Genomic DNA, 461,373 nt, shown 5'->3' on the forward strand with positions numbered 1-461,373 from the left:
GAATCGCGTACTGACCACTCAGATGTTGATTAAGGGGCATCCACAAAATGCGAGTGACGGCGTGTTGCGCGCAATCAAAGATCCCAAAGCGCTGGAGACCGTGATGGCTTCGTTCCAACCTATGGAAGAATCTAAGATTGGCGAGCTGGCTGCGAATTTCAATCTAGTGCTTGGCCGCACCGCATTTGAAGACGAGGCCGGTAAACTGCGCTCGCAAGGCTCATAATCCAATGCGGTTTGTTAGCCAACGCTGGTTATTAGCCAACGTCGCCAAACTCAATCATGCCGCCGTGTTTGGCGTGCACCTGCTGTTTGAGCCTAGCGAAATCTGGATTGTCTAGTTCCGGGTCGACTTCAATGATTTGTTGCGCGACCTGACGGGCTTGGACCAGAATCTGGGCATCTCGTACCAAGTCCGCAATTCGAAAAGGCGGCAGGCCTGTTTGTTGGGTGCCTAGAAGATTTCCTGGGCCACGCATTCTCAAGTCCATTTCAGCAAGTTCGAAACCATCGGAAGTGGCCGCAAACGCTTTGAGCTTTTCATGGTTTTCGACTTCCGTGTTCGCTTTAGCAAACACGCTCACATAGCCTTGATGGCTGCTGCGGCCAACTCGACCTCGCAATTGATGGAGTTGAGCAAGCCCCAACCGGTCGGCGTCTAAAATTGCCATGACGGTGGCGTTCGGCACGTCGATTCCCACCTCTACTACCGTGGTTGCAACCAACACGTCAATCTCGCCGCGATCAAACTTGCTCAACGTATCGTACTTGGTTTGAGGGTCGATTCGCCCGTGCAGCAACCCGACCCGCAAGCCCTTGAGTTCATTTTGCGATAGCTGACGGTAAACGCCTTCCGCACCGAGCACTTCGCCATTTTCATCGCCGTCGACGCGAGGTGTGATCACGTAAGCCTGACGCCCCTCGGCCACCTTGTTGCGAACAAAGTTCCACCAACTGGTCATTTCATCGCTGCGAGCCAAATAGGTGTGGACGACAGCGCGGCCTTGCGGCTTTTGTCGAATCGTCGAGACGTCCAAGTCTCCAAAGGCGGTCATCGCTAGCGTACGCGGAATCGGGGTCGCAGATAATACCAAATAATGCGGTTGCACTTGATTGCCGCGCAAACTAGCTCGCTGTGCGACTCCAAATTTATGCTGTTCGTCGATGACAGCCAGGCCCAGCTTGTGGAACGTGACATTTTCGCTAAGCAATGCTTGAGTTCCAATGACGATGTCGACGGTGCCAATTGCGATTTGAGTTTGCAAGTCATTTTTCTCGCTGGCGGTCATACTGCCAACCAACAATGCGATATCGCAGTTGGCTCCATGAAGCGATTGTGATAAACGTTCGTAGTGTTGGCGGGCAAGTATTTCTGTCGGTGCCATAAACGTTGCTTGATAACCATTGGCGATCGCAAGCAGCATCGCGTAAACAGCAACTGCGGTTTTTCCGCTACCGACGTCACCTTGCAAGAGGCGATTCATCGGAGCGGTCAATTGCATGTCGTGGCAGACTTCATCAATCGCCAGTTGTTGGTCGGCGGTAAGTGTTACCGCCAATCGATTTAGAATGCGGTGGTGGATAGCGGCCGAATTCTTGATCGATGGTGCCGCGTGCATGGTGGATAGCTTCTTTCGCCGGAGCGAGAGAGCAAGTTGGTAGACCAGCAGTTCTTGAAAAATAAAACGGTACCGCGCGGCTTCAGCCGACTCTAGGCTCTCGGGTTGATGGATCGTCATCAAAGCTTGTTGAATCGGCAGCAAGTTACAGCGTTCAAGCAAGTGCGCTGGCATCGATTCTTGAATGGTTGCCAGATACTGCTTCAAAGCGGCCTTCACGGCATCGGCCACATGACGCTGCTTCAAGCCCTCGGTAAGTCGATAAACGGGTCGAGGCTTGCCAGGTTCGAAATCATCTCCTTCATCGAGGATCTGAATTTCCGGATGCCGCATTTCGTACGAAATCCCTGTTGATTTAATCATGCCAGTGGCTTGGACTCGCTGACCGCGGGAGATATTCTCCAAGCGGAAAGGCTGATTGAACCAGATCAGCCGAACGAACCCTGCATTGTCCAGTTTCAGGAGCACTCCCACGGTCGATCTGCCTTCTTGGGATACGCGCATATCCATGGAATCCACCACGCCGACGACGCTGCAGCGAGTGTCGGAAACGAGCTGATGGTAGGCTTGCAGTTGTGCTGGCTCTAGATATTCTCGCGGGAAGAAGAACAGCAAGTCCAGCGGTTTGCGGATTCCCAACCGGCGGAAAAGTTCGACCCGCGCCTGGCCAATTTGTGGGAATTGCTCAAGGGCAATGAGGTTTGAAGATTGTTGTTCGGATTTGGTCACTTCAAATCTACCCTCGTAATTTTCCTATCTTGCCTAAGACGCATTGAGTGAACGAAACTGAATTCTCCTGGCTCGCTCGCCGATCCCAGCGATAAGCAGAGTTCACTCCGGGCATTGACCGGACCCGCAATCGGTTATTGCTGCAATCGCTCATTGGCGATCTTTCAGCGGACTTTCTATTCTAACGGTGCCCTTATGCAGTGGAATCGGAAAACGTACTTCACCGTCGGTGTGGTCATTTTTCTTTTGGGACTTCAGTTCCGCTTAGTAGACTCCTTTGTGCTCAACGAGTCCAGTACGCGAGCGTTGCATAAGATGGCCAAGAACAGCCCGATGGTTTCGACCGATCCGCTGGCGGATGCGTACATGCAAGTTGCTCCCAATCCTCGCAAGACGATCAAACCGCCCGAATGGTTGGGCTGGGTGTTCTTGACGGTTGGTGGCGTCATGAGCTTGCATGCACTCATGCTTCCCAAAGACTCGTGACCTACGCTGCTGACACCGCCAGCGAGGTTCAGCCAACCGGTAGCAATCAACTTATCTTCTAGGGAATCGGACAGATGAATCTGCGAGTCGCAAAAGTTTTAGCGCAAAACAGCAAGCGGTCGGGATTGTGGTTTGGAATTGCCGTTCTCGGTTTGGCATGCATGGTCAATGTTTCGCCAGGCGGAACAGATGAACCGGCTTCTAACACCAATTCGACCAAGGCGAAAACTGCTGCCGCTTCTTTGCTGCAACGGGAGGGTACCAAAGTAATCCAGAGCGTTGGGTACTTCCGCCAAGCTTCCGGGCGCATTACCTTCACTCCCAAGGATAATGCCAAAACGGGCTTAGTTTGCCTTGAGAATTTGATGCTGCAGAGAGTCGCTGACGTGCTTACGGACCAAACTGAGTTTGGAGAGTGGGTTGTCAACGGAGAATTGACTGAGTACCGCGGCGCGAATTTTTTGATTCTCAGGACCGCTCAGCGCGTTGAATAACCGTTCTCGCAGGCATACGCGGTGTCCCATAAAGAAACGCCCGGGGAATCTTCCATTCCTCGGGCGTTTCGTTTGTAATCATCCGGTTTCTACCAAGTAGAGCGCACTTGATGCAATCTGTGGCTTCAACTGAGGTGCGGAGGTAGATCTACCGAGCAATCTCGCTGCTAGGGTTGTCATTGTTATTGTGCTGGACAAACAACTGATGCCGATCATTCCCGCCATTCAACGCTGCATAGACGTTGCTGACATAGGCCAAGTCCGCTTGGCTCAAACGACGCAATGGAACAGTGGTGGTCTTGCCGTTGTCTTTCAGCAATCGCACTTCGTTTGCGAAGATGGTGACCAGTCGGCCGGTCGTTGTAAAGTTACCGGTGTTGTCGATCCAAACGCGAACTTCTGCTCCATGGAACTTGCTGTCGGAGTCGTCGTTCATCGTAGACTTAAATAAGTCATTCAGGTCCAATTCAAGCTGTTGATCGGTGCTTGGGGCGACGTAGGGCGTCGAGCTATCGAGAACGTCGCTAGCCGATTCATCTGCTGTAGAAATCGGTGTTCCAAATAAGTCATTAAAACCGCTGGCCGAAGATGCGGTGGCGTCTTCGGTGGTCGACGGAGCTGCCGACGAGTTGAATAGGTCGTCCAAGCTAGTGTCGGTCGCTGGGGCATCGAACAACGAGTCTGGAGCAGCGTTCTCAGTGGCTGGCGGAGCATCGAACAAATCGGTCGCTGGCGTATCAAACAGATCATTGGCTGGAGCTGCTGCTTCACCATTGCCAAACAGACTTTCAATGGAGTCGCTAGCAGGCGCTGCAGGCTCGCTGCCAAAAAGGTCGTCGGCTGCAGGTGCCGGCGCAGCGTCGGGAGCTGCATTGCCGAACAAGTCGTCGACGCTGTCCTGAGCCGGAGCCGCAGGTGTGTCAAACAGAGAGTCCGCTGGGGCCTCAGGGCTGGCTGGCGTATCGAATAGCGAATCGGCTGGCTGGGGGCTTGGCTCGCTGGGGGTTCCAAACAGATCGTCAACGGCTGGTTCGCTTGCGGATTCAGGAGCAGATCCGAATGGATCGCTGTCGGCCGGAACTGCAGGTTCCGCCGCAGGCGCTGGATCGGTTCCAAACAAATCATCGGCAGCGTCCGCAGGCTCGGTCGCTGGTGCTTCCGGTGCTGGGTCACTAAATGGGCTAGCGTCTGTCGGTGTGGCTGGCTCGCTCTCAATGACAGTCGGCGGTACCGGTGCAGGTTCAGGTTCTACGGCTGGTTCAGGCTCTACGGCTGGTTCAGGCTCGACGGCTGGTTCAGGTTCAACTGCTGGTTCAGGTTCGACTGCAGGTTCAGGTTCGACTGCTGGTTCCGGTTCGACTGCTGGTTCTTCAGCTTGCGGGGCCGCATCACTGGGGGATGAGTTGATGGCAGGTGCCACAGGTGCAACTGGTGACTCTACGATTGGCGAAGGAGAGACGATGGGAGCGCTGCTGTCTGTACATTCAGAGCAGACTTCTAGGGCGGAAGCTTCGCTGACGTCCTCAGTGATACAGCAGTCGCTTGTGCTGTATTGTTCCACAGGGCAGCTTGGTACAACGCAACAATCCATTGGCACAACTTCGCAGCAAGCATTCGATGCTTTTGGCAGGGAGCGGCACTTGAATAACCGACCGGCCCAGGCTGGACTTACGATCAAAGTTGCTGAGAGCGTGATGGCGAGTGAGAAACGAATCCAATACTGGAAGGGCTTTGACATGAAAAGTCTCCGGACTGTTGCAAACTTAAAAAGTGAAACCAGGTGTGCGGTGGGTGATAATTTGAGTGTACACTCGCCTTGCAGGGCGAGGATTTCTAGCAATTCGACATCGTACTTGGGGCGTTTGTGTAAGCAAGTAAATGCCGAGCTTTGGGCGGGAGCTTTCTTTAAACTTTTCAACGGTGCTAGACTGCATTAATTCGGCCTAATTGGAGCAGCGGCCGAATGATTTTGGTATCCATAGCTGATAAATTCTAACATCTCGGTACAGTATAACTATTACATGGATTGTAGCAGGAGAAGTTTTTTTCGAGCGGATTTTGCGTTATCTGGTCCAAAGTCTTGGCAGGCGTTGGGCGAGCTAACTTCCAATAGGAACGCCGGATTTTCTGTGCGGGTACGCTAACTTGTCGGGCATTGGTAGATTGAATCGAAATTCGCGTAGCTTGTTGCGTGGCTGGTCGCTGGAAGCCAAGTGCTTATTTGCCTTGGGGTTAGCGCTCGCGATCTCGTTTGTTTTTGCGATGTTTTTGATGCATTGGATTGCCGACCGGTTAGTCCGCGAAACTACTCGCGTGGCGGCCAGGAATCTTGCTCTGTCAGTAATTGTGAATCGCCACATTACCGCCTTTTCCGCCCCCCTGCCGCCGGTCGTGGACATGCCTGGATCGAACCGCAAAAGTGCTCCAAACGGAATTGGAAATGAACGTTTGGACAATTACGCTTTGTTACAGGCAATGCAGTCTCAATTGAACTTAAGTGCCGAAGACTATGTGCTGCTACGGTTAGACGATGGTCGCCAATGGAAAAACCTGAACGGAAAAGTCCCAGACAACCCAATTGACTTGCGATCCCTGTTTAAATTGGAAAGTGTTTTGCCCGCGCCATACCGGACTTCGGCTATCGCAACTTCCGTCATGGAGTCGGATGAAGCGGATGCCGGAGAAGAACTCGCGCTCACGAGTCAAGACCGCATGGCGTTTCGCTTAAGCGGACCTGCTGCCGATGAGGTGCCGTTTGAGGAATATGGTCCAGCGAACGGTTTCTATTACTACTATCACCCGATTCGCTTCAGCAACGAATGTACTGCTTGTCATATGTTGCAATCGGACAATAGTGTTGCGGTCGAAAACGTTGCTAATGCTAATAATGTGCGACCATTCCGTGCCGTTCGAATTCAAATGCCATACGAAGCAACTCGAGTATGGACTATCTGGACTTACTCGTCGATGATCGCTGTGGCCGTGGCTACTTTGTCGATTGCGCTGTTCCTAGAGCATCGAATCTTGAAGCGGTTGGTGATTCGACCTTTAAAGTATCTGCGGGATGTCACCGACCGCGTCGCTGGCGGTGAAACAGGGATTCGGTCGACGATCTCAACGAAAGACGAGTTTCAGTCTCTTTCGGATTCACTCAATCATATGTTGCGTAATCTGATTGACGCGCAAACGAATCTGGAAGATGCAAATCAGAAACTGGATCACCAAGTGGACGAGATGGCTCGCGTTAATCTTGAGCTATTCGAGGCTAATCGATTGAAGAGTGAGTTTTTGGCAAACATGAGCCATGAACTGCGAACGCCACTGAACAGCATCTTGGGTTTCAGTGATGTCTTGCAAGGAATTGATTCGTTGACTGAAAAGCAAAAAAAGTACGCAGCAAACATTCAAAAGAGCGGTCGCATTTTGCTCGACATGATTAACGACATCCTCGACTTAGCGAAGATTGAAGCAGGCAAGATGCAAGTGCGCTGCTCGGAGTTTGACCTGAAGGATATCGTGAATGGTCAATGCGAATTAATTCATTCATTGTCGGATGAAAAGAACATTGACGTGAAAGTGAATTCTTTGGTCGATGAGGAAAATGAGTACTCCACGACTGTCTATCAAGACAAAGGCAAACTGCAACAAATTCTGAACAACCTGTTGTCCAACGCAATCAAATTCACGCCGGAGGGTGGATTCGTAACAGTTGATCTCGACTTTCAAAATGAGGATTTCGTGATCATTTCTGTGAAGGATACAGGCGTGGGCATTGCCGAGGCAGATCGCGAAACCATCTTTGAAAAATTTCGTCAAGTTCGCTCCAAAGATAGTGGGGATTCTTTGACGCGTGAAGTCACAGGAACGGGGCTAGGACTTTCCATCACCAAAGAATTATGCAAACTGCTTGGCGGCGAAATTGCTGTTGAAAGTGAAGTAGGCAAAGGAAGCAACTTCCTTGTCGAGTTGCCAAAACGCTTGCAAGTCACAAGCAGCAACACCTAGTCTTGTCGATCATTGCATGATTGGCTTGAGCGATTTGCGAACGTACTGGATGACGTGTTGGTAGATTGGTCTGGCTGGCAATTCAATTGAAATCGAAGCCAGGGCCGCATAAGTTGGGCGGTCTGCAGATTGTAGTTCAATGACGACTTCGTAGTGCGGTTGTTCTGTCTCATAGTAGCCATTGGTGTTTGGCAAGGTAACTAACGTCTCGTCACCCAAAAGCGACGGAGGAACACTGAGCACAGCATCGGGAGCGACGCGCAGAACTTTACCTTTCCAATTGACCGACGGTTGCGAATCGAAACGGATCGCTGCTGCTTGTCCAACGACGACAGCGCCCAGTGATTCTTCTGGAACTAATGCGACGACTGTGGGCTGTGTTTGTGGAGAAAACCACGCTACGAGTTGTCCTTGCTTTGTCCAGCAGCCAATGTTCTCTTGCGAAAGAACCGTCGAAGAAAAACGTTGCTCCGTCGGTTCGGCTAAAGCAGGCTTCAGTATTGCAAGTGCGTCCAACAAGTATCCATCGCTGGGAGCAACCTTTTGCAGGCCTTGGATTTCCGCGGCTAAAACCGCTTCGCGAGCCTGTTGTCGGCTCAGTTCTTCTGACCGAATGGGAATAAGCGAATCGGCTTCGGGATCCGTCGTTCGCCGCAACTGTAACTGCTGTAATTCGTTCGCAACACGCTCAATTTTTCCACGCAGCTCTAGCAATTCAAGTTCTGCGGACCGCGATTGGAACTGCAGCAGTAGGTCCCCTTGGGAATGCTTTTGATGAACATTGGCCACAAACGTAACTTGGGCATCGTACGTGACGAACAACGGCGATTTATCGTCAAAGTCGGCAACGGCACGGGCCGTGACATACTTAGGATAAGGGGCAAACGCGAGACCAACGATTGCCACCGAAAATACACTCAGTACAACTAGGTACCAGCAGCGACTCTTCAAGCTACTGGTGGCAAAGTCATTAAGGGATTCTTTGATATTCCGCGTTTGAACCAGAGCCATCGTTGCTATTACTGAAGCGGTTATGGCCAATGCGACCAAGCCTAAACCCAAAGGGGGTAACACCGACCAACAAAGCCACAAAATGGCTGCCAAGACAAAAACTCGATAAGCTGCTGCTAGAATTCCAAACAAGGCAAGCTGCCAGATTTTGGCATCCAATGCAACTGCCTTGGTCGGCTTGAGCAATATAAACTTGCGGATTAAATAACGGATGGCCGTTCGACTCTGGTCATGCAAATTGGGTACGTTCCACAAGTCAGAAAGTATGTAGTAGCCGTCGTAGCGAAGAAACGGATTGGCATTGATCAAGACCGTTGATACCGAGCAAACTATCATCAGGTTTAAGGCAATAAGATTCATGATGCCCGGTTGTGTAAACAGCCAGACGATAGACGCAATCGTGGCAAGTATTAGTTCGAAGTAGATGCCCGCCGAGGCGATCATGGCACGCTGCCATTTCGACGGCAGTCTCCAAGAGTCTGATGTATCGCAATAGAAGCAGGGCATCAAACAAAGAAAAAGAATGCCAAGCTCGCTGGAGTGAACACGGTATCGGGCACATGCTAGGAGATGACCCAACTCATGCAACGATTTGGCTGCAATGAAGCAAAGAAAGAAGATAAGCCAGCGATCGAGCGTTATGCTAAGTGGATCAATCTGGGGGATGACTCCACGCGACACTGCTGCTAAGAACACGGCAGTTGCAGCCAGCAAGGCACAGCAGGCTGTCAACACAATAAACAATGGTCGGAAAAGAAAATCAGCCAGTGGCAAGAGTGACTTTACCAACCGATCTGGATTGAGAAGCGGAACTCGAATCGCTAGCGGACTCAGCAGTGCTTGCAGGATTTGGTTTCGCTGTTGCTTCTCTTTCTGCTTGGCTAGCCATTGGCTAGTTCGCATACTGGGTTGCAGTAGAAAGTTCGATTGGAGTCGTAAGATCAATTGTCCAAGCCAAGCTTTATCGATCCTACACAGCGAAGCTTTCCGACCAAGTTGCGATAAGATTTCGGTCAGGGAATGCCTTCCGTCCATAAGCTTGACAGCAGCATACTCCAACTCGCTGAAACGAAAATAGCTGCCCGTCAGAGGATCATGCGCGACCCAATTCAACCGTTCGGGGTAATGCACCCATTGAAGGTCCCGGCGTAACGCTGGCGGTTTGGGGCTTCGGAAATTGATGTCCGCAGCACGATCAGCAGGCTGTGTCATCGACTGCTTTCCGAGTGGCTATTAGGTTTGCGGTCGATCACAGCTTGCACGGCCAGCCCTGGCCGCAATTCACCGCTCTTGTTTTCGACTTCAATGAAGATTCGAACCAGAGAGTTCACTGGGTTCACATCGGGACTAACAAATACTACGGTACCTGAGTACTCGCTATCGATGTCATTGCGTTTCAGGAGGATCGAAGCGTTGGTTCCAACCAATGTCCCATCATCTTCGTTCGCAGATATAAAGCCTTCGATGCGCAAGGTGCTAGTTCGTACGATGCGAAGCACTTCACTGCCAGGTTCAACCCATTCCCCTAGCCTTTTCTCAATGCTAACGACGGTACCGGCAACAGGACTTCGTACAAAGTGGCGTTCCAGTAGTTCGGCGGTCTGTTGATACTCACTCATCGCGACGCTCAGATCGAGTCCCGCCATTTGCAAGTCATACTGGGCTCGCTCGACTTCCAGTTTACTTCGCTCAGCAACTAACCGCAGGCGATCGATCTCATTGAGTGGGTAAGTGTTTGCCACCTTCTTATTGGACAAGACGGCGCGTTGGAATTCTGTTTCGGCTACTTCGCGATTTTTCTCAGCAACTTGTTGATCAATGAGGTTTTCTGTTTTTCGTTTTGCGATCTGTACCTGCGTTTTTTGTTGCTCAAGCTTAAGGCGAATCGCATCATCCTTGATCTTGGCTAGAACGTCACCATGCTTAACGACAGACCCTTCTTTGACATTTAGTTGGCTGATCACTCCAGTGACCTGCGCAGAAATGACAGCGGAATCAATCGTTTTGAGAATAGCGCCTTCGACATTTATGAGCGTAGTCTCATTTGCATGGCTAGTGACAGTATCCAACTCTTGCCCATTTGCAAGTTTCGCTACCAGCCCATAGCTTATGATACAAGCCACCAAGAGCACGATGAATTGAGGTCGTGTGAATGTCATAGGAGGACGCATATGCCTAGGGATCTTAAAGCCAAAGTTTACGCTGTGCAGCTTCAATCAGCGGACGTAACCAAACAAACCAAGTCGGGCTTGTTCCGCAACCAAAGTACGCTCGAACATTGCTACCCACTCGCAACTGTTGCTTATCAAGCGGTTGTACCAAAGCACGAGCCTCCAAGAAGCAACCGGTTCGATGGGTGTTCTCAACGCGGTTTGCAATTGCATACAGGTTGGCTCGATGCCGGACATCTGGTATTCCATCTTGTACAAACAGAATTTCAGGTCGCTGGACCGGATCTTCTAGTGGATAGTGTTGAAAGACGTAGGCGGAATCGCGATCGGCAATTTGAACTCGGATTTCCCACGAAGAGTCTAAGTTCATGATCTTGAATAACGCATCACCCCGCGTCACTGGGCGGCCAAGCAAGTTTTGCTTCAAGTCCCTGCCGATAATGTTGCCCGACATGGGAGAACGAATTTCCAATTGTAACCTTTGTTCGTAAAGGATCGCTAAACGCTCCTTGATCGATGCTTGTTGGATTCCAATGTCTGTAAGTTTGGATGCCATTAAGCTTTGCTGAGTCAGTAGGTCGTTGGCAGAAGGATTGAGCTGATTCATGGCGATACGCAGCCCGCGTGCTTCTTCATCCAACGATCTACCAAGGCTCTCTAACTCCTCAATTTGAATCTCAAGCGAAGGAGATTTTAGGCGAAGCAGCTTCTGTCCCAACTGGACAGCCTCATTGTCTGTCACCAATAACTCAACTACGTAACCGTCTAGTGAAGCGAATACCGTCTGCGACTCGACTGGCATCAACGCGCCATCGGCTTCGATCATGAGGGTTTGCGGGCGAATCAGTATGAAGGCCATCCCAACCAGCAGTCCCAATAGAAGTAAAGTCTTGCTAATTGAGGTGGCCCACGCCTTCCAACGCGATGCGGAGAGAGAAAGGTTGCGTGCCACAGTCGGAATCTGGAGTAGCTGGACCTTCTGGTCCCATACCACACTGAACATGGGCAGAAGTTGGGGTAGCTGCGTTGCCACGCGGACTAAGCTTGCCTCATCGGCAAATTCGATGCCTAAAATCCATCGGACGGATCTCGAGGGCGAATGGTTGAACCTGAGAAAAATAAGGTTCTTGAAAGTGCCATCCTCTGTTTCAACAACGCTGTCCTCGGCCGGAAGCGACGTGGGCGTGCGTCGTATTAACGGCTTGCCGGTCCGTGCAACCTCGGATGCAAGCTCCTTTAAAGCTTTGATGGTTGGCGATTTTCTGCTGGGATTGGCTACGCCGCTGACGGCCGTCAGTCCGATTCTCTGGAAGGCTCGAACCTCATGCAAGCTGACTCGCACATCGCCAAAGATACTTGCTAAACCGCCGACCAAGATCGCTGCTGCCTGGCTAAGGCTATCTGCCTTGCTGATGCTATGGCAGGTCTCTTGAGCCATCTTCCAATCGTGAACGAAGAAGCTTTCGAGTGATAGATTCTGACGGACCGCAATGATTTCCGTAAACGCGGAAACAATTTCTTTCAGGCCAACTCGTGCAGCGTCTGGCAATGGTTCTTGAAAGGTGACTACCACCAAACCTTTGGCTGGCGTCAGTGTTGACACAGGAAAGGCATACCAGGCCGGACTGGAAAGTGAGCTGACAGTTTCTTGAGCCTTCTCCGTCCTAGATTCTTGCAACGCCAGGCAGATGGATTCCTCTATCGAGTCCGCGAGCGTGCCGGTTTGCCATTGGACCAGCCACTTGTTCTCAACCGTACGAATCAAGTAGAGGGCCGATGTTGCTTCAACGGTGACACACAAACTCTCGAGCAGCTTGATGTAGAATTCGCTTTCACCGGTCGACGAATGCGCTATCTCGTCAAGGCGATCGAGTACAGTGTCAAGACTTTGCAGTTTGTTCGTAGGCATCGTTTGGTATTCTACAGCAACTACACGAACAGCCTAACCTTCCAAGTGATCATTGCGGTGGAGTTAAGGGCTCGAATTGACGGAGCAGCACTGGGCGTTTTGGGATCTGCTCTGACGTTAAACAAGTCTTGGCGAAAGGAAATACAAAAAAATCGTGCTGGACGACTTTTGAGCTAGAGCGTGATCGAATATGCCGGACGCAACGACTTTGCAAGATACAACAAGTGAATCAGCTCGCAGGTATTGATTGTAGTACGTTCCGGAACGTTTGGCTTGAGTCGAAATTGCAACGCCCGCAAGATTTCGCTGCCTTACCTCGTTAATAGCATGCATTTAAAGAAAGCTGCGCTTTATCGCTAAGGATAGTATGAAACGTTGAATTCCTTCTGACGCTAAATCCGAAACATTTGTTGTTCACCAAGTTGCGCTTGTACCAATGGGCAATGACTGCCATTTTGGAGGGAGGAATGCGTGCATTCCATGTTGCTTTAACTGCTGCGAGCCTATGTGCTCTAGCTGGCTGTTCCATCGGCTCGAAATACAAATTTTGCGGAGCAGATTGCGTTTCGTTGGAAGGCCCGCCGACCTGTGGTCCTGCACAGATATCGCCTGCCGACGCTTGTGCATTGCCTTGCGTCCAGCCGGGTATTCCAGAAGCGTTTTCGCCGCTGAGTATCGATGAAGGCATCCTAACATCTGACAACGTACGTTCGATGTCCTTGGAGGAGTGTATCCAGCTAGCGCTCTCCAATTCAACCGTTATGCGAGACCTCGGCGGCACCATCGTGCGATCGCCCAGTAGTGTGATCGCTCGGGCCAACCCAGCGTTGGCTTATACTGATCCGCGTCTGGGTGAAGAAGCGGCATTGAGTGCTTTCGATGCGAACTTGTTTGTGAGCAACTCGTTTGAACATAACGACCGAGCTCTGAACAATGCATTCTTCGGCCGCAGCGGTTTATTTCGTCAAAACCTAAACGTGACACAGGTCGGTGTAAACAAGCGATCGGCAACCGGTGGCTTGTTCACCATGCGCAACGTAACAACGTATGACCGCAACAATCAGGCGTCCAATCGTTTCCCATTTGATTCATCCGAGACATATGTAGAAGCTGAAATGCGGCAACCATTGCTGCAGGGCGCTGGCACCGAATTCAATCGTATTGCGGGGCCTGGGGCAACTCCTGGACAACTCAATGGCGTGCTGCTTGCAAGAGTTCGAACCGACATCAGCCAAATCGAGTTCGAACAGGCTGTACGTGACTTGCTGGCCGATGTCGAGAATGCATATTGGGATTTGTATTATTCCTATCGCGATCTGGAAGCTCGGGTCGATGTTCGAGACATTGCTGAAGACACGCTACGTCGCCAACCTGATGCAACCACTGCCAGCGGCGCTCGGGCGCAAGCAGAAGAACAGGTCTATCGCTTTGAGTCAGAAATTGTTGATGCTTTGAATGGCCGTCCGTTGGATGCGACTCGCACTAACAACGGTAGTACAGGCGGAACATTTCGTGGGTTCGGTGGCTTGCGTGTTAGCGAGCGACGATTGCGTTTGATGGTTGGCTTACCAATCAACGATGGCACTTTGATTCGACCAACCGACAGCCCGTTCGCGGGACCAGTGATGTATGATTGGAATCAGTGCTTGAGCGAAGCTCTTCAACGTCGCACAGAGTTGCGTCGTCAGAAGTGGGTTGTCAAGCAACGTGAGCTGGAACTGCTGGCCAATCGCAATTTCTTACGGCCACAATTGGATTTGATTTCGAGATATCGAGCACGTGGGTTTGGTGAAAACTTGGTTGGCAGCGATTCTGCTACCAGTAGTCTATGGGACAATGAATTCCAGGAATGGCAAGTTGGGCTTGAGTACAATCTGCCCGTGGGACTTCGCCGTGCTCATGCGGCCATTCAAAACTCCCGTCTGGCTTTGGCACGCGAAGCCGAACTGCTAAAAGAGCAAGAACGCTATGTGCACTATGGCTTAAGCAATGCTGTGTCCGAGTGCAAGCGTTCGTTCGAAAATATGAACCTGCAGAAGAAACGTCTTGATGCGATTGTTACTCAACTGAACGCGATTGAAGCGAAGTATGAGGGTGGCGAGCCCGCAGAACTAGACGTTCGTCTGGAAACTCACCGCCGGCTGCTGGATGCTCGACTGCGTTACCACCAGGCGGAAGTGGAGTATGCCGTATCGCTGCGCAATGTGAACTTTGAAAAGGGAACTTTGCTAGAGTACTGCAACGTTGGGCTTGCCGAAGCGATGACCAACCGAGACGCTTACGACGATGCTGCTGAAAAACGTGATATGTACGACCGTGATCGTACACCTGCAGTTCGTGACAAAGTCATTGCGACCAGTTGGATGCCCTAGGAACTTGTAAAGTTAGCAGAGGATGTTCGTCATGCGTAATCTAGTACTTTGCATTATCGCAGGTTCCCAAGTAACTTTGGCTGCAACCGCGATGGGGCAGCAGACACAAACTGGTCAGCGGGAGTTTCGCGATTTGCCCGCTTTGGAGCTGAAGTCGTTGCCGTCGGTCAGTCCAGAGCTCAATGCAAATATGCATACCGAGCGGCGGTCAATCCGAACCGCATCGGCAACCGGAACGCCGCAAATGCAAGTTACCCGCTTAGCCCAATTGGAATCGATTCCGGCCGCCAGTGCGCCTGCGGTTGCCGCTCCTGGGCCATCGATCACAACGCCTGCCAACGGTAAAGATTCCAACTTGCTAAACACAGCATCGATGATTGGTCCGATGGAAGATGCAAGCACGACACTTTCACGTATCAAAAATCCAGAGGATTGGCGACACTATGTGCAAGTGATTCCCACTGGCCCCCGAGCGACAAACGATTACCTTCAGTGGAACGCCACTGCTTATACTTGGACTAGCCCCGTATTCTACCATCGACCGTTGTACTTCGAGCAACCTAATCTGGAGCGATACGGTAACGGTGCGAAACGCTTCTACCAACCAGCGTTGTCGTCGGCACATTTCTTTGTCAGTGTGCCTTTAGTTCCATTTAAAATGCTCCACACTCCACCATGGGCCGATGTTTACACTTTGGGTGAGGGACGTCCTGGGAACTTGGTGCCAATGCAATCGCACACTCTGTTCAAAGAGTAGTTTAGGCTCAACTAGGGTTGTCGCAGGCGAACGAAAACCGCTGTTCACCTAATTGGAACTCCGCGCCGTTGTGAAGCTCAATTTCACGGATGCGGTACCAAACGCCATTTCGCGAATTGTTGTCACGGATTGTCCAACTGCCGTTGCTCGCACGGCTTATCTGCGCATGGTACTGGTTTAAGTACGGGTCTGATAACATGCATTGCATCGGGGTGTTTGAGGCCGTCCCTAGGTTTTCTGTGATGTTGGTGAAAACCCATTTTTCGGCATTGCCCCGCGTCACATGAACCAGTCCAACGTCAGGCGGCTGGTTCACGAAACGGTAACGCTCGCGACCCAAGAATATTTCATCGTTTGGATTTAAAACAATCGCATTGGTACGAACGAAACTGCCATTAGTGCTGTTCTGATCGACTAGAAACCAACGGTAGGTGGAGCCAACTTTGCGCCGCTGCAACTCCGCATGGCGACCGGACATCCATAGTTCATGCGGGACTACTAAATCTCCTTCTTTGCGACCAATCAGAAATCGATCTGTCATGACGGGATAAGTTGCAAAGCCAAGATCGCCGTCAAACATCAGTTTCACGACTCCCATTGGAGGTCGAACCGTGGGGCGATAGCTGGGGATATGACTATCGGAATCGGTATCGTTGGTCGCAGCTTGATGGACGTTGATCGTCGCGTAACCGTCTGATTCACGATGGTCATGATCCTCTAAAGAATCGGCTCGCGGAGGGGAGACGATTTGCGAATCATGTTCAACTGGCGTTGCATCGGCTGGCAGGTCATCAAAATCGCCTGAGTCCGCTTGCTGGTCGGACGAAGCTCGATGTTGCTTAATATCGCCCTGCAAGCCATCATCCGACACGTCCATGTCTGCTGGCTCCTGTGGTGGTGGCGCAAGCGTTCGGCTGACTTCGCTGGTTCGTTTCTCCGCTTTCTTCATCGGCTTATTCGTGCGCTCCTAGTATTCTGCAACCGCAGTCCCAGGATACGATGATGATAATGAAGGGGGAACATGACTAAGTGCGAAAAGGGATCTGGATAGTCACAGGACTTGGAGGGTGGGGAATGCAAGGGGATAGGACTTCCCTTTTGTACAATAGTATCAGGTATATCACTTCACAAGTGCTTTTCCCTTATGAATTTTCAGCTAGCCGGCCGCCAAAAGTCAAATGTGGAAGACCTGGGCAGTTCTGCGGTTTTTGTGGGCCAAACGCAATGCGTAGTGAGAATTGGATTAGAATACTTGAGTCGCGACACGGCCTCTGAGGATGCTGCAAAAGACGATCACAATACGGATAACGCCCGTTTGTTAGTTGCTTAGGTCGGCTCTACAATGAAAGCCAGTCGGTCCCAAAGCACCGACGTCGGCTGCAAGGTCCGTTTTTCCAACGATTGAGGCGAGTTTATGTGGGCAAAGATTTCTCGACGCCATCTGCTGCAAAGTATGGTCGCCGGTTCCGCGATTATGCCAGGCCTGCTCTCTCAGCTAATGGCTGATGAGTCCGGAGTCGCCGGCGCTGATCCATTGGCTCCTAAGGCAACGCATTTTCCCGCAAAAGCCAAACGTATTATTTTCATCTTTTCCAATGGCGGGGTGTCACATATGGACACTTTTGACCACAAACCGGAATTGTTTAAGGCGGATGGAAAGACGACAGGAATTGGAGGCGGACTTTCAAATCAACAGCGAACATTACTGAAGCCTATGTGGGAGTTTCGCCCAGGTGGCAAGTCAGGGACGCTGGTAAGTGACTTGTTTCCCCATCTGCGCGAACAAATGGACGACATCTGTTTGATCAAGTCGATGAAGTCAGATGACAACGAGCATTATCAAGCTACCTTAGCGATGCATACCGGGTCATTCTTTTTCTCTCGGCCTAGCATTGGATCGTGGCTCAGTTACGGTCTTGGGACAGTGAATAGTAACCTGCCCTCTTTCATTGTGTTGGCTGCTCAATTGCCTTACGCAGGCACTCAAGTCTACGCGAATGATTTTCTGCCTGCCTATCATCAAGGCGTTCGCGTTGTCCCTGGTGATGAACCGATCGCGGATCTGAACCGCAGAACGCCGCAAGCGAGCATCCAGAGGCTTGAACTAGATTTAGCCGATGCGTTGAATCAAAAACATATGCAACAACGTGAAGGCGATCTGGATCTGGCCGCTCGTATTCGCACGTTCGAAACAGCGTTTCATATGCAAACCGAAGCGATCGACGCGTTTGACATTGCGCAGGAAACGAAAGCAACCCAGGATATGTACGGTATCCAGGATAAAGCTACCAACACTTTCGCTTGGAAGTGCCTTGTTGCACGCAGGCTAGCCGAACGCGGCGTCCGCTTCATTGAATTGATTGACGGCAGTTCAAGCGATAATTGGGACCAGCACAAGAATATGCAAGATCATGCTCGGCATGCGAAAGCGATCGACCAACCAATCGCTGCTCTAATTCAAGACCTAAAGCAACGGGGCATGCTGGAAGATACGTTGGTTGTTTGGACCACTGAGTTTGGACGCACGCCAGGTGTCGATGGTGAAGACGGACGAGGCCACCATAGTGCATGTTTTTCGTCTTGGATGGCGGGAGCAGGCGTCAAAGGTGGTCTTTCCTATGGAGAGACCGACGAAATCGCCTCAACCGTGGCATCCAATCAAGTGCATGTACATGACTTTCATGCCACCATCATGCATTTGATGGGGTTAGATCATACGCGTTTGACATTTCGTCACGCCGGACGCGACTATCGACTGACAGACGTTCACGGTCGCGTGGTGCACGACCTGTTGACGTAGATGGCTCGATGACTTTAGTTTTTAGGGAACCTTTAAGTCAAAAGCTACAACTCTATTGCTGTCGGGTCGTCGTAGCTGTTGGTGGGTTATTAAAGTCGCTGCTATCGTCATTGGCAATAACAGCGGCAATGCCGCCAATTGCCGCGAGTGCAGCTAAAGGCCCGAAGCCACCAAGTGCACCGCCTGCAGCTCCTCCACCGATGGCGCCACCTGCTCCGCCAGGGAAACCGCCGCCAGGAAAGCCTGGAGGTCCAGCCATTGGGCCTTGCATCATTGGCACGTTTTCCAAAACGGGTGGCTGCTGGGCGTAGTCTGTCTCAATGGCTTCGGATACGCTATCCATAAGGCTTGGCGGTACTAGGACAACAATCGCAAATGGTCCAGCCACCGGAGGCTGGGCAGCTACTAAACGGACGTTCGAGTTTTGAAACGAGACGGTTGCTTCGTTGGAGGCGATAACCTCCATCGAATAGGCGGCGTAACCAGCGGGGCCAGCAGCAATCAATCCGTAGATGCCCGGTGATACATTCGCAAAAGCGAACTTACCATCTAACTCATTGGAAGTTGTCTGAGCGATAGGACGGTTGTTCGACAGCAAGGTAAGGTTGGCAAACTTGAGACTGGAAGCGATCTCGGTTTCTGGCACGATTACGCGGCCATTGAGAATACCATCTGACGTCAATCGAACGCTATAAACAGGTGTGCGACTAGAGCTGACTTGGCTAGCACCAAACGGTACGCCCGTTCGGCTGACACGTCCTGCGCCATATTGCGTGTAACCTGCCAGGTTCTTCAAGATCTCTTGCGACGAGGCTTGCAATACTGGAATCCTAACCGTGTCCGATGTGACACCTTTCTCAGCGGCGGCTGCAGTACTCAAGGGCATCACTGGTACAACCGCGTGGGCGGCAGGGCCGTTGACGACTACGGCATGCAATTGATCGGGCGTGACATTATTAAACTCGGCGATGCCCGCTGCATTCACAGACGTTTGCTGTTCCGAACCATTTTCGCCAATCAATCGCACGATCAGGCTTGAACGGGCCGAATCGCCAAGGCTTGGGACGCCAAGAGTATCCAACGAAATACGAAGCTTGCCATTGTCTAATCGTGATGTCAGATCTTGGGGCAAATCGATGGATTCTCCTTGAACAGCCACGCTTTTTCCAGCAGGCATATCCTCAAGATCGACCGCCTGGGCAGGCATCGATTGCACGAAGAAAACAAGCGAACTCAAAAATGTGAGTGCACGGATCATGATGAAAATTCCCGAAGATGTGTGACGTGCGGCAGGACTAAGTGACTTTAGAGTGCATTACTTGACCTTTTGACGTTAACAACAGCCATTGCCGTCGTCAAGCAATGCATCGGAAAAACTTAGTGGTTATGCAAAAAAAGAGCTTACTTGTGTTCGAGACCCAACGCACATAAATCGTGGCATGACGGCAGGTTCACGCGAGTACGATTCCATTAATTCGCTCTGGCCTGGACGTCCAAGTTTTTTAGGTCCTGACCGTTGGCTTGCAGGTAGTTGGAGACCTCTAACACTTTAAGTTCCGCTCCCGGTTCCGGTTGGAATCGCTGGATCCGGGTTTGTCCGGGACCAATAAAGCGAAATGCGGTCACAATGGAATCGAACGCCAAGCCTTGGGACGCCACCAGGGGCCGTTTCTCAAAGTCAATTTGAGGGCGAAACTTCATGCGGAATGGAGTCAACATCGACGATTCAGAAAACTCCTTCACGATCTCTTCGGTGCAACCCACGATTATCGCTGTGTCGAGATTCTGAAAACGGATGTCGTCGACTTGATGTTGTCCCGCCATGGCCCAGATGCCGACTGCTCCGCCTGAAAACTGGACATCACGAGCCTCAATTTGTCCATTTAAACCTGTACTCAGCAATCCAATCTCTGCAAGTTTGTCCATCTCCAAGTGCAGCAATATGCCTTGAGTCGAATCCGCGAGGATCCCATTGCTGCAACGCAACCACTGGCCTGATTCAAGACTGATTCGAGACCCGACACTGCCCAATCCGATCGCGTAACCATCGATCGAAAAGTCGTTTACATGAAAATCTGACTCGCTCAGAAACTGCATTCCGATACCACGCGGCGTGCGGTCGTGAGAAACCAGTCGAACATGTGCTAATTGGCCCTGCGATGATTGCATCACGATTGGGCTAGCGCAGTCCACGAATTGGCTTGGTCTATCCTGGCTTCCCGACACTCGTGCATTCTTGCAAGATTCGAGAAAAATCCCTGCGTTGGCATCAGTGAACGAGCAATCCTGTATGAACGATTCTTCAGCAATCGCGTCTCGCAGGTGAATAGCTGCCTCGCAGCGACCTTGGAAATTGCAGTTGGTAATACGGCACTGGCTAGCAACCGCTTGGATACCAGCCTTGTGTCGAATCGCAGTGCCTATGAATCGAAATGAGCAACCGCGGGCCTCCAATCGACTGCCCGACTCAGCGCGAATGGCCGGATGCTCGTTGGTCTCTAAGGTGCAGTCTACTAGTAACGCGACAGAGTTCTCCCAGAGCTTCAAGCAATCATAGGTTGTGGCGGAGAGTTCGCAGTTTTGGAGCTTGATCGCGCCGCCGATTACTTCGATAGTGTTTGTTTCATTGCCCTGACTAAACAAGGACATATCACTGACAATTAGTTTCGAGTTTTGGTCAATGATCAGGCACGGTTTATTCACACTCAGAATCGAACTGGTCGTGATGCCGGTTCCGCGCAATTCCAGATTCTTGTTGATGCGTACGGATTCTCGGATCGCGCCAGCCGCAATAAAGATTACTTCATCCGGCTCAGCGTCATCGACTGCTTGTTGCAGTGACGTGTGTGTCCCCGAACCATCGATGTTGACTCGGAATGGCCGAGCGATAGTCGGGCTGGTTTCCGGTATAGACAGGTTGTCGGTGACACCGCCATCGACTGTGGTTGCTTGAGCAGTTTGGGACTCCATGGCTGCTTCACCGCCGCTTGGGTTTGGCGGAATGTCAGGTGTCGCTGGGTTGGGCCGCAGCGTGAGAGCGTCAGCTTCCGAAACACTCGGCAAAACGCTTGCGGAACTAACGGTCGTTTCATCTGGGACGGGGCTACTTTGAGCGAGATTCGATTCAACCTTAGAGTCGGCTGGCAATTGGTTGACTTTCCAGAAAACCCATGCGGCTCCCAAAATCGAGATACCACAAAACAGAAGAGCGATTGGAAATGCGGCCCGCGACGAGATTTCAACAGTTCTTCGTAATGTCGACTGAACCGGCAGGATCTTGGTGGAAGCCATCGGTCTGGCCGACATTTGGCCAAGGATCTTGGTGGATCGGGCGTCGCCTAGCGTGGTGTATAGCGAGCGAAAACTGCTGGGCGAGTAATCTTCGGTCAACTGCGTATGTTCCAAGAATGCATCGAGTGCCGCAGCAAGTTCACGACCACTGGCATATCGTTCGGTGATCTTCTTTGCACAACACTTTCGAAAGATCTGATCCAGTTCTGCTGGCACTTCAGGAACTCGTTGGTGAATGGGCCGTGGTTCACGTTCGCAGATCTGCTCCTTCAATGATTGGAAGTCCTTGCCATCAAAGGGCAGTTTGCCAACCAGCATTTCATACAACATGACTCCAATGGACCAAATGTCACTGCGACCATCCAGCCAATCGGCACGTCCCATCAATTGCTCTGGAGACATATAGCAAGGTGTACCGGCAATCTCGCCTCGGTGCTGGCTCTGATCTTCTTCACCAAGGGCCAATCCAAAGTCTGCTACCCATGGTTGCCCACGCGAATCCATCAAAAGGTTTTCGGGTTTCAAATCACGGTGTACCATACCCGCGATATGAGCTGCATCGATTGCCAATGCAATCTCTTTGATTAAGCGCACGGATTCCAGAATCGGCAGGCCCTTGCTTTCGTTCAGCACTTTGCGCAAAGTTGGCCCATCGATCAACTTTTGGACAACGAAAGGTTGGTTGTCCAAGGTGACGCCGACATGATAAATCGGCACGATGTTGGTATGCTCGAGGGATACTGCTTTGCGGGCTTCTGCAATGTAAGATTCTCGTAGTTTAGGATCTCGTAGCAACGGCACCTTGATGGCTACTTGTCGCTGCAGCATTTCATCCTGAGCCTTGTAGACCACGCCATATGCGCCGCGGCCCAACTCTTCCAAAATGCGGAAGCCCGGTATGGCGGGAGCCAAGACTGGCTGGGGCAATCGTCCTGCGGCGACTGCTTGATCCGACGAATAGGCAACGGTCAAACCGTCGATCAGCTTTGCCTTAGGATCATGAGCCGCCGAAATGTCTCCACTTGGCTTAGTAAAGTCAACTGTCTCACCGGTGCTGATCGATGCCGATAGTAGGCCTGCACTCAGTATGCCACTGTCATCCACCGGCGTGAGGCCATCAGGCAAGTCACCGGAATCGCCAGCGGCCAATGTGCCGCGAGAAGGCCCCTTGGGCTTCTGCGGTTCGCTTGCTTCGTCGCCTGCTGGCCGAGTCATGAGAAAGACCTAGTTGAGTGTGACGGGGGAGCGAAGCAGGAAACGCTCGATTCAGAACGCACTCCCTATCATGGATTAAGCTCGGTCTTCAGTCAACGATGAATCTCAAGATGCACGTGTGCGGATAAGTGCCGCTGCTATTCCAATTTCGACATTGTCAGGAGGGGACACGCAATATTGGCAGGCGTTGCGAAATATGCTCATCACCATAAATAGCGGCTTTTTCGGCTGCAGAAAGCGCTAGGCAACGCCGTTCATCCCACGCTCACTTATCGCTGCGGTTGCTCGATGAATTGTCGATTAGAGCTTGCGCCAGGACGCTGCCAACGTAAATCTTGCTCAGCACTTGCCGATGCAGCCGTTGGCATTTCGGGCTCGCTGATTACTGGTTTTTGGCTCACCACCAACTGGCTCGATGAGGCACGCGTCACACTGCTTTGCGGCGGTGGCGGTGTCATCAAGGTCTTCCCGATCTGCTGAAGCATGCGCGCACCTTGCTCAGACCAACTAGCTGCCGTCTGCGGTTGCGCCAGCTCCGTACTGGCCAATTGTGGCACTTCAGCAGACGGTTGATTGTTGAGTGGAACCATTGGGATCGCGTTGGTGAATTCCACGGCAGGCGCTGACACATAGGCCTCCGGTCTGCGGCTGGGTTGCGGCGCCAGCGATAGTACGGTCCGCTTGTCTTCTTGCACAACGGCATTGCCGTCGCGTGGGATTGCTACAGGACGGACCGACTCGTAGGGATAAGTAGTCGGTAAGTTCTTTTCGGGCTTCTGACTGGCCAGTGTTTCGATCGTTATTAAAGACTCTCCATGAGACCAAGTTGGTCGTCGGTTCTGACTGAGATCGACAATGGGATCATCAAAACGATTCGATGTCACTATCGCGGAAAGCTCGGTCGCGTATTCCAGCGAAGCGCCAAGCACAATGGGTGTTGTGTCATTGCGGCTTACCATCGCTTGTGACTTCTCATTGCTAGAGTCAGACTTGAATGACCAATAAGCAGCACTACCTACCACTGCAAATAGTAGATATCCAAGCCCTGTTGCTGTTTTTCTTGAAAAGCGTGACATTTTCCTAATCCCGCGGGCTGAAAGTTAGATGACCGCAGAATTGTGCGCGAAAAATGAGAGTCGGGTTCAGCAAAACTCTGGGAATGACCTAACATTTCTCATCGAGCCAACTTAAAGTTTACCCAGCATGTGGATCTTCCATGCCCGATTCAATTATTGCTTTGCCTACATTCGGTATAACTGGTACACAACTACCTGTTGTCGTAAACTCTGCGCAAAATACTGAGCGCTCCAGCGATGTTTCGCTAAAGACAGTGCTGCATGTGATCAATGGTGAACACTTTTCAGGCGCTGAACGAGTGCAGCAGTTGCTGGGCAGATGTTTGATTGCTGAAAACTTTGACGCGCATTTCGCTTGTTTAAAGCCTGGTAAGTTTCCGACTCACGCCGAATTACCTGACGACCATGTCCATCAAGCCTCAATGCAGCATCGATTGGACTACAAAATTATTCAGCGACTTTGTGATTTATCCGTGACAATGAAAGCGGATATTCTGCATGCGCATACACCACGTAGCGCGCTGATCACCGCATTGGTCGCTGCCAAGCTGGATTTGCCTTGGGTTTACCATGTGCATTCGCCGACCGTCCGAGACTCAAGTCGTCTGTTGATCAATCGCATCAACGGTATCGTCGAGAAGCAGGCATTGCGCCGTTGCGACGCTGTCTTGACCGTCTCGCAATCGCTTCGAGATGAAATGTTGGCGCGGTCAGTGCCCTCCCGCAAAATCTTTGTTGCGCCCAATGGAGTCGCAGTCCGCGATCCTATCTCCGTTAAACAACGTTTAAACAGTCGCGAATGGAAATTTGGCGTTGTCGCTTTATTTCGCCCACGCAAAGGCCTCGAAATACTGCTTCAAGCATTTGAAAATCTCTGCAGCAGTAGTGACGACCCAAGTCGCTATTCATTAGATGTCATTGGCGGTTTCGAGACTAAAGCTTATGAACAGTCGATACAAGTTCAACTGGACGGTATGCGACATCGAAACCGTATCCACTTACACGGCTTTGTCAAAGATGCACCTCAAAGGATGCGTGAACTAGATCTCTTGGTCTTGCCGAGCACCTTTGGCGAGGGCATGCCGATGGTGGTTCTGGAAGCGATGGCTAACGGAATTCCTGTCGTGGCAACGAAGGTCGAAGGAACGCCTGAAGTGGTCCGCGATGGTATTGAGGGCTGGCTGGCCGAGCCTAACGACGTGGCGAGTCTGGAGGAATCGATGCTAACGGCTACCGCTAGTCGACCCGTGTGGTCACAAATTGCTGCCAACGCTTTCAAACGTCAGCGAGAGAAATTCTCTGACCAAACCATGGCCGCTGCCGTGGCAGAAGTCTACCGCCATGTACTCTACAGTCGATAAACTGACGCGTTCGACACAGGTAGGGATACCCGTTTAGCTACGATGGCAGCCAGCGAGGCGTGCTGTCCTTGCCGGTTTTGGCGGACAGCAATCGAGCTTCTAAGCCGTGTGCGTGAAACGATTTAACGCGACTTAGCGACCAATGGTCGGAGGATTATTCATCAAGAAGTCGCGTGGACCGCGATGCGAATAGTAAGGATAACCGACTTGAGCGGCCTGCACTCCTGAGCCAGTGGCTTGGTTGGCATAAGCCGCATGGTTAGCACTGTGGCTGTAACCATGGTTCAGTGTTCTTTGGTAATCCGTGCCTCCACGTTGCCAGCCAATGGCACCTGGTCGGCAACCGGGCGTACAACTCTTGCAGTTGTGGCAACCGGTATGGCATCCCACATTTGCGAAAATACCTAGCCCAACAACTAACATCGCAGCAATCTTACGACTCATCGTACGGTCCTTTTCCCAAGCCAATCACACAAACCCGGACAGTTCTTGGAGCCATCGCCGCGTGACGTTGGTTCTCGCTCATTCCGCAAATCGAGCATGCGGTGTACGAACTGCTCCGCATTGACTATCGAATCGTTGCCCCACGGGTCATGCGAGTAGTTGGTAAATTCGTTGCAATCGGTGCGCGAGGAACTGAAACAAATTACCCATCTTCACTAAAGCGACTTCAACATTTTTTCCAAAGCTCTATCTGAAATGCTCATTCGAGTTTTGCCGAACGCCGATGTAACTCTGTAGCGATCGTGCCGATATAAGGGACGCTGTACTCTTTCGAATTTCGCTTTTCTCGAAACCACCTTGAGCATGGACATCACAACGCTTGGATTTGCTGCTGCGGTTTCGGCAGGTGCGACCCTTGGCGTCCAAGCCGCTAATGCAACGCTGGACTTTGCGGAAATCTTGGCCAGCAAACTGAGCTCGCAGGCCGAGCCTGAAGAATCGCTGGAAGTTGGCGACGCTCAAAGGCAATCCATGTTGGCTTCCAGCGATGAAGCGTTCCAAAGCTCATTAGCGAAATTCGATGCGTTTCTCAATTCGATTGGCTTGTCGCCCAAGTACGCACGCGAGATTAAGTCTTCGCAGGATACCGAACCAAAGTCCACGGTTCGACTCAACGAGGTCGCCTGGGAACCGTGGCAGCAAACTTCGCTGCGCAACTGGATAGCCGGTAACGGTAAAGATGCCCAGGCTTTAGGCTTGGCGTAACGCTGACGCAAAAGAAAACGCGGAGGCTCTCCGCGTTGAATGTTTGTATTGAACTGCTCAAACTACTGCGAGCTACTCGACGGGGTAAGAGCTGTACTCTTGCTCGTACTGGCTGGCTTCTTGCGATTGAGTGCGAACAAAGTTTACTGCTCGACGTGCGGCGGCAACCTCATACTGGGTGAAATAGAATTCGATGCCCGTGTATTGCGAAACCTTCTTTGGCAAATGCTGCAGACGTTCCCAAGTCAGATCGCTTGCTACGTGCCAAGCAGCCGCCTGAGCCACAGTCTGCGATAGCTTGTTATGGCCAAGAGCAGCACAAATCTCAGCGACCTCTGGGTTGTTGTTGAATTTTTCAAGAGGAATAATCTGGTACTTCATGCGTGGGTTAGGATCTTTCTTCCCAAATTCCAAGCATACGGTTTGCGTTTGCAGTTTGGTGGGTTTGCCGGTCTCGACACGCATCATGCCGCCCATACCGCCGCCGCCCATCATGCCGCCCATGCCACCGCCCATGCCTTGACCACCGCCCATTCCGCCGCCACCCATGCCACCGCCACCCATACCACCCATGCCGCCCATACCACCCATCTGAGCTAACGCTTCTGGGACTGCAGCAAAGGTTTCAGGCAATTGAATGTTGAGCGGTTTGTCGGTCTTGTTGTGAATGATCACCGTCGCTTTGGTGGCATCTTTGGCAATGAATTCAACCTTGATTTGGCCATTGTCCATGGCCTCGAAAAACTCTAAGCCCAAATCTTCGGACTTGATGTCGGCAGCGGCAATCTCATTTTTATTGTTTCGGTCGGCTTTATCACCGGCGGAAACGAACGAACAAGTGAAAGCGGCAGAAAGAGCCAAAGACAGCGAGAGGAGGCGATGCATTTTCATATCCGTGCGGTTCCTATTTGAATTAAATGCTCAAGGCAAAACCCAGTGTTTCGCTCCAGCAAAGCTCTACAGACATCAGTCGTACACTTAAACCCATGTACGCAAAGTCTGTGCCAGAGTGGGTGCAAGCCTTGACGCTTCCTACACACTGTACCTCGCCGAATCCCTGATTTCCAGTAAAAATGCCGCAAAACTCCACAACTGAGGCCCGATTTCGCCAGTTCAATCCGGCTATCATGAAATGCCGTATGCCCCATGGTAAAGCTTGCGACCTGACGTCAGAATGTAGCACTCTGCAACGCCGCTTAGAGTCCATGAGCGGCAGTTTGCAACAAGGCGATTCCAACTCAATTTCTTGATCATTCCAACACTTAGGAGACAGCTACATGTCATTTTTTATTGGCGAAGCATTGACCGGCGAAGGCAACGAAATCGCTCACATCGACCTGATGATTGGCAGTAAGAACGGCCCAGTTGGTACCGCTTTTGCCAACGCGTTGGCGACCCAATCCGCTGGCCACACCAACCTGCTTGCTGTTCTAGCACCAAACGTGGCTGTCAAACCTGCGACCGTCATGATCACCAAAGTCACCATCAAAGGCATGAAGCAAGCGGTCCAAATGTTCGGCCCCGCCCAAGCGGCAGTCGCCAAAGCGGTCGCTGATAGCGTTGCCGATGGAGTGATACCAAAGGATCAAGCCGAAGAACTAGTGATCGTTTGCGGCGTCTTCATTCATCCCGCAGCCGCCGATGACAAGAAGATCTATGAGTTCAACTACCAAGCCACCAAGGATGCAATCAGCAACGCTATGGCTGGCAAGCCATCTGCCGCCGAGATGATCAGCCAAAAGGATTCCGCTGCTCACCCATTCCGAGGTTTCTAGTAGTCGCTGACTACTTTAACAATCATAGCTGTTGCACATCACGAGGATCCACTGCCGTGAAGTCGAAGATTCTACTGCAACTCGACACCGATGCTCATCCCAGCTCGTTTGACGCCGTCGTCGCCATCGACTCCGGCGTCGATTTCTTGCTGCCGTACGGGAATGTGAATCCCGAAAACGTCGCTGGCCTAGTTCACGGTGCCATGTTTACTCGCGGACCAGAGGATCTACAAAGCACTGCAATTTTTATCGGAGGCTCCAGCGTTACCAAAGGGGAGGAGATTCTTCGCAAAGTCAAGAAAACTCTCTTTGATCCGCTACGCGTTTCGGTGGTCCTGGATTGCAACGGCAGCAATTCGACGGCCAGTGCGGCTGTCTTGTGTGCGGCCAAACATGTTTCGCTATCCGGAAAAAAAGCGGCTGTCTTCGGTGCTACAGGAGCCGTCGGCCAACGCGTTGCACGTTTGCTGTTGGCTGAAGGAGCGGTTGTCACCGTCGGCTCGCGAGATTTATCTCGCGCTCAAGCTGTCGCGGATCAATTACCCGCAGATCAGCTAAGCACCGGCCAAGCAACTGCGGTCCATGCATTCGATTACTCCGACCAATCAATTGATGAAGTTCTCTCGCAGTGCGAACTTCTATTTGCTTGCGGCGCGGCGGGTGTCCAACTCCTGAACGAATCACAATTGAATCGCGCCACTGCGCTGCAAGTCGCCATCGACCTCAATGCGGTACCGCCCTTGGGATTGGCCGGCATTAAGGTGACTGACAAAGCTGTCCAGCGCGGTTCACGCGTCGACTACGGAGCACTCGGCGTGGGCGGACTGAAGATGAAGATCCACAAAGCCGCTCTGCGAGATGCTTTCCAGCGGCGTGGGTGTGTGATTGATGCCCTAGAGATGCTTGAGCTAGGCAAGTCGATCTAGGCAAGTCGATCTAGGCAAGTCGATCTAGGTAAGTCGATTTAGCCATGATCGCTATTGGTAAGACTACTCGAACGATTCTTCGTCGCTGGGGAAACTGCCGCTAACGACTTCTTGGTGGTACTGCGCAATCGCTTGTTTAGCCAACCCGTTAAAGTCTGCGTAGCGTCTTACAAATTTGCCAATCGCTTTGTCATTAAAGCCCAGCATATCTTGAGTCACCAAGACTTGGCCGTCACATCCCTTGCCCGCTCCGATGCCGATTGTCGGTACTCTTAGATCTCGCGTGATAGCCGCTGCCAACTTCGCCGGAACGCACTCAACCAATACCGCAAAAGCACCCGCTTCTTGAGCGGAGATGGCGTCTTGCATCAACTGATCCTTGTCGCGTTGAACTCGAAAACCACCCAGCGCATGAACGCTTTGAGGACGTAAGCCGATATGGGCCATGGTTGGAATGCCTGCATCTACCAGCGCGGCGATAGAGTCTGCTTGGGCCGCTCCGCCTTCCATCTTCACCGCAGTGCATCCGGTCCGCTTCATAATCCTCGCAGCAGTCCGTACTGTATTGCGAATTCCAAGCTGCCCGACGGGAAACGGTAGATCCACGATTACCATCGAACGTTTGACAGCATTCACCACAATGCGTCCATGATAGATCATTTGATTGACCGTAACGCTCAGCGTGGTCGGCTTGCCTTGGACGACCATGCCTAACGAATCGCCGACCAAGATGCAATCGACACCCGCTTCATCCAGCCAACGTGCCATGATGCAATCGTAAGCAGTCAGCATCGAAATCTTCTGCTTTTTCGCTTTGGCTTGTTGCAGTGAGCGGACAGTGATGACCCGCGATGAAGGCTCGGGGGAGGAATCGTTTGCAGTTTGAGGAGCTTTCGCCATACTGTGTTAGGATGTCGTTGAGTATTGAGTTGGATTGAGAATGCAGTAGCAATAGAAACCGCTATGTTCGATTCAAGCAAGCCCCAGTGGAAGTAACATTGCCGCACAAACAAAAAAAGTCTTTGCCCACAAGCACCGTAGCGACCGCAGTTGCGCCTTGGAAGTCGCCTTTTCGACCGCCATGGTATCTTCGCAGCGGCCACTTGCAAACCATTCTCACGGCGATCTATCGTCCAAAAGCGGTTGTTCCTCAAGCTCTACGGGCTACGGTACCCCTGGGCGAGCGCGGAGCGACTTATATTTATCGCAATGAGCCTGAGGAGTATCGGAATCCCGGCGAAGGCAAAAGAGAAGCTTTCTTTCTCCTGCACGGTTTGGGCTCGTGCCATTCTGGTTCCTACATGAGCGGCGTTTGTGCCGAACTATTGGCTCGCGGCTATCAAACTATTCGAATTGATGTTCCCGGTGCTGGCCCATCGCATCAAGTTACCGACCTGCCTCCTCATGCAGGCAGCAGTCCGTCGGTTCTACAGATTTTACAATGGGCCAATCAGCATTGGGGCATCGAACGTTTTCGCTTGGTGGGTTTTTCGCTGGGCGGCAACATCTCGCTGCATTTGGCTGCGAGTTTCGATGAGCAATTGAGCCAACAAGCAGCACTGGGAAACTTTACAGTGGAGTCCATTCACGCCCTTGCGCCACCTATCGATTTAGCCTACTGCTGCAGCAACATGGAACAAGGGGTCAATCGCATGTACGCCAACTTCTTTTTGCGCGGGCTGCGACGGTCAGCTCAAATGAGAGCTGAACGTTGGGATAGCTGGCAGGCCAGGTCAGCAGGCTTTCAAGCGACGACCATCCGAGCGTTTGATCAACAGGTGACGGCTCCTCTCGCGGGCTTTGCCAGTGCCGATGAATACTATGCATTTTCCAGTGTGCACAGCAAACTTCATCACATACAAATTCCCACTACCATCATTGTCGACCGACATGATCCCATTGTGCCATTTCGTATGTTTGCTGAATTAAATCGGAACCAACTTGAACATGTGCGGTTGCTGGAAACACGCCGCGGCGGCCACTTAGGTTACTACCAATACGGGCTGGGAAAAGGGCTAACGCGTTGGGCGGACGAAGCATTTAGTTCGATCATTTTAGGCGAACCCTCCGAGGAAGTGAGCGAAGTTCAGCCTCGTTAGCTCGCTGCGTCACGGGCCTGCCAACAATCTGTGTCGGATTGTTTCTTTGCTACCGTTGATCGGCTATAATCCAGGTCTCGCCTTTCACACCTACCTACCCATATCAAGGTTTTTTCGATGAAGAAAAACGCAGCCGATATTTCAATTCCCGCAACCGACCGCCGCTCGTTCGTCAAAACTAGCATCGTTGCAGGTTCCGCCATCGCCGCCAGCAACATCAATTCACGAATGGTGCATGCCGATAGTAAAGAGGTCATTCGCGTCGGCCTGATTGGCTGTGGTGGGCGTGGTAGCGGCGCGGCTGTCAATGCGATGGATGCGGATCCGAACGTACGCATTGTGGCCCTGGGCGATTTGTATGAGTCGTCGATTCAGAATTGCCGACGATCGCTGGGACGCAAATACAGTCAACAACTATTGGTCGATGACGAACATTGTTTCTCGGGACTAGACAACTATAAAAAGGTACTGGCGTCGGACATCGATGTGGTCTTACTGGCTGCCCCACCCTTCTACCGCCCAGATCACTTTGAAGCCGCTGTGGCCGCTGGAATGCAAATCTTTTGCGAGAAGCCCGTGGCAACCGATGCTGTTGGCGTGCGTCGAGTGGAAGCTGCTTGCAAAGAAGCGGAGGGTAAGGGCTTGAATGTCGTCAGCGGTTTGTGCTGGCGATATCACACCGGGATGGTCGAAACAATTCGACGTATTCACGATGGAGCGATCGGTGACGTCGTAACGATTCAATCCAACTATTTGACCAGTCCAGTTTGGATGAAGCCTCGCAATCCGGATGAATCGGAAATGGATTACCAGATGCGAAATTGGTACAACTACATCTGGCTATCCGGCGATCATATCGTTGAACAGTTTATTCATAGTATCGACAAGGCTCTGTGGATGCAGCACGATGTGCCTCCTGTTCGTGCGTACGGCATGGGCGGACGCCAAACACGAGACGATGCCACGCAAGGAAATATCTACGATCACTTCTCCGTGGTCTACGAGTGGGCTGATGGTCGTCGATGTTTTGCTCAAACGCGACAGATGCCCAACTGCTTTACCGAAGTAGAAGACTACATCTCGGGAACGGAAGGTAAAGCTCGATTGTGCGAAGGCATCATTGAAGGCAAGCAAGCTTACAAGCACGTTGACAAAGTCGTACAGATGCATCAAGCCGAACAGGACGAGTTCTTTAAAGCGGTTCGGGGTGAGCGCCCTCGGATCAACAACGGCGATTACATGTGCAAAAGCACGCTGATGTCGATCCTTGGCCGCGAAGCGTGTTATACCGGTCAATCACTTACTTGGGATCAAGTAGCCAACAGCAAGATGGACTTCCGCCCTGCCAGCTATGAAAGCGCTGATGCACCAGCGGTGGTAGTCCCACAACCCGGCAGCTATCGCTTCCAAGTGTGAGTAAATCATATCGCCATAGCAGTCTAGGCAGTACGATTGTTTAACCGCAATTGGACTATTTCGCTTGTGATCTCGCCTTCAGGGGGCATTGCGCAGGGGAAATGAAAAACGGTGCCGCCCTAACTGCGGTACTACGAAGCGCGACTTCGCCTTTGCTGATCGGTAGTGCGGTGACCTATGACCATACGCTTTTTCGGGAAACGGCAACACATGATAAAGAGCATTTGCGTGTACCTAAGTGTTTTGCTGTCTGCGATAACCCTCGCTGGCTGCCAACAGAATGAGGCACCCGCTGAAATACTTTCAGTAAAGAAGTTGTTGGTTGAAGAACCTGACTTCGCCAGGGTCGGAGCTCTTCTCGGGCGGAATGTTCGTGGATTTCGTTTTGAGAACGGCGAAATACACGGCTGGCTAAGGGCGTACACTGAGTCGGGTTTGCAGGAACTAAGCCTTGAAAACTCAGGCTCTAATAAATTCTTTCTACTTAGTCCAACCGGTGAAACATCAGAAAATCCAGAAAGCATTAAACTCCGCGGAGTCGTATTAATTGAGCAGGACGATGCGGCGAATGCGGCGTTTCTTGATCCGGAATATATATGGACTTTTGTAAGAGTATCCATCGCGACAACTGCAGAGGTTGCGAATGCCAAAGGCGAATCGAGGAAGGTCGTGACAACGATGCAAGAAGGCTATTTGCGGCAGGGGAAGCGTAAAAGCACAGTTGATGCTGAAAATAACCACTCGCTGCTTTCAGCACCTGCCTCGATTGTTGGATTTGGTAGCGAAGGCCGCGGCGATCACTTCTTCCGTGCAGGACAATCTAGCGGAATGCCCGCGCGGGACGGATCAGATGACTACTTATTCATAGAGGTTGCCGGTCAATAGATTTTCTGGAAACAAGTTCCTCAAGTGCTTTCGTAGGAACTGTATAATAACGCGTTATCTTGTCATCTGTGTCGGCGCCTTGTCTCGCTCGTTTTCGCAGGAGAGTTGAAGTCATGAAGTTCTTATACCTCAACTGGGTAAGGTTTTGCGGGATGATTTACTTGGGCATTTTGTTTTGCAATCTGTCCAATGCAGGCGAACCACCTACACCTCGCCCCAAACTAATTGGCGATATATTTCCACTAGACGGCGATGATTTCTACCAGCACGTCGAAATTCGCTCGACGAAACTTGAAGCAGAAACGCACTACCTTGGTTCTGGAAACTATCTTGAGACCATCGAGGTCTACTATGAGCTAGTAAATCAATCGGCGGATAGAACGTTTGAGCTTGCCGTTTTTGGCAACGTCAGCAGTATTGGAGGAATTCCCTTTTCGCGGCGATACGTGCATGTGCAATCAAGCGATTTGCCAATTCGGAAGGAACTGATTGAGTCTCGGAACTTCGATATCTATGACCATACTAATGATTTGCCGCTCAACATATTTACGATTCGATGTGAACAGGACCGGAAAACGAGTCTGCACCTGACCTACTACAATCTCCGCTGGTATTATCGTCCTAGTCGGGGCTCAGATTTCAACTTTGGTTTCTGGTGCAATGAACGTCTTTCAGGCCCACTAGATTTCAAATTTGCCGCGGATTCAACTTTGAATGCTTTGCAAGTGACAGGCATGGAAAGAGCTCGATACAACGACGGCGATGAGAGTATGCAATTGTCGAAGACCGTTTATCGCGAGGATCTCGCTGAAGGGATGCTCGAATTGCGGGTGCCTTTCAAACGTAAGACAGCAACCAAACAACCTTCCGCAGCGGTGCTTCCAAGCCCTGTGATTTTCGTTTGTGGTGTCGGCTTGGGAGTCCTCACGACTGCGATGCTTTGGACGCTGCTCCTTACCATTGATCCAAAACGAAAGCGGACGTGAAACCACTTGTTCGCCCCCTGTTCAGCCCAGCAGCCAACGCTGGCGATTCTCGATAGCTAACTGACTGGCATCCGGCGAAAACTCGAGTTTCCACTCGCGACGGATCGGTTCCAGCACGACTGGAATTTGCAACATCAGCTCGCGTCGAAAGATTGTTAGTTCCACTTGATCACCAGGCCGATGTCGCTGCAGAATCGCTGCCAGATTCGACGCCAAAATTCGCAGGCCGTCGATGGCGACTATTTCGTCGTCGACTTGTAATCCAGCCAAACTGGCCGCGGCTCCACGAATGATCTTGGCAACGAAAACTCGTCCGCCGACCTCGCGTGTTTCGCATCCCAAGCCAGCCGATGATGGCTTGGCATCGGTTTTCGCAGTGGCTTGTTGCGTCGCCAACTCGTAGGCGCTGCGATAGTCCTGCGGTTGATCATTGGTCCACTGTAAGCCCACTAGATCGAAGGCTTCTGTGAAATCGATTTCGTCGACACCTCGGACGTTTTGGTCGAACCATTGCTGCCAAGGCCCTGGTACTAGCGACGCGACTAAGTCTTCGAAGTCTTGCTCGGTGTAGCCCGTGGATCGATACCTTGTCCATAGTGCTCGCATCACATCTTGCAACCTGACGGCGAAAGAGCTTAATCGCGCTAGTTGCAAATCCAAAAGCATCGCCACGACTGCTCCTTTGGTGTAGTAGCTGATGCGAGAATTGTTCGAGTTCTCGTCAGGTCGATACAGTTTGATCCAAGTATCGTAACTGGAATCTGCCAGCGATTGCACGTTTCGCCCCGGCGCGTTCATGACCGATTGTATGGTCTTGCTGAGCAACGTCAGATACTCCGATTCACTACATAGACCGGACCGGTAGACCAGTAGATCGTCGAAGTAACTGGTAATGCCTTCGGCAATCCATAACTCGCGTAGATACTGCTCGTTATCATAATCATAAGTCATCAACGCGCGGGGACGCAAACGTCGGACATTCCAGGTGTGGAAGAATTCATGACAGACCAGTCCCAGCCATTCAAGATACTTGCTGCGGTCAAGCATGGCATGTGGATCAGACATTAGCACGCAACAGTCATCATGTTCCAAGCCACCATAGCCTCCTAGAACCAAATTCTGGAACGAGTAATTTTCATATGGAACATCGTCCCAGAATTTTTGTACCGTCGCCACAATCGCTTCCGCGTGCACGGTGGCAATCTGGTGATTCCATTTGGATAAGTGGCCGACGCTGGTCAAGCGATGCTGTTTTCCGCCGACGATGAAATGGCCGACACTCAACCTACCAATCACGATGGGGCTATCAACCAAATGGTCGAAGCTCTCCGCTCGAAAACATGCTTGATTGGTATGTGCAGACTCACGAGCATGGCAGTCAACAGGCAATGTACAATCGACGTTACAGCCTGCCGGGAGGTTCCACAGTTGCACGCGGTGAGCTTGATCCAAATAACGCTTGGCAGTGATGAACGTCGCAGCTCCCACTAGGAAAACAAAGTCGGATTCGACCCAGTTGGTCCGAACGCTTTTCTCGCGTGCATAAAGCCTATATCGAAGAGTTAACGATTCGCGATGCTGCGACCAAGTCAGCTTCCAAGCATTTTTGCGAATCTTTTCGATAGCAACTTGCTCACACGGTCCCTTACTGTCCACAGAGATTGATTCCATGTTTCGAGCATACTCGCGAATCAGATACGAGCCTGGCGTCCAAACTGGCATGAAGACTTCCAGTTCGCTGAGGCTCGCAACTTGAAATGTCGCTTGCACCTCAATCAAATGATCACGACCACCTTTTGAGAGATCAACAGAATAACAAACTGGTGGAATCGCTGGCTGCGTCATAGTAAAGACTTTAAGTTTGTTATTAATGTTGTCGATCGCTCCGCGATCGATACGATGGGCGTTTCGATCGCGGAGCGATCGACGACTATCAAATTACACGTCGATGTCTTGAGCATCCTCGGCACGTTCCATAATAAATCGAAAGCGTGCTGATGCATCCTTGCCCATCAGATCGCTCATAATGCGATCGGTTTCCAACTGGTCGTCGATATCGACTCGCAGTAAGCGGCGGCTAGCAGGGTTCAACGTCGTCTCCCACAGATCGCGAGGCATCATTTCGCCTAACCCTTTAAATCGCATGACCTCCGGTTTCGCTCGCGAGCTATGTTCGGCCAAAATCCTTTGACGATCGTCTTCGTCAGCGGCCCAATAACGTTCCTTGCCAATATCGATCCTGAACAGAGGAGGCATGGCAATATAGACGCGGCCATCGTTGATCAATGGTCCCATGTGTCGATAGAAGAACGTCAGCAGCAACGTGGTGATATGGTGCCCGTCAGAGTCCGCATCGGCCAGCAGGATGATTCGGTCGTACCGTAAGCGAGTGATGTCGAAACTCTTGCCAATGCCACAGCCCAGGGCCGTCACTAAGTCTTGAATTTCCTTGTTTTCTAAAACCTTCGACAGTGTCACGCATTCGGTGTTCAATACCTTACCACGCAACGGCAAGATCGCTTGATGATTGCGATCGCGGCCTTGTTTTGCACTTCCGCCTGCGGAATCGCCTTCCACGATGAACAGTTCCGAGTTCCCTCGGCCAGCCGACAAACAATCGCTCAGCTTGCCCGGTAACATCGTCCCACGAGCGTTGCTGGTCTTGCGCGACACCTGTTCGGATGCTGCTCGCGAAGCTGCCCGTGCACGCGCTGCGGCGATAATGCGAGCAATGATGGATTCGGCCACGGTGCGATTGTTGTTGAGCCATTGTTCCAGGACAGGTCGCACGGCGGAATCAAGTACCGCTTGGACTTCGGGGTTGTTCAAGCGATCCTTGGTTTGTCCCTGGAATTGTGGTTCCGCGATAAACACGCTGACGATCGCGACCAGTCCTTCGCGAATGTCTTCATGCGAAAACTTAATCCCACGTGGCGTTAGATTGTGCGTTTCGATAAAGTTGCGGATCGCTTTGCCCAAGCCACTGCGAAAACCATTTTCATGCGTCCCGCCGTTGGGGGTGGGGATGCCGTTGACATACGAACGAACATGTTCATCGGTCGACTCGGTCCATTGCATAGCGATCTCGATACGTTCTTCCGCATCGCGATGCAACGTAAAAACTTGTTCGTGGATCGGAGTCGCACTGCGCTGAACCAGCACTTTGCCCAGATAATCGACGATTCCGTTTTCGTGAAGGAAGGTATCCTTCTTGCCAGTCGTCTGATCTTCAAAGACTACCTTTACACCGCGGTGGAGAAAACTGGTCACCTCTAATCGCTGACGGATCGTTTCAGCATCGAAGTCTGTCTTTGGGAAGATCGTAGGATCGGGAGTGAAGGTAATGGTCGTACCGCTGCCACGGACATTGCTGGACATCTTTTCCAAGTTCGACGTCGGTCGGCCTTGAGAAAACGTCATGCGGTACTGCGAGCCATCGCGTTTGACGATCGCTTCAAGCGATTTCGACAATGCGTTCACCGCCGATGCCCCGACACCATGCAGCCCGCCGGAGGTCTTATAGTTCTTGCCTTCAAACTTCCCTCCTGCGTGCAAAATAGTGAGGACCATTTCTAACGCGGGCTTTTTCGTTTTCGGATGTTTGTCGACTGGGATGCCACGGCCATTGTCGCTGACCGTGATGGTGCGACCATCTTTATGGAGTGTCACGATAATCTCGGACGCGTGTCCGTTCATCGCTTCGTCGACCGAGTTGTCGACAATTTCCCATACAAGATGATGCAGACCCGCGAGCCCGACGCCTCCGATATACATGCCAGGTCGCTTGCGGACGGGCTCCAACCCTTCCAAAGCGACAATGTCCGAGGCGTTATATGATTTTGCTGCAGTACTCATCTTGTTATCCGTAAAAGGTACCTACTTCGATTATTCGTCATCCAATACTTCCGGTGCACCCGGAGCTGGATAGATCACTTTCGAAAGCTTGCCGTTCTTCTGAATCTCAATGCCACGTCCACCACGGCCGGTGGTGCGATATTTCGCAGTCGAAATGGTCTTGCGAGCCCCGCGATTGGTCTCAACCACCAGCAGATCTCGATCGCCCGTTGACGGTTTAAATCCTAGTAAGCGATCGGTCTTCGAAAGTTTAATTAGCGTCACGCCTTTGCCAGCCCCTGACAGATAATTGATCTCTTCAGCGGGGCAAACCAGCGCGCGACATTCGGCTGTTGCAGCAAGTACGGTTTCATGACCTGTAACGGCAAACACATTCACAATCGTATGGCCAGGAGCCACGCGGGCAAACTTACGGCCGCTGCGGGTGGAAACTTCCGCGAAGGATTGCAGTCCGAAACGCATCGCAAAGCCGTTAGTGGTCGCAGCTAGACCATGTACCTCAGGGCTATATTCTGGATTTTTTACGTTCTCTGCAATGTTACCAATGGTACGAGGGTCAAAGGAAAGGGCGGCGATGATACGCTCGCCATCTTTCATCTTAAAAAGCTTTTGGATCGGTTCGCCGTACCCGGTAGATGCAGGAATATCAATCGCTCGCGCTGTATAGCAGACGCCAAATGAAGAAAAGAAGCCAATGGTCGCGCGCGTTGAAGCAGCCAAGCATGTCAGCACCTCGTCGCCTTCACGCATGCGGCTCTTGCTGGGATCAGCGATCTGCCGTTGCCGTTTCACCCAACCATCGGTGCTCAGCATGACATGGCAATCTTCCGCGACGATAAAATCTTCGGCACTGAATTCAGGCTCGTTCTCGATCGTGATCAGTTCCGTACGCCGGGCCCCTTCTTTGGTCTTAGCGTACTTGGTAATCAACGCTTCGATCTCTTCGCGGACAATTGACCAGCGTCCCGAGTTATTGGTATCCTCGGTCTTTTCATCAAGCAGCTTTTTGACTTCTTTGGCTCGAGCTCGCTTCTGTCGCAATTCATCTTGCACAACATTGATTTCGAGTTTTGCGAGGCGATACAGTTTCAATTCCAAGATGGCGTCGGTTTGATCCTCATCCAAGCCCCCTTTGGCCGCCGGGAAGCGTTTCATGATCTTTTGTGCCGCGTCTGCTTTCCCATCCGAAGCACGAATGATGCGGATGATTTCATCCAACGCGTCAAAGACAATTGCAAAGCCTTCGAGGATATGAATGCGTCGCTCCAGCGAAGCTAGCTCGTTCTCAAGTCGCGCCGTGACAACAGCCAAACGGAAATGCAAGAAGTGCCATAAGATCTCCTTGAGCCCAAGCCGATCTGGCGAGCCAACTTCGGGATTCTCTGTCGGCACCAAACAAGTCATATTGACGCTAAAGTTGGTCTGCAGCGGCGTATGTTTATGCAAGTAGGCGAGCACTTTGGCTTCGTCCGCATCTTCACGCAGCAACAAGTCGACACGGATATCCTCCGTAGAAACGTCGCGGACGTCTACAATCAACGGCATCTTGCTGCTAACAATCAGTTCCGCAATACGTTCCACCAATTGCGATTTGTTGACACCATAAGGAATCGATGTAATGTGCAGCAGCTTGCCGCCTTTGGTAGCCGCGCCGGGGGTTGTCGTCCCGCGAACTTTGATCGTCCCTTGACCTGTTCGATAGATTTCACGCAGCTCGTCTTTGGTGTTAATGACTTGGCCGCCGGTTGGAAAATCGGGGCCTTGGATCGCATCGTTGGCCACCAGTTGATAGTCTTTAATTTCCGGATCTTTAAGCAGCTTTAAAAGTGCTCGACAAATTTCCCCTAGGTTGTGAGGAGGGATATTTGTTGCCATGCCAACAGCGATCCCGGTCGCTCCGTTGAGCAGCAAGTTGGGCAAGCGACTGGGCAGCACGACCGGCTCTTGTCGGGAGCCATCATAGTTGGGTTTGAAAGGAACCGTGGTCGTACTGAGATCCTCGATCACTTCAGAGGCGATCGCTGCCATGCGACATTCTGTGTAACGCATCGCTGCTGCGTTATCGCCATCGATCGATCCGAAATTCCCGCTGCCATCGACCAGTGGCATCCGAAATGCGAAAGATTGAGCCATCCGCACCAGAGCGTCATAGATCGCCATGTCGCCGTGTGGGTGATAATTACCCATGACGTCGCCGACCACCTTAGCGCACTTGCGATGCTTGGTTGTAAAATTCAAGCCCTGCTGGTCCATCGTATATATGATACGACGTTGCACCGGTTTTAATCCGTCGCGTACATCTGGTAACGCTCGGCTGGTGATGACCGACAATGAGTAATTGAGATAACGAGTTTGAGCGGCATCCTTGAGCGGGATGCCGATTACTTGCTCGAATGCTTCTTGATCCGCGAAAAGATCATTGTCCTGGCTGGCTCCTTTTGACCGTCGCTTTCGCTTCTTGAGCTCGTCACCTTGACCATCGGTCCCATCTGCGCCGCTTCGACCGCGAACCATGCACACTTCCTATTGGCTAACAATCCATGAATGATCGCTGCAAACCGAAGCTTGGCAGAGCCGACAACGACCCCATAGGGCCGCAACGTCTTGCCACCAAGCTTTAGCGTTTCACGATCGCTCGATCCTAAACTAACTTTAACGTTTGCGGATTATAGGAAGATTCGGCCGCCCGCGGGAGGGCTGATTCGATTCCTGGTAAAGTTAGCGTTTTTCGAGAAATTTGGGGCCACGAAGATGCGTGGAGAAATTATGCAACGCCCGCGAGAGGATTAAACCAAGCCCAGTCGCTCTTTGGGGTCTTTCAAGCCGGTCGCCAGCTTGGCGAGCGCCTCGGTCTCAATTTGACGCACTCGTTCACGAGTCAGCCCCAATTCCGCACCGATCTCTTTCAGCGTGTGAGGTTGCGTGTCTTTAAGACCAAATCGCATCCGAAGCACCGTTGCTTCGCGGCTGTCCAAATCGTCCAGCATCCCTAGCACGGTATTCAGAACGTCTTGATCCAGCAGTTCGTCATCTGGCGACTTCAAGCGTTCGTCCATCACCATTTCGCCCAGTGACCAACCTGCGTCGGTCTGGTCGCTTTGCGGCGTTGCGTTGTGGATTTGGATCGCTTTCTTGATAATCGGCAGTTTCTTGCGAGGCAAGCCCAGTACGCGAGCGATCTCTTCTTGCGTTGGCATGCGGCCAAGTTCTTCGGTCAAACGGGCTGTTGCTCTTCGCCACTTGCTCAGCAACTCGACCATATAAGCTGGAATGCGGATTGTTTTCGCAGAGTTGATCAACGCTCGCTTGATCGATTGCTTGATCCAGTAGCTAGCGTACGTACTAAAACGCGTCCCCATTTCAGGATCGAAACCCTCGACGGCTCGCAGCAGTCCGAGGTTGCCTTCCTCGATCAAATCTTGCAAGGCCAACCCTTTTCCGACGTAGCCGCGGGCAATATTTACCACTAATCGCAAGTTGGCGCGAACCATTCGATCGCGGGCTTGTGCGTCTCCACTGGCAATCAATTTGGCCAGCATGCGCTCATCTTCCGCGGTCAACAGCTTGGTTTCGTTGATCTCACGCAAATACGTTTCCAGCGGAGATTGTGGGCGATCGGAGATTGGCCCGCCGCGACGTACCGCAGCAATGGTGCGGACTTCCTCAAGAATATCTTCCGCTTGATCAAAAGAAGAATCGGAAAAAGCCATAACGAACTCCTGCGGGGTGGAACGAATACGAGAGTGTGCTCTTGCGCGAGATTCCGTTCCACAGCGCAAATGACCGTCAGTCAAGTTATCGTCGCCGTTAGCTTGCAAATCCAACCGCGTCCCCAAAGTTCACATTGTGCCGTTGATGACAAATGCAGCGGTTTTGGCATAGTCGACCGCAGGTAGTCGTATTTATACTGTCCGCCATGACAACAACGGATAGCTCGGACGAAGCCAAAAAAGCTCGGGCCGCGCGAGTTGTCGCGGCCGCCAAAAAAGCAGTCGCACTTCGCGCAACCAAGGTGGTCGCTCCTGCGCCGACGCCAAAATCTCCGCCGCCAGAAATGCCCGAGCAATCGCTTCCGGCCGCCGGCGCTGTTGCCAAAGCGGCTCGAAAGTCGACAAAGAAGCCCGCCGAAGAAAAATCCACGTCAGAACACTTGGATAAAACGGCGGACCAACCGAGCGTCAAAAATGCGGTCGTTCCGCTGGTGCAAATCGTCAAAGAACTCAGCGGTCACCCCACCATCCATGAATGTCGGACGCAATTGGCGAATGACCAAGCTGTTGGTCCACGACGAGTGATTGTCGAAAGATGTTGGCTGGGCGCGTTGCCGCCGATCGCGACCGCAATACATCTTTCCAGCAAACGACCGTTGCTGGTCATCGTGCCGCAAGCTACCGAACTGGATAGTTTGGCCGCCGACTTTGGCAGTCTGACCAGTCACAACGTCGAGGTCTTTCCGCAAGCCTCCGACGATGGTCAAGAAGAATCGCTATTACAAAACGAGATCCTCTTACGTTTGCAAGTTCTATCGTCGCTGCAGAATGCCAAGCGTTCCAAATCGCCGGTGTCGCAGCAACCGATTGTGATCACGACGCTGCCAGCCATGATGCACGGCGTACCGTCTCCATCGGAAATGCAGTCGGGCCGCCGAATATTAAAAGTTGGCCAACGCGTCGAAATGGCACAACTACGTCAATGGCTATTGGAGTCAGGCTATCTGTCAACGACAGCCGTGCAGTATGCTGGCGAGTTCACGGTACGAGGGGGGATTCTAGATGTGTACCCGCCCGATGCGCCCGATCCTTTGCGCTTGGAATGGTTTGATGACGAGATCGAATCGATTCGATCGTTCGATGCAGTGACGCAGCGCAGCTATGACAGGTTGGATACGATCAGTTTAACATCCACCAGTCCCGTCGAGAATCAAACGGCTACCCTTTTAGATTACTGCAATCCCAACACGGTCATTTGCTTTTGGGAACCGGTTCAGGTCCGACACTATGCATCCGCGTTTTTGGAGCGTGTGCCATTCCCGCAGCGATATCGCGCGGTAGATGAGCTCCTGCAAAAAGTGAGCGAATTCTCCCAGCTTGAACTGGTCGAACTTCCAGACGAGGGGGAACAAGTCGATGCGCTGGAATGCCCTTTAAAGGATGTGCAGCGGATCTCCGGCGACTTAGAAAATCTTTCGAAACGGATCGACGAAGCGTTAGGTGATCATCGAAAAGGCGCTGTTGTTTGCATCAATGAACCCGAGATGGGGCGCATCCAAGAATTGCTGGGTATCAATCACGCATATCAGCAGTCGCGATTGAAAGTGCAAACGGGACGATTGTCTCATGGCTTTGAGATCACCCCTGCGGGCTCCATCGTTCTGACCGTTTCGCAACTGCTCAAACGTACCACATTACCACGTTCCGTTCGTAAAGCTTCCTCACGCGCGATCGACAGTTTCCTAGACTTGCGCGCGGGCGATTATGTCGTACATCTCTCTCATGGGATTGGCATCTACCGCGGTTTGCAGATGATTGAGAAGCACGGTCAGAAACATGAGCACTTAGAGATTGAGTTTGCAGAAGGTACCAAGCTGTTTGTGCCAACAACCAAGATCGATTTGGTGCAACGCTACATTGGAGGTACCAAGTCGCAGCCAAGACTCGCGAAGATCGGCTCGCAGTCTTGGGTTCGGCAGAAGGAGGCCGCCGAGCAAGCGGTCACGGACATGGCCGCCGACTTGTTAGAGCTGCATGCGCAGCGTCGCAGCCAACCAGGGATCGCTTTCGCGGCCGACACCGTTTGGCAATCGCAGTTCGAAGGCTCGTTTCCCTATGAAGAAACCGCTGATCAGATCACCGCCGTGGCTGCAACTAAAACGGACATGACGCAAGCTCGCCCTATGGATCGCTTGATCTGTGGCGACGTCGGATTTGGTAAGACGGAAGTCGCCATGCGCGCGGCGTTCAAAGCGGTCGATAATGGTTTTCAAGTTGCGGTGCTGGTACCAACGACGGTGCTGGCCGAGCAGCATTACAAGACGTTCCGCGAACGAATGGCCGACTTTCCATTTGATATTGCGAGGCTGTCGCGATTCTGTTCACCGCAGGAAGAACGCGATATTATTCGCCGGATCACTTCTGGCAACGTCGATATTGTGATCGGCACCAGTCGCTTGGTTAGCAAAGACGTTAACTGGTTCAATCTAGGGCTGGTGATCGTCGACGAAGAACAACGCTTCGGAGTCGCCGCCAAAGAAAAGCTCAAACAACAGCGACCGAATCTAGATGTCTTAACGCTATCGGCAACGCCCATTCCAAGAACGCTGCATATGTCGCTGCTGGGGGTTCGAGATATTTCTAACTTAGAGACCGCACCGCAAGAACGCTTGGCCGTTGAAACGAAAGTCACTCGCTTTGAAGACTCCATTGTCCGCAATGCAATCTTGCGAGAGCTGAATCGCGGCGGACAAATCTTCTTCGTGCATAATCGAGTGCATGACATGCCCGTGATTGCCTCCAGGCTCCAGCGTCTGGTGCCAGAAGCTCGAATCGTGATCGGTCACGGACAAATGCCAGAGTCGCAATTGGAAAAGGTGATGGTCGATTTTATTGAACATCGCTTTGACATCTTGCTGGCGACCACCATTATTGAAAGCGGATTAGACATTCCCAATGCTAACACCATTTTCATCGATCAAGCTGATCACTATGGGCTGGCCGAACTGCATCAGTTGCGCGGCCGCGTTGGTCGCTATAAACATCAAGCGTATTGTTACTTGTTGATCGAAAAGCACAAGCATTTGAATCCCGATGCCGCGCGGCGTATGCATGCGATCGAAGAGTATTCGCAGATCGGTGCTGGTTTTGGAATCGCGATGCGAGACTTGGAGATTCGTGGCGCGGGTAATTTATTGGGGACACAGCAAAGCGGACATATTGCTGCGGTCGGATATGAGCTTTATTGCCAGTTGCTGGAGAACGCCGTGCGGGCGCTTAAGCACCAGCCGCCCAAGTTGTCGATCGACGTGGAAGTCAATTTGCCGATCGAAGCGTACATCTCCAGCGATTATGTGCCAGAGATGCGACATAAAATCGATTTGTATCGGCGGCTGAGTCGCATTGATGATATGCAGTTGATAGCCACATTGCGGCAAGAGATTATCGACCGCTTTGGTAAGATACCTAAAGAGACGGAACGTCTGTTTGATATAGCGCAATTGCGGATCGATGCCACGCTTTGGTCGGTGCGGTACATAGGCATAGAAGAAGAGCACATGGTATTTACTTATGGAGATCAACGTCGAGCCGAACAGTTATCGCGCAAGCATGGCGGCAAACTGAAATTGTACGGAGGGCAAAAAGCGTACTGGCCACTTGAGGATGAGCGAGGCAGCCTTATCTCCATCGCCTCCCGCGTCCTGCAGCCGATCTAGAGCACCTGCAACGTGCTCTTTCGAAAAATCAGCCTACGGTACTTAACCTAGAATTTGACGAGATTTTCCTGCTAGTGCATGATTGAGTTTTAACATCAATCGTGTTAGGCTTTTGTGACCTTCCAGTCAACCATTCAGGTTGAACGGCTCGGGCTGCTGGCAACAGATTAGCGGCTTGTGATCACAAGTGAGTTGTCGAAGTAGGAGTCGTTATTGATGTCCATTCCGGAAACAATTCGTGGCATTGTCCACGGCACAATCATTCAGCTTAGTCAATCGCCTGACGTTCCCGATGGGATGGAAGTCGACGTTGTTATCAAGCGGCCAGAGCGGAGTGCTGACGAGCGACGTAAGAAGTTGCTGTCTTTGTTTGGAAGTTGCAAAGACGCTGCCGCAGACTTAGACGCGTATATGGTGTGGAATGACCAGCAACGCAAGCATGACCGAGGCGGGTTGGATTGATGAACTTTCTAGTTGATACCAACATCTGTTCCGCGTACATCAAAGGCAACGCTAGTGTATGGAGCAAATTTCTACAATACTCCGGTAGCATTGCAATTTCGGTGGTAACAGCGGGCGAGCTTTGGGCATGGGTTTCTAGGAAGCAGGCATCCGATAAATCCCGACAAGCGATAACTGATTTTATCGAAACGGTCGACGTTCTTGAAATCAACTTGGCAGTGGCCCTCCGTTTCGGTGTATTACGTGGCGAAATGCTGGATAACGGAATAACCATTCCAAATCTTGATGGGCTAATTGCTGCTACCGCTCTCGTCGGCGACTTGACACTTGTAACAAACAACGTCGCAGACTTTCAATCTGTCCCTAATCTACGAATACAAGACTGGCTGATTTAAATCAGCCCACGACGCCACATAGGGCAAAAAAGCGTACTGGCCACTTGAGGATGAGCGAGGCAGCCTTATCTCCATCGCCGCCCGCGTCCTGCAGCCGTAACGTGTAGCCGGCAAAGTTGCTTCAAGAGTCATGGGTTTGCACTCTAAAATTTATTGCTCTCACTCATAGCGTCAGTTGCCATTTCCCCAATAGCAATTAGTGAATGGATCGTTACAATCCGTATTGCTCCTGCTTGGATCCTTCTTGAATTGAAAAGGAACAGCGGAATGTTCAGGATGTATTTCTTCATTGGATGGTTATTGTTGCATTAGCCGTTTTCAATCGAACGCTTGAGCCGCGATCATGCTACGATTGGATCCGTTAAATTGAAGACTCGAACAATGTGCCTTTGAGGAGTGGGCTGTATGAGAAATCTACCTAAATTTGCATACTGCATCGCATTGCTGTGCTTTGTTTTACACCATGAGTCGACTGCCGTTGGCCTTCCCGGTATGGAGGCCGCAATTGTGAATAGCGAATCGTACCGAAACTTCGACGTTAAAATTGACTTCTGGAGGAGCATCAGTTCAACTGACTCTCCACGGACACGAGAGCATGAATTTCATGAGCGTTCCCGTTTGTTGGTCGACTATGAAAAGGAGTTTGTGTTTTACGTGAAAGTTTGGAATCTTTCACAAAGCCACCACGGGAAGAAAATCGAAGGCAATCCAAGCATCTTTATTTTCTACTACGTGTACCATGAAAATGAGTTTATTTCAAACGTCGGTATGAGCCAGGATCTGGGAAAGATAGACTTCGACAAGTTTATGTTTCTTGCAAAAATCCCGCGACTGGAGCATGTTGGGTACACTCGATACCCGTGTTCTGAATCTACCTATACCAAAAACACTCAGGCCGCACGTTATGCGTTTCTCCAGTCGGCGAAAAGCCCCGCGTCGCGATTGCTCGCGGACGGTTCCCGGACTGAACATTGGCTGTACGATACGGAAGACGTTCGTGTCTCGCGTTTCTTCCAACCGGAGTATGTACTGCCTGTTCGCCTCGCGCTGACCAAGCTGGACGCAGCGCCCTCAGAAGACTTCTACGCGATCGATAATACACTCGAGAATGTTGGCGGAGTTTGTCGCACTGTCGCTAGTCGGTTTTCGATGACTGGTCAGTTCGAATTTGAGCCTGGATTGAGTTTGCCTAACGTCGAAGTAAATACGCTGGAACTGGATTGGATTCAGTTTAATGAGAAGGATTTGGAATTGGTTGAGTATCGGAGAATCATCGCCAATGAGGAGAGCATGGCGAGTTGGGTGGGAATTGAATAAACCTCGCACGTACCGGTCTGCCTCAGTCGCTCATTTCGCGCTGGGCCGCTGAGTAACGGACGAGCGGTTGGGGCTCGGATCGCTCTGCGGTGCCAGCATCGACGCGAAGCGGGGCCTTGTGCCCAGGCTTCGTAATCGGATTGTTGCGCTTAGAGCGGCCGAATTTCTTAGGGCAGCAGAATCAGGGCAGTAGAATAGATTCCTTGACCATTCTCCTGCCCAGTCTTCGCCATGGGATTGGTGCGCTAAAGCATGACGTGCGCGCATGTCCGATTGGGGCTTGCCCCCGACGGACACCGCTTTGGAGTTCTAGACAGCGGGCCCAGCGAACTTAGCACACCAATCCTATTGCGACACGTTGGGGCAATCCCAACGGTCGCTCAAAAGTCGCGATCTCCGAACGATGTGCCTTGGCCTGCTGTCTTTCCAATGCTCCCGGCTTGTCCAGGAGATGTTTCCGTTTCTTGCTAGAGGGCGCTGCCGCAAAGCAAGAAGCCGAACGATCCACCGGACGAGCCGGTGGGATTCCCGTTATGGCGGACTCTTTGGTGTAGCGAGAAACCCAACCATCCACTGGACAAGCCAGTGGGATTTGGATCGCGCTGCGGTGCATGCATCGACGCGAAGCTGGGCCTTGTGCCCAGTCTTCGCAATGGGATTGGTGCGCTAAGAGCGACCGAATTTCTTAGGGCAGCAGAATCAGGGCAGTAGAATAGATTCCATGACCATTCTCTTGCCCCCATTCTCTTGCCCAGTCTTCACAATAGGATTGGAACGCTAGAGCATGGCATGCGCGCAAGTCCGATTGGGGCTTGCCCCGTCGGACACCGCTTTGGAGTTCTAGACAACTTAGCACACCAATCCTATTGCGACACGTTGGGGCAAGCCCAACGGTCGCCCGGAGTTCGCCTTCACACATCAAATGGCATGGCAATCCAAAGCCAGCTCACCGGTTATCATAAGCACTTGTAGCTAGGACTGAGGCGGATGCGTTCAGCACCGTGGGCTGGCCGTAGGCGGTATAAGCGTAACGCTCTATGACACTGCTGCTGGAGTTGGTCATAGCGTAGATCGAGTACTGTTGAATGAAACAGTGGCGTTCAAATAGGTGGCATCATCCTGGGCGCACAGTGAGGCCCAATCGCTAGTCGAGGTTGCTCGATGCGATGTGGGATTAACCGGAAGTAGCGTGGCTTGAGACGGCATGCTTGCCATTTTAGAGAGTGACAATGGGGCGTTGGTGCGAGATGGGCGGGTAATTTGGCAGAATTTTGAGGTGGCGGCCTGAAGGGCCGTAGCAATTATTGCCGGTGTGCCGCAGGCCACCGGACTTTGAGGTTCCTTGAGACTGATAAGCCCGAAGGGCTGGTACAAATCAATTATCTCGGCCCTCCGGGCCTGAGGGGACAACTGCAGATGCAAACCGTGGCCGAATCGGCCACGGCAGCAATTGTAACAAGCCGTTGGCTTGAAGACCCAAGCGCCGCGAATGGTCCTGAGTGAATCAATTGGCAAGTCAAGTGGACGCGAAGGCGGCTCGCCCTCCCCGGTCGCTCGCGGAACTCGCGGCCGACCCTCCCGCAGGAGGGTGAAGTAGAACGCGTACGCCTGACGGCTGACGGTTAAACGAAAGCGCTAATGGATCACTTGGCAAGTGAACGTAAAAAGGGCTCGCCCTCCCCGGTCGCTCGCGGAACTCGCGGCCGACCCTCCCGCAGGAGGGTGAAGTAGAACGCGTACGCCTGACGGCTGACGGTTAAACGAAAGCGCTAATGGATCACTTGGCAAGTGAACGTAAAAAGGGCTCGCCCTCCCCGGTCGCTCGCGGAACTCGCGGCCGACCCTCCCGCAGGAGGGTGAAGTAGAACGCGTACGCCTGACGGCTGACGGTTAAACGAAAGCGCTAATGGATCACTTGGCAAGTGAACGTAAAAAGGGCTCGCCCTCCCCGGTCGCTCGCGGCCGACCCTCCCGCAGGAGGGTGAAGAAAGTCGCGTACGCCTGGCGGCTGACGGTTAAACGAAAGCGCTAATGAATCACGGGGCGAGTGAACGGCCGTCGGCCACCGAGACGCTATTCAAGCCAGCGATAGGCGGATTGGCGGTATCCACCAGCCCACGGGCGCTCAGCCACGTAGTTCGATGGGTAGCTCGCCCCCGAGTATCGTATGGTCGTGGATTCGGTAATGGTTTTTGATTTATCGGGATTGTTGTTTTGCCGTCGCCGCGGTTCGCAGTTAAGCCCCTGAATACTTGACCGGTGCGGGAAAACCAGCCATACTGCTAAGGAGTCATGTTTATAGTCCGAAGCCGAATGTTTTAGGCTCAGTCATGTTTGGGCAGCGTAGCAAACTCTTGGGGCATCGTGCAGCCTGCATGCTGCTGTTGCTCATGCTGTCGTGGCCGGGCCCGCGGTTAATTGCTCATTCACATGATTCCGCCCCTGCACATGCGACGTTCGATTTTCGATTTATCGAGCATTTGCAGACTTATCATGATTCTATCGGTCTGACGCCGATGGAATCTGATCGGCTGCACTTTCATCGGGTCTTGCCCGATGTCGTCGACGAAGTCTTGAATACTCAGCGATGCGATGTTGAAATCAGATCGATCTTTGCTCAGGCGAGTTGGCTGAGCGAGGATTGTAGTTCGCAGTTTACTGCCGACAGTTGGATTCTTGGTCAATCGATTGCTGACCATTTTCAGCAAGCTCGTGCCCGTGCTGGAACTCATGCAACTGCTATATCCATGCCGCATCTTGATCCGCGCAGCGTGCTGCTGTGCGTCATGACGTGTTGATTCAAATCTCTCTGGCCACTTCTGGCCTTGAATCGTGATCGCGCGATAAGCCGAAACGCAGCGGCGGCCGCTTGTTCTACGAACCGTGCGCCAACATGTTTCGGTTTGCGAATTAACCGGCGCATTCTTCCACTCCAACTCATAGCACGTTCCTCGACGGTATTCTTTCATGACTAAACAATATTTAGCTTCACTTATCTCGCCCCATGCGGCTATCGCGCGCAGTGAATTGGTGATTGCCGCAGCGATGTTAGTGCTCGGCGGTTTTGTCGGCGCTCTGGCCACGCGTTGGCTAGCTAGTGACGGCTCCAATAACAAAATCGTCAATCAGAAGATGAATGTGGCAGCGAGTTCAGAAGCTTCGAGCGATGAAGAGCTTGACAGCGAGCGCAACGTACGCTTTCCAAAATCGCAATGGTCCACTGCCGGATTGGTGATCGAACCGGCAAACGTGGCTCCATTGTCACAAAGCCTGAAGCTAACCGGAAAGATTTCTCTAAACCAAGATCAGATCGCTCATATTTACCCGATGGTGACCGGTGCAGTTGATGAAGTTCATGTCGCTCTTGGTCAAGAAGTGAAGCAGAACGATTTGCTGGTAGTTATCCATAGTCGTGAAGTAGGCGAAACGAAGCTCGAACTTTATCAAGCTCGCTTGCAGCAAGAGATGGCTCAAGTCAAGCTTCGGCTGCAGGAGGATATTGCGAAGAACACCAATGAGCTCTTGAACTTGCTGCGTGAGAAGCGAGATATTGTCGAGATCGAATCGCTTTTTCGAAATCGCTCGATGGGCGACTATCGAGAACGACTGCTGGCCTCGTATTCCAGTTATCTGAAGTCACAGGCAGACGTCCAGCGGCTTGAGTCGATATCCAAGTCAGGCGCAATTTCCGAAAGCCAACTTTTAACTGCACGCGCCAATCGCAATGCCGACTTGGCGACCTTTCAAGCTCGCATCGAGCAAATCGACTATGAAACGGAGACTTCTTTACTGCTTGCGTCTCAGGCTGCCAAAGAGACCGACACACGCGTGGCGGTTATCGCGACCAACTTGCGGATTCTGGGATGCGACCAAGCTCAGATTGACTCGGCAGATCCGATTGCGGAAGGCGAATCGATATCGCATTATCCCATTCGGGCCCCCTTTGATGGGACCGTCATTACCAAGGACATCGTGCTGCGTGAACAGGTCCGCCCTGATGTTATGGTTCTCAGTATCGCGGATTTGTCGACTGTGTGGATTACAGCCGACATCTATGAAAAGCATTTGCCACTGCTGCGTGCGCTGACAGAGCAAACCGTTTGGATTACCAACGACGCATGGCCAAATCAACGCTTTCCAGCCAAGGTCTTTTATACCGGTGAGATCATGGACGAATCGACGCGAACGATTTCTCTGCGGGCCGTAGCTGACAATGCGAAGCGACTGCTGAAGCCTGGGATGTTTGTCAAAGTGGAATTCTCGGGACCCACCAGCAGTAACGCTTTGGCAGTTCCCGCAGATGCTGTCCAGGAGCATGAAGGACAAAAGTTTGTCTTTGTTCAAACTGGAGAGGATGAGTTTGAGCGGCGTGACGTGGCAATTGGCCAGATCGCTGACGGGATGGTCGCTATTCAAAGCGGGCTTGAATCTGGAGAAGCGGTCGTAGTACGCGGCGGCTTTATTCTGAAGTCGCGATTGCTCGCTGGCCTGATGGGAGAAGAGTGAAAATGGTGAACCATGTGATTGAGTGGTCGCTCAACAATCGCTTCGTAGTGATGTTGATGTCGATCGTGATTTTGGGTCTTGGGGCGTTCGCTGCAGCAACGATCCCTTTGGACGCGGTGCCCGATTTGACCAATGTGCAAGTGCAGATATTGACTAATTCGCCCGCACTTGGGCCGGTCGAAGTCGAGCAGTTTATTACTTTCCCGGTCGAAAATGCGATGAGCGGTGTGCCACGCGTCGAAGAGATTCGATCGATCAGCCGTTTCGGCTTGAGTGCCGTCACGGTGGCATTCGAAGAGGGAACTGATATCTATTGGGCTCGCAACTTAGTCAGCGAGCGATTGCTCAAAGCACGGGAAAATATTCCAGCCGGAATGGGGATACCAGAGTTGGGACCGATTGCGACAGGGATGAGCGAGATTTATCAATTCGAAGTTCGGTCTGCGGGTGATTCGCAGCACTCGCTGGATGAACTGCGGACGATTCTAGACTGGCAGATCGCGTTTCAGTTACGCAGCGTTCCAGGGGTCATTGAAGTGAACACTTTTGGAGGTGAGTTGAAGACGTATGAGATTCAATTTGATCCTAGTGCTTTGCAAAATTACGGCGTATCGTTGAGTCAGATCTTTGCGGCCTTGGAGCAAAATAATGGCAATTCGGGCGGCGGCTATATCACCCATGGTGCAGAACAACGGTTGATTCGCGCTGAGGGCCTCGTTAGTTCGCTAGAGGACATTCGCAATATCGTGCTGGATAGCAGAAACGGGACGCCGATTCGTATTGATGATGTGGCGGATGTAAATTTCGCGCCAATGCTTCGACAAGGAGCGGTCACGCGCGACGGAAACCGTGAAGCGGTCATCGGTATGGTTATGATGTTGATGGGAGGCAATTCGCGTCAAGTGGTTCAGGACGTCAAAGCCAAAATCGCTGAGATACAAAAGACGCTACCTAGCGGTGTTATGGTAGACACGTTTTACGATCGAACTGAACTGGTTAATAAAACGATCTTTACCGTTGGCGAGAACATTGGCATAGGAGTGGTTCTGGTCGTCATCATGCTCCTTCTATTGCTAGGTGACGTACGAGCAGGCTTAATTGTGGCGGCTGCCATCCCGCTGTCCGCTATGTTCGCATTGATCGCAATGAAGTACGCAGGCGTATCGGCCAATTTAATGAGTCTAGGCGCGGTCGACTTTGGCGTGATTGTTGACGGCGCGGTCGTTATGATCGAAAACTGCGTGCGTCGCGCTACCAGATATCAACGCGACCACGGCGGCGACCACGTGCCAATCGGTGTCTTTCGTGAGTCCGCCAAAGAGGTGGGCAAGCCGATTTTGTTCGCAGGTCTGATTGTGATCATCGTGTTCATACCGATTCTCAGTCTGCAAGGTATGGAAGGAAAGATGTTTCGTCCGATGGCGTTTACATTCATGACCGCACTTTCAGCAGCATTGGTGCTGGCGGTGACTGTCATGCCCGTGATGGCTTCAATTTTCCTAGCCCGTCGGATTAAAGAGCGCGAGACATTTGCTGTGCGATGGATCAAAACGGCGTACACTCCGATGCTTAATTATGCCATGAAGCAGCCCACCATCATGATCTGTGCTGCGGTAGCAATCTTTGCGCTTAGTGCATTTCTGGCGACGAGGTTTGGGATCGAGTTTGTGCCCAAACTGGATGAAGGCGACATTGCAATTCAAGCCACGCGATTGCCCAGTGCTTCTCTGGAAACATCGATTCAAATGACGCAAGCAATGGAACGCTGTTTATTGGAGTTCCCGCAAGTAGAGTCAGTCATTTCAAAAACTGGACGTCCGGAGATTGCCAATGATCCCATGGGTGTTTATCAAACCGATGTGATTGTACGCATGAAAGATCCGGCGGTATGGCCTAAAGGGACCAACAAGCCGGAATTGATCGAGCTGATGCAAGCTGCTTTAGAGTTGCAAGTGCCGGGTAATGCATTCAGTTTCACTCAGCCCATCGAACTGCGTGTGCAAGAGTTAGTTGCCGGTGTGCGATCGGATGTGGGCTTAAGTCTGTACGGAGATGACTTAGGTGAGCTGAAACGAAAAGGCGATCAAATCGTGCAAGCATTGAACAAGGTTCCGGGGGCGGCTGACGTTCAAGCTCAGCAGATTGCTGGGCTGTCGTATTTTCGTGTCATTGTGCGGCGCGAAAGTCTGGCTCGGTATGGCATCAACACCCGCGAAGTGCTCGATGCGATCGCAACGGTCGGTGGCGTTACAATTGGCCAAGTCTTTGAAGGCCAGCGCCGTTTTCCCATGCAAGTACGGATTATGCCGCAGTGGCGAAAAGACGTCGCTAAGCTGATGGAGTTGAAGATCGATGATCCGCAGGGCCGGCAGATTCCACTTTCGCAGTTAGCCGATATCGTGATCGAAGATGGTCCGGTGGAGATCAGTCGTGATTCGGTTCGGCGACGTTTGTTGGTCCAATGCAACGTTCGCGGTCGTGATTTGGCTGGATTTGTTGCAGAAGCTCAACGCGGCGTCGAACAAGATGTCGCTTTGCCCGCAGGCTACTCACTACGTTGGGGTGGGCAATTTGAAAACTTACAGCAAGCAAGCAAGCGATTATCGATCGCGGTGCCAGTGGCATTGCTGTTGATTTTTTCGCTGTTGTATATGACCTTTAACTCCGTTCGGCTGGCCTTGTTGATTTACTTAAATGTGCCAATTGCGGCGACGGGTGGCATCTTTGCGTTGTGGATTCGCGACATGCCGCTATCGATTTCAGCAGGCGTTGGCTTCATCGCTTTGTTCGGGATCGCGGTGATGAATGGAGTGGTCTTGATTGAGCACATCCGTCATTTACGCTTAGGAGGTGATTCCCAATATCAGGCGGTTATTCACGGAGCGCTTGATCGGTTGAGGCCAGTTATCATGACGGCTTCTTGCGGAGCTTTGGGATTTATTCCGATGGCGATCTCTAGCAGTTCTGGCGCTGAAGTACAGCGACCACTAGCAACAGTGGTGATTGGAGGGTTGATTACATCGACAATGCTCACCTTGTTGGTATTGCCTACGATCTATCGGTGGTTTGAACCTGAAGTGAAGCAAGATGAGTTCATTAATATCGATGATTTTAAACACTAGCTCTTCTTTGCGGCTTTAGCTTTTTTGGGAGGCTCCTTTTCCTCGACATAGCCGCATTCATCCAGCCATTGTTTGAAGTTTTCCATGTTCAGTTTGCCATAGATTGGAACACACCACTGGTTCACTTTCGCGTACTCTTTGCCAGGGTTCACTTTTAGCAATTTCAGCAGTCGACGAATGGTTGCGAGTTCTTTTTTCGTCTGTGCGACCAATCGGATCTCATATCCCATTTTATACTTTAGACCTTCCTTCTCACGGCGATCCTCATTGGGGACACGCATGTATCCGTTTCTTGCGTAGAACTCGACGAGTTGAGCTTTGGCGGATTCCGGACTAACGCTATTGAGAGATGATTTGGAGTTCATTCGCTTGCCGACTCGCTGGACGTGAGTGAAGAAGTTGCGGGCAGTGCGTAATTCTTGCACTTACATATTACTTTCGCAAGATAGCGTTGCTGCTGCGGAAGCATCATTATGCGAACGACGTCGTGTGAGGGAGCATTCCAGTCAATCAGTCATGCTGACTCATTGGTATTTACTATGGAAGCAAGCGTGATTAGCCGAGCAGTGCGCGGTTGTTGTTTGGCTGAGCCGTTTATTGCTGAGCAGTTATTGTCGACCAAAGTTAAGATCTATTGCTGACCAAAGGTCAGGTCGCGCAAGCTGGAATCACCGCTGCCGTCGATGACCGATGCCAGCGAGTCAGCGAGGGTGTAGCCATCGATGCGAGCTTTAGCCGTTGCTAACTGCATCTGAGCATCGACGTACTGTAGATTCGAATCGAAGAACATGCGTCGAGCGATCAGGACTTGCAAGAAATCAGTCACACCTGCCTGATAAGCCTCTTCAGCTAGTTCGAGCGCGGATTTGGCATCAGGAAGAATTGCGTTCTTATATTTCTCGGTGGCGGCTAGAGCCGTGTCGTACTGCCGCGAAAGCTCGGCTAGTCGAGCGGCGATCGCAGCAGTAACACGTTGAGCTTCCCAATGTGCGCGGCACAACTCCGCTCGCGCCGCTTCGATGTTACCTTGGTTCTTATTGAAGACGGGGATGGGGGCTCCGACTTGCACGTTCATCATGCCCGACTCTGTGCCGTTATCGACGCCTGCGCCAAGCTGTATGCTGAGGTTAGGAATCGCTTGCACGCCATGGCGATTGAGCGTTGCTTGTGCTTGGGCAATGCGTGCTTGGGCGGCGGCGTACTCTGGGCTAGAGTTTACAAGCATGTTTGCCATGGCTTGCCAATCCTTTGCTTCTGCAGGCTGGCTTAATTGACCGACCAATTGCGATTGAGGCAATGTGGGAACGCCAGCGAGGATCGTTAGCTCGCGCCAGTAGCCGCTCAGACGTAGCTCTGCTTGTTGAAGCGCCAAGTCGATTTCGCTTTTTTGGATTCTGGCCTGCAGGACATCGATCTGCGAGCCCTCGGCCGCTCCTCTACGCAATTCGGCAAGTTCGAAGCCCTTGTTGGCGACCGCTTGGAATTCAGCAATCAGTTCAATCTGACGCTGGACGGCCAGTGCTTGGAAGAAGGTGACGCGAACGTCGGAGACGACTCGCATCTTTTGCGCTTCAAGTTCTTGCAACTGAGCTCGCAGAGAATGGTTGAGTACGCGGCGGTTCAGTTCTAGTTTACCGCCAGTCACGAACTCTTGTTCTGCAAATACAAGATGCTGGTCAGTGCCTTGGTCGGCCAACTGTTGGCCTTGGTATCCCATCGTTGGGTTTGCGTACAGTCCAACTTGGTTGCGAAACCCTGCTGCCTTTTGAGTGGTCGCGGCCAGTTCTTTAAGTGCCGGATGATGGCTCAGCGCCATCGACTCCAGTTCTTCCAACGAGACTGAGTTCAGCGAGACGGAATTGAGTAGCGGTGCAGGCTGGTCAACCAGCGAAATAGCGGAGGCCGCAATTACCGCGATTGTCGATTCGTGGGGCTCATCGGGCGTAGGCTGATGGTAAGCGGGCGCGTCACTGGATGCATATTGGCTCAGTGGCGAATCCGGCGAATGCTGAATGCAGGCGATGTGGTGCGGTGGAAGTGAAACGCAGCCAGCCAGCGGCACCCCGATTGCCGTATAGACAAACCAGCGAGTCATTTTTGAATGCAACATGGTCTTCGATACAAACCGTTCAAGCGATAAATCCAGCGTCCAACCATCGCTGGAATCGACCTTGGGGAGGGGCGGGCGTGACGGTCATGCGTTAGATTCGGCTTGTGTCGGGCTGTCGCGTTGGAGTTACCGTTGTAATCGTTACATTTGCAAGCGGTCTGAAGGCTGAATCGCCAAGTGCCAAATTGACAGGGCGTTTAGCCAGCTTGGTCTTCTAGGATTTCGCCGAAGCGGACGAATAAATTTCTCCGAGTCATGTTTACCTCAATTTGCAATAGAAATTCTGCTTTAACAGCTCCATCATAGTTCCCCTGGCGGCTGATGCGAGCCTGCGAAACCGATTTTGGAACGCCGATTGCTTACACGGCACGCAACACGGTTTACTACTGCCATTTCGCCTGGAGAAGCTGGGCTTTTCCGACTCGTGACGAAGTGGCGATGAATGAATTTTCGACCTAAAGACGAGTTTTTTCCGTTACTCTTTGATAAGGATTTCGCACGTGGCGAAGCAAATGGTCTTTGACGATGAAGCTAGGCAACCCCTGTTGGCTGGGGTTTCGAAGCTTGCACGAGCAGTACGCAGCACCCTCGGTCCTCGTGGCCGAAATGCCGTTTTGGATAAAGGCTGGGGGTCGCCGAAGATCACCAAGGACGGTGTGACAGTTGCCGAAGAAATCGAATTGGATGATCCGTTCGAAAATCTGGGCGCACAACTGGTCAAGGAGGCCGCTAGCAAGACAAATGATGTGGCGGGCGATGGTACAACCACTGCGACCGTCCTTGCAGAAGCGATCTTCCGCGAAGGTCTTAAGATGATTGCCTCAGGCGCTGATCCGATGGCGCTCTCGCGAGGGATTGCCAAGGGTGTGACTGCCGTTTGCGATCAAATTGATAAGATCGCTATTCCGATCAATGACAAGAACAAAAAAGAGATCAAGCAAGTTGCTACGATTGCGGGCAACAACGATCCTTCGATCGGCGATGTATTGGCCGAAGCGTTCCTCAAGGTTGGCAAAGATGGTGTGATCACAGTCGACGAAGGCCGCGGCAGCGAGACTACTGTCGAAGTCGTTGAGGGGATGCAGTTTGATCGCGGTTATCTGTCGCCGCACTTCGTCACCAATCAAGACGAAGTATCTGTCGAGTTGGATGACTGCCATATTCTGATTTACGAAGAGAAGATTAGCAACAACAAGAAGCTGATCCCGTTGTTGGAGGCCGTTAGCAAGGCGAAGAAGCCTTTGTTGATTATCGCTGAGGACGTGGATGGCGATGCGTTGGCCACTTTGGTGATCAACAAGATGCGCGGCATTTTGAGTGTTGCGGCTGTGAAGGCTCCTGGTTACGGCGACCGACGCAAGGCCATGTTGGGTGATATCGCGATCTTGACCGGTGCAAAGCCAATCTTCAAGGATTTGGGGATTGATCTAGAGAGCGTTAAGCTGAGTGACCTTGGTAAGGCGAAGAAGATCGTCATCACTAGCGAAAATACAACAGTCGTTTCTGGTGCGGGTTCCAAGGCGGAAATCAATGGCCGCGTGGAAGAAATTCGTCGTCAGATCGAAATCACTGACAGTGACTATGACCGCGAGAAACTGCAAGAGCGACTGGCGAAATTGGCTGGTGGTGTCGCGCAGATTCATGTCGGTGCGACCACTGAGACTGAAATGAAAGAGCGTAAGGCGTTGATGGACGATGCGAAGGCTGCGACTCAAGCGGCTTTGGCTGAAGGCATTGTTCCTGGTGGTGGTGTAGCCTTGCTCCGCTGTGAAGATGCGCTGAAGAAGTTGCAGCTTACTGGCGACGAAGCGATGGGTGCCAAGATTGTTCAGAACGTTTTGGACTACCCGCTGCGATCGATTGCCAACAATGCTGGTGTTGATGGTGCTGTGATCGTCAACCGAGTCCGTCAGTTGAAGGACAAGAACGAAGGTTATGATGCGAATTCCGACAAGTATGTCGACATGGTAAAGGCTGGCATCATTGACCCAGCGAAGGTTGTGAAGACCGCTCTGTCGAACGCTGCCAGTATCGCGTCGTTGCTGCTGACCACAGAATCCCTAGTTGCTGATATTCCAAAGGAAGAGGAAGAAGGCGCTGGCGGCCACCATGATCATGGCGACATGGGTGGTATGGGCGGCATGGGAGGAATGGGCGGTATGGGAGGCATGGGCGGCATGGGCGGCATGATGTAACGTGCTGTCTGGTGTCTGCGATAGCTTGGTTGGCTGGCGATTTGCTGGCCGCCGAGTTTTGAAAACTCCCTAGTTTCATTAACAAACAAAACATTTTTAGAATTCAAAAGGTATTAATTATGGCAAAAGTAAATCTTCGTCCGCTTGATGATCGTGTCGTTGTGTCCCCAGTGGACGCTGAAGAAACCACTGCTGGTGGGATTGTTCTGCCCGATTCGGCTCGTGAGAAGCCGCAGCGTGGCAAGGTCGTGGCGGTTGGCCCTGGCAAGATGCTTGACAGCGGAACTCGCGGTCAGTTGAGCGTCTCGATTGGCGATGAAGTCATTTTCGGCAAGTACGGCGGGAGTGAAGTCGAAGTCGATGGCTCCGAATATAAAATTCTGCGTGAGTCGGACATCCTAGCCAAGATTGGCTAGAGTTCGGTCACAAGCTTACTCAACAACAATTTACTCACGCAATTAACAGGTTTATTGAACAATGGCTAAACAATTACTTTTTGATGATCAAGCCCGAGCTCGTATGCTCCGCGGAGTCGAGAAGTTGGCTGATGCGGTTGCTGTAACCATGGGGCCAACGGGTCGCAACGTTATCATCGACAAAAGCTTTGGCGGACCTACGGTCACCAAAGACGGTGTGACGGTCGCGAAGGAGATTGAATTGGAAGACCGCTTTGAGAACATGGGCAGTAAGCTCGTGATCGAAGTGGCCCAAAAGACTAGCGACAACGCTGGTGATGGTACGACGACGGCAACTGTTTTGGCGCGAGCGATCTTCAAAGAAGGTCTTCGCAACATCGTCGCTGGTGCGAACCCAACGGCGATTCGTCGAGGTATCGATGCGGCCGTCAATGCGGCTGTCGAGTATTTGACGTCGATTGCCAAGCCGGTTAGCAGCCGCGAAGAAGTGGCTCAAGTTGGCTCGATCAGTGCGAACAACGATCGCGTCATCGGCGATTTGCTGGCGGAAGCACTTGAGCGAGTTGGCAAAGACGGCGTAATCACTGTCGAAGAAGGCAAGACCACCGATACGGCTGTCGAGTATGTCGATGGAATGCAGTTCGACAAAGGTTATGTGTCCCCGTACTTCATCAACAATCCTGCGGATATGGATTGCGTGATGGAAGACGCGTTGATTCTGATTTACGAAAAGAAGATCAGCAATATTCGCGATATGGTGCCACTGTTAGAAAAGACCGCTCAGAGTGGCAAGCCGCTGTTGATCATTGCTGAAGATGTGGATGCCGAAGCATTGACACTTTTGGTTGTCAACAAACTGCGTGGCACTTTGAATGTCTGTGCTGTGAAGGCACCAGGCTTTGGCGATCGACGCAAGGCGATGTTGGGTGATATCGCGGTTCTCACCGGCGGTACATTTATCAGCGAAGACTTGGGAATCCAGTTGGAGAAGGTTTCGCTGGAGCACCTTGGTCGTGCGAAGAAGCTGACCGTTGACAAGAGCAACACGACGATTGTCGAAGGTGGATCGGATCGTGCAGCGGTTGATCGCCGCGTGGCTCAGATTCGCGCCCAGATTGATCAGACTGACAGCGAATACGACAAAGAGAAGCTGCAAGAGCGATTGGCCAAGCTGGCTGGTGGCGTGGCAATTGTTCGCGTTGGAGCTGAGACCGAAGCGGACATGAAGCAGAAGAAGGCTCGCGTGGAAGATGCATTGCATGCGACACGAGCTGCGGTAGAAGAAGGCATTCTGCCCGGTGGTGGCGTCGCTTTGATTCGTTGCCGTGAGACCGTTTCGAAGCTCGCTGATTCGCTCAAGGGTGATGAACGCGTTGGTGCGAACATTATCCTGGCTGCCTTGGAAGCTCCGCTGCGTCAGATCGCTGACAATGCAGGTATCGATGGTAGTGTGGTGGCGGACGAAGTCTCTCAGAAGCCAATCAACACCGGATACGATGCGAACGCTGGTAAGTACGTTGACATGTTGAAGTCGGGCATTATCGATCCATTGAAGGTTGTACGAACGGCGCTTGCAAATGCCGCAAGTATCTCCGGATTGCTGCTGACGACCGAAGCCTTGGTCACGACTTATGACAAAGACGACAAGAAGAAGCGGCTTGCAGAAGGCGTAGTTGCTTAGTCTCTTTTGAGAAGTGACTTGCGATAACTTTAGTCCTATAGGTCACGATTATTCGACCTATAGGATTTTTTGTTGAGGTGTGTTCGAATCGAGCAAACCTCTGCCCCCTTTTCTTTGACATGAGCGCGACGGGCGATGGATGGCTACTAAACGTTGTTATTACGAAGTACTTGGCGTCGAACGTACCGCTAGCGGTGACGAGATCTCTCGTTCCTATCGGAAGCTGGCAATCAAGTATCACCCGGATTCCAATGCCGGGGATACCGAGGCGATTGGCAAATTTAAAGAATTGGCCGAAGCCTATGAGGTGCTCAGCGATTCGAATAAGCGGGCGCGATATGATCAGTACGGTCACGCTGGCGTGGATGGGCAACCTGGCGGCGGCGGTTTTCGAGACGTCGGCGATATCTTTGAAGCGTTCGGTGATGCATTCGGTGGGACTATCTTCGAAGATTTCTTCGGCGGCGGTCGGTCCGGTAGATCAAGGACACATCGCGGTGCGGATTTGCGATGCGATGTCACTTTAACATTGGAAGAAGCGTACGCGGGCACGAAAAAGACGGTTGCCTTGACGCGTCACGTCGCCTGCGTGGACTGCGAAGGCAGTGGTGCGGCGGCTGGCTCGCAACCTGAAATGTGCCGACGTTGCAATGGACGTGGTCAAGTGGTACAGGCGTCCGGAATACTCCGCGTGCAGACGACTTGTCCCAGTTGCCGAGGTCATGGGCGTGTGATTACAACACCCTGTCGGCGCTGCGATGGTGCAGGCATGGAGCCCAAAGAAGTTCGGTTGGAGGTCACCATTCCGGCTGGCGTGGATGACGGCATGCGCGTCCGTATGCCTGGGGAAGGACAACCCAGTCCCGATGGCGGGCCGGCGGGTGATGCCTATTGCTTTATCTCGCTCAAGCCGCATTCGATCTTCCGTCGTGACGGTTCGGAATTGCTGCTTTCGATGCCGATCACCTTTACACAAGCCGCTCTAGGGCTAACAACAGATGTGCCGACGCTGGACGGATCGCATTCCCTGCAGATTCCAGCCGGGACCCAAAGCGGGACTATCTTCCGAGTGCGCGGCAAAGGCATGCCAGATCCTCATAGCCGCGGCAAAGGGGATCTGTTGGTACAAACCAATATTGAAGTGCCCACCAAGCTGGGCAAACGGCAGAAAGAATTGTTACAAGAGCTGGCGGAAATTGAACATGAAAATGTGACGCCAGATCGAAAAGGTTTCTTGGATCGAATCAAATCGTATTTCCAAACGGAAGCATAATCAGAGAGGTAGCAAATTATGAGTAGTCAATCACCCAACCCCGATCACTCGTTGGAAGAAGCCATCGAGGAAATGGAATCTCAGTTGAATAATCAAGAGCATGACGATCAGGATAGCCAAGTGGACAGTTTCTCCGAACCAGAAACCCCGGAGCAACTGATCGCCGCTTTGGAAAGCCAAATGAGTGAGCATCGCAAACGCGAGTTACAGGCGCAAGCGGAGCTTGAAAATTTCCGCAAGCGGATGATCCGCGACAGCGAACAGCAACTCAAGTATGCGCATCTGCCGGTGCTGCGCGATATGCTGGACGTGGTGGATAATCTGTCGCGAGCTTTAGAGGCTAGTAACAAAGATGCCAACAAGGACGCCGGTCCATTGCTGGAAGGCGTCACGCTGGTACACCAACAGTTGATGAACATCTTTAAGAAGTATAACTGTGTACCCATTGAATCGCTGGGCAAGGAATTTGATCCAAACTTCCATGAAGCGATCTCGCAGGCGCCTAGCGCAGACTACCCTAGTGGGACGGTGATGTACGTGGCCGCAGAGGGCTACAAGATGCATGATCGCGTGGTACGACCCAGCCAGGTAATCGTTTCGACCGGAGCGTGATCAACGCTTCGGATAGGTAATAACCCAGTTCCTTTTCATCTTAGCTTGATTGACTATGCCAACGTATGACTATGAGTGTGATGCTTGCGAACATCGTTTCGAGCTTTATCAGTCCATTACGGCGGAGCCTGAAAAGAAATGCCCGATGTGCAAGAAGAAGAAGCTACGACGCTTGATTGGTACCGGCGCAGCGATCGTCTTCAAAGGCTCCGGATTTTATCAGACCGATTATCGCAGCGATTCGTATCGCAAGTCGGCTGCTGCAGATTCAAATAAAACATCGACTTCCACGGACAGTTCCAAGTCCGAATCAAAAGCGGAACCGGCGAAGTCCTCTACTGAGGCCTCACCCAAGAGTGAGCCTAAAGCGACCAAGCCAAAATCCAAATCGAAAGATTAAGTCGCCGGTTACTAACCTTTGCAAGATATCAACTCCGCATGCTTGAAACTACCATCAAAGACCTACAGATTTCCGAGGTCGTTCGGGTTCATGAACTGAGCAACGGCATGATCCTGCTGATGGAGCGGATGCCACACCTTCGTTCGGCCGCCTTTACGCTAATGCTGCCTGCAGGAACCATTGACGAGCCTGCGGATCGCGCTGGCTTGGCTGCTATTGCAACGGAGATGATGCAGCGTGGAGCTGGTGCGCGGTCTAGTCGGCAGATTATTGAAGATCTCGATTTTCTGGGAGCTGAACGCGATTGCTCGATGTCGCTCCTGTTCAGCACATTTTCATCAGCGATGATCGACAACTATCTTGACGACTGTCTATCGATCTACGCTGACATTGTAAGACGACCGCATTTGGATCCTTCGCAATTGGAAGATGCCCGTGCGGCAGCGATGCAGGAGTTAGCAGCGCTTCAAGACGAACCGATGCAGCGTTGCTTGCTGAAGTTGCGAACGCTGCGTTACGGTGAAACCTACGGTCGCAGCAGCGTGGGTAAACCAGATGGCGTAGCGGCGGTTTCCATCGCGGATGTGCAGGATTACTGTTCAAGTCGCTTGCATGCGACTGGCAGCATCCTTTCCATCGCGGGACATATCGATTTTGAGAAAACGATTGAATGCGTCGAACGGCTGTTTGGCGATTGGACACAAAACCAACGTCGTCCGAGGCATGATATTCCTGCCCACGCGGGGTATGAGCATATCGAGGAGGAGACCAGCCAAACCCAAATCACGTTAGCTTACGATGCCGTGCCGTACGATCATGAGAAGTATTATGAATCGCGGGCGCTGATTAATATCTTGGGCGATGGTATGAGTTCGCGGTTGTTTACCGAAGTGCGCGAGAAGCGTGGGTTGGCCTACAGCGTTTCGGCCTCACCGCAGTCGATTGCAACGCGGTCTTCGGCGTTTATTTATGCTGGTACGACGACAGCTCGAGCCGACGAGACCTTGCAAGTGATCTTAGAAACGGTTGCTGGACTGGCCGACGGTATTTCGGAAGACGAATTGCGACGGCTGAAAAGTCGCGTTAAATCCTCGTTGGTATTTGAACAAGAATCGTGTACCGCGCGCGCTTCGCAGAACGCGGCAGATTGGTTGTACTTGGGACGCATCATCAATCGACGTGAAGTGTTGATGCGGGTGGATGCTTTGACCATTGAGCAACTGAAGGCACACGTGGCGGAGTTTCCGCCGAAGAATCGAAGCTTGGTAACTTTGGGCGAAAAGAAGTTGGAGTCGTTCGATGCAATTTAAAGTTGCCACATTGGATAACGGTTTGCAGATTGTGACCGAAGTGAACCCCGATGCACTTAGCGCTTCGATGGGCTACTTTGTGAAAGTGGGAGCTCGGCATGAGTCCCCCGAGCTAGCCGGCGTCAGTCACTTTCTCGAACACATGCAGTTCAAGGGGACTCCAGCGCGTTCAGCAGAGCAAGTGAATCGCGAGATCGACGAATTGGGGGGGCATTCCAATGCTTACACCAGCGAAGATCACACCGTCTACTATTTGCATGTGATTCCAGAATATCAAGCGCAGGCAGTTGATTTGCTGACTGATATTATGCGTCCGTCGCTGCGTGAAGATGACTTTGAAACGGAAAAGCAAGTGATCATCGAGGAGATCGCCATGTATGACGATCAGCCACCTTATGGCGCGTTTGAACTAGCGATGGAGCAGTTTTACGGGCCACACCCGTTGGCAAATCGAGTTTTAGGAACGTCGGATTCCGTGATGGGATTGACCAGCGATCTAATGCGACGTTTTCATCAGCAGCGTTATGCGGCCAACAACTTGATGTTCGTGGCGACAGGAGCCGTTGACTTCGATGCCTTGGTGGAACAACTCAAACGCTTGACGACCACTTGGCAGCCCTCTGAATTGCCAAGTGTATCGCTGCCTGAGCCTAAAACGGTCGAAACCTTTCGCGAACAGATTGTCCCAGCCGCAAACCAACAGTATGTGATTGGCTTGAAGTCTGGGCCTTCCCGGCATAGTGCGGCCCGTCATGCGATGAAGCTTGCGGCCAGCGCCATTGGCGACGAGAACGGTTCGCGATTGTTCTGGGCCTTGATTGATACGGGCCTTGCCGAAACCGCTTGTCTGTTTACGCAACAATTTGATGATAGCGGCGTGTTGGGGCTATTATTGTGCTGCGCGCCAGAAGACGTGCAGTCCAACTGGGATTTAGCTGTCCAGCAATTGCAGTCGGTACGCACTGCTCCGCTGACGCAGCGCGAGTTCGAATTGGTTCGCAATCGAGTTTGCGCATCGATGATTCTGGCGGCCGAACGGCCCAGCAGTCGTTTGTTTTCGGTCGGCAACAACTGGATGTTTCGGCAGAAGTACGAATCGCTGTCGGAAGTGATCGACAAGTATTCGTCGGTAACGCTCGATCAGTTCAATGCAGCGGCATTAGAAATTGCGGATGGGCCAATGTCGGTGACGTCGGTTGGTCCGGTTTCTGGTTCGCTGGTACTTTAGGCTGAAGATTTTGGCTATGATAATGGGCTGCCGTCTTCGGCGCACTTTTGATGTGCGTTGTACCCACCAACCAAGTTCCATCTCACCAGCCAAATAGAGCCCCATGTTGCGTCTTCCCTGCCGAACTTTGTTAGCGCTTGCTGCGCTAGTATGTCCATTTTCACTTGACGGTTCATTTGCTGAAACCAACGATGGCTTCGAGGTTGCGAAAAACGATTGGCCGTGGTGGCGAGGGCCTGACCGCAATGGAACTGCGGACAGCGAGCAGTCTCCGCCGGTGGAGTTCGGACTAAATAAGAATTTGCTTTGGAAGGCGACGGTTCCAGGGCGCGGTTACGGCTCTCCGACGTTGTTCGGTGATCGGTTGTTTATGCCCAGTTGTGATGAATCAACTGGTCGACAAATGATGCTGTGTTATTCGCGCGACGATGGGAAACTACTGTGGAATACTACAGTGCATGCGTCCGGTGCGCTGCGTAAAAATCCTAAATCGACAGGTGCTTCCAGCACTGCCGCTTGTGATGGTCAACATGTTTACATCAATTTTCCCAATGAGGACTCATTGGTCACCTCGGCCCTGGACCTTGAGGGCAAGCTTGTGTGGCAACGTGTTGTCTCTCACTATGAAGAGCATCAAGGCTATGGCGCTTCTCCAGCGTTATACAAAGATCTGGTGATTGTCACCTCTGATAATAAGGCTGGAGGCGCGATCGTAGCACTCAGTAGAAGTAGCGGCGAGGTGGTATGGAAACGCGATCGACCGCAGAAGCCAAACTATCCTTCGCCCATCGTGTTGCATGCGGCCGGTAAAGATCAAGTCATCTTGGTCGGTTGCGATCAAGTTGTCAGTTATGATCCAATGACGGGTGAGACATTGTGGGAAACGGAGGGAGCTACGACAGAGTGCGTCACATCCACTTTGACCAACGGCAATCTAATCTACACCAGCGGCGGTTACCCAAAGAACCACATGTCAGCAATCAAGGCAGATGGTTCCAAAGAAGTAGTTTGGAAAAATGATTTGCGATTGTATGTACCCTCCATGGTGATTCGCGACGGCTATTTGTATGGAGTCTTGGATGCTGGGATTGCAATGTGCTGGGATGCAGCCACAGGTAAGGAGATGTGGAAGGGGCGAATCGGTGGCACCTTCACTGCCTCAGCGACTCTAGTTGGTGACAAGATTTACATACCAAACGAAGGTGGCGAGTTCTTTGTCTTCCGAGCGCAACCGTCCAAGTTTGAGTTGTTGGCAAAGAATGAAGTTGGAGAAGAAGTGTTAGCCACGCCAACGATTGTGGGTGGTCGCATTTACTATCGCGCCACGGATGCTGCCAAGCGGGAGGCGCGGCAAGAGATTCTGTACTGCTTTGGTAACAAGTAGATGCGAGATCGATCTTCGATATCAGTCCAACGATAACGAACGATCAAACACATATTTCAATGAACAACGACGCACTGCGATTGCTCAATTATTGTGGTGCAACAGCGTCAATCATTGGACGGCAAGTCATCGAGGAATTCGTCTATCGCGAAATGTAGCTGTTCTGGCATCGGCGAATTATGTTCACCTCCGGCGATAGTTACCATCTTTTTGGGGCCTGGGGCAGCCTCATAGAGTTTTATTCCATGCGATATTGGGATCGTTTTATCGGAGTCGCCGTGCGCCAGCAGCAACGGTCCTTGGTAGTCCCGGATCTTTGCTAGTGAATTAAATCGTTGCGTCATGTTCCAGTCGGGAAAAGTCCAAGGGAGAATTTCTTTGGCGACATTGGGCAGCGAAGTAAAGCTACTGACCACGATGAGCCCCCGTGCTCCATCTTTTGACGCAAGATCGATGGCGACAGCGCCACCCAATGATTGCCCCATTAAGACGATACTCGACTCTGGGATATTCCTTCTGGCAGCGAGCCATTGCCTAGCTGCTCGGGCATCGCATAGAAGCCCAAGTTCAGACGGCGTCCCTTTGCTTTTTCCATAACCTCGATAGTCGAGCCCGAAGACTGCTAATCGGTGACGCTCGTTCAGATTCTTTAAGGTAGCTGCGTTCGTAGACACATTGCCCGCGTTCCCGTGAAAGAATAGTGCTACGGCCCTTGGTTCGGGATGATCTAGAAACCACCCACCAACCTGTGTCTTATCGTTGGACAGAAATGACGCCTCTTCAACGACAACCCCGTTTGGATTCCATTCGTCCTGCTGAAATGGAAGCGGGTAATAGATCAGTTTTTGCTCAAGGGGCCTGAGCGGCGAGAGCTTGCCTAGCGGAGCACAACCTGCAACCACGAGTGGTATCAGCGATAGGAGGGACTTTTTCATCGGGGCTGTGAATTTATCAAGAAGTCGGGTAGCAGTGTCGTCGATCGCTCCGCGATCGATACGATAAAGGTTGTTTCGATCGCGGAGCGATCGACGACTATCCAGCGTTCGCAGCCTCATCGTGCAATACTAGAAATCCTGACCGTTCGCCGCAATAGACGTCGGTTTGGGGCGGGAGGCTGCTCAAGAGCCGACTCCAATTCCGTTGATGTCAAATCCCGTTGATCTACGTGTAATGGGAGCCCGATCCGAGAAATGATCTTGACTTGAAACTATTCGTGTTAATAATGTATCCGGATATGCGGATAGATAGCTCAGGTGGTAATAATGATCTCGTGGATGCAGTCACTTTCGGATCTTACAAGGACGCGATTATTGCGGGTCTTGGATCGAGCGGAATTGACGGTCGCCGAGTTGTGTGCGGTCCTGCAAATGCCGCAAAGCACGATTAGCCGCCATTTGAAGATGCTTTCGGACGATGGCTGGTTGCAGTCTCGTCGCGATGGCACTAGCAATTATTATTCGTTGGAAAGGTTGGAGGAGACGCGTGGTCGGTTGTGGGAATTGGTGCGGGAGGAAACTTCCGAAGATGCCGTTTCTTTGCAAGACGACGCTAGGTTAGAGCAAGTGCTGCTGGAGAGATCTGATCGAAGCCAGTCGTTTTTTTCGTCGGCTGCGTCGAAGTGGGATCACTTGCGAGTGGAATTGTTTGGCCAGCGGCTGGATGCTTGGCTTTTGTCAGCATTTATGCCGGCGGATTGGTCGGTAGCGGACTTGGGCTGCGGGACAGGTGCTTTAGTACAAATGCTTGCACCGCAGGTGAAGCAAGTGATTGGGATCGACTCTTCGGCTGAGATGTTGAAAGCAGCAAGGAGTCGCGTTGAGAAGCTAAATAACGTAACGTTAAAACAAGCAGACCTTTATCGGCTGCCTATTGAAGACAAATCTGTGGATGCGGTCATGATGTCAATCGTCTTGCCGTATCTGGAGAAGCCTCACCTTGCCTTTTGCGAAGCTGCTAGAATAGCGAAGGCCTTGGGGCGATTGGTGATTATCGATTTGTTACCCCATGATCGATATGAATATCGTCAAGAGTTGAACCATACCTCGTTTGGGTATTCGACCGCGACTGTTTCAGCGATGCTGAGCGATGCCGGTTGGAGTGTAGAGCGTTGTATGAACTTGCCACCACAGACGGAAGCAAAGGGTCCTAACCTTTTCCTGTGCGTGGCCAAAAAAGTTTAAGCGAAATTGATTTACCCGATTGGTACGCAAATTTACAGCGTGCGGATCTGTTTTCCCTTTTAGGAGTGTTTTATGAGCGCGGTCGCAGCCCCCAAACCTGCAGCATCTACATCAGCGAAGGAAGTTCATTTGCCTTACAAGGTAAAAGCGTTCGATCTTCTTGCTCAAGGCAAACGTGATGAAGCGGCAGAACTTGTTCGATTAGGTCGCAAGGAAATTCAACTTGCCGAAGATGAAATGCCAGGCCTAATGACTTTGCGTGCACGTCATGGCAAAGACAAGCCGTTGGCCGGTGCACGAGTCATGGGGTCATTGCACATGACGACCCAAACTGCCGTTTTGATCGAGACGTTGGTCCACTTAGGTGCTGACGTCCGCTGGGTCAGTTGCAATATTTTCTCTACCCAAGACACCGCAGCGGCGGCAACGGTTGTAGGACCAAACGGAACCTTGGATAACCCGCAAGGTATTCCCGTTTTCGCTTGGAAAGGCGAGACGTTGGAAGAATATTGGTGGTGTACCGAGCAAGCGCTGGTATGGCCAGACGGGGAAGGCCCAGACCTGATCGTCGATGATGGTGGCGATGCAACCATGTTGGTGCACAAAGGCGCTGAGTACGAAAAGGCAGGCAAAGTCCCTGCATTCAATGCAGAGAGCGAACCGCACGAGTGGAGCGTCATTCTCGATCTGCTGCGTAAGTCGATCGTGAATCATCCTGATCGTTACTCCAAGATGGCCGAACGCATTCGCGGCGTTTCAGAAGAAACGACCACGGGCGTCCATCGCTTGTACGAAATGGAACGTCGCGGCGAGCTATCGTTCCCAGCAATCAATGTCAACGACAGCGTCACCAAGAGCAAGTTTGATAACAGCTATGGTTGCCGCCACTCATTGGTGGACGGACTGAACCGAGCGACTGACGTGATGATCGGTGGCAAGGTCGCAGTCGTCTGTGGCTATGGTGAAGTTGGCAAGGGTTCGGCTCAATCGCTGCGTGGCCAAGGTTGCCGCGTCATCGTTACCGAAATCGATCCGATTTGCGCGTTGCAAGCCGTGATGGAAGGTTACGAAGTCAAGACGTTGGAAGACTACTTGGAAACAGCCGACATTTTCATTACCACGACTGGCAACAAAGACGTTATCACTGCGGAGCACATGCACCGCATGAAGGACAAAGCGATCGTTGCAAACATCGGTCACTTTGATAACGAGATCGAGATGGCTGGCCTTGAGAAGATGGAAAAGGCCAACAAGGTCAAGCGAATCAACATCAAGCCGCAATACGACCAGTGGGAATTCGCTGACACCAAACGCAGCGTATTGATTTTGGCGGAAGGTCGCTTGATGAACTTGGGCTGTGCCACTGGTCACCCAAGCTTTGTCATGAGCAGCAGCTTTACCAACCAAACGTTGGCGCAGTTGGAATTGTGGCTGAATCGAGATAACGGCAAGTACGAAAACAAAGTTTATGTATTGCCCAAGCACCTGGACGAAGAAGTCGCTCGTCTGCACTTGGAGAAGTTGGGCGTCAAGCTGACGAAGTTGACCAAGTCGCAAGCTGAGTACTTGAACGTGCCCGTCGAAGGCCCGTACAAGCCAGAGCATTATCGCTACTAAACCGCACTCAACCGTTTCTTGAGACGGATGGGAGCCAAATCAACAAACCGCCAGCGAGAGTTGGCGGTTTTTTTATGCACTCATCCAACGTTGCTTCGTATGATGTTGCCGCACGTGGAATGTTGACTTACTTGGAGAGAGGCTGAGCACGAGCAAACTCAGCGGCGGCTTCTGCTTCTCGTAGCTCTTCTACGACTCGATCAAATTCGATCAGTAAAGCGGCCTGCAGTTCGTCTGAAACAGTCGCTTGTTCGAGCCTTTGCGAAAACACGCGGCGGGGCTCATCGCGTAAAAAACGGATCGCTTCTTCGACGTTCATGTACTCGTCGCGTAGCCGAGCGAGTGGGGTTTCGCGATCCGAGCGCACTTGCAGAATGCTCACATCCGGTCGATCTACCATGGCACGAATCTGTTCGCTGGATGCGGAATCTGGGCCTTTGTTACTCAGTGTCAGTTCCACGAAGCAGCCCAGCGGTTGATCGGGCCATTTGTAGGATGCTAGGTATTGCTCGACCGCATTTGCTTCACAACTCAGCCGCAGCAGTACGCGTTGCTGCGGTATTTCGAGCGACTGTTGTTGGACTATGGAGTTACCTTCGAAGTCGAGCAGTTCTACAATTTTTTGATCGGACGCTTCACTGAAGCTGAGCGGAATCGGCGAACCGCTGTATCGCACGCGGCCTTGTTTGTCAGCGATCTGTGGCTTATGCAAATGTCCTAACGCTACATAGGCAAACGCATCGGGGAAGGCGGAGCTAGGCAACGCTCCCAATCCACCGACATGGATTGAACGTTCGCTGTCACATTGGGTACTGCCCAGAGTAGTTAAATGACCAGTTGCGATCAGCGGTACGGTTTGGCGAGGCAGATTCGAATGATGGTCGGCGAGCCTTCGATAGACCGTACTGATCCCTTGAATCATTTGCGATTGGATCTCTTCGGCCGTTTCTCCTGGCTGGCCTACTCGTACATCGCGATCGCGGAGAAAGGGAACTGCAGCGATTCTAATCTTTACCGGATCGCCTACTTCGATCAAACAATCGGTAATGTTCGGAGGCAGCATGCCGATGACGTGCACGCGATGGGTTTTCAGTAGCGGCGCGACCGACTCCAGTTGTTTTGCAGAATCATGATTGCCGCCGATGATCACCACGTCACAACTGCAACAAGCATGTAACTGCGATAAGAAACGATACAAGATGGTGCTGGAGTTGTGTGGTGGATTTGCTGAATCAAAGATATCGCCAGCAATAACCAGCACGTCCACCGAATGATTTTCGATTTGCTGTGCAAGCCAGCTCAAAAACGCGATATGTTCGTCCTCACGAGAGCGATCGCAGAGGCATTTGCCTAAGTGCCAATCCGCTGTATGCAAAACGCGAACGCGGGAATGGAGAGTTTCGGTGCTTTGATTGCTTGTCATAACATTGGGAAAGGACTGCGGATTGAGCCTGCGACGCTCGTAACCCAATTCATGCAGATTCAGCAGCAGAGCCATCGTAGGGAGACAATTTTACGCAAAATGGGCAGCTCAAACAGCCATTTCCTATTGGAGAAGGCCTTATTTTTAGTGGTGGGATGAGCGGCGGAAAAATCTCACTACAATACCAAAGCAATCGGTGTTTGCAGGTAAGTACTCCGTCGGAACCAACAGGGGCAACTGGATGAAGCCACTTTACGCTATCGCATGTTTGATGGTCTGTGCCAATGAGGTACTGGCAATGGAGGATGGAGCATCGTTAAGAATCTCAACTCGAAGAGCTGAAGATCAGGTTGAGATAAGTTCGACTGCGGCTCAAACAGAGATAACATTCCGAAGTCCGACTGGAATCAATGGTGCGACGGTGCAACGACTGGGTGAACGCTGGCCAGATAAGCTATTGGTCCGACTGCGATTGAAGGGCTTGGAGAATCTAGCCGTTACTAATGGCAAGCAGAAGTTGCGAGCCTCGATTTCAAGTCAGTCGGCCGAGGTTCGTTTATGGCTGGATGGGAAGGAAGATCTCTTGCTGGATGCCGAAAATCCGTATTGGATGTCCGTCCGTGTGTTGGATCGAGAGGGCAAAGCGACGACATCGATACCGTTGCAAGAGGGGGCTATTGAGTTCTATCTTCCGCGCAAGTTCTTCGAGGACAATCCAGAGGCGATTGCATTGGAGTGGATTGACTTTTATCGCTGAAGCGGTTGGACGCCGTCGTCGTCGGACTAATGGTTAGGCGGAAGATTCCGTGGACCTAGTGCTGGCAACTTCTGCGTACGCCAAGAGGTGGCTGGTAAACGAAAAAGGCCCCGACCGTTGCCAGTCAGAGCCTAATTGTCTCGTCAGGTTGTCTGTATTCGGTTCTACTCGCGTGGGCGAATAGCTCCAGTCAAACCGCTGTAATCCACCCGATCGTCACCGTGCCACAGTGGTTGGCCCAGCTCGACTCGACGGCGCAAGACGTCGATCTTCTCGGGCGACCCAGCCGGTGCATCGGTCGGAAGGAATGAATCATCCGCGTTGGGGATGAAGTCTTCGTCGTGACCGTATTTAAGGATCGCTTCGAAAACATTCTTACAAACATTCGCCATCAAGTAAAACTCCTAAGTGAAATGAATTTAGTGTCACTAAAGTGACGTTAGGTGGTGTCAAGCGGTTCACATAAGCAGGACGGGAACGTCGGAGGAACTTGGCTGAACACAAATTGTATTGGTTGGTTTTCAGGCACTTCGCGACGCGCTAACTGGGTATCGCGAAACTGAATTCGATGGATTATTAGCGCCGCAACCCCAATGTCAAGAAAATTTCGTGAGCTTTACCAGCTATCCTGCAACTTAGGGACTCCGGAATTTCCCTAGGCAATTGCTGCCGCTGGGTCGGAATGTGAGGGGGCTGCACAAACTATTTTCCCGTGCCAAATTGAAGGCTGACGGGAGTTCGGGTATGCATTCATTGCGAATGCGACTCCACTGTGCTTAGGGTCCATGTTAAGGGCGATCACTTGTACTTTAGGGGCGTGGATAGATTGTCGCGGGAGGTTTGAAGGCGATGGATTTCAACACAAGTTGGCGATCCCATGGAGTTCGGTCTCGCGCACAAAAGCCTATGTCAAAGCCTGCCGGCAGGCTCCAAAATAATTGGAAAATATCTTGGGTTGAATTCTCAGGTGGACTCGACAGATGGACACTTTTGCAAACTTTGATACCGCCCTGTCGCGATGCTGGAGGATAAGCTTGTTGTTGCCAGTTGTGGTTTGATTGTTTTCAAGCTCAGGGCAATTCCGCTGTGCGGGACTGATGTCCGCTTCACACCTTGGTCCGCTCAACCACATACCCACTAGCGTTCCATACCACGCGATGCAAAACTGGTCGATCTTCGTTCCATCCTTTTTTGCAGGCAGGTGCGGCATGTGGCATCAGACCGAGATCCGTTTAAAGCCCCGTCGACGCGGTTACCACCTGGTAACCAGTGAGATCGAAGCGGCTTGTCCGGAATTGCGCCAGATCGAAGTTGGATTGTTGCATCTGTTTCTGATGCATACGTCCGCTGGGTTGGGGATCAATGAGAACGCGGATCCTGACGTCCGAACAGATTTAGAGCCGATGATGAACCGCATCGTGCCCGAGGGTCAGCCGATCGAGCATACGTTGGAGGGCGACGATGACATGCCAGCTCATGTAAAGAGTTTGCTCGTAGGTTGTCAGCTTACCATTCCTGTTCACAACGGTCGTCTGCGACTGGGCACTTGGCAAGGGATCTATCTGTGTGAGTTTCGCAATCAGGGCGGGGCTCGTTCGGTTGTGGTTACATTGCAGGGTAAGGCAATCGGCGAATGAAATAGCCAGGTTGTGGACCGCGATCACTTGACCGGAATTGCTGCTACCGTGTAGGCTGTTCATCTTGGGTACTGCTGCTTCTCTCGATGGATCCTTGGAACTTGAATTTTGGCACTTGCGACGGCCGCTCGCGATCGCCTTAAGATGATTCTCAGTTGCCATGACGACCTTCGAAGTTGAATGTTCAACGAGCAGTTGGTGGTTAGAAAACTTTTTGCTTCGGAGTTAAAGACGTGACGATTACTCGTGTTGGAACAAACAATAACTATGCATCGGGTTGGGATTTGGCATTTGGAAAAGGCAAATCCAAGAAAGCGTCGAACTCGACGGTAAAGACGCCAGCTAAGCCCAGTAAGGCGGCTGCGAAATCGACAGCCAAGCCGATGCCAAAAGCGACCGCGAGCAAAGCTGCTCCTCGCAATCCTGCTGCGACAAAGGCCGTTGCCGTGAAACCAGCGGCTAGTAAAGCCAAGGCGAAGCCAGCGGCGAAGGCGAAGACCAGCAACAAAAAAGCTCGCTAGTTCTTTCTTGTCGGCGACGAACGCTTGATAGAGCCGAACGATTTGGTACGATGGTCTGTTCCAGGCCGTCGTACCTGCCGCGAGGTCCGCGACGGACGAAGGCGAGCCATCTTGAGAGTCATTTTTGACTCTAGAGCCACTGCAACCTCTCTTTTGCGGCAGGTTAAATCAGTTTTTGAATTCAGGCAAATTAGCCATTGAGCCATAGCTCACGGTTTCCGAGAGAACCGACGCTATCGCGTTTCGGATAATGCGCGATGTGAATATCTGACTTGCTCTCTCTTTTGCGGGACTCTGGTGGCAAATTCTGTGAGTCTGAGGCATAATAGCAGTCTAGCTAAATTTGCTAGCCCCGCCTGCTATGCCTGCTTCCCACCTTCGCCCTCTCGCACTGGTCCATCATGATGGATGCTCTATATCGCGGCTTGTCCCATCGAGCGATTACCCTATTGCGATTTTGTCGCCTAGCATCCCTTAAATCTAGTAGCGCGACTTACAGCGGCGCGCTGCTGCTGGCTGGCTGTTGTTTATGGAACACCGAGCTTGGCATGGCCCAAGAGACGCAAGAGTATCAGCGCACCGTTGACTTTCTCACCAAGCATTGTCACGAGTGCCATTCTGGCGACCAGCCTGAAGGCAGTTTCGCTGCCTCCAGCCTCACTACAGACTTTGATCATCCAGCCAATCGCAAGGACTGGATGAACGTCCTGCAACAAATTCAAACCGGCACCATGCCGCCGGTCGATCAACCGCGACCGCTGCCGGAGGACGCCAAGTTCGCCGCTGATTGGATTGCAGATCAAGCTGCGGCGGCAATGAAGCGTCAATATGCCGAGCAAGGACGAGTTGTTTTGCGGCGGCTCAGTCGTCCTGAGTTTGAAAACACAGTGCGAGATCTATTGGGAGTCGAAGTCGATCTAGGTGACCTGTTGCCGATGGAGTCCACGCCCGAGGGCTTCGATAACAGTGCCGAAGCTCTTCACGTTTCATCCTACCTGATGGAAAGCTATCTGGCCGCTGCGGACCGCGTGCTGGATGCAGCGATTGCCAGTGGCCCGAAACCGTGGGTGATTAATAAGCGGTTCGATATCAAAGATGAATCGTCGGTCAAACGCACCGGCAGCGTCTATCGTCACGAAGATGATGGCGTAGCGATCTTTAGCTCTTGGGTTTCTGCGAACATTCAAGTCACGATGTGGAACTTTCAAACGCGTTTTCGCGGAAAACATCGGTTTCGCATTTCGGCTTATGGCTATCAAACGGATAAGCCTGTGACGTTCCACGTTATGGCAGGTCCAATGAATTCAGCCGCCCAACAGTACTTGATCGGCTATTACTCTGTGCCACCGGGCAAGCCGTCGGTGATTGAGTTCACCGAAGCGATGGAGGCTGGGTTGACGATTCGAATTATTGCTGATGGGTTAGGGGCGATTCCGCCGCAGGTAGAAAAGATCGGAGCAGAAAACTATACCGGCCCAGGCTTAATGGTGCAGTGGGTCGATATAGAAGGGCCCCTCATGGATGCGTGGCCACCGCGCAGTCATCGTCAGATCTTTGGCGACTTGCCACAAGTGTCCGTGACGGGCACTGAGGATTCCAAGCGATTTGAAGTCGTTTCGTCTAATCCGTCCGAAGATGCGCTTCGCATTCTTTTGCAGTTCGCTCGCCGAGCCTTCCGCCGCGAAGTGTCATCTGAGGATGTTGAACCTTTCCTGAAACGCGCTAACGCACAATTGGAACAAGGGAAATCCTTTGAACAAGCCATCCGAGTGGCACTCAAGGGGATACTACTGGCACCTGACTTTCTTTTCCTGCGTGAAGCGCCCGGGCGATTGGATGACTTTGCATTAGCTAGCCGATTGTCCTATTTCCTGTGGAGCAGTATGCCTGACGAGGAGCTCATGTCGCTGGCGGAGCGAGGCGAGTTGAATCAGCCTGAACAGTTGCGTCAGCAGGTCGAACGCATGTTAAAAGATCCGAAAGCGGAAGCATTGACAACGAACTTTGTGACCCAATGGCTTGGCCTGCGAGCGATCGACGCCACTGCGCCCGATGGTCTGCTGTACCCTGAGTATGATGATGTGCTTAAGGATTCTATGTTAAAAGAGGTCCAGTACTTCTTCCAAGAAGTGTTAACGCACAATCTGAGTTTGACGCATTTTGCAGCTTCGGACTTTAGTATGCTGAACGGTCGCTTGGCTAAGCATTATGGAATCGAGGGCGTACCTGATGGGCTCGATTTTCATAAAGTTACCTTGCCTGCCGACAGCCATCGTGGTGGCCTGATGACCATGGGCGCGATCTTAAAGATCACTGCCAATGGCACAACCACTTCACCAATCGTGCGCGGAGCCTGGGTTTTGGATCGCATCTTGGGTTCGCCTCCGCCAAAACCGACGGTGGATGTCGAAGCAGTCGAACCGGACATTCGTGGAGCGACAACGATCCGCCAGCAGTTAGCTTTGCATCGCGACCACGTGCAGTGCGCAAGCTGCCATGCGCTGATTGATCCACCGGGCTTTGCCTTGGAAAACTTTGATGTCATCGGAGGTTGGCGAGAATACTATCGCAGTATTGGTGAAGGCCAGCCGGCAGTGGTAAACGGCAATACAATGCGATATCGCAACGGACCGAAGATTGAAGCCGCTTATCAGTTGAGCGACGGACGCACTTTCGAAAATATTGATCAGTACAAACAGTTGTTGCTGGCAGATAAAGACCAACTCGCCCGGGCTTTGGCCGGCAAGCTTTTAAGCTATGCTACCGGCGGAGCTCCGACATTGGCGGATCGTGAGAGTATACAGCAGATGGTCGATAACGTACGCGATCAAGACTACGGTTTTCGTTCGCTGGTTCATGAAGTTGTTCAAAGCGATGTCTTTCAATCAAAGTAAATTGGATTTAAGGTGGAGCAAATGATTCATATAGAACGCCGACGATTTCTGCGAGCTTCGGGAGTGGCATTAGCGCTGCCGTGTCTGGAAGCGCTCCGGCCAGTCCGCGCCGCTGGAAGTAGTGCCGAGCCTGCGCGACGGATGTTGTGCATATGTGCTCCGTTGGGTTTGCTGCCAGCCAACTTCTTTCCAGAAAAGGCGGGCAAGGATTTTGAGCTTACGCCGTACCTCGATTTGTTGCGTGATTTTCGATCGGATTTAACCGTCATTTCCGGACTGTCACACGCTGGAACTAACCCCGGGTTCGCTCACCAAGCCACCGCAAGTTTCTTGACAGGTGCGCCAGGAGCTGGCAAACCAGGCTTTCAGAACTCCGTATCACTGGATCAATTCGCAGCGGAATACATCGGCGCAAAAACACGGTTTTCCAGCCTAGTATTATCAGGCGAGGGCCTAGGATTGTCTTGGACCCGTACTGGAGCGATCGTGCCTGCAGCGAACTCGCCGTCGAAAGTCTTCTCACAAATGTTTTTGGATGGAACACCCAGCGAGATTCGCGCTCAGTTACAGCGCTTAGAAGATGGCAAGAGTATCTTGGACGACATTCGCGAGCAGACCTCTGGGCTGAATGCAAAACTTGGTTTCGATGATCGCGGGAAATTGGACGAGTATCTGTCAAGCGTGCGATCCCTGGAAACAAGACTACAACGTGAGGAAGGATGGCTGAATACGCCCAAGCCAAAAGTCAACGTCGCTCCGCCTTCGGACATCGCAAATGCCGCTGATCTTATTGGACGCACGCGTTTGTTGTTCGATCTGGCACACCTTGCATTTGAGACCGATTCAACGCGATTGATTACCATTATGCTCGCCGGTTCAACTTATGCGCCGCCTATTGAAGGAGTTTCATTGGGGCATCACGATTTGTCGCATCATGGGAAAGACCCAGGCAAGCTCGCTCAACTGCAGATCGTGGAACAAGAAGCGATGAAGACCTTGCGTGACTTGCTGACCAAGCTTAAGTCGACCGCTGAGGGCGAAGCTACGTTGCTTGACCGAACCACAGTCTTCTTTGGGAGCAACCTGGGCGATGCCAGCAGCCATTCGGTCAAAAACCTTCCGGTATTATTATGTGGCGGTGGCTTCCGACATGGCCAACACCTTGCGTTTGATCCTGATGCGTCTGTTCCGCTGTGCAATCTATACGTCAATATGTTGCAGCGGTTGGGCATTGAAACCGATCGATTCGGCACAAGCTCCGGTACACTCACAGGAATTGAGTTGTTGTAATCACCAGGAAGATGACGCGCTCGCATTCACAGTCCACACCATCTAATTTCATGTCGTCTAACAGGAATCACTTGAGTATGCCTCGCAACATTCATTTTTTTCATTGCCCGTCGGTCGCTAGGTATTTGCATACGCGGCGAACCGTCGTCCGTTGTATGCTCCAGCTTGTTGGATTCCTGGCCGCAGTTGGGCTCGGAAGTGCCATTGGTCTGGCCGAGCAGTTTGTGCTGTTTGATGTGACCTTTGACTACACCAAAGAAGACGCGGACAACTCCAAGCCCAGTAAGTCGCACTACTACATCAAGGATAAAGCGATCACCAGTAAGTGGCCCAAAGATTGGACTTCACCGATCGATTATCGAAATGGTACTGTGCATGTACGGCTTGAAGTGCTAGAAAAACCTGCTGGCGGTGAACCGACAACTTGGAGCGTTTGTTACATTCCTAATAAAGGCCAAAAGAATGGCTACGGTTGCTTGGGGACTGACGTGTATCGCGAAAAAGGTATCTATGAGAAAGATATATCGATGCGATCGTTCTGGGAGCATGATTCGATCATATGGAGTGAAGGGATCAAGCAAATGGACTTAGTCATGAAGGACAACAGCGGCGGATCGGGGCATGCTCACAAGCGAGCAGATGCCGAGAAATTCTTTCCAACCAAGGTACGCATGACGTTGATCCAAGTTTCAGCCGGCGACAAGTACGATCCGAGCGTGTTGGAAGTTAAGCCGTAAGAACGAACGGTTTGACCACAATCATTTTCATTTGAGAACCTATCGAAAAGCCGCTTCGCAGATGAGACGTCGGAGTGCCCACGATGAAAGTATGTTATGCCTAAGCTAGCTGTATTCCCGAAGGCCTTCATGCAAGCGCTTTGCAAAGATGGCTCGATGACGGTTTCCCAATGGATTCAATTGGCCGGACAATTGGATGTCCAGGGGATCGAATGGTATGCCGGCTTTCTTGAAATGGCAGACCAAAGGAACTGGCCTCGGTTTCGACGCGAAGTGGAAGACACGGGTAAAGTCATCCCGATGATGTGCTGCTCGCCCGATTTTACGCATCCGGACGCTGCCTTCCGGGCCAAAGAGATCGCCAAACAAAAGCAGTGGATCGAGATGACAGCTCAGTTGGGCGGTTCGTATTGTCGAGTGCTCTCTGGACAACGTAGACCTGAGTTGTCGATTGACGAAGGTGTCAAACTAGCGGCGGATGCGATCCTTGAATGCTTGCCCTATGCAGCATCGATGAACATCACGTTAATCCTCGAGAACCATTACAAAGATGACTTTTGGGAGTATCCTGAGTTCGCTCAAAAGATGGAGGTCTTCTGTAAACTGGTCAATAGCATAGACCACCCGAACTTTGGCGTGAATTATGATCCCAGCAATACGTACTTGGCCGGTGAAGATCCTGTCGAACTGTTGAAACGTGTTTCGTATCGCGTGGTGACGATGCATGCGAGCGACCGATACTTGAAAGAGGGTACGCTCGAGGATTTGCGACGCGAAGAAGGCGGTGCAACCGGTTATGCCAAACGGCTCAGCCATGGCGAAATCGGTAAAGGGTTAAACGACTATGATGCAATCTTTACGGAGCTAGTACGTGTTAAATTCGATAGTTGGATTAGTATCGAAGACGGCGTAGACGGCATGGAGCAACTGGAACGCAGCGTCGGATTTTTGAAACGCAAGATTGCTGAGTATTGGCCACAGCCATACTCGTGAAGGTCGCCCTTCACGGTATGCTGTCGCATTTCACAAGTCGAATCTAGAACGACATCGATTCAACGCGATCGATCGAGTAATCTTGACCATCAATCTGAACGCGATCGGCCATGATGATGCGATGGCCATGCGTCTGAATGGGCACACCTTGTACGACCACTTTCGTATTCGCTGAGATCTTTCCTTTATAAGTCTTAATTGGTCCCAGATCAACCAACTGCTTGCCTTCACCCGATTCTAGGACCGCGATATAGTGCGGGACCGAACGAATCTCCGTCTCCTGAATATCGATTACTTGACCGCGCAAAGTGTTGCCACTACCGCGTTGGATTTGAATCCTCTGCCCACCATCCAACTGGACTGAATCGGCAACCAATAAACGCTTCTCGCCAACTTCTTCCAGCCAGCCTGTGGCAGTCAGCCGCTGACCAACAGCCACTCGCGCCTCACGCAAATCTTGCACGGGCCCCAAGTCGATGATACCGGGATTATTCTGATCGGTGGTAACTTGCACAATCAAATGGTCGGAGCCACCGACTTTCGAATTCTTCGTAGCTTCAATCGTGCCCTGGACGGTATAACGCTTCGATTCCGCGGGGCCAGTGTAACGGTCATCTTGATCGTCAGCAGCCCCCGAGAAATCTAAGCGATCGTATTCGTCGTAGTTGCCGTCGCTGTTGGAGTCACGGAAACGAGCATACGAGTCGTAAACGCCATCACCGTCGGAGTCAAAATAGCGAATAGCTGCGCCATACCCAGTGTCGGTAGTAGAACTGTAGTAGGTGGGAGCTAACGAGTAGTAATCGTAAAACCACTGTGCATTGGGGGAATTGTCGCGGAAACCGTAGTTGGTTTGAGCTTGTGTTTGCACGCGAGGCGGGGCAACCGCGTCCGCCGCCCGATCCAGCGCGCCGGCGGCTGCAGCGCGAATGCCGTTACGGTCCAGCCAAGGCGTAATCTGTTGCCAAGATTGTTCATTGTAATAGTCACCACGATTGACCTGCCGCTGGAGTTGCCTGGTGTTCCTCTCGGCGCGACGCTCAAGCGATCGTTCGGTTTGAGCCAAACAGAAGCTGCTTCCCAGCAAGGAACTTAACGCGATGCTAGTATAGCTTAGTATTCGAAAATGCATTTTCATAGTAGTGGGACTCCAACGGTCTCGGTACACGGGTAAACAATGTGAGTGCATGATTTATGCTATCATGCCAATTCGTTGAGTAAGCAATGGCAATGCCAACGTCACGAAGGCTGCGCATTTGGAAGAAGATTTCAATATGGAACTTGATCAGCTACGTTATTTTCTGAAAGTCGCAGAAACGGAGAACTTCACGAAGGCCGCTGAAGAACTCTGTGTATCTCAGCCCGCGCTCAGTCGCTCCATACAAAAGCTGGAAGAGGAATTAGGGCAGCCCGTCTTTGAACGAAAAAGTCGAAAGTTAGAGCTTACCGATACCGGACTGTTGTTTCAGTCACGTGCCAGGCAAATCATTTCGATCATTGAAGACACCAAAGCAGAAGTGTCAGACGATGGAAAAAGTGGCACCATCCGTGTAGGAGCAATCCCTACCATTGCTCCTTATTTTCTGCCATCGTTGTTGCAGTCCTTCAGCCACGCGTACCCGAAGGCGAATGTGGTTGTTCAGGAAGACACCACCGACAACTTGTTAAAACGTTGCTCGCACGGCGAACTGGATGTTGGGATCGTGGCGTTGCCTATCATGGCCAAGTACTTGGAATTAGAGATGCTTTTTGAAGAAGAGTTACTGCTGGTGCTGCCCCCAACGCACCCGTTAGTCGCCAAGCCAAAGATCTCGCTGCGGGATATTGAGTCGTTGCCTTTCGTATTGTTAGATGAGGCTCATTGTTTGACCGATAACATCGTGTCGTTTTGTCGTCAGAAGTCCTTTCAGCCCGTATCTGTTGAGCGGACTAGTCAATTGGCTACGGTTCAAGAATTAGTCGCTTTGTCACACGGCATATCCATGGTGCCGGCGATGGCGCAGCGGATAGACTTGACTGACCGCCGCGTCTATCGGTCTCTCTCTGGCAGAAAACCAACGCGCAAGATCGCTTTAGCTACGAATCCTTATCGGTTCCAAAGCAAGTTATTGAATGCATTTATTGCCCATTGTCGTTCACTTGCCGCGACGCAGCCAAGCTGTGAATTTCGATAGTCTTCGATCGCTCCGCGATCGAAACCGTTTTTCCGTCGTCGATTGCTCCGCGATCGAAACGGCCTAGATCGTATAGTTTGCGGAGCAAACGACGACTATCACGCCACGTATATAAATCACAGCCTAAGCGCGAAAATGAGCTCGGCTTTATTCATTCCACTGCGGCCTGCAATATTGTGTTGGGCAGCTAGGTTACGCAGTTCTGCTACGGTGCGTTCCTCAAGTGCGGTGTTGGGATTACCGGTTCCTTGGGTCGTCTTGTTGGGCGTGCGACCTTCCTGTCGCCGTTGCTTGTTCACTGTGCGTGCAGCAAGCTCTTCTGCCTTATCCTCAGAACTACCGCGATCAAGCTGACTCTCCTTAATATGTTCATACTTGCGCTGGTCCTTACTAGTCCAACTTGGCACGATCAATTACCTCAACCATATGGCATCTAAATTGGAGTGCGTCCACCGGTAGCACCGAACACTTCTGCTGTGACATAGCTTGCTTCTGGAGAAGCCAGCCAGACGTACAACGGAGCGAGTTCCGCAGGTTGGGCTGGTCGTTCGAACAACGTATTCTCACCAAAGTGCTGCGCTTTCTCAAGCTCGACGGTGCTTGGAATCAGCGGAGTCCATACCGGGCCCGGCGCGACCGCATTGACTCGCACCCCGTGATTGATCGCCAGTTGTGCCAGGCCCTTGGTCATGCTGATTAAAGCGGACTTGCTGGCTGCATAGGGCAACAGTTCAGGCGATGGCGTATAACCTTGAATCGATACAGTATTGATGATACTGCCTCCCGGTGACATCTTCGGTATCGCTTCGCGGCAGATCCAAAAGGTGGCGTAGACATTGGTTTTAAACACTCGATCAAAAGCTTCTGTCGAAACGTCTTCAATCGATTCTCGGGTTTGTTGATAGGCTGCGTTGTTGACGACAATGTCAAGTCGCTTAAAGGTGTCCAGGGCCTTGCCTACCAACGACTTGCAGAATTCCTCATCACACAAATCGCCCCCCACGGTGAGTGCTTTTACGCCAGCTTCCTCTACAAGTTTGGCCGATTGTCGCGCATCTTCTTCCGATTGGTAGTAGTTGATCACGACGTTAGCGCCCTCTCGAGCGTAAGCGATCGCGATTGCACGACCAATACCACTATCTCCCCCTGTGATTAGAGCAGTCAGCCCCTGAAGTTTACCGGAGCCCTTGTACGATTTTTCTCCGTGGTCCGGTTTCGGATTCATTTCAGCGGTATCGCCGGGCAGATCAATCGCCTTCTGTTTTTTAAAAGGTGGTTTCGCGTAAGCTTCGCGGGGGTCGACCAGTTCGATAGTTTGCATACGTGCGTTCCTTTGTCCTTGATGGGTTCAAACATACCAGTTGAAGCGTGCTAACATATACGCAAAAGCGATGCCCAATTGAGCCGCGAGCATGTCGCTCGCACGACTATGCAGGAAACCATATGCCGAGCCGCGAGCACTAATACATCCGCTATGAACTACCATTTATTGTCAAATCGCTTTTTGACTTGATCAACGACTTGCGATCGGCTGTCAACGGCGTGAAGCCCTTCGTTGCTTTCAATTTCGTAGATTGTGTGAGAGAGTTCGGAGTCTTTGATTACGCCTTCAAACCATTTGGAGTAATCGTGACGTCGCAAATGGAACAGCCAAGTTTCTTCATCTAATCCTTCTGCTAGTTCCATAAATCTTTTGAGGTTTGTAGCCGCCAAATTCAATTTGCACTGCGCGCCTCGGAAAACGAATTGCAGTTCGCGGTCCATCTCTCCTTCAAGCAGGCTGTGTCGATGACGCCTGCCATCCATTTCGGGTTTAAGTCGGGAGAACCACAATGCGTTCGTATTGGAGCGTTGCCATGCAATCGCGTGGTGCTCGTTCTGGTCATGTAGATCGGCGAGCTTCGGCAAGCCCACTCCAACTCGATCGCAGTACGCTTGAAGATCCGCTTGAGGAGTATCAGAGATAGATATCACCCAGTCCATGCTTTCGAGGACTGACTTGGAAACGCGGTCATCGAAGGCCGTAATGAACATGATCGACTTTAAGTCGGCTGGGTTCCACTGATTAGCGGGTTGCCAATCTGCTGGAGCGGCATAATGTGCTTCGTCGACAATGATCCAGTGAGGGCGAGCAGTGCGACTGCGGAGTTCACCCAAGGCTCGCAAAAGCCGATTGAAGTACTCGGGCCGATCTTTCTTATCCAACGCGAATGAACTCACAATGCAATGTTGGCCTGGTTTCTCAAGAAAGTTGATAACCTCGTCTACCGTGGGGGCCCGTTCTGCAGATCCCAGGGTAACGGCGCGGGCGATCCCTTGATAATCACCTTCAGGATCCAAGATGCAGCTTTGTGCACCACGTTCACTGAGTTGTTCCAGGAACTGTGTCGCAAACTTGCTCTTGCCTCCGCCCGGTCCCCCGGTCACCAACATGCTTTGTCCTGTCATAGGGACACACAATGGATGCTCATCCAACATGACTCCAAAGGGTACTGCATAACGCATTGGGTTAGCTATCGACTTGAGATCGTCGTTGAGCAGCATTTCGCAGAGCTCTTCTACGCCCTCGCCGCGGGCTCCTTTAGTCACATAATCACAGATTCTTTTCACAGGCTCAAGAGCGTTGGCTACCGCCACGGAAAAGCCCGTCATGCGCATCATGGCTTCGTCGTTTTCAGCATCGCCGACGCTGACGGTGTTCAACGGTGAAATCTGCAATTCCTTTAAAGCCGCTTTCAATCCCAGTGCTTTATTGCATCCGCTGGGCAACAGCATCACCGCATCCTTGTTAAATATGATTTGAAGATCGATTGCCAGTTCGCTGATCACATCCAAAGCGATCGCTTCATAGGGACGCCACGTTGCGACAATAACCCGCCCAGACTCCAAACGATCTACGCCGCGAGCCCGCATGCGAGCAAGCAGTTCAGGCGGCGGCGGCTCGGCGAGCAGTTCTTCGCTTCCCGTCTCCGGGCAATATAAAAGCACGCCATTTTCCGCAACGACACTTTCAAACAAGCTGATATCAGGAAACAAATCGAGCAGCGGTTCCAGGCGGCGTCCAGATACCAAGACTAATTTTCGACCTGAATCACGCACTCTGCGGAGTGCATCAATCGTGCTGGGTGTTACCATACCATGTTCGGCGAGCGTTCCGTCAAAGTCGGCTGCTAGTACGTGGAATTGCATAGAATGTGGCCTGTTGGAGAAACAATCTCAAAATCTGCTTGCGAGTCAATCATCTGTGGCAGAAGCCAACTTCCGACCAACGAACATCGGGCGTTTACGTGAAGCAATATGCGGTAGACGCAAATAACATGCCTTCGAAACCATGTCTGTTGGCATCCCCTTTGCATCGCCTTTTGACAGTGAGCTCGAGTCGGGCGGCGGTAATTTGTTGCAAAGAATTGGAAGTGTAACAGCGGGAAAGAGTTCGGGCGTTTCCCTCGCTTACGCATCGGGTTGTGCGCGATCAGGCCTTTTTGAACTAGTTAGCGCCGGCAACTTGAGAAACGATGCACCTTTAGAAACAGAGCCTTGTATGAACTTGAATAGCAAAAGGATGGAGATATGAAAGCGATCACTTACCGAGAATATGGCGACGCTTCTGTTCTCCGCTGGGGCGAAGTTGATGCTCCAAAAGCGTCAGAGAGTCAGGTACACATTGACGTGAAGGCTTGCAGTGTCAATCCAATTGATTGGCGACTGCGACGAGGGGAAGCTCGGATGTTGATGCCGTTCGGTTTCCCGCGAATACCCGGCTATGATGTAGGCGGGGTGATTCGGGGCGCGTCGGCCAACAGTGGCTTTATGGTGGGTGATCGAGTGGCCGCATTCTTAGATCACGTCACTGGCGGAGCTTATGCAGAACAGGTTGTTTGTTCGCCCAAGGTCGTTGCACGCATTCCGGAAAAGATGTCGATGCAAGAAGCCGCTGCGATCGGGCTAGCTGGTTCGACGGCTTTGCAATGTCTGCGCGATTATGGTCATGTCGGGAATGGGCAACATGTAGTGGTGACGGGGGCAAGTGGCGGGGTCGGTGTGTTCGCGATTCAGATTGCCAAAGCTAAGGGGGCCCGGGTGACCGGGATTGCCAGCGGCAAGAATGAAGAGCTGGTCCGATCGCTGGGAGCCGACCAGTTTGTAGACTATCACGAGGAGAACTATCTGCGAAAGATCGACCCTTGCGACATCTTCTTCGATGCGGCGGGAAAGTCGTGTGTGTCCAAAGCCCGCTTGGTCATGCGTGATGACGCTCGATTCGTGACGACCGAGCCAAGCTTGAAGTATATCGGCATGACCTTGTTGGCTCGATTGCATTTGGCATCACCGTTCTCAACCATGCTGGTGCGGCCAAGTGGGCGGGATTTGCGAGAGCTTATTCATCTGTGGGAAACAGAACGAATGAAAGTGATCTTAAACCAAGAGTTCGCTTTAGACCAAGCTGCTGCTGCGCATCGACATGGCGAGCAAGGCTTGGGCGTTGGTAAAATCGTGTTGAATGTTCCCGAAGCAGTTGGTGGTTCGTAGTATCGGCTTTAGGCGGAATGGAAGGTCTTACAATTCAACGGTCTGATCCCGCGGACTGTATTCCAACTCGAATTACCCTTGCGGGATTTCGCGTTGCAGCTCAAAGCGTTGAACAATGTTGAGATCTTTGGTGAACATTCCCAAGCTCCAAGAGTTCTTGGAGACAGGGATGGTGATCGTGACTCGCACTGCGGCGCTTGTCATCAGCACGTCGACGTCCGCGTTACGGTTCGCTCCAGTCGCTTTCAAGAGGCGGTTCGCTTCTTTGACACCGTCGGCAGGCGTACCTCCTGGAATGATACACGCTCGTGCTGCTTCATAGGCCGCATTGGACGCAGTATGCCTCAGAAAGTTGAGCCGAGTGACTTCAATTGCGCCGAAGAATAAAACCATGATGACAGGCACCACCACGGCGAATTCTACCGCAGTGGCTCCGCGTCGTTGGTTCTTACGGCTAAATGTTTTTCTGGGCATCTTAAAATCTTTTGTCAATATGCTATTCGATCATGACGACTTGAAGGCTCTTCGCAATATCGCGAAATGCAGCGCGTAGCTCTGCTTCATTCTGTGTCGAGAATGACATACCGCCCGTAATCTGCGCGACTTCTATCAAGTCTTGTTGCTCGGACGTCAGCATGGACACCGTGTGAACTACGATCCCAGCATTTCTTGCGTCAAATGCGGCTAATCGCGGCAAACGACCATCATTCCAAGCACCATCGGTGAACAGGATAATGACCTTGTTGGCCAGTGATCGAGTGTTCGCACCCCTCATCTCTTGGATTGCTAAATCGAGTCCAGCGGATAGGTTGGTGCCACCCATCATTGGGCTGTTACCAAGCTGTGTAATTGCGTTGGTAACCACCTGACGTTGTGCTACAAAGTTGCTTACACTTGGCAACGATGCGTCAACGCGAGCTGCGGGGAAAACGGTGCTGGGTGCAATAGGCATGGTATAGTTCGATCCCCAAGTTACAAGCGAGGTATAAGGGGCAGGGTTGTATTGTTCTACCTCATTGTAGAAATCATTGATTGCTCTTCTAAGTACAGCCCAACGGCTAGCTGTAGGATGAGGAGGCGACAAGTGATATTGCCAAGTCACCCCCCAAGCCGTGAAGTTGCTTAAGTTTGGATTGTTCGGTGGATAGACAAAGTCGGTCCCGGACATATCGAACAGCATGGAACCTGAGCGGTCCAAACAAATGCAGACATCGATCTCTTGTTGCCCAGCGATCGCTTTGTAGTCAGCGGAGAATGTTTTCGTTCCGAGAACGTTCCCGAAAAACAAGCCGACATTTTCGGCTCTTGCGTCAACTCGCAGCGAGTTAAATGGCGTAGCACCTTGTTGGAATTGCCATTTACCGTTGGCGCCCGCCTGCGAGCGGCCTAGCAGAATATCGTTTTCGGTTAGCTTTAGACTTTTGCCGCCGACCTTATTGTCTGCTGCACAAGCGATGGCGGCCGCGATTGCAGCGTCAACATTCTCCGTCCGCGAAAGAGCTTCCGCGCCTGCTTTTGCCGACGCGTCCGTCGCAGCTCGCAACTCAGTGCGAATCAATTGGATGTATGCGTAATCCACGGTCACTCCCGCCGTAACCATGAAGACGCCAATCATGGCCAGCAGCAAAATACCAGCGGCACCTTTGCGATACTCGCTCGATATGGTTCGAAAGTTCTCAAGTGATTTCCACATGTGTTTTGCTCCGAGACAAAGTACTGACGGGTCTTCTGCGTTTCGTGTTTCGAGTTGCGTGTTGTGTGTCTCTATAATCGCACCATAACGACCGATTGTTCGAACTGTCGATCAATCAAAAAACGAGCAGGGTTCACTGATTTGTTTTTGGGATTGGCGCTCACCGTGACTTTGATGCTGGTACCACGCGGTGTCTGTGAATTGATGCTAGGAGTAATGGTGATCAGTGCGTCTTCAATCCCCTTATTCTTAAGCACCTCTTGGGCACGATTCCTTGCATCTGCTTCGGTTGCGCCGGTACGAGTTGCTGCTCGAGCCCCTTCGTAAGCAGCCACGGATAGGGCCTGCTTCATGAAAACGCCGTTGGCTAGTTCGATGGAACCAAACACGATCATGACCGCCAATGGCAAGACCACAGCGGTTTCTACCGCTGCGGCGCCCAGCCGACGACGCACACTCAATCGCTTTGTCGAGCGATCGGATGCGCGTTCTCGTTTCATCGTAAGTAGGGACCGAAAATTTGATGTCATTGGTGATCAAAATAGGATCGTGGATTTGGACCTCTGCTTGGAGCATAGGTTAAAAACCACATACTTGACCAAGAATTAGCAATTAGACAGCGAGTATTTTCGCTTCCTAAAGCAACAGCGGCGCAGAATGGTCGGATTGAACCAAGAGTATCGATTGTACCGACCGGAGAAGCTCGTCTGCCGAGCCTTTATGGCGTGAAAACTCAGCGATTCTTAGCGGGGACGCTGGAAGATATCGAAATCGCGCGGCGACTGGATCGGCTGTGCCGTGGGCACCTGGTTGGGATTGGTAGGCGTGTTTGAATTGTTAAACGGCTGCAAGCCAGGAGCCTGATTTGGAGTCGTTTTCGCAGGAGCGTTCGGCTGGAAATTTTGAGGCAGACCACCGTTGATGTTGGTGGTCGAAAGCTGCATCTCGCCAGTCCTCAAGTGAATCAGCCCGTCCAGCAGGTTCAACTGCACGCCGCGCGGCTCTGCTGGCGTTGCGGCTTTGCGCAAAACGGCCGGTCGACTTGGAACGCCCGTCACCTTCAAGACATCATTCAACGCGTCATAGCGGCCCTCGGTTGCGGTCACGTTGTACATACCCTGTTCGGTATTCGCGTCCACAATAACATTGCCCAAAGCAATGAGTTCCCAAGCAGCTTTGGTACTGCCCGGGAATCGTTTCTCCATATCTAGCACCCAAGGCCGGTCCTTGGTGCTATAGACCGACAACTGGTTTGTTTCAAGTTTTGTTTGTCCAGCGGCGGGCATATTGATACGATCGACATTCAAAGCATCAGTCCAAGTGCTAATGGGTCCCATTACGGCAGCGACGTCTTGTCTAAAAGTAACACGGTTCTCGCTATACGAACCATCCATTTCTCCAAGGTAAGTTAGATGAATACACTGCAGCGCGGTCGTCGCTGATGGCGTTCCGTTGGCAAGTAATGCGTTTGACGCATCAGCACTAGACGATGGCTTGGCAGAACCGTCTTTGCTAACACGCCGCGATAAAAGGCTGCCAGGGCCAGCGCCCTTTAAGGTTTGTTGCTGTGGGAAAATCGTCAATAAGGGAACTTGCAAATGTTCCACGGAACTGCGCTGAAGCTGAAGATTTGTCTGAGCGGCCACTACGTTGACATTGCCAGCCAACTGCACGGTTTGGACTTTGGTCGGTTCGCTATTATTCTTTTGGTCAAAGGCTGACCCAGTAACCTCTACGTACATTTCTTGACTGTCTGATTCCAAGTGCCAGAGGGTCTGTGGGTCGCTTTGGTAGACGCCGCGAATCGCAACCCCTTGATTCAGTTTGGCCAAGTGCCCGTCGAAGGTCATTTGGCCATTCCACTTCACTTTGGGAGCTTCCAACCACTGGCCGCCAGCAGGCAATGCCTTTTGTGTTTGAGGGTTCATTAGCGGAGGTGCTTGGAGGGACGAGTTCACTAGTCTGGGGTCCGGAGTTGTGGCTTGTACCGATTGTGCAAGCAACTCAGGTGGAACTGTCATCTCCCCCGCTTGATCCATGTATAACAGTTGCCGATGCTGGTCAAAATGAATGCTGTTGCCGATCACATTGCCTCCGCCGATCAGGACCCGAGCGGGCTGTCCATAGATATGGAAGATCATCTGATCGCCGTAGCTATCTTCCAACTCGATCTGGTCACCTGTGATCGTTGCCGGTAGCGCAAACGAAGGACTGACCTGCTCTTTGGTCATGGTCACGTCCCCTTGCAACAATAGATGATTGATGACCGGATCACGTCCTGGAGCAAGCGTCAGTTTGGCTTCCAGCGTAGCACCGGTCACGGTGGTTACGTCTGAGATCAGCGGACGTTGCTGAGCGGCAACGGGAGTGACAGCAGGTGCAGATCGAACCAGGCCATTGGGGGCGGGCAACGGACTGAGCGGTGCGGCTGAGCTGGAAGTGCTGGATGCAATCGCCGGGGCAGCAGCAGGCATTGGCGTGCCGGTATTCGCGGGATTCTCCGGTTGATGGATGACCGTGGTGTTGACCAGATTTGAGCTGCCAGCAGTAGCGTTTGGTACGGCAGATCCGCTGGCCGCTGTGGCTAGCTCATGCGTGAACCAAAGCTTGAGTGTGGCGACTTGAGCGCGCAGTGACGGAGAGGTCACAATCACATCCTGGAAGGCTTGGAGACGAGTTGGAAGGTACTGCGAATCGCGTTCGCCAGCCACTGCCTGCGCAGCGTCGTTGACATTCAGGGAGGCATTCTTTAACCAGACCTCGAATTTCTCCGCTGTAAAGCGTCCCTGACGATCGCTGCGGATTTGAGCTGCACCTTCAACGGTCACTAAGTCTTCCGTATCGTCGGGGCGCATCGTTAGCACATTCGCCCAATTGGCTGTCCAAGTCTCGCCAGTGCTGGTCACCGTCGTAGCTTCGCCCGGTCCTTGCGCCCAAAGAAATCCTAAATGTTCCGGCTGATCCGAAGGACTGTCCTCTGCAGTTGGGGCCATCTTGTAGTCGAGCTTCGGCGTCCAAACCTGCAAGTTCTCTCGGCGTAGATAGACCGGAGAGGATTCAATCGTTGTTTCCGATGGAAGTTGATTGGCAAGTCGCACAGCGTTCTCCTTCAGCAGAACATTGATCCAGCGAGTCTTGCAAGTTGCTAGGAAGTTAGGAGCTACAATTTCAATCCAACGGCTCTCATCGTTGGTATTATCGGTACTCTTCCCGAACGCTTCGACACGTTCAAGCGCCAGCAGTCCATCTTGGAATACAAATTCCGCTTGCCCAAGATCCGGTGCATCCGCTTGAACTGAAGGGCTTTGTTTTCGGTACGCGAATTGTAGATCTACTCTGTCCGCTTGGATCTGGTCGGTCGGAAAACCAGGCAGGAGGTGTCGCACGACAACGCGATCATTCAAGGACGCAAGCATGCGTTGGAAGTCGAAATGGAAGGACTTCTTGCATTGAACGTTCAAGCGAGCTGAGGGAAGCGTGCTATTGTCCTGTCGCAGGTTCGCTTGACGCTGAGCAACTTGTTTTTGAAGGATACCGCCGTTCTCCAGTTCAATATCGACATGTTTTACGTAGATAATCTCAAGGTGATCTAGGCTTGCAAAGGGGCCATCGCCCATCGCAGGTTCGGTGCGCTTGCCCAATATATTGTGACTCGCTGTAAATACGAAATCGCGTCCCTCGAACACGGAGTTACCGAAGTTCATCACAATTTCCTGCGGACTCCAGATGCGGTTGCCATCGATTTTCAAGTGGCTCGTTTTACCCTCCATCTTGATAGCGCCAGGCACGCCCTCGCGTAGCTCAAGGGATCGAATCAACACGTCGCCTTCCAGATGCACACTGGACATGGAAGCATTCTGCTCGCCACGGCTTAGCAAGGAGACGTCGGAATCAAATTGAACCTCCGCACCATCAGGGTTCTCGATAATGATGACCGAACTCGGAGTATCGATATCCTTTCCGCTTTGAGGAACCAAGACTGTCAGCGGCTTGAGCTTGTAGCGGCCAGGTCCAAGGTTCTCGAATGATTGATACAGAATCTCTGCGCGCTTGGTCAATAAACGTTCCGGCTGCTGGCTTTGCCAACTGCTTTTGGAGTACAACTGCGACCACCACTGCGAGGATCGATCAACCCGCACAAAGTTCTCGGTCAGCTTCTTCTCTCCACTGGATTCCCATTGCACCCATGGGTTGATCGCAACGTAATATACCGCCAACGCGGTGCATACGATCGACAACATTCGTAAGTATTCGCGAAGGAACATCGCGGGCGCAGTCAAGTTCTAACAGGGGGAGTGGAACGAGTCGCAGTCAGCTCCTGAACGAAGGTCGAGGAGTGTACGTCATGCGCACCCAAGACTTGGTTTGGAATGGGAGCATTACCAACGAGACTGACTGTGGCTATAATTTCCATCTGTAGCAAAAAGAGGTGCCTAATCGAAATGGCGTCTGCGATGCTAGCTTTAGAATTTGAGAATTTTCTGGGATCGTAGAAGCAAAGAACTGTATTGACTGCTAAACCTGAACATACGCAAGCGGCCGGAAAGGTGTATTTGGTAGGTGCGGGACCTGGTGATCCGCAACTGTTGACGCTTCGTGCCGCGGCGTTGCTGGGCCAGTGCGATGCCGTTCTGTACGACGCTCTGGCCAATCCGTCGATCTTGTCACACGCGGGTCCGAATACGGAAATGATCTCGGTCGGGAAACACGGCCAAGGGCGTGTTTGGACACAGACTGAGATTCATCAAGAGATTCTTCGGCTGGCGTTGCAGGGGAAATCCGTGTTGCGTTTAAAGGGCGGTGATACCTCCATCTTCGCTCGAACCGGAGAAGAGATCGAGTTTCTCTTGGAGCATCAAATCAGTTTCGAAGTGGTGCCGGGAATCACAGCGGCGGCGGCAGCTTCGGCCTATGCTGGTATCCCACTCACTCATCGTGACTGGTCATCGGCGGTTGCTTTTGTGACGGGTCACCAACAATCAACCGATGGCGCTGACGAAGCGGAAGATGACCTCGACTGGAACGCTTTGGCCAAGTTCCCGGGCACGCTAGTTCTTTACATGGCCGTCACCAATGCGAACCGTTGGAGCCGAGCGATGATCAAAGCTGGCAAGCCGGCCAATACGCCGGTTGCGATTGTTCGCAATGCAAGTCTGCCAACGCAACGCACTTGGACAACTACGTTGGCGGAGGTCGACAAAGTGATCCAGGGGCCACCGAAGTTGCGGCCACCGATCTTGTTCATCATTGGGCCTGTGATTCAATTGCAAGACGTCATGAGTTGGTATCCCCAAAGGCCTTTATTTGGTCGCTCAATTTTGTTGACACGTCCGGCCGGGCAGAACGAGAAGTTGGCTCAGGAGCTAATGCCGCTGGGTGCGAACGTTTTGATTCAACCCGCCATAGCAATTCAAGCCGTGCCACAAGCGAGCGAGCAATATCACGAGTTGGTTGACAGCATCCTTAGGTGCGAGCAGTATTCTTGGATTGTCTTCTCGTCAGCGCACGGCGTCCACCATTGGTTTCGGTTGTTTTACCATTTGAAGAAGGATATTCGCTTGCTGGGCGGCGCAAAGCTCGCGGGCGTGGGGCCGTCAGTAGCTGCTGCATTGTCTGAGTACCATTTGCCTTGCGAAGTTTGCTTAACCGCTGACTGTAACGCTCAAACATTAGCCGATAGAATGAAAGCCCAGCTTGCGTCTGAAGACAAATGTTTGGTCGTTTCCACCAACCGAGCGCGTGAAACTTTGCAGCAAGAGTTGGCCAAAATGTGCTCGGTGGAAACTGTGATCGGCTATCTCAGCCAGCCGATAGTGCATGCAGATGATTGGGTGCAAACGGATGTTCTGAAAGCTCGAAAGCCGATTTACATCACGGCGACCAGCACGGCTATTGCCGAAGCGGCCTTTTCACAAAACGCGGCTTTGAATGGCAATGATTTCGTTTGGTTAAGTTTGTCGGACCGAATTTCGCAACGATTGCAAGAGTTAGGCGCGCGGGATGTAGTCAAGCTTTCGCGGTTGAGCGCTGATGGCATTCAAGCGGCCGTGCTAGCTCATGAAAACCAGATTCAGGAAGCTTGATGACGCAGTTTGCATCGGAGAAATAATGGGTTTGTTTGATGGCACATTCTTGGAGCGACCTGTATTGTGTTCGCAATGCGGTGGGGATATCAAGCTGTGTGGCTGTCCGCCTTTGCCTGAACCGGAAATGGAGCCAGGCAAGCAATCCTTGCGGGTAAGCCTTGAGAAGCGTAAGAAGGGCAAGCTGGTCACGGCAGTCGTCGGATTCTCAGGAAGCAGTCAGCAAGTGGCTAGTGTACTAACTCAACTGAAGAATGCTTGTGGAGCGGGCGGTAGTTGCGACGAGGTCTCCTTGGAAGTGCAAGGCGATCATGTCCAGCGAGTTCGGTCCTTGCTACGTGATGCTGGCTACCGTGTGAAGTGATCTGGGTACGCATCGTATGGATTGCGGTTTATTAAATGGCTACCGACAGCTTGTTCATTTGCATCCGCAGTTTTGCGGCTGCTTCCTCTGGCATGATCGGATTAATAAAGCAATCAGATCCCCATTCAAAGCCAGCGACGCGCGTCAGTCTGGGGAACAGTTCCATACGCCAGTGGAAAACGTTATCCCAGTAGTCGTGGAATGGGCTGGTATGCAATACGAAGTTGTAAGCGGCACCTGGCAGCACCGTTTCTAACGACTGCAGCACTTGCCTGGTCAGCAATGCAAATTCGTTGAGCAACCGATCGTCGATCTCTTCGAATCGCGCTGAGGCGACACGCGGTAAAATCAACACTGTGTAGGGTAAGTACGAAGCGAACGGTGACAGCACGACAAAGTTCTTAGTCGTGGAGATGATACGATCGCTTTGTTGGATTTCGTTGTCGATGACATCGCTGAAATAACCACGGTCGTAGATACTGTGATACTGCTGCATGCGTTGGCAACTACGCAGCACATCTGGCGGTACAAAGTTCGCGGAGATCAACTGGCTGTGGGTGTGGTAGAGCGATGCGCCAGCGTCGTAGCCGACATTCTTAAAGATCACCGCGTAGTGCAAAGCGTTGTGAGCTCGCCAATAGTTTAAGCGTTGCCGAAATGCATCGAAGACCAAATACGTATGCTTGTCATCCAGTTGCGCCAGCGAAGACCGATGCTCAGGGCTTTCGATAATGACTTCATGAGCTCCCCGTAGCGTGCGGCGTCGAAATAGAATCGACTCGTTTTGCATGTCTTCGAGATCGACTTCGGAAGTTGAGTCGTATTCGATATCGTCATCGGTTTCAACGCTGTGGAGGGCCAGCGGCAGGCCTGGGACATTATGCAATCGCTGCAAAGCTGGATACTTGTTAGGCACCACACGCACAAGCCACGATTTGTTTTTGCGACTGCGATGCGGCAGTGACAGTACCGCGGAGGGAGTTTGCGCTTCCTTGCCTGCACAGAATGGGCAATTAGTTGCGTCAGTGGGTTCGTTTGGATAAGACCCAGCGTACTCGTCTGGACGGTTATTACGTCGAGGAGCGAAAATGACCCAACGGTCAGCTAACCAATCGTAGCGTGTTTCGCTCATGAGTTAGGACGCTCCCGTGAACTGCGTTCAATTCAGTGTTTGTAATGCCGCCGCGTACACTTTCTCGTATGCTGCCGCACTGTTATCCCAAGACCAATTCTGTGACATTCCGTTTAATACCAATTGATCCCAAATGTCGGGTTGTTCGTGATACAAACGCACTGCTTGTGACAAACAACTTTCTAAGCTCTCCGCATTGTACGCTTGAAATGAAAAACCTGTAGCCTCTGGTGCGTCTTTTTCTGAATGAAAACTCCGAACTGTGTCGACCAACCCTCCTACGGCATGAACAACCGGCAGGGTCCCGTAACGCAGCGAATAGAGTTGATTCAGTCCACAAGGCTCATATTGGCTGGGCATCAAAAACAGGTCGCTGGCCGCTTCGATCTTGTGGGCCAACTGTTCGGAGAACGTCAACAGGACCGCAATTCGATCGCCGAAACGTGAGCGGATTTGTAACAGCCAATCCTGGAAGCGTTCATCGCCGCTGCCTAGTACAACCCACTGCGCCCGACCTTGCTCCAGCCAACGCTCGATGACAGGTAAAGCGATATCCCAACCCTTCTGCGAAGCCAACCGCCCCACCATGCCGATTAAGGGCAACTGGCTGCTACTTGTTAAGCCCAACTCTTGTATCAGCGAGTCCTTGCACGCTCGCTTACCTGCCTTCCAGTTCGACACGTCAAAGGTGTGCGGTAGGTGTGCGTCTGTGGACGGGTTCCAGATCTCGTAATCGACGCCATTAACGATTCCGGTCAGCCGATCGCTGCGATCTCGCAGCACACCATCCAGCCCACAACCGAAGTCTGGGCGTTGAATTTCTTGCGCGTAATTTGGACTGACGGTCGTGATTTGGTCGGCGTAAACAATCCCCGATTTGAGGAAGCATAGATCGTTATAAAATTCTAAGCCATTGGCGTTGAAAAGTTCCCACGGAAGTCCGGTCATCGGGTAATCGGCTGCCCAGTAACGCCCTTGATAAGCCAAATTGTGGATAGTCATCACGGTCGCAGGGCTGGCACCATGCTCCAATCGCTCGACGCCAGACTTCAGATATGCGGGGATCAGCCCCGCCTGCCAATCGTGACAATGGACGATATCCAGTGGCAGTCGCAGTCGGCGTATGGCTTCCAACACAGCGCGGTTGAAAAACACGAAGCGAGCGCAGTTGTCTTGATAGTCTCCATGTCGATCACCGTACAGAAAATCGCGATCGAAGAACTGTGGTTGATCGATAAGATAGATCGGTAGGCTTCCACCTGCGATGGTAGTCCTCAGGACGCGGGCTGCCATCTGCTGCGAGCCCAACTGAATCGGAAAGCCCAGATGCAAGTCTTCAACCTCGATCGCTTGTCGCAGCACGCTGCGATAGGCGGGCAGGAAGACGCTAGCGCGATGGCCTCGCTTAATCAATTCCAGCGGGAGCGCTGCGAGCACATCGGCGAGTCCACCGGTTTTTGCAAGCGGGGCAAACTCACTGCTGACCATCGCGATATTCAGCGCGTTCATCAATCTCTCCAAAAAAGCCAAAACCCAAACTCATGTTGCGCGTTCATTGGCACCATCATCCTGCGGCCCAAGTGGACTGTTCCTAGGCTGTCGCGTTGATTTGCAATGTCAAGAGATCTACGCCTTTTTTTGAGCGGAATCGCGGAAATAAATGTTTCGCTTAAGAGTCGCTGGTTGACCTTGGTCATTCTGCTCAATCATGTTTATAATCGCCCGGTGCGCCAAAACGAGCGACGGGCGGATTCTTCCTGTCGCGCTGTGAAGTGTACCCCAATACTAAAGTCCAGAATTCCACTTGTAGCAGTTTGCCGAAGATTCCTAGTGAAGATGCCAACTTATTTTCATTGCGGCGATTCAGTTACTTCGAAAGCGAGGGTTTGAACGGTGCTGTCGATTCGGCCTAACGTGGCAGAGCATTGCTTGGTGCTATTGTCCCGGTCAGTTCATCCCGAATTGTTCCGTTTGTATCGCACGCAACATATTCAACGCAGCAACTACAAAGTGCGGCTGGATATCACGAGCGAAGGACACATCATTACTTTCAGCAGCGGTCCTATGACGCTGTGTGAGGTAATCGCTTCACATAATCAACCCTTGCCCCAACGACGCCAAATCATCGGGCAACGGGTTACCGAGCAGAATCATTTCGAGACCGATAGCAAGAACATCGTGCGCTACGAAACGAACTTCTCCGTCGAAAATGCTTCCCGCGAGCTTTTCTGGAAAATTCAGGAGCAATTTGGTCGCTGCGATGGCGATCATGAACTCTTGCAGGTTTTCAATACCAGCGGACGTGTCGCTTTGGGTGCAATCAGCTACATGCACGTCGAACAACGCGCAAAGCAACTGACGGTGCAAGCGTTTCACACCTTCCCGGACGAATATGCCATCCTCAAATCGGTTTCAACTTTTACCGTAACTCGCTAGCAGCCATACACACGTGACCGGCAGGCAAACGCGATTGGCACTGCCCGCCCTGCGACGAAATTTTGACGTTGATCTTTTGCGGCATGAGGGAATGTGCCTGACGGTATTTTATGAAACCCACGATCGTTTTTTGCTATCCTTTGCAGAGCCACCACCTCGCTTGGCTTCGCGACTCTTTCCCGGATGCTGAACTCATCAATGCAGGGCAAGAGAATATCGCTTCGGCGATCTTCGAAGCGGATATCTTTGTTGGTCACGCAAAGGTGCCTGTAGATTGGGATGCCGTGGTCCAGCAAGGTCGGCTTAAACACATCCAGTCATCTGCAGCCGGGCTTGACCATTGTTTGGTCCCTTCCGTTATCGCTGCTCCCATCACAGTCTGCAGTGCTTCAGGGTTATTCGCCAATCAAGTCGCGGAGCAAACTTTTGCTTTGCTGTTCGGCGTGTTGCGATCGATACCGACATTCTTTCGTCAGATGCAAGCTCGCGATTTCACACGACGACCGACAGCGGACCTCCATGGACGACGAATCGGGATTGTCGGACTTGGCGGAAACGGTCGGCGGTTGGTCGAAGTGCTCGCTCCTTTCCGTTGCGAAATCAACGCGGTCGATTATTTCCCAATCCAAAAGCCTGAAGCGGTCAAGAACCTATGGGCACCTGACAAGACCGCTGAACTAGCGGCGATGTCAGATATCTTAATTCTGACCTTACCGCTGAACGCGCACACCGAAGAAGCCATCGACCGTACCGTCTTTCAAGCGATGCCTCAAGGCAGCCATTTTATCAATGTCGCTCGAGGCGCCGTGGTCCACGAGAATGATTTGATCGACGCCTTGAGCTCAGGGCATCTAGCTGGTGCAGGCGTTGATGTAACCGCTGTAGAGCCATTGCCCGAAGAGTCTCCCCTATGGAGCTTGCCGAACGTATTGATCACGCCGCACGTGGGGGCTCAAGCCGCCAATCGCGTCGACGATACCACGCGCTTGGTCTGCTACAACGTCCGCAATTATTTGGATGGCAAGCCGCTGTTGAATATTGTCGATAAACAGCTAGGCTTCCCACGACCTGAGGTGCAAGCGATCCTCAATCACCAGTGGCCAAAGCTCTATCCGCTTGGCTAGCGAGCTTGGCGCTGGAGGAACTCACGCACAAAGATTTCTGCAGCTAGATATCGGTATCAACCAAGTCGAGACCATCTAGCACGAGACCAGTCGCTTGGGCCTTATTCAACACGTAGAAGTGTATACCTGGCACACCGCGTTCCACCAGTTCTCGGACTTGGTTGCGAGCTTGCTCCACACCGACTTGGAACTGCCAATCCGGCGCGTCATTTTCCCGAAGTCGGTCAACGAAGTCTTGGGGAAGTGCCGCTTTGCAAAGCGAAGTGATGCGTTGTATCTGAGCGAGATTTGTAACGGGCATGATTCCGGGCACGATAGGAATGTTGATCCCAATCGCTTGGCAGTTATCGCAAAACCGGAAGAAATCTTCATTGTTGTAAAACAGTTGCGTCACAATGATATCCGCCCCTGCATCGACCTTGCGTTTTAGATTCAGTAGGTCTGTTTTAGCATCGACCGCTTCTTGATGCACTTCCGGATAACCGGCGACTGCAATACCGACATCAGCGAACTCGCTACGGATCATACTGACCAGTTCATTGGCATATCGTAATCCGCCTTCGGTTACAACAAATTCCGTTTCGCCCTTGGGGGGATCGCCTCGCAAGGCAACAATGTAGTCTACGCCCACTGCCTTGGCTCGTCGCATATAAGTTCGCAAGTCATCCTTGGTCGATCCGACGCACGTCAAGTGAGAGGCGACGGGACAGCCAGTAAGTTTTTTCACCTGCTCAATAATTTGCAGCGTACGATCTTGCGTTGAACCACCTGCCCCGTAGGTGCAAGTAAAGAAGTCAGGCTTGTAACGTTGGAGTTCGGCAACAGTGGCCAATAGATTTGCAACGCCGTCGTCTGTCTTGGGTGGGAACAGCTCGAACGAAAGACCACGCCGGCCGGGGGAAAAGAACTTCGCTAAACTCATGGTTTCCAAAACTGCCTTGCATTAAGATGAATGAACTCGATCATTTTAGTTGGATTATCCGTAGGCGCGAACGCCAAAATCACTAGGAAATTGTTTGTTTGCGGAGTTTTCCAAGTTGTGAATAACGCGAATCCCTATTTGCCGCCAGAGACCGAACGTCATTTGAAGCCCTTTCGTCAACGGCTTCGAAATGCGATCTCCCGTTCATGGAAGGCCTTCCGCACCGGTATGGTCACGCAAGGGCATACATATGGCGATTACGTTTATGCGTTTTTCTTGATACTGATTTCGATCCCAATCTTGTTCTCAGCGGTGATGTTTGTCGTGGTCGTAATCGTAGGATATTTAGGTTGGTTTATCATGTGAGTTTTGCCAGCCCAATATGGCATCTTGCGAGTCGCGGCTAAATATGCGAACCTGCAAGCTTTCCGTTTCCTTGATGGCCCAAGAGGCAGAACACGCATGACTATTGGATTTGGTATCATCGGCACCGGTATGATCGCTCGATTTCATGCTGCAGCGATTAAAGAGATTCGAGGTGCAAAGCTGATTGGCTGCTTCAATTCCACGCCAGCGAAAGCGGAAAAGTTCGCGGCCGATCAAGGCTGCATTGCGTACTCGACCTTAGAGTCTATGCTCGATAACGCGGACATCGATGTCGTTACGATATGCACACCCAGCGGCGCTCATTTGGAGCCCGGCGTCGCGGCCGCTAAAGCGGGCAAGCACGTGTTGGTGGAAAAGCCGCTGGAAGTAACTTTGGCTCGATGCGACAAGCTGATCGAAGCTTGCGATAAAGCGAACGTGCAGTTGGGGACAATCTTTCCATCGCGGTATCATGCTTCGTCGCAAACATTGAAGTCTGCGATCGAGAAAAATCGCTTTGGCACCATCTCGCTGGCTGACGCTTATGTAAAGTGGTATCGCACTCAACAATACTACGACAGCGGAGCTTGGCGGGGGACTTGGAAATTGGATGGTGGTGGTGCGCTGATGAATCAAGCGATCCACACCGTTGATTTGTTGCTGTGGATGATGGGAAGTGTCGTCGAAGTCAGCGCCTATACGGCAACTCGCTCGCATGAGAATATCGAAGTCGAGGACGTCGCGGTCGCGACACTGCGGTTCGCCAGCGGTGCCCTGGGGGTAATCGAAGCAACCACTGGCGCGTTTCCTGGGTCGCTCAAGAAAATTGAAATCGCGGGAAACCAAGGGACTGCCATTCTCGAAGAAGAAGACTTGATCAAATGGCACTTTGCCAAGCCAACTAAACAAGATGAAAAGATCGTGGCCGAATTGTCTTCGAAAACCAAGACCGGGGGCGGAGCCGGTGATCCAGCGGCCATCGGCCATGCCGCTCATCGAGAACTGTTCAAGGATTTCTTGGCGTCGATTAAGAAAGGTGAGCCATCTTCGATTGATGGCAAAGAAGGACGTCGCAGTGTTGAGCTGATTTTAGCGATCTATAAATCTGCAAAAACAGGAAAAATCGTAAAGCTGCAATAACGACAGCATAGACGGGCATATAAACTGTATATATGACCCTCCACGGCAAATCTGAACCAGCTCCCCAAGACGAACATGCGACCGACGCACAGGGCGATTTCGTAGAATCGCTGGGTGAAGCTCCAGATATGCAGACCATCGATGTGCATTTGACGCAATTCACTGACCCCAAAAAGACAGCGGTGAATTCGACTGGTCAGATGGATTTTGACGTCGCCGATAACCTCGAAGTCAACGTCCCGCCACTGACGGTTCGTTTGGCCGGCAAAAGTTTCGGCGAGTACACTATCGAAGGCCCGATCGGGCGCGGTGGTATGGGACAAGTCTTTCGTGCCCGCCATCGGATGATGGATCGCCTAGTTGCACTGAAAGTTCTACCCGACGATTTTGCTTACGACCGCGAACTGGTAGATCGCTTCTTTCTCGAAGTCAAGTCGTTAGGAAAACTTCTACATCCCAACATTGTGACCGCATTCGATGCGGGACAATCCAATGGCTTGTATTATTTGGTCATGGAACTGATTGAAGGGCAATCGCTGGCTCAGTATGTGTCCAATGAAGGACCTTGCTCGGTCGAAAAAGCGATCGACATCATTCGGCAAGTTGCCAACGCATTGGCTTATGCGCACCAACGGGGACTTATCCACCGTGATATCAAACCCAGCAATCTAATGATTACCCCCGACGGTACGATCAAGGTTCTTGATTTCGGATTGGTACGGTTGGCTGGTCGCGATGCTGAAAATGTAGCAGACCAACAGCGACGCTTGATGGGGACCGTCGAATTCATGTCACCTGAACAGATCCGCCATGCTACAACTATTGACCAACGTTCCGATTTGTACTCGCTAGGCGCGACATTGTTCTACCTGTTGACTGGCCAACCGATGTTTACTGGAGAACCAGTGCAGATCGCAATTTCGCATTTAAACGAAACGCCACCCATGTTGATCGAGATACGTGGTGACATTGATTTGCGTTTAGACGGCATGTTTCAAAAGCTGGTCGCTAAGAATCCCGATGACCGATTCGCTTCCGCTCGTGATGTCTTAGCTTTTATCGATACGAACAATTTGCTTACCAAGTCACATGCTGCTGGAGCAGCCACGGTGTCGATCGCTCGCGAGTTGGGTAAAAAATTGTTTGAGTACCCCACGAAGAATTTCGGTAAGCAATCGACAACACGTCGTGAGCTTGGTGCGTTGGGGATTGAGCTGGGTATGCTACAGTCACAAGCGGCAGGTTACGATCCAGCAAATCGTCTGCAGGCGATCATGCTGGAGCGCAATCAACCCGAGTTACGCAATATATTATGGAGTAAGCAAAATCAGATCTTGTATGGAGAAGCGGCCGAAGAGGCACGCAGTCGCGAGCCAAGCTACGCTTTCCACAGTTTACAACGTTGGCTCGGATTGCAACGCATCGATCGAGAGTTCAGCGGTCGAGTGTGTCCGCCTGAAGTTATCTTGGCGGCCTTTCTGCACCAAGTTGCTCAACGGGCTAGACCTGTCGTTCGCAACCTGTCGCATGCCGTCATCACGATCCCATCCAGCTATGACCAGTTGCGTAGACTAGCAATCGCCAGTGCTTGTCGCATCGCGGGACTTGAGGTACTGCAACTACTGGACAAGCATTTGGCTGCTGCGCTAGCGAGGATCGAGCCGCAGGATATGTCTGCGAAACAAGCCAACAACGCGGGTTCGAGTCCACTCAATACTAATGCAACGGCGGTTGGTGACCCGATCCGCCATTTCATCGTCATGACACTAACCGGTAGTGCTGCGGAAGTGGCTGTGGTCCGCATTGAGGGCAAGCGTGCTCAGACATTAGCGAGCGCCGGCGACTGGCAGCTTGGTTTGCTTCGTTGGCAAGCTCGATTGGCCGACTACTTTTCAGTCCAGATTCATGAGAAGACGAAACTGCACGTCCGCGAAGATATCAATGTCGCCGCACGAGTTCAGCGGTTGGTCGAGCGAACGCTGCAGTCGGTACTTGCCAACGGTGCGACTATTGCGAGACTCAAACTGAAGGGAGTAAGTTTCGAATGGAAGATCACTTTTGAAATGCTGGCAGCGTTCTGTAAACTGGAACTCGAAGCCTTTGAAAGATTCACGAAACTGGCGATCGAACGATCAAGAATCGATGTTCGAGAAATCGATGAAGTGCTATTGATAGGGGACGCTTTGCAAGCAACCGAGCTTAAAGCCAAACGTTTGCAGTTGCTCGACCGCGAAATTCCCGAAGTAATCGTTTCGCAAAGTGAACTTGCCCGCGGAGCTGCGATTCAAGGTAACTTTTTGCTGCCCCCTGGAAATCCAGATGGTCCAAACGCTCATGGGGTCGTCCCGACCGACATTGGTATCGCATTGCGACTCAAGAAGCAGTTCATCAACGAGCCGCGAGTCCTACTGCGCCGCGATACGCCCACGCCGACCAGCCATTCTCGGACCCTGCGACTGGATCGCCCCCCCGTGGATGGTCTGGCTTTGCACTTTCTCGAACGACCGCGTTTGGATGATGCAGAGTGGAGCCGATTGTCCTCTGCGGTCATTGAGAAAAGCTTCCCTCTGCTCGCACAGCAAGACCCACTGCAAGTGCGACTGCGTGTTGATCATTCCGGGATGTGGTCAGCGACTCTGACCGATGTGACCCGCAATGAGTTGCTACATGTTCCAATCATCGGTAATTATAGTATGACCGATGACCAGATTGCCATCTGGAAGCAATGGCTGGAAACCGAGTCGTTATGCAATTTGTAACGAATCGCGCCGCCTGAAGATCTGCTTCAATCGAGAGGAGTGCAGGAAGCTACCAGACGAAATTGGCCGCGTCGAGTTTCGATTCACCATCCCATCGATAAGCGCACAGAAACCCTCCCTTGGCAACACTGTAATCGAGACAAGCCACATTGCTGGCAAGCAAACTTGGCTGCTCTGCACGCAGCCAGTAGTGACCAAGGAAGACCGGTCGCTCATGCGGTAGATACGGCTTAGCGGCCTCAATCGTTTGATCATCGACCAGCTCTTCACAGACCACTGAACCACTGTCGAACGCATAGTCCTTGTAAGTTAAGCCGCCGGGTGCCAAATACCAACGGACGCGACATCGATCACGCTGGTGGCCATCTTTGTCAGTCAGCGTTATTCCCAGAGGCAACTTCACCTCTTTGCCTTTACAGATCACTTCGACATCGCTAAAAAGTTCTCCGCTGGGATGGCAAGCTTTTTCGAGAAAAGCGTCATCGATTCGTGTGAGGGGGTGCAGATGTGGCAGAAGCTTGGTCATACTCGCTTCGTCCCAACAAGCATGCACCACTCGAAACTCGGGCGTTTCTATCCATAACGGAAGTGTTCGGAACCACTCCAAATATTCATCCAGCTCTACTTTTGAAAGCTGATCTAAGGTTGCCTGATGTTGACGCGTGTTCTTTTCATTGCGATCACGCAAGAATAAATTGGGATCGCTGGAACTGCGGGTCTGAAACGCTAATGCGTTCAACTCGTGGTTCCCGAGGATCGATAAAGCGGCACCCGCTTGCACCATTCCTTTCGCGATCTGCAAGACGCGACGGATCTGTGGCCCGCGATCGATAAAATCACCTAAGAAGATAACTTTCCGCGACGGATGATGATAGACGCCATCAAGTTGGATATAGCCAAGTTTCTGGAGGAGTGATTCAAGGGCATCGGCATGGCCGTGAATATCCCCAATGAAGTCATACATGGACGAGCTCTTGCTGTGCGGCAGGTAAAGGAGTTCCGATTAAATTGTTCTAACGTGCCACCGGTATGATGCAAGGGCGTTGTGCCTCGCAGTGAACATTATCGCAAGAGAAAAATCGCACGTCTTAAAATCTTCAGTCATGAAAACCAGTTTTGATGAACTACTCCTTAGACTTTTCGTTGGGCGCAACTAGATCGGCTTCCGGTGGCCCATAGATGCGCTGACCACAGTGGCGAAACCTGCCTCCATGTACGGGACAATCCCACGTTTGTTCGGCTGAGTTCCAATGCACCACTCCTCCCATATGAACGCAGCGAGGGTTTCGCAGGTGCAGCTTCCCAGCGCGATCTTTACATATAGCGGTGAATTTGCCATCAACCATTCCTACTTTGCCCTCGCCTGCGGAAAGCTCACTGGGGTCCAGGCGTCTTGCGGGCAGCACACGTTCCGCATAGTTTCTCGCGGTGGTTAACTGCTCCGATACTGTTTCCAAAACCCCATGCATTCCGAATCGCGAAGGTGATAGCTGATCGGCCAGTGGTACATCTTCTTGCCGAATCATGCGAGCAATCATCGAACCTGCAGCCGTTCCCCACGTTAGCCCTACGCCGCTCAGTCCTGTTGCCAGCCAAACGTTCTCTTTGCCAGGCGCTTTCCCGATGATAGGCATCCTATCCGAAGGCTCAAACAGCTCGGCGCTCCATTGCTGCAGTACCTCAATCACATCGAAATGCGCGTAAGCATACTTCAACAATTCGTTGAACGCGGCTGTTGAATCACCACAACCCGTGCGATGATCGCAGCCTCCGATGATTAAGGTGTTCGGGTCACCGGATTGAGCTCGACGAATATAAAAGTATGGATCACTGGAATCCCAGTACAGTGCGTCTCGCGTTGGATTCTTTACTCGGACCGCTATGACATAGGACTGATACGGCGGCGTCTGAAAGTAGACTCGCATCGCATCGGTGTAATTACAGTGGACTGCGCAAACCACATGATCGAATTGGATTTTCGCTCGATTCACATCTAGCTCTTCTGGTTGGTTTTCCACCGGTCCACTGACGAGCGATTGTTCAAAGATCGTCCCCCCCTTCTCGATCACTCGGTCCGCCAACGCATTCAAATAAGCCATGCATTGAAAGCGGCCCATGTTTGGGATTTCATAACCGTATGCGGGAAAAGGAAGTCCCAGGGACTTATGCCACATAGGCTGCAGGCCGAGCGTATTGGCGGCGACATACTCTTGTTGTAGATGGCCCGTATCGCTTGCATCTTCCGAGTAATGAAAACCTGACACAGTCGCAAAATCGCAGCGCGTACCTGCTCGCGATTTCACGGTCTCAATGGCCTGAAGACGGTACTGAATGTACTGCTGAGCGTCGGTTTCCCCTAACGTCTTCAATAGTTTAGTGGTCCCCATTTCCGGATGAGCTTCAATATGGCCAGTTGAACCTGCCGTAGTTCCCGCTCCGATCGTCAAAGCCTCTAAAACGGTGACTTTAAATCCGCGATCCAATAACTCGATTGCCGTGGATAAGCCGGTAATCCCAGCTCCAATGACCGCAACCTGCGTCTTGTGATTCGACTCCAACTTTGGAAAGCGTTGCTGCAATGGGTTTTGCTTAATCCAATAGGAATGGTGAGTCGCCAAGGCGTGCGGGTTCGTTGATTCAGCGTGGGATGGGTGCATGGGATCGACCACTGGAGGAGCATCGAGTATCTGGGACTATCCCGGGACTGCGAGCAGATGATATGCCCAACACTGCCAATGTAAGAAATTCGACTACGTCATCGTCGGGCTTCAATGACGCCACAATCTCTTTCACGGTCTTACTCGCGTGCAAGCAGTGCCTAACTTGGTTATGAAAGTCTGATTGCCAGCGCCCGAAATTATCATTGACATAGATGCAAGGGAGCTGACAGGCTTTCGCGCGGTCCTTCAATTTTTTGATGTTCGCGGCCGCAATTTTTGCCGCCTCCAAGATTTCCGAATTCCCCGGAAAATCGAAATCGTTGATGACGTCGATTAGCAACAATGCTGACTTCGGGTTCTTATCCACCGGCATTCTCGAGTACGGATCACAACGGTTCGATCTTACCAAACTACTTCAGGATGCTCTCTCAATACTGCGACAGGAGCGTGCATATCGTAGGAAGAACAATTGTAGGAAAACCGGTTGCAAATCGTATTCCATTGTTTCAGCGGCCCTTAACGGGACAGGAAGAATCGTCATGATCGGATTCTTTCATTTTTTCGCACCATTGCGACCTTCGCTGTAAGAACTTTGGCAATATTCTGCAAGGGGGCACGGAACCCCGCTTATCAAAACCTAGCCTTGTTTTGATCACGCCTAGGCAGAAAAACTAGGCTTTGAGGTTTCGATATTAATTGATTGAGTTCAAACATGCATCGCCGAAAACAGTTGCTAGTCGCTGATGAAGTCCAACATTCTTTGCTCATGCGGGTTACCCTGCACTGGGTCTTGTTCATCTTTGCCAATACCTTGGCCATCGCGATGTGGATCTATTGGATTGAGTTACCGCTAGCGAGTGCTGCGGAACGCCAAGCGGCTTTGATTCGCATGTGTGTCCCCATGTTGGCCTGCTCGTTGATCGTTGTTCCTGTCTTCTTATATGACATTGCAAAACTTTCGAACCAGTTTGCCGGCCCAATATTGCGTATTCGCAACAGCTTGATGAGCTATTTGGAAAAGGGTGTTATCGACCCAGTCAACTTACGAAAGAACGACTTCTGGCAGGCGTTAGCTAATGACTTCAACCGATTGGTCCAAACGAACAACCAATTGCCAGAGAACACCACTGCAACCAAGCCTAACGAAAACTATCCAGAGGCTTGATGCGAATGTACAAACGCTTGTTTCCCTTAAGTTTGCGAGTCAGCAAGCCGCGTGGCAGACAGTCACTGCGTAATCGCACCGGCGCAGCGCTGGTTGAATTCGCGATCTGCTTACCTGTGCTGGTTTTAATCATCCTAGGAAGTATCGAAGCGACTTCGGCCGTCTTCGTGCGCCAAGGCATGGTCATTGCGGCTTATGAAGCTGTACGCGAAGCGATACGTCGCGATGGCACGACTACTGATGCAACAGGACGAGCCGAAGAGGTCTTAGCCCAGCGTAAAATCAGCTCTGCAACGGTTCGCATCATCCCGAATAACTTGGCCGCCATCAGAAGCGGTGATGAGGTAACGGTGGAGATCGTCGCGGGACTGAAAAACAACAGCCCCTTTTTTGGTCGCATACTTCAAGACCGAAGCGTGACCGTTTCCACCACCATGGTGCGTGAATAATAGTCCGACAAATTCCGATGCGGACTAACGATCTATTGAACACTTTGACTTTCGAGATTTGGCTGTGAGAAACAAAACGAATCAAAAACGAATCCCAAGCGAACCTTTGACGAATCGCCGTCGCGGAGCAATGCTGGTCTTAGTCGCATTGATGATGTTCGGATTCCTGGTTACCGCTGCTTTTTCTGTCGATGTCGCTTACATGCATCTGGTAAAAAGCGAACTCCGCTCGGCAACCGATGCGGCCGCTAAGGCTGCAGCAGAAGAATTGGCACGCAGTCAAAGCACCGACTTGGCAGCCGCCAAAGGAATCGCGATCGGCCAAAAGAATCTCGTTGCGAACCAACCTTTAGTACTCACTCCAAGCGATTTTTCCTTCGGAAACTCGACTCTACAGGCTAATAACCGTTTCGAGTTTTCTTCCAGCGGTTCACTCATCAACTCTGTTCAAGTTCGCGGTCGGCAGACGTCGCAGTCCCAGTCGGGCAGCATCGGGTTGTTCTTTGGACGGCTCATGAAGACAGCTAGTTTCTTACCCGAAGAAGTATCGACGGTCACGTTCCTTGAACGCGATATCGTTTTGGTCGTCGACCGATCGGGTTCGATGTTGGTAGATAGAAAGTTTGTCTCGCTTCAGAATGCGATCACCGTGTTTTTGAATCTGCTTGCTGACTCACCGACTGAAGAACGCGTCGGCCTAGCCTCATATTCGACACTAGCGACCGCTGACGTTGCGATCACTGATAATTTGCAATTGATTCGAGATGCTATGGCTAGAATGCCAGTCACTGGATTGACGAATATCTCCGGTGGAATTGATTCAGGACGATCCATCTTTCGAACTGGCGCTCGATCCGAGGTCTTTACGGAGCGGACCATGATCCTGCTAACCGATGGTCTCGAGAACCAAGGACGTCGGTCGGTGGCCGCTGCCAGAGATGCAGCTCGTGAAGGAATCATCATTCATACGATTACCTTCGGCCGCGACGCTGATCGAAACACGATGCGCCAAGTTGCCGAGATTGGACGAGGCCAGACCTTTCATGCGGATAATGGCGCACAACTAGAACAAGTTTTTCGAGAGATCGCCAGCAGCTTCACCACCGTCATGACACAGTAGAGTTTAAGTTGCGTGAAGGTAAGTCCGAATGCGTTTGCGATCCTCGTATCATTAGAACATGAACATGAAACACTTAGTTGCTCAGAGTAAACATCGTCGCGGGGCGGTCACGGTAGAACTAGCATTGACGATCAGCTTAGCTTTCTTCTTCTTCTTCGCAGCGCTTGAGTTTTCGCGCGTTGCAATGCTTCGGCATACTGTTGAACATGCGGTCTATGAAGGAGCGCGAAGAGGGGTGATTCCTGGTGGCACAGCCGCCGACGTGGAGAATGAAGTTGCCCGTGTCCTGCGAACCGTTGGAATCCGAACTAGCTCGACGGTTGTTACGCCCAGTAATATCGTGCTGAGCACACCTGAGGTTGAAGTTGCGGTAGAAGTTCCACTCGCGGGCAATTTGTTCTTACCCCCGCTGTTCTTCAAGGATCGCGTGCTACAACGCAGTATTCGTTTGCAGCGCGAAACCCAAATGAACAATTTCTAAATGCCAGCTACGTTTCAGCTTCAATGACTTGTGCTGAAAAGCGAACCGATGTTTTCTGTTCTACATTCTACTCACACCACTGCCATCGGCTCCTCGCTTAGTCCTGACTTTTTGTGCAACGTTTCAGATGGCAGTTCGCCAAAACACTCTTTGTAGATTCTCGAGAAGTCACCAAAATGCCAAAAACCCCAGCACAAGGCTTCTTTCGTAACAGTGGTTGACGCCGGAGTTTTCGCTTGCAGACTCTGACGAACTCGATGCAATCTTAGCAGGGTCAAAAAAGACATGGGTGTCATCCCTAGCACTCCCTTGAAGGCATACTGCAAGGTCCGTTCGCTTACACCCGTGGCTTTGCAAATATCAGCGACGTGGATTCGTTCCCCAAGATGCTTATTCGCATACTCTTGTGCCCTCGCCACGATTTGCCCGTGCGTTTGATGGGTAAGATCGTGCAGCGATGGCTCGTATTGCTTTGAATGTTCCAAAGCACAAAAAAGTTTTTCTATCAACTCCGTCTGAGCTGCGAACTGTACTTGAGGAACGTCGAAGACTTCAGGTTGTTGGCTGGCAATGTTGATCAGTCGTTGTCCCCAAGCATACAACTCGCGACAGCCTGAGGTTGTCGACGTAACTAATTCAATCTTCTGTGGTATTCGGAAAGTCGCATCGTGATGCCAACGAATCGCGTGATCAAGAATCATTTCTGGAGGCATCAGAATAGCGATACTCTCATAGCCTGCTGCTACCACTAACTCAACTTCGATACCGGGTACACTTGCCAATATTTGTCCAGGGTTAATCGGTATCCCATTCACTTTGCCAGTAGATGTTGGCGAAAACAACGTGTATCCGACAAAACCTGCTTGTAAACTAGTCCGCGCTCGCACTGCAAGATTCGTCGAATGGTAGACAATTTGGCATTGGCCAAGTCGGACAATAACCCGCTTTGCTCGAAAAGTTGCAGGACTCAGCTTCAATACATCCTGCTTGAGCACTTCGATCGACTTACCCACCAACGTTGGATCGTTGAGTTCGGTAATTGTGACAGTTGGCAAAGGCCGAAGAGTGTCGGTATCAGGTGAGCGAAACGAAGTTTTCACGGTTTGCGGAATTTCGATAGACGGAAGGTGGAGCTAAGGAGAATATCTAGGCCTGGGTGCATTCCGAAATCAAGAAACAAAGAGGGGTTTCTGACGTGTTGAACCATCGGCTAACAGTTTCTTGTGTTGTCATCGCGACCATACTCTCAAGCAGTGTTTCACAATCAAAGGCTACGGATCGACCAAGCGGCAAGCCAAACATTCTTTTGATCGTAGCCGATGATATGGGGTACGCAGATCTTGGGTGTTATGGTGGCGAGATCAATACGCCTAGTATAGATGCTATCGCAGCGCGAGGTTTGCGGGCGACCAATTTTTATGTGGCTCCAAGTTGTTCACCTACGCGGTCCATGTTGTTAAGTGGAACCGATAGCCATGTTGCTGGGATTGGCAATATGGCGGAATGGATCGGTCCAGCGCAGCGAGGAAAGCCGGGCTACGAAGGCTTTCTTAATAACCGTGTTGCAACGGTGGCCTCCAGACTGAAGGATGCGGGGTACCGCACTTGCATGGCTGGCAAATGGCACTTGGGGGAAAAGCCCGAACAGTGGCCTGCAGCGCGGGGGTTCGAACGCGATTTGGCTTTATTGCAAGGTGCTGGAAGTCACTGGTCCGATATGCTGGGACTGCTTCCATCAGAGCCGAAGGTGACGTTCACTCGAAACGGGCATCTCTTGGATAACCTTCCATCGGATTACTATTCTTCTAAGAACCTTACTGATTTCATCATCGAGAGCATTGATTCGAGTGCTCCAGACAGCAAACCGTTCTTTGCCTATCTCGCTTACCAAGCTCCGCACGGTCCTTTCGCTATTCCTGAGGATTGGATTGACCGTTGCCGTGGAAGGTACGATCAAGGTTACGATGTCATCCGCAAGGATCGCTTGGAACGCCAGAAGGCGCTTGGAATTGCAAACGCCGATGCTGTGACATTCCCCAGGTTGCCGAATATCCCTGCTTGGGAATCGCTGACCATTGATCAGCGCCGACTGGCGAGTCGCAAGATGGAGATCTACGCCGCTATGATCGAATACATGGATGACCAGATCGGAAGGTTGATCGATCATTTAAAAAAGACCGGCCAATATGACAACACCCTGATTGTCTTTATCTCCGATAATGGGGCGGCCGGTGAAGACATGGCCGAACTGGTTACGAAACTCGCTCCTGCAGCGAAAACTTGGTTCGATAACACGTTCGATAATCGACCGGAGAATTGGGGTAAACCTAGTTCTGCAATCGAGTACGGTCCGTCTTGGGCTCAGGTTAGCAGCGTACCGTTTCGCCTTTTCAAAGGTGTGGTAGCGGAAGGTGGTATTCGCGCTCCGCTGATCGTCGCCGGCCCCGGTGTCCAGCATGGTGGGACAGTTAACGACGCGTTGCTACATGTTATGGATATCATGCCGACTTTTCTTGAATCGGCAGGCGTCCCAATTGCGCCAGAAACAAATGCGAACGATGTTGCGTCGCTTCAAGGAAAATCGATGTGGCCACTGTTGTCGGCAGCAACCAAAGCAGTGCGAACGGAAACTGATTGGCTTGGTTGGGAACTCTTCGGAAACCGAGCGATCCGACAAGGGGATTGGAAGCTGCTTTACTTGCTACCAGCGGCCGGAGGGACCGGCGAGTGGCAATTGTTTAATCTCAAAGAAGACCCTGCCGAGTTGCATGATCTATCCGCCAGCCAGCCCGAGAAACGAGCGGACCTCATGAAACTGTGGGACGAATATGTCCAGCGAAATGGTGTGATTGTTTCTGAGGCCGGTCCGTTTGCTCGCCGCGAACCTTAGTTCCCGAACGCTGAATCAGCCGGCACGCGTTAGCGTCCGGTTAGGGACACAACCGGGGGCTAACGCCCTTCGGCTAATTTTGGTGGTTACTTGCCTTACGAATCGCTAGTTTGGACTGGAGACGATATACATGAAGATGCACCAAGTCAGCAATTCCTGCTATGCAGTGATCAACGAGAAGAATCGTGTCTGCGATGCCAACTCGGGGTTGATCAATTGTGGCGGAGGAGTCGTGATTGACACTCAATCCGACTTGGCCCATGCCAGCCGGATGATCGAGATGTTCAGTCAGGTATGGCCTGCTATGCCAGATCGCGTGATCAATACCCATGAGGACGCTGACCATGTCAGGGGCAACCAGTTGTTCAGAGGTTCCGAGATCATCGCGCACCGATCGGTACCTGAGCGGATGAAGCAAGTCGCCGAACCGAAAGAGAGCCAGAAGCTACTGCATGGAGTGGGCCGATTCTTGACGCGATTGTTGCTCAAGAATCTACATCCTGGGCTTGAGGCCGCAGGCGAACAATTATTAGAGGACTATAACTTTGATGGAATTGAACTGGTATTACCGACTACCTTGTTTGATACACGCTATGAACTCAATCTCGACGGCAAGGAAGTCCATCTGATCTATGTCGGGCCTTGCCACCAAGTGGGTGATACGATCATTCACATGCCAGAGGAGCGAGTGGTCTTCGCTGGCGATGTCCTCTTTCGTCAATGCACGCCGATGGGCTGGACGGGTTCCTATGAAAAATGGTTCCAGTGCCTTGACCTGCTGATTGAACTTGACCCGGAAACAATTGTTCCCGGCCACGGTCCGTTGTGTGGAATCGAAGGCCCGATGGAAATGAAAGCTTACTTGCAGTACGTTCGCGACGAATCGAAGACTTGCTTTGACGCGGGGCTAACATCGCTGGAAGCAGCCAAGAAGATCGAGTTCGGTCCCTATGGTGAGTGGCGTGCGCCAGCGAGACTTTACATGAATGTCGAACGCGCCTATCGCGAGTTTAGAAATCAACCGCCCGATGCGCCTTGGGATTCCTCTGCCACATTTGACGCGATCTATCAGGTTGCCAAAGCCAAGGGAATTGAGCCAGAGTTTTAGGATCAATCCAACAGGTGTAAGCAGAGGGGACCAAGCTTGTCTCATTGGTTTACAAGAAATTCAAATCAATTAACAAAAGGAAATGAACAATGAAATTCCCCATGATTCATGCAGATTCAAATGGCGAGACGCATTTCGGTGTCGAAGACGTAGCGGAGCGTGAAGTTCCATTCGGCCCGCCGCCAAACCCGACAGGGCTGATGAGCGACTTTGGAGCTGTCGCAACGATGTTTGTCTTCGAAGTCCCTGCTGGTACTGATGTGCCTGCCCATAACGCTCCTCAACCCTATATCGCCATTATTTTGTCGGGTGAAGGTGAAGTTGTCACCAGTGTTGGCGAAGCGCGAAGATTTCATCCCGGCGAAGTGCTCTTTTGCAATGACCTGACCGGTAAAGGGCACGTGACCCGCGCAATTACAAAGCTGAAGGTCGCCTTTGTCAATCGTGCTACTGCCTAAGAAAGTGTATGCTCAAATGAACAAGATCGTGAAAAAACTAACCAATGCTAATGCGGGGCTCAAGTTCACTGAGAGTCCACGTTGGTACGGCAATAAAATGTGGTTCATCGATATCCACGATAAGAGTATCAAGACGGTAGATATATCGGGTGCTGTAGAAACTGCCGTCGATTTACCTTTCATTCCAAACGGTTTCGGGCTAACTCCCGAAAGCGCAATCGTGGTCGGCGACGCCTTCGAACGAAAGATTTACCGTGTCGAAAATGTTTCGCTGAAACTGCTGGCTGACATCAGCGATAGGACTGTGTTTTGTCTAAGCGACGGCATCGTGGACGCTCAAGGTCGATTGTATGTCGGGGATATCGGCTACAACTTTGTCGACCCAACGGCCAAACCGGTGGCAACGTGTGTCCTCGTGCTGGTTGGATCGGATGGAAAAGCATCTGTCGTCGCCAAAGACTTGTGCTTTCCCAATGGGATTGTGATTACTCCCGATGGGCAAACCTTAATTGTTGGTGAAACGATCGGCAATCGCCTGACCGCATTTGACATCAACGAGGACGGAGCGCTTAGCAATCGACGAGTGTGGGCGCAACTGCCTTCATCCATTGGCCCCGACGGTATTTGTCTCGATGCCGAAGGTGGCGTATGGTGCGCGAATCCCGAAGGCGACGATAGTGTTGTGCGCGTGCTAGAAGGCGGAGCAGTCACAGATCGCATCAAAGTCGACTCGCACGCTTACGCGGTCATGCTGGGTGGACCAGATCGCAAACATCTATTCATTTGCACATCCGCTTCTCACGATCCTGCAGAGATTCATCGTAATCCAAGCGCATGTTTCCAAGTGGTCGAAGTGGACATCGCAGGTGCGGGCACTCCTTAAACTGTGGTGCTCTGGATGGCCGTTCCCAGCAGCTTCTCTCGACCTCAGGCACCCGTCAGAAAGTATCAAGTTCACCTTCGACACCATCCAAAACTCGTTGACCGGGTCGCCCGCTATAGCAAGTGTTTCTCCAGGTACAAAACATCGTACACTCGTGTCGCGCGCAATCACAGCGAGATGTTCTGGATCTAAGCCGTTACCAAGCACGAGGTAGCAAAAGCCAATAAGATATTACACTTCCTTTTGTTAACAATTGCGGAATTTCGATAGACGAAAACTTTCACCAGCATTGAAAATAGGATGCTGGTAAAAGTCTAGTCAGCGACAGCACTGCCAGTTCGTTCTGGTAGATGGCTTTCGCGATCGAGTTCAATTTTGGATCAATCCGAGCTTTACATTCTTTACTCACAACAGGAACACTCATCGTGTCTATCCAGAAGTTCATATTAAGTATCTCCATCATGGCCTGCAGCCTGGGTTTGGTGCTCGCGGCGGAGGGCGATCGGCAAGCGGTTGAGGAGGCGGCGGTTCGCAAGGCAGTTGAAGCATATGTTGCTGCCTTCAACAAAGCGGACGCAAAGGCTTTAGCTGCTATGTGGGCTCCGGATGCGGTTTACATCAATCCGATTAGCGGCGAAGAAGTCGTTGGCCGCGATGCAATCGAAAAGCAATTCGCGGCGATCTTTGCCGAGGCAAAAGGAGCCAAGCTGGAGGCAACAACGACCTCCATCGGTTTCGTATCGCCAAACGTAGCGATTGAACAAGGGACAGCCCAAGTGATTCGTCCGGACCAAGAGCCCGAAGCATCACAATACTCAGCAGTTTACATGAAGCGTGACGGTAAGTGGTTGTTGGACCGTGTTACCGAAGAAGTGGTAACGGATGTCATTTCGCATTACGAGCACTTGAAGGATCTCGAATGGATGGTTGGCAGTTGGGTCGACCAGGACGAACAAGCAACGGTCACCACGGAATGTAGTTGGACCAAGAACAATAACTTTTTGACTCGATCCTTCACGGTTCAAGTTGGCGACCAAATCGATATGGCTGGAATGCAAATCATCGGCTGGGATCCATCCGAAAAGTCGATTCGTTCGTGGGTCTTTGATTCCGATGGTGGATTCGGCCAAGCCACTTGGAGCAAGAAGGGCAACACTTGGCACGTTCAGCAAACAGGCGTTCTGCCAGACGGACGCAAATCTTCTGCGGTCAACATCATCACTTACATTGATGACAACACCTGTACTCTTCAATCGGTCAATCGTACGGTGGACGGCGAACTGCTCCCCAACATAGCAGAAGTCCAAATTACTAAGAATTAAGATGTATCAACCTGCTAAGAGAATCAAATAAGGATTTATGCTATGAAGAAGTTAGTGCAATACGTGGTCGTCGTGATGATACTGAGCTCGCTATCCGCTGGCCAGTTATGGGCTCGTGGCGGAGGTCGTGGTGGCGGAGGCGGAGGTGGAGGAATGGCACGTGCCGGCGGAGGCGGATTCTCCGGCGGTGGTATGGCTAGCCGTCCAAGTCCTGCCATGAGTCGCTCGCCTTCGATGAGTCGACCATCAGCGCCATCGATGAGTCGCCCTAGCCCAGGCTTTGGCGGCGGCACGCCAAGCGCCGGAGCGCGTCCAGGAGGAGGCATCGGTTCTCCAGGAGCTGGTGCTCGACCAGGCGTTGGTACTGGTGCAGGTGCACGGCCCGGAATTGGCGCACCGGGAGCAGGTGCTCGTCCAGGTGCAGGATCTGGTACTGGTTCGCCAGGTGCCGGGGCGCGACCAGGAGTTGGTGCGGGTGCGGGCGGCCGGCCATCGGCTGGCGATCTGCAAGGCTTTTTGAATATTGGTCCGTCGACCGGCGCGATTGGTGCAGGGCGTCCGGGCGGATCGAACTTGGGTGCTGCTGGAGGTGGCGCGGCCGCAGCCTTCTTACAAGGCGGGGGCGCTGCGGGTCGTCCTGCCGCAGGTCAGCTTCCTGCTGCTGGGAACCGAATGGAGAATCGCCCTGGCAACCAGACTGCTCGTGCCGATAACCGCGCTGGTAATCAAGCCACTCGGTCCGATAACCGAGCGAACAACCAAGCTGGACGAGTCGAAAACCGACAGCAGTTGCAAGACAATCGTTTTCAACGACGCGATGAAGTTCGGAACCAAGTCCAGGACAACCATCCGCGACTTGATTTCTGGTCCGATTACCCTGGCTGGGCCGCGATGCGGATCACTCGGCCATACCGCTGGGCTACATGGGGCGCTGTTACCGGCTGGGTTGGCTACGGCGTGACAGAACCAGTTTCTTATAACTATGGAGATTCGGTCTACTACGAAGGAGACACGGTGTTTCAAGGTGATCAACCGGTTGCCTCAGCCGAAGAGTATACGCAGCAAGCTGAAACGATCGTTGCCAGCGCACCAGAGGTTGCCGCTTCGGATGCGGATTGGCTTCCATTAGGTGTATTTGCTTTGTCACAAGACGGTCAGGCATCCGGTCCCGCGCCATCGTTGTTTCTGCAGCTTGCGATCAGCAAGGAAGGCGTCATTCGTGGTACACTCAACAACACGGCCACCGGAAAGACGCAAGATATCGAAGGCATGGCTGACAAGGCATCTCAACGATGTGCTTGGACTGTGGCCGGTCAGAGCCGACCGATTATGGAGACCGGTATTTCTAACTTGACTCAGGATACGGCCCCCTCGCTAATCCATTTTGACGATGGCCAGACTCAACAATGGTTGATGGTTCGTTTGGAAGAACCAGCGGCTCAGCAGTAAAGAACTCATATTAGAACGCCAACGCTTCAACCGTCGGGGACTATCCCCGATCGGTTGGCAGATCGCCCCCCGTCCATCAAGGAAAATCGTTATGAAACTCATGAGAATTTTAGCCCTATGCAGTATCGCGATCGCCTGCTTCGTTTCGAAATCACCGGCACAACAGACGAACCGCTCGCCGGATCGTACTGTATTACCGGTTACTGAACCATTGAGGCAACCAACGAACGTACTCGATGTTCGCAACGCAACACCACCGCCGCGATTTGACGTTAAGGCACCGCCGGGAGCACCCAACGTGCTACTCGTCTTGGTCGACGATCTTGGATTTGCCGGTACATCAACGTTTGGTGGTCCCGTAACAACACCCACCTTCGACCGCATCGCACGTGCAGGCTTGAAGTTCAATAACTTCCATACGACGGCCGTTTGTTCCCCAACCCGCACGGCTCTAAAAAGTGGCCGCAATCACCATGTCAATAACATGGGAGCGATCATTGAGACCGGCACTGCGTTCCCTGGTAACACAGGGCAGATTCCGCAGGATGTGGCGCCGCTGGCAGAAATGCTTCGCCTAAACGGTTATAACACAGGAGCATTTGGAAAATGGCACGAGCTTGCTGCTTGGGAGGCCAGCGCCGCAGGGCCCTTTGACCGCTGGCCAACCCATCAGGGCTTTGAAAAGTTTTATGGTTTTCTGGGCGGTGAAACCAACCAATGGGCACCGTTCATTTACGATGGATCGCATCAAGTCGAATTGCCCGAGGATCCGAACTACCACTTTTTGACCGACATGACTGATCAAACGGTCGCATGGATCAAGTATCAAAAAGCGTTAACACCGGACAAACCTTTTTTTGCCTACTACGCGCCAGGTGCGACCCACGCCCCACACCATGTGCCAACCGATTGGATCGCGCGATGGAAAGGAAAGTTTGACGGCGGTTGGGATACGATGCGCGAACAAATCCTGGCTCGTCAGATCGAACTTGGTATGGTTCCCAAGGGGACCAAACTAGCGCCGAAACCCGAAGCCATCCCCGACTGGGATTCGTTGAATGCCGACGAGAAGCGTCTCTTTAGTCGTCAAGCCGAGGTGTTCGCCGCATTTGTCGAAATGACGGATTTCGAGATTGGTCGCGTCATCGATGCGATCGACCAAACCGGACAGCTTGACAATACCCTGGTCATCTTCATCTATGGAGACAACGGCACCAGTGCCGAAGGAGGACGCAATGGGATGTTCAGCGAGATGACCTACTTCAATGGCGTGCAAGAACAGGTCCCCGATATGCTCAAGTACATCGAAAAGTGGGGTGGACCGGAAACGTATCCTCACATGGCCGCTGGTTGGGCTGTCATGTTCGACACCCCCTTCACGTGGACCAAGCAAGTTGCGTCAGATCACGGTGGAACCAAGGTCGGAACGGCCATCCATTGGCCTAAAGGAATCAAGGCCAAGGGAGAACTGAGAAATCAGTTTCATCACGTTATCGATATCGCACCGACGATTTTAGAGGCTGCTGGTCTTCCTGAACCCAAAGTCGTCAACGGTGTGACGCAGCGTCCGATGGATGGTATCAGTATGGTCTATTTGTTTAATGACGCCAAAGCGAAAGAACGGCACACCACACAGTATTTCGAAATGTTCGGCAATCGTGCCATGTATCAGGATGGCTGGTTCGCTCGTACCATTCATCGAGCACCTTGGGAGCCCAAAGCGCGTCGCGCTCTTGACGATGATTCCGCCTGGGAACTCTTCGATACCACAAAGGATTTCAGCTTGGTTAACAACCTTGCCGCTGAGCATCCCGAAAAACTTAAGGAACTTCAGAAGCTGTTTCTCGAAGAAGCTGAGAAGAACTTTGTCCTTCCCATTGACGATCGCTCTGTCGAGCGAGTGAACGCAGCGCTCGTTGGTCGCCCCGATTTGATGGCTGGACGCACGTCATTAACGCTTGCGGAGGGGATGACGGGGATGACAGAGAACGTTTTCTTGAATGTTAAGAATAGATCCAAGACAATTACGGCTGAAGTTGAAGTTCCAGAAGGAACCGTCGCTCATGGTAGCCTGATCGTTCAAGGGGGCCGCTTTGGCGGTTGGTCGCTTCACGTCAAGGAAGGCACGCCCACCTACCATTACAACTTCCTCGGCTTGCAACAGACTGCAATCACTGCTTCAGAGAAACTTCCGCCGGGCAAATCGACGATCCGTTTTGAGTTTGCTTATGACGGTGGTGGTTTGGCAAAAGGCGGCAAGGGTACATTGTTTATCAATGACCAAAAGGTCGGTGAAGGGACGATCCCTCGAACGCAACCGATGATCTTCTCTGCTGATGAAACCGCCGATGTCGGCATTGATTTAGCAACCCCTGTCGTCGAAGCCATCGGTTCGGAGCGAAAGTCGAAATTCACGGGTCGGATTCCGAACTTAACGGTTGAGGTAAAGTGATTGTCGCACAAACACGACCGATGAGACGACTTATGAAATACGTCATTCGTCTGGCTTTGTTGATCGCTATTGCAATCAGCATGGTCTCCGTCCAAGTTGCCGCGCAAGACGCGGTTGCGACTCAGGCTCCCACTCCGATTCCTCCGGGGATCGTGATGCCGGACAAAGTCGACACTAGGCTGGGGAAGTTGGAGTTTTTTGATGGCTTCCCAAATGACAAGACGGCCGAAATACTGTTTGACAACCTTGATTTTCAGCGCGCTGTGCAGGCTTATCTGTTAGCTATTCCAGCAGTGAACCAGGCCGCCATGCGCAAGGCTTTGTTGCGCTGGGGACCAGCCAATAAGACCATGCCGATTTGGGAAGATTTGGTGTATCCGCGCACCGTCGGGCTGACGTTTAATACCAGCACACCGTACTGCTGGATGTGGATCGATCTGCATGACGGACCTTTGGTAGCCGAAGTACCCCCTGGAGTGCTAGACGCGATGAACGACCATTGGTATCGCTGGGTCGTCGATGTCGGTGTGACCGGTCCCGATAAAGGACAAGGAGGGAAGTATCTGATTCTTCCCCCGAAGTACGATGGCGATGTACCGGATGGATATCATGTCGCACGAGCTCAGGCCTATGAAATGTTTTTGGCATGGCGGACGTTCGCTGATCCAACTGGCAGCTTGAAGCCGGCCGTCGAAATGACCAAAGAACGAACCAAGGTCTACCCACTTTCGCAAGCGGACAACCCGCCGCCGATGACGTTTGTGAACATCTCGCCGGAACCATTTGTAACGGTCGGACCGGGCGACTATCAGTTCTGGGAATTGCTCGACAGCGTTGTACAATCCGAACCGCCATACACCGGAGATTCAGTGATGCTTGGGTTCTTTGCGTCAATCGGAATTAGGCACGGCAAGCCTTTCGAACCTGACGAAAGAATGAAGAAGATCCTAACCGAAGCCGCGTTGGTGGGTGATGCCACAGCGCGGGCTCTCACGTATCGGATGCGTGACAAGGAAGCTTACTACTACGAGGGAAGCGCGTGGCGAACGGCATTTCTTGGTGGCTACAGTTTCGAGCAAGACGGTATCAAGCTGCTTGATTCGGCTTCACAGTATTACTTCTATGCGACGGGAGTCACTCCCGCAATGGAAGCCAAGATGGTCGGCTCAGGTTCGCAGTACGCGCTCGCCTTTGTGGATGCCCAAGGGCAACCGCTTGATGGCAGCAAGTCCTACAAGTTGCATATCCCGGCGAATGTGCCAGTTAACAATTTTTGGTCCGTGATCGCTTACGACAATCAAACGCGATCGTTTCTGCAAACCGATCAAACGTGGCCATCGGTCACCAGTAAAGACAAAGACTTTCATATCAATCAGGACGGTTCCGTGGATGTCTATTTCGCACCGCAACCGCCCCAGGAAGCCAAGAATTTCATCCGTACCCTGCCAGGCAAAGGATGGAACGCGATCTTCCGTCTATATGGTCCACTTGAGCCCTGGTTCGACAAGAGCTGGCGACTGGGCGAGCTTGAGCTGCAACCTTGAGAATTCCAAACGTGTAAAGCAGGTTTCGCTAGCCGAGTCTCACTCAGAATTGTCATGAATTTTGGTCGAACCGTTAAGGCGATCATTCGTGCTACATGCTGGTTAATCCAACTAACCAGTCCGTTTGGTAAATTATTCGCGAGCAGTGGGTGATAGTGTCGAAGCCTTCAGGAAGTATTCTGACTCAGGAGGGGATGGAATCATTCGCAAGGCCGCACGCGTAAGCAGCTCCTTTCCTTGAACTGACCTTAGTGCCAGCATGAACATCCTTCGGCGGTGCGGTAGCCGGGTGCTAAGCGTTCTGTGCTTGGCTGCTATCTTGAGTTCGACCGGTTGTCAGTTGCACATGCAATCAGCCGTCAAGCGAAGTCTGTTTCATCACCAGCCCGTTCCCGATCAAGTCCCTTGGCCCGTCGAGGGAACTCTAAACGAGCGAGCGGAATGTTTTTTGGAGCTTGCTCACTCTCTTAGTGAGTCCGATGACGCGAGAAGCGTGGACTACTTCTATCAAGCCGCGTCTCTGAGCTGGCGGTCGATGACACAAAAGGCGAAACTGGTCAGCCCACAGCATCCTTCTTGGAATACTTATCAAACGAGCCTGCGATACTTGATCGCCGACGCCGTTCGCTTCCATCGCATCAACGACTGCGGCCAGCTAGAGGTGATTGAACCACGCGGGCCTGTTTTTATACCCATCCGCAGTTCCAGCTTGGATTGGCCTATCGATCAGTTAAGCGGCTTCCACTTCCCCGTGATATCCAAACATCGAGAACTGAAACGTTATTTCGCTCAAGACGGTTTGGGGGTGCCCATCGTTGCACTGCGTAATAAACCTGTCACGCAGGATGACGATCCGCTCGAGAGATACTTCCCGGAGCACGTGCCTGTAGCCGCCACCTTGCTCTTGCACTCAGATGTAACCACAAGTTCAGACATTCCCTTGGAAGAGTTAGTGGAAGACTGCGAAAGATTTACGATCGAGCTGGTTAATCCGTTGAAAGTCGGCTCGATTTCCATGCAAGCCAGCCAGATACCGATCGCTAGGGATCTGAGTGCTCCACTGGAATACCAACTGCGGAATCGCCCCACCAACCCACTGACCGGCTTTATGCTGCCCGGTTCTGGCAACCAGAATGACGGCCTGCGATGGGGGGAACCCTATCAGCCAGGGAAGATTCCAGTCATCTTCGTGCATGGACTGATGTCGGAACCAACGACTTGGTTGGATATGTTGAACTATTTGAGGACACTGCCTTGGTTTAACGAACACTATCAAGTTTGGGGGTTTGGATACGCAACTGGTAGCCCATTCGTCACATCGGCGATGAGGTTACGCAATCAGTGCCGCGAAGCAATTGCATACTTGGATCCGCATGGAAACGACCCAGCATTGCGTGAGATGGTGATGATCGGGCATAGCATGGGAGGATTGTTAGCCAAATTGCAAGTTGCGGATAGTCAGGATCGAGTTTGGAGTTCAATTTCGAATGTACCGCTATCGCACATACGAGCATCGGCCCAGGCCAAACAGGAACTGGAGCAAAGACTCTTCTTTGCGCCCCAACCCTATGTCAAACGCGTCATCTACATTGCGACACCGCACCAAGGTTCATCATTTGCCTCGCGGGGCATCGGCAGGGTGTTTTCTTCGTTGGTCCAACCCGATGAACAGTATCAAGCGCTGCATGATCGGTTAGTGCGTGATAACCCTAACGCATTTACGGGTACTTTCCGCAAACGCATCCCAACTAGTATCGACTTGTTAGAACCCAGCGATCGCACCTTGCAAGCGATCTATACATTGCCTGTGCCTTTTGAAGTGAGGCAGCACTCAATTGTTGGGACCGGTGAAGGGCCATTGACCCTGGGTTGGAACGATGGAGTTGTTCCCGTCGCCAGCGCTAGCCATTTCTGTGCAGAAAGCGAGCTGAAAGTGGACGCTTGCCATACTAAGATTCTTAAACACGACGGAACCATCGCCGAGGTTGTACGGTTGCTGCACCTACATCTTACGGAAGCAGAAATCCAAAACTGGCCATGATCCGACTAGCGTCTTGCTCGGCACCATCTCGGTTGGCTCGCGAGCCCCAAAGTCCTTCGATGCCGTAGAAAACATGCTCTGTTGGTTGGTGAATGAGATTGACCGCCAAGTATTGAATGCGCTTGACACTGCTGGCTGGCTGCAAGTCCGTGTTGTCGACATCCTCTTGACTGTACGTCACATTGGTGAACCAGCGTTTTGACCATGAGTGGTGCAAGCCGGTGTACCAAGCAACCGCTTCCAACGCGGTCCCGCGATCGGTTGCGACGGGAGCCAAATCAGGCAATTCGCGATAACTGCCAATGCCCGACCCCCACAAAATTCCACCGTACAAACGATTTTGTTTGTTGAGATCAACGAAGCCGGTGGCATTCAATCCCAGTCCTGTAAACTCTAGTATCTCACCGTCCGTAGGCTGATACCCGACACGACGAAGGACCGACGCAAGTTGCAATTGCAAGATCTCCTCTGTGAAACGAATTCGAGCGATCGCATCGGGTAAAACTCTGCGTGGCTGCCCGAAGTCTAACAACTGAGATTCAACGTTCACCGGCGAGTCTTCAATCGCCGTCGCGAAGCTCCAACGTTCGTCCCAAAGCGTTTGGCTCCAGCGAACTTGAGCTTTGCGGAGGCTGACGCTGGCAACATCGCCGGTCAAATCAAGCGTGTTAGGTAATGCCGCACGATGCGCAAGGGTCGACCAAGTTTGCCCAAGGATAAAGTTTCGATACTCGCCATAAGCGTGGCGGAGCCGCATTGTGTTTCCGTCACCAAAAAAGTCTCCTTCAATGAAGATTCGCATTGGCAAATCGCCCTCAATCGCTTGCCTCTGTATATCAAGACTCAGTCGCGTTTGCCTGGCATGAAAACGTGAGTTAGTTCTCTGCGCGTCGCCAATTGGAATGGTGATAGGGTCAAAGAAGTCGGTCGAATCGATCGCACGGAAATCGCGAATCAGGTCCGTCTTCACGTAGCCACCGACCTTTGCTCCCCAAGCTCCGTTTTGAAAGAGCAACCCCTCGCGGAAGTCGCTGGGGAAATCATTGAAGTTTAATTGACCATGCCGCGCTCGGTCCGATTCCGCAAAGTAATTTGGGTTAGACGGTATTCCAGTCACATCTGAAAAGCTAAAAGCACTCGCAGGAAAACCATCCGAGGGTATTTCCGAAATGGGCATAGAGCGTTGATCGGAATCAACCATCCATGGCTCCACATGCGTCTGGACAATCGTGCCGGAAGCACTTGGGAGTGGTGGGTTTTGGAACTGAACTGCTGCTGCAGGTATCGACAAGCGGGGGTCAACTTCGGCCGCAGGAATGGAACCAGACACAAGATAGAACGCGAGCCAAGTACACCCACTTTGTATCCACCGAGTTACATGCAAGCTTTGCATTAGAATCGTAACCCAGTACCAACGTTACACACAAAATTTGCAGAATCCTCATTCAAGCCCCAGAACACGCGAGTTCCAATCTCCATGTTGGGCGTCAATAAATAGTGGGTTCCGGGACCAATGTAGTGCTGGCGATAATCCTCTTCGCGACCTCTACTCAACAAACTAAAGTATTCGATGTGGACGTTCGCTCGATCGCTAAGCAATGGGGCTTTCAACACTACGGACGGTGCCCACTCTGTGAAGTGATCTTCCTCTTCGGCTAGCATGAACCACCGCAAGCCGGTATCAAGCTCCCACCGGTTCTCCAACTTCCAGCCGCCCGCATATTCCAAAGAAAAATCGGTGTCATTCGACTCTCCGCTGGTCGGTGTATAACCCGTTGCGATCAACGCGCTTGCGGGAACCCAACCGTTTCCCGAAGATAACGCAAACTTCGCACCATAGTTGATGAGTCCTTCTTCGACCCGAACGTCTCGATCTCGGGCCAGATGGAGGAACTTATTCATTTCGTAAGTCCAACCCAAACGCAGCTCAAGCCATTCGGAAAAACCGTGCCGCACAAGTAAGTCAGGGAAGAGATGCCCTTCGTGTCCAGCGTCTTGATCAAGAAATGAGTACGAGCCCTCGACCACCCATCTTCCAAGTTCGACGATACGCGGTGATCGAGTGAACGAGTCTCGATCGGTCTCGATATTTTCCGCCTCCGTCTCCGACGCACTTTCTTGAGCATTGGTTTGGGAACCGATCAGCACGACGCCTATTATGACGCTCAAAGCGGTACAGCCAAAAGACCATTTGGACATAATCCTCAAACCTCAATATGTAACCGACGGAACTCAGGGCCGGTATTCCTTGACGCAACAGTATGCTGCCCTTTGCTGAATCTCATCTCATGCTTTTTCGTTAGGTAGATCGAGTCTAACATAATGGGATTCAAGCCATGATGGATCAGCATTGGATCTTAAGCTCGTTTCTCCAAGCTTAAGTGCTTCAGCCGACTGATGTTCGCACCAGGATGCGGCACACCAGTTTCTATGGGCCGTGGACTTCGCAAAAAAAGGCTTAATGCGCCGACGAGGCCCAATGGTTGGTACGTCGCTGTTCTGAGTTAGAATGTCGGTCGGTTCTGCCCACATTTCGCAAACTGAAAAAGGAACGAATTGATCAAGTCGGCGTTGCGAAATGGCATCATCGAACTATCTCGGTTGCTCCAAAATAAGTTGGTATCAAGCCTGCGCCAGATACTGGTACTGCGTTTTTTCGACAGTTACGACAAAACGCATCAGATTTTTACAAGTGGTCCTCCGACTTTACAAAATACAACGCAAAAATCGCTCAGTTCTTGATTGCTTTTAGCTGCCAATCATCGCGATTCGAATTGCAAGCAAAATGCCAGTTAGCGTTACTGGCCAACCGAGCGACACTCGACTCTTGCCGCTGGGCTGGCTATTTCGGAGTCAGCACCGAGAAGTCAGCAAATGTTATGTAGATGGTAAAGACAGCCGCTATCAGCAATAGCCCTACCGCTTTGGCGTACTTCCAAGGCGTCATGTCGACAGCGCCAACATCCTTTTGTTCAAACTCCGTTTCCCGTGGGCGCAATTCCCCAACCACGAGCATCAGGATCATCAGCCACGCGAACACAAGGCCAAGGAAATGGAACTCGTGCAGTGACGCTACGATCTTGTCAAAAGGCGGTACGAAATAACCAACTGCAATCACTGAAAAACCAGTAATCAGGCCAAGCTTCGCCGCCAATGGCGGAACCCGCTTGGTCAACATTCCAATCAGGACCACTGCAAAAATGGGTATGAAGTAAATGCCATTCATCTTCTGCAAATAATCAAAGATCCCACGATCTTTGATGGCAGGATGGTCCAGCAGCGGTGCAATTACCATGGCACTGATAGCCACAATCCAACCAAATACTTTTCCGCTACGCACCACCTGCAATTCGGTCGCGTCCTTTTTAAACAAACCTTTGTAAAGCCCAACGCTGAACAACGTGCAGGAACTATTCAACGCGGAATTGAAACTTGACAATATCGCACCAATCATAGCTGCTGCGAAAAATCCGGTTAACGGAGCCGGCAGCACTCGATTGACCAGCATGCCATACGCCTTGTCCTTATCTAACCCCTGATCGGCAAACATCGAAAAAGCAATCATGCCGGGTATGACTAAGTAAAGCGGCCCGAGCAGCTTCAATGCTCCTGTCAACAATACGCCTTTCTGCCCCTCGGCCAAACTGCTAGCACCAAAAGTGCGTTGGATGATCTGCTGGTTGGTCGTCCAATAGAAAAGATTTAGTAAGAAGATACCTGAAAAGATGGTCCCAAAAGGCACCGATGTCTTCGCTCCGCCCACCGAGTTAAAGCGATCTTTCTGTTGTTCCCAAAGCGTCTTGCCGCCTTCGGCAATCCCGCCGTCACCACCTAACTGTGCGAGTGCAAAAAACAGAATCATGAAACCACCGATAAATAGCCCAACTCCGTTAAGCGTATCGGACACCGCGACGGTTCGCAGACCACCAAACAACGCATAGATCGAACCGATGATTCCAACTAACCACACAATCATCCACAACGCTGTCGAATACGAAACGCCGCCAAGCATCGTTGGCACATCGAGTATCCCAATCATGCCTGTCGCACCCGTATACAGAATGATTGGCAGCAAGATTCCAACGTACGCCACTAAGAAGATGATGTTGGTGATCAGTTGTGTTTGCTGGTCAAATCGAATCTGCAAATACTCTGGGACTGTGGATACGCCGCTGCGGAGAAACTTTGGCAAAAAGAACCAAGCCATAAAGACCAATGCCACGACGCATACGACTTCCCAAACCATCACACACAGCCCATCGGTGAAGGCTGCACCATTGAGCCCTACCATTTGTTCGGTGGATAAGTTCGTCAAGAGCAGCGAACCAGCGATGAGCGGGAACGTGAGCGATCGGCCCGCCAAAAAGTATCCGCTACTGCTGCCATGGTCATCGTTCCGCGTGATTCGCCACGTCAAAAACGCAACTAGACCAGTGAAAAAAAGAAACGAAACAATTGTAATCGCAATACTCATCATGAACCGCCCTACTGCAGGTTGCCTGCATGCCTACCATGTTGTCGCCCATGCCGCTCGCCTGCTTCTTGCCTGCCAGTCCTAGTTGCCTGCCCTAAAATTTGCTCTTCCACAGCTTGCAGCAATTGCCATCGTACATGGTTCTGATGCGAACACAATGAGATTGCTCGTCCTGCCCCTGAGACCTATTGCCAAAACGTACGATCCGACTTTTATCCCATGATGAGAATCCTAATTATTCCGTTTGGCGGGCCTCGAAAAGGCCATTTGACTCAAGATTTTTTCGCATAGACTGTCCCTGGTTTCTATTTTTTAGAATCGCTCTTTCCCACGCTTACTTGCCAATTGTCGTTTCAACTTTGGCATCTAGTCTAAAGGAATCCTTCGATGTTTTGTCCCTCATTCGGTCTCGAATTATGAACCAGTTTGCCACACGCATCATGCAAGTTTTCGTACTCAGTCTTACTATGTTGGTGATAGGTTCGCCAACCAACGCTTGCGGACAAAACTCTGTCCGCGTATCGGCTCATCGCGAGTTCGTTTTGCCAATCAAGTATGACAAACTTTTAACACGCATGGAAGGCGAATCCACATCGCGTGAGATGTTCCGGTCACAGCACGTCGAGCTGCTGTCGTATACTCCTCGCAAAGAAGATTCTCCAGCCGAATCGCTCGACGCTGCACCTGTTAGCACCACCGATGATGCATCGCAAAGCGAAGAGTTTGGCGAGTCGAGTATCTCGACCAGCGATGTTGACGCAGTCCGCGCCGTCATTGACAGCACCGGCTGCTCACTAGAATTCGGACGCATGTTCTATCGCACTACTATTGAGGCCAATGACCAAAAGACAACGATCAATGTCGAACTAGTCCTGCCCGCCGATATGCTGCTGAAGGATCACTACCGATACGTAATTGTGCCACGAGACGACGATCAGTCTTCAATAGCAATCACGCATACGCTCGATGTGCGATTGATGAAGCGTCGTATCAAGGCGATCAACGAACTGATTCTCTACTTCACTTGCAAAGAAGCATCCGCTCAAGTTCAACAGTTGACGGCGGCCATGGAACGTTGCATCATCGCTATTGCGATGCGTCCTGAAGTATCGGCTTCGCTCGCAGTCGCTCCTGCATCGGAAGACGACAACAGCGATGACCGCAGTGCTGCTTTATCAGCGACCGCAGAACACGATTCACGCCAGACGCAAAATAGTACGGTACAAACCGATGTTAATAAGGCCGCTGAGCAAGCGGCGGAGTCCGAAACTTCTGCGGCCACGCCGATGTCTTCCAAGCCTCTTGTTCTGACAGTCCGTATGAAAGTGGCAACCCCTAACCGAGGCACCGTGCGTGTCGCGGTTTTCGCGTCGGAAGGGCAGTTTCGCAAGTTTGACGCTCGCAAAGAGGAAGCAAAACAAGGTGAGGCCTTTCGTAAACAAGAGATCCAAGTCGGTCCGAGCGGGATAGTCGAGTATTCTTTTACGGATCTACCACAGGGGGATTACGTGATTGCCGCGTTCCACGACATCGACGGAAACAAGAAACTGACGTCCAGTTTTTTAGGCTTACCCAGCGAGCCATATGGCTTCTCGCGTGATGCTCGTGGCCAGTTGGGCGCGCCGAGCTACCAAGATGCGGAATTTAAATTCGATGCTGAGCACCCGATGGTCGAGTTCTCGCTGAAATAACGCTTCCAAAAAGCTTATGGAGCTGCAGAGATGCAATGATTACACGAACAACCATCGTCCAATCACACCATCATCTAAATCAACGTAGTATAGGTTCCCATCGATGCCTTGCACTATCTGAACCACGATACGTGCGCCAGTGGCAAACGTACTAACGCTGGCAACGGTTCCATCGGAGTTCAGCCGCACGTTGCTGACGATGCCCTGCCCCAGATCGTTAAAGAACAGACTGCCTTGATACTGGTCTGGATAAGCATCGCCGCGATAGACGGGACCCATCACGATCGCGTTGATGCCGGTCGCCGCATGGCTTAACCCCAGCAGAGGCGCTACCACGGTTTGGCCACTGCCGTAGAAAGCTTGGGCTTCAGCTAAGTCCTGATAACCTCCAGTTCGCAAGGATGTGCCATTGCCGCCTTCAAAGTAAGGCCAACCAAAATTCGCTCCAGGTCCAGCCGCGTTGATCTCTTCCCAGCGCGTCCAGCCAACATCGCCAACATATATCTGTCCTGTTACCGAATCGAACGATAATCGGAACGGATTTCGCAGCCCAAGCTGATAGACCTTCGAACGATTGGCATCAGCGTCACCATTGAAAAAGGGGTTATCTGCCAATCCTTTGCCCGTCAGCGGATCAATACGCAGAATCTTTCCAGACAAGTTATCGATATCTTGTACTCGCACCGTACGCGGATCAACGCGATTGTACGAAGTGCCGTCACCGATGGAGACATATAACGCGCCGTCAGGCCCGAACTCGACGGCGCCTACGGTATGCGACTCACTATCGGTTGCGATAAAGTCTTGAATGTTCGTGCCATCAGGCAAGATACCTGCAGGTGGCTCATTGAAATCGCTAGTGCTGTTCACAAACGCATTAAAGTTGCTCCAAACACTGTTGCGACCTAGTAACACAACTTCACTGCCAGCGACCGCAGTCGTGTAATTGGTCGCCGCATCTGCAGTAACTCGGATCAAGCGGCCAGCTCGGTTCCCATTGCGATCGGGGCCAGCCAACGGGTGCGACGCGTTCTGGTACACTTCCGGCGGATCGTATGTAAACAACAAATAGACATACGGGTTGTTCACGAAATCTGGATGTATCGCGATATCCAGCAAGCCTCGATCACGAGTGCCGTTGACTTGATCTCGAATATCAATGAACGGCGTCGTCAATCGTTGTCCATCCCGGACAACAAAGACGCGACCGGACTGCTCTGCAACATACATGTTGCGGCCATCCGGCGAAAAATCGATCGAGGTCGGTTGGATGTATCCGGATGAAACAACTTGATTTACCAATTGAGTGCCTGGGTTTGGAGGCACCACCGTGGGAGGGGTGAACGAAAAGTTCCAATCAAGAATCCGATGATTGTTTGATGCGCCTCCCGTAGCCGCCGTGAATCCGAGGTAGCCTTGGTTACCAACGATGGATTCCAAATTAACACTGGTTACCAGCAATGCGGTATCTGGCTTTGTCGCACCATTAGAAACATAGACCGCCAGAGACTGGGCATCTCCGTTATAGTCGATCCATGCGCGGAGATTCGCGCCGCTGTTGAAATCGATGCTTGAGTTCCTGGTGATCAGCGCGGTCGTTGAACCATTGATCGTTACCGAAACATGGTTCCCCGAAACTTCGCCAGGATTTTGGAACGTATCAAACTCGATGACAACACTGCGATCGATGCCTTGATAGCCTAACGAGCCACCATTGCTTGAACTGATAGCGGCTGCGCCCGCTGCAGAATTCTGGATAATGAAGCTGAACCCATCAGCACCTGCGGTTCCTTGTCCACCATCCAATCGAAACCCAAAGCTAGTCTGAAACGATGTCGTCGCATTGATTGGCATCGGCGTCGCGAAATATGCACTGCCTCTCAAGTTATTCGCCGCTCGCGTTAGCCGCAGCGTGCCGTTGTCGAGTCCAGCGTCGCCATTGAAAATCAGAGCTTGCGTTGCAGTAAAACTGGAGAAGTTCGGAATGGTCGCATCGTCGTCGTTAATGAGGATGGTCGCTGTTCGCGGAGCTGCAAGAGTCCCATTGCCGCGCATATTGTCCACGGTAAAGCTGAAGGTTTAGTTGCCTTCATACAACGAGTCATTCAAGATCGGAACGGCAACTACGGCCAGAACTTGCCCGGGCAAAAATACGAGAGTCCCGCTAGTGCTGAGATAGTCCTGTCCTGGAGTTGCTGTTCCAGGGACCGTCGCATAGTCCACTACCAATGTCCCGTTCGAACCGTTCTGCCTCCGTACGTCGATATTGATGAAGCCAGCGTTTTCATTCACCGCATATCGATTGTTCGCCAGCGAGATCGCTCCCGGACTGGAGCCTCCCGTTGTGTACTGAAAAAAGCCGTCAGAATTCAAGAACTCACTTTGTGGAAACCCAGGGAAAACTCCATTGCCAGTCCAACTGCCATTGGAAAAAACACTGGGAGACTCTGTTTGATACTCGATTCCATCCACCAGAATCCGGTCGACGCGCAAGTTGGCATCAAAGACGCCTGGAATATAGCGATCGCCTGAAAATTCCACTTGGATTTGGTCAGCGTTTACTGAACCATTTGCGCGATAACCAAATACCTTAAAATTCCCGTTGTTCGCACCTTGATCAACCAACCATGATCTTACAACTTGGCCATTGATCCGCAGGTTCATGCGTTCGCCGCCTTCCGAGCCGCTTGCGATCACGAGAATCTGACTGCCTTGATTTGAAGTCCCCGAACTAAACGCAAAGTAGCCGTTGACGTGCAATGCTTGAGCACCGAAGAACCCAGGCTGTACACTACCAGTCTCACTTCTCCATGTTCCAGTGCTAAGCACCGTTGGCGAACTGGTGCGATACTCCGTCCCGTCGATGGTTATTCCTTGAACGAAAAGGTTTCGATCTATATTGTTCGTTGGGTTAAATAGATCGTTGGTAAACTCGACCCGAATCCGGTCAGCGGAAACCGTCTCACTTGCCACATAGCTAAATGCTTGGAACTGTTGTTGGCCGGGATTGCCACTCACATTATTCCACGTCGCCACGATTTGATTGTCAATCAGCAATCGCATTTGTTCCTGGCCAGTTTGACCTGCAGCGCGGACCACGATTTGCGAGCCGCCGCCATCGGCTGCGAACTGGAAGTATCCGTTGGTATGCAGGTACTCCGATTGTCGGAATCCGGGAACCACGCCATCATCGGCCCGCCAAGTCCCTGTCGAAAAGACGCTTGGCGCTTCGGTCTCATAACGAATCCCATCCAAGATCATTGCATCAAGCCGAAGATTGGAATCGATTCCATTGGCTGGATCATATCGATCGTTGATAAAAGCGACGCGAATACGATCCACTGACAGATTCTCTGGCGTCTCATAGACAAATCGTTGAAACGTGTTTTGATTTGCACCGGCATTGAGTGCCCATGTTTGGACAGCAACTCCGTCGATCTGTAGCTGCATCAACTCGCCGCCTTGATCGCCGGCCGCAAGCAGTTCGACCGACGAGAGCATGATCCGAGGTTCAAGGCTTTCGCATTGCAAAAATAACTCGGAAGCGACCTGTGGTTTTGGGAGCGGTTTGAAGAACTTCATCTTGGGTAGTAATAGGCCTTCGAGAGGCATCATGCAGGGTGCTGAACAAGCGCTTCCGCAGAAACGCTTTACCTACACAATATTTAGTTAGCCGACCGATTCAACCCGTTAATCGCGAGAAACCAGCCAGGACCAGCCCACTCAAGCCACAATTCCCCGTAGCAAAGCAAGCGGATAATTGAGCCGACATCATCTCATTTCCACCGTAATCCGAAAACCGACTATGTCTAACGGCGGAGCATGTACCTCAAACTTCGAACCTACGCGGCGATACTCAAAATTCTGCCCTGTAATCGGATCGATTGCTACTGGCATTGGCGTGTCGTCTAACGAAGCGGGCAATTCGCCACCATGAGCAGCGGCGTACATGCGCACGGCTTCGATCGTTTGCAATAGAGCGACCTTACGTTGGACGTTAGCCTGCGTCGCATAAATTCTTGAAGTAGCAAGAAACTTACGAACTACATCGGTTAGTTGGCCTAGTGTCTCATCTTTGGATTCTCGCGCAATCGACTGGCGGAAAGCTTCATTCTTTTGCAACTGCCAATAGGGGATCGAAGACCATTTAGTAACATCATCCGCTCGCTGCCGATAGTAAGTTGTCAGGGCTAACATGGCCATATGAATGGGTGAAAAACTCACGAGTTGCTTCTCATCCCACCCATGTACGTTTTTGAGGTACTCGCGCGCTTTGGATTGCGAACTTTCTATGATTGCCATCAGTTCTTTCTTGGCTGAAGAGACCTCAAGCGAATCCCAACCGTCTAGTTGGATTTCCACAAATGAGCTTGCAAGCTGATCGACCACCGAATCCCAGAACGCGTCATCGCGTGGACGTGAATCTATCTCTTTCAAGAGCTTGATTTCCTCGAACAAAAAACTGCGTTCCAAACCAAGTGAGTTTTCGAACGTCACCAACGGTTTAGGGAGTAATGCAAGTGCCCAATAAAGATTAGGACAATTCTTGTGTTCCAATAGTCGGACGCAATCATCTGTAGCCATCTGCGCAATGGCTAGCCCTGTCAAATTTGTAACCAGGAAATTGTCTTGACCGCAGTGACTCGCCATCGCGAATTGTTGTTTCAGAATACTTATTGCATCGTCAATGCGATTTTCAGCTATCGCTAATCGACATCGAATAACCTGATTGCGTGAGGCCTCCCGAAACTGACTCACCTCCGATAGCGTAAGCAGCGCCGGAGAATCGACGTCTTCTAGGTGACGATCAAAGCTCATTGATTTGCATTTTTGAGCTTCCTCAAGATCACGACGTTGGAAGGCGGTAAGTGCCAGGTACTTTTTCACTTCGTCGATAGGCAATTCGCTTGGAAGCATTTGTTGCCAAGAATACGGAGGAACCGCGTCAAGCGGCAGTCGTCGCTCCTGGGCTACTTTATTGGCGTTTCTCCAAACTTCATTCATTGCCTCTCGTCGCGGTCCTTCATCAAGAAATCCGAACGCTCGCAAATAATAGATCGCAGCGTTTCGATCCTTAAGCTCCATCGGATCGTCAATGAAGCGATACTTCAATGCGGGGTTCGGCTCTGGTTGAGGAAGCACCTGTATCACCTGTGCTAAAGTCCGCTTCCCTTCGCCAATTACTTCAATGTCCCAATCGCCATCTTTCTTGATCTTTGAATTAGATGTGCCATTTGCTGTAGCGTATGCCCCAGTAGTAGCGTGCTCGTCAGCAAAAGTTGTGAACCCGGTTAGCGAGAAAATGAGTCCGATAGCGACCCTATTTGTTAAAGTGGTTATCATAACTGCACCTCGTTGCGAAGTCTAAAGTGGCTGTTTCTACTTTCTTGCTGAATCAAATGTAGACGGTTTTCGATATCTAGCTCAACGGATGATGCTGTTGGAGTCATCGCCGTACCTGGAACCATCTCGGTTACGTCTTGCATAAAAGCTTCCAGGTTCCGATTTGCGATCAGGTATCCTGCGGTCAGAGGCCTTTTGTTATCTGTTGTTCTCTCATCTCGTGAAAGTGGCTCGATAATCCTTAGTGGGGCATCGGCCGATTGTGTCGGCATCAAAAGCGATTGACTGCCAGGCGAACTTGCATGAACCGCCTCCTCGGGTTGAGAGCGAAAAGCAAAGTAGCCCAGAAGCAACCCAACGAAAGCACTTGCGCCGCAGGACATAGTGAATGAGAACCGTGTCATTGATATCCGCGAAAAAAAGCCCGCACTCTTGCACCTAACTGAAATGCACGATTTCGTAAACGTCGCAGGTCGAGGGCGAATCGCACCGAGCGATCGTTCAAACCTCAAAAGCGTTTCGCCTTGCAGGGCATGCATGTCGTTGTTTGACGCGTTATTATCATTGGTCATTGTTTGCTCCTGACTCTTTTATGATCTCCGGTGCTTTGGTACGACCTGATAAGATGTGCTGCAACTCTTGAAGTGCTTCGCGATAAACCCGAAAAGCGGTCGTCGTAGGCATGTTGACGAGTTCTCCGATCTGTGCAAAAGACAGTTCGCCCCAAACCCGGGCGACGACGATCTCTCGTGATAATGGGGACAGTGATTCGAGCGCGAGTTCCAACTCTTTAACCTGTAACGCGTGTTCCTGAGTTTGCACAAACCAGTTCACCTGAACTTCGCCAGCTCTATAATGGTGCCGACCCCGCCGCGTTTCCGACCGCATCTGGTTTAACGCTTTGTACCGGGTGGTTTTGTACAACCAAGGTATTGGATCTAGTGCGGGTTCCTTCATCCGCGATAAGTCGATGAAGGCCTCCTGCACCGCGTCGTCCGGATCTTTACACCATTGCCGCGCGTACAGAACCAGCTTGGCTGCATGTGTTTGTATCAGTTCTGTAATCAAACGCTCGTCAATGGTATCGCTCCTGTAACCAGAATAACACCGGTCGACGAGTTTCATTCCAAAAGCTGACAGGAAAATTTTTGAATCATCTCTGCGTTGGTCCAATAGGACTGGCACATGTCGTTGCGACGAAAGAAATATCGCGAGCCCTTGGAGAAAGCCAAAGTATCTACCAAAGAACAGAAACCGCCAAATCTCGTTTGCGCAGGGGCTGTTTTGCTTCGTCAAAGGGTTGCGCCGCGAACCTCCTTCCACTATGATAGACTGAAGTGGAAAGTAATCCAAGTTTAGGTCGCCGGCGACGCAAGAGCTTTCGAGGACGCTGTGTTGGTTGAATTGTCCAAATTATTCTTGGCTGTATGTTGGGTAAGCGTCGTTACTTCCGTGACCTTCGCACAGCCGCCAGTGTTGACACCTGAAAGACCATGCGCTGTAGACACCAACCTTGACTTTGAATTCGCTGTCTGGCGAACAGTCGCCGTCACCAAGTGCCTGAATTGCCATCGCCAGGGAGGGGACGCAGAAGATAGCCGGTTTATCTTGTCAGAACCGGATCGAGCTGGCTTTGCCACGCAGGATCGACTCGAAGCCATGCGTCGCAACTTCAATGCATTTACGTCCATGGCGCAAGAGCATGAAGATGGCAAATCACGATTGCTTAGAAAAGCGATCGGCGACTTGGACCACGGCGGCGGAGAGGTGCTGCAGATCGACTCTCTTGAATACCGACGATTGAGCCAGTTGGTTGAGAATGTTTCCGAGCCGATTGAACTATTTTCGTCACGATCGCCATTTGCGGAAGCGACATCGTTCTTCGATAACTTGGTGATGTTAGACCATGATCAGTTGCTGCGGCGCGCCACGCTGTCTTTAGCCGGACGACTACCAACTGAACTGGAATACGCGAGTGTCTCCCGCGACGGCGTTCCAGCGCTGTCACAGGTTCTGGATGCGGTCATGACCGAACAAGCCTTCTACGATCGCTTGCGAGAGGGATTCAACGATATCTTTCTATTGACAGCCGTCGACGACAACGCGGAAGTGACCGCTTTGTCGTATGAACACTTCGAGAAGTCTCGGCTTTGGTATCAAAAGTACGATCTGAGCCATATCGAGGACAAGAAGGAACGCGAACGCGCTGGCTACAAATTGGCCAATGACTATCGCAAAGCACTCTTGGATGAACCACTGAAACTAATTGAGTATATCGTTCAACAGGAACGACCTTTTACCGAAATTGTTACGGCAGATTATATAATGGTCTCGCCATTTACCGCACGGGGTTATGGGATCTTTGAAGAGATTCAGTCGCGGTTCCAGGACTCTGAGAATCCTTTTGAGTACGTGCCCGTCAAGCTGAAGGCGCTGAAGGGACGCAATAAGTCAGAAGATCAGGACTCTGCCACTGGCTTTTTTCCTCATGCAGGTCTGCTGAGCAACTTTCTGTATTTGGCGCGGTACCCTACGACAGAGACAAATCGCAATCGACTTCGTTCTCGCATGTACTATCAGCACTTTTTGGGCATCGACGTACTCGCACTGGCTGCTCGCGTTTCGGATGCTGCCGCCGTCAATGCGGAATATGAAATCCCAACTATGCAAGCGGCCGACTGCGTCGTATGCCATCGCTCGCTGGATCCCGTGGCAGGATTATTCCAAGACTACTGGCGGTTTGAAACCAACTTGGCTCTATATGGCAAACGCAAAGAGGGATGGTTCGCAGACATGTTCTCGCCTGGTTTCGAAGGCGAAGCGTTACCGGAATCCGAGCGATGGCGAGCGCTGCAATGGCTGGGAGAACGTACGGCCAGCGACCCACGGTTTGCCATGACTATGGTTCAGCATGTTTACTATATCCTGACCGGCCGACACGTCTTGTTACCGCCAGAGGATTTCGACGATCCTTTGTACCGCAGCAAGCTGAAAGCTTTCACCATGCAGCGTCAACAAATCGAGTCGATTGCAGCCGATTTTGTGTCAGGAGGCTACAATTTAAAGGACGTTTTTCGAGCCTGGATTATGTCGGATTTTTATCGCGTTGACGGACCTACTAGCCAAGAGCAAGATCGATGTCGGTTAGCAGAACTCGATGATCTAGGGATCGCCCGCATGCTGTCCCCGGAGCAGTTGGAACGCAAGATTGCAGCAGTATTCTCCGAGCGATGGAATCGATTGGATGACGACTTGGGCATGCTGTATGGCGGCATCGATCTAAAGGAAGTCACCGAACGAGCAGCCGATCCTAGCGGAGCGATGGGTGCAATCCAAAGGATCATGTCCAACGATGTCGCTTGCCAGCATGTGCCCCGCGATTTCGCGCGACCTCGCCAGCAGCGAATCCTGTTTCCCAACATCGATCCCGATGTGGTGCCGGGCACTTCGCAGGCCAATCAAGCAATCGCCGAGGCGGCTGCGCACTTGCATCGAAGAATTCTTGGCCGCAAACTACCTTCCGATTCTGCCGATGTACAGCGGACGGCCAACTTGTTCATGGAGATCGTAGCCGATTCGAAATTGCAAACCGAACTTGATCAACGCGAGAAGTGGTCTTGTCGTCAGGGAGGAGCTGTCGAGAACGATCCGCACTATACGATTCGCGCTTGGCGAGCTGTGGTTACGTACCTGCTTCGCCGCCCCGAGTTCCTTTACGAATAAATGGCTGATTGACGACCAGCAGAAAGCTCAAGCATGAAATACGATCGAAGAAAAATTCTACAGCTATGCTCGCTGGCTGGTTTGGGGCTCGCCGTTCCATTGCCGGACCAGCAAGCTTTAGCACGCGATGAACAGGCAGATGAGCCTTACGATGGCCCATTCTATGTCGTCATCAACGCCTCGGGTGGATGGGACACTACGTATTTGATGGACCCCAAAGGCATCGATGGCATCAACCGTCTGTATGAACAAGGGGAGATCCAAACGCATGGCCAACACCATTTCGCTCCAATCAAAAAACATGCCGAAGGCGGCATGGCGAACGAAGATTTCTTTGCGGAGTTTGGCGAGCACATACTCACCGTCAACGGACTGGATTATTCGGTGGACAATCATGCGCCCGCTTCACGATACATGGCTACCGGCAAACTAGACAGTTTGGCGTATCCAACGTTCGCGGCATTGGTCGCTGCGTGTCGAGGGCCGAACTGCCCATTGGCGTTTTTGACATTTGGCAACTATTCGGTCACTGGCAACGTGGTTCCTATGTCGCGTGTCCCCTACCTGCCGTCGTTGCAACGGATTGCCAATGCAGACGCAATAAACGGTAATGCCACATCACCATACCATGACGATTTTGCATTGCAGCGTATCGAGCACGCTTTAGATGAACATCATGCTGCACGTGATGCACAGCCTCGTTTGCCGCGAATTCGCCGCAGCGAGAGCATGTTGTATGCCGCGCAAGTGAACTCAAAGGCATTGACGCGGATCACGGCGCATATTCCAAAAGAGTTGCCCAAGCAGCGTTTGGCCCAACAAGCAGAAATCGCACTGGTCTCCTTCAAGGCGGGCGTTTGCGTTTCAGCCAATCTCAATATTGGTCAGTTTGACAGCCACTCCAACAATGACACGGACCAGATGAAGTTGATCCCTGAATTGTTAGCCGGCGTCGCTTATTTGATGCACCGAGCAGAAGAGTTGCACATTCGAGATCGTTTGGTTGTCGTCGTGCAGAGCGAAATGGGACGAACCCCAAAATACAACTCTGGCAACGGCAAAGACCATTGGTCGATTGGTTCAGCGATGTTCTTAGGCCATGGTATTCGCGGCGATCGTGTCATCGGCGCGACCGACCAAGGGCAGTTTGCAATCCCAATCGATCCGCAGACGTTGAAGCTAGACAAAGAGCAAGGCATTCGCGTTCGCCCAGAGCATATCCATCAAAGCTTGCGTGATTTAGCCGGTATCACCGACCATCCATTATGTCAGCAGTTCCCATTAGAGCTACCCGACAAACGCCCACTGGCAGGCTTGTGGGGTTAGTCCCGCTTTCGACGGGGCCGCTCGTTCGTAGTCCCGCCTTCAGGCGAAATATCCCATCAAGCCGCATACTAACGAGCACTTCCCGTCGAAGCCCTAGCTACAAGCTGATATCAAACGGTCTTGCGTTTTGCATCTCACACTGACCGGTTCGAATTTCAGTAGACCAATTCAAGCCCGCCTGATCCTACATGCAACACTTGGTTCGCATTGTACTGCGCGTCATAACCCGCGAAGACTCTCGAACCCAAGCCGCTGCCCAAGCTTAGCCCCAGTCCGCTGGAAGCCCAATCGCGACCTAAGTCGACACCTTGTACAGCAAAACCTGATCCAGGCAAACCTGCAAAGCTAGAGCCAACGACGTAGTTGGTATCCAAGAACTCGTGAATCCACGCTCCTCGAACTTCCGGAGTTAACACGCGACCACGTCCTGTAAGTACGGATTTGGCAAGCCGACCGCCCAAAGAGCTTCGCAGCGAATGCACGTCCAACGCAGAGGTCGCTAGATTCAAAATACCGCCTCCGCTTTCTAACGCGTCGCCTTGACGCAGATAGACGTATTGCAGCGCGGTATAGGGTTGCAAGTTCCAGCCAAGCACATTCAGAGACAGCCCGCGTTCCAGATACGTGTTGGCTTGCCATCCGTCGAACGAACTGCTGGGCGTTGCACTGACGCCCCCAATGGTCACATTGCGTCGCACTTCGACATGATCGTACCCTAGCCCGCCAAGGATTAAGTAGTAGTGGCCGTCTTCGTTGCCGGTGAGATAACTTCCGAAGTGATAGTTTTCAACATCGGCTCGCTCGTTAAGTTGCTTTCCGCGCACGTTGCTCCAAGCCATGTTGCTCCATAGCCCCACGGAGTGCCCTTGCACCAATTCGCGTTGCACGGCAATCTGTGTACCGCCGATTCCGTATCGAAAGCCATCGGCGTTGCCATCGCTTTGCGCTTGACCACCCAAGCCGTAGCCGCTGATCCAGCCGGCAATCTGCGCGTCATCGACAGGCTTCTGAAACGAAACATATTCAAGGCTAGCCGATCCCACGTTCGCGTGACGGTTCGGCGTTGCACTTTGGTGATACCTTAAGTTCTTGATGTGGGCCGACATCTGCGAGAGATAGAACGAGGTATGTTGCAGACTGGCTACCGGAAGCGTACCGTAGATTGCGCCGCCCATTTGATCCAAGCTGAAGCGGACTTGTTGGTTGGTCAGCGGTGTCATTTCATCCAGCAGCATCTGCAGTTCTGCTGGAGCCCCAGAACTGTTGGCATCCAGGACTTGAGCGATCGACAATTGGTTTCTGGTGCTAGCGATGGGTGCAAAGTCGCTCATGTTCGCGATCAGTTCAAATGCGACCGAGTTTGCTCCATAGATTAAGAAGGCATCAAAGAAGGCCAGATCATCGGTGATCGAATCAAAAGTTCCCGTAACGCTATTAGCCGTTAGAAAGGTGTAGACCGAACCTCCCGTGTAATTGCCGGGGGCACTGACTACGTTCACTGAACCACCGTTGATAACGACGTCGCCGTTAACTGTGATCGAGTCATGATTCACTCCCGGAGTTGTGCCACCATCATTGATCTCAATGGTCGTCACACTGCCAGCGCCGAATGTTGCGTTGCCGTTGACGGTCAACGTTCCGATGGAATTCCCGGGAGCGAGAGTGCCATTGAGCATCAGGTCTCCGATGATCGTACCGCTGCCGCCCAGTGTACCGTTCGTATTGACGGTCACATTGGTTGTTGTGTTTGCATTGACCTTAAAAGTTCCCGTTTCGACGATTACCCCTTGGTTAATCGTTGCATCGCCGGTCACGTCCACGGTTCCATCGCCAGTAATGGTCAATTGATCAATCTGGAAGCTTTGCCCGTCCAACTGCATGTCTGAACCGGATGCCATAGCGAAGCTGATGGTTGCTCCTTCCATCGCGAACACATTGGCTGATATTCCAACTCCGTCGGTGCCGATGGCATGACTGCCAACCCCACCGGCGCCCCCTGCAACCGAGCCGCTGGCGAATGTGACGTTCTCGAAAGTCACCGACCCGCCTTGTCTTACGAAAACAGCTCCACCCAAGCCGTCGCCGCCATCGCCGCCAGAATCTTCTTGCCCGCCGTCACCCGCACCGTAACCTCCGGTACTGGCTGTATGACTAAATAATCCAGCCCCCCCGCCCCCCCCGCCGAAACCACCGTTTCCGCCAGAGCTAAACACACCGCCACCTCCACCTCCGCCAAACTCACCGCCATTGCCACCTGCGGTCGAATCTCCCCCCCCGCCGCCACCTCCCATGGCTTGCCCATCGCTACCATCTTGGGAGTAGTTTCCGCCGTCGCCTCCCTCGCTGCCTCCACCGCTGCCGCCATGCATGAAGTTGCCGATGCTGCCATCTTCCGATGCACCTCCACCACCGCCTCCTCCTTCGAAGTAGCCGTTGCCGCCATTTCCGGCTAATCCGCCCCCCCCGCCGCCTGCATAAAAGTGCCCTGAACCCCCGTTACCGGCCAATCCGCCGCCACCGCCGCCACCATAGCCGTGGGTTGATGAGTTGTAGCTGCCTCCTTGACCTCCCTGAGCAATGTTGTTGACCAAGCTCACGTCGCGCAGTGTGACGTTTCCATTGCTGTTCACAAACAGTGCTCCGCCGGCTCCCAGTCCACCACCGCCACCGCCTCCGTAACTGGTGTCGCCACCGGCACCCCCTTGAGCATTTCCATTGGCCAACATCACCCCTTCGACCGTAACGCTTCCTGAATCCACCCATAGGATCCGAGTTAAACTCTGCCCGCTAATGCTCAGTTGGTCTGCCCCCAAGCCAACGATGCTTAAACTGCCGCCGCTAGATTTCGAAATCATCGGCAGCATCGAACTGATGTTGATCGTCTGCCCTGAAAGTGAACTATCAAAGCGGATGGTATCGGCCGAGCTAGCGTTGAGATTTGCCAAAGCAAGAACTTCTCGCAGCGACCCAGCACCAGAGTCGGCCGCACTGGTAACAAAGTACTCTGCCGCCCATGTAGACGACCCGAGGCAAGTGCCCGCAGCGAGCATTCCCGATAGGACCATGCGACGCAATCGCTGGAGTGCACGGATCTTGCGATTGGACTTCCTGGCAACTGAATCCAATTGAGCCACATTCAGGCCAGCACAGTTCCTCGACGACATCAGTAAATCCCTTCACTTTGTTCGCAACAATTTGACCGCGAGATGACTTCGTTATGCCCGCAGCAGCATTGGTAAGTACTGCAGGTTATTGGTCGTCCCCGGTGACCAATCCATAGGATCTTCGCTTGAGAGTTTTCGCTCTTCAGACAACCGGTATCGGATTGGGCTGGGCAAGGGCAATTGTCCAACGGATGAGATTGCAGACTGCCGCGTTCATAAAAATCCGCACTATCGTCAGGACCGGAAAAACTTATCGTTGTCGATTTAGCATGTATTTCTGCTGTTAAGTGTTTGGGCGTGTTCGTTTCGTTAGCGCGTGCTCACTGGCCTACTTCAAGAACTTGCACGCGACGATGTCTCCACTGGCTACACGCAACCAGCGGTAGTCCGAACACAACCCAACCGTGAACGATCCCACGCATGACGGCCTTGGCTTCCCAAATAGCTTGAAACTTTTCGTGTGGCGAAGGCCAGAATGCTTAACGACATACGCGCTAATCGCATTTTGCCAAGCAGCCTTGCTGACAGCCCAGGACTAGCGTCTGCAAGCAGACATGATTTCTTTTGTATCTCGACATGAAATTCAGTTAAAGGCCGTAAGAATTGATGAGTTTGAGAGACCACGGGTTGGCCTGGAATCTGTAGAATGCATCTTTTCTGATTGCCAGTTGTTCTGAAAGCCATTTTCGAGGCGAGATCGAATGTATGGAACTTGTCTGCGTATGTTTTGTGTTGCCGCGTTTCTAGCAACAATTGGTTTCGTTTCCTTTCTAAATTGGAATCGGACTCAGCAGCAACTTCGCTCTTTGGAAGTGACTTCAGCGGAATATGTTGACGAGTCCATCGTCAATTTCATGGTGTATACATCGCAGTCAAAAGCTTTCCGATTGTCAGTTGACCCGACCGACAGGTATGGTCGAGGAGGTGCCACGTATGAAATGACTAAGGACGGTGAACGAGTTTGGCGGGCGGAACTACCATTCACTCTGCAAGAAGTTGTTGTTACCGACGCGGGAGAAGTTGTCGGATACTCGTACAGTCATGGGGCAGAGGGCTTCGGGGCTGACAATGGTGTTGGCGATTTCCGCGTTGTGATACTCGATCCCTCGGGCGAGCCCAGACTCAACGAAGCAACCGAACGGCAGTCGAGTCGCTTCCTGCATACTCTACCAAATCCATTGTCAAGGGGCATCATCGTGGACGAAGATCAAGATCGAGTGATCTTCCGGATCGCAGACGCTGATGTGAACAGACGCAGCGAGTCATGGTGGACTTATGCACTCACATCAGGCAACCTCATTGATCGCCGTCAGCCACGAGAGCAAATGAATGAAACAAGTAACTTAGCATACTTGATTGATGCTCGCGTCGTGAAGGGCACTCCCCTGATTCTTTTGCATTGGTGGCGTTATCAGTATCCAGATACGCGAGGCCAGGGCGGCACAATCATTGGGGCACACTTCACGCTCGTTGATAAGGACTGCGTCCCGGTTTGGGAACTTGTACTGCCTCGCGACTATGTCATCGCAGGAGACGAAAGCACACAGGATCGATTGATGGAATATGTGCAGAAGAATGGCGCAATTCTTAGTGCCAACGATAAGGCTAGTTTTGACGTGTATATTGCTGCGAGATCACAACGCGTACGATTTCGGGTAACTAATTTATCGGAATCATGGAGAGTTCAAGAGGTGGCAGCACAACCAATGAGTGTGGATGAGTTCTTACTGTTAAGAACTACTTTTACCCAGCCTATGCAGCTCTTGCCAATAGAGACTTTGGGGCAAATCCAGCTCGACTTACCCGCGGAAGTGTCATTAATACGCGGCCTGACGAGTTTCACTTTCGACGACCGAGGTCGAATTGGATTTATTCGCCACGATGCCAAGAAAGATGACTTCGTTTTGGTGGACGACATGGGAAAGAATGTTTGTGAAGTTCCACTAAACATTGCTGCCGACGAGAACTCAAGCTGGCGTTCGTGCAGTTGGATTTCTGAAGATCGGTTCCTTTTGACCCGAGCCGAATATGGTCCAGGGAAAGTATCTCGTGCATGGTGGGTCGATTCGAAAGAACGGTCTCTTACTCCAGTGATCGGCTTTGAATCGCCGCCTGTTGAGCGACTGCTACGCTTTTCAGATGGCGGTTTCGTGGCACTTGCCAAGATGCGTTACAAGTACACCATAGCCGATGGGTTGTTCGGGTTTGACCATACGGGGCAAGTGAGTTGGAAAGTCGATGGCGGCACACGCAATGATCAATCGGAGTTGTTCAGCCCCGAAGACATCGCAGTGACGCCCGATGATGAGGTCGCAGTACTTAACTTAATCCAAAACAAGATCCAGATTTTCAGTCATGAAGGAAAGTTCATTCGCGCTATTGATCTGAGAGAGAAATGGGGACGTACGCCCAACTACTTAACAGGTATTGCATCTTCCAGCAACGGTTTTGTCCTACGTGACTTCCGCGGATCGCCGCCGTTTGTGCTCACGAAACCTGACGGGAGTATACGAGGGAAACTTACAATGAAACTCGCAAGTGGGCGGCCATTGTCCGAAAGGTTCTTTGCGATTGCGCCTAACGGACTGCTGTGGGCGACGGACGGCGATTCAGTCTTCCGAATGAATAGTGATGGGGTGGTTGATCGTATCTTGGGTGTGGCTCCCGAGACCAATCGTCTGATTCGAATAGCTTGCAGCACAGTCGATAGACAAGGGCACATTTACCTAGCTGATGGACGCAATAACGCGGTCCACATCTTCGATTCAAATGGTACCAAAATTGGCCAATGTACTCCGAAGGTGGAGGATTCTGTTGAGGCGCTTTTTGGTACAACATTGTCCGTAAGTGACTCAGGTACGATCTTGGAATGTATCCGGGACTATGTTTCTTCAGGACGATTTATTGAGTTTAGTTCTTTTGGTGAGCAGATCAGGACGATAAGACTTCGCTTTAAAGCCAATTGTTTGTACTACCAGCCAGGTACCAACTATATGTTGGCGCTTACCCTTGACACCGCGGTTCTCGTTGATTCCGATGGGACCGTCGTTCAAGAGATATCTCGTCGGCCTGACGGAAAATGGCTAATGAGTCCTACCCACGCTTGTTTCGCAGTGGACGGTTCATTCGCGGTGCTCGATCAACAAACGGTTAGTGTCTACCACGCGGACGGCACTCCAGCTCTCACGATTCCTTTTCCGCCAATCGTAGGCAGCTTCCCTCGTCTAGCTTTTGACGGTAATCGAATCGTGTTAGCCGGTGAAGGCAAAGTTGTTTTCTACAGCGCTTACGGCCAATTAATTCAAGCGTCTGCGTTGAGCCTTGAGGACAAATATTTCCAGCCGCACTTGATAGCCAACGGAAAAGAAATGCTAGCTATACCCAATGAGATAGGACCTTTGTATCGGTTTGCGACACCGTGAGCCCTGTGACAAAAAGCGGATGTGCCGATACCGGAGCAACTTCATTATGTACTGTACGTCTCTCTGCAAATCATAGCTGCAGATGCGCTTTACGGGCGGTTCAGCTTCCAAACGAGTTTCATATACCCAGACGCATCTGGACGCTGAAGGTCGAGACTTGGCGGTGTATCGGGCGTTTGCTGCAGATCATCCGACAAATCAAAACCCCACAAGACAGCCTTGTCAGCTTCCAGTTGGTAGCCGAATGGCTTACTTCCAAAGGGGCGAAGCTGCGTTGTGCCGTCACCAAGCACTTCAAGCGTCGGTGGTAGCTCGCTTCGTTCGTGACTGTAACGCCGGATTGCAACTGCCAAACGAGCTTGACGATGCAGTTGGGCATGGTTCATTAGTGAAACCGCTGCGGTATGAAATGCAGGAGCCACAACATAAGTTAGAATTCGATCTGCCGATTGAATTGTATGCCCGCGGCCTGCCTTCAAATCTATTTCTAGCTCTGCTGCTCCCGTATAGAACTGCTGCCAACTCGAAGTATTCAGTTCCATCGCTCGACGCATTAGGCCAATGAAGTAAACAGCATCGTGTCCTCTGGCAGGTATTCGAGTGGCCGTTTCCATTGCAATCGATGGATTGATGAAAACCGGAAGGCAAAACCCGAGTTCTTCGCGGATCATAATATGCCATTTATCGGCAATGTCACAGTGCAATTGAAGCATGGCGTCAACTTCATCCAACTGGCTATCAGTAAGCAGATCCACTTCGCTGCTTGACTGTATGATCTCGATTGCTAGTCCTCGAATGACGATTCCAACCAAACGGGCATAAACCGACGGAATCGCGTCGAGTTGTTTTGCAACGTGATAGAGTGCGATGATATCGAGTTTCACACGTTCACCTTGTCCGAAGTGCAATGCAACTTGCGAATCGGTGGCTAACAAAAACGCAACTCTTTTGACATTTTCGACTTCGGGAAGGCGTGTTTCTATCGACTGAAAAAATATTGGAAAGCGAACTGGTGTTGGAGCTGTAGCAAGTAACCTGATTTCGTCGATCAGCGATTGGAACTCTGTAACGAGTGCTGAGCAAGTCTCTGCATGAGCCCAGTCTTCTTTAATTGCAGCACCGAGCGGGAGCCTATCAACAACTCTGCGATCAAGTAGTGGGATTCCAGCGGAGAGTTCGTTAAAATTCGCTGAGTGTAATTTCGCAAATATGTTAAGCCACTCTTGCTGTTTGGAATCATCGGTTCGGCTCAAGTAGAGTTGGTAAGTCGACTCATCGTCAACAGGATAACCTTCTGTTGCAAGCCTTTGTATTTCAATCGCCATCGCTTTTCGGCCACTATTTTCACGAAGCGTATATGCAATGCGAAATGCGAAAACTGCGGTCGTGCATAACACGATCGGCACTGCGAAAATTGAAAAAATCAACCACCAACGAACGGCTTTCTTACCACGTGGAGGTGTTGAGGTATGTGGACCTGTATAAGGGCTGTTTTGATTCATGTAAGCAAGCTTCGACTTGATAAATCCAATGTATTACTTCTTTTGGTCAGCAAGAAACTCCGCGAGTTCGGCTTCCAGTTGCTCGCCACTTTCAAATCCAATTACGTAGCGCACCACTTCACCTTGACGATTTATCCAGAAGGTTGTGGGATAAGAAGCCACATTGTATGTTAACTTTGCAACTTCGCTGCCTCCAGTCACAATTGGATGCTTAATCGCTTCCTCAGTGACATAATCAAGGATGGTGTCATTCGTCTCGGGATAAGCGTTGACACCAATGATGGCCACTTCGTCACCGTACTTTTCATGAAACCGCGATAGGTGCGGCGCTTCTAAACGGCATGGTCCACAGGCCACTCCCCAGAAGGTGATCAACGCTGGCCGATCTCCGCGCCACTCGGGCCATTTGACCAGATTGCCGTCCAAGTCCTTTAGCTCGAAAGCAGGTGCAAGCTTGTCAAGCAGCAACTCCGGTGCGCCTCCGTTGTACGAGTGTGTATATCCAATTACCTGAAATCCTAATTCCTCAGCAAGCTGTTGAGCTGGAGACTTCACAAAGCTTTCTTGCTGACTTTGCAGAAACTTCTTAATTGCGGGCGGAGCATCATCGGGTATTACTGGCGGTTGACGGTAAGAGAAAAGATCGTCGACAACTTCGGCCCCTGCGTTCGTACTATTGACATGGAATTGTAGCTTGCGTGGGGACAACAGATCCATCGATTGAACGGCATTTCGAACCAAGTCTTTTGTTTGTTCAGTCAATTCCAAATTGCGAGCATCGATCGGGCTGCGAAGTTTGATAAATGCATCGCCGTTCCCAGCATGCAACTTGGAAATACGGGTTCGGATAGCAGCAGCGACCAGTGTCTTATTCATGATCAGATTCTCTTCCTCTTCATCATCCATCAGCCCTGATCCCAACGAACCAGTTCCCAAATCCCACTCCAAGGACGTCCATTCCTCTGCGACTTGTGAATCGGAAAATCCAGACTCGAATGACAGTGCTTTAAGCTGCTCCTTCAGGCGAACGATCACGTCCTTTTCAAGTTTCTTGCCACCGGAATATTCAATACGAATTAAGAGTAGATCGTTCGCCCTGTCTGACAACGTGCGTAGATCAGACAGCATTGTCTTTCGACGCCCTTCTAGCAAGTCCTCTTGAGTTGCATCAATTGAATTGGCGTTCACGATGAGGACCGCTGATGCCTTTGACGAGATTTCAGCCCGATGGAATTCGGTCCGCAGCGGGGCCAGTATGTAGCCCAGGATGTCGTCTGCCCGGGATGCAGGTGAAAGCAACGAAAGTGTGGCACTCAGCAAGAAAATCTGTATGATTCGTTGAATGGCATTCATTGATTTTCGCACAAGTCAGAGTTTTCAGAAAAATCCAATCTCCTCAGTATAAGCGAAGTAAATGAGTAAAGGGGGCATGAATGCTGCGGTCTTTGCCGTACCTAGGCGCTAAATCGATGCCGAGACCACCGCGTGCCGATGAAGCTGGCGCGTTGTACCACACGCTGGATCGGGGCAACCTGCGAGCGGGCCTTGTCAGGTGTGCGGAGGATTGGCGATGGAGATCGCTATGGTGCTGGGCACAAGGCCAGCGGTGAGATGGCTTCAGTCTTCCAGTGCCATTTGTTTTATGAAGGCGAGCTCTGAGCGACCGTTGGGCTTGCCCCAACCCGCTGCAATAGGATTGGTGCGCTAACTTCGTTCCAAACATTCTTCTCCCGCCATTCTTCTGCCCACTGACGCATTGCGAGTCGTAAGCCGCAGCGACTGGTGACAGGCGTTCCGCGAAATGAGACCCGTCGCCTCTGCTTGGAGATTTCGCGCCTTGCAAAGTCATGGTAAAACAAGGGCGCTATGATTGGTAACCGTATGTTCAATGGTGTTGCGTCAAGCCGCGATAGCGTTCAACGAACGGATGGAAATGTAGTGGAGATGGAAATAGAGACGATGCGCAAAGCTGAAACGAAAAAGAGCAAAAGGAAAAGATGGCGTTTACGCAAGACGGCGGCGCCGCCTAACGCGCCGCCGGGCGCTTTGCACGTCGACCCAAATGCTCCTTCAACGACGATCCGAGTGGCATCCAGTGTCGACGGCACATACCTTATGCGGAACAATGTTTCGGTGGAACAATTGCAGCAGATGCTGCAGTCCAACGCACCGATCTGGATCGATGTTACTGGCCTAGGTACGATTGAAACACTGAGAGCGATCGCTGATCTGGTTGGTGTCCATCCACTGGCGATGGAAGATGTGCTGAATGTGCATCAACGTGCAAAAGTGGATCAGTACGGAGACAGTTTGTTCATCGTCGCCCGCGAGATCGATGGCCATGACGCACGCGATAGCGAACAAATCTCATTTGTGATGCGATCCAACGTCTTGGTCAGTTTCCAGCAACGGCCTGGCGATAATTGGGACTCGTTGCGAAATCGCATGAAGGAAGGGCGAGGAGCGATCCGCAGTGCCAACGTCGATTACATCCTGTATTGCTTGTTGGATTCAGTGATCGATAGTTATTTCCCCTTCATCGATCACATCGCAGATCGCTTGGATGCCATCGACGAGGAGATCACCGAGGGCCGACGAGGAAACGGCTTTGAAGACTTGCATCATCTACGAGGCCAATTACTTGCCCTGCGCAGAATTGTTCGGCCGCACCGCGACATGATAAACCAACTGATTCGCGATGACTTTCCCAACATCTCGCCCGACACACGAGTTTTCCTGCGTGACTGCTTTGACCACGTGATCCACGTGAACGATGCAACAGACACGTATAACGAAGTTGCTAGCGGGATTCGCGACTACTATATGTCGGTGGTTAGCAACCGCATGAATGAGATTATGAAAGTGCTAACCATCATGTCCAGCATCTTTATACCGCTGTCGTTCGTGGCGGGTGTGTATGGCATGAACTTTGACACTAGTTTACCTGGTAATATGCCGGAACTCGGCGTCCCTTACGGCTACGTCGGCGCGTTGGGATTGATGCTGACGATGGCTAGTGGCATGCTAGGGTATTTTCGCTGGCGCCGCTGGATTTGAGACCAGTGGTAGGTAGTGACGTTGCAGATTTAACTCAATCCACCGCTCTATGGTCGTTTTGGCGCTGCATATGCACCTATCGATTCATAGTGTCAGTCAATCGCCTAGTGCTGACCGAGTTTTACTCAATCTCCTATTTGATCAGGGCACCGTACCATGAACATCTCTTTTCCTCCTGCGGAAACCAACAATCCGTTGCATCTGCCTTGGAGCCAATGTCTGCCAGATTTTTTGATGGTTCTGGATCGGACACCGCAGAGCCAGGACGATTGTCAAGCAATTGAAGAAGCCGCGCACAAAGCGGCGGAGGATGAGTTGGTCGAAGAGGCATCGGAGGACTCGTTTCCTGCCAGCGACCCACCAGCATGGACGCGGTCTCATGTGTAGACACATGTCGTTCAATGAAGCTGGCTGACGTGTTTGTACTACCGCCATTAAGCGGAGTTGATGGCACTTCTTGCCGAACACCACCTGCGAGATTGCAGACAGAGAGTGAACCTACTGCCTTCCAATAGAATGTCACGCAAACGAGCGAAGCTCGCACAGTGAAGTGAGTTGCCGACTTCGCTAGGCTTTCATCTAATGCTAAGGTTTTAGGACAACCTTGATGCATTCGTCCTTTTGTTCGTTGAACAGCTTGTACGCACCTGGCGCTTCTTCTAGCGAAAGGCGATGCGTGATGATATAGCTGGGGTCAAACGCCTCGTTCGCATCGGGCAAGTTAGAAGGTGTAGCCGATGCTTTTGAGCCATCAGATTTTGCCTCGTTTTGCGATCCCTCAACACGTTTTAATAGGTCGGGCAAATAGCGATGGACGTGCGTTTGTCCCATGGCCATCTTCATCCCTTTGCCGAATGCCGCGCCCAACGGGAACTTGTCCAGCAGGCCTCCGTAAACACCTGGGATCGAAAGCGTGCCACCTTTCCGACAGCAGTAGATCGCTTGGCGTAGCGCGTGGATGCGATCAGTCGCTAGCAGCATACTTTGTTTCACCCGATCATAAATCGCGTCCATGGAGGTGCCGTGGGCTTCCAGCCCGACGGCATCAATACATGCGTCTGGACCGATACCTGCGGTTAACTGGTTAAGAGCGTCAGGTATATCGACCTCATCGAAGTTCAGCGTCTCAGCATGGCCAAATTGTCTGGCCAGTTCCAAACGCCGCTCGCTATGATCGATTGCAATGACGCGACTGGCACCTAGCCACCAAGCGCTTTGGATGGCAAATTGTCCCACGGGGCCACACCCCCACACAGCGACGGTATCCCCCGGTTGGATGTTGCAGTTTTCGGCCGCCATATAACCTGTCGGAAGAATGTCGGAGAGAAACAAAGCTTGTTCATCTGACATTTCGCTTGGTATTTTAAATGGGCCAACATCCGCGAAGGGGACTCGCACATATTCAGCTTGGCCTCCCGCGTATCCACCAAACATGTGGGAGTAACCGAACATGCCTGAGCCGGAATAGCCATAAGCAGCCTCGACCTTGGATGCGTTCGGATTGGAATTGTCGCACAACGACCAAAGCTTCCGTTCGCAAAAGAAACAATGTCCACAGGCGATTGTGAAAGGCACCACCACGCGGTCGCCGATACTTAAGTTCTTTACGGCTGACCCCAGTTCCACGACTTCCCCCATAAACTCATGACCTAGGATATCGCCGCGGTGCATCGTGGGGATGACTCCATTATACAAATGCAGATCACTGCCGCAGATGGCGGTTGACGTGATCTTCAAGATTGCATCGCGAGGGTTGATGATTTCAGGGTCGGGAACGTGGACGACACGTACGTCTTGTTTTCCATACCAACAAACGGCTTTCATGGTGCATAGCTTTCTCGAAGGGGTATTGGGAGCCCGTTTGTTAGCTGCCGTGCGGCTGGCCGGCGATCGAGGGAACTTCGCCGCTTTCCATCAAGCTCTTAAATTGTCGCAGATCGTGATTCAGCGTTTGTTCTAGGCCGCCACCAAACATCCACGCGATGGAGTCCGCTAGTTTGCCGCCGGGCGGATTGTATTTCAGCGAGATACTGACGGAGGTTCCGCGGCCATCGCCCAGCGGCTCAAATCGAACGCTGCCAGCCGTATCCACTTGGCTGCCTGACAAAGATCGCCATGAAACCATTTCATTTTCACGGTCAGCGATAATTTCAGCGTCCCAAGCTAATCGAATGCCCATGGGGCCTTTCGCAATCCAATGGGACTTCTGTTCGTCTTGCACGACAACTTCTTTGAGATGACTCATCACCTGCGGCAAGTTGGAGAAGTTACGCCAGAACTGGTAAAGGTCCTCGGCACTGCGATTGACGCGAATGGTCTTATCGACCTTTACACCTTCGCCAGCATGAATAACCATGGGTCGATCGGCATCTTGACAGCCGATCCCCATCGCTTCGTAAGCATGGCAATGACCGGTTAACCCTCGATAGACCAGCGCTCCTCCGGCGACCAGCGATGCGATGCCCGCAGTTCGCCCTCGGCCAAGTCCTGTCAGCATCAGCAGCAGGCCGCCACCGGTAGAAATCAAACGTTCTGCTTCGCTGACATTGACTCGAGAACACGAGCTAGATTGAGAACGCGTTTGTTGCGATTGTCGCTCACGGCGAAATTGGGCAATGGAATTTTCTGACACGATGACACTCCTTCGAAATAGGACTGGTCGCAATACGGTTCGATCAAGGCGTGGAAGTTGTTGCTTTTTAAGAAGTTGTTGCTTTTTAATGAGTTAACCGGATGTTAACGCATTTCGGCTGATGAAACACTTTGACCGGACGCTGTGCGACTGATCAAAGCAACAAGCTACTTGCCTTGCGAAACGGAGTTGGACACATTGGGGGTTTACATTCCTCAGAGAGCAGAGGCAATTCTCATTCCTTGAATCAGCCATTTCTGAGATCCGCGGAGGACAACATGCACATGCGACGCAAAATGCGACTTGGGCTCGGGGGTGGCGAACAGTTTGTAGCAGATCGCTGAATGTCGCTCGGAACGGCGGACGATTTCAGACCAGCGGGATCAGGCCTGTGGGCGGGCGATAAGCAACTTGGGAGGCGTATCGCAAGGCAAACGGATGGTTTCGTCACGAATTACAGCTAAAATCCGAACCGATTCTGAAAATGTGGCGTAGCGAAACGCTAAGCCGCCTCGACGAATCGGTCATCCGTGATGACAATGGAGCTTCGAAGGTGTTCCGGTGTGGGGGTAGTACTGCGGTTCAGGTCAACTGTAGGCAGCACATCGGGCGAATTTTACAGTCGAATAAATTTTGATGATGCAGCTCGGTAACGCGTTTTCGATTTTGGCAGCTAGCGAATGGTGGTTGGTTCGTTGGGCAACTCCATTTTGGATTATCTCGATTGGCGTTTTGGTGGGCCTGTTGGCTCTTGTTGTCCTTTATGCCGCGATCTATTTAATGTCTCGCGTGCCGTTGTTCGAGAAGCTGCAGCGGAGCGGAGCTGCGTTGTGGATCGGTGTCGGATTGTCGGCCGTTGCGACTGCAATCGCAGGTTTGCCGCTTTATCGCTACATGAGTGAGGTTGCTGGTGCCGCGGGCGAGGGCGAATTCTGGCACTTTGTGCCCTCGATGATGGCTTGTTTTGGCATTGGTTTCCTCGCGTTGATGTACTGCTCCAATCGTCGTTTTGTCGGCGAAATGCCTGAGACGCTTTCGTCCGGAATCGGGGCGGCGATCTTGGGTACGTTGCTCTTCATCGTAGGTCTCGGGGTGCTTGCGACCTTTGTCGTGGAGACTCCGATCAGCATGCTGTCGGGAATACCGCGACTTTTTTCGGAAGGCACGACCAAGCAATCAATCCAATTAGCGGGAGTGCCTGCCGATGCGGCGGTTGGCCCCATTGAGCCGGTGAAGTTGAACTACAATCCTCAGGCTGTCCGCAAGGTATTGATCGAAAGCGATCGAAATATCATTTTGACGGTCAAGGATTCGAGCAACGATTTGCTTGAGAATCCAGTGCGTATCACAGCTCGCAACGCTTTACAGTGGGATCCTACCAGCAAGTCCCTGCCACCCATTCCGGTGAACTTAGGCTACGAGCTGTACGCACAAAACTTGGAGTTTGACGCAGCGACAATTAACTTCACGATTGAAACCGCGGCCGAGCAACCGGAGATGCGGGCCTTGACTCCGATCGCGGTTTTGACGTTCCTGATTGGGGCCGCTTGGTTTCTGCAGCTTGGTGCAGCTCCGCGGTTATCCGCGATTGCCTTGGCCACTGCCAAGAGCGAATTCACGCAACCTTTGCCGAAGATCTTGATGCTCTTCGCAGGCTTGAGCATCATCATGTTCGTCTATGTCCCTTTCCATACCTTGGGCGAAGATATCAAGCTACTAAAGGATTGCGGAATTTCGCTGATCATGGTCGTCTGCCTGTTCCAGGGGGTTTGGTCTGCAAGCAGTAGTGTAAGCGATGAAATTGAAGGCAGAACGGCGTTGACGCTGTTGTCCAAGCCAATCCATCGACGCTCCTTTATCTTTGGCAAATTGCTGGGCATCCTTTGGATCTTGCTATTGATGGTGTTGGTTTTGGGGACTTTGGAACTGCTTGCCGTCGCCTACAAGCCGCTGTATGACGCACATGAGAATTCGCAGCAGCCGCCGTTGTGGCAGAACTGTTTCCTGGAAATGATACGAACGGTGCCTGGCATAGTGATGGTGTTTTTCCAGGTCGCAACGCTGACGACGCTGTCGGTGGGGATCGCGACTCGACTGCCGCAATTGGCGAATTTCGCGATATGTTTTAGTATTTACCTGATCGGTCACTTGACGCCTGCAATCGTGGATTCGTCGGAGAATTCCTTCCCGATTGTTCGATTCGTGGCACAATTGATCGCCGTATTGGCACCGAACTTAGACCTGTATTCGATGAATGGAGCGATCGATGCCAATACTCCGATCCCAGTTGTCTATATCTCAGGCCTCTTTATCTATTCCATCCTATTTTGTGGACTCTCCATTCTGTTAGGATTATTGTTGTTTGAAGACCGTGATCTTGCGTAGTCGGCTCGACAGGCCGGTGGTAGCCGCGCAGACCTCATGGTTCCTTTAAGTTGACTGCTTGCCTAACTACAGCCAAGAGAATTCATTGTGATTGCCAACCCTTTAAAGCGGTTGCGTGGACTGACGCCGCATTCGTCGAGCACACTTGCGATTTGGATTCTCAGTGTTCTGCTGGCGGTCAGTTGCGGCTTCCTGCTGGTTGTATTCGGTTGGTACTGGGAGTATTTGTCCAGCTATCGACAATTATCTGAGGCTGGCAATCGCATTTCGCTGGGTCGATATTTATCCGTAGATGCGGTTTGGCTGGAGGCTGAACGCAGTACGTTGCGAGGCGTCGCGGCCCTGTTGAGCTTTATGTTCATCGCAGTATTCAGCATTGCAATTCTGTTTTATGTCGTTGCCAAACTGGCGACGCAGATATCGATTGAGAAATCGCAAGCTCAACTTCGGGCGGTATACAAACAGTTGCAATCTTTAGTCCGACGACGCAGTCCAACTCTATTGCAGTCGGTGGTCGACCAATTGGTCAACACAGATATCCCAAGCATCCGCGAATCGACCGCTGGCTGGTTGCGCTATGGTCCGCGCTATCTGTGTTTGGCTGTGGCGTGCGTCGCGATTGCGGCACTGATTGACCCGCTGCTGACGCTGCTTTCATTGATCGTTGTAGTGCTTTCGCAACAATTGTACGTTTGGTTTGACCGGCGTCGTCGGCGAGGGCGACCGGTAATCTTTGAGCAACGTAATTCGGCCTTGCAGCGATTGTCGCAGTGGCTAGGGAAAGGCCCGCTGTTGGCCACCATCCATCGCGAACATGTAAGTGTAGATGCCTTGGAGCATCAATTGGCCAGTCTACGGACCCACGACCAAGCGTTGGATAACTATGCTGGGTGGAAGTCGCCGTTAACGCTTGGCTTAACTGGCGTGTTCGGTTTGGTCATCATGTTCGCGGCAGCCGTCCGCGTGTTGCGTCCTGAGAGCGAACTTTCGATCGTCGCTGTATTAGTCTTATTTGTCACCATTTTGTTGGCGGTGTATGGTTTCCAGCGTTTTGCGCGGGCGCTCCGCGGTTTGAATGCAGTGATCCCAAACATCCATAGCTTGGCAGATTTTTTATCTCAGTCGCCGGTTGAAGTGCGCAGCGATCCAACGGTCGTGTTGCCAAAGGAAATCCGCACCGTTGAACTGCGTAATGTGACGCTGCACAGCCATACCGATGAAATCACGCTAGACAACATTACCGCCCATTTCCACGCGGGAGAGATAGTTGCAATCGCATCGGATAGCACGACGTCACAGTGTGCGTTGGCGGACTTGCTGCTAGGCTTTGGTTATCCTTCCAAAGGCGATTGTTTTATCGAAGGGATCGCTTTGAGCAAGCTTGGCGTCGATCGGCTTGGAGAAGCCGCTTGCTGGGTTTCAGAAGATGGCCCGCTGTTCACTGCCTCGGTCAATGACAACTTGCGAACCGTCCAGAATTCGCAAGTTATGTCAGCCGACTTGAATCACATCTTGCAATGGACCAAATGTGATGTTGCCGTGAATTCGCTGCAAGACGGGCTCGCGACCTTGATTAGCCCAGACGATGACCGACTAACTGGAGATATCCCATTTCGATTGGGGCTTGCTCGGGCACTGACTTTGAAGAAGCCGATTGTGGTGATGCAGGAACCAGCGTCGCATGGTGATGCCAAGATGGAAGCGGACACGCGAGACGCGATTGAATGTCTCGCCTCGCGCGGCGCGATAGTGGTCATCATTCCATCTCGATCGAAAACTTTGTGGAGTGCCCATCAAGTGTTGTTCTTGCAAGCTGGGCGTTTAGCTGCATGTGGCAAGCACTCGACGTTGCTTGAACAGAACGATGCTTATCGTCATTGGAACTATATGCGGTTTTCGCCTCATCTACCTCGCACTTGAGCGCCCAACAACACCAGCACTATTCCAACGAACACTTTCCGATGCGTGGGGAATAGGCCATAATGTTTACTTCTAGGCATTGGCTTTGGTCCTTGTAGGTTGAAGCAATCGGTCCACAAACTTCGTGATTGGAATTCGAAGAATGGCTATAAGACAATGGATTGGCGGAGCGAAAGGCGTACGGCAGCGAACCAAGGTCACTTTTTCGCAGTCCGCTCTTGAAGGTGAATCGTATGCGATACAGATTGGCCTCGCGCGGATCTCATTAAATCCGCGAAGCACTTTATCGGCTCGGGAGCTAGGCATTCACTTCATGCGGCAGATCCATAGCGAGACCGAAGCTTATGAGTTTCGCGACATCGCGTGGTCGCAGGACAATGATTCACTGATCGCCGATGGTGCAGTGGCGGGAGTCCCATTTGAATTGCAAGCGGTCTGCTCGGCAGAACACAAAACGCCGCTGGTCGAAACGTTGGTCGAGGCCACTGGCCCCAACCACTTAAACAATCCAGAAAATTGGCTAGGCGACACGTTGCCCGAACTTGAGGACAGCTTGCTGATCACTGGAGGCAATTCGATTTATTATGGCATGGAATACGTAGGCCCCTTCGCTGCCATCCAAATCCCGGCAAGTTTTGTAGGACAAATCGGCTTAGATTCGTTGAATCCGGCTGGGTACGTGGAGTATCGCCAGCGCTATTGCGCTTGGACAGCGCGTCTTATCGAAATCGGAACTGGGCCGGGACTCGGCTCGCCGCTGATCAACTTGGATGCTGTCGACACACAATCAACGGTGTACATTCGCAAGACATCGACTCCGGAAAACAATTCTCGCTGGCCTGTGAATTTGATTGGGGCTTTCAGCGAAGTCAATGTCGAAAGTGGGTATATGCGAGTGGCCTACGATGCAAGCATGCAAGCCAAGCTCCAATTGTTGAACGTAGCAACAGACGCCAATGTCGAAACCAGTTCGAACGTGGTTTGTCAAAAAGTCAGCAGCCAAGGCCTACTGCGATTGAATGGACTTTGCGATGAAGTCTTGATACAGGGTGGCAAGTGCGTGCTGCAGGGAAAAGCAAACGTTATCGATGTCGCTTCTGGCGAACTGTTTTATAACTCGGCTGAAGCCATCAAGCTGATCAAGATTGGCCCTGGCACCATGACTTGTTCCAGTCCTGGAAAACGCGATTGCGAAACCATGCGTTTACGCGCTGGCGGGCGACTGATTGATCCTGCGAAAACGTTGCATTGCAACGCGATTGTAATTGAAGGCAGTATCCAGGTCAGCCCGGCTCAGCTAGGTTCCAAATGATGGTTATAAAACCCATTTAGCAGGCGGATTAGCTGGCTGGCAAATTGGTATCAAAGATGCGGACTTTTGCCCAGTTGCTCTTGTTCTCTTCGATGAATTGCACGTGGCGAGAAGCAATCTGATACGCGTCGTGCGCATCCCGAGAATCAAAAACGATGTGCAAACCGACATGATAATCGCGGTCATTGACCGGCCGTGAAAGATCTGGATTCAATGTTCCAACAGAGAAATAAACGGTCCCTGGGTGATCGGTCAAGTATTTATGGCAGTCGGCCACCAAGCCATTGATTTTCTCTGGCGAAGCATCATTCAACGTAAAATAAACCATGTGAGCAATTTGCATACAGCAGTACTTTCTTTACAACGCGTTCCTGTCAGTCTCGTAAGCCTAAAACGTAGTTGGAAAACCTGTTTTGCTCAAGTCCAGTGAGTGGGCAGCGGGTATAGACGATTCCGGTACCGTCGATACGATAGTCGTTGATCCACAACTTCTGTGCGAGGAAGCTTGCTTTTGGCCGATGGTATTTGCAGGCATCCTAACGCCAACCGATGGCAGTTGAAGCTGTGGGAAAACTACGAACTAACTGAATCGATCCTCACCTAATCTGTGATATCCTAGCTATGAGCGATTTTCGTATTGAAACCGATTCGATGGGCGACGTCAAAGTCCCAGCCCTTGCCTATTATTCATCGCAAACGCAACGTGCGGTGGAAAATTTCCCCATTTCCGGGTGGCCCTTACGCACGTCGATGATCCGAGCCATGGGCCGCGTCAAATTCGCTTGTGCAGTCGCTAACCGCGACTTGGGCAAACTGACACAGTCGGGTAAGAATCGATTGAGCGATCCGCAAGTCGCTGCCCTGCTTGCAGCCGCGCAAGAAGTGATCGATGGCAAATTCGACAAGGAATTCCCGATCGACGTTTTCCAAACCGGTTCGGGCACTTCCAGTAATATGAACGTCAATGAAGTCATCGCTAACCGCGCGATCGAAATCATGGGCGGCGATCGTTTTGATCGTAAGAAGTCGATCCACCAAAACGATCACGTTAACATGGGGCAAAGCACCAATGATACATTTCCAACGGCGATCCACGTTGCTGTCGCTTATGACATCAAGAACCATTTGATACCGGCCCTGAAACGCTTTCATGCAGATCTTGTAGCCAAGGCGACGGCCTGGGACAAGATTATCAAGATTGGCCGGACGCACTTGATGGACGCGACGCCATTGCGGTTGGGGCAAGAGTTCGGCGCTTTCGCTCGACAAATCGAACTGTCGATTGGGCGAGCGGAATTGGCTTTGCAATCCGTCCTTGAACTGCCAGTGGGCGGTACTGCGGTTGGAAGTGGGATCAACACCCATCCCGAATTTGGCAAACGTGTCGCTGCGAATCTGGCCGAGCAAACGGGTATCGCTTTTATCGAAGCGGTCAACCATTTCGAAGCGAACGCTCAACGCGACGGCTTGGTCGATTGCCACGGCCAACTGAAGACCATTGCGACCACTTTGTTTAACGTTGCCAATAATATCCGTTGGTTGGGCAGCGGCCCTCGCTGTGGTTTCTTTGAAGTCATCCTGCCAGATCGCCAGCCGGGCAGCAGTATCATGCCGGGCAAGGTTAATCCGGTGATGTGTGAATCGATGATGCAGTTGACCGCTCGCGTGATTGGCAATGATTCTACTGTGACGTTCTGTGGTGCCAGCGGTGGGAACTTTCAATTGAATATCATGATGCCTATCATGGGGCACACGGTATTGGAAAGCATCGATTTGATGGCCAATGGCGTCAACGCCTTCATCGAATTCTGCATGGACGGTTTAGAAGCCAACGCCGAAGCATGCGATGCAGGCGTAGAGCAGTCTTTGTCGATGGTGACGAGCCTCAACCCGTTCATCGGTTATGAAAAAGCGAGCCAATTGGCGAAAGAAGCATTCAAATCGGGCAAAACCATTCGTGAATTATGCCAGGAGCAAAACATTTTGCCGGCCGATGAACTTCAAAAAGCACTTGATCCATGGTCGATGACGGAGCCGCAAGCTTAGCAATGCGGAATATGCGAAGCGTGTGTAGTGGGTCTTGGTAAAGCTCCTAGTGAGTTGAGATCTTTAACATCAAGGTCTGCTACGGTTGCCAATAAGCTGACGCTCGTTCTAGATTGCTTCTGGAGCGACAATCTCCAGCAGCTCTAATGCAGGCTGCTCGTTGAAGTATATCAACGCGGTTCGACCATACGTTTCGACCTGCCCCTCGCACTCAAATAGCTCGGCGAGTTTGGCGGAACTAGTGACTCGCCACAATTCGCCCAGACGCACTTGACGCATCACGTCATGTTGGATCAACACACGTCCCAACGGTACTTTGCCACTTAGAATTTCGTCGCGTGCTGCTTGCTGCAAAGCCGGCAAAAATAATCGGACGATACCATACTGAACGACCTTGCGGTCAGACTGTCGCCGCAGCAAAATCTCGCGGCTGTAAAATGGATCTTCGCGACGCTCTTGCAACACAACCACATCCACTAAGCATCCATGATGTCGCTCGACGGTCACCGTCATGTGTTGATTATGGGCCAGCAGGGATCGGTAAAGTGCAGGCACCTCATTGACTTCAACCGCTTCAAATGCCCCGAGAGCATCGGGTGTGTCGTAGAACATGTGCACCAGCCAATCGAGATGCACAATATCCTTTTGCGTTTGCGTCATAGTGGATAGGGTGGGCTATGCGGAGCGAACAATCTGCAGTTGCGCCATGTTGAGGGCGGGTTCGGCGGGGCGTTCCAGCACTGTATCCAGTAGATAGAACATCAATCGACGCATCGATTCACTTTCAAATTGCTCGACAATCATTTCCGCTCGCTCTTGGTGCTTATCGACCAATCGCAAAGCTTGCTCAAACACGTTCGCCTTATCAAACAACTTGCGGACTTGTGTTATACGTTGCAAATTGGAAGCGGTGCAATCACTGTCAAGCAAACCTAACAATTCTTCTTGTTCGGAGTCGCTAAGTGCTTGCAGCGCCAAAGCCAATAAAATCGTTGGTCGACCATGCAGCACGTCGGAGCCCGCCTGCATCTTGTTATCGGAATCCTTCTGCCAATCTTTTAAGTCATTCAAGATCTGGAAGGCAACTCCAATGTTGCGGCTGTAAGACTTGATGTGGTCCGCATACGCGTCGGCACAACCAGCCAATCGAATCCCGGTGTACAAAGCGACTTCAAAGGCAGGGGCCGTCTTCAATGCATAGATCTTTAAAGCGTCTAACGGCGAAAGTCGCTTTTCCGACCTCGACCGCCACGCCAGTTCCGCTCCTTGTCCTTCGGCCAACCGTGTGTGGGCACTGGAGAGCTGATCCAAGATATCGCCAGCAACTTCAGGCCCCATCGCCCGCGAATGCCTCGCAATCATGCGATAGCCTTGCCCAATCAAGTAATCCCCCAAATTGATTGCGATGGGAATCCCATAACGACTGTGCAATGCGCGAGCACCATAGCGGAACTGATCATCATCTTCGATATCATCGTGGATCAAACTGGCTTTATGGAACATCTCAATGGCCAGCGCAGATCGATAGACAAAGTCAGGGTATTGCGACACCTCTTGGCTGCCGTCTGCCAACGTTGCCTTGCCGCCTCGCATCGCGTCATAGGCCGCGAGGGTCATGAAAGGTCTAGCGTACTTGCCACCCTTGGCCAAAAAATCCGCCAAGATTGCTTCAGTACTCTCGATAGGATCTAGTTCGTCCAGCGTTGTTGAATCACTTACAACCGTCCCTCCACGTTGACGCTGCACCAGCTCATTCAAACGCGGTTGAATAAACATGTCAGACGAAGCCCGCATCAAGTGTACATAGCTTTGCGTTTCGCGAACAACGTTTTCGTCGTACGGTGTCTCAATCAACTCCTTGACCCAGCTCTCATCCACCTTGGTATTGCGACAATCGCTGGACAGTAACGGGACCGCCAAACAAGGAATACCGGCCAACAAAATCTTGTCGATCGCTTTCTCCAAGACATTCAAGCAAGCGACACCAACAATCGCATCCACGTAACCGCTGACAATGATCTTCAATACAACCGGCGATCCTTCGGCTACTAAAACGCGATAGCCCATGTCTTCAGCTTGCGTTCGAAAGTCCGCGATGCTGCAGGCCCCACAGCGTTTGCAGTCCATGCCAAATTCGTCGTAATCGGCGGGACAACCTTCCGCATGTTTCAGGCAGTGCGGCAACAGAAAAAGCCGTCGCGATGGTGGAATCGATTTGACCGACTCGCGATAGAATGCGTTGTTCAGCATGACCATCGTCCAGCCCAAGTAGCCTTCGCCCAGACCAGCTTCTGTCAATACATCTCGCGCTAACTGCTCCAAGCCATCTTTGGTCAACGGCGAGGCCTTGTCCAGACGCTCCACGGCTTGATCGCACTTGGCTCTCAACGCATTGCGATCCTCCAACGTTTCAGGCACCATCTTCAGATGGGAGGTTACTCGCCGCTTTGAACGCTTGGTTGGCAAGGTCGCGACACTGGAGCCGCCGGTGTCACTAACCCCCGAGATATCCGACGAACTATCATTCGATACGTCCTGCGTGCTGCTGTTCGAGAGATCAAATGTCAAAGGAAGACTCCTTGGATCACAGTAGATGGTAACTCGCGCGAATCTCGACGGGCAACGGTTTCACGCCACGACCGCAGGCTCTAGTATATGCGGGGTTCGCTAAAACATCACCCCTACAAGTGCTACGAACACAGAAAGTAAGTAGCAGTTACGAGATATTAGCGGGATAAGCAAGAAATACGCCGACCCGAGCCCACGACCGCCTAAAGGCGGTACTGCAAACGTCCGCCTAAAGGCGGTACTGCGAACTACTATCTGCTTTAGTGAACGGTCTTGCAGTTAATCGAACTCAGCGATGACGGCGATAATCGGCATCGCTCAGCGCTGGCGGCGGCTTGAGTTGATCGGGCGGTAGCTTCCTGGCAATCCGCAACTTTGCACTGCGAGAGCGCGGGTTTTGACTGACTTCGTCATCATCTGCCACCAGTGGCTTGCGAACCACCAATTCCAAATCCCGCGCCTCGCGGAACGCATATTTTACAATACGATCCTCTAGCGAATGGAAGCTGATCACATGCAGTTGTCCGCCGGGGTTCAACAATTGCGGTAAAGTTTGCATCGCTCGTGTCAAGATCCGCAGTTCTTCGTTGACGAAAATCCTCAAAGCTTGAAAAGATCGCGTCGCGGGATCGATCCGGCCATGCTTGCCGCCCGGAACGCTGGCCAAAATCAACTCCCGAAACTGCTGCGCGGTTCGAATCGGTGTGGTCGTCCGCTGTCGGCAAACGCGAGCGGCAATGCGGCGACTAAATCGCTCTTCACCGAGCTGATAAAGCACGTCGGCAATCGACTTTTCGTCCAGGGTCTGCAGCACCTCCCATGCTGGCTGACCAGACGTCGTGTCAAATCGCAGGTCCAAATCCCCTTCGGCTCGAAAGGAAAACCCACGAGTGGAATCTGCCAACTGGTCGCTCGACAAGCCCAGATCCAGCAAGATTAGGTCAAACAGCTCCGTTTGCCCCAAGGCGTCCGATACCTCTGCACTCGCTCCCATTTGTTCACTATCGGCAAGGACTTGAGCGAACGGTTCGTCATAGCTGGCGTGAAGGGCGGTGATTTTTCCGGCTAGCACCTCAGACTCGTCCCTTAAACGCGTTAGAAACGCTTCCACGGCCGCCGGGTCACGATCGCAGGCGATCAGGCGTCCATCAGGGGGCAGCAGTTTGGCCAACGCCAGCGTGTGCCCTCCGCCACCTAAGGTGCCATCCAGGATCCGCTGCGGCGACAAATCGGCCGCGAAGCGCAAAATGGGCTGTATCAAAACTGGGACATGTACTGTAGTCGAAAACGACATGTTCGTGAGGCAGCAGGGTAGAAAGTGGGACTGACGAGGGGGGAGGCGGAACAGTCAGCCCATAAAAAAAGCCGTGGTAGGGATGCCTAGTTCGCGTGAACCAATTACTGCTGCTTCTCAGATTGGTTCAGTCGAGAAAGCCCGTGGCCGCAAGCTCTCGCCGACTTTAAAGTACGAACTACTGCTGTCCCAACCACGGCAGAAATCCCGTTCACGAACCCGTGTGTCGTCGCAAGTCAAGAATACCTATCGAGCGTCGCCAGTCAACCTTGAAGTTTCCTTGCAAACCAGTCCAGAGGCGGGCCTATGCGTGCGCAGACCCTTGGAAAATAAGAAGTTACGGCAGGAAACGATTTTTTTGAAGTTTTCAAAAAGCTTTCCAGCAATTCGCAGGCCGCGAAATGCCAGCATTTTCCGCCGCCAGCGAAAAGCTCGTGGATTGCCGACCGTCGCGCGTTAAGAACTACGCAGTCCGCTTAGATTGCCACACGCCAAACTATCGCCTCTTGGAAGTTCAGCAAACGACATCATACTTACCCACATGACTGCACTTCAACCAGCTTACTCGCGACTGTCGGCATACGTTTTTCAACGCTTGCTCGCAACCCCTCAAGCGATCGCTTGGTATGTCCTTGATCAAGATAGCATCCAACCGATTTCGTATCAGCTTTTGGGCGCTTGCATCTTACACATGCGTCGTTTGCTGCCAGCAAGCGGCTTGATCAACGACTCCAAAGTCATCACGTTGCTACCTAATAGTTTGACTTGGGCCGTTCTTGATCTTGCATGCAGCTCACTGGACATCGTGCATGCTGCGCTGGACCAACGCGCTTCGAATACGCAATTGCAGAACTTACATACTTTGATTGATCCATCAGCTCGAGTAATCGATAGCCATGTTGCTTGCCACTGCTTGATGAACGACCCAATTCACGATCAAAGTTATGATGCGTGCAATACGCAGCGAAACGATCAAGCAGTAATGTCCGATCTCGCGTTGATGCAAAGCGCACAGCAGATACTGGTCAATGAACCCAACGCGATCTTGCAGTTGGCAGAAGCAGAACTTCAGCGTTGTCGTATCATCGCGTGTGGCAATGAGCCCGCGTTTTCTGGAGTTGATCGAAATCCTGCGATGGACCAGCCAGCAATGTTGTTGCATACATCGGGATCAACTTTGGAAGCAAAAGCTGTGCTGCTTTCGCATCGAAACCTGTTGCATAATGGATTGGCCAAGTTGGACGCGATGTCACAAACGGACGTCGATATCCGCATCAACTTGCTGCCTTTTGCACACGCATACGCAAGGACTTGCGAGCTTTCCACATGGGCAATTGCGGGCGGATCGATGGCGTGCGTGGGCAGCTATTCACGATTAATGCAGTTTGCTGATCGATTGCGTCCGACGCTATTCAACGCCGTGCCTTCAGTTTTTCAGCGGTTGCAGCAGGAACTGCAAGAGAGCCAGCAGTTTAATGCCAAAATCTTGCTTGGTGGTCGACTGCGGATGATTGCGGCAGGTGGCGCAGGCTTGAGTGAAGCAACATTCCACGCTTACAAAAGCATTGGGCTGCCAATACATCAAGGCTATGGGCTTACAGAAACCAGCCCCGTCGTCTGCTCAAGTCGCTTTGCGGAAGTGTGCCCCAATAGCGTTGGACCAGCAATAAAAGATACTCAATTGCGATTGGATGAGCACAATCAATTGTGGGTTCGCGGACCGGGGGTCATGCTTGGGTACTGGAATGATGAGCTGGCGACAGCTCATCGCGTTCGGGATGGTTGGCTTGCGACGGGCGACCTTGCAGAACAACTGCCCAATGGCCATTGGCGAATCCTGGGTCGTCTCGATGATCAGATTACTTTGCCTAACGGCTACAAGCTTCATCCGTCCGCCATCGTCGCTGCGATCTGCCAGCTCGATGGGGCAGAGGACGCGGTGCTTGACTTCTTGCCTTTGGAAGCAAGCATCGAGCAGCGTCCTGCAAAGCAATGCGGCTTGATGCTTTTCTGCGTGGCCAGCCAGAATTTGCTTGAGCGTCCGTGGCAGTTGATCGGTCAGATTGAGCGAACTTTGGCGGTGTATCCAACATATGCCAGACCGAAGCAGATTGCGTTGGTTGATCGGTCGTACGCAGAAGCAGCGGGGTTGCTGACTGGCAAAGGCAAATTGCATCGCCGACGCGTTGTCCAACATATCCAAACCCAGCCCTTGGACTGGCAGGCGTTGAATTTTGATACGCCAGCGTCATCTCAAGCAAGCTCTCATTCGGTCTGAAACCGCCCTTAAATTGGAATTTCGCAAAAGAAATTGTGCTTAACGGCGTAGAAATCGCATCATTCCAAATATCTTTTCTTAATACCCTCGGTGTGAACGTCAATTGTGGCTAAAATAGTGACTGCTTGAATGCAACGTCCGATCACTAGTGCTCGGTCAACAATGAAGAGACGACTCGTACCTCTGTTTAGTCACTAGGTGGTGGCACTCGCCGGGCAAGAAGCCTGCGGGACAACAGACGAGGCCGAATAAACCTTCTGGAATGGAAATGATGTTGTCGACGACCTACGTGGGTGACCAACGTACTCAAACCATTGGCGCTGATGGCAGACGTGGTAATAACGACGAGCTGATCTCGCGCTACGAAGGCATCCTTCGCGAGCAACGTTTGCAGTGGATGACATATCATCGCTTTTCCAAAGTGTTGGGGTCCGGTGGCCAAGGCATCGTGTTTCTTTCACATCGACGCGGTTCGGATGGTTTCGTGCTACCGGTGGCCATGAAGGTCTTCTCGCCGGAACGCTTTGATTCGCAGACGGCCTATGAGCAGGCGATGAAGCGAATTGGTCAAGTGGCTTCTCGCATCGCACGCATCCAGCATGATGGAGTGCTAGACGTTCAAGACTTTGTAGATCGCAATCGTATCCGCATCATGGTGATGGAGTGGGTGGATGGATACGACTTAAGAGATTTGATTTCAATTCGACGACTGGCGCAGATTCGAGGGCGCGTGAATCAAAAGCGATGGGACTATATTAATAGTGTCGTGGTAACGGCTGGCCCCGAGCAATGTCGTTTTAAAGCAGGCGTTGCCGTGGCAATTGTCCGTGATTGCTTGGTCGCATTGGCCGCGTTGCATCGCGAAAAGATTGTGCATGCAGACATCAAGCCATCGAACATCATGTTAAAGCGGACCGGGCATGCAAAATTGATCGACATGGGTTCCGCTTACGAATTGGGCGATCCACCTCCCGTCCGAACCTGTACGCCAGCTTATGCGGCTCCAGAAGTTCTGGAGAACACGGCGATTTCGCCGCGCAGCGACTTGGCTTCACTGGGCTATGTACTGATCGAACTGCTCGCAGGTCGCCCCTGCTTTAGTGAACAGGATACATACAGTCAGTTGTTGGAAGCCAAACGCACGCTGCCTCAACGGTTGCATGAGATCTTGCCTGAAGAAGTAACTCGCAATGATTTGTTGATGAAGTTTTGCCGCGGCTTGGTAGCGGCGGATCCCAACAAACGCTTCCCAAGCGCTGAAGCGGCCGAGTTGCTGGAGGATGGTGCCGCTTCCTTCCATCGTCAGTTGGTCTTAAGTAACTTGGCCAGCGAATATGACAACGAAATTCGCGTATGGTTGGAAGAGCTGCGGCAATTGGAAGAGCCTGAGCTTGAGTTTTAGTTAGCCACTGCTCACGATTCTCCAATCGGTTTGCATCACGTTGCATCACGTTGCATTGCATCACAACTGCATTGCATCACAACTGCATTGCATCACAACTGCATCGCATTGCATCGCAAGTGTTTTGAAAAAGGGGCTCACGCTTTCCGGCGAGGCAGAAGAAACCAACGGAGTCGACTCGCCTCCGCCAAAGGGGGCAGCCCCACGTGTTGAAAACACATTCTGATGTAGAACAGTACCGAAACTCTTCAAACACAACCGCCATTTCCCAGGCGTTGTTCAGCCAGAAAGTTGCTCAAGGACATTTATTGCCCCGGTTGCCCTATCAGGAACGGGCAAGCGGCGGCTGGCCGCGTTTGTGAACATCTGGCAACGGGGCTTTCTGTAACATTATCGACGTAAAACGGGAGGCATGGTTGCATTCTGGGCGAATTCGTGTAAGCTGCCAAAATCGTGCGTATACGTACGTTGTGGCCGCAACTTGGATGGGTTCCAGATGACTGAAAACAGCGAATTGCCGATGGCTCTGCGGGCCGCCTATCTGGCCATGCACCGGCTCACGGATGCGACGTTTGCTGATTTGGAAGTTACTGCCGACCAATTTGTGCTTCTGGCGACGCTCGCGCGTGGGAAAGCGATGACGCAGCGTGAATTGGCGCGGCGGATGCCGTCCGATCCAAGTACCGTACGCGCGATGCTGGTGTTGCTGGAAAAACAGGGGCTGGTGCAGCGTGAACTGCATCCCCAAGATTCTCGCGCACGGTCTGTGACGCTTACCGTCAACGGACAACGAAAGTTTCGTGAGCTATGGACTGCTGGCGAAGCGATACGTTCTCAAATGTTACAAGCCATCGAGCCTGAGGATGCAGCTCGATTTACAGGGTTACTAAATACGCTCGCGGAGTCACTCAACGCAAGCTATGCATCACTCACAAACACTCAAGACAAACTTATCAACGTCCACTAGAACTTAAGGAACGCAAACATGCTGAGACTATCTCTACAACTCGCGACAGGCGGCATCTTCGCCGGCAAGCGAGATGCAGAAACGCCGCTTGCCAATGGGCTTGTTGGGCTTGCCAAACTTTCTCGTGCCAGCTTGGCCGCATGCGCTTGTGTTAGTGTGCTGCTAGCTCTTGCCATGGGCTCAATCGCTTCGGCGCAAGGTGTTGCCGCGCAAGGTGGGAACTCGCAGGCGGCAAGTGTCAAAGTCCTGATGTTGGGTGATGCTGGTTTTCATAAGCCATCGGAGTTTTATCGCATCTTGGCTCAGCCGCTTCGCGATAGCTCGGTCGAGTTGGTTTACACCGAGCAGTTGAGTGACCTGAATGCAGAGAATTTGAAGCAATATGCCGGACTGCTGGTCTTTGCTAATATCGAACGCATTACACCGGCCGCTGAGTCGGCGTTGCTTGAATATGTCCAGCAAGGTGGCGGGTTGATCCCCGTGCACTGTGCTTCGTTCTGCTTTTTGAATTCGGATAAGTACATCGAGTTGGTTGGCGGACAATTCAAGCGTCATGGTTTCACGCGGTTTGAGACAAAGATCGTGAATCCAGATCATGAGATTATGCAGGGTTTGAATCCGATCTCGTCCGAAGATGAAAGTTATATGCATGCCAGGCATAATCCCGATCGGATTGTGTTGGAAACTCGCAGCGATGCTTCTGGGCCTGTCAGCGATCCAGCGGGTGAGCCTTACACTTGGGTGCGACAAAGCGGAAAGGGCCGCGTGTTTTATACCGCTTGGGGGCACGACTATCGCACGTGGAGCAACCTTGATTTTCAACGCCTGCTGGCTCGAGGTGTTCTGTGGGCTTGTCAGCAGAGCTTGACTGCTGCTACAACTGTTGAATCGTCGATTCCCAAGGCTGTGGAAGCAGCCAACCGCCGATTTCCGGTTCCAGAAAAGGTTGGACCGACGATCGATCAAGCTGAATTTAGCTTCACAGATGTGGGCTCAAAGATTCCGAACTATACCGCTGGCGAACGCTGGGGCACTCAGGGTGACCTTCTAACATTGATGCAGGACCCATTGCCTGCAGAGAAGTCGATTCAAGCTTATCAAACACCCAAGGGCTTTCAATTAAGCTTGTGGGCTAAAGAGCACAACAAAAACTGGCCGGAAGGTTCGCAGCCAGAAGTTCAATTCGCTGGTTTGGTGGGCAAACCTATTGCGATGAACTGGGATGAACGCGGGCGACTGTGGGTTTGCGAGACGATTGACTACCCAAACGAATTGCAGACGGCTTCGGGGCAAGGTCGCGACCGCATCAAGATTTGCGAAGACACCGACAACGATGGTCAAGCCGACAAGTTTACGATCTTCGCTGAGAATTTAAGCATCCCTTCAACATTGGTTTGCTATCGTGGCGGTGTGATCGTGCAGGACGGACAAAAGACGGTTTATCTCAAGGATGTCGATGGCGATGATCGCGCCGATTTTCGACAAGAGTTGATCACGGGTTGGGCGATGGGCGACACGCATGGTGGTGTGAGTAACTTCCAGTATGGACCCGACAATTGGATTTGGGGCATGCAAGGCTACAACAACTCGGAGCCGATCATCAATGGCAAACCGCAGATGCGTTTCCGTCAAGGCTTTTGGCGATTCAAGGTGAAAGCTGGGGCGTCCGATAGCACCGCTCCTGCGTTTGCGTTGGACAAAGAAACCAAGCTGGCTAGCAGTCAAGCCACCGATGCTTTCAATGAGCATACGATTCGTGTGGATGCGTTGGAGTTCATGAGGGCCACCAATAACAATACTTGGGGCTTAGGCTTTAGCGAAGAAGGCTACGTGTTTGGATCGACGGCAAACGGTTGTCCGAGCGTGCATATGCCGATCCCGAATCGATACTATGATCAAGTCGGCGGTTGGTCGCCCAAGACGCTGGAAAAGATCTCGCCGAACGATCGATTCAAAGCGATTGACGATGCGATTCGGCAAGTCGATTACCATGGTGGCTACACAGCCGCAGCCGGCGCGGCGCTTTATACCGCTCGCAATTATCCAGAGACGTGGTGGAACAAGATTTCCATGGTCTGCGAACCGACGGGACACATCGTAGGTGCGTTTGTTCTGGAGAAGAACGGAGCGGGCTATCGCAGCAATAACACTTTCAACGTAGTGGCTAGTGTGGACGATTGGGCGGCACCGATCATGTCGGAAGTCGGTCCTGATGGAAACGTCTGGGTCCTGGATTGGTACAACTATATCATTCAGCACAACCCGACACCCAACGGTTTCCAGACCGGTAAAGGTGCGGCTTACGAAAGCGATCTTCGCGATAAACGCTTTGGTCGCATCTATCGGTTGTTGTACGATCAAGCTCAATCGCCTTCCCACACCACATCGCTGGCCGAGGCGTCCAATGCAGCGCTGGTCGAAGCGCTCAAGGACAAGAACTTCTTCTGGCGACGTACCGCCCAGCGCTTGCTGGTCGAACGAGGCGTGACAGACCAGCCGACGCTGGATGCCTTAGTCGCTCTGGTGGAGTCCCAAGAGATGGATAACATCGGTTTAGCTTCCGCTGCGATGCACGCTATTTGGACTTTAGCCGGGCTCGCTGAAACTGGCAATCATGATGCGAAGCTCGCTTTGTCCAGTGCATGCGACAAGGGTTTTCAGCACGTTTCCAGCCCAGTGCGCAATGCAGCCGTGGTGAGTTGCGAGCCTGATCAAGTGAAATCGGCGATCGATGCGGGCTTGTTGCAAGATGCTGACGCGCGGGTGCAGTTGTCAGTTATGCTTCGTTTGGCTGACGGCGCGGATACCAGCGTCAACGGTGAAACACTTGCTAGCCTTGCAACTCAAGGCGGAGCGATCGTTGCTGACGAGGTGCTCCTGGATGCTTGGACTTCTGCTGCATCCACCAAAGCGTCGGAGGCCTTGGTCGCGTTAGTGAACTCAGGTACGGATGTTGCCCGCAATCGCACTTTAGTTGCCCGCGTGGCCGTGTTGGCCGAACACTTGGCAAGATCCAATCCAACGCCAGAGAAAATCGAATCGTTGTTGGCGATTGATCCAGCTTCGCCGTTAACCATTGCAGTATGGGAAGGCTTAGCCAGCGGCTGGCCACGAGACTTGACGCTGAAATTGTCGGCGGATGCTCAGGCAAAGTTTCGCGACCGCTTCTTAAGCGACGCTGCCAGTGTGGAAAGCAAAGCGGCGATCCTGGCGGTGGCTGATAAATGGTCAATCGAAAACTTGAGCGAGATTGTTTCCAACATCCAAGAGAAACTCTTCGCAACAGCGCTCGATACCAACGCTAGTTCGCAGCAACGTCTGACGTCTTGGGAGCAAGCGATCAAACTCTCGCCTGCAAGCTCCCGTATCATTGACGCGATTAGTGAGTTGTTTACACCGCAACTAACACCGGAACTTGGTGGCAAAGCGCTTGAGGCATTGCAAGCAGCTCGAGCCGATGGACTGGCCGAACAATTGCTGGCAGTGCGAGGCAAGCTTGGGCCCAAGATGGCTGGCGGCATCCTGACACTGTTGCTTGGACGCACCGATACGACCGTCAAATTGCTGGATGCGATCGCCGAGGGCAAAGTCCAGTTTACGGATCTTCAACTAGACCAGCGACAAGCAATCCTCAATCATCCGACTCGAGAAATTGCCGCGAGAGCCAAGCAATTGATGGAATCCAAAGGTGCGATGGTGACGTCGAACCGCCAAGCTTTGCTGGACGACTGGATGCCAGTCACGCAGCAAAGCGGAAGCGTTGAGAATGGCTTGGCGATGTATAACAAACATTGTGCGTTGTGTCACAAACACGGAGACATCGGTGTTTCGATCGGGCCAAATTTAACTGGCATGGCGGTGCATCCCAAAGCAGAAATCTTGATGAACATCATCGATCCTTCTCGCAGCGTGGAGAACAACTTCCGGACGTATCAGATCTTGACTACCGATGGTGCAGTATTAAACGGTATGCTCGCCGGGGAATCTGCCAACGCAATTCGCTTGATCAATTCGCAAGGCAAGGAACAGCAAGTTTTGCGAGAAGACATCGAAGAGATGAATGCTTCGGCCAAATCGCTGATGCCGGAAGGTTTTGAAAGCCTGATGTCGCGACAGGAAATGGCCGACTTGCTGGCGTTCTTGAACAATCGGGGCAAGTACACGCCGTTGACGTTATCGACTGCGGCGACGTTGAGCGGAGCGAATGGGTTGCCAGGCATGCGTGGTGGACCTGGTGATAAGTTCGAATTCAAGACTTACGGGACAGTCGAGATTGAAGGCGTACCATTTGAGTTGCAAGATCCGCAGGACGGCCGCGTGGCGAACATTATCGCGTTGCAGACCGCTCGCGGACGAGCGCCAGCGACGTTGCCGGCATCGACCAGTATTGCATGTTCCGGCAGCGTCTCGGCGATCCATCTTTTAGGAGCAGTCGCTGGCTTTGGTCCTCAACGGGGCGGAAACAGCCAAGGAGCGGCTGTGATCATTCGATGTATTTACGAAGATGGTAGCACCGAAGAGCATCAACTGGTGAACGGCAAGCACTTGGCAACCTACCGCGAAAGAGTCGATGTTCCAGAATCTACGTTCGCGTTGGATGCCAATGGGAAACAAGTGCGGTACTTGCGTGTTCCAATTGAGAACAAGAGCCCGATGAAGAGTATCGAGTTTGTCAAAGGGGAAGACTTCTCGATTCCACTCATCTTTGCCGTGACGGTTGAAACAGCCGAAAGCGGTGCTCATTAGGCGTTTCCTTATCGATTTCGACTTATAGATTCAGGGGTGTTCTGCGATGAAGTATTTGTTTCATGGCTTGCTGGGCGGAATGTTGGTTTGTATGGCAATGCCGATGAGTGTTGCTCAAGAAGCGGCCCCCGCGGCAGCGCCTTCGGCTCAAAGCGAACGGCCAGCGGCCCCTGAAAACGCGACCCCGGAACGCCCGAGTCGGCCACGCGGCGGGGGTGGACCAGGCTTTGGCGGCCCTATCGAATTAGGCCCCGATGATGTTGCCGCCTACGACGCTCCGCCCGAAGGATTCAAATCCGTTCGAGCCGACGTGCCGCACGGCAAACTGGAGATGATCGAGTATGAATCGAAAACGGTGGGTACCACGCGCAAGATGCAGGTATATACTCCACCGGGTTATACGACCGATCAGAAGTACCCGGTGTTGTATCTGCTGCACGGTATTGGCGGCGATGAGACGGAATGGCAGCGTTTTGCAACGCCCAATGTCATTTTTGACAATCTGATTGCTGACGGTAAAGCGGTGCCCATGATAGTGGTGATGCCCAACGGTCGTGCTCAAGCGAATGATCGAGCTGAAGGAAACGTGATGCAAAGCGCTCCTGCGTTTGCTACCTTCGAGAGGGACTTGCTAGACGATGTGATCCCTACCATTGAATCACGCTACAGTGTGGACAGCGATCGTGAGAAGCGAGCCATTGCCGGTCTGTCGATGGGCGGCGGGCAATCGTTCAACTTCGGGCTCGGGAATCTTGAAAAGTTTGCTTGGGTTGGGCCTTTTTCGGCCGCTCCCAATACCAAAGCTCCCACCGAACTGATTCCGGATGTTGCTAAAGCAAAAGATAGTTTGAAGCTGCTTTGGATTTCATGCGGCAATCAAGACGGGCTGATTCGCATTAGCCAGAACGTGCACAAATATTTGAAGGAAAACGAAATTCCTCACGTATGGCATGTCGACGGGCACGGGCATGATGCGACGCATTGGAGCCACAGCTTATACTGGTTTGCACAAAGTGTTTTCCAAGACTCGCCAGCGAAGTGATTCGACGGGATTGGGTTCCAAGGGATTGCACTCAGAAGGAGCAAGCACATGCGATACGAGCAGCGTAGCCAACGAAGTTGGGTGATTGGTTTACTCGCAATTGCTGCCGCTTGGATTGGGTTTTCCGGCTCTGCAAGCGCTCAGCCACCCTCGCCTCGTCCGGCCCCTGTCACTGGTCCTTTGCCTTTGCCAATTCTGCCCGCTTTGCCAGCCAGAAGCGATGCGCGATTCTATGCAGAACTGTCAGTTCCGCATGGGACCATTGAGCAAGTGAACTACCAGGATTTTGACGGCAACGAGAAGCGCATGCATGTCTATTTGCCACCGGGGTATGCGGACAGTCAAGCGACTTATCCGGTACTCTATTTGAATCATGGAGGTGGCGATGATGATTCGCGATGGACAGCGACCGACGGCAATGGCGGCCACGCACACCGAATCTTAGACAACTTGATTGCAGGACAGCAGGCCAAGTCGATGATTGTGGTCATGCCCAATACTCGAGGGCTGGCTACGTATGGGGCGCCAAAGTGGAAAGAACCTGATGCTTGCACCCGCGAGTATTTGGAGTGCATCATCCCATACATCGAGAGAAGTTATCGTGCGCGAGCGGAGCGGGATTCGAGAGCTCTCGCTGGTTTGTCGATGGGTGGTTTTGTCGTCATGAACACTGGCCTTCCGAATTTGGATACCTTCAGTGAGTTATATGTCTACAGTTCAGGCTATATCGAGACTGAAAGCCGATTGGGCATGAAGGAGAACTTTGCGGAATTGCTGAATGATCCTAAAGCCAACGAGAAATTTAACGTCCCGCTTTACTTCGCAGCCGGCGAAACAGATATCGCCTTGAACAATAGTTTCAAAACAATGGCGATCTTTAACGAAGCTGGGATTCGAACATTTTCGGTGCTTAGCGATGGTGGCCATGACTGGAACAACTGGCGTCGATATCTTTGGCAAACGGCTCAAGTGATGTTTCCCGGGAGCATGGAACCATCGTCAAAACCATTATCAAGTTCACAACAGTTGGCGGATAACCTACTTGTTGGTCATTGGGCAGGAACGTTTAACTCACCAATTGGTGAGCAAGAGTATGTGTTTTCCTTTGTTCGAGAAAATGAGAAGTTATCTGGCACGGCGATAGTGAAATTGGATGAGCAGTGGTACCGTGGCAAGTTGTCTAATGTTAGGTTCAACGCACGGCTAATGAAGTTGACCATCGCCTTTACGGAGACACTTGAGTTTCAAGGTACAGAGCTCAAGATCAATTACACTGGCACCATGGAAGGTAAAAGTATGAAACTCACGCGTCAAGTCGGCGAGTTCGCACGCGAAGAATTTACTGCTACGAAAAAATAAAGTGGACTGATTAAAGCGACCGTGATACTACCATGCGAGTTACGTTAACGATGATTATTGCCGAGAAACTAACTCGATCATTCAAAGCGTGCATTTCCCTGGCAGCGCTCGCTACGTTTGTGTTTTGCAACAACATATGGGCTCAAGATTCACGGGCGCCGTTGCATAGCTTTGTGCAAAACACGTGTGTGGATTGCCATAATCGCGATACGTCCGAGGGTGGACTCGATCTTACGAAGCTTGACTGGACAGCGGACTTGGGGGCTGATTTTGACCAATTAATCCGCATCTTTGATCGCGTGCATGCTGGCGAGATGCCGCCTAATTCCGAATCCGCTCCGCCAGCGGAACTGAAGTCCGAATTCTTGAGTGAACTTGGCCTGCAACTGACATCAATGGATCAAGCCCGCATCCAGCGGACTGGTCGGGCGATGTTGCGAAGACTGAATCGCTATGAGTATGAGAATACGCTGCGAGACTTGTTGAGTTTGCCGTTTATTCAAATCCGCGACATGTTGCCCGAGGATGGCGAGCGTCAACGTTTCAACAAACTGGGAGAAGCATTGGACGTTTCCCACGTGCAATTGTCTCGATACATGAGTGCCGCAGACTATGCATTGAAGCAAGCGTTGATCGTGAAGCTAGATCGTCCGGCCAGGACCAGCAAACGCTATTACGCACGTGACGAGTTCTCGCTGGCCAATAATTTTTTGCCGCGTGAAAATGGCACGTTACCTGATCGACTTTCATTTCCTGTATTGGATGCTCGCGCCCAACCGGACGTCCGCAGCGGTGCGGCTCCTAAGACGTCACCAGAAACGCGAGAGCGTGAAGCAGTTGGACGCGTTTCGAGTATCTTCAGCGATGCTGGTGGATACAGTTGGGGACAATTCCGCGTGCCAGCTTCTGGGAAGTACAAACTGCGATTCAAAGGTTACTCAATATGGGTGAGTGGCGGTGGCATTGGACGCTGGTTCTACGAGGGCTTCGGCCAAGAGAAAGCTCCTGTGTACTATATGCCGCTGTGGCATCGTCCGAATGCGGATGAAGTTTGGCCCGGTCGACGCTCCGAACCGATCGGAGTTTACGCTCAGAGTTCCGGCAAGAGCCGACCGCTGGGCGAATTTGATTTCGGAATTGACCCGACTGAGTGTGAACTTGAAGTGACGTTGGTTGCTAATGAGGTCGTTCAAACCGATGGCCTGCGACTTTTTCGAACGCGCGTGAACGGGACCGACGAACAGTACATCAATCCACTGGCAACTCCGTCGGGCATGCCGGGCTACGCAATTCAATGGATGGAAGTGGACGGACCAATAGACGACGAAGCAACAACTGCTGGGTATGAAACGTTGTTTGGTGACTTGCCACTGCAGCGTTTGGAGGCTGGTGCGACAGAAGGGGTAGTGCTCCAGTTGCCGGCCCCTGCGGTCGCATCCCCTGCGGCAGCGTCTGCTGCTCCAGGACCACGAGGACCACCAGGACCTTCTGGCCCTCCCGGCCCTCCAGGTGGCGGTTTGGGAAATCGGCCTCGGCGTGGCTTTGGTGGTCCACGAACCGTCGACGTACGAGTCGAAGTCCAAACAGAGAACGCTCGTGCGGATGCCGAGCGACTATTGCATCGGTTTATGTCGCGGGCATATCGCAGTGAAGTGGAACCCCAGCATGTCGAACGATTGCTTAAACTGTTTGATTTGCATTACGGCCAAGGCGTTGGGTTTACCAATGCGATGATCACCGTTTACACCGCTGTGTTAGCTTCGCCAGGTTTTCTGTACCTGGAGGATGCTATCGGACCATTGAGCCAGCGGGCACTTGCAGAGCGGTTGAGCTTGTTTCTTTGGAACTCCGAGCCTGATGCCGAGCTTCGCGAACTGGCGGCCGCTGGCAAGCTCAATGATTCGAGCGTGTTGCAACAGCAGGTCGAGCGTTTGTTGAGTGATGCAAGGTCGCGACGGTTCGTGGACGCATTTACTGACTATTGGTTAGACTTGAGGAAAGTCGATGACACTTCCCCATCCACAACGTTGTACAACGACTATGAACTGGATGAACCGCTGAAGTTGGCGGCGATGGAGGAGACGCGTTTGTATGTCGCGCGGCTTATTGCAGATAATCTACCAACGCGAAATATTGTTGATTCTGATTTTACCTTTGTGAATGAACGGTTGGCCGAACATTACCAATTGCCTGGCGTCCAAGGGGCGGTGATGCGGCAAGTGACGTTGCCCGCCGATAGTCCGCGCGGAGGTTTATTGACTCAGGCGAGTATCTTGAAGGTGACGGCTAACGGGACAACGACATCGCCCGTCATCCGTGGTAATTGGATCACAGAACGCATTCTGGGAGTGCAAATCCCGCCGCCACCAGCGGTACCGGCCGTGGAACCAGATATACGCGGAGCAGTTACGATTCGACAACAATTAGAGTTGCACCGGGCCGATGCCGCCTGCGCTACATGTCATGCCAAAATTGATCCGCCGGGCTTGGCCCTAGAGGCATTTGATGTGATGGGCGGCTTCCGTGAACGCTATCGCGCTGTGGGTGAGAATCAAGCGCCAGCTCCTGGGGTGGGAATCAATGGCCAGTCCTTTGTGTTTCATTACGCGTTGCCAGTGGACACCTCTGGGTCGCTGGCAGACGGTAGTGCATTTGAAAACATTAATGATCTCAAGCTATTATTACTGCGCGATCAACGTACGCTAGCTCGCAATCTCACAAATCAATTAACGATCTATGCGGCGGGTGCGCCCATCTCATTTTCGGATCGAGCTGCGATCGAAAAAATACTTGATGAGACGGCGTCGGAAGAGTTTGGTGTGCGGAGCATCATCCACGGAATTGTTCGAAGCGATCTATTTCGGATCAAGTAAGCATCAATTGACGCCAGCATGTAAGCTTAAACGATACGAATCGTCCCTTTTCACTACAATGGAACTTGGTCATGAGCCAGCGGAAGTTACCTAATACGACGAGACGGATGTTCTTGCGAGCCACTGGCGTAGCGATGGCGTTGCCGTGGCTGGAGTCGACTGCGAAGAAGTCGGCACTGGGGCAATCGTCGGGCGCGACCGATACGCCGCCACGACGGTTTTTTGGCATTTGCAACAACTTGGGTTTGTTGCCTGAGGAATTCTTTCCTAAGCAAGCTGGTCGCGATTATGAGTCATCGCCGTACCTCAAAGTGCTTGAGCAACATCGCAATCAGTTTACGGTCTTCAGCGGCGTGTCGCATCCAAATGTTGATGGCGGTCATCCGTCGGATATCAGCTTTCTGACCGCGGCTCCGCATCCGGCCAGCAGCTCGTTCCGCAATACGATTTCGTTGGACCAGCACATCGCGGAATACGTTGGTAACCAAACGCGTTTTCCATCTTTGACACTGGCAGTCAATTCAGGCAATCGCAGTTTGTCATGGACAGGAACGGGAGTATCAATTCCGCCCGAGGAAAGTGCAGCGACTTTGTTCAAGCAGTTGTTCTTGCAGGGCAATGCGGCGGAAGTCGAAGCTCAAATCAAGAAGCTAGATACTGGACGGAGCATTTTGGATGCGATCGGTGATCAAGCGCAGGATTTGCAGCGTCGCGCTAGCTACCAGGACCGCGGACGACTGGAACAGTATTTCTCCAGCGTTCGTGATTTGGAGGCACGTTTGCTGGCTTCGCGGGAATGGGAAGGCAAACCGAAGCCAAAGATTGATAGCGAGCCGCCTGTTGATCCCACTACTCCCGCACAGTACATGGCGAAAGTTCGATTGATGTACCAATCGGCCAAGCTTGCTTTTGAAACCGATTCGACTCGTGCCATCACGCTGATGCTCAACAGCGTGGGAACGCCAGTGGTAGAAATTCCTGGCGAAACCATCAGCGATGGATATCACAATCTTTCACATCATGGCAAAGCGGCCGACAAACTGGCTCAACTACGCGTGATTGACCTTGAGCACATGAAGTTGCTTAACGAGTTCTTCGGCGATCTTAAAAGTGTGCATGAAGATGGCGACACGTTACTTGATCGCAGCATGATCGTCTATGGTTCGAATTTGGGTGATGCCAATGCACACTCAACCTACAACATGCCTATCTTGTTTGCCGGTGGTGGCTTCAACCATGGTCAGCATCTTGCATTCGACCAACAACAAAACTACCCGTTACCAAACCTGTTTGTAACCATCATGCAACGCATGGGAATCGAGCAGGATAAGTTTGCCTCGTCGACAGGTACGATGCATGGATTGGAAGCGTCATGAGCCAACGAAGCACTTGGATTCGATTTCGTAGTTATCTGGTGACTCTAGTGATCGCCCTGGCCGGCCTTTCGCGGTTGCAGGGCGAGCAGGTCGTCATTGATTTTGAAGACACAGAGGTTGGCAAACCGGTTGCAAAGTGGCATGACCAAGGGGTCACCTTTGCACTAGCGTTTGAGCCGCAGAAGAACAAATCGATTGGCCGCGTGTCATTCTTCCCTCATTTGGGAACGGATCATAAAGGCATTGTCAACGCGATGGCCAATGAAGCGATCCCTGTTCGCGCAACGTTTGACAAGCCGGTGCGAAAGGCCCATTTGATTCTATGGGGATCGACCACTAGCGCAGCCCATGTAGAGGCCTTCTCGGCTGACGGTAAATCGCTCAACGTTGCCAGTTTGGAACAAGTCCCCGTTCGTAAGTCACCGGAAGACCTTGTGCCGTTCTTTGAGTTAACTGTTGAGGCTGATGCGATTGCCTACATCGACATCAGCGGTTCGAAGCCCGGTGGCTTTATCGCTATCGACGAAATGCGTCTGGAGTACGCGCAATTGCGCTCCGCGGAAGCATCAGCCCCATAAAAGATTCCCCGTTCACTTCTACATTCCTTCATTAGATGGTAGTTCATCATGCAAAAAAAATTTCAAGCACGATTCTTACTCGCCTTGCTGGCCGTGTATAGTTCTGCTCCCGCGACCCTACACGCTCAGGAAGCGAGTCCAGACAACAAGGAAGGGCAAGTCACCGCGCTAAAGACGGCGTTCAAGGACCATTTCAAAGTCGGCGTGGCGGTCAACCGTTCTGTGACCATGGGCCAAGCGTTTCGTCGATCAGAAGGAGACATCAAAAGCGACGTGGCAGTCGCCGTCCACCATTTCAATCATGTGGTAGCGGAAAACGATATGAAGTGGCAATTGATCCATCCGCGCGCCGGTGCAGACGGATATGATTTCGCTCCGGCAGACGCCTTGATCGATTTTGGTACGAGCAATTCAATGGAGGTCGCGGGGCACACCTTGGTTTGGCATTCGCAAACGCCCAACTGGGTCTTTGAAGGCACGACGATCGTCGATGATTCAAAGGCTGCGGAAGCTCCGCGGTCGGAAGCCGAAACTGCTGCCGCCAAAGTGCTGACAATTAACCCGCCACGCAGCTTTGGCCCTAATCGTGGCCGAGGCGATGCTGGTCCAGGCAATGCTGGTCCAGGTGGAGGGCAAGGTGGGCCGCGGGGAGGTCAGGATGCGGCTCCAGGCAATGCTCCAGGACGACGCGGACCTGGAGGCCCTCCAGGTGGCGGCTTTGGCGGCTTCCGAGGTTTTGATCTAAATGGCCCACGCGCCACTCGCGAAGAACTGTTGGAACGGATGCGAGATCACATTCATACGGTCGTCGGACGCTACAAAGGCAAGGTCAAAGTCTGGGATGTCGTCAACGAAGCGTTGGCCGACGGCGGTCCCGAAGTGCTGCGTCGATCACCTTGGTCAGTCATCATCGGCCCGGACTTTATAGCCAAAGCGTTCGAGTATGCTCATGAAGCCGACCCCGATGCTATCTTGCGCTATAATGACTATGGGCTTGAGAATGCAGACAAGCGGGCGAAGTTGATTACGCTCGTCAAGCACCTGCAAGAACAAAAGGTACCCATCATGGCAATCGGATCGCAAGCGCATTGCAATGTAGGTACGACGTACGAAACGATGGATCTAGCACTTTCCGAAATGTCGGCGCTTGGACTGCCGATTCACATCACCGAATTGGATGTGAATTCCGCTTCGGGCGGGCAGCGCACCACTGGCGCAGATGTAGGTGCCAACAGCGATGCAACTCAGGGTGGTTTGGTCGACGAACACGATGAGAAATTGGCAGCGGCATATAGCGGCTTGTTCCGTGCTTTTGTGAAGCATCATGAATCGATTGAAGTGGTAACTTTTTGGGGGATCAACGACGCCGTCTCGTGGCGAGCTCGCGGTCGACCCTTGTTGTTTGACGGTGCGAACCAGCCCAAGCCTGCGTTTGAAGCAGTGCTAAAAACGGTATCCGCCGCTCAATAATCGCAAAGCTGGACAGGTACCAGGGCGTTTCGGAATCGTAATCGCCCGAAAAAAATGGCAACTGTTTCTTGCTCACGTCGTTTTCTGACCTATGGTTCAGATACGACTTAGTTTTGCAACTGAAGAGCAGGAAACATCATGAGCACGGAAACATTGGACCGCGAAGAGACGCCGGTTCGGATGACACGCGGTTTTCGACGTCTGCAATCGGTAGTCAATCGCTACTTAAACGATAGTGGAAGCTGGATCGAAAATGTCAAATCGGTGCTCGATGAACTGATCAAGTTCGCGGCGGAACTCGACAAGCGAGAACAAGCTTTGGTAGCCAAGGAAGCGAAATTGGAACAACGCGAAGCCCAATTGGACGCCTTATTCGAGAGCTTGGTATCCGATGCGGGTAGCAAGTCCACGAAAAGATAAACGCTCATTAAATCAGTGTGGTTATCTGCTAGTTGTAACCAGACGCCTAAACGCAATACCATTCAATTTTTGTTCGTAGTGCTGCCTATAGACGGCAACGCCTATTAACAGCTCAAGCGAATTTCACCTAATGGCTGTAGCACGAACCACAAATTTTTCCCTTGAATTGTATTGCGTGTGCGACGAGTTCATTTGCAGGGCAAACAATCCAATCCGGAATGTATCAGATGGACAGCACCGGCAATTGACATTGAACCCTCGAGCAACCATGCCACAACCGCTCATGCATATGGTGATTGCACGGCAGTCAGGGTTACTCGTCGTCCCTGGCTCGCGTACGAGCGTTAACGATTATTGACGCCAAAGCAAGCACAATACCAGCAACAAAACCACCGACAATGCCTTGTGTCACTCCAAGTCCGATGCCTACGGCACGTTCGTCTAAACGTTGTGGATGAACGTTTGGGAACATCGCTCGGTAGTAAGCTGGATTATAGGTCCCCATCAACCATCCAACCGCAGCGCCACCCAAGCAGCCTAGGATCGTAAGTATCACAACACAAGCGATTGGAGTTCTGAGTTGCGCTAAGTCCGGCATTTCGAGTACTCCATTTCGCGAGGAAAAAGTGCGTTGTTGTCGGGGAACGGTTCCGTTCGCCCAGCCCGTGCGATGAAAGTCCCCATTGTAAAAGCACCCGCTGGCGGACTTCGGTCCAAGCACGCCCAACATGGGCGTGAGTTTGTGGGGTGCGGAACTCGCGAGAGTTCTCAGTCCCCTGTGTTTAGTTCCGATATTCTTACAGGAGTCAGTATACCAAATGAAGAACTCGTAAGAAACAGACACAAGGCGAAGGCAAGTGCGACCAGCGGCGACTGCGCGTGGGAAGGAAGCCTGCAAAGCACTTTGACTAACGCCTATCTAACAACAACTGTCTCGGTCAGTCTATCTATTCGATGTCCGGAACAGGCTTGCTCTTAAGAGATGAAACGTCCCCAGTAGCGGACCCGCGTGCTAGGTGTTGTGAGAGGAGTCCCGGGCAACCGGGCCCCTAACTCGATCGCTTGTTATCGGATCATTCGTTCTTGTGCCGACGTCGACGCAGCGTCTGAGCGTTGCGGTCCGGATCGCGCCTGCCGTCGAGCACAGCGTAGACAACCACGAGATCGTCTTTGACGACATACCAGATTACAAACGGGAACCGCGAAGAGAAAGTATAGTGCCATCCGTCCAGCTTGGCGTGAACTCCTGCATAGAGCAGCAGGGAATCGATGTCTGCAGATATGCTGTCGTGGAAGTAAGTTGCCAGGTTTGGATCGATGTCGTTGTAAAAATCACAGCCATCCGCAATGTCGCGTTCGGCGCTAGCGGAGATCTGTATTCTCATCGGAGACGATCCGCGAGCCGTCTTTTGGCGTCTGCCCAATCAGAAAGGACTTCTTCTCCGCGCTCGATTGCAGCCACACGTTCCGCCACGACGCTTCGATGCCATTCTGGTGGCGCAGCGGACGGATCTTCGGTCGTAAGCCGTTTCCAAAGTAGTTCCATGGCGACAATCTGCTCATCGCGAGTAAGACCGCCAATTATTGTTTCGAGTGACATGTTTGCCTCCGGATGCATTCTAGCCTAGCGTAACTCTGCAAGCAACCTTGGTTGGCTTGACGGCTATGGGTAGGTGGATTCGATAACGACCGCGTTAACGCGGCAGGAGCGTTGGACTATGACTTCAAGGCCGCCGTGATTGCCCGCTCATGTCCAGGTACGCCCAACATGGGCGTGAGTTGGTGGGGTGCGGAACTCGCGAAAGTACTCAGTCCCCTGTGTTTAGTTCCAATATTCTTACCGGCCTCAGTATACCAAATGAATAGCTCGTAAGAAACAGACACAAGGCGAAGGCAACTGCGACCAGCGGCGACTGCGCGTGGGAAGGAAGCCTGCGAGTGCGTTGGTAAGAAGAGGTTGAAAGTGAACCCGATGAATACCCTTGAGCTGGTCACCACCGAACTAATTCAAACGCACTTACAAGTGTGGTCGCTAGAGTTCTGCGCTGATGCTGGAAAGTAGTATCCACCGCAATCCAAAAGCTTCTCTCAACACTTCCAACAGAACATTTTCAGCACGCTGCAGAGCCAAGGAGCACGCTGGCAATACGCTCAAGGGTTCGTCAGCAACGAGTTGTTGAATTAAACCACGGGTTGTCAAGCCAAACCTAGCTTGCCTGTCCAAAGCAAAACCCAAGTTAATCTGGGCCGATTCTACAGCCGCAACCATCTGGGCTTCTTGAACAAAGGACTTGAGCATCGGCTCGAAGACTCGCGATGTCAAATCCTTATTGGTTATGCTGTGCTACTTGATTCGATCAAACCATGTCTTGCGGTCGCTGCTACCGAGAACGATTGAGACAAAGTACACCCGATCACGTTCCATCGTATAGAGAATAATGTACGGAAAGCGTGGAAGACGAGATCCTCGGACGTCGCCGAAAAGTATAGCGTAAGAGTAAGCGTCCACCACAATCAGTTGTTGGGGTTAGTTGGATTGGCCCTGGGTTTGCTGGCGTTTGAGTTTGGCGGAGATGATTCTGCGGGCTCGTGTTATCTGCTTGCGGTCTGATTTATAGCGGCTTTCCTCTGCCCGGTACTCGCGAATCGCTTCGGGATGCTCCTGCTCCCATACGTCCGGCAAAAGCTTTTCGTATTGAGTCTCGCCTGCTAGTACGCGATGCAAAATATCCTCCAAGTACTGCCAGATCATTCGCCTTTTTTTCACCGCGAGAGAAAATAGAACCGCGAGAGGATGAATGAACAACTATTTTGAAGGCAACTCTGGCGAAACTCCCAACTCTTGCGGTGTATTCCTAGCATCTGAGTTCCCGTTCATTCGACTTTTTTCGCACCGCCAACCACTGCTGGCAAAGACGTACGCATTCTGTATTCGCCATGCTTCAACCGTCATTGCCCCAACTGCGGTTGGCTTAAGCGTAAGAAATGGCTCGATACGATCCAGTCTTGGGAGCTAGACACCAAGTACTATCACGTCGTCTTCACTGCGCCGCACGAACTGACCGAGCTATTCGGAGGAGGGCGAATGCAAATGCATTAGGCACCTGTCAGAGCTGCGAAGCAGCGGCATTGGGAAAGCGAAGCTGGGCCTTGTGCCCAGTCTTCGCAATAGGATTGGTGCGCTAAGAGCAAACGCCTCACACTTACCGATCATTTTTGGTTGGCCGCTGAGCGGCCAACCGGAAAAGGGGTGGGGGTTGGCACGAGGCTTAGCACACCAATCCTGTTGCGACGCGTTGGGGCAAGCCCAACGGTCGCTCAGAGCTCGCGATCTCCGAACGTTGTGCCTTGTGGCCTTCTGTCTTGGCAATGCTCCCGGCTTGCCCGGGAGATTGTTACGTTTCTCGCTACATCCCTACGAACAAACGACCCCTCTACCACTAATGCTCCTGGCTTGCCTAGGAGATCGTTCCGTTTCTTGCTAAAGTCGTTACTGCAAAGCAAGAAGCCGAACGATCCACCGGACGAGCCGGTGGGATTCCCGTTATGGCGGGCTCTTTGCTGTAGCGAGAAACCCAAAAATCCACTGGACAAGCCAGTGGGATTTGGATCGCGCTGCGGTGCATGCATCGAAGCGAAGCGGGGTCTTGTGCCCGGACTTCGCAATGGGATTGGTACGCTAAAGCATGTGACGTGCGCGCATGTCCGATTGGGGCTTGCCCCGTCGGACACCGCTTTGGTGTTCTAGATAGCGTGCCTCCGGTGACACCCATCCTCTGCTTGAGCCAGTCGCCTTCGGCGACTGGCTCCAGAGCAGAAGGTGGGCGGTTGCCAGCACGTGCTTAGCACACCAATCCTGTTGCGACGCGTTGGGGCAAGCCCAACGGTCGCTCAGGGATCACCTTCACACAACAAATGGCGCTGCGTTCGGAAAGCGAAGCTGGGCCTTGTGCCCAGCCTTCGCAATAGGATTGGTGCGCTAAGAGCGATTGACCATTCTCCTGCCCCCATTCTCTTGCCCAGTCTTTTCCATGGGATTGGTGCGCTGAGGCAATCCTAACGTGCGCGCATGTCCGATTGGGGCTTGCCCCGTCGGACACCGCTTTGGAGTTCTAGATAGCGTCCGGTTGTCACCCAGCGGTAAGCGTCCACCACAACCAGTTGTTGGGGTTAGTTGGATTGGCCCTGGGTTTGCTGGCGCTTGAGTTTGGCGGAGATGATCCTGCGGGCTCGCGTTATCTGCTTGCGGTCCGATTTATAGCGGCTTTCCTCTGCCCGGTACTGGCGAATCGCTTCGGGATGCTCCTGCTTCCATACGTCCGGCAAAAGCCTTTCGTATTGAGTCTCGCCTGCTAGTACGCGATGCAAAATATCTTTCAAGTACTGCCAGATCATTCGCCTTTTTTTCACCGCGAGAGTAAAGAGAACCGCGAGAGGATGAATGAACAACTATTTTGAAGGCAACTCTGGCGAAACTCCCAACTCTTGCGGTGTATTCCTAGCATCTGAGTTCCCGTTCATTCGACTTTTTTCGCACCGCCAACCACTGTTGGCAAAGACATACGCATTCTGTATTCGCCATGCTCCAATCGTCATTGCCCCAACTGCGGCTGGCTCAAGCGTAAGAAATGGCTCGATACGATCCAGTCTTGGGAGCTAGACACCAAGTACTATCACGTCGTCTTCACTGCGCCACACGAACTGACCGAGCTATTCGGAGGAGGGCAAATGGGCGGAAAAGGTGTCATGGGCGGAAAAGGTGTCAGGAACCGAATCAATCGATTTGACATAAACGGTTCCTGACACCTTTACTCTCATTGGTTCTGATGTACGCTTACACCGCTGTCACATTCTGCCAACCCCAAACCCTATGTTCACCGCAGCCGCACACGGGCGATGTTCTACGGCAAATCCCAAGTTAATCTGCACTGATTTTACGCCCGCAATCATCCCGGGCTTCTTGAACCGAGGACTTGAACATCGGCCCGAAGACTCGCGATGTCAAATCCTAATTGGTTCGTGCGAGTAGGATGCATATTCGGATGATTTCGCCTCCTCGATTGGTCTATTGACTTGTTTTAAGTCGTACAATAGGACTGCCCTGGGATACAAAGATTGTTGTTGGCTCATAACCTGCAGCCTCTACATAGGCAACAGCAACCTCGCCATTCCACGAGTACACACTAGCATATCCGTCTGCGTTCGATATATCGCTACTTCGCGCGTACCTTGATTGTCCAGAACAAGCTGCGAAAACTTTTGCATTGACTATGGGCTGTGAAGTTTGCTCGTCCACAATGCGAAATTTTACTACCGAGGAATGATCGTCAAATGACCCCTTTACGTGATCGTCGGACGTATCGGTCCTTAAACTGGGGGAAACAGTCGTATTCGCGTCGCGATGGTTGCATGCCAAGAATGTTGACAGCACTGCGCAATTAATAAGGCGTAGTTTCATTCGATGTGTCTGGAAAAAAGCACGAATGGCCGCGATAATCGAGTCGTAGCGATTGAATTCCATTGTCTAAAACGACGGCTCTGCAAATTCGGTCCATCGCATTGCTATTTAGCATTTCGGTAGGGTGCGTAGCCGTAGTATTTTGGTGATGAATCAAGTCGGACATGCAACCAAGCTACGCCACCGCCCGCCGTACTCAGCCAGACAGGGCGATCGGAAATTGTCTTAAGAACCACATCTCCGATTTTCTGCCACATCGTATTGATTTGCAATACAGGGGCCTTTCGCAAAAAAGAGGCGAAATGACCGTAGGCATCTTCGCTTGTTCGCGGTGAAGGCACTATCAGGATCGCGTCGCCGCTAAGATTGGCAAACGAAACGATTCCATTTTCATCCAGCGGTTTTGCAAAGTACGATTTGTATGTTTCCGGATCGGTCTTCCTCGCTGTGAAAGAAGGATAGTCGAGCAGGACGAATTCAAATTCGCGTGAACGGTTCCCGGTGTGAATGTGCGGTGTTTCCCACCGAAATGCAGAATATGGCGATTGCCTCAGTTGCCCTGTCAAGAATGAACGAAAGTCACCGTCAATCCGCAGCAAATCAAGGGCTTTTCCGTATGACAGGCGACTTCCGTTAGACAGAACTCTGTAGTGAGTTGCAGCTCCTTTGAGGAGAGTTTCGGTGATCACGTCATACATGTCTTCTGCCAAATAACTATTGCGATCACGTCGCCGCGACGAGAGATCTCCCACTTCAAAACGCCTCATGTCGCGGCTGAGGTGCATCGCATTGTTCAAGTAAGCCGCCAGCGCGGCGAGGCAAATCGTGAGCAGTCTTTATAAGTCTAGAGTACTCTGCGAACACCAGGAACTTTCGCACGCAAACTTGTAAAGTGTCCGCACATGTCCAAGTCTAATCGAAAACCCACGCCAAAGTCTACCACCATGTTCTTTCGACAAGAGCTCTACCAACGCATGAGCGATGACCTGCACTTTGCCGGTAAAGCTCTGCGGACGCATCATGGCTACCTCCACGCCGACGTAATGTACCGCAAATACGACAAGCACTACTGACATGCCCATATAACGTCCCTCGCTCGATGAACCAAGCGGTACTGGACTACATTTAGGTGACAAGTATGGGGTGATAATCGTCTACACTACTTTAAGTCGAATTACGATAGCCATCAGCGGGCACGGAAGCATGATTCTCAATTGCAAAAATTTTGCAAGTCGTGCTCCGTTACATGGCTGGGTTATTCGCTGACTGGGGTTTGTGCGGCATCATCGATCGGAACGAACAAGCTCGCGTCGTGTGCAATGCATACCGTTGCGGCTTCCCAAGCAACGTAAGCAGTCGCGCCCGTTTGTGTATACGTTCGGGGCTTTTCGTCATCGCCGCCAGTGAATTTGATCTCATCTCCCCTCAGTGTGACGCGTCCCATAAAAGCGGCTACTTGAGGATTGATTACTACTACGGTCGGAACGCCAGGGCTTGATATAATCACCACCTTGCCTTCGAAGTGGTTTTTGAGATGGGGAGACTTTGTGTCTTCCGTAGCGAAGACCACCGCTGCATATGTGAGGCAGGCAGCAAAAATGAGCGCAGTCGATAATTTGATGGTTTGGTTCATTGTTGACCCTGTCTTTGCAAGAAGTGTGGATAAAGGTGCTCGGTTTCCGTCGGGTAACGACCCCATCACCTAGCCCCCGCAAGTGATGCCTCTAACGTCAAGGAAATCACCGTCGGTGGCTTAGGTGCATGGGATTGTTACGTTGCATTTTGTGCTACATGTGTGGTCGCGAAACTTCTTCGATGCTCGATTGAGGAAGCATCTTGCGAAGCCGATCGACGCCTTGCCGAGTAAGAGCAGTATTGTACAGTTTGATCTGCGGAATGTCCTTGAGACCTGCCAGTTTCTCGATGGTTTTGTCGTTGTATCGAGGGCCGTTCAATTGAGCAGAAATGATCTCCCCATAGTCGTCCGTCTCAACGAGTATTCCCAAGTCAGCAAGCTTCTTTTCGTCATCGTTGTCGACAGGAAATTCTTTCAAGTGTGCGTATAGCAATGCACCACAATGTGGGCATACAGTGTCTCCCAGCGGTGTGCACGACGACACGACCATCTGTTTTCCGCAAACGGTGCAATTAAACGCAAAGCCTTCGGATGTTCTTGTTGAGGTCTCCATTTCGAACTTGCGACTACGATTCGAGCGTTGACTTCATTGTTGCGAGTCCCTTCTCGATCATCTCTGCAATCGTACCGGCAATTTCATGCGGCATGACGTCAGCAACCCAAAGCAAGTTGCAATTACCAGCATCCTTAGCAAAAACTTGTATTGACGCATTGTGGTGCGTAAACGGCTCGCCGCGTGCGGACCAGGAATGCCGCATGGATTCATCATTGACATCGATGATGATCTCACGGATAGTCATTCCATTCTCAAAAGTAAGATACCGTGAGTCGCCCTCAAGGCGACAGTCGACTACAAACCCCGGTACCAAGCGTTTATCTATTGATCCGACGTCACGAATTGCTTCCCAAACGAATTCAGCGGAGCGTCGAACTTGAATTTCTCGTTGTATGCTAGCCATATTGGTTCTCAGTTAGTGGGTTCTAGTCCATCTTGCCGTACGCCAATTCTAACTCACTCGCGATCGTGCGTTGAGTTCGCCATCTTTTGTTGTGTTTCTATTCACAATTAGAAGAAACTCGGCTTTTCCCCGCATTCCACGAGGTCAAGGTACTTCTTTAATCTTCTTTCTCTTGTCTTGGGTTTCTTTGCTGTATTCAATGCGTAGGCAATGACATAGCGACTTGATTTAGTAAGCTGGTCGAAAAACATCTTCGCTTTTGGTCGCGATTCTAAAGCCGCCATAAAGTCATCTGGGATCTTCATTTCGCTGGCTGGAGCGTAGGCCTTATCCCATCGTCCATCCTCCTTGGCTGAGCGAACATGGGCGAGTCCCGGCTCGTCCATACGTCCTTTGCTCGATTAGACGCTCAGCGTGTTCTGTGTTCCGTTTGGACCATGAACTTCCCTTTTTTCTGGGCGTAATGCGCTGCAGATAAGTTTTGTCGTCGAGGCTTTTTTTCAATCCGTCAATCCACCCCCAGCATAGCGCGTCAATCACGATGTCCTTCCACGTGACAGAAGGTTTTCCCGATTCCTTCTTGTAAACCCTAATCCAGAGTTCGTCTGCGGTGTCATGATTACATTTCAGCCACGAACCGAGCTTCCCTGGTGATGAAAATGTTCGAATCTTAGCTGAAGTCGATTCTGTCATGGTCTCTTTCTCGGCGAATGTCAGCGATCACCGGGCGGAATTGGCGCGAGTGTTCTCGATTCCAGGAAAAAATCGGAACGCCATTGTCAGCCAGTTCTATCGCTTAATTCAGCCCTATTTTGACCCAATGAATGCGGCCTCGAGCGCCGCGATGTCAATCTTCGTCATCTGTAGCATCGCTTGCAAAGCTCGATTTGCGGCTGGTCGATCCGATGAGCCCAGCAGCTTTGGCAAGATGTTTGGGATGATTTGCCAAGACACGCCGAAGCGGTCTTTGAGCCAGGCGCATTGCCCCTCCGCGCCCCCATCGGCGGTAAGTGCATTCCAAAGGCGATCCGTTTCGGCTTGGTCGATGGTAGTCACTGTAATCGAAGCAGCCTCAGTAGGTTTGTACCGTGGGCCGCCGTTCAAGGCTTGAAATGGCACTCTATCGAGCGTGAATGTCACCATGATAGGTGTGACACTCGTGACCTCCGAATTTGGGACTAGCGACGTGTAGAATTTTGCCGCTTCTTCAGCCTTCCCGTCATACCATAGACAGACTGCGACTGTTGAATTCATGTTTCGTTCCTTGTTGTACCGGAGTTTTTCTTTGGAACATTATCCAAGCTTCAACTGGTTGTCGATTGATGACATTCGAAATCGACGCCGACTCGACAGTTTTCTGAAATGTTGGCTGGCGAACAGCGATATTGACCGAGCACCCGCCAACAAGGCTTCCATTTCGAAACGGACCGTCGGGGGCTTCCGTCCAGATACGCCCATCATGGGCGTGAGTTGGTGGGGTGAGGAACTCGCGAGAGTTCCTACTCCCCTGTGTTTAGTTCCGATTTTCTTACAGGAGCCTGTATACCAAATGAATAGCTCGTAAGAAACAGACACGAGGCGAAGGCAACTGCGACCTGCAGCGACCGGGCGTGGGAAGGAAGCCTGCGAAGCACTTTGACTAACGCCAATCTAACAACAATCAGCTTGGTCAGTCATCTACTAGATGTCTGGAACAGACTTGCTCTTAAGCGGGGAAGCGGCCCCAGTGTCGGACCCGCAGGCTAGGTGTTGTGAAAAGGGTCCCGGGTAACCGGGCCCCTATCTCGATCGCATTGTTATCCGCGTCTCTTCAGTATGTTCCTGTGTGATCCAGGGTTCATTCGGCAACTCAAGATTGCATACACGACCGCTGAACCGCTTTCAATTCGGTAGTAGATTGCGAATGGAAATGCTTTTGCAAACTTACATAGTAATCCATTGTGAATAGCATGTATTCCAGCCTCTTCCGCCAGATCGGCGAGGTCGAGTTCAATCGTATCCAAAAAATGATCGCCCCAACCAGCGTTTTTATCGTTAAAGTAGGCTGCTGCAGATACGAGGTCATCCCGCGCTTCAGGTCGAAGATTTACGTTCATTTACCCTCCGCCTGACATCGTCCATAGCTTCATTTAAAGGAAGTGATGGAGTTTGCGACGGATTGTTCAGACGTTCTGCCAAAACATCGGAATGCCAAGCAGGCGCTATGTATTGTTCAGAATCACGATCGATCGATGCCCAGAGCAATTCCAGTGCACTCCGCCTGTCTTCTTGCGACAAGCCAGAAATAATTGTCTCAACAGTCATAGGTTTGTCCTCCGCAATCATTGTAGCTTATGAGATGCACGAAGTCGAGGCAGTCAAGTCCTCTGAAGCAAACGGTAACTACAGTTGTCGGGGAAAGAATCCATGTAAGTCGTGGGTTTGGGGTGGGAGCCATTCGATTAAGATCTGGCGGCTCGGGCCCGTGATCTCGGGTCGCGTTAACTCAACCACTGTCACATTCTTCCAACCCCAAACCCTACGGACTTACAAAGATGATCATTCTCGCTCTGGACCTCGGTAAATTCAAGACCATGTGCTGCTTCTTCGATACCGACAACCGCAAATACTTCTTTCAGACTGCTACCACTGGGCAAAACTATGTGACCACTTCAAACACGACACAGTCCAGCACCGCCTAGTGCGGACCCGCATGCTAGTTGTTGTGAGATGGGTCCCAGGTAACCGGGCCCCTATCTCGAGCGCATTGTTCTGCATTATGCTAAGGAGCTAGCCATTGTTTACTGTACTCGCGATAATTCGCTTCCAATGTCTCAAGCTCTGCTATGTTCATCGGAAGATTTCGTAATCGATACTCTACGTTCTTCAAAAATCCATCAAGATTAAACTCATCCGACTTCTTTAATCTCTTACGAAGAAGCTGTAAAGCACTTGCAATCTCCTTGCACCCTTCTACGTACATTTCGATACTGAATTGGGCGAATGGTCCCGTCAGAAGTTCCGCGGTAGATCCGATGTTTGTTTTGTAGGTGATTTCCACCGTCCTTTGCTTTCTCTTGTACTGTATAAGCGGAAGGTCTTGAATGAACTGTGAGTGCCTTGAGTCCAATGCATCGAAAGAATCAAACTTCGCCTTTTCTGGTATTGCAATTGCGTAGATCTCAATTTCCTCAATTGCGTTCCCATACACAAGTTCTCGCGTAGTGAAGTCTGCAAGCCAGTTACCGGAGAGAGCACGGTGTGTTCCATAGTTCCATTGACTACACACGCCGACGGAAATTTGTAGCGCAGTAGTCTTAGGATTCGCTATCAGTGGTTCTCGTGACGAATCAATATCTATTTGTGCGAACTCAAAAACTTTCCGCACTATAAACTCTGCAACACGTTCTGATTCAGTGTAGATAACACACGTTGATAGTTCACAGTCGTTTATGTCAACATCCTGGTGAGCGCCAGGAATTTGCTCGATTGTTGTTTGACGTAAGTAGTCGCCCCATCCATAACCATCAGACGCAAAACCACAGGATTCAAGACGTATATTTGCATCTATGAGTTGCTCGCACTTTGGATCGAAGTGTATCGTCCATAGAACAGATTTCCCATCGCTGTCAGCATCTTGTACTTGGATAGCTAATCGAATTGGGTGGTATCTGTCTGATTCCCAATTCTCATCCTCGATATGTAATGCAAGCTCCTGGTCATTGAACCAGTGCCAATTATTTGATTTAGTCAATCTCGGAGATACCTGAGAATGCAGAACGATTGGCGTAACCGGGCGGCGACGGTTGACGGTGACTTCAATTGCCGCGTGAATCGCCGCTCCGGTTCACGCCTTTGTTCTGCCGCCATTGTTCGGCATCCGCTCCCAGCCCTTTTCAGGATAGAGTCGGCTGGCCAAAACCTGAAACCGCCAATTCAATTCCCGAACCTGATTTGGACATTGTCCCCAATAGACTCCTTCGCCGTCAATGTGTGAGGCGTGAGCTGCAATCAATATGGATATCAAATCATAGCATTGCCTTTCTGGCAAACAGATCAAACCTTCCGTCCGCGAAAGGCGTTTTGCTTCATTGCGTTGCTCATCGTTCGCCGCAAGCGTGAGTATTTCGGTGGCGTGCTTGATTGATCCATCCGGCACCAATTCCAAATATCGTTCAACGGCCGAACGCGTGCTGTCCGTGCGGTACAGCAAACCATTAGCCTTGGCGCTAACCAAGTCCGACAATCGTTGTGGAGCTAAGTAAACGACTTGCTGTTCCCACGCATCTGCATCTTTTGGGGTCTTGGTGGCGGTGTGTTCTGAAAGGCATTCAACCTCAGCAAGCCCCTTGATACACGTGAACTGACCAGGCGTAAGACCAATATGAATTGAAGCGGACGACAAGTCGCCCCAGTTGCCACCTCGTTGTTTTCCTGCGGAAAGATGGATGACCTCGAACAGTCGGACGGCGGGATTCGGGCGGACTAAACCGATATCGGTTTGCGACTCGAATCCAACAAAGAACCCGAATGGTGCGAATAGTTCAGCGATTCTTCGTTGGCGAAACATTGAGGTGGCATGATAGGCAGAAAGAATCCATGTAAGTCGTAGGATTGGGGTGGGAGCCATTCGATTAGAATCTGGCGGCTCGGGCCCGTGATCTTGGGTCGCGTTAACTCAACCACTGTCACATTCTTCCAACCCCAAACCCTACGGACTTACAAAGATGATCATTCTCGCTCTGGACCTCGGTAAATTCAAGACCATGTGCTGCTTCCTCAATACCGACACCCGCAAACACTCATTCCGGACCGCTACCACTGAGCAAAAATATCTGACCACTTCAAACACGACACCGTCCAGCACCGCCTAGTGCGGACCCGCATGCTAGGTGTTGTGAGAGAGGTCCCGGGTAACCGGGCCTCTATCTCGACCGCATTGTTCGCTGTTAGAATCGCAAGTGCTTGCCGGTCTCCCAATCAAGCATCGAGCCGAAAACGATAGTCGCGATGTGAATTGTTGAGCAGCTGTCCCAGTATATGCCATGAATGTCACCTCGCGGCTTCGATTGATCCCAATATGCAACCCGCAAACCCTTCTCGTGTACATGAAAGGCGTGATACGATCCGCAGATGCGGTCAGGTCGTCGGCCGATGACAACATACTCGTGGGCCGAAGAATTCCATTGCCAGTACACGTTACGACTTCCAACTTCGTCTCCGATAATGACCGTGGTCTCTCCTCTTCGTAATTCTGCCGGCGGAAAGAAGCCTCTAGTTACCAAGGAGTAATGATCTGGAGCATCAACTACCTCGAATTCGCACTTGCTTGCTCTGAACAAATTGCCGAATTCGATCTTCGTACCATTATCTGGGCGAAAAATGAAGAGGGATGATGAATCGCACGTCATAACGAATCGGTTCAACCGGCGGCGTTCTCGGCCGCATTTCAACTCATTCATCTAATTAATCAGCGAACGTCACGCATCACCGCGGTCGCGGCGAGTGATGCTCCATGGAAAAAACGGCCGATCCGAGACTCCTGTGTATGCGATGGTTCGTCGCTTGCTTGGACGGCGCGCGACTGACATGATTATTGAAGTATCTTCCGGAGTTGCGGACCGCAACCTAGCGAACGCATAAATTCGGATTTGAGACGGGGTGTGAGTAGGGCCAATGCCCAAGACCGACTATGAGCCCCGTCATCGAATCGCAATTGTTCAACATACACGACATGGAAAAGCGAGTTCATCTTTGGGAACGAATTTGCGATAACCCGGTCTGCCATCTGAAAAAACTCTAGAACCTCATTTGTGCAGTGCCCGTCGATTGCAGCCTGGGTTTCGTGTCGTAATCGAAGAAAAGCAAGGTGCGTGCGCATGTTGCGTGATTCTCCGACAAGCTCCTGCTGAAGACCCGGAAAACGTTTTGTCGCCCATTCAAGAAATGCTGTTCTAAAGCTCATGGGTCTGTTAGTGGACGAACGCCTGGCATCACCGAGCCCGAGCGCTTGACTCTACGCAAGTCAAAAACGGCAGGTCGAGGGCTCCGTGTGTATGCCTCTGTTCGGCGATTCTATGGAATTTGTTCGTCGATGTGTTGGCAGCGTTCCGCGCCAGTATCATGGAATCGATCTAGGTATTCGTCAGGCGTCAAGTTCGATTTTCGCATAAGCGAAAAAACCTCCGTTCCGTGTTGCAAGCACGGCCCATCGCAATCGAATATGTTGAAGGAAAGCGCATAGTCAAGCCGCTCTGTCGTTTCGTCTTCGTAATCCTGTGCAGAGAGTAACTCGGCGGTTGCGATTGCATCCTCAGCGGTTTTTCCACGAACGATCAAGATTCGCTCTTCGAAGTGAGTTTGGCCTGTGGTTCGAGTATGTCGATACAGCAAACGTACGCCATACCATGGTTCATGTTCGCTCATAATTTCTTTCTCGACGCACGATTGAAATCACCGAGTTCCGTGAGTGCACTATTCTAGCGAATTCGACGAACCACCGGAAATTCGGTGCAGTTTTTGGTTCGTCGCGTTCTATCGTCTGACGATTCGCACAGACATCGTCTTAGGGAAAGGGAAGGCTATATTACACCTCCGACATCATGTCCAGCAGCGTTCTTTATCCAAATCGTGCCATCAGGATAGTCAAACCTGTACAGATTCCCGTCGTTGCATTTCTGTAAGCGTACATCAGAACCAGTGGGTTTTTAGTCGGCGGGGGCTTGATTTGGAGGGTAGGGTTTGATAACGGCGACCGATGGGGTTGCCGAAACCTCTATGCCAGGAACCTACAGCATGACTCGTGATCTTTCCAAGTCCCAACTCTGGGCTCAACGACTCCTACGTTTTCAGTCGTCGGGTCTTAGCATCGCTCAGTTCTGTCGAAATGAAAACCTTTCGTTCCATGTCTTCAACTATTGGAGAAAGAAGCTTCACTCCAGTCCAACAGCCCTTAATCCTAATCCAACAACTCTTAGCGCAACGTCACCAAGCCAAACGCAATCCGATTCAAGCAACAATACGCTTCACTTCACCATCGAAACACGTGGCATCAAGATCCTTTGCCGCTCTGATTCCTCCAGCGCTGTCGAGACTTTGTTGACATGGGCCGCTCGACAGCATGACTCCGGCGATCATCTAGACGCCGGTTTCCAGCAACTCATTGTTCGCAATTAGCCATCCGCAACTTATTGAGTCCGTCTATGCTCGCTGTCGCCTCAACCACTCGGGTCTACCTCTACATGCAAGCGGTCGACATGAGACGTTCCTACGATGGCCTGCACGCCATCGTCCAAGCCAACTTTCAACGCGATATTCGACTTGGTGATTATTTCATGTTCATCAATCGTCGTCGTGATCGCGTCAAGATACTCTGGTGGGATCGAGATGGGCTCGCCATCTTCATGAAAAGATTAGAAGCTGGTACCATCCAGGTGCCACTTACTTCAAGCCAGTCCAAGAGCCTAGTCATTGATCACGCTCAGCTTTCCATGTTGCTCAGTGGCATCGATGTCTCCAACATCAAGCGTCGAAAACGATTCTCGGTGCAGGCTCATGTTAGCAACAATACTACCTCGTCATCAGGCTTGTAAAATCTCTTTATCAAGTTACTCTTTTTTGAAGATATTGCGGAACCACTTTAGGGCTTCATGCGTTCAATAAGTATGCAAGACGCGACCTCGAATAATCATCCATCTGACAAGCCTCTCTCGGCAATCGAATTGCTGCAGAAAGAGAACGAGCAACTCAAGGCCAAGCTCCAATGGTTCGAGACAGAGTACCGCAAGTTGGCAGCGATGCTTGCCAACATGCACAAGAAAAAAGAGAAGCATATTTCGCCCGGTGCGACTCCTTGGCTCCCCTTCGATTCGCAAGAAGAACTTGAGCAAGCTCGGCAAGAAGCGGAGGCCGAAGCACAAAAGGTTCTGGATGACGCTCAATCCAAAAGCACGCCCAAAGCCAAGAAGAAACGCAATGAATCGCTCCCGTCGCACCTTCCTGAAGTGAAGGAACTTCGCGATGTTCCAGAGCAAGATCGCATCTGTCCAGAGCATGGTCCCATGGCGATGATCGGTGTCGATAGGACCGAAACCTTGGTTTATGAACCAGCCAAGCTTTATAAGCGAGTGATCGAGAACCCCAAGTATGGCTGCCCATGTTGCAAAGAGCATGGAATCGTTTCTGCCGAGCGACCAACCGGATTGGTTGAGGGTAACAAATACGATTCGAGTATCGGTGCGGTGGTGGTCGCTCAGAAGCTTGACTTGCATCTTCCGCTGTATCGTCAGACGGATGTCTTTGCCAGCAGTGGTTGGACGCCCAGTCGTTCGACATTGCAGAATCTGATGGTGCAAGTGGACTTTGCGTTGCTTGGGTTCTTCATGTTCATGGCCAGGCGTGTGCAGAAGGACTCCGCAGTCGGACTGGATGAAAGCAGTTGTCGAATGCTGATGCCAGAGGAGGAGCCGAAGGTTAAACCCGGTGACCTGAAGACGCAGCGGTTGATCGAGAAGATGCGTGAAGCGAAAGGCAAGGGTGAAGATAGCTTGATAGGGAAGATGTGGGCTTATCGGGGTCTAGATCAAGCGCCCTATAACATCTTTGACTTTCGGATATCGCGTCACCGGGATGGCCCGGATGAATTCTTTCGAGAGAGTCGCTGTATTATTCAAGGTGATTGTTTCTCAGGAAATGAAGCCGTGGTGCTTGATAACCGCGATCGCTTGCAGTTCGCGGCTTGTTGGGCGCATGCGCGTCGTAAGGTTTACGAGGTGTCCAAGGAGAATCCGTATCGGCAAAAGCTGTTGGATATGCTGCAGGGGCTTTACGATGTGAACGCGCGCGAGCAGGGGATGAATGCGGAATCACGAGTGGAGCATCGTCAGCGTTATGCGGTACCGTTGTTGGAGGCGATGAAGAAGTACATTGATAGTTTGGATGAAGGGCAATTGTTTCCCAAGTCGGACATGGCAGGAGCGTTGGGATATATCCGTAACCACTGGGATGCTCTGACGATCTACACGGCGCATGGCCAGATTCCGATCGACAACAATCGCGTAGAGCAGTTGATGCGTCAGGTGGCATTGGGACGGAAGAACTGGTTGTTTGTTGGCAACGTGGAATCTGGCGAGCGGGTGGCTAGGTTGATGAGCATTGTGAGCAGTGCCAAACGTCACCACTTGGATGTCTGGCAGTACTTGAAGGACATTTTGGATCGCGTACTAGCAGGCGAGACTCAATACGAGAAACTTTTGCCGGACGTATGGAAGCAGGAGCATCCCGAAGCGATTCGCGAGTACCGGGCAGAGGAAAGCCGCTATAAATCAGACCGCAAGCAGATAACACGAGCCCGCAGAATCATCTCCGCCAAGCTCAAGCGACAGCAAACCCAGGGCCAATCCAACTAACCCCAACAACTGGTTGTGGTAGACGCTTACAGCAGATCATCCACTTCTGTCCTTTTCCAACTCGCACTCAGTTGTGTCAGATCTAGCCATTGGAAGCACTGGCGACATTCGATTTCCGACCTGATAAAGAATAGCCCCTATCGTAACGTACGTCGCAGTTGCAAAAGTCAATTCGACGAGGCTTGTAGTAAACTCTTTATTGGCGATTTCGAATGCAACGTACGCGAGATTGATCAACGGAAGAAGGATAAAAAGGCCTGCAAGGATGCGAAGCATAGATGCAAAAAGTTGCCAGATACGAGTAAAGCGAGACTGATTCATTAGCAAGTGGCGATTCCCACTTCGAGGTCCGTCGAGATGTTGCAGAGGCATCAGTGTGACTGACACGTAAAGTAGAAGAATGTGCAATAGACTCTAATCGTCGGTTCTTCGTGGAATTTAGTGGGTAGGTGCGTAGATTTGGCCGTTAGCGTATTCTTTGTCTATGAAAGAAGCAACTACTACTCACTATCATGCGTTACTTGGTTTGGACGACAACTGGAGCGTGCAATCGGTTGATTTTCGCCCTGCTGAGAAGGCCGTAGACATTCACATCAATCATACCGGAACAACTCTGCGTTGTCCTCGCTGTGATGCCGCCTGCTCACAAGCCGATCTTGCCCCTGAGCGAACTTGGAGGCATTTGGATACGATGCAATTTGTGACTCGCATCCACGCCTTGGTTCCCAGAAGCAAATGCTCTCAGTGCGGCGTGTTGACCATAGCGATTCCATGGGCCCAAAGGCACGGACGTTTTACGCTTATGTTTGAACAAGTTGCCATTGAAGTCATTCAAGCTTGCTCATCGCTCTCAGCGGCCGCTAAGCTACTGGGAATAGATTGGGCGGCAACTAATGGCATCATGCAGCGTGCGGTGGAGCGTGGGCTCCAACGCCGAAACATGGACGAAATTGAGCATGTTGGTATCGATGAAAAGAACTTTGGTAAAGGGCAGGATTACGTTTCGGTCTTGACCGACTTGGATCAGCACCGCGTGCTAGAAGTTGTTCCTCAGCGGACGCAGCAGTCTGCAGAAAAGCTATTAAAAACCTTGCCCGAACCACAAAGAGCGAAGATCAAAGCGGTTGCCGCTGATATGTGGAAGGCATTCCTAGCTGCCATCAGGGAAGTGTATCCAAACGCTGCTATTGTGCACGACAAATTCCACGTCAGTAAGTACCTTGGAGAAGCAGTTGATCTTGTCCGCCGCCAGGAGAGTCGATTGCTTGCCGAGAGAGGTGATGAGCGACTCAAGGGCACTAGGCAACTACTGCTATTTGCACGTGAGAAATTGTCGGAGGCGGATCGAAACTATCTCTACCAGTTGCAGCATTCGGACATCAAAACAGGTCGAGCATGGTCGCTTAAGGAGAATTTCAGGCACTTCTGGGAATGTACCGATCGAGACACTGCTGAGATGACGTTCGCTGGCTGGTACGGATGGGCCACACGCTGCCAAATCAAACCGATGGTGAAAGTCGCCAAGATGCTCAAGAGGCACTATGAGGGTCTTATGGCCTACATAGACCATCGAATAACCAACGCGATCAGCGAAGGCTTCAACAGTCGTATCCAATCCATCAAAAGTTCAGCTCGCGGATTTCGCAACTTCGACAACTACCGTACTCGGATCCTGTTCTTTTGCGGTAAACTCAACCTCGACTTGGAAATCCCTTAAACACTAAATTCCACGAAGAACCTAATCGTCTAATAAGGCAGGTTGAACCTCGCCAGTGCGAAGTAATGATAAATCTTGCTGGATAACGACGGGATTCAGCGAGTGCGAGCGGTTGACTCGACGCAAGTCAAAACGCGTGACCGAGCACTTCGTCTGCAGTCCTTTGTTCGTCGATTGTACTATGTCGATCTCGGTGGTGCATAGGGATTTTTATTGCAATTCTCATCCGATTGTGGTGCCATCGAATCGGAAGGTTCCGCCGTTGGTTTTCGCGTTCGAAAGAGATTCACAAATCCGTGCACGTTTCCAATCGCGAGTCCAGCGAGCAAACCAAATCCACCCATACCGCCAACAACCTCATGAAGATAGTAGCTTTCATTGTCTGCGAGGTAGGCACCGTAGCAGGCGCCAACAAACATCATGCCGGTTACCCACCATATGATCGGTTGTCCTTGGATCCGCTTCCGCGGCGAGTCTTTCGTAATTGCTTTGTGCAAAGCGAATGCGATGGCGAATATCATCGAGGCCATGATAGCGGCAATGGAAATCGCAGAAATGCGATCGATCATCGTTACCGCTGGATTGGGCAACATGGTGTCTCTCGACGAACGCTAACGGTAACGGGGTCGCCGCCAAAAAGCTATGATCTTAAATCCCGCACTATCGGCGGCTCCCGTTCACGTACGCCCAACATGGGCGTGAGTTTGTGGGGTGCGGAGCTCGCGAGAGTTCTCAGTCCCCTGTGTTTAGTTCCGATTTTCTTACAGGAGTCAGTATACCAAATGAATAGCTCGTAAGAAACAGACACGAGGCGAAGGCAACTGCGACCCGGGCGACTGGGCGTGGGAAGGAAGCCTGCGAAACCATGGGTAAGCGCCGAGTCTGTCGACCGCCATCAGTGCGTCACTACCCCACTCGGATGGTTTCTCGCCAAGACCTGCGAGGTTACGTACAGAAACCGCATAGAGGCCGGTCGCTCTAGCCGAGCGTGCTTGAGAACGCGAAGGCAAATCGGAAACGGAGGATTGGTAGATGCGGAGCTTGTGCAGGGATAATTCACGCTCTTATTTGGGGAGATCTGCCGATGTCCCTGCCTGAAAACGTAGGTCCTTGCGACCGAAACTCAGGGCGTTGCAAAGGCGACTTTGCTCGCACATCAGCAGAAGTCAGCAGCGGCCGTAGTATGAAGCTTCTAACACCAATAGAAATCAGAAGGGCCAAACATCTTTTATTAAGGAAGAACCATTCATGATCTCACTACGCAAGCAACACATACAAGCTAGTCGACTGTCCCCACGGGAAGCGGCACTACAAAGCCCCGTGCTCTGCCTGAATCTCAGTCCCGAGATCAATCGGAAGTGACGATCATGAAGAAGACAGCCTTAAACTTATTCACAAACGATCTAATGGAACAAATTGTTGACGAGCGAAACGTCCTACAGGCGTGGCGAAAAGTCAAGGCGAACAAAGGGGCCCCAGGTCCCGATGGAATCACACTGAACGAATTCCTCACAAGCTTTCGAACTCAGTGGCCTACGATCCGTCAACAGTTACTCGATGGCACCTACGCTCCGCAACCAGCGCGGCGAAAGTCTATCCTCAAAAACGATGGCGGCCAACGTCACCTTGGCATTCCCAATGTCATGGACCGATTGATACAGCAAGCCATCCTCCAAGTTCTCACGCCAATCTTCGATCCACACTTCAGTGAATCGAGTTTTGGCTTTCGACCAAAACGCTCTGCTCATGGAGCCATTAAACAAGTCCAAGCTCATATCCGATCTGGATACCGACAATGTGTCGATATGGACTTGTCCAAATTCTTCGATCGCGTCCAACATGACGTGCTGCTTGCAAGAGTCGCACGCAAAGTGAAGGACAAACGCTTACTGCGTCTGATCGGAAGGTATTTGCGTGCAGGGGTCATGGTCGATACCTCGTGGCAACCATCGCACGAAGGCACGATGCAAGGCGGCCCGCTTTCACCCTTACTGGCGAACATCTTGTTAGACGATTTTGACAAGGAGCTAGAAAGCCGCGGGCTGCGCTTTGTACGGTATGCGGACGACTTCCTGATCTTTACCAAGACTCAGCGAGCGGCCCAGCGCGTCTTCGTTTCGGTGCAGCGATACTTAACTTGCAAGCTCAAGCTAGTGGTGAACCAAGACAAGAGCCGTGTTTGCAAAACCGATGGGTTGGAGTTCCTCGGATACCAGTTCAGCGGTTATGGCGGACAGTTGCGAGTGAGCCCCAAGAATGTGACCAAATTCAAAGAGCGAATTCGAGAGTTAACACGTCGAACGTGGAGCGTCTCGATGTCAGATCGCTTGAAATGGTTAGGTTACTATCTTCGGGGCTGGACCGGTTACTTCTGCCTGATCCCAATCAAGAGTTTCTTTAGCGACCTGGATAAATGGGTTCGCCGTCGCTTGCGGTCATGCTACTGGAAGCAGTGGCGGAAGCCGTCAGCGCGCATAAGGAACTTGATGCAAATGGGATTAGAACGAAACGACGCGGTTCCATTCGGTTCTAGCTCGCGAGGCGCCTGGTTCATGTCTGGCTGTCAAAGTCTGCAAAGCACTTTGACCAACGCCTATCTATCAACAACCGGCTTGGTAAGTCTATTAGAAGTCTGGAACAGGCTTGCTCTTAAAAGATGAAACGCCTAGTGCGGACCCGCATGCTAGGTGTTGTGAGAGGGGTCCCGGGTAACCGGGCCCCTATCTCGATCGCATGGTTACCCATTCGGCTCGGCGGGATTTGGCGTTGTCGGTTGCCCGTTCCACGTCACAGGGATTTTAGTCGATTGGTGGTATCGTGTGTCCTTTACCGATCCCTTATCAATGATGAACTCGATTACGTATTGGGATGCTTGGGCATCGTAATCAAATTCGCCGACGGGTACGAAGATTGATCCGGTGTACCATCGTGCCACGACAGGAAGTCTTTTCTTGAGCAGGTCACGGCCCGTTGTTGGTTTGCCAGCGACTTGAGCTTCAATTTCGCGCAGAAATAGTTTGTCGTCTGAAATCGAGAATGTCGCCACATAGCCGCGCCAGTTGGCGGAGGAGGTGACGTCAAATGCAGGCATCGGCTGATCGCCGTCCGATTTCCAATCATTACTGTGCCATAGGCCGAGCATTGGCTGTTGCTCAATCCCGTACGTGCGTCCGCTCAGCACGAGCCGATCAAGCGCCTGCTCGGTTGCGTTTACGGCAGCGGTTGCGACTACAGCGACGGCTAGGGCCAGAAGTGTTTTCATTTTCTAGTGGGTAAAGAATCCATGTAAGTCGTGGGTTTGGGGTGGGAGCCATTCGATTAAAATCTGGCGGCTCGGGCCCGTGATCTTGGGTCGCGTTAACTCAACCACTGTCACATTCTTCCAACCCCAAACCCTACGGACTTACAAAGATGATCATTCTCGCTCTTGACCTCGGTAAATTCAAGACCATGTGCTGCTTCTTCGATACCGACAACCGCAGATACTCATTCCGGACCGCTACCACTGAGCAAAACTATGTGACCACTTCAAACACGACACAGTCCAGCACCGCCTAGTGCGGACCCGCATGCTAGGTGTTGTGAGAGGGGTCCCGGGTAAACGGGCCCCTATCTCGATCGCGTTGTTCGTCGATAACTGAGATGGTACGATCATTTTGCTATCGATGCTGGAGTATATGGCGGGGTTTAGCGTCTGCGTGAGGGATTGAAGAGATTAAAATCAAGGCCCGTCAATAAAATGAGAGACAGCAATTTCACCTGTCGCAACATCGCCGTCTAGGATTACAGCGATGTTCCAAAATCTAGTCATCAGAAGCCCTGCACTGTTTCGTCTATGACAGCGCACAAAGTCAACATTTTCATATACTCGTCCTTTGTCCGCGAAGGTCGTCATCTCTTCGAACCTTGACTTTCTTTCGATCGTGCACCTAAATCCCTCGGCCTCCATCGCGCGTTCGATTTCATTTAGAGACATCCCAGAGCGAATAAGATTAGTGATAGAAACTCGCATTTGGTCTGGACCATCAAATCGTTTTGTTGTTGATGTCGTTGCACACCCGAGAACTACCGAGAGTGATAGAAGAAGTAGTGAGCCTAAATGCAAAGTCGTCATGCCTGTATTCGGTCCTTCGACGAACGCCACGCGTCACCGGGTACGCGCGAAAGACTCAAAATCAATAAACCGGCTGACTCGCGTACTCCGGTGCACGCGATTGTTACCCGCCGTCTTGCCCGTGCGTCGGCGAACACCAGCACGTGAGCATGGCTATCCCAGGAGCCCGTGCGTCAGTCGACGTCAAGCTCAATTCTTCGTTAACACCGCCAGCGACGATCCATCGGTAACCCATTCGCTGTGCAGTAAGTATCACGTCAAACACCATTGCGGTCCAGTCAGCAGCGTCGTGCTTGATTGCGAATTGAAGCTTGTGCCCTGCCTTTTCGTATGGTTCGATTTCAAGGTCGTGAAAATTTGCTTCGGCCAATGTCTCAAGTTGGGCGGCAATCTTCGCAGACTTGTCGCGCGTTTTGGCGTCAACGTAAACAGTCCAAAAGCATTCCATCACGATGCCGAGTCAAGTTGATGCGTTTCAGTCGGGTAACGACTAAGTTCACCGGCCCACGAGGTTGTGATGTACTAAAGCTGGACACCGCCGGGAAGTGGGCCGGTGCAACGCATTGTTCGTCTGTGTTTCAGTCAAACAAGTGTGTTCCAATCGCAACCGCGCCGATAGAAGATACCAGACGTAATTGTTCATCGATGTGATATTCAGGAATCTTCCTGGTTTGTTCGACAACGATTAAGCCCGCAAGTGAACGATCATGTCGTTTCATCTGAACGACAGTAAAACATGTAGTTCCAGTTTTGTAATAAGCGCCTATACTTCTTGCATAAATCTTCTTAACCGCATTAGGCACGGTATCTCTAAGATCAGACCGGCCATGTTGAGCAATCAACCTGTGGCTGGTATGTGATTCGTTGTTGGACGCAATTTCGAATAAAGTGGTCGACTTGGCCTCAACGAGGGTTGAAATACATTTTACCATTCGATCGCCCAGTTCAGTTACGGATTCTGAAATGCGTATTGCATCCAAAGACATTGGTAAAGTCTCGAACTGTAGTTCGTTCAATAATGGAACTGGTTTCCAGGCTATGGTAATCCACGAAAATGCCTCACAACAGGGACACACCGAGTCCGATGGTGGGTCTGGAACAAGTACAAAGCTGATCGAACCGCAGATTTTGCATTTCAGCGGCTCGCCCTCTGGCGTACGTGTTGCAATTACCATTTTACAGACGAACGACCCCGATCACGGGGACCGAGGAGTAGAGTTTGATTTCAGAACCGACTGCGCCGAGGTCTCCCGTGCATGTACGCCCAACATGGGCGTGAGTTTGTGGGGTGCGGAACTCGCGAGAGTTCTCAGTCCCCTGTGTTTAGTTCCGATATTCCTACAGGAGTCAGTATACCAAATGAATAGCTCGTAAGAAACAGACACGAGGCGAAGGCAACTGCGACCCGGGCGACCGGGCGTGGGAAGGAAGCCTGCGAAACCATGGGTAAGCGCCGAGTCTGTCGACCGCCATCAGTGCGTCACCTACCCCACTCGGATGGTTTCTCGCCAAGACCTGCGAGGCTACGTACAGAAACCGCATAGAGGCCGGTCGCTCTAGCCGAGGGTGTTTGAGAACGCGAAGGCAAATCGGAAACGGAGGATTGGTAGATGCGGAGCTTGTGCAGGGATAATTCACGCTCTTATTTGGGGAGATCTGTTGCGCGTACCTGGGAGTAAGCATCATCGGCTGAAAGCCAGGACGGTCTGGAGTAATCCAAAACCGTGCCAACAGAAGTCAGCAGCGGCCGTAGTACTGAACTTCGAAGTCCAATCGAAACAGGAAGGGCCAAACGAATCTTGTTAAGGAAGTACTAGCCATAACCTCGAACCGTCCGAAACACATAGAAGCTAGCTTGCGCATTCCCACGGAAGCCGAGCATCACAAAGCCACGTGCTCTTTGGAGTCTCAGTTGAGATCAATCGGAATCGGCGGCCACGGCAAAGTCAGCCTTAAGCTCAGGGTAGGAACCAGACCGACGCGAGCGGATGCCACCTCCAATGTCACCCGCCGCCAACTCGCTCTGCACCTCCGATACCGCGTTTACCAGCGAGGTTCGAACCGCCGGATGCGGACCCGCATGTCCGGTGGTGTGAGAGGGGTCCCGGGTAACCGGGCTCCTATCTCGATCGCTTGGTTCTGCTCGTCACTTCCTGACGATGTTCAGAACGATCGCGGTTATTGAGAATGCGACCGCGAAAGTACAGTGTAGCATGATGAGGATTGGTCCTGGAGGATGATTTAGCACTTCAGAAAAAAAGAAAGTAAGCCAGCCAGCGTTCCAAAGCACGCTGCCAGTCCAAAACCAATTGTTGTTTAAACGATTTACGCCGACAGCAATCAGCAGCCAACATAACCAAACGAGGCCGCCGGGAATGAAAATAATCCAGACCAATGACGGCAGAAAAATGACGCCTGTCGCCGCCAACAAACCAGACATCCACCTTATTGTTCGAAGCGGAGGTGTCACCAGGCTGGGAGTTACGGACAGAACCGAGATTGGCGATTCGTAAGGGTTATGAGTCATCCGGTCAATGGATTCTCATGAAAGGGAAAGCAAATGATGAGGTCAATCAAGTGAGCAGAACTATATTAATTCACAGGCACAAGTATAGGATAAATCACGTTGGCTGGGAAATATCGATACTCAGTATCGCGCTAATGGGATTATCACTATACCAATGTGAGTGTATGATAACGAGGCAAATTTTGACAGTCAATCAGTTTACTGAGGTATTGAGGAATGTCTTTAGGACGCTATAAAGCTGCCCTTCGCGAACAAAATACTCACCGCGATCTCTTGATTTGGTTTCCGCGATGGTTGCAAAGCTATGCAAGCTTTATCGGTGTGGATCCCGCTCAGACCATCCCAATTAGCCACGATCATGTCCTTCAGTTCCTGCGTTCGCTGCTAAAGAAGAAGATTCAAGCTTGGCAGAGGTTGCAGGCAGTCAAAGCAATCGAAGCTTATCGCAACTTCGTCTTGCAAACGTCGCATCCGGATCTGACTTACTTTGTTACCAAACTGTACGAGGGAGTCCGAAAGCTCTTATGTTATTTCCGCTGCATCTTCATTTAGATAAGCGGCATCGCGAACGGCGCGGACTTCGTTCCCGTGGGTGACACCGCTGGTGTACTTATACTTTTATTAGGGAGCGAGTATGACGGATGGTTTGTGTTGGACAGGCGGGTTCGGTTTCGTGTTGAGTGTGGCTTGCCAAGCGAACAGGTTGCAACGCATGGCACGAGCTTTCTATTTTACAGAGGCTGAATGCCGCCGTGTTGTAGCTTGAAGCGGCACGAAGGGGCATTTTTAAGGATTTTTTTCGTGGTTCTGCCTGGAGCGTGGGATGTAGGCTGGTAACCAGTAAAGCCAAGCACTGCGATTAACCGCGTTTGCAACGCTATGTGTTTGTGATGGTTGGTGACGCGGCCCGATGGGCACGCGGTTAAACGAAGAGGGTGCGGGCTCATCTGGCTATCGCGCGTGCAAATGCTGCTCCCTCCCCGGTCGCTCGCGGTACTCGCGGCCGACCCTCCCAAGATGAGAGGGTGAAGAAGATGCGGGATCATCTGGTGCGTTGGCGTTGATATGCTGCTCCCTCCCCGGACGCTCGCGGTACTCGCGGCCGACCCTCCCGAATCGGGAGGGTGAAGAAGATGCGGGATCATCTGGTGCGTTGGCGTTGATATGCTGCCCCCTCCCCGGACGCTCGTGGTACTCGCGGCCGACCCTCCCGAATCGGGAGGGTGAAGAAGAAACGCGTACGCCTACGGCTGACGGTTAAACGAAGAGGGTGCGGGCACATCTGGCTATCGCGCGTGCAAATGCTGCTCCCTCCCCGGACGCTCGCGGTACTCGCGGCCGACCCTCCCAAGTTGGGAGGGTGAAGTGGGAACGCGTACGCCTACGGCTGACGGTTAAACGAAATCGATGCGAGATCATGTGGTGCGTTGGCGTTGATATGCTGCTCCCTCCCCGGACGCTCGCGGAACTCGCGGCCGACCCTCCCGAATCGGGAGGGTGAAGAAGATGCGGGATCATCTGGTGCGTTGGCGTTGATATGCTGCTCCCTCCCCGGACGCTCGCGGTACTCGCGGCCGACCCTCCCGAATCGGGAGGGTGAAGAAGAAACGCGTACGCCTACGGCTGACGGTTAAACGAAATCGATGCGAGATCATGTGGTGCGTTGGCGTTGAGATGCTGCCCCCTCCCCGGACGCTCGCGGTACTCGCGGCCGACCCTCCCAAAGGAGGGTGAAGAGGGTGCGGGATCATCTGGAGCGTTGGCGTTGATATGCTGCCCCCTCCCCGGTCGCTCGCGGAACTCGCGGCCGACCCTCCCGAATCGGGAGGGTGAAGTGGGTGCGCGATCATCTGGAGCGTTGGCGTTGAGATGGTGCCCCCTCCCCGGTCGCTCGCGGAACTCGCGGCCGACCCTCCCGAATCGGGAGGGTGAAGAAGAAACGCGTACGCCTACGGCTGACGGTTAAACGAAAACGATGCTGGATTAATTGGTATGTGGGCGTTGAAATGACGCTCCCTCCCCGGACGCTCGCGGTACTCGCGGCCGACCCTCCCGAATCGGGAGGGTGAAGAAGAAACGCGTACGCCTAGCGGCTGACGGTTAAACGAAATCGATGCGAGATCATGTGGTGCGTTGGCGTTGAGATGCTGCCCCCTCCCCGGACGCTCGCGGTACTCGCGGCCGACCCTCCCGAATCGGGAGGGTGAAGAAGATGCGGGATCATCTGGTGCGTTGGCGTTGATATGCTGCTCCCTCCCCGGACGCTCGCGGTACTCGCGGCCGACCCTCCCGAATCGGGAGGGTGAAGAAGAAACGCGTACGCCTACGGCTGACGGTTAAACGAAATCGATGCGAGATCATCTGGTGCGTTGGCGTTGATATGCTGCTCCCTCCCCGGACGCTCGCGGAACTCGCGGCCGACCCTCCCAAATCGGGAGGGTGAAGAAGATACGCGGATGACTGCGTCTGAACGAAGACCGGCTGAAGCCGGGACTACGAACTAAGACCGCCTGAAGCCGGGAGTAGGGCCATAGGCCCCCAGTCGGCTTGTCCGACTGGAGCATGAGCGGTGCATAGCTACGGAGAGCTGCTTTAGGCAGCGGCACAAGGCCGCTGGGGGCGGACCGATCTGGGCTGGCTCTCATCTGCCTTAGCTGTCGGCCTTGTGTTCCAGTCGGACAAGCCGACTGGGGACAGAATGCTCCATACGGCAAGTGCCACCGAGCGGTAAAGATTCGGAGTGCCGTAGGCCGGAACAAGCAAAGCCAGCGCCGGAACATCGGTCGCTTAAAACTAGTCGACGTTACTGACGCAATCGAGTATTGCTTGATTGGCTTGGCGCAGTTCCGGCAATAGCACAGCGACCTTGTCACCGGCCTACGGGACCTCTCGAAGGAGGGTGAAGAGGGCGGGCGGCACACGGAGTGTGACTGCTACTAACGCGAACGACTCCAGATGTATTCCAAGAGGTCAGCCGCTTGCTGGGCCGTCAAGCTGTCGAGCAGGTTCTCTGGCATCAGCGAGGTGGCGGATTCCTTGCGCTCTTGGATATCTTCCATGGCGATCTCAAGCGTTTGGCCGTTGGCGTCCCGCAACTTGAGCCGTTGCTGATTTTCTTCAATCAAAAGGCCAACAATGACGTTATCGTCAGTAGTCAACACTTGCTGCGACCGAAACTGAGGGTGAATCAACGCGGAAGGTGATACAATCTGCTGCAACAAATCAGCTTTGGACCATTCACGCACCGAAAGCTTGGTTAGCTGCGGTCCGTAATCACGTCCATTGCCCTCGAGCTGGTGGCAGGCGTTGCAGTTTCCGGTACCGTTACGAAAAAGTTCGCGGCCTTGCTCAAGCTTGCCACTCAAACCAAGCACCATCGCAAGATCAAAGTTTGCTCCCAAACGTTGTGGCCGCTGATCCTTTGCCGCGTAGGGTTCTAACAGTTCTCGCAGCGGACCGTCGCTGTGCATGACTTGCCTTAGGATGTCTTTGCGAAGCCAAGGCACGATCGTATGGGTCGCGTAAGCGTTGGCCAAGACCATCATTCCGGTGTGCGATTGCGCTAGCATGGTGGCGGCCTGCAAGCGATCTTTGGTGGAAACAGAGCTGGTCGATGGAGCTTCTAATGCGTTGACGGCATGCCGCAGCAAGGGGTCGCGTGGTATCGAGGCAATCCACTGTGAGATCAGTGCCACGCCTTGCGAATCCACTCCTTCGGCTCCCAATTGCGGCATATGTCCCGAGCCCGCTTTCGCCATACGTAACCACAGTACGGACTTGGTTGGATCGCCAGCCGCGATGACTTGCATATCCGAAAGACCAAGTCCGCCACGCATAGGCAATTCGTCGATGGCTTCCATTTCACGAGCTGTCTTCAGATAGCTGAGGTCGAAACTGGTGGAAGCGTTCCCACCTCGCAAGTGGCAGTGCGCACAATTGGCATGCAGATACGCTCGCGCGCGCTGGTCCAGTGAAGCTTGCGGGTCGCTGCTGCTGGCCAATCCACGGTAGTTTTGCTCATGAGCAAACCGACTATCCTCGGCCAAATGGATAACATCGGCATCGATCAACTGACGCCAACTGTCTTGCGGTTGCAGCGGTCGCCGAAGCTGCTCTTCCACAAAGCCAATGGTTTCGCCGACCCAAGGCGTGTGGCAAATTCGACATTGTGTGCGTGAGGCGAACGTCCATCGCAGCTCGCGCTGGCCTTCGATGTTCGCGGTGTCGGCCACGTTCAGTACTGCGGTATCACCGTCTTTGGGAACTAGATAGGCGTCGCTTTGATCATCGGACCAGCGATATGAGTAGTACTGCAGATTACCAGCGTCGTCCTTAAGTGCAATTTGCGTTTCGATACGCTTCTGGGTAACGCTGCCTGCTTCGATGACTTGGATTTGATATGTTTTGGCTAGTACCCCGTGCGTTGGCAATCGTACCTTCGTCATGTACCAATTGAACATTGCTTGGGGAGAACTGTAGAATGTGGTCGCCGATTGCTCTGGCATGGCGACGTGATAAGTTGCGGTGGCATGATCCATCCACATCGGTTCATTGATTTGATATTCGTAGACGCCTGGCGCTGGGGTGCAGGTAAAAGTATCAGCAAAGAGTCCCGTTTCGCTGAGCTTCTGCGGGAACGGTGTTTCCGATCGTCGGGTGGTAGCATTTCGAACCAAGCGATAGATGCCCGAAGGTTGGTTGGCCTCGTTAAGGTCCAACACTAGCAGTTCGCCTTGATGGTCTGTCTCAAAGCAGATTGGTTTGACTTCGCTTTCCGCGATCTCGATGGGTTGTAAGGCGGTCGGACCAGAGCGAGCGATCTTCCAAAATTTTCTGGTGACCCAATCCCCGCAGACATAATACCCAGCTAGTTCGGGAAGTGCGGTTCCGTAATAAAACATTCCGCCCGTGATCGAAGCTGCGATGGAGTGCGGCAATTCTACGTCAGGTGCTACGATGGGAGTTGGTCCCAAGCGACCAGGCTTTGCATCGCTGCTGCCTTCTTTTACGCTCCAACCGTAATTCGCGCCGCTTTGAATACGCAGGATAAGTTCCCAGGTTTCCCAGCCAACATCGCCCGCCCAGAGCTCTCCGCTGACGGGATCAAAACTCATACGAAAAGGGTTCCGTAAGCCGTAGGCGTAAACCTCGGGGGCCGCATCTGGAAGATTTAGAAAAGGATTATCCGAAGGAATGGAGTAGGGCTGTTCTTTGGTAGCAGAACGGACATCAATCCTCAGGATCGAAGCGTACAGGTCAGACAAGTCTTGCCCAGTATCACGTCCATCCGGTGGATTTGCATCTCCGAGATCGCCGATCGAAATATACAAATTGTTGTCGGGTCCGAAAGCGATGGTGCAGCCGTTGTGTCCACCGCCATCGCATTCCAAAATATTGAATTCCGAAGAGGGGTCGATTGAAAAATGCTGGTGCGAAGGCGTTGTAAAACGACTGATGTACGTTCTAGCTCCCTTGGGCGACTCGATCACATAGCACAGGTAGAGGTAACCGTTTGAAGCATACTCTGGGTCAAACGCGCTACTATACAGTCGAGGTGAACTTGGGCCTGAGTCGGGAAAGTTCGCTGCATGCAAAGGACGTTGGGCGTTAAGGTCCCACAAAAGTGTTGCTGGCTGGTCATGCTGCAGATCGTCGTATGAGTAGATCTTGCCCAAATGCTCAAGCACTAGCAACGACGAGGAATTAGGAATCTTGTGAAGCGAAATCGCTCCCACAAACTCCAGTTCGGGGTGCGCTCGTTCCCAAACGTAAGGCAGCGGTGGTTCAGGGGAACCTATCAATTTGGAAGTCGACCATGGCTCGCGAGCCTCGCTGTCGTTCAACGGAAGAACGGTAACAAGCCCAAAGATTACGGCCAGCATCAAACTGCGACAATTCACAGACAAGTCGTAAAGCGGAGGCAGATGTGGAAACATTCGCGCAATCATGTCGTACAGCAGGAAGGGGATGACGGACTAGCTTGCAGGCATTCAACATTAACGACTAGAATAGCAGGTTGTCACAGATTTTGACACATAATACTGATACTGGCTCCCGAGAAGAGTTGTCGGCGGCTTCATGAAATCAACCATTGAGGGAAAAGCGTGTGGACCGACTTTACTGGTTAAAACTCTTGGCTGCCCTGATTGTGGTGCTTGGCGGCAAGCTGCCGATCGCGCACGCTCAGCCCAGCAGAAATGCGGTGACTGCAGCAGATGTCGAAGCGGCGATGGCTGCGGCTGGCAAATACTTGCTGGGACAACAGGACCCTGCGACGGGAAAATGGGCTGGCTACGAAGGCAATGGTACGGGCCAGACCGCCCTGGTCGCGCTAGCGCTGGTCAACGCTGGCTATGACCCTAGCCATCCGAAGATCACTTTGGCGCTTGAGCATCTAAGGCGTTTGGAGCCGGTGCGTACTTATGAAACTTCGTTGCAAGTGATGGTCTTCTGCGCAGCGTCGCCCAAACGTGACTTTGAAAGAATCCGGCGGTTGGCCAAGAAGATTGAAGATGGCCAACAGACCGATGACGGCTGGAACTATGTATTGAACGAAGGCAATCGTGGTTCGAGTGGTTCGGATCAATCGAACGCCCAGTTCGCGGCCCTCGCGTTATGGGAAGCTCAGCGGGTTGGCGTCGCGGTCAAACAAGAGACGTTGCGACGTATCGCGAAGTATTGGCGTGATCGACAAGCTCGCAACGGCTTTAATGATCCAACGACAGGGGCTTGGTCCTATAAGAGCGGTAACTACAGCGGTTCGATGACCTCTGCAGGAATTGCTTCATTGCTGATGGCTGAAGAGGCCGCCAACGTCGCTGATGTTTCGATCCAGAATGACCAGATCGCATGCTGTGGTCAAGAAGACAATAAGGTACCGGATGCGGAGTTGGGCTTGCGTTGGTTAGCAAGAAACTTTCGCACCGACGATAATCCGGGCAGCACAGGCTACTGGATGTATTATTTGTACGGTGTCGAACGGGTTGGTCGGTTGACAGGCCAGCGTATGATTGGCAGTCACGATTGGTATCGAGAGGGTTGTGAATCGATTTTAGCGCGGCGCGACTCGTTGAAAGGGAACTTTTTACCGATCGATGGAACTCATCCGATAACGAACACTGCACTGGGCTTACTTTTCCTCGCAAAGGGCAAGCGTCAGATTGTCATTGCACGTGCTAGGCTGCCTGAGGATTCGATTGCGGGGCTGGAAAGCCAATACTCATTTCCAAAGCACAATCACTCAATCAATAATTTGAATGGACATTTAGAGCTTGCGTGGAAGCGAGATTTAGCATGGCAAAGCGTGCCGTTAGTTGGCTCCCAAGTGACGGATCTGCTAGAGAGCCCAGTTCTTTTTATCAGCGGCTCGAAAGCATTACAACTTGATGAGCCAACGAAAGCCACCTTAAAGGCCTATGTAGAACAAGGCGGCTTTATTTTTGCAGAAGCTCGACATGGTAATGGATGCGATGGGACTGCGTTTGATCAATTCTTTCGCGAGTTGATCGCAGAACTCTTCGATGCTCCGCTAACGAAGCTCGATGCCACACATGCAGTATGGAATGCACAAGTGCCCATCAACGTTGAGAACCTTCCGCAAGACTTTTGGCTGTATGGTGTAGAATCTTGTTGCCGCACTGCCGTCGTTTATTCTCCTATTTCGTTAGCATGTCGTTGGGAATTGAACAAAGCGTATGGTTTGCCATTACAAGCTAGCCCCAAGGTGCTCAACGAATTGAACGAAGCGATTGCTGTTGGGATCAATGTGGTCACGTATGCAACTGGACGGCAATTGAAGGACCGGCTTCAAACTCCCCAAGTTGTTTTGGACAAGACGCAGAAGATGGAGATTCAACGAGGGACGTTGCGTTTGCCGCGGTTGCGACATCCAGGTGGCGATGACCTGACGCCGCAAGCGATCCCGCGCTTGCTGTCGGCTCTGCAAACCAGTGTCCCCACTCAAATCGATACCACATCCCCGCTGCTGACGCCAGGAAGTGCGGAACTGAAGCAGGTAGCGTTACTATACATGTCCGGTCGAGAAGCGTTTCAGTATTCACAGGCTGACCGCGATGCGCTGCGTGAGTATTTTATGAATGGTGGCATCATGATTGGTGACGCGGTTTGTGCAAGCCAACCTTTTGTGACCTCACTCAAAAGCGAATTGGAAAAGATTCTTCCGGAAGCGCGCTGGGAGACGGTCGCCCCCACCGACGATATGTTGACCAACGAATACGGTGGTTTTGACATTCGAAACGTGACCATTCTAGATCCTGGCGCTGAAGGTAGCCCCGTTGGTTTAACCAAACGGGAGGGGCCACCAGTCATCGAACGGCTCATTTACAAACAGCGAGCGGTCTGTATCTTCTCGCCTTACGACATCAGTTGTGCTCTGGAGTCGCGTGGTTCGACGCAGTGCTTGGGCTATATTCGTGCCGATGCTGCGAGAGTTGGAATCAATATGATCATGTACGCACTCATGGAGTAGTTTGTTGACAGTTGTAAACCAATCAAGTCACGTTATGTTGAACGATCGCTCGTGCATTTTAGCATTGGAAAGCACTTGTGATGAAACGGCCGCGGCGGTGATTCGTATCGATGGGCAAGTGCTTGGCAGTGCCATTGCAACTCAAGAGATGTATCACACGGATTTTGATGGTGTGGTTCCGGAAATTGCTGCCCGAGCTCATCTAGAAAACTTTCTGCCGGTGCTGCGCAAGACTCTACAAGACGCAAACGTAGCTATTGACGATATTGCTGCCGTTGCAGTGGCGACCCAACCTGGCTTGCCGGGTTCGTTGCTGGTTGGTTTAGCGACCGCAAAGGGATTGTGTTTAGCTTGGGACAAGCCGCTGGTTGGCGTGAATCATTTGCATGCCCATATTTATGCCTGCTCCTTACAACGCGATGCGCCGGTTTTTCCATGCGTAGGTTTGATCGTCAGCGGCGGGCACACGCATCTTTATGAATGCCAAACAGCTTCGAAATGGCAATTGCTGGGACAGACCATTGATGATGCTGCCGGCGAGGCTTTTGACAAGATCGCGGCCATGCTGGGAATTCCCTTTCCCGGCGGACCTTTATTATCGAAGCTGGCTGAACAAGGAGATCCGACGGCATATCGTTTTCCCAGACCGCTGTTGCAAGACAAACTGACGCTGAATTTTAGTTTTTCAGGTCTGAAGACTTCCGTACGCTACACGATCGCTGGCGGTGCAGAGAACGAGCCTGACGCAGATCGGTTGTCGCTGCAGCAGAAGGCCGACATCGCAGCGTCATTCGAACAAGCAGTCGTGGATTGCGTTGTAGGAAAATGCAAGCTCGCTGTGCAGCGTAGTCAGCTTAAGCGTCTGTGCGTCGGCGGTGGAGTGGCTGCCAATCAACGTCTGCGAGATGCGCTAGCAGTGCTTTCGCATAAAATGAAGTTTGAATTGATCATTGCCGAGCGTTATCTGTGCACCGACAATGCCATCATGGGCGCGATCGCTTGGGAACGCGTGCGTGAGGGGGATTATGACGGCCTTGACTTGGACGTAACGCCCGGTTTAGTGCGTGGATAGGTCTGTTTCGCCCTGCAAAGGATGTTTTTTGGGCCAATCCAAGGGGTTTTTCACGTGGGGACGGGCTGTTTTTCGTCACTAAAAACGTTTACTTGGCCTTCCCATGTTGCTATATTAGCAAGGTAAGTGGTCGAGGTGCTTTGAGAATATCGAGCAATCCAACACCATTCCCGCCTTGATGCTGCTTCAGGCATCAAATCACTTCCTTCCTACTAAACAACGATTTCCTTCGACTTGTGCTTGTCACAGGCCGATTTCCAAGATCGCGATGCTCAGAAGCTACCATTCCTGCAGGGAACAGCGCTGGATGAGCCTCAAACCCAACAGTGAACTAATATCGCATGTCTTTGAATGCAACCAATCGATTGTTGTTGGCCGTCGTGACAGCCACGTGGACCCTTTCCCAGGTTTCCGGCCAAGAAACAGTCGTACCGAACAAAAATGCCCTGGAAGATTCTGCTGTTTCAACTCCGGCGTCGGAACCGACAGCCGCTTCAGTTGTCGAAGAGTCGCCAGCAACGTCCAGCCAAGTAGACGAGAATTCAACGTCTGAGGACGCCCAATTGAAGTTCTCATTTGATCGAACCGCTTGGCGAGATGTGTTCGCGTGGCTGGCCAAGGAGTCCGACCTTGCGCTCCACGTCACAGAATTGCCTGGAGGGACATTTACTTATGCAGATCCTAACGCGTATTCTGCAACCGGAGCGATCGATCGTATCAACATGTTCCTGCTGCCGGACGGGTTTTCACTTGTTCGTTCGCAAAGCCTCTTGTCTGTCATCAATTTACGTGATTCTCGCAGCTTGCAGCGCTTGGATTCGATCGCTCGTACGGTCACACCGGCAGATCTATCGGGGTTGGACGACCATGAAGTCGTAAAGTGCTTCTTCCCGTTGAAGGAGTTACGATCTTCGGATGTTACAGCCGAGCTATCGCGGATGCAATTGATGACGGAACCTGCCGCTTTGGAAGCAAGCCGACAGTTGGTCATCATTGAGATCGCTAGAAAGCTACGCAATGTTCAAATTGTGCTTGACGCAATGCAAGCCGAGATGGCTAACAAACAATCGCTGGTCAAGCCATTCCAATTGAAACATGTCACGCTCGAAGAAGTGCTGCAGGTAGCGCGGCCTCACTTAGGCATTGAAGCAGGCTTGATGCACAGCGCGGAGTTCAACGTGTCGAGTGACGAGTCGGGAAAAAAACTGTTCGTCTCCGGCACGCCGCAGGCGCTAAAACTTTTTGAAAGTCTGGTCCAAGTAGTGGATGTAGCCGACGAGCAGAAAGTGGTCGCGCAAGAGAGTCCTATTTTGAGGTCTCACCGCGTGCGAGATGAAAACTTGGCAGCCGTGTACGAAGTATTACAGACAGTCTTAACCGGCAAATCGATCCGATTATCGATGGAACCCGCGACCAATAGCGTTGTCGCTTTGGCCGATTCGTCTACCCATAAAATCATCGAAGACACCATTGCTGAGCTTGAAGGTTTGGAAAACGTCTTCGCAATTATCCAGTTACAAACGCTGGACCCCTACTTTACGATCACGCTCCTTAACCAGATGTTCGATCTGAACTTGAACACGGCCCCCACCAGTTGTCGCAGTCCTCCGCCGGCACCAGCCAAGAATGCCATCAAGATCGATGCCGATCCGGCGGGCATGCGCTTATTTGTACGCGGGCCGAAAGATAAAGTCGCAGAAATCCAACGCGTGGTTGAAGAACTGGATCGTCAGGGGCAAAGTAGCAACGAACGTGTGGTACCGATTTACGGTGCAAAAGCAGAAAGCGTTTTGGGTCAAGCGAAATCGACTTGGCGAGGCACAAACCCCATCGCGGATTCGAACAAGTCCGGTGAGATCGAAACAAGGATTATTGAACGCACCGTTCACCCAGTCCAAAAGCACGCGGGACAAGTCAATAGCAGCGATGCCCATGACGCAACGGGCTATCCTGAGCAAGCTGAGTATGTGGCTGGATTTGTCAGTGCGAGGAGGCCTGTTTCGAGCGAAGAAAACTCCGATGAGATAGACGCCAAAATTACGCCGCGAGGAATTGTGCTGCAATCCAACGATACTAAAGCTCTTGAACGCTTCGAAAATCATGTTCGTTCATTAGCTAGTAACGACGATTCCAAACGAGTGGAAACTATTATCTATTATCTCAAATACTCGACCGCGGACGAAGCCACCTCTCTGCTGGCCGACTTACTCAATGGCACCACCAGTGTGGTCGAAAGTGCAACATCAGCCAAGCTGGTTAACGGTGCAGTCCCTTCTGGCCGCTCCAGTAGTCTGCTTGGAAGTTATCTACGATCTACCAAAGATGGCTCGACGCTGGTGACGGCCGGCAGTTTAACCGTGATCGCAGATGCAAGGCTCAACCGGCTTATTTGCGTTGGTACCACGTCAGATCTGGAACTGGTAGAACAGTTTCTGACCGTGATCGATAAGGATACAAGTTTGACGACCGTTGAAACCCGAGGGCTTTCTCATGTGATTGAATTGCAGCATGCGAAAGCGACCGAGATTGCGAATGTCATACGCGATACGTACGGCGATCGTGTGGCGTTAAATACCGAACAAAAGAATGCTCAGCAAGCTCAACGAGCAAACGACCGCGAGCGTGGACAGTCCACTAGCGAGAACAACATCCAGGCCAGTCGCAACAAGGAGCCGCAAATGCATGTGGCGGTCCATGAAGTCAGCAATTCCATTGTAGTAACCGCTCCAGAAACGCTATTTCAAGATGTCAAGAAATTGGTTGAACGCTTAGACCAGCAATCTGAGCAAGCGGTCGAGGTAATCTTTTATCCCAGCGCCGAGGGCGTTGAAATGCTGCGAGAAACGCTGCAATCTGGTGATCGGTCGCGCAATCGGACACAGCGCGGACGCGGTCGTTAGAGAATGGGGCTGAATTGTGATGAATAATAAACGAACTCCATGGAATATTACGTTCTTGGTCGTATTGAGCGTGTGCCATCAGGCCGCGATGGCTCAAGATGCTAACATGCGACCAAAGGGATTCGGAAGCGATGACGGCAAGATCCGCTTGCAAGGCTTTGGCGCGGACAAAGTCATGATTCCCTATTCTTTAGACGATCTGGAGCGGGCGGAAAGCTTGATCAGTCGCTATGACAAAAATCGCGACGGTCAGCTAGATCCTGACGAACTGAGAGAAGGCACTTGGCGTTATGGACACCCGATGGAGTTTGACTTCAATGGCGATGGCCGAGTTAGCAAGCTTGAGATGGCTCAGCGACTTGCCTCTCGTTCGAATCGAGATGACGCCGCTCCGCCGCCGCCCCGTTATTCCGTTTTGAATCAAATGCGGCAGCCAGCACCTTCGCAAAGTAATGACGACGCTCGACGAAGGTACTATCGTGCCGAAGGTGGTAATCGACGCAGTCGCGAACTGGCTTACGATATCATGCTGCGATTTGATCGTAATCAAGATCGACGCCTGGATGCTTTTGAACGCAAAGACTTGGGAATCGATGTCGCTAGGGTTGATCTGAACGGAGACGACTATATTGATGGGCCAGAACTGTATCAGTGGATTGAGAATGAGATTGGTCAGCGGGTCGGCGACTTGACCGACGTGCTGCCGGACTGGTTCTTTGAAAAGGATGTTAACAAAGACGGCCAAGTAGACATGTCGGAATTCACCGATGAGTGGACGGAAGACTTGCTTGCCCAGTTCAATTCGATGGATCCCAATCAAGATGGCTTGATAACAGCCGTGGAGCTTGCCGAATCGCGTGCTGTCATCGGAGGCACGTATTCCTCGCAAACAGCCACCTTGATTGCGCCGCGGTCGACGGCCACGTCGGCGATCGAAATCCAAGAAGACTTGTTGATTGAAAAGATCCGAGTGCAGTTATCCATTTCACACGACTATACCGAGCAGATATCAGCCTATCTGGTCGCTCCTTCTGGGAAGCGTATCGATCTGTTTCGTGGCCCGGGTGGCAGCGGTGATCATTTTGAGGGAACGATCTTTGACGATGAAGCTGGGGAGCGAATCCAGCGTGCATCAGCTCCGTTCCGTGGCAGCTATCAACCCGTGGCCGTCGAACGAAGTCAACCTAGTCTGAAGAGCTTGGTTGACACTTCTTTGAAGGGACAATGGCAACTAGTTATTGATGCGGATCGTAATCAGCGATTCGGGATTCTGCATAGCTGGTCGATCATGGTTGTCCCCCGCAAGCAAAAGGACTTGCCTGCAACGGCTCCAGCCCAATCCACAGAAGCGACGCTTCCGGCCCAGTAATCTATCCTGAGTTGCTGCGAGTCAAGCAGACCAAGCACGCTTGATTCGTTTGTTCGCTTCGTGTTCATCGTTCGGTTCCTTATCGATCGTCTTGTGCGCCGCCTGCAACTCAGGCTGATACTGCAATTCAATCGCGATCGGAAAATGATCTGACCCCACGTACGGTAACCGTTCGATAGATCGTACGGTAAAATGTTTTGAATGGAAGAGATGATCCAATGGGAAACGCAAGTAAGCATGTTTTGCGTTAAAGGTGTTGTACAAGCCTCGACCTCGCCTAGGGTCCAACAACTGGCTTGTGCGCAGGAACAGTCGCGTTGTCTTTGACCAAGCGACATCATTCAGATCGCCGCCGATAATCACTGGCAGATGTTGTTTTTCCAGTTCCTTGCCCCATAGCATAAGTTCTGCGTCGCGAGCTGTTGCGTCGTTATCCCGAATCGGTTCTGGAGGGCGTGGGTGCACAGAAACGATGCGGATCGTTTGGCCACATGGCAAGTGTACTTGTGCATCGATCGAAGGGACATCGTCCTGGATAAGGAACTTTACTTCATACTGTTCGATGGGTAGCCGCGACAGCAACAGCATTCCATACCAGTTCTCTTGCGGGTATGCGATTTGGTGGTCGAACTGCTTAACGAACGGCTGAATGTGTGTCAGCCACCGTTGGTTGACCTCAAGCACAATAGCTATATCGGCCCCTGCCTTGTCCATCACGCTCATCCAATGGTCATATTCTTCATTCTCCATCTCCACATTCGAGATCACAATTCGTAAGTTTGCATCGTCGGCCAAGGGGCTCTGAGCGCTAGTCGATTCTGCCTGCTTCTGGGCAAGTATCGTATACGGATAGATCTGATAGGCTTGCCAACAGGACGTTGGTACAGCAAGGATGAGAAAGAAATTGGTGGGGATGACGATGGCCTGCGGCGCAAATCTCGCTACGGCAACTTGGATCGTCATCAGTACGCATGTAACGACAATGATCTGAATTCGCGGGAAGTCCCAACCCCTTATCATCCAATGCGGGTGAGACGAGAAGCTGAGGCAAGTGCCTGAGGCCAAGAGGAGCAGCAGGACGAACGCTAAAATGTTTATTGATGTGAATACCAATATGCTGAGCGGCATTCTTTTCCCGCCTTTCCTTGTGTCAGAGACCTTACGAATGTCTAGTGATACGATCTATGCTCCATTAAGAGAGCGCCCCTGATTCATCGATCGACCACTAATTGCACGAGTATTTGAGCGACATGTCGCAAACGGCAGACCGCGGGTTGTGATTTACCGATTGCGGCGGCAGAATAGCAACCGACGATCGGTACGTCAGTAATGAACTTGAATACGTTTGTGCTAAGCTCACCCTGACAGCGCGTTTATCTTGCAACGTTCGAAGTTGGCACGGCATTGGCATTCCTTGCAGCCAACACCATAAACTCAACATCCTGCTTAATCCTCGATTGCGTCGCTCTGACGCTGTATGAATAGGAGTTCTTATGTTCGCGTTACATCGATGGGCTTCATGTATAGTTCTATCCCTCGCTGTTGCTTCGAGCGCGATTGCTCAGCCGCCTGAAAATGTTGATCAAAATTCGAACAACCGATCATCGTTACCCCCAAACACTCCCCCAAAAACTACCACCGCTGGGAATGATGCTAGCATCGACGATGAGCGGAACAATGGCAAGCAGACTGAGGGCTCGGTTGACAACATCACGAGTCACAAGTCGACAGCAACAGAGAACAATGCCAAGACCATGTATGGCAAAGGTGGCGAGACACATCAAATCGCAACGGATGGCGATCCAATTTTGACAACGCAGCAAGGCATCCCGGTTTCTGATAATCAGAACTCACTGCGGGTAGGAGCCAGTGGCCCAACACTACTGGAAGACTTCCAGCTTCGCGAAAAGCTCTTCCATTTCGACCATGAACGCATACCCGAGCGAGTGGTACATGCTCGGGGGTTTGGTGCCCACGGTTACTTCGAAACATATGAGTCGCTAAGCGATGTAACGAGCGCGGATTTGTTTCAACGTGCAGGAGAGAAAACTCCAGCGTTCGTGCGATTTTCAACTGTCGCTGGCAACAAAGGCTCGCCAGATCTAGCGCGGGACGTAAGAGGATTTGCAGTCAAGCTTTATACGCAACAGGGAAACTGGGATTTGGTTGGCAACAATATTCCCGTCTTCTTCATTCAAGACGCGATGAAATTTCCGGATGTGGTTCATGCAGCGAAACAAGAGCCCGACCGGGGATTTCCTCAGGCACAAACAGCCCACGATAACTTTTGGGATTTTATCTCGCTAACGCCCGAAAGCATGAATATGGTCATGTGGATCATGTCCGATCGGACTATCCCAAGATCATTCCGGTTTATGGAAGGCTTCGGCGTGCATACATTTCGATTGGTTAATGCAGATGGCGAATCGACCTTCGTCAAATTTCATTGGAAACCCAAACAAGGTCTGCAGTCGGTTACGTGGGATGAAGCAGTGAAGATTAACGGGGCCGACCCCGACTACCATCGACGCGATTTGTGGAATTCAATTCAAGCAGGTGATTTTCCTGAATGGGAGCTTGGCGTCCAACTGTTTGACGAGAAGTTTGCGGACGAATTCGATTTTGATGTCCTTGATGCGACCAAAATCATTCCCGAAGAGTTAATTCCCGTTCGCAAGGTGGGCAAGCTGGTGCTTAATCGTGTCGTAGATAACTTTTTTGCTGAGACAGAGCAGGTTGCCTTCTGCACTCAGAACATTGTGCCGGGGATTGATTTTACAGACGATCCGTTGTTGCAAGGCCGAAACTTTTCGTACCTTGATACGCAACTGAAGCGTTTGGGGGGACCAAACTTTACGCACATCCCAATCAACGCTCCGAAGTGCCCTGTGGCAAATTTCTTCCAAGACGGACATATGGCCATGAGCAATCCCAAGGGGCGTGTCAACTATGAACCAAACTCTTGGGGCGTCGGGCCACGCGAATCGCCGACCAAAGGCTTTCAGTCCTTTCCAGCCAAAGTGGAAGGCACCAAAATGAAGGTGCGTTCAGAGCGGTTTGCAGACCACTACAGTCAGGCACGTCAGTTCTATTTGAGTCAGACCAAGATTGAACAGGAGCACATCGCTAATGCTTTGGTGTTTGAGTTGAGCAAAGTAGAAACGCTGGGAATTCGCACTCGCATGGTAGCTCATCTGTTGAATATCGACGAGGAATTGGCGGAGCAAGTTAGTGTAGGTTTGCGACTGACGGTAATGCCAGAAGCTGTGGAAGCAGCCAGAGCGACGAAGATGGACTTAGATCCCTCACCGGCCCTGAGCATTCTCAAGAATGGCCCCGATTCGTTTGCTGGTCGCAGTGTTGGGATTATGGTTACCGACGGTGTTGATGCAGCTCAGTTGTCTGGCCTGATGGATGCAATTAAGCAAGAAGGTGCTATGGTGAAACTGATTGCTCCGCAAATCGGAGGTATCAAGGCTAGCGATGGAAACTTGATGCCAGCTCAGGAACGCATCGATGGTGGTCCGTCGGTCCTTTTCGACGCCATTGCCGTGCTCACTTCGCAAGAGGGAATTGAGTTGATTCTCGATAATCCAGCGGCTTTGGCTTTTATAGCGGATGCGTTAAACCACAATAAATTCATTGCGTTCAATGAGTCAGCCAAACCGTTGCTGGAGAAAGCTGGTATGGCTGAACACCACCAACAGCAGTTGGTAGCTATTGATCAAGCCAACGCGGCTGCGGAATTTGTTCAGCGATGCCGAGCACTGCGCGCTTGGGAAAAAGAGTAACGCGAGCAGTTGGATTCTCATTGGCAACGATGCAGCAAAAATCGAATTCAAGGATGACGACTCTTGCCAAGAACAATACACTGCTATCTCGTCGTGAGGTAGCAGTTTTTGTTTCATGGAAAGTTGATAACGTTATGGCATTGTTGTTCGAACCGCTCAAAATCAAAGACATTACCCTGCGAAACCGAATCGCTGTTTCGCCGATGTGCCAGTATTCGTCCGACGACGGAATGCCAAACGATTGGCACTTTGTTCATCTAGGATCAAGGGCAGTTGGAGGCGCTGGATTGATCGTTGTCGAAGCGACAGCGGTTTCGCCGGATGGTCGTATTAGTCCAGCGGACAGCGGCATTTACACCGATGATCATATTGAGCCGTTTGCGAAGATCGCAAGGTTCATGAAGCAATATGGTTCCGTCGCAGGTATCCAGCTTGCTCATGCTGGTCGTAAAGCGAGTGCGAATAAACCCTGGGAAGGAGATGATCACATTGCAACTGCTCAAGGGGGCTGGGATACGATTGCGCCTTCGGCAGTGGCGTTCGGTGGTGGTTTGAGCAAGGTACCGAAGGAAATGAGTCTGGCAGATATCGCTCGGGTTCAAGCGGACTTTGTCGCTTGCACCCAGCGCGCGCTGGCTGCCGAATTCGATTACTTGGAGATTCATTTCGCGCACGGTTATCTTGCCCATGAGTTTTTCTCACCGCTTTCCAATCAGCGGACGGACCAGTATGGCGGAAGCTTTGATAACCGAGTTAGGTTTCTGTTAGAGACGTTTCAAGCGGTTCGCAACGTTTGGCCAGAACGGCTGCCACTAACAGCAAGACTGTCGGTAACGGATTGGATTGAAGGCGGTGTGACCATCGAAGAATCGATAGAGTTGATCAAGCGGTTGAAGTCCATCGGCTTGGATTTGATCGATGTCAGCCATGGCTTTATTACTCCGGACATAAGTCAGGTGCCATGGGGGCCGGGCATGATGATCCCGCATGCTGGACGCATTCGTCGAGAGGCAGAGATTTTAACCACGACCAGTTGGATGATTACCGGCGCGAGGCAAAGCGAGCAAGCCTTAGCCGATGGGCATCTCGACATGGTGATGCTAGGTCGAGAACTTTTGCGTGATCCCTACTGGCCGTACCATGCCGCGAAAGAATTAGGGGACGATGTAGCGACTAGCCTTTTGCCAGTGCAATATGCACGTGCAGTGAAGTAGACGTGAGTCAGGCGGTTTAAGCGATGCGGCTCTTGAATGCAAGACAATACGTCTATCGCCGGCGGTTAAACAGAGCGAACGCTGTGCTCAGTTGCGGGTATGCATAGCGTGGCGTTATTTGCTTGTGTAGCGACGAAGAATTTCAATCAGTCGCTGCACGTCTACCGGCTTGCTCAGATGATCGTCATAACCAGCTTCGATACATTGATCGCGATCGGTGCTCATCGCATTGGCGGTTAAGGCAATGATTGGGCGATCATAGCCGCTGGCGCGCAGCAGACGCACTGCGGTAGGACCATCCATGACGGGCATTTGCATATCCATGAGTATGACATCGAACAGCATTCCTGCCGCGGTGTCCGTTTGGATCCTTTCGATCGCTTGAGCGCCGTTCTCGCATAGCACCGTTTCGCCGCCGACTTTATGAACAAAGCTTTGAACCAAAAAACGAACATCGCGTCGGTCGTCGACCACGAGGACTCGGATACTTAGCTGTCCGGAAGTCAATTGCCTTCCCGTCGTATCGGGGGACGCTACTTGGTCCGATTTCGAAACTCGTTCCAATTCCACCACGCCGGGCACAGGAATGATCAAAGCAAACCGACTGCCCTGCCCTACCACACTTTCTACGGAAATACGACCGTTCAGCAGACCGGCTAGGCGTTGGCTGATGGCTAGCCCTAAACCACTGCCGCCAAATCTCCGCGAAATGGTCGCATCGACTTGCGAAAACGGTTTAAACAGCCGTTCAATTTCCTCGCCGTCCATGCCGATGCCCGTATCGACTACTTCAATTTTCAGCTCCGATGGTTGGGCATCAAAGCTAACGATCACTTCAACACCACCGGTTTCGGTGAACTTGATTGCGTTACCCACCAAGTTAATTAAGATCTGGCGGATTCGGATGGGATCGCTGCTGACCACAGTTGGGATTTCGGTAGCAAAAACTTGTTCGAACTGCAGGCCACTTTCAGATGCACGGACCTGCATCAGGGCGAAAACTTCTTCGACAAGTTTTCGGGGGCTGAAGTCAATCAGTTCTAATTCCAGTTTACCGGCCTCAATCTTCGAAAGATCGAGGATGTCGTTGATCAGTGCGAGCAGGTATTGACCATTTCGACGAATCGTTTCAATTTTGACTCGATCCGATTCATTCTCGGCAGATAATAGATCTGCATAGCCAAGAATGGCGGTCATGGGAGACCGTATCTCATGACTCATGTTTGCTAAAAAATCGCTCTTGGATTTGTTGGCAACTTCGGCTAGTTCTTGAGCGCGACGCAGTTCGGCTTCTATCTTTCGAAACTCCGTCACATCCGTGTTGGTGCCGAACCAACGCGTGATCTCGCCTTGCTGGTTACGGATGGGTACTGCTCGAGATAAGAACCAACGGAACTCTCCATCGTAACCTCTCAACGGAAACGTATCTTCCCAGTCGACACCCGAACGGATGCATTGCTGGAATTTCTCACTGACTCGCTCAACAAGGTCGGGATGGTGCACCGATTGCCATCCAGTCGATTTCATTTCGTCTAAAGTGGTTCCCGTATAATCCAGCCAACGGCGGTTGTACCAGAAAATATTTCCATGCTCGTCGGCCATCCATGCGAATTGTGACATGTTATCAGCTAGGGTCCGGAAGCGTTCTTCACTTTCCCGCATCGCTTGTTCGGCGAGTTTCAATTCGTGGATGTCAGTGGCGGTGCCATACCATCGCGAGGCTTCGGCCCCCTGCACCTTGAAGGCTCGGCTCAGATGCCAGCGATAAGTAGAATCGGCCATGCGAACTCGATGCTCGCATTCATAGGTTTTTCCAGTGGAGACTGCTTCATGCCAGGAGTCGATCGTGCGCTGTATATCATCCGGATGCAGAACAGGCTGCCACTGCCATACCTCGCGAACATCCTTCGAGATACCTTGGTAGCGTTGTGCCTGGGAATTGTAATAAGTCACTGTCCCGTCGTCGTTCGCGGTCCACACCAGTTGCGGCATCGCGTTGGCCAGTTCTCGAAACCGCTGCTGGCTGTCACGCAACTGCAGCTCCGCTTGCTTGCGTTCAGTCACATCCAATACGATTCCGGGAAAGCGTCTGACTTTTCCCTGTTCGTCGCTTTCTGTTTTTCCGCGAGCGACTAACCATCGTTCTTGCCCGCTGCTGATTACGCGATACTCGGCTTGAAACACGCCTCCTTTGGCCACGGTTTCATTGATCATGGCTCGCACGTTTTCAAGGTCTTGAGGATGGATCGCAGCAAGGTATGACGCAAGCGGTGCAGCCCCATCGGTACCCAAAGGTATATTGAAGATCCGCGCGAAGTTTTGATCTCCCCACAAGCGATCTTGCTCTATGTCCCATTCGAATGAGCCGACTTCGCCAGCGATCAAAGCTGTCTCCAAGCGCCGGCGATACTCTTCAATAGCCGCGTCGCTCTTTCGACGCTCGGTGATATCTTTAAAGAAGATTGCAACCTGCAACGCAGTTGGTTCTGCGATGGGAAACGCGTACACTTCGAACCATTTCCCCATCGGGCCCGCGTAGTACTCGAAGCGATCAGCCTTTCCAGTCAAGGCAATACGGCCATAGGTTTCGACCCACCAAAACTCTAAGTCAGGTAGGATCTCTCGTATCGTACGGCGACCAGTGTCTCGCAGCCCGGTTAATTCCTCGAAGGCGGCATTGCCTTCGACAATCCGATAGTCAATCGGTTGATGTTGTTCGTCCAAGATCATTTGCGCAATGCAAAAGCCTTGATCAATAGATTCAAACAAAGTCTGATAGCGGCGTTCGGTTGCGAGTTGGTCCGTGTCGATTTGATTCTTAGGAACCATCGTCTGGTCGATCTTTTTGGCGATCATCAGCCTGCACGCACGCGAGTCCTGCGTGGGGGCAACCTTCTTGCTATTGACGGTGAACCAGTGATATGAACCGTCATGATGCCGCATTCGGCATGCTGTTTCGAACGAATCCGAGCTTTCCGATGAGCGTTCCCATAGACGCAAGCACGCTATGCGATCTTCCGCGTGAATGATTTGGGTCCACGTCAGCTTCGAAAGCTCATTCGATGGGATACCCGTAAAGCGTCGGAAACTTGAGTTGGCTATCTGCAGCTCTTCGCCATCGGAAACCAGCCATACTAGATCGCTAATACTTTCGGCCAGAGCACAAAACCATTCCAGATCGTTTTCCCCGCGCAGCGGAATGCTTGAAACGAGAGTGTTCGTGTGTAGTTGGCTCGTGTCTGGGAGCGACATTAATTTTCCTTGTCAGCCCTTGCTGCACGTCAGCACTCTGGTGCGTCGTCCATTCTTTACGACCGAAAGACAGAAGATTAGTAAGGATTATTTCGTCCATAGGCTTTCCTGTCAATGAATTAAGCTCACCTGCCAGTGCTTTCGCTGGAAGTGCAACATTTGCTGGTCGGGCAGTAGAACCTCTGGCGATGAACTTTTGCCAGCCTTACTCAGAACGTGGTTTGCAGTTGGGTTCGGACCAGAATCCCGCTGGCTCCGACCTCGTAGCCGGTACGAATCTGTTCAGTTGGAGAGTTTTCGAAGTAAGCCAAATCAGCTCCAAATCGCCAAAGGTCAGTTCCCCGCACAAAGCAATTGAAACCACAGGCACTCTCGTAACCGCCCCCAAATTCACCTTTCACGACAGATCCACGACCGTACACTTCAAGGCGTTTCGGTATCACAAATGTCCCAGATTGCACGAAGAAACCGTGATCAAAGATGGCAGTGTCCGCAAGCGGTAACGGTCCCGTACCGCGAATGTCCTGCAGCCATCGCAAGAAGTATTCGCCATGCCAACTAAAACCTCGATATTTCGCTCCCAAGTCGAAAGTAGCCAAAAAGAGAGAATACTCCGTCACGGTCACACCGGGGGCCAACGCGTTTGGCAGTGTCAGATCAGTCCCGTCGGACAGCCGCACAAATGAATCCTCTGGCTCTGAGCTATCGAATTGGCGGCCGGATTGTCGTGAGGTAGTGAAACTGCTGCCCGAGCGGACGGCAAGTTCATCGTGATAACTAAGATCTGAGTAGAGCCCTCCGAATTCGCCCAACGGCTCCCACCTCGAGTTACCGGAATAGACAAAATTCGTATCCAGCTCACGAAAACCAGCCGACGCTGTATTAAACCCATTGCCGATCGCCGCTTGATAAAACAAACCATCCAGCGGTTGGCCTTTGGCCCAGATACCAGTCGTGATGCTTGGTCGAAAGAACGTCGTCGCTAATGATCGATCTGGAGCCATCGTATACATGGACGTCAACAGCCACTCTCGGCCACCGGGGACCTTGCCTTTGCCAAAGTACAAGTCAAATGCATCGTTGAAGCGATAGTTGACCCACGCAAGCAAGACAGTGACGTCATCATCGCGCAGCGTCGTGTAGTCCAAGTTTAGATAGTAGTTGAGATCTCGGTCGATCGCATGCCCGGAAAAGATGAGTCGTCCGCGGTTGATGTCAAAATCATTTCGATTCGCAATAGGCAAAACGTTTCCGGCTGAATCAACCCATTCTTGGTTGGTACGAGCAAAGCCGGTGTAGCGAAACTGATTTTGCAAGTTAACTTGCATTCGAAACGGAGGCTCGTTTGGGTCCGTGGTTTCGATAAAGAAGCCGCGCTGATAGCCAGCGTCAAAGGAGCTGGATCGCGTCACAGGAACTGTGGGCAATTGCATTTCTTGCGAGTTGTACGCCGTCATCGGCGGTTCAATCGGCGTGAAATCATAGAAGATGATTTCGGAGTCAGCGATTGCTGGAGCGACTGGCTGTACATGCAATGGGCCGTCTAGAGATTGTGCTTGGCTGGCGATTCCAGTGGTCAAACCGAACGACAGCGCGATCCCAAACCGCCAAACTGGTTCTATTAATTTGGCAGCAAACCTTTTCGGTAAGCTTAAGCTGTCCTTCAATGAAACGAAGCCTGGCATCAACGTGGAACATGTAGCGCCTGTGATAAGGTCATCGGGCGACCAGGACAACGAACTTCAACGAATTGCGACGATGGCAAAATGCGTAGTTTTGAACCGAACAAGCCTGCTGAGATAGGGAATCGGCGCAAAATAGCAAATGAGATGTCGAATACCTTGCCATCTTCGCACAACTCTTGGCCATGTCGCACTGCACGGTAGTACGGACTAGAATACGTTCACTTGCAAACTACGTCACCACTCTTCATTCGCCGACTTTTGTACCCGATTTATGTATCGCCAAACATCCAAAACACTTCGTGTCCTCAAGACTACTTTGATCGGTGGTTTATTCTTTCTCCTGCCGTTGGGCGTGTTTGCATTTTTGGTTGGACAAGTTGCGGAAGTGATCTGGCACACGGTCCTAGCGATCAGTGCGCATATGCCGCAAGCGTTGCTGCTGATTGGTCCGCTAGGTTACTCATTGATTATTGCGTTATCGTTTTGCTTGATGATAAGCACTTGTTTTCTGGCTGGTATGCTGGCGGAGCGTGGCATTGCCAGACGATTCAATCAGTTTGTCGAGAAGTATCTTTTGTTGGTCTTTCCTCGGTATGCAATTATCAAAGAACAGCTTACAGGCAATATCGGGAATGACATTCTGAAGAATCAGTTAATCCCTGCGATGGTAAGTTTGCCTGGCCATGTTCGGTTTGGATTTGAAGTAGAGCGTACCAGTAGCCCAGGTACCGAGACGAATAGCGAACTCAAGTTTGTGACATTGTATCTCCCTGGCTCACCAGACACTTGGTCCGGCCAAGTGATCGTGGTGGCGGAAGATCAAGTGCAGCGATTGCAACGTCCTTTTGGTGACGCATTGACCACTGCCGAACAATTGGGGCGTGGTTCATTGAGCTTGATAGATCAAGCGGCGCTGGCGAGTCTCCTTTCGAAAGGCGTGAATTAAGCTTTTTGTGCAAAAGCGACTATCGCAGTCTTCTCGCTGATTACCTTTCCAAAAAATCAGCAGCACATAGTTTGCTTGGTGAAGTCGAATTATGTAGATGGTGTGAAGTACAGCTTGTAACCGGTTCCTTGAGGTCTGCATTTGAGTATAATGCGACCAGCGTGTGTTGCTCCTCACGCCCTGCCATTCATCCCGCCTTTATTCATCCAATCTCGAAGTATTTCCATGCTAGCTTCATTCGCTGCCGGTCGTCAGTTTGTGTACTCCTGTCTGTTGTTTGGTTTGATCATTGTGTGCTGCAGTAGTGCATCGCAGGCTCAAGACCCTACGGGCATCTATCTGACTTGGACCAATTCTCCAGCAACCACCATGACGATCAATTGGGTCAACTTGTATGCGAAGAATACGCAAACTATCTGGTATCGACAGGTTGATAACCAAGAGTGGAATTCTGTGGAAGCCATGCAATTGCCGGTGGGGCCATCGACTTTGCAACTGCGCCGTGTCGAGTTGACAGGATTGCAGCCTGATACGATGTATGAGTTTGGTATCGGTAAAAAAGCAGACGACCCTAAAGATGGTTGGCGGTTTCGCACCATGCCCACTGAACTGAATCGTCCCGTTAGGTTTGTCTCGGGGGGCGACATGATGCACTCGCGAGAGTCGGTTGATAAGATGAATCGAATCGTTTCCAAACTCGACCCGGATTTTGCATTGCTGGGAGGAGACTTGGCTTATGCCAATGGCGTCCAAGCGCAGCGGTGGGTGGATTGGCTGCAGTCCTGGTTACTTGCAACGACGGCTAAGGACCGCCGCTTGGTCCCAATGGTTGTGGCCATCGGAAATCACGAAGTTCGCGGTGGCTACAATGGCAAGATCCCCGACGACGCACCTTACTTCTACAGTCTTTTTTCGCTGCCAGAGGATCGATCGTATTACGCCTTAGATTTTGGAAAATATCTGTCGCTGGTCATCTTGGATTCAAATCACACACAACCGATCGATGGCGCGCAAGCGGACTGGTTGCGGGAGGCGATGAAGGCCCGCAACGATCAACAGTTTCTCTTTGCTTGCTACCACTATCCTGCCTATGGAACTACCAAAGCCCCCGAAAATGGAACTCCCTTGGATGCAAAACAAGCTGTCGCTATTCGCCAGCACTGGGTTCCAACGCTGGAGCAGTATGGAGTGACCGCTATCTTCGAAAATGATCATCACAACTACAAACGGACGTATCGTATCCGCCAGCACCAGCGCGACGATGAAAATGGTTTGCTGTACGTCGGTGATGGCGCGTGGGCGGTGAAGACGCGGGAAGTCCCCAAGCCCGGTGAAGCGTGGTGGCTAGAGCGCGCTGAGCCACGTAACCATGTGTGGCATGTTGAACTGCAAGCCAGCGGCCAAGCGAGACTGCGAGCGATCGATATCGAGGGTGTCGAGTTCGATGATGTTGTGATCCCAAATCCTCGTACCACTCCCGTAACGCCTTAGTCGTCCCTTGTTGCCGATGGCGTGTTGCCGATAGCGTGTTGCCGATAGCTAAGGTGCAGGTGCATACTCGACCCAGAGCGTCTCGACATTTGCTCCCGTGGCGATTTGCCATGCTGAGGCTTCAGAAGCCAATGCATCGGCAGCGAATGTCCTTGATTGAGTGTGCAAGCCATCGCGATCGCTCCAATGGAAAGTGACCCGCGTTGGGTCTTGTTGGGCAACGCGATAAGCGACATGCATTTCGGTTCGTAAATATCGCTTGCCGCCATCGTTGCGGAAGCGGACTTGTACTGGACTGCTATGGTCTTCAATCGGAACTGCACCCCAGCAAAAACTTTGTGACCAAAAATCAGTCGGCTCTTCGCCTTGCCGGGTAATCCGCCAATCATCGATCATGTCCTTCCACGACTTACCACGATCTAGCGAATACTCGATGCGATAAGTGAACTCGGGAGATGGAGGATTGGACGAAGCGATATGCCCAGCCGCGTAAATCTTGGCGATGGAACAGTTTCGAGGTGCAGCTAGTTGCATTGTGACGCGTGGTGAATCGAATTTACCATCCACAATATGCGGTGTCGCCTGAGCGATATTTGGTCCAGCGCTTTCCAGCGCAAGACCGCTGGCTTCGAACTGCACCGTGCTGCCATGGTCAGTCAATCGTGGAATGATAGAACTGTTCGCTTGGCAAACCGTATTGATGACCAAATCACTTGTCGACAATTCTGCAGCACTCGCCTCGAATCGCAACCAATATTGTCGATGTCCTTTGGCGTAATCTGTTAAATCGAGCAGGTCGGAAATGCGGCCAGCGGACTTCCAAGTTTGTCCTCGATCTAGAGAAATGGAGACGGGAACTTGTTTCAAAGAGGAAACGACTAAACCGTTGCGGCAGCCTGGTTCATAGATAGCCCAAGGTTCGTTCGAGGCCGGTGTGGCAGCGATGATGTAGGGCGAGTGGAACTCGAAGGTGACATGCTGGCTGCTTTCGTCTACGATGCCTTCGCGATAGTCCCCGCTAGCGAAATCAGGGCGATAGGAATAGACGGCGTTCGCATAGCGAGCTTGTCCCGCGCGGTAGCCCGTTCCATTGGTCGAGCCGAACATCTTGTCTGGTTGGTTAACCCAAGTTCGAGATCGTTCTGGACCGGGAATGCCGTCAGCTTGGTAATTGCGTCCCCAGAAGACAAACGTTTGACCATCCGCCAAGCCAGGCTTTAAGTATCGCCGCAAGCTTTCGCCCCGTCGCAAGTGAACGATTGGAGGCGGCCCCGCATAGCCCGCAAGGTATTCGGCTGTGGTGAAGGTATCATAGCAACTGCCATCATCAGGATGAAGTCCGCAGACGGGCCAGCCTTTCTGCTTGGGCGCAGTCGTTTGTTCTAAGGTAAGCTTGAGGTTGCCGTCTTTGAGTTCATTGATTGACAATAGACGGCTGCCATCTAAGTCAAAGATGACCGTTGAGATATCGTGGTCCAGCAGAGCCCAACGCCCATCGCCATACGCACTGCCCTTCAAAAACACTTCGAACGAGTTGTGCCCTGTCACGCCCGCCACGCGTGCTCGATTGTGTCCGAGCAGATGTTGCATCTCGGCGGTCCATTGCGAATGCGTCGTGCCGCACAGAGCAAACCCGTGCGCGAACAACCCAGTCCAGTATTCGCGGGTGGCTGAATCAGCATCGTTCGCAAAACCACGCCCCCAAAGATCTTCGGTTCCTTGTTCGCCGTGCCAATAATGTGTGTTGCGCCAGAGCCATGAAGCTAAAACACGTTGTTCGTCCGTGACCGGTCGTTGCCCAGTAACTAGTTCATACAAGTTGGCTTGAGTTCCGACCAAGCGTTCGAAGGTCGAGCATGCTAATTCGCCGGGATACCAAGCATGGTTTGTGGCAATCTGAGGATCGCCAACTGCAGCGATAGCAGTTTTGCATAACGCAAAGACCAAGATGCAGTGGGCGGGAATTGAGTGTATCGAACGCAGAGCAGTAAGCATGATGGGCAGCAGCTCATATTGGAGGGACGCAGGTAGGATAGTAAGGAAGGCGGCCTCATTTTACATGATTTTACGGAAAGGTGACGAGGATGATTTGCAAGAATCAATCCGGCCATATTTTTCGGCTAGAACAAGAACAATAATCGCTTGGGAATGCCAACTTGTGTGTGATTGAAAAAGCCCGGCAGGCTCGAGCGAACGAAGACTTCGATCGATGTGCCAGCATGGTTGCACACACGCCTGTCCGCTTTGGTGCTTGACCTGGCTAGATTTCGTTTTGGTGTTTTGGAACTACTGTCCTCCCATGCCCTTGAGCGACGAACCGCCCATCGTTCCCTCATCCCAGTAAACGATGAGGTCTGGTCGCGCATCAAGCAGCTTTTGGATCATCGGCGCATCCACGTTCGTCTGGCGAAGATCAAGATACTGCAGTTTGGTCATCACCTGCACAGCTTGCACCGCCTCGGCTGTCAAATTTGTAAAGGTTAGCCGAAACGTTGACGCTTGCATGCCAGGTACCAGCTTGCCGATATCTGTCGCATCCATATTGCAGTCACGAAACTCAATGTCAGGAGTTAGCATGGTACTCAAAGTGCGCAGTTCTTGATCGTTGAACTTTCTCGCTTGAAAAAAGGCGATATGCTCCAATTCCATGCCAGCAATCGACCCAATGGCTACACTGCTGATAGAATCCGTAATCCGATTGAACCAAATGGATTTTAGACGTTTCAAGCCAGCAATTTTTCGAATGTCGTTATCGCTGGCGTTCTCGACAAGTAAACTTACTCGTGTCAGTTTGGGGAATTTTGTTTCCAGTGTCTCTGCAGTTGCAGCGGTCAGCGCGATCCAACATCCAAGGATGTTTACGTTCGCTGCGAATGGCAATTGGCCCAACAGAATTAACTGATTCTCTGACAGCAGGAACTGTCCGATACCACCGATTTCTTCCAAATCGGGTAGATCCGTGAGCGTTGGTAGAAGGACTTCTTCGATATAGTCTCCCGGCAAGTTTAATGGCTGGTAAGCCCGTATCGCAACGACCTTGCCGACTTGGCTAGGCACTAGCTTCTGGGCTTCGACATTGACGAACGATCCGTCGGCCAGTTTCAAGAGCAAGTCCCACTGTTGGTTTAGCTTTGTTGCGGCGGCTAGTTGCTGCGGTGGAAGTGGTTCATCCTTGGTCCCGACCGCCGCTTGGGAGGCCGGCAGCGTTGTGGCAAGTCCAGGCGACTCGGGTGCAACTGCTTGTTCTGACTTCGCCTCCTCCAGTACTTGAGGGGGGATATCTGACGGAACGACGATGGTCGCCAGAGGCTGTTGGTTATTTCTGACCTCAACTTCGGTTGCATTATCCGGCAGTCGAATTTCTGTGGTGGAGCCATCGCGATTTCGCACCAGGATGATAATCACGGCCAGCATAAAGAACGAGAGACCGCCCAGGGCAATCGTCGTTAGCGGAGGCCTGCGCGTCGGCGAAAATTTTGTTGCCGGAGTACTCGTGCTCGACTGCTTGACCGGTGTTGATTTTGGCTTCAACGTGACTTTGGTCGGAATGGCCACGGTCAGTGTGCTTAGAAAGTCATTCAAAGCGTTCGCAAGTTCAGCAGCCGATCGATAGCGTTGTGTTAAATCGGAGTGCGTCGCTCGTTTGCAAATCTCCGTGAGCCCTTGCGGAATGGTAGAGTTCTTCTGCGAGGGGGCGATGCACTCGTTGGTTAGGACTTGGGCACACACCTGCGGCAGGGTACCTTGGAAAGGACGCTCGCCAGTCAGCATTTCGACAAGGATCACGCCCAAACTGTACACATCCGACTGCGCGCTCATGGTTTCCGAACCAGCCGATAGCATCTCGGGTGCCATATAAGCTGGCGTGCCTAAGACCGCGCCTTCCGTGGTCAGTTGAGCGTCATCCTGCTCCATTCGTCTCGCCAAGCCGAAATCCATGATGACGAACTCACGATCCTTTTTGATCATGATATTCGATGGCTTCAAATCACGATGGATGATTTCATCGCGATGAGCGACATCGACGACTAAAGCAATACGTTTGACCAAAGCGGCAGCCGTCTTAGGATCGATGGCTCCTTTGGCTTTGACAATATCGTGTAACGTTCGGCCTTCGACGTAAGCCATCGTCAAAAAAAGCTGACCGTTGAATTCGCCAATATCAAAGATGCGGCAAATATTGGGATGATCTAAATTGGCTGCCAGCCTAGCCTCTCGGCGAAATCGATCGACTTGGTTTTTTGAACGCTTGCCTTGAAAATGCGGCATCTTTAAAGCGATCTTGCGGTCCAGTTCGGTATCGTGGGCCAAATAAACCGCGCCCATCCCGCCTTCACCAATTTGTTTCAGCAAGCGGTAACGCCCAAATTCGATGGGCAATTGCTGGCGAGCTTCGCTGGCCGTCGCCATTGGATGCGTCGACAGGTCGTCGAGCCCTAAAGTGTTCGCGGGAGATTGAGCCGACGCCTTTGCTTTTGCATTCGTTTTGTCTTGTTGCATCTACAATCACAGCCCGTCACGAATGCATAGGAAAGCGTGTTCTGCGGTGCCAGCCACCGGAAAACTCACAGCCACCGGAAAACCAAGTTCACGGATTCAATGATTACAAATTATAGCAGAAAGAAAGCCAATTACGCAGCGTCATCCAATTTGGCAAAAATCATGCGACCACTTTGCGTCTGGAGGTTGCTGGTGACGACGACCGCGGCCGTCGAACCGATGCGGGCTCGCCCCCCTTCGACGACAACCATCGTACCATCGTCCAAATAACCTACACCTTGGTCATGCCCCTCGCCTGGCTTGACGATCTTGATTTCAAAGGCCTCGCCGGGCAAGAAGTGGGGGCGCAAGGCATTTGCGATTTCGTTCAAGTTGACAACCGGCACGTTGTGTACCTTGGCAACCTTGCTCAAATTAAAGTCGCTGGTAACCAGTCGGCCGTGTAAATGTTTGGCAAGCTCAACCAAACGCATATCAACAGGCATCCCATTCCAATCCGCGTGCTCACGATCATAGATCATGAAATCAAGTTTTTCGTTGTTCTGCAGCGTATTGAGAATGTCTAACCCTCGGCGACCGCGGACCCGTCGCAGTTTGTCGCTGCTGTCGGCAATGGTCTGCAGTTCTTGCAGTACAAACTGAGGCATAATCATTTGCACATCAATGATCGCAGTATTGGCCAAGTTGCCGATGCGGCCGTCGATCAAACTGCTTGTATCGAGAATCAGCGGATGGGCACCTTTGATTTCGCGAACAAACTCCACATAAGGGATTACAAAGCGGAAATCGTCCTTGGTTTGCAAGAGCATCGAAATGCAAGTGTAACAAACGATAACCGCCAACAACAACATGTAGATTCCTGATCCGGGCACGTCGATCAGGACCGGCATCAAGGCGACCCACAAAAGATACGTCAGCAGCATACCGACCAGCAGACCGAAATAGACCGCCGATATGATTTCAATCCGCTTCTTCTCGAAAAACATATCCAGCGCGATGACGCCTGCCGCGATCAGCAGCGATCCGCTCATCACAAAATACGGCATGTAGCTGGGACCGGTATTATTCAGTCGCACCAGAATGGTTCCAACGCCGGCAACGATAAAGATAAAAATCAACCGCAGCACGACCATGGCTACGGTTTCAGACTTTTTCGCCGCGTTTCGTTTCGTTAATAGAGCCTGCAGCCACTTCTTCATACATCAATTTTACATTGGAGCGAGACATGGTGCGAGCTACTTTCGTGGTCTTCAACGATCACTTTTCGAAACCCGCTACTCCCAGATATAAATCGGATCAAGACTTGGGTTTCTACCATACAAACGCGATTATTCGAAACGCTAATTGTACCACTTCCCGAAGAATTCAGTACAAACCATCAACATCCAGCCCCCAGCCTTAACCTCAGAACGCCTTCCAAAAAGGCGGCTGCCCCCTGTGGAGGCGAGTCGATATCATTCTGGATGTTGATGAAAGTGGTAGCCTACGACCGGCACGCTGCCAGTGCCGATCAATAATCAAAAAGTAGGCAAGCGAGCCATCGCTCAAGCTTATCGAGAGACCGTATCTTTCGCGGAGGCAGCAGACTGTTGTCCACCTGTAGCGGCACGGATCAACTCTTCAACGCGAGTTTCGCTTTGAATGCCGCTCAATGAAAAACGCTTCCAGCCACTTTCAGTTTGCTTGAAGGCAACCAGTTGCGGCAGCGAGTTACCGTTCATCATCTGCTTGGCCAATTCTGGTTGCGAGTCCTTGTCAACTTGAGCCAGCACCACGCAATCAAGTTTGCCTGATTTTTGCATGGGCTCCAAAGTTGACGACTTGAGCGTTTTGCAAGCGGCACACCAGTCGGCACCGACCACGACCAAAAGTACCTTCTCTTCTTTCTGAGCTTTGAGGTAAGCGTCCTCGTAAGATAACTTGTCCGTCTGCGATGAAGCATGAGCGACGGTCAAAAGAAAAATCCCTAGAGCTTGAAGCATAAAAACATCCTTCCCTAAATAGTAAAAAATACCAAGTCGGCTGCAGACCGCGCTTGCGACCTTCAACCAATCCACCTCTTGGGCAAGCAGACTTGCCAAAACGTGGTCATCACGTTTGCGAGGATTACCCGTTCGCTTCGATGGGGGACTAAAGCTCGCTGTTAGGCAAGCTGGGAGGTTTGGGTAATCTTCACGGATTTAAAATTCGGCGGTAGTATAAGTTCGCATTCCTAGTACGCAAGAGCGCAGGCGACTAGTGCTAGCAATCGGTTGGTGGAAAACGCAGCATTTGCGAAACCAGTTTTTTTCCCATAACCGGCACGAAACGTGGCAGAATACTGCTTAAATCAGCTTCCGCAGAATCAAACCGGCGACTCAGGCCCCAGAAGAATTTTCTACTTTGTCGAAAAACTTGTCCCAAAATTCCCAGTTTCCCCAGTCCTGCGAAAATCGCTCAGGGCCGCTGTGGCGATCCGAATTGGACTGGTCAATGGAAAAAATAGACCAACTTTGCTTGACCGTTGACGTGCGAGTTGCAAAGTTGAACACTCGCGTCCACAGCGATCTGGATTTGGATTGCCTAGTCACTGACGAAGTGGATCTGGCGGTGGTCTGTTTACCCAACCGTGATGCGCGCCTTTTGGCTGCTCTGGATCAGTTGCAGGCCGACCGTCCCAGCCTGTGCTTGGTTGCGATTCTTGGAGAGTGGTGGCAAGGCCATCGTCGCGTGTTTCCCATCGTTTCGCGCATGCACAGCTTCTACTGGTTTGAGCTTTACAAGTTTTGGAGCGTTCTGAGTTCGCTCGCAGTCGCCAGAACTGGTATGCCCGCCAACGAGCAACCTTCGCGGTGCGCGCAGACGGTCGCTTGTTTCAGTGATTCTGCTGCAACGCGCACAGCGGTTTGCCACGCGGTGGAGGGCCTGAATTGGTCGCCAGTGGCGATGCCTTGCCATGGAAGTCTAATAGCGGCCAAACCGAATTGCGTATTGTGGGAACCTGACGTCTGGAGTCCCGATACCAGCGTTCAGGACCAATTTGCACAACGGTTGCGAGCAGCTTATCCGGCCAGCGTCATCTTTGCCTTGAGCGATTTTCCGCGGTTTTCCCAGGCAAGGAATTGGCTGGAATCCAAAATCGATTTCGTTATCGGCTCGCCTTACGATTTGGGCAAAGTATTGGAGTTCTCGTCGCGTTTCTCTTCTGCCGCACTGGCTCGCAAATATACCGGCAGCACGTCGTCGACGCGAAACTGATCTGACGAACCAGCCGAGCTGTTGTCATTGGAGACCGACTGGGAAGCAAGCGTGCTGCTGGTCGATAAAGTTGCATGAGCCGCCATCAAAAGGCCGCCGGCCGTCGGTTCCAACTGCGTTGAACTCACGTTGTCGCCGAAGAATTTGGGACCTTCTGGACTAAACACGTTCCAGTCGGATGTGCCCAAGGTTTCGTTAGCCCACGCGACAAGCTCACTTCGAAGCACTCTGCGGTCGCTGCAGATCGGCAGCGGGCGGTTCAGCGCGTCTAGCTCCCAGCCAGCAACGAACAATTCGTGCCGAAACGCATTGATGGCCGTGACGAACCGGCGGCCGGTTGAGCTGGAAGCGACTGCCGCGTCGCGATATTGCAGAGCGGCGTTGTGAGCCAGGGTTGCCAGGGAGCTGGCTCCCAACAATGGGCATTGCAATGCAAATGCCATGGCGCGGCCCATTCCCAGGCCGATGCGCAGTCCAGTGAAGGAACCAGGCCCATGGGTCACGCAAATTCCATTAAGATTCTTGCAAGTCAGTCCGCATTGCCGAAGTAAAGTTTGGATGGCTGGAGCCAGACTGCCGGCGGTCGTTTGTGATTGCGGAAGCTTTAGAAAGTAAGCTTTTCCAGCAACCTGCAGCGCGATTGAACCGTACTGACCGCTGCATTCGACGGCTAACAGCGGAAGCATGAGCGGCGAAGGTGGCGGCGGTAGATTGTGGTCGAAAAGGTTCGCTGCTTGCGCGTTGAGGTCCGTTAGCACGGAAAATTCCTGTGGAAAAATTTATGAAACCTTAAAACTTTGGCGATGCTGAGGAAACTTTTCCGCTCAGAAACCAAGAACAATCCATACAATCCCAGCTTAAACGCCGCGAAATGCCCGCTACCTGGGTAAAACCGCATTTTGATGCATGCTTGTTTAATTTCTCTAAATATAACTACAATGTCGGGCAAATCGAAAAGGAGCAAATAGGTGCGGCAAGCGTTAATCAGCGATATTCACGGAAATCTTGAGGCTCTCAATGCCGTTCTAGCGGACATTGAGACACAATCGGTCGACGAAATTATTTGTCTGGGCGATGTCGTTGGTTACGGCCCTAACCCCTGCGAGTGCTTGGATTTAGTGATGCGGAAGGCGAGGTTCTGCATCTTGGGCAACCATGACCAAGCCGCACTTTTCGATCCAGAAGGGTTCAATCCGGTCGCCCTGCGAGCGATTTACTGGACGCGAGACCGGTTGGATGACGTCACCGGCGGCCGCCAGTCGATGGCCAACAAACGCTGGGATTTCATCAGCGAGCTGCAAAAGCAGGTTTTGGATAATGATATTCTGTATGTCCACGGCTCGCCGCGCGATCCAACCAACGAATACGTTTTCCCAGAAACGATTTACGACGGCCCCAAAATGCGCAGCATGTTCGAACGCGTTCGCCAATATTGCTTCCAAGGCCATACGCACATGCCAGGAGTGTTCACCGAAGACTTGGAGTTTATCGAGCCGCATCAGTGCGACCATGAGTTCCAATTGGAGCGAGAAAAATTGATGGTGAACGTCGGCAGCGTGGGGCAACCCCGCGACGAAAACCCCAAAAGCTGTTACGTTATTATCGATAAAGACAAGAAGCGGTTTTACTTTCGACGGGTCGAATACGACGTCGAAAAGACCATTAAGAAGATTTACGCCATTGAAGATCTGGACAATGTGCTTGGCGACCGACTGCGTACCGGCAGATAATTGATCTGTCTGCAGCTTGCTCGCAATATGACTAGGAAGGCAGTTTTGCAAGTCGATGCGTATCGCAATCATCAGTGACATTCACGGCAACCTCCCAGCGTTGCATGCCGTGCTGGAAGATATCGCTACACGGCAATGTGACAAGGTATATTGCTTGGGAGATGTGATCGGATACGGTCCTAACCCCAACGAATGCCTGGACGAAGTACGTAAGTTAGATGCCTGCGTGCTTGGGAACCATGACTACGGCGCTCTGATTGACCCCGAAGGCTTTAGTACCGCGGCTGAACAAGCGATCTTCTGGACCCGAAACGTTATTGAGACCGTGGGCACCAAAGAACAGATTGCGCAGCGGCTAAACTACCTGCTGAAGTTGCCCCGTTTTATTCGCGAAGAACAGGCGATCTTTGTGCATGGCTCGGTCCGTAATCCGCTCAACGAGTACGTCTTTCCAGAAGACGTCCATAACCGTCGCAAGATGGAAAAGCTGTTCTCGATGATTCCCAACGTGTGCTTCCAAGGTCACACGCACGTACCCGGCGTCTTCTCCAATGAGATGGAGTTTATCTATCAAGCGGAAATTACGTCTGGCAAGAAACTCTCCGACGCAGAACGCTACATGGTGAACGTCGGCAGTGTAGGTCAACCGAGAGACGGTGACTGGCGTAGTTGCTACGTCATCTATGAAAGTCCGTTTATCTACTACCACCGCGTTGAATATGACGTGGATAGCGTCGCCAAGAAGATCGCTGAGATCCCCGAGTTAGATGACTTTCTCGGTGAGCGGTTATTGGAAGGTCGTTAAGCTCATCGAAAGAATTGCTGATATGCACACGTCGGAATATTGGATGAGGAAGGCCATTGAGTTGGCTCGTCGCGGAGAGGGCTACGTTGAACCCAATCCTATGGTCGGTTGCGTGGTCGTATCCAATAATCAAGCGATCTCCTCAGGCTACCACCAAAAATTTGGACAACCGCATGCCGAAGTCAATGCCTTGCATGACGTCGATCCCGCGCTGCTTCAAGATGCAACGATCTACATCACGCTAGAGCCCTGTTCCACTCAAGGAAAAACGCCACCCTGCGTTCAACTGCTGTTGAAGTTGCGTCCCAAGAAAGTGTGCATTGGGTGTTTGGATCCTAACCCGCAACATTCCAGCCGAGGAGTGGAATTACTGCGCGCTGGCGGGATCGAAACGGAAGTCGGCGTCTGCGAAAGCGAATGCCAAGCCTTGATTGCGCCCTTTGCCAAATGGGTTTCGAAGAAGCGTCCGTTCGTGTTAGGGAAGTGGGCGATGACGCTCGACGGAAAAATCGCAACGACCCAAGGTCATTCCAAATGGATCTCCAACGACCAATCGCTGGGAGAAGTTCACAAGATACGCGGACGGATGGATGGCATCGTCGTCGGCGTTACAACCGCTTTGATGGACGATCCTATGCTGACCGCTCGTCCTCCCGGACCGCGCGTCGCAACCCGTATCATCATGGACACCAAAGCACGGTTGCCGATCACCAGCCAAATCGCGCAATCGGCAGAACACGTCCCGACGCTCTTGGTTTGCCACCCGGATTACGAAGCGGTGGCAGCCAAACTGGTTGATTGTGGTTTGGCGGTCATCTATCTGGACACCAATGACCCTTGCGAACGGATCAAGATGCTGCTTCGCGAGCTGGCTGGTCGCAACATGACCAACGTGCTAGTGGAAGGTGGCGGCGCCTTACTAGGTTCGTTCTTTGATTGTCAAGCGATCGATGAGGTGCATGTCTTTGTAGCGCCGAAATTGATTGGCGGTTCTTCCGCTCCCTCCCCCATTGCAGGGCTTGGTTTGCCTACAATGGACCAATGCATTAGGCTGCAAGCCCCCCACCTACAACTTCTTGGAGATAACTACTATGTCCATTCCCGCCTGCTTTACGACACCCCACCTACACCACCCACTAAACCACGCTGAAAGGCAAGCTGGTTCGTTCGTCAAGCTTGTACGCAAACACGAATCACTGACAGCGGCGCTTCGCTGGCTGTGCATGCTGCTCTTGTTCCACGGCTACGTTCCAACGCCAATGCATGCGCAGGAACCAGAATCGGACTATATGGTTACAAGCGCGCCCAAAGGCTTTCAATCGCTCTTTGACGGCAGCACGCTCAACGGTTGGAAAGGCCGCCCGCAGCTCAGCCCGAGCCAAGCAGCGGACGTATCCGAGCAGGATCAAGCAACTTGGGATGAAGCGACGGAGGCACACTGGACGGTCGCCGAAGGTGCGATTGTGAACGATGGGAATGGCCCTTATCTAACGACGCAAAACGCTTTCGGCGACTTTGAACTACTGCTGCAATACAAGACGGTTCCCAAAGCCGATAGCGGCATTTACTTGCGAGGCATACCCCAAGTGCAAATTTGGGATTGGACCAATGAAGAAGTCATTGGCCTGGGGGCAGATAAAGGCAGCGGCGGACTTTGGAACAACCCGGCTGGTACGCCCGGTAAAGATCCATTGGTTCGCGCCGATAAACCGTTTGGAGAGTGGAACCAATTTCGAATCCGCATGGTCGGCGAGCGATGCTGGATCTGGCTAAATGGCCAGTTGGTGGTCGACGACGCTCGGCTAGCCAACTATTTCGAGCCAGGCAAACCGCTTCCCAGGACCGGACCAATTCAGTTGCAAACCCACGGCGGAGAAATCCAATGGCGTAACATCTATTTGAAGGAGCTGGACGGCGATCAAGCGAATGCGGTTCTACAAGCTGCCGATTTAAAGAACGCCAGCTACCTGTTCAACGGACGGCAACTGGAGGGGTGGGGCGGAGCGACTAACAGTTACGAAATGATTCTGCGTTGTCGCGATGGAATGGGCGGCACCCTGCACAGCTTGCAAGAATACGACGACTTTCAAATGTTTGTTGAGTTTCGTTTGCCGCCGGCGGGGAACAATGGCTTGGTGATTCGCTATCCACTCGATAAACCAGGTGCTGATGGGGCTTATGATTCCATGACGGAATTGCAGATACTGGATGATGGGCACGAGCAGTACAAGGGACTGGACCCACGTCAGGCTCATGGAAGCGCTTACGGCATGATCCCTGCCGAGCGAGGGTATCTGCGTCCGGTCGGCCAGTGGAACTATGAAAAGGTGACCGTGCGCGGCTCGCGAATCGAGGTCGAATTGAACGGCGTCCGCATTCTGGATGGCGATTTAGCCGACGTGACGGAGTTTTTGGCCGATCGTCCGCATCCAGGCAAAGATCGCACGCGGGGTGCCGTCGGGCTGGCCGGGCATTCAGATCCTGTCGAATTCCGAATGATTGCAATCGACCCAATTGGAAAAGCAAATGACAGCATTGGCGAGTAATGACTATTTCAAATGCTTTGAAGAATCTTAATATTTCGCCGTCGGAAAAGATTCGATTAATGATTCGGCGAGCTATCGCGTCGAGGGTCCAACTGGCGGGCATCCAACTGGAGTGTTGTGTGCTGTAATGCGAGACGGTCGCGCGCAAGCAAATAGCAATTCCTGGCGCGTTAAGCACCCCTGGGTTTCCAGGTGCGAGCAGTTGGGATTGATTAGCTTGTCTCCATTCGATCGAACATTATCAATGTGCAAGGGAGTGCATTTTGATCCAACGAATCATGGCAGGCGTGACCTGTCTGTGCGTTCTTACGTCCGTATTGTCCGGCCAGGAACTGGAATCGACCAGTCTTGAGGATCTATTGAGCAGACTCTCCAACGCGGAGATGGCAATCGATAGTTTGAAGTCAGAGAATGAATCGCTATCGGAAAAGCTAGAGACATCAGCAAAGGAAAAGTCGTCTGCAAAACCCGACGAGAAGAAAAAAGAAGAGAAGAAGAAAAAAGAATGGTATGAGAAGATTAGCCTGCGTGGCTATGCGCAGTTTCGATACAACTACCTGACGCATCAGGACCAAGATTCCGCTCCCCGTGATCATGCTGGCGATGGATCGATCAGCTCTGATCAAGAGTTCCTCATCCGTCGAGCTCGTTTGATTCTGTACGGTGATATCAGCGAGCATCTTTATATCTACTTTCAGCCGGATTTCGCGAGTACGCCCGACGGCGCCACGAACAATAATCACTTCACTCAAATTCGGGACTGGTACGGGGATGTTTATCTCGACACAACCAAGATCCATCGCTTCCGTGTGGGACAGTCGAAGGTCCCCTATGGTTGGGAGAACATGCAGTCTAGCCAAAATCGACTTTACCTCGATCGTAACGATGCCTTCAACAGTGCTACGCGAAATGAACGTGATTTAGGAGTGTTCTACTACTGGACTCCGGAGTGGGCTCAGGAAACATTTCAGTTCATCTCGGACGAGGGTTTGAAGGGGTCAGGCAACTACGGTATCTTTGGTTTTGGCGCTTACAATGGTCAAGGCGGTTCGTTGCGGGAGCTTAATGACGAGTTGCATTTGATTTCGCGGTTGACATTGCCAATCACCTTCAGCAACGGCCAGATCTTCGAAATGGGCATTCAAGGCTATACGGGCCGGTACGTGGTCAATGGTGCTGCGATTTCGCCGCTGGGTAATGGACCGGCCGTGGTGCCCTTGGGGACACGCGGTCGACCGCTGGGTGAAGAGGGATTGACCGATAAACGTCTGGGTTGGACCTTCGTATTGTTTCCGCAACCATTCGGCTTCCAAGCTGAATACACAGTCGGTGAAGGTCCGGAATTGAACGCTGCTCAAACCGCCGTCGAAAGCGGCGCGTTACATGGCGGATATGCGATGGTTAACTACCGTTACAAGACCGATTGCTATGGCGAAATCTGGCCGTTTGTACGGTGGCAGGAGTTCGACGGCGGTTACAAGAACGCGGTGAATTCGCCATCCAGCAACATCAAGGAATGGAACTTTGGTGTCGAATGGCAAATGCGGAAAGAGATGGAGCTTGTGTGCGAATATTTGATTACGGATCGAACGAATTTGCGAGCGAACTCCAGTGGAAGATCGTATGAACAATTCCGCGGCGATGTCCTTCGTTTCCAGTTTCAGGTCAACTTGTGATCATGCACTGAAGTTTAATTACGAGCCATTTCATTGCTGGTGGCAAAGTAGACTTCCATGGCCCCAGCACCCTTTGCCAAGTCATAGACTTCTATCGCATAACCCATCTCAATCGATTCCGACGGATCAACGATGACAGGCAGATCTGCTTTAGCACGAGCCAAGGCGACCAGTCGTAAGCCGATCTCTTTAACGTCAGATATTGATTGCTCGTTCACTTCATAGCGAGGTCTGGGAGAGCCTTCGACGGGAAGGATCTTGATTACAATTTCTTCGCCAGCTTCTTGTACATCTTGCAACCACTGATCGATGCCACTTGCTTGCTGCGACTGCGCTGGCGGTAGATCTGCAAGTGAAGTCGGCATTGATTTCTCGATGCGTTCGAAACTCGCGGTGGCGAGAAAGAATATCAATAGCAAGAAGACCACATCGATCATGGGCGTCATCGCCAATTCAACATCCGCGCGATCGCGATGCTTTTGCCAGCGTCTGCCCATTACCGCGCCTCTCGCTTCATGTCGTAAACGGCAAACACAACATCGGAAATATTCAGCCGGATCAATTCGCTCAACAACGGTGCAACTCGGCCATATGCCGTCGAACTGCTGCAGCGGATGCGAACTTGCAGCTTACCTCCTGCTTCGTCATTCTTGAGCTGCAGCAATCCCGATAACTCGGTTGGTTTAACATCTGCCGCACCGAATCGAACAGTCCCATCATCCAGGAAATTGACCGTGGCGGTTCTTTCCGCGGCGACGATATCTGCTGGCAAAGCATGTTCAGCGATCGGCAAATCCAACCGGACGTGGTTCTCCTGCTTGGAAAGATGGCTGCTAACCAAAAAGAAGATGATCAGCAAAAACGTCACGTCGATCATAGGCGTCATATTGATCGCCACTTGAGACCGACGTATCGAGAATGCTGGGTTGCGCATAATGCGTTACTGGAAGGGTTTATTATACGTTACGAAGCCTTATCAAAGCGTTATCGTAGATTCTTGCCAAGCGAATGAACAGGCGACTTGGAATCGATTTTCATGGGTGTAACTTCCGACGGCGATGGATAGTGTTCTAGATATAGATTGGTGAGTCGAGTGGAGTATGTCAGGACATAACGTTTCCAAATTGTTCGAACAATTTACAAGTTATCACGGCTATTCGCTTGGTTCGGCCTGGAAACTGCATTGTCTTTTCCACGATCCCAAGTATGTTGAGGACCTCTAGTGGGCGCCGTACCTTTGAAAGGTGGCTCTTTGATGCTGATCCAAGCGGGTTTTGATTTTGAGTTTGTCTTTAAAGCGCCAACCGCTTTGGCGTTGATGTTGAATTTACATCCTTCTTTAGATAACCGAGTGCGAGTGGCAGAAAACCTTCGCACGATGCCAGCAGTGCCGCTGCGGCAATATACCGACAATTACGGAAATCGATGCACGCGGGCTTTTGTCCCAGCAGGCACCGTTAAATTTACCAATCACATGGTTGTCGAGGACAGCGGTCTTCCGGATGTGCAAGGCGATGGCGCTTTGCAACACAACCCGCAAGATCTGCCCGACGAAGTGCTCGTATTCCTGTTGGCAAGTCGCTACTGCGAGGTTGACAGTGAGTTGAATAGTTTGGCTTGGTCGCTTTTCGGAAAGCTACCCGCAGGTTGGCCGTTGGTGCAAGCGATCTGCAGCTTTGTCCATAACCACTTGAGATTTGATTACATGCAAGCCAAGTCCACCCGGACCGCGCTGCAAGCGTATCGCGAAAAGACGGGCGTTTGTCGCGACTTCATGCACTTGGCGATTACCCTTTGTCGCTCCGTGAACATACCGGCTCGCTATTGCACTGGTTACTTGGGAGATATTCAAGTTCCCGCTTCTCCATCGCCTATGGACTTTAGTGCGTGGTTTGAAGTTTACTTAGGCGGGCAATGGTTTACCGTGGACGCTCGCCACAACTTTCCCCGCGTTGGAAGATTGCTGATGGCTCGCGGTCGCGATGCGGCGGATGTCGCTTTGATGACTTCCTTTGGTGAGAATCGACTCCAGTTGTTCAAAGTTTGGACTGACGAAATCGCTTCGACACGTTAATTTCGCGCTGTCCGCTTCGCATGCTCGTTTGTCTTTTGCTTGGTAGCTTCTGCGGCTATCGGCTATCGTCATGCATGATTTTCTGCCGATTCACATTTGGAATTGGCTTGGGTATGAGACATGCATAGGCATAACATTGGAAGCTCCACGATTCTTTGATCTGACGTTCTGATCGTTAGACGACCTGTGGGCAACATCTGAATCACTGGACAGAGCCATGAAACGCCACGCAATATTGCTATCACGCAACTGTTGGTTCGCTTTAGTATGTACGATTGCTTCGTCCCCACTGCTGGGACAAGCGACACCCGATCCTATTCGTCAAGAAGCGATTGGTCTCAAGGCTCTGAGTAATGAGGGGATTACGGTCTTGCAAAGCGGTCCGCTGCATGAAGCATTCGCCGAACAAGTCAGCATGGATGCGCAGCAGCAACTAGTCATCAAGGAGCAGCCGCCTGAACCAATCAATGAAATCCCGCCGGACTATCGGCCAGAAGGAGACGGCGTATTCTGGATTTCAGGTTACTGGGGGTGGGACATCAATGAACAGGATTTCGTATGGGTTAGTGGAGTTTGGCGCAGCATTCCACCCGGGCAGGCCTGGAACCCCGGCTATTGGACGCAAGTTGAAGATGGCTGGCTGTGGGTAAGTGGCTTTTGGAGCGACGAAAGCATGGAAGAAATCAGCTTCCTGCCAGCTCCTCCGCAATCATTGGAAGCAGGCCCAAGCAGCGAACAAAGCATTGAAAACCAAGTTTGGATTCCGGGTCACTGGCGGTACATAGAAAACGATTACGCTTGGCAACCAGGCTATTGGGGAGACGGCCGCGATGGCTGGGTGTGGGTTAATGCTAGGTACATCTGGACGCCCAGCGGGTATGTCTATCGCGCTGGCTATTGGGATTACGACTTGCAAGATCGTGGTGTCGTGTTTTGCCCTGTGCTGATCACTCAACCACAACTGGTGCGTCAATATCGGCCAGTCTATGTGGTCGATCTGGGGCCAGCGTTTTTTGCCAACTTATTTGTCAGCCCTCGCTATCATCATTATTACTACGGCAGCTATTATGGCTATCGTGGTAATGATATTGTGCCGTGGGTTACCTATGGCCAACAGTATCAAAATTATGACCCTCTTTTTGCCTCTTACGCGTTTCATCGATCGCGCGTCGGTACGCTTCGGCAGATTGTGCGTTTGCAGCAATACGTTGCCAACACCAATGCAATTCAGCCCAACCGCACCTTGGAGAGGCAAGCCCGTCAATTCGCGAGCTTAAATGAAGACCAACGGGTTATGTTGATGAAGTCGGCAGCCATCGATCAGTTAGCTGCTCTACCACCTGAACAGGGCATGGATCTAAATTTCTTGCCGGTTGACGAAGTGCAACGTGAACAGATCTCAAGCTCGTTGCAACGTTTGCAATCCAATGTCATTCAAAGAGTCGAATCTGAGCGACCTCGCGATGAAAACGATCGCAGCCGCGCGATAATGTCCCGAGACGGGTCCGACCAGTCAGCCGTCAGTGCCGCACGCCCCGATGCAACGCAAAGAGTGCCCGCTCGCCGAAGCGAATATGGACGCGGGATGCTTAACAACCCTCGTTCGAACGAACCTCGCTCTCGCAACCCGTCCGCTTTCAGCCAGAATGATGAACGCACCGAGGAACCTATAGCTCCAGATACAGCGGTTCCGAATCCGGACGCTCGGCCCGCCCCTGGTGGCCGCGGTAATGTGATCGCACCACCTCGACCGGACCAACCGAATCTTCAGCCGGAACGATTGACGCCGGAAGAGATTGCCAGACGAACTAAAGAACTGCGTAGTCGGCAGCCTCGTCCTGGCTACTTCGACCCCAACGGCGGTAATGCCAATCGAGCCGATGACAGTGCATTACCGACGGCTGCAGAGATGCAAACGATGCGTCAGCAGATGCAAGCGGCGCGACGTCGCGGTGATCCGCAAGCCATCGGTGCTCCAGTACCTCCCAACACGCCCGCAGATCGACCTGCAGCACGTGGGGAAGTACCAAATCTGAACCCAAATCCATTAGCTCCGCAGCCTAGAAACGCTAGTCCTCAGCGAAATGCAAACCCGCAGCGGCCCAATCAGCGAGGCAGCGACCAGCAGCCGATGAACCGCGATCGCAATGCTGCTCCGCCAGCTTCACCTGGACAGAGTTCGACGCCGTCGTCGCGCTCGCGCGTGACGGCTCCCGATGCCAAGCCTTCCACGCCAGCCGCTCCGCCAACTCCAGAACAAAAGGCTGCACCGAAGCCTCCAGCACCTGAGGCACCGAGCGCACCTGACCCTAAACCAGCAAAAGAAGATAAGTAAACTGGCAATATGGGTTGGAAAGGCGCGAGCTGCCGGGTCGACGCTCCCATCACCCTGCTAGTTTTTATCCGGACGGCATTGTGCTTCAGCAGTCTACAACCATCGGTTGCTGCTGCGTCGCGCAGTGCACCGCCCCTAAGCCCCAGATTAGATCCGACGCATCAAAAGGTACTACGGTACGATCAGGGAACTCATTTTTCAAAATCTGTATGGCTGCGTCATCACTGCGACGAAATCCAAACGTTGGAACAACCACGATGGAGTTTGCCAGATAAAAATTGCAGTAGCTTTCCGGCACTCGTTTAGTCCCGATATATCGCGGGGGAGGCGTCGGCAGCGTGACAATTTCTAACTTTCGATCCATAGCGTCGGTCAGTTGCCGCAAGCAGTGGTACTGTGCATCCAGTTTGGCATAGTTTTCATCTTCGCCGACTTCGCTGATCGCGGCAACCACGCGGCCAGGCCGCGTGAAACGCACCAGTTGATCGATGTGACTATCGGTATCGTCGCCTGCAAGCCCGCCGCCGTCGACCCATAGGATTTTGCGGACGCCCAATTGTTTGCAGAGTTCCCGCTCCACTTCTTCGCGGTTGAAATTCGGATTGCGAGTGGCCGCCATCAGGCAACTGCTGGTGGTCAGCAAAGTCCCTTCGCCATCGGTTTCCAGCCCGCCGCCTTCGCAGGTGAGCCGACTGGGACTGAGAGGACAGCCAACTATTTCTGCGATTCGTCCAGCGTTCTTTGCGTCTTCATCCCATGGCGGCCACTTCCCCCCCCACGCATTGTATTGCCAATCAACAGCCACCAACGTGTGTTGCTGTAGATCTCGGACGAAGGTCGGGCCATAGTCACGGATCCAGACATCGTTGGTGAGGGTAGGATGCACAACGACGTTGGGAAGATGGTCTAAGTGGGCGTTGGCTCGCTGTAACGTTTCATCCTGGCCCCCCAAGACGTGGACCGTTTCCACCTCCGCAATGATTTGAATCATTCGCTGAAAGGCTGGTTCAATCGGATCGAAGCGTCCAGGCCAGGTATCTTCATTATGCGGCCAAGCGATCCAGGTCGCGGCATGTTGCGTCCATTCCGCTGGCCAAAATCGATCGGTCGACACTGTGACGTCGCTCATAGATGCGTTGCTTTCGGTTCGTTGTCGATCCAGCGTTTGCAGAGGTTGGAATACTCGTCAATCCTACGGTCGCGAAAAAATGGCCAATGCGTGCGAGCGGCATTGATGAGCGACAAGTCGCAATCGACTATCACAATTTCTTCTTTGATATGGCTTGCGCGATGCATTAAGTTACCGTACGGATCATAGGCGAACGAGCCGCCCCAGAATTCTAGTTCCGATTCATGACCTACGCGATTAGCCGCACCGACAAACAAACCATTGGCGATCGAGTGTGACCGCATCATCGTTTCCCACGATGCTTGTTGGCTGGGGCCAACGGTGTCTTTGTCCGTGCGTGACCAACCGATGGCTGTTGGGTAAAGCAAAATTTCGGCACCGCGCAAAGCGAACAGCCTAGCTGCTTCGGGATACCATTGATCCCAGCACACTCCCACCCCCAGCGTCGCGAACTTCGTTTTTGCGACGGTGAAGCCGGTGTCTCCGGGAGTAAAGTAGAATTTCTCGTAATACAGCGGGTCGTCAGGAATATGCATCTTGCGATAAAAGCCTGTCATTTGGCCATCGACATCGAACACGACCGCGGTGTTGTGATAAAGCCCGTGCGCTCTGCGTTCAAACAGCGAGCCTGTGACGACGACGCCGTACTTGGCGGCCGTATCAGACATGGCCTGTGAAGTCGGCCCTGGGATCGGCTCGGCCCAATCGAATCGATCGTGGTCTTCCGACTGACAAGGGTACTGACCAGGAAACAGCTCTTGAAGACAAATGATGTTTGCACCCGCATCGGCGGCTTCTTCAACTCGCTCCAGCGCTTTACCAACATTCGTTTGGCGATCTTCGCCACAAGACATCTGGACGAGGGCAAGTTTAATGATGCTCATGGCTCTCCACTCACAGTCAACTGCAAAGACTTAACCGTAAACGATTCGCCTTCAAATGGCTAGTGTGCTGACCGCGTGAATCTTGACCTATTCGTCCACCGCGGGCCCCGCCAAATCGCCAGTCAAACTCTGACGATGTGCGTTTGCTACCAACACAAAGCGTTCGAAAACTGTCGGATCGTCAAAATCCAGCATGGCCAGGCGTTCTCGGGAAAGGTACTACGTCTCGGATATTCCCCATCGCCGTGACATATTGCACCATGCGTTCCAACCCCAATCCAAAGCCAGCATGCGGAACCGAGCCATACCGCCTTAGGTCCAAGTACCACCAATACTCGCTGGGGTTTAGGCCGCTGGAGGTCATACGATTTTCGAGCACATTGAGCCGTTCTTCGCGTTGTGAACCGCCGATAATCTCACCCACCCCTGGAACCAAGACATCCATCGCCCGTACTGTTTTTCCGTCTTCGTTCATCTTCATGTAGAACGCTTTGATATCTTTGGGATAATCCGTCAGGACCAACGGACCTTGTACATGCTTTTCGGTCAAATAGCGTTCGTGCTCCGCTTGCAAATCCAAGCCCCAGGCCACGGGGTGTTCGAACTTGTGGCCAGAGCTTTCTAGAATTGCCACTGCGTCGGTATAGGTCATTCGTTCAAACGGCTTATCGACGACTTGCTGCAAGCGCTGCGTCAATCCATTTTCATACTGCTTGTCAAAGAACTCGATATCCTCATCACATTCTTCCAAAACATCGCGGACTAAACGCTTGAGGTAGGACTCGGCTAAGATGATGTTGTCGTCCAGATCGAAGAAAGCGGCCTCTGGTTCGATCATCCAGAATTCTGCCAGATGGCGAGAGGTGTTTGAGTTCTCAGCGCGGAAGGTCGGGCCAAATGTGTAGATCTTACCCATAGCGCAGGCGTAGATCTCCCCTTCCAGTTGTCCACTGACGGTCAGATAAGTATTCCTTTGAAAGAAATCCGCCGACATATCGACGCGGCCATCTTTCTTAGGCACGTTATCTAGTGGCAGTGTGGTGACGCGAAACATTTGCCCGGCGCCTTCGCAATCGCTCGCGGTAATGATCGGTGTATGAATGTAGAAGAACCCGTTCTCTTGGAAGAACTGGTGAGTCGAAAAACTTAACCGATTGCGAACGCGCATGACTGCACCGATCGTATTTGTACGGGGCCGTAGATGCGACCACTCGCGCAGCTTATCCAACGTATGTCGTTTCTTCTGCAGTGGGTAGGTCTCGGGATCTGCATTACCAATCAAGGAGTAGTAGTCGCACTGCAACTCGACTGCTTGTCCACCCCCTTGGCTTTCCACCAGCAGACCGCGAACCTCGACCGATGCGCCGGTATGGGACAGCAGGACTTCGCTTTCGTAATTGGACAAGGCTGCGGGGGCAACGGCTTGCAGGTTGGCCAAGCACGAGCCGTCGTTGATTTCCAGAAAACTGAAGCCCCCTTTGGAATCGCGACGCGTTCGCAGCCATCCGCGAATCGTGACATGTTGGTCGATGAAGGCTCCCTGGCGAGCGGCTTGAACGGAAATATTCTTTGATTTTGTCATGAGCGCGTAAGCTGCTTGTCTGGCAATGAAAATAGGAAACGTGATCGAAACTGCTTACCAAAAGTGGCAGATTGTAGCGATCGTATCGGTTAAAGTTTTCCGCTTGTCCCGTTTTGATCGAAAAACGTCTTTGTTTTCTTAAAGATCTTCTCTACCAATGCTGGCTTTGCTAAACCTATGTCAAAACACTGACCTATATATTCTGGAAAATTGATGGTCAGCAGTTCAAGGTCAAACGGCAATTTTGTGTCTGGAGAGGAACTGTCCGGATGGCCGCTGACAAAAACAACCGAAGTGGTAGTCAAAAAACCCGAGTTTTCTAGCCTTTTGGTTCCAGAGCACCTACAATGGAGCAGCGGACTGTGGAGGAACGCCAGTTGCAACGACAATTGGAACCGTCCACGTGCGTGCGAATCAATCGCGTGAGAAACTGCAGGGAAGGCAATTACCCGTTACTAGTACCTTCGTTCGCAGAATAGATCGATGATGAAACGCCGAGTTCAGATAGCTTTAACATCTGTCGCTTGTCTTTCCATGATGGCGCCCCCTCATGGAGTGTGGGCTGACTGCTGCACGCCAGCGCCTGCTTGCGATGTGCAAACCATTTACACTCAAAAACCGGTGACTCGGTACCGAGTGGAATATCAAGAAGTCACCGAGATGCGCGAACGTGTCTCGTATAAACCTGTCGTCGAAGAAGTGGTCGAAACACGGCGACACACCGTTTCCAAACCTGTCAAGGAAACGTCCACTTACCAGCAGGAATACACGATTCGTGAGCCTGTCTACACGACTGAACTGGTAGATGATTCGTACACAACGTGGGAAACGGTTACGGAAACTTCGCAACGTGTCGAGAACTACACGACTTACAAACCTGTAACCGAAACCCAGTATCGCACCGAACGTTACATGGTGCAAAAGCCGGTTACGGAGACTTCGTATAAGACGGAGGATTACGTTGTCCAGCGTCCCGTCACCGAGACCGCTTACCAAACCGAAAATTATCTGGTGCAACGTCCCGTCGTTGAGACGTCATACCAAACGCAGCAATACGCCGTCCAACGTCCGGTTGTGGAAACATCGTATGTTACCCAGAACTACATGGTCCAGCAACCTGTCACGCAGACCTCCTATCAAGCACAGAATTACATCGCATATCAGCCTGTCACGACCAATCAAACGGCAGTGGTGAATAACGGCCAGTATGTTGCTCAAAACGTGGTCCAACCTGGTGATACCACTTACAAGTTGCGTTTGATGCGCGGTGGCTTGAACTACAACCAAACCAGTGGCCAGACAGCGTATCGTCCAGGTGGCTTGGGCTGGGTGCCTTATCAATCAGCGCCTTCGGTGACGACCCAAGTTCAGTATCAACCGAATTATCAACTGGTAACCGTGCCGCAAACGACCTTGGTCCCGCAAGTGGTCCAGCAGCAGGTTCCTGTCACGACGACAACCATGCAATCTCAAGTTGTCCAGCAGCAGATGCCGGTACAAACCACGCGGATGCAGACCGAGTACGTGCAGCAACAAGTCCCTGTGCAAACAACTCGCATGGAAAGCCAAGTAGTCCAGCAGCAAAAGCCCGTCACTACGACGCGCATGGAGCAGCAGGTCATGCAGCGGCAAATTCCGGTGCAGACGACGCGTTATGAAAATCAAGTGGTCGAGCAGCAGGTTCCCGTTCAGATCCAACGCATGGAAGCTGTACAAGAGCAGCGTACGGTTCCTGTAACGGTCCAAAAGCAAGTCCCTCGCAAAGTCGAACGAACCAAGTCCGTTCAACGTGTGACCTACGTCGACAAAAAATATGTGCGTGAAGTCCCTGTAGAAAAGACTGTTTACAAGCAGGAAGTAGTCGAAACGCCAGTTACCGTCCGCAAGGTTCGCTACGAAAAAGTTGTTGAATTGGTTCCTGTGCGTGTGCGTCGTGCGGTTCCTGTCGCTTATGAAGTGATGGTGAACGTGCCAACGCAAGTGATCACATCTTCGCGTTTGGATTACTTTGATCCTTATGCAGCGTCGATTGCTGTTGGCGGATCTCGATTTTCCCCAGTTGCCGATCCTGCTGCCGATGCAACTCCGCGAACGGCAAGTCGCGTCGACTATGATAATGCGAGTACTCCTGCTCGACCGGAGATCACTGGCGTACGAACGCAACCTACCGTAGACCAAGAAGAGTCGCTACCATCGGGCGGACAAGCCCGCGATACCAATGGCGAAACCGCCGGTGAACTCGATTTTGATTTTGGTACTCCCTAGGGAACTTCTCTGATGGCCCACACTAGTAGGCACACAATTCCAGTGTGCCTACTGCCGTTTCTGCCCTGGGCTCTAAACGAGGCGCCTTGCTATCTCGCGCAGCTTCACTAAGCTTTACGGTTTCGAGTGTTCCTTCCACTTTGAGCGGACGCGGTTAGCTGCGGTGAGCAAAAAGAAATCCAATCCAACTCAGAGTTCGCCTGCGAAGCCGGCCAAGAAAAAAGAGCCTGCTCAGCCTGCGAAATCAATTGCAGACAATCGCAAAGCGAGGCACGAGTACCAAATTCTTGAGTCGGTGGAATGCGGATTGGTGCTGCGCGGAACCGAAGTCAAATCGTTGCGAACCGGTAAATGTTCGCTAGACGAAGCGTATGGACGTGTTCGCGATGGCGAATTGTGGCTGGTGGGCTGTGATATCCCCGAGTACAAGCAAGCCGTGTACTGGAATCATGAACCTAAGCGTCCGAGAAAACTGCTTTTGCATCGACGGGAATTGAACCGCTTCGTCGGAAAAACGAAAGAGAAGGGGCTAACGCTCGTTCCGCTCAAACTTTATTTCAATGAACGCGGTTTGGCGAAGTGCTCGTTAGGACTTTGCAAAGGTTTGCAATTGCACGACAAACGGCAAGTGCTGAAAAAGAACGAAGCGCGACGTGAAATTGAACGCGCTGTGCGACGACGAGTGCCGTAAGATAACTCTGGTGATTGGAAGTCACATGCTGCTGGTTGAAAATTTGATCAAGAACTACCGCGATCCTGATGGCGGTACCGTGCCCATTTTAAAAGTCGATCGCTTTTCATTGGATGCTGGGCAGCAAATGGTTTTGCGAGGTGCCAGTGGCTGCGGAAAGACCACTTTCCTCAACATTCTCGCAGGTATCTTGGCGCCCGATAGTGGCCAAGTTGTCTTCGATAACGTGAACATCTGCAAATTGAGCGAAGGGGGCCGCGACCGCTATCGCGCGGCCAAGATCGGCTACGTTTTCCAAACATTCAATTTGCTAGATGGATTTACCGCGTTAGAAAATGTTCGGCTGGGTATGTCGTTTGGCAAACGAAAACACGACCTTACTCGTGCCACCAGTCTACTGGAACGCGTTGGGCTGAGTGATCGCATGCAGCATCGCCCCAAACAGCTTTCTGTGGGCCAGCAACAACGAGTCTCAGTCGCTCGAGCTCTTGCCAACAAGCCTCGGTTGTTGTTAGCAGACGAACCGACTGCGAACGTCGACCCAGCAAACCAACAAATCATCATCGACTTGATGCGCAGCGTTTGCCAGGAAGAAAACGTTGCCCTGCTCATGGTCACACACTCGCAAGAGGTATCAACTCAGTTCCCGACCGTGATTCACTTTGAAGAGCTCAATCAAGTCATGGGGCAAACAGCAGGAAGCATTGCATAATGAACTTAATTCAAATCGCCTGTCGCAATCTTCAACACCGTAGCTTGGCTAGTATTCTGACAATCCTTTCGATGGCCTTAGGCGTTGGGTTGTGCGTAATCGTTTTAGGTATCTCTGGAATCATTAACAGTTCTTTGGAACGCAACAGCAACGTTGGCTATAATTTGATCGTTGGTTCCAAAGGCAGTGGCACGCAACTGGTTTTTAACACCGTCTTTTACTTGAGCCAACCGATCGAGAATCTGAAGTACGATTACTTCATGGACTTTCTGACCAAGGAACAACGTGTCGCTCTGAAGCAACGCGTCGAAGGGAAAGAGCCTACGGATGAGTCGAATGGACGGTATGCGTTTCTGCTAGGCGGAGGCTTTGCTATTCCCGTTTGCTTAGGAGACTTTATCGACGAATTTCGATTGGTCGCAACGACTCCGGAATTCTTTGAGAAGCTACGATATGGCGACGCGGCGGATCAAGAATACAAGTTTTCTGCTGGCCGAAACTTCTTGGAACAATCGCCCGAGCACGGCTTTTTTGAAGCGGTTGTGGGTAGCCAAGTCGCTCAAAAACTAAATTTGAAAGTTGGCGATAAGATCTATGCCTCGCACGGCCCGGATGGCTTCTCTCATGATGAAGATCCTTTCGAAGTCGTCGGCATTTTGGAAGCGACCGGAACACCGAATGATCGAGCGGCGTTCGCCAATATTGAAGGCTTCTTCCTGCTGGAAGGACACGTTGCACCCGACCGCGACGAAAGCGGTATGGAACTGGCTACCAAACCAGACGAAGCAACTCAAAAGGCAATGACCACCAAATCAACTCGGTTACCCATCGAGCGACGTGAGGTCACGGCTATTCTTGTCAAACATGGTCCTATGGGAGTCGGGCTTGCAAGATCTATTAACAAGACCAAGTTTGCTCAGGCTGTATCGCCCATCTCTGAAATCACGCAGTTGTTAGAATTCTTTGTTAAACCGATTCAGTTGACTTTACTGATGTTGACGTTGCTAGTTTGCTTGGTCAGCGCGGTCAGTATTTTGGTTAGCATTTATAACAGTATGAACGAGCGAACTCGCGATATTGCTATCATGCGCGCGTTGGGAGCTTCGCGAGACCAGGTCATGCTGATCATTTTTTGTGAGTCGCTGTTGATCACGGCCATTGGAGCCATGCTTGGTTTCTTCGGTGGCAAGTTGCTTGCCTTTGCCTTAAGCCCCTTGGTGGAAGCACGCCTTGGGATCAGAATCCCATTCATGTCAATGAGCATGCCGTGGGAACCAGTGGTGATCGGGATTTTGATTTTGGTGGGAACCTTTGCAGGACTCATACCCGCAATCATCGCCTACAGAACTAACGTCGCAAAGAACTTGTAGTGCGAGTAAGGTCGTAACAGGCACACCAGATTGAATTGATGCCCGCACAATGGCAGACCGGCAAGTAGAAAGGTTGCGGCGTACGCGGGTCGCTCCAATGCTATTGTTAGCAAAGCAACTCAAAAGACAATTAAGTGCATCGTAGAACTCCAACGCAGGTTCGTGCTACTTTGCAAATTCTGCTGCGAACGCTTGGCTGCTCAGTGGCTGACCGGTTGCCTGTTTGACCATCTCTGGCCAAGCAAGTGTTCGGCCCAGCGAAAAAACATGGTCTTTCAAATAGGCGCCTACTCGCGGATCGTCCCAGTAGATAACCCCGTTTGGCTCGGCCGACTGATAGAGGTCCTTCGCGATGGCAGCGTGCAATTGGCAAGCGAACAATTCGCCCATCAAATAGTTGTGATAGTATACCGGTGCTGATACGACGTGTATCTTACTGGCGTAATCTGGAGCACTACGGTCCGGCGGTTGACGCAGCATTTGGTACTTGCTGACCAAATCCCACCATAATTGATTTAAGTCCTGATCCGGATTCTCATACATTGCCTTTTCAAATCGAAACATGACTTGGCACCATCGTGAAAAGATCAGCAGCTTGTTGCGACGCGTTGCAGCAGCCACTTGATCAAATTTGACTGGGGCATCGACCGCAATGCCCATAGCTGCTAACCAGCGACTACTGCCAGCGAATCTTTCGAACATCATCGCCATGCCTTCGGTCGCTAAGATGTGGGCATCTGTTCGAACGAGATACGGCAAGTCGGCTGGAATGTTCTTGCTGCTGTACACGGCATGGCCCAACTCATGCAGCATGGTCGACATCCAATATTCGTTGGGCACAATGTTCGCCAGCACGCGAACGTCTCCTTTGCGGTCGATGTCAGTACAAAAGGCATGTGGGCTCTTACCGCTTTTTTCGTACAGATCGCTGCGAGCCAGTACGTCATCGATCGGCAAATCAATTCCTTGATAGAACTTGCGACATACTTTCTGAATGTCCGCTGTCGCGAAAGGCGCGTCCAAATCCACTTCGTAAATCGAAGGGGGTTCTTAGAAGAAAGGATCGTGATAATGCCAAGGAAATAGCTCACTGACCGCTACGCCATACCGCTGCGACAATTCAAGGTCGATTTCTGATTTCACAGCCTTAAACGGCTCGGCAGTTAGCTGATCCAATTCATCGAACAACGCAAGAATCTGATCAGGTGATTGTTCATTCAAGTGCAACATCATCGCCTGGTAGTTGGCAAAGCCCAGCTTCATGGCCGCAGAGTTTCGCAGACGAACCAAATCGCGCAGAGAGTCGGCAATCACGCTGCCGACTGCCTTGCTGGCCAGCCAGACTCGACGACGATAGTCGCTGTCGCGACTCTCCAACAAGATTGTCCTCACTTCACTATCGGTCATCTGTTTCGAATCAACCGAAGCACGATAGATATTGAACGCTTTCTCAATAGAGTTCGCTTTTGCAACCATTTGTGCTAGCAACTCTTGGTCAACTTGTTTCTCCAAATGCAGCAAGTACAGCAAATGCACTTGTCGTTTCAGAATCGCGTCGTACCAACGTTGGTCTTGATTTAAAGTTTTGAGCGTGGCAAAGCGATCAGAATTTGCTAGAGCTTGATCATAAGCATTTTGAGCTTTCTCCTTTGCCGCAAATGCTTCATCGGTGCCTGTGGTATTCGCTTCCCACCAAGCCAAGTTGACAGCATGTTCTAACGGTAAAACCGTTTGTTCGTACTCAGTAATCACGGCGGTCGCCAACGCCTTGAGTTCGCTGGTCGATTGGTTTGCGATCGTTGATTCATTCTGAGCGGGAGCAGGTGACGGCATGCTGGCCATGATTACCGTGATCAAAAGCAGGCGAAGGGACATTGGTTTCTCGCTTGTTAGATGTAAAAGATAAGCGGTCAGAACCGGCCCGCCATTCTTGCAGGCGGACCGGAGGAAGCATGCGCGATGGTAACCGGTTCTCTAGACAGTTGCCGGTTTGACTTTTTCGTTCGTAGCAATCGACTTGTAGATCGCTTCGATGGCCAGCAAGTCCTTCAAGCCTTCTTCGCCTGGAACTCGGTTCGGTTCATCCAGCAGGATGGTCTTGGCGAATGCATCCATCTCCACTGCGAACTGGTCTACTGCGGGCGCTTCAATCGCTCCGCGGTTCGTTCGTCCTTGCACGCCCGTGTAATTGTAAGCAGGATCTAAGCCAAACTCACCGCGATCTGCATAGGCGCGGAAGCGGTTGATCCCATTAAAGGCATACGTCGTGTTGCAATTTGCTAGGACGCCGGATGGAAATTTCATCGACCAAGCGATCGTCTCGTCAACTTCGGCAAACTTCACAGGATCTGTTTTCGTTTCTTGAGCGGAGATTTCGACTGGCTCTTCTGCTGTTAGCATCCGACAAGTTTGCAAAGCGTAGATGCCAACGTCCATCAACGCACCACCACCCGCAAGGTCTTTGCGCAAACGCCATTGTTTGGGATCGCCTGCTTTAAATCCAAAGCCAGCATCGATAAACTTCAGTTCGCCGAATGATTTCTTGTGAGCGTACTCTTTGCATGCCAGATGATGCGGCTCAAACTGGCATCGATACCCAATCCCTAGATGGCGATTGGCATCTTTGCAAGCAGCGATCATTTCGCGGCATTCTTGCGATGAATTGGCCATTGGTTTTTCGCAGAAAACGTGTTTACCCGCCTTGGCCGCGCGAATGACGAACTCTGGATGCATGCTGTTGGGCAGCACAATGTAAATCACATCCACCGTGTCATCGTTGGCGATTTTGTCGAAGGATTCATAGTTGTAGATGTGGTCCTGGCCGATTCCATATTTGTCCGACCAAATTTTTTCTTTCTCAGGGGTCCCCGTGACGACGGCCGTTAACTTACAATGCTGACTGTTTAACAGACCAGGCGCAATCTGATTTGTGCTCAGACTGCCCAGCCCCACCAACGCCCAGCCCAGTTTTTTGTCTTCAGCACCGAAGGTTCGGCTGCTGAAATAACCACCTGCGGCCACACCCGCCGCGATGCCCGCTGACAATGTTTTTACGAACTGACGTCGATCCGATGATTGTGACATGTTGATTACCTCGATAATCGTGAAGATGTAGTAGATAAGACCTGCGGTCATTGTACAACAAACCCTTCCTACTGAGATATGGTGCTCCCATGCAGAAAATTATTTACCGCTCGCTGCTAGTTTTTTCCCTGGCCACTATTGGTTCGCTTCGCGGCACTTCCACCACGGTCGCTCAGGTTCCGGAAGCAAACTACGACGAATCCAAGGTCAAAATTGAAAACTTGCCCGACGTCATGAAAGGGGCTGACGGCCAATCGCTCAGTCGTCCTGACCAATGGCCTGCTCACCGCGAGTACTTGGTCCAGCAGCTTGGCGAATTCGTCTACGGCTTCGCTCCCAACGAACCAGCGGAACTGAAATCGGAAGTGGTTAGCCAAGGGCAACTAAAAGATTCCAAGATCCGCTTCCGCGAAATTGATTTGACTGTCAGTCGCAACGCTCGCTCGCATTCGATGGGGCTGGTGTTGTTCTTGCCGCCTGAAGGCCAAGCCATCCGAGGTTGCTTCTTGATGCCGAACTTCCAAGGTAATCATGCTCTGACCAACGACGCGCAAATTCGTATCACCAAATCTTGGGTCCGCAATAACAAAGAATCTGGGGTGACGGAGAATCAATCTACCGAGGCTAGCCGTGGAGCTGCAGCGAGACGCGCTCCCATTGATCTAATCACCAGTCGCGGGTACGTGCTGGCGTCGATTTACTATGGCGATATCGACCCCGATTTCGATGACAATTTCGAGAACGGAGTCCACGCTTTATATCCTGACCACCGCTGCAGTGCCGAGCATCCTAATCGATGGGGAAGCATCGCCGGTTGGGCCTGGGGCTTGTCTCGCTGCATGGACTACATCGAACAAGTTCAGGAAGTCCCTGCGGATAAGGTCGCAATTATCGGGCATTCACGGTTAGGCAAGACCGCGCTGTGGGCCGGTGCGACCGACACGCGTTTTGCAGCCGTCTTCTCCAACAATTCTGGCTGCGGGGGGGCAGCTCTCTCGCGTCGCGAGTTCGGGGAAACCGTGTGGCGCATCAATACCGCTTTCCCACATTGGTTCAACGACAACTTTCCAAAGTACAACGCAGATCCGGCTCAGTTGCCAGTCGACCAACATATGTTGATCGCAGCGATTGCACCGCGACCAGTCTATGTTGCAAGCGCCACCAATGATCGTTGGGCCGATCCCACCGGCGAGTACCTGTCGGCATTCTTGGCCAACGGCGTCTATGAAATGGTTGGCAAAAAGGGATTGCCGTCGGCCACGCCCCCTGCACCAGGGCAATCGGTCGGGGACTCCATCGGCTATCATCTTCGCGAAGGCGATCATGACCTGCTAGCGGAGGACTGGTCGCATTATATGGATTTCACCGATCGGCATTGGAAGTAACCTAGCCTATGTGTCCCGCCGTGCAAGCTTGAGGCTTGCGTGGCAGCTTCCTGTGCAATTTTCAATGCATGTTGCCAGGACCATTACGTTGCCAGAACGCTGCGAATCAAACTACGCGGTACACCAATCGGTTGCACGACGACTTGGCCAAGATAACATTGAGCCGCATCTGCTTGGAAACCAATTTTGGAGGCTGCGAACGTTAACGTCGCCTCCGCTCGGAAACAAGCGGAGTCAGTATCGCCTGTGTCTGCATCCATTCCAGTGGGAATATCGAGCGCAATTCGAAAGGCGGCGCTGGACGCAACCGACGCTAGCACCGCTCGCATATTGGAGCGCAGCGGCAGACTCGCTCCGGTCCCCAACAATGCATCAATCAACGTGTCCTGGGCTGTAAGTGGATTAATTAAGCTCAACAATGTCGAGCCGTTCGGATTCTCGATAACTTGGATCGCTGGAATCGTATCGACTATGCGCAAGTTATGAAGCGCATCTCCGCGGATCTTGGCTCGGTCGGCGATCAAGACAATCGTCACCTGAAAACCAGCATACTCTAAATGGCGAGCGACCACGAAGCCATCGCCTCCATTGTTGCCGGGACCGCATAATAGAACGACTCGGCCGGGCTTGCGATGAGCACAAATCCAAGCTGCCGCATTCGCTCCCGCATTTTCCATCAGTTGCAACGAATGTATGGAGTGTTGCGAGACGGCTAATTGATCGATCAATTGCAACTGGCGTCGATTGGCGAATTCACTCATACGGATTTTGCAGTGGGATTGAGGAGAGAGTCAACTAAAATTAGGATGCTGTTACGATACATATCAAAGCCGGGATCAAGTCTGCTCCCATCATCGCGTTGATTATTTTAATCGATCTGTTCGAATGATTCGCTGCCAAACGATAGTAAAGAACCAATGCGAATTCCACCAAAATCACGCTTAAACGTGCACCCCTTGGCCGAAAAGCGGAAGTACTTTGGAGCCTACATTGGTACCGATCCTTGGCATTGCCTGCGCTGGAGACAAGCTTGTGAATCTATGTGCGATTTACACTGGCAGTTGAATGTGATGGACGATATCTCGCATGATATTGCCCACGCTAATCGTGAATTACTGACGGCAATCCTGCTGCGTTCCGAGCAGAGTGCTTTGACACCATGTCTACCAACGAATCCAGCGCTGGACGTGCTGGTTACCAAACAAACTCAGGCGAGCGGTACGTCCGCTCGTGGTCAAGGTTGGAACCGAATTTCCTTCGCGGTGATTGATCTACCAGGATGCGACTTGGACCAAGAGGTGTTTAGCCGCTTGGGAAAACTGCTGCAACGACTGACCGACGAAGGCGCCCAATTCGCGGCCGCCGGTTCGCTCACAACACGTCCGGTCATCATGGTAAGTTTGCGGGAAGTATTGCTGAGTGTGCAACCTTGGCTGATGACCTTGGGAGTAGACCTCGTGATGAACCGAGACGGCGACGTAAGCAACGTGGTCGCCCGAATAGTCGAGTGACCTCCAGTATCATGTAGCGGCCGTCGCTTAGCGCGAAAACTACCGACGTTCAGATGGCTTGTCGACTACCGTCCCAGAACTGGGCGGTCAACTTCATTAGCATTTGTCCGCTGCCGCAAGTGCTTCTTCCAAAGTTGAATAAGCCATAAATGGAGCGTTTGCATTATTAGGATTTGGAATCAATCGGCAGAGTGTGAAAACTTCTCGTACATTTTCCTGAAGTTCGCAGAGCGCAATCTGAGAGACACTCGATTCGCGTCGAACTGCGAGGAATGCCAGGAATCCAATCGACGCTATGAACTCAACAAGTCCCAAATCAATAACTACGTTTGACGGTTGATGCTCGGCGATTGCATCAAGCAAACTCTTTTTGATCTCTTGGACTTGTTCCAGTTCTCTCAGCTTCGGCACGTTGAGCTTGGCTATTAATACTCTTCCTTGACTCTCGATTGTTAGTTGCGTTGACGACGGCGCGTTCATGCGATTCAGCTTTCCATTTACAAAAGTAAGTGTTACGGGAAAATTGCAACGTGCTCTAGCAATCTAACCATCTGTGAGAATGAGTGAGATTCGCATCCGGGATCTGAACGGACATCATCGGGGGGGGAGAAATCAACGTTCAACAGGCATTTTGCGATAGGTATCGAACCGGCACGCGACCCACGCTTTAAAGTACGTCGAGGCATCAGTATATAGTGAACATGTTGGGTTTTGAAGTCTAAAGCTCTCCACATCAGGGCAAGTCAGATACTTACATTGCGCATTAGCAGAAACGCGATAGCATCGGTTCTTTAGCAGACACGCGATAGCGTCGGTTCTCTCGGAAACCGTGAGCTATTGCTCAACGGCAAATTTGCCTAAATTCAAAAAATGATTTGCCCTGGGCATTCACGTTGTGTGGTAGCTATGCCAATCGACGCATTATATACTCCAAGATCCGAAGTCGGCATTCTCTCAAATAAACCATTCACCGCTGGAGTCCACTGTGAAAGATAGAAACACAAAAAAAGTCGTCGCTCGCTTGTTTCGAGAGGCTAGGAGAACGTTGTTTTGTGTGTCGTTATCGTCAGCGTGCTTTCTCTCGCTGCTAACGCCAGCGATATCTCAGGAAGCGGCCAGTCAAAACGTCGCAAATGAGAGCGGTACCAGGGACGCCATGACGCCAATTGAAATCCCTGCTCAGCCTGACGCCATTGAGTTGGGGACAGGGCCACTGCCCGACGCCGAAACGCCCGAGTCGTGGCACAGTCAGTACGGAAGTAAGTTTGCGCGCAACGTTACAGTGGCTACGTTGACGCCATTTCTACCTGATCCTTCGAATGCGACTGGCGCGGCTGTGATTGTTGCACCAGGGGGAGGTTTCAGAACGTTGTCAATGGAGAATGAGGGTTGGCAGGTCGCCGAGGCGCTCGCCGCCAAAGGCGTGGCGGCTTTTGTGCTCAAGTATCGACTTAATCAGACCGCGGCCGATCTCAAGGAGTTCGCTAATCCGACTACACCCCGGACCGGGAGTGGTCCGCGTTCGGCGCGGGCTACACCCGCCGAGATGACCGCTCGTATCGCACCGCAAGTCGCCGACGCAAACGCCGCGTTCGCTCTGATCCGTAAGAATGCCGAGAAATGGCACGTGGATCCTGACCGCATCGGTATGATTGGCTTTTCCGCTGGCGCAATGCTCACCATGACTACAACGTTAAGCGGCGGGGAAGCAAAACCCGCGTTCATCGCCAGCATCTATGGCGGCCTGAATGCGGTCGAAGTTCCCGCCGACGCGCCACCCCTCTTCGCAGCCATCGCAGCCGATGACCCGCTTTTTCCAGTTGGCTTCGGTCTGATCGAGAACTGGCGTAAAGCAAATCGCCCTGTTGAATTGCATTACTACGAACAAGGTGGTCACGGCTTCGGCATGTACCAGAAAACCACCACCAGTACAGGCTGGTTCGATGCCTATGTACGTTGGCTCGGAATGCATGGTTATCTGAAGCCCGCGACCTAGCCGCAAAGTGTCTGCCATCGATTGGGCTCGAGCAACGTCTGTCAAAACCAGAACACGCTTCTGCACCGAAGCGAACTCGCAATAGGATTGGTGCGCTAAGAGCGATTGACCATTCTCCTGCCCCCATTCTATTGCCCAGTCTTTTCCATGGGATTGGTGCGCTGAGGCAATCCTAACTGCGCGCATGTCCGATTGGGGCTTGTCCCTGTCGGACACCGCTTGGGAGTTCTAGACAGCGTGCCCAATGGAATCTTCTGCTATAGCCAGGCGGGGACCCTCGCGAACTTAGCACACCAATCCTGTTGCGACGCGTTGGGGCAAGCCCAACGGTCGCGCAGAACAACCGTCTCACCAACAAAAAACGCGACTGATTCGTCAGTCGCGTTTCATCGAATATCCCGGTGAGCTACCAAACACGTTTAGTAGCGATCTCGACCGCGATCTCCACGATCGCCGCGGTCTCCACGATCACCACGGTGGCCTCCTCCGCCGCCGCCGCCTCCACCTCGGTACTCACCACCGCCGCCACCGCCTCGGTATTCACCACCGCCGCCACCGCCTCGGTATTCACCACCGCCGCCGCCGCCGCCGCCGCGGAATTCGCGACGAGGTGGCTGGTCCGTTCTCGGACGCGCTTCGTTGATTGAAACTCTTCGACCAGCAATTTCTTGTTGGTTCAATGCCGTGATTGCCGATTGTGCTTCGTCACTATTTGCCATCTCGACAAATGCGAACCCTCGAGAACGACCAGTGTCGCGGTCCATAATAATACTGACCTTGGAAACTGATCCATATTGCTCAAATGCTGAGCGAATTTCGTCTTCCGTCGCGCGGTACGAAAGATTTCCGACGTATATATTCGTCACCGAACCAAACCTTAATACAAAACCTGCTTGCAATGATCAAGCAGCACTCACATTTGGAGACGCATCTGTCGAAACCCGCTCTGTTTCCGGAAGGCAACGCCGAGGAAGGTCAGAAAAAAGCTCCATAGATAGCGTCTCCGGAAACCGGCACCAGAGCGTCAACCACGATCCCCAGCATCCTGTGCAAATCGCACCGGAATGCCATCAGCGGCTGGCCGCTTGTCGCCACACACCGCCGAATTATCAACAACCCCGATTCCAAAGTCAACATTGTTCGTAATTATTTCGACGCTCAAATACTAGACCTGCACAGCCCCTATCAGTGGACCAACCACGAAGTACGTCCCACACCAACGCTAACTTGAAAATGCATTCGCTATGTGTTTTGCCGCAGCTTCGATGAGCTGTTACAATAGACGCAGCAGTAATTGGTAAGGCTTTCTGCTTTCGCCCCCCTCCTACACATCCCTCCCCACCAACCTAAGGCTTCGCTAAACAATAAGTGTCCGGATTAGGGTTGATTCCGATGATTAAAATTTGCGATGATTTCGGGTATGCCGGATGCACAAGTCATAACATGGATCGCACAGAAGTATACCGCAATTGAAGCGGATTTGGATGAACGCGCCCGTCGTCGATGGGCAGCCGCAGAAGCGCGATCCTTGGGTTGGGGAGGAATCTCTGCTGTTGCTGCGGCAACGGGGGTTTCGGAACGCACTATTCGTCGCGGCATTCTCGAACTCGATGATCCCAACGCAGCATCCTCCAACAGACAAAGACAACCGGGGGCCGGTCGTAAATCTCGGGAGGTTGAACAGCCGAAACTTAAAAAGGCTTTGGATCGACTCGTTTCATCCGGCACTCGCGGCGATCCGATGTCCCCTCTTCGGTGGACATGCAAAAGCACCAAGTCCCTTGCCGTTGAATTGCAGCGGCAAGGATTTCAGGTCAGCAGTGTGAAGGTAGGCCAACTGCTCAAGGCGGCTGGCTACAGCCTTCAGGCGAATCGTAAGACCATCGAAGGCAATCAACACCCAGATCGAAATGCGCAGTTTGAATTCATCTCAAAGCGAATAGTCCTACTTCAGAAGAAGCATCAGCCAACCATTTCGGTTGACACGAAAAAGAAAGAAGTCTTGGGAAACCTGAAAAACGCAGGGAAAACGTACCGACGCCGAAAAGATCCGATCAAAGTCGAGACGCACGACTTTCCCGATAAGGAATTGGGCAAGGCAGTCCCGTATGGCGTGTATGATATTGGGCGAAATGAAGCAGGCGTGACGATTGGTATTAGCAGCGATACAGCCGAGTTTGCCGTATCGGCAATCAGTAGATGGTGGAAACGGCTGGGTTCCAAAAGCTACCCGAAAGCCATGCGGGTACTAATCACAGCCGATAGTGGCGGGAGTAATAGCCCGCGCACACGACTTTGGCGAACCGAGTTACAAAAATTGGCCAATGCTACTGGGCTGATCATCGAAGTTTGCCACTATCCTCCCGGCACAAGCAAGTGGAACAAAATTGAACACAAACTGTTTTGCCACATAACCCGCAATTGGCAGGGAGTTCCTCTTGAAACTCTAGAGGTTGTTGTAAGCCTCATTGGCAACACACGTACGACCACCGGCCTAGAGGTGCATGCATGGATAGATGGAAAGACCTACGAGAAAGCTCGAAAGGTTACCGACGAGGAGCTCGCAGAAGTTATAATTCATCGGAATAAATTCCATGGAGAATGGAATTACGAAATACACCCGGCAAAATAAATAATTACGGACAGTAATTGTTTAGCAAGGCCTAAGCAACGTATGCTTTCATAAACAAAGCAATCGTTACTTCATCCGCGTATTGAAAAAGCTATGCTTCGTATCGCAATAATCTATGCCACCAGCCTGTTGTTTTTGCGTGCCGCTGTTGCCGATACGATCGACTTCAATCGAGACATCCGACCCATATTGTCCAGCCAGTGCTTTGCATGCCACGGACCTGACGATCAGTCGCGTCAGGCGGACTTGCGACTCGATACGTTTGAGGGGGCTACCGCTGATCTTGGTGGGCACGTCGCTATTGCGCCGAAAGGTGTAGACGCTAGCGAGCTATTGGCCCGCGTCGCTAGCACGGATGACGACACTCGCATGCCTCCACCAGGCAAAGGTAAGCCGTTGTCGCCAGATCAAGTAACACTTTTGAAACGATGGATTGACGAAGGAGCCAACTACGCGGTGCATTGGTCGTACCGCCCTATCCAACGGCCGGAACTTCCAGAAGTAATCAACATCACATGGCCAACAACTCATTTCGATCGATTCATTCTCGCAAGACTTGAGTCAGAGAGCTTGCTGCCCATGCCGATGACCGACCGCCGCTCATTGGCGCGTCGAACTGCTTTGGCTCTCACAGGCCTACCTCCCACATCGGCCGAACTTGAAGCGTTAGAACACAGCGATGCACCGGACGCGTTTGAAACATTCGTCGATGTGCAATTGAGTAAGCCTGCCTTCGGGGAACGATGGGCTCGCGACTGGTTGGACTTGGCCCGTTACGCGGACTCGGCCGGCTATGCCGACGACCCTGCTCGAACCATTTGGGCGTACCGCGATTATGTCATCAACGCATTCAACGCCAACATGCCGTTCGACCAATTCACGATCGAACAGATCGCAGGTGATTTATTGGAATCCCCTACCGAACAGCAATTGATTGCGACCGCGTTCCACCGCAATACAATGACGAATAATGAAGGCGGCACCAATGACGAACAGTTTCGTAACGAAGCTATTGTGGATCGTGTAAATACAACGCTGGCCGTTTGGATGGGAACTACCATCGCGTGTGCTCAGTGCCACACACATAAGTATGACCCTATTTCGCAGTCTGAATACTTTGCGCTGTTTGACTTCTTCAACCAGACTGCCGACCATGATCGAACCGACGAGGCGCCTGTCCATGAAGTGTGGAAGTCAGCGGAAGATCGCGCAGCTCGAGACCAGCAGCAAGCGTTAGTCCAGCAACTGGAAGCTGAACTCAAAGAGTTAAAGCGCAAGGTTTCCCAGCCGATCGGCTCTCAAGGGCTCGAGTCAAGCTCCGATCAAACAGCAACTCCAAATCTGGAGGTACCGACCGAGGTCCAGCAACTGGAGACCAAATTGTCAGAAGCTAAGAAGCACCTCGAACGGCTCAAACCCGTGACAACAGTGCCCATCATGCAAGACCTGCCCGCGGAAAAGCGACGTGAGACATTCGTCCAAATCCGCGGTAACTATCAAAGCTTGGGTGAAAAGGTAACCGCGAATGTGCCAGAGTGCTTTCCCAGCCTGGCACCAGATGCGCCCAGGAATCGATTGTCGCTTGCCCAGTGGTTGGTGTCGGAAAACAATCCACTGACGGCGCGGGTGATCGTCAATCACTATTGGGAACAAATCTTTGGAACAGGACTGGTCGAGACCAGCGAAGAGTTCGGTTCGCAAGGTGATCCGCCTTCCCATCCAGAGCTATTAGACTGGTTGGCCGCAGACTTTATAGAAAGCGGTTGGGACGTGAAGCGATTGCTTCGACAGTTGGTTGTGTCGGCCACGTTTATGCAATCCAGCCAGGTGGCGCCGGAGCTGTTGGAGCTTGATCCAGCGAATCGACTGTATGCACGTGGACCTCGATTTCGATTACCTGCCGAAACAATTCGAGATCAAGCGCTCGCGGCCGCAGGTTTATTGACTGCGAAGATGTATGGTCCACCGGTGCGTCCAGTCCAGCCCGAGATGGGGTTGACTGCAGCGTTCGGCTCGAAGACCGATTGGCAAACCAGTGACGGCGAGGATCGCTATCGACGTGGAATCTATATCACTTGGCGACGTTCGAACCCTTATCCTTCCATGGCGACCTTTGATGCGCCCAATCGCGAGGTCTGCACGCTGCGGCGATCAAGAACAAATACACCGCTGCAAGCGTTGGTCACTTTGAATGATCCCGTCTTCTTCGAAGCTGCTCAATCTCTCGCCACCGCCATGGCAATGGAAACGCAGCTTGACGAACAAATCCAAGTTGGTTTTCAACGAACTCTGCTGCGGGCTGCAACAACATCTGAATTAATGGTCATGAAGCAGCTTCAATCACAGGTACTTGAACACTACATGAATCACCCATCCGATGTCGATCAACTGATTTCAAAAGAGGGCACGTATGAGCAGGAATTGACGAAGCCTCAAATCGCCGCGCTCATTGTGCTGGCCAACGTGCTGTTGAATTTAGATGAATTTTTAATGCCTCGCTAAGATGCACATACCTACTGGAAAACAGATGAATCCATTGCGGCTAGAACAACTCGCGAGTCAGACGCGTCGGCATTTTCTAAGACAGTCGACCGCTGGCATCGGGGGCTTTGCGCTCGCGTCGCTGCTGGCGCGTGATTTGCCAGCGGCTGAGCAACCGACGGCAGCTCTCTTGAATGTCGCTAATCCTTTGGCACCTAAATCGCCACCGCAGATAGCTCGAGCCAAGCGAGTGATCTATCTGCACATGACGGGTTCGCCGCCGAACTTGGATCTGTTCGACTATAAGCCCGAACTGGCTCGACTGGATGGTACTGATTGCCCTGAGCAATTTGTCAAGGGCAAAGAGTTTGCGTTTACCAGCGGTACGCCTAAGCTGCTGGGATCGCCGCGCAAATGGCAGCAGGTTGGTCAAGCTGGTATGTGGATGTCGGATGCGATTCCAAACTTCCATACCATTGCTGACGACATGTGCATAATGCATGGGATGCATACCGACCAATTCAATCATGCGCCAGCAGAGCTTTTGATGCTAACGGGCTCACCACGTTCAGGGCGACCGTCGATGGGCGCTTGGGCGACTTATGGTCTGGGCAGTGAGAATGAGAACTTGCCCGCGTTTGTCGTCTTGATCTCAAGCGGTGTGCAGCCCAATGGAGGAAAGAACTCATTTGGCAGCGGCTTTCTACCATCGGTCTATCAGGGCGTGCAATGTCGCGGCAAGGGTGACCCCGTGTTGTATGCATCCGACCCGGCAGGAATGACGCGTGGCGTCCGCCGAATGAGTCTCGATGCGTTGCAGCAATTGAATGCCGTTCAAGCACAAGAGTTAGGGCATCCGGAAACGCTAACTCGTATTGCCCAATACGAGCTCGCCTTTCGCATGCAGGTCTCGGTACCTGAAGTGATGGATATCACGCAAGAAACTCAGGCGACGCTTGATGCTTACGGCGCTAAACCTGGTGAAGCGAGCTTTGCCAATAATTGCTTGCTCGCGCGACGGCTCAGCGAGGCTGGCGTTCGGTTCGTACAGTTGTTTGATTGGGGATGGGACTTCCATGGCACAAACCCGGGTGAGGGGCTAACCGATGGCTTGACCAAGAAGTGTGCCACCATGGACAAACCGATTGCAGCGCTACTCAAGGACTTGAAAGCAAGAGGACTGTTGGATGAAACACTGATTATATGGGGAGGTGAGTTTGGGCGGACACCTTTCCGCGAAGGTCGCACGGCAAAAAGCGAAACGTTGGGCCGCGACCATTTCCCAGATGCTTACACCATGTGGATGGCAGGTGGCGGTGTGAAAGGCGGACTTGATTTCGGAAAAAGCGATGAGTTGGGTTTCAGTGTAGCGGAAAAGCCGGTGCATGTTCACGACCTGCAAGCGACCATTTTGCACTTGATGGGATTTGATCATACGCAGTTGACATATCGCTTCCAGGGGCGCGATTATCGGCTAACTGACGTTCATGGCAAGGTGATCCAAGACGTGCTAGTGTAGTAATCCGCTCGCTTGATGGTGGCTATTTCGCGTAGAGGCTGAAAGGTGGTCTTTTTCCGGGGCGTTTGGTCGGTAAGACTAGTTGACTTGGGAACTGCGGTTAAACTTGGGACTTTGAAACCTCTCGCCTCAAAACGCTTATCCAACACTCTATGTCACTGCCGAATACGCAACAGGTTGCTTTCGTTCCACGCGGAGCTTTACGCGGTGAGATTCAACCGCCGGGATCAAAAAGTATCACGAACCGAGCTTTGATTTGTGCGGCGTTAAGTGATGGAGCGAAGCACGGAGCTTGCGTCTTGCGAAACATGCTGTGGAGCGAAGACACGGAAGTGATGCTCAAGGCGTGGAAGTCATTAGGGCTTGAAATCTCGGTCGATCATGAATCGTTCACTTGCCATGTCACCGGTTGCGGGGGCAAGTTGCCTATCCGATCGGCTGATATTTTCGTTGCCAACTCCGGAACGACCATTCGATTCTTGACTGCCGCCTTGGCCGCCTGCCATGGTCATTTTCGGTTGGACGGCATCCCGCGTATGCGCGAGCGTCCTATCGGGGATTTGATGTTGGCCTTGCATTCGATGGGCTGCGGTATCAGCAGTTTGAACTCCGATCGCCCAGACTGCCCGCCCATTGAACTGAATGCAAGTGGTTTACAAGGTGGCGGGGTCAGTGTGGCTGGGAACGTGTCTAGTCAATTTCTCAGCGGTTTGATGATGGCCAGTCCGCTTGCCAGTCGAGACGTCGAGATACAAATCGCCGGGGGACTGGTGTCACGTCCTTATGTGGAAATGACGCTCGCGGTTATGAATAGCTTTGGAGTCGCCGCGGTGCTGGACGAACAGATTGTGAAGATTCCAGCGCCGCAACTCTATATGCCTTGCGACTACACGGTAGAACCTGACGCTTCTGCTGCAAGCTACTATCTTGCGGCCGCGGCGATTACCGGTGGAGAGGTTGTTATCCAAGGTCTTGGCACCGATAGCTTACAAGGCGATGTCCAGTTCGCGGCTGTGCTTGCGCAGATGGGTTGTGAAGTGAAGTGGCATTCTGACTCGATCGAACTGCGTGGAGCTCCGCTGCGCGGCATCGAGGTTGACATGAGCGAAATTAGTGACACTGTGCAGACGCTTGCTGCCGTTGCATTGTTTGCTGATGGAATAACTTCAATTCGCGGTGTTGAGCATAACCGATACAAAGAGACAGATCGAATCACCGATCTTGTGTGTGAATTGCGTCGACTGGGCGCTCACGTCGATGAACATCAAGACGGCTTGACGATCTACCCATCGCTGCTGAAACCCACCACCGTCAAGACGTATAACGATCATCGGATGGCGATGAGTCTTAGCTTGGTTGGTTTACGTATCGCAGATATTTGGATTGAGAATCCTGGCTGTACCGCCAAAACCTATCCTCACTTTTTCGAAGACATGCAGCGCTGCTTTGATCTTCAACTGCTGCGTCACGATTAGACAGTAGCTGCCTAGGAGACCACGGCGTTGAGGCATCAACCGCAGGCGTACGGCGTAAACCATGGCAATAAAAAAAGCCGCGGAGTACGCGGCTAAGTGAGTGAGATGCTTAAACAGTCGTAATGAGTTGGCAAGTTCACCTGCGCAATGAACCTAACCGACTTGCTGGCTCACCAGACCTAACGAAGTCATCGCGGGGTTGCAGTAAGCTTCTGCATCGCGAAGTAAACGTTCTATCTTTTCATCCAGCAATTGATCTTCGTCGGTCGATCGATCTTGTGGTGCTGTCGCACGGAATTCCGCGCTACAGTGGCTGCAGCCCACCGACCGGCCAATCAACGTAACAGGGATCTCCAACATTCGTCCACAAGTTGGACAAGGTCTCGTAAATCGGACCGAAGCTTTCACTCTATACTCCTTCATAAAGAGGTTGACGTCGCCCCAGTACAATCCATGTGCTGATTTTTCGGGCATCAGGATGTTGAAATTTCCAGCGTAGGGTCCCGCCTACGCTCACATCACGACACATATTATGCGGATTCGAACGCTCTTGTGAACAGTTAAAGCAAAATTCCTGGCTATTAATCATGAAGTATTAACAAAACTGATTTAACGGAAAACCGAACGAAAAACGCGTCTGCCATTAAAGCAATAACCGCGCCAATCCTTAGAACCGAATGCCATCAAAATTTACTGCACAGTCACTGCAACTGAGGATCTGGCTGAATATGCTGCTACAGAAGTTGCATGTGGTTTCTGGAATTCGGCGGCGCTGGTCGATGACCAAACACGCTTCAGAACCGTAGGTGCCGTAAGTGTTCGAAAGCCGCACAGCACGTGCGTGCCACTACGACACAATTGCGGGAGCCAAAGATGGTTTGGACGGTATGCGTTCGTACATCTCTTGGGCTTGGATTCCCAAGTCGGGCAGTAGCTTCTTGCACGTTATCCGAGACGACTCATAAATTACTGGCAAGCCGCTGCCAGGATGAGTCCCGCCGCCAACCAGATAGACGGCGTCCAGTTCCTCGAATTTGTTATGCGGGCGCATGTGCAACATTTGCTTCAAATTATGAGCGAGATTGAACGTGGCTCCGCGATAGATACCATGTTGATGAGCCCAATCGCGAGGTGTGATTAATTTCTCATAGCGAATTTTATCCCTTAAGCCGCTTAGCCCTAAACCCTCAAGTTTGTCGAGCGTCAGCTCGCGATACCTCGCGGTCTCCGCTGCGTCCCACGGAGTCTTGTCGGTCAGATGCGGGACGGGGACCAAGACATACACCGCGCTGTGCCCGGGCGGTGCCATGCTCGCGTCCAAAATGCTTGGGTTGTGGACATAAATCGATGGATCGTCTGGCAGCTCAAAGTCATTTTCGATCTGCCTTAAGTTGCGTTGGTAGTCTTTGGAGATATGAATCGTATGATGCGGGATTTCAGGATACTGGCCTTCGATTCCCAGGTACATCATGAAGGTGCTGCAAGAATATCGTTTCTTTTCAAGCTTCTCATCCGACCAACGTCGACGCAAATGGTTGGGGACTAGCGACTGCATCGTATGTGCAAAGTCCGCGTTGATCACGATCGCATCGCATTCATAGCGACCTTGCGGCGTGTTGACGGCAGTTACTTTTTTGCCTCGAAACTCAAGCTTTGTCACCGGTTCATTCAGACGTATGGTTGCTCCTAGTTCTTCTGAGATGCTGGCCATCCGCTCGTTGACTTTATTGCAACCACCGTAAGGGTGGAAGACTCCGTATTCGTATTCCAAATAAGACAAAATGGAAAACAAGCTTGGGCAGTTGAAAGGAGACATACCTAGATACTTCGACTGGAACGAGAAAGCGAGAACTAGTCGAGGGTCTTTGAAATAACTCTCTAGCTCTTGCCCCAGCGTCTTCCATGGCTTGACCAACGGAGCGGCACCCATGAGCGAAGGTCGCAACAGGTCAAATGCACTATCAAATGGCGATTCGAGTATAGGACGAAACGCCGCAAGCTTTTTTCGATTGTCGCGCATGTACCGCGACAAACTGCCTTTATCGGCGGGCGAGAAACGTTCGATGGCCGTTTCCATACGAGCGATATCACCAGTGCAATCCAGACGTCCGCCAGCACCGAACTCCAGTCGATACTGCGGATCCAACCGCTTCATTGGCACTTCTTCAAACAGTTCATAACCAACGCTGCGAAAGATCTCTTCCAGCACACGAGGGTACAGGAAAAACGTTGGACCGGTGTCAAAGCGATAGCCTGCCTCTTGGATGCTAGCAGAACGACCGCCTACGCGATCCATTTTCTCCAAAACGGTCACATCGACCCCAGCGTTTGCCAACTGCATCGTTGCAGCTAGTCCGCCAGGTCCGGCACCAATCACAATTACTTTGCGTTTCGACATATCCCGTCGCTGTGTGAGAGCATGAAACTTCCCTGTGTTATAGCAGCCTGTCAAGCAATCTGGAATACAGCTAACGATGGCCAGCGATTACGCTTACCAACGCATAATACCGGTGGCCCAGGTCAACCCGGCTCCAAATCCACACAGCATCACGTAATCGTCCTGCTTGATTTTTCCAGCCAGCACCGCATCGTGTAAAGCAAGGGGAACGCTTGCCGCGGACGTGTTGCCTAGACGATCGACATTGATGACTAAGCGATCTCGGTCCAGCTTGAATTCATCGACGGCAGCGTCGATGATGCGGATGTTCGCTTGGTGCAGTACCCAGGACGCAATTTGCTCAACCTCTAATCCAGAGTGCGTTAAAACGTCCTGGCAGCTTTCGCGAATAATTCGTACCGCCCACTTAAATACCGATCGGCCATCCATCTTGAGGAACTGTTGCCCACATTGAATCGCAGCAGGCGTCAGGGGTGTTCGCGAACCACCACCTGGAATCAGCAACTGCGGTCCGCCTGCGCCTTCTGCTCCCAACGCGTAAGCAATCAGGCCCGCCTGAGATTCTGCTGATCGCGTATCCGGTTGCAGCAAGACTGCTCCAGCACCGTCGCCAAACAGCGGATAAGTCTTCACGTCGTTGGGATCTACCGTCCGACTCATAATCTCGGCACCGACCACCAATGCATTGCGAGCGTTCCCAGATCGTACAAATTGTCCAGCAACGCTCATTGCGTAAACGAAACCAGAGCAGGCTGCGTTGAGATCAAAGGCAGGCGCAATACAGCCCAATCGATTCTGCAGAATACACGCCGTCGACGGCGTAAAATGATCTGGAGTGATGGTCGCAACCACGATCAAATCGACTTCGTGAGCAGGCACACCCGCCCGTTGTAAACAGTCGACGGCGGCAAAATATGCCAAATCGCTGGTTGCTTCGTCATCGGCCGCTTTACGACGTTGCAGCATGCCCGTGCGCTGCACGATCCAGTCACTGTCACAACCCAAGCCTTGCAGGTCTTCATTGGTCACAATCTGCTGAGGCAAATACGCGCCCGTGGCAGCGACCTGAAAACCCAAGCATTCCCCAATTCGCGAACGACCGCTGGGGGCAAGTTGCACTCCTCGAACGTTCGCCGGAGAAGAAGCTTGGTCGTTTACGCCGGCGTCATCGCTAGGTCGCAATGCTTTGCCGCTTGTCAATTTCGATTCGGTGCTAGGCAATGAATCGTTCTCCCGTTCATGAGTAGGATCCACTCGGACCTGCTGCTGGCTTGAAAGAATTGGAAATGAACTAGATTGGGGCGGCAACTCTTTGGCCACTCGGATTGGCTGCTCTTGCTGCACCTTGCCGTCTGAATCTGAAGTCAGTTTTTTGATCGACACAGGCGAAAACAATACTCAATAAGACGAATTCAAATGCTGCAACACTCAAGCTGCGGCTCAGTTGCTTTTTTCAAGGATACAATCGGTTTGTCGATGCCCATGAAGGTGATTACGCTGAAGAGTTGATGTTGCTGGCGAGAACTGCGACCTGCTAGTCTTCCGCAAACTAACCCAAGCTTCCCCTACAAATGTAACCGAATCAGAACGATTTGCCACAGCACCTTGAATCGCCGCCAATTTTTCGCCAAGAAATGCTCGGAATCTTCATCGCAGGCAAGATTTAAGGGGCTTCCCACACACTTTAAGTTCTAAAAATATCATCTATGCAAGCTCACGGCCCTTGGAAAATCATCCGTTCTCAAGAAGTCTACGGGGACCCGTGGTTGAAGGTCCAACGGGATGAGGTGATTCGCCCCGACGGAAAACTTGGCTCTTACGCGACGGTGCAGATCAAGCGTGGCGTTTCCGTTCTAGCCTTAGATGACGATGAAAATGTCTACCTCACCTCCGAATTTCACTACGCCGTGGGGCGTGTAACATTGGAAGTCGTCAGCGGCGGCGTAGATGAAGGCGAACAGCCGCTCCAAGCCGCTCAACGTGAGCTGGCCGAAGAACTCGGGATTCAAGCAGACCTACTTACCGATTACGGTTGCGTCGATCCTTTCACTGCATCCATCAATTCGCCGACCAAACTGTACCTCGCGCAAGGCCTCATATTCGGGACACCACAGCATGAAGCAACCGAGCAAATCACTACGGTCAAAATGACACTGCGCGAAGCTTATCAGGCGGTCATGACCAGCCAAATTACGCACGCACCATCGTGTACGCTGATCCTAAAAGTTGCTTCTGAGAAACTATTCTAGAAACGCGATGGTTCAAAAGCATTAGACGAAGCATTGTGGGACGCAGTTCAGCGAGTTATCAGGCGCTTCGCACGACCGCAACATCGCCCTCCATGCGTATCACAACAATCGGAGTATCGGGTTCCAAGAATCCGTCCTCAACACGAATCTCGCGAGTCCGCCCCAGAATCTTTGCACGCCCATAAGGTGCGCAGCGCGTGGTAGTCGTCCCACTTCGGCCCGCCAAATTCTCGATGCTGGGCGGTGCAGATGCGGCCGCTTCTGGCTCCGGTGGCTTCAATTCCAACCAGCGGAAGAACGGGGAATTGCTCAGTCCACTAGACATTGCAATCAGCACGATCAACGAGATCAATCCGGCCGTCACAACTCCGAATAAATTCCACGCAAATTGATTCCACTGCACCGATGTAACTGGTATGACGAACCGCTGCGAAGCCAGAACCAGCCCAGCTAAACACATCAACCCTCCGCCAATCCCAAATACGCCAAACCCAGGAATCACAAAGAACTCGACGCAGATCGCAATCAATCCGCCTATAAACAAAGCGATCTCCAGCGACTCAACCGTTCCATTCATCAACTGCAACCAGAAGTAACCTGTGAAACAGACCAGCGATATAAACCCAAACAAAATACTGCCAGGGGCCGTGAGCTCGGTTGTGAAGGTCGCTAGGCCAATTGCCAGCAGAGCTACCTTCAGGAACTGATTGTCAGCCAGCCTTGCAACCCATTGCTCAAACTCCGACATTTGCTTTGGCTCAGGCAGTTGTTCTAAACCGATCAACGTCGCAAGCTGGTCGCTTTCTCGCAGGATGTTCTGAATCCAGCCGCGTGCCCTAGCTTCGGCCAAGTTGACTTGCTTCAACTCTACAGCATCCGCCGCTCGTCGCCACTGTTGACCATCGTTGGGTTGCTCGATTAACTGCGGTGTCCCCAACGTCCGCTGGCCGGTTCGCGAAACATATTCAAATAGTGGCACCGACGCGGAAATCACCGCATAGAATTGCGAAGCAGGCTTGCCACTCACTTCCTCAAGATTCATCCACAGCCCACGCATTTCGATGATCTCTTGGGCAGAATAGATCACTGAACCATCGCCGCCGAAATCGGTCTCTTCAATGGCGAATACTCGGGAGCAAGCCATCGCAACCAATGCCGCTCCGCCTTTACATCTGCCATCCACCAGCGCGATCGTCTCAATCTTCTCTCGTTTTAAATCCAACAGGAAACTTGCCAAACGATTACATTGTTCGAGTGTTCCGCCCAGCGAACTGATTCTTACGATGCATGTATTTACTCCATCTTTGTTGACCGACTCTCGCAATGTACGAACACAACGATTGACTAACATCGGACTGATGTCGCCGTCGATCTCAAACATGACAGCTACTGGGTTATCGATGGAATTGAGACTTGATGCCGGCGCAAGGCGTTGCACTTCTGCAACTTCCATCAACTCCTCCAGCGACTCAGGCGCAACATCAATCCAATTTTTTTCCCGCATAGTTTTGCCGCTGTAGGATCCCTGTTGGCCAGGGATAGTTAATCGGGCTTGCCTTAACACTTGGTTTTGCGCGGAAAGCTCTTCCAAGGCCGATTGGTTTACAAACTGCACTGTTCCGTTACTTAGCGAAACCTCGAACAACTGAGCTTCTGCATCCAGCAAACTGTTGACAAGCGCCGCTGGGAAGCGTCCCCTGGTTTTCGCAATTTGCTGATAGTTCGAAACAATCGTTTCATCGATCGCATTTTCATCGATCGCAGCTTTCCCAAGTTCGACGTTAGGCGCGATGGCAATTCGCTCGCAGGCCATGGCGACCAGCACCGCATGGCCCACCAACGTTTGGTCGATATAAGCGATTGAACGCAGTTTGCCACCAACAGGACCAGTCAACACACGCGCGATCGCTAACGATGATTCATATTCGCTGCCGCCACCTATATTTGGCGCTTCAGGTTGCTGGGCGTCAAATCGCAGGATGACAGTGGCGTTTGGGCTGGTAGACTGCAATTGATCTAACACCGCTCTCACGCGGGAACTCTCTCGAGCCGTAATCGGTGTTTGGACGATCACTTCAAACCCAGGGTTTGGTACTGCCTCGTTGGCATTTGTTTGAGGAACCGTCCAAGCCCCTGCGGGCTCATCTACTTCTGCGATGGCGGACGGTGCAGCGATCGGCGTGTCTGCAATTTCTGGAGGCTGAGCTGCCGTCGGAACATTGGGAAACGCCTGCTCAAACGCATCCAGCAAGTCTTGGCCAACAGCAGTCGAAGGTGACGTTGCTAGCCATGCCAGGGCCACTAGGGACAATGCCGCTGCAATCCGCCGGTATGCGTTCAGCCACACGCGAGATGGCTGAATGCGATAAGTGATACTAACGAACTTGGACATATACACGATTACTCAAAGGCAAGAACCATTTCATCGACGCAATGAGTTTCGCGTCGATCCGACGCAATGACTTTCGCGTCCCTCTATTGTAGCGTACCGTCAGCCGCCGACGCGTGCGAACTTAGAGCCTATCCCAAAACCGTCGACGGGCTGGAACCCCATTCTACTTTTCGGGGTCTGGGACAGGCTAGTAATCTTTAAGCTGCAGTTCAAGCTGATCAAAACTAGTGATTGACTCGCCATGGTATTGCTCGGAAAGCGGCGCGTTCCCTTCACGAACTACCGCGACAGTTTGGAAATTGGCCTCTTGAGCAGCCTGCAGTTCTTCAGCAATATCGCTCAAGAACACAATGTCTTGTCCGTCAAGCTTTAGTTCTGCTGCAATCGTCTTATACGATTGTGACTGGCGTTTATTCCCAATGGTCGTATCGAAATTTGCGCTAAGGAATGTATTCAAATCGCCCGCGATTGAATGTCCGAAAAACAATCGCTGTGCGGTCACGCTACCTGATGAATAGATCGCAAGCGAAATCCCCGACTGCTGCCAGCGAAGAAGTGCTGGCGCGACATCCGGAAAAAGATGGGATTGCAGTTGCCCGGTTTCAAAACCCGACTTCCACAACAAGCCCTGCAAGGATTTGAGCCCAGTCGATTTGCTATCGCGGTCCATCAGTTGCGAAGCAAATGCGATAACCACTTCCAGCGGCGCAATCTCTGGCGTCTGAGAAAACCAAGTAGACGAGTGCTGAAAGCCAGCGTCTGAAGCTAGAAGTTCAACCGAGTTCTGTAGCTCAGACGAGTCCCAATGTTCGGTGCAGTATGCTCGTAACTGCTGCCGCGCATAAGGGAACATTTGCTCGTAAACAAAAGCAATACTTGACGTCGTGCCTTCAACATCCAAAAGAACAGCTTTCACTTGCAGTTGTATCACCGCTTGATCACCGTATCTAACTTCAATGAGGCACCTGTTTCAATATAGTTGCCGCCGAAACACAATGGCTGATAACTGGTATGAACGCCTTCATCGATATAATGGGGAGTCCAACCTGATTTGTCTTCGAACAATCGAATGCACCGAATATGCTTTTCGGTACATAAGTTGAACCAGTGTTTCGTGCCACGCGGTACGTTGATCAGATCACCGCTTTCGACCGTGATCTCAAAGACGGGCCCATTTTCTGGATGGATGTGGAACACGCCTTTGCCACTGACGGTAAAACGAACTTCGTCTTCGCTGTGTGTATGTTCCTTGTCGAATTTGGCCAACATCGCATCCAGATTGGGTGTATCGCTGGAGACGTTGATGACGTCGGCAGTCACGAACCCGCCTTGGTCTTTCAGTCGCTGAATTTCTGGGGCGTATGTATCGAGGATATCTTGATCGGTAGGCGAATCGGGCAACCTACCAGCGACTTCCCAGTTCTCATACCAAATGCCAAACGGTTTGAGAAACTCGCGGATTTCTTCAACGTTCGTTATGTTTCGGTTTTCGTCTTGAACAAAGACAGAGGCCATGATCACCTTCCAAAAAAGCAAGCGGAAACTGTAGTCGCAGATTACTCAGCGTTCGTCACAGGACACGCTCTATGATACGAATTCCGCAGGCATAACACTAGGGGGAACGGTCTTGTGTCGAGCTTAGAATCACCAAATGCCATCGATGCAGCCTGTTCCTTTTTTTAATGATTCGCTAGCCACCGGGCAGTTGCTGGTCGGATTGTTTCGGCAGGTGCAATTGCGAGAATGCTAAACGATCGATCGCCAGCGTCCCGGTCTCAACATAAAAACCCACCGCACCGGCTTGAAACTGCTGGTTGGCCAGCGAAAGCAAAATTCGGCCATCGATGGATAGTTCAATGTAGCTTCCAAAGGCAATCAAGCAAATCGCGGCACGGCCTGGATCGGGCTGCTGCCAAAACGCCTGCTGAAGCGTCTGGAACTGCATCATGTCTTCACCGCTGCCAACTGGGCCGCTGCCCCAAGCTCGTATCTGCGCGACCCCTTTGAACAGATCCAATGACAAGAAATAACCGTCATGCGTCTCACGATCCATGCGAAAGACAATTCCACACTTGCCAGCCCCTTGCATCGTAAGATCTGCCGTCAATCGGAAGCATTCATAGTTTTCGGCAAAGACATAAGCATGAAAGCCCGATTCGCACTCAATCCGACAGCCATGCTCGATATTTTGACACTTTTGCGTCTCGCAGGCAGGTGTCAGTGGATACAGCCGCGTATCCAATCGGATGTCTTTTAGCTGATCTTCGAAACCTTCAAAAGTGGCCAGCTTCAACTGCCCATTGTCCGCTCGCGTAAGTCGTTTCGGTGGTGGCATAGAGTTGTGTGTTTGAAGTCCCGAACGATCCTGCGCGAAGAAACACCACAGCAAATAACCACGATCATCTTTACAAATTCGACCTGCATAGTTTCCGGCTGCCAAAAGTACATTGTCGGAGTAGCTTCGCCATGGACCGCAGATGGACGTAGCATGCCAATAACGTATCTTTTCATCTTCGCGAATACTTCCGAACAAATAATACTCGCCATCGATTTTACACAGGTTGGGAACTTCGATGTCGTCATAAAGACCTGGATGATGCAGCGGTGGCCTAGCTTCGAAATGGTTCTCCGAGGTTTCTTCCAACAATGCCACACAACCGCGACGCACCACTGGTCCATCTTTGACGCGTCCGGCGACCAGCAGCCATCCCCGCTGCCCCTCACGATAGTAGAAAGGGTCCCGCCACGAGATCCAGTGTCGACCTTGCTCCAAATCGTGCTCGTAGTATTCCTCGGGCGGCCCCACCGGAAAACAGCTTTGCGGATCAAAGCGAAACCTAGGTTCCGCCGGTCTGTTCTTCAGGCGAACTGGCGGCGAGTCTTGATAGTCTTTCCAAGAAACAGCCGACTTCGTCCAGCGGTACAAATCCTCGCTCTCGGCCATCCCCACACGTTGCTTCAATCCTTTGTCCTTGCGAGACAAACCAGTGTAAAACATTCGCCATGCGTTCGGCCGAAAGGGATGTGGTGTGACATGGACCGTCCATAACATCGAATCATCCCAACCGCCTGGATGACCAATGAACAACGAGTTTTCCACTCGATGCCAGTTGAAACCATCGTCACTCACGGCATGTGCGATGAAATCATGATTGGGTAGAACTAGGTGAAATAAATGATAGATACCATCGTGATATAGAACATCTACATCTCCCAACGTCTTTCGGCCGCCAGTTACTTCCGAGTACATAAATTTAAGCGCAGCCAAGGAGTGTTCGAGTGGATTAGCGTATTGGTACGCAGCGATGACAACTAGCCTTGCTGCGGCGAGTGCAGGTATGCACGTATTAGGCGTGCTGGCCTACGTGAGTACCTTCCGCAACTTCTTCGATCATCTTTTTGCAGAAAGCCGGCAAGTCATCTGGCTTACGACTAGTGACCAATCCGTTATCGCAGACCACTTCCTGATCCACCCATTTACCGCCTGCATTGACGATATCGGTCTTGAGGCTCGGCCATGAAGTCACTTGCCGGTGGCGAAGCACGTCAGCTTCCACTAGCGTCCATAATCCATGGCAGATGGCTGCGACGGGCTTGTGCTGCTCGAAGAATTTGCGGGTAAATTGCACAGCTTTTTCAGAAGTCCGCAGGGTGTCGGGATTCGCAACTCCCCCTGGAAGAACCAGTGCGTCGTAGGCACTAGCGTCGACTTCCTCAATGGATTTGTCGACTGGAAATTGATCCGCTTTTTGGTCGTGATTCATCCCCTGGATTTTGCCGGTTTTTAATGAGATGAGATGCGTTTCTGCGCCAGCCGCTTTGGCAGCCTTCCAGGGTTCCGTCAATTCTACTTGTTCAAAACCGTCAGTAGCTAAGAAGGCAACTTTCTTTCCTGCAAGAGGTTGTTTGGCCATCGAATAGATCCTTTATGCTTGAGAAACAAATGGAAGGTGTCGCAAACACCTTGAGCAATCTGTTAGCAACTCGTATAGCAACTCGTATGCCTTCCGCACCAAGCATGGGGAATCAAAGAAAATGGTTGATACGCATTCGATCTAACCGCGTGGTTGGCCGCATAACGACCAAGCCAACTTGTCTGCGTTATCTGGGCAAGCCGGCCGATGAGCACCGTTGGAACCAAAGCCAGTTTCCAGCTCAGTCAACTTCCGTTGACAATACGATTGGTGGATGAATCCTCTCGTCCACGGCCGCAAAATCAAAGCCCAGCAAGTCCGCGACCGTTGCCGCAACTTGAGCTTGTTTGAAACTCCCTCCTTGATCGATTCCACGCTTTTGGACTCCTGCTCCAAAGGCGGCAAACCAGATACGTTCTGAGCCCGGTAAATCGACAGAATGCCCTTTCCAACCTTCTCGTCCGTCACCGCGCCCGTGATCGGAAGTAATCAAAAACGCAGTTCGATCCCGATACGCGTCTAATGACTGACACGTATCCCAAATCGCTCGGATGAAGCGATCATTTTGATTGGCCGTTAACAGGTAACGGTCGTATCGGCCTTCGTGAGCCCAATCATCGGTCTCTCCCAGCGCTACGTACAGAACTCGCGGTTGTGTTTGTTTTATTTCTTCAATCGCTCCTAGCGTGGTCAGTGCATCGTATCGCACACCGTCCCATTCATGAAATAAGTTGTCCGCAATAAAGTTCGCGGAGGCTAGCGTCTCTTGTTGGCCAACGCTCAGCTTTGTCCAGCCCGCATTGACCGGGACCGAACTGCGACGATCATTGATGATGTATGGGAAGACATCCCATGAGCAATACGCAGCAACTTTACCTTTCAATCGTTCGGGTTGATTCAACCACTCAAGGACGGTGACGTTTTCGTTATATCGTTTCGCATTGGAATCGACTTTGGCATCCGCATGACCGGTTAGCAGTTCGTTGTAGCCGGGATAAGAAAAGTATTTCCCGTTGGTCACTTGGACCACGCTGTCCAAGTCAACATTCCCCGCGATCCAGCCGCCTTGTTCGATCTGACTCCATAGAAAAGGCATTAGCAATTTACGGCGCTGCTGGTCCGATTCATCAGTCCAAAATTGATCGAGCACTTTGTCTGGCTCGTTACAACCCAGCTCAGGTATCACTAATCGTCGATCGGCACCATGGAACACTTCTTCCAGACGCATACCGTCCAGTGTGATCAGCACGACGTTGGTTGTTGGAGTGGGCGTTTCGTCTTGGGCAATCGATTGGTTGGAGCAAAAATTTGTCACAATCCAGACGGCCAGCAGGCATTGAAGCGTTAATCGTAGGACCATAGTTTGTTAAGTTTTCGTGAGGCAAGTAATCTTGTGCAAATGACGCGCGGTGAGGATAACATGAGCATGCCAATATTTGAACATATCCGACATAAGCCGCCTATGCCGCTGGCCAGCCCCCGAGGTCTTCAGCTCGTGCTTGCCCCGATGCGAAGTTCGGTCAATTTAAGCCGAATTGTACGTCTCGCAGGTTGCGCCGGAATACAACTGATCACGAAGATTGGGCCAGGCAAAGTTGATCGGACGATCGCTCGTGATGCGGCAGATTATGTGCAGGTAGAACAGCGGCGAACCCTGACGTCTGTGCTTGAAGATTTGCGAGCCAAAAAGATACCTCTTGTGGGGCTTGAACAAACCACCAATTCGCAAACTCTATTCGAATTTAAGTTTCCCAAGATTGTCGCGTTGGTTGTCGGAAGTGAACGCGAAGGCTTGGACCAAGAATGCCTCGATCTCTTAGATTATGTTGTTGAAATCCCGGTTTATGGCCAGCCAGCGAGCTACAATGTGGCAACTGCGACAACAATGGCCGTCTATGAATATTGTCGGCAATACCCAAACGGATAGTCGGTCTGCATGTTACTGCGTAAACCCCGATCACCGGATGATTACACTGCCGCGTTGGAGACGGCAGATTGGCTCGTCCAATTGCGATGGTTTGCAATCGTCGGTCAATGCTTGGCGATTGCAATCACATCCGGTTGGTTGCAAGCGGACTTGCCGCTAACACTGCTGGCCGGTGCGGTCTCGATCACAGTGGTCACGAACATTGCCCTGATGGTGTATCTGAGTTTTCAGCACAAACAACAATCCAACGTTACCAAAAGCACCCAGGAAATTAACTTTGAATTAACCAATTTATCGACGGTTACCGATTTCGAATCGCTGGTGGATAACAATCGGTACGCGCGATCGCAAGTCAAACTGCTCGAGAACCTGTTGGGCAGTTCGCTGCTGATTGATGTTGTAACGTTGACCATGATGTTGTATTTGACTGGCGGGATTACTAACCCGTTTTCCTGCTTTTACTTTGCCAACATCGCCGTCTGCGGGTTAATTCTCGCTCCGCGATGGACATGGGCAGTTTCTGGGCTCAGCGTGGTTGGCATCGCAATCCTGTTGATTGATACGCGACCGTTGCAATTGGCTGGATTTGCGTCGGACAGTGCACTTCCGTTTCTTTCCATCAAAAAGCAGGGCAGCTTTGTTGCTCTGACAACGTGTTGCATCGTGGTGACATACTTCATCAACGTGTTGATGAATGAGTTACGTAACCGCGAATTACGACTTGCAAACGCGGAAGCAGAAAGGATGCGCTCGCAACGTTTAGAGGCTCTGGCGACGCTCGCCGCTGGTGCAGGGCATGAACTGGCATCGCCGCTGTCTACTATTGCAGTGGTTGCGAAAGAACTATCAAGGAAACTTGACAAGCCCGATGTACCTAAAAGCGTCACGCGAGATGTCGATTTGATTCGATCGGAACTGGATCGCTGTCGCGAAGTTCTGCATCGTTTGAAAAGCGGTGCGGGGGAAGCTTCTGCCGAGGGCTTTCATTTGGTCAGCGTCACGTCGCTGGTCGATGCGATTATCAATCCACTTCGACAGCCTCAGCGGATCGAGGTCGTCATGAGGCCGGAGAAATCGACCGCCGTTGCACGCTTGCCGTTGCAAGCGCTTTCACAAGCCATCCGCAACTTGCTACAAAACGCATTGGACGCATCGCCTCCTAACCGCAACGTAAGAATGGAAATCACGACCGCTGCAGAAGCTTGGGTGATACGTGTTACCGATCAAGGCGAAGGGATGGATTCAGAAACGGCGGAACGTATTGGGCAACCCTTTTTCACCACCAAGTCAGTCGGGCAAGGAATGGGACTGGGCGTTTTTCTGACTCGCAACGTCGTGCGAGGTTTAGGCGGCGAACTCCAAATCCAAAGTCAAATTGGAATTGGCACCACCATTACGGTGCAAATTCCAATCTCCTCGAGCTAAACGAATCCCCCCTGCCCTACCGATTCCTTTGGCTGGCACGTGCTGTTGCGGATTGACTTTTGAACTAGCGTCCAGCGAACAATCTTGGAAGTGTCACGTTACAATGGGGCTGTCGTTATCTTTCTACAATAGCTTTCCTCTCGGAGTCACAACGTTATGCTTCGTTCATCGCACATGCTAGCAGTGCTGGGCATTTGCCTTTCGCACAGCACTTACCTTTGGTCACAAGAAGCAACGCCTCGCTTAACACCTCAGCCGCAGATTAACTACCCACTAACGGCAGAATCAAAAATCGACGGCGAACTGAAAGGTAAACTGGAAGGCCCTTTTCTGTATCGAAGCCAGATCATCAAAGACACGGTGCGTAAGTACTGGATCTACGTCCCGCCGCAATACGACGCAAGCAAACCAGCAGCAGTACTTGTATTCCAAGACGGTGCCCGCGCGACCAATCCGGGCGGAGTGCTACGAGTTCAAAATGTGTTAGAGAATTTGATCGCCAAGAACCAGATCCCTGTCACGATAGGCATCTTCATCACGCCAGGTCAACGAGGCGACGAATTCCCAGATGATATCGGCACCGGCAATCCCAACAATCGGGACCGTGAGTACGACGTGTTGGATGATACCTATGCCAGGTTCATCATTGAAGAGATGTTGCCCGAGGTTGGCAAGAAGTACAAGCTCAGCGACGATCCCGCGGCACGCGCCATCGGTGGCTCAAGTAGCGGCGCGATCTGCGCGTTCACTGTCGCTTGGCATCGCCCAGATCAATTCCGAAACGTGGTCAGCATGATCGGAAGCTTTACCAACATTCATGGCGGCCATGCTTACCCTGACATGATTCGTGAATCGGACGCAAAACCGATTCGCATCTTCTTGCAAGATGGCATTAATGACCTTCGCAGCCCTCAGAATGTCGAACGCGATTGGTATTTACAGAACCAAAAGATGAAAGCCGCCTTTGAAGAAAAGGGCTATGAGTATGCTTTTGTGCTAGGTGATGGCGGGCATTCCGACGATCACGGCGGCGCGATGCTGCCGCTGATGCTGCGCTGGATTTGGCGCGACTACCCTGGCCTTGAGAAGACGGACGAAGACTTGGTTGCGATGGCGAGCGCAATTGAACCAGTAAAGAATGATCCTTTCCCAGGCTTCGACGCCAGTAAGACGGTTGATCCCACTGGAAATTGGACATGGGATCGGGAGGCGAGGCAAACGAAGACCACATATACGCTTACCATTAGCCGCCAAGATGGTAAGCTTGCAGGCTCCATCGTGACGCAACGAGGGGATGGTGAGCCTACGACGCAGGCCATTTCCAATATTGAGTTGGAAGGCAACAAGCTGATCTTCGATAGCGAAAATACCTTCCGCGATGTATCGATGCCTGTCACGTATGCGGTGATCGTAGGCAGTGACAAACTGGAAGGCTGGAGCATGAGCTTGTTCAATGGCAGCCAGCGCGACACTCGCTTCCGCGCCCAGCGACAGGCAGATTAGCGTTTGTGTTTCATTGCCGAAATCCAAACGCGTCTATCTCGAGAGCCTCATCGTGGCACGTTTCCGCAGGTTGCAAAGTGGCGTTGACCAACGACAGGCACTGTTCATAAAAAAACGGTCTTACCACTTAGCTCTTTTGAACTAAATCGTAAGACCGTGCCACATTCATCGATGTTGCGTTTGAGCCCGTCCGTTTCTTAACGACGGCCGCTCTTGTGAGAGAAGTCTAGGTACCACAATCCGTCATCCCACTCCAAAGCGACTTTACGCCAGCCCAATGGAACTTGTGGGTATGGATAGAATGGTCCGATGTACGGCCATGCCGAGGCACTATATTGCTTCGGATAAGTTACCGCGGCATAGTTCGGATGAGCCGCGTAGCTTGGCCAAGCGTAGTTTGGCATCTGTGGGTTGTCGTAGCGTGGTACGCCACCACCATAGGATGGGCCTGCTGACATTGGAACTGGTCCACCCATGCCGCCGCCAGCCATTCCGCCACCAACCATACCACCAGGTCCGCCGGTTAAGCAAGCTTCGCCGCCGTAAACGCCCGATTGGTAGTTGGTCAGTTGGCTTTGAGCGAACGCTCGTGGGACGCCTGGCTGTCCGACCATCGGCATGCTCGCTGCACCAACAATGTGGCTTGTCGATGCTTGCATGACTGGAGTCGATACACCTGGAGCGGACAAGACGTTGATGTCATCAACGACTTTCGCTACTCCACTTGCATGTTGAACGGTTGATAGAACAAGCTGCTTTTGTTCTGGCGTGGCAACATATCCGCGAGCCCAAACTTCACCGCGTACGGTGGAGATATCCAATTCGAAGTTACGCAAGGTGCCTTCGTTCTTGTAGCTGGCGAGCTTGGATAGAATGCCATCGGTAATCTTCGCGTCCGCTGGTGAAACACCCGTGGTCGCCGATTCGATCGCTGGAGGTTCAGCCATCATGGGTGCTGGGATCGGCAATTCGCCGCCAGCAGGCATAACAAATGATTGCGAAGCCTCGGTTGCTTGCGCGACCGCTGGTGTTGCTACAACTTTTTCGCGAATCTCGATTTCATTAATGATCTCGATGACACCTTGAGTGCCTCGTGACGCATCAATTACCGCTGCAGCTTGTTTGGCTGTCGCAACAGAACCGCTAAGCGTAACTACGCCCGCCTCCACTGCCAGGTCGATATCGAAATCCTTCAGAGATCCGTCGGTCTGGCGGCTCTGTAGTGTCTGTACTATGGTGTCAGCGATCTCGCGATCACCGGCTTGGGCCGCGATTGGGCTCGCCACCGTTAGCGATGCGATCGCCATGCCCATGAAGAAACGTCGCATGGAACTCCTCCTACGCTTTAGCTCTATTGGTCCCTAATCGCTGCCTACGCGGCAGTCCGAAGTGAACTGCTTATCGTCAACGAAACATGATGGTCGTGTCGACGATCCATCACGCAATGTCTGTTAGCTGGTAAAGCTTTGGGAATATTGCCCCCCAAGTATTCACCAGTGGATGGTCTACATCGTCGAGAGTATTCTTCGGCTAGCCGGTCGTATGCAAGAAAGCGTTTTTTCTGATTTTGACGCGGTTTGGGCTTCTTCCGGTCATCCGGCCTTAGAACAACTTACGCAACTTACGCTACTTACCAATGCAGAACCGACTGAACAAAGCGTCAAGGATGTCGTCGGTATAAATCTCGCCTACAACCGCCCCTAGTTCGTAGAGGGTTGCCCGCAACTCCGCCGCAATCAGCTCGTCGCTTTGATTCATCACGCCCAAGGACAGCGGCTCAAGCCCATCACTGGCCAACTCAATCGCAGTATCCAGCGAAGCCTTGGCACGCTGCACCGATTCAGCACAACGTACCAGCGTCATGGGAACCGCTTCCTGCCCTCCTCCCTGAACCGATGCCACCCAACTGGTCAAGGCTGCACGCAGGGATTCGAGCCCCTGCTCAGTACGCGAGCTTACCTCGTACACCGCGGCAAACGTGGGATCGGGAATGGAAGTAGCGTCCGCTGCTGGCAGATCGATTTTTGTTCGGACCAACCACTGCAGCGGCTGGGAGTGACGCTGCTGCAAAACGGACCGAGTGAGTTGTGCATACAAATCGCGCTGCGGAAGCCCTCGCATTGAACTATCGCAACAAAACAAAATCAGATCTGCATCTCGCAAAACCTGCTGCGTGGCAAGCTGGGCTTTGTGGTCCAGTCGATAGGCAGCTTCCGTTTCAGTGCCATGGGCCTGGGCATTTTGCGTCATAAGCGGCTCAAGCCCCGCCGTGTCAACCAAATCTACCGCTCCTGCGGATGTCTCCCATGTCTGACGCACAAAATCGCGAGTCGTACCCGAAACCGGACTGACAATCGCCACTTGGCTGCCGCATAGGACATTGATCAGCGAGCTTTTGCCAGCATTGGGGACGCCAACCAAAGCAACTTGAAGTCGCCCGGAAACTTGACGTCGACTGCTCAACTGGCCGCCAACTTGAGCTAACACCTCCTTGGACTCTTTTAACCGCCGCAGTACTTCCGGTCGAGAAACAAATTGGATGTCCTCATCCACAAAATCTAATCCCGCCTCCAAGTCTGCTAGCAAGTTGATCAAACCCAAGCGGATCTCGGCCAAGGGTTTCGAAAGTCCGCCAGCCAATTGACGCAACGAAACCTCCAGCGCTTGTTGGCTGTTGGCGTGAATCACAGCCAGGACCGCTTCGCATTGAGTTAGATCCAGTCGGCCACTTAAAAAAGCTCGATACGTAAACTCTCCTGGCTGAGCTACGACGGCTCCCGCTTGCACTAGTTGCTCTAACAGCAACTCCAGCAAAATGGGATTGCCCACCGTATGCAGTTCGACACTGGGCTGTCCCGTGTAGCTGCGATGGCTGGGCCACATGAAAAAACTAACTGGCAAAGCCTGTCTCAGCGAATCGATATGAACTACGGCTTGGTAGCGACGGCTGCGCGAGGTCTTTTCAAACGCTGATTGTGAAGCACCCAGCAGTCGGCTGGCCAGCGCGATGGAATCTGCGCCACTGATTCGGATAATGCCTCGGTCTGCTGGCTGAGCACCACTTGCGATGGCACAGATCGTTGTGCCGGTGTCCCATTGCCGCATCGGCTTTACCGCTCAACAAGAAACAAGCTGGGCAGAACATGATGAAACTTGCCACGTGTCATGACGTCATCAAATCCTGCCTGCTGAGCTGCTTCCAGACTAGCGGCATCCACATGAGGACCAAACCCAATCAGTTTTGCCGCAGGAAAGACCGAGCGTACTAGCATCGCTACCGATTCAATCGACTCGCGCATTTGAAAAAGGTCGACCACGACCCATTCGACTAACGGCTTATTGATCTTTTCTGGTACTGCCTGCAGGTCTTTGACCATTTGGCTCTTGAGGCCTGCTCCCTTGGCTGCTGACGAGATCTGAGAGTAGAACATCAGATCGCTGCTTAAGAAAACAATAGTAACTTCGTCGCTCATTTGTGCTTGATTCGTCGTCCAATCTGCCGGACGCCTCTTGAATAGTGGACTTTAGTACACTAAAACATCACGGCATGCTGCTCACCGCTCTGGAATGGTCTGTCTAGCGTCAGTTGCCGGGAGCACTATCGTATCGCAGAAAGCGGCGGGGGGAAGGCGAAAACCGTTTTGCAGACGACGCTTCCGCCTCTGCCCTGTCCCCTGGCGGATTAAAACTTATACCCTGAGAGACCCAATAGGTTATGCCCAAGAAGAAAGCCTTAACTGAGCAACAGATTCGCCAACGCGTTCATGTTTCAATTTGGACTCCCGAGCTGATTGCCAGACTGGGTAAAGAGTCCGACCACGCGATCGCGCAGGAAATGGGCATTTATTCTTCGTCGGTTTCCGCATTTCGTCGCTCGCGTGGTATTGCACCGTACACGCACATCAAGGCCCACCAGTGGACCAAATCGCAACGCGGCCTTTTAGGGAAACTGCCCGATTCTCAGGTCGCCGATCGACTTGGCATCTCGGTCCACAGTGTGATTGCCGAGCGTCATCGGCTGGGAATTGAAAGTCAATCGAACTCCCAGCAGCGGCGGCCCTGGACCAAAAAGGAGCTCAGTTTGCTTGGCAAGCTTCCGGACGCGGAGGTCGCTCGACGTCTCCAGCGAGGTCGCAGGCATGTCTATCTCAAACGCTCTGCGCTGAACATACCAGCCTACCGTCGCAACAATGAGACTCCTTGGAACGCGAAATGGGAAGCGAAGTTGGGCAAGGTGTCAGATTCGGAATTGTCCAAGCTGTCTGGGATCTCGTTGACGCGAGTGCGGATTCGTCGACAGCAACTTGGGATCCCCAGTATCCGCGGCTATCAGGCACGCTTCCACTGGACTTTAGAGCGATTGCGGGAGCTCAGTGCAACTGGTGATGAAGCATTCGCCGAAAAGTATGCACTGAAGCTCGAGACAGTCCGCGCCAAACGCAAACAACTGACAACTTCAAACCAAGTATAAACGCAATACCGTGCATCGAAGCAGAAGGTGCTTGTTCGTAGTCCCGCCTTTAGGCGAAATCTAACAATAATGCCTTCCGACTGAAGGCGGGACTACAAACGCGGGAGTACAAACGCGGGACTTCGAATGTCATGCGTTATTCGTCGTCTCCCTTTCTCTTTATTTATCGCGTTAGTTACAGCGCTGCGATCTTCGCGAAGTCCGACTTCAAGGAATGATACAGGCCCTGGTAGACCGGGTAGTGCTGGTCATAGACCTTGCAGTTCGCTTTCTTGGGCGGCATCTTTTCGACCACTCGAATCGTCGCTTTACAGGCTTCTTCGATGTTCTTGTAAGCACCATCGCCCACGGCCGCCAGCAATGCGACGCCATAAGCAGGCCCTTGCTCGGCATTGATCGTGCAGGCTGGTTGATTAAAGCAGTCTGCCATAATCTGTCGCCACAATTCGCTTTTGGCTCCGCCGCCGCTGACCCGCATCTCTTTCATGGGGACACCCAACGATTTAATAATCTCCAGAGCGTCCCGCAAGGAATAGGCAACCCCTTCCATTACCGATCGAGCGATCGCGCCGCGATCATGAGCGCCCGTCAGTCCGATCCAACAACCGCGAGCGTTGGCATCTGCATGAGGCGTGCGTTCGCCAGCCAAATAGGGCAAAAAGAACAACCCGTTGGAGCCCACCGGAGCGGCAGCCGCTTCCTGGTTCAGAATCTCATGTGGGTTGATTCCTTTTTTCTTCGCTAGATCCGCACACAGTGTTTGCATGAACCATTGCCAAGAACCAGCCGCTGATAACGTGACGCCCATCATGTGCCACTTGCCATGCACCGCATGACAAAACGTGTGCAAGCGGCCAAGCTTATCGTACTGAGGTGTATCGCTATGGCAAAACACTACGCCGGAGGTCCCGAGAGAGCTGGTTACAATCCCAGATTTGACGACACCGTTACCGACGGCTCCTGCGGCACAATCACCTGCGCCACCTACGACCTTGCAGTCTTTACTGAGTCCTAATTCCGCAGCCACTTCGGGCAGCAGCGTACCTGTCACTTGCTCCGATTCATAGACCGTTGCCAGCAAAGATTTGTCGAGTTGCAATTTGCTGAGTAATGCATCGCTCCACTTGCGATTCACAACATCCAGCAGCAACATGCCCGACGCGTCGCTAACTTCGGTGGCTAGTTCGCCAGTTAAGCGACGGCGAATTTCATCTTTGGGCAGTAACAAGTGCTTCAGCTTTGCAAAATTCTTTGGCTCATTGTTCCTCAGCCAAAGCACTTTGGGGGCAGTGAATCCAGTCAAAGCCGGGTTGGCAACCATTTCAATCAGGGCTTGGCGACCGCCGGCCAGTTCCGTAATCTCGTCGCACTCTTTGGCTGTGCGTTGGTCATTCCAGAGAAGCGCTGGACGAATTACTTGTTGCTTCGCATCCAAAAATACAGAACCATGCATCTGGCCGGATAGCCCGATCGCTTTGACTTCGGTTCCTTTCACTTTGGACGCCTTGAGCGCACCGACGACTGTTTTCTTCACCGCCGCCCACCACAGATCAGGGTGCTGCTGAGTCCACATGGGGCGCGGCATCTCAACGGCATACTCGGTGGTCGATTGGCCTAGAATCTCGCCCGTTTCGGTCATGCAAATGGTTTTGGTACCGGAAGTGCCAATGTCGATGCCTAAATAGTATCCCATGTTTCTGTGATGCCCTGATCGAAGTTTTCTGAATGATCCAAAGATGAAAGATAAGCAGCGGAAACGCATGCGATCGTCCGCAAGTTGCCCGTCGAATGCAAAAATATACTTGGAAGTCGCAATCGCGCATACTATCCCAGACCAACAAGTACGCGATTGAGCTTTAGGATCTTCTTGGAAATAAGGTTTACGCTTATACTGTTAGCCATGCGGAGCTTGATTCAAGCATCCGTAAACCTCGCTGCCCCAAAGTGTTTATGCGTTGCCCCTTCTGTCAAGTTGATAACGACAGCGTCCGCGATTCCAGAATTGTCGAGGACGGCCGCGCGATCAAGCGCAGGCGTTATTGCCATTCTTGTCGCCGACGCTTTACGACCTTCGAGCGCACTGCAGGCGCGTTGCAAGTCATCAAAAAGAACGGTGAACGTGAGCCATTCAGCCGCAGCAAAATTGAATTGGGGCTAGAACGCGCTTGCTGGAAGCGAAAGATCAGCGCCGAACAGCGCGCTCGAATGGCCGAATCGATCGAAGCGAGGCTCCAAGAAGAATATGAGCTGGAAGTGCCTAGCTCAGAAATCGGCAATTTGTGCATGCATGAACTGGCCGCCGTCGATCAAGTCGCCTTTGTGCGGTTCGCCAGCGTCTACCGAGAGTTTCAAGGCGTCCAAGATTTCGTCCAAGAACTCAAGCCGATCTTGCGAAACGAACCCGTGCCAGCTCGGAAGTTGGAGTAGTAAGCTCTCTATTGCTCTCGTGCTTTGTCTCAGCACGTGCACCATCCCAGCGCTACCGGACTGCCGAGAGGTTCAGACCCCTTTCCAAACCGCCCCTAAAGCGGCAGTAGCCACGGCACCATAACGACACTCACGATCAAGACAATGATCGCAAAGGGGACACCCACTTTCAAATAGTCTCCAAAGCGGTAGCCACCCGGTGTCAACACCAACGTGTTGACCGGCGACGACACAGGCGTCATAAACGCAGCCGAAGCAGCTAAAGCAACGATCATGGCAAAAGGATACGGCGACGCATCTAAATGCCCCGCAATCGTCAAAGCGACCGGCGCCATCAGTACGGCTGTCGCGGTGTTTGATATAAATAGGCCTAGGATTGCCGTCGCGACAAATAATACCGCAAGCACTCCGTATGTCCCCACGATCGAGGAGATCGACAACAGCATATTGGACGCATATTCAACGCCGCCAGTGCGTTCCAGCGCGATCGAAAACGGTAGCATCCCCACGATCAGTACTAACGTCTTCCAATCAATGGAGCCATAAGCGCTTTCAAAATTGACACAGCCAAACATGCCCATCAATAAACAACCAATCAAGGCTGCATGCACGTTCGAGATCAAACCCGATACCATCAAGACCACGACCATCAACAGGATCGCAAGCGCATGGAATGATTTACCGGTCACACGCAAGACTTCATCCATTTCTGCAGGTAAGTTTAAAGCGACCATGTCTCGACAACCGACGGTCCGCAAGTGACGAATCGATTTCCAAGGCCCAATCACCAGCATCGTATCCCCAATGCGAATCTCCTCATGGGACAATCCTTCTGAGAGCGCTTTCACGCCGCGGCGCATACCAATCACGGAAAAACCATAGCGCGTGCGGATGTTCGCTTTAAGCATGGTTTTTCCTACCAACTCCGAATCCGCTGGCACAAACACTTCCGCCATTCCGATTTCTTGCGCACTGTCCGCCAGAGGGCCAGCCGTTAGAGGCAACGGTTCGAGCATATGCTTTGCACAAATCGCTTGAATGTCCGAAGTCCCGATGATCAAATCCACCAGCAAGATATCGTCCCGTTGCAATTCTGTTTTTGCATGAGGCTGGACCAACGCGCCTTTCCTTTGCACCGCAACCAAATTCAGTCCGGATTCATTGCGCAAGTTCAGCGAGCCCAGCGACTGGCCGATCAATGCCGATCCATGTCGCACGCGCAGGCGATGCTTACGTCCGGAAAGGTTGTATCGCTCAACAAGGTCAGCGAACGTCAATCGCGGAGCTCCATTTCCGATCTGCTCCATCGCTTTGTCGGGCAGCCAGCGCCGCGCGAAAAGCATGTAGATGATGGCGAGGATCAAAATGGGCACACCGAACGGCGTGAAACTAAAGAAGCGGAAGCCCTGCTCTCCACGCCGAACCAGTTCGCTGTTGATGACAAGATTCGGAGCCGTGGCTACCAGCGTCGTCATCCCGCTGATCAAAGCCGCTACGCTCAAAGGCATCATCAATTGGCCTGGAGCGGTGTTGGTGCTGCGGCAGACTCGCAACACAATCGGAATGAAGATCGCCGTCACTGCAGTGGAACTCATGGTAGCTCCCAAAGCACATACGACGATCATGAGCAGCACGACCAGCGTAGTGCCGTTGCTTCCAGAGCGGCTGACCAGCCAGTCGCCCAGCATCCTTGCCACGCCCGTTCGCACCAATCCCTCGCCGATGACGAACATAGCTGCGATAAGGATAATGTTCGGGTCGCCAAAGCCCGCCAAGGCTTCTCGCATTTCAATCACGCCTGTGAATGGCAGGGCACAGATGGCAAACAAAGCCACGGCGTCCATTCGCGGACGATCTAAAGCGAACATGAGAATCACAATGACCAGTAATAGAAGGACGATCGTCAGTTCCAGCGTCATTGTTCCTCGTTGCTTTCCCGCCCGACTAAAGTGATTCTCCGCAAAATTCCAACTGTGGGGAGAGAATAGCAAAAGTCGGCTTCCAGCAACAACGCAAAAGCCATCCCAGCCGGCAAGTTCCTTGCTTTGGATGAATCGGCTGCTTGTAGTCCCGCCTTCAGGCCGACGTGCTCTCTTTCGTCGTACCGCCTTTGAGCGGAAATGCGTGGATAAATTTAGTCCCATTTAGCCTAAAGGCGGAACGACGAACAAGATTTGCTTTCAGGCGAGACTTTGGACGGGTGAATTGGCCATTCTGGCAGGTATATGAATTGCACTGCGGGGGTGCTGATCGTGTTTTACTTGGAAAACCTGCCGTTCTTCACACTTAAGGTTGCTAAACCTGCGTTGACCGGCAAAGACAGTCCCGATACTCTGACAGGATGACACTTCGGCGATTAGTAAATTAAGTGGAAGTTTAAGGTGTTTTCGGGGGCTCTCGAGTGGGCGCCCAGCCAAAAACCCTTCCCTTAATTCGACAACCTACGACAAACACGAGTGGACGGCCATAACTCCACTTTATTGATATTGCTCTAGAAGGACCTAGCGAGCAGCTTTCCTGATAGAGCGGCAGATTAGAAAGCTCAACGGATAAACATGGAATTACTGGATCGAATTTGGGAGGGCACCAACAGCCTAGTCAACGGCGTCATGAGCGGTGTTGGACGAGGTCTTACGGGTGTTTTCGGGACTTCCAATGCGCGTACTGTCAAAAAGCACCAGGAAACCGCCCAGCGCATCAATGCGCTTGAGCCCAAGATCATGGCGCTCAGCGATATCGAGTTGCGCGAGGAGACCGCCAAACTAAAGGCTCGTTTGGCTGCCGGCGAAACGCTGGACGATATTTTGGTCCAAGCGTTTGCTTTGTGTCGCGAAGGCGGTCGGCGATTTCTGAAAATGCGACATTATGACGTGCAGCTCATCGGGGGCATGGTGCTGCATGGCGGCAATATCGCCGAAATGGTGACCGGGGAAGGGAAAACGCTGGTCGCAACTTTGCCTGCTTATCTCAACGCGCTCGAAGGCCGTGGCGTGCATGTGGTAACCGTCAATGACTATCTCGCTCGCCGCGATATGGAGTGGATGGCTCCGTTATATATGGGCTTGGGACTGACCGTCGGCAATATCCAAAGCGGTATGTCGACCGGGCTGAGGCAAGCGTCGTATGCGGCAGACATTACTTATGCAACTAACAACGAATTGGGCTTTGATTACCTGCGCGATAACATGCGCATGGCCGCGCGCGGGGACGACCGATTTCCGAAGGAATATCAGCAATCGCAAGGGCCGCTTTACTATGCGATCATCGACGAAGTAGACAACATTCTGATCGACGAGGCCCGGACGCCGCTGATTATTTCGGGGCCCGCACACCAAGACGCTGGCAAATACTTGGAAGCGGACAAAATCGCTCGACAATTGCGTGCCATAGAGGACTTTGTGGTAAGCGAGAAAGACCACACGGTGAACTTGACCGATGATGGAGTTCGCAAGGCGGAAAAGCTAGCTGGAGTGGAAAGCTTTTACACTTCCGGAAATATGGAGTGGCCTCACTTGATCGACAATGCGCTCAAAGCTCACTTTCTCTACAAACGAGATGTCAACTATGTCGTCAAGGAAGGCGCGATCATCATCGTCGATGAGTTCACAGGTCGCTTGATGGAAGGCCGACAGTGGTCCGATGGCTTGCACCAAGCGGTCGAGGCGAAGGAGGGCGTGAAGATCAAAGAAGAGAACCAAACGCTGGCCACCATCACGCTGCAGAACTACTTTAAACTCTACCGCAAACTATCGGGTATGACCGGTACGGCGATGACGGAAGCCAATGAGTTCTACAAGACTTACAAGCTGGATGTGGTTGCGATCCCAACCAACCGCGGCATGCAGCGCGTTGAACATGCTGATAGCATTTATTTGACCGAAAAAGAGAAGTACAAGGCGGTCGCTGATGATATCGAACTTATGAACAAGTTCGATCAACTGGTGCTAAAAGACGGTACGTCTTTCTTCGGCGAGATCAAAAAGGAGACCGAGACATCGATCGAGTTTCGCAAGCGCGATCAAACGCAGGCCGAAACGTTCTCGAAAGACAATGTCACTCGCGTTTATCCCAAAGGTCGTCCCATCTTGGTCGGCACCGTATCGATCGAGAAAAGCGAACGGCTGAGCAGTTTGCTGGAGCAACGCAGTATTCAGCACCAAGTGTTGAACGCAAAATTCCACGAACGTGAAGCGGAAATTGTCGCTCAAGCTGGGCGGATCGGCGCGGTCACTATCGCGACGAACATGGCGGGTCGTGGTACGGACATTGTTTTGGGCGGTAATCCCGAAACGAAGGCTTGGGCGATGCTGCAAGACAAATATCCCACACGTTTGGAAGTGCCCAAGGAAGAATGGAACGCTTTGGTGCATCAAATCGAAGTCGGCGATGACATGAAAGCCGAAGGCGCACGTGCCAAAGAAATGGGCGGCTTGATGGTGATTGGGACCGAACGTCACGAAAGTCGCCGCATTGACTTGCAGTTGCGTGGGCGTTGCGGTCGACAAGGCGATCCTGGCGAGAGCCGCTTCTACCTGTCGTTGGAGGACGACTTGATGCGTATCTTCGCGGGCGATTGGGTTCGCGCTTGGATGGGCAAACTTGGGATGGGCGAAGGCGAGGCGATCCAAAGCTCGTTTGTGTCCAAGCGAATCTCGGCGGCTCAGAAGAAGGTCGAAGAACGCCACTTCGAAGCTCGCAAGAACTTGCTCGAATATGACGAAGTCATGGACTTCCAGCGCAAGCGAGTTTATGGCTTCCGACAACAAATCCTGGATGGTGTAAGCTGCCGCAAGCTTGTACTAGAACAGATTCGTCAACAAATCGAACGTGCAGTCGGCTTGTATATGTCTCCGCTGTTTGGGGCGGAAAGCTTCGCAAGTTTCGCTAGCGCAAAACTTTCATGCCGACTAGAACCCAAAGAGTTCCGTGGTGTCGATATCGATACTGCAAGCACTTATGCTCGCGATCTGGCTCAGCGTGCTGCGGAAACGCAAATCGTGGATGCCATTGATGAAAACTTGCCAGATGGTGAAGAGGAAAGCGAGTGGAATTATGAAGCATTGGCCAAATGGTCCAACTCGCAGTATGGTACGAATTACACAGCGAATGCCTTGCGAAAGATCGACCGCAACAGTATCGACGAAGAACTGGTGCAAAAGGCGCATGACTTCATTGCACAAATCGACTTGAGCGAAGGTGCCGACTTCCTGCAAGAAGACTATGGCGTTCGCGTGCTTTCGACCTGGATGAAAAACAAGTTTGGCATCGATGTCAAGGTGGACGCGCATGCTGAACTTGCGGACGTGAAAAAGCAGCTATGCAAAGCGGCTGAGGATGCTTACCGCGAACGCGAAGTGCGATTTCCGCTGGAAGCTGCTTTGAATACCTTTGCTGTGCGATCTCCAAATAACGAGTCGTTCGTGCTCTCACCGGACATCGCCGCTTGGCTTGCCAACCGATTCAAAAAGCCTGAACTAGCGGATCTGCTGCTGAAGGGCGAACGTTTGGACTTCGAACCAATTCTGGCCGCGTCGCGCGAAGATCAAATCGAAGGCGAAACGCAACTGAAGAAAGGGTTCGAATTAATCGCTCAGCTTTATGGCGACAACGAACCAAACCGCAGTGCTTCTCTAACCAGTGGCAAGTCGGGCAAATTGGAGCAGTTGGCGCAATGGATGCAAGAACAGCTCGATTGGAAGGATAGCTCAGATAAACTCTTGCGATTGAATCGTACTCAATTAGAAAACCGTGTTCAACAAGCCGTTGATGACCGTTATCATGCGGAAGTGCGCGGCAGTGAACGCGATATCTTGTTGCGATTGCTGGACGAGACTTGGATGTCGCATTTGTTGGCGATGGATCATCTTCGGTCAGCAGTTAGCTTCCGTGGCATGGGGCAGATGGACCCCAAGGTTGAGTACAAACGTGAAGGCATGAAGCTGTTTGAGCAGATGTGGTTGTCGGTTGGCGAACGCGTGACGGACGTAATCTTCCGGGCGGCTGCCACGACGGTGACTCCTATGCCGACGCAGCAGCCTCGCCAGATGTCAGAGCGGCATGATTCAGCGGAGACAACCGGTGATATGGCGCGTACTGTTGGAGCCGTGCCACCGGCGGCTCAAAATAACGGCAGCGCGAGCGCATACGGCGATGCGGCTGCAAGTTCAGCACCTCAGGAACGTGTACAACCGATTCGCCGAGCGAATGATCGGGTTGGACGCAACGATCCGTGCCCTTGCGGTTCGGGCAAGAAGTATAAGAATTGTTGCCTGCGAAATGGCTAGGCTATAATCATAACGGCCGCTTCCCTTTGCCCCGACACCTATAACGCGAGCTAGCAATGCAGCCTGAGACCACCAGCGCCACACCGAAACAAAGCAGTCCTTGGATTCGAGAAACCATCGATAGCTTTGGTGTCGCACTGATTTTGGCATTCTTGTTTCGCGCGTTTGTCGCTGAAGCGTTTGTCATTCCGACAGGCTCGATGGCTCCAACTCTGATGGGAGCTCACAAAGATGTCACATGTTCGCAATGCGGGTGTGATTATCAATCCAGTGCCAGCGAAGAATACAACAACGAAACTGGGCGTCTAAGTGGTCTGTCGATCATCGGTACGACCTGCCCGCTGTGCAGATACCAACAGCCGATCGATATCGCGACCAACAAGAATCATGCGACGTTCTCTGGCGATCGCATCTTGGTGAGCAAGCTGGCCTATATCCAAGGCGACCCGCAGCGTTGGCAAGTGATTGTGTTTAAGAATCCAACCGAAGCACGCCAAAATTATATCAAGCGTCTAGTGGGCCTGCCCAACGAAACGCTCCGTGTCCAACACGGCGATGTATATACGAAACCTAAAGGCGAGAACGCTTTTTCCATCGCTCGCAAGCCGCACAACATTGTCGAAGTGTTGCTGCAACCCATCAACGACACTGCGCATCGAGCCGCAGCGCTTGCCAAAGCGGGAGTTCCAAGTCCTTGGCAACCCGAAGGCCCGATCACCGAAGCTGGCCAAACGGCAGCTCCTTCCAATAGCAATTGGAAAGTGACCGACACCGAGCAAACCTGGAACGCAGAAATGGCATCTTCTAAAGCCACTCAACCCGGCGATGCTTTGCTGGCCAGCTATGATTGGCTGCGATACTATCACTACACGTTGCGGCCATGGCAGTGGTACGAGATTATGCAGACGGGCAAGTTAAGCAAGCCGATCCCAGCCCGATCCGCTCAGTTGATCACTGACTTCACGCACTACAACGCACAGACGATGACCAATTCGACCTCTTTCCGATCAGGGAAGTCGGATATTGTGGAACAAACTCCGTTTGGATTAGGGCTAAAGAACTTTGATACCGTGTTGAAGCCCCGTTCGGGTTCGGATGGCGAACATTGGGTGGGCGATTTAGCCGGCGAGTTTACCGCCACATTGAATTCGAACACTGGGACGGTTGCATTAGATGTCGTGGAAGCAGGCGTCCATTATGTCACCGAAATTGACGCAGCCAACGGTGACGTAAAAATCGTCGCTATCCAAAATGGCAAAGCTCTGAGCGTTTTCGAAGATGGCAATGGTGGCGTGTTGGATGTCATTACGGGCTCGAGCTCACTGCGTGGTAACAGTCAAGCGACCGTTAAATTAGCGAATGTCGACAACACTCTGCACCTCTGGGTGAACGGCAAGCTTGTCAAATTGCTGCCAACGGCGAACATTTCCAGCGACAAGATCGAACAAGCGAACCTACATCGACCTGTTTATTCTCCTGAAGATGCTGCCGACGCGGCTCCTATTGGAATCGCATTTGGAAATGGCATGTCCGGCGTGGTTGAACGAGCTCGAGTATGGCGGGATATCTATTACACGGCAGTCAACGCGAATAGTTCGCAGCTCAGCGACTACAGAAGGTTTGACAAAGATTTAGAGGACTCGATTACCGAAGAAGTGGCGGAACAGTATTTGGCGTCGCAGCCTATCAATGCCAGTTTGCAGATGATCCAGCGGCAATACGACGAGACCATGTTGTATCGCGACATTCTCTTTAGTAGCCCTTCGCTTTGGAACGCCAGCCCGCTGTTTACCAATCGTAGTTCGGTTGAATTTGATTTGGATGCGGATCAGTATTTTCCGATGGGTGACAACAGCAGCAAGTCCTTGGATGCGAGACTTTGGCGGCCAAATCATTTTGTCCATCGTGACTTGTTGATCGGTCGTGCTGCTTTAGTTTTTTGGCCGCATCATTGGAACGCTCCAATTCCATATTGGCCGAACTTCAAACGCTTTGGAATTATTCGCTAGTTGCAGTTGATGATCGGAAGGCTCGTCGTCAGGAAGCGGGCTTAGCGGTAAAGCGGAAGCCATCCGATATTTGTATGCGATGAACTTCCGATCCATCCATGGATCACTCGGATGGTGGACCTTCCGTCGTGTTACCGACCTGGCTCACTTTCTTGAAAGCTAATCACCTCCAAAGTTTGAACCTTGAAACAGCCAAATGGCTCCAGTTTCGTCCTGTGTGAAGGTTAGCGAACCATCCAATATGATGTTTGATATGTCTGCCTCAAGCGGAAAGCGTTCCACAGTTGGATTCTTAAGGCCAAAGACTGGGGCTTCATGGCATCAAGAAATTTGGTTCAAATGAAAATGCAATTGCACGAAAGGTCTTGCGAGACATTTTAGTGAATGACCGCTGAGCATAGGCTGATCTACGAATTGCGAAACCGAAGCCGACGCTGAAGATCAGTGATCATGGTGGCCAGTTCTGCCGGAGGCTTTGCCAAGAGTTCTTCATCGTCACTTACCGCGTCACCTAGCAACTCTTGATAGCTTTGCACCCGCCCGGCTAGCTTGCCTTCCTGACGGCCTTCTATTTTGCCTTCCAGTTTGCCTTCCTGTCGGCCTTCCTGTCGGCCTTTCATTTCAGCAGCAGCGATCCGCCAAGCTTCATCCAGCTTTGCTTTCTCGCGATCGTCATAAATTTCACGGTATTCCGTTTTCATTTGAATCTCCTCGACCGTATCGATCACCGTTTGGAAATCTGGACTAGGGAAAAGTTCCCGCAATCGCTCTGGACTATAATTCTGTGCGTTTCGGATCAAGTAAATCCAGCGATCGATTGCCGTGGCGCAGCCTAATTCACTTTCGCTCACATTATACTTGGGAAGCTCTAAGAAGTGAATCTCAAGCGTCTGCTCCAGGATTCGACCGGTCTGGCGATCAGTCAACTGAAACCGATGATGTTTGACCAAGTCGTTCCGCCATAGGTAGTCATCTAGCAGACAGATTGCAAAAACTGGACAAAGCTCCGCATATTTGTGGCCTTTCTCCAACTGCCCACGGTACAGTGCACAGCCATAGTAGGTCATGCGTTTTTCGATAGCTATGGTGTTCGCCAGTTGCATTTCGATGTTGAAGTAAGCACCGCTTGCATCTCTGGCCTTTACATCCAAGATTGAGGATTTGTCATCTGGGAACTTCTGCAAGTCAAATGGGTTAAGAACCTCCAAATCAACCACATGCACATGAGGATTTAAGATCGCGTTGAGCAGCGAGATAAGCGGTCCAACTTGGTTTTCGTTACCAAAGGCCAGCTTAAAAGCAAAGTCAATTAGAAGTGAAATCCCAGTGGCTGATGACATGATCCCGAGTTGTTAGGGCGAAACAAAATCACAAATCCGAGCTAGCCGTAGTCTGCCATTCTATCATGACCTACTTTGTCTGTGTTCTCATCCGTTGCTTTAGGCTAGTGCGACTTAGTTGTGCGCAGTTTGAGAAGGGATCGATGTGCTGCGTAGGCCGGAACAAGCAAAGCAATCCTGCGCCGGAACATCGGTCGCTGTAAGGGAGTAACGGTGACTGACTCATCGATGCGTTGCGGGTTAGCTTTGCGCAGTTCCGGCAATGGGCAAGCGCGACCTTGTTACCGGCCTACGACTAAACGCTCAAAACATCACAATCCGCTCTAGATCTCCAAGAACATACGCGTTGGATCTTCAATGATCTCTTTGATGGTGCGCAAGAACGTGACCGCTTCGCGACCGTCGACAATGCGGTGGTCGTAGGACAATGCCAAATACATCATCGGGCGGATGACCACTTGGCCATTCTCTGCTACAGGACGCTCTTGGATTGCATGCAGTCCTAGGATCGCGCTTTGAGGAGGATTCACAATCGGCGTCGACAGCAAAGAGCCATAAATACCGCCGTTGCTGATCGTAAAAGTACCGCCTTCCAGCTCAGCAGGCGATAGCTTGTTTTCCATGGCCATTTTCGAGAAATCGCCGATCGACCGTTCGACTTGAGCAAACGTCATGTTCTCGACGCTGCGCAGGACGGGGACAACCAGCCCTTTTCCACCACCAATCGCAATGCCAATATCACAGAAGTTCTTGTAGACGATGTTGTTGCCCCGAACTTCTGCGTTGACCGTTGGAAAACGCTGCAGTGCTTCGCTGGCCGCTTTGCTGAAGAACGACATAAAGCCAAGCTTCACGCCATGCTTTTCGGCAAACGCGTCTTTGTATTTTGAGCGCAGAGCCATTACCGGCCCCATGTTGACTTCGTTGAACGTGGTCAGCAAAGCCGCGTCGTGTTGAGCTTGCACCAAACGCGTCGCGATCGTCCGTCGAATCATGCTCATTGGCTTGGCTTCTTCGCGGCGTTCTTTGCCCGCTGCGGCGGTCATGCCTGTAGAATTCGGTTGGGACAACCCCTTTTCAAGCACGGGAGTTTGGGCCGGTTTCACTGGAGCGGGAGCTTTTGGTTGATCCAAATGCCTTGCCACGTCTTCTTTGAGAACGCGGCCACCAGGGCCTGAACCGGCAACCGAACCGGCTGGAACGCTGTGATCGGCCATCATACGCGCCGCTGCTGGCATCACGTGGCCGCCAGAAGCTCCGCCGTTACCTGTTGATTTACTTTCGGCAGCGGGCTTGCTTTCGCTGGCTGGCGAAGCGACAGGTTGAGTTGGCGAGGCTTGAGCCGGCTTTTCCGACTCCTCCATCATGCACAAAATATCGCCGACACTGGCGAATTCTTCAGCCTGCTTCACAATTTTTTGAATCACGCCGGAAACGGGAGCCGGAATCTGTACGGCCGCTTTTTCGGTCTCTAATTCAACGATATCGGTGCCGCTGGCAACCCACTCACCCTCTTTTTTTAGCCAAGTTTGAACTTGGACTTCCGAGATGCTTTCGCCAACATTGGGCACTTTGACTTCGATCATATTCAGTGTCTAATCTTTGGTAGGATCAATGAACCGGTCCATCAGTGAAAAGTATACCAATCGAGCGGTAAAGGGTAAGACGTACCCGGGATGGTTCTGCACTGAAGATGGTCACATCCGGCTGACGCCCCCTGCATATCCGTAATATTGAAGATTTTCGAATTTATGACCAAGATCGAAAGAAATCCAACTCGCCCAGTGCGAATCGGCTCCATCACTGTCGGTGCCAATAATCCAATTGCCGTGCAGAGCATGACGGCGACCAAAACGACGGACGTACCGGCCACCGTGGCGTTGGTCAACGCGTTACACGCCGCTGGTGCGGGCGTCGTCCGCATTGCCGTGGATAGTGACAAAGATGCGGAAGCTCTTGCGGAAATCCGAGCTCAGACCCAAGCGAACTTGTCGGTCGATTTGCAAGAGAACTATCGCTTGGCCCTGAAGGTCGCTCCGCATGTAGACAAGATCCGCTACAACCCTGGCCATTTGTACCACCACGAACGCGAAAAGCCTTGGCAGGACAAGGTTCGCTTCTTGGTCGACATCGCGACTAACCACGATTGTGCCATCCGAGTCGGAGTCAATTGCGGCTCGGTCGATCCGGCTCAGAAAGATCGCTTCGATGCCCACGATTCGATCGGTCCGATGATCGCATCGGCCACGGAGCATTGTGAGTTGCTGGACAAATTGAACTTTACGCGCTATGTCGTGTCGCTCAAGGACAGCGACCCTAGCAAAGTGGTCGAGGTCAATCGCCGTTTTGCCGAACTGCGTCCAGATGTGCCGTTGCATTTGGGCGTGACCGAAGCCGGCATGCCTCCGGAAGGCATCATTAAGACGCGGATCGCATTTGAACAATTGATCGGCCGCGGAATTGGCGACACGTTGCGAGTATCGCTGACCGTGCCCAATTCCGAAAAGTACCGTGAAATCGAAGCGGGCAACGAGATCATCGACGACATCTACCACGGTCGTCTGCGAAGCGTGGTGGCGTTGGATCCTAATCGCTTGAACATCATTTCTTGCCCAAGTTGCTCGCGAGTGGAAAACGAAGCGTTCGTGGAACTGGCTCAAGAAGTCAAGAAGATGACGGAGTACGCGGCAGAGTATTCCATCACCATTGCCGTCATGGGATGTCGCGTGAACGGTCCTGGCGAAACAGACGACGCGGATCTTGGTTTGTGGTGTGGCCCGGCCAAAGTGAACTTGAAGCGAGGCACAGAAGCTTTGGGCGCATATCCATATGATGAGATTCTCGCACGGCTGCGAGTTGAACTGGATGACTTAATCGCCAAAAAGAAACTCGAGCGAGCTCATGCCTGATAACTCCATGCTATTGCACTTTGTCGTCACCGCGATTTGCTTCGCAGCGATCGCAGGACTGCTGAGTGCTTGGCTGCAACAATTGTTTGGCACTTATCTCGCCGGACTTACTGCAGTAATTGGCATGATCGCCGCAATTATCGCGGGCCAGTACTTGGACCAAGGGCTCTCTTTGCCGCCGGAGCGTGATTGGCATTCCATAGCTTGGCTAGTGTCCGTTGGCGGACTGGTGCTGGCGACTCTTCCGTTTCGCTCAGCCCGAAATCCGGTGCCAGCTCTGCTGATGGCAGCGTTCGCTTGGCTAGGAACCAAGTATTTGTTCCCGGCGGTCGAAAGTGATGAACTGTTCGATCAATGGCGCATCTGGTGGACTATAGCGATCCCGCTTAGTGCTTTTGCGAACTGTTATCTGCTGCGATGGGTGAGCACGATCGACGGCGGGCGCGTGTGGAGCGTTTGGGTTCTAGTCGCTCAGTTCGCAGCGATCTCTGCCGCGCTCATGATGACCTACGCCACCCTTGCTGCCGCGGCGATGGCTTACTGGGCAATCGCGATTATCCTGGCGATCGCCAGTTCGCTGAGCGTTGGGTTGGCTCGGCGCTGGCGTCCGAGCGGTGGCATGGAAGCAACACCAGAAAAGCTAGGCGTGCTTACATGGATCGAAGTAACGCTGGCACCTTTGTCACTGGCGGCGATTCTGCTGGTGGCCAGCTTTCGTAGCTACAATTATGGCATGAACCCTGGCTGGATTAATTTCCCGCTGTTGTTCCTGCCAGCGTTGGTAAGTGCCGTGGACTGGTTTTTTATGCGTGAAAAGCGCTCGTGGCTACGCGCATCGGTGGCAGCGACGCTTTCAATAGCCCTGGTGCTCGCGCCGATCATTGCGATGGCCATCAGTTCCAGCGGTCAGGACTACTGACGCGCAGCGTGGACTTTGACGCGCAGCGCGGACTTTAGTTCAGTCGGCTGCAGCGGGTTGTTCGCCGCGTGGGTCAAGGAACTTTGGGAAGTGATCTTCCACGACCGCATAGAACTCTTGCGGCGTCGCAACATGAGCGACATGCGTTCGAAATGCTCGAGCACCATGTTTGCCTTGCGCGTAGCAGCAAGCGAACTTCCGCATCAGCAAAGTGCCTTTATCAGGTCCGAAACGCTCGACGACCATCTGATAATGACGCAGCATGCACTGCCGTTGCTCTTCGAGTGTCGGTTCAGGGGGAATAGGTAATCCACGCAGTGCCGCCGCAGCTTGAGCGAACAGCCAAGGCTTACCCAGCGCCGCTCGAGCAATCATGACACCATCGACACGATAGCGTTCAAACGCGGCCACGACCGCTTCAGGTGAACTAAGGTCACCATTGCCAATCAGCGGCATATCACCGACGACATCCTTGATCTCCGAAATGCGATCCCAATCTGCACTGCCTCGGAAAAAATCTTCTGCCGTGCGGCCGTGAACTGTCAATGCCGATGCACCAGCTCGTTTCACAGTCTGGGCAACTTGCAGGTGATTCATATTGTCGCGCGTGCACCCCAAGCGAATTTTAGCGGTCACTGGCGTCGGATAGCATGCTTCTACCAAACGCGAGATAATCTCATACATACGGTCAGGATGACGTAGTAAATAACTGCCGCTGTGCGCCTTCTCGGTGACTTGTTTCACTGGGCAACCGAAATTAATGTCGACCACGCTGACCGCATATTCGGTTGCAAGTCGCTTTCCAACTTTCGCCATCGTGTCGGGATCATTGTCCCAGATTTGGACGGCCAGCGGACGAGCTTCGCTGGCCACCCCCCACAAGCGGTCGGGGTGTTCGCAGTCATGTTCATCCAGCCAAACGAAGCCGCGTGCGTTCACCATCTCGGTCGCTTGCAGGCCAGAGCCGCCGTAGTCGCGGACGATTTGGCGGTAGGCGTAATTGGTGAAGCCCGCCATCGGAGCTTGCAGAATCGGCGGATCGACTATGACATTGCCGATGGAGAACGGAGGGGCGATTGTTTTGGTAGTGGTTTCCATGGCCGATAGCATAACAAAATAAGCTAGGAAGTTTAGGCGGTTTTCCGCTGGCTTTCTGGCGTCAGTTTGATCGTTGCAAGCGGAATTTCCGTCAAGCTTTACCTAATGCGACTCAACTTGAACGATTGATTAATCCGATACTACCAGCACAACCGAAAAGTGTGCAATAGACGGAACCAGTTTGGATAGTGGCCTGAGGGGGCCTTGCTGGTGCCGGTGTAGTATCGCACGAATCAAGCCCATGCGACGGTGGAAGGTTACTATGGCGTTGTTAAAACAAACATTACGCATGCTGGTCCTTGCAGCGATGGCCACAGCTAGTTCTCTAGGCTGGGCTGATCAACCCTATCATCCGTTTGCAGAGCCGATAAGTTGGGATCCTGACTGGCAGTTCTTTGCTCCAGTCGATATCCAAGAGATCGAGGATCAGTCGGCTCGTCAACGTGCGAACTACGGTTGGTACTTGACCTACGACCGCGTCCACATCGGACTGGATCGACCAATCATCGAGCCTAACAGCAATACGTTCGACCGGGGTTGGGGAAACCTATGGACCTTCGGTGTCATGAACGAAAATGACAGCGGCTGGGATTTTCAGTTCCTGAGAATTACAGGTCCAAATCATTACGAGACCGCCAGAGCTATTCGCGTCATCGGTCTAGCAGACAGCTCTACCGGCGACCCTTTGGATTTTCCATTGTTGGCCGAACGCTACGAATTTGACCCCGGGTTTGGTGACGGAACATTTATCATCCGGGACAGCTTGAACGTGGCTTCACTGGGCAGCTTCGAAATCAACAAGAAATGGCGTCGTTCGCCTTATCAGTTCGGTGGATTCCTAGAACCACTGGTCGGTATCCGCTACATGGACTTCACCGACCGCAACGTTGCCGACGGATACTCTGGCTTTCAGGATATCGCAGGTAACAACTTTGAAGTTTTTGATATCAGTGACATCATCAATAAGAACCGGATGTTGCTGGGGCAAATCGGCTTCCGCTACTTCCGCGACATGGGGCGGTTCCAAGTTTCATCCGAAGTCAAACTGTTGGGCGGTGGCAACTTCCAATCGGGATCAGTTGATACGCGGCAATATACCTTCGGCTACACTGACGGCGACGCAGATCCAGACATTATCTTCGAGCCATCATTCCGACTTACCAATTCGCCTGGACTTGAAGACAAATTGCTAGCCGGTTTGGATGCACGAGCTCAACTGTCCTACAATCTGACCCGCAACATCAACTTCCGATTTGGAACCTCAATGTTGTACATCGGAAGCGGTATCGCTCGCGGTAGCCAAATCCGAGGAAACAACCCGACCTTCACGGACCCACCAGCATTCGGACCTTCGGCAAGCTTTGTTCAGCAGAACTTAGTCATGCCAGGGATCAGCTTGGGTGTGACAGTCAACCGTTAAGCCCAACCGCTGACCGGTTAATTAAAAAACTTCGAACGCTGGAACGGAAACGTCCCAGCGTTTTTTCGTTTGATGTTGTGCTCAACGCGGTTAAACACTGCCGTGCTGGTTCACTTAACCAACCGTGCTGGAGCTAGTTAAGATCGGATACATCAATGCCAAGACAATGAACATCACGACCATCGCCAGCAATAACAGCAATAGTGGTTCTAACAAACGCACGACAATTTCCAATCGCCGATACGTTGTCTTCTCCAAGCTATCGGCGATCTGCGTAAGCACGTTGTCCAACGAGTTCGACTCTTCGGCAACCGAAATCATTTCCGTTACCGTCGCCGGAAAGTGTCCGCTTCTCTCAAGAGGCTTATAAAGTCGCTCGCCAGAGGTCACTTCTTCAATGGCCACACTTACGGTTTCGCTTAAGATTTGATTGGCCGCCGCATGCCGACTGATCTCCAAGGCACGCAGCAAAGTGACTCCGTTCGCCAGCAACGTCCCCAGTACGCGGCAGAAACGAGCGACCGCTAGATTGAGGAATACCGGGCCTAGCAAAGGTGTTTTGATTTTGATGGTGTCCCAGCGGCGGGCGCCTTCTGCCGTACCAAAGTATGTTTTCGCGCCAATCACAGCGGCGGTCCCAGCTATCAACAACATCCACCAATAGCTCTGCATAAAGCTACTCATCGCTAGCAAGAGCGTTGTGGCCGATGGCAAGGTTCCGCGCTGGCGCATGGTTTCAAAGATCGATTCGAACTGTGGCACAAAGACCACCAGCAATACGACCACAATGATAAAGCCAATCAACGAAATGAAGGCGGGATAGGCAAGCGCGCCAATCGTCTTGCCTTTCAGTTCTTCTTGCTGCTCAATAAACGATGCGATGCGTTCCAGCGCATCTTCCAGGAATCCGCCTTCGCTGCCCGCTCGCACCATGCTGACCGCAATGATATTAAAGATCTTCGGGTATTTTGAAAATGCATCGCCCAGCGATTCACCGTCTTCGACGCGTGCTCGAATCTCTTGCAACACATTCTGCAAGGCTTGTGAACCAGATTGCTGCGAGAGAACCGTCAAGGCTCGCATCATCGGCACGCCACTGCGCAGCAGCGACGCTAGTTGCGAGTAAAAGGCCACCATCTTAGTGCCGGAGACGCGGCCAGTTGAAATCGTGACGCTGGCTTTCCCACTGGTAATCGAGACAGGAAACAACGCTTTGGCCGCGATCTGAGCGGCGGCTTCCTTAGCATTCCCTGCAGCGATCGATCCCGTTATCTTTTTGCCGCTTTGGTCGCGTGCTACGTATGAAAAATCAGGCATGGGTTATCCGATGGCGTCGCTCTTGGTAACTCGAAGCACTTCCTCGATGCTCGTGATTCCGTCCAAACATTTTCGCCATGCATCCATTCGCAGCGTATTCATGCCATCCTTCAAGCCTGCTTGCTTGATTTCAAAACTGCTTTTGCGATCATGAGCCAAGGCCCGAATCGACTCTGTAGTCACCAGCAATTCATAGATACCACGACGACCAGAGTATCCAACGCCGCGGCAAGTCCTGCAACCCACGGGACGATAGATTGGCCTATCGGCCAGTTTCTCCCACGGAAAATCTGCAGGCATATCACTTGGATTAGGAGCGTAGGGCTCTTTGCAACTATCGCAAAGCTTTCGGACCAGTCGCTGCGCCATAATACCTTCCACCGTGCTCGCAACCAAGAACGGCTCAATCCCCATATCCACAATACGCGTAAAGGCACCCGCGGCATCGTTGGTGTGCAACGTGGAAAATACCGTGTGACCGGTCAACGAGGCTTGAATGGCATTTTCGGCCGTTTCCGCGTCACGAATCTCACCGACCAGCACAATGTCAGGGTCATGACGCAAGATACTGCGCAACGACGCAGCGAACGTCAGTCCAATTTTGGGGTGCACTTGAATCTGACTGATCCCCTCCAATTGATATTCAACTGGGTCTTCGGTCGTGATGATTTTATTTTCTGGTGACTTGATTTCCAACAGTGAGGAATACAGCGTTGTCGTTTTTCCGGAGCCCGTGGGACCTGTCACCAGAATAATTCCGTGCGGCAAGCGGATAATCTGACTGTAGATGTCGAAGATTTCCTGACTCATCCCCAAGTTGCGAAGGTCAAACTTCATCGCACCTTTGTCCAAGATACGCATGACCAAGCTTTCGCCGTGAATCATCGGTATCACAGACAATCGAATATCGATCTCACGACCGTGAACGCGTAACTTGATGCGTCCGTCTTGAGGAAGCCGTTTTTCGGCAATGTTCAAGTGCGACATGATTTTTAGTCGCGAGATAATCGCCGCTTGAAAACGATGAATCTCTTGGGGAACCGGTTGAGTATGCAAAATACCATCAATACGATAGCGAATGACCAGCCCACTGGCCTGAGATTCGACATGCACGTCACTGGTGCGCAAGTCGACTGCCTCAATCAAAATTTCGTTGACCAGTCTCACCACGGATGCTTCTTGAGCCTGCTCGCTCAGTTCACTGCCGTCGCCTTGGATTTCTTCCAGCAGTTCTATGTCGTCATCGCTTGCTCGAGCAGCGATCAAGCCTTCAACTGTTTCCGATCCGACCCCCAGATGCTTTTTGACCAGTTTGGCGATCTCACCGCGTTCTGCCACGACGGGGATAATCTGGCGATCGGTCGCAGCAGCGGCCTCATCCAGTGGAAACAAATCCAAGGGATTGGACGTTGCGACCACAATCGCATCACCTTCGGTACGAATCGGAAATAGCGAGTGACGATAGATCAGCTTTTGCGGAAAGATGGAAAGCAGGCTGAGGTCGGCACTAACGGTTCGTAGATCAACGAAATCAAGCCCAACTTCTTCAGCCAGCGCCGTCAGCGCGGCTTCTTCATCCATGATTCCTTCATCAATGGCCGACTGCATTGCAGCGATCCCAGTATTGCCACGAGCAAAACGCTGCATCGTTTCTGAATCGATCAGGCCCTTTTTGACTAAAATATCAGCAACATGGAGCGACATACACTGGTTCCCAAAGGATGTTCAAAACAATTCCTGCAATTTGCTCGTTCTTTCATCTTAATTGATGAACGCAAGTTGAATTCGAATTCATCGTCAGTTTGTCGACAAATTAGAACGAGAGGACGATAGCTAAGCCAATAGCGACCTAGCTGTGAATAGTTATCACGCCCGAAGCGGATTATAGTCTAACGACCTTGCCCTCTAGCTCCGCCGGCTCCAGCGCCTCCGCGATTGCCCGCACCAGCACCACCTCGATTTGCTCCGCCTGCGGCACCACGATTCCCCCCGGCGCCGCCACCGAAGCCACCTGCGCCGCCGCCACCAAAGCCGCCAGCACCGCCGCCGAAGCCACCAGCCCCGCGACCTGCTCCACCACCTTGCTGCAACTGACGGAAGAAATCGGTACGTTGCTGAATATCGCGTTGTGAAGGTGCTGCGTTTTGTCCTTGGTTCGCTTGGCCAGGTTGGTTCGTCTGACCTGCGACATTGGTTTTCGCTTGAGCTCCCAGGACGGACTGCAAAGCACTTTGCAATACGGTTGCATTCATATTGCCGCCCAGTTGGACCACTTGCACATCTTCTTGGGAGTCGATGGAACCTTGGTCAATCATCTCCACAAAAGACTTCACTTCTTGGAACAGCGAGTTAGGTCCGGTGACAACAATTGCATTGTTCCGAGCGTCTACGCTGATGCTCATTTTCTGCTCTGGCATCTGCGCGGCTTGACCGCCACCGCCACCGCCAGCTCGACCACCGCGCCCGCCACCTCCGCCGCCACGTAGAGCCTCAATGAACTCTTGCGGCGAGGGCTGGCGATTGCCACCGCCGCCACCAGCACCACCACCGGCGGCTGATTGAGTCAGCTTGGTAGAGAACGCTTCTTTGACGATATTGGCCACTTCCGCTGCATCTGCATAAAGCACGGGAATAATCTGTGGACGCCCCATCGTTTGCACTTGAATTGGACTATCTTCCAAATCGATGATTGTCAGCAATTGGTCGATCAGTTCGAGGTCGGCAGCATTTGCATGTACGATCAAATAGTTCAAACGGGGATCGGGAATAATGCTCACTTCGCCAGTAGCCAATGGAGGACCGCTGGTGGTCGTCGACCCTCCGCCGCCGCCCAAAAGTCCGCCTAATAAACCACCACCGACGCCACCCAACATATTGGAAGCAACGTCGCCCAGCAGACCGCCGCCACCGCCGGAGGTTGCGACCTGACCGGACATCGCTTGCTTGATCAGTTCAGCAGCCGACGCTGCAGGAACATACCGTAGATAAAAAATGGTAGGTTCCGTTGGCGCACTGGCCATTTGCTCGTTGATGAGCATCGCCATTTGTTCGAACTCTGCCAGCAGTGCGGGATCATCCGAGGTAACGATCAAACCATTGGGAGTTTGAATAATGTCGATTTGTCCTTCGCCAGATCGCTTTGGAGCATTCGAGCCAGAAGGTTCTTCCGCAAAGACAATGTCACTCAGAGCCCTTTCATCCGACTGGACTAACTTTCCCACGGGAGTTGCCTCGCCCTCACCAGACTCGGACATCCAATCGCTGTGGATCGGACCGTTCGCAGCCGAAGGTTGCTCTTTCGCACCTTCGTTCTTTGGCCCGGCGGCCGGGACCTTTGGTTGGACTGCAGCCGGCTGTGTCTCCGGTGGCAATGGCCCCGATCCTAACTGCATGCGTTTTGTGGTAGAAGTCTTTGTCTCTAGGTCCACACTTGGCGTTCGTACGTTGATCTTGGCACGCTTATTTTGTGCTTCAAACAGCAACTGCATTTGTTCGACCATACGATCAGCCGACTTGCCAGTGCTTGGATAAAACTTCACTTTATCCCCCAGCATGCTCATGTTCGGGCCGTTCTTTTCGATCTCGCTGATAATGTTGCGAACTTGCTCGACTTGTTGCCGCGTGCCCTTGACCATCAATGATTTAGCATACGAGTCGCCGTATAAAACCGGCGCGTTAGAACTTGCAGCGTCACCGGTGCCCGAAGCTTTACCCAGCAGTTTCTCCAAGGTGGTGATCGCGACTTTCGGATCTAGTCGCGTCAGCGGGATGATTTCGAATTTAGTCGCATTGCCACCAATTTCAGCGAGCGTTTCCGAGATCAAATTCTGTTCGGCCTCGGGAGCAGACGCGATAATGCTTTTCGAAGTTTCATCCATTCCCAAACGAATGTTAGGCGTACCAGCCAACAAAGTTTGCAAAACGTTCATTGCCGTGTTGGGGTCACTATTAACGATCGGATGCGTCTTAATGTACGGTTGCTGGACCTGAACACTAGCAGAGCCAGTACCGCTTGGAGCCACATCCACTTTCGCGATGACTTCTTTCAAGATTTGAATCTTGTCGGCTGTACCGCTGGCGTAGATCGTATTGCCAAAGGTATCCGTGGAAATTGTGATGCCTTCACCCTTGTTTGCCGTATCGGTTAAACCAAGATGCCCACGAGCAATCGCAAGGACTTCTTCTGCCGACACATGCTGCAATGGCATACTGGCGATCTTCGTCGACTTCATTGGATCTGGATTCTCGACGCTTTCAATCATGTCGCGAATCATTCGCAAATTACCGCCAGTCTCCACGACCAAAATCTGTCCGGCTGCGGACATCGAGATAACTGACCCTTGTGGGCCTATCAATTGCTTGATTTGCGTTTCAGCCTCAGCAGGTGTCAGCCGAGACAATCGAAACAGACATTTGACCAATTCAAACTCGCCACGCTGGTCCAGTTGTTCTGGCGGAACTAATTGAGCCAGCTCGCGAATCAAGCCGCGGGTGACTTCTGCCGATTCACCGCTTCCCAAGTCGACCACCATCAGCGTGCGTTGACGCCGAACCAAAGTGTATCCTTTACCCAACAAGATGCCGTTCATAATGTCCATCGCCTGCGCGACCGAGTACTTCTTAGGATCGCGATAGGTGAACGTGCCTGTAGGAATGGTATCCAATTGCAAACTTAAATCTGCTTCGGCTGCAATCCACTTGAGCACAGACGCCCAATCCGCTCCATTAGGGAAGTTAATAACAAGGTTCGCTTCGTCGGCTTCTGTCATTGGCCGAGCGGAATTGTTCGAGCCATCGCTCTTGGTGTCCTGAGCAACTGCCGCAGTGGTATCCACCACAGAGGCCGCCATCTCGACGACCTCTGCGTTGGACGCAGATTCTGCGACCACCGAGCGTGGGGAATCGTCCGCGCTGCTAGCAACCTGAGCATTGGATACGGTAGAGCTGGCGGCGAGTGCAGAGGGGTTACCTCCACCCGACATTGCTTGCCAAGTTGCAAACTGGGCGTTGGTCAGTACTTTACGTAAGCGGCTTTGCATCTCCGACTCGACGCGATCCCGCCCTACTTCGCGTAATAACTGAATCCGACTGGAAAGAATCGCTTGAACTTGCTCTCGCTGACCTTCACTCAAATCCAGTGTTTCGGCCACCGAAGGCTCTGCCAACGATCGCAACCCAAGCCGATTGAGTCGCACTTGTTCCAGTTTGGAACGCTGGGAGACGGTTAGCAATTTAAAAGCTTCTGACTCTAACGCGGCGATTGAATCTCGCAAAAGCTGCTGTCGCTCGTCGACCGGAAGATCTCGTTGCCGATCCGCGATATCGAGGATTTTTGATTCTTGCTGAACGATTAGCTGGTTCAGTTGCTTGAGCTGGTCTTCCGATAGCTCGAGAGTTCTCGCGACCGCTGGTTCGACGGCGTCCGCTAAAATTCCGACCACCTCGGGGTCTGCACCGAAGGCGTTCCAGCCAGAAACAGCAACGGCCAATACGAGAATCGAACGAGCGGTGGTTAGGGCAAATGTTTTCATGGATACCGGTTTTTTTGTAAGGTTCCACCCAACGGGATATGGATTGGAGCTTATGTTCGTCAGGTTTTCCGACTTCCGAACGCCTGCAGGACTACCTCCTGCATCTTAGTTCAAAGCGGATTGGAACCTGAACACAGTTCACTGGAAGTTGTTTCGTAAAGAATTCATACTGCCGTCAAAATTAGATTAAAGGTCGCGAATAGCGCTGTTTGAAACACGATTTTCTTCAAGAAAGGCCTAAAAGTCCACACCAACCCGGAAATATGGTCTCGGAATTCATCGTTCCAAGCTGGTCACTGGGGCAGTTTCTCAATGAGAAGGCCTTTGCCAATTTGGCATTGGCATGTATTCTGCAAGAGCTATTCTGCTACTTGAGAATTCGCCGATTTGGTGGAAAGCTTGCCGATGAAAGTTGGCGGCCGAAGCTTGGTTGCGAGATTCGCAGAAGAGAAATGACGTTATGCCTGTCCCTGGAATTGGGGCGGGTACATCAGATTTTTTCGACCCGGGGGCGTTTTGGAATCGACCGGATAAGTTGAAGAATTTGGTGGCGTGTCGTGGTTGGTCGGTTGGCCACGTAAAAAGCCGATCAAAATGTAACTGCAGATGCAAATCTAGCACTGGCAGCCTAATTACGGCTACCCTGACACCCGGAGCCAGTCGGAAGCACCGGAATGTCAGTCGCAAATCCGAACCGCCACAATTCATGCTCGGCACGCTTGTGGTTAAATAAGTTTCGAGATAGCCTTGCAAAGCAGCCCGTCGATGGCGGCCGCGTAGGGCGATAAACAATTAATGTCGACTACACACGTAGAAGCCTATTTGGAAGTATCACGGGACGCGGGTTCAAACCCCGCCGCCTCCATCTAAAGCTGACTTGCGAGAAATCGCTAGTCAGCTTTTTTTGTGTATCAGCGCACCAATCCTACTGCGACTGGCCACAAGATCCTGCTTCGCGTCGCAACTCGCTTCTCAACGACATACTCTAGCAAGAGATGCAATAATCGACCGGACAAGCCGGTGAGCATCAAATTTAGAGAGGGAGAAGCGAGTTGTTCTTGTTCCGGACTACTACTTGCGAAACTAGGGGCCGATGAAGGCTCGATTGAGCAGCGGATCTTCCACCAAGATGCGTTTCAATCGCTCTCGCTGCGTTTGCTCTGACAGAATTGTATAATACCCGGGCTTAATGCTGGGCGCTAAATCGATTGCGTGCAACCATTCGCTCATGACAAATGGTTCGCGGTAGATGACATCCCAGAAACCGGTCACTTGCAAAAGTTCCGAGATACGCGCGGTGTGTGCTTGGTGCAGTTGGCTGATCATGTAAGTCGCCACGCCGACTTGCAAGCCGTGCAGTTTTGGTTGTGCGGAGATTTGGTCTAACGCATGCGAGATCAAGTGTTCGCTGCCGCTGGCCGGGCGCGATGATCCACACATCGCCATCGCGAGCCCATTCATCAATAACGCGGTAGCCAGTAGTCGCATGCCCTCCAGATCAAATTCTGGGTGACTGATAAAGGCGTAGATCGAACCGTCAGATAAGAGCGTTGCGAAGTCATTGACTGGTTCGCCCAATTTGTGAAAGGCGAGCTTCCAATCGGCAACGGCTGTGAATTTGGAAACAAGATCGCCGATGCCAGAGAGTGTAAGTATCTTTGGTGCTTGTAAGCACACTTGAGTATCGATGATAACTGCAAATGGAATCGCCGAAGGCAACGAATGTCGTTTGCCTTGGACAACCAAGCTGGATTGCGGACTGCAAAAGCCATCGTTGGAAAGCGAGGTTGGTACGGCATAGTAAGGCAGTCTAGCTAAATGGCCAACGTATTTTGCGACATCTAACGCCTTTCCTCCACCGATACCTACAATCGCGGTGGCGTCCTTTAAGTCTGCGCTTAGCTTAATCGCGTACTCATGCGACAAGTCATCCACTTCGACCCATCGAACCGCCATGATAAAACTATCCGACAATGCTTTTTGAACGCGGTGGACTAAGTGTTCTTTGAAACCTGCGCTCATCAAAACGGCGATGTGCTGGTGTTGTCCGCGTTGCAAATAGATGCCAAGCCGATCAAGAGCGCCGGGTTTGACGCGGACCAAGGTCGGGATTGAAATTTGAGTGGGCTGTATCATGAAGTCAGGTTTCCAAGATCGCTTCGGCAATATCGCTCCAGGTCCCATAGGGTTGATAAACAAGCTGCTCTCGATCCAAAGCGTCGGCCAATGCTCCGCGAGCGAAACGCAATTCTTCCGTCACCAGTTTAGCGGGTGCAATATCCGGGAGGCCATCGCCAGCGTAAGCGACTGTCCTTCCCTGCTCCAACATGGTCCGGACAATCTTCGCTTTGTCAATTCCGAGCTCGGCCGAGTAGTAGGGAGAGTCTTTGGGTTCTCGCATCAGCAGCCCTTTTCCCTCAACGAATTCGCCAGGATTTGCGTGCACTTCCATCTCCACTTCCGCTTGATTCAGCAGCAGATCGATATACCAAGCGCAGCCAGCCGAAGCGACCAAGATCTCCCAACCACAGCTCCGCAGTCTTTCTACACTTTGCCTCAAGTGTTCGTCGGGTTGCATTTGAGCAACGATCGACAAGACCTCGCCGGAGGTGGCAGCGATATCTGCAAAGTAGCGACGTAAGCCTTCAAAATGCGTGATGCGACCAGCTCGATATTCCGCCCAATGGTTTGGACCGTTTTTTGGTAATAGTTGTTCGATGGCCAGCAAGTAAAAATCGTGTCGCGTGATGGTACCATCAAAGTCGGTTACCAAGACTTTGTTGCTGTTCATGAGGGCACTTTCTCTTGGAGCATATAGATCACTATAGAGGAAACGTATTGGTAGTGGTTGTCAATAGATATTCAATTGGCTAAAGCTTGGGAGGAATCTCAGGCAGTACCGTGCGGCTAGTGTGCACATGGTCGCTACTAGAGTGTGCGATGTTTAAGATCGACCGATCGATTGCGCAGGGTTTTCGGTTATCGCTCGAATCCCACTTTACCAAAGAGCTTACGTCGTCATAATCGACCTGACGTACCGAGTTAGACTACTTGAACTCAGAAACAGGATGGGATTATCCAGCATGAATGCAACTTCAACCAAGTCCTGGCATGCGGTCGAAGCCGATGCTGCTCTTGAAGCGTTGGGCAGCAACCGGGATGGGTTGGCCGAACAGGAGATAGCTTCGCGGTTGAGTAAGTATGGTGAGAACCGATTGCCGCAAGCCAGTCGGCAAGGTCCTTTAATACGTTTCTTGTTGCAGTTCCATAATGTCTTGATCTATATCCTGTTGTTTGCTGGATTGCTCAAAGCAGGTCTTGGTAAATGGGTGGATGCAGGAGTCATCTTTAGCGTCGTGATCATCAATGCCATTATCGGTTTTGTTCAGGAGGGCCGAGCGGAGAAGGCGTTAGACGCTTTACGCGAGATGATGTCGCAACGTGCCACGGTACGTCGTGGTGGCAAGAAGACAGAAATCGATGCGGAACAACTTGTGCCTGGCGATATTGTCTTGCTTGCTTCAGGCGACCGTGTGCCCGCCGATCTGCGTTTGATCGAAGTGCGCGAGTTGCAGATTGATGAAGCGATGCTTACTGGCGAATCGGTGCCAGCGCAAAAGAAGGTAGAAGGAGTAGACGCGGGCGCGGATTTGGGAGATCGAGTTTGCCTAGCGTTTTCTGGCACATTGATCACTTCCGGCCGCGGTATTGGTGTCGTAGTCGAGACTGGAGGCACCACGGAGTTGGGCAAGATCAGCACCTTGGTCGGCGAGACCTCGGTGATCTCGACGCCATTGATTCAGAAGGTGAATCGATTTGCACACATTCTTGCGATGGTTATCGGTTTGTTTGCTGTTCTAACGTTTGGCATCGGTTACGTTGTCGGCGGGCAGGAGCCGTTGGAGCTGCTTTTTGCAACGATTGCACTTGCGGTTGCCGCGATTCCAGAGGGCCTGCCTGCGATCATGACGATCACGTTGGCGATGGGTGTGCGGCGAATGGCTCAGCGCAATGCGATCATACGACGTCTGGCGGCTGTTGATACCCTCGGTGCTTTGACCGTAATCTGTTCTGACAAGACGGGAACGTTGACCAAAAATGAAATGACGGTGACGTCGGTTGCATTAGCAGACGGCGAGGTAGCGGTGACGGGGACGGGGTACGCTCCGACAGGTACTTTGCAGCGAGCTGGTGAAGATCTGGATGTCACAGAGATGGCTCATATGCGTACCCTTGCGCTTGCGGCTCTGCTGTGCAATGATGCTGAACTGGTAGAAGAGTCTCAGCGATGGCAGACTCAGGGCGATCCGATGGAAGGAGCTTTACTAACTCTCGCTGCAAAGTCGGGCTTTGATGCTTCGAAAGAGCGGCTCACGTGGCCCATGTTGGACACGATTCCTTTTGAGTCGCAGCACCGCTTCATGGCTACCTCGCACACCTTGCCCTCACCTGGAGCAGTGAGTGCGATTTCTACCGAGGCGGTGGCCTTTGTCAAAGGAGCTCCGGAACGATTGCTTGATTTCTGCTCTTATCAACTGAATGGAAATCAAAAGGAAGCGATTGACGTTGGCCAGTGGCATCGCCAAGAAGAGGCCATGGCGACTGAAGGCATGCGTGTGTTGGCCCTCGCGATGAAAGCGATCGATTCGCCAGACGGAAAGATGAGTTTCGATTTCGTTCAGTCGGATCTTATACTGCTAGGATTAGTGGGGATCATTGATCCGCCGCGCGAAGAAGCGATTGAATCGGTTCAAGTGTGCCAAAAGGCTGGAATTCGCGTCGTGATGATTACCGGAGATCACGTCCTAACAGCCCGAGCGATTGGCAAACAGTTGCGAATTGGCAATGGGTTGAAGGCACTTAGCGGTCAGGACCTGGACGGTTTAGATGCTGCCGGGCTGAAGGACGCGGTGGCGGATTGCGACGTGTTTGCACGCGTCAGTCCTGAACACAAGTTGAAGCTGGTGGAAGCAATCCAATCGCACGGCCAAGTTGTTGCGATGACCGGGGATGGAGTCAACGATGCTCCTGCATTGAAACGCGCCGACGTCGGCATTGCGATGGGGCTGAAGGGAACGGAAGTTACCAAAGAAGCGGCGGAGATGGTGCTGGCTGACGACAACTTTGCATCGATCAAGAAAGCGGTCGAGGAAGGTCGAACGGTCTTTGATAACTTACGCAAGTGCTTGCTGTTCATCTTGCCGACCAACGGAGGCGAAGCGTTAACGATCTTCGCTGCCATCTTGCTGGGGCGAACTTTGCCGCTGACGCCAGTTCAAGTTCTTTGGGTCAACATGGTTACCGCTGTGACCTTATCGTTGGCATTAGCATTTGAGCGACCTGAGGACAATGTCATGTTGCGAAAGCCGCGGAAGCCTGGATCGAACTTATTGAATCGTTACTTTTTGTGGCGGATTGCCTTGGTGTCGCTGATCATGTGTGTTGGTACATTTGGTGTTTTTGTGTGGGCTCGTGACCAAGGCTACAGTTTAGAGTTGTCGCGGACGTTGGCCGTCAACACGATCGTGCTGTTTGAAATGTTCTACCTGTTTAATTGCCGCTTTCTGACAGCTCCCGTGTTAAGTCTTCGCGGGATGTTTGGCAGCGTGCCCGTGCTAATATCGGTAGGGTTAGTAATTGTATTGCAATTGCTGTATACGTATCTTCCGATATCTCAATCGTTATTTGGATTGGAGTCGGTATCCTTCTATCAATGGTTATTGATCATCGCGGTATCCAGCAGCGTGTTGTGGCTTGTGGAGCTAGAGAAGAAGCTTGTCGGTCGCTACAACGAATAAAAGGTTGCAATAGACTTCGCTTGCAGCGAAATCTGCCTTCGATTGATGGACGCAGATCGGTAGTTAGGCAACTGCTCAGAATAAATGTACTAACGGACATTTTTGTCCGTTGAAGTATCGACGGACTTGGACGTCCGTCGTACGGTACTCCGATTTCGAGCGATTGCTTTACAGACCTGCGAAGGCTTGGTCCAGGAGTTCTCGCTGCTCGAGCTTGTGAGCACTGGCCGAGCCCGTGGATGGACTAGCGGATTCCGCTCGCGAGATCAATCGCAACGGGAAACGTTGGTTGATCAAATCGCCCAAACGAACTTTCACATAGTACCAGGCACCCATGTTGGTCGGCTCGTCTTGGAACCAAACTAAATCGGTGCCATCCGCATACGGCTTAAGTGCGGACACCAAAGCCGAAGTTTGGAAGGGATAGAATTGTTCAATACGAACTATCGCGACGTTCTTGCATCCAATCTTGTCGCGTTCCTCGACCAAGTCATAGTAGACCTTGCCCGTACATAAAATGATTCGCTTGGTCGGGTCACTTGCAGGTCGCACGTCGGGAATCACGCGTTGGAATTTTCCGTTTTCGAGATCGTCCAAAGTCGAAACGCATAATGGGTGGCGCAAGAGACTCTTGGGAGTCAGCACAATCAACGGTTTGGCCCAGCGTGATTTACACTGGCGACGCAACAGGTGATAGTACTGGGCGGGTGTTGATGGCTGAGTGACCTGCACGTTGTCTTCGGCGGTGAGCAGTAGGAAACGTTCCAGGCGAGCGCTGCAATGCTCAGGGCCTTGACCTTCGAAACCATGCGGCAACAACATGACGAGCTTCGACAGTCGTTTCCACTTGTCTTCTGCACTGGTGATGAACTGATCAACGATGACTTGAGCGGTGTTCCAGAAGTCGCCGAATTGCGCTTCCCACGCGACCAAGCCCTCAGGGTAGTCTAAGCTGTAGCCGTAGTCGAAACCGAGCACGCCGGCTTCTGAGAGCGGCGAATTGATGATTTCAATCGCTGCCTTTTGATTTGGCAAATTGGCAAGCGGTGTATAGGTTTCGTTGGTCACCGTATCATGGAGAACGGCGTGGCGCTGGGAAAATGTCCCACGTTGGCAATCTTGGCCTGACAAACGTACTGGGTGACCATCTTGCAGCAGAGTCGCGAATGCTAGTGATTCGGCGGTTGCCCAGTCCAGCGGCTTATCGTTGCGTCCCATATCGCGTCGTTGTTCCATAAAGCGATTCAGCTTTGGAACAATGTTGAAAGTCGGCGGCACGGTGGTTAGATTTTCGAGCAGTCCTTGGAGAGCCTTCTTGCTGACAGGCTCGACTGTCTGAGCAACTTCGGGCTCGGGCCCACCAAAAAATCCGGACCAATGTTGAGCCAAGCTTTGCTGGTCGGAAACAAACTGCTCATTCTTGGCTGCTTCAAACTCGCGGCTGAGCTTTTCGTTTCGGACCTTGTCGATCTCTTCTGCTTCCTCGCGTGTCAGTTCGCCCATTTGAAGCAGTCGCAGCAGATAACTTTCGCGAACGCTCTTATGCGAATCGATGACCGAGTACATTTCTGGTTGAGTGAACCGAGGTTCGTCGTTCTCGTTGTGGCCTAAACGACGGTAGGCGTAGAGGTCGATGATGACATCACGTCGGAATTTCTGGCGGAAATCCATCGCCAGCGCGACGACTTGAGCGACCGCTTCGGGGTCTTCTCCGTTGACGTGGAAAATCGGGCTTTGCAACATCTTGAAGACGTCGGTGCAATAAGTCGAACTGCGACCTTCGAATGGCTCGGTTGTAAAGCCGATTTGGTTATTGATCACAATGTGCAGTGTGCCGCCCGTTTGATAACCGGCCAGTTGCGACAAGTTAAGCGTTTCTTGGACGATGCCTTCGCCGGCGAAAGCCGCGTCACCGTGGATCAAGATCGACATCACTTCTTCGCGTTTGCTGTCGTGCATGCGGTCTTGTTTGCCGCGGCATCGACCCAACACCACGGGGTTGACGAATTCCAAGTGGCTAGGGTTGAAACACAGCGATATGTGGATGCGGTTTCCGCTGGCAGTTAGCCAGTCGCTGCTGTAGCCCATGTGATATTTCACGTCACCACCGCCGCGAAACATCTCAGGGCGCGGGTCATCGAAGGACCAGAAAATGCTTTGGGCACGCTTGCCCATGATGTTTGCAAGCACGTTCAATCGTCCGCGGTGGGCCATACCCATCACGACGCTTTTGACACCATGATCGCCAGCTTTCTCCAAAGCTCGGTCAAGCAACGGGATCAAGCTTTCCGAACCTTCGAGCGAGAACGTTTTAGCTCCCACGAATTTCTTTCGGACGAAAGATTCGAAGATTTCGGCGTCCGCTAGTCGCTGGTAAAGTCGAACTTGAGTGGCCCGAGTCAGCTCCAGTCGGTTCTCGGTGCTTTCCATGCGCCGTTGCAACCAGTCACGGATGTTGCGATCGTCGATGTGCGTGAACTGGGCACCGATACTGCGGCAGTAGGTGTTTCGTAGCTTTTGCAGGATATCACCAACGGTGCGGCCATTGGTATATTCGGCGGTTGGTGCTGCAAATGGGCGGTTAAGGTCTTCCTCGGAAAGCCCATAGGCCAGGGCATCGATCTGGGTTTGCCCTGCTCGTTTCAAATCAAGCGGATCGACGCGAGCCAGCAGGTGTCCGCGGACGCGATACTCGCGAACCAATTGATCGACGCGTTCTTGCATCCGCGCCAACCACAGTATTTCATCTTCTTCGCCAGTGGTTGCGACTGCCGAATTCCCGGCTGCCGTCTGCCGCTGGGATGCCAAAGAGAACTCCTCAAAATACTTTCGCCATTTTTCATCGACGCTTTGAGGATCTTCTACATACTGGACGTACAGGTCATCAATGTAGTCCAGGGAATAGGTGTTCATGTTGTGTTGCGTTTGCTGTGTTGTGACTGCGACGTTGATATCGCTCTGAATGTTGAAGTAACTCCTTCTACCTCAATTCAACCGGATCACCAAAACATCTAATTGGTGGGAGGAGGATCCGCGCGACGGTCGAACAGTAGATTCTTACCATTGAGTATAACGACAGGGAAAATTTGTCGCATAGACTAATTCGCCAACTTCCGGCGGTTTTTCCCACGTTTCTACACCGGGATTCCAATCTCCAGACACTGCTGTGCGATCCGCACAGGGTAGGTCTCCAGCATCCGCTTTTTGGTCACGGTGTTGCACCCCGTCTCCAGCTCATACTGCCAACCGTGCCAAGGGCAGGTTACGCAACCGTCTGCTACGAAACCTTTAGCCAGTGGGCCACCCTGGTGTGCACAAACCGAGTCCATGGCGAACCAGCGGCCAGCATCCTGGAAAATCGCAATGATCCGCTCGCCGATGACAAACTCCGTCGCCGTTTGAAGCTGCAATTGCTCCAAAGTCCCGACGCGCTGCCATTTCACATTCTTGGTTTCGTGTTCCATATCTACTTACTCCCAGTCTGCCATCTAGCATAAGGTGGAACGATTCCATTGAACTGATCCCTCAGATGCCTGAAACAAAGATTCCTGTCAGCTAAGGCTGTCGTAAAGACGCGCCGCGCCGCTATAATACCGCGACGTGGCTGCGATGGCAGCACGTCGACCAAGCAATATTACCCATGCATTCTAGGAGCTAGCGAAGATGCGTCTTCTTACCCGATTGGCCATCTGCGGTGGATTGCTCATTGCCCTTTTACCCAAACTTTCTCACGCGGACAACGAAATGCCGGAATTCGTACAAAGCATCGAAGGCATCAGCGAGTTTCGACTCGACAATGGATTGCAAGTGCTGCTGTTTCCCGACGATAGCAAACCTACGGTGACAATCAATATGACTGTTTTCGTCGGTTCCCGTCACGAAGGCTATGGCGAAGCGGGAATGGCTCACCTGCTGGAACACATGCTGTTCAAGGGCACTGAGCTCAATCCAGAGATTCCTAAAGCGCTCAAAACACGCGGTGCTCAGTTCAATGGTACGACCTGGTTTGATCGTACAAACTATTACGAGTCGCTCAACGCCACTGACGATAATTTGGAGTTTGCGATCGCTTTAGAAGCGGACCGGCTAGTGAATTCGAAAGTCCGCGGCGAAGATCTCACGACCGAGATGACGGTGGTTCGCAGCGAGTTCGAGCGCGGCGAGGATTCGGCCGAGCGAGTGCTGCAACAACGCCTGTTTGCCGCCGCCTACGATTGGCACAACTACGGTAAGTCGACGATTGGGAATCGCAGCGATATCGAACGTGTACCTATCGACGCACTCCGCCGTTTCTACAAAAAGTACTATCGACCAGACAACGTCATGTTGGTGATCGCTGGCAAATTCGATCCCGAGAACGCCTTGCAGTTGGTCCAGAAATACTTTGGTATCCTTGAAAATCCAGCCGGAGCGATCGATCGCACTTACACGGTGGAGCCACCGCAGGATGGTGAGCGAACAACGGTTGTGCGACGTGTAGGTGACTCGCAATTGGTGGGTACGGCTTACCATATTCCTGCGGGCAGTGATCCGACGTATGCTGCAGTAGATATCTTGGGCACGATATTGGCCGACGAACCCGGCGGGCGCTTGTATAAAGCGTTGGTGGAGACCAAGAAAGCAACCAGTATCTACGGTGGCACCATGGCTCTGCACGATCCGGGTCTGATGTTCTTTCTGTCGGAAGTCCCTAAGGACAAATCTTTGGAGGACGCTCGAGCGACCATGATTGAAACGCTGGAGTCGTCTTTAAAGGAAAATCCCATTACCCAAGTTGAGGTGGACCGCTGCCGACAGCAACTGCTGAAGGCGCGAGAGCTGGCGGCCAGCAATATTACGTCGCTGGCCGTTGAACTGAGCGAGTGGGCTGCCCAAGGCGACTGGCGTTTGTACTTCTTGCACCGCGATCGCTTGGAAGCGGTGACTGTCGCGGATGTACAGAAGGCCGCAGAGTATTATCTCAACGGCCAGAACCGAACCGTCGGTCTATTCATTCCAACTGAAAAGTCAGAGCGTTTGTTGGTTCCTGAGAAACGCGATGTCTCCAATATGCTGGCCGACTACAAAGGACGCGAAGCAGTCGTGCAAGGAGAAGCATTCGAAAACACACCAGAGAATATCCAAGCACGCACGGTCTTTGGCCAATTCCATGACAATTTCCCTTACGCAATTATTCCTAAGAAGAGCCGTGGCGGTTCAGTCAATGTTGTCTTGAACTTGCGTTTTGGCACCGAGGACTCTTTGTTCGGCAAAAGCGCTGCCTGCAGTATGCTGGCGGCCAGCATGCGTCGCGGTTCAGCCAATTACACTTACCAGGAGTTGCGCGACAAGCTGGACGCATTGTTTGCCAACGTAAGCTTCTCTTCACAACCGCAGTTACTGACGGTTCGCATCCAAACCAAGGAGGAGACGTTGGTCGAAGTCCTTTCGGTGGTCGAATCGGTCTTACGACGCCCTGCATTTGATGCCAAAGAGTTCTCGATTGTACGCGACGAGACCATCGTCGAACTCCAATCACAGCTCAGCGAGCCCAACGCGCTTGCGCCCACTGCGGTTGCCCGTGCTTTGAACCAAAAGCCGCGAGGGCACATCCATTACGTTTCGTCAATCGAAGAAGATATCGAAGACTACCAAAAGCTGACGGTCAAGGATGTCCACGATTTGTACCAAAAGCAAATCAGTGGTCAGCACGGGGAACTCGCAATTGTAGGCCAATTTGACCAAGATGCAGTCCTGGCATCAATTAAGCGAATCATTGACGGCTGGAAATCGGAAGTCGCCTTTATCCGCGTTGATCGAGCTGCGAATGTAGCCGTGGCCGGACAAAACATCGTGATCGAAACGCCAGACAAAGCGAACTCGATGTACTATGCACAAAAGCAATTTGCTCTGCGAGATTCCGATCCAGATTATCCTGCACTGACACTTGGAAACTATATCCTCGGTGGCGGCGCACTCTCTTCGCGACTGGGAGATCGCGTGCGACAGAACGAAGGGCTCTCCTATGGCGTAGCCAGCGGCGTGCAAGCTCATCCAATCGACAATCGCGCGGTCTTTACAATCTACGCCATCAGCAATCCGTCAAAACGCGAGCAATTGGTAAGCGTTATTGAAGAAGAAGTACGTAAACTGGTCCAGGATGGCGTCCAATCCGATGAACTAGAGCGAGCGATTGCGGGTTACTTGCAAAGCACGCAGGTCAGCCGAGCGGACGATCGCGGAATTGTCAGTTTGCTGTCCACCAATCTGTTTGCCAAACGCGATATGATGTTTGTGAAGGATCAGGAATCCAAGATTGCCGCTTTGACCGTTGATGAAGTCAATGCAGCGATCAAAAAGTACATTGATCCCGATCGTTTGGTCATCGCGACGGCAGGCGATTTCGCAAGTGCTCAACCAGTAGAAGATTCCGTGGACCCAACGGTCCCTGTGAGTCAGTAAGCTTCATTTCATTTCCCACCTTCCCCCCAACATTCCCATGATCCATCTACAACCGCTCCGCTGGGGCAAACCGTACCAGTCCTTGGAAACGCAGGACGTTATTCATTTCGAAACCGGCGAACCAATTGCAAAAGTTGGTCAAGTCAACGGCGGCATGGTCCAAATGGATATGCGCAAAGCTGCTAACGCGCGGGCGGCATTGAAGTCATTGAGTCCAGCGGAACTGTTGGAGAAAGTCCGCGTCGCAGGCGAATTGTTCGCCAATGGTACGGTCAAAATCGGCGACCAAGATCAGACGGTCGATGACTTTGTACACCAGCAGTCGGCCAGCACAGGCTTGCCGGAGCACATGTGCCGCAGCAACCTCAAAAAGAATGCTTTCGTGCTGGCCAACATGCCGCAAATCTTAGATGCACTAACGCGTGGTCTAGATCTTGAGATTTTCGCTCGCGGGTGGGGGGAAGAAGGACGTGGAGTGATCGTTTCTTACCAATGCCAATCACCCGTTTTGGGCGCTGTACTGCCCAACAACTCACCTGGCGTGCATACGCTCTGGCTGCCTGCGGTTCCGCTGCAAGTCGGCTTGGTTTTAAAACCCGGTTCGCAAGAACCGTGGACACCCTACCGCATGATCCATGCCTTCATCCAAGCGGGAGTTCCTGCCGAAGCGTTCTGCTTGTACCCCGGTGGACATGACGTCGGCAGTGGAATTTTGGGCCGATGCGACAGGTCGATGATCTTTGGAAGTGCTCAGACCGTCAATCAATATGCGGGTAACCCCAAGGTTCAAGCGCACGGTCCTGGTTTTTCGAAGATCCTCTTGGGCGACGATTGTGTTGATCAATGGGAAGACTATTTGGACATGATGGTCGAAAGTATTTTGAGCAACTCCGGACGCAGTTGTATCAATGCCTCAGGCGTTTGGGCCTCACGTCACACCAAAGAAATCGCCGAAGCTCTTGCCCAGCGACTTGGTCCTGTTGAGGTCAAGAGTCCAGGCGACAACACCGCAGAATTAGCAGCCTTTACCAATCCCGCGATGGCAACTGGTACCTGGGCTATGGTCCAGCAGGATCTGGCCGAAAGCGGCGTGATCAATTGCACCGAGAGCTTTGGCGATCGGCTTATTGAAAAGGAACGCTGCGCTTATTTGCGTCCGATGGTGGTCCACGCCGATTCTCCGGCACGGGCTGTGGCAAGCAAAGAGTACATGTTTCCTTTTGCATCCATTGTAAAATGTACGCAGAAGGATATGCTAAAATCTATAGGTCCAACGCTTGTTTGCAGTGCGATCACCAATGACGAGCAATGGATCAGTGAATTAACCGATGCGGTGCATATTGATCGTTTGAATATCGGAGCCATGCCGACCAATCGATTGAACTGGTTGCAGCCGCACGAAGGTAATTTGATCGATTTCTTGTACCGCTCGCGAGCTTATCAAGTCGTACCGCAAACGGCTGTGGTCTAGTTTCTCGCATCGCCTTACGGGATGCACAATTAATGTCAAATGCGGGTCCGCAGAGCAAACAGGTAGACTCGACACAGTTGAACGGACTTGGTGAACTAACCTCGTGCGTAACGGTCGATTCGCAGGTTGCCGCCCCGCTCGCCGCTGGACAATCCGTCGGCAGATATGAAATTCGTTCTGTTCTAGGTAGCGGCGGGTTCGGCACGGTCTACCGAGCTTGGGACAAGGAGCTCAAACGGGACGTCGCCGTTAAAGTTCCGTTGCCCGATTTCGTGCATAGTGTCGAACTAGTTGACCGCTATCTCAGCGAAGCACAACTGATCGCACAGCTTGACCATCCGAACATTGTGCCCATCTTCGACTGCGGGCGTGATGATCACGTTGCATGCTATTTTGTGACCAAGTTTATCGACGGCTATTCGCTCGCTCATACGCTCAGCACACAAGTTTTGGATGTTGGAACTGCCGTCAAGATCTGTCGCGATATTGCTCTAGCACTGCACTGCGCCCATCGCCACGGCATCATCCATCGCGATGTGAAGCCAGGGAATATCCTGTTAGACAGTACAGGCAAGCCAGTCTTAATCGACTTTGGTTTGGCGATGAATGACCAGACTTTTGGCAAAGGCAGCGGCTTTGCGGGCACTCCATCGTATATGAGTCCGGAGCAAGCACGTGGTGAAGGGCATTTAGTCGACGGACGCTCGGACATCTATAGTCTTGGCGTTGTGCTATATCGGATGCTTTCAGGGCGCATGCCGTGTTCTGCTTCAAGTCCACGGGAAGTGCTGGATGCGATTGCGTATCAGGAACCCAAACCGCTTCGCCAAATCGATGATTCGATACCAAAAGAGCTAGAGCGGATCTGTCTGCGCGCGATCGCCAAACGTGCTTCGGATCGCTATACCACAGGCTTGGACTTTGCCGAAGATCTGGACGCGTTTTTAAATCAGTCTGCTGGGACGAAGACTCATGAAGGCTTAGCAACCGAAGTGGATCGGAATGTAAGGTTGCCGGAAGCGACTGCCAGCAAGGTCAATCTTGCTAGCCCGCAGGTTATCCCCAAGGGATTGCGTGCCTTTGATGAAGAAGACGCGGATTTCTTCCTCAGTTTGCTGCCTGGGCCATTCGATCGCTACGGTGTTCCGGAACGCGTACGCTTTCTCAAAAAGATGGTTGAAGAACTGCGAGCCGATCGTGCTGAACCGATCGGAGTGATTTATGGCCCGTCCGGTTGTGGCAAATCATCGCTCATTCGCGCTGGGTTGATCCCGCGCTTATCATCGCAGGTTTGTCCTGTAATGATTGAGTCTACGGGGCACGATACCGAATCGACGCTCTTGCGAGCCTTGCGACGTCTGGACGGTTCCCTGCTGGCAGCGCGAACGATCACCGAGGCGTTCGCCAAAATTCGAACTGGCCAGACGCGTTTGCACCAACGCAAGGTTGTCATCTTCTTGGATCAGTTCGAGCAGTGGCTTAATCCACGCTCAAGCTTCCAAAGGAGTGAACTGGTAGCTGCATTGCGACAATGCGACGGTATACATCTGCAGTGCATCTTGTTGGTCCGTGATGATTTTTGGGTCGCTGTCAGTCGACTGTTGCGCGAAGTGGAAATTGAGGTTCGGGAAGGCCAGAACGCGAGCTTGATCGATCTGTTCGACGAAGGGCACGCTCGATATGTACTAACCTTAGTCGGTCGAGCATACGGCAGCTTGCCCAAATTAGATTCGGAGCTGACGTATTCGCAGAACGCATTCCTTGACCGCGCGATCGAGGATCTGGCTGAGCGCGGGCGTGTCGTCCCTGTTCGTTTGGCAATGTTCGGCCAGATGATGAAGGACAAGCAGTGGTCTGTGAAGAACCTTGAATTTGTCGGCGGTTGCGAAGGAATTGGGGTCGCTTTCCTGAACGAGAACTTTTCCGTGCCAGAAGCACCTTCCCGTCAGAAGCGACATACTGCTGGAGTTCAACGTATCCTCTCCGCGTTGATATCAAAAACGGATTCAGACATTAAAGGCAGCCAGTGCAATGTCGCTCAACTGAAACTCGAAGCAGCCTATCCAGATCAGCGTGAATTCGCTGACTTGCTCAAGTTGCTGGATCACGAACTGCGATTGATTACGCCCGTTGCTCAAGAAGCAGATCCGGAAACAAGCCCCGATGCGGTGGCTTTCGAGCCAACATATCAATTGACGCATGACTACTTGGTCGCTCCAATTCGAACTTGGTTGGCACAGCAACAGCGACGATCGTGGTCAGGACGAGCTCAACTGCGCTTGGAAGAGACGTCGCGATTTTGGTCGGTGCATCACGACAAAAAACTGCTACCTTCATGGTGGGAGTGGGCCTTCATTCGATGGTTTGTTCCTTCTCGAAGGTGGACTGGACCGCAAACTGCGATGATGAAGACCGCGGGGCGGCAACTGGGACAACGTTTCGCATTCTTCACCGTGCTGATTGTCGGAGTTTCGTTGTTGGCGATAACTCAGCTTCGACAGATCGAAGCCAACATTGCGTTTAAGCGGTTGCTGGCGACTCCCGTTCATGCGATTCCAGAGTCTGTTGAAGAATTGAAAGCCAATGGGACTGGTGTGCTGAGCTTGATACAACGTGGCATCGTTGAACGTCCGACGCTTGGCCTTCTTCTGGACACAGAAACGCTGACGGATGAGCAGTTTCGTTTGCGGTTGGCAAAATCAGTGCTCAAGCAAGAACATGATCCGCGTCTATGCCAGGATTTACTATGGCGAGATGCAGAGTCCATTGATGTAGCTCGAGAGTTGTTGTCATTTGAAGACAATCAACGTGACGACTTCTTTTGGAGTGTGCTCGAAGATTTGCATACCGGCCAGGACGCATCCTTAAGGGCTGCGGGATTCTTAGCTTACCGATCGGCAAGTGATCCACGCTGGCCACGGTTTGCACCTCGCATTGCTGCGGCATTGATTGAAGAATCGTTCGCTGCCAGCGAACGATGGGCAAGTTTACTTGACTTGGTCTCAGACTCCATGCTTGATGCCGTGGCGCAACGCATTGTCGCGCAGCCCACTGCTGTCCAGCGTTCACGACTGGTTGCCTTGGCCCGACAGTTTAGTCATGGGGACACAGACAATCTCAAGCAGCTACGTGAATTCGCCAATTCAGCGTCTGTGCAGAAGGTCCAATCACGGGCAGTCGCTGCCGCAGCTTTAGCGGAGTTAGGGGATTGGCAGTCGGTATTAAATTTACTGGAGCAAACGTCCGATCCATCGCTGCGTTCACAAACTATTTCCGAGCTGGAAGCGACGGACTTAAGCTTTGATGATTACCTGCGGAAGTTAAGCGAGCTACAAGCGCCTGAGGCTCGGTCAGGCCAACGCGCTGGGATATTGCTTTGTCTAGGGAATCTGGTCGAGCAAGGGTTGTCCGGCGCGGACCGGCAACGCCTTCTGCAACTGACAGATGAAATCATCGCCGAAGCAAGCGAAACCGAAGAGGCGAAGTCAACGTGCGCTTGGCTGCGCTCGCTGGGAGATCGGCATTTTTCAGCCGCGCAGGATTCTCCGTTGCGCCGAATGATTCGGATGCCACTAGCGGATGTAGCTGCCGTCGAAGGAGAACCTCTGCCTTTCCCATTCCAGATCAGTGCCTGCGAAGTGACCGTCGAAGAATTTTTGCGATTTCGTCCGCAGCATTACTACGACCATCAAACCGCACCGACTACCGATTGTCCAGTGAATGAAGTCACGTGGTTTGATGCGGTGGCTTACTGCAATTGGTTGAGCGAGCAGGCTGGCTTGCCACCCGACCAGTGGTGTTATCTACCCGATGCGTCTGGCAAGTATCAACCCGGGATGATGATTCCTCACGACATCGCTACGAGGCAAGGTTTTCGTTTACCGATGACAGCCGAGTGGGATTATTGTGTCCGTGCTGGAACGCATTCCAAATGGAGTTGGGGCAATGAGCGATCGCTCGCCAACCGCTACGCATGGTCGCTCAGTAACTCGGGCTTGAGAACACATCCAGTTGGATCGTTGCGTCCCAACCCACTAGGTCTATTCGACATGCAGGGTAATGTGTGGGAATGGAGCCACGATACGCCCGACCCATCTGGTACGGAACTGGTCGGCGAGGAGCGGCGCTTCTTGCGAGGTGGTACTTATTTAAATGAAATCGAGCTGATAGGTTGGAACGCCACGATTGCCAACGCCGCTGCTCACAAGACAGGCGCAGATGGCTTTCGAGTTGTTCGGCGAATCTTTGATCAAGAGTAGTTGGGCGACCCGCCATTTGATTCTGTCGCGGATGCTTTTATCTTAGACGACAAGTGAGTCGCCAATCGCTGCGCAAGCCCAATTAACGTCAAGCTTGGGTTTGCGGCAGGAATGGTTGGGAACACAGATACGTCGCAGCAGTACAGGTTATCGTATGCTTCAAACTTAAGATTTGAGTCAACAACTCCGCTGCCATTGGCGGAACATCGCAGCGATCCACCCGCGTGGTGGACTGTGCCTTTGATACCTTCGCTCCACTCCGATTTTATCCAATCCGTCGAAAGTTCCGATGCTGGTATCCCAAGGGCTAACAAGACTTGGTTTCGAACTCGAATCATTTCTTGTTTATAGCATTTTCTACTGGTATTGGGATGAATGCAGATACTTACTTTCTCACTCGCCCCGGAGGCTTGAATCTTGTTCCTGTCGTCCAATTCGCTATCGAAGATAAACTTTAATTCAACAGTCGATGGGTGCGTACTATCGAGCGTGAGGGCTTGCAAGTCGTCGTCGGCATGACGCAGATCCCAGTATTTGGGATTAATCAACACTTCCATGTGATAGGAATGTTCCAGTATGGTCGCTTCTTTATGACGAATCAACAATTTTGCATGCCCATTCAATGCGCCTAACCAAGCCAACGGGCCGGTCGTGGGCAGTTGGTGCTTGTTCTGGTAGAAATAGGCAGGGTGGTCGCTGAAGCCAACGCCGAACAGTGAGTTTGGATCGTTCAGTTGGCTGTTGATTGCAATCTTCGGAGACTCGACGGAGCCACAACATAAGGCAATGAATTTGCCACGATAAGTTCGTTGGCGGCGCGCGACCAGGTCTTGGCAAACAACGCCGGTCACTTTTCGGTCATCGTGCGTCAAATGAGTGATGAAATGATGCAGTGCAACATACAATTGGTGGTAACCAGCGGGGGCGTTATGCCCTAAAGAATCCAGTAGTAAATCAGCAGTGGAGAAACAACCAGTCGATCTCATTAATACGTTTTCAAGTTGAATGGTTCCGTTACTCTTGGAGATATTTGGTTGATGGATCGACCGAGGCAAATCGATGGTTAAAAAGTCCGAAAGAGTAGCGTTTAAATGTTTGACCACGCAGTCTTGAAATGGCCCTAACCGCTCTCGCGACCGAACAAGTCGTTCGGCATGGTCGTATCCCGTCAAACTGTTGGTGTCGGCATTGAGAAAATAGTCTCGGATGGAACATGGCCATTGTTCGCGAAACTCCCAGTCCATCATGCGAGGAATCAGGCCCGACCAATAGACGGACCTGCCGCCAAGATTGAAGGTGACGCCGCCATCGAACCAATCGGTGCATTCACTTCTTATTACATAGTGTCCCAGTCGGTCGCGCTGAACAGGATCCCTATCTTCGCGGGGAAGTTCGTTCATATGAACAGGGTACCTGATACCGCCTGCTTCAATGATTAAAACGCGGTGGCCAAGGTCACTGACTGCGTCGGCCAACACGCCTCCTCCCATGCCAGATCCCAGCACGATAAGGTCAAACTCCTCGGTCTCACGGGGCATTCTGCGCACTAAACGCTGTTCCGCGTCAGTCTCGATGGATACAAAGTTCTCGTAATGATGCGTGTAGGCCGATGGTGTTTGGGCAAATGAAATCGAAGCATCATTCACATAGACCACCGGGCTTTGTTGATTGAGCGTAAACGGCATATGATCGGCGACTGTGGATCGGTCGAGGACTAAAGAGGCCTGAAAGGAAGGTGGGTATTGGTCATACTCAAACACAAATTGCCATTGGCCAAGCTTTACCCGCCCAAAAGAACCATAGATATCACGTGTCTCACCATCGACGCTGGTGCGAGCTGTTATCAAATGCGATGGTCTCCATCGATCGGTTTGAAAGTGAATCTCGTATCCGAACATGACCTCATTGTCGGTGACTTCAACGTATGTATCGCTCCATTCATACTTTCGGTCGTGACCAACTTGCCAGAATACGCCATTGAACAAAAGCTTGTAGAAGAATTCGCCTGAGAAGATCTTTCGCGGCAAGTCGAAATCCCAGCAATGCATCCCATTGATCAGCGAGTATGAGCCAGGTCGATCCACCGTGAAGCTCATTTCGGCGTCGGAACGAAGCGTCAACTGAGTGCTTCCATCATATTTGATGCTCTTGAACCTGAGACGTCGATCTGGAAGATCATCGAATTCGCCTCGCATTCGCTTGGCTTTGATTTCGCGAGGCTCTTCAGGCGGGGCGCTGAGTCCACTATGGTAGAGCCATTTATCATGCACGGATTTTTCGAGCGAGTCTTGGTTCATGGAATTCCCGTATTAAGCTCTGCTTCTAAAGAGTTCTGACTCCTTGGAGTCAATCGGATCGCTCGGAAAACTAGATTGCCGGAGAGTGGCAGAAGCTATTATACACAAAGCCTAAGCAGCATGGCGATGGGCGTAGGACATCTGCCAGCCCAAGCGATCTGCGATCGCTTCAGCGGCGTTGACAGAAGCGTTCGACCCGCCACATTTGATGTGAACTTCTTCTAAGTCCAGGATTTGTTGCTTTCGAGCCAGTTCACTTTCCATCAGCTTTGACATGGAGTCGACGATCGGTGAAACCACCGAGGTTGAACGCCCAACTGCAATGTACTCCGGAACAATCTCGCGGTCGGCGATAATATTGGGCAGGGTTATGTATTTGACCGACGAGAGCATTTTGCCCAAACGATAGGTTGTGTGAGAGGCGTGGTACAGTACGCAAGCTGGCTTGCGGCGAGCGAGCAATTCAAGGGAAACCGAGCCGCTTTTCATCAACACACAAGTGCTCGCTTCAATCGCTTCGCTAGTCTTGGCGATGTGAATTTGGATTGGCAATTCACGCTGGCCAGCACGTTGATAGATCGAATGGCAAAGCTCTGCATGCTTTTCATTCAAGCAGGCAATATCGAATACAAAACTTGGAAATCGGCGGTGAAGCGATTCGATGATCTTAAGCTGTAGGGGCCAGATGGATTGCAGTTCGCGTCGACGTGAGCCAGGAAGTACAGCCACGCGTTGAGGGTTATCATCGCGGAGTTGCTGAATCCAAGCTTGGTCTAGCGGATGGTTCAAGACATGCTCAAAGAAAGGGTGCCCGACCAGTGGAGCGTCCAGGCCGTGCTGTTGAAAGTATTCCTGTTCCATGGGTAACGCGCACAGGACATGATTCACGCTGCGTTTCATCTTGTGAATGCGCCACTGGCCCCAAGCCCACAGTTGAGGAGGCATGTAATAAAAGACAGGGATGCCAGCCTTACGAGCTTCTGCAGCAATGTGCCAATTGAATCCAGGCATATCGACCAAAACGACTGCATCGAAAACCTCGGATCGGAAGGTCGATTTGGCTTGGTCTTTTAACCGAAAGAATTCTCGTAGTTTCGGCAATACCTCCACAAAGCCGACTACTGCCAACTGCGTTAGATCATAGTCTTGTTGAAAGCCCGCTTGGACCATCTTTGGCCCGCCAAATCCGCTCACTTGCAGCGACGGATCAATGGACTTGAGCTGACGGATAAGGCCAGATGCATGCAAGTCTCCGCTGGGTTCGCCGACTGAAAAGTAAATTTTGCGAGCCATAATTTGTTCGTGCTTTCGACGACGCAAGGGGAAGATGGACTTTCGAAGTTACGCGACCGCAGTGGATAAGTAAGGATCTGCCTGCAAACGTTGCTCAATTGCCTGTTGCAGCGGACGAGGTAGGGTAGCAAGATCGACTTGAAGTTTCTCGAAAGCGTGGGCAATGATATCCAGTTGTTCGCTGGCAGATGTTGCATCGTTCAAAAACAGGACATGTCGCTTGGCCAAACGGCAGAGACCACTGGAAAGACCGTCGCCGTGGACGAAACGCAGTTCGACATTCATGGCCGATAGCCTGGATACAGCAATGGTTACCAAGTCAATTGTATGCATCGATATTTTGATCCTTGTTTACCAGCGACTCAGTTTACCTATGGCATGCACGCTCGCCGGTTCAAATCAAACTAGTCGATTCGGCTTGACGTTCCCAGAGAGCTTTTCGTATCACTTGACCGGCATCTAACCAACCCAACATTACCTAATTTGTCATTTCGTCGCTATCGCGATTTTTCAGTCGTAGCGTCGAGGCGGAAATCATGTCTGAATTGCCCGTGAATATTCAAGAACTGCAGGAAAAACTGGCTTCGTTAGAACAACTGGCGGCCGTCGGAGAATTGTCTAGTACGGTTACTCACGAGTTCAATAACGTACTGATGACGATCTTGAATTATGCCCAACTGGGACTGCGGCACAAAGACGAAGCGACGCGGGATAAGGCGCTGCAGAAAATCCACGAAAGTGCGACACGCGCGGCCAAAATCTGCGCCACAGTCCTGTCGCTGTCTCGGACCGGAAATGCTGAACAGTCCAATGCAAAACTTGATGAGATCATCAGGGATTCGCTGGTGTTGCTCTCTCGGGAAATGCAAAAGTATCGGATTTTCATCGAACCGCAAATCGAAGCAGTCCCCGCAGCAGCGATTGAACCCTCAAAATTCCAGCGCGTGCTACTGAATTTACTGACCAACGCTCGTCAAGCGATTGGAGAAAGGGGCACGATTACCATCAAGCTGGCGTATGACGCTCAAAGTGCGCACGTTATTTGCTCTGTGAGAGACACAGGTTGCGGTATCAACCCGCAATCTCTGCCGAAGATTTTCGATCGATTCTACACCACGAAAAATGGCCCCGATTCGTCGGGGAAAGGTGGGACTGGACTCGGGTTATCCATGTGCCGTGAAATCATCGAAGGGGCTCAAGGCAGGATTCGCGTAGAAAGCGCCGTTGGCAAAGGGACCGCGTTTACGATTCGCTTGCCAATCGCCAAAATCAACGAGCAAACCGTCCGGCAAAGCGCCTGATCGCCACGCGATAGGATGACTGACGCAACTGCTCATGTTAGGCTATTTGGTCGAACGCTTTGCCATAACGACATTGAGAACGCTCCACAGGAATAGGCTTCATGAGTCAACTGCCAGATGATCTTTCAAATCTCTTCCATTACGCGGCAATCGCCAAACAAGCTGCACGGGAAGCCGGCGAAGTGCTAAGGTCGATGTTGGATACCGCCAAGGTACACGAAAAATCGACCAAGGATTTAGTCACCGACGCAGATGTTGCGGCTCAGCAGATTATTCAAGACATCTTGCTCAAAGCATTTCCGAGTCACGGATTTGTTGGCGAAGAAGAAGACGCTGCCAAAGATTTTTCAACGATGGCCGGACGCTTGTGCTGGGTCGTTGATCCGATCGATGGCACCGCGAACTACGTGCATCACATGAACAACTTCGCGGTTTCTATAGCGCTGGTGGAAAATACGAAACCCCTGGTGGGCGTCGTTTACGATCCGATGGCTGATGAAATGTTTTATGCCGTACAAGGGCAAGGAGCTTGGCTGAACGATCGTTTGATTAAGCCTTCCAGTTGTGTTCGAATGGATCAAGCATTGATTGCAGCTAGTTTTCCGCCCAACATCCAACGTGAAGCGATCGAAATCGCCCAGTTCGTGAATGTCTTGGTTTCCGCGCAAAGCGTTCGGCGGCTTGGTTCCGCCGCGCTGAATTTATGTTTTGTCGCTTGCGGACGGCTGGATGGATATTGGGCCGGCAAGGTGCGGCCTTGGGACATTGCAGCCGGAGTCCTAATCGTCGATGAAGCTGGCGCTTTCTTGACCGCCCGCAATGGTCGTCCATTTCAATTGGAAGAAGATAACCTTGCGGTGGCTTCCTCACGCGAACTGCATTCCCAACTGCTAGAAGCCTTAGAGGCAGTCTAGCCGTCATTCGACTGCGTCCAGCATGTCCCGGTTTTCGTCCTCCCCTTGACGTCGCAGCATGCGCTCCAGGAAGGAATCCGGCATATTCTTTAGCAGTTGAGCGCTATCGGTCTTGCCAAGCACTGGAGTGAACACGGCATCGTTTGCTCCTTCATCGGTCCAGCGTGCCGAAAGCCCCGCAGATCGATAACTGATCGATAACTCATGCTTAGTAGGTAACACCTTCGCTTCAAATTGTGAACCACCATAACTTTGCAGATAATCATTCGCATACAGCAGCTTGCCAGTTTCTAAGTCTACAAGCGCAATCGATGCACTGTTCGTACGCCGTGCTCCACGGTCAAGCCTCAAACGCATCAGTCGTGTCAGCACAAAGGCTGGCGCTATTCGCGGTTGGTGGATCGGGAAACTAAAATAGGATTCAATAGGTTGCTCCCAAATCGGCTGCCCATTTTCGGCATCAATAGCCAAGATTGGACCATACGCATTCAAGAACTCTTCCGACTCACGATCCAATACGTCCAGCCGCATGTTCAACGCATATCCCAAGATCAGAATGCGATTTTGGAATTGTTGCAGTCGTAGGTGATTAAGTTTGAAGTTGCATGGGAATTCATAAGCAAACTGAGTTCGGTCCTTAATGTTCCAATACTTCAATCCGCTTTCACCCCAAATGACCAAGCGATCGTGAAGTAGATCGGCTTTGTCGCCATTGGGTGTCGTGGTGGAGAATATCGACTGACCTGACTCGCTGCTGTACAGCTCGAAAACCATTTGACCGTCACCTAGGTTCTTATACGTAATGAATTCGTCGTCTGTCACGGCCCAAACATCGCCGACAAATGCCAAGCGGCTTCCATCAATGATTTCTCCATCCCGAGCGTCCAAAGTTAAACGCCGTTTACCATTAGGATCAATGACGTATATTCGTCCATCCTTGTAAGATAGCCAAGGATTAGATACCAAGCCGTCTTTACCATTGACGCTTAGCCCCTCGAAAATCTTTGAGCTAACCGTCCAGATCTGCTCGCCAGTCAAATAATCCAAACAGTGGATCGATTTAGAAGTCGCTGTCACGATCCCGTAAGGACCAGCGGGAACAACCGAAACGGCACCGCTATCGCGCGGCTTTTCCGCTCCGAAGTCCCATTGCTGTCGACGCATAGCAGCCGCAGACTGAAACGCGGGTGTATCGGCCCCAACTTTTTCTTGCCAAACAATGGAGCGGAAATCAGAGAAGTCGCTTTGCGCGTAATCGAATGCTTCCACCGGTCGCTGAGCTGCTAGGGTATCGATCGCTAACAGTTCACCACCGCGCTGCAAGAGAACTAGGGAGTTGATATAGGAACTGGTAAAATTCTGATTGCTGTTTTGGTTCGGAATTGCATCGATCGAGACCATGATCTTTGATTGATAGGTTGGATCACTGACCAGTATGCCGCTGGTGGTGATTTGCGTGTCCCAACCCTTCAATGCGTTTCCGAATACCGTGTGCTGCTTGGAAGCAAATCCGCCGGATTGGGCGCTGAAGCTGAATTGTTCTGACTCATTCACCTCAACCTTGCCACTGGGCCACGGTTGCTGGTCAGTGTGCAAGGCCGAGTATTCTTCAAGCGTAATTTGAGGTCTGGCATCCGATGGATTGATCCAGCCTTCGATGCGTTCCAGATTGACGTCATCGATACTGGTGCCCGTATCCTTTGCAAGCCGAATCTCCGGGAATCCATTGAACACTTTAGAGTTCAATAAAATCGAATCGTCCAGCTTCGCGACTTCAGCGACAGGAATCATCAGTTTTGCAGCGAGCTGCGCAACCGTATAAGTTCTGCCTACGTCTCGGTAGATAAACAATTGCAATAGCTCTGAAGTTCGCTCAATTTCTAGCCGTAGTTCCGAGTCCTCTAGGCCTGCTGCAAGGCTCGACGCGTGAACTGCTGATCGTTCTGCTTTGAGATATTCCTTGGATGCATACTCCTGAACTGCCCGGTATAGCTTTAATTGAGCAGTCGCTGGTATCCAATGCGCATATCGCTCGATCAGCGACGTGGAACCGATCAAAACGGACTTCTGATGTAGCCTTTGGAGTAATCGATGTGAGGCCGCCGATCTGGCACCTGCCGACGCCGTCTCGAATAACCGATCAAACGTAACCGCAATCCAATGCTCCTCAAGGGCATAGCGATGAGCTGTTAGTTCGATACGTTTGGCTTGTGCCAAATCATTGGCATGTAACCCATCGGACTTGAGCAACGCCAGCGAGACGAGTCGCTCGAGTGCTTCGTCGCTCTGGTTGCGAGCGATCAAGCCTCGAATCAAATATAGCAAGTACTTATCTCGCTCGGGTCCAGCCTCCATCAATTCGTTGATCTGAGTCACTTTCGGAAAATAAACTTCAAAGTCTTGGTCTATCGCGGACATGGCAATCTTACGCATCAGTGCTCTAACGTCCGGTTCCGCAGGAGACTTCTGATAAGCCGTCAAAGCTAAATCGAAAGCGGCCGCTAAATCTGACTCCGACAGCGCGATTTCCGCTTGCCGCGCAATGACCAGCGCCGAATCCTCTTGTCCCGCTAGATCATTCTGCAAGCGTAATTTCACTTGATCTCGAATCGGGTAACAAGTCACCGAGACAGGGCTGATGGATATCAAGGAATCTTGCGTTGCAATCAAGTTGCCAACGTTTGTTTCCACTGACATGAAAGAAATAATCTGACCATTGGTCGAATCGACTTGAACAATCTTCCTAGCCGACGTTGGCACCAACAATTGATTTCCATTTCGCACCAATCGGCCTGTGACGACGCCGTGCTCTTTCAATTCGGCGGTCCATTGCAGTTTGCCGGTCATGAGATCCAACGCGATAATCGAATTTCCTGCAGAAGCAATCAACGATTTATCCGCAATACAACCTATGTATTGAACGCGCCGGTCAGTGGCATTCCATAACACTTTGCCCTTGAACAGATCGACTGCAAAAAGGCCCGTTCCGTCTGGCGGCGCGTAGACGGCAACGCCATTATTTACGACCACCGAGACATCCGACGAACGAAAGTCCAGGGGCTTAAAGGACGACCCTTGCGATACTCCCCAAACATTAGGGCGATTGCTGATGGCTGTCTCGCGGGATTTTTCATATCGAGTTGACCACAGCAGGGACCGGCCAACTAAATCGACTGCCACGAGTTCGTTACTGAGTGTTGGGCACAGAAGCACGCCCGCATGAAAGCTGGGGCTGCATCCGAAGTTGCGGCGTACGTTGTCGCTGGCGATCGTAAAAGCGTTATTCGCAGCCAGTTGTTGCTGCCACAGGACTTTGCCAGAATCGGGATTCAATGCAAATAACAATAATTCGCCATTCAATTCACCGATCACATACAGTTCGCCATTTACCGGCAACGGCGGTCCTAAGAACAACACATTTGCCAATCGAGGGTCCGCCAATCCATTGTCGCCGCCAACTTCCCAAGCCAAGCTAGCTTGGCGTTCAATGCTGTAGGCTTGCAAGACATTGTAGCTTTGGCGAGGCATCCGAGTCGCAATCATCGCGTTGACGCCACGTTGTAAGCTTTCCGCTGTATCGATCGATGGCTGTTCAACCACCGCGTAGATATAGTTATTGTCGGCTGTCAGTTGTCCAGTCGCTTGTTGCCCCCAAATGCGTTGCACAAGGTCTTCCTGCAATGGCAATCGCGAATCATCGTTCTCCATGTATTCCTGCCCGACATAACGAGGCATGCCGGCAAACGCACTGACCCATTCCAAAGCACCGGTTTGCAAATGGATCGCATGTATGCGTTGATCGTATGTCATCACAATCAAGTACGGAGGAACGACGACTCCAGAACGTGAAGGGATCAACGATGCGGATAGTCCGCGTTCAGATTGCTGGTTGATCGTTTCAATGGCACGCTCTTCATGACGACTGGACTCGTGCAACAAAGAATGCCATGAAACAAAAGGAAGAGGCAAGCCCGCGAAGGTATCTGCGTTACGGTCAGGACTGCCGCCTTGGACGCGCGGGGTCGATTGCTTCTCAGATCGTCGAACTAGCGAATTGATATCCAGTACTGCCAACGTTTCATCCAACTTTTTCAGATCATAAGTCGTCGATTGAACATCGACCTTTGCTACCTGGTACAGTTCGCTGGCTTTTGTCAGCACGCTTTTGGCTAATCCGGGTTGCCCGGCTGCCTTCCAAGCCGCAGCGGCTGCGATGCCCAACTGCGGTCCAAAGTTCTCGCGAGCAACTCGCCATTCCATCAAACTTTCCCAGCGGCTCGCGGCCCAAGCAGGATTGCCGATCGCCAATTGGTGTTCTGCCGCCAAATAAGCTGCTTGACGACCGAAGTCCGTCATCGGGTATTTGCCAGCAAGCAGATCGATCGCTTTCCAGTCGCTAGCCGGGGCCGCCTCGTTGAAGATCTTTTCAGCTTCTATTCCATATCGCAGTTCAATAGTCGCCTGCCCCGCGTCAGGGATGCTGTTGAAGAGTTCTTTAGCGCGTTGGTGAGCTGTTTTCTTAAAAGCTCCAGCCGTTGCGGGTAAGAAGTAGTCTTGACCGCCGCCTTCCAAACGGTTCGATTCCGTTTCTAGTCCTAACACCAGCCCCAAAGCCTTGGTCGCGACGCTCCAGTTCGATTTTTCAATTTCACGTTCCGCTTCGCGCAGCAGGCGCTCGATCTCACGAGGCGGTTCGATCAGCGACGACGACTCACCGACTTGATCTTGAAAGAACAGTTGAGCGTACGTTGCAGCATGATGGATGGTCGTTAGCCAAACGCAGAAAGCGATCGTGAACACCTTGGGCCATCGGCTATCGAAACAAGCGTTTCGTGTCATTTGCGTCAAATCCTTCATCTGCTACCTGCGGTTTCGTCGTGCGATTTGCAACATATCGATCGTAGCGATTATAGCAAAGATTCCATTTACGATCAGTCGGAACTGGATGTTGTTTTTTGCAAAATCTCAAGCTGCACGACGGTAAACAGCAAGCTAGACTTTCGATGAAGAGTCTCCGATGGAGTCCCCTACTGTTCAATGCCGAGCTCATCTGATGAAGAAAACACAAACTCGAAATCGCTGCTTAACTCCAGCGTATGACCTGGAAGCGTCCCCCGTTTTGGACAGCCAGCAATTGCTGCAACGCTGCGAACAATCGCTGGAAAGGGCGCAGCAGTTGTTGAAGGAATTTGTCAGCGGCAATCAAAACGATTTGAACGAACTAGATCGAGCTCTGTCTTGCGGGGATGTTGCTCGGGTCGCGTCGATGGCTTATCGTATTGGCCGCAAAGCTGACGAGTTGGGGGCCAAGCAAACGCAAGTAATCTCCCAAGCGCTCGAGAGTAATTGCCGCCGCGGACAATATGAATCGCTGCCGCTATACGTCGCTCAGTTTCGTCACAGCCAATCGAACTTGCAGAACGCTGTGAAGCAGTTTTGCAAGGTCAGCGTGAATTAAAACAAATCCCTCTGAAGGCGGGACTACGAACGGCGGAACTAAGACGCATTACTTTTGCACTGATGAAGGGGCATGCCTTCGTTCACCAATTGCAGAAAATTATTGGGCCGGCATCGGGGCTTGTGAGCTGCTCTTGCTGGGTGCCACGCGCGCGGCGATCGCAAAGGCCGCAGCCCTTAAATTGCGAATCTGTTCCCAGTCAGTCTTATAGGAAACCATTGCAAATTGCTGACTGCCGCTGCCACCATACGTCGTCTCCAAGCCGGTGCCCTTCCAATCGAAGCTTGCAAAAGTCTCGCGAATCGCTTCCACAATCGCTGGATCTAGGTTGTGTGGCACTCCTAGGACTCCTGGCGGATACGATTTCGATTCGTAGATGATGCGGAAGCTTTCCGCAGTTATTTCCTTGTCGCTAGCGACCATACGCTCCAAGATATCGCTAGCCACTGCAGCTACCTCGAATTCGCCCGACACGACGCCGCGGATAGAATTCTCATGGCTTTGCGAAAGACCGAATTTGTAATCTTTGTCTAACTGCAGCTTGAATTCGTTTGCCAGCAGCACAATCGGTGCGATGCAACCGCTATTGGATTTTGGACGAGTCAACATTAAACGCTGACCTTTCACGTCCGTCAGCTTTTGGATCGAACTGTTGGCAGGAACAATGAACAGCATCTTGTAACCGTATTCACCTTGCTCGTCCGCGAAGCACGCCATAGGAACAAAGCCAGCTTGATTCACTGCGGATTCAACTTCGCCAGTTCCAAAAGCGGTGATGTGAAGTTCGCCGGTTCGCATCGCTTCCATTTGGGCTTCCAATCCATCGAAGATGACTTCTTCGGTTGGCAATCCTGTCTTCTCTGAAATCGCTTTGAGAAACTCTTGCCAAGTTACATCACCATTGGTCGCATCGCTTTGGCTGATATAAGAAAACTTCAGCTTTTCAGGCTTGAGTAGTTTGGCGGCATCTTGCGGGGCATCGGCCACCATGTCACCATCGCTGTCCACATAGGAGTTGGCTAGCATCTGGCCAGCCTGTTGTTCCCCCAACAGTCGCCATAAAGTGACCTTTTCAAGATCGTCCAAGGCATCTTTCTCCAGGCGATTGCTGTACGCTGAAACGCCAGCGGCAATCAAGGCCACAGGAATAAGTGCGGCGATAACGCGGGTCAATGAAAACTTACGAGCTGATTCAGCAGTTTCGACTTCGGACATAAGAAACCACAGGGCCTGTTAAATAGAGTGCTTAAGATCGTGCCGTTATTAATTCTTCAGATCTCTTTGGCGAGGACCCGGCGGTTTGTGTGCAGGGCGAAAGAGAGCTAGCACATGTTCATCGCTCATGGCAAGTCATGTACCCTTTAGCATAACGCTGAAGGGCAATAACGCAACGTAGCGAATGTGAATATTTTGCGGCAATTACAGCTATTTTACGTCCGCGATGCGAACAATTCGCTCTGCCAAGATGGATCGCTGGTTCAAAAGAGTATGCATTCCTCGGCGGCCGTGGATCGCGACCGGTTGCTGCAGGTAGCCCCGTAGATTCAATCCCGGCGTCGCTTCGACATACGCTACCAAACGACCTGCATCATCGGTGATCGCGAATTTCGGATAGTCCGATCGATCACTGTGCACCGAAACCAGCCAACCCGACGCATCCGCGGCTTGAATGATGTCGCGAACAGCCGCAGGATCTCTCATGCTAACGCTGTCGGAAACATTGCCCGCAGTGCTAGATTGAAAAGAAGCTGGCTGGACCGCGACCCGCCGATCGTTCCACTGGCCATTGTCAATTGGTGAAGTGTCAATTGGTGAAGTGTCAATTGGTGAAGTGTCAATTGGTGAAGTTACCCCGCCAAAGGAATCTCCGGTCGCAGTTCGCTCATGGCTGACAATTCGATTGGAGTTCGCTCGCATCCATCTCGCTCGGAAATTCTCAAACTCATCAATGCGTTCTAGCAGCAGCCTCGCTTCGCCCCGCACGATCGGATCGTGACCGATTTCAATCAAATATTCTACGTCTTGGCGCAGGGGGTTTAACTGCCATTGCTCGGTTGGCAGAGCGACGATCGCCGTCAGCTCTGCCGCTGCGCGTCGAAGCTCGATATCGCTTAAGGGTAGTTCCGCTTGGAAGTCAGGACGGGTCAAACTGCCTTGATCACGCGATGTAGGCGTTGAAGTTTGCAGCAACGAGCCTTGCCCATTACTCGAATTGCCCCCGCCGGTTGCAGGTCTCCGCGACCAATCATCCGCTCCGGTGGGCGACTGGACATCCAGTTCTAAATCATGCGATGGAACACCGCGTACCGGCAAGCCTTGCCAAGGCCCTTCGGATTGGGCCGCCTTTGGCTTTCCGAACAATGGTTCACGGTCGTTGATCGCACTGCGCAGCGGTGTCCCCAAACTGATCTTGGCCGGGGTGGGCACCATACGCTCGGAACCAGCTTGCAGGTGCGCGCGAGTTTCATCTAAGGACTCACGCAAGGATCGCCGAGCGTCGCCTAGGCGATCAATTAAAATGGAATCGTCAACTTGAGAAGGATCGATGGATCGCACTGGCCTCGGTAAACGGTCTAATCGGCTAGGCAATGAACCGATACTGGCAGCATGGCTCATGGCTGGCACAGGTCCACAGGTCGAGCAAGTCGCTAATCCACATCCGCCACAAACGCCAACGCCCGGCAGTGGTTCCGCTTCCACGATTGCGAGCCCAATTAAACTTAGCAGTCGGCTCACAGGGCGCAAGCGATGTAATGGACGAGCATACTCTGCTTCACAAGCGGAACAGGTCATTCCGCCGCTGCAACTTGGGCAACTTCCGTCATGCAACAATGACATGCCATCGATAGAACTGTCATCGTAAACGATGCCTTCGTGCATCGGCAATGCATCGAGGATGCTGCCATCTTCCGAAAGGATGCTGCCGTTGGACAAGTTCCATAATCCTGAGTCGTCGTGACTCACGATGACTTCGCCTGGCCCTAGCACCACGGGCTGCGACTGGACATTGGTAATGATGCTCGAAGCTTGTTGTACTTCAGAGCCAGACTGCTGGCTTGCCGCTTCGACGGTTTGCTTCGGTGCAGAGGCTTGTTCTGGCTCGCGAGGCGTTTTTTTCACCAACGTGTACTTCGGAGGCTTGCTGGATAGTTCACTTGCTTTGACCCAGCGAAATTCGCCAGGCGGTGGATCGATCTTGTACCAAGCACGAGTGCGACCATCGCTGAGCTTTTGCAGGAACTGGCCTTTTACAGCAACCTGTTGCGTTGGCTGCAATTTGATTTGCCACTGGAACTGGCTGCGATCTTTGGCATCGGTGTGAATCCAAGCAGGTGTCGGTGTGTCGATAATCTCAGCTAGATGGCCGCCTGGTAACAGGTGCGCGTACTGAGCGGCCACCCAATCGTACTGACGAGCTGGCGGTCGAATCGCAATCCACTGATCTGCGATGGCACCGTAAGCTTCTACGACATCGCTGCGACTCAGCGTTCCCGTCGAGTAAGCATCGCTAGCCGGACTGGACATTGTGTCTGTCGTCGTGCTGAGAACATACATGGTTCGCGGTGATTCGAACTTTTCAAACTCGGCCGCACAGGCTTGCGTGGAAGCAAACATGGTCAGAAATGCCAAGCATGCGTAGCGGCAGGCGGTCTTGATGATGTTGTTCCAGCTATTCTTGCTTGCCACGTGTGTTGTTGAACGATTCATCATCGATCCTCATCGAATGGTTGAGTTTGATCCGGAAGCGATGCACAGTTGCCGTAATAAGCTTCGGATCGATTCATCTTTTTCGCGATTCATCAAAAGTCGCATGTGTCGTCGGGCTTCATCGTCGGCGATGGAGCCAAGCATTCGGACTGCATGTTCCCGGACTTTGCGGTCGTTGTCTTCAGCCATCCAAACCAGCCAAGGCATGGGGGCGATACTACGTTCATCCACTAAGCGATCTAAAGCCGACAAACGTTGCTGTGTTGAACCCGCGACAAGGTCAAGTGCCAGTTGGATGTGCGCATCGCTCATTTTGCGGCGTTGCAGTTCGTGCATCGCAGCTCCAGCGATCTTGGGTTGTATGCTGCCCAGCAAACGTACGACTTCGCCCGTTGGGCGAGTCTCTAGGCCTTGCACGAGCGCGTGCTCGGTCAGGCCATAGTCGGTTGCCGACGGTTGAGTATTCAACGTTGGAGTGTGCTGGGCTTGATCCGCTTCAAAACTACCAAAATCGGACTGGACTTCTGGATTGCCACGCAGCTTGTTTTGCATGTCGAAGTTTGTTGCGGGTGTCGCTGGAACATGAGCGGCTGTTTCCGCTAAATGGCCTGAGTAAGCGACCGTACGAACCACTTTGGTGGCTGGACTAGCGGACTTCGGCAGCGACGGTGACTGAGAGGGCTTGGCGGAGATCGCAGTTTGGGTCGCTCGGGCCGCAGGCGTTTGCGTTCTGACAATGGTTGGTACGCCCGAAGATTTCGTGTCGGTTGCTTGTCCGCTTAGCAAATCCACCGGAATCGGCGGCGTGGCATCGGATCGGATATCCGCGATCGCCAAGCTAGACGACAGATCCATCAAACTACCAGCCTGGGTAAAACCTAAAGGTAGCTTGAGAGCTGCTTTGGTTTGACGCGCGATCGTTGAGTTTCGCGGAGTGGTTGAATCCGTCGTGGAAAATGAGCGATCGAAGGGTTGCTGCAACGCAGACGCTTTTGGAACAAAGCGATCGACGGTGCGAATCATCGTTTGATCTAGATTCGAATTGAGTAATGCGGAGTCTGAGTAAGGCTCGGTATTCGCACCGGAAGCTAATGCAAGACTGTCTGAAGGAGTATTCGCAATGGACGCGTTCAGGCTGGCGGCCTTTACTTCTGCATTTCTTTGATCGAGATACCCTTGGCTGATAAAGATCCAACCACCGACCAGCATGCCCGCAGCAACCACAATGCTTACTGATGGGCGAAACACGGACGCAGTCTCAGCCGTCGCTTGACTTGGGCCTAGCAGCCAATCGCCATCGATGAGTGGTTGTTTGCGAAAGTTCATCCGTGAATTGCAATAGATCCTAATGATGACGAAATGATGTGAGTTTCCTGCCTCACAAGTTCGGTTCTCAGCGAAGGATGAAGAAATTGCGATTTTGACTCAAGCCCAACTTGGGCAACCTGCGAGCCTTATCTTGAAAAACTGAGGATTTCGAGCCGAACTGAGGTGAAAATTTGTTGGAAGAGCTCTGCGTCAGTCGATGAATTATCGCAGTGCAGATTAGGCTCGTCACTTCGCAAACTCACTATCTTTCGCATTCGACTTGGTCGCCCCAGCTTATCGCTTGATTCGTATTTGGGGGAGGTTGCAAAGATGGGGTGATTGGTGGATCCCGTATCCCGACTTTTGAAATGATTTTCAAACCTCGTTCCCTCAATCACCGACACTCGCTTAACCGCAGAAGCTTTCTGCAGGGACTCGCTGCTATATCAGCCGCAGTCGCTTGCCCGTCTTTTTCGCAGGCAGCAGAACCGTTCACAGCGGATGGCCAATCTACGGAAGCACTGAAGCTAGACGCTTTGCGTCGAATTCCTCAGCAAGCGATGACCGCCTCTGCTCAAGCAAAAATACACAGCGTCGTAAACTCGGCGACCTACTTTCGCCGGATGCCTCAACGCACGATTGAATGCGATCAAGAACTCTTCAAACAGTTTGTCCGCTATCCGGAATTGCTGATCGGTATCTGGGATGCCATGGGTGCGACCAAGGTGGAGATCGAGCGTATTGCACCCTATGTTTTCAAAGCCGATGATGCCGCAGGTACACGATGTGTTTCTGAACTGCTTTACGGGAACGAAAACATTCACGTGTATTACTCGACGGGCGATTACACCGGAAAGCTTGTACCCAAAAAGATTGACGGCCGAAGTTTGTGCGTGGTACATAGCCAACCTCGAGCTATGCCTGACGGCATCAACATGATCACGCTTCATTTAGATGTCTTTTTAAAGCTTGATAGCCTTGGCGCCGACTTAGTCGTCAGGACCATTGCGCCGGTCATGGGTGCGACCGCGGACCAAAACTATGTCGAGACTTTGAAGTTTCTCTCGCAGTTATCGGATGCGTGTGTCAACAATCCGTTCGGCGTCAGAGGCTTGGTCGATCGCGTGCAATACGTCCAACCTGCTATCAAAGAGAAATTTATCGCCGAAGTCTACTTGGCCGCCGACCGAGCCTCGCGCGTGGCCACAGCAGTCGAATCCGCCAACGTCCAACGTTAGGAAAGGCGAGGGCATGCACAGCCTTTTCAGCCTTGTTCAACGAAACGTCCGTGAGTTTGCTCTCGATCCCCTTCTTAGAAATCGGGGTTTATGCGATAGCGAAATGGATCACTTAGGATGATCTCCGTCACAATTGTGGATAATTGCCAATCTTGGTCCTTTGCTTTCCCAATCAGCGATTCCACCGTGCATTCGTCGCCGATTCCTAGCCCCCGACCCAATGCGTAAATCAGCATTTGCCGAATAAAGTGGCGGCCGATCTGCTCGCGTTTTTGCAACATCACTTGCTTGAAACTCGCTGGCCCTTCGAACGCACTACCATCGATCAACTCACCGCTTGCATCGATCGTTTTGCCAGCTTCCATGTCTCGCCATCGCCCCGTGGCATCAAAATTTTCAAAAGCAAATCCAATCGGATCCATCTTAGCGTGACAGTTTGCGCATTGTGGGTTCGAGCGATGCTGCTCTAGCTTTTCACGCAAAGTCAAACTGGCACTTCCCCCTGCCTCGTCATCCAGTTCGGGCACTTCGGGCGGCGGAGGTGGCGGTGGATCTCCCAAAAAGACACCGGCGATAAAATTTCCGCGTCGAGGTACATTGGTTCGATAAGGATCAGCAGTTCCCACCAAAATTGCCCCCGTCGTCAACAGCCCTCCCCTTCGCGATTGGCCTACAGGAATTTTGATGAACGTATCGTCAAGGAGGTTTGCCTCCTGTGCTGCAACCGCCGTGTACAATTCTTCCACGCCATAGAACTTCGCCAACCGTTGATTGACAAAGATACCGTCGTGGTCAATCAAGTCCGTCACCTTGCCCGCGTGGTGCAAATGATGCTCCACCGTGGCGATCACTTCTCGCTGCAGATCGTACAGTACATCCGCTTCAAAGTCAGGAAACGCTTTGGCATCCACAATGTGCGAGGGCAACTCGTTAAGCCGTAGCCATTGTAAAAAGAATCGCTCAATCAAACCCTCTTTGCTGCGCGGAGATTTCAACATCGAATCGACCAGCACTCGCAACTCTTGCTCATCATGCAAATCATGCTCCGCCGCATACGCCAACAATTCATCATTAGGCGGCGCAGACCATAGAAAGAAGCTTACGCGGGACAGCAGGTCATACTGCTCGACGAGATAAGCATCTGAGGCATCGAGTTGTGGCTGTTCGATCCGAAACAAGAACCTGGGCGAAATAAAGACCGCTCGCATCACATTCCCCAGCGACACCATCGGCTCAAGTTCCGCTTGCCGCGATTGCTGATAAATTCGCGACAGGCCCTGTACATCGACTGGGCGCGCTGGTCGCCGAAATGCCTTAAACGCCAGTCGCTCAAGAACTTCATTCACCAAGCGGTCCGCATCGGGTGGGGACAGGTCACGAAAATCTCCCGCCGTAGTTTTCAAAAGAGCAAGGAGTTTCGGGTTGTCTTTGACCTGGGAATCTGCCAAAACAAATTCAACGATCGCGGTTGCAGCCTGTGCGTACTGCTCAATTTGCGTCGGCGTCAGCGACATCGCATCAGCGATGTTATCGAATCCAAATGCATTGGTATCGGGCGACAACGTTTCGTCGATGCGACGATCAATGCCAACTAGCTCAGCCACCGACCGCGTGTACTCGACGCGATTCAAACGACGCGTCACCGGCTTGCCAGCTTCGATGCGATCACCGCACTGCAGATTGCGAACCATGGTATTGATGAACTGCAGCATCAAGTCCGCTTCTTTTTCATCCGGTTGCCGGGCATTCTCGGGAGGCATATTGCCGTATTCCAGTTGCTCGCCAACCTTCAGCCACACATCGCGGTGATCCAAGACCATCTTGAGATCTCGGTCGCGTTTCAGATTGATGCCGCCCTGCGAAGTTTCATCATTGTGGCACTTGTGACAATATTTCGCAAAAATGCGATTCATATTGCGGTCCCACGACAACTCTTCTTTGTCGCGACCAGGCTGCGCCAACGCTGCCAAACCGCTGCCCAAGAATGCCCATACCGCCAACGCTTGAACTAACCAGAAACGCATAAACATCTACCTAACGCAAGGACGGCTTCTAGACCAGTTCCAGTGGCTTTTCGGAATCGCCGAACGAGTCAATCGAGACGCCAGCCGCTTGAGCCATCGTGAGATAGACATCGCAGATCGGACGCTTTTCTTCAAAAACCAAATGGCGGTTGCCTTGGATCCCTTGACCTCCGCCCCCGGCCAGCAGAATCGGCAAGTCATCGTTATTGTGCTTGTTGCCGTCGCTGATCCCTGAACCGTACAAGAACAAGCAATTGTCCAGCAACGTACCTTCGCCTTCGGATATTCCGTCCAGCTTTTGCAAGAAGCGTGCAAACAATTCGACGTGCAACTGATTGATCTTGGTCAAACTATCCAGGTTCTTTTCTTCGTTGTTGTGGTGCGATACCGAATGATGCGCATCACGGACACCAACTTCTTTATAGGAACGTCCCGACTTTTCATACGAGAACATGAAGGACGCTACTCGGGTCGTATCGGCTTGATAAGCCAAAGCCAAAATGTCCAACATCAGATTCACATGATCCAGATAGCTATCGGGGATCCCTCGGCCATCCTTCGGCAGCAAGCCATCGATCGTGCGATAAACGCCATCTAGTTCTGGGTCATAATCAAAGCTGCCATCGTGATGCGTATGGTCCGAAGCACTTGCCGTTTGGATTCGACGTTCAACGCTGCGTACACTTTCGATATAGTCATCTAAGCGCTGACGATCGTTGTAGCCCAACTGCAACTGCAGCGCTCGCGCGTCATCCAGCACGTAATCCATGATGCTGCCATCGGGAGTGTTAGCCTGCGAGCTATGCTCCAAATCCCCAGCCTTGCGTCGCCGTGGCGAGTTACCAGCGTACAGTCGTTCGAACAGCAGCCTTGGATTCAGTTCCAAGGGGACCGGCGTTCTTTTTCCTCGCCATGAGATATGCGATAGATAAGTTCCGCTGTAGCCGTGGTCACCGGTGTGGCCAGGGTCGATGCCCAGCGTCAGCGAATCAACTGGCGTCTGCAAGCCAACTTGTTTGGCAATGTATTGATCGATGGAAGTTCCACCCACTTCGGGCTCTTCGGAGTGCTTACATTTCTGTCCAACCAGGAACCCCCCACCAGTTGGTTCGTGCGAACCTTCAAACCCCTTGCAATGTTTGGCTGCTAGATTCGACAGGACCGTCACACGATTACGCAGCGGTTCTAGCGGCGAAAGGGTATTGGACAGTTCACTCATTGTGCCCGGTTGGCTCAGTCGCCACGAATCCATGTTCACGCCGTTGGGCACATAGAAAAAACCGGTGCGAACTGGAGGTTTGATGCTGACGCTGGCACCACTAGCGACCGATCGTGGCAACATCGCTTCGAGAAAGGGCAACCCAAGCAGAACTCCTGTTCCACGCAGCAAGTGTCGGCGAGATATCATGGCAGAATCTCCAGCGGTAGGTGGGATATATATGGCGGGAATCGCGGAACGCGAACACTCTCAGTGTAGCACAAGCCTGCCGCTGAGGGAAGGTTGCCGTTTGGCGTCACTACCTTTCAAGGATGCGGATTTGGGGGTTTGTACCAGCGTCTTCAGGCGGAATTCAACTGAGTTTTTCGCAGGAGTGGCCCTCTTAAAAGCGGGACTACGAACAAATTTGAAAGGTATTGCAATTAGAACAAAGCTATGGCTCGACCGAGAATTGCTTTTAATCAATGAAACAGTACCATAGATAAGTCGCCGCTGATGCACTTGCAAAACTTATACCTCTTGTGAGATTTCTGCCACATTCACTCGCTGGACTACGCCTAAATATGGTAGAGAGTACTTCCGTTGTCAGTTGGTCCGAATTGCTTGATGCGGCACGTCAGGGAGACGATCTAGCCCTGAATCAGATCTGGCAAGAGCTGCGTTCCTACCTGTTAATGTTTGCCCAACAGCGATTGGACGTGGGGTTGAGAGCAAAGTTGGATTCGTCGGATGTTGTGCAGCAATCACTGCTGGAAGCCCATCGAGATTTCGCCGAGTTCCGAGGTCAAAGTGAGGGAGAGATCAAAGCGTGGGTCTGCAGGCTGGTGATCCATAATCTGGCGGATGAAGGTCGTAAGTTTCGCCAGTCGCAAAAAAGGAACATTTGTAGGGAAATTGCTTGGACTGAGCAAAGTGAATTGAAAGCGGTTAAGTTCGAGGCATCACCCAGCGCCCTTTTGCGGCAACGTGAAACCGATGACGAATTAGTGCGCGTTGTATCGCAGTTACCCCAGCGTAGCCAACAGGTTTTGGAACTTCGACATCGGATGGGACTTAGCCACGCTCAAGTTGCAGCAGAATTAGGCATGACCGAAAGCGCGGCACGGAACCTTTGGTCAAGGATTGTTTTAGAAATTCAGGAACGATTAGCTCCCCAACATGTCAAACCCTCCGCCAAACCCCATTGACGAAGAATTAGTCGGAGATGAAGACGAAAACCCTCACAACGACATTCCTCACATAGATGCTGCCGACGTAATCCGGCGACTGGATAAACTCTGGCAATCGCAGCCAAAGATTATCGACCGGCCGCTAGGTAATTTAGTTGGGACCAAAGTGGCGCGTTACAGCCTGGAACGCATTATCGGTCGGGGCGCGTTTGGAGTTGTCTACAAGGCGCATGATCCCGATTTGAACCGAGCCGTAGCCATCAAAATCCCTCGGCCGGATGTTCTTCTGGACAGCGATCGCTTGGCTCGATTCGAGAGCGAAGTTCAGGCAAGCGCGCGACTGAATCACCCTGGAATTGTTCCGCTTTTCGAAGCGGATCTATCTCGCGCGGTGCCTTATATGGCATCCGCATACTGCCCTGGACCGAATTTGCAGCAATGGATGGATGAGTCCGGCGTTCCATATGATATCGATTCAGTGCTCAGGCTGATCGAAAAAGTGGCGAGAGCTGTTCAGTTTGCCCACGATCATGGCGTGGTTCATCGTGACTTGAAGCCGGGCAATATTTTGCTGGTTCCGAACGAATCAAACTCTTCGGCATTGAACACTCTAGACGACTTTCACCCTCGACTGACGGACTTTGGACTGGCGCAAATTACTCATGGGATGCATGAATCCCAATCGAGCCTGATCATTGGCACGCCGCTGTATATGTCGCCCGAACAGGCGGAATCGCGTTGCGATGACATAGGGCCGCATTCGGATATCTTTGCCCTCGGTGCTATTCTATATCACCTGCTGACAGGAGTGGCACCGTTCGCGGCAAGCAACTACGCCGCAGTCCTATTTCGATTGCGCGATGACAAGCCAACGCCAATTTCAACACTGCGTGCCGACGTTGATACCGACCTGGAAACCGTCTGCATGAAGTGTCTAGAGCGAAATCCTGCAGATCGATATGCTTCGGCTGAAATGCTTGCTGATGATCTGCGTCGATGCCTGAATCGGCAGCCAATTCAAGGACGTCGCATGACGCTCATGCAACGTGCACACCGTTGGTCGCAACAACCAGCGCGTATCAATGAATGCACGATGTTAATCATCGCACTTGCCTGTATGAGGCTCATCTTCGGGCCCGGCGCAATTCTGGTGGTGACAGCGACTCCGGGTGTTACCGTTACGATGACGGAAATCATAGAAGCCACTGCGGTGCATCTGCTATTTACATGGCCGCTGGATCTTTGGATCGTTTGGTCGGCTCGACGACACATTTCAGGTCGGTCGTCACAGCTTCATTACTGGCTTTCTTTTGTAGCAGCAGTTGTGCTATGCATATCAACCCTGCTCACCACTGCAGGAATCTTGCCCGCGATGCTCTGGTACAAACGATCAATAGGTGCTCGCATCCTTACCTTCAGCTTTATTTCCTTGACGTTCTTTTTTCAAAGCCTCTGTTGGTACATGGCCGACTGGGAACGATCTAAAAGTGGTCGCACGTCGACTCGACGCCGTCGCATCAAACGACTACTGCTTGCTCTCCCAGTAATCATTGGCGTCACACTGCTCAGCGCTAGGTATGTCACCCGTCAGACAGCGTCGCTCGAGTTGCCAGGCCAGTCCGAGACAGTCCAGCTAGAAAGCGGCGGCGATTTTTAATCAAAGCACGAGGCTTATGGTGCCAAGATCTTCAACGTCACGCCGACGAAACTGGGCGACCCGTTCCTAACGCTCGGGCAGGTCGTCGCTTAAGGTGACGTTATAACCCTCGGCTACCAGTTTGTCGCGCAGCACCAGTTTGGCTTCCAGGTCGCCGTGAACCAAGCGAATGTTCTTCGGCGGCGACTTCATGCCTTTGACAAACTGGATCAGCTCCGCTTGGTCCGCATGCGCCGAATAGCCAGAAATCGTATGCACCTTCGCCCGCACGTCGAACACCCGCTTACCAAATCGCACTTGCGGATTACCCTCCTGCAGCCATCGCCCAGGTGTTCCTTTGGCTTGAAATCCCACGAACAGAATATCGGTCGTGGGGCGGCCAATGAAGTTTTGGATAATCTCAATCACTCGTCCACCTGTCACCATCCCACTGCCTGCGATAATGATGGCGGCTTTCTTGGTCTTCTTTAATTCTTCCAGGATACGCATATGATCTTTTGCGTCCTGGATCTCAATCAAGTTATCGAAAGCCAGCGGTTGATCGTCGACCTCCAGCACCTTGCGAGCTTCGCTGCCCCAGTACTCTTTCAACCGGTTGTAAGCCGCCGATAATTTGATCGCCAAAGGTGAATCGACCAGGATCGAAACCTTGGACAAGACCGTCCATTCTTTTGTCTTGCCAATATCCTCCAAGATGTAGTTCATCTCAAACAGCAACTCTTGAGTTCGCCCCAGCGAAAAAGCGGGGATGATCGTAACGCCCGCGTTCTCAAGCGTGTGTTCCAAGATTTCTTTCAAACGACGCATTCGATGCTCGCGGTCTTCATGCAAGCGATCGCCATACGTGCTCTCCAAAACCAAACAATCCGCTCGCTCAGGACTATGCGGCGCATTCAATAGCGGCGCGAAGCTCGAACCGATATCGCCACTGAACACGACTCTTTCATCGCCATGATCTATTTCAACATAAGCGCTGCCCAACACATGTCCCGCATCGGAAAACCTAGCCTGCGTCGACTTCGATGGCTGAAACCATTGGCCATATTCGATCGGCCGCACGAGCTTCTTCAAGTCCTTAAGGTACTGATTCACCACGTGCGCTTTTTGGCTGATTCCCAATCGAATCGCATCTTCTAACATGATCGGCAGCAGTTCTGCTGTCGGGATCGTGCAGTAGATCGGTTTTCGATAGCCAGCATCCAGCAAATAAGGTATCCGTCCGATATGATCGATATGCACGTGTGTCACAATCAATGATTCGATGTGTGCGATCGGAAAATCGATCTTCATGTACAACAGATCGTTTTCCACTTCGCAAACACCGCCAGGACATGCTTGCTTGGCAAAAGCCGCTTTGCGTCGTTTGGCATCGGTCCCTTGGAACATCCCGCAATCAATCAACACCGATTCGGAATCTGTGACGATTAGCTCGTGGCAAGAACCCGTGACGCCGGTCTGCGAGCCGTGGTGAATGATCTGCATGTGCTGCGCTATTCGGTGAAGGATCAGAAACAAAGAATGAAGAACTAGATGTCGCCTGCATCACCCGAAGAAGGCGGCGGAGTCTCGAGTGCTTCTCGTCGCTCTCTCCCCCAGCTCGCTTCCATCACGGCCCACATGCCTCCCGCCACAATTGCTGGCAGGATGTAATAGATTAATCGAAACATGACGACGGCCGCGAAGATCGATGCAGCCGCTGACTTAGGAAAGACGCTCACAATCGTCGCATCCAAAACCCCAACGCCGCCGGGCGCATGCGTGACCACAACCAGGATCATCGCCGTCAAATAACTAGCCAGTACGGTACTGAAGTTGATCGAGTCTGGTCCCGTCAAATTCGGAGGAATGACCATGTAGAGGACCGCTGAAGTCAACACGAAATCGCCTGCAGACACAATCAATTGCAGCAAAGATAGCTTCAACGGTGGCAACGCATAGCGATATGATTTCCAGCGGATCGGCTTTCGCACAAGGACCGTAGCCAACAGATAAGCAGCCACAATCGCGAGAAAAAACCAACCCCAGATACGATGATCCAGGAACAACACGCCTTCAAATTTGTCCGGCAAATTGATCGGCAAAATCGCGAAGGCAACTCCCGCCAATAGAAACATCCCCAACCAGAAAGTAATCGACAGGATCGTAACAAAGGCGATGATCTCGACCGGCGTAAAACCCCAGCGACGATACAAACGATATCGCACTGCCGTCCCACCAACCAACCAGCCAAATACGTTGCTGAGCGCATAACCGATGATCGCACCGGCCATCACACGTCGCACAGGCACTTCTTTTTTCAGATATCGCACCGCGATCAAATCGTAACCTGTCAGCAGACAGAAATTTGCGCAAGTCAACAGCAAGGCGATAAAGATATTGAACTTCGGTATGCTCAAGAAAGCGGTCTGAATATCGGACAGCGTTACGTCTTCCAGCTTTTTATAGAGCAGGTAAGAGGCGCCAACAATGACGATGGCGATCAGCGAATACTTCGCAAAATCTGCCAAAGTACGAGCATACCGATCGGCTTGCTCCGGTTTCATTTCCTCGCCTGAGGCGGTTGTGATTGGCAATCGGTCGGTTGAACGATTGTCGTTGCTGGGATTGCTGCCAAGCAATTGAGAGGCCTTTTGAAAATTCCTTTTCAGCAGTGACGATCCATTTACGGCTGCTGAATCTATCTGAAATGACGGGGCGGGATCCGACAAGTGCTCCTTGTTTCCCACCGTCTTTCGTCTGAGTATTCTACATCTGTTGTAAATCTCTACTAGAACCAGATTCTAGAGTCGGCAATTAACGATCGCGGTCTCAAGAATCGCCGTGGCACCAATGCCTTCCAGCTTTTCCATCGTCGCTACCGCATCCTTGCGACGGATCATGCTTCGCACCGCATACCACAACGGATCTTCCAGTTCGGAAATCGTGTTGGAATTGTAGCCAGGGCAAATCTTGTCGACCTGCTCCATCTTTTCTTTGCGGATATTAAAGTCCAAAATCGTGTAATCCCTTGCGATTACAATCCCTTCCAACCGCCGAATGATGCGGTCAGCCGTCGCCACATCGCGACATTTGGCACTCTGAATAATCACTGTCTCGTATTCGCCGATGTCGGTCAAAATCTTCAGATCGTTCGCGGCCAACGTGCTGCCGGTCTCCACCAAATCGACAATGGCGTCGGCAATCCCCAAGGCGATCATGACTTCCACCGATCCATTCAGTTCCACAATATGAGCTTCCGCTCCATGCTTGGCCAAGAATTGTTTGGTCAAATTTGGAAAGCTGGTCGCAATACGCTTCTTGTCCAAATCCTGCGCGGACTTGATTTCGGAAGCGGTCGGTACGCAGATCGATAACCGACACCGACCAAAGCCCATCGGCATCCGACGTTCCACTTTCGCTTGGCTTTCCGCGATCAAATCACTGCCTGAAATCCCTAAATCGATGGCACCTTCCTCGCACAAGATCGGAATGTCGTCCGCTCGCAAGAAGATGATGTCGACGGGCAAATCCTGAACGCGAGCGAACAGCATGCGGTCCTGGCGTCGAAACTTCAGACCCGATTGATGCAGCAACTCGGTCGCCTGTTCGCTCAATCGGCCCTTGCTTGGAATACCTAACCGTAAATGATCGCGTGGAAAACCCATGTCGCTCTTTGATTGTGATTGCTGATGTTTTGATAGGGATTGGCCGCAAGTCGCGAGATTTTGATGGATAGCACCCACATCCGCAAGCCAAAAAACGATGTGACGCGGCAAAAGGCGAGATCAGCCGCCAGCGAATTTTTCGTTTTACCGCGTTAGGCACCGCCCCGCGTTCTACAACTATTGCCTCAGTGCTTGTCAATCTGCTGGGCACGCGGTTAAACGAGACACGCGGCCTTTCCTAGTCTTTTTTAGGCCGCGCCGCCTTTTCGGCGATGCCGCTGGTCCCCTCTCGCCGTTCCAGCTCGGCTCGCAGTTCGTCGACAGTGACATTCTTTAAGCCCAGCAGGACCCAGGTATGATAGATCAAGTCGCAGGCCTCGTAGATAAAGTGAGCTCGATCTGTTTCGTCGGCCGCTTCGATCAGTTCTTCGGCCTCCTCGCGAATCTTAGCTGCAATCGCTGGCACGCCACCATTGACCAGTTTGGTTGTGTAAGAGCCTTTCGGCATCTCACGGATTCGCTCGTGGATTTGAGACATCAAGCGATCTAGGACATCGGACATACGAACGGAATACTTTCAAAGAACACGAACAGTCGACCAGTCCCGCGATAAGCTGCTGGCCCCCCCGCCCTCGGTGGTAAGCTAGTGCCAAATTGTACTTGCCATGCTCCTGGGCTGCGAGGGTATGTTGCTCAGCAATGCCGCCCGTTTGCCGTTCCACGGGGCCGATTAGCCCGACAGCCAATACGAAATCAATAGATTCTCGCCGTACAGAATTGCCGCGCAGATTACGAAGAAGACGCCAACTGAGAATGCGCTTACCTGTTCGTCGCTGCTAATTAGCAGCCTAAAGGGACCAAGCAAAGCCGCTTTTGCAAGCGCCACAACCGTTTCAAGGAAGTTGTCTGCAGCGTTCTCGTTGGTATCAAAGACTAGCCAGGCGACAAGCGCGAAAACGGGTAAATTAATAATCACCAATATCGACCAGTAAACCATCAGCTAGCCTGTCAATGCAAACGTTGGGGGCGTTGCTACACGCGATCGACCCAGGAGCGGCCGGATTCAACACGGAACTTGGCACGGCTGAAGACACTCGACTGCGGTTCGGTGACTTTTTCAACGACGCGATAGTCACTTATCCACTGGCCGCGATCTACATCACAAACCACATAGCCCCGCTCGCCATTATAAAACTTTACAAACGGATTGTCTCGCAATACTCCGTCCGCTTCGGGACGTTGGTCAACGCCTTGGCCGCCCGAGCTGATCGAGGTGCCGACAAACTCTGCCGCCACCGGATCGCTTTGGGTTTCATCCGCGTTGGCTCGCAACTCATTGACCCAGTTGGAATGAATATCTCCAGTCAAAACCACGGGGTTGCTGACCTTGCTATCACCCAAAAAGTTCATCAAGCGTTTTCTGGGCACATCGTAACCAGCCCATTGATCCATGCTCCAGGCGACGTTTTCGGACATATCGCGATCCACGCGGCCCATCATGACCTGTTGAGCCAGGATGTTCCAATGCGCTTGCGATTTCTTTAAATTGCCCTGCAACCAACTTTCTTGCGCGTCACCCAACATGGTGGCATTGGGGTCAAAGACGCCCTCGCACGGTGGCTTGTTGTGATCACCGCAAGGCTGTGGCGTTCGATATTGGCGAGTATCCAACACTTGGAAAGTCGCCAAATCAGCTAACTGTATCTCGCGGTACAACCGCAAATCTGGGCCGGTCGGTATCTGCGGCGCTCGCAACGGCATGTGTTCGTAATACGCTTGATAAGCGGCCGCGCGTCGCACCAAAAATTCCGCCGGATCGGTGCCTGCAATTTCCGAGTGATCTGCGGCATAGTTATTGTCAAACTCGTGATCATCCCAGGTGACAATCCAAGGGCAATGCGCATGAGCCGCTTGCAACATGGGGTCGGACTTATAGACCGCATGTCTTAGTCGGTAGTCTTCCAGCGACATAATCTCATCACCGGGTACTTGTCGCACATGCTTCTTGGTACCAGCCCCTTCGTAGATATAGTCGCCTAAGTGAACGATCAGTTCGACATTCTGCTCGATCGCGTCTCGATAAGCGTGATAGTAACCGTGTTCAAAATGCTGGCAGGAAGCGAACGCGAATCGAAAGCGATCAAGTTTGGTGTCCAGCGTTGGCAACGTCGCAGTTTTGCCGACCGGACTAGTTGCATCGCCGGCATGAAATCGGTACCAGTAAGTCCGCCGTGGCTGCAGCCCCTTCAGCTCGACATGGACGCTATGAGCATAATTCGACTTGGCTGGCTCCACACCGCTGGCGACGATATTGGCAAAGTTTTCATCAGTTGCAACTTCGTATCGAACCGCCACGTCCTCTGCGGGCATCCCGCCCCCCTCCAAGGGTCGAGGCGCTAGTCGCGTCCAAAGCACAAATCCGTCAGGAGCCGGGTCGCCCGATGCGATTCCCAATTGGAACGGATTTTCTTGGAAAGTGTAATTTGCCAAGCAACGCGCCGAGCGAGGCAGAATTAACGTGGCCGAAATCGCGGCTGCCGCTCGCAGCCAATCGCGACGGTCCAAAGTTGTCATCAATGAAGATACTGAGCGTTTCACAAACGGTTCCTTAATTCCAGGCGGTTGAGGTAGCGTCCAAATTTCCGGCACAGGCAGACTTCGTCCCGTTTCGCCTGCCTCGGACATCATAACGGGTGCGATTTTACCAGCAGCCACACTTCGCCGCCGCGGTTGAATTGTTAAAGTGTTGCAAAATTAAACACTCCTGGCCAACGCCGTTGCCTCGGCCCTCGCCAATCAAGCCGCAGGGTAACGGCGATTATGGCTCAAGCATCGATTGTAACGATAAAAACGGGGGCGTTTTACCTGCGCGAAGCTAGGTGAGATAGAAACTTTGCAGAAACCCGATCGATTTAGCTTTGGAAGCGTTTCCTTATCGCGTTTTGGTCATCGATTTGCTAATTAAATGGATAGCGTTCTGACTGTTGCACATTGCAACGCTAAATTGTCGTTCACAACCTAGAAGTGAAAGGCAACCGACGCTTAGCGTTTGTTGCGATCGAACAATAAAGTCAGAAAGACTAACGTTTTTGCTGCCCAAAGCTGGCAGTCCAAGCGTACTGAAGTAAAGTGTAGATAGTCACCGCAGCTCGTCGTTTTTGCGGGAGACCTGGCAGTTAATTCCATAGCGAAGGAGAACTTACCTATGTCGCGACGAAGTCGTTTGACATACCTGACTGGCTTAATCCTGATGGGTGTAGCTGGACCATTGACTCTTGCGGGCGAAATCGCCATGCGGTCAACGCAGTCCCGTTGTGCAACTTTCTCCGACGCCGTTGGGAAGACAAATTTTGCTTTGAGTATTTCGGCCGATGCGGCAGATGCTCAACTGCAGCGTCCCATTGCAATTTTGTTTGACACGTCCGCTTCTCAGTTTGGCGAAGTTCGCCAAGAAGCTCTGGACGCATTGCAATTTACGCTGAAGTCGCTGCCATCAGACGCGCAAGTTGCTCTCTTGGCCTGTGATGTTTCGGTCGTGGATCTGAGCGGTGGCTTGCAACCGGCCAAGAGCACGGCAATCGCAACTGCACTCGAAAAACTGAACCAACGCGTGCCACTGGGCACGACGAACCTGCCGGGAGCAATTCGCCATGCGAACAAGATGCTTCCCAAAGGCGGCGTAATCATCTACATCGGTGATGGTATTACCGGCAGCGGATTGCTGAACGAAGACGGCTTCCGTAATCTCACGACTAGCCTAGTGGATAACCGTACGTCGGTTTCGTCCTTAGCCGTAGGCGTCAAGACGGACGTCGAAGGGTTGGCTACGATTGCCAACCATACGGGCGGTATCTTGTTGCTGCAAACGAATTACCAAGGTACTTCGCAGAATCTAGGGTTGGAGCTGGCGCGATCGACGAGTACGCCTGTGTTCTGGCCTCAGAAATCGAACATTGCCGAGTTTGCTGATACGGTTCTGCCGGTCAACTTGCCGCCGATACGCGCTGATCGCGATTCGATCGTCCTGGGCACGCTGAAGAATCCTTCGCAAAAGGCCGCCTTCAAGATGGAAGGCGAGTTGGCGGGGAAACCAGCTCTATTGCAATGGGAATTGACCGCAGAAGCGTCGAACCCGGACATGGCTTTCCTGCCAGGGTTAATCGACAAAGCGGACGATAACGGCGGCTTGTATCTGCCGACCGTCGGTTCAGCCGCCCTCCGCGAACTGGCCGCCGTCTACGCTAACGCTTCGGCCAAAATGGTGGAAGACGCGCGATTTGCAATTCAACGCCAAGACTTTGAAGCCGCTCGCTCGATTATCGAAGAAGCTCTGCGCCGCGATCCGAACAATGTGGAAGCACAAAATGTTCTCATCCTGTTGAATAAACCAAAAGGCGACGGGGCAGCCGTCCAGCCACGTGGTTTGAAAGTCAGACTAGTTGCCTTCCAAGACGATTTATTTGGCGATGAAACCACTCCTTCGGACGATCCCTTCGGCGCTGCCGCAGACGTGACGCCTGCGGACCCATTGGGAACTCCGTCAGTTGACCCGTTCGGTGAAGCTCCGATGGCAACGGATCCCGCTCCTGCAGTTCCCGCAACGCCTGCGGAAGTCGACGCTGATTTTGGTTTGGCTGTTCCGCCAGCTCCGACGAGTCCGTTGCGTCCAGCGGCACCTTCAGCACGCACCCCATCTCTTGGATTCAGCGAATTGGCCAGCGGTGGCGATCTGTTGTCCGATGAGGTCGGTCGACGCTCGTTGCGCTCGGAACAGTTAGAACAAGAAGTCCGCAGCGCGCTGCGTGACGCTCGATCGAACATTTCTCGCGATCCGGAAGGCACCAAAGTTGGCCTGAAGATGTTGCTGAGCGAAGTTGTTCGTTCGCCAGACCTAGACCCAGGCAAACGCGCCCAATTGGAAGCTCTACTTGCCGCTGATATTCAAGCCGCAGCACGCCGCGAAGCGGTTGTGCGTGAGCAATTGGCCAATGCAGAAGCCGCGTCAGCACAAGCGGCTCAGTCGCAACGTCTGCTGACCGAACGCGCTCGCACCGAAGCCACTGTTCAACAGTTGGTCGAGCGATTTAATTCGCTGATCGACCAACAGTTGTTTATGGAAGCTAATCAAGACATCGCGCCGGTGGTGAACGAAATCGCGCGTGGCACCGAGATCGCTGTCGTCACCGAGACCAAATCCAACGTGGAAGCGAACTTCCAGTTGATCAAGGATGTGATCTATGCGAAACGTCGTGGCTTTGTGGATGTGTTGTACCAGAACGAGAAGAGCAACATTCCGATTGCGGACGAGCCGCCGATTCTCTACCCACCTGCAGATGTTTGGCGCCGGCTTTCCGCGCGACGCATCGATCGATACGGTTCTGTCGATTTGGCTGGTACGAACGAATCCGAAAAGAACATCTACCGTACGTTGAGCGAAACGTTTACGCCAGATTTTAACAACACTCCGCTGCGCAGCGTGATGACAGAAATCGGCGAGCAATTCGACATACCTTGGCGTTTCGACGAAACCGCGATGGAAACGGGGGTGTCTTCGCCTGACGATCCTGTCACGCTCACCAATATGCCAGAAATCAGCCTGCGTGCTGCCCTGTCGATCATTTTAAAAGAAAAAGATCTGACTTACGTCATCGATAACGAAGTGCTCAACATCACGACGCTCGATGAAGGCAACGCTCGGATCATTCGCGTCTACCCCGTTGGCGACTTGGTTGTACCCGTGATGAACATGGGCATGATGGGTGGCATGATGGGTGGTATGGGCGGCGGCATGGGCGGTGGCATGGGTGGCGGCATGGGCGGCGGCATGGGTGGCATGGGCGGTGGTATGGGCGGCGGAGGCATGGGCGGCGGCATGATGGGTGGCGGAGGTGGCGGTCTGTTCGACGTCAACGATGCTCCTTCGAAGTCCGATGCTACCACCGGTCAAACCGCACCTCTGGCAGCCGGTGACTCCAATGCTGCTGTAGATGTCAATTTTGCCAGCAAGATGCAAGCGATCGTGGCGAAACTTCAATCAGCCACGCCTGAGCAACAAGCGTCTGTCGAAAAAGAGATGGTCAAGCTGTTCAACCGCCAGTTGAACGCCGTCCAACGACTGCTACTTCAGAAAAAAGCGGATGAAGTGAAACCCTACTTTGAAGAGATGATCGCGGCTATCCACGGTTCGATCCTGGCTGGTTATCCGATGCCGTGGATGTACGAAGCGTTGAGCATTTCGATGCAAGCTTGTGATTATCCTCAGCAGGAAATCAGTCGCGTGCTCATGTCCGCAATTGACTTCAGCGGTGATATCGAAGACCGAATCCGTCTGGCTAGTTACTTCATCAAGAGTTCGATGGACGAACAAGCACTCAGCGTGCTGCACGATGCTGCGATGCAAGCACCTTTGCGGCCAGAAGCGTATTCCATGTCGCTGCCAGTGGCGATGAAGTCCGATAACGTCGAAGCTTTGCAGTGGATCTGCGCCGGCATACTTAGCCAAGCGTGGCCAACCGAGCTTGCGAAGCTGACCGAGGACGCCTCGATTGCCGCTCAAGCGACTTTCACCACACTGACTCGCGAAGGCCGTGTGATGGAGGCCAATGCTTTTGCGAGCCACCTGCAGCAAAGTGCACGTCGTGACATTGTTGTTCGCGTAAGCTGGACGGGCGATGCCGATGTCGACATCAGCGTTCAAGAGCCGACGGGAACTATCTGCTCGGTTTCGAATCCACGCACCATTTCCGGTGGAATGCTGTTGGGAGATGCCTCTGGATTGGACAAGGCTGGAAAAGACGGATTCAGTGAGACCTACATTTGCTCCCAAGGTTTCTCAGGTGTGTATGACATTTTTGTGCAACGCGTCTGGGGTAACGTAAACAATGGCACGGTGTTGGTTGATATCGTCACCGACTTTGGCACTCCAGATCAACGTCATGTGCGTCAAGTCTTGCCCATTGATGAGAAGAATGCCGTGGTGCGAGTGGACGTCAAGCAAGGCCGTCGTCAGGATGCGATTGCGGACGTGCAGGTTACGAAAACGCAAGCCGAGCGGCTCGCAGCATCTCGAGCGGTTTTGGCACAGCAATCTGGCAGTAATCAAACCATTCTTCCTGGACTTCCCGGTCTGATTGGCGGAGGCGGCATTTTGCCGTTGAACCCATTCCGCGGAGGAGCGGTTGGATATCGACCCGATATTACGATTATTCCCGAGGGGACGTTTTTGATCATCCCATCCGCAGTGATTTCCGGAGATCGCCGCTACGTTCGCGTAACGCCGGCACCGAACTTCAATGCCATTCGCGAAGTGAATACGTTCAACTTCATTACTGGTGAAGGTCAGACGCAACAGTAAAACTGCAAATTTGTTATCCAGTCCTTTGCGGCTCTTATCGCAATCGATTGGCTAGTAAAGCAACAGTCTCGTAACGGCCATCCAGTTTTGGATGGCCGTTTTTATTGGATGAAAGCCGGAGCGAATAGGCATGCACCCTTGTTTTTTGCCGATCGATCAACTGTTGCACAGTTGCCAAATTCAAACGGCACGAGGAAGCGGGCCTGGGGGGCAGCACCGCAACAAAACTGATACGGCAGTCGTGATTCGTCATGAGAGCGGCCTGGTGGGGCAAGCGTCCGAATCGCGCAGCCAGGACTCCAATCGGTCGATAGCGATCCATCGCTTGCGATTGAATTTGGCAACGCATGTCAGGACACCGAGCGGTGGCGAGCTATCGGAGCTTTGGAAGTTGCGTTTTCAAACGGGCCGAGCCAAAGTGGCGGTGTCGCACTCTGATTATCCGGCCCTCCTGGCGGAGGCCTTGGATCACTTGGCATCCTCGCAGTACGAGCTATCTGCTGCCGCCCAGCAGCTTGGCATCAGTTCCGCTCAGTTGGTCAAGTTGCTTAAGTCGCATATGCCAGCGTTGCTGCAGTGCAATCGCGACCGCCAATCGCTCGGCTTGCATCCGCTAACGTAAGGCGGGGCACGCTCATTAGCGAGCGCCGGAAGGATCTCCCCGGCGAGCCGGGAGCATTAGAATCCCACCGGCTTGCCCGGTGGATACTTCGGTTTCTCGCTAAACTCGGAGAAGCCAGCCGTACAGATTGCCGAGTGCGAACATTTTTTCCAGCTAAAATTTCCAGCGTGGTGATTATGATTTTATCGGTGCGATAGATGCTTTCACCAAAATCAACGACCGGTCCATGCCGATGCAACTCGATAAGGCACTTACGCCATTTGGTAAGCACGGATTCGGATAATCTCAGGGGGAACAGCCGATGGTACGGCGAGCAACACTTTACAAAACCATGGCCAGTCTGGCTGTCGGTCTGGCCGCCAGTGCGCTGAACACTTCGGCACACGGCCAATGTTCTGATGGAACATGCGGCAACGTCTTCCACTCCGATGGCAGTGGCGGATACGTGTCGGGTGGTTATGGCGCAAATGCCAGCGGCAGCCAATGGGGTTACCGCCACGCACAACCGTTGTTCGACAACTATTTCACCCAAGGGTATGCCAATCAAGCGGATGCAGGATTGTATATCTCGCCGGTGGGCGTTCCCGGTTGGGTAGGTCACACCTACATTACCAACGAAGCGTTTTATCCGCATCAGTTCATGTATTCACACCACGACCGCTATCATTCGTACTATGATCAAGGTAAGGGTTTGAATCGAACCAGTGCTCATTACTATTCGCCGCCAGTTCGCAGTGGGTTCCAATACCTGAATCGTCAATTCAGTTTGCCTCGCTACTAGGACTTGGGACGAGTAGTTTTCGATCGCCGCTTAATGACAGTAACGGACTGCGGTTTCGAGTTCGACTGACTAGCCAATGCATGGATGATTTGGCATGTCGCTAACAGTTTTAACGACTTAAAAGGATACTTCCATGCATCATATGAAGACTATTTGGATCGCGGCCATTGCAATTATTGCGGTGGGATCGTTCTCGCAAGAATCTCACGCTCAGATTTTTGGCCGCATGTCGGGCGGTAACATGACGGGGCCCGGAGCTCCGGCTTATTGGGTTTCTCATTCGACTTGGGGTGATTACTGGGCTCGCAATCAAGCCGCCACGCAGCCGTGGCACGGTGATTACTACTATTTGAAAACGGGCCAGCCGACGGCTTTGATTGTACCGCCAACGATTCAGATGCAGCAGAATTACTCGTGGGGCGTTTCTCAGAACACGATGACGCCGGTGTATCATCAATTTGGTCCCGGAGCCGCAGTCGGTTCCGCCCCCGGCATGTTCCGCGCAACGCCCTACTGGCCAACGCACACCAACCAGTTTGGTGTCTACCCAGTACGTAGCCCTTGGTAGGCAAGGCAAGCGGTGCTTATGTCCGTTCGGGGCTGTGTCCTGCAGCGCCAAAGCTTCAGCCGATGGGGACAGCCCCCATTCGGCTGGTTTAAGCCCTGTGCATCTCATGCCCTCTCGCTTACACGGCTTCGCGACGCCAGCCGTCTTCCATGTTCTGAATGTATTGACGCAAGCGCTCGTTCTCGTCGCTCATGCCCTTGAGCTTCAACATGTTTTCCACGCGCTTGTTCAGCTCCAATCGCTCAACCGGCTTCTTCAAGAAATCGTCGGTGCCCGCCGCTACACCTCGTTCAATGTCCCCCAACTCACTGAGAGCGGTGACCATCAACACCAAGATATTTGACGTCTCAGGATTCCCCTTGATGGCTTTGCAAACTTCAAACCCATTCATCTTCGGCATCATGACGTCCAACAGAACCAGATCGGGCTTAAAGGAAGCTACCTTCTGCATCGTGTCGGCGCCGTCATGGGCGTACGCAAGTTCGCAATCGATATTGACTAGGTAAGCTTCTAGCAGTTCGCGATTAGCGGCGTTGTCGTCGGCAATCAAAATTCTTGGAGTGTTGCTCATGGACTGACTACCATTGCGGAGGTGCCCGCTGGCACAGGAAAATGTTGCGTCATGGCGTGAACCTCAGACCGAATCTCCGCGATTTGGGCTTGGTCGTCCGGGTTTCGCAGTGCGGTAACAATCCACTTCCCAATTTGACGCATTTGGTCAGTGCCCATACCTCGAGTGGTTAGGGCCGGCGTTCCCAAGCGAATACCGCTGGGGTCCATCGGCTTGCGAGTATCGAATGGGATCATGTTCATGTTGACGGTGATGCCGCAATGATCCAACGTCTTCTCGGCAATTTTGCCGCCGATGCCAAAGGTCGTCACATCCATCAAGACTAGATGGTTATCGGTGCCGCCACTGACCAGCCTCACGTCATGGCTGAGCAGCGTTTCAGCGAGTGCCGCTGCGTTGTCGATAACCTGCTGCCCATAAGCTCGAAACTCGGGCTGCAAGGCCTCGCCAAAACAAACCGCTTTACCAGCGATCACGTGCATCAGTGGGCCGCCTTGTATCCCTGGAAAAACAGCCGAATTCAAAGCTTTGATATTCTCTGACTTGGATAAAATCAAACCGCCGCGTGGACCGCGTAGCGTTTTGTGCGTGGTCGTAGTCACGAAATCGGCCACAGGTACCGGGTCATTATGAAGTTTGGCCGCGACCAGACCGGCGTAGTGAGCCATGTCGACCAGTAGTTTAGCGCCGCAAGATTTCGCAATCTCAGCAAACTTTTCGTGGATAATTTCGCGAGGATAAGCGCTCGCACCGGCCACAATCATCTTCGGCTTGTGTTCTGCTGCCAGTCGTGCAACTTGATCAAAGTCAATGCGATGATTCTTTGGATCAACCCCGTAGGAAACGAAGTTGTAAAGTTTGCCGGAGATATTCAACGCCATCCCATGGGTTAGATGGCCACCCTGAGCGAGATCCAGTCCCAGGACGCAGTCGCCGGGCTGAAGATTCGCCAAATAAACCGCCGTATTGGCTTGCGAACCGCTGTGAGGCTGGACGTTGGCCGCTTCGGCACCGAACAATTGTTTGGCACGGTCGATCGCCAACTGCTCGACAGTATCCACATGCTCGCAGCCCCCGTAGTAGCGACGGCCCGGATATCCTTCGGCATATTTGTTTGTCAGAACGCTCCCCACGGCGTACATGACGTTCAGCGACGTGTAATTTTCGCTCGCAATCATTTCTAGGCCGTTTTGCTGACGATTCGCTTCAGCTTCGATAGCGGACCAAATTTCAGGATCTAAAGTTTGTAGTGGGTTCATGCGCGGTAGCTAGAGTTGATTTGGCTGGAAACAGATGGCGAACGCAAAAAGCGATCTTCATTTAAAACTATTGTCGTAACGACTGATGGGAGTGTCAATCGCCGCTAAACATTACCGGATTTGAGGAATACGCTAATTGCAGACTGTGGCGACTCACGGTACGCTTAAGGAACTTAGCGAGTGTTACTCTACTATTAAAGGGCTTCATTGATGATCCTTTCTGGAAATGAGATCGAGTCTCGAATGGGGCAGGAGATCGATATCAGCCCCTACGATCGCTCGCGATTGAACCCCAACAGCTATAATTTGTCGCTGCACAACGAACTGTTGGTGTACGAGGAAGTCATTTTGGATGTGAAATTTCCGAATCGATTTCGTCGCATTACGATTCCCGAAGAAGGCTTGATTCTCAATCCTAACCAAATCTACTTGGGCAGGACCGTCGAGTACACGCGCACCGACAATCATGTGCCAATGATTGAGGGTCGATCTTCCTTGGGCCGTCTGGGGCTGTTTGTACATGCCACTTGTGGATTTGGGAATGTCGGCTTCTGCGGTTACTGGACGTTGGAAATGTATGCGGTCCAACCGGTTCGCATTTATCCTTATATACCGATCTGCCAAATATTTTATCACGAGGTGGCAGGCGAAGTTCTGCATTATTCCAGCGATAAATACCAAGACAATCACGATATCCAGCCCAGTTTGTTGTATCGCGAGTTCCGCAATGAACGCTCGCCGCACGATGAATTTGAGGCAGAGAACAGCTTTTTGTACCCTGGTACTCGTGAACTGCGCTAAATGGTGATAGACGTCATGGAACCGACCGTTTCCCAGCCCGCGACAAACGCAACGACAGCCCGCGATCCTCTGTCCACTTTGATTCTGGTGATCTGTTTGCTTGCGGCCTTGATTTTGGGGATCACGGGTGTCGTGGGTTTCGTCAAATACCCGATGCAGCAGCCGCGGGTCGTCACGCCGGAAAAAGACTTGGCCGAACGCGTTCGCGATGGCGAATTACCGGAGCATTTTGTCCGCATGGCGTACGACGAAGTCAAGCGATTGACGCGAACTCCAGGCGAGTCGCAATTGGAATGGTCCCCTAACGTAACTCGAATCAATAATGACTTGCTGATCTTTGGCAAAGTCCGTATCCCCAGCGGTGGGATGAAAGAGTTCTTCGTTCGCTTTGGCGGCGAACGAAACAATGCCAACAAGATTATCGCTTCGGATTTGGCACGTTAATAGATTCCGCTTATGGTAGCCAAACAGCCACCAGGAACGCGCCGCGAAAAGTTGCAGCGTTTCAGACCGAACTTCCAATCCGTGCGTGCAAAACCTGGATCGACGGACTGGAAGCGCTGAATCAACTGACTAGAAGTCCGTCGTACTCTAGACCTTCGCTCCGACAATGCGCCCATAGCGGAAGGCGACTTGCACCCAGTGCGAAAGGCGAATTGAGAGTAAAGTAATCCGACTTACTTCTTCTTTTCGATGTGCACGGTGTGACGGCGCAAGCGAGGGCAGTACTTCTTCAGCTCAAGCTTTTCGCCGCCTGATCGACGCAGAACCGTGTAATTGTAGTCACCCGTTTCGGTGCAAACTAAAAAGCAGGTTTCTTTCTTCTTCTTGGATTTTGCCATGACCGTTTCAACCTTCAACCAATATGCTTAACTGTTCGTAAACCCGCGACCATGCCGGTTTTTCGTGCATCCGGGTGGCGTATTATTCATAATTCTCGTCCAGTTGCCAAGGTGCATTTGACCAACTTGACGATTTCGTAAAAATAAGCAGTCAAAGCAATACGTGCACCAGCGCCGTTTGCCGGAATGATTTAGAACCTTTGTCGACACCTTTAGACCATCATTGAAGAGAAAGTCCTGTAATGGCAGTATTAGTTACCAAGTCCGCTCCAGATTTTAAAGCTCAAGCCGTATTGGCCAACGGAGCGTTTGAGGAAGTTACGCTGTCGCAGTATCGCGGCAAATATGTTCTGCTTTTCTTTTACCCATTGGATTTTACATTCGTTTGCCCGACTGAAATCATTGCTTTTTCGGATCGCGTCAAAGAATTCGAAGCCTTGGACGTGCAAGTAGTCGGCGTTTCGGTGGATAGCCACTTCTCCCATTTGGCCTGGCGCAATACGCCGCGGACCGAAGGTGGTATCGGGCAAATCCAATATCCGTTGATCGCGGATTTGAACAAGCAAATCGCTCGTGATTATGACGTGCTGGTCAATGACGCCGTCGCTTTGCGGGGCCTGTTCCTTATCGACAAAGCGGGCGTAGTTCGCCATCAAGTGGTCAATGATCTGCCGTTGGGTCGCAGCGTTGACGAAGCCTTGCGAATGGTCAAAGCTCTGCAGTTCTTTGAAAAGAATGGCGAAGTTTGCCCAGCGAATTGGCAAGAAGGCAGCCGCACGATCAAGGCGACGGTCAATGACAGCAAAGAATTTTTCCAAGCTGAATACAAATAAGGTTGTGCTTCAAAGCCATCCTGTTCAGTAGGTTTGTAGTACCGCCTCCAGGCAGATGAGGTTTGTAATACCGCCTGAAGGCGGGACTACGAACTGGCGGAACTACGAACTGGTGAGAAGATACCGGCCGCTTAAACAGTTAGGCAATCGCTCGAAGTTGGATTACCGTACGACGGACTTCCAAGTCCGTCGATACTTCAACGGACAAAGATGTCCGTTGGTACATTTATTCTGAGCAGTTGCCTTAAAACGAACCGAATCGCAAACGTCGCCAGCGGCGATCATTACACTAAATACGTCTGATCTCGAAGGTCAGGCAGGCTACCACCCTCAGACCCTAGAGCTAGAACATGCAATTGCCCGTGGTATCGTTGGAATCGCAATCATCCGTGCCATGCGGTGGCGGGGGGGGGAGCGAAGTCGTCTTTGAGCGTTCCAGCCGTTTGCCGGCGTGGTTGCGTCGTGACTTGCCGACCGGCAATCAGAACTTCCGTACGAACCAGTTGCTGGAAGAGCTGGGGTTGGAGACAGTTTGCGAGAACGCGAAATGCCCCAATCGCATGGAGTGTTATTCCCAACAAACGGCGACGTTTATGGTACTGGGGAATGTTTGCACGCGACCTTGTGGCTTTTGCGCAGTTTCCCGCGGACGCCCAGAGGCGTTGTCAGCGGATGAACCAGCGCGAGTGGCTGAAGCCGCCAAGCGACTGGGGTTGAAACATGTCGTGATTACTTCGGTGACGCGAGACGATTTGGCCGATGGTGGGGCAGAACATTTTAACCAATGTATCGCGGCGGTTCGAGAAGCGACCGGGGCGACGGTCGAGATCCTGACACCTGATTTCGTGCAGCAGAAGCATGTGCTAGCGAGTTTGATTGCTGCCAAGCCGGATGTATTCAACCACAATATGGAGACGGTACCACGACTTTATCGACGCGTTCGCGGCCCCAAGAGTGACTACCAGTGGACTTTAGAGTTGCTGAAGTTGATCAAGGCGGGAGATCCTGAGATTAAAACCAAGAGCGGCCTGATGCTTGGCCTTGGTGAAACGCGGGATGAATTGCTAGATTGCTTGGCAGATTTATTGAATGTTGGTTGTGACTTTTTGACGCTGGGGCAATACTTGCAACCAGGCAAGAAGTACTTGCCGGTGGTGCGTTATGTAGAGCCGTCGGAGTTTGTGGAATTGGGGCAGATTGCCAAATCGATGGGCTTCAAACAAGTTGCGTCGGGGCCTTTTGTCCGCAGTTCGTATCATGCTCGCGAGATGGCAGAACTTTTTTAATAGCGTGGGCCGCGTCCAAGTTGCGAGTGTCCAGGTAGTTCAACGTATTGAAATCTAAGAACGAGTTTTAAAAAGGGGGCTGCCCTTTTGGAGGCGAGTCTCCAACGGACAAGGATATCCGTTGATACGTTATTTCTACGGAATTGCCCAAGCCAGCGGTGCGAGCCGACCGGTGATTGAAATGGATTAGATTCACAGCCAAGAAAGGGATGCGTGGAACATGTTGCTGCGAAATAGTTGCCAGACACCTCTGCACAGGTCGTTGATGGGGGGAAGTGCTCAAGCGGCGTCAAGTCTTCGTCCCACTTCCCTTGCGTCGACTTTTTCCAGGACCGCCAGCACATTGCAGCGAACTTGGCTGCTGGAACCGCCAATTGCCGACAATTCGAAAGAAATTTCAGACGTTCCTGCCGACCAGCAAACGCCAGCGGAATTGCCAGGTTTAGATACTTACCGAGCGAACTTGGAAGCGATTGAAGCCAGGCTGCCCGATTCCGAGCGGCTGATCCGAGCCAGACAACGGGTTGAGGCCATCTTGTTTTTGTCGCGAGAGCCGCTAAGTTCACGGAAAATAGCGCAATTAGCCTGCTTGGCGGACGCCACGCAAGCTCGTACACTGACCCGCCAGTTGAACGAATTGTATCGCGAGGAATCGCAAGCTTTTCAAATCGAAGAAACCTCCGGGGGGTACATGTTGCTGACACGGCCGCAGTTTTCACGCTGGCTGCGTCGGTTGGAGCATGTTCCTGGGGATATTCGATTGGGAATGCCTGCATTAGAAACTTTGACGATAATTGCGTACCGTCAGCCAGTAGTGCGTGCTTACATCGAATCAGTTCGCGGTGCGAACTGCGATGAAGCGCTGCGACAGTTGTTGGAACGCGACTTGATACGTATAGCGGGACGGAGCGAAGAGCTCGGCCGGCCGTACTTGTACGGCACCACAAAGCGATTTTTACAAATGTTCGGGTTACGATCCGTTGAGCATTTGCCGAAAAGAGAATGGGTTTTGCAAACTGATCTCCAGCTTGCAAATCCCGCGTTGGACGATAGCATTCACGGAACTTAACTTAAACCCATACTACCAAACTCAATTATACGAAGGTCGAAGCAGAAGGAGCCCGTTGTGAAGACGACTTTGATTTTTCCATCTTGGCGTGCAGGCAAGTCCAAATCGTTCCGCGATATTCTACCGTTTACGCCCTCACCTTTCTTCGTTGCAGCTAGCGATGAAGATTTTGAGGACGAAGAAGAAGAATTCGCCGACGACGAAGATGAAGACGAAGATGATGAGGAAGAAGACGAAGAATTTGAAGAATTCGACGACGAAGAAGAATTCGACGACGACCTAGAAGAAGAAGAATGGGAAGAAGTCGAAGATGACGAACTAGACGAAGAGGAAGACGAGGAAGAGGAAGAAAGCCTCGAAGAAGAAGAAGAGGACGACTGGGACGATGACGACGACGACTGGGACGACGAAGAAGATGAGGAAGAAGAAGAGTGGGACTAAATTCCCGCTGGTCGCTGGCTGTTGACTGTTCGCTTGGTGATCGATTTATCGCGCAAGACTTGAAAAAGGGTAGCTGAAATTGGCTGCCCTTTTTTATTTGTCATTGCCAAGGGCGTATAAATCAAGATATTTGAGCTTGGCTTGTTTGCTGATTTCTCTCGGAGGTTTTGGAATGTCCGCTTCGTTAATCGATCCCCACGACAAAGTGCACACCTCTGCGGAAAGTTTGCCGACGGTCGCTGCTTCGACTAGCCGACGACGCGGCAAACGCGGCAAGACGCCGATGTTCAACACGCAACGGATCTGGACCGATTACGCGGTGCCGCTGATTATCGTGCATTTCTTGGCGATCTTTGCGTTTATCCCCAGCTTTATTACTTGGACGAACTTCGCGATTCTCGTGGTGGCGATTCTCGTATTTGGGCAGGGCATCAACTTGGGCTACCACCGTTTATTGGCGCATCGCAGTTTGGAAGTACCGCGCTGGCTGGAATACATCTTCGTGCTCCTGGCGTTGAGCTGTATGGAAGAGACGCCCGCCAAATGGGTTTCGACCCATCGGCGTCATCACAATTTCTCTGATGTGGACGATAAAGACCCACATTCGCCTGTCAAGCGTTTTTTCTGGGGCCATATGGGTTGGCTGATGAAGTGTCGAAACGGTCGCCCCGAAATGCGGTTGGATGACCGTTTGGCCAAAGACCTGCTGGACGATCCGTTCTATCGGGCTTTGGAGATGAAGTGGTGGCTTTCGTTCGCCATTTATCTGGCCCACGCAGCGCTGTTTTATTTTGTCGCACTTGCGATTGTGGTTCCTTTTCACGACACGCTGGCATCTGCCATTTGGACGGCAACCGGCGCGACGATGTGGGGGATTGTGCTGCGAACGGTCGCGATTTGGCATATCACTTGGAGTGTGAATTCGCTGGCTCACACGTTTGGATACCAGAACTACAAGACGGGCGAGCAAAGCCGGAACAATTGGCTGGTTGCTTTGATCGCCAGCGGCGAGGGCTGGCACAACAATCATCATCATGATCCCGCGAGTGCTTCGGTGCAGCACAAATGGTGGGAGTTTGATTTGACTTACTACCATATCCGATTGCTTCAAGCCCTTGGGCTCGCAAAATCGGTTATCAAGCCGCGTCACATTCGACATCAGAATCGAAATGTGGACAGTAAGTCTGCTTAATGCGTCAAGCCGACAAAGCTGTAGGTGGATTGGCCATTGAAGCAAATTTCTACATCGCGGCCGGGCATTCTAGGCCGCGAATGATAGTCACTTTCGAATTGCAAGCCATGGTGCGCGTTCCCTGCGTATCGAACAATCAACGGCGATGGGTCTGGCAGGCATTCGACGGGGGCTGGCAATTGTTGCCCACTGGCCACCGCTGGCAAGTTAATATTCCAGAAGCCGCCGTTCTGTTTGGGACCTAGCAGTAAACGTTCCAAGACGGCCGCAGCTCGCTGGGCACTGGTTTCCCATGTTACTTCAATGCCCGACTTGCGAACTTGCGAGACAGCGATGGCTGGCAAGCCGTGGATAGCTGCCTCGCGCGCTGCCGCACAAGTACCACTCATGGCGATATCCACTCCTAAGTTTCCGCCGTGATTGATGCCTGCGATGACACAATCGAAATCGAATCGCAGGTACTTCAACGCGATCCGCACGCAGTCGGCTGGCCAACCATTCACGGCCCAAGTCGCAGCATCAATTTGGCGGCAGAGCAACGCTTCGCGCGCGGTCACTTGATGCGAGCAATTGCTGCACTCCTGCTCCGGTGCAACGATTTGTACTTCATGCCTGGAACGCAACACGCAAGCCAAGGCATGTAGGCCTTCCGCAAAATAACCATCATCATTCGTCAGTAGAATTCGCATGCCATACCTTATCAACCGTGTCAAACACATCGACTAAACGCTGCTCGATATCGGGCAGCAACAAGCAGTGGTGCTGCAGCAGCAAGGTCTGCTGGCAAGCGTCCGTGGTGTTGGTTAGCTGACTGACCTTGCGGCATCGTCGATCTGATCGACGGTGAAAGCCTGCGAATCCAACCCCTGCCTCCAAACCTGCTTGTATCAAAGCTTGTAGGACTTGTTCGCGAAACGCTGGTGTGCTGTCGGATCGATGTTCCTGCGCATTTACGCAGCGCGGTTGAGCTACGAAGAAAGGCCATTTGTAATAGGCATGCTGCAGGTCGGTGCCTACGTTCGGAAATCGTAACCATGCATACCGTTGGTGCAGTTTTGTTTGAATTGCAGATACTGCTTGAGTTCGCCTGCGGTTCCAGTCCTGGAGGCTGCTTAGTTGAGGGACTAGCACGGCTGCCTGCAATTGGCTGAGCGGGTAGGCGTCGTTTCCGCGTTCGCAGTGGGCTTTGATCCGCTGAGCTACCAAGGGATCGTTGGTAAGTACCGCACCGCCGCGGCCGCTGGTCAACAATTTGCTGCCACCGAAGCTCAGCGTACTGCAGTGGCCCCAACTGCCCGACGGTCGACCACCGACGATCGCTCCGGGAGCTTGGCAAGTATCTTCCACAACCCACAGATTCCAACGAGCGGCCATTTCCATCCATTGGTGCATCGCGATGTTCTGCCCATGCAGGTGCGACACAACAACGGCTTTCGTTTTAGCAGATACGCTTGCCGACAAGTGATTCAAATCCGGCAGCCAGCCGTTGTCCACAAGGTCGATCAGCACAGGCATCGCACCGACCGCTTCGATGGCGCGGAAGTTACCGGGGAAATCGTAGCCGCATAAGATCACTTCGTCTCCAGGCCCGATCTGCAGACCGCGGAGCGCTAATTCGGTCGCAACGGTCCCGCTGGAACATAATTGCACATGCTGACGCTGGAACGCTTGCAATAGGGCCGCGGCCAATTGGTCGATCGACCTTCCCGTGTAGTCGCACCACGAACCATCTGCCATCACCGCTTGCACGGCAGCATGAATCGACGGATCATCGGCCAGCGGATGAAGCATGAAAGGGTGTCGGGAAAAGAGGGACTTATGATTTCAGGATGGAGCTAGTATACTCGCGGTTGTTTTCAACATACGTCACCTTCGAAGTATTGCAATGACCACTCGTACGCGTTTTGCCCCAAGTCCAACTGGCTATCTTCATATCGGCGGAGTTCGCACGGCGCTGTTCAATTATCTGTTTGCCAAACAGACCGGTGGCAAGTTCCTGCTGCGAATTGACGATACCGACGAGCAGCGAAATGTCGCTGCCGCTTTGCAGCCGATCCTGGATGGCTTTCGCTGGCTAGGGCTGGATTGGGATGAAGGTCCAGAAGTGGGCGGGCCGTTTGAGCCTTACTTTCAGTCGCAACGCAAAGATCGCCATGCTGCCGCCGCCGCTGCGTTGCTTGCCAGCGGTCATGCATACAAGGATTACTCGCGGCCAGAAGAGCTGCAAGAGTTGCGAGCCGCTGCAGAGAAAGGGGGGCAACCCTTTGTGTATGATCGACGTTGGATGGCGACCAACGATCAACAAGCGGCACAGTGGGAAGCAGAGGGCCGATCGTATGTCGTTCGACTGAAGATGCCGCGAGAAGGTGTGTGCAAGTTCCACGATATGGTCCGCGGCGATGTCGAGTTCGCTTGGCTGGGCGAAGCTGACCATGTAATTCAGCGCGGTGACGGATCTTGCTTGTATCACTTGGCTAGTGTGATCGATGACCACGACTTTCAAATCACTCATGTAATTCGTGCTGTCGAACATTTGCCCAATACGCCTCGTCAAATCTTCATCGCGCAATCGCTGGGGTATCCGCTGCCGGTGTACGCTCACCTGCCTTATGTCGCCGAGCCGAATGGGACCGCGAAACTCAGCAAACGCAAGTTGGACAAGTACCTCAAAGACGCGTCGTTTAAGAATCTCAATGAGCTGGGGCAAAGCATCGCACAGCGAACGAAGACCAACCTTACTCCGGAAGTTTTCAATCCCGTCGTAGTCGACTTCTACCGTGAGATCGGATTTCTTCCTTGGGCAATCTTGAACTACTTGTTGTTGCTGGGCTGGAGCTTGGACGATTCCACGGAGCATTTTACGTTGGAGGAGGCCTTGAAAGCGTTCTCGCTGGAACGGATCCAGAAGTCGCCAGCTTCCTTCGATCCACAAAAGCTGCTCGCTTTTCAATCGCGGTGGATGAGCCAATTGGAGTTGTCGGAGAAAGTTAAAATGGTCTTGCCGATGTTGCAGCGAGCGGAGTGGGTTGCAAGTGAGCCATCGGCCAGTGAGTTGGATCGCGTTACCAGATTGGTTCGATTTGCAGGAGACCGCATTCGACTGGCGGGCGATGTCTTCCAGTTCGATGAACTGTTTGTGGCCGATGATGAACTAGTTCTAGATTCCGATCTATTGAAGAAACGTTTGGGAGACGAACTGACGCAATCGGTTGTTCGAGACTATGTCCAACGTTTGGCTGCGTTGCCTCATTGCGACGCTGCGACCGTGGAGCATGATATCAAGGCGTTTGTTGAGGAACGTGGAATCAAGATTGGTATCTTGATGAACGGACTCCGCGCTGCGCTGACAGGTAAATCTACGGGCTTAGCGGTATTTGAATACATCGATTTGTTAGGTTTGCAATCGGTTCAAGCACGCGTTGCACGTGCGCTGGATGGAGTAAACTAATACGGGATATCGACCAATGCAAAAGCCGGCGATGCATAATACCGATCACTTGTGGGACATGCGTCGTCAGCAATTAGCCGTTTGGACTGGACGCCGACTTGCAAACATCCCGCATAAACTGAATCGACATGTTGAACTAGTCGCGATTGTCGCTTCGCACAATCATCGTCATCCTGAATGGTCGGCTGCGTGGCGACGTCGATTGCAAGACTCGCTGCTAGATTGTCGCAAAAGAAATTCGATCGTACTGTACTCGCTCGAAACGCCGCTTGGCTTTTGGATTCGCGAGTTTGCCCAGCGATTGCAGGTCCCGACACTGGCCGTCGTGATCAACAAACAAGCAGCCGCTGCAGCGCCGCCGGCCGACGACATGGTATCACTTCACTTGTTGCCGGATTCGCAATCTGAAGTTGAATCGCATTCATCCGGCTCCCACTATGAGCGTTTAAAAAAGTTACCGCTGCATGATCGCGCACTGTTCTGTTTAGCAGATCGACTTTACGCAATCGCCATACGCAAGGGCAGCAAGACCGAGCAACTTGCCTTGCATTGGTTGGACCAGCAAATTGAACTTTCTAGACCGGGCGTCCTGCAAGCGGAATCAGAAAGTTTGTCTGACCACAGCCCGATCCGATTGAAAGCCAACGCCGTGCTATTGCCCCACATTGCTGCATCGCCACGATCAGCCTGCGGCACCACGATCCTAAGTGATTTGGCGTGGCAGTGTTCGGTGCGTCAAATGGCGCGTGGCGTCAGTCCATGTCGGACGTTAATTGTGCCACGCAAAATTTTACTTGGCAGCCTTTGGAACAGCGCCGAATACTTGGTACACTGCACGCGCGGGCGCAGCGGACGATTCCCTTTGCAAACCGATGCCGGATATGTAACCGAAATGCTATTGGAAGACCTCGACATCAACGCGACCCCATGGCAGTCGCTGCTGCAGATCCTGGTCGACCGACGAATCGTAGCCACGACACTTCTCAAGCGGGGCTCCGTCGCGTCGGTCAGCTTTAGCAACGTCCCGCTGCTGGAGTTGCTCTCGCGTCGCAGTTTCCAAAGTCATCTGCAGCGATACGATTGGGAGCCCTATGGCATCGCCATTCGCAAAAGTGTATTGGCCGAGACCAGCGATGCTCAACCTGTCGTTTACATGGCGGACGGCGCGAGTATGCCGCACGATCGCCAATGGTTGGTGCAACCGGCAAGCTCAGCCAACGAAAAAAAGCTGTGGACTGAAGAGGTCGAATGGCGAACCCCTTGTGACGTTCGGCTTGCGAACATCGCTTGCCAAGATGCATTCGTGTTTGTTCCGACGCGCAGGGAAGCGATTGCTGTTTCGTCGATGTGCCCCTTTCCCATTGCAACAGTACAGGACGAAACACGGTGAACTCAAATCCGGTTGCAAAGTGTTGCTTGCTTGCCCCCGCTTGGTGGGATCGCCGTTGTTTGAATGAAGTGGACCGCTCGAAACTGGAGATCGAGTTCATCGATCAAAGCCGACTGTCGCACATCGAGCGACTTGATGACGCCGCGGCCGCATTAGCTCAACATTGTTTGTCGGCCGCCTACGAGCCTACTTCATGGTTGCTCATCTACGGCGATGCGGGGCCATTGGGGATTGAGATGCTCCGGATCCTGCAACAACGGGAGGAACGAATGCCATTTCAAGGCGTACTGTTAATTTCCGCTGCTAGAACCCGTGCCCATTACGATCGCAAGCTAGAGCGACTGGCCATGTTATCCAAGCTCACGTTCCTCGCGGCCCATCAACTTTACGAACAACATTTGCGGAAGCAGATGCTAGCGGTTGTCGAAAGTCAGCAACTTCGCAAATTGCAAGAGATGTATGCACAACGAGATCGCGGGTTGGTCAAGCGAAATTTGCATTGGCAAATCCAATGGCAAGGCAGCCGAATTGGCGCGGATCAAATCCAGATACCAGTCCATCAGTTTCATGGACGGCAGGACGCTTTATATCGGGTACCGAGTCCAGAAGAAGCCACGTTATTAGGGAAAGCGGGGCAGTTGTTATGGTTTACGCACCCGCAATCGTTGCAGAATTGGATCGCTGCCGTCCTGGTTCCTAGTACTGCTGCAGGCGGAAGTTTGTAGGCCCGGCTTTAGGCGGAGGTTGCGTAACTTAGGATGCAACGCTCACTGCCGCCTGAAGGCGGTACTACGAACATGTTGGCTGCGTCGAATTGCCATGCCGCTCAACCTCGCGTACGCTCACAGTTGACGGTACAATCGGTACATCTTGCAAAAGATCACAATCAACTACTGCAACAAAGACATGATCTTGCTCGCGCAAAGCAATATTTTACGTTGGCTGACGCTGCTGGTGTTTGCTGTTGCGCAGTTGCCTGTTCCCTTTGCAATACCGGTGGTGAACAAATCGGCAAGCGGACAAGCATTCCCTTGCCAAGGCTGCGCTTGCGGTTGTACCACCGCCGAGCAATGCTGGTCGAATTGCTGCTGCTTTACGCCTCAACAGCGTTTGGACTGGGCAAAGAAAAATAAGATTGATCCACCCGCGGTTTTGCTTGCTGCGGTTGCGAAGGATGCCAAATCCAAAGTGGTCGCTAGTAAGTCCGCAGGCTCGCACTGCGATCGCTGCAACATCAAACGCACGTGCTGCGATTCAAAACAATCCAGTGCAACTTGCGACGCGGAAACGTGTGAGTCTCCAACGCAAGCAACTGTGGTCTCGGCCAAGCGTGTGAAGTTTGTTTTGGCCATCAGTGTTTTGAAATGCCGTGGCATGAGTACTTCGGTGACGCTACTGCCAGAGACCACCGTTGGTTCACCATTCAAAATCGTTTGCGTAGTGACGCCGATCGTCGAGTTTCTTTCGATTGGGAACTCACTCTTTGACTCTATTACACTCTTCGTGGACTCTCCACCGCCCAAGCAGACGTTGGTTGCTTAGGAATAGTTCGGTAAGTCATCTCGTGTTGGATTGCGAGTGGACAAGGCATTGTATCTGAAGTGGTTTGGCCCTTTGGAGGCAATCGCACTTGTAACGATGATTTGCTGAGCTTCCTTCCATCAGAACGGTTTAAAAGGGGTCTGACCCTTGGGAGGCGAGTCGATTTCATGGCGTTTTAGCCTCGCCGGAGAGGGGCAGCCTTCTCTTTGAAACACGTTCTCAGAACATTTTGATGCACCGGTTTATCGGTTCCGGATCGACCGCGGGCTCCTGTCTGTTTGTACGTACTGCTCAAATCAATTGAAATTCCAATCATGAAAACTAAATACCAGTCACGCTTGCGTGGCTTTACACTTGTCGAACTGCTGGTGGTGATTGCGATCATCGGCGTCATTGCAGGTCTCATTACACCTGCGGTTCACAGCGCTCGCGAATCGGCGCGAAAGATGAACTGTGTTAGCAACATTAGGCAGCTTGCTTTGGCGATGGCAAACTACGAATCGGTATATCGAATCTTGCCCAAGGCCGGGCAACTGGATGCCGACTATTCGGTTCAAGCTCGCTTGCTGCCATTTCTGGACGAAGGCCCAATGTTCAGCAGTTTTCGCTTCAATCAACCTGCGTTTACTGGCTCGTTCCGAGAGAAGATTCCCAATCCGGCGCTCGTGCAAGCGTTTGCAACGCCGATCCCAATCTTCTTGTGCCCCAGCGATCCAACGAAGGGGACCACGAAAGTGCTCACCAGCCAAGGCGATTTCACTTATGGCGGATTGAACTATATGGTCAGCTTCGGTAGCGGCCGCGACACCAATTATGATTTCCGCTGGGAGACCGATGGTTTGTTCTTTGAACCCGCCGCAGCTCCGCTGAGTCGAGCGACGGATGGTCTATCCCATACCGTGCTTTTTGCCGAAACTGCTCGCAGTGCGGGGTGGGACCAAACGCTTGCCTCCAATCGCGTGCCACGAAGTCCCTACACGCTGACGCTCAACGGTTCAACCGGCGTAAGCTCGAATTTGCAATCGGTTCCAGGCATGGCGGCCACTGGAGGTCCTTGGTCAGGATTCACGTTGCCCAACGGCATGATCGCGAATGCCGAGGTCGGCAACTTTTGGCGTTCCTTCAACGCGTGGCGTGGAGGCATGAGCCCCGCGTTGCGTGGACGCGGTGCCTCATGGGCCTTCAGCGGAGCCATCAATTCGATGACCAACGGTTACCTGACACCCAACAGCGAAGTCCCCGACATAGTGACGCACTGGACCGGGTACTTTGCCCCGCGTAGCTACCACACTGGGTGTGTTGTCATCGCTTATGCCGATGCAACATGCAAAACGCTGAGCGATGGTATTGATCGCGAAGTCCACCGCAACTTGTTTAGCTGCAATGGTGGCGAGTTCATGCCTGACTTTGACTAGTCTTTCTCAACATGTAACTTCCCTTCTACGAAAGGCCTTACCAGCTCGCAATCTTCGCGCTGGTAAGGCTCACTTGCCCCCCTGCCCAACCCATCGATCACAGTCAAACATTATGAATGAAACAATTGAAAAAAATGCAGCAACACATTACCCATGGCCAGACTATATCACGCTTTGGCGATGGCATTTTTATGCAGGGATCTTGTGCATACCCATTTTAGTCGTCCTGTCGGTGACAGGAACAATCTATTTGTTCAAACCTCAGTTGCAAACTTGGAGCGATCAGCGAATCGAACGACCAGCGAGCCAGCAAGTACCGCTTTCTATTGCCCAACAAGTGCGACTTGTAGCCAGCATGCTTCCTGAGGCTGGCTTTGATGCCTATGAGCTGAACAGTTCTGCGGCCTCCCAATCGGAGCTTACTATTCTGCGGTTTCAACAAGACAAACGCTTGATTCGCGCACACATCGAACCTTCCAGCGGAGTTGTGATTGAGCAACAGTTTGACGATGAGACGGCTGCGAGTATTGCTAAGCAAATTCATGGAGAACTCTTGCTGGGCAAGCGCGGCTCTTACCTAGTGGAGCTCACGGCCTGCTGGACGCTGGTCATGATCTTCACAGGGCTTGCGCTGTGGTGGCCGAAGACTGGCTGGAAGTCCGCTGGCGTGATCTATCCTAGGCTCCGCTTGAGCGGCCGTGTATTCTGGAAAGACTTGCACAGTGTGATTGGCTTTTGGACCAGCGGACTAATCGTGCTGCTGATTGTTACTGGATTGCCCTGGGCAACGTTTTGGGGCGACTATTTTAAGTCCGTGAGGAAATGGACAGGGACCGCCGTCGTCTCGCAGGACTGGGACGGTGGGCACGAGCATCAGCAGCATGCGTCCCACGAGGGGGCTAAAACTCGCAAGCCTAGGCCGGCAGGTTTTCGTCGTTTGGCCCCGCCAGCGATCGATTCCTACCGGCTTGAAGACATTGATCGCGTTGCCGCGTTCGCTCAAAATCAATCGCTTCTTCCGCCGGTCTTGGTGCGACCACCGCGCGACGGATCAACGATTTGGACCGTACAGTCTGAAACGCCCAACCGACCGTTCCGAACGACGCTGCACTTTGATGCATCTAACCAAGCGTTGGTTAGCCAAGAGCGGTTTGAAGATAAACATTGGATCGATCGCATGGTAGGCCAGGGAATTGCGTTGCATGAAGGCGCTCGGTTCGGGATCGTGAACCAGCTACTGGCGTTAGCGGCTACATCCAGCCTGCTTCTATTAAGCTTTAGCGCTATCAAGATGTGGTGGTCGCGGCGACAAACTGGGCTGGACGCTCCGCAACGGAAGTCAACGGCGAAGGAACCCGTCAAGGTTTCGCGCATACGTCAGTTGGCATTGCTGCTTGCCCTGGTCGTGATGGCTCTTGCGATGCCGTTGTTTGGCGCGTCCTTGTTGGTGGTCCTCGCGCTGGACAAGCTGGTACTATCCCAAGTGCCAGGTGTCCGGAATTGGCTAGGGCTGACATAGGCAAACGAGGTCCAGAAAGCTCCATCACAACGCTTGTTTGCCGCATGTTTCACGGAGGCGAGATGAGTTATACTGACTGCACGCCATTCACGTCGTCGATTAGCTCCCTCCCTCCCACTTCACCTTCCTGCCATGAATTACTTCACCCGCCAAATTCGATCGCTTGTGTTTTTTACCCTCTCGTGCTGTAGTGCGTCGCTAGCGGTAGCGCAGCAGCCGTTGAGCTTTGAGGATCCGAACCCGCAGCGTTACGAGCTAAGCACTCGCGCAAGTACGTTGGACAAACGAGTCAAGGCTTATCCGGAGCTCAACTTTTTGATTGAGAAGGATGGCAAGCCACAGGATGTGCAGCAAGCGTCGGTCGATACAAGCGTCGCGCCGCAAGGCAAGCTGGTCATCTGGCTGATGGCTCCTAATGACAAGTTGTTCCAGCGGATCAACAGCTACGGGTTGCATGCGTTGCGTGTGCATTACGCGAATGGTTGGTTTGGAACATTTGGCAAGAATTCGACGGGGCAGCATGAAGACTATCTAGGGAAGATTCGATTGGAAGCTGCCACCGGTAAGGATTTTAGCGATCAAGTCGAGATCGCTTATCCCGACGGCATGCAAGAGCGAGCGCTTCGCATGGTCCAATGGCTTAGTAATAAGAATCCGCAGGGCAAGTGGAGCTATTTTCTGACGGAGGATCGCAAGAATTTGCGTTGGGATCGAGTGATCCTCTGCGGTGCATCGCACGGTTCTACAACGGCCGCTCGGTTTGCGAAACACCAAGCCGTCGATCGGGTGGTCATGCTGTGCGGGCCACGCGATCAGTTCGAGAGCTGGCAGGGGTTGCCATCAGCAACACCGGAGAATCGCTTTTTTGGCTTCAGCCATGTTCTTGATAGCGGTTGGACCGGGAATCACTACTGCAGATCTTGGGAGCTGTTGGGTTTGCACGAGTTTGGAGAGATCGTTAACGTCGACAAAGTTGATCCGCCGTATCAAAACAGTCGCCGGCTGGTCACCAACGCCGATGTCAAGGGTGATGCGGATCGAGCTCACGGATGTGTAACGCCAGGCAATTCTGCAGTGAAAGACGAGAGCGGCAATATGATTCACGAGCCAGTCTGGAAATACTTGTTTACGCATCCGGTCGATCAAGTTGGGTCGCCCGATACCAAGGATGCCGCGTGCAGCGTGAAAAAATAAACTGGCACCTGTGCAGGCTCGTTCAACAGGCTTCCCTTGCGTCTATCATGCGATTGGTAGATGATTAAACTGCGTCTAAGCGTTTTGCCTTCCTGAGCCCGTCTGAATACCCATGCAATGGGGAGAAGCGGACAGGCGAGGCGAGCCGAGACGAGGGAAGAGCCATATTGAATGGTTACCTACAATACAAACTCAATCCAAACCATCAGCAAACTCGATTAGTGGAACGACAAATCAGATATGACAACAGCCGAAACGATTCGAAACACCTACGATGCATTGCTTTTCGTTTCCTTTGGCGGGCCAGAATCTCGCGAAGATGTCATGCCGTTCTTAGAGAATGTTCTGCGCGGCAAAAATGTGCCACACGAACGAATGTTGGAAGTGGCAGAACACTACTATCAATTTGACGGGGTAAGCCCCATAAACCAGCAATGCCGAGACCTGATTTCGGCAATCGAGCAGGAGCTGAAATCTCAGGCCATTGATTTGCCCATCTATTGGGGCAACCGGAACTGGAATCCAATGCTGCCTGACGCGATCCAGGCCATGAAGGATGCAGGAGTGAAGAAAGCGATTGCCTTTTTCACGTCGCTTTACAGTTGTTACAGCGGTTGTCGCCAATATCGTGAGAACTTGTACGATGCGTGCGCGGCTGTCGGTGAAGGCTGCCCCACGATCGAGAAACTGAGGATGCCCTACAACCATCCGTTACTGATCGAAATCCAAGCGGACTCCTTGGTTAAGGAATTGGATTCGTTGCCTGCGGAACTGCGCGGTCAGACAAAGGTCTTGTTCTGTGCTCACAGCATTCCCAACGCAATGGCTGACGGCTGTCGGTACCAAGAGCAACTCACGGAAACAGCTCGATTGGTAGCCGAGCGTGCTGGGCATGAAGCATGGGAGTTAGTATTCCAAAGCCGCAGTGGTCCGCCAACGCAACCCTGGTTGGAGCCAGATGTCTGCGATCGCATTGAAGAATTACACGCCAGCGAAGGGCTCCGCAGTCTGGTAATCCATCCGATCGGATTCATTTCCGATCACATGGAGGTACTTTACGATCTGGATCATGAAGCAAAAGACACGTGCATTGAACACGCCATCGAGTTTCGACGTGCTGCGACTTGTGCGACCGACCCGCGTTTCGCTCAGCTTGTGCGTTTGTTGATTGAAGAGCGTTGCCAACCTGGAGTAGAAAAGCCAGCGATTGGCAAGTATCCGGCCAATCATGATGTATGTCCGGCCAACTGTTGTCTGAGCGGTCGTCCCGGGACTGAACGGCGTCCCGCGCTCGCTCAACAACCTATGGCAACAGCCTAGTGTAGTCGCCTCGATGCTTCGTGCTCGTCGGCTTTAACACTCGATCGGCTGACCGGTTGTCGCTGCAAACTGATAGACGACGCCGCTGCCAACACTGCGAAACGACAAGCGTTGCAGCAAGCCCACGGCGCGCTGGTCATCTGCTTGAGTGATCGCGAACACCGAAGTGAATCGCTCATATTGCAACTGCCGCAATGATTCGGCCAGCAAGAACGTCATTTGGTCCAAGCCCAAAGGGTCTACGGGAATCGCTTTCAAGTACAACTGCGCCACCATATTGCTGCGCATCGGCGATTGATCGACATAAAAGAAGCTGACCTCTTGGGCGATTCGATCGTCCCCCCGGGTGCTTAATGAAAAACGCATCTGCTCGGCATGTCCAAACGCATTTGCCAGAAACCACGAGTCGCATTCGTCGGTCAAAACGCGTGCTACGTTGCTGGTTCGCCGAACCGCCATTTGGCCGCGGTCCATCGGTGGCCTTAGGCTCGCCAGTCCAACATCCCATAAATCAATTGGATGCAACGCCTTGAAGCCTGCTGCCGCAAGCCAGTGCTGCACGCGATGGTCCGATGCGGGGACACCCAACATTCCATACAGCGGCGGAATCAATAAATACTGTGAAAAACATGTCGGCGAACCCAAAGCAGTGATCTGGGTTAGACCGTGTTGCGCCAATTCGTTCTGCAGAGAACGAATCAGTTCTGCAGCTATCTGGTCACTTTCGGGATGAATGTCAATGCACATCGCGTTGATGATGGCCGCTTTTGGCTTTTGTAGAAAGCTTTCTCTGGCCAGTGTCGCGTGGATAAAACCCACCGGGCCATGCTGGTCCACTGCCACCAGGAACAATGTTTCGTCGAAAAAGATCTTGCTGACTACCGCAAATTCCCACATCACCGCGTCAAGCGACGTTGTTAGGCCCGCAGCTCCGAAGTGATCGCGCCAAATCCTGCAGCAAGCATCCGCATCTGCGTTTTGGTACGATCGAATACTCCAGCCCACGAGCTCTACTCCATGATGATTGTGCAATTCCCGCATCTAGCAATGCGCAGGTGAACTGTCCCGACACTTCCTTCCTGCACGCTCCATACTATAAAGCGACCTAGGCATGCTTGCCATGGAGGCTAATCAAGTTTTCTCAGCTTCATATCCTTGATTTCAACAGTTCCAGGCTCGGCTCCTAGCACAAATCCAACGCGGTTGTTGCCGGGCACAGTTCCCCTCGCATAGAAAGTTGTGCGAAACTTGCGAAACTGACGACTCAGGAACACTTCTTCGTTCAGGCCAATATCGTGCCAATCATCTTGATTGACGATCCCCATCAAAAGAATCGAGTATACGTCTGGCGATCTGGCCTCGAAGGTGACTTCGTAACGAGAGTTTTCATCGATCTTTAATTTGGTCTGATACGCTTGTACGTGCCAATTTTCTGCGCCCAGTTTCGTCGTTTGGAAGACGATAGAATCCTTGGTAGCACGTATGTTTCCATCGCCGGAGCCTGTCTTCTCAAAGGTCCAAGAGTTGACATCCTGTGTTGGTTTCAAGACGCCATAGTCGGCGGTGGCCGCGACCTGAATCTGAATATTTCGATACTCCACTTGCCCTCGGTCACCTTCGAAACCGATCGGCCCGGACGCTGGGACTTTGAAAGCTGTTTCAAACACTTCCCCATTGCAGCGGCACTCCGCTTGTTCACCGCGTACAACCACTTCGATCGTATTCCATTCTTGAGGTTTATAGCTTGCGAGGTCCTTGTAAGGCCCAGCTAGACGATAATCGCGGCATTGAAGTTGCGGCCCACGCAAAAAGATCCCGCTATCTGCGTTCGGTGTTGCGCGAAACTCAAGCTTTAAAGTAAAGTCACCTGTAAAATCCCTGGTCGTATACAGTTGCTGGATTTTGCGGCCTTCCGGTGGAATGGTCACGATCAGTTTTCCATTCACAGCCACATATCGCCCATCGGGAGTTGACTTCATGCCACCGAACTGCGTCGCTTTGTCGATGATGGGCCATTCGGGGCGGTTCTTCCAACCTTCACGGCTGCGCATCATTTCTTCGCTCGTGGGTCGATACCCCCAACCTGTCAAATCTTGTCCGTTGAACAAGCTTTCGAATCCCGCGTCCGGCTTGAAGGCGGCGGGTTCGGTTTCAATCAAGCTCAATCTACCTAGCACGGGAGTCAATGCACTGACCCATTTTCGATAGCCAGCATCATTGGGGTGCAATAGATCGGGGAACTCCTCTGGCTTCGCGTCCCCAGCAGCATCAGCAAAAAAAGTCCAAGTATCCAACAACTCAACTTGCGGTTCGCTCTTGACCAATTCTTGTAGTAGTTCATTCAAACGCTTGATCTTGCTGGCAGGTCGCTTCTTCTGATCGGAACTCGGAAAGACTTCACAAAGAACGACAGGCATTTCCGCATTAGCCGCCTTCAAACGAGCGATAATCAGGCCGACGTTCGCAGCGATTGTCTCTGGTTCAGCCCCTTCCTCCAAATCGTTTGTTCCCATCAACATCACGATCGCTTTCGGCTTGAGCGATAACACGTCTTGCTCCAGTCGGATCAGCATCCCTCGCGTAGTGTCGCCACTAATGCCACGATTGGCTTTCTTTAGCCCTGGGAAGTAGCCTTTAAAATCGTCCCCCCAGCCTTGTGTGATAGAATCGCCAAAGAAGACCACCGCCCCCTGATCCGCTTGGACTTGCTTTGCCCAACCACTGCGTTTGCGATTCCACAAATCACGAAACCAATCGTACCTGCGAATCGGTCCTGCACCTGGCAGCCCGTCATCTGTTTCCGGCAACATCAAACGCTCGGGCGAAACGCTTTGTTCCTGCGCTACAACCGATGACACTGACAAAAGTGGAACGGCTACAGGAGAAACTGCCATGCACAACAAATAGAAATGAGATAACTTCACCATGATGGACCTGCGATTGTGTAAAGGAAAAGAGGATTCAAAAAAATCAAACCGTCGTCATGCCATATGCTGCCTCATAGCGGCCTGCATATTTTGCCAACTGTCGCTAAGTATTTTTTGGTAGCCAAGGGTAAAGTCGAAAACCTCGACCGACACCCAGCCTTGATAGTCTATATCCAGCAACGCTTCAAACACGGGCGCTTGATCAAAGTCGCCCATCCCGGGACCAAGCAGATTAGGATCGTTCGCGTGGAAGTGGACCATATAGTCGCGCTGCTCGCGGATAATATCTGGTACGGGAGAAGGCTCGCTACTCATCGCTTTTACATCCAAATGCAAACGAACATTGGGATGGTCCACCAAGTGAATCAATTCCACGCCTTGTGCTGCTTGATTTAGAAAGTTGCCTTCGCTGGGGCCCAGCGGTTCGATCGCGAGGGTCACTTGATGGGCTGCTAATTCGTCAACGAATTGTCCGATTAAGTCTGCGGCGTTTTTCAGTGCATCGGCATGAGTCATTGGTGCCGTAAAATTACGCTGCTTTGGACTGCCCAAGACCATGACTTTTCCGCCGAGGTCCGCACATAATTCGATCAACTCTTTGAAGTAGTCCGCCGTTTTGGTGCGAGTTCCAATATCGTTGGACGTTAAGTGGTAGCCTTCGGTTTTGACCAGTAACCAGTGGAGACCGATAATCTCCAAATCTTCATCGCGTGCTTGTTGGGCAAATGTTTGACGTTCGCGGGCACTCAGCTTGGTCGGAAGATCCCCAAGCGTGAACGGTGCGATCTCTAAACCTTGATAGCCCAGGGCTCGCGTGAAAGCATACGCTTGGCCCAAATCCGCGGACTCAAAGATTTCGTTACAAACAGCAAACTTCACCGCTTACCTCATCTGTTTTTTCTTACGTGGAATGTAAACTCAGCAAATTCCATTGAAATGGGACAGCGTCGAGGACGCTATTCCAGAAGCAAGATTCTAACATAACAGGCGGCATCGTGGACCTAGGACTCAGCAGCGAAAGTGTACTGATTGTTGGCGGCGCAGCGGGCATCGGAGCGACGTGCGCTCGCAGATTTATCGATGAAGGTGCAAAAGTTACCGTTTGGGACATCCAGCGTTCCAGTGAATTGCCCGATTCTATGGAACAATTCCCTTGTGATATTACTGATGCCGCGTCAATTGACGCTGCTTTGAAAGCGACGCTCGCAATCCATGGGCGCATCGATTGCTTGGTCCACACTGCGGCCATCGGTTCGGGCGCGTTTGGATTTCCGTTTACTAAAGTTCCCTTGGCTCGCTGGCCCAAGGTATTGGAGGTCAATATCTACGGAATGGCAGCAATCGCTTACGCGCTGACGCCGACCATGATCGCTCAAGGGCGAGGCAGCATGGTTTATCTATCAAGTGTGGCGGGGCAGATCGGCTCGCAGACTGATCCGCCTTACAGCGCCTCGAAAGCAGCGAATTTAAATTTCGCCATGTGTTTGGCCAGAGACCTTGCGCCGCACAACATTCGCGTGAACTCTGTTTGCCCTGGCATGGTGCAAACCGCTTTGAACCGCAGCGTCTGGAAAGCATGGCACGACAGTGTCCCGGAATCTGAGCGTCAAGACTACGAGACATGGGCCAGTGAAAAGATTCGCCGAGTTGTACCGCTTGGTCGTTGGCAAACTCAAGACGACATCGCAGATGGAATTCTATTCTTGAGCAGTCCACGCGCTAATCAAATCACCGGCCAAGCATTAAACATTGACGGCGGATTTGTCATGCGCTAGCCAACGCCAACTCGCTTCCATCCCCGCAGGCTAACCGCGTCGGTGCCACACAATAAATGAATGTGAAGACAACTAGCGTACCGAGGTCATTCAATTTAGATCGGCCTTGGTCTGCGCAATCAAGCAATCAAGGTTGCTCAGTCCATGTCGTTTCAAAACGCCCAAGGGTACTTGCTGGTCATCATCCCAAACCATCCTGTTTCCAACTGCTTTTTCACCGACAGCGATGGCGAGTTTCACAATTTCGATTTGACTGCGCAACGGTTCTTCCATGCACGAGACGGATTCGAAACTTTCGCCAAGATGTACAAGCGGTTGCCAAATTTCATCGGGAATTTTCCAGTACGAAAGAACTCTCCCCAATGCAGCATAGTGGGTCTCCGGGAATACAATCGCTTCGATTTTACTAAGCGATTCACCTTGTTTATTACAGTAGCGAATCAAAGTCTGATATTCGTCCTGGAATGCGCAGCCCAACAGAACTCGGCCCAGTGGATGCAGAAAGGCAGATAGCGTCAAGCCTGCACCTGTCACGCTACGTTTGCTTGACTCGCGAAGTTTCTCCAAGCTCAAGCGGGCGGCTAGGCTTCGAGCTTGACCAATATCGGCATCGAACCACGGTACCGTACAGGCTCGAAACACACTTATCGCATTGAGCGCCAAGGCAATCTCACCTATGCGTTTATAGCCGATACGCACAACCGCGTGCTCAATATCCATGGTTGTCGGATTGTTACGAGCATAGTACGTGCTGTTCGCCAGACGCAATACATCGGCAGTCAGGGCAGCATCCTTCAACATGGCGGATGTCAACTCCTTTGCTCGAGTTTCTTCTTGGTTTGAGAGCTGAAAAACTTCATAGGCGGCGACCGACAGCGGAAACAAGTGTTGCACCTCCATCAATCGTCTTTCGTATTCCTTAGCGCTAACTTTCGCAATCGGGCAAGCGATAGCTTCATTCTTATCCGACGAGGGGGCGTTGGTTGTTGCTTCTTTGACGGAAAGTATTGCATTGGATGCCAGACGGGGTACACCTGCTGATGCCGTCCGCGTACGACGCGCGACAAAGGCTCGCGCTTTCGCCGCAAACGATGCGTAGTTCGTGGGTTTGTATATGATGTCATCGACGCCCTTGAGGATCAGGTCCTTGGTTAAGCGAGGATCATCGATACAGGAATGGACGACAATCACTGGAGGGTGTGTGATTGAAAGAAGTTTGAGTGCAAGTGCATGCCCGTGAACATTCGGCATACTTAAGTCTGTAACTACGAGATCAAAGTTTTCTTTCGAGATCTGTTCAAGTGCTTCTTTACCATCGATCGCGTAGACACATCGGAAATTCTCTTGAGTCAAAGCATATCCGACTGTTTTCCGGGCGATGGAATCATCATCAACTACCAGGGCATTAAAGGTTTGCAAAGTCATTCGACGGCTCACTTTTAGCGATTGGAGGAGGGGAAAAACGGCTGAATGGTACTATGTTGATGCGCTCGCAACTTGCAGTCGAGGAGGCGACGTATCCAACAAGGAATTGCTATTTGTATCCGCGTGCTTTAAGCTGACCAAACGAAAGTCGGTTTCAATCTTTACGAAGGCATCAACGATCTCTGGATCAAAGTGCTCGCCTTTTTCTTCTATAATGCACAAGGCTGCATCGCAATGTCTCATGGCACTCTTGTAAACTCGTCGAGTGGTTAAAGCGTCATAGACGTCAGCGAGTGCGACGATGCGACTGCTGAGCGGAATGTCTTCACCAGAAAGGCCTATCGGGTAGCCTCGTCCATTGAATCGCTCGTGATGGTACAGCGCGATGTCATGGGCCATTCGTAAGAATTCAGCTTGTGGAAACTCATGCATGGCGGCCGCCAACGTTTTTGCACCATTGGTCGTATGTGTTTTCATGACTTCAAATTCTTCAACACTCAGTTTGCCTGGCTTCAGCAAGATCGCGTCTGGGATCGAAACTTTGCCTATGTCATGAAGCGGACTAGTTTCGTGGATGAGCCTCACAAAATCATCGTCAATCAAATGACTGTAACGCGATTTGCTCTGCAATTCCGTAGCCAGCAAGCGGCTGTACGCTCGAACCCGCTCCAGGTGAGCTCCTGTTTCCGAATCACGTGATTCGGCTAGCTTGGCCAATGCAAAGATTGTCATTCTGCTCGATTCCGAACAAATGATTCTGCGACCGGTTTGGACCCTCAGGACTAGTTCGTCAGGGCGAAATGGTTTGGTTAGATAGCCGTCGGCCCCTGCTGCCAGTCCCGCCAGTAGGTCTTCAGGGCTGTTGCGACTGGTCAACAACAAGATGTAGACATACTGACATGCTGAATAAGAGCGAATTGCACGACAAAGTTGCAGCCCATTCATGCCGGGCATATTCCAGTCGCAAACGACCAGTTGTAATTTCTGTTGATTAAGGCGTCCTAAAGCTTCTACCCCATCGCAAGCAACCACTACATCAAACCCGGCAGCTTGCAGGGTTTGAGCGGTAGCCATACGCGCAACGGGTTCGTCATCAACCACCAATACGTCCATCACTTAATCCTTTGCACGATCAATTGGCAATGATGAGAATGGCCGGAGCGCTTCTCTCAGCGTTGGGAGGTATCCTATGCAACGATCCACTTCGGAACACAGCGCCTTGGTGGACATCGATAGCCGTGCTGCTTCACCGCGATGACCAAGCGACTCGATTTCCGCAGCGATGGCAGTCAATGAATCTGCGCCAATGATTGCCGCTGCGCCCTTCAAAGCGTGTGCTGTTTCCGCCGCTGCGAGAGAGTCGCCTGCTGCGGCATACTGAAACACGGCTTCCGCTTGCTGCTTTCCGACACTTTCAAACTCATCGAGCAGAGCATAGGCAAACGCGACATTTCCCATGCAGCGAGATAAGACTGCGTCAGTTTCTATGGGTGGTTTGTCAGCAGCATCTCGAATACCGGCTTGAGCCAGCATGCATCGCGCAGATACCTCGTGGTTCATGATTTACCCTTCATAAAGCAGGCGTTGTTACGAGTAGAACGGTGGAACAATACGCTGTAGTTATTGTCCACATCTCCCCAGTGTCTCGATAAGGGGGCTTTTTTGTGCAAACTGCATTGCCGGTGTCAATTAGCAGGATTGTAGTATTGCAATCGCGTGCGGCTAATAACAGTCTGTCGATTGCGTCGGGATTTCCACACGCCCATGCATGTTGCCAATTGTAGTACAACAGAAGGATGTACCAGAAGGCAGTGTCGCGAACATCAACAAGTCGTGTTCTATGATTCGACCAGACGGCTAATAATGGTACTGCGAAGCGTGCGGCAGAACCTAAGGCAACTTCATCCTCTCAGCGTTCAGAAGGTGCGAAGCATGACTTTTAACAACCCGGCTTTCATTCCAGAGTTGGCGATGCTCTTTAACGCAGTTGGTACCACATTGATTGCGTGCGAACAGAATGGAACAGTTCGGGTATTCAACTCTGCGGCCGAGCGAATGTTTGGTTGGAGTTCAGCGGAAACCATTGGGAAGCAAACGCCGATACAATGGATGGATCCCGTTGAAATTAACCTCTATGCGAGGAATTTGTCGAATGAATTGAATCGCAGAATCTCTACCAAACCCCAAATCATCAAAGAACTGCTAGAACGCCATGGGGCAGTGGAGCCAAATGTTTGGACGTTTATCCGCAAAGATGGCTCGCGCTTCGTAGGTGAACTGACATTTTCACCTGTCCGCGATAACTTAGGTTCCATTTCATTCTATCTGGGCACAGTTTTCGACCTAAGCCAAAGGTACTCTGCGGAACAAGAACGCGACCGTTTGTTTAACCTATCGCTAGATATACTGTGTATTTCCAGTCAAGACGGCTACTTCAGACGCGTGAACCCAGCATTTGGCCGGATTCTTGGTTGGTCCGAACATGACTTGCTGACTCGACCCTTTCTTGATTTCGTGCATCCAGACGATCGAGAAATTACGCTTCAAGAAGTTACCAAACAATCCAAAGGCTCGCCAGCTTTCAACTTTGAAAACCGATACCTATGTAAAGACGGATCCTGGCGGTTGCTTTCATGGAACAGTGTTCCTCAACCAGATGGATTGATGTATGCCACAGCACGCGATCTAACAGATATGTATCGAGTCCAAAATGACCTTCGACTAAGTCAAAATGACTTGGCGATTACATTAAGATCGATTGGCGACGGCGTCATTGCAACAGACATAAATCGGCGTATCACTCGTATGAATCCCGTGGCCGAACAGCTTACGGGATGGAGTGAAAAGGAGGCGATTGGTCGTTTTATCGAAGAGGTCTTTATAATCGAGAATGAAGTGACTCGTCGGCCCAGTGTTATCCCGGTGGATGAAGTGATTAGAACCGGCGCTGTGCATGGTTTGTCGAATCATACGGTGTTGATTTCTCGAAGTGGAGTAGAACATCCCATAGCTGATAGCGCCGCGCCAATTCGCGATGATGAAGGAAATATTCGAGGCGTCGTACTGGTCTTCCGTGATGCAAGCGCTGACCGTCTGCATGAGCAACAACTACAAAAGATCAATGAAGACCTGGAACTGCGTGTTTTGCAGCGTACTGAAGCACTTGAAACAAGTGAGAAAAGGTACCGTACACTTTTGGAAAGTATTCCGGCCCCACTCTTCGTCTATGATCGGGAGACCCTAGGCTACCTAGTAGTCAGCGACCGAGCAGTGGCTGACTATGGTTATAGCCGCGACGAATTTATGCAGTTGAAAATCTCTGACATTCGTCCTGAGGAAGACGTGGACGCACTTCTAAGTATGTTGAAGGCAGCGGGGACAACTTTCGAGCATCGCGGAATCTGGCGACATCGCCGAAAGAATGGAACTTTAATTGATGCGGAGATCACTACACACGGTTTAGAGTTAGCAGGACGCCCCGCATGTATTGTTCTGGCAAATGATGTCACGACGAAACTTCGGGCGGAAAATGCCCTGCGGCGAAGTGAGGCTATCAACCAAGCGATCTTACAATCGTCCCTTGATGCGATTGTGACAATAAATGCCAGTGGTCAGATCATCGAGTTCAATCATGCCGCCGAACAGGCGTTTGGATATAGTAAAGCTCAAGTGCTGGACGCTTCGATTGTTGACTTATTGATTCCCGATGAGTTTCGCCAAAGGCATGAGAAAGGCGTAGCTCACTACTTATCGACGGGACAGCATAGCATCTTGGGTAAGCGAGTGCGAACCTTCGCGCGTAGACAAGCTGGCGGTACTTTCCCTGTAGAACTGACCGTAGTTCCCGTGGTCGTTGACGGAGAGCAACTCTTCACCGCTTTCCTGCGTGACATGACAATTGTCCAACAAGCAGAACAGGAATTACATCGCAAAACGGAGTTGTTAGAAGCGATCGCTGATGGAACTACCGACGCAATTTTCGCAAAGGACGTGCAAGGAAGATACCTGCTCTTTAACCGTGCTGCCTCAGAGCTTACAGGCCGTAGGAGTGATGAAGTTTTAGGTAAGGATGACATGTTCGTATTTGGCCATACGTCAGGACGAATTGCTATGGAGAACGATCGATTGGTCATGCAGTCGGGGAAAACTCAGGTTGTTGAAGAAGAGCTTGCTGCTGCAGGTCTAACGCGTACTTATCACGCCGTTAAAACGCCACTGCGCAATCAGAATGGGAACGTCGTTGGTATGATTGGGATTTCGCGAGATATTACAGACCCTGCACTTTAGGGGATTGTTGGAATAGCGTGCTAGGCTTATGCCGCTAGGGCCAAGAGTCTTTCGAATCGGTCGCGTATTTTTGATGGATCGGCGGCAGATTGGAGATCTCTCAAAAATACTTCGCGCAGCATTTTCCGGGCTATTCCTCGCCGGCGGTCATTGTGCGAAGGACGGCGAGTTGGATTGTCCCATGGACGATCGCTTCGGTCCACCAGTTGTTCACTCGTGTGATCCCAACACTCCAATTCAACCAGTGTATACAACCATCCGCACAGGTTCCAGCAGCCAATGCTCGACCACACGTTACGAACTTGTTGCTCACCTGCACCCCAGATTTCTTTGACGTCATGAAAATGCTCTTCGATCGCCCACCGATCCGACGCTGTCTTCAGAATCATCTCGACGCTCATCAAAGCGTCAGTGCTAACGTACGCCGCCCAATTACCCCTGGTGTATTCCAGCAGTACCACTCGAACTGTCCCACCCACAACTTGGCTTGTCGCCAAAAATGTCTTGTAGCGACGCTCGACCATAACGCCGCGACAACAGTAGCTAATCGTTTTCCAACCTCGACGATTAGTCGCTCGCTTTTTGAGGCTGATACGGTTCTTGCCGTATTTGCGAGGCCGACCACGCTGTCCGGTTTTGTTCACGGGAAGCTCAAACAGCTTGGCGTCACTACGCAGCCTCGTCACTATGATCGCCCCTTCGGCAATCAGCGGTCGGATCAACACCATCGCTGCATACGCTCCGTCGAACACGACGATGAACCCAGCCTTGCTTCCCAGGGCTCTAAGGGTCCGCATCACTTTTCGGCAGAGCTCCAAGGCGAGTTCGTGTTTAGTGCGAAATTCCCATTCATATCGCTGTTTCAGCTTGGTGATGTCAACTTCGCGAACGTACAACATCGACAATATGGGCAGCGCGATTATGCCAAACAGCGGACGGCTTATCAGCATCGCCAAGCAGACCCAGTTGTGTCCGTAGAGCCAGTCTCCATCACCCGGGCCAGGAGTCGGATTGTGGTGAATGTTGGCCGCCTCCACGCATGGCCCAAATCGTCTGGTTGGCGAATCGTCGATGGCCATCGTCCAGTAACCTTTTTCACCAGGATCAAACTTTCTGAGGATTACCCCAAGAACCGCAAACGCCAACGCAGCGGCGTTCTTGCCGACGGATTGAAGCAGTTCATAAAAGCGATCCCAATCGTCTTTGACACCCGCACATCGAAACCAACTGGCGGCCGTCCGGCGACCTCCGGCCAGCAAAGCTCCGGCAACAACAATCGGCAGCCGGAACGCGATTCGCTTGTCCAGCAAGCTGCTCATGGCGGTAGTGAGTGTGGCTATACCGCCCAGCAGTGGCACGCTGGCAGCTTCAGTGGATTGACGATTCGGATTGGCCGTAACCAACCTCTGCCGTTTGTCGTGTTGAGACGACGTGGATTTCGCAGCATGTTGAGCTTGTGGAGGTCTGCCGGAGTGTTTACGCTTAGCCATCCTTGGCCCTTTGTGGATGATTGGTTTGGTGTGGTAACCTCCAATTTCCCGAAGGGCCTTTTTCGTGGCAAGATCAATCCTCGACTTGATTGATGAGATTCCCTAAAGTGCAGACAGACCGCAAGCGAGTTGAATCCGCACTGCGTGCAAGTGAGGAGCGGTATCGTTCGATTGTTGAACATTCTCCCGATATGACTTTTGTCAATCGTGAGAATCGCATTACGTTCATCAATCAAGCGGGTTTAAACCTTCTAGGTGCATTGTCTGCGAATGAAATACTGGGGCGATCGCCGCTCGACTTCTTCCATCCTGAAGATCATGCGAAGATCCATCAACGATTAGATCGCCTACTTTCTTCCCCAGATATAGCTCCCATCGTTGAAGAAAGAATAATTGCGTTAGATGGAACTGTTGTCGACGTCGACGTGCAAGCGTCGTCATACCTCAATGAAGGAAAGCTTGAGATCCAGGTCGTATGTCGAGACATCTTCGCTCGCAAAAAAGCTGAACAGTTGCTAGAAAAACGAGTTGCTGAGCGGACGTTTGAACTGAAGTTAAGCGAGCAGTTCAATCAAGCTACGCTGGACGCCCTTTCTGCGCACGTTGCGGTGATCAACCAAGAGGGGAGTATCGTCTACACAAATGCCGCTTGGCGCAGTTTTGCGGTTGAGAATATGACCGATATTCGTTCTGTCAGCGAAGGGGCAAACTACATAAAGGTGTGCGATGTCGCGGCTCATGGCGGCAGCGCAGATGCTGAGGTCGTCGCGACTGCTTTGCGTGAGATTCTCGCCGGCAAACGAACCGCTTGGAGTTTTGAGTATCCATGTGATACACCAAGTGGACAACGGTGGTATATCTGCCAAGTAACCCTTGGATACATCAATCAACTGCCGCACGCAGTCGCAGCTCACGAAGAGATCACAAGTATCAAACGCGTGCAGGAAGAACTGCTTGCTGCAAAAGAGCGTGCTCTCCATGCAAGTAAAGCCAAAAGCGAGTTTCTGGCTTCCATGAGCCACGAATTGCGTACGCCACTGAATGGAATTCTGGGCATGAACGCTTTGTTACTGCAAACGGATCTCGATGACCGACAACGACGGTTCGTAGAAGCTTGTCAGTCAAGCGGAAAGGTCCTGACTCAGTTGATAGATGATGTGCTTGATTTGTCCAAGATTGAGGCGGGCAAGCTGGAGCTAGATCCTCGCCAATCGGATCTTGAAGCAATTGTCTATGATGTCGTGGATATATTTACGAGCGCTGCGAGTCAGAAGGCCATCTCACTTATCTGTCGAGTCGCACACGCTGCTTGCGTGACCGCACTGGTCGATGACAATCGACTGCGACAGGTCCTAATCAATTTGATAGGGAATGCTATCAAGTTTACGACCGCAGGTGAGGTTGCGATCAATGTTGATCTTGTACAGAACTTTAACGATCCATCTCGGCTTTGCGTTGAGATTTCAGATACTGGAATTGGAATCTCCCCGGAACGTACCGATCGACTCTTCAAAGCGTTTTCGCAGGTGGACAGCTCAACCACACGCCAGTATGGCGGCACCGGTCTCGGCCTTTCCATTTGCAAACAGCTAGTCGACCTCATGGGTGGCACGATAGGCGTCAGAACCGAACTTCACGTAGGTTCAACTTTTTGGTTTGAAATCCCTTTGAGAAATGTTGCCCAACTGGACACTGTCGGTCAGCCAGCATCGTTCGAGCATGTCTGCGCAATCATGTTAAGTTGCTCAGGCGAACTGATAGGGCCCCTCGTGGATTGCTTAGCTCAATTGGGATGTGCATGCACGCACTCAAATTCGATTGAGAATGCGATCCATAGAGCGCGACAACTTCTTCACGCAGAAAAAATTCCAGTTCTTATCATTGCGAATTGCGACTTGGTCGAATCGGAAAACCATTTATTCAGCCAACTTGTGGAGATTGCGAGCGGACGCGTCATAGCACTAGAAGACAGCATGGACGCAAGTGCGACTGATCGCTACCGCAATTTCGGAGTGCAAACCACACTACCGATGCGTGCGCGTCCCAGTGTCTTGTCAAGAACGCTAGCCGATCTAGTTCTCGGCACGGCCGTAAACTCGGTATCATTGGGGAAAGACTCAGAAGTGATTTCTGCAAACAGACTTTATGTTCAATTGAATCGCCATTTTTTGGTAGCTGAGGACAATAAGATAAATCAATTGTATATCGTCGAACTATTAAAGCTCTTAGGTTGCACTTGCGATGTTGCCGAATCTGGCATCGAAGCGCTAGATTTTATATCCCGTAAGCAGTACGATTTAGTGCTCATGGACTGCCACATGCCCGAAATGGATGGCTACAGTGCAACACGTGGGATTCGCCAGCGCGAACTTGCAGACGCAGCACTTCCTCGCATACCGATCATCGCATTGACAGCGAACGCGCTTACGGAGGATCGCGAGCGATGTCTGGAGGCTGGCATGGACGATTATCTGAAGAAGCCGGTTGCAATTGAATCGTTGCAGTCAGCCTTAATCAAAATCTTTCAACGATGAAATCGATGATTCCTTGCGTATGCTGATCGGCTATGCTTGCGACATTCAACGCAGAATTAACAAGTCAAATTGTTTGATTGTGTTGCCTAAGGTAAATGCATCTATAGTTTTTCTTGGGGTAGCCGACGAGCGAGAGCGACTTCGACAACCTTTCTGGCTGGTTTTTTTATCTTTTGCCAATAACTCCTGCAGTCGTTGGCAAACTCAAGACGACATCGCGGATGCAATTCTATTCTTGAGTAGTCCAATCGCTAATCAAATCACCGGCCAAGCATTAAACATTGACGGCGGATTTGTCATGCGCTAGCCAACGCCAACTCGCTTCCATCCCCGCAGGCTAACCGCGATCGGTGCCACACAACAAAGGAATGTGAAGACAATTAGCGTACCGCTAAGGATATCGAGTTCGAACCGCGCTCGACCTCGAGCCGTTTGGTAGACTGCAAAGATCAGCCACGTCCAATGAGCCGCAATGGCATAGCGCACCACGGTCACGCTAACGCTCGGAAGCCATCGATCGGCAAGGTACGCCAGGACCGCAAGTGTTTGAATCGCATGCAAGGCTGCTCCATGCGGAAACTTTAGCACCCCACGCTGCGGCCAGACGTCTGGAGATATGCCCGATGTTAATTGGCGATATCCAACATGGGTGATCCCATATCCAATCAATCCAGATAAGCACAACATCAGCATGCCCCATTGAATCGCAGTACGCGTGGCTGGGGAAGTTGGCTGCGCGAATTCTGTCAGCCACGCACGCAACGTCAAAATTACAATGACGATCATGGCAATGTTAATGCAGACAAGCATGCCCTTCTCAATCAATTCGTTGTAAAGGCCGTCGCGATTGAAGTGGCTGGTCTGTCCCCTCCAAGTCTGAAGACTGATCAGAGCAACCTCGATCATAAGTGACCACTGCAAGCTGTTTCTGATCCACGGGTCGATTCGAATTGGAGTCAATTTCTGCTGGACCCATAAGCAGGACCACAGTGTAAGTGCCGTCGAAACGCCAAACAGTGTTGCTTTGCGGAACGACAGCGGATCGTCCCAACTGCGATCACCGAGGGCCAGCAGCAGGCCATGCACCAATCCGCATACGAGAAGTAGATAGACAATTTTCATTTGCAACTTTCGGATTTACTACCATCTCATTCGTGGAATCTCAGCTTGCGGACGGTTGTTATGGGTCGCCAGGACGTGCACTTGTGAGCGGGGTTAGAGCACTATAGTGGAACGGAAAGCCAAGTAGCAAGTTCTGGTGCTGCACGCTGTGCCCACAAAGCGTAGGCTCCAATCTGGTACGACGTATATAGTGAATCTCAGGGAATCTGCGTCACAAATTCCAATGGACTCTCCACAACATCTCACCGCGATTTTTTAGTCCATTTCGACTATCATAGTTGCCTGCGGTTGTCTCTCTGCACTTTCGATTACCCCAGCCGTCGTTTTGGCGACAGGATATAAGGCACTCATGAAAAGGCTTTTACCAAGTACTGCGATACTAAACATCGTTTGGTTGGCAGTTTGCTGTTGCATCTATCTTCCAGGAGCGACTGGCCAAGAAATGCAGCTTGTTTGGAGCGACGAATTCAATGGTGATAGGCTGGACTACAGCAAGTGGGAATGCGAAGTGAACGCCTTCGGCGGTGGCAACAACGAGTTGCAGATTTACACCGACCGTCGCGAAAATGTTCGCGTCGAGAACGGTCACTTGGTCATTGAAGCTCGACAAGATGACGCTAACATTAGCGGTACGACGCGGAAGTACTCTTCGGGTCGCATACGCACGAAGCATCGCGGTGACTGGCTGTATGGAAGAATCGAAGTCCGCGCAAAGATGCCGCAAGGTGCAGGGATGTGGCCCGCGATTTGGATGCTGCCTACAACGGAAAAATATGGAACCTGGGCTGCTAGTGGTGAGATCGATATTCTGGAACTGCGTGGTCAAGAGCCTTCCATTGCGTTAGGTACTCTGCATTACGGTGGCCCTTGGCCAGCGAACAAACATACGGGCAAAGAGTACAAGCTTCCGCGAGGCACCTTTGCAGAGGACTTCCACGTTTTTAGTATCGATTGGTCGGAGGGCAAGATCGATTGGTTCATCGATGGCCAGCTTTACCAAACGCAAACAAAGTGGACTTCGATGGGAGATTCCTTTCCTGCACCGTTTAATCAAGAGTTTCATTTGATCTTGAATCTTGCAGTCGGCGGTAACTTCCTTGGTCCCCCCAACGCTGCAACTCGGTTTCCACAGCAACTGCAAGTCGACTATGTTCGGGTCTATCAATTGAAACAATAAACATCGGCACAATGTCCGGTGGTTCGATCAGGAGGGGCCTGATAATCGTCAAGCCTCACTGCCTGCCTCATTATTCCATGGAGTCGTTTACAATGCCAACATCAACACCGATCGTGCTTAAACTTACCAGCTTATTTGCTTGGCTGATCCTTTTGGTCTCTAATTTTTTGGTCGCAAATTTTTCGCTGTTTGCGGCGTCACCGGCGGAAAGGCTATTGAAGATGCCTGATGCTTGGTTCCACACCGATGAAGCGCGCAGCACGCTTGCCAATGTGCTTACTTGGCAAACACTCAATGGAGACTGGCCAAAGAATACGGACACAACTGTCATGTATGACGAAAGCAAGGGCAAGGTGTCAGGTACGTTTGATAATGGCGCGACCACAGGAGAACTGCGGCTATTAGCGCGAGCTTACCATCTGACCGCCAATGAGCCATACAAGTCGGCGTTTGTGCTTGGGTTCGATCATATTTTGTCGGCACAATATGCCAATGGTGGGTGGCCTCAAAACTATCCTTTGGCTAAAGGTTACCAACGGCAGATTACGTACAATGATGGCAGCATGATTCGATTGATGAGTTTCTTGCGCGACGCTGCCGAACAAAAGCAATTTGAATTTTTAGATTCAGGACGAAAACAAGCCGCTCTGGCAGCAGTCGACCGGGGAGTGGATTGCATTTTGAAGTGCCAGATTGTTATTGATGATGTTAAGACAGTTTGGTGTGCGCAGCATGATGCTGAAACGCTCCTTCCAACAAAAGCTCGCAGCTATGAACTTCCATCTCTAAGCGGCGGCGAGAGCGCGGGGATTTTATTGTTCCTGATGAGTCTTAAGGAGCCCAGCCCGGACGTGATTTCGGCCGTGCAAGCTGGCCTGAATTGGTATCAGCAGACTCAGATCACAGGCTATCGCTTTGAGCGCAGTAAGTCATCGCCTGGTCTGATAAAGGATGAATCTGCGAGTCCGCTTTGGGCTCGGTTTTACGAGATCGGAACGAACCGACCGATGTTCAGCGACCGAGATGGTATCGTGAAATACGATCTGCAAGAAGTTGGGATTGAGCGTCGTAGTGGCTATGGCTGGTACGGCAACTGGGGCGAAAGCGTCTTCAAGGCCTACGCCAAGTGGCCGCATAACACAAGCGCTCATTAAGCCATATGTCAAAGTCGACACTTCCGTCTATCGTCCAACAGATTCAGGGAGGCCAACAGATTTACAAATTGCCAATAATCCAACGTCACCCTGCGGTAATCAAAGAGAATCCGTCCCAAGCTGCGGGGTTCTCTGAATCTGCTGGAGACCTCCAAACATGAACAACCATTCCAACGAAAGCAAACGATGTTCAATCACGCATCGCTGTAGTGGACGTGCAATGAAAGTACATTCGCTCGTTGACCCCGGCCTTAATGAAGAGATCTATCATCAAGAGATCGTCCGTGCCTTACGGGCTGCCGGTATGGAGCATCTGTCAAAGCCAAGGCGTGACTTGATCTATCGTGGCACTGGGAACATCACCAATCAAGTTCCCCAATCATCTAATGGACCGCTTCCAGGTTCGAGTGTGATCGAGGGCGTATCAAGCGTGACGAACCTGCGAAAAGGCTTCAAGGACCTAATCCATAGGAAATCAGGACTCGTCAAAGAAATCGACGAGCAGCGAGAAAACCGCAAAAGATCCAGGAAAACACTTGTTTTCCAATGATTCATCTCCTCTGAACGAGGAAGATAAATGGGCGATATTGGACTCGAACCAACGACCCCCACGATGTCAACGTGGTGCTCTAACCAACTGAGCTAACCGCCCGATTCCCCTAACGGGTCCCGAATTTTGCCCTATTTCTGCTCAAAGTCAAGCCTAGTTCTATATTCCGGAATTATTCCCGAAGCCTTCCGTCAGAACCCCACTGCCCTACTCCACGTCCCTCCTCGTAGATCAACCTGTTCAATTCCATCCATCTATCCATCCATCCATCCATCCATCCATCCAGCCAACTTGCTCTGCCATCAACTCAATGCTGAAATCCCAGCTCAATCCACGCGACTCAATTCCCATCTGAAAGTTTCCAACAACTCTCGTAACACTCAACATGTTTTCGCCCCCAGCACGGCCTTCGATGCTGGAACCTCTCCTGCCCCAAACTCTATCGCATGTATCGGTTCAAGGGCGTCGAAGGACTGCCCTGGGCACTGCGAGTGGCAGCGGGCTGGCTACGCTGATATTGCGTGTGTCGATAGTAGCTGGGATGCGATCGGTAATTGACTTGTTCAGGCAATAACAAATCGTCATCATCCTCGAGCGGCATTGGCTGAGCGGGCTTGGATTCCAAGTCCCACTTGTTCTTGCTTGGGGCAGGTATCTGCTCCGGCTCATAGAACATCGGATGATCCTGTTGCAAGTCCGATGGCGATGCCTGCTTGGGCATCCCTCGAGGCACTTGCTGCGGTATCACCGACTGCGGCGGCGGAATTTGGCTTGGGACTGCAGGTGGCATTTGCGGCTGATAACTTGGAACCGTCGGTATCGGCATGGGTTCGTAGGCAGGAACGCTTTGCACAGGCGGTTGAGCTAACGTTGGCCCAGGCCCTGAATGAACTGCCGGTGGCGGCGCACCATGATAGGGTTGAGCCGCTACAGGAGCTGCGTATATCGGTACATAACTACCCTGATTGCATGTCGCACAAGTTCCGCTGGATTGTCCATGCTGAAAGAAATGTTGCCTTGCCGGAGCGGTTGGTGAAGTCGGAAAGGTCGCTACTTCATAAAGCTGCGTTGGACCCGCTCCCACATGCTGCAGACTGCTTTGCGATCCCATACGATCCAAATAAGATGGCTCGCATGCATGATAGCCGTCGCTCAAACCAAATCCCATCGCGCGGCCAAACGCGTTCAACGGCTCGAATCGATTGCCAGGCAATTGAGCCAACGCTGAAGACGATCCTGCGGCAATCGTCATCCAAACGCTCAACAAGATCTTGTTTCGATTTCCAGACATCCTTGTCCTCATCCTTACGCGGAACAGCTCACTCTCTGCTGTTTTCGTCAGGAACAATAGCTCCAATTACTCTATTGCTTTCCATCGAAAAATACTCCGTGACTCGAACAACCCGATTGCCAAACAAATCATCGCTAATCGTTAAAGTCAAATAGTGTCTGTTTCACATTCGATCGATGTTTGCTCTCCATGCGTGGCGGCAAAGGCAAATCGTTGAGTTCGCTGTAGCCGGCTTCACTCGCCGCCACTTGAAGCGCCGCATAAAATCGCCGCGTAAGCTCCGGAGCATACGCATCATCGGGCGTATGGATAAAAACGTAAGGCCGCAAGCCTTGCTGCAACCACGCGACTATCCGCGCGATCCAAGGTGCCCAATGCGACAAGATACGATCCATGTCTTCGGCATCGACCAGATCGCTGCCAATCAAACGAGCCATCGGACGGCTCGCCGTGACCGATTCACAAAGCGGCGAATTAGGCTTGCGAGTTTGCGAGACCTTCTCGGTCTCGGTCCGCGGAATCAAGCGATGGATATAGCTGGCGTCAAAGATGACTCGGTCAATCGCTAGCTCTCGCATCAAGCTTTCCGCCTGATGCTGGTACGAACTATCATTGAACCAATCGTGATGACGAAACTCGACAGCCCACTGCATTTCCCGTGGCAACATTCGCAGGAACGCTTCCAATGCATGCCAGTGCTGGCCCGAGAACTGCGGGCCAAGCTGTAAGAAAGTTGGCCCCAAACGCCGCGCTTCATGCAACGGGTTCAGAAATTTTATGAACTCTTCCCACGGCCGCTCAATGTCGCGCAATTGCAAATCATGGCTGATCAAGCGCGGGACCTTAAAGCAAAAATGAAAATCAGACCTCGATTGCTCGGCCCACTTCAATGCCATCTTTACCGATGGTATCGAATAAAACGTGGAGTTGCCTTCCACGGTACCGAAGCAGGCGGTGTAAAGTTCCAGCGATCGCTTCTGGTCACTGGACCTTGGGTAGACGCTACCGACCCACCCTGCAGACCTCCAGACAGGACAACCAATGCGCATCGGGTGCTGATTCCACTTTGGTATGTTAGCTGGCATAGGCAAAAGATTCCGAGGATTCCAATTGTCGAACACGATATGTGATGTTCGGTCTGAAATATTTCAATCCGACTAAAGAAAGTAGTTGCCCGAATGGAAGTCGCAACCTATGAATTAGAGCAACAAAGTTCAGGATGGTATTCGCCCTTATACTGCTAGTGTACTCGATACGATTGGCATAAGCGGAACATTCAGAACATACGCCTCTCGTCCGATTATAGGGAACTGGTTTTCGTATGACACTTCTCCACCAGACAATGTCCATCAAAGCCTTGGGCGCACTGATCGGTGTTTCAGCACTGAGCAATGTAGCCTCTGCAGGCCCGTTGGTCGATTGGCTGCTGAACTATCGCTACGGCAATCAGCAACCCACGGTTACGGCAAACTACCCAGTCATCGCAAATTATCCCGTTGGTGCGAGCTATCCCATGGGCGCGAGCGTCAATCCGTACGCCGTCGCGCCCTATTCACCCACTCAAAATGCCACCGTGCTGCCAACTTATGGCACTGGTTTACCAGGCACGAACGTCACGAGTGGATATCTTCCGATTCCACAAACAACCTTAGGTGTTTTACCTACCGGATCTTACCAAACGACTTTGAACAATGTCCCTACGACGTACTACCGACCAGTCACGTCGTTGGATCCAGTAACAGGTACTACCGTTACATCGTTGCAACCTTGTACGTCGTATCAACAGCAAGTTTTGCGCACGCCGCTGCTGTCACCTACCAATTACTATGCTGCATATGGTGGCTACGGAGCTGGTATGCAACAGGACCGTTTTGGCACGGTGACTGGTTCTGGAATTGCCGCGGCATCAGCAAACCAATCATCGCTGTCGATTCCATCATCGATGAATCTTAAGCCATTGTCGCCCGTCAACCAAATTCCGGTCAACGGTACGTTGGTAAATCCATCCGTCTACAGCAGCCAAACATCGATGTACACTCCGTCACCGGCAGTGCCTAGCGTTGGCAATAACGCAAGCTACACATTATCTGATGGGACTATTGTGACGCCGTTGGGTTCGTCGGGAACGTTGACTCCGTATCCTGCAAGCACGCTGGGTAGCCCAAGTGGCACTTCGATGACCAACATGATGCCAATGACGCAACCGAGTGCTACGGCTCCGCAGGCCTATTCAACGCCGCAAGTCTACACAGCACCGCCAACATACCCGACACAGCCAAGCTACCCCGCTCAGCCAGATTATTCGCAGCAGCCACAATGGCCTAATGCGACAGCGCCAAGCTCAAGCTGGAATCCGAACGATTCGGTTCTGCCTGGCAACCCAGCACTGCAATCTAGCCCGCAAGGCTATTCCGCTGATCCGCAAAATACTTATTCGCCTTCGAACGAGAACAGCGTTCTGCCACATTTCCAAGGTTTTTCGACATCGCCTGCTCCACTAGCAGATCCTGCTTCCGTGTTACCACCGACGTTGCCACCGTTATCGATGAATCGAAGTTCGCCAGCGGAGCCAACACAACTGGTCAAGCAGGACTTAGGACGTTTGGTTCCTATTGATCGACCAGCGGCAGCATCTCAATTCAGCCGCACTCCAGTTCCAGAGCCAACGACACCGCCGGGCTTTGTGAGCGATCGAGATGCTGGCCGATTCAATGACGTCTCGACCAGCAGCGATAGCAGCCCCGTCCAACCGCCTGCATTGCTTTCACCGCGTGTTCAATCCAGCGAAGAGTACCAAGGTATTCGACCACCTGCTGGTTACGAACCGAAACCGTACTGGCGATCAGAGCAACAGTCTGCGTCCCCCAATGCTTTGTTTGATCAACAGGAAAAGACCGCTTCACGTGATTTGGACGTAGTACGAACGACCGATTTACGCACCGCTTCGTCCGTCCAAACTGCAGCGCATCTTGAGTTAGTCGCTCAACAACGCATGATCGAACAACCATCGGTTGGCCAGCCTAGTGGCACGAATGTTTCTAATGAAGCGCCACGACCAAGCTTGCAGCGACGTGCGGTCACAGGACAACGTTTAACCCATCCAGTGTCGACCTCTGACGGTTTTGAACCGGTGAAGTAGCGCGAGGCTGTTAAACCTCAAAGCCGCAGATCAGGTGGTTTTCTATTCTAAGAGGAAGACGCCGGCTGAAGCCGGTACTACGAACAGTACGTACGCTACATCGCGGACTGATAGATCTTCAGGACTTGCGTTGGATCATATAAGATCGGATTGTGCTGCAGTGTCCACTGAGGCATCGCATCTTGAACTAATTTGTCTAACGACGCTTCTTGAATCCCCAAGTCAGTCAGTTTCGACTTTAAGCCCGCTTGGCTGATCCGCTGGGAAAACCAGTCAGCTAAGTACCGCGCCGCATCAGCCGTAGAATCACCTGCGTAACCGACCAAGCGAGCCAGCACGCGGTACATCGTGGCTATTTCCGGCTGACTTGCATTCGCAACGATGACATGAGGCATCATCATCCCAACCGCTTGACCATGTGCAATGTCAAAGTTCGCTGTCAGAGGATTAGCCAGCGCATGAGCCGCTCCCAACATCGAACATTCTATGGCCATGCCAGCAAAGTACGCTCCCAACTGCATCTGCATGCGCAATTCGATATCCAAGGGAGCGTCAATGACTTGAGGAAAGCTGGTTGACAATTGCTCCCAAGCTTCGCGAGCAAATGCGACCGATATTGGGCTACGCGATTTGGTCACATAGGCTTCCAGTGCGTGCGTCAGTGCGTCGATGCCTGTCAACGCCGTCAGGCTTGCAGGCTGCGTTACGGTAAGCTCGGGGTCAAGGATCGCGACGGCTGGCAACGCGCGTTTGTCACCGCAAGCCATCTTCACATGCGTTTGAGCGTCGCTGATGAGCGCAAAGGATTGAGCTTCGCTGCCAGTACCAGCCGTGGTCGGTACGGCAATCATTGGCAACATGGCAGAAGTCGCTTTGCCAACACCCCAATAATCTTGCATGCGACCACCGCAACTGTACAGGAAGTTTAATCCCTTGGCACAGTCCATCGAAGAACCGCCTCCCAAGCCAACAATCAAGTCGGGTTGGAACTCGCGCGCCAAGCTCGTTGCCGCTTGAACATCCGCAGTGGTCGGATTGGGATGCAGGTCGTGAAACGCAGTCGCAGCCAATCCGGCTCGCTGGATGGAATCTAATCCCTTGCCAAAGTGCCCCGCTTGCACCACACCTTGATCGCTCACAATCAAGACACGCTGGGCACTCAGTTCTTTGGCCAAAGCCCCCAATCGCTCGATAGCATTCGCACCGCAGACAAGGCGCGTACGGTGTTGGAATTCGAAGCTTTTCATGGGCCGACTATGGCTGAGGCGGGGGGGGGGGGCGTGGGTGGCTCGATTCAATCGAATCGTTTAGATGGCCAACAAAAGTCGGCTCGGGGCCTCTAAGTACCCAATGACATCGTTAAGGAACCTGGCCGCGGTACCGCCATCGACCAAGCGATGGTCATAAGCCAGCGACAAAGGCATCATCAGTCGCGGAACGATCTTGTCATTGTCCATGACCACTGGCATCTTGCGCGAGCGACCCACCAGCAAAATCGCAACTTCAGGCACGTTCACAATCGGCGTGGAGTACGTACCACCGATTGCACCTAAGTTACTGATGGTGAACGTTCCGCCGCGCAGGTCACTGACCGCGAAATCATTATTGCGTACGCGTTGAGCGATATCGCCAAGGCCGGCGGCGATATCTGGAATCGAGAGCTTATCGGCATTCTTTAGTGTAGGCACCACGAGACCGCGCGGTGTATCGACGGCAATCCCCAGATTGACGTAATCCTTATAAATGATCTGCTCGTTCTCGCTATCGATCACGGCGTTCAGAGCGCTATGATGACGCAAAGCGGTCGCCACAGCCTTGATCAAAAACGGCATCGTCGTCAGCTTGATCCCTTGGGCCGCATAGTCATCCCTGCTGCTTTGTCGGAAGACTTCCAAATCCGTAATGTCGGCGTCATCGAAGTTTACGACGCGTGGCACAGTGGACCACGACTTGTGCATTTGAGCGGCAATCGTCTTTCGAATCTTCGACATCTTTTCGACGCGAATCGGACCGTAGTCATCTTCGGCCTTTGTTCCGGGCAAGTCTTCGGCGGACTTTGCCGAATCCGTCTTTGCACTTGCAGGTGCCTTGCTGGAAGTGGCTGGCGATGCAACCGCGCTCGCAGCAGGAGCATCGGACGGCTGAGTGTTCTGTTGGCCTAAACGCTTAACGACCGCAAGCACATCTTCTCGCGTGATGCGGCCGAACTCGCCGGTCCCGGTGACCTTTGCCAAGTCCACGCCGACTTCGCGGGCGAAACGACGAATCGCCGGTCCCGCGGCAATCGAATCGGAAGCTTCGTCTTGAGCCGCAGCGTCGGGCTGAGCGGCGGGGGCAGAAGCTGGTGCTGGTGCCGGGGCTTTGGCCGGGGCCGCTTGAGTTTGGGCTTGAGCCGGAGCTTGTGGTCCAGGCGCGGGTTGTGCTGGCGGAGCTGGAGTCGGAGCGGCGGCAGGGGCTGTCGTTTGAGCCACCGGTTCGGGCGGCGCTGCGGGGGCTGGAGCAGGCTTGAGTGGCTCTGCAGGTGCTGGGGCTGGAGCGGCTGGGGCTGGAGCCGGCGCACTGCTTTCAGCACCTTCAAAGATTGCGAACACTTGGCCTACCTTTAAAGTGTCACCTTCTTTAACCTGCAGTTTGACCAGTTTGCCAGCCGACGGACTGGGCACAGTCACAGTTGCTTTGTCGGTCTCAAGCTCCATCAGGCCCTGGTCTTTCGAAATCATATCACCTTCGCTGACAAAGATTTCAAGGACATCGGCGGATTCAATTCCGTCACCCAAGGACGGTAATTTAACTTCGGTAGGCATGGATTAGATTCGTTCTTCTCTTAGTAGTTAATTCTTCGCTTGTGCTTGAACGGCTCAAGCCATACGGGCCGAGCCGATAAATATTTCGTGTGCGTTAAAGATTAAGCATACAATGGGTTGATCTTGTCAGCATCGTAGTTCAAATCGCGGATAGCGGCCGTTAGCTCCTCGGTCCGCATGACACCTTGTGCAATCAATCGATAGATCGTTGCGATCACGACTGATTCGGCATCGACTTCGAAATGGCGTCTCAGTTCCACTCGAGTTTCGCTGCGTCCCATACCGTCGGTTCCGAGTACAAAGAAATCGCCAGGGATGTAGCGAATCAACTGTTCGGGAACCGCTCGCACATAATCGCTGGCCGCGATGAAAGGCCCTTCGACGCCGGTCAGCACTTCTTCGATATAACTGCGTTTGGGCGTTTGATCAGGGTGCAGCATGTTCCAGCGTTCGCACGATTGAGCGTCGCGGCGGAGTTGGTTGTAGCTAGTCACGCTCCAAACGTCCGATGCGATACCGTACTTCTCGGACAAGATCTGCTGTGCCTTAAGTACGCTGTTGAGGATCGCGCCGCTGCCAAACAGTTGCACGCGAGCACGAGCGTTATCGACATCTTGTGAACGGAAACGATAGATCCCTTTGACGATGCCATCTTCTACGCCTTCGGGCATACTAGGCATCTCGTAGTTCTCATTCTCGACCGTGATGTAATAGATCGCTGTTTCGCCTTCCTTGTACAGCTTCTGCAAGCCGTGCATCACGATGACCGTGGTCTCATAGGCAAACGCCGGGTCGTACGCTCGTACGTACGGGAAAGCGATCGCGTTAAGGATGCTATGGCCGTCTTGATGTTGCAAGCCTTCGCCGTTCAGCGTCGTTCGGCCAGCGGTACCGCCGATCAAGAAGCCCTTGGCTCGCATATCCATCGCAGCCCATATTAAGTCACCAATGCGTTGGAATCCGAACATCGAATAGTAGATGTAAAACGGAATCATATTCACGCCGTGGCAAGAATACGCGGTTCCGGCGGCATTGAAGCTGGCCATCGAACCCGCTTCGGTAATTCCTTCTTCCAAGATTTGGCCGTCGCGAGCTTCCTTGTAGTACGAAAGTTGGTCACTATCGACTGGTTCGTATAATTGGCCCGCGTGAGCATAGATCCCTACCTCGCGGAACATTGTCTCCATACCAAACGTACGCGACTCGTCAGGCACGATGGGCACAATATGCTTGCCAATTAGCTTGTCTTTGCACAGACGGCTGAGCAATCGCACGAAGCCCATGGTCGTACTCATCTCTTTGCCTTCAAAAGATCGTTTGTAGTCTTCCACTGTTGGCACATCGATCGTCGGATGCTTGGTCGGTCGGCTGGGCACCGAGCCACCTAGCGCTGCACGTCGCTCCATCGTATAGCGGACTTCGTTGCTGGTCTCTGGTGGCTTGTAGAATGGCGCGTGGCCGACTTCTTCATCGCTGATTGGAATGCCAAATCGCGAGCGGAACTCCAGCAGTTCCTTCTCGTTCATCTTCTTCTGATTATGAGCGATCATACGGCCTTCGCCCGCTTCGCCCAATCCGTAGCCCTTGATGGTCTTGGCGAGAATCACAGTGGGTCGATCAGTCGATTCGACGGCCGCTTTGTAAGCAGCAAAGACCTTCTCAGGATCGTGGCCGCCGCGCTTCATCTTCTCCAGTCGTTCATCGCTGTAGTTTTCGACCAGCTTGAGCAGCTCAGGATACTTGCCAAAGAAATGTTGGCGGATGTAAGCTCCACCCATACCCGTATATTTCTGATACTGGCCGTCGACGACTTCCGTCATGCGTTTGATCAACAGACCCGATTCATCTTTTTCGATCAACGCATCCCAATCGCTGCCCCAGACGACCTTGATCACGTTCCAGCCAGCGCCGCGGAAGATCGCTTCGAGTTCTTGAATGATCTTGCCGTTCCCGCGGACCGGTCCGTCCAGGCGCTGCAGATTGCAGTTGATTACAAAGATCAAATTGTTCAGCTTCTCACGTGAAGCCAGCGTGATCGCGCCTAACGTTTCTGGTTCGTCGCATTCGCCGTCACCCAAGAACGCCCACACCTTTTGTCCCGTGGTGTCTTTGATCCCGCGATCGTTGAGGTACTCGTTGAATCGAGCTTGATAGATCGCCATGATAGGTGCAAGTCCCATCGACACGGTGGGATATTCCCAGAAGTGCGGCATCAGCCAAGGATGCGGATAGCTGCTCAGCCCGCCACCGTCGGCTAGCTCGCGACGGAAGTTCTCTAGATTCTGTTCGTTGATGCGGCCTTCCAAGAAAGCACGCGCGTACATTCCTGGCGAGGCGTGGCCTTGGAAGTAGATGGAATCCCCGGAGTATCCGCTTTCGCCACGACCTTTGAAGAAGTGGTTAAAGCCCACTTCGTACAGCGTCGCGCTACTGGCGAAAGTGCTGATATGCCCGCCGACATCACCGCCACGCTTATTGCCACGCACAACCATCGCCATGGCGTTCCAGCGGATGATGCTCTTGATGCGACGCTCGATTTCGCGATTGCCGGGATACGCAGGTTGCTTGTTGGGCGGGATCGTGTTGATATAAGCCGTATTGGTTTCGATCGGCAAGTCCACGCCTTCACGACGAGCGCGGTCTTGCAGCGCGTTGATCAGTTGGATCGCTCGTTTGGGCCCCTTGCTCTTCAGTACATAATCCAAGGAGCCTAGCCATTCGGCGGTTTCTGCAGGATCGGTATCGACAGGCGTATCGAGCTGTCCAGCAGCGGCTAAGACTTCTGGAGCGACTTCGCCAAGCGTTTTTGCATCAGCCATGCGTTCTTGATACTTTCATTGATGGATCGTTAATTCTTTGTTGCACCGTATATCAATCCGTTGAGCCGCAGGGAAGGGCGTCTTGTAATATTTACCCTTTCTCCCCCAGTGCCCCTCGATTTTGGCCAAAAACGGCTAATTGGGCAAGCCGCACTGGAGTATGCTGACGAACTTCACGGTTAGCATTTTGCATCTTTACTCAGCATGTACGAGGAAATCTACGAGGAAATCTATGTCAAATGGTAGCGTTTTTCCCTTAGAAGTTAGTGTTCATGAGGTCCGGCAGTTGATGGAATCCGACGATTCGGACCTGTTTTTGCTGGATTGCCGCGAGCCAGACGAGTTCGAGGCAGCCGCCATTGCCGGCGCGGTTTTGATTCCCATGAGTGCATGGGACACATTTGATCAGCGAAAAAAAGAACTGGACGGGAAACGCGTAGTGGTCCATTGCCACCACGGAATGCGGTCGCTGCGGGTCGCCAACTGGTTGCGAGCCAACGGATTTCCGGACGCGCAAAGCATGGCTGGCGGCATCGACGCTTGGAGCCTGGAAGTCGATCCCAGCGTGGCGAGGTACTGAGTTTGCGCCGTTGGCGCGCCTAAGTCATCGCTAACGCTACATGACGAAGTTGCGCCATCGACTGACAAAGACACCAGCGCGGACCGCCGCTGTCATCTGTGGAGTTCGCATTTAGCTCGCTGGCAAAGCGTCCGCCTATGACAAATTTCGTCTGGTGCTGCTTGGCCACGTCGGCCAGCTTGATCATTTCCGACAATTGGCTGTTGCTGCGCAGTGGTTCAGCGATACTGAGCCAAACAAGATTTGGCGACTCGTCGACGACCGCGTCAGCCAAAACATCCAGCGGCGTATTTGGGCCAAGATTGATGTCGTTAAATCCAGCTTCATACAGCACCAGCGATGCTAGCAAGGTTGGCATCAAGTACATATCTCCGCTGATCGCTCCCCCGATTGCTTTAGGCGCGCCTTCGTCCGGTTCGGGAATTGAAAGTCTTAATTGATTGAGTGCTCGGCAGCAGAGAATGGTTGCGCGGTGTTCGATGAAGATCGCACGCTTGTCATGAGGCCAACGGGCACCGATCTTGTACATCGCCGACGCGATCGGGCCGTCGCAAATATCTGCAACGTTCATTCCAGAAGCATACAGCCACTGCATCAAGCTAATCACCGCCGAGGCATGGCCTTCCTCCAAGACTTGCAACATTCGAGAACCAGCCGTTTCGGCGTCGATCGCTTGGGGGGGGACTTCGAGTCCCAGCAACTCTGGCTTTAGAACCTGGGCCTGATGATCGCGAATATAGCGCACGGCGGCCGACACCGGTATGCGACGATGCCCGCCGCGCGTGCGATGAATTTCAAGCTCGCCAGCATCCGCCAACCGGCGAACCGAAGAATCGCTCACTCCGAGCGCTTTGGCAAATTCAGACGTTGATAAGGTCCGAACCATACACGCCTTTCTTGACAGTTTTGGAAGTTTCAAAAACTTCTTCAAAGCTAGCCTACTTATTGAACGCGTCAATCGGCATTTCCGCAAAGCTGCTAGGCGCGAGCAGCAGAATTAACGGATTGGCTTGGGATTTTGCGGCATTACGTGTGTGACGGCAAGCTCCAGCGAGAGAGAACTTGGCGGAAAAATAGCGTTGCAGGTGGCCCACCAAGCGGCGGGAAGGCACTTCAGAGCATTGAAACTTTCAAAACCTCCATGTGAAATCGCGATAGAAATCTATAAGGGGGGTTTTTCTCCCTTGACAGCACTGTACAGTGAGGTCAGTGGCAGTTTTGGTAGTTTTTACGCAGCGTTTGCGTCGAACGCTGCCACAGCCCATCGGGGCCGTTAGATATCTCCGAAGGGGGTGTCCCTCTCTCTAGAAGTTGGAGCTTTGCCAATGTTAGAGTCTATGTCGTTATTGGCGGTAGGCATGCCCGATCTGTCGGTGCTGCAGTACTCCGTCGTGGACAACATCTTTTCAATGACGGTCGCCACCATGGGTGCGGCCGCAATTTTTCTGTTTTTGTCGCGGTCGAGCGTGGATGAAGCGTATCGGCCAGCGCTTATGGTAAGCGGATTGGTGGTTACTATCGCGTGTTACCACTATTTTATGATCCGCCACTCGTGGCAGGATGCGTATGCGCTCAGTGAAGGTGGCTACAAGGGCACCGGGGCGGCGTTCAACGATTTTTATCGCTACGCTGACTGGATCCTGACAGTGCCGCTGCTGATGGTGGAACTGGTCGCAGTACTGCGTTTGGAAGCTGGCAAGGCGCGTTCGCTTTTGACTCGCTTGGTGATCGCCGCGGCGCTGATGATCGCGTTGGGTTATCCCGGTGAAGTCATCTCCAATCCAGAAGGCTGGACCGCGCGCGTGATTTGGGGCGCACTGTCGTCAGTGCCCTTCTTCTACATTCTGTTCATCTTGTGGACGGAATTGACCAAGTCGCTCGAAACGCAGCCCGCCGCGGCTCGCAAGCTGATTGAGATCGCACGTCTGGTGCTGCTGATCACATGGGCGGTCTATCCGATCGCTTACGCGCTCGGCGGCACCGTCACCGCTCTGGAAGCGAAAGCCGGCGGAGCAGTTGATGCCAGCGGTATTGTCTGGCTGCAAGTCGGCTATGCGATTGCAGACATGACTGCCAAAGCGGGCTTTGGTCTGCTGATTTACTTCATCGCTCGAGCCAAGAGCAAGGGGGTCGAGAACAGCGCCGTAGGCGTTTCGACCACTTCGCCTGCGATCGCGTGATGAGTCTGTGTGATGTATGCCCATCATCGCACCTCTCCCGGCTCGGCGGGAGAGGTCGACGCCTAAGCGGCCGGAGATGAATTTGGGAAACAGCACACACAGTCGCAATGCAATCAGCAGCCGGTCAGCGGCTTCATTTACTGAGCCCTTAGTTGTACCTCTTGAAAATTTGATCATGCATTCCCCAGTTTACATAGGAATCTGCTTGGCCTCCCTAGGCAGCATCTTGCTCTTCGGGACCCCCGAATGGTCAAGCATGGTGCTCGGCGCGGCGTTAGCGATTGCGATTCTGGGAGTGCCTCATGGCGGACTGGACCATTGGACCGGCCGTCGCCTGTTGGGAAATCGCTTCCCTCGCCGTTGGTGGGCCGTGTTCTTCCCTGTTTATCTTTTGGCTGGATTCTTATTTGCCTTGGGCTGGTTCATTGCGCCTTCGGTAACGGTGGTATCTTTCTTTCTGATTTCAGCTTGGCACTTCGGTCGTGAAGAACAGATTTGGAACCCTAGCAGCAATTCCGAATCTCGTCTTCAGCAAGCTTTGCAGCACATCCACGCAGTGGCCTTAGGCGGGTTAGTGATTTGGATTCCGGCTTGCGTACACTCCGCTGAGATGCAGTCGCTGCTCAAGCTAATCATCCCATCGACTCATGCGATGGATCATGCAGGTAATATCGTTTTTGTAACGCAGGCGCTCGCGTTGTGCTTCTTGCCTATGGCGTCAGTGCTCGTTGGCTCACGAATACTTGTTTCACCAGTGGATGTCAGGAGTTGGGTACCAGTAGCAACCGCTATGGTTGCATTGAGCCTTCCAATACTGATGTCGTTTCCTATCTACTTTTGCGCATGGCACTCGTGGCAGGGACTGCAGCGGTTACGTCGCGAAGAGTCGCTGTCGGCCGTTCAATTCATTCGTTGTGTGGCACCTTTGTCAATTGTGGCGATCCTAGGTGTGGTCGCAACAGGTTGGTGGTTGCACGGATTGTCCACTCAATCATGGACCAGTGGACAAGCTTCCGCATCGCTGCAAACCTTGTTTATCGGTCTTTCCGCAATCGCAGTTCCGCATCTTCTCCTGCATGGATTCGGAACCCGTCGTGACATCGGGCACCACGATGCGAGTTGGGGCCCACAAGATGGACGCTTCGAGATTCGCAATGCAAATATCCTGATGGTCGATAACGGTACGTTCAAGTCCACTTCCGCACATGAGGTATGCGTATGAAAGGCACTCCCCATACACTCGATTACATCCTTGTCGGCGGTGGCTTGCAGAGCGGGCTGATGGCGATGGCGATTCGACACCATCAGCCTCAGGCAAGCATTGCCATCATCGAACGAGATTCACAACTTGCTGGCAATCACACGTGGTCGCTCCACGCAACGGATGTGCCCCAGTCTTGCGCCCCTTGGGTCATGCCTCTAGTGGAATCGCGATGGCCAAGTTATGAGATTCTGGTGGGTGGTCGGCAACGCACCGTCAATCTTGAATACCTTTCCATTTCATCAACACACTTCGCATCGATCGTCAAACAAACACTTGCGGGCAGTGGGTGCGAAATTTTAACCGATGCACTCGCGATGGAACTGACCAATGAACATGTAACTTTGGCGGATGGACATAAATTGGCAGCAAAGGTCGTGATCGACAATCGCGGGCCAATCCGAATGGACCTTCAAAGCTACTCAGGCGGCTTTCAGAAGTTTTGGGGCTTCGAGGTTGAACTAGAACGAGATTGGCCATTCGCAAATCCGATCGTGATGGATGATCGCATCGATCAGAGCGACGGGTTTCGATTCATATACACTTTGCCGTTTACTTCGCAGCGTGTGCTGGTAGAAGATACGCGGTTCTCGAATTCGCCAGCGATCAACCGGGAGGAGTGCTTAGACAATGTGCGAGCCTACCTCGCTAAACTTGGGTGCAAGCATTGGCAAATTGTCCGCGAAGAAAACGGCGTGTTGCCGATGCCGACCGCGGGTTCCTTTCCTGGCGATGGGCTTCCTAAGCTTGCAGGCGGCTATCGCGGCGGTTGGTTCCATGCGGCAACCGGATATTCATTCCCAATGGCAATCGCAGTCGCCGACATCGTGGCGCGAACGAAGCCGATGGAATTGGCGGAAGCTTTGCAGCGCTTGAGCATCGAGCATGCGGGTCGTGCTGTGTTTGCAAGGTTTCTTAATCGCTTGCTGTTCGATTTGGTTAAGCCGCAGACACGCTACCAGATCTTCCGCCGATTTTACCGAGTCTTGAACGAGCCACGCATAGCGAGGTTCTATGGTCACCGCTTCACTCGCTTCGATGCATTTCGCATCGTCGTTGGCATCCCGCCAAGCGGGCTTCGACCGCTGAACTTCCTGCGCTCAATGGTAGGTTCTTATTCTCAACAACAAGCTGCGTATCGCGCTGCATCTGTCATCATCAACGGGGTGTCAACATGAGTCCGTTTGTTAACCATTTGCTTGGTCAATCGCTGCATGCACCTGCAGAGAACTTTAAGCGCCGACAAGGAAAACGAATACGCGGATCGATGGTGCAAATCTGCTTTGAAATGGCAGGCGGATCGGGAGATGTTTCCCAAGAGATCGCCGAATCGATCGAGTGCCTCCACGCCGGTTCGTTGGTGATCGATGACGTCCAAGACGAATCGCTGTGCCGACGCGGCGAACCAACGTTGCATCAAGTGATTGGTGTGCCGCTGGCGATTAACGCCGGCAACTGGATGTACTTTCGCGCCCTCGAATTGCTCACAACGTCGTCACTGCCGCAGCATCAACGTGCAAAGTTAGTCGAAGCGATGGTGACCGCGGGCCGTCGTTGTCACGAAGGCCAAGCACTCGACTTGCATGCCCGCGTCGATCAACTGGCCGCTGTGCACTGGCACGATACCGCGCAAGCGATCAGCACGCTCAAGACCGGTGTGCTGGTCGAGTTGGCGGTCACCATGGGATGCATCGCCGCGAATGCCTCCACTGTTTTGCATTCGGCGATGGCTGGCTTCGGTTGCCAGATCGGAGTCGCACTTCAGATGCGAAACGATTTGGATGAGCTGAACAGCATCGCAAATGGCAAGAGCGACAACGGTTGCGTGCGTGACGACGACTTGCGTCATGCGCGAGTCACTTGGCCGTGGACGTGGGCGTTTGAGTTAGCGGGTGATTCGCGTTGCCGCTTGCTCACTCGTCGATTGGATACTTCAAACCTTGATCGCCAACTGGTCGCCTGTGAACTGCTTTCGATCGCACAAGTCCATGGAGACCAAGTGATTGCGGATCTCATTCGCGATCAAGTCCGATTGCTCGGTGAACACATCATCGACGGCCACTTCCTCCAGCGGATGCGAGAGTGTTTGCAACCGATCGAGCAGCCACGCAAGCGCGCTGGTGGCCAGGCTATTGCCGCCAAGCATTGAGCCGAATCGCCTAAAGGCTAGACACCAGCGCCGCCAAACACCAACCAGAAAGCCAAACATGCAAACCACCATCGAATCCAATCTCGACACCATCCAGCGTTCAACCCGTCACGCCCCATGCGGCAAAGCGGCCGTGATCGGCAGCGGTTTCGGCGGGCTCGCCGCTGCCATCCGATTGCAAGCGATGGGCTTCGAAACGGTCTGCTACGAAGGACGTGATCGCGCCGGCGGACGAGCGTACGTCTACCACGATGCGGGCTACACGTTTGACGCCGGGCCAACCGTCATCACCGCGCCGCATTGCCTTGAAGAACTGTTTGAACTCGCCGGCGAATCGATGTCGGATCATGTCGATTTGATCCCCGTCGATCCGATGTACCGACTTCAATGGACCGACGGCAGCAGCTTTGACTACAGCAGCGATGAGACGAAGCTGCTTGAGCAAATTCGCAAGCTGTCGCCGGGAGATCTGGAGGGTTACCACCGTTTCGCGAACTACACGCGAAAGGTTTTTGAGAAGGGTTACGTGGAACTGGGGGCAACACCGTTTCTCAACTTCCGTGACATGATTCGCTGCGCGCCCGATCTGATGAAGCTTCGCGCCGATCGCAGCGTCTACTCCGCCGTTTCGCGATTTGTCAAAGACGAACGTTTGCGGCAAGCGTTCAGCTTTCATCCGCTGCTGGTTGGCGGTAACCCGATGGAGACCAGTTCGATTTACACGCTGATCCACTGGATCGAGCGACAATGGGGCGTGTTCTTTCCGCGAGGTGGCACCGGCGCACTGGTCCAGTCGCTTGTGTCGCTGTTCGAGCGTCTCGGCGGCGAACTGAGGTTGAGTACTCCGGTCGATCAAATTGTTGTGAAAAGTGCCAGCGGAGGTGCGGTCACGCATGAGGTGCATGACCAACACGGCCATCGGGAATCGTTCGACTTGGTCGTATCCAACGCCGACATCCATCACACCTACGCAAGCCTTTATCGTCAACACGATGGCGGCAAGGTCATGCGGCGCAAGCTGGAAAGGATGGATTGGTCGATGTCATTGTTCGTGATGTACTTCGGCACATCGCGGCGCTATGAGAACTTGGCGCATCACACGATCCTGTTTGGCCAAAGGTATCAGGGGCTGTTGCGAGACATCTTTCACGGTGACTCGTTGCCCGAAGATTTCAGCTTGTACCTACACGCACCAACGGTGTCCGATCCGTCGCTGGCACCTCCCGGTGGCGAAGCGTTTTATGTGCTGAGCCCCGTGCCGCACTTGGGACGTGCAAAGGTCGATTGGGATGTGGTGGCACAGCGCTATGGCGATGCGATTTTGGAGTCGCTTGAGAAGCATTTGCCAGGCTTGCGGCAATCGATCGTGACGCGACGCCACTTCACGCCGCTGGACTTTCAAAGCGAGTTGAACGCCTATCGCGGTTCCGCGTTTTCGGTTGCACCGAAGTTGACTCAGAGTGCTTACTTCCGACCTCACAACAAGTCCGAACGAATCCCGGGCTTGTACATCGTTGGCGGAGGCACTCATCCCGGCGCCGGCGTACCGGGTGTCGTGAACACGGCGAAAGCGACCGCGGGGATCATCGCCAAAGATTACGCAGGTGTCATCGGAGCCCACGCATCATGAACACCCCCGCCAAGCATTGCGAAGTCGCGACCGACGCAGGAACAAGTGCTTGCGCCCGAGCCGTGATCAAGCGTCACAGCCGATCGTTCTCAATCGCTTCGCGGTTGTTGCCCTCGCGCGCTCGAGCCAATGTCTACGCATTCTATGCTTGGTGCCGGACGGTTGACGATGCGGTCGATGAAGCGACGAGCCGCGGAGATGCCCAGCGGGTACTGAAAGTTCTCGAGGACGATCTGGACCGAATGCGACGAGGTGAGCCAGAGATTCATGCGGCGTCGGCTTGGATCGAGCCGTTGGTCGCGGAGCGTCTAATCGAGGTAATGCATGCCAAAGAGTTGATTGCCGGCATGCGGATGGACTTGCATTCATTTCGCGTCAACAACGACCGAGACTTGCAGCGCTATTGTTATCACGCCGCAGGAACCGTCGGCCTGATGATGACGCGGTTGATGGGCGTTCAAAACCCAGTCGCGGATCGACACGCGATCGCACTTGGCGTGGCGATGCAGATGACCAATATCGCTCGCGATGTTCTCGAGGATGCCGGTCGAGGACGCAGTTACCTGCCGGGCATTGCCGATCCCCTTGCGACTGACCCGAAGGCCGTGAAAGCTGCCGTCGCCGATGTATTGGCCAAAGCCGAGCGGCAATACGAGATTGCGTCGGCGGGGCTGAAGTATTTGCCAAGGGATTGTCGTTTGGCCATTTGCGTGGCTCTTTCGTTGTACCGCGAAATTGGTCGTCAGATTGCTCGCGATAATTATCAAGTGCTCGACGGACGCACGGTCGTCCCTAGATCACGACTGATAGGCGTGTTGATGATCGCCATGTTGACCACCTTGGGGGCAACTCTAACAAATTGCGTCTCTTTTGTTCTGTTTTCGATTTCAAATTCACTCAAGGATTTCCAAATGAACACCCCCTTTTCAACTCAAAAAAATGAGCAGTCGGTCGAACAAGTCAGTACCGTTGCCCAGGCCTGGCATGCCGTTTATCTGGGCCTTTCCCTAACATCGATCATGGCTGCAGCGCTCTTTGTGATCGTTTTCATCAATCCAAAAGATGCCTCTTATTCCTATCTACCACTGCTTTACGCTGCAGGATCGCTTGCCTTCGGATTGCTTTTTAATCGTTTAGCAGTTCGCGCGGAGTCGATGTTCACTCAACTGCGCTGATGCCATGCGATAAATGCGCGTTAGCGTATGCCCCTGGGCTAGATCGCAGGAGGGATCAATCGTAAGCTATTGGGGGTGAATAATCTGTCTAACGCCGCGAGTTCTTTGACGGCATGTTCAGTAACTACGGAAGCTTCTTGCATAAAGAACCAATGGCAACACGAATGTCCCCTTTGTTTGCCGAGCTTTGGATAAGGACGCTGCGGAAAGCAGATCTTCAGGCTTTGATAACAGAACTTCAGCTAGGTGAAGCGACCGCGGTACAGAATGCGGTCGAATTTACTTGCCTCGAGAGCTTTGGCATGTGGCATAACCGAGCACGCGCGAAGATCTGTCGTTACTTCAAGAACCACCCGCCAACGCAACCAGATCAAACGCGATTAGTCGCCGCCATTAACCTTCGATTGCTAGAAGGTCGCTTTACAGAACAGTTTAAGGACCAACTCGCGATGGCGATCCGATTCGACTCCCAAAGTGTTGCCTCGACAGCCCGCAGACCCTTACTGTCGGAAAGGGACTTCGTGAGACGCTACGCACGGTGGGTCTTTGATCGGGTATGATCTCTGAAAAGGCATTCGGCAGTTTGCTAAAGCAGTAGAGAGTACTATGAAGGATTGGTGGCAAAAAAAACGAGATCCGCTGAAAGCGTTCTTTGCAGAGGTGTGTTTGCAGGGTTGGGGGTTGGGTTTGGCCCTGCCTGTTATTTTGTGTGGAATAGGGTTCCGTTTTCTGGCTACTGCCCATGCGTACGTTCCGGATACTGGAAAGCGATACTTCCAACCGCGGCCATTTTGGATGGAGTATTATGGCTGGGAAGCGAGATTTTTGGGGCTAACTTTGCTCTTTGTAGGCTTGACGGTCCACGCAGTCTATTTTTGGGGGCTTCATCCTCGATTAGTGGATTGGAGCGGACTGCTGATCATTCCGTTCGGAATACTTTCCGCTTGCTTCTTGATCGCATTTTTGTACAGCCACTTCAACTGGTGACATGATTCTGTTTCACTTTGACTCGCTAGCGATCAAGCGTGCTGAATTGCAGGCGCGTACGACTCCCGTTGCTGGCTAGAAAACTATAGATTTGGATATCGAACGCTTATGAAGCTTGATGTGGCGGAGCTGATCGACAGTGGTCGTATAACGACCTACCAATCGCTTTTGATTGCAGGCACGGCACTTGCGATTATCTTCGATGGGTTTGACAATCAACTGCTTGGGACAGCAGTTCCTGCACTCATGGAGGATTGGGAGCTGCCGCGAAGCGCATTTTCAACACCGCTGGCCATGAGCCCTTTTGGCATGTTGCTGGGAGGTGCTTTCGGAGGATGGCTTGGCGACCGTTATGGTAGGCGTACCTCGCTCTTGTTCAGCATCCTGGCCTTTGCGATACCAACGGCTGCGATCTATTTTGCAAGTGGCGTTGGCTCCTTAAGTCTGTTTCGCTTTTTGGCAGGTGTCGGGCTGGGGGGGGCGATGCCAAATGCGACTGCTCTCGCTTCAGAGTATGTTCCGAGATCCCGGCGTCCTTTTGCAGTAACGCTGATTATTGTTTGTATTCCAGTAGGGGCGATGCTGGCCGCATTTCTGTCCGCTCAGATTATTCCGTTGTTTGGCTGGCGAGTATTCTTTCTTGGCGGCGGCTTAGTTCCAATCGTTTGTGGCGTAATCATGTTTTTCGTCATGCCCGAATCGCCAAGCTTCCTGGCGCGACGCCCAGCTCGCTGGCCGGAGCTGGCAGGTATCCTGCAACGCCTTGGCCATCCCGTCGCAACGGATGCCCAGTTCGTTGATACCTCGAACAGGAGCTTTGCCAAGCCACAAGATTCGATCGCTCGTTTGTTTACATCGGAGTTCCGACGCGACACCGTGGCACTCTGTGTTTCGTTTTTCTTTTGCTTGTTAGTAGTCTATCTTGCCCTGCAGCTTCTGGTCACTGCGCTCAAGGATAGTGGGTTCAGCACACCCCAGGCAAGCAACGTCCTGGGTTGGTGGAATATCGGAGGCATCGGCGGCGCGATCCTTGGCGCGATGGTTATCCAGCGTCTAGGGTCTAGGGTCACAACGCTTGGACTTAGCGGACTGGCCGTCGCGGTTGCTTTCGTTGTTGCCAGCTTGCCAATCGGCCCTGACAGCCGATTCACTCTGATCTTGATTTGCGTGGCCTTGGGCGGTGCAGTCAATGCCGTACAAGTCGCTCTGTATGCACTGGCCGCTCACGCTTATCCAACAGAAATCCGTGGTCGAGGAATTGGCACCGTGCTAACTGTAGGTCGATTGGGCAATGTATTGGCTTCTTATGTTGGGATTGCCGTGTTAGATTTTGGTGGAACGACCGCGTACTTTACTACCTTAGGTCTTGGTATGGCAGTCGTGTTTGTATCGCTGTCAGTTGTGCGAAACCATATCCAACGCAGTTGAGCACAGCCGCCATAATTGGATGTGTATTACTTCGCGTTCGTAATCTGTCGGAACGTTAAATTGATACGTTCTCCGACCGGCAGTTTCGTTTTTGGGACTTCGTGCTGCCAGAATTGCTGCATCGTACCAGCCATAATGATCAGCGTGCCATGGCCAGCGAGATAGGTCTGCGTTTCGCGCGTTACATTGTGTCGGATACGAAACTTTCGCGTGGCCCCAAGGGAAAGTGATCCGATGATGTGACCCATTTCTGGTTCGTCGTCTGCATGCCAGCCCATGCTATCGGAACCTGAACGATAGCGGTTCAGGAGGCAGTAATTGTAAACGCCTTGGACCGCTTCGATTCGGCGCTTGATATCAACTAACGTGTCGGTCCAGGGCAACGCAATGTTATTGACCCCAGAGTACCGATACGAGATGCCTGCGTCGCCATACGACGCAATGAGCCGCGGTTGCATATGGCCGAAGATGCCTGGCTTTTGCTCCCATTCGCATTCATCGCGCAGGGTTACGAAATACTGATCCGCGATGTCTGCAGCCAGAAAATCTGGTTGGTAGATCAGGGTACCTCCGTCTTGTAGTTTAATTGTATTCATGCGATGCAGAGAGAATGGCTCACAGGATTCAAGCAGATTCTTAGTTAGAACATGGGGAAATGCAAGTACAACGACTAACCCAATAACTCATCGCGAAGGAGTTGATCATAAAAAATCATACTTGCTGCGAATCCTTTCGACATGTGTCATAACCTGAACCTTCACGAAGTTAGCTAACCCGAACTATTATGATTTAGATTATTTGCTCTCCTTGTCAACCGAGTTGCTGGCATTTGGATTTTCGCTAAGCAAAACCAACTGCCAGCAACTCGTGCGCGGACTCTCTGGGTCCTGCTTTTGACCTACTGGCCCGCGTTCACACAACTAATGGCGCTGCGTTTGGAAAGCGAAGCTGGGCCTTGTGCCCAGTCTTCGCAATAGGATTGGTGCGCTAAGAGCAAACGCCTCACACTTCCCGCCCCTTTTCCGGTTGGCCGCTGAGCGGCCAACCGGAAAAGGGGCGGGGGTTGGCACGTGGCTTAGCACACCAATCCTGTTGCGACGCGTTGGGGCAAGCCCAACGGTCGCTCAGAGCTCGCGATCTCCGAACGTTGTGCCTTGGTCTTCTGTCTTTGCAATGCTCCCGGCTTGTCCTGGAGATTGTTACGTTTCTCGCTACATCCCTACGAACAAACGACCCCTCTACCACTAATGCTCCTGGCTTGCCCAGGAGATCGTTCCGTTTCTTGCTAGAGGGCGCTGCGGCAAAGCAAGAAGCCGAACGATCCACCGGACGAGCCGGTGGGATTCCCGCTATGGCGGGCTCTTTGCTGTAGCGAGAAACCCAACCAACCACTGGACAAGCCAGTGGGATTCGGTTCGCGCTGTGGTGCAAACATCGAAGCGAAGCGGGGTCTTGTGCCCGGACTTCGCAATGAGATTGTTGCGCTAAGAGAGACCGAATTTCTTAGGGCAGCAGAATCAGGGCAGTAGAATAGATTCCTTGACCATTCTCCTGCCCCCATTCTCTTGCACTGACCTCGCCATGGGATTGGTGCGCTAAAGCATGACGTGCGCGCATGTCCGATTGGGGCTTACCCCCATCGGACACCGCTTTGGAGCTCTAGCAGGAGAAGGCGGGGACGCGGACGAACTTAGCACACCAATCCTATTGCGACACGTTGGGGCAAGCCCAACGGTCGCCCAGAGCTCGCGATCTCCGAACGTTGTGCCTTGGTCTTCTGTCTTTCTAATGCTCCCGGCTTGTCCGGGAGATTGTTACGTTTCTCGCTACATCCCTACGAACAAACGACCCCTCTACCACTAATGCTCCTGGCTTGCCCAGGAGATCGTTCCGTTTCTTGCTAAAGTCGTTACTGCAAAGCAAGAAGCCGAACGATCCACTGGACGAGCCGGTGGGATTCCCGTTATGGCGGACTCATTGCTGTAGCGAGAAACCCAACCAACCACTGGACAAGCCAGTGGGATTCGGTTCGCGCTGTGGTGCATGCATCGACGCGAAGCGGGGTCTTGTGCCCGTTTCGCGAGAAGATTGTTGCGCTAAGAGCGACCGGATTTCTTATGGCAGGAGAATCAGGGCAGTAGAATAGATTCCTTGACCATTCTCCTGCCCCCATTCTCTTGCCCAGTCTTCACAATAGGATTGGAACGCTAGAGCATGACATGCGCGCAAGTCCGTTTGGGGCTTGCCCCGTCGGACACCGCTTTGGAGCTCTAGCAGGAGAAGGCGGGGACGCGGACGAATTTAGCACACCAATCCTATTGCGACGCGTTGGGGCAAGCCCAACGGTCGCTCAGAGCTCGCGATCTCCGAACGTTGTGCCTTGGTCTTCTGTCTTTCCAATGCTCCTGGCTTGCCCAGGAGATCGTTCCGTTTCTTGCTAAAGTCGTTACTGCAAAGCAAGAAGCCGGTAAGCGTCCACCACAACCAGTTGTTGGGGTTAGTTGGATTGGCCCTGGGTTTGCTGGCGTTTGAGTTTGGCGGAGATGATTCTGCGGGCTCGTGTTATCTGCTTGCGGTCTGATTTATAGCGGCTTTCCTCTTCCCGGTACTCGCGAATCGCTTCGGGATGCTCCTGCTTCCATACGTCCGGCAAAAGTTTCTCGTATTGAGTCTCGCCTGCTAGTACGCGATCCAAAATGTCCTTCAAGTACTGCCAGACATCCAAGTGGTGACGTTTGGCACTGCTCACAATGCTCATCAACCTAGCCACCCGCTCGCCAGATTCCACGTTGCCAACAAACAACCAGTTCTTCCGTCCCAATGCCACCTGACGCATCAACTGCTCTACGCGATTGTTGTCGATCGGAATCTGGCCATGCGCCGTGTAGATCGTCAGAGCATCCCAGTGGTTACGGATATATCCCAACGCTCCTGCCATGTCCGACTTGGGAAACAATTGCCCTTCATCCAAACTATCAATGTACTTCTTCATCGCCTCCAACAACGGTACCGCATAACGCTGACGATGCTCCACTCGTGATTCCGCATTCATCCCCTGCTCGCGCACGTTCACATCGTAAAGCCCCTGCAGCATATCCAACAGCTTTTGCCGATACGGATTCTCCTTGGACACCTCGTAAACCTTACGACGCGCATGCGCCCAACAAGCCGCGAACTGCAAGCGATCGCGGTTATCAAGCACCACGGCTTCATTTCCTGAGAAACAATCACCTTGAATAATACAGCGACTCTCTCGAAAGAATTCATCCGGGCCATCCCGGTGACGCGATATCCGAAAGTCAAAGATGTTATAGGGCGCTTGATCTAGACCCCGATAAGCCCACATCTTCCCTATCAAGCTATCTTCACCCTTGCCTTTCGCTTCACGCATCTTCTCGATCAACCGCTGCGTCTTCAGGTCACCGGGTTTAACCTTCGGCTCCTCCTCTGGCATCAGCATTCGACAACTGCTTTCATCCAGTCCGACTGCGGAGTCCTTCTGCACACGCCTGGCCATGAACATGAAGAACCCAAGCAACGCAAAGTCCACTTGCACCATCAGATTCTGCAATGTCGAACGACTGGGCGTCCAACCACTGCTGGCAAAGACATCCGTCTGACGATACAGCGGAAGATGCAAGTCAAGCTTCTGAGCGACCACCACCGCACCGATACTCGAATCGTATTTGTTACCCTCAACCAATCCGGTTGGTCGCTCGGCAGAAACGATTCCATGCTCTTTGCAACATGGGCAGCCATACTTGGGGTTCTCGATCACTCGCTTATAAAGCTTGGCTGGTTCATAAACCAAGGTTTCGGTCCTATCGACACCGATCATCGCCATGGGACCATGCTCTGGACAGATGCGATCTTGCTCTGGAACATCGCGAAGTTCCTTCACTTCAGGAAGGTGCGACGGGAGCGATTCATTGCGTTTCTTCTTGGCTTTGGGCGTGCTTTTGGATTGAGCGTCATCCAGAACCTTTTGTGCTTCGGCCTCCGCTTCTTGCCGAGCTTGCTCAAGTTCTTCTTGCGAATCGAAGGGGAGCCAAGGAGTCGCACCGGGCGAAATATGCTTCTCTTTTTTCTTGTGCATGTTGGCAAGCATCGCTGCCAACTTGCGGTACTCTGTCTCGAACCATTGGAGCTTGGCCTTGAGTTGCTCGTTCTCTTTCTGCAGCAATTCGATTGCCGAGAGAGGCTTGTCAGATGGATGATTATTCGAGGTCGCGTCTTGCATACTTATTGAACGCATGAAGCCCTAAAGTGGTTCCGCAATATCTTCAAAAAAGAGTAACTTGATAAAGAGATTTTACAAGCCTGATGACGAGGTAGTATTGTTGCTAACATGAGCCTGCACCGAGAATCGTTTTCGACGCTTGATGTTGGAGACATCGATGCCACTGAGCAACATGGAAAGCTGAGCGTGATCAATGACTAGGCTCTTGGACTGGCTTGAAGTAAGTGGCACCTGGATGGTACCAGCTTCTAATCTTTTCATGAAGATGGCGAGCCCATCTCGATCCCACCAGAGTATCTTGACGCGATCACGACGACGATTGATGAACATGAAATAATCACCAAGTCGAATATCGCGTTGAAAGTTGGCTTGGACGATGGCGTGCAGGCCATCGTAGGAACGTCTCATGTCGACCGCTTGCATGTAGAGGTAGACCCGAGTGGTTGAGGCGACAGCGAGCATAGACGGACTCAATAAGTTGCGGATGGCTAATTGCGAACAATGAGTTGCTGGAAACCGGCGTCTAGATGATCGCCGGAGTCATGCTGTCGAGCGGCCCATGTCAACAAAGTCTCGACAGCGCTGGAGGAATCAGAGCGGCAAAGGATCTTGATGCCACGTGTTTCGATGGTGAAGTGAAGCGTATTGTTGCTTGAATCGGATTGCGTTTGGCTTGGTGACGTTGCGCTAAGAGTTGTTGGATTAGGATTAAGGGCTGTTGGACTGGAGTGAAGCTTCTTTCTCCAATAGTTGAAGACATGGAACGAAAGGTTTTCATTTCGACAGAACTGAGCGATGCTAAGACCCGACGACTGAAAACGTAGGAGTCGTTGAGCCCAGAGTTGGGACTTGGAAAGATCACGAGTCATGCTGTAGGTTCCTGGCATAGAGGTTTCGGCAACCCCATCGGTCGCCGTTATCAAACCCTACCCTCCAAATCAAGCCCCCGCCGACTAAAAACCCACTGGTTCTGATGTACGCTTACAAACAGGTTTCTGATGAAATTGGCTATTAGAGTCCGTCTGGGTAGAAAGTCGTTCGAAGTTCCGGCACTGAATTGTTTGTTCGTTCCGGCCTACAAGAATGGACATCGCTGGACGATCGCGTGCGAGAGGTCTGGACCAAGGCCCGCAAGAACATACGATTCAAGCAACTGAGTTTCGAAGATGCTCGGCTGCTTCGATCAGAAGCCAATGCCTTCGTGGCCTTCGATGTAGCGTTGATGTCGGATGATGCTCGTGTCCTTACAGCTTGCAGCTACCTGTTATGCAATGGACAGTTGGATGTCCAATTACCGCTGCCAGAGGTCTAGCATGATGAAAGACTATCAGCAATTTGAACTGAGTAACGAGTGCAACTTGCCTTTAGTGGCTGAGCAATTCGAAGATCCATGTCAGCATGAGAAATCCGCATTTAATGGACAATCATCAACACAAATTCTGGCCATTGAGCTGCGTTCTAGCTCGTTCTTGAGCCCTGCAAACCGCTACTCAAAATCAGTTTAGTAGCTGGTAATTCTGTAGAGAAAAACATTGAGAAACCGCAAAGCTGGGGGGAAGGACCATCCACAGCTCGCAGCCGTTTTACTCACTCGTTACTATCTCTTACTTGGTGAACATTGCTTCGGAGGGATCCACACAATTGACGATAAAACAACTACTATCAATATAACTATATATCTGATGCTAACGACTGCGATATGATTCTCATCGCGGAAAATGTTTGTGCTCGTAATATCTGCGGCCCCTTCACTATTTCCAATCCGAAATGGCGGAAAATACTCACCAGAAGAAATATCTGATTGTCGATCCCATGGCACGGTGTAAAAAGAGATCTCTACCCCTCCCGGCGAGAAAAGTAGCCTACTGTCTGGTGGATAATAAAACGCGATGAATACAACTTGCGTAGCCAACAATACAACAAAGTTTAGCAACGAGCAGCACAAATGATTGATCCTAAGGGCTATAGCAATCCATGAAATAGACGTTCTCCAAGTGCACCTAAGTATTGCAATCGCCATACTTAACACGCAAATCGCGAGAGATAAAGCATATCCCCCTGCAGGATGCGCAGGAAAATCGCTACCCAAGTAATTATGCCAATCGAAAATACTGTTGACATTATCTTTTCGGGTCTCCACTACTTTCTCCTACAAACGAGCAGCTAAAATCCTTACAACATTCCCAGTCAAGATCTATTTTGTATTCGCCTTGTCCTTCGCCCTTATGATAATCCTGTATCCAGCGGTTGCCAGTTTTCGGGTTTTCTTCCCACCCATCTCCTCCCGCTGGGAAATAACAGCAATTTGTCGGATACTTAGAAGGAGGAACGAGTTTATTTGAAAAATCCGGCGGTAGATCGGTTGAACAATAATACCGCAGAGTGACAGAAAGTGTAAAGCTGCCGCAGCCACTAGGGCTACCACCTTGTGCTGGGCTCTCTGTGAAAGGATAGTCGTAGCTCTGATCTTTTGCGAATTTTTGAACTTGCATTGCTTCAGTGCGTCGGGAGGTAAAGCCGCCGCATTCACCACCGTTGCATGGTGCATTCTTGCAAGTTGCCCTGATGAACTTAATCAAATACCCTTCGCAAGGTGCTGAAAATCTGACATAAAAGTCAATGTTTAAATTATCTTGACAATCGCGCTTATGCCGTTCACTGCCTCCATCTCTTGTTTGCACAATTATGCTAGTTCCCAAAGGATCAACATTTTCGAAACCGAAGTACGGGATTGCCAAGTTCCAGCCATCGGCGTAGCCACGGGAATCTCTTCCCAAAAACCTACCACTATGCCCACTCATCCATCTAGCTCGGAAGTAATGCAAACCGACGGTATGATCCCACTCGCGGGAAGTATAGGTGTACCTGTTGTTATAGGCGCTGGTGGCTATGACTGAGACGGATGCGTTGAGCACTGTTGGCTGACCGTAAGCGGTATAAGCGTAGCGCTCTACAACGCCGCCGCTGGAATTGGTCATAGCGTAGATCGAGTACTGTTGGTTGCGATGCTGCGCTAGTGCAACTTCTGAAGGCCAATCACTGTTGCTGATCAGCGATGAGGCTGTGCAAGTAAAGCAGGCTGCTGCGGACTCGTGTTGTGATGACTCGCTATTTGAGACTGACGCGTCAGATGACTTTGCCTGGAAAGAAAAAGAACCATTGAATGAAACAGTGGCGTTCAAATAAGGGGCATTCTGATCGCACAACGTATCCCAATCGCTAAGCGAGATTTCTCGATGCGATAAGTGTTTAACCGGAAGTGATGAGGATTGAGACTGCATGTCTGCCATTATAGAGAATGACAGTTGAGCGGTGGTGCGAGATGGGCGGGATAATTGGCAGAATATTGAGGTGGCAGCCTGAAGGGCCGTAGCAATTATTGCCGGTGTGCCGCAGGCCACCGGACTTTGAGGTTCCTTGAGACCGATAAGCCCGAAGGGCTGGCGCAAATCAATTGTCTTGGCCCTCCGGGCCTGAGGGATCAACTGCGCATGCAAACCGTGACCGGATCGGCCACGGCAGCAATTGTGACAAGCCGTTGGCTTGATGAGGCAGGTGCCTCGAGGTCAATTGGCAAGTGGACGCGTAGGCGGCTCGCCCTCCCCGGTCGCTCGTGGAACTCGCGGCCGACCCTCCCGCAAGCGAGAGGGTGAAGAAGAACGCGTACGCCTGGCGGCTGACGGTTAAACGAAGAAGGCGGAGTCGCTGGGCTACATACTACTCAGCGAACGGAGTCGCTGAGCTACTGGCTACTCAGCGAACGGAGTCGCTGAGCTACTCAGCGGGTGGAGTTGCTGAGGTGCCTTCGACATCTGGTTTAGCCGGATGCGTGGCGTCGTGCACTTTACGCAAGCGATCGATGGTCACGTGCGTGTAGATCTGAGTCGTATTCAAATTCGCATGACCCAGCAACGTCTGTAAACTTCTTAAGTCCGCGCCGTTCTCAAGCATCAACGTTGCCGTCGTGTGACGAATCACATGGCACGCGCCGCTCTTGTGAATCCCCGCCTGATCCAGATAGTCTCGCACCATCTTCGAAGCTTGACCGGGCAATAACGGCTTGCCCGTGTTGCTCAAGAAGATTCGATCTGTTGGCATTGCCGCTGGCCCCAATCGCTTGCGACCATGACCGGCCAGCAACCAAGGACGCACATCGGCCAAATACTTTTCAAGCCACTGCAAGGCTCGCACACCAATCGGTACCACGCGATCCTTACGCCCCTTGCCCAAGCGGATCATCAACAACCGACGACTGCGATCAATGTCATAAACCCCAAGCGACAGTAGCTCCTGGCGACGAATCGCACTAGAGTAAAAGATCTCCAGTAATGCTCGGTCACGGATGCCAAGCTCGTCTTTCACATCGGGCTGATTGATCAACAGTTCGACCTCGGGCTCCGTTAAGTAATTCATGGGCAAGCGAACTTCCGCTTTGGGCAGTTCCAAACTTACCGCTGGATTGAATGGCAAGTGACCCTTCAAACATAACCACTGCAGCCAGTGCGACAGGGTCGATAGATAGGACGCTTGCGTCGAACTGGCCAAGGGAGCCCCGCTGCGCAGATGGCCTACATGATAAAGGCTGCGTTGATAAGCGGCCACGTGCTCGGCAGTAACCTGTCCGATGTGATCGATGGCACGCGCCTGCAGCCAGTTAATGAAACGCCTTAAGCTTGACTTGCGGCGATCAATGGTCGACTCTGACCAGTTCAATACGCGAAGATCAAGATAGTACGCTTGCAGCAAAGATGGATACAACATGGTTGGAACCTAGAAATAAAAAGTCTGAAATGGGAAACCAGTAACCAATGCCTTAAGCCTGGCCATGGCAGATGCACCTATGGCGACAGGCAGGGGCTCTCGCAATCTGGCTTGAAAGCCAGGAGAGAGGCACTAAGATCAGATCCTAGAAGGCTTTAGATGATGGCTGCTGACCCCTGGAAGTTACCTGGAACTTCCCTGGAAGTCGGGTGTCTACGGGCAACTAGAGAAGTTCGTAGACGTACGTGGCCCCTTGTCGGCCGCGATGAGCTCGCACGTATTCTAACGATACCAAGCGGTCTAAATGCGTCGATACTTGGTAATCACTCCACTGGATCGATTCACGCAGCATGCGTCTTGTGAAACGCACTTCACAGTTGCGGACGCCGTCCCTTTTTGCGATCGATTCCACCAGTTGCTGCAACAACGTCAGACAGTTCTGTGTCTGCGGCGTCAGCTCGTCCATGCTCAGCTTCAAAATGCGTTCGACCAAACGATTGGCTAAATCAATATCGGTCTGAACCACTTCGATGCGTTCGACGCCAGCTTCGTCACAAATCACGGGACGCTGGTGTTGGTGCAATAAAGCTATCGTGCGAATCAATGTGAGGAACTTCTCATGATCGCGGCGATTGCGAGTTCGGCTGCAAGGGAACTGCATCGTCTCGGCCAGTGGGTTATCGACTTCCATCGGACGAATCACCCGCTGGGCATTGCGGTGCAGGCTGCGAATCTGCTGGGTCTGTTCCAATGAGGCTTTACCTGCTCGCGTTTCGAGTTGTCGTTGGCGCTGTTGGATCGCCAGCGTGTGTTGGCTCGATTCGTCCACGGTGAGGACAAAGCATCGATTCACCAGCTCTTCATCCAACTGCATGCGTGTGGAAGTCAGAAACAATTGCACCGGTCCTTCGACTTCATGCGTTTGCATTTGGAAGTTCCCTTGAGCGTTCTTGCCTACGGTCGCATGCGTCAGCTTACCTTCGCTCTGTAGCAGCTTCAAAGCGTACGCTGCTTCGGAGATGCCTTGATCTTCGCTAATAGCCAGTATCTTGTGAGCAATCGAGCCGGCTGGTAGGTAGTACAGCGATTGACTGGTAAGGTTACTTAATCGCAACTGATGTTCGGGTGGCATCAGATGAAGGATCGAGTCCATTAAGGTGGTCTTACCGGCTGCGCTGTTGGACCTCACGAGGATCGCCAGTGGCTTGTCTAGCAAACGACTGGTTGCCGCCAGGTACGCAGCGAGTTTATTGAAGGGCTCGCCCACCATGCCACACTGATCCAGATCGCTAATGATGCGGCTGATCAACTGGGGATCGCTCAGCAAGCCCAGTGCCTGCTGCTGCTCTTGCGGCGATAGCTCGACGGGTTTAGTAATCCCCTTGGCCGCTTCGATCTGGCGATTGCGCAGCTCTTCAATATGGAGTAAGACTTGGCCGAGATCACGCTTGATGGTGTCCTCCTCGCAGTACAACTCCACAGCGGTTGCGCGTTGGAAGCTATTGCGCGATTGAGCTTTCATCAGATCGACCGTGTCGACGTGAATCAAGTCCGCTCGCGCTGCGGTGACGTTGACCTTCAAAGATAAGCTGGATATGTTGCGATCCAGCCCTCGGATGCGATAGCTGCGGTCACCGCGTGTGATCAACACCGATTCAGATTCCACGGTGAAGCTGACGCCGCTGCCCGGCGGAACTTCATTCGTGCTCTTGCTCGTGCTCGTGCTCGTGCTCGTACTCGTGCTCGTACTCGTACTCGTACTCGTACTCGTACTCGACCCATCGCCCGTCACTTCTTGTACAGCCACTGCATCTTGCAACACTTCCTCTTCCTGAAGTCTGACTCCTGAAGCCTGATCCCTGTTCAGATCCCTTCTCTCAAGCTTGCTGCATCCCGTACCAATCACAAGCCGCTGGGGGTTCTTGCTTTTGGCATCCAGCCGCCAGCCTTCGATGCCCGAGATCACGCCAGCTTCATCCCACAGCGGGATCGTCACGTAACCACGCATCGTCTCTCGGCCATTGTCCTTGTAGATCCCCAACTGCGTTAGTCGATTGCGAATCTCTTGGCCCAGCTTCACGCGATTGCTTGGAACTTCACTGCCCAGCGAGCGATCGGAGAAGCCGACTTGGTACTGAGCCGCTTGAGCGATCGAAAGCCCAAACTGTTCCTGCAAGAAAGTTATCAGCGCCGGTCGATCCAGCATCCCTTGCAGACTATCGGCATAGGCTTCGACGGTCGCTTGCCATGGGGCTGTCAGAAAGACCTCTAAGCGTGGAAAGCTATCTTGATAAGTTCGTGATCGTTGAAGCATGAGAGCGGGTCCATCAAGAGTGTTTGTGTGGGCGATAGATGGAATCAAACAGAAGTTCTTCAAAGCAGGCCCCTTCAGCAGAACGGGCCAGCAAGGCCTTGTGCAAGGGCTGATGATGAAGAATCAAAAGAATTCTTTGGAGGCCATCGATCAGCGTCGGCATCATAGTGCAGGTCATGCTCTACAATGCAGCTACATGCGTCGCAGTTATGACGGTACTTTTACTGAATCAGTCAACAAACGTGAGCACCAAGACGATCTCCTGCTCGCTGAATCATCGTTTACCAGGGGAACCAAGCGAGAATGTACTTGCAGCTCTGCGTCACTATGGCAAAGCGTACTTGTACGATGATTCTATTCCACGATATGCGAGACATGCGCTGGACAAGATCCTCGAATGCCGCTCCGGTGCGTATGGCTCCAGTTGGTTCCGCTGCGGCCAGTGTGATTCCAAACGCATTCTGTATTCGCCATGCTCCAATCGTCATTGCCCCAACTGCGGCTGGCTCAAGCGTAAGAAATGGCTCGATACGATCCAGTCCTGGGAGCTAGATACGAAGTACTATCACGTCGTCTTTACCGCGCCGCATGAACTGACCGAGCTATTCGGAGACAATGCGGCTGAGAGCTATAAGCTGTTCTTCCAGTGTGCGCAAAAGACGCTGCTAGAAACCTGCCAAGAAGCTTTCGGTTGCCGTCCTGGGATCTTGATGACCCTGCACACGTGGGGGCAACGGATGCTGCCGCATGTTCACATCCACGTCATGATGACTGCCGGTGGCATTGACCAGGAAAGTCGACAGTGGACAGAGATCCCTTCCGATGCGCCGGCGATCCAGCCCAAGCGTCTGGCGCAGGTCTTTCGAAAGAAGTTCATCCGAGGGCTCAAGAGTCTCTTTCGACGTGGCAAGTTATTACTAAAATCCACTGCTGAGCAATTAGAAGTTCCAGACGCTCAGTCGTTGGCAGAATGGTTAACACCGATCGCGGCCAGGAGCTGGGTCGCAGATGCTCAGCTCACTCCAGATGTACTTGCCACCAAGCGACAATGCGCGGTCTACTTGTCGGAGTACGTGCAAGGCACGGCGATCAGTGACCAGCGGATCGTCAGCGATGACGGACAAAGTGTTACGATCAGCTTGTGGAATTATCGTAAGGAGCAGTACGAGAAAGAATCGATGCCCGGCGGCGAGTTCGTGCGACGCTATCTATGGCATATCGTTCCCAGAAGCGTTTATCGCATCCGTTATGCAGGCTTATTCCAAGCTCAAAACCGCAAAGCAAACATTCAGCAGACACGTGCCGCGCTGAACGCATTTAACCATCCGCGTTCAGATGATGATACGGACGATGATGACGATGTGAATATAGTTCGACATAAGTCATTACTGCAATCGAGCATTAAGGATGCAAGCAAGCTGATCGAAGAGAACCAATCGCCAAGTACCAAAGCAGAAGTCGATGACCATGCGCCGCGATGCCAACAATGCGGAGCGGAGGGCATGAGCTTCCAAGAGTATCGCAGTCCCTGGCATACGCGTGGTGATATGGGAACAGTGTATTACTTGATCAGCTACTTCGCTGTTATCTGGACATCGCTGGACGATCGCGTGCGAGAGGTCTGCACCAAGGCACGCAAGAACATAAAGTTCAAGCAACTGAGTTTCGAAGATGCTCGGCTGCTTCGATCCGAAGCCAATATTTATTCAGCGTTCGATGTGAAGTTATTAACAGATGATGTTCGCGTCATTACTGCTTGCAGCCGCATGAGCTGCATCAATCAATCAGATACTCAACTACCATTACCGGAGATTTAAGTTGAAAGAGTTGCTTAACTCTCCCGGCCAGGAGAGTGGCGAGTCTTGCGAGCCGAGAGGGGGCGTTCGAATCATAGCCCGCTTCGCTAACAAGAATTGCATTATGAGTAACGAGAGCAACTTGCCTTTAATGGCTGAGCAATTCGAAGATCCGTATCAGTCAGAGAAATCCGCATTTAATGGACAATCATCAACACAAATTCTGGCCATTAAGCTGCGTTCTGGCTCGTTCTTGAGCCCTGCAAACAGCTACTGCAAATTAGATTAGTAGCTGGTAATTCTGTAGAGAAAAACATTGAACAACCGCAAAGCTGGGGAGAAGGACCGTCCACAGCTTGCAGCCGTTTTAATCACTCGTTGCTATCTCTTACTTGGTGAACACTTGCTGAAGCGAAAATGCCATTTTTCCGTTTTGCACATGACGTAACAGCAAAAAGTTCTGTTCGCTTAATCGAAGTGCTTCGTTCACTTGGCCTGGGTTTTCACGTCGGCTCAGCGCCCGACTTCCTGTATCAATATTTAAAAGGCTATAGCTATTTGAGTCAAACCAGACAATTGATTGCGCTGTAGAGAATTCAATAGCGATCATCGACGGGCATTTCATATCCGTATGGTGATATAGTCGCTCACCATTGATGGCATTCCAGACAGTTAAATCAAATAAATAATTGCCATCATCAAAAATCGATCGAACAACGGCGACTTTCGAATAATCTGGTGATACAGCTATTTGCAGATTCGCTACTTGCCCCACACCTCCATAGTTTGGGTTTTCCTCAAACGCAAAGCTCGGACTTATGTCAACAAGACTGTTTTCTTTCAATTGCCATAAACTTGGAAAGCCATCTTTCGTGACGATAGCGACAATATTCTTATCCGATAGCCAATTAAATGCCACTCCTGTCGAACGGTCGCCCTGCGGGAGATCGATCATTATCTCATGCTCAATTGTCCCTTCGGTTTCAGGACTAAACTCTACAACAACGAATTGCTCCCAAGCAAATCGGTCTACGGTTGGTCTCAGGAGGATTGCAACGTTCGCATCTGGTTCCAACCTTACAACTCGATCGTGGTCAAGAAGTTTATGTGTGATTTGAGTCTCTACTTCTTCATGATCCATCAAGATTTTGCCGTTTCTTGATGTGCTATCGACAACATGTAACATACAGGCTGGCGATCTCACGCCGATGACGATTTGCCTACACTCCCCTGCGAAATGCCGAACACTAATTTTTCTTAGCTTCTCGCCGTCTACAGAGAAGTTATGCAACTGGCTATACTTTCCATTCGAGGTTACAAAGCTGAAGCTGTCTAGTCCGTTTAAATATGGACGCGATTCAATTGTTTGAGTCGAATCGCATCCAAAGCAAAAGAAAAGAGCGGCAATCAAAATAGAGAATTGTTTGCGTTGCATCAGATACCCTTATTTAAATAATTATCTGGACAACTTTTTTGGTGGGGAATACTTTCGCATTGGAAATGGCCGGCCTACACAACCAATTCCACGGTCCACTCCCCACGACTTGCTGTCATCTGTGCAGTAGTAGCCGTCCTTCTTATCGCTCGGGTCAACTGATCGTGCCTCGCCGGTAGTTCCAAATATGTCACACCCTGTTATTTCGGCCATTCTGTCCCTCGCTGCCTTTTGTTTCTCCTGGTCACCGCCACCGCAGGTATAAAAGAAGAGCGAACAACCGCTGCAACCGTTATCTCGGAGTTTGGTTGCAATTTCTTGCTCTAGTTGTTCGTCCCTCGATGGGAGGATAGGTGTCTTTTGTTGACCATCGCGCGGTACGTTTGTTACACCACCAACGTAGTCTGGTGCGCCTTGATGGCCGCAAAATAGTATTTCGCAACAACCTTTCTCTTCGATTGTTCTTAGGATGTCATGTTTTGCGGGGTTTTGGATCGTCGGTCCGCCATTTGTATCAATAGTCGGTGGTACTCGATCAAATGGGGGGTAGACAAAAACACAGCGTTTATTTGGTTCCTTATGCTTGTAAACATTTTCGTCACTTGGATCGCTAAAGACACAATTCCTTATTCCATGCCGATCACGATAGCAATACTTGGGCTCAGGTTTGGGCGGCACATATACTGATTGAAGCCCAAGTGGATCGACACAAATGAGTACTAATGAATCAAGGTACTCATACATATCAATGCCCCCGCGCAGCCCAATCGGATCTCTGCTCACAAATCTTCCACAATCCTGACTCACCCATCTGGCTCTAAAGTAATGCAATCCAACGGTATGGTCCCACTCTCGCGAAGTATAGGTGTAGCGATTGTCATAAGCGCTGGTGGCTATGACTGAGGCTGATGCGTTGAGCACCGTTGGCTGGCCATAAGCGGTATACGCGTAGCGCTCTATAACGCTGCCGCTGGAGTTAGTCATAGCGTAGATCGAGTACTGTTGGTTGCGATGCTGCGCTAGTGCAACTTCTGAAGGCCAATCACTGTTGCTGATCAGCGATGAGGCTGTGCAAGTAAAGCAGGCTGCTGCGGACTCGTGTTGTGATGACTCGCTATTTGAGACTGACGCGTCAGATGACTTTGCCTGGAAAGAAAAAGAACCATTGAATGAAACAGTGGCGTTCAAATAAGGGGCATTCTGATCGCACAACGTATCCCAATCGCTAAGCGAGATTTCTCGATGCGATAAGTGTTTAACCGGAAGTGATGAGGATTGAGACTGCATGTCTGCCATTATAGAGAATGACAGTTGAGCGGTGGTGCGAGATGGGCGGGATAATTGGCAGAATATTGAGGTGGCAGCCTGAAGGGCCGTAGCAATTATTGCCGGTGTGCCGCAGGCCACCGGACTTTGAGGTTCCTTGAGACCGATAAGCCCGAAGGGCTGGCGCAAATCAATTGTCTTGGCCCTCCGGGCCTGAGGGATCAACTGCGCATGCAAACCGTGACCGGATCGGCCACGGCAGCAATTGTGACAAGCCGTTGGCTTGATGAGGCAGGTGCCTCGAGGTCAATTGGCAAGTGGACGCGTAGGCGGCTCGCCCTCCCCGGTCGCTCGTGGAACTCGCGGCCGACCCTCCCGCAAGCGAGAGGGTGAAGAAGAACGCGTACGCCTGGCGGCTGACGGTTAAACGAAGAAGGCGGAGTCGCTGGGCTACATACTACTCAGCGAACGGAGTCGCTGAGCTACTGGCTACTCAGCGAACGGAGTCGCTGAGCTACTCAGCGGGTGGAGTTGCTGAGGTGCCTTCGACATCTGGTTTAGCCGGATGCGTGGCGTCGTGCACTTTACGCAAGCGATCGATGGTCACGTGCGTGTAGATCTGAGTCGTATTCAAATTCGCATGACCCAGCAACGTCTGTAAACTTCTTAAGTCCGCGCCGTTCTCAAGCATCAACGTTGCCGTCGTGTGACGAATCACATGGCACGCGCCGCTCTTGTGAATCCCCGCCTGATCCAGATAGTCTCGCACCATCTTCGAAGCTTGACCGGGCAATAACGGCTTGCCCGTGTTGCTCAAGAAGATTCGATCTGTTGGCATTGCCGCTGGCCCCAATCGCTTGCGACCATGACCGGCCAGCAACCAAGGACGCACATCGGCCAAATACTTTTCAAGCCACTGCAAGGCTCGCACACCAATCGGTACCACGCGATCCTTACGCCCCTTGCCCAAGCGGATCATCAACAACCGACGACTGCGATCAATGTCATAAACCCCAAGCGACAGTAGCTCCTGGCGACGAATCGCACTAGAGTAAAAGATCTCCAGTAATGCTCGGTCACGGATGCCAAGCTCGTCTTTCACATCGGGCTGATTGATCAACAGTTCGACCTCGGGCTCCGTTAAGTAATTCATGGGCAAGCGAACTTCCGCTTTGGGCAGTTCCAAACTTACCGCTGGATTGAATGGCAAGTGACCCTTCAAACATAACCACTGCAGCCAGTGCGACAGGGTCGATAGATAGGACGCTTGCGTCGAACTGGCCAAGGGAGCCCCGCTGCGCAGATGGCCTACATGATAAAGGCTGCGTTGATAAGCGGCCACGTGCTCGGCAGTAACCTGTCCGATGTGATCGATGGCACGCGCCTGCAGCCAGTTAATGAAACGCCTTAAGCTTGACTTGCGGCGATCAATGGTCGACTCTGACCAGTTCAATACGCGAAGATCAAGATAGTACGCTTGCAGCAAAGATGGATACAACATGGTTGGAACCTAGAAATAAAAAGTCTGAAATGGGAAACCAGTAACCAATGCCTTAAGCCTGGCCATGGCAGATGCACCTATGGCGACAGGCAGGGGCTCTCGCAATCTGGCTTGAAAGCCAGGAGAGAGGCACTAAGATCAGATCCTAGAAGGCTTTAGATGATGGCTGCTGACCCCTGGAAGTTACCTGGAACTTCCCTGGAAGTCGGGTGTCTACGGGCAACTAGAGAAGTTCGTAGACGTACGTGGCCCCTTGTCGGCCGCGATGAGCTCGCACGTATTCTAACGATACCAAGCGGTCTAAATGCGTCGATACTTGGTAATCACTCCACTGGATCGATTCACGCAGCATGCGTCTTGTGAAACGCACTTCACAGTTGCGGACGCCGTCCCTTTTTGCGATCGATTCCACCAGTTGCTGCAACAACGTCAGACAGTTCTGTGTCTGCGGCGTCAGCTCGTCCATGCTCAGCTTCAAAATGCGTTCGACCAAACGATTGGCTAAATCAATATCGGTCTGAACCACTTCGATGCGTTCGACGCCAGCTTCGTCACAAATCACGGGACGCTGGTGTTGGTGCAATAAAGCTATCGTGCGAATCAATGTGAGGAACTTCTCATGATCGCGGCGATTGCGAGTTCGGCTGCAAGGGAACTGCATCGTCTCGGCCAGTGGGTTATCGACTTCCATCGGACGAATCACCCGCTGGGCATTGCGGTGCAGGCTGCGAATCTGCTGGGTCTGTTCCAATGAGGCTTTACCTGCTCGCGTTTCGAGTTGTCGTTGGCGCTGTTGGATCGCCAGCGTGTGTTGGCTCGATTCGTCCACGGTGAGGACAAAGCATCGATTCACCAGCTCTTCATCCAACTGCATGCGTGTGGAAGTCAGAAACAATTGCACCGGTCCTTCGACTTCATGCGTTTG

At 52.1% G+C, this 461,373-nt stretch carries 348 protein-coding genes, 1 tRNA gene and 1 other RNA gene (2 of these 350 cut by a window edge); 183 read left to right on the forward strand and 167 right to left on the reverse strand.

All coding sequences use genetic code 11. The features are described 5' to 3' along the window. A protein-coding gene (locus SH302x_RS08445) for a dioxygenase family protein (RefSeq protein ID WP_479368292.1) crosses the window boundary here: on the forward strand, nt 1–226 show its 3' end. The gene continues 473 nt to the left of window position 1, outside the view; 226 of the gene's 699 nt are visible here — the last part of the coding sequence; its start codon lies off the left edge, out of view; its stop codon occupies nt 224–226. 31 nt (nt 227–257) lie between these two features. On the opposite strand, the gene recG is transcribed toward SH302x_RS08445, so the two are convergent. Next, nucleotides 258–2,348 carry an ATP-dependent DNA helicase RecG gene (gene recG / locus SH302x_RS08450; protein ID WP_479368293.1) on the reverse strand — a complete coding sequence of 697 codons (2,091 nt, stop codon included), beginning with the start codon at nt 2,346–2,348 and terminating at the stop codon, nt 258–260. A gap of 195 nt (nt 2,349–2,543) precedes the next feature. Between recG and SH302x_RS08455 the strand changes: the two genes are divergently transcribed. Together SH302x_RS08455 and SH302x_RS08460 are read left to right on the forward strand one after the other, a co-directional pair. Further along, a complete protein-coding gene (locus SH302x_RS08455) occupies nt 2,544–2,834 on the forward strand; it encodes a hypothetical protein (protein WP_479368294.1) in 291 nt (96 codons plus the stop codon). A 74-nt stretch (nt 2,835–2,908) separates the two neighbouring features. Then, nucleotides 2,909–3,328, forward strand: coding sequence for a hypothetical protein (locus tag SH302x_RS08460; protein ID WP_479368295.1), 420 nt, complete (start codon nt 2,909–2,911; stop codon nt 3,326–3,328). 148 nt (nt 3,329–3,476) lie between these two features. Here SH302x_RS08460 and SH302x_RS08465 read toward each other — a convergent pair whose 3' ends face one another. Next, on the reverse strand, nt 3,477–5,066 hold the full coding sequence (locus SH302x_RS08465; protein WP_479368296.1) for a nucleoporin: 1,590 nt from the start codon (nt 5,064–5,066) through the stop codon (nt 3,477–3,479). 425 nt (nt 5,067–5,491) lie between these two features. Between SH302x_RS08465 and SH302x_RS08470 the strand changes: the two genes are divergently transcribed. Continuing rightward, on the forward strand, nt 5,492–7,333 hold the full coding sequence (locus SH302x_RS08470; protein WP_479368297.1) for a sensor histidine kinase: 1,842 nt from the start codon (nt 5,492–5,494) through the stop codon (nt 7,331–7,333). 9 nt (nt 7,334–7,342) lie between these two features. Here the strand turns inward: SH302x_RS08470 and SH302x_RS08475 are convergent, their stop codons facing one another. From SH302x_RS08475 to SH302x_RS08485, 3 genes are read right to left on the reverse strand one after another with little or no spacing between them, the layout of a single operon-like run. Next, nucleotides 7,343–9,556, reverse strand: a complete 2,214-nt coding sequence (locus SH302x_RS08475; protein WP_479368298.1) for a site-2 protease family protein — start codon at nt 9,554–9,556, stop codon at nt 7,343–7,345. Continuing rightward, on the reverse strand, nt 9,553–10,503 hold the full coding sequence (locus SH302x_RS08480) for an efflux RND transporter periplasmic adaptor subunit (protein ID WP_479368299.1): 951 nt from the start codon (nt 10,501–10,503) through the stop codon (nt 9,553–9,555). The genes SH302x_RS08475 and SH302x_RS08480 overlap by 4 nt, the downstream gene beginning before the upstream one ends. 25 nt (nt 10,504–10,528) lie before the next feature. Further along, entirely contained in the window at nt 10,529–12,424 is a 1,896-nt protein-coding gene (locus SH302x_RS08485) for an efflux RND transporter periplasmic adaptor subunit (protein WP_479368300.1), read from the reverse strand. A gap of 467 nt (nt 12,425–12,891) precedes the next feature. Here SH302x_RS08485 and SH302x_RS08490 point away from each other — a divergent pair, with 467 nt between their 5' ends. Next, nucleotides 12,892–14,796 (forward strand): TolC family protein, encoded by a 1,905-nt coding sequence (locus tag SH302x_RS08490; RefSeq protein ID WP_479368301.1) that lies wholly within the window; start codon nt 12,892–12,894, stop codon nt 14,794–14,796. A gap of 31 nt (nt 14,797–14,827) precedes the next feature. After that, on the forward strand, nt 14,828–15,553 hold the full coding sequence (locus SH302x_RS08495; protein WP_479368302.1) for a hypothetical protein: 726 nt from the start codon (nt 14,828–14,830) through the stop codon (nt 15,551–15,553). Nucleotides 15,554–15,560: 7 nt separating this feature from the next. Here the strand turns inward: SH302x_RS08495 and SH302x_RS08500 are convergent, their stop codons facing one another. Then, on the reverse strand, nt 15,561–16,502 hold the full coding sequence (locus SH302x_RS08500) for an FHA domain-containing protein (RefSeq protein ID WP_479368303.1): 942 nt from the start codon (nt 16,500–16,502) through the stop codon (nt 15,561–15,563). Nucleotides 16,503–16,967: 465 nt separating this feature from the next. On the opposite strand from SH302x_RS08500, the gene SH302x_RS08505 reads away from it, so the two are divergent. Beyond that, on the forward strand, nt 16,968–18,353 hold the full coding sequence (locus SH302x_RS08505; RefSeq protein WP_479368304.1) for a DUF1501 domain-containing protein: 1,386 nt from the start codon (nt 16,968–16,970) through the stop codon (nt 18,351–18,353). A 52-nt stretch (nt 18,354–18,405) separates the two neighbouring features. On the opposite strand, the gene SH302x_RS08510 is transcribed toward SH302x_RS08505, so the two are convergent. The 3 genes from SH302x_RS08510 to SH302x_RS08520 all read right to left on the reverse strand — a co-directional run bounded on the left by SH302x_RS08510 (nt 18,406) and on the right by SH302x_RS08520 (nt 23,935). After that, nucleotides 18,406–19,611, reverse strand: coding sequence for a hypothetical protein (locus tag SH302x_RS08510; protein WP_479368305.1), 1,206 nt, complete (start codon nt 19,609–19,611; stop codon nt 18,406–18,408). Between the two features lie 212 nt (nt 19,612–19,823). Continuing rightward, nucleotides 19,824–22,859: a protein kinase domain-containing protein gene (locus tag SH302x_RS08515; RefSeq protein ID WP_479368306.1), complete on the reverse strand. Its 3,036-nt coding sequence runs from the start codon at nt 22,857–22,859 to the stop codon at nt 19,824–19,826. A 269-nt stretch (nt 22,860–23,128) separates the two neighbouring features. Then, nucleotides 23,129–23,935 (reverse strand): hypothetical protein, encoded by an 807-nt coding sequence (locus SH302x_RS08520; RefSeq protein ID WP_479368307.1) that lies wholly within the window; start codon nt 23,933–23,935, stop codon nt 23,129–23,131. A gap of 140 nt (nt 23,936–24,075) precedes the next feature. Between SH302x_RS08520 and SH302x_RS08525 the strand changes: the two genes are divergently transcribed. Beyond that, on the forward strand, nt 24,076–25,296 hold the full coding sequence (locus SH302x_RS08525; RefSeq protein WP_479368308.1) for a glycosyltransferase family 4 protein: 1,221 nt from the start codon (nt 24,076–24,078) through the stop codon (nt 25,294–25,296). A 132-nt stretch (nt 25,297–25,428) separates the two neighbouring features. Here the strand turns inward: SH302x_RS08525 and SH302x_RS08530 are convergent, their stop codons facing one another. Continuing rightward, nucleotides 25,429–25,740, reverse strand: a complete 312-nt coding sequence (locus SH302x_RS08530) for a hypothetical protein (RefSeq protein ID WP_479368309.1) — start codon at nt 25,738–25,740, stop codon at nt 25,429–25,431. A 363-nt stretch (nt 25,741–26,103) separates the two neighbouring features. Here SH302x_RS08530 and SH302x_RS08535 point away from each other — a divergent pair, with 363 nt between their 5' ends. Then, complete coding sequence (locus SH302x_RS08535) at nt 26,104–26,505, forward strand: hypothetical protein (RefSeq protein ID WP_479368310.1); 402 nt, start codon at nt 26,104–26,106, stop codon at nt 26,503–26,505. A gap of 72 nt (nt 26,506–26,577) precedes the next feature. Here the strand turns inward: SH302x_RS08535 and SH302x_RS08540 are convergent, their stop codons facing one another. Further along, nucleotides 26,578–27,396 carry a hypothetical protein gene (locus SH302x_RS08540; RefSeq protein ID WP_479368311.1) on the reverse strand — a complete coding sequence of 273 codons (819 nt, stop codon included), beginning with the start codon at nt 27,394–27,396 and terminating at the stop codon, nt 26,578–26,580. Nucleotides 27,397–27,782: 386 nt separating this feature from the next. On the opposite strand from SH302x_RS08540, the gene fae reads away from it, so the two are divergent. After that, on the forward strand, nt 27,783–28,280 hold the full coding sequence (fae, locus tag SH302x_RS08545; protein WP_479368312.1) for a formaldehyde-activating enzyme: 498 nt from the start codon (nt 27,783–27,785) through the stop codon (nt 28,278–28,280). 56 nt (nt 28,281–28,336) lie between these two features. Then, the gene (locus tag SH302x_RS08550) at nt 28,337–29,206 is read left to right on the forward strand and encodes an NAD(P)-dependent methylenetetrahydromethanopterin dehydrogenase (protein WP_479368313.1); all 870 of its coding nucleotides are present in this window, start codon (nt 28,337–28,339) and stop codon (nt 29,204–29,206) included. A 63-nt stretch (nt 29,207–29,269) separates the two neighbouring features. On the opposite strand, the gene panB is transcribed toward SH302x_RS08550, so the two are convergent. Further along, the gene (gene panB / locus SH302x_RS08555; protein ID WP_479368314.1) at nt 29,270–30,106 is read right to left on the reverse strand and encodes a 3-methyl-2-oxobutanoate hydroxymethyltransferase; all 837 of its coding nucleotides are present in this window, start codon (nt 30,104–30,106) and stop codon (nt 29,270–29,272) included. Nucleotides 30,107–30,228: 122 nt separating this feature from the next. Here panB and SH302x_RS08560 point away from each other — a divergent pair, with 122 nt between their 5' ends. The 4 genes from SH302x_RS08560 (at nt 30,229) to SH302x_RS08575 (ending at nt 34,592) form a co-directional block, all read left to right on the forward strand. Then, nucleotides 30,229–31,305: a YheT family hydrolase gene (locus tag SH302x_RS08560; RefSeq protein ID WP_479368315.1), complete on the forward strand. Its 1,077-nt coding sequence runs from the start codon at nt 30,229–30,231 to the stop codon at nt 31,303–31,305. 117 nt (nt 31,306–31,422) lie between these two features. Continuing rightward, nucleotides 31,423–32,721 (forward strand): Gfo/Idh/MocA family protein, encoded by a 1,299-nt coding sequence (locus tag SH302x_RS08565; RefSeq protein WP_479368316.1) that lies wholly within the window; start codon nt 31,423–31,425, stop codon nt 32,719–32,721. A 177-nt stretch (nt 32,722–32,898) separates the two neighbouring features. Continuing rightward, a complete protein-coding gene (locus SH302x_RS08570) occupies nt 32,899–33,606 on the forward strand; it encodes a hypothetical protein (protein WP_479368317.1) in 708 nt (235 codons plus the stop codon). Between the two features lie 113 nt (nt 33,607–33,719). Beyond that, the gene (locus SH302x_RS08575) at nt 33,720–34,592 is read left to right on the forward strand and encodes a hypothetical protein (protein ID WP_479368318.1); all 873 of its coding nucleotides are present in this window, start codon (nt 33,720–33,722) and stop codon (nt 34,590–34,592) included. 21 nt (nt 34,593–34,613) lie between these two features. On the opposite strand, the gene SH302x_RS08580 is transcribed toward SH302x_RS08575, so the two are convergent. The 4 genes from SH302x_RS08580 to SH302x_RS08595 all read right to left on the reverse strand — a co-directional run bounded on the left by SH302x_RS08580 (nt 34,614) and on the right by SH302x_RS08595 (nt 42,157). Further along, complete coding sequence (locus tag SH302x_RS08580) at nt 34,614–36,437, reverse strand: M61 family metallopeptidase (RefSeq protein ID WP_479368319.1); 1,824 nt, start codon at nt 36,435–36,437, stop codon at nt 34,614–34,616. A 93-nt stretch (nt 36,438–36,530) separates the two neighbouring features. Then, nucleotides 36,531–38,447 carry a DNA gyrase/topoisomerase IV subunit B gene (locus SH302x_RS08585; RefSeq protein WP_479368320.1) on the reverse strand — a complete coding sequence of 639 codons (1,917 nt, stop codon included), beginning with the start codon at nt 38,445–38,447 and terminating at the stop codon, nt 36,531–36,533. A 30-nt stretch (nt 38,448–38,477) separates the two neighbouring features. Continuing rightward, on the reverse strand, nt 38,478–40,961 hold the full coding sequence (locus SH302x_RS08590) for a DNA gyrase/topoisomerase IV subunit A (protein WP_479368321.1): 2,484 nt from the start codon (nt 40,959–40,961) through the stop codon (nt 38,478–38,480). A gap of 272 nt (nt 40,962–41,233) precedes the next feature. Then, nucleotides 41,234–42,157 (reverse strand): sigma-70 family RNA polymerase sigma factor, encoded by a 924-nt coding sequence (locus tag SH302x_RS08595; RefSeq protein ID WP_479368322.1) that lies wholly within the window; start codon nt 42,155–42,157, stop codon nt 41,234–41,236. Between the two features lie 206 nt (nt 42,158–42,363). On the opposite strand from SH302x_RS08595, the gene mfd reads away from it, so the two are divergent. The 4 genes from mfd to SH302x_RS08615 all read left to right on the forward strand — a co-directional run bounded on the left by mfd (nt 42,364) and on the right by SH302x_RS08615 (nt 48,047). Then, nucleotides 42,364–45,873, forward strand: coding sequence for a transcription-repair coupling factor (gene mfd, locus SH302x_RS08600; RefSeq protein ID WP_479368323.1), 3,510 nt, complete (start codon nt 42,364–42,366; stop codon nt 45,871–45,873). A gap of 216 nt (nt 45,874–46,089) precedes the next feature. Next, the gene (locus SH302x_RS08605; RefSeq protein WP_479368324.1) at nt 46,090–46,335 is read left to right on the forward strand and encodes a hypothetical protein; all 246 of its coding nucleotides are present in this window, start codon (nt 46,090–46,092) and stop codon (nt 46,333–46,335) included. After that, nucleotides 46,335–46,730 carry a type II toxin-antitoxin system VapC family toxin gene (locus SH302x_RS08610; protein WP_479368325.1) on the forward strand — a complete coding sequence of 132 codons (396 nt, stop codon included), beginning with the start codon at nt 46,335–46,337 and terminating at the stop codon, nt 46,728–46,730. The genes SH302x_RS08605 and SH302x_RS08610 overlap by 1 nt, the downstream gene beginning before the upstream one ends. Nucleotides 46,731–47,135: 405 nt before the next feature. After that, complete coding sequence (locus SH302x_RS08615) at nt 47,136–48,047, forward strand: hypothetical protein (RefSeq protein ID WP_479368326.1); 912 nt, start codon at nt 47,136–47,138, stop codon at nt 48,045–48,047. 2,426 nt (nt 48,048–50,473) lie between these two features. On the opposite strand, the gene SH302x_RS08620 is transcribed toward SH302x_RS08615, so the two are convergent. After that, a complete protein-coding gene (locus SH302x_RS08620; RefSeq protein ID WP_479368327.1) occupies nt 50,474–51,016 on the reverse strand; it encodes a hypothetical protein in 543 nt (180 codons plus the stop codon). Between SH302x_RS08620 and SH302x_RS08625 the strand changes: the two genes are divergently transcribed. Then, on the forward strand, nt 51,015–52,553 hold the full coding sequence (locus SH302x_RS08625; protein ID WP_479368328.1) for an efflux RND transporter periplasmic adaptor subunit: 1,539 nt from the start codon (nt 51,015–51,017) through the stop codon (nt 52,551–52,553). The genes SH302x_RS08620 and SH302x_RS08625 overlap by 2 nt on opposite strands. Nucleotides 52,554–52,555: 2 nt before the next feature. Continuing rightward, complete coding sequence (locus SH302x_RS08630; protein WP_479368329.1) at nt 52,556–55,675, forward strand: efflux RND transporter permease subunit; 3,120 nt, start codon at nt 52,556–52,558, stop codon at nt 55,673–55,675. Here SH302x_RS08630 and SH302x_RS08635 read toward each other — a convergent pair. Then, nucleotides 55,672–56,100, reverse strand: coding sequence for a hypothetical protein (locus SH302x_RS08635; RefSeq protein WP_479368330.1), 429 nt, complete (start codon nt 56,098–56,100; stop codon nt 55,672–55,674). The genes SH302x_RS08630 and SH302x_RS08635 overlap by 4 nt on opposite strands. A gap of 206 nt (nt 56,101–56,306) precedes the next feature. Beyond that, entirely contained in the window at nt 56,307–57,770 is a 1,464-nt protein-coding gene (locus SH302x_RS08640; RefSeq protein ID WP_479368331.1) for a TolC family protein, read from the reverse strand. Between the two features lie 515 nt (nt 57,771–58,285). Here SH302x_RS08640 and groL (SH302x_RS08645) point away from each other — a divergent pair. The 9 genes from groL (SH302x_RS08645) to SH302x_RS08685 all read left to right on the forward strand — a co-directional run bounded on the left by groL (SH302x_RS08645) (nt 58,286) and on the right by SH302x_RS08685 (nt 68,284). Beyond that, nucleotides 58,286–59,980, forward strand: a complete 1,695-nt coding sequence (groL, locus tag SH302x_RS08645) for a chaperonin GroEL (RefSeq protein ID WP_479368332.1) — start codon at nt 58,286–58,288, stop codon at nt 59,978–59,980. A gap of 119 nt (nt 59,981–60,099) precedes the next feature. After that, nucleotides 60,100–60,396, forward strand: a complete 297-nt coding sequence (groES, locus tag SH302x_RS08650; protein WP_479368333.1) for a co-chaperone GroES — start codon at nt 60,100–60,102, stop codon at nt 60,394–60,396. Between the two features lie 61 nt (nt 60,397–60,457). Next, the gene (gene groL / locus SH302x_RS08655) at nt 60,458–62,077 is read left to right on the forward strand and encodes a chaperonin GroEL (RefSeq protein WP_479368334.1); all 1,620 of its coding nucleotides are present in this window, start codon (nt 60,458–60,460) and stop codon (nt 62,075–62,077) included. Nucleotides 62,078–62,216: 139 nt separating this feature from the next. Continuing rightward, nucleotides 62,217–63,350, forward strand: coding sequence for a molecular chaperone DnaJ (dnaJ, locus tag SH302x_RS08660; protein WP_479368335.1), 1,134 nt, complete (start codon nt 62,217–62,219; stop codon nt 63,348–63,350). An 18-nt stretch (nt 63,351–63,368) separates the two neighbouring features. Then, nucleotides 63,369–63,962, forward strand: coding sequence for a nucleotide exchange factor GrpE (grpE, locus tag SH302x_RS08665; RefSeq protein ID WP_479368336.1), 594 nt, complete (start codon nt 63,369–63,371; stop codon nt 63,960–63,962). A 55-nt stretch (nt 63,963–64,017) separates the two neighbouring features. Next, complete coding sequence (locus tag SH302x_RS08670; protein WP_479368337.1) at nt 64,018–64,362, forward strand: FmdB family zinc ribbon protein; 345 nt, start codon at nt 64,018–64,020, stop codon at nt 64,360–64,362. A gap of 38 nt (nt 64,363–64,400) precedes the next feature. Further along, a complete protein-coding gene (locus SH302x_RS08675) occupies nt 64,401–65,672 on the forward strand; it encodes a M16 family metallopeptidase (protein WP_479368338.1) in 1,272 nt (423 codons plus the stop codon). Next, complete coding sequence (locus tag SH302x_RS08680) at nt 65,662–66,900, forward strand: M16 family metallopeptidase (RefSeq protein WP_479368339.1); 1,239 nt, start codon at nt 65,662–65,664, stop codon at nt 66,898–66,900. Before SH302x_RS08675 ends, SH302x_RS08680 begins: the two co-directional genes overlap by 11 nt. 103 nt (nt 66,901–67,003) lie before the next feature. Then, complete coding sequence (locus SH302x_RS08685; RefSeq protein ID WP_479368340.1) at nt 67,004–68,284, forward strand: outer membrane protein assembly factor BamB family protein; 1,281 nt, start codon at nt 67,004–67,006, stop codon at nt 68,282–68,284. Between the two features lie 107 nt (nt 68,285–68,391). Here the strand turns inward: SH302x_RS08685 and SH302x_RS08690 are convergent, their stop codons facing one another. Continuing rightward, the gene (locus SH302x_RS08690) at nt 68,392–69,339 is read right to left on the reverse strand and encodes an alpha/beta hydrolase (RefSeq protein ID WP_479368341.1); all 948 of its coding nucleotides are present in this window, start codon (nt 69,337–69,339) and stop codon (nt 68,392–68,394) included. A 207-nt stretch (nt 69,340–69,546) separates the two neighbouring features. Between SH302x_RS08690 and SH302x_RS08695 the strand changes: the two genes are divergently transcribed. Continuing rightward, entirely contained in the window at nt 69,547–70,464 is a 918-nt protein-coding gene (locus SH302x_RS08695) for an ArsR/SmtB family transcription factor (protein WP_479368342.1), read from the forward strand. 72 nt (nt 70,465–70,536) lie between these two features. Continuing rightward, nucleotides 70,537–72,081 carry an adenosylhomocysteinase gene (gene ahcY, locus SH302x_RS08700; RefSeq protein ID WP_479368343.1) on the forward strand — a complete coding sequence of 515 codons (1,545 nt, stop codon included), beginning with the start codon at nt 70,537–70,539 and terminating at the stop codon, nt 72,079–72,081. A 127-nt stretch (nt 72,082–72,208) separates the two neighbouring features. On the opposite strand, the gene sbcD is transcribed toward ahcY, so the two are convergent. Then, on the reverse strand, nt 72,209–73,579 hold the full coding sequence (sbcD, locus tag SH302x_RS08705; protein WP_479368344.1) for an exonuclease subunit SbcD: 1,371 nt from the start codon (nt 73,577–73,579) through the stop codon (nt 72,209–72,211). A 166-nt stretch (nt 73,580–73,745) separates the two neighbouring features. On the opposite strand from sbcD, the gene SH302x_RS08710 reads away from it, so the two are divergent. Continuing rightward, entirely contained in the window at nt 73,746–74,261 is a 516-nt protein-coding gene (locus SH302x_RS08710) for a hypothetical protein (RefSeq protein ID WP_479368345.1), read from the forward strand. A 164-nt stretch (nt 74,262–74,425) separates the two neighbouring features. Here SH302x_RS08710 and SH302x_RS08715 read toward each other — a convergent pair whose 3' ends face one another. Next, the gene (locus SH302x_RS08715) at nt 74,426–74,653 is read right to left on the reverse strand and encodes a hypothetical protein (RefSeq protein ID WP_479368346.1); all 228 of its coding nucleotides are present in this window, start codon (nt 74,651–74,653) and stop codon (nt 74,426–74,428) included. Nucleotides 74,654–75,469: 816 nt separating this feature from the next. Here SH302x_RS08715 and SH302x_RS08720 point away from each other — a divergent pair. The 6 genes from SH302x_RS08720 (at nt 75,470) to SH302x_RS08745 (ending at nt 82,333) form a co-directional block, all read left to right on the forward strand. After that, nucleotides 75,470–75,898 carry a secondary thiamine-phosphate synthase enzyme YjbQ gene (locus SH302x_RS08720; RefSeq protein WP_479368347.1) on the forward strand — a complete coding sequence of 143 codons (429 nt, stop codon included), beginning with the start codon at nt 75,470–75,472 and terminating at the stop codon, nt 75,896–75,898. A gap of 233 nt (nt 75,899–76,131) precedes the next feature. After that, nucleotides 76,132–76,419 carry a hypothetical protein gene (locus SH302x_RS08725; RefSeq protein WP_479368348.1) on the forward strand — a complete coding sequence of 96 codons (288 nt, stop codon included), beginning with the start codon at nt 76,132–76,134 and terminating at the stop codon, nt 76,417–76,419. 401 nt (nt 76,420–76,820) lie between these two features. Further along, nucleotides 76,821–79,313 carry a DUF1592 domain-containing protein gene (locus tag SH302x_RS08730; RefSeq protein WP_479368349.1) on the forward strand — a complete coding sequence of 831 codons (2,493 nt, stop codon included), beginning with the start codon at nt 76,821–76,823 and terminating at the stop codon, nt 79,311–79,313. 21 nt (nt 79,314–79,334) lie between these two features. Beyond that, the gene (locus SH302x_RS08735) at nt 79,335–80,603 is read left to right on the forward strand and encodes a DUF1552 domain-containing protein (protein WP_479368350.1); all 1,269 of its coding nucleotides are present in this window, start codon (nt 79,335–79,337) and stop codon (nt 80,601–80,603) included. Between the two features lie 77 nt (nt 80,604–80,680). Beyond that, nucleotides 80,681–81,340, forward strand: coding sequence for a hypothetical protein (locus SH302x_RS08740; RefSeq protein WP_479368351.1), 660 nt, complete (start codon nt 80,681–80,683; stop codon nt 81,338–81,340). Nucleotides 81,341–81,436: 96 nt separating this feature from the next. Next, the gene (locus tag SH302x_RS08745; RefSeq protein ID WP_479368352.1) at nt 81,437–82,333 is read left to right on the forward strand and encodes a sugar phosphate isomerase/epimerase family protein; all 897 of its coding nucleotides are present in this window, start codon (nt 81,437–81,439) and stop codon (nt 82,331–82,333) included. A gap of 43 nt (nt 82,334–82,376) precedes the next feature. Here SH302x_RS08745 and SH302x_RS08750 read toward each other — a convergent pair whose 3' ends face one another. Continuing rightward, nucleotides 82,377–83,471 carry a hypothetical protein gene (locus tag SH302x_RS08750; RefSeq protein WP_479368353.1) on the reverse strand — a complete coding sequence of 365 codons (1,095 nt, stop codon included), beginning with the start codon at nt 83,469–83,471 and terminating at the stop codon, nt 82,377–82,379. A 136-nt stretch (nt 83,472–83,607) separates the two neighbouring features. Here SH302x_RS08750 and SH302x_RS08755 point away from each other — a divergent pair, with 136 nt between their 5' ends. Further along, nucleotides 83,608–84,507 (forward strand): LysR family transcriptional regulator, encoded by a 900-nt coding sequence (locus SH302x_RS08755; protein WP_479368354.1) that lies wholly within the window; start codon nt 83,608–83,610, stop codon nt 84,505–84,507. Nucleotides 84,508–84,623: 116 nt separating this feature from the next. On the opposite strand, the gene SH302x_RS08760 is transcribed toward SH302x_RS08755, so the two are convergent. The 3 genes from SH302x_RS08760 to SH302x_RS08770 form a co-directional block, all read right to left on the reverse strand. After that, nucleotides 84,624–84,914: a Rho termination factor N-terminal domain-containing protein gene (locus tag SH302x_RS08760; RefSeq protein ID WP_479368355.1), complete on the reverse strand. Its 291-nt coding sequence runs from the start codon at nt 84,912–84,914 to the stop codon at nt 84,624–84,626. Nucleotides 84,915–84,940: 26 nt separating this feature from the next. After that, a complete protein-coding gene (locus tag SH302x_RS08765; RefSeq protein WP_479368356.1) occupies nt 84,941–85,828 on the reverse strand; it encodes an SDR family oxidoreductase in 888 nt (295 codons plus the stop codon). Between the two features lie 158 nt (nt 85,829–85,986). Then, nucleotides 85,987–87,696: an HAD-IIB family hydrolase gene (locus tag SH302x_RS08770; RefSeq protein ID WP_479368357.1), complete on the reverse strand. Its 1,710-nt coding sequence runs from the start codon at nt 87,694–87,696 to the stop codon at nt 85,987–85,989. Between the two features lie 381 nt (nt 87,697–88,077). Between SH302x_RS08770 and SH302x_RS08775 the strand changes: the two genes are divergently transcribed. Further along, on the forward strand, nt 88,078–89,037 hold the full coding sequence (locus SH302x_RS08775) for an NAD(P)-dependent alcohol dehydrogenase (protein ID WP_479368358.1): 960 nt from the start codon (nt 88,078–88,080) through the stop codon (nt 89,035–89,037). A gap of 72 nt (nt 89,038–89,109) precedes the next feature. Here the strand turns inward: SH302x_RS08775 and SH302x_RS08780 are convergent, their stop codons facing one another. The 4 genes from SH302x_RS08780 to SH302x_RS08795 all read right to left on the reverse strand — a co-directional run bounded on the left by SH302x_RS08780 (nt 89,110) and on the right by SH302x_RS08795 (nt 94,971). Next, on the reverse strand, nt 89,110–89,511 hold the full coding sequence (locus SH302x_RS08780) for a TadE family protein (protein WP_479368359.1): 402 nt from the start codon (nt 89,509–89,511) through the stop codon (nt 89,110–89,112). Nucleotides 89,512–89,533: 22 nt separating this feature from the next. Continuing rightward, entirely contained in the window at nt 89,534–90,730 is a 1,197-nt protein-coding gene (locus SH302x_RS08785; protein ID WP_479368360.1) for a VWA domain-containing protein, read from the reverse strand. Nucleotides 90,731–90,801: 71 nt separating this feature from the next. Beyond that, a complete protein-coding gene (locus SH302x_RS08790; RefSeq protein ID WP_479368361.1) occupies nt 90,802–91,230 on the reverse strand; it encodes a TadE/TadG family type IV pilus assembly protein in 429 nt (142 codons plus the stop codon). A gap of 243 nt (nt 91,231–91,473) precedes the next feature. Next, the gene (locus SH302x_RS08795) at nt 91,474–94,971 is read right to left on the reverse strand and encodes an LptA/OstA family protein (RefSeq protein ID WP_479368362.1); all 3,498 of its coding nucleotides are present in this window, start codon (nt 94,969–94,971) and stop codon (nt 91,474–91,476) included. A 267-nt stretch (nt 94,972–95,238) separates the two neighbouring features. Between SH302x_RS08795 and cobA the strand changes: the two genes are divergently transcribed. After that, nucleotides 95,239–96,813, forward strand: coding sequence for a uroporphyrinogen-III C-methyltransferase (cobA, locus tag SH302x_RS08800; protein WP_479368363.1), 1,575 nt, complete (start codon nt 95,239–95,241; stop codon nt 96,811–96,813). Continuing rightward, on the forward strand, nt 96,788–97,177 hold the full coding sequence (locus tag SH302x_RS08805) for a translation initiation factor (RefSeq protein WP_479368364.1): 390 nt from the start codon (nt 96,788–96,790) through the stop codon (nt 97,175–97,177). The genes cobA and SH302x_RS08805 overlap by 26 nt, the downstream gene beginning before the upstream one ends. 31 nt (nt 97,178–97,208) lie before the next feature. On the opposite strand, the gene SH302x_RS08810 is transcribed toward SH302x_RS08805, so the two are convergent. Then, entirely contained in the window at nt 97,209–98,309 is a 1,101-nt protein-coding gene (locus tag SH302x_RS08810; RefSeq protein ID WP_479368365.1) for a galactose-1-phosphate uridylyltransferase, read from the reverse strand. Between the two features lie 27 nt (nt 98,310–98,336). Further along, the gene (glgA, locus tag SH302x_RS08815; RefSeq protein WP_479368366.1) at nt 98,337–99,818 is read right to left on the reverse strand and encodes a glycogen synthase GlgA; all 1,482 of its coding nucleotides are present in this window, start codon (nt 99,816–99,818) and stop codon (nt 98,337–98,339) included. 384 nt (nt 99,819–100,202) lie between these two features. Between glgA and SH302x_RS08820 the strand changes: the two genes are divergently transcribed. After that, nucleotides 100,203–100,745 (forward strand): DUF2617 family protein, encoded by a 543-nt coding sequence (locus tag SH302x_RS08820; RefSeq protein WP_479368367.1) that lies wholly within the window; start codon nt 100,203–100,205, stop codon nt 100,743–100,745. 110 nt (nt 100,746–100,855) lie between these two features. Next, a complete protein-coding gene (locus tag SH302x_RS08825; RefSeq protein ID WP_479368368.1) occupies nt 100,856–101,869 on the forward strand; it encodes a D-2-hydroxyacid dehydrogenase in 1,014 nt (337 codons plus the stop codon). A 43-nt stretch (nt 101,870–101,912) separates the two neighbouring features. Here the strand turns inward: SH302x_RS08825 and metF are convergent, their stop codons facing one another. Further along, on the reverse strand, nt 101,913–102,791 hold the full coding sequence (gene metF / locus SH302x_RS08830; protein WP_479368369.1) for a methylenetetrahydrofolate reductase [NAD(P)H]: 879 nt from the start codon (nt 102,789–102,791) through the stop codon (nt 101,913–101,915). 30 nt (nt 102,792–102,821) lie between these two features. Between metF and SH302x_RS08835 the strand changes: the two genes are divergently transcribed. From SH302x_RS08835 to SH302x_RS08845, 3 genes are all read left to right on the forward strand, one after another. After that, nucleotides 102,822–103,157, forward strand: a complete 336-nt coding sequence (locus tag SH302x_RS08835) for a hypothetical protein (RefSeq protein WP_479368370.1) — start codon at nt 102,822–102,824, stop codon at nt 103,155–103,157. A gap of 96 nt (nt 103,158–103,253) precedes the next feature. Beyond that, a complete protein-coding gene (locus SH302x_RS08840) occupies nt 103,254–104,297 on the forward strand; it encodes a Gfo/Idh/MocA family protein (protein WP_479368371.1) in 1,044 nt (347 codons plus the stop codon). Between the two features lie 32 nt (nt 104,298–104,329). Continuing rightward, nucleotides 104,330–107,056 carry a protein kinase domain-containing protein gene (locus tag SH302x_RS08845; protein ID WP_479368372.1) on the forward strand — a complete coding sequence of 909 codons (2,727 nt, stop codon included), beginning with the start codon at nt 104,330–104,332 and terminating at the stop codon, nt 107,054–107,056. A gap of 49 nt (nt 107,057–107,105) precedes the next feature. Here the strand turns inward: SH302x_RS08845 and SH302x_RS08850 are convergent, their stop codons facing one another. The 3 genes from SH302x_RS08850 to SH302x_RS08860 form a co-directional block, all read right to left on the reverse strand. Beyond that, entirely contained in the window at nt 107,106–108,020 is a 915-nt protein-coding gene (locus tag SH302x_RS08850; RefSeq protein ID WP_479368373.1) for a metallophosphoesterase, read from the reverse strand. A 160-nt stretch (nt 108,021–108,180) separates the two neighbouring features. Beyond that, nucleotides 108,181–109,713 carry an FAD-dependent oxidoreductase gene (locus SH302x_RS08855; protein ID WP_479368374.1) on the reverse strand — a complete coding sequence of 511 codons (1,533 nt, stop codon included), beginning with the start codon at nt 109,711–109,713 and terminating at the stop codon, nt 108,181–108,183. Then, complete coding sequence (locus SH302x_RS08860; RefSeq protein WP_479368375.1) at nt 109,694–110,083, reverse strand: isochorismatase family protein; 390 nt, start codon at nt 110,081–110,083, stop codon at nt 109,694–109,696. Before SH302x_RS08860 ends, SH302x_RS08855 begins: the two co-directional genes overlap by 20 nt. Before the next feature lie 345 nt (nt 110,084–110,428). Here SH302x_RS08860 and SH302x_RS08865 point away from each other — a divergent pair, with 345 nt between their 5' ends. The 4 genes from SH302x_RS08865 (at nt 110,429) to SH302x_RS08880 (ending at nt 112,931) form a co-directional block, all read left to right on the forward strand. Next, nucleotides 110,429–110,881, forward strand: a complete 453-nt coding sequence (locus SH302x_RS08865) for a hypothetical protein (protein WP_479368376.1) — start codon at nt 110,429–110,431, stop codon at nt 110,879–110,881. Nucleotides 110,882–110,886: 5 nt separating this feature from the next. Then, entirely contained in the window at nt 110,887–111,330 is a 444-nt protein-coding gene (locus SH302x_RS08870; RefSeq protein WP_479368377.1) for a TadE/TadG family type IV pilus assembly protein, read from the forward strand. Nucleotides 111,331–111,394: 64 nt separating this feature from the next. Next, on the forward strand, nt 111,395–112,450 hold the full coding sequence (locus SH302x_RS08875; protein ID WP_479368378.1) for a vWA domain-containing protein: 1,056 nt from the start codon (nt 111,395–111,397) through the stop codon (nt 112,448–112,450). Between the two features lie 64 nt (nt 112,451–112,514). Further along, nucleotides 112,515–112,931 (forward strand): TadE/TadG family type IV pilus assembly protein, encoded by a 417-nt coding sequence (locus SH302x_RS08880; RefSeq protein ID WP_479368379.1) that lies wholly within the window; start codon nt 112,515–112,517, stop codon nt 112,929–112,931. A gap of 71 nt (nt 112,932–113,002) precedes the next feature. Here the strand turns inward: SH302x_RS08880 and SH302x_RS08885 are convergent, their stop codons facing one another. After that, nucleotides 113,003–114,031, reverse strand: coding sequence for a helix-turn-helix domain-containing protein (locus tag SH302x_RS08885; RefSeq protein ID WP_479368380.1), 1,029 nt, complete (start codon nt 114,029–114,031; stop codon nt 113,003–113,005). Between the two features lie 95 nt (nt 114,032–114,126). Between SH302x_RS08885 and SH302x_RS08890 the strand changes: the two genes are divergently transcribed. The 9 genes from SH302x_RS08890 (at nt 114,127) to SH302x_RS08930 (ending at nt 127,078) form a co-directional block, all read left to right on the forward strand. Beyond that, nucleotides 114,127–115,821 carry an arylsulfatase gene (locus SH302x_RS08890; RefSeq protein ID WP_479368381.1) on the forward strand — a complete coding sequence of 565 codons (1,695 nt, stop codon included), beginning with the start codon at nt 114,127–114,129 and terminating at the stop codon, nt 115,819–115,821. Between the two features lie 130 nt (nt 115,822–115,951). Then, on the forward strand, nt 115,952–116,929 hold the full coding sequence (locus SH302x_RS08895; protein WP_479368382.1) for an MBL fold metallo-hydrolase: 978 nt from the start codon (nt 115,952–115,954) through the stop codon (nt 116,927–116,929). A gap of 89 nt (nt 116,930–117,018) precedes the next feature. Further along, nucleotides 117,019–117,387 (forward strand): cupin domain-containing protein, encoded by a 369-nt coding sequence (locus SH302x_RS08900; RefSeq protein WP_479368383.1) that lies wholly within the window; start codon nt 117,019–117,021, stop codon nt 117,385–117,387. Beyond that, nucleotides 117,374–118,270: an SMP-30/gluconolactonase/LRE family protein gene (locus SH302x_RS08905; RefSeq protein ID WP_479369251.1), complete on the forward strand. Its 897-nt coding sequence runs from the start codon at nt 117,374–117,376 to the stop codon at nt 118,268–118,270. The genes SH302x_RS08900 and SH302x_RS08905 overlap by 14 nt, the downstream gene beginning before the upstream one ends. 425 nt (nt 118,271–118,695) lie before the next feature. Beyond that, on the forward strand, nt 118,696–119,592 hold the full coding sequence (locus SH302x_RS08910; RefSeq protein ID WP_479368384.1) for a YybH family protein: 897 nt from the start codon (nt 118,696–118,698) through the stop codon (nt 119,590–119,592). A 42-nt stretch (nt 119,593–119,634) separates the two neighbouring features. After that, a complete protein-coding gene (locus tag SH302x_RS08915) occupies nt 119,635–121,041 on the forward strand; it encodes a hypothetical protein (RefSeq protein ID WP_479368385.1) in 1,407 nt (468 codons plus the stop codon). A gap of 91 nt (nt 121,042–121,132) precedes the next feature. Next, nucleotides 121,133–123,493 carry an arylsulfatase gene (locus SH302x_RS08920; protein WP_479368386.1) on the forward strand — a complete coding sequence of 787 codons (2,361 nt, stop codon included), beginning with the start codon at nt 121,133–121,135 and terminating at the stop codon, nt 123,491–123,493. A gap of 32 nt (nt 123,494–123,525) precedes the next feature. Then, nucleotides 123,526–125,037, forward strand: coding sequence for a DUF1254 domain-containing protein (locus SH302x_RS08925; protein ID WP_479368387.1), 1,512 nt, complete (start codon nt 123,526–123,528; stop codon nt 125,035–125,037). A 259-nt stretch (nt 125,038–125,296) separates the two neighbouring features. Beyond that, nucleotides 125,297–127,078 (forward strand): esterase/lipase family protein, encoded by a 1,782-nt coding sequence (locus SH302x_RS08930; RefSeq protein WP_479368388.1) that lies wholly within the window; start codon nt 125,297–125,299, stop codon nt 127,076–127,078. Here the strand turns inward: SH302x_RS08930 and SH302x_RS08935 are convergent. From SH302x_RS08935 to SH302x_RS08945, 3 genes are all read right to left on the reverse strand, one after another. After that, nucleotides 127,047–128,408 (reverse strand): DcaP family trimeric outer membrane transporter, encoded by a 1,362-nt coding sequence (locus SH302x_RS08935; RefSeq protein WP_479368389.1) that lies wholly within the window; start codon nt 128,406–128,408, stop codon nt 127,047–127,049. The genes SH302x_RS08930 and SH302x_RS08935 overlap by 32 nt on opposite strands. 62 nt (nt 128,409–128,470) lie before the next feature. Continuing rightward, nucleotides 128,471–129,277 (reverse strand): transporter, encoded by an 807-nt coding sequence (locus tag SH302x_RS08940; protein ID WP_479368390.1) that lies wholly within the window; start codon nt 129,275–129,277, stop codon nt 128,471–128,473. Between the two features lie 643 nt (nt 129,278–129,920). Further along, nucleotides 129,921–131,555, reverse strand: a complete 1,635-nt coding sequence (locus SH302x_RS08945; RefSeq protein ID WP_479368391.1) for a solute:sodium symporter family transporter — start codon at nt 131,553–131,555, stop codon at nt 129,921–129,923. A gap of 413 nt (nt 131,556–131,968) precedes the next feature. Between SH302x_RS08945 and SH302x_RS08950 the strand changes: the two genes are divergently transcribed. Beyond that, nucleotides 131,969–133,243 (forward strand): DUF2141 domain-containing protein, encoded by a 1,275-nt coding sequence (locus tag SH302x_RS08950; protein WP_479368392.1) that lies wholly within the window; start codon nt 131,969–131,971, stop codon nt 133,241–133,243. A gap of 39 nt (nt 133,244–133,282) precedes the next feature. Here the strand turns inward: SH302x_RS08950 and SH302x_RS08955 are convergent, their stop codons facing one another. The 4 genes from SH302x_RS08955 to SH302x_RS08970 form a co-directional block, all read right to left on the reverse strand. After that, nucleotides 133,283–135,298 (reverse strand): PQQ-dependent sugar dehydrogenase, encoded by a 2,016-nt coding sequence (locus SH302x_RS08955; protein WP_479369252.1) that lies wholly within the window; start codon nt 135,296–135,298, stop codon nt 133,283–133,285. A gap of 24 nt (nt 135,299–135,322) precedes the next feature. Further along, nucleotides 135,323–136,825, reverse strand: a complete 1,503-nt coding sequence (locus tag SH302x_RS08960) for a carbohydrate-binding domain-containing protein (RefSeq protein WP_479368393.1) — start codon at nt 136,823–136,825, stop codon at nt 135,323–135,325. A 189-nt stretch (nt 136,826–137,014) separates the two neighbouring features. After that, nucleotides 137,015–138,586 (reverse strand): hypothetical protein, encoded by a 1,572-nt coding sequence (locus SH302x_RS08965; protein WP_479368394.1) that lies wholly within the window; start codon nt 138,584–138,586, stop codon nt 137,015–137,017. A gap of 561 nt (nt 138,587–139,147) precedes the next feature. Beyond that, the gene (locus SH302x_RS08970) at nt 139,148–139,711 is read right to left on the reverse strand and encodes an RNA polymerase sigma factor (protein WP_479368395.1); all 564 of its coding nucleotides are present in this window, start codon (nt 139,709–139,711) and stop codon (nt 139,148–139,150) included. Between the two features lie 483 nt (nt 139,712–140,194). Between SH302x_RS08970 and SH302x_RS08975 the strand changes: the two genes are divergently transcribed. Both SH302x_RS08975 and SH302x_RS08980 read left to right on the forward strand, forming a co-directional pair. Then, on the forward strand, nt 140,195–142,309 hold the full coding sequence (locus tag SH302x_RS08975) for a hypothetical protein (protein ID WP_479368396.1): 2,115 nt from the start codon (nt 140,195–140,197) through the stop codon (nt 142,307–142,309). 33 nt (nt 142,310–142,342) lie between these two features. Beyond that, nucleotides 142,343–143,635, forward strand: a complete 1,293-nt coding sequence (locus tag SH302x_RS08980; protein ID WP_479368397.1) for a DUF1501 domain-containing protein — start codon at nt 142,343–142,345, stop codon at nt 143,633–143,635. A gap of 155 nt (nt 143,636–143,790) precedes the next feature. On the opposite strand, the gene SH302x_RS08985 is transcribed toward SH302x_RS08980, so the two are convergent. After that, the gene (locus SH302x_RS08985; RefSeq protein ID WP_479368398.1) at nt 143,791–146,799 is read right to left on the reverse strand and encodes an autotransporter outer membrane beta-barrel domain-containing protein; all 3,009 of its coding nucleotides are present in this window, start codon (nt 146,797–146,799) and stop codon (nt 143,791–143,793) included. A 701-nt stretch (nt 146,800–147,500) separates the two neighbouring features. Here SH302x_RS08985 and SH302x_RS08990 point away from each other — a divergent pair. After that, complete coding sequence (locus SH302x_RS08990) at nt 147,501–150,221, forward strand: NHL repeat-containing protein (protein ID WP_479368399.1); 2,721 nt, start codon at nt 147,501–147,503, stop codon at nt 150,219–150,221. A gap of 89 nt (nt 150,222–150,310) precedes the next feature. Here SH302x_RS08990 and SH302x_RS08995 read toward each other — a convergent pair whose 3' ends face one another. Further along, entirely contained in the window at nt 150,311–151,723 is a 1,413-nt protein-coding gene (locus SH302x_RS08995; protein ID WP_479368400.1) for a hypothetical protein, read from the reverse strand. A 33-nt stretch (nt 151,724–151,756) separates the two neighbouring features. Continuing rightward, on the reverse strand, nt 151,757–153,076 hold the full coding sequence (locus SH302x_RS09000; RefSeq protein ID WP_479368401.1) for a TlpA family protein disulfide reductase: 1,320 nt from the start codon (nt 153,074–153,076) through the stop codon (nt 151,757–151,759). 513 nt (nt 153,077–153,589) lie between these two features. Between SH302x_RS09000 and corA the strand changes: the two genes are divergently transcribed. Continuing rightward, entirely contained in the window at nt 153,590–154,780 is a 1,191-nt protein-coding gene (gene corA / locus SH302x_RS09005) for a magnesium/cobalt transporter CorA (RefSeq protein WP_479368402.1), read from the forward strand. 156 nt (nt 154,781–154,936) lie between these two features. Next, a complete protein-coding gene (locus SH302x_RS09010) occupies nt 154,937–155,167 on the forward strand; it encodes a hypothetical protein (protein ID WP_479368403.1) in 231 nt (76 codons plus the stop codon). Between the two features lie 198 nt (nt 155,168–155,365). Here SH302x_RS09010 and SH302x_RS09015 read toward each other — a convergent pair whose 3' ends face one another. Beyond that, the gene (locus tag SH302x_RS09015) at nt 155,366–156,604 is read right to left on the reverse strand and encodes a zinc-dependent alcohol dehydrogenase (RefSeq protein ID WP_479368404.1); all 1,239 of its coding nucleotides are present in this window, start codon (nt 156,602–156,604) and stop codon (nt 155,366–155,368) included. A gap of 40 nt (nt 156,605–156,644) precedes the next feature. Then, entirely contained in the window at nt 156,645–157,412 is a 768-nt protein-coding gene (locus SH302x_RS09020; protein WP_479368405.1) for an SRPBCC family protein, read from the reverse strand. 636 nt (nt 157,413–158,048) lie between these two features. Between SH302x_RS09020 and SH302x_RS09025 the strand changes: the two genes are divergently transcribed. The 3 genes from SH302x_RS09025 to SH302x_RS09035 all read left to right on the forward strand — a co-directional run bounded on the left by SH302x_RS09025 (nt 158,049) and on the right by SH302x_RS09035 (nt 163,029). Then, nucleotides 158,049–159,797 carry an ABC transporter permease subunit gene (locus SH302x_RS09025; RefSeq protein WP_479368406.1) on the forward strand — a complete coding sequence of 583 codons (1,749 nt, stop codon included), beginning with the start codon at nt 158,049–158,051 and terminating at the stop codon, nt 159,795–159,797. 87 nt (nt 159,798–159,884) lie between these two features. Continuing rightward, on the forward strand, nt 159,885–161,717 hold the full coding sequence (locus tag SH302x_RS09030) for an ABC transporter ATP-binding protein (protein WP_479368407.1): 1,833 nt from the start codon (nt 159,885–159,887) through the stop codon (nt 161,715–161,717). Nucleotides 161,718–161,859: 142 nt separating this feature from the next. After that, entirely contained in the window at nt 161,860–163,029 is a 1,170-nt protein-coding gene (locus SH302x_RS09035; RefSeq protein WP_479368408.1) for a hypothetical protein, read from the forward strand. Between the two features lie 28 nt (nt 163,030–163,057). On the opposite strand, the gene SH302x_RS09040 is transcribed toward SH302x_RS09035, so the two are convergent. Then, nucleotides 163,058–163,372 (reverse strand): Dabb family protein, encoded by a 315-nt coding sequence (locus SH302x_RS09040; RefSeq protein WP_479368409.1) that lies wholly within the window; start codon nt 163,370–163,372, stop codon nt 163,058–163,060. A 70-nt stretch (nt 163,373–163,442) separates the two neighbouring features. Here SH302x_RS09040 and SH302x_RS09045 point away from each other — a divergent pair, with 70 nt between their 5' ends. Both SH302x_RS09045 and SH302x_RS09050 read left to right on the forward strand, forming a co-directional pair. Then, nucleotides 163,443–163,589: a hypothetical protein gene (locus SH302x_RS09045; protein WP_479368410.1), complete on the forward strand. Its 147-nt coding sequence runs from the start codon at nt 163,443–163,445 to the stop codon at nt 163,587–163,589. A 61-nt stretch (nt 163,590–163,650) separates the two neighbouring features. After that, entirely contained in the window at nt 163,651–165,075 is a 1,425-nt protein-coding gene (locus SH302x_RS09050) for a class II fumarate hydratase (RefSeq protein ID WP_479368411.1), read from the forward strand. Between the two features lie 108 nt (nt 165,076–165,183). On the opposite strand, the gene SH302x_RS09055 is transcribed toward SH302x_RS09050, so the two are convergent. From SH302x_RS09055 to rsmH, 3 genes are all read right to left on the reverse strand, one after another. Continuing rightward, the gene (locus SH302x_RS09055) at nt 165,184–165,735 is read right to left on the reverse strand and encodes a hypothetical protein (RefSeq protein WP_479368412.1); all 552 of its coding nucleotides are present in this window, start codon (nt 165,733–165,735) and stop codon (nt 165,184–165,186) included. Nucleotides 165,736–165,750: 15 nt separating this feature from the next. Continuing rightward, a complete protein-coding gene (locus tag SH302x_RS09060; RefSeq protein ID WP_479369253.1) occupies nt 165,751–167,496 on the reverse strand; it encodes a DUF116 domain-containing protein in 1,746 nt (581 codons plus the stop codon). 436 nt (nt 167,497–167,932) lie between these two features. After that, on the reverse strand, nt 167,933–168,937 hold the full coding sequence (gene rsmH / locus SH302x_RS09065) for a 16S rRNA (cytosine(1402)-N(4))-methyltransferase RsmH (protein WP_479368413.1): 1,005 nt from the start codon (nt 168,935–168,937) through the stop codon (nt 167,933–167,935). A 541-nt stretch (nt 168,938–169,478) separates the two neighbouring features. Here rsmH and SH302x_RS09070 point away from each other — a divergent pair. The 11 genes from SH302x_RS09070 to SH302x_RS09120 all read left to right on the forward strand — a co-directional run bounded on the left by SH302x_RS09070 (nt 169,479) and on the right by SH302x_RS09120 (nt 187,448). After that, nucleotides 169,479–171,215: an AMP-binding protein gene (locus SH302x_RS09070; protein ID WP_479368414.1), complete on the forward strand. Its 1,737-nt coding sequence runs from the start codon at nt 169,479–169,481 to the stop codon at nt 171,213–171,215. Nucleotides 171,216–171,477: 262 nt separating this feature from the next. After that, nucleotides 171,478–172,617 (forward strand): serine/threonine-protein kinase, encoded by a 1,140-nt coding sequence (locus SH302x_RS09075; protein ID WP_479368415.1) that lies wholly within the window; start codon nt 171,478–171,480, stop codon nt 172,615–172,617. Nucleotides 172,618–173,113: 496 nt separating this feature from the next. Beyond that, nucleotides 173,114–173,584, forward strand: coding sequence for a MarR family winged helix-turn-helix transcriptional regulator (locus tag SH302x_RS09080; RefSeq protein ID WP_479368416.1), 471 nt, complete (start codon nt 173,114–173,116; stop codon nt 173,582–173,584). A 174-nt stretch (nt 173,585–173,758) separates the two neighbouring features. After that, on the forward strand, nt 173,759–178,330 hold the full coding sequence (locus tag SH302x_RS09085) for a PVC-type heme-binding CxxCH protein (protein WP_479369254.1): 4,572 nt from the start codon (nt 173,759–173,761) through the stop codon (nt 178,328–178,330). A gap of 46 nt (nt 178,331–178,376) precedes the next feature. Further along, nucleotides 178,377–179,372 (forward strand): alpha/beta hydrolase, encoded by a 996-nt coding sequence (locus SH302x_RS09090; RefSeq protein WP_479368417.1) that lies wholly within the window; start codon nt 178,377–178,379, stop codon nt 179,370–179,372. Between the two features lie 48 nt (nt 179,373–179,420). Next, a complete protein-coding gene (locus tag SH302x_RS09095; RefSeq protein WP_479368418.1) occupies nt 179,421–180,731 on the forward strand; it encodes an alpha/beta hydrolase in 1,311 nt (436 codons plus the stop codon). A gap of 32 nt (nt 180,732–180,763) precedes the next feature. Next, nucleotides 180,764–183,604, forward strand: a complete 2,841-nt coding sequence (locus SH302x_RS09100) for a DUF1592 domain-containing protein (protein WP_479368419.1) — start codon at nt 180,764–180,766, stop codon at nt 183,602–183,604. 71 nt (nt 183,605–183,675) lie between these two features. Further along, the gene (locus SH302x_RS09105; protein WP_479368420.1) at nt 183,676–184,980 is read left to right on the forward strand and encodes a DUF1552 domain-containing protein; all 1,305 of its coding nucleotides are present in this window, start codon (nt 183,676–183,678) and stop codon (nt 184,978–184,980) included. After that, entirely contained in the window at nt 184,977–185,558 is a 582-nt protein-coding gene (locus SH302x_RS09110; RefSeq protein ID WP_479368421.1) for a hypothetical protein, read from the forward strand. Before SH302x_RS09105 ends, SH302x_RS09110 begins: the two co-directional genes overlap by 4 nt. Before the next feature lie 48 nt (nt 185,559–185,606). Further along, nucleotides 185,607–187,028, forward strand: coding sequence for an endo-1,4-beta-xylanase (locus SH302x_RS09115; RefSeq protein WP_479368422.1), 1,422 nt, complete (start codon nt 185,607–185,609; stop codon nt 187,026–187,028). 138 nt (nt 187,029–187,166) lie between these two features. Next, entirely contained in the window at nt 187,167–187,448 is a 282-nt protein-coding gene (locus SH302x_RS09120) for a restriction endonuclease subunit S domain-containing protein (protein WP_479368423.1), read from the forward strand. A gap of 313 nt (nt 187,449–187,761) precedes the next feature. Here SH302x_RS09120 and SH302x_RS09125 read toward each other — a convergent pair whose 3' ends face one another. From SH302x_RS09125 to SH302x_RS09140, 4 genes are all read right to left on the reverse strand, one after another. Beyond that, a complete protein-coding gene (locus tag SH302x_RS09125) occupies nt 187,762–188,046 on the reverse strand; it encodes a hypothetical protein (protein WP_479368424.1) in 285 nt (94 codons plus the stop codon). Nucleotides 188,047–188,521: 475 nt separating this feature from the next. Continuing rightward, on the reverse strand, nt 188,522–188,833 hold the full coding sequence (locus SH302x_RS09130; protein ID WP_479368425.1) for a type II toxin-antitoxin system RelE/ParE family toxin: 312 nt from the start codon (nt 188,831–188,833) through the stop codon (nt 188,522–188,524). After that, nucleotides 188,830–189,048 (reverse strand): addiction module protein, encoded by a 219-nt coding sequence (locus tag SH302x_RS09135; RefSeq protein ID WP_479368426.1) that lies wholly within the window; start codon nt 189,046–189,048, stop codon nt 188,830–188,832. The genes SH302x_RS09130 and SH302x_RS09135 overlap by 4 nt, the downstream gene beginning before the upstream one ends. 927 nt (nt 189,049–189,975) lie before the next feature. Further along, a complete protein-coding gene (locus SH302x_RS09140) occupies nt 189,976–190,200 on the reverse strand; it encodes a hypothetical protein (RefSeq protein ID WP_479368427.1) in 225 nt (74 codons plus the stop codon). Nucleotides 190,201–190,371: 171 nt separating this feature from the next. Here SH302x_RS09140 and SH302x_RS09145 point away from each other — a divergent pair, with 171 nt between their 5' ends. Continuing rightward, the gene (locus tag SH302x_RS09145) at nt 190,372–190,548 is read left to right on the forward strand and encodes a transposase zinc-binding domain-containing protein (protein WP_479369255.1); all 177 of its coding nucleotides are present in this window, start codon (nt 190,372–190,374) and stop codon (nt 190,546–190,548) included. A gap of 1,070 nt (nt 190,549–191,618) precedes the next feature. Here the strand turns inward: SH302x_RS09145 and SH302x_RS09150 are convergent. Next, a complete protein-coding gene (locus tag SH302x_RS09150; RefSeq protein WP_479368428.1) occupies nt 191,619–191,843 on the reverse strand; it encodes a hypothetical protein in 225 nt (74 codons plus the stop codon). A 174-nt stretch (nt 191,844–192,017) separates the two neighbouring features. Here SH302x_RS09150 and SH302x_RS09155 point away from each other — a divergent pair, with 174 nt between their 5' ends. After that, nucleotides 192,018–192,251, forward strand: a complete 234-nt coding sequence (locus SH302x_RS09155) for a transposase zinc-binding domain-containing protein (RefSeq protein ID WP_479369256.1) — start codon at nt 192,018–192,020, stop codon at nt 192,249–192,251. A 759-nt stretch (nt 192,252–193,010) separates the two neighbouring features. Here the strand turns inward: SH302x_RS09155 and SH302x_RS09160 are convergent. Continuing rightward, nucleotides 193,011–193,673 carry a DUF6940 family protein gene (locus SH302x_RS09160; protein WP_479368429.1) on the reverse strand — a complete coding sequence of 221 codons (663 nt, stop codon included), beginning with the start codon at nt 193,671–193,673 and terminating at the stop codon, nt 193,011–193,013. A 135-nt stretch (nt 193,674–193,808) separates the two neighbouring features. Here SH302x_RS09160 and SH302x_RS09165 point away from each other — a divergent pair, with 135 nt between their 5' ends. Continuing rightward, nucleotides 193,809–193,979 (forward strand): hypothetical protein, encoded by a 171-nt coding sequence (locus tag SH302x_RS09165; protein ID WP_479368430.1) that lies wholly within the window; start codon nt 193,809–193,811, stop codon nt 193,977–193,979. A gap of 182 nt (nt 193,980–194,161) precedes the next feature. On the opposite strand, the gene SH302x_RS09170 is transcribed toward SH302x_RS09165, so the two are convergent. The 8 genes from SH302x_RS09170 to SH302x_RS09200 form a co-directional block, all read right to left on the reverse strand. Further along, nucleotides 194,162–194,539, reverse strand: coding sequence for a hypothetical protein (locus SH302x_RS09170; protein WP_479368431.1), 378 nt, complete (start codon nt 194,537–194,539; stop codon nt 194,162–194,164). Between the two features lie 154 nt (nt 194,540–194,693). Beyond that, nucleotides 194,694–195,026 carry a hypothetical protein gene (locus SH302x_RS09175; protein ID WP_479368432.1) on the reverse strand — a complete coding sequence of 111 codons (333 nt, stop codon included), beginning with the start codon at nt 195,024–195,026 and terminating at the stop codon, nt 194,694–194,696. A gap of 82 nt (nt 195,027–195,108) precedes the next feature. Then, entirely contained in the window at nt 195,109–195,501 is a 393-nt protein-coding gene (locus SH302x_RS09180; protein WP_479368433.1) for an SRPBCC family protein, read from the reverse strand. A gap of 107 nt (nt 195,502–195,608) precedes the next feature. Further along, nucleotides 195,609–195,887 (reverse strand): YdeI/OmpD-associated family protein, encoded by a 279-nt coding sequence (locus SH302x_RS09185; RefSeq protein ID WP_479368434.1) that lies wholly within the window; start codon nt 195,885–195,887, stop codon nt 195,609–195,611. Further along, nucleotides 195,829–196,194: a YdeI/OmpD-associated family protein gene (locus tag SH302x_RS27775; RefSeq protein WP_488193097.1), complete on the reverse strand. Its 366-nt coding sequence runs from the start codon at nt 196,192–196,194 to the stop codon at nt 195,829–195,831. Before SH302x_RS27775 ends, SH302x_RS09185 begins: the two co-directional genes overlap by 59 nt. 114 nt (nt 196,195–196,308) lie before the next feature. Beyond that, complete coding sequence (locus tag SH302x_RS09190; protein ID WP_479368435.1) at nt 196,309–196,755, reverse strand: VOC family protein; 447 nt, start codon at nt 196,753–196,755, stop codon at nt 196,309–196,311. A 542-nt stretch (nt 196,756–197,297) separates the two neighbouring features. Further along, the gene (locus SH302x_RS09195; RefSeq protein ID WP_479368436.1) at nt 197,298–197,597 is read right to left on the reverse strand and encodes a type II toxin-antitoxin system RelE/ParE family toxin; all 300 of its coding nucleotides are present in this window, start codon (nt 197,595–197,597) and stop codon (nt 197,298–197,300) included. Further along, nucleotides 197,575–197,805, reverse strand: a complete 231-nt coding sequence (locus SH302x_RS09200; RefSeq protein ID WP_479368437.1) for an addiction module protein — start codon at nt 197,803–197,805, stop codon at nt 197,575–197,577. The genes SH302x_RS09195 and SH302x_RS09200 overlap by 23 nt, the downstream gene beginning before the upstream one ends. Before the next feature lie 230 nt (nt 197,806–198,035). Between SH302x_RS09200 and SH302x_RS09205 the strand changes: the two genes are divergently transcribed. Next, the gene (locus tag SH302x_RS09205) at nt 198,036–198,182 is read left to right on the forward strand and encodes a hypothetical protein (protein ID WP_479368438.1); all 147 of its coding nucleotides are present in this window, start codon (nt 198,036–198,038) and stop codon (nt 198,180–198,182) included. Nucleotides 198,183–198,262: 80 nt separating this feature from the next. Here SH302x_RS09205 and SH302x_RS09210 read toward each other — a convergent pair whose 3' ends face one another. The 4 genes from SH302x_RS09210 to SH302x_RS09225 all read right to left on the reverse strand — a co-directional run bounded on the left by SH302x_RS09210 (nt 198,263) and on the right by SH302x_RS09225 (nt 201,906). Next, complete coding sequence (locus SH302x_RS09210; RefSeq protein ID WP_479368439.1) at nt 198,263–199,234, reverse strand: hypothetical protein; 972 nt, start codon at nt 199,232–199,234, stop codon at nt 198,263–198,265. 93 nt (nt 199,235–199,327) lie between these two features. Then, entirely contained in the window at nt 199,328–200,110 is a 783-nt protein-coding gene (locus tag SH302x_RS09215; protein WP_479368440.1) for a hypothetical protein, read from the reverse strand. Nucleotides 200,111–201,073: 963 nt separating this feature from the next. Next, nucleotides 201,074–201,445, reverse strand: coding sequence for a DUF7674 family protein (locus SH302x_RS09220; RefSeq protein WP_479368441.1), 372 nt, complete (start codon nt 201,443–201,445; stop codon nt 201,074–201,076). A gap of 110 nt (nt 201,446–201,555) precedes the next feature. Then, nucleotides 201,556–201,906, reverse strand: a complete 351-nt coding sequence (locus tag SH302x_RS09225) for a hypothetical protein (protein WP_479368442.1) — start codon at nt 201,904–201,906, stop codon at nt 201,556–201,558. Between the two features lie 369 nt (nt 201,907–202,275). Here SH302x_RS09225 and tnpA (SH302x_RS09230) point away from each other — a divergent pair, with 369 nt between their 5' ends. From tnpA (SH302x_RS09230) to SH302x_RS09245, 4 genes are all read left to right on the forward strand, one after another. Next, entirely contained in the window at nt 202,276–202,656 is a 381-nt protein-coding gene (gene tnpA / locus SH302x_RS09230) for an IS66 family insertion sequence element accessory protein TnpA (RefSeq protein WP_479363620.1), read from the forward strand. A 26-nt stretch (nt 202,657–202,682) separates the two neighbouring features. Continuing rightward, complete coding sequence (gene tnpB, locus SH302x_RS09235) at nt 202,683–203,072, forward strand: IS66 family insertion sequence element accessory protein TnpB (protein ID WP_479363297.1); 390 nt, start codon at nt 202,683–202,685, stop codon at nt 203,070–203,072. A gap of 72 nt (nt 203,073–203,144) precedes the next feature. Further along, a complete protein-coding gene (gene tnpC / locus SH302x_RS09240; protein WP_479363298.1) occupies nt 203,145–204,887 on the forward strand; it encodes an IS66 family transposase in 1,743 nt (580 codons plus the stop codon). Between the two features lie 484 nt (nt 204,888–205,371). Next, nucleotides 205,372–206,604, forward strand: coding sequence for an ISL3 family transposase (locus SH302x_RS09245; RefSeq protein ID WP_479363897.1), 1,233 nt, complete (start codon nt 205,372–205,374; stop codon nt 206,602–206,604). A 179-nt stretch (nt 206,605–206,783) separates the two neighbouring features. Here SH302x_RS09245 and SH302x_RS09250 read toward each other — a convergent pair whose 3' ends face one another. After that, nucleotides 206,784–207,197 carry a hypothetical protein gene (locus SH302x_RS09250; protein WP_479368443.1) on the reverse strand — a complete coding sequence of 138 codons (414 nt, stop codon included), beginning with the start codon at nt 207,195–207,197 and terminating at the stop codon, nt 206,784–206,786. Between the two features lie 774 nt (nt 207,198–207,971). Here SH302x_RS09250 and ltrA point away from each other — a divergent pair. Further along, complete coding sequence (gene ltrA, locus SH302x_RS09255; RefSeq protein ID WP_479366201.1) at nt 207,972–209,264, forward strand: group II intron reverse transcriptase/maturase; 1,293 nt, start codon at nt 207,972–207,974, stop codon at nt 209,262–209,264. Nucleotides 209,265–209,341: 77 nt separating this feature from the next. Here the strand turns inward: ltrA and SH302x_RS09260 are convergent, their stop codons facing one another. From SH302x_RS09260 to SH302x_RS09275, 4 genes are all read right to left on the reverse strand, one after another. Beyond that, nucleotides 209,342–209,866, reverse strand: coding sequence for a hypothetical protein (locus tag SH302x_RS09260; protein WP_479368444.1), 525 nt, complete (start codon nt 209,864–209,866; stop codon nt 209,342–209,344). A gap of 955 nt (nt 209,867–210,821) precedes the next feature. Continuing rightward, the gene (locus tag SH302x_RS09265; RefSeq protein ID WP_479368445.1) at nt 210,822–211,169 is read right to left on the reverse strand and encodes a hypothetical protein; all 348 of its coding nucleotides are present in this window, start codon (nt 211,167–211,169) and stop codon (nt 210,822–210,824) included. A gap of 127 nt (nt 211,170–211,296) precedes the next feature. Next, nucleotides 211,297–211,704 carry a hypothetical protein gene (locus tag SH302x_RS09270; protein ID WP_479368446.1) on the reverse strand — a complete coding sequence of 136 codons (408 nt, stop codon included), beginning with the start codon at nt 211,702–211,704 and terminating at the stop codon, nt 211,297–211,299. 1,263 nt (nt 211,705–212,967) lie between these two features. Then, nucleotides 212,968–213,162: a hypothetical protein gene (locus SH302x_RS09275; RefSeq protein ID WP_479368447.1), complete on the reverse strand. Its 195-nt coding sequence runs from the start codon at nt 213,160–213,162 to the stop codon at nt 212,968–212,970. Nucleotides 213,163–213,461: 299 nt separating this feature from the next. On the opposite strand from SH302x_RS09275, the gene SH302x_RS09280 reads away from it, so the two are divergent. Beyond that, nucleotides 213,462–213,797 carry a hypothetical protein gene (locus SH302x_RS09280; RefSeq protein ID WP_479363624.1) on the forward strand — a complete coding sequence of 112 codons (336 nt, stop codon included), beginning with the start codon at nt 213,462–213,464 and terminating at the stop codon, nt 213,795–213,797. 2,384 nt (nt 213,798–216,181) lie between these two features. Here SH302x_RS09280 and SH302x_RS09285 read toward each other — a convergent pair. Further along, nucleotides 216,182–219,193 carry a PQQ-dependent sugar dehydrogenase gene (locus SH302x_RS09285; RefSeq protein ID WP_479368448.1) on the reverse strand — a complete coding sequence of 1,004 codons (3,012 nt, stop codon included), beginning with the start codon at nt 219,191–219,193 and terminating at the stop codon, nt 216,182–216,184. A 158-nt stretch (nt 219,194–219,351) separates the two neighbouring features. Here SH302x_RS09285 and SH302x_RS09290 point away from each other — a divergent pair, with 158 nt between their 5' ends. The 4 genes from SH302x_RS09290 to SH302x_RS09305 all read left to right on the forward strand — a co-directional run bounded on the left by SH302x_RS09290 (nt 219,352) and on the right by SH302x_RS09305 (nt 227,074). Beyond that, the gene (locus SH302x_RS09290) at nt 219,352–221,733 is read left to right on the forward strand and encodes a DUF4159 domain-containing protein (protein ID WP_479368449.1); all 2,382 of its coding nucleotides are present in this window, start codon (nt 219,352–219,354) and stop codon (nt 221,731–221,733) included. A gap of 34 nt (nt 221,734–221,767) precedes the next feature. Next, complete coding sequence (tsaD, locus tag SH302x_RS09295) at nt 221,768–222,805, forward strand: tRNA (adenosine(37)-N6)-threonylcarbamoyltransferase complex transferase subunit TsaD (RefSeq protein ID WP_479368450.1); 1,038 nt, start codon at nt 221,768–221,770, stop codon at nt 222,803–222,805. A gap of 341 nt (nt 222,806–223,146) precedes the next feature. Next, nucleotides 223,147–225,705: a secretin N-terminal domain-containing protein gene (locus tag SH302x_RS09300; RefSeq protein ID WP_479368451.1), complete on the forward strand. Its 2,559-nt coding sequence runs from the start codon at nt 223,147–223,149 to the stop codon at nt 225,703–225,705. A 19-nt stretch (nt 225,706–225,724) separates the two neighbouring features. Continuing rightward, a complete protein-coding gene (locus SH302x_RS09305; RefSeq protein WP_479368452.1) occupies nt 225,725–227,074 on the forward strand; it encodes a proprotein convertase P-domain-containing protein in 1,350 nt (449 codons plus the stop codon). 21 nt (nt 227,075–227,095) lie between these two features. On the opposite strand, the gene SH302x_RS09310 is transcribed toward SH302x_RS09305, so the two are convergent. After that, nucleotides 227,096–228,037: an endonuclease/exonuclease/phosphatase family protein gene (locus SH302x_RS09310; RefSeq protein ID WP_479368453.1), complete on the reverse strand. Its 942-nt coding sequence runs from the start codon at nt 228,035–228,037 to the stop codon at nt 227,096–227,098. A 530-nt stretch (nt 228,038–228,567) separates the two neighbouring features. Here SH302x_RS09310 and SH302x_RS09315 point away from each other — a divergent pair. Both SH302x_RS09315 and SH302x_RS09320 read left to right on the forward strand, forming a co-directional pair. After that, nucleotides 228,568–230,865: a catalase gene (locus SH302x_RS09315; protein ID WP_479368454.1), complete on the forward strand. Its 2,298-nt coding sequence runs from the start codon at nt 228,568–228,570 to the stop codon at nt 230,863–230,865. A gap of 53 nt (nt 230,866–230,918) precedes the next feature. Beyond that, nucleotides 230,919–232,079 (forward strand): NADH:flavin oxidoreductase/NADH oxidase, encoded by a 1,161-nt coding sequence (locus SH302x_RS09320; RefSeq protein WP_479368455.1) that lies wholly within the window; start codon nt 230,919–230,921, stop codon nt 232,077–232,079. Between the two features lie 114 nt (nt 232,080–232,193). On the opposite strand, the gene SH302x_RS09325 is transcribed toward SH302x_RS09320, so the two are convergent. Together SH302x_RS09325 and SH302x_RS09330 are read right to left on the reverse strand one after the other, a co-directional pair. Next, the gene (locus SH302x_RS09325; protein WP_479368456.1) at nt 232,194–235,331 is read right to left on the reverse strand and encodes a PAS domain-containing protein; all 3,138 of its coding nucleotides are present in this window, start codon (nt 235,329–235,331) and stop codon (nt 232,194–232,196) included. 209 nt (nt 235,332–235,540) lie between these two features. Continuing rightward, nucleotides 235,541–237,016 (reverse strand): porin, encoded by a 1,476-nt coding sequence (locus SH302x_RS09330; RefSeq protein ID WP_479368457.1) that lies wholly within the window; start codon nt 237,014–237,016, stop codon nt 235,541–235,543. 271 nt (nt 237,017–237,287) lie between these two features. On the opposite strand from SH302x_RS09330, the gene SH302x_RS09335 reads away from it, so the two are divergent. Both SH302x_RS09335 and SH302x_RS09340 read left to right on the forward strand, forming a co-directional pair. Continuing rightward, a complete protein-coding gene (locus SH302x_RS09335; protein ID WP_479368458.1) occupies nt 237,288–237,962 on the forward strand; it encodes a DUF502 domain-containing protein in 675 nt (224 codons plus the stop codon). Between the two features lie 225 nt (nt 237,963–238,187). Continuing rightward, nucleotides 238,188–239,453 (forward strand): purple acid phosphatase family protein, encoded by a 1,266-nt coding sequence (locus tag SH302x_RS09340; RefSeq protein WP_479368459.1) that lies wholly within the window; start codon nt 238,188–238,190, stop codon nt 239,451–239,453. 48 nt (nt 239,454–239,501) lie between these two features. Here the strand turns inward: SH302x_RS09340 and SH302x_RS09345 are convergent, their stop codons facing one another. The 4 genes from SH302x_RS09345 to SH302x_RS09360 all read right to left on the reverse strand — a co-directional run bounded on the left by SH302x_RS09345 (nt 239,502) and on the right by SH302x_RS09360 (nt 245,935). After that, on the reverse strand, nt 239,502–241,448 hold the full coding sequence (locus tag SH302x_RS09345; protein ID WP_479368460.1) for a hypothetical protein: 1,947 nt from the start codon (nt 241,446–241,448) through the stop codon (nt 239,502–239,504). Between the two features lie 291 nt (nt 241,449–241,739). Continuing rightward, nucleotides 241,740–243,953, reverse strand: a complete 2,214-nt coding sequence (locus SH302x_RS09350) for a serine/threonine protein kinase (RefSeq protein ID WP_479368461.1) — start codon at nt 243,951–243,953, stop codon at nt 241,740–241,742. A gap of 131 nt (nt 243,954–244,084) precedes the next feature. Further along, the gene (locus SH302x_RS09355; RefSeq protein ID WP_479368462.1) at nt 244,085–245,152 is read right to left on the reverse strand and encodes a PIN/TRAM domain-containing protein; all 1,068 of its coding nucleotides are present in this window, start codon (nt 245,150–245,152) and stop codon (nt 244,085–244,087) included. 351 nt (nt 245,153–245,503) lie between these two features. Beyond that, the gene (locus SH302x_RS09360; RefSeq protein WP_479368463.1) at nt 245,504–245,935 is read right to left on the reverse strand and encodes a thioredoxin family protein; all 432 of its coding nucleotides are present in this window, start codon (nt 245,933–245,935) and stop codon (nt 245,504–245,506) included. Nucleotides 245,936–246,425: 490 nt separating this feature from the next. Between SH302x_RS09360 and SH302x_RS09365 the strand changes: the two genes are divergently transcribed. Continuing rightward, nucleotides 246,426–247,190 carry a hypothetical protein gene (locus SH302x_RS09365; RefSeq protein ID WP_479368464.1) on the forward strand — a complete coding sequence of 255 codons (765 nt, stop codon included), beginning with the start codon at nt 246,426–246,428 and terminating at the stop codon, nt 247,188–247,190. Here the strand turns inward: SH302x_RS09365 and tsaB are convergent. Next, nucleotides 247,094–247,948, reverse strand: coding sequence for a tRNA (adenosine(37)-N6)-threonylcarbamoyltransferase complex dimerization subunit type 1 TsaB (tsaB, locus tag SH302x_RS09370; protein ID WP_479368465.1), 855 nt, complete (start codon nt 247,946–247,948; stop codon nt 247,094–247,096). The two genes, SH302x_RS09365 and tsaB, sit on opposite strands and share 97 nt — an antisense overlap. 210 nt (nt 247,949–248,158) lie before the next feature. Between tsaB and SH302x_RS09375 the strand changes: the two genes are divergently transcribed. The 5 genes from SH302x_RS09375 to SH302x_RS09395 all read left to right on the forward strand — a co-directional run bounded on the left by SH302x_RS09375 (nt 248,159) and on the right by SH302x_RS09395 (nt 253,947). Continuing rightward, on the forward strand, nt 248,159–248,920 hold the full coding sequence (locus SH302x_RS09375; protein ID WP_479368466.1) for a metallophosphoesterase family protein: 762 nt from the start codon (nt 248,159–248,161) through the stop codon (nt 248,918–248,920). Nucleotides 248,921–248,975: 55 nt separating this feature from the next. After that, nucleotides 248,976–249,725: a metallophosphoesterase family protein gene (locus SH302x_RS09380; RefSeq protein WP_479368467.1), complete on the forward strand. Its 750-nt coding sequence runs from the start codon at nt 248,976–248,978 to the stop codon at nt 249,723–249,725. 22 nt (nt 249,726–249,747) lie between these two features. Continuing rightward, nucleotides 249,748–250,875 (forward strand): bifunctional diaminohydroxyphosphoribosylaminopyrimidine deaminase/5-amino-6-(5-phosphoribosylamino)uracil reductase RibD, encoded by a 1,128-nt coding sequence (gene ribD / locus SH302x_RS09385; RefSeq protein WP_479368468.1) that lies wholly within the window; start codon nt 249,748–249,750, stop codon nt 250,873–250,875. Then, complete coding sequence (locus tag SH302x_RS09390) at nt 250,817–252,271, forward strand: 3-keto-disaccharide hydrolase (protein ID WP_479368469.1); 1,455 nt, start codon at nt 250,817–250,819, stop codon at nt 252,269–252,271. The genes ribD and SH302x_RS09390 overlap by 59 nt, the downstream gene beginning before the upstream one ends. A gap of 263 nt (nt 252,272–252,534) precedes the next feature. Continuing rightward, a complete protein-coding gene (locus SH302x_RS09395; RefSeq protein WP_479368470.1) occupies nt 252,535–253,947 on the forward strand; it encodes a porin in 1,413 nt (470 codons plus the stop codon). 14 nt (nt 253,948–253,961) lie between these two features. Here the strand turns inward: SH302x_RS09395 and SH302x_RS09400 are convergent, their stop codons facing one another. Together SH302x_RS09400 and SH302x_RS09405 are read right to left on the reverse strand one after the other, a co-directional pair. Continuing rightward, nucleotides 253,962–254,444: an ExbD/TolR family protein gene (locus SH302x_RS09400; protein ID WP_479368471.1), complete on the reverse strand. Its 483-nt coding sequence runs from the start codon at nt 254,442–254,444 to the stop codon at nt 253,962–253,964. Then, nucleotides 254,444–254,881 carry an ExbD/TolR family protein gene (locus SH302x_RS09405; RefSeq protein ID WP_479368472.1) on the reverse strand — a complete coding sequence of 146 codons (438 nt, stop codon included), beginning with the start codon at nt 254,879–254,881 and terminating at the stop codon, nt 254,444–254,446. The genes SH302x_RS09400 and SH302x_RS09405 overlap by 1 nt, the downstream gene beginning before the upstream one ends. A gap of 288 nt (nt 254,882–255,169) precedes the next feature. Between SH302x_RS09405 and SH302x_RS09410 the strand changes: the two genes are divergently transcribed. Both SH302x_RS09410 and SH302x_RS09415 read left to right on the forward strand, forming a co-directional pair. After that, nucleotides 255,170–256,021 carry a transglutaminase-like domain-containing protein gene (locus tag SH302x_RS09410; protein ID WP_479368473.1) on the forward strand — a complete coding sequence of 284 codons (852 nt, stop codon included), beginning with the start codon at nt 255,170–255,172 and terminating at the stop codon, nt 256,019–256,021. 217 nt (nt 256,022–256,238) lie between these two features. Next, nucleotides 256,239–258,356: a YXWGXW repeat-containing protein gene (locus SH302x_RS09415; RefSeq protein WP_479368474.1), complete on the forward strand. Its 2,118-nt coding sequence runs from the start codon at nt 256,239–256,241 to the stop codon at nt 258,354–258,356. Between the two features lie 85 nt (nt 258,357–258,441). Here SH302x_RS09415 and SH302x_RS09420 read toward each other — a convergent pair whose 3' ends face one another. The 3 genes from SH302x_RS09420 to asnS form a co-directional block, all read right to left on the reverse strand. Continuing rightward, complete coding sequence (locus tag SH302x_RS09420; protein WP_479368475.1) at nt 258,442–259,485, reverse strand: agmatine deiminase family protein; 1,044 nt, start codon at nt 259,483–259,485, stop codon at nt 258,442–258,444. Beyond that, on the reverse strand, nt 259,482–260,369 hold the full coding sequence (locus tag SH302x_RS09425) for a carbon-nitrogen hydrolase (protein ID WP_479368476.1): 888 nt from the start codon (nt 260,367–260,369) through the stop codon (nt 259,482–259,484). The genes SH302x_RS09420 and SH302x_RS09425 overlap by 4 nt, the downstream gene beginning before the upstream one ends. A 181-nt stretch (nt 260,370–260,550) precedes the next feature. Continuing rightward, the gene (gene asnS, locus SH302x_RS09430; RefSeq protein ID WP_479368477.1) at nt 260,551–261,951 is read right to left on the reverse strand and encodes an asparagine--tRNA ligase; all 1,401 of its coding nucleotides are present in this window, start codon (nt 261,949–261,951) and stop codon (nt 260,551–260,553) included. 483 nt (nt 261,952–262,434) lie between these two features. On the opposite strand from asnS, the gene SH302x_RS09435 reads away from it, so the two are divergent. From SH302x_RS09435 to SH302x_RS09450, 4 genes are all read left to right on the forward strand, one after another. Then, nucleotides 262,435–264,216, forward strand: coding sequence for a hypothetical protein (locus SH302x_RS09435; RefSeq protein ID WP_479368478.1), 1,782 nt, complete (start codon nt 262,435–262,437; stop codon nt 264,214–264,216). Nucleotides 264,217–264,379: 163 nt separating this feature from the next. Continuing rightward, a complete protein-coding gene (gene smpB / locus SH302x_RS09440) occupies nt 264,380–264,907 on the forward strand; it encodes an SsrA-binding protein SmpB (RefSeq protein ID WP_479368479.1) in 528 nt (175 codons plus the stop codon). Next, nucleotides 264,870–265,619, forward strand: coding sequence for an ABC transporter ATP-binding protein (locus SH302x_RS09445; RefSeq protein ID WP_479368480.1), 750 nt, complete (start codon nt 264,870–264,872; stop codon nt 265,617–265,619). The genes smpB and SH302x_RS09445 overlap by 38 nt, the downstream gene beginning before the upstream one ends. Then, nucleotides 265,619–266,989, forward strand: coding sequence for an ABC transporter permease (locus SH302x_RS09450; RefSeq protein ID WP_479368481.1), 1,371 nt, complete (start codon nt 265,619–265,621; stop codon nt 266,987–266,989). Before SH302x_RS09445 ends, SH302x_RS09450 begins: the two co-directional genes overlap by 1 nt. A 165-nt stretch (nt 266,990–267,154) precedes the next feature. On the opposite strand, the gene SH302x_RS09455 is transcribed toward SH302x_RS09450, so the two are convergent. From SH302x_RS09455 to SH302x_RS09465, 3 genes are all read right to left on the reverse strand, one after another. After that, nucleotides 267,155–268,012, reverse strand: a complete 858-nt coding sequence (locus SH302x_RS09455) for a M2 family metallopeptidase (protein WP_479368482.1) — start codon at nt 268,010–268,012, stop codon at nt 267,155–267,157. A 27-nt stretch (nt 268,013–268,039) separates the two neighbouring features. Then, complete coding sequence (locus SH302x_RS09460) at nt 268,040–268,864, reverse strand: M2 family metallopeptidase (RefSeq protein ID WP_479368483.1); 825 nt, start codon at nt 268,862–268,864, stop codon at nt 268,040–268,042. A gap of 99 nt (nt 268,865–268,963) precedes the next feature. Next, nucleotides 268,964–270,124, reverse strand: coding sequence for a Gfo/Idh/MocA family protein (locus SH302x_RS09465; RefSeq protein WP_479368484.1), 1,161 nt, complete (start codon nt 270,122–270,124; stop codon nt 268,964–268,966). A 38-nt stretch (nt 270,125–270,162) separates the two neighbouring features. On the opposite strand from SH302x_RS09465, the gene SH302x_RS09470 reads away from it, so the two are divergent. Next, nucleotides 270,163–271,458: an alpha/beta hydrolase family protein gene (locus tag SH302x_RS09470; protein WP_479368485.1), complete on the forward strand. Its 1,296-nt coding sequence runs from the start codon at nt 270,163–270,165 to the stop codon at nt 271,456–271,458. 83 nt (nt 271,459–271,541) lie between these two features. Here SH302x_RS09470 and SH302x_RS09475 read toward each other — a convergent pair whose 3' ends face one another. Next, on the reverse strand, nt 271,542–272,219 hold the full coding sequence (locus SH302x_RS09475) for an NAD(P)H-hydrate epimerase (protein ID WP_479368486.1): 678 nt from the start codon (nt 272,217–272,219) through the stop codon (nt 271,542–271,544). A 156-nt stretch (nt 272,220–272,375) separates the two neighbouring features. On the opposite strand from SH302x_RS09475, the gene SH302x_RS09480 reads away from it, so the two are divergent. Then, nucleotides 272,376–272,969 carry a hypothetical protein gene (locus tag SH302x_RS09480; RefSeq protein WP_479368487.1) on the forward strand — a complete coding sequence of 198 codons (594 nt, stop codon included), beginning with the start codon at nt 272,376–272,378 and terminating at the stop codon, nt 272,967–272,969. 96 nt (nt 272,970–273,065) lie between these two features. Here the strand turns inward: SH302x_RS09480 and SH302x_RS09485 are convergent, their stop codons facing one another. Next, nucleotides 273,066–273,449, reverse strand: coding sequence for an STAS domain-containing protein (locus SH302x_RS09485; protein ID WP_479368488.1), 384 nt, complete (start codon nt 273,447–273,449; stop codon nt 273,066–273,068). A gap of 505 nt (nt 273,450–273,954) precedes the next feature. On the opposite strand from SH302x_RS09485, the gene SH302x_RS09490 reads away from it, so the two are divergent. Next, nucleotides 273,955–274,965 carry an alpha/beta hydrolase gene (locus tag SH302x_RS09490; protein WP_479368489.1) on the forward strand — a complete coding sequence of 337 codons (1,011 nt, stop codon included), beginning with the start codon at nt 273,955–273,957 and terminating at the stop codon, nt 274,963–274,965. A 419-nt stretch (nt 274,966–275,384) separates the two neighbouring features. Here SH302x_RS09490 and rbp read toward each other — a convergent pair whose 3' ends face one another. Beyond that, the gene (rbp, locus tag SH302x_RS09495) at nt 275,385–275,831 is read right to left on the reverse strand and encodes an RNA-binding regulator (protein ID WP_479368490.1); all 447 of its coding nucleotides are present in this window, start codon (nt 275,829–275,831) and stop codon (nt 275,385–275,387) included. Nucleotides 275,832–276,385: 554 nt separating this feature from the next. On the opposite strand from rbp, the gene SH302x_RS09500 reads away from it, so the two are divergent. The 4 genes from SH302x_RS09500 to aroA all read left to right on the forward strand — a co-directional run bounded on the left by SH302x_RS09500 (nt 276,386) and on the right by aroA (nt 283,072). Continuing rightward, nucleotides 276,386–277,597: an ISAzo13 family transposase gene (locus tag SH302x_RS09500; protein ID WP_479369234.1), complete on the forward strand. Its 1,212-nt coding sequence runs from the start codon at nt 276,386–276,388 to the stop codon at nt 277,595–277,597. A 93-nt stretch (nt 277,598–277,690) separates the two neighbouring features. Beyond that, nucleotides 277,691–280,099: a PSD1 and planctomycete cytochrome C domain-containing protein gene (locus SH302x_RS09505; protein ID WP_479368491.1), complete on the forward strand. Its 2,409-nt coding sequence runs from the start codon at nt 277,691–277,693 to the stop codon at nt 280,097–280,099. Nucleotides 280,100–280,124: 25 nt separating this feature from the next. Continuing rightward, nucleotides 280,125–281,597, forward strand: a complete 1,473-nt coding sequence (locus SH302x_RS09510) for a DUF1501 domain-containing protein (RefSeq protein ID WP_479369257.1) — start codon at nt 280,125–280,127, stop codon at nt 281,595–281,597. Nucleotides 281,598–281,749: 152 nt separating this feature from the next. Beyond that, nucleotides 281,750–283,072, forward strand: a complete 1,323-nt coding sequence (gene aroA / locus SH302x_RS09515; protein ID WP_479368492.1) for a 3-phosphoshikimate 1-carboxyvinyltransferase — start codon at nt 281,750–281,752, stop codon at nt 283,070–283,072. A 153-nt stretch (nt 283,073–283,225) separates the two neighbouring features. Here aroA and SH302x_RS09520 read toward each other — a convergent pair whose 3' ends face one another. The 3 genes from SH302x_RS09520 to SH302x_RS09530 form a co-directional block, all read right to left on the reverse strand. Beyond that, on the reverse strand, nt 283,226–283,480 hold the full coding sequence (locus SH302x_RS09520; protein WP_479368493.1) for a response regulator: 255 nt from the start codon (nt 283,478–283,480) through the stop codon (nt 283,226–283,228). A 439-nt stretch (nt 283,481–283,919) separates the two neighbouring features. Next, the gene (crtI, locus tag SH302x_RS09525) at nt 283,920–285,470 is read right to left on the reverse strand and encodes a phytoene desaturase family protein (RefSeq protein ID WP_479368494.1); all 1,551 of its coding nucleotides are present in this window, start codon (nt 285,468–285,470) and stop codon (nt 283,920–283,922) included. Nucleotides 285,471–285,563: 93 nt separating this feature from the next. After that, nucleotides 285,564–286,853 (reverse strand): beta-ketoacyl-ACP synthase III, encoded by a 1,290-nt coding sequence (locus tag SH302x_RS09530; RefSeq protein WP_479368495.1) that lies wholly within the window; start codon nt 286,851–286,853, stop codon nt 285,564–285,566. A 323-nt stretch (nt 286,854–287,176) separates the two neighbouring features. Between SH302x_RS09530 and SH302x_RS09535 the strand changes: the two genes are divergently transcribed. Further along, nucleotides 287,177–287,719, forward strand: a complete 543-nt coding sequence (locus tag SH302x_RS09535; protein ID WP_479368496.1) for an NUDIX domain-containing protein — start codon at nt 287,177–287,179, stop codon at nt 287,717–287,719. Nucleotides 287,720–287,777: 58 nt separating this feature from the next. Here SH302x_RS09535 and SH302x_RS09540 read toward each other — a convergent pair whose 3' ends face one another. From SH302x_RS09540 to SH302x_RS09565, 6 genes are all read right to left on the reverse strand, one after another. Continuing rightward, complete coding sequence (locus SH302x_RS09540; RefSeq protein ID WP_479368497.1) at nt 287,778–290,111, reverse strand: hypothetical protein; 2,334 nt, start codon at nt 290,109–290,111, stop codon at nt 287,778–287,780. Nucleotides 290,112–290,298: 187 nt separating this feature from the next. Next, nucleotides 290,299–291,027 carry an acireductone synthase gene (gene mtnC, locus SH302x_RS09545; protein WP_479368498.1) on the reverse strand — a complete coding sequence of 243 codons (729 nt, stop codon included), beginning with the start codon at nt 291,025–291,027 and terminating at the stop codon, nt 290,299–290,301. A gap of 11 nt (nt 291,028–291,038) precedes the next feature. Further along, nucleotides 291,039–291,626 (reverse strand): 1,2-dihydroxy-3-keto-5-methylthiopentene dioxygenase, encoded by a 588-nt coding sequence (locus SH302x_RS09550; protein WP_479368499.1) that lies wholly within the window; start codon nt 291,624–291,626, stop codon nt 291,039–291,041. A gap of 175 nt (nt 291,627–291,801) precedes the next feature. After that, nucleotides 291,802–293,361, reverse strand: coding sequence for a glycoside hydrolase family protein (locus SH302x_RS09555; protein ID WP_479368500.1), 1,560 nt, complete (start codon nt 293,359–293,361; stop codon nt 291,802–291,804). A gap of 97 nt (nt 293,362–293,458) precedes the next feature. Then, nucleotides 293,459–294,025 (reverse strand): type 1 glutamine amidotransferase domain-containing protein, encoded by a 567-nt coding sequence (locus SH302x_RS09560; protein ID WP_479368501.1) that lies wholly within the window; start codon nt 294,023–294,025, stop codon nt 293,459–293,461. Nucleotides 294,026–294,266: 241 nt separating this feature from the next. Further along, nucleotides 294,267–295,385, reverse strand: coding sequence for an alkaline phosphatase family protein (locus SH302x_RS09565; RefSeq protein ID WP_479368502.1), 1,119 nt, complete (start codon nt 295,383–295,385; stop codon nt 294,267–294,269). A gap of 66 nt (nt 295,386–295,451) precedes the next feature. Between SH302x_RS09565 and SH302x_RS09570 the strand changes: the two genes are divergently transcribed. From SH302x_RS09570 to SH302x_RS09580, 3 genes are all read left to right on the forward strand, one after another. Continuing rightward, entirely contained in the window at nt 295,452–295,952 is a 501-nt protein-coding gene (locus tag SH302x_RS09570) for a TrmH family RNA methyltransferase (RefSeq protein WP_479368503.1), read from the forward strand. Nucleotides 295,953–295,961: 9 nt separating this feature from the next. Beyond that, entirely contained in the window at nt 295,962–297,377 is a 1,416-nt protein-coding gene (locus SH302x_RS09575; protein ID WP_479368504.1) for an ATP-binding protein, read from the forward strand. Between the two features lie 156 nt (nt 297,378–297,533). Beyond that, the gene (locus SH302x_RS09580) at nt 297,534–298,880 is read left to right on the forward strand and encodes an alpha/beta hydrolase (protein WP_479368505.1); all 1,347 of its coding nucleotides are present in this window, start codon (nt 297,534–297,536) and stop codon (nt 298,878–298,880) included. 197 nt (nt 298,881–299,077) lie between these two features. Here SH302x_RS09580 and SH302x_RS09585 read toward each other — a convergent pair whose 3' ends face one another. The 3 genes from SH302x_RS09585 to SH302x_RS09595 form a co-directional block, all read right to left on the reverse strand. After that, nucleotides 299,078–300,208: a BON domain-containing protein gene (locus SH302x_RS09585; protein ID WP_479368506.1), complete on the reverse strand. Its 1,131-nt coding sequence runs from the start codon at nt 300,206–300,208 to the stop codon at nt 299,078–299,080. Nucleotides 300,209–300,506: 298 nt separating this feature from the next. Next, nucleotides 300,507–301,985 (reverse strand): tRNA modification GTPase, encoded by a 1,479-nt coding sequence (locus SH302x_RS09590; protein WP_479368507.1) that lies wholly within the window; start codon nt 301,983–301,985, stop codon nt 300,507–300,509. A 5-nt stretch (nt 301,986–301,990) separates the two neighbouring features. Then, a complete protein-coding gene (locus SH302x_RS09595; RefSeq protein ID WP_479368508.1) occupies nt 301,991–302,353 on the reverse strand; it encodes a hypothetical protein in 363 nt (120 codons plus the stop codon). 242 nt (nt 302,354–302,595) lie between these two features. Between SH302x_RS09595 and SH302x_RS09600 the strand changes: the two genes are divergently transcribed. Next, nucleotides 302,596–303,351, forward strand: a complete 756-nt coding sequence (locus tag SH302x_RS09600) for a hypothetical protein (protein ID WP_479368509.1) — start codon at nt 302,596–302,598, stop codon at nt 303,349–303,351. 175 nt (nt 303,352–303,526) lie between these two features. On the opposite strand, the gene xylB is transcribed toward SH302x_RS09600, so the two are convergent. After that, the gene (gene xylB / locus SH302x_RS09605; RefSeq protein WP_479368510.1) at nt 303,527–305,044 is read right to left on the reverse strand and encodes a xylulokinase; all 1,518 of its coding nucleotides are present in this window, start codon (nt 305,042–305,044) and stop codon (nt 303,527–303,529) included. 257 nt (nt 305,045–305,301) lie between these two features. Between xylB and nrdR the strand changes: the two genes are divergently transcribed. Further along, nucleotides 305,302–305,778, forward strand: coding sequence for a transcriptional regulator NrdR (nrdR, locus tag SH302x_RS09610; RefSeq protein ID WP_479368511.1), 477 nt, complete (start codon nt 305,302–305,304; stop codon nt 305,776–305,778). Between the two features lie 95 nt (nt 305,779–305,873). On the opposite strand, the gene SH302x_RS09615 is transcribed toward nrdR, so the two are convergent. Then, nucleotides 305,874–307,697, reverse strand: a complete 1,824-nt coding sequence (locus SH302x_RS09615) for an SLC13 family permease (RefSeq protein WP_479368512.1) — start codon at nt 307,695–307,697, stop codon at nt 305,874–305,876. A gap of 636 nt (nt 307,698–308,333) precedes the next feature. On the opposite strand from SH302x_RS09615, the gene secA reads away from it, so the two are divergent. Together secA and SH302x_RS09625 are read left to right on the forward strand one after the other, a co-directional pair. Beyond that, entirely contained in the window at nt 308,334–312,062 is a 3,729-nt protein-coding gene (gene secA / locus SH302x_RS09620; protein ID WP_479368513.1) for a preprotein translocase subunit SecA, read from the forward strand. A 56-nt stretch (nt 312,063–312,118) separates the two neighbouring features. After that, nucleotides 312,119–314,071: a S26 family signal peptidase gene (locus SH302x_RS09625; protein WP_479368514.1), complete on the forward strand. Its 1,953-nt coding sequence runs from the start codon at nt 312,119–312,121 to the stop codon at nt 314,069–314,071. 407 nt (nt 314,072–314,478) lie between these two features. Here the strand turns inward: SH302x_RS09625 and SH302x_RS09630 are convergent, their stop codons facing one another. Together SH302x_RS09630 and odhB are read right to left on the reverse strand one after the other, a co-directional pair. After that, nucleotides 314,479–315,411, reverse strand: a complete 933-nt coding sequence (locus tag SH302x_RS09630; protein ID WP_479368515.1) for an Rpn family recombination-promoting nuclease/putative transposase — start codon at nt 315,409–315,411, stop codon at nt 314,479–314,481. Between the two features lie 323 nt (nt 315,412–315,734). After that, entirely contained in the window at nt 315,735–316,997 is a 1,263-nt protein-coding gene (gene odhB / locus SH302x_RS09635; protein ID WP_479368516.1) for a 2-oxoglutarate dehydrogenase complex dihydrolipoyllysine-residue succinyltransferase, read from the reverse strand. Nucleotides 316,998–317,150: 153 nt separating this feature from the next. On the opposite strand from odhB, the gene ispG reads away from it, so the two are divergent. Both ispG and SH302x_RS09645 read left to right on the forward strand, forming a co-directional pair. Then, nucleotides 317,151–318,320: a (E)-4-hydroxy-3-methylbut-2-enyl-diphosphate synthase gene (gene ispG, locus SH302x_RS09640; protein ID WP_479369258.1), complete on the forward strand. Its 1,170-nt coding sequence runs from the start codon at nt 317,151–317,153 to the stop codon at nt 318,318–318,320. Then, nucleotides 318,313–319,239, forward strand: a complete 927-nt coding sequence (locus tag SH302x_RS09645) for a hypothetical protein (RefSeq protein WP_479368517.1) — start codon at nt 318,313–318,315, stop codon at nt 319,237–319,239. The genes ispG and SH302x_RS09645 overlap by 8 nt, the downstream gene beginning before the upstream one ends. A gap of 39 nt (nt 319,240–319,278) precedes the next feature. Here the strand turns inward: SH302x_RS09645 and dusB are convergent, their stop codons facing one another. Continuing rightward, nucleotides 319,279–320,337 carry a tRNA dihydrouridine synthase DusB gene (gene dusB, locus SH302x_RS09650; protein ID WP_479368518.1) on the reverse strand — a complete coding sequence of 353 codons (1,059 nt, stop codon included), beginning with the start codon at nt 320,335–320,337 and terminating at the stop codon, nt 319,279–319,281. Nucleotides 320,338–320,599: 262 nt separating this feature from the next. Here dusB and SH302x_RS09655 point away from each other — a divergent pair, with 262 nt between their 5' ends. Next, complete coding sequence (locus SH302x_RS09655; RefSeq protein ID WP_479368519.1) at nt 320,600–321,757, forward strand: BBP7 family outer membrane beta-barrel protein; 1,158 nt, start codon at nt 320,600–320,602, stop codon at nt 321,755–321,757. Between the two features lie 114 nt (nt 321,758–321,871). On the opposite strand, the gene SH302x_RS09660 is transcribed toward SH302x_RS09655, so the two are convergent. The 3 genes from SH302x_RS09660 to SH302x_RS09670 form a co-directional block, all read right to left on the reverse strand. Next, nucleotides 321,872–323,074 carry a type II secretion system F family protein gene (locus tag SH302x_RS09660; RefSeq protein WP_479368520.1) on the reverse strand — a complete coding sequence of 401 codons (1,203 nt, stop codon included), beginning with the start codon at nt 323,072–323,074 and terminating at the stop codon, nt 321,872–321,874. Nucleotides 323,075–323,077: 3 nt separating this feature from the next. Further along, nucleotides 323,078–324,778, reverse strand: coding sequence for a GspE/PulE family protein (locus SH302x_RS09665; protein ID WP_479368521.1), 1,701 nt, complete (start codon nt 324,776–324,778; stop codon nt 323,078–323,080). Between the two features lie 185 nt (nt 324,779–324,963). Then, nucleotides 324,964–328,605, reverse strand: coding sequence for a secretin N-terminal domain-containing protein (locus tag SH302x_RS09670; RefSeq protein WP_479368522.1), 3,642 nt, complete (start codon nt 328,603–328,605; stop codon nt 324,964–324,966). Nucleotides 328,606–329,112: 507 nt separating this feature from the next. On the opposite strand from SH302x_RS09670, the gene ssrA reads away from it, so the two are divergent. Then, nucleotides 329,113–329,473: a transfer-messenger RNA gene (ssrA, locus tag SH302x_RS09675) on the forward strand. Nucleotides 329,474–329,688: 215 nt separating this feature from the next. On the opposite strand, the gene SH302x_RS09680 is transcribed toward ssrA, so the two are convergent. Further along, complete coding sequence (locus SH302x_RS09680; RefSeq protein ID WP_479368523.1) at nt 329,689–330,741, reverse strand: iron-containing alcohol dehydrogenase family protein; 1,053 nt, start codon at nt 330,739–330,741, stop codon at nt 329,689–329,691. Between the two features lie 4 nt (nt 330,742–330,745). Further along, on the reverse strand, nt 330,746–331,396 hold the full coding sequence (locus tag SH302x_RS09685) for an MtnX-like HAD-IB family phosphatase (RefSeq protein WP_479368524.1): 651 nt from the start codon (nt 331,394–331,396) through the stop codon (nt 330,746–330,748). 292 nt (nt 331,397–331,688) lie between these two features. Between SH302x_RS09685 and SH302x_RS09690 the strand changes: the two genes are divergently transcribed. Beyond that, the gene (locus SH302x_RS09690) at nt 331,689–334,403 is read left to right on the forward strand and encodes a cation-transporting P-type ATPase (RefSeq protein WP_479368525.1); all 2,715 of its coding nucleotides are present in this window, start codon (nt 331,689–331,691) and stop codon (nt 334,401–334,403) included. A gap of 168 nt (nt 334,404–334,571) precedes the next feature. Here SH302x_RS09690 and SH302x_RS09695 read toward each other — a convergent pair whose 3' ends face one another. Both SH302x_RS09695 and SH302x_RS09700 read right to left on the reverse strand, forming a co-directional pair. Then, nucleotides 334,572–337,367 carry a 2-oxoglutarate dehydrogenase E1 component gene (locus SH302x_RS09695; RefSeq protein WP_479369259.1) on the reverse strand — a complete coding sequence of 932 codons (2,796 nt, stop codon included), beginning with the start codon at nt 337,365–337,367 and terminating at the stop codon, nt 334,572–334,574. 170 nt (nt 337,368–337,537) lie between these two features. Continuing rightward, nucleotides 337,538–337,867: a Rieske (2Fe-2S) protein gene (locus tag SH302x_RS09700; protein WP_479368526.1), complete on the reverse strand. Its 330-nt coding sequence runs from the start codon at nt 337,865–337,867 to the stop codon at nt 337,538–337,540. A 199-nt stretch (nt 337,868–338,066) separates the two neighbouring features. Here SH302x_RS09700 and SH302x_RS09705 point away from each other — a divergent pair, with 199 nt between their 5' ends. Genes SH302x_RS09705 through SH302x_RS09715 form a run of 3 tightly spaced genes read left to right on the forward strand, consistent with a single transcriptional unit; the run spans nt 338,067 to nt 346,574 of the window. Beyond that, nucleotides 338,067–340,844, forward strand: coding sequence for a M16 family metallopeptidase (locus SH302x_RS09705; RefSeq protein ID WP_479368527.1), 2,778 nt, complete (start codon nt 338,067–338,069; stop codon nt 340,842–340,844). Nucleotides 340,845–340,881: 37 nt separating this feature from the next. After that, a complete protein-coding gene (locus tag SH302x_RS09710; RefSeq protein ID WP_479368528.1) occupies nt 340,882–342,315 on the forward strand; it encodes an aldehyde dehydrogenase family protein in 1,434 nt (477 codons plus the stop codon). A 32-nt stretch (nt 342,316–342,347) separates the two neighbouring features. Continuing rightward, nucleotides 342,348–346,574: a bifunctional serine/threonine-protein kinase/formylglycine-generating enzyme family protein gene (locus tag SH302x_RS09715; protein WP_479368529.1), complete on the forward strand. Its 4,227-nt coding sequence runs from the start codon at nt 342,348–342,350 to the stop codon at nt 346,572–346,574. Here the strand turns inward: SH302x_RS09715 and SH302x_RS09720 are convergent. From SH302x_RS09720 to SH302x_RS09730, 3 genes are all read right to left on the reverse strand, one after another. After that, nucleotides 346,565–348,871 carry a GMC oxidoreductase gene (locus SH302x_RS09720; RefSeq protein WP_479368530.1) on the reverse strand — a complete coding sequence of 769 codons (2,307 nt, stop codon included), beginning with the start codon at nt 348,869–348,871 and terminating at the stop codon, nt 346,565–346,567. The two genes, SH302x_RS09715 and SH302x_RS09720, sit on opposite strands and share 10 nt — an antisense overlap. A gap of 111 nt (nt 348,872–348,982) precedes the next feature. Continuing rightward, nucleotides 348,983–350,164 (reverse strand): lipid-A-disaccharide synthase, encoded by a 1,182-nt coding sequence (lpxB, locus tag SH302x_RS09725; protein WP_479368531.1) that lies wholly within the window; start codon nt 350,162–350,164, stop codon nt 348,983–348,985. Nucleotides 350,165–350,212: 48 nt separating this feature from the next. Beyond that, entirely contained in the window at nt 350,213–350,497 is a 285-nt protein-coding gene (locus tag SH302x_RS09730) for a hypothetical protein (RefSeq protein ID WP_479368532.1), read from the reverse strand. Nucleotides 350,498–350,700: 203 nt separating this feature from the next. Between SH302x_RS09730 and SH302x_RS09735 the strand changes: the two genes are divergently transcribed. Both SH302x_RS09735 and SH302x_RS09740 read left to right on the forward strand, forming a co-directional pair. Further along, a complete protein-coding gene (locus SH302x_RS09735) occupies nt 350,701–351,465 on the forward strand; it encodes a sensor histidine kinase (protein ID WP_479368533.1) in 765 nt (254 codons plus the stop codon). Nucleotides 351,466–351,566: 101 nt separating this feature from the next. Beyond that, nucleotides 351,567–352,379, forward strand: a complete 813-nt coding sequence (locus SH302x_RS09740; protein WP_479368534.1) for an inositol monophosphatase family protein — start codon at nt 351,567–351,569, stop codon at nt 352,377–352,379. A 3-nt stretch (nt 352,380–352,382) separates the two neighbouring features. Here SH302x_RS09740 and SH302x_RS09745 read toward each other — a convergent pair whose 3' ends face one another. Continuing rightward, complete coding sequence (locus SH302x_RS09745; RefSeq protein ID WP_479368535.1) at nt 352,383–357,218, reverse strand: outer membrane protein assembly factor BamB family protein; 4,836 nt, start codon at nt 357,216–357,218, stop codon at nt 352,383–352,385. A gap of 178 nt (nt 357,219–357,396) precedes the next feature. Between SH302x_RS09745 and SH302x_RS09750 the strand changes: the two genes are divergently transcribed. Then, nucleotides 357,397–357,837 (forward strand): hypothetical protein, encoded by a 441-nt coding sequence (locus SH302x_RS09750; protein WP_479368536.1) that lies wholly within the window; start codon nt 357,397–357,399, stop codon nt 357,835–357,837. Nucleotides 357,838–357,936: 99 nt separating this feature from the next. On the opposite strand, the gene phnD is transcribed toward SH302x_RS09750, so the two are convergent. The 3 genes from phnD to SH302x_RS09765 form a co-directional block, all read right to left on the reverse strand. Then, nucleotides 357,937–359,052, reverse strand: a complete 1,116-nt coding sequence (phnD, locus tag SH302x_RS09755) for a phosphate/phosphite/phosphonate ABC transporter substrate-binding protein (RefSeq protein WP_479368537.1) — start codon at nt 359,050–359,052, stop codon at nt 357,937–357,939. Between the two features lie 210 nt (nt 359,053–359,262). Beyond that, on the reverse strand, nt 359,263–361,548 hold the full coding sequence (locus SH302x_RS09760; RefSeq protein ID WP_479368538.1) for a hypothetical protein: 2,286 nt from the start codon (nt 361,546–361,548) through the stop codon (nt 359,263–359,265). Between the two features lie 6 nt (nt 361,549–361,554). After that, on the reverse strand, nt 361,555–362,871 hold the full coding sequence (locus tag SH302x_RS09765) for a HEAT repeat domain-containing protein (RefSeq protein ID WP_479368539.1): 1,317 nt from the start codon (nt 362,869–362,871) through the stop codon (nt 361,555–361,557). A gap of 350 nt (nt 362,872–363,221) precedes the next feature. Between SH302x_RS09765 and SH302x_RS09770 the strand changes: the two genes are divergently transcribed. Continuing rightward, nucleotides 363,222–364,091: a twin-arginine translocation signal domain-containing protein gene (locus SH302x_RS09770; RefSeq protein ID WP_479368540.1), complete on the forward strand. Its 870-nt coding sequence runs from the start codon at nt 363,222–363,224 to the stop codon at nt 364,089–364,091. A 74-nt stretch (nt 364,092–364,165) separates the two neighbouring features. On the opposite strand, the gene SH302x_RS09775 is transcribed toward SH302x_RS09770, so the two are convergent. Together SH302x_RS09775 and SH302x_RS09780 are read right to left on the reverse strand one after the other, a co-directional pair. Next, nucleotides 364,166–366,115 carry a DUF1588 domain-containing protein gene (locus SH302x_RS09775; RefSeq protein ID WP_479368541.1) on the reverse strand — a complete coding sequence of 650 codons (1,950 nt, stop codon included), beginning with the start codon at nt 366,113–366,115 and terminating at the stop codon, nt 364,166–364,168. A gap of 28 nt (nt 366,116–366,143) precedes the next feature. Beyond that, the gene (locus SH302x_RS09780) at nt 366,144–367,523 is read right to left on the reverse strand and encodes a DUF1552 domain-containing protein (RefSeq protein WP_479368542.1); all 1,380 of its coding nucleotides are present in this window, start codon (nt 367,521–367,523) and stop codon (nt 366,144–366,146) included. Nucleotides 367,524–367,897: 374 nt separating this feature from the next. On the opposite strand from SH302x_RS09780, the gene SH302x_RS09785 reads away from it, so the two are divergent. Together SH302x_RS09785 and SH302x_RS09790 are read left to right on the forward strand one after the other, a co-directional pair. Then, a complete protein-coding gene (locus tag SH302x_RS09785; protein WP_479368543.1) occupies nt 367,898–368,521 on the forward strand; it encodes a sigma-70 family RNA polymerase sigma factor in 624 nt (207 codons plus the stop codon). Continuing rightward, nucleotides 368,493–370,160, forward strand: coding sequence for a serine/threonine protein kinase (locus tag SH302x_RS09790; protein ID WP_479368544.1), 1,668 nt, complete (start codon nt 368,493–368,495; stop codon nt 370,158–370,160). Before SH302x_RS09785 ends, SH302x_RS09790 begins: the two co-directional genes overlap by 29 nt. A 66-nt stretch (nt 370,161–370,226) precedes the next feature. Here the strand turns inward: SH302x_RS09790 and SH302x_RS09795 are convergent, their stop codons facing one another. From SH302x_RS09795 to SH302x_RS09820, 6 genes are all read right to left on the reverse strand, one after another. Next, nucleotides 370,227–371,642, reverse strand: coding sequence for an MBL fold metallo-hydrolase RNA specificity domain-containing protein (locus SH302x_RS09795; RefSeq protein ID WP_479368545.1), 1,416 nt, complete (start codon nt 371,640–371,642; stop codon nt 370,227–370,229). A gap of 44 nt (nt 371,643–371,686) precedes the next feature. Continuing rightward, the gene (locus SH302x_RS09800) at nt 371,687–372,778 is read right to left on the reverse strand and encodes a lysylphosphatidylglycerol synthase transmembrane domain-containing protein (protein ID WP_479368546.1); all 1,092 of its coding nucleotides are present in this window, start codon (nt 372,776–372,778) and stop codon (nt 371,687–371,689) included. 162 nt (nt 372,779–372,940) lie between these two features. Further along, the gene (gene hisG / locus SH302x_RS09805) at nt 372,941–373,804 is read right to left on the reverse strand and encodes an ATP phosphoribosyltransferase (protein ID WP_479368547.1); all 864 of its coding nucleotides are present in this window, start codon (nt 373,802–373,804) and stop codon (nt 372,941–372,943) included. A 238-nt stretch (nt 373,805–374,042) separates the two neighbouring features. Further along, nucleotides 374,043–374,366 carry a phosphoribosyl-ATP diphosphatase gene (gene hisE / locus SH302x_RS09810; RefSeq protein ID WP_479368548.1) on the reverse strand — a complete coding sequence of 108 codons (324 nt, stop codon included), beginning with the start codon at nt 374,364–374,366 and terminating at the stop codon, nt 374,043–374,045. A gap of 168 nt (nt 374,367–374,534) precedes the next feature. Then, nucleotides 374,535–374,780, reverse strand: coding sequence for a hypothetical protein (locus tag SH302x_RS09815; protein ID WP_479368549.1), 246 nt, complete (start codon nt 374,778–374,780; stop codon nt 374,535–374,537). 56 nt (nt 374,781–374,836) lie between these two features. Next, nucleotides 374,837–376,402, reverse strand: coding sequence for an alkaline phosphatase D family protein (locus tag SH302x_RS09820; protein ID WP_479368550.1), 1,566 nt, complete (start codon nt 376,400–376,402; stop codon nt 374,837–374,839). Nucleotides 376,403–377,009: 607 nt separating this feature from the next. Between SH302x_RS09820 and SH302x_RS09825 the strand changes: the two genes are divergently transcribed. The 4 genes from SH302x_RS09825 (at nt 377,010) to SH302x_RS09840 (ending at nt 383,129) form a co-directional block, all read left to right on the forward strand. Beyond that, nucleotides 377,010–381,158 (forward strand): DUF2135 domain-containing protein, encoded by a 4,149-nt coding sequence (locus tag SH302x_RS09825; RefSeq protein ID WP_479368551.1) that lies wholly within the window; start codon nt 377,010–377,012, stop codon nt 381,156–381,158. A gap of 130 nt (nt 381,159–381,288) precedes the next feature. Further along, on the forward strand, nt 381,289–381,780 hold the full coding sequence (locus SH302x_RS09830; protein WP_479368552.1) for a peptide chain release factor family protein: 492 nt from the start codon (nt 381,289–381,291) through the stop codon (nt 381,778–381,780). A gap of 301 nt (nt 381,781–382,081) precedes the next feature. Further along, nucleotides 382,082–382,561, forward strand: a complete 480-nt coding sequence (locus SH302x_RS09835) for a hypothetical protein (RefSeq protein WP_479368553.1) — start codon at nt 382,082–382,084, stop codon at nt 382,559–382,561. 133 nt (nt 382,562–382,694) lie between these two features. Then, complete coding sequence (locus tag SH302x_RS09840; RefSeq protein WP_479368554.1) at nt 382,695–383,129, forward strand: hypothetical protein; 435 nt, start codon at nt 382,695–382,697, stop codon at nt 383,127–383,129. 118 nt (nt 383,130–383,247) lie between these two features. Here the strand turns inward: SH302x_RS09840 and SH302x_RS09845 are convergent, their stop codons facing one another. Continuing rightward, a complete protein-coding gene (locus SH302x_RS09845; protein WP_479368555.1) occupies nt 383,248–383,700 on the reverse strand; it encodes a response regulator in 453 nt (150 codons plus the stop codon). Then, nucleotides 383,697–384,959 (reverse strand): serine hydroxymethyltransferase, encoded by a 1,263-nt coding sequence (glyA, locus tag SH302x_RS09850; RefSeq protein WP_479368556.1) that lies wholly within the window; start codon nt 384,957–384,959, stop codon nt 383,697–383,699. Before glyA ends, SH302x_RS09845 begins: the two co-directional genes overlap by 4 nt. Nucleotides 384,960–385,169: 210 nt before the next feature. On the opposite strand from glyA, the gene SH302x_RS09855 reads away from it, so the two are divergent. Both SH302x_RS09855 and SH302x_RS09860 read left to right on the forward strand, forming a co-directional pair. Beyond that, entirely contained in the window at nt 385,170–385,760 is a 591-nt protein-coding gene (locus SH302x_RS09855) for a dCTP deaminase (RefSeq protein WP_479368557.1), read from the forward strand. 15 nt (nt 385,761–385,775) lie between these two features. Then, nucleotides 385,776–386,204: a hypothetical protein gene (locus SH302x_RS09860; RefSeq protein ID WP_479368558.1), complete on the forward strand. Its 429-nt coding sequence runs from the start codon at nt 385,776–385,778 to the stop codon at nt 386,202–386,204. A gap of 233 nt (nt 386,205–386,437) precedes the next feature. On the opposite strand, the gene rpmG is transcribed toward SH302x_RS09860, so the two are convergent. Continuing rightward, nucleotides 386,438–386,602 (reverse strand): 50S ribosomal protein L33, encoded by a 165-nt coding sequence (gene rpmG / locus SH302x_RS09865; protein ID WP_479368559.1) that lies wholly within the window; start codon nt 386,600–386,602, stop codon nt 386,438–386,440. A 242-nt stretch (nt 386,603–386,844) separates the two neighbouring features. Between rpmG and SH302x_RS09870 the strand changes: the two genes are divergently transcribed. From SH302x_RS09870 to SH302x_RS09890, 5 genes are all read left to right on the forward strand, one after another. Further along, a complete protein-coding gene (locus SH302x_RS09870) occupies nt 386,845–387,435 on the forward strand; it encodes a peroxiredoxin (protein ID WP_479368560.1) in 591 nt (196 codons plus the stop codon). A 350-nt stretch (nt 387,436–387,785) separates the two neighbouring features. After that, nucleotides 387,786–388,721: a lipoyl synthase gene (lipA, locus tag SH302x_RS09875; protein ID WP_479368561.1), complete on the forward strand. Its 936-nt coding sequence runs from the start codon at nt 387,786–387,788 to the stop codon at nt 388,719–388,721. A 220-nt stretch (nt 388,722–388,941) separates the two neighbouring features. Then, a complete protein-coding gene (gene scpB / locus SH302x_RS09880; RefSeq protein ID WP_479368562.1) occupies nt 388,942–389,790 on the forward strand; it encodes an SMC-Scp complex subunit ScpB in 849 nt (282 codons plus the stop codon). A gap of 57 nt (nt 389,791–389,847) precedes the next feature. Next, the gene (locus SH302x_RS09885; RefSeq protein WP_479368563.1) at nt 389,848–390,231 is read left to right on the forward strand and encodes a hypothetical protein; all 384 of its coding nucleotides are present in this window, start codon (nt 389,848–389,850) and stop codon (nt 390,229–390,231) included. A gap of 172 nt (nt 390,232–390,403) precedes the next feature. Continuing rightward, nucleotides 390,404–391,423, forward strand: coding sequence for an acyl-CoA desaturase (locus tag SH302x_RS09890; RefSeq protein WP_479368564.1), 1,020 nt, complete (start codon nt 390,404–390,406; stop codon nt 391,421–391,423). Here the strand turns inward: SH302x_RS09890 and surE are convergent. Both surE and SH302x_RS09900 read right to left on the reverse strand, forming a co-directional pair. Next, the gene (gene surE, locus SH302x_RS09895) at nt 391,420–392,112 is read right to left on the reverse strand and encodes a 5'/3'-nucleotidase SurE (RefSeq protein WP_479368565.1); all 693 of its coding nucleotides are present in this window, start codon (nt 392,110–392,112) and stop codon (nt 391,420–391,422) included. The genes SH302x_RS09890 and surE overlap by 4 nt on opposite strands. Next, on the reverse strand, nt 392,090–393,214 hold the full coding sequence (locus SH302x_RS09900) for an aminotransferase class I/II-fold pyridoxal phosphate-dependent enzyme (RefSeq protein ID WP_479368566.1): 1,125 nt from the start codon (nt 393,212–393,214) through the stop codon (nt 392,090–392,092). Before SH302x_RS09900 ends, surE begins: the two co-directional genes overlap by 23 nt. 94 nt (nt 393,215–393,308) lie before the next feature. Between SH302x_RS09900 and gltX the strand changes: the two genes are divergently transcribed. From gltX to SH302x_RS09940, 8 genes are all read left to right on the forward strand, one after another. After that, nucleotides 393,309–394,871 (forward strand): glutamate--tRNA ligase, encoded by a 1,563-nt coding sequence (gltX, locus tag SH302x_RS09905; RefSeq protein WP_479368567.1) that lies wholly within the window; start codon nt 393,309–393,311, stop codon nt 394,869–394,871. Between the two features lie 16 nt (nt 394,872–394,887). After that, on the forward strand, nt 394,888–396,261 hold the full coding sequence (locus SH302x_RS09910) for a hypothetical protein (RefSeq protein ID WP_479368568.1): 1,374 nt from the start codon (nt 394,888–394,890) through the stop codon (nt 396,259–396,261). Next, nucleotides 396,258–396,986, forward strand: a complete 729-nt coding sequence (locus SH302x_RS09915) for a hypothetical protein (protein ID WP_479368569.1) — start codon at nt 396,258–396,260, stop codon at nt 396,984–396,986. Before SH302x_RS09910 ends, SH302x_RS09915 begins: the two co-directional genes overlap by 4 nt. Before the next feature lie 145 nt (nt 396,987–397,131). Beyond that, the gene (locus SH302x_RS09920) at nt 397,132–397,803 is read left to right on the forward strand and encodes a hypothetical protein (RefSeq protein ID WP_479368570.1); all 672 of its coding nucleotides are present in this window, start codon (nt 397,132–397,134) and stop codon (nt 397,801–397,803) included. Between the two features lie 314 nt (nt 397,804–398,117). Next, a complete protein-coding gene (locus SH302x_RS09925; protein ID WP_479368571.1) occupies nt 398,118–399,218 on the forward strand; it encodes a DUF1559 family PulG-like putative transporter in 1,101 nt (366 codons plus the stop codon). A 112-nt stretch (nt 399,219–399,330) separates the two neighbouring features. Beyond that, a complete protein-coding gene (locus SH302x_RS09930; protein WP_479368572.1) occupies nt 399,331–400,737 on the forward strand; it encodes a PepSY-associated TM helix domain-containing protein in 1,407 nt (468 codons plus the stop codon). A gap of 132 nt (nt 400,738–400,869) precedes the next feature. Beyond that, entirely contained in the window at nt 400,870–401,931 is a 1,062-nt protein-coding gene (locus SH302x_RS09935) for a BPSS1187 family protein (RefSeq protein ID WP_479368573.1), read from the forward strand. A gap of 240 nt (nt 401,932–402,171) precedes the next feature. Then, the gene (locus SH302x_RS09940; protein WP_479368574.1) at nt 402,172–403,251 is read left to right on the forward strand and encodes a ferrochelatase; all 1,080 of its coding nucleotides are present in this window, start codon (nt 402,172–402,174) and stop codon (nt 403,249–403,251) included. A 33-nt stretch (nt 403,252–403,284) separates the two neighbouring features. Here SH302x_RS09940 and SH302x_RS09945 read toward each other — a convergent pair whose 3' ends face one another. From SH302x_RS09945 to SH302x_RS09955, 3 genes are all read right to left on the reverse strand, one after another. Then, on the reverse strand, nt 403,285–404,256 hold the full coding sequence (locus tag SH302x_RS09945) for a GNAT family N-acetyltransferase (RefSeq protein ID WP_479368575.1): 972 nt from the start codon (nt 404,254–404,256) through the stop codon (nt 403,285–403,287). A 122-nt stretch (nt 404,257–404,378) separates the two neighbouring features. After that, a complete protein-coding gene (locus tag SH302x_RS09950) occupies nt 404,379–406,178 on the reverse strand; it encodes a GDSL-type esterase/lipase family protein (RefSeq protein ID WP_479368576.1) in 1,800 nt (599 codons plus the stop codon). 54 nt (nt 406,179–406,232) lie between these two features. Further along, nucleotides 406,233–407,057, reverse strand: coding sequence for a sugar phosphate isomerase/epimerase family protein (locus SH302x_RS09955; RefSeq protein ID WP_479368577.1), 825 nt, complete (start codon nt 407,055–407,057; stop codon nt 406,233–406,235). A gap of 116 nt (nt 407,058–407,173) precedes the next feature. On the opposite strand from SH302x_RS09955, the gene SH302x_RS09960 reads away from it, so the two are divergent. After that, on the forward strand, nt 407,174–407,953 hold the full coding sequence (locus SH302x_RS09960; protein WP_479368578.1) for an SDR family NAD(P)-dependent oxidoreductase: 780 nt from the start codon (nt 407,174–407,176) through the stop codon (nt 407,951–407,953). Nucleotides 407,954–408,043: 90 nt separating this feature from the next. On the opposite strand, the gene SH302x_RS09965 is transcribed toward SH302x_RS09960, so the two are convergent. Genes SH302x_RS09965 through SH302x_RS09975 form a run of 3 tightly spaced genes read right to left on the reverse strand, consistent with a single transcriptional unit; the run spans nt 408,044 to nt 410,938 of the window. Continuing rightward, nucleotides 408,044–409,378, reverse strand: a complete 1,335-nt coding sequence (locus SH302x_RS09965; RefSeq protein ID WP_479368579.1) for an HDOD domain-containing protein — start codon at nt 409,376–409,378, stop codon at nt 408,044–408,046. Between the two features lie 51 nt (nt 409,379–409,429). Further along, nucleotides 409,430–410,491, reverse strand: coding sequence for a response regulator (locus tag SH302x_RS09970; protein ID WP_479368580.1), 1,062 nt, complete (start codon nt 410,489–410,491; stop codon nt 409,430–409,432). A gap of 3 nt (nt 410,492–410,494) precedes the next feature. Continuing rightward, entirely contained in the window at nt 410,495–410,938 is a 444-nt protein-coding gene (locus SH302x_RS09975; protein WP_479368581.1) for an Hpt domain-containing protein, read from the reverse strand. Nucleotides 410,939–411,310: 372 nt separating this feature from the next. Between SH302x_RS09975 and SH302x_RS09980 the strand changes: the two genes are divergently transcribed. Beyond that, a complete protein-coding gene (locus SH302x_RS09980; RefSeq protein WP_479368582.1) occupies nt 411,311–413,665 on the forward strand; it encodes a PAS domain-containing protein in 2,355 nt (784 codons plus the stop codon). Nucleotides 413,666–413,691: 26 nt separating this feature from the next. Here the strand turns inward: SH302x_RS09980 and SH302x_RS09985 are convergent, their stop codons facing one another. After that, a complete protein-coding gene (locus SH302x_RS09985; protein ID WP_479363345.1) occupies nt 413,692–415,155 on the reverse strand; it encodes an IS701 family transposase in 1,464 nt (487 codons plus the stop codon). 92 nt (nt 415,156–415,247) lie between these two features. Here SH302x_RS09985 and SH302x_RS09990 point away from each other — a divergent pair, with 92 nt between their 5' ends. Both SH302x_RS09990 and SH302x_RS09995 read left to right on the forward strand, forming a co-directional pair. Further along, nucleotides 415,248–417,689: an ATP-binding protein gene (locus SH302x_RS09990; protein WP_479368583.1), complete on the forward strand. Its 2,442-nt coding sequence runs from the start codon at nt 415,248–415,250 to the stop codon at nt 417,687–417,689. 19 nt (nt 417,690–417,708) lie between these two features. Continuing rightward, nucleotides 417,709–417,996: an SDR family oxidoreductase gene (locus SH302x_RS09995; RefSeq protein ID WP_479368584.1), complete on the forward strand. Its 288-nt coding sequence runs from the start codon at nt 417,709–417,711 to the stop codon at nt 417,994–417,996. Here SH302x_RS09995 and SH302x_RS10000 read toward each other — a convergent pair. Continuing rightward, nucleotides 417,993–418,811 carry a hypothetical protein gene (locus SH302x_RS10000; protein WP_479368585.1) on the reverse strand — a complete coding sequence of 273 codons (819 nt, stop codon included), beginning with the start codon at nt 418,809–418,811 and terminating at the stop codon, nt 417,993–417,995. The genes SH302x_RS09995 and SH302x_RS10000 overlap by 4 nt on opposite strands. 349 nt (nt 418,812–419,160) lie before the next feature. On the opposite strand from SH302x_RS10000, the gene SH302x_RS10005 reads away from it, so the two are divergent. The 3 genes from SH302x_RS10005 (at nt 419,161) to SH302x_RS10015 (ending at nt 421,692) form a co-directional block, all read left to right on the forward strand. Continuing rightward, the gene (locus SH302x_RS10005; protein WP_479368586.1) at nt 419,161–419,988 is read left to right on the forward strand and encodes a glycoside hydrolase family 16 protein; all 828 of its coding nucleotides are present in this window, start codon (nt 419,161–419,163) and stop codon (nt 419,986–419,988) included. Nucleotides 419,989–420,080: 92 nt separating this feature from the next. Next, nucleotides 420,081–421,142: a pectate lyase gene (pelA, locus tag SH302x_RS10010; protein WP_479368587.1), complete on the forward strand. Its 1,062-nt coding sequence runs from the start codon at nt 420,081–420,083 to the stop codon at nt 421,140–421,142. Between the two features lie 157 nt (nt 421,143–421,299). Further along, nucleotides 421,300–421,692 carry a GxxExxY protein gene (locus SH302x_RS10015; protein WP_479368588.1) on the forward strand — a complete coding sequence of 131 codons (393 nt, stop codon included), beginning with the start codon at nt 421,300–421,302 and terminating at the stop codon, nt 421,690–421,692. Between the two features lie 28 nt (nt 421,693–421,720). On the opposite strand, the gene SH302x_RS10020 is transcribed toward SH302x_RS10015, so the two are convergent. The 4 genes from SH302x_RS10020 to SH302x_RS10035 all read right to left on the reverse strand — a co-directional run bounded on the left by SH302x_RS10020 (nt 421,721) and on the right by SH302x_RS10035 (nt 424,068). Further along, nucleotides 421,721–421,794, reverse strand: a tRNA-Val gene (locus tag SH302x_RS10020). A gap of 138 nt (nt 421,795–421,932) precedes the next feature. Then, nucleotides 421,933–422,079 carry a hypothetical protein gene (locus SH302x_RS10025; protein WP_479368589.1) on the reverse strand — a complete coding sequence of 49 codons (147 nt, stop codon included), beginning with the start codon at nt 422,077–422,079 and terminating at the stop codon, nt 421,933–421,935. A 52-nt stretch (nt 422,080–422,131) separates the two neighbouring features. Then, nucleotides 422,132–422,983 (reverse strand): hypothetical protein, encoded by an 852-nt coding sequence (locus SH302x_RS10030; RefSeq protein ID WP_479368590.1) that lies wholly within the window; start codon nt 422,981–422,983, stop codon nt 422,132–422,134. A 134-nt stretch (nt 422,984–423,117) separates the two neighbouring features. Further along, nucleotides 423,118–424,068 carry a DUF72 domain-containing protein gene (locus SH302x_RS10035; protein WP_479368591.1) on the reverse strand — a complete coding sequence of 317 codons (951 nt, stop codon included), beginning with the start codon at nt 424,066–424,068 and terminating at the stop codon, nt 423,118–423,120. A gap of 257 nt (nt 424,069–424,325) precedes the next feature. Here SH302x_RS10035 and SH302x_RS10040 point away from each other — a divergent pair, with 257 nt between their 5' ends. Next, nucleotides 424,326–426,122 carry a hypothetical protein gene (locus SH302x_RS10040; RefSeq protein ID WP_479368592.1) on the forward strand — a complete coding sequence of 599 codons (1,797 nt, stop codon included), beginning with the start codon at nt 424,326–424,328 and terminating at the stop codon, nt 426,120–426,122. Between the two features lie 95 nt (nt 426,123–426,217). Here the strand turns inward: SH302x_RS10040 and SH302x_RS10045 are convergent, their stop codons facing one another. The 3 genes from SH302x_RS10045 to aceE all read right to left on the reverse strand — a co-directional run bounded on the left by SH302x_RS10045 (nt 426,218) and on the right by aceE (nt 431,745). Then, nucleotides 426,218–427,369 carry an iron-containing alcohol dehydrogenase gene (locus tag SH302x_RS10045; RefSeq protein WP_479368593.1) on the reverse strand — a complete coding sequence of 384 codons (1,152 nt, stop codon included), beginning with the start codon at nt 427,367–427,369 and terminating at the stop codon, nt 426,218–426,220. A gap of 60 nt (nt 427,370–427,429) precedes the next feature. Then, nucleotides 427,430–428,926 (reverse strand): 2-oxo acid dehydrogenase subunit E2, encoded by a 1,497-nt coding sequence (locus tag SH302x_RS10050; RefSeq protein WP_479368594.1) that lies wholly within the window; start codon nt 428,924–428,926, stop codon nt 427,430–427,432. Between the two features lie 101 nt (nt 428,927–429,027). Then, nucleotides 429,028–431,745, reverse strand: a complete 2,718-nt coding sequence (aceE, locus tag SH302x_RS10055; RefSeq protein WP_479368595.1) for a pyruvate dehydrogenase (acetyl-transferring), homodimeric type — start codon at nt 431,743–431,745, stop codon at nt 429,028–429,030. 232 nt (nt 431,746–431,977) lie between these two features. Here aceE and SH302x_RS10060 point away from each other — a divergent pair, with 232 nt between their 5' ends. Then, entirely contained in the window at nt 431,978–432,325 is a 348-nt protein-coding gene (locus SH302x_RS10060) for a rhodanese-like domain-containing protein (RefSeq protein ID WP_479368596.1), read from the forward strand. Between the two features lie 19 nt (nt 432,326–432,344). Here SH302x_RS10060 and SH302x_RS10065 read toward each other — a convergent pair whose 3' ends face one another. Beyond that, nucleotides 432,345–433,211, reverse strand: a complete 867-nt coding sequence (locus tag SH302x_RS10065) for an excisionase family DNA-binding protein (RefSeq protein WP_479368597.1) — start codon at nt 433,209–433,211, stop codon at nt 432,345–432,347. A gap of 472 nt (nt 433,212–433,683) precedes the next feature. Between SH302x_RS10065 and SH302x_RS10070 the strand changes: the two genes are divergently transcribed. From SH302x_RS10070 to SH302x_RS10110, 9 genes are all read left to right on the forward strand, one after another. Beyond that, entirely contained in the window at nt 433,684–434,505 is an 822-nt protein-coding gene (locus SH302x_RS10070; RefSeq protein WP_479368598.1) for a bacteriorhodopsin-like, read from the forward strand. A 175-nt stretch (nt 434,506–434,680) separates the two neighbouring features. Further along, on the forward strand, nt 434,681–435,727 hold the full coding sequence (locus tag SH302x_RS10075; protein WP_479368599.1) for a Brp/Blh family beta-carotene 15,15'-dioxygenase: 1,047 nt from the start codon (nt 434,681–434,683) through the stop codon (nt 435,725–435,727). Beyond that, nucleotides 435,724–436,944: a lycopene beta-cyclase CrtY gene (gene crtY, locus SH302x_RS10080; RefSeq protein ID WP_479368600.1), complete on the forward strand. Its 1,221-nt coding sequence runs from the start codon at nt 435,724–435,726 to the stop codon at nt 436,942–436,944. Before SH302x_RS10075 ends, crtY begins: the two co-directional genes overlap by 4 nt. Beyond that, the gene (locus SH302x_RS10085) at nt 436,941–437,915 is read left to right on the forward strand and encodes a polyprenyl synthetase family protein (protein ID WP_479368601.1); all 975 of its coding nucleotides are present in this window, start codon (nt 436,941–436,943) and stop codon (nt 437,913–437,915) included. The genes crtY and SH302x_RS10085 overlap by 4 nt, the downstream gene beginning before the upstream one ends. A 58-nt stretch (nt 437,916–437,973) precedes the next feature. Beyond that, nucleotides 437,974–439,545, forward strand: coding sequence for a phytoene desaturase (locus tag SH302x_RS10090; protein ID WP_479368602.1), 1,572 nt, complete (start codon nt 437,974–437,976; stop codon nt 439,543–439,545). Continuing rightward, complete coding sequence (locus SH302x_RS10095) at nt 439,542–440,720, forward strand: phytoene/squalene synthase family protein (RefSeq protein ID WP_479368603.1); 1,179 nt, start codon at nt 439,542–439,544, stop codon at nt 440,718–440,720. The genes SH302x_RS10090 and SH302x_RS10095 overlap by 4 nt, the downstream gene beginning before the upstream one ends. A 152-nt stretch (nt 440,721–440,872) precedes the next feature. Further along, the gene (locus SH302x_RS10100) at nt 440,873–441,280 is read left to right on the forward strand and encodes a hypothetical protein (RefSeq protein WP_479368604.1); all 408 of its coding nucleotides are present in this window, start codon (nt 440,873–440,875) and stop codon (nt 441,278–441,280) included. A 46-nt stretch (nt 441,281–441,326) separates the two neighbouring features. Then, nucleotides 441,327–441,707 carry a hypothetical protein gene (locus tag SH302x_RS10105; RefSeq protein ID WP_479368605.1) on the forward strand — a complete coding sequence of 127 codons (381 nt, stop codon included), beginning with the start codon at nt 441,327–441,329 and terminating at the stop codon, nt 441,705–441,707. A gap of 108 nt (nt 441,708–441,815) precedes the next feature. After that, entirely contained in the window at nt 441,816–443,135 is a 1,320-nt protein-coding gene (locus tag SH302x_RS10110) for an MFS transporter (protein ID WP_479368606.1), read from the forward strand. A 26-nt stretch (nt 443,136–443,161) separates the two neighbouring features. Here the strand turns inward: SH302x_RS10110 and SH302x_RS10115 are convergent, their stop codons facing one another. The 4 genes from SH302x_RS10115 to tnpA (SH302x_RS10130) form a co-directional block, all read right to left on the reverse strand. Continuing rightward, nucleotides 443,162–443,731, reverse strand: coding sequence for an alpha-ketoglutarate-dependent dioxygenase AlkB family protein (locus SH302x_RS10115; protein ID WP_479368607.1), 570 nt, complete (start codon nt 443,729–443,731; stop codon nt 443,162–443,164). Nucleotides 443,732–445,632: 1,901 nt separating this feature from the next. After that, nucleotides 445,633–447,375, reverse strand: coding sequence for an IS66 family transposase (gene tnpC / locus SH302x_RS10120; RefSeq protein WP_479368608.1), 1,743 nt, complete (start codon nt 447,373–447,375; stop codon nt 445,633–445,635). A 72-nt stretch (nt 447,376–447,447) separates the two neighbouring features. Further along, nucleotides 447,448–447,837: an IS66 family insertion sequence element accessory protein TnpB gene (gene tnpB, locus SH302x_RS10125; protein WP_479363297.1), complete on the reverse strand. Its 390-nt coding sequence runs from the start codon at nt 447,835–447,837 to the stop codon at nt 447,448–447,450. 26 nt (nt 447,838–447,863) lie between these two features. Beyond that, on the reverse strand, nt 447,864–448,244 hold the full coding sequence (tnpA, locus tag SH302x_RS10130; RefSeq protein WP_479363620.1) for an IS66 family insertion sequence element accessory protein TnpA: 381 nt from the start codon (nt 448,242–448,244) through the stop codon (nt 447,864–447,866). Between the two features lie 188 nt (nt 448,245–448,432). Between tnpA (SH302x_RS10130) and SH302x_RS10135 the strand changes: the two genes are divergently transcribed. Next, nucleotides 448,433–448,687, forward strand: coding sequence for a hypothetical protein (locus SH302x_RS10135; RefSeq protein WP_479368609.1), 255 nt, complete (start codon nt 448,433–448,435; stop codon nt 448,685–448,687). A gap of 1 nt (nt 448,688) precedes the next feature. Then, the gene (locus SH302x_RS10140; protein ID WP_479368610.1) at nt 448,689–448,880 is read left to right on the forward strand and encodes a hypothetical protein; all 192 of its coding nucleotides are present in this window, start codon (nt 448,689–448,691) and stop codon (nt 448,878–448,880) included. A gap of 615 nt (nt 448,881–449,495) precedes the next feature. On the opposite strand, the gene SH302x_RS10145 is transcribed toward SH302x_RS10140, so the two are convergent. The 3 genes from SH302x_RS10145 to SH302x_RS10155 form a co-directional block, all read right to left on the reverse strand. Continuing rightward, nucleotides 449,496–450,353, reverse strand: a complete 858-nt coding sequence (locus SH302x_RS10145) for an RHS repeat domain-containing protein (protein WP_479364649.1) — start codon at nt 450,351–450,353, stop codon at nt 449,496–449,498. 796 nt (nt 450,354–451,149) lie between these two features. Then, nucleotides 451,150–452,136: a tyrosine-type recombinase/integrase gene (locus tag SH302x_RS10150; RefSeq protein WP_479364653.1), complete on the reverse strand. Its 987-nt coding sequence runs from the start codon at nt 452,134–452,136 to the stop codon at nt 451,150–451,152. 223 nt (nt 452,137–452,359) lie between these two features. Beyond that, nucleotides 452,360–454,450 (reverse strand): MTBMA_p00010-related P-loop-containing protein, encoded by a 2,091-nt coding sequence (locus tag SH302x_RS10155; protein WP_479364652.1) that lies wholly within the window; start codon nt 454,448–454,450, stop codon nt 452,360–452,362. 209 nt (nt 454,451–454,659) lie between these two features. Between SH302x_RS10155 and SH302x_RS10160 the strand changes: the two genes are divergently transcribed. Together SH302x_RS10160 and SH302x_RS10165 are read left to right on the forward strand one after the other, a co-directional pair. Next, entirely contained in the window at nt 454,660–456,267 is a 1,608-nt protein-coding gene (locus SH302x_RS10160; RefSeq protein ID WP_479364651.1) for an IS91 family transposase, read from the forward strand. A 103-nt stretch (nt 456,268–456,370) separates the two neighbouring features. Beyond that, on the forward strand, nt 456,371–456,535 hold the full coding sequence (locus SH302x_RS10165; protein ID WP_479364650.1) for a hypothetical protein: 165 nt from the start codon (nt 456,371–456,373) through the stop codon (nt 456,533–456,535). A 99-nt stretch (nt 456,536–456,634) separates the two neighbouring features. On the opposite strand, the gene SH302x_RS10170 is transcribed toward SH302x_RS10165, so the two are convergent. The 4 genes from SH302x_RS10170 to SH302x_RS10185 all read right to left on the reverse strand — a co-directional run. Continuing rightward, the gene (locus SH302x_RS10170; RefSeq protein WP_479367316.1) at nt 456,635–457,681 is read right to left on the reverse strand and encodes a hypothetical protein; all 1,047 of its coding nucleotides are present in this window, start codon (nt 457,679–457,681) and stop codon (nt 456,635–456,637) included. 21 nt (nt 457,682–457,702) lie between these two features. Then, complete coding sequence (locus tag SH302x_RS10175) at nt 457,703–458,968, reverse strand: RHS repeat domain-containing protein (RefSeq protein WP_479367317.1); 1,266 nt, start codon at nt 458,966–458,968, stop codon at nt 457,703–457,705. Nucleotides 458,969–459,461: 493 nt separating this feature from the next. Beyond that, complete coding sequence (locus SH302x_RS10180; RefSeq protein WP_479364653.1) at nt 459,462–460,448, reverse strand: tyrosine-type recombinase/integrase; 987 nt, start codon at nt 460,446–460,448, stop codon at nt 459,462–459,464. 223 nt (nt 460,449–460,671) lie between these two features. Further along, a protein-coding gene (locus tag SH302x_RS10185; RefSeq protein ID WP_479364652.1) for an MTBMA_p00010-related P-loop-containing protein crosses the window boundary here: on the reverse strand, nt 460,672–461,373 show its 3' portion. It continues 1,389 nt past the right edge of the window; 702 of the gene's 2,091 nt are visible here — the last part of the coding sequence; its start codon lies off the right edge, out of view — the gene reads right to left on this strand; the stop codon is at nt 460,672–460,674.

It is taken from the genome of Njordella calcicola (assembly GCF_056494125.1).

Excerpts from the sequence above, each read along its gene's own strand:
- SH302x_RS08575 (WP_479368318.1), top strand. The coding sequence starts at position 33,720 with ATGAAGTTCTTATACCTCAACTGGGTAAGGTTTTGCGGGATGATTTAC.
- SH302x_RS09710 (WP_479368528.1), top strand. The coding sequence starts at position 340,882 with ATGATCCATCTACAACCGCTCCGCTGGGGCAAACCGTACCAGTCCTTG.
- grpE (WP_479368336.1), top strand. The coding sequence starts at position 63,369 with ATGAGTAGTCAATCACCCAACCCCGATCACTCGTTGGAAGAAGCCATC.
- groL (WP_479368334.1), top strand. The coding sequence starts at position 60,458 with ATGGCTAAACAATTACTTTTTGATGATCAAGCCCGAGCTCGTATGCTC.
- SH302x_RS09305 (WP_479368452.1), top strand. The coding sequence starts at position 225,725 with ATGAATAATAAACGAACTCCATGGAATATTACGTTCTTGGTCGTATTG.
- SH302x_RS10060 (WP_479368596.1), top strand. The coding sequence starts at position 431,978 with ATGTCAAATGGTAGCGTTTTTCCCTTAGAAGTTAGTGTTCATGAGGTC.
- SH302x_RS09085 (WP_479369254.1), top strand. The coding sequence starts at position 173,759 with ATGGGCTCAATCGCTTCGGCGCAAGGTGTTGCCGCGCAAGGTGGGAAC.
- SH302x_RS09250 (WP_479368443.1), bottom strand. The coding sequence starts at position 207,197 with ATGTTGCCCAATCCAGCGGTAACGATGATCGATCGCATTTCTGCGATT.
- mfd (WP_479368323.1), top strand. The coding sequence starts at position 42,364 with ATGACAACAACGGATAGCTCGGACGAAGCCAAAAAAGCTCGGGCCGCG.
- SH302x_RS09830 (WP_479368552.1), top strand. The coding sequence starts at position 381,289 with ATGCACCCTTGTTTTTTGCCGATCGATCAACTGTTGCACAGTTGCCAA.
- SH302x_RS08520 (WP_479368307.1), bottom strand. The coding sequence starts at position 23,935 with ATGTCACGCTTTTCAAGAAAAACAGCAACAGGGCTTGGATATCTACTA.
- tnpB (WP_479363297.1), bottom strand. The coding sequence starts at position 447,837 with ATGCTCGCTGTCGCCTCAACCACTCGGGTCTACCTCTACATGCAAGCG.
- SH302x_RS09470 (WP_479368485.1), top strand. The coding sequence starts at position 270,163 with ATGCAGAAAATTATTTACCGCTCGCTGCTAGTTTTTTCCCTGGCCACT.
- SH302x_RS09950 (WP_479368576.1), bottom strand. The coding sequence starts at position 406,178 with ATGGTGAAGTTATCTCATTTCTATTTGTTGTGCATGGCAGTTTCTCCT.
- SH302x_RS09170 (WP_479368431.1), bottom strand. The coding sequence starts at position 194,539 with ATGAACCAAACCATCAAATTATCGACTGCGCTCATTTTTGCTGCCTGC.
- SH302x_RS09245 (WP_479363897.1), top strand. The coding sequence starts at position 205,372 with ATGAAAGAAGCAACTACTACTCACTATCATGCGTTACTTGGTTTGGAC.
- SH302x_RS09765 (WP_479368539.1), bottom strand. The coding sequence starts at position 362,871 with ATGAACTTTCGCAAACAACCACTCATCGATGGCGATTGGCTGCTAGGC.
- SH302x_RS08480 (WP_479368299.1), bottom strand. The coding sequence starts at position 10,503 with ATGACATTCACACGACCTCAATTCATCGTGCTCTTGGTGGCTTGTATC.
- aceE (WP_479368595.1), bottom strand. The coding sequence starts at position 431,745 with ATGGCTGATGCAAAAACGCTTGGCGAAGTCGCTCCAGAAGTCTTAGCC.
- SH302x_RS09435 (WP_479368478.1), top strand. The coding sequence starts at position 262,435 with ATGATGAAACGCCGAGTTCAGATAGCTTTAACATCTGTCGCTTGTCTT.
- SH302x_RS08995 (WP_479368400.1), bottom strand. The coding sequence starts at position 151,723 with ATGAATCAAAACAGCCCTTATACAGGTCCACATACCTCAACACCTCCA.
- SH302x_RS09645 (WP_479368517.1), top strand. The coding sequence starts at position 318,313 with ATGCCTGATAACTCCATGCTATTGCACTTTGTCGTCACCGCGATTTGC.
- SH302x_RS10045 (WP_479368593.1), bottom strand. The coding sequence starts at position 427,369 with ATGAAAAGCTTCGAATTCCAACACCGTACGCGCCTTGTCTGCGGTGCG.
- pelA (WP_479368587.1), top strand. The coding sequence starts at position 420,081 with ATGCCAACATCAACACCGATCGTGCTTAAACTTACCAGCTTATTTGCT.
- SH302x_RS10090 (WP_479368602.1), top strand. The coding sequence starts at position 437,974 with ATGCAAACCACCATCGAATCCAATCTCGACACCATCCAGCGTTCAACC.
- SH302x_RS10155 (WP_479364652.1), bottom strand. The coding sequence starts at position 454,450 with ATGCTTCAACGATCACGAACTTATCAAGATAGCTTTCCACGCTTAGAG.
- SH302x_RS09995 (WP_479368584.1), top strand. The coding sequence starts at position 417,709 with ATGCTGATCGGCTATGCTTGCGACATTCAACGCAGAATTAACAAGTCA.
- SH302x_RS09355 (WP_479368462.1), bottom strand. The coding sequence starts at position 245,152 with ATGAAGAAGTGGCTGCAGGCTCTATTAACGAAACGAAACGCGGCGAAA.
- SH302x_RS09420 (WP_479368475.1), bottom strand. The coding sequence starts at position 259,485 with ATGAGCGACGTCACAGTGTCGACCGATCGATTTTGGCCAGCGGAATGG.
- SH302x_RS09775 (WP_479368541.1), bottom strand. The coding sequence starts at position 366,115 with ATGCGTTTCTGGTTAGTTCAAGCGTTGGCGGTATGGGCATTCTTGGGC.
- SH302x_RS09625 (WP_479368514.1), top strand. The coding sequence starts at position 312,119 with ATGCAGCCTGAGACCACCAGCGCCACACCGAAACAAAGCAGTCCTTGG.
- SH302x_RS09670 (WP_479368522.1), bottom strand. The coding sequence starts at position 328,605 with ATGAAAACATTTGCCCTAACCACCGCTCGTTCGATTCTCGTATTGGCC.
- SH302x_RS08695 (WP_479368342.1), top strand. The coding sequence starts at position 69,547 with ATGATCTCGTGGATGCAGTCACTTTCGGATCTTACAAGGACGCGATTA.
- SH302x_RS08870 (WP_479368377.1), top strand. The coding sequence starts at position 110,887 with ATGTACAAACGCTTGTTTCCCTTAAGTTTGCGAGTCAGCAAGCCGCGT.
- hisE (WP_479368548.1), bottom strand. The coding sequence starts at position 374,366 with ATGTCCGATGTCCTAGATCGCTTGATGTCTCAAATCCACGAGCGAATC.
- SH302x_RS09860 (WP_479368558.1), top strand. The coding sequence starts at position 385,776 with ATGGAACCGACCGTTTCCCAGCCCGCGACAAACGCAACGACAGCCCGC.
- SH302x_RS09125 (WP_479368424.1), bottom strand. The coding sequence starts at position 188,046 with ATGCCGGACTTAGCGCAACTCAGAACTCCAATCGCTTGTGTTGTGATA.
- ribD (WP_479368468.1), top strand. The coding sequence starts at position 249,748 with ATGCACACGTCGGAATATTGGATGAGGAAGGCCATTGAGTTGGCTCGT.
- aroA (WP_479368492.1), top strand. The coding sequence starts at position 281,750 with ATGTCACTGCCGAATACGCAACAGGTTGCTTTCGTTCCACGCGGAGCT.
- metF (WP_479368369.1), bottom strand. The coding sequence starts at position 102,791 with ATGAGTTTAGCGAAGTTCTTTTCCCCCGGCCGGCGTGGTCTTTCGTTC.
- SH302x_RS09790 (WP_479368544.1), top strand. The coding sequence starts at position 368,493 with ATGTCAAACCCTCCGCCAAACCCCATTGACGAAGAATTAGTCGGAGAT.
- SH302x_RS09380 (WP_479368467.1), top strand. The coding sequence starts at position 248,976 with ATGCGTATCGCAATCATCAGTGACATTCACGGCAACCTCCCAGCGTTG.
- SH302x_RS09890 (WP_479368564.1), top strand. The coding sequence starts at position 390,404 with ATGTCCGCTTCGTTAATCGATCCCCACGACAAAGTGCACACCTCTGCG.
- SH302x_RS09390 (WP_479368469.1), top strand. The coding sequence starts at position 250,817 with ATGTCCATTCCCGCCTGCTTTACGACACCCCACCTACACCACCCACTA.
- SH302x_RS08535 (WP_479368310.1), top strand. The coding sequence starts at position 26,104 with ATGGACATCACAACGCTTGGATTTGCTGCTGCGGTTTCGGCAGGTGCG.
- SH302x_RS09000 (WP_479368401.1), bottom strand. The coding sequence starts at position 153,076 with ATGAATGCCATTCAACGAATCATACAGATTTTCTTGCTGAGTGCCACA.
- SH302x_RS09025 (WP_479368406.1), top strand. The coding sequence starts at position 158,049 with ATGATGCAGCTCGGTAACGCGTTTTCGATTTTGGCAGCTAGCGAATGG.
- SH302x_RS08455 (WP_479368294.1), top strand. The coding sequence starts at position 2,544 with ATGCAGTGGAATCGGAAAACGTACTTCACCGTCGGTGTGGTCATTTTT.
- SH302x_RS08465 (WP_479368296.1), bottom strand. The coding sequence starts at position 5,066 with ATGTCAAAGCCCTTCCAGTATTGGATTCGTTTCTCACTCGCCATCACG.
- SH302x_RS09910 (WP_479368568.1), top strand. The coding sequence starts at position 394,888 with ATGCAAAAGCCGGCGATGCATAATACCGATCACTTGTGGGACATGCGT.
- SH302x_RS08620 (WP_479368327.1), bottom strand. The coding sequence starts at position 51,016 with ATGAAAGAATACCGTCGAGGAACGTGCTATGAGTTGGAGTGGAAGAAT.
- SH302x_RS08580 (WP_479368319.1), bottom strand. The coding sequence starts at position 36,437 with ATGACGCAGCCAGCGATTCCACCAGTTTGTTATTCTGTTGATCTCTCA.
- SH302x_RS09415 (WP_479368474.1), top strand. The coding sequence starts at position 256,239 with ATGAAACGCCACGCAATATTGCTATCACGCAACTGTTGGTTCGCTTTA.
- SH302x_RS09015 (WP_479368404.1), bottom strand. The coding sequence starts at position 156,604 with ATGAAAGCCGTTTGTTGGTATGGAAAACAAGACGTACGTGTCGTCCAC.
- SH302x_RS08710 (WP_479368345.1), top strand. The coding sequence starts at position 73,746 with ATGAAGCCACTTTACGCTATCGCATGTTTGATGGTCTGTGCCAATGAG.
- SH302x_RS09940 (WP_479368574.1), top strand. The coding sequence starts at position 402,172 with ATGACAACAGCCGAAACGATTCGAAACACCTACGATGCATTGCTTTTC.
- SH302x_RS08615 (WP_479368326.1), top strand. The coding sequence starts at position 47,136 with ATGAGAAATCTACCTAAATTTGCATACTGCATCGCATTGCTGTGCTTT.
- SH302x_RS09280 (WP_479363624.1), top strand. The coding sequence starts at position 213,462 with ATGTCTTTAGGACGCTATAAAGCTGCCCTTCGCGAACAAAATACTCAC.
- SH302x_RS09870 (WP_479368560.1), top strand. The coding sequence starts at position 386,845 with ATGGCAGTATTAGTTACCAAGTCCGCTCCAGATTTTAAAGCTCAAGCC.
- SH302x_RS08795 (WP_479368362.1), bottom strand. The coding sequence starts at position 94,971 with ATGTTGTCGATCGTATGCACCGCGTTGGCGGTATATTACGTTGCGATC.
- SH302x_RS09735 (WP_479368533.1), top strand. The coding sequence starts at position 350,701 with ATGTCTGAATTGCCCGTGAATATTCAAGAACTGCAGGAAAAACTGGCT.
- SH302x_RS08750 (WP_479368353.1), bottom strand. The coding sequence starts at position 83,471 with ATGAAAATGCATTTTCGAATACTAAGCTATACTAGCATCGCGTTAAGT.
- SH302x_RS09795 (WP_479368545.1), bottom strand. The coding sequence starts at position 371,642 with ATGCAGATCATTCACCACGGCTCGCAGACCGGCGTCACGGGTTCTTGC.
- SH302x_RS09400 (WP_479368471.1), bottom strand. The coding sequence starts at position 254,444 with ATGGGCAGACGCTGGCAAAAGCATCGCGATCGCGCGGATGTTGAATTG.
- SH302x_RS08775 (WP_479368358.1), top strand. The coding sequence starts at position 88,078 with ATGAAAGCGATCACTTACCGAGAATATGGCGACGCTTCTGTTCTCCGC.
- SH302x_RS09855 (WP_479368557.1), top strand. The coding sequence starts at position 385,170 with ATGATCCTTTCTGGAAATGAGATCGAGTCTCGAATGGGGCAGGAGATC.
- SH302x_RS09985 (WP_479363345.1), bottom strand. The coding sequence starts at position 415,155 with ATGGCTAAGCGTAAACACTCCGGCAGACCTCCACAAGCTCAACATGCT.
- surE (WP_479368565.1), bottom strand. The coding sequence starts at position 392,112 with ATGCGAATTCTACTGACGAATGATGATGGTTATTTTGCGGAAGGCCTA.
- tnpB (WP_479363297.1), top strand. The coding sequence starts at position 202,683 with ATGCTCGCTGTCGCCTCAACCACTCGGGTCTACCTCTACATGCAAGCG.
- SH302x_RS09180 (WP_479368433.1), bottom strand. The coding sequence starts at position 195,501 with ATGGCTAGCATACAACGAGAAATTCAAGTTCGACGCTCCGCTGAATTC.
- SH302x_RS08715 (WP_479368346.1), bottom strand. The coding sequence starts at position 74,653 with ATGGCGAATGTTTGTAAGAATGTTTTCGAAGCGATCCTTAAATACGGT.
- SH302x_RS09035 (WP_479368408.1), top strand. The coding sequence starts at position 161,860 with ATGGCTATAAGACAATGGATTGGCGGAGCGAAAGGCGTACGGCAGCGA.
- rsmH (WP_479368413.1), bottom strand. The coding sequence starts at position 168,937 with ATGTCGTTTTCGACTACAGTACATGTCCCAGTTTTGATACAGCCCATT.
- SH302x_RS10075 (WP_479368599.1), top strand. The coding sequence starts at position 434,681 with ATGCATTCCCCAGTTTACATAGGAATCTGCTTGGCCTCCCTAGGCAGC.
- SH302x_RS09760 (WP_479368538.1), bottom strand. The coding sequence starts at position 361,548 with ATGATGAATCGTTCAACAACACACGTGGCAAGCAAGAATAGCTGGAAC.
- corA (WP_479368402.1), top strand. The coding sequence starts at position 153,590 with ATGATTGGTAACCGTATGTTCAATGGTGTTGCGTCAAGCCGCGATAGC.
- SH302x_RS08845 (WP_479368372.1), top strand. The coding sequence starts at position 104,330 with ATGACCCTCCACGGCAAATCTGAACCAGCTCCCCAAGACGAACATGCG.
- SH302x_RS09105 (WP_479368420.1), top strand. The coding sequence starts at position 183,676 with ATGAGCCAGCGGAAGTTACCTAATACGACGAGACGGATGTTCTTGCGA.
- SH302x_RS08630 (WP_479368329.1), top strand. The coding sequence starts at position 52,556 with ATGGTGAACCATGTGATTGAGTGGTCGCTCAACAATCGCTTCGTAGTG.
- SH302x_RS09540 (WP_479368497.1), bottom strand. The coding sequence starts at position 290,111 with ATGTCCAAGTTCGTTAGTATCACTTATCGCATTCAGCCATCTCGCGTG.
- SH302x_RS09040 (WP_479368409.1), bottom strand. The coding sequence starts at position 163,372 with ATGCAAATTGCTCACATGGTTTATTTTACGTTGAATGATGCTTCGCCA.
- SH302x_RS09785 (WP_479368543.1), top strand. The coding sequence starts at position 367,898 with ATGGTAGAGAGTACTTCCGTTGTCAGTTGGTCCGAATTGCTTGATGCG.
- SH302x_RS09365 (WP_479368464.1), top strand. The coding sequence starts at position 246,426 with ATGGAAAAAATAGACCAACTTTGCTTGACCGTTGACGTGCGAGTTGCA.
- SH302x_RS08490 (WP_479368301.1), top strand. The coding sequence starts at position 12,892 with ATGCGTGCATTCCATGTTGCTTTAACTGCTGCGAGCCTATGTGCTCTA.
- SH302x_RS09080 (WP_479368416.1), top strand. The coding sequence starts at position 173,114 with ATGACTGAAAACAGCGAATTGCCGATGGCTCTGCGGGCCGCCTATCTG.
- SH302x_RS08990 (WP_479368399.1), top strand. The coding sequence starts at position 147,501 with ATGTATGGAACTTGTCTGCGTATGTTTTGTGTTGCCGCGTTTCTAGCA.
- SH302x_RS09160 (WP_479368429.1), bottom strand. The coding sequence starts at position 193,673 with ATGAGGCGTTTTGAAGTGGGAGATCTCTCGTCGCGGCGACGTGATCGC.
- SH302x_RS10165 (WP_479364650.1), top strand. The coding sequence starts at position 456,371 with ATGAGTAACGAGAGCAACTTGCCTTTAATGGCTGAGCAATTCGAAGAT.
- SH302x_RS10005 (WP_479368586.1), top strand. The coding sequence starts at position 419,161 with ATGAAAAGGCTTTTACCAAGTACTGCGATACTAAACATCGTTTGGTTG.
- SH302x_RS09900 (WP_479368566.1), bottom strand. The coding sequence starts at position 393,214 with ATGCTTCATCCGCTGGCCGATGATCCGTCGATTCATGCTGCCGTGCAA.
- SH302x_RS08985 (WP_479368398.1), bottom strand. The coding sequence starts at position 146,799 with ATGTCGTCGAGGAACTGTGCTGGCCTGAATGTGGCTCAATTGGATTCA.
- SH302x_RS09115 (WP_479368422.1), top strand. The coding sequence starts at position 185,607 with ATGCAAAAAAAATTTCAAGCACGATTCTTACTCGCCTTGCTGGCCGTG.
- SH302x_RS10115 (WP_479368607.1), bottom strand. The coding sequence starts at position 443,731 with ATGAATACAATTAAACTACAAGACGGAGGTACCCTGATCTACCAACCA.
- SH302x_RS09220 (WP_479368441.1), bottom strand. The coding sequence starts at position 201,445 with ATGAGCTTTAGAACAGCATTTCTTGAATGGGCGACAAAACGTTTTCCG.
- fae (WP_479368312.1), top strand. The coding sequence starts at position 27,783 with ATGTCATTTTTTATTGGCGAAGCATTGACCGGCGAAGGCAACGAAATC.
- SH302x_RS10015 (WP_479368588.1), top strand. The coding sequence starts at position 421,300 with ATGAACAACCATTCCAACGAAAGCAAACGATGTTCAATCACGCATCGC.
- tnpC (WP_479368608.1), bottom strand. The coding sequence starts at position 447,375 with ATGCAAGACGCGACCTCGAATAATCATCCATCTGACAAGCCTCTCTCG.
- SH302x_RS08825 (WP_479368368.1), top strand. The coding sequence starts at position 100,856 with ATGAAACCCACGATCGTTTTTTGCTATCCTTTGCAGAGCCACCACCTC.
- SH302x_RS08945 (WP_479368391.1), bottom strand. The coding sequence starts at position 131,555 with ATGATGAGTATTGCGATTACAATTGTTTCGTTTCTTTTTTTCACTGGT.
- SH302x_RS08850 (WP_479368373.1), bottom strand. The coding sequence starts at position 108,020 with ATGTATGACTTCATTGGGGATATTCACGGCCATGCCGATGCCCTTGAA.
- SH302x_RS09425 (WP_479368476.1), bottom strand. The coding sequence starts at position 260,369 with ATGAGCATCATTAAACTTGCCCTCGTCCAGATGTCTTGTGGCGAAGAT.
- SH302x_RS09200 (WP_479368437.1), bottom strand. The coding sequence starts at position 197,805 with ATGACTGTTGAGACAATTATTTCTGGCTTGTCGCAAGAAGACAGGCGG.
- SH302x_RS08570 (WP_479368317.1), top strand. The coding sequence starts at position 32,899 with ATGACCATACGCTTTTTCGGGAAACGGCAACACATGATAAAGAGCATT.
- panB (WP_479368314.1), bottom strand. The coding sequence starts at position 30,106 with ATGGCGAAAGCTCCTCAAACTGCAAACGATTCCTCCCCCGAGCCTTCA.
- SH302x_RS09685 (WP_479368524.1), bottom strand. The coding sequence starts at position 331,396 with ATGAACAGCAACAAAGTCTTGGTAACCGACTTTGATGGTACCATCACG.
- SH302x_RS10100 (WP_479368604.1), top strand. The coding sequence starts at position 440,873 with ATGGCAACACGAATGTCCCCTTTGTTTGCCGAGCTTTGGATAAGGACG.
- SH302x_RS09750 (WP_479368536.1), top strand. The coding sequence starts at position 357,397 with ATGGAGTCCCCTACTGTTCAATGCCGAGCTCATCTGATGAAGAAAACA.
- ltrA (WP_479366201.1), top strand. The coding sequence starts at position 207,972 with ATGAAGAAGACAGCCTTAAACTTATTCACAAACGATCTAATGGAACAA.
- SH302x_RS09270 (WP_479368446.1), bottom strand. The coding sequence starts at position 211,704 with ATGTCTTTGGATGCAATACGCATTTCAGAATCCGTAACTGAACTGGGC.
- SH302x_RS08740 (WP_479368351.1), top strand. The coding sequence starts at position 80,681 with ATGCCTCGCAACATTCATTTTTTTCATTGCCCGTCGGTCGCTAGGTAT.
- SH302x_RS09110 (WP_479368421.1), top strand. The coding sequence starts at position 184,977 with ATGAGCCAACGAAGCACTTGGATTCGATTTCGTAGTTATCTGGTGACT.
- SH302x_RS08925 (WP_479368387.1), top strand. The coding sequence starts at position 123,526 with ATGAAATACGTCATTCGTCTGGCTTTGTTGATCGCTATTGCAATCAGC.
- SH302x_RS08835 (WP_479368370.1), top strand. The coding sequence starts at position 102,822 with ATGAACTCGATCATTTTAGTTGGATTATCCGTAGGCGCGAACGCCAAA.
- gltX (WP_479368567.1), top strand. The coding sequence starts at position 393,309 with ATGACCACTCGTACGCGTTTTGCCCCAAGTCCAACTGGCTATCTTCAT.
- SH302x_RS10025 (WP_479368589.1), bottom strand. The coding sequence starts at position 422,079 with ATGTTGAGTGTTACGAGAGTTGTTGGAAACTTTCAGATGGGAATTGAG.
- SH302x_RS09600 (WP_479368509.1), top strand. The coding sequence starts at position 302,596 with ATGCCCAAGAAGAAAGCCTTAACTGAGCAACAGATTCGCCAACGCGTT.
- SH302x_RS09310 (WP_479368453.1), bottom strand. The coding sequence starts at position 228,037 with ATGACGATCCAAGTTGCCGTAGCGAGATTTGCGCCGCAGGCCATCGTC.
- SH302x_RS08515 (WP_479368306.1), bottom strand. The coding sequence starts at position 22,859 with ATGACTCGGCCAGCAGGCGACGAAGCAAGCGAACCGCAGAAGCCCAAG.
- SH302x_RS09165 (WP_479368430.1), top strand. The coding sequence starts at position 193,809 with ATGTCCAAGTCTAATCGAAAACCCACGCCAAAGTCTACCACCATGTTC.
- SH302x_RS08895 (WP_479368382.1), top strand. The coding sequence starts at position 115,952 with ATGAAGATGCACCAAGTCAGCAATTCCTGCTATGCAGTGATCAACGAG.
- SH302x_RS09215 (WP_479368440.1), bottom strand. The coding sequence starts at position 200,110 with ATGGCTCCCACCCCAATCCTACGACTTACATGGATTCTTTCTGCCTAT.
- rpmG (WP_479368559.1), bottom strand. The coding sequence starts at position 386,602 with ATGGCAAAATCCAAGAAGAAGAAAGAAACCTGCTTTTTAGTTTGCACC.
- SH302x_RS09555 (WP_479368500.1), bottom strand. The coding sequence starts at position 293,361 with ATGTACTCGGAAGTAACTGGCGGCCGAAAGACGTTGGGAGATGTAGAT.
- secA (WP_479368513.1), top strand. The coding sequence starts at position 308,334 with ATGGAATTACTGGATCGAATTTGGGAGGGCACCAACAGCCTAGTCAAC.
- SH302x_RS09485 (WP_479368488.1), bottom strand. The coding sequence starts at position 273,449 with ATGAACGCGCCGTCGTCAACGCAACTAACAATCGAGAGTCAAGGAAGA.
- tnpA (WP_479363620.1), bottom strand. The coding sequence starts at position 448,244 with ATGACTCGTGATCTTTCCAAGTCCCAACTCTGGGCTCAACGACTCCTA.
- scpB (WP_479368562.1), top strand. The coding sequence starts at position 388,942 with ATGTTGCTGCGAAATAGTTGCCAGACACCTCTGCACAGGTCGTTGATG.
- SH302x_RS09980 (WP_479368582.1), top strand. The coding sequence starts at position 411,311 with ATGACTTTTAACAACCCGGCTTTCATTCCAGAGTTGGCGATGCTCTTT.
- groES (WP_479368333.1), top strand. The coding sequence starts at position 60,100 with ATGGCAAAAGTAAATCTTCGTCCGCTTGATGATCGTGTCGTTGTGTCC.
- SH302x_RS09260 (WP_479368444.1), bottom strand. The coding sequence starts at position 209,866 with ATGAAAACACTTCTGGCCCTAGCCGTCGCTGTAGTCGCAACCGCTGCC.
- SH302x_RS09550 (WP_479368499.1), bottom strand. The coding sequence starts at position 291,626 with ATGGCCTCTGTCTTTGTTCAAGACGAAAACCGAAACATAACGAACGTT.
- nrdR (WP_479368511.1), top strand. The coding sequence starts at position 305,302 with ATGCGTTGCCCCTTCTGTCAAGTTGATAACGACAGCGTCCGCGATTCC.
- SH302x_RS09660 (WP_479368520.1), bottom strand. The coding sequence starts at position 323,074 with ATGCCTGATTTTTCATACGTAGCACGCGACCAAAGCGGCAAAAAGATA.
- SH302x_RS08610 (WP_479368325.1), top strand. The coding sequence starts at position 46,335 with ATGAACTTTCTAGTTGATACCAACATCTGTTCCGCGTACATCAAAGGC.
- SH302x_RS09655 (WP_479368519.1), top strand. The coding sequence starts at position 320,600 with ATGGCGTTGTTAAAACAAACATTACGCATGCTGGTCCTTGCAGCGATG.
- SH302x_RS09320 (WP_479368455.1), top strand. The coding sequence starts at position 230,919 with ATGACGACTCTTGCCAAGAACAATACACTGCTATCTCGTCGTGAGGTA.
- SH302x_RS10040 (WP_479368592.1), top strand. The coding sequence starts at position 424,326 with ATGTCCATCAAAGCCTTGGGCGCACTGATCGGTGTTTCAGCACTGAGC.
- lipA (WP_479368561.1), top strand. The coding sequence starts at position 387,786 with ATGCAATTGCCCGTGGTATCGTTGGAATCGCAATCATCCGTGCCATGC.
- ahcY (WP_479368343.1), top strand. The coding sequence starts at position 70,537 with ATGAGCGCGGTCGCAGCCCCCAAACCTGCAGCATCTACATCAGCGAAG.
- SH302x_RS09825 (WP_479368551.1), top strand. The coding sequence starts at position 377,010 with ATGTCGCGACGAAGTCGTTTGACATACCTGACTGGCTTAATCCTGATG.
- SH302x_RS10140 (WP_479368610.1), top strand. The coding sequence starts at position 448,689 with ATGATGAAAGACTATCAGCAATTTGAACTGAGTAACGAGTGCAACTTG.
- SH302x_RS09285 (WP_479368448.1), bottom strand. The coding sequence starts at position 219,193 with ATGATTGCGCGAATGTTTCCACATCTGCCTCCGCTTTACGACTTGTCT.
- SH302x_RS09720 (WP_479368530.1), bottom strand. The coding sequence starts at position 348,871 with ATGAACCAAGACTCGCTCGAAAAATCCGTGCATGATAAATGGCTCTAC.
- SH302x_RS09010 (WP_479368403.1), top strand. The coding sequence starts at position 154,937 with ATGAACATCTCTTTTCCTCCTGCGGAAACCAACAATCCGTTGCATCTG.
- SH302x_RS08900 (WP_479368383.1), top strand. The coding sequence starts at position 117,019 with ATGAAATTCCCCATGATTCATGCAGATTCAAATGGCGAGACGCATTTC.
- SH302x_RS08810 (WP_479368365.1), bottom strand. The coding sequence starts at position 98,309 with ATGAGCGAAACACGCTACGATTGGTTAGCTGACCGTTGGGTCATTTTC.
- SH302x_RS08865 (WP_479368376.1), top strand. The coding sequence starts at position 110,429 with ATGCATCGCCGAAAACAGTTGCTAGTCGCTGATGAAGTCCAACATTCT.
- SH302x_RS10000 (WP_479368585.1), bottom strand. The coding sequence starts at position 418,811 with ATGAAAATTGTCTATCTACTTCTCGTATGCGGATTGGTGCATGGCCTG.
- SH302x_RS08780 (WP_479368359.1), bottom strand. The coding sequence starts at position 89,511 with ATGCCCAGAAAAACATTTAGCCGTAAGAACCAACGACGCGGAGCCACT.
- SH302x_RS08680 (WP_479368339.1), top strand. The coding sequence starts at position 65,662 with ATGCAATTTAAAGTTGCCACATTGGATAACGGTTTGCAGATTGTGACC.
- SH302x_RS09560 (WP_479368501.1), bottom strand. The coding sequence starts at position 294,025 with ATGGCCAAACAACCTCTTGCAGGAAAGAAAGTTGCCTTCTTAGCTACT.
- SH302x_RS09575 (WP_479368504.1), top strand. The coding sequence starts at position 295,962 with ATGTTACTGCGTAAACCCCGATCACCGGATGATTACACTGCCGCGTTG.
- SH302x_RS08530 (WP_479368309.1), bottom strand. The coding sequence starts at position 25,740 with ATGAGTCGTAAGATTGCTGCGATGTTAGTTGTTGGGCTAGGTATTTTC.
- glgA (WP_479368366.1), bottom strand. The coding sequence starts at position 99,818 with ATGAACGCGCTGAATATCGCGATGGTCAGCAGTGAGTTTGCCCCGCTT.
- SH302x_RS09190 (WP_479368435.1), bottom strand. The coding sequence starts at position 196,755 with ATGAATTCAACAGTCGCAGTCTGTCTATGGTATGACGGGAAGGCTGAA.
- SH302x_RS08690 (WP_479368341.1), bottom strand. The coding sequence starts at position 69,339 with ATGAGGCTGCGAACGCTGGATAGTCGTCGATCGCTCCGCGATCGAAAC.
- SH302x_RS08970 (WP_479368395.1), bottom strand. The coding sequence starts at position 139,711 with ATGAAACTCGTCGACCGGTGTTATTCTGGTTACAGGAGCGATACCATT.
- SH302x_RS08730 (WP_479368349.1), top strand. The coding sequence starts at position 76,821 with ATGATGGATGCTCTATATCGCGGCTTGTCCCATCGAGCGATTACCCTA.
- SH302x_RS09615 (WP_479368512.1), bottom strand. The coding sequence starts at position 307,697 with ATGACGCTGGAACTGACGATCGTCCTTCTATTACTGGTCATTGTGATT.
- SH302x_RS08855 (WP_479368374.1), bottom strand. The coding sequence starts at position 109,713 with ATGCACCCATCCCACGCTGAATCAACGAACCCGCACGCCTTGGCGACT.
- SH302x_RS09745 (WP_479368535.1), bottom strand. The coding sequence starts at position 357,218 with ATGACACGAAACGCTTGTTTCGATAGCCGATGGCCCAAGGTGTTCACG.
- SH302x_RS08930 (WP_479368388.1), top strand. The coding sequence starts at position 125,297 with ATGAACATCCTTCGGCGGTGCGGTAGCCGGGTGCTAAGCGTTCTGTGC.
- SH302x_RS09195 (WP_479368436.1), bottom strand. The coding sequence starts at position 197,597 with ATGAACGTAAATCTTCGACCTGAAGCGCGGGATGACCTCGTATCTGCA.
- SH302x_RS09730 (WP_479368532.1), bottom strand. The coding sequence starts at position 350,497 with ATGCATACAATTGACTTGGTAACCATTGCTGTATCCAGGCTATCGGCC.
- dnaJ (WP_479368335.1), top strand. The coding sequence starts at position 62,217 with ATGGCTACTAAACGTTGTTATTACGAAGTACTTGGCGTCGAACGTACC.
- SH302x_RS10175 (WP_479367317.1), bottom strand. The coding sequence starts at position 458,968 with ATGCAGTCTCAATCCTCATCACTTCCGGTTAAACACTTATCGCATCGA.
- sbcD (WP_479368344.1), bottom strand. The coding sequence starts at position 73,579 with ATGGCTCTGCTGCTGAATCTGCATGAATTGGGTTACGAGCGTCGCAGG.
- SH302x_RS09340 (WP_479368459.1), top strand. The coding sequence starts at position 238,188 with ATGCTAGCTTCATTCGCTGCCGGTCGTCAGTTTGTGTACTCCTGTCTG.
- dusB (WP_479368518.1), bottom strand. The coding sequence starts at position 320,337 with ATGGAAACCACTACCAAAACAATCGCCCCTCCGTTCTCCATCGGCAAT.
- SH302x_RS10050 (WP_479368594.1), bottom strand. The coding sequence starts at position 428,926 with ATGCCTACCGAAGTTAAATTACCGTCCTTGGGTGACGGAATTGAATCC.
- SH302x_RS09630 (WP_479368515.1), bottom strand. The coding sequence starts at position 315,411 with ATGTCATCAGCCACTGGGATTTCACTTCTAATTGACTTTGCTTTTAAG.
- SH302x_RS09570 (WP_479368503.1), top strand. The coding sequence starts at position 295,452 with ATGCCAATATTTGAACATATCCGACATAAGCCGCCTATGCCGCTGGCC.
- SH302x_RS09690 (WP_479368525.1), top strand. The coding sequence starts at position 331,689 with ATGAATGCAACTTCAACCAAGTCCTGGCATGCGGTCGAAGCCGATGCT.
- SH302x_RS08485 (WP_479368300.1), bottom strand. The coding sequence starts at position 12,424 with ATGCCTACGAACAAACTGCAAAGTCTTGACACTGTACTCGATCGCCTT.
- SH302x_RS09120 (WP_479368423.1), top strand. The coding sequence starts at position 187,167 with ATGAGCACGGAAACATTGGACCGCGAAGAGACGCCGGTTCGGATGACA.
- SH302x_RS09975 (WP_479368581.1), bottom strand. The coding sequence starts at position 410,938 with ATGAACCACGAGGTATCTGCGCGATGCATGCTGGCTCAAGCCGGTATT.
- SH302x_RS09580 (WP_479368505.1), top strand. The coding sequence starts at position 297,534 with ATGCTTCGTTCATCGCACATGCTAGCAGTGCTGGGCATTTGCCTTTCG.
- SH302x_RS09055 (WP_479368412.1), bottom strand. The coding sequence starts at position 165,735 with ATGACGCAAACGCAAAAGGATATTGTGCATCTCGATTGGCTGGTGCAC.
- SH302x_RS08960 (WP_479368393.1), bottom strand. The coding sequence starts at position 136,825 with ATGAAGTTCTTCAAACCGCTCCCAAAACCACAGGTCGCTTCCGAGTTA.
- SH302x_RS08765 (WP_479368356.1), bottom strand. The coding sequence starts at position 85,828 with ATGCAAACTATCGAACTGGTCGACCCCCGCGAAGCTTACGCGAAACCA.
- SH302x_RS09345 (WP_479368460.1), bottom strand. The coding sequence starts at position 241,448 with ATGCTTACTGCTCTGCGTTCGATACACTCAATTCCCGCCCACTGCATC.
- SH302x_RS10110 (WP_479368606.1), top strand. The coding sequence starts at position 441,816 with ATGAAGCTTGATGTGGCGGAGCTGATCGACAGTGGTCGTATAACGACC.
- SH302x_RS09930 (WP_479368572.1), top strand. The coding sequence starts at position 399,331 with ATGAATGAAACAATTGAAAAAAATGCAGCAACACATTACCCATGGCCA.
- crtI (WP_479368494.1), bottom strand. The coding sequence starts at position 285,470 with ATGTCGAAACGCAAAGTAATTGTGATTGGTGCCGGACCTGGCGGACTA.
- SH302x_RS09150 (WP_479368428.1), bottom strand. The coding sequence starts at position 191,843 with ATGATCTGGCAGTACTTGAAAGATATTTTGCATCGCGTACTAGCAGGC.
- SH302x_RS08745 (WP_479368352.1), top strand. The coding sequence starts at position 81,437 with ATGCCTAAGCTAGCTGTATTCCCGAAGGCCTTCATGCAAGCGCTTTGC.
- SH302x_RS08460 (WP_479368295.1), top strand. The coding sequence starts at position 2,909 with ATGAATCTGCGAGTCGCAAAAGTTTTAGCGCAAAACAGCAAGCGGTCG.
- SH302x_RS08670 (WP_479368337.1), top strand. The coding sequence starts at position 64,018 with ATGCCAACGTATGACTATGAGTGTGATGCTTGCGAACATCGTTTCGAG.
- SH302x_RS08595 (WP_479368322.1), bottom strand. The coding sequence starts at position 42,157 with ATGGCTTTTTCCGATTCTTCTTTTGATCAAGCGGAAGATATTCTTGAG.
- SH302x_RS08920 (WP_479368386.1), top strand. The coding sequence starts at position 121,133 with ATGAAACTCATGAGAATTTTAGCCCTATGCAGTATCGCGATCGCCTGC.
- SH302x_RS08540 (WP_479368311.1), bottom strand. The coding sequence starts at position 27,396 with ATGAAAATGCATCGCCTCCTCTCGCTGTCTTTGGCTCTTTCTGCCGCT.
- SH302x_RS08475 (WP_479368298.1), bottom strand. The coding sequence starts at position 9,556 with ATGACACAGCCTGCTGATCGTGCTGCGGACATCAATTTCCGAAGCCCC.
- SH302x_RS08675 (WP_479368338.1), top strand. The coding sequence starts at position 64,401 with ATGCTTGAAACTACCATCAAAGACCTACAGATTTCCGAGGTCGTTCGG.
- SH302x_RS09060 (WP_479369253.1), bottom strand. The coding sequence starts at position 167,496 with ATGGTGCCTGAAACGTTGGAGGATCGCAATGCGTTGAGAGCCAAGTGC.
- SH302x_RS09740 (WP_479368534.1), top strand. The coding sequence starts at position 351,567 with ATGAGTCAACTGCCAGATGATCTTTCAAATCTCTTCCATTACGCGGCA.
- SH302x_RS09970 (WP_479368580.1), bottom strand. The coding sequence starts at position 410,491 with ATGGACGTATTGGTGGTTGATGACGAACCCGTTGCGCGTATGGCTACC.
- SH302x_RS09705 (WP_479368527.1), top strand. The coding sequence starts at position 338,067 with ATGCGTCTTCTTACCCGATTGGCCATCTGCGGTGGATTGCTCATTGCC.
- SH302x_RS08585 (WP_479368320.1), bottom strand. The coding sequence starts at position 38,447 with ATGAGTACTGCAGCAAAATCATATAACGCCTCGGACATTGTCGCTTTG.
- odhB (WP_479368516.1), bottom strand. The coding sequence starts at position 316,997 with ATGATCGAAGTCAAAGTGCCCAATGTTGGCGAAAGCATCTCGGAAGTC.
- SH302x_RS08510 (WP_479368305.1), bottom strand. The coding sequence starts at position 19,611 with ATGATCCGTGCACTCACATTTTTGAGTTCGCTTGTTTTCTTCGTGCAA.
- SH302x_RS10145 (WP_479364649.1), bottom strand. The coding sequence starts at position 450,353 with ATGACCAATTCCAGCGGCGGCGTTGTAGAGCGCTACGCTTATACCGCT.
- SH302x_RS09350 (WP_479368461.1), bottom strand. The coding sequence starts at position 243,953 with ATGCAACAAGACAAAACGAATGCAAAAGCAAAGGCGTCGGCTCAATCT.
- SH302x_RS08720 (WP_479368347.1), top strand. The coding sequence starts at position 75,470 with ATGTGGCATCAGACCGAGATCCGTTTAAAGCCCCGTCGACGCGGTTAC.
- SH302x_RS09500 (WP_479369234.1), top strand. The coding sequence starts at position 276,386 with ATGCCGGATGCACAAGTCATAACATGGATCGCACAGAAGTATACCGCA.
- SH302x_RS09595 (WP_479368508.1), bottom strand. The coding sequence starts at position 302,353 with ATGAGCGACGAAGTTACTATTGTTTTCTTAAGCAGCGATCTGATGTTC.
- SH302x_RS08525 (WP_479368308.1), top strand. The coding sequence starts at position 24,076 with ATGCCCGATTCAATTATTGCTTTGCCTACATTCGGTATAACTGGTACA.
- SH302x_RS10170 (WP_479367316.1), bottom strand. The coding sequence starts at position 457,681 with ATGCAACGCAAACAATTCTCTATTTTGATTGCCGCTCTTTTCTTTTGC.
- SH302x_RS08955 (WP_479369252.1), bottom strand. The coding sequence starts at position 135,298 with ATGCGCGGCAATGGGACTCTTGCAGCTCCGCGAACAGCGACCATCCTC.
- SH302x_RS10150 (WP_479364653.1), bottom strand. The coding sequence starts at position 452,136 with ATGTTGTATCCATCTTTGCTGCAAGCGTACTATCTTGATCTTCGCGTA.
- SH302x_RS09990 (WP_479368583.1), top strand. The coding sequence starts at position 415,248 with ATGAGATTCCCTAAAGTGCAGACAGACCGCAAGCGAGTTGAATCCGCA.
- SH302x_RS09405 (WP_479368472.1), bottom strand. The coding sequence starts at position 254,881 with ATGCGCAACCCAGCATTCTCGATACGTCGGTCTCAAGTGGCGATCAAT.
- SH302x_RS08590 (WP_479368321.1), bottom strand. The coding sequence starts at position 40,961 with ATGGTTCGCGGTCGAAGCGGCGCAGATGGGACCGATGGTCAAGGTGAC.
- SH302x_RS09510 (WP_479369257.1), top strand. The coding sequence starts at position 280,125 with ATGAATCCATTGCGGCTAGAACAACTCGCGAGTCAGACGCGTCGGCAT.
- SH302x_RS10085 (WP_479368601.1), top strand. The coding sequence starts at position 436,941 with ATGAGTCCGTTTGTTAACCATTTGCTTGGTCAATCGCTGCATGCACCT.
- SH302x_RS27775 (WP_488193097.1), bottom strand. The coding sequence starts at position 196,194 with ATGACAGAATCGACTTCAGCTAAGATTCGAACATTTTCATCACCAGGG.
- hisG (WP_479368547.1), bottom strand. The coding sequence starts at position 373,804 with ATGGGTTTTCCACGCGATCATTTACGGTTAGGTATTCCAAGCAAGGGC.
- SH302x_RS09050 (WP_479368411.1), top strand. The coding sequence starts at position 163,651 with ATGAGCGATTTTCGTATTGAAACCGATTCGATGGGCGACGTCAAAGTC.
- SH302x_RS09770 (WP_479368540.1), top strand. The coding sequence starts at position 363,222 with ATGATTTTCAAACCTCGTTCCCTCAATCACCGACACTCGCTTAACCGC.
- SH302x_RS09070 (WP_479368414.1), top strand. The coding sequence starts at position 169,479 with ATGACTGCACTTCAACCAGCTTACTCGCGACTGTCGGCATACGTTTTT.
- SH302x_RS09100 (WP_479368419.1), top strand. The coding sequence starts at position 180,764 with ATGCGAGTTACGTTAACGATGATTATTGCCGAGAAACTAACTCGATCA.
- SH302x_RS08790 (WP_479368361.1), bottom strand. The coding sequence starts at position 91,230 with ATGAAACGAGAACGCGCATCCGATCGCTCGACAAAGCGATTGAGTGTG.
- SH302x_RS09965 (WP_479368579.1), bottom strand. The coding sequence starts at position 409,378 with ATGACTTTGCAAACCTTTAATGCCCTGGTAGTTGATGATGATTCCATC.
- SH302x_RS10160 (WP_479364651.1), top strand. The coding sequence starts at position 454,660 with ATGACGGTACTTTTACTGAATCAGTCAACAAACGTGAGCACCAAGACG.
- xylB (WP_479368510.1), bottom strand. The coding sequence starts at position 305,044 with ATGGGATACTATTTAGGCATCGACATTGGCACTTCCGGTACCAAAACC.
- SH302x_RS09090 (WP_479368417.1), top strand. The coding sequence starts at position 178,377 with ATGAAGTATTTGTTTCATGGCTTGCTGGGCGGAATGTTGGTTTGTATG.
- SH302x_RS08735 (WP_479368350.1), top strand. The coding sequence starts at position 79,335 with ATGATTCATATAGAACGCCGACGATTTCTGCGAGCTTCGGGAGTGGCA.
- SH302x_RS09475 (WP_479368486.1), bottom strand. The coding sequence starts at position 272,219 with ATGAGTGAATTCGCCAATCGACGCCAGTTGCAATTGATCGATCAATTA.
- SH302x_RS09590 (WP_479368507.1), bottom strand. The coding sequence starts at position 301,985 with ATGCGGCAATGGGACACCGGCACAACGATCTGTGCCATCGCAAGTGGT.
- SH302x_RS09935 (WP_479368573.1), top strand. The coding sequence starts at position 400,870 with ATGAATTACTTCACCCGCCAAATTCGATCGCTTGTGTTTTTTACCCTC.
- SH302x_RS09095 (WP_479368418.1), top strand. The coding sequence starts at position 179,421 with ATGCGATACGAGCAGCGTAGCCAACGAAGTTGGGTGATTGGTTTACTC.
- SH302x_RS08840 (WP_479368371.1), top strand. The coding sequence starts at position 103,254 with ATGACTATTGGATTTGGTATCATCGGCACCGGTATGATCGCTCGATTT.
- SH302x_RS10095 (WP_479368603.1), top strand. The coding sequence starts at position 439,542 with ATGAACACCCCCGCCAAGCATTGCGAAGTCGCGACCGACGCAGGAACA.
- SH302x_RS09225 (WP_479368442.1), bottom strand. The coding sequence starts at position 201,906 with ATGAGCGAACATGAACCATGGTATGGCGTACGTTTGCTGTATCGACAT.
- SH302x_RS10035 (WP_479368591.1), bottom strand. The coding sequence starts at position 424,068 with ATGCCAGCTAACATACCAAAGTGGAATCAGCACCCGATGCGCATTGGT.
- SH302x_RS09075 (WP_479368415.1), top strand. The coding sequence starts at position 171,478 with ATGGAAATGATGTTGTCGACGACCTACGTGGGTGACCAACGTACTCAA.
- SH302x_RS09505 (WP_479368491.1), top strand. The coding sequence starts at position 277,691 with ATGCTTCGTATCGCAATAATCTATGCCACCAGCCTGTTGTTTTTGCGT.
- SH302x_RS08805 (WP_479368364.1), top strand. The coding sequence starts at position 96,788 with ATGAAAACCAGATTCAGGAAGCTTGATGACGCAGTTTGCATCGGAGAA.
- SH302x_RS09925 (WP_479368571.1), top strand. The coding sequence starts at position 398,118 with ATGAAAACTAAATACCAGTCACGCTTGCGTGGCTTTACACTTGTCGAA.
- SH302x_RS09205 (WP_479368438.1), top strand. The coding sequence starts at position 198,036 with ATGATCATTCTCGCTCTGGACCTCGGTAAATTCAAGACCATGTGCTGC.
- SH302x_RS08950 (WP_479368392.1), top strand. The coding sequence starts at position 131,969 with ATGAACCAGTTTGCCACACGCATCATGCAAGTTTTCGTACTCAGTCTT.
- SH302x_RS09480 (WP_479368487.1), top strand. The coding sequence starts at position 272,376 with ATGCGAATTCCACCAAAATCACGCTTAAACGTGCACCCCTTGGCCGAA.
- SH302x_RS09315 (WP_479368454.1), top strand. The coding sequence starts at position 228,568 with ATGTTCGCGTTACATCGATGGGCTTCATGTATAGTTCTATCCCTCGCT.
- SH302x_RS10070 (WP_479368598.1), top strand. The coding sequence starts at position 433,684 with ATGCCCGATCTGTCGGTGCTGCAGTACTCCGTCGTGGACAACATCTTT.
- asnS (WP_479368477.1), bottom strand. The coding sequence starts at position 261,951 with ATGACAAAATCAAAGAATATTTCCGTTCAAGCCGCTCGCCAGGGAGCC.
- SH302x_RS08755 (WP_479368354.1), top strand. The coding sequence starts at position 83,608 with ATGGAACTTGATCAGCTACGTTATTTTCTGAAAGTCGCAGAAACGGAG.
- SH302x_RS09460 (WP_479368483.1), bottom strand. The coding sequence starts at position 268,864 with ATGTCCCTTCGCCTGCTTTTGATCACGGTAATCATGGCCAGCATGCCG.
- SH302x_RS08785 (WP_479368360.1), bottom strand. The coding sequence starts at position 90,730 with ATGTGGAAATCACTTGAGAACTTTCGAACCATATCGAGCGAGTATCGC.
- SH302x_RS08495 (WP_479368302.1), top strand. The coding sequence starts at position 14,828 with ATGCGTAATCTAGTACTTTGCATTATCGCAGGTTCCCAAGTAACTTTG.
- SH302x_RS09680 (WP_479368523.1), bottom strand. The coding sequence starts at position 330,741 with ATGATACAGCCCACTCAAATTTCAATCCCGACCTTGGTCCGCGTCAAA.
- SH302x_RS09535 (WP_479368496.1), top strand. The coding sequence starts at position 287,177 with ATGCAAGCTCACGGCCCTTGGAAAATCATCCGTTCTCAAGAAGTCTAC.
- SH302x_RS09330 (WP_479368457.1), bottom strand. The coding sequence starts at position 237,016 with ATGCCAGGCTTCGTTTCATTGAAGGACAGCTTAAGCTTACCGAAAAGG.
- SH302x_RS08770 (WP_479368357.1), bottom strand. The coding sequence starts at position 87,696 with ATGCAATTCCACGTACTAGCAGCCGACTTTGACGGAACGCTCGCCGAA.
- SH302x_RS08685 (WP_479368340.1), top strand. The coding sequence starts at position 67,004 with ATGTTGCGTCTTCCCTGCCGAACTTTGTTAGCGCTTGCTGCGCTAGTA.
- SH302x_RS09465 (WP_479368484.1), bottom strand. The coding sequence starts at position 270,124 with ATGACCGCAGGTCTTATCTACTACATCTTCACGATTATCGAGGTAATC.
- SH302x_RS09185 (WP_479368434.1), bottom strand. The coding sequence starts at position 195,887 with ATGGACGAGCCGGGACTCGCCCATGTTCGCTCAGCCAAGGAGGATGGA.
- tnpA (WP_479363620.1), top strand. The coding sequence starts at position 202,276 with ATGACTCGTGATCTTTCCAAGTCCCAACTCTGGGCTCAACGACTCCTA.
- SH302x_RS09845 (WP_479368555.1), bottom strand. The coding sequence starts at position 383,700 with ATGAGCAACACTCCAAGAATTTTGATTGCCGACGACAACGCCGCTAAT.
- SH302x_RS09130 (WP_479368425.1), bottom strand. The coding sequence starts at position 188,833 with ATGAGAATACAGATCTCCGCTAGCGCCGAACGCGACATTGCGGATGGC.
- glyA (WP_479368556.1), bottom strand. The coding sequence starts at position 384,959 with ATGAACCCACTACAAACTTTAGATCCTGAAATTTGGTCCGCTATCGAA.
- SH302x_RS08965 (WP_479368394.1), bottom strand. The coding sequence starts at position 138,586 with ATGATAACCACTTTAACAAATAGGGTCGCTATCGGACTCATTTTCTCG.
- SH302x_RS08940 (WP_479368390.1), bottom strand. The coding sequence starts at position 129,277 with ATGTCCAAATGGTCTTTTGGCTGTACCGCTTTGAGCGTCATAATAGGC.
- SH302x_RS09840 (WP_479368554.1), top strand. The coding sequence starts at position 382,695 with ATGCATCATATGAAGACTATTTGGATCGCGGCCATTGCAATTATTGCG.
- SH302x_RS09135 (WP_479368426.1), bottom strand. The coding sequence starts at position 189,048 with ATGTCACTCGAAACAATAATTGGCGGTCTTACTCGCGATGAGCAGATT.
- SH302x_RS08505 (WP_479368304.1), top strand. The coding sequence starts at position 16,968 with ATGTGGGCAAAGATTTCTCGACGCCATCTGCTGCAAAGTATGGTCGCC.
- lpxB (WP_479368531.1), bottom strand. The coding sequence starts at position 350,164 with ATGGCTCGCAAAATTTACTTTTCAGTCGGCGAACCCAGCGGAGACTTG.
- phnD (WP_479368537.1), bottom strand. The coding sequence starts at position 359,052 with ATGTCCGAAGTCGAAACTGCTGAATCAGCTCGTAAGTTTTCATTGACC.
- SH302x_RS10030 (WP_479368590.1), bottom strand. The coding sequence starts at position 422,983 with ATGTCTGGAAATCGAAACAAGATCTTGTTGAGCGTTTGGATGACGATT.
- SH302x_RS09300 (WP_479368451.1), top strand. The coding sequence starts at position 223,147 with ATGTCTTTGAATGCAACCAATCGATTGTTGTTGGCCGTCGTGACAGCC.
- SH302x_RS08915 (WP_479368385.1), top strand. The coding sequence starts at position 119,635 with ATGAAGAAGTTAGTGCAATACGTGGTCGTCGTGATGATACTGAGCTCG.
- SH302x_RS08565 (WP_479368316.1), top strand. The coding sequence starts at position 31,423 with ATGAAGAAAAACGCAGCCGATATTTCAATTCCCGCAACCGACCGCCGC.
- SH302x_RS08980 (WP_479368397.1), top strand. The coding sequence starts at position 142,343 with ATGAAATACGATCGAAGAAAAATTCTACAGCTATGCTCGCTGGCTGGT.
- SH302x_RS08500 (WP_479368303.1), bottom strand. The coding sequence starts at position 16,502 with ATGAAGAAAGCGGAGAAACGAACCAGCGAAGTCAGCCGAACGCTTGCG.
- crtY (WP_479368600.1), top strand. The coding sequence starts at position 435,724 with ATGAAAGGCACTCCCCATACACTCGATTACATCCTTGTCGGCGGTGGC.
- SH302x_RS09140 (WP_479368427.1), bottom strand. The coding sequence starts at position 190,200 with ATGATCTGGCAGTACTTGGAGGATATTTTGCATCGCGTACTAGCAGGC.
- SH302x_RS09665 (WP_479368521.1), bottom strand. The coding sequence starts at position 324,778 with ATGTCGCTCCATGTTGCTGATATTTTAGTCAAAAAGGGCCTGATCGAT.
- tsaD (WP_479368450.1), top strand. The coding sequence starts at position 221,768 with ATGTTGAACGATCGCTCGTGCATTTTAGCATTGGAAAGCACTTGTGAT.
- SH302x_RS09780 (WP_479368542.1), bottom strand. The coding sequence starts at position 367,523 with ATGATATCTCGCCGACACTTGCTGCGTGGAACAGGAGTTCTGCTTGGG.
- SH302x_RS10180 (WP_479364653.1), bottom strand. The coding sequence starts at position 460,448 with ATGTTGTATCCATCTTTGCTGCAAGCGTACTATCTTGATCTTCGCGTA.
- SH302x_RS08640 (WP_479368331.1), bottom strand. The coding sequence starts at position 57,770 with ATGACTCGCTGGTTTGTCTATACGGCAATCGGGGTGCCGCTGGCTGGC.
- SH302x_RS09450 (WP_479368481.1), top strand. The coding sequence starts at position 265,619 with ATGAACTTAATTCAAATCGCCTGTCGCAATCTTCAACACCGTAGCTTG.
- SH302x_RS08625 (WP_479368328.1), top strand. The coding sequence starts at position 51,015 with ATGACTAAACAATATTTAGCTTCACTTATCTCGCCCCATGCGGCTATC.
- SH302x_RS09835 (WP_479368553.1), top strand. The coding sequence starts at position 382,082 with ATGGTACGGCGAGCAACACTTTACAAAACCATGGCCAGTCTGGCTGTC.
- SH302x_RS09360 (WP_479368463.1), bottom strand. The coding sequence starts at position 245,935 with ATGCTTCAAGCTCTAGGGATTTTTCTTTTGACCGTCGCTCATGCTTCA.
- SH302x_RS10065 (WP_479368597.1), bottom strand. The coding sequence starts at position 433,211 with ATGGTTCGGACCTTATCAACGTCTGAATTTGCCAAAGCGCTCGGAGTG.
- SH302x_RS09715 (WP_479368529.1), top strand. The coding sequence starts at position 342,348 with ATGTCAAATGCGGGTCCGCAGAGCAAACAGGTAGACTCGACACAGTTG.
- SH302x_RS08605 (WP_479368324.1), top strand. The coding sequence starts at position 46,090 with ATGTCCATTCCGGAAACAATTCGTGGCATTGTCCACGGCACAATCATT.
- SH302x_RS09335 (WP_479368458.1), top strand. The coding sequence starts at position 237,288 with ATGTATCGCCAAACATCCAAAACACTTCGTGTCCTCAAGACTACTTTG.
- SH302x_RS09700 (WP_479368526.1), bottom strand. The coding sequence starts at position 337,867 with ATGGAACACGAAACCAAGAATGTGAAATGGCAGCGCGTCGGGACTTTG.
- SH302x_RS09565 (WP_479368502.1), bottom strand. The coding sequence starts at position 295,385 with ATGGTCCTACGATTAACGCTTCAATGCCTGCTGGCCGTCTGGATTGTG.
- SH302x_RS08880 (WP_479368379.1), top strand. The coding sequence starts at position 112,515 with ATGAAACACTTAGTTGCTCAGAGTAAACATCGTCGCGGGGCGGTCACG.
- tnpC (WP_479363298.1), top strand. The coding sequence starts at position 203,145 with ATGCAAGACGCGACCTCGAATAATCATCCATCTGACAAGCCTCTCTCG.
- SH302x_RS09585 (WP_479368506.1), bottom strand. The coding sequence starts at position 300,208 with ATGCGACGTTTCTTCATGGGCATGGCGATCGCATCGCTAACGGTGGCG.
- SH302x_RS10105 (WP_479368605.1), top strand. The coding sequence starts at position 441,327 with ATGAAGGATTGGTGGCAAAAAAAACGAGATCCGCTGAAAGCGTTCTTT.
- SH302x_RS09325 (WP_479368456.1), bottom strand. The coding sequence starts at position 235,331 with ATGTCGCTCCCAGACACGAGCCAACTACACACGAACACTCTCGTTTCA.